This window comes from Inquilinus ginsengisoli (genome assembly GCF_031453975.1).
Taxonomy (GTDB): domain Bacteria; phylum Pseudomonadota; class Alphaproteobacteria; order DSM-16000; family Inquilinaceae; genus Inquilinus; species Inquilinus ginsengisoli_A.
Window position 1 is genome coordinate 1 of the sequence record NZ_JAVDPW010000005.1, and the last position, 451896, is coordinate 451896.

418 protein-coding genes, 2 pseudogenes and 3 riboswitches (1 of these 423 only partly in view) are annotated in these 451896 nt (G+C 69.4%); of the genes and pseudogenes, 190 read left to right on the plus strand and 230 right to left on the minus strand.

Features of this window, described 5'->3' with window-relative positions:
* A pseudogene (locus tag E9232_RS14460) lies at positions 1-288 on the plus strand (S-(hydroxymethyl)glutathione dehydrogenase); the annotation flags it as partial.
* Positions 288-1136, plus strand: a complete 849-nt coding sequence (gene fghA / locus E9232_RS14465) for an S-formylglutathione hydrolase (RefSeq protein WP_309794858.1) — start codon at positions 288-290, stop codon at positions 1134-1136. The pseudogene E9232_RS14460 and the gene fghA, both read left to right, overlap by 1 nt.
* 7 nt (positions 1137-1143) lie before the next feature.
* On the opposite strand, the gene E9232_RS14470 is transcribed toward fghA, so the two are convergent.
* Positions 1144-1920, minus strand: a complete 777-nt coding sequence (locus tag E9232_RS14470; protein ID WP_309794859.1) for an MBL fold metallo-hydrolase — start codon at positions 1918-1920, stop codon at positions 1144-1146.
* Positions 1921-2112: 192 nt separating this feature from the next.
* Here E9232_RS14470 and E9232_RS14475 point away from each other — a divergent pair, with 192 nt between their 5' ends.
* Both E9232_RS14475 and E9232_RS14480 read left to right on the plus strand, forming a co-directional pair.
* Positions 2113-3201 (plus strand): Gfo/Idh/MocA family protein, encoded by a 1089-nt coding sequence (locus E9232_RS14475; protein ID WP_309794860.1) that lies wholly within the window; start codon positions 2113-2115, stop codon positions 3199-3201.
* Positions 3202-3242: 41 nt separating this feature from the next.
* A complete protein-coding gene (locus tag E9232_RS14480) occupies positions 3243-3824 on the plus strand; it encodes a gluconokinase (protein WP_309794861.1) in 582 nt (193 codons plus the stop codon).
* A 1-nt stretch (position 3825) separates the two neighbouring features.
* On the opposite strand, the gene E9232_RS14485 is transcribed toward E9232_RS14480, so the two are convergent.
* A complete protein-coding gene (locus tag E9232_RS14485; RefSeq protein ID WP_309794862.1) occupies positions 3826-4734 on the minus strand; it encodes a LysR family transcriptional regulator in 909 nt (302 codons plus the stop codon).
* A gap of 94 nt (positions 4735-4828) precedes the next feature.
* Between E9232_RS14485 and E9232_RS14490 the strand changes: the two genes are divergently transcribed.
* From E9232_RS14490 to msrP, 9 genes are all read left to right on the plus strand, one after another.
* Positions 4829-5839 (plus strand): zinc-dependent alcohol dehydrogenase family protein, encoded by a 1011-nt coding sequence (locus tag E9232_RS14490; protein ID WP_309794863.1) that lies wholly within the window; start codon positions 4829-4831, stop codon positions 5837-5839.
* Positions 5840-5951: 112 nt separating this feature from the next.
* Positions 5952-6668 carry a hypothetical protein gene (locus E9232_RS14495; RefSeq protein WP_309794864.1) on the plus strand — a complete coding sequence of 239 codons (717 nt, stop codon included), beginning with the start codon at positions 5952-5954 and terminating at the stop codon, positions 6666-6668.
* A 118-nt stretch (positions 6669-6786) separates the two neighbouring features.
* The gene (locus E9232_RS14500) at positions 6787-7674 is read left to right on the plus strand and encodes an N-acetylmuramic acid 6-phosphate etherase (protein WP_309794865.1); all 888 of its coding nucleotides are present in this window, start codon (positions 6787-6789) and stop codon (positions 7672-7674) included.
* A 74-nt stretch (positions 7675-7748) separates the two neighbouring features.
* Positions 7749-9011, plus strand: coding sequence for an ABC transporter substrate-binding protein (locus E9232_RS14505; RefSeq protein ID WP_309794866.1), 1263 nt, complete (start codon positions 7749-7751; stop codon positions 9009-9011).
* Positions 9012-9120: 109 nt separating this feature from the next.
* Complete coding sequence (locus E9232_RS14510) at positions 9121-10083, plus strand: carbohydrate ABC transporter permease (protein WP_309794867.1); 963 nt, start codon at positions 9121-9123, stop codon at positions 10081-10083.
* A gap of 3 nt (positions 10084-10086) precedes the next feature.
* Positions 10087-10926: a carbohydrate ABC transporter permease gene (locus E9232_RS14515; protein WP_309794868.1), complete on the plus strand. Its 840-nt coding sequence runs from the start codon at positions 10087-10089 to the stop codon at positions 10924-10926.
* 123 nt (positions 10927-11049) lie between these two features.
* A complete protein-coding gene (locus tag E9232_RS14520) occupies positions 11050-12252 on the plus strand; it encodes a pyridoxal phosphate-dependent aminotransferase (protein ID WP_309794869.1) in 1203 nt (400 codons plus the stop codon).
* Between the two features lie 62 nt (positions 12253-12314).
* Positions 12315-13238, plus strand: a complete 924-nt coding sequence (locus E9232_RS14525) for a ketopantoate reductase family protein (protein WP_309794870.1) — start codon at positions 12315-12317, stop codon at positions 13236-13238.
* 73 nt (positions 13239-13311) lie between these two features.
* The gene (gene msrP / locus E9232_RS14530) at positions 13312-14304 is read left to right on the plus strand and encodes a protein-methionine-sulfoxide reductase catalytic subunit MsrP (RefSeq protein ID WP_441725474.1); all 993 of its coding nucleotides are present in this window, start codon (positions 13312-13314) and stop codon (positions 14302-14304) included.
* 437 nt (positions 14305-14741) lie between these two features.
* Here msrP and E9232_RS14535 read toward each other — a convergent pair whose 3' ends face one another.
* From E9232_RS14535 to E9232_RS14545, 3 genes are all read right to left on the minus strand, one after another.
* Positions 14742-15632, minus strand: coding sequence for a LysR family transcriptional regulator (locus E9232_RS14535; protein WP_309794871.1), 891 nt, complete (start codon positions 15630-15632; stop codon positions 14742-14744).
* A 358-nt stretch (positions 15633-15990) separates the two neighbouring features.
* Positions 15991-16998, minus strand: coding sequence for a thioredoxin-disulfide reductase (gene trxB, locus E9232_RS14540; RefSeq protein ID WP_309794872.1), 1008 nt, complete (start codon positions 16996-16998; stop codon positions 15991-15993).
* A gap of 108 nt (positions 16999-17106) precedes the next feature.
* Positions 17107-18075 (minus strand): mitochondrial fission ELM1 family protein, encoded by a 969-nt coding sequence (locus E9232_RS14545; protein WP_309794873.1) that lies wholly within the window; start codon positions 18073-18075, stop codon positions 17107-17109.
* A 101-nt stretch (positions 18076-18176) separates the two neighbouring features.
* On the opposite strand from E9232_RS14545, the gene E9232_RS14550 reads away from it, so the two are divergent.
* On the plus strand, positions 18177-18677 hold the full coding sequence (locus E9232_RS14550) for an Lrp/AsnC family transcriptional regulator (RefSeq protein WP_309794874.1): 501 nt from the start codon (positions 18177-18179) through the stop codon (positions 18675-18677).
* Between the two features lie 43 nt (positions 18678-18720).
* Here the strand turns inward: E9232_RS14550 and E9232_RS14555 are convergent, their stop codons facing one another.
* Positions 18721-19671 carry a LysR substrate-binding domain-containing protein gene (locus tag E9232_RS14555; RefSeq protein ID WP_309794875.1) on the minus strand — a complete coding sequence of 317 codons (951 nt, stop codon included), beginning with the start codon at positions 19669-19671 and terminating at the stop codon, positions 18721-18723.
* A 103-nt stretch (positions 19672-19774) separates the two neighbouring features.
* Here E9232_RS14555 and hemH point away from each other — a divergent pair, with 103 nt between their 5' ends.
* The 3 genes from hemH to E9232_RS14570 all read left to right on the plus strand — a co-directional run bounded on the left by hemH (position 19775) and on the right by E9232_RS14570 (position 22495).
* Positions 19775-20785 (plus strand): ferrochelatase, encoded by a 1011-nt coding sequence (gene hemH, locus E9232_RS14560; RefSeq protein WP_309794876.1) that lies wholly within the window; start codon positions 19775-19777, stop codon positions 20783-20785.
* Positions 20785-20967, plus strand: coding sequence for a hypothetical protein (locus E9232_RS14565; RefSeq protein ID WP_309794877.1), 183 nt, complete (start codon positions 20785-20787; stop codon positions 20965-20967). Before hemH ends, E9232_RS14565 begins: the two co-directional genes overlap by 1 nt.
* Before the next feature lie 79 nt (positions 20968-21046).
* Positions 21047-22495, plus strand: a complete 1449-nt coding sequence (locus tag E9232_RS14570) for a catalase (RefSeq protein WP_309794878.1) — start codon at positions 21047-21049, stop codon at positions 22493-22495.
* A 109-nt stretch (positions 22496-22604) separates the two neighbouring features.
* Here the strand turns inward: E9232_RS14570 and E9232_RS14575 are convergent, their stop codons facing one another.
* Positions 22605-23072 (minus strand): GNAT family N-acetyltransferase, encoded by a 468-nt coding sequence (locus E9232_RS14575; protein WP_309794879.1) that lies wholly within the window; start codon positions 23070-23072, stop codon positions 22605-22607.
* Positions 23073-23216: 144 nt separating this feature from the next.
* On the opposite strand from E9232_RS14575, the gene E9232_RS14580 reads away from it, so the two are divergent.
* Entirely contained in the window at positions 23217-24629 is a 1413-nt protein-coding gene (locus E9232_RS14580) for an MFS transporter (protein ID WP_309794880.1), read from the plus strand.
* Between the two features lie 15 nt (positions 24630-24644).
* Here the strand turns inward: E9232_RS14580 and E9232_RS14585 are convergent, their stop codons facing one another.
* A complete protein-coding gene (locus tag E9232_RS14585) occupies positions 24645-25187 on the minus strand; it encodes a histidine phosphatase family protein (RefSeq protein WP_309794881.1) in 543 nt (180 codons plus the stop codon).
* Positions 25188-25351: 164 nt separating this feature from the next.
* Here E9232_RS14585 and E9232_RS14590 point away from each other — a divergent pair, with 164 nt between their 5' ends.
* The 3 genes from E9232_RS14590 (at position 25352) to E9232_RS14600 (ending at position 28168) form a co-directional block, all read left to right on the plus strand.
* Positions 25352-25783: a hypothetical protein gene (locus E9232_RS14590; RefSeq protein WP_309794882.1), complete on the plus strand. Its 432-nt coding sequence runs from the start codon at positions 25352-25354 to the stop codon at positions 25781-25783.
* A gap of 83 nt (positions 25784-25866) precedes the next feature.
* Entirely contained in the window at positions 25867-27246 is a 1380-nt protein-coding gene (locus E9232_RS14595) for an MFS transporter (RefSeq protein WP_309794883.1), read from the plus strand.
* 85 nt (positions 27247-27331) lie between these two features.
* Complete coding sequence (locus tag E9232_RS14600) at positions 27332-28168, plus strand: FkbM family methyltransferase (RefSeq protein WP_309794884.1); 837 nt, start codon at positions 27332-27334, stop codon at positions 28166-28168.
* A gap of 15 nt (positions 28169-28183) precedes the next feature.
* Here E9232_RS14600 and msrQ read toward each other — a convergent pair whose 3' ends face one another.
* From msrQ to carB, 10 genes are all read right to left on the minus strand, one after another.
* Entirely contained in the window at positions 28184-29038 is an 855-nt protein-coding gene (gene msrQ / locus E9232_RS14605; RefSeq protein WP_309794885.1) for a protein-methionine-sulfoxide reductase heme-binding subunit MsrQ, read from the minus strand.
* A 245-nt stretch (positions 29039-29283) separates the two neighbouring features.
* A complete protein-coding gene (locus tag E9232_RS14610) occupies positions 29284-30321 on the minus strand; it encodes an endonuclease/exonuclease/phosphatase family protein (protein WP_309794886.1) in 1038 nt (345 codons plus the stop codon).
* Positions 30322-30329: 8 nt separating this feature from the next.
* Positions 30330-31247 carry a sugar phosphate isomerase/epimerase family protein gene (locus tag E9232_RS14615; RefSeq protein WP_309794887.1) on the minus strand — a complete coding sequence of 306 codons (918 nt, stop codon included), beginning with the start codon at positions 31245-31247 and terminating at the stop codon, positions 30330-30332.
* A gap of 13 nt (positions 31248-31260) precedes the next feature.
* Positions 31261-32379 (minus strand): sn-glycerol-3-phosphate ABC transporter ATP-binding protein UgpC, encoded by a 1119-nt coding sequence (gene ugpC / locus E9232_RS14620; RefSeq protein WP_309794888.1) that lies wholly within the window; start codon positions 32377-32379, stop codon positions 31261-31263.
* A gap of 11 nt (positions 32380-32390) precedes the next feature.
* Positions 32391-33308, minus strand: coding sequence for an ABC transporter permease subunit (locus E9232_RS14625; RefSeq protein ID WP_309794889.1), 918 nt, complete (start codon positions 33306-33308; stop codon positions 32391-32393).
* 11 nt (positions 33309-33319) lie between these two features.
* A complete protein-coding gene (locus E9232_RS14630; protein ID WP_309794890.1) occupies positions 33320-34204 on the minus strand; it encodes a carbohydrate ABC transporter permease in 885 nt (294 codons plus the stop codon).
* Positions 34205-34363: 159 nt separating this feature from the next.
* Positions 34364-35716, minus strand: a complete 1353-nt coding sequence (locus tag E9232_RS14635; protein ID WP_309794891.1) for an extracellular solute-binding protein — start codon at positions 35714-35716, stop codon at positions 34364-34366.
* A gap of 194 nt (positions 35717-35910) precedes the next feature.
* The gene (locus tag E9232_RS14640) at positions 35911-36336 is read right to left on the minus strand and encodes a DUF3592 domain-containing protein (protein ID WP_309794892.1); all 426 of its coding nucleotides are present in this window, start codon (positions 36334-36336) and stop codon (positions 35911-35913) included.
* A gap of 183 nt (positions 36337-36519) precedes the next feature.
* The gene (gene greA / locus E9232_RS14645) at positions 36520-36993 is read right to left on the minus strand and encodes a transcription elongation factor GreA (protein ID WP_309794893.1); all 474 of its coding nucleotides are present in this window, start codon (positions 36991-36993) and stop codon (positions 36520-36522) included.
* 89 nt (positions 36994-37082) lie between these two features.
* Positions 37083-40334 carry a carbamoyl-phosphate synthase large subunit gene (gene carB / locus E9232_RS14650; protein ID WP_309794894.1) on the minus strand — a complete coding sequence of 1084 codons (3252 nt, stop codon included), beginning with the start codon at positions 40332-40334 and terminating at the stop codon, positions 37083-37085.
* Positions 40335-40534: 200 nt separating this feature from the next.
* Between carB and E9232_RS14655 the strand changes: the two genes are divergently transcribed.
* The 3 genes from E9232_RS14655 (at position 40535) to E9232_RS14665 (ending at position 43555) form a co-directional block, all read left to right on the plus strand.
* Positions 40535-41923 carry an adenylate/guanylate cyclase domain-containing protein gene (locus E9232_RS14655; RefSeq protein WP_309794895.1) on the plus strand — a complete coding sequence of 463 codons (1389 nt, stop codon included), beginning with the start codon at positions 40535-40537 and terminating at the stop codon, positions 41921-41923.
* A 25-nt stretch (positions 41924-41948) separates the two neighbouring features.
* Positions 41949-42824, plus strand: a complete 876-nt coding sequence (locus E9232_RS14660; protein ID WP_309794896.1) for an aldo/keto reductase — start codon at positions 41949-41951, stop codon at positions 42822-42824.
* 404 nt (positions 42825-43228) lie between these two features.
* A complete protein-coding gene (locus E9232_RS14665) occupies positions 43229-43555 on the plus strand; it encodes a hypothetical protein (protein ID WP_309794897.1) in 327 nt (108 codons plus the stop codon).
* Between the two features lie 61 nt (positions 43556-43616).
* Here the strand turns inward: E9232_RS14665 and E9232_RS14670 are convergent, their stop codons facing one another.
* Complete coding sequence (locus tag E9232_RS14670) at positions 43617-43805, minus strand: hypothetical protein (protein ID WP_309794898.1); 189 nt, start codon at positions 43803-43805, stop codon at positions 43617-43619.
* Entirely contained in the window at positions 43802-44113 is a 312-nt protein-coding gene (locus E9232_RS14675; protein ID WP_309794899.1) for a plasmid stabilization protein, read from the minus strand. Before E9232_RS14675 ends, E9232_RS14670 begins: the two co-directional genes overlap by 4 nt.
* Before the next feature lie 230 nt (positions 44114-44343).
* Here E9232_RS14675 and E9232_RS14680 point away from each other — a divergent pair, with 230 nt between their 5' ends.
* Positions 44344-44655 carry a hypothetical protein gene (locus E9232_RS14680; protein WP_309794900.1) on the plus strand — a complete coding sequence of 104 codons (312 nt, stop codon included), beginning with the start codon at positions 44344-44346 and terminating at the stop codon, positions 44653-44655.
* A 112-nt stretch (positions 44656-44767) separates the two neighbouring features.
* Positions 44768-45154 carry a PRC-barrel domain-containing protein gene (locus E9232_RS14685; RefSeq protein ID WP_309794901.1) on the plus strand — a complete coding sequence of 129 codons (387 nt, stop codon included), beginning with the start codon at positions 44768-44770 and terminating at the stop codon, positions 45152-45154.
* Between the two features lie 72 nt (positions 45155-45226).
* Here E9232_RS14685 and E9232_RS14690 read toward each other — a convergent pair whose 3' ends face one another.
* From E9232_RS14690 to carA, 3 genes are all read right to left on the minus strand, one after another.
* Positions 45227-45370, minus strand: a complete 144-nt coding sequence (locus E9232_RS14690; protein WP_309794902.1) for a hypothetical protein — start codon at positions 45368-45370, stop codon at positions 45227-45229.
* Positions 45371-45463: 93 nt separating this feature from the next.
* On the minus strand, positions 45464-46054 hold the full coding sequence (locus E9232_RS14695; protein ID WP_309794903.1) for a GNAT family N-acetyltransferase: 591 nt from the start codon (positions 46052-46054) through the stop codon (positions 45464-45466).
* 4 nt (positions 46055-46058) lie between these two features.
* Positions 46059-47219 (minus strand): glutamine-hydrolyzing carbamoyl-phosphate synthase small subunit, encoded by a 1161-nt coding sequence (gene carA / locus E9232_RS14700; RefSeq protein WP_309794904.1) that lies wholly within the window; start codon positions 47217-47219, stop codon positions 46059-46061.
* 156 nt (positions 47220-47375) lie between these two features.
* On the opposite strand from carA, the gene E9232_RS14705 reads away from it, so the two are divergent.
* The 3 genes from E9232_RS14705 (at position 47376) to rpoD (ending at position 51962) form a co-directional block, all read left to right on the plus strand.
* Positions 47376-47831 (plus strand): GatB/YqeY domain-containing protein, encoded by a 456-nt coding sequence (locus E9232_RS14705; protein ID WP_309794905.1) that lies wholly within the window; start codon positions 47376-47378, stop codon positions 47829-47831.
* Between the two features lie 194 nt (positions 47832-48025).
* On the plus strand, positions 48026-49855 hold the full coding sequence (gene dnaG, locus E9232_RS14710; RefSeq protein ID WP_309794906.1) for a DNA primase: 1830 nt from the start codon (positions 48026-48028) through the stop codon (positions 49853-49855).
* 160 nt (positions 49856-50015) lie between these two features.
* Positions 50016-51962, plus strand: a complete 1947-nt coding sequence (gene rpoD, locus E9232_RS14715; RefSeq protein WP_309794907.1) for an RNA polymerase sigma factor RpoD — start codon at positions 50016-50018, stop codon at positions 51960-51962.
* Positions 51963-52055: 93 nt separating this feature from the next.
* On the opposite strand, the gene E9232_RS14720 is transcribed toward rpoD, so the two are convergent.
* Complete coding sequence (locus E9232_RS14720) at positions 52056-52220, minus strand: hypothetical protein (RefSeq protein WP_309794908.1); 165 nt, start codon at positions 52218-52220, stop codon at positions 52056-52058.
* Between the two features lie 113 nt (positions 52221-52333).
* Between E9232_RS14720 and E9232_RS14725 the strand changes: the two genes are divergently transcribed.
* The gene (locus E9232_RS14725) at positions 52334-53845 is read left to right on the plus strand and encodes a mannitol dehydrogenase family protein (protein WP_309794909.1); all 1512 of its coding nucleotides are present in this window, start codon (positions 52334-52336) and stop codon (positions 53843-53845) included.
* Positions 53846-54022: 177 nt separating this feature from the next.
* A complete protein-coding gene (cml, locus tag E9232_RS14730; RefSeq protein ID WP_309794910.1) occupies positions 54023-55207 on the plus strand; it encodes a CmlA/FloR family chloramphenicol efflux MFS transporter in 1185 nt (394 codons plus the stop codon).
* Between the two features lie 39 nt (positions 55208-55246).
* Here cml and E9232_RS14735 read toward each other — a convergent pair whose 3' ends face one another.
* A complete protein-coding gene (locus tag E9232_RS14735) occupies positions 55247-55627 on the minus strand; it encodes a nuclear transport factor 2 family protein (protein WP_309794911.1) in 381 nt (126 codons plus the stop codon).
* A 136-nt stretch (positions 55628-55763) separates the two neighbouring features.
* On the opposite strand from E9232_RS14735, the gene E9232_RS14740 reads away from it, so the two are divergent.
* Positions 55764-56585 carry a helix-turn-helix domain-containing protein gene (locus E9232_RS14740; protein WP_309794912.1) on the plus strand — a complete coding sequence of 274 codons (822 nt, stop codon included), beginning with the start codon at positions 55764-55766 and terminating at the stop codon, positions 56583-56585.
* An 83-nt stretch (positions 56586-56668) separates the two neighbouring features.
* Complete coding sequence (locus E9232_RS14745; protein WP_309794913.1) at positions 56669-56824, plus strand: hypothetical protein; 156 nt, start codon at positions 56669-56671, stop codon at positions 56822-56824.
* Here E9232_RS14745 and E9232_RS14750 read toward each other — a convergent pair whose 3' ends face one another.
* Positions 56825-57361: a metallophosphoesterase family protein gene (locus tag E9232_RS14750; protein ID WP_309794914.1), complete on the minus strand. Its 537-nt coding sequence runs from the start codon at positions 57359-57361 to the stop codon at positions 56825-56827.
* A 216-nt stretch (positions 57362-57577) separates the two neighbouring features.
* Between E9232_RS14750 and E9232_RS14755 the strand changes: the two genes are divergently transcribed.
* Positions 57578-58645, plus strand: a complete 1068-nt coding sequence (locus E9232_RS14755; RefSeq protein ID WP_309794915.1) for an LLM class flavin-dependent oxidoreductase — start codon at positions 57578-57580, stop codon at positions 58643-58645.
* 22 nt (positions 58646-58667) lie between these two features.
* On the opposite strand, the gene E9232_RS14760 is transcribed toward E9232_RS14755, so the two are convergent.
* Positions 58668-59606, minus strand: coding sequence for a S1/P1 nuclease (locus E9232_RS14760; protein WP_309794916.1), 939 nt, complete (start codon positions 59604-59606; stop codon positions 58668-58670).
* Between the two features lie 198 nt (positions 59607-59804).
* Between E9232_RS14760 and E9232_RS14765 the strand changes: the two genes are divergently transcribed.
* The gene (locus E9232_RS14765; protein WP_309794917.1) at positions 59805-61238 is read left to right on the plus strand and encodes an aldehyde dehydrogenase family protein; all 1434 of its coding nucleotides are present in this window, start codon (positions 59805-59807) and stop codon (positions 61236-61238) included.
* A 15-nt stretch (positions 61239-61253) separates the two neighbouring features.
* Here E9232_RS14765 and E9232_RS14770 read toward each other — a convergent pair whose 3' ends face one another.
* Complete coding sequence (locus E9232_RS14770) at positions 61254-62171, minus strand: LysR family transcriptional regulator (RefSeq protein ID WP_309794918.1); 918 nt, start codon at positions 62169-62171, stop codon at positions 61254-61256.
* 107 nt (positions 62172-62278) lie between these two features.
* On the opposite strand from E9232_RS14770, the gene E9232_RS14775 reads away from it, so the two are divergent.
* Positions 62279-63703, plus strand: a complete 1425-nt coding sequence (locus tag E9232_RS14775) for an aldehyde dehydrogenase family protein (RefSeq protein WP_309794919.1) — start codon at positions 62279-62281, stop codon at positions 63701-63703.
* A gap of 25 nt (positions 63704-63728) precedes the next feature.
* Here the strand turns inward: E9232_RS14775 and E9232_RS14780 are convergent, their stop codons facing one another.
* The 8 genes from E9232_RS14780 to E9232_RS14815 all read right to left on the minus strand — a co-directional run bounded on the left by E9232_RS14780 (position 63729) and on the right by E9232_RS14815 (position 77494).
* Positions 63729-64997 carry a TCR/Tet family MFS transporter gene (locus tag E9232_RS14780; protein ID WP_309794920.1) on the minus strand — a complete coding sequence of 423 codons (1269 nt, stop codon included), beginning with the start codon at positions 64995-64997 and terminating at the stop codon, positions 63729-63731.
* A 94-nt stretch (positions 64998-65091) separates the two neighbouring features.
* A complete protein-coding gene (locus tag E9232_RS14785) occupies positions 65092-66045 on the minus strand; it encodes a glycosyltransferase family 2 protein (protein WP_309794921.1) in 954 nt (317 codons plus the stop codon).
* A 70-nt stretch (positions 66046-66115) separates the two neighbouring features.
* Complete coding sequence (locus E9232_RS14790) at positions 66116-69220, minus strand: efflux RND transporter permease subunit (RefSeq protein ID WP_309794922.1); 3105 nt, start codon at positions 69218-69220, stop codon at positions 66116-66118.
* A gap of 1 nt (position 69221) precedes the next feature.
* Entirely contained in the window at positions 69222-70442 is a 1221-nt protein-coding gene (locus tag E9232_RS14795; protein ID WP_309794923.1) for an efflux RND transporter periplasmic adaptor subunit, read from the minus strand.
* A 21-nt stretch (positions 70443-70463) separates the two neighbouring features.
* Entirely contained in the window at positions 70464-71813 is a 1350-nt protein-coding gene (locus E9232_RS14800) for a glycosyltransferase (protein WP_309794924.1), read from the minus strand.
* Positions 71814-71886: 73 nt separating this feature from the next.
* Positions 71887-76227 (minus strand): non-ribosomal peptide synthetase, encoded by a 4341-nt coding sequence (locus tag E9232_RS14805; protein WP_309794925.1) that lies wholly within the window; start codon positions 76225-76227, stop codon positions 71887-71889.
* A gap of 62 nt (positions 76228-76289) precedes the next feature.
* On the minus strand, positions 76290-76493 hold the full coding sequence (locus E9232_RS14810; RefSeq protein WP_309794926.1) for an MbtH family protein: 204 nt from the start codon (positions 76491-76493) through the stop codon (positions 76290-76292).
* 272 nt (positions 76494-76765) lie between these two features.
* Positions 76766-77494 (minus strand): helix-turn-helix transcriptional regulator, encoded by a 729-nt coding sequence (locus tag E9232_RS14815; RefSeq protein WP_309794927.1) that lies wholly within the window; start codon positions 77492-77494, stop codon positions 76766-76768.
* Between the two features lie 534 nt (positions 77495-78028).
* On the opposite strand from E9232_RS14815, the gene E9232_RS14820 reads away from it, so the two are divergent.
* Positions 78029-78385 carry a hypothetical protein gene (locus E9232_RS14820; RefSeq protein ID WP_309794928.1) on the plus strand — a complete coding sequence of 119 codons (357 nt, stop codon included), beginning with the start codon at positions 78029-78031 and terminating at the stop codon, positions 78383-78385.
* Positions 78386-78424: 39 nt separating this feature from the next.
* Here the strand turns inward: E9232_RS14820 and E9232_RS14825 are convergent, their stop codons facing one another.
* Positions 78425-79003 (minus strand): DNA-3-methyladenine glycosylase, encoded by a 579-nt coding sequence (locus E9232_RS14825; protein WP_309794929.1) that lies wholly within the window; start codon positions 79001-79003, stop codon positions 78425-78427.
* A gap of 148 nt (positions 79004-79151) precedes the next feature.
* Between E9232_RS14825 and E9232_RS14830 the strand changes: the two genes are divergently transcribed.
* The 3 genes from E9232_RS14830 to E9232_RS14840 all read left to right on the plus strand — a co-directional run bounded on the left by E9232_RS14830 (position 79152) and on the right by E9232_RS14840 (position 81342).
* On the plus strand, positions 79152-79478 hold the full coding sequence (locus tag E9232_RS14830; protein ID WP_309794930.1) for a chorismate mutase: 327 nt from the start codon (positions 79152-79154) through the stop codon (positions 79476-79478).
* Between the two features lie 124 nt (positions 79479-79602).
* Positions 79603-80451 carry an oxidoreductase gene (locus tag E9232_RS14835; protein ID WP_309794931.1) on the plus strand — a complete coding sequence of 283 codons (849 nt, stop codon included), beginning with the start codon at positions 79603-79605 and terminating at the stop codon, positions 80449-80451.
* Positions 80452-80484: 33 nt separating this feature from the next.
* On the plus strand, positions 80485-81342 hold the full coding sequence (locus tag E9232_RS14840) for an SDR family NAD(P)-dependent oxidoreductase (protein ID WP_309794932.1): 858 nt from the start codon (positions 80485-80487) through the stop codon (positions 81340-81342).
* Between the two features lie 6 nt (positions 81343-81348).
* Here the strand turns inward: E9232_RS14840 and E9232_RS14845 are convergent, their stop codons facing one another.
* The gene (locus E9232_RS14845; RefSeq protein WP_309794933.1) at positions 81349-82287 is read right to left on the minus strand and encodes an ROK family protein; all 939 of its coding nucleotides are present in this window, start codon (positions 82285-82287) and stop codon (positions 81349-81351) included.
* Complete coding sequence (locus tag E9232_RS14850; RefSeq protein ID WP_309794934.1) at positions 82284-83339, minus strand: SIS domain-containing protein; 1056 nt, start codon at positions 83337-83339, stop codon at positions 82284-82286. Before E9232_RS14850 ends, E9232_RS14845 begins: the two co-directional genes overlap by 4 nt.
* Before the next feature lie 92 nt (positions 83340-83431).
* On the opposite strand from E9232_RS14850, the gene E9232_RS14855 reads away from it, so the two are divergent.
* From E9232_RS14855 to E9232_RS14870, 4 genes are all read left to right on the plus strand, one after another.
* Positions 83432-84715 carry an ROK family transcriptional regulator gene (locus tag E9232_RS14855; protein WP_309794935.1) on the plus strand — a complete coding sequence of 428 codons (1284 nt, stop codon included), beginning with the start codon at positions 83432-83434 and terminating at the stop codon, positions 84713-84715.
* A gap of 130 nt (positions 84716-84845) precedes the next feature.
* Positions 84846-86102, plus strand: a complete 1257-nt coding sequence (locus tag E9232_RS14860; RefSeq protein ID WP_309794936.1) for an extracellular solute-binding protein — start codon at positions 84846-84848, stop codon at positions 86100-86102.
* 90 nt (positions 86103-86192) lie between these two features.
* A complete protein-coding gene (locus E9232_RS14865) occupies positions 86193-87059 on the plus strand; it encodes a carbohydrate ABC transporter permease (protein WP_309794937.1) in 867 nt (288 codons plus the stop codon).
* A 3-nt stretch (positions 87060-87062) separates the two neighbouring features.
* Positions 87063-87908, plus strand: a complete 846-nt coding sequence (locus tag E9232_RS14870; RefSeq protein ID WP_309794938.1) for a carbohydrate ABC transporter permease — start codon at positions 87063-87065, stop codon at positions 87906-87908.
* A gap of 225 nt (positions 87909-88133) precedes the next feature.
* On the opposite strand, the gene E9232_RS14875 is transcribed toward E9232_RS14870, so the two are convergent.
* Both E9232_RS14875 and E9232_RS14880 read right to left on the minus strand, forming a co-directional pair.
* Positions 88134-88631 carry a GNAT family N-acetyltransferase gene (locus E9232_RS14875; protein ID WP_309794939.1) on the minus strand — a complete coding sequence of 166 codons (498 nt, stop codon included), beginning with the start codon at positions 88629-88631 and terminating at the stop codon, positions 88134-88136.
* 209 nt (positions 88632-88840) lie between these two features.
* Positions 88841-89923: a 3-deoxy-7-phosphoheptulonate synthase gene (locus tag E9232_RS14880; RefSeq protein ID WP_309794940.1), complete on the minus strand. Its 1083-nt coding sequence runs from the start codon at positions 89921-89923 to the stop codon at positions 88841-88843.
* A 353-nt stretch (positions 89924-90276) separates the two neighbouring features.
* Here E9232_RS14880 and E9232_RS14885 point away from each other — a divergent pair, with 353 nt between their 5' ends.
* Entirely contained in the window at positions 90277-90615 is a 339-nt protein-coding gene (locus E9232_RS14885; protein ID WP_309794941.1) for an antibiotic biosynthesis monooxygenase family protein, read from the plus strand.
* 69 nt (positions 90616-90684) lie between these two features.
* Positions 90685-90939 (plus strand): type II toxin-antitoxin system VapB family antitoxin, encoded by a 255-nt coding sequence (locus E9232_RS14890; protein ID WP_309794942.1) that lies wholly within the window; start codon positions 90685-90687, stop codon positions 90937-90939.
* A 69-nt stretch (positions 90940-91008) separates the two neighbouring features.
* Here the strand turns inward: E9232_RS14890 and E9232_RS14895 are convergent, their stop codons facing one another.
* Positions 91009-91443 carry a GFA family protein gene (locus tag E9232_RS14895; protein WP_309794943.1) on the minus strand — a complete coding sequence of 145 codons (435 nt, stop codon included), beginning with the start codon at positions 91441-91443 and terminating at the stop codon, positions 91009-91011.
* 125 nt (positions 91444-91568) lie between these two features.
* On the opposite strand from E9232_RS14895, the gene E9232_RS14900 reads away from it, so the two are divergent.
* The gene (locus tag E9232_RS14900) at positions 91569-92708 is read left to right on the plus strand and encodes a hypothetical protein (protein ID WP_309794944.1); all 1140 of its coding nucleotides are present in this window, start codon (positions 91569-91571) and stop codon (positions 92706-92708) included.
* A 78-nt stretch (positions 92709-92786) separates the two neighbouring features.
* Positions 92787-92949: riboswitch (FMN riboswitch) on the plus strand.
* Positions 92950-93018: 69 nt separating this feature from the next.
* Entirely contained in the window at positions 93019-93516 is a 498-nt protein-coding gene (locus E9232_RS14905; RefSeq protein ID WP_309794945.1) for a 6,7-dimethyl-8-ribityllumazine synthase, read from the plus strand.
* A 12-nt stretch (positions 93517-93528) separates the two neighbouring features.
* Here E9232_RS14905 and E9232_RS14910 read toward each other — a convergent pair whose 3' ends face one another.
* From E9232_RS14910 to E9232_RS14925, 4 genes are read right to left on the minus strand one after another with little or no spacing between them, the layout of a single operon-like run.
* Complete coding sequence (locus E9232_RS14910; protein ID WP_309794946.1) at positions 93529-94086, minus strand: YbhB/YbcL family Raf kinase inhibitor-like protein; 558 nt, start codon at positions 94084-94086, stop codon at positions 93529-93531.
* 31 nt (positions 94087-94117) lie between these two features.
* A complete protein-coding gene (locus E9232_RS14915; RefSeq protein ID WP_309794947.1) occupies positions 94118-95041 on the minus strand; it encodes a helix-turn-helix transcriptional regulator in 924 nt (307 codons plus the stop codon).
* A gap of 3 nt (positions 95042-95044) precedes the next feature.
* Positions 95045-95611 (minus strand): RsmD family RNA methyltransferase, encoded by a 567-nt coding sequence (locus E9232_RS14920; RefSeq protein WP_309794948.1) that lies wholly within the window; start codon positions 95609-95611, stop codon positions 95045-95047.
* Positions 95580-96596: a pseudouridine synthase gene (locus E9232_RS14925; RefSeq protein ID WP_309794949.1), complete on the minus strand. Its 1017-nt coding sequence runs from the start codon at positions 96594-96596 to the stop codon at positions 95580-95582. The genes E9232_RS14920 and E9232_RS14925 overlap by 32 nt, the downstream gene beginning before the upstream one ends.
* 108 nt (positions 96597-96704) lie before the next feature.
* Here E9232_RS14925 and E9232_RS14930 point away from each other — a divergent pair, with 108 nt between their 5' ends.
* The 3 genes from E9232_RS14930 (at position 96705) to E9232_RS14940 (ending at position 99275) form a co-directional block, all read left to right on the plus strand.
* Positions 96705-97142: a nucleoside deaminase gene (locus E9232_RS14930; RefSeq protein WP_309795715.1), complete on the plus strand. Its 438-nt coding sequence runs from the start codon at positions 96705-96707 to the stop codon at positions 97140-97142.
* A gap of 146 nt (positions 97143-97288) precedes the next feature.
* Positions 97289-97528: a hypothetical protein gene (locus E9232_RS14935; protein ID WP_309794950.1), complete on the plus strand. Its 240-nt coding sequence runs from the start codon at positions 97289-97291 to the stop codon at positions 97526-97528.
* Positions 97529-97766: 238 nt separating this feature from the next.
* Positions 97767-99275, plus strand: a complete 1509-nt coding sequence (locus E9232_RS14940) for a DUF6438 domain-containing protein (RefSeq protein WP_309794951.1) — start codon at positions 97767-97769, stop codon at positions 99273-99275.
* Here E9232_RS14940 and E9232_RS14945 read toward each other — a convergent pair.
* On the minus strand, positions 99272-100189 hold the full coding sequence (locus tag E9232_RS14945; RefSeq protein ID WP_309794952.1) for a PhzF family protein: 918 nt from the start codon (positions 100187-100189) through the stop codon (positions 99272-99274). The two genes, E9232_RS14940 and E9232_RS14945, sit on opposite strands and share 4 nt — an antisense overlap.
* A 74-nt stretch (positions 100190-100263) precedes the next feature.
* Here E9232_RS14945 and E9232_RS14950 point away from each other — a divergent pair, with 74 nt between their 5' ends.
* Both E9232_RS14950 and msrC read left to right on the plus strand, forming a co-directional pair.
* Entirely contained in the window at positions 100264-100563 is a 300-nt protein-coding gene (locus E9232_RS14950; RefSeq protein ID WP_309794953.1) for an ArsR/SmtB family transcription factor, read from the plus strand.
* A 62-nt stretch (positions 100564-100625) separates the two neighbouring features.
* Positions 100626-101117 carry a free L-methionine (R)-S-oxide reductase MsrC gene (gene msrC / locus E9232_RS14955; RefSeq protein ID WP_309794954.1) on the plus strand — a complete coding sequence of 164 codons (492 nt, stop codon included), beginning with the start codon at positions 100626-100628 and terminating at the stop codon, positions 101115-101117.
* Positions 101118-101120: 3 nt separating this feature from the next.
* Here msrC and greB read toward each other — a convergent pair whose 3' ends face one another.
* On the minus strand, positions 101121-101672 hold the full coding sequence (gene greB, locus E9232_RS14960) for a transcription elongation factor GreB (RefSeq protein WP_309794955.1): 552 nt from the start codon (positions 101670-101672) through the stop codon (positions 101121-101123).
* A 78-nt stretch (positions 101673-101750) separates the two neighbouring features.
* Positions 101751-103010, minus strand: a complete 1260-nt coding sequence (gene purD / locus E9232_RS14965) for a phosphoribosylamine--glycine ligase (RefSeq protein WP_309794956.1) — start codon at positions 103008-103010, stop codon at positions 101751-101753.
* A gap of 60 nt (positions 103011-103070) precedes the next feature.
* On the opposite strand from purD, the gene xseA reads away from it, so the two are divergent.
* On the plus strand, positions 103071-104576 hold the full coding sequence (xseA, locus tag E9232_RS14970; RefSeq protein WP_309794957.1) for an exodeoxyribonuclease VII large subunit: 1506 nt from the start codon (positions 103071-103073) through the stop codon (positions 104574-104576).
* Positions 104577-104600: 24 nt separating this feature from the next.
* On the opposite strand, the gene mepA is transcribed toward xseA, so the two are convergent.
* Positions 104601-105464, minus strand: a complete 864-nt coding sequence (gene mepA, locus E9232_RS14975; RefSeq protein ID WP_309794958.1) for a penicillin-insensitive murein endopeptidase — start codon at positions 105462-105464, stop codon at positions 104601-104603.
* 169 nt (positions 105465-105633) lie between these two features.
* On the opposite strand from mepA, the gene E9232_RS14980 reads away from it, so the two are divergent.
* From E9232_RS14980 to E9232_RS15025, 10 genes are all read left to right on the plus strand, one after another.
* On the plus strand, positions 105634-106980 hold the full coding sequence (locus E9232_RS14980; RefSeq protein WP_309794959.1) for a TldD/PmbA family protein: 1347 nt from the start codon (positions 105634-105636) through the stop codon (positions 106978-106980).
* A 515-nt stretch (positions 106981-107495) separates the two neighbouring features.
* Entirely contained in the window at positions 107496-107660 is a 165-nt protein-coding gene (locus E9232_RS14985; RefSeq protein WP_309794960.1) for a hypothetical protein, read from the plus strand.
* 195 nt (positions 107661-107855) lie between these two features.
* Positions 107856-109472 carry a calcium-binding protein gene (locus E9232_RS14990; RefSeq protein WP_309794961.1) on the plus strand — a complete coding sequence of 539 codons (1617 nt, stop codon included), beginning with the start codon at positions 107856-107858 and terminating at the stop codon, positions 109470-109472.
* Positions 109473-109742: 270 nt separating this feature from the next.
* On the plus strand, positions 109743-111377 hold the full coding sequence (locus tag E9232_RS14995; protein WP_309794962.1) for a calcium-binding protein: 1635 nt from the start codon (positions 109743-109745) through the stop codon (positions 111375-111377).
* Between the two features lie 251 nt (positions 111378-111628).
* On the plus strand, positions 111629-112429 hold the full coding sequence (locus E9232_RS15000; RefSeq protein ID WP_309794963.1) for a UDP-2,3-diacylglucosamine diphosphatase: 801 nt from the start codon (positions 111629-111631) through the stop codon (positions 112427-112429).
* 43 nt (positions 112430-112472) lie between these two features.
* A complete protein-coding gene (locus E9232_RS15005) occupies positions 112473-113477 on the plus strand; it encodes a glycosyltransferase family 4 protein (protein WP_309794964.1) in 1005 nt (334 codons plus the stop codon).
* A 22-nt stretch (positions 113478-113499) separates the two neighbouring features.
* Positions 113500-114771, plus strand: coding sequence for a 3-deoxy-D-manno-octulosonic acid transferase (locus tag E9232_RS15010; RefSeq protein ID WP_309794965.1), 1272 nt, complete (start codon positions 113500-113502; stop codon positions 114769-114771).
* A gap of 13 nt (positions 114772-114784) precedes the next feature.
* Complete coding sequence (gene lpxK / locus E9232_RS15015; protein ID WP_309794966.1) at positions 114785-115783, plus strand: tetraacyldisaccharide 4'-kinase; 999 nt, start codon at positions 114785-114787, stop codon at positions 115781-115783.
* 221 nt (positions 115784-116004) lie between these two features.
* A complete protein-coding gene (locus E9232_RS15020; RefSeq protein ID WP_309794967.1) occupies positions 116005-117153 on the plus strand; it encodes a porin in 1149 nt (382 codons plus the stop codon).
* 56 nt (positions 117154-117209) lie between these two features.
* The gene (locus tag E9232_RS15025; protein WP_309794968.1) at positions 117210-117779 is read left to right on the plus strand and encodes a cytochrome b; all 570 of its coding nucleotides are present in this window, start codon (positions 117210-117212) and stop codon (positions 117777-117779) included.
* Between the two features lie 149 nt (positions 117780-117928).
* On the opposite strand, the gene E9232_RS15030 is transcribed toward E9232_RS15025, so the two are convergent.
* Positions 117929-118318 carry a hypothetical protein gene (locus E9232_RS15030; RefSeq protein WP_309794969.1) on the minus strand — a complete coding sequence of 130 codons (390 nt, stop codon included), beginning with the start codon at positions 118316-118318 and terminating at the stop codon, positions 117929-117931.
* Between the two features lie 233 nt (positions 118319-118551).
* Positions 118552-118917 (minus strand): PAN domain-containing protein, encoded by a 366-nt coding sequence (locus E9232_RS15035; protein WP_309794970.1) that lies wholly within the window; start codon positions 118915-118917, stop codon positions 118552-118554.
* 1197 nt (positions 118918-120114) lie between these two features.
* Between E9232_RS15035 and E9232_RS15040 the strand changes: the two genes are divergently transcribed.
* Entirely contained in the window at positions 120115-121113 is a 999-nt protein-coding gene (locus E9232_RS15040) for a GDP-L-fucose synthase family protein (RefSeq protein ID WP_309794971.1), read from the plus strand.
* A gap of 52 nt (positions 121114-121165) precedes the next feature.
* Here E9232_RS15040 and E9232_RS15045 read toward each other — a convergent pair whose 3' ends face one another.
* Positions 121166-121879: a class I SAM-dependent DNA methyltransferase gene (locus E9232_RS15045; RefSeq protein WP_309794972.1), complete on the minus strand. Its 714-nt coding sequence runs from the start codon at positions 121877-121879 to the stop codon at positions 121166-121168.
* Between the two features lie 506 nt (positions 121880-122385).
* On the opposite strand from E9232_RS15045, the gene E9232_RS15050 reads away from it, so the two are divergent.
* Positions 122386-122859 carry a hypothetical protein gene (locus tag E9232_RS15050; RefSeq protein ID WP_309794973.1) on the plus strand — a complete coding sequence of 158 codons (474 nt, stop codon included), beginning with the start codon at positions 122386-122388 and terminating at the stop codon, positions 122857-122859.
* A 1544-nt stretch (positions 122860-124403) separates the two neighbouring features.
* Positions 124404-125279, plus strand: coding sequence for a hypothetical protein (locus E9232_RS15055; protein ID WP_309794974.1), 876 nt, complete (start codon positions 124404-124406; stop codon positions 125277-125279).
* A 356-nt stretch (positions 125280-125635) separates the two neighbouring features.
* On the opposite strand, the gene E9232_RS15060 is transcribed toward E9232_RS15055, so the two are convergent.
* The 7 genes from E9232_RS15060 to E9232_RS15090 form a co-directional block, all read right to left on the minus strand.
* Positions 125636-126145, minus strand: a complete 510-nt coding sequence (locus E9232_RS15060; protein ID WP_309794975.1) for a hypothetical protein — start codon at positions 126143-126145, stop codon at positions 125636-125638.
* 97 nt (positions 126146-126242) lie between these two features.
* Positions 126243-128216, minus strand: coding sequence for a S9 family peptidase (locus E9232_RS15065; RefSeq protein WP_309794976.1), 1974 nt, complete (start codon positions 128214-128216; stop codon positions 126243-126245).
* Between the two features lie 60 nt (positions 128217-128276).
* Entirely contained in the window at positions 128277-128435 is a 159-nt protein-coding gene (locus tag E9232_RS15070) for a YqaE/Pmp3 family membrane protein (protein WP_034846286.1), read from the minus strand.
* An 81-nt stretch (positions 128436-128516) separates the two neighbouring features.
* Entirely contained in the window at positions 128517-128663 is a 147-nt protein-coding gene (locus E9232_RS15075) for an entericidin A/B family lipoprotein (RefSeq protein ID WP_309794977.1), read from the minus strand.
* Between the two features lie 10 nt (positions 128664-128673).
* Positions 128674-128856 carry a CsbD family protein gene (locus tag E9232_RS15080; protein WP_309794978.1) on the minus strand — a complete coding sequence of 61 codons (183 nt, stop codon included), beginning with the start codon at positions 128854-128856 and terminating at the stop codon, positions 128674-128676.
* Between the two features lie 109 nt (positions 128857-128965).
* Positions 128966-129232: a hypothetical protein gene (locus E9232_RS15085; protein ID WP_309794979.1), complete on the minus strand. Its 267-nt coding sequence runs from the start codon at positions 129230-129232 to the stop codon at positions 128966-128968.
* 99 nt (positions 129233-129331) lie between these two features.
* The gene (locus E9232_RS15090) at positions 129332-130063 is read right to left on the minus strand and encodes a Crp/Fnr family transcriptional regulator (protein ID WP_309794980.1); all 732 of its coding nucleotides are present in this window, start codon (positions 130061-130063) and stop codon (positions 129332-129334) included.
* Positions 130064-130322: 259 nt separating this feature from the next.
* On the opposite strand from E9232_RS15090, the gene E9232_RS15095 reads away from it, so the two are divergent.
* Positions 130323-131201, plus strand: a complete 879-nt coding sequence (locus E9232_RS15095) for a hypothetical protein (RefSeq protein WP_309794981.1) — start codon at positions 130323-130325, stop codon at positions 131199-131201.
* 12 nt (positions 131202-131213) lie between these two features.
* Here the strand turns inward: E9232_RS15095 and E9232_RS15100 are convergent, their stop codons facing one another.
* The gene (locus E9232_RS15100) at positions 131214-131618 is read right to left on the minus strand and encodes a bleomycin resistance protein (protein ID WP_309794982.1); all 405 of its coding nucleotides are present in this window, start codon (positions 131616-131618) and stop codon (positions 131214-131216) included.
* Positions 131619-131788: 170 nt separating this feature from the next.
* Between E9232_RS15100 and E9232_RS15105 the strand changes: the two genes are divergently transcribed.
* On the plus strand, positions 131789-132166 hold the full coding sequence (locus tag E9232_RS15105) for a c-type cytochrome (RefSeq protein WP_309794983.1): 378 nt from the start codon (positions 131789-131791) through the stop codon (positions 132164-132166).
* A 19-nt stretch (positions 132167-132185) separates the two neighbouring features.
* Here E9232_RS15105 and E9232_RS15110 read toward each other — a convergent pair whose 3' ends face one another.
* Entirely contained in the window at positions 132186-133616 is a 1431-nt protein-coding gene (locus tag E9232_RS15110) for an MFS transporter (RefSeq protein WP_309794984.1), read from the minus strand.
* A 159-nt stretch (positions 133617-133775) separates the two neighbouring features.
* Between E9232_RS15110 and E9232_RS15115 the strand changes: the two genes are divergently transcribed.
* The 3 genes from E9232_RS15115 to E9232_RS15125 all read left to right on the plus strand — a co-directional run bounded on the left by E9232_RS15115 (position 133776) and on the right by E9232_RS15125 (position 135302).
* The gene (locus E9232_RS15115) at positions 133776-134117 is read left to right on the plus strand and encodes an ArsR/SmtB family transcription factor (protein ID WP_309794985.1); all 342 of its coding nucleotides are present in this window, start codon (positions 133776-133778) and stop codon (positions 134115-134117) included.
* A gap of 100 nt (positions 134118-134217) precedes the next feature.
* Complete coding sequence (locus tag E9232_RS15120; RefSeq protein WP_309794986.1) at positions 134218-134640, plus strand: nuclear transport factor 2 family protein; 423 nt, start codon at positions 134218-134220, stop codon at positions 134638-134640.
* 284 nt (positions 134641-134924) lie between these two features.
* Positions 134925-135302 (plus strand): hypothetical protein, encoded by a 378-nt coding sequence (locus E9232_RS15125; protein ID WP_309794987.1) that lies wholly within the window; start codon positions 134925-134927, stop codon positions 135300-135302.
* A gap of 214 nt (positions 135303-135516) precedes the next feature.
* Here the strand turns inward: E9232_RS15125 and E9232_RS15130 are convergent, their stop codons facing one another.
* The gene (locus tag E9232_RS15130; RefSeq protein ID WP_309794988.1) at positions 135517-135960 is read right to left on the minus strand and encodes a YybH family protein; all 444 of its coding nucleotides are present in this window, start codon (positions 135958-135960) and stop codon (positions 135517-135519) included.
* 242 nt (positions 135961-136202) lie between these two features.
* On the opposite strand from E9232_RS15130, the gene E9232_RS15135 reads away from it, so the two are divergent.
* The gene (locus tag E9232_RS15135; protein WP_309794989.1) at positions 136203-136688 is read left to right on the plus strand and encodes a RidA family protein; all 486 of its coding nucleotides are present in this window, start codon (positions 136203-136205) and stop codon (positions 136686-136688) included.
* A 39-nt stretch (positions 136689-136727) separates the two neighbouring features.
* On the opposite strand, the gene E9232_RS15140 is transcribed toward E9232_RS15135, so the two are convergent.
* The 5 genes from E9232_RS15140 to E9232_RS15160 form a co-directional block, all read right to left on the minus strand.
* A complete protein-coding gene (locus tag E9232_RS15140) occupies positions 136728-137147 on the minus strand; it encodes a VOC family protein (protein ID WP_309794991.1) in 420 nt (139 codons plus the stop codon).
* 115 nt (positions 137148-137262) lie between these two features.
* On the minus strand, positions 137263-138534 hold the full coding sequence (locus tag E9232_RS15145) for an RNA polymerase sigma factor (RefSeq protein WP_309794994.1): 1272 nt from the start codon (positions 138532-138534) through the stop codon (positions 137263-137265).
* Positions 138531-138902 (minus strand): YciI family protein, encoded by a 372-nt coding sequence (locus E9232_RS15150; protein WP_309794996.1) that lies wholly within the window; start codon positions 138900-138902, stop codon positions 138531-138533. Before E9232_RS15150 ends, E9232_RS15145 begins: the two co-directional genes overlap by 4 nt.
* A 300-nt stretch (positions 138903-139202) precedes the next feature.
* Positions 139203-140042 (minus strand): aminoglycoside phosphotransferase family protein, encoded by an 840-nt coding sequence (locus E9232_RS15155; protein WP_309794998.1) that lies wholly within the window; start codon positions 140040-140042, stop codon positions 139203-139205.
* Positions 140043-140083: 41 nt separating this feature from the next.
* Positions 140084-140962: an alanine--tRNA ligase-related protein gene (locus tag E9232_RS15160; RefSeq protein ID WP_309795000.1), complete on the minus strand. Its 879-nt coding sequence runs from the start codon at positions 140960-140962 to the stop codon at positions 140084-140086.
* Positions 140963-141089: 127 nt separating this feature from the next.
* On the opposite strand from E9232_RS15160, the gene E9232_RS15165 reads away from it, so the two are divergent.
* The gene (locus E9232_RS15165; protein WP_309795003.1) at positions 141090-141773 is read left to right on the plus strand and encodes a class I SAM-dependent methyltransferase; all 684 of its coding nucleotides are present in this window, start codon (positions 141090-141092) and stop codon (positions 141771-141773) included.
* A 24-nt stretch (positions 141774-141797) separates the two neighbouring features.
* On the opposite strand, the gene poxB is transcribed toward E9232_RS15165, so the two are convergent.
* The 5 genes from poxB to E9232_RS15190 form a co-directional block, all read right to left on the minus strand.
* Positions 141798-143525, minus strand: a complete 1728-nt coding sequence (gene poxB / locus E9232_RS15170; protein WP_309795004.1) for a ubiquinone-dependent pyruvate dehydrogenase — start codon at positions 143523-143525, stop codon at positions 141798-141800.
* 151 nt (positions 143526-143676) lie between these two features.
* Positions 143677-144204 (minus strand): (R)-specific enoyl-CoA hydratase RipB/Ich, encoded by a 528-nt coding sequence (gene ripB / locus E9232_RS15175; RefSeq protein WP_309795006.1) that lies wholly within the window; start codon positions 144202-144204, stop codon positions 143677-143679.
* Positions 144205-144218: 14 nt separating this feature from the next.
* Positions 144219-144788 (minus strand): DUF1993 domain-containing protein, encoded by a 570-nt coding sequence (locus E9232_RS15180; protein ID WP_309795008.1) that lies wholly within the window; start codon positions 144786-144788, stop codon positions 144219-144221.
* Between the two features lie 189 nt (positions 144789-144977).
* Complete coding sequence (locus tag E9232_RS15185; protein WP_309795011.1) at positions 144978-145571, minus strand: HutD/Ves family protein; 594 nt, start codon at positions 145569-145571, stop codon at positions 144978-144980.
* 85 nt (positions 145572-145656) lie between these two features.
* Complete coding sequence (locus tag E9232_RS15190) at positions 145657-146403, minus strand: 2OG-Fe(II) oxygenase (RefSeq protein ID WP_309795012.1); 747 nt, start codon at positions 146401-146403, stop codon at positions 145657-145659.
* A 248-nt stretch (positions 146404-146651) separates the two neighbouring features.
* Here E9232_RS15190 and E9232_RS15195 point away from each other — a divergent pair, with 248 nt between their 5' ends.
* Positions 146652-147794, plus strand: a complete 1143-nt coding sequence (locus E9232_RS15195; RefSeq protein WP_309795014.1) for a vWA domain-containing protein — start codon at positions 146652-146654, stop codon at positions 147792-147794.
* 12 nt (positions 147795-147806) lie between these two features.
* Here the strand turns inward: E9232_RS15195 and E9232_RS15200 are convergent, their stop codons facing one another.
* Entirely contained in the window at positions 147807-148613 is an 807-nt protein-coding gene (locus E9232_RS15200; RefSeq protein ID WP_309795016.1) for a helix-turn-helix transcriptional regulator, read from the minus strand.
* A gap of 120 nt (positions 148614-148733) precedes the next feature.
* Here E9232_RS15200 and E9232_RS15205 point away from each other — a divergent pair, with 120 nt between their 5' ends.
* The 4 genes from E9232_RS15205 (at position 148734) to E9232_RS15220 (ending at position 153958) form a co-directional block, all read left to right on the plus strand.
* Entirely contained in the window at positions 148734-150191 is a 1458-nt protein-coding gene (locus E9232_RS15205; RefSeq protein WP_309795019.1) for an MFS transporter, read from the plus strand.
* A 123-nt stretch (positions 150192-150314) separates the two neighbouring features.
* Entirely contained in the window at positions 150315-150923 is a 609-nt protein-coding gene (leuD, locus tag E9232_RS15210; RefSeq protein WP_309795021.1) for a 3-isopropylmalate dehydratase small subunit, read from the plus strand.
* 168 nt (positions 150924-151091) lie between these two features.
* Positions 151092-152207 carry a 3-isopropylmalate dehydrogenase gene (gene leuB / locus E9232_RS15215; protein WP_309795023.1) on the plus strand — a complete coding sequence of 372 codons (1116 nt, stop codon included), beginning with the start codon at positions 151092-151094 and terminating at the stop codon, positions 152205-152207.
* A 356-nt stretch (positions 152208-152563) separates the two neighbouring features.
* The gene (locus E9232_RS15220) at positions 152564-153958 is read left to right on the plus strand and encodes an OmpP1/FadL family transporter (RefSeq protein ID WP_309795025.1); all 1395 of its coding nucleotides are present in this window, start codon (positions 152564-152566) and stop codon (positions 153956-153958) included.
* 313 nt (positions 153959-154271) lie between these two features.
* Here the strand turns inward: E9232_RS15220 and E9232_RS15225 are convergent, their stop codons facing one another.
* The gene (locus E9232_RS15225; RefSeq protein ID WP_309795027.1) at positions 154272-154604 is read right to left on the minus strand and encodes an Mpo1-like protein; all 333 of its coding nucleotides are present in this window, start codon (positions 154602-154604) and stop codon (positions 154272-154274) included.
* 213 nt (positions 154605-154817) lie between these two features.
* Here E9232_RS15225 and E9232_RS15230 point away from each other — a divergent pair, with 213 nt between their 5' ends.
* Positions 154818-155846 carry an aspartate-semialdehyde dehydrogenase gene (locus tag E9232_RS15230; RefSeq protein ID WP_309795030.1) on the plus strand — a complete coding sequence of 343 codons (1029 nt, stop codon included), beginning with the start codon at positions 154818-154820 and terminating at the stop codon, positions 155844-155846.
* A 165-nt stretch (positions 155847-156011) separates the two neighbouring features.
* Positions 156012-156233, plus strand: a complete 222-nt coding sequence (locus E9232_RS15235; RefSeq protein WP_309795032.1) for a hypothetical protein — start codon at positions 156012-156014, stop codon at positions 156231-156233.
* Here the strand turns inward: E9232_RS15235 and E9232_RS15240 are convergent.
* Positions 156214-157308: an adenylate/guanylate cyclase domain-containing protein gene (locus tag E9232_RS15240; RefSeq protein ID WP_309795034.1), complete on the minus strand. Its 1095-nt coding sequence runs from the start codon at positions 157306-157308 to the stop codon at positions 156214-156216. The genes E9232_RS15235 and E9232_RS15240 overlap by 20 nt on opposite strands.
* Positions 157309-157416: 108 nt before the next feature.
* Here E9232_RS15240 and E9232_RS15245 point away from each other — a divergent pair, with 108 nt between their 5' ends.
* Positions 157417-157869, plus strand: coding sequence for an SRPBCC family protein (locus E9232_RS15245; RefSeq protein ID WP_309795036.1), 453 nt, complete (start codon positions 157417-157419; stop codon positions 157867-157869).
* A 38-nt stretch (positions 157870-157907) separates the two neighbouring features.
* The gene (locus E9232_RS15250) at positions 157908-158366 is read left to right on the plus strand and encodes an SRPBCC family protein (RefSeq protein ID WP_309795038.1); all 459 of its coding nucleotides are present in this window, start codon (positions 157908-157910) and stop codon (positions 158364-158366) included.
* Here the strand turns inward: E9232_RS15250 and E9232_RS15255 are convergent.
* Positions 158363-158752: a DUF983 domain-containing protein gene (locus tag E9232_RS15255; protein WP_309795040.1), complete on the minus strand. Its 390-nt coding sequence runs from the start codon at positions 158750-158752 to the stop codon at positions 158363-158365. The two genes, E9232_RS15250 and E9232_RS15255, sit on opposite strands and share 4 nt — an antisense overlap.
* 130 nt (positions 158753-158882) lie before the next feature.
* On the opposite strand from E9232_RS15255, the gene E9232_RS15260 reads away from it, so the two are divergent.
* On the plus strand, positions 158883-160202 hold the full coding sequence (locus E9232_RS15260; RefSeq protein ID WP_309795042.1) for an aminotransferase-like domain-containing protein: 1320 nt from the start codon (positions 158883-158885) through the stop codon (positions 160200-160202).
* 7 nt (positions 160203-160209) lie between these two features.
* Here E9232_RS15260 and E9232_RS15265 read toward each other — a convergent pair whose 3' ends face one another.
* The 3 genes from E9232_RS15265 to E9232_RS15275 are packed head-to-tail and all read right to left on the minus strand — an operon-like array spanning position 160210 to position 162383.
* Positions 160210-161037 carry a metallophosphoesterase family protein gene (locus E9232_RS15265; RefSeq protein ID WP_309795044.1) on the minus strand — a complete coding sequence of 276 codons (828 nt, stop codon included), beginning with the start codon at positions 161035-161037 and terminating at the stop codon, positions 160210-160212.
* Positions 161034-161966 (minus strand): diacylglycerol/lipid kinase family protein, encoded by a 933-nt coding sequence (locus E9232_RS15270; protein ID WP_309795046.1) that lies wholly within the window; start codon positions 161964-161966, stop codon positions 161034-161036. The genes E9232_RS15265 and E9232_RS15270 overlap by 4 nt, the downstream gene beginning before the upstream one ends.
* Positions 161967-161993: 27 nt before the next feature.
* Positions 161994-162383 carry a hypothetical protein gene (locus E9232_RS15275; protein ID WP_309795049.1) on the minus strand — a complete coding sequence of 130 codons (390 nt, stop codon included), beginning with the start codon at positions 162381-162383 and terminating at the stop codon, positions 161994-161996.
* Positions 162384-162641: 258 nt separating this feature from the next.
* Between E9232_RS15275 and E9232_RS15280 the strand changes: the two genes are divergently transcribed.
* Genes E9232_RS15280 through E9232_RS15290 form a run of 3 tightly spaced genes read left to right on the plus strand, consistent with a single transcriptional unit; the run spans position 162642 to position 165673 of the window.
* The gene (locus tag E9232_RS15280; RefSeq protein ID WP_309795051.1) at positions 162642-163094 is read left to right on the plus strand and encodes a (2Fe-2S)-binding protein; all 453 of its coding nucleotides are present in this window, start codon (positions 162642-162644) and stop codon (positions 163092-163094) included.
* 14 nt (positions 163095-163108) lie between these two features.
* Entirely contained in the window at positions 163109-165274 is a 2166-nt protein-coding gene (locus tag E9232_RS15285; protein WP_309795052.1) for a xanthine dehydrogenase family protein molybdopterin-binding subunit, read from the plus strand.
* A 24-nt stretch (positions 165275-165298) separates the two neighbouring features.
* Positions 165299-165673: a c-type cytochrome gene (locus E9232_RS15290; protein ID WP_309795054.1), complete on the plus strand. Its 375-nt coding sequence runs from the start codon at positions 165299-165301 to the stop codon at positions 165671-165673.
* Between the two features lie 80 nt (positions 165674-165753).
* On the opposite strand, the gene E9232_RS15295 is transcribed toward E9232_RS15290, so the two are convergent.
* From E9232_RS15295 to E9232_RS15315, 5 genes are all read right to left on the minus strand, one after another.
* The gene (locus E9232_RS15295) at positions 165754-166113 is read right to left on the minus strand and encodes a VOC family protein (protein ID WP_309795056.1); all 360 of its coding nucleotides are present in this window, start codon (positions 166111-166113) and stop codon (positions 165754-165756) included.
* 24 nt (positions 166114-166137) lie between these two features.
* A complete protein-coding gene (locus tag E9232_RS15300) occupies positions 166138-166989 on the minus strand; it encodes an AraC family transcriptional regulator (protein WP_309795058.1) in 852 nt (283 codons plus the stop codon).
* A 51-nt stretch (positions 166990-167040) separates the two neighbouring features.
* The gene (locus E9232_RS15305; protein WP_309795060.1) at positions 167041-167580 is read right to left on the minus strand and encodes a methylated-DNA--[protein]-cysteine S-methyltransferase; all 540 of its coding nucleotides are present in this window, start codon (positions 167578-167580) and stop codon (positions 167041-167043) included.
* 133 nt (positions 167581-167713) lie between these two features.
* Positions 167714-168634 carry a DUF4436 family protein gene (locus E9232_RS15310; RefSeq protein ID WP_309795062.1) on the minus strand — a complete coding sequence of 307 codons (921 nt, stop codon included), beginning with the start codon at positions 168632-168634 and terminating at the stop codon, positions 167714-167716.
* Positions 168635-168715: 81 nt separating this feature from the next.
* On the minus strand, positions 168716-169621 hold the full coding sequence (locus E9232_RS15315; protein ID WP_309795064.1) for a LysR family transcriptional regulator: 906 nt from the start codon (positions 169619-169621) through the stop codon (positions 168716-168718).
* Between the two features lie 127 nt (positions 169622-169748).
* On the opposite strand from E9232_RS15315, the gene E9232_RS15320 reads away from it, so the two are divergent.
* Complete coding sequence (locus tag E9232_RS15320; protein WP_309795066.1) at positions 169749-170795, plus strand: SDR family oxidoreductase; 1047 nt, start codon at positions 169749-169751, stop codon at positions 170793-170795.
* 434 nt (positions 170796-171229) lie between these two features.
* Positions 171230-173428, plus strand: a complete 2199-nt coding sequence (locus E9232_RS15325; protein ID WP_309795068.1) for a hypothetical protein — start codon at positions 171230-171232, stop codon at positions 173426-173428.
* A gap of 63 nt (positions 173429-173491) precedes the next feature.
* On the opposite strand, the gene E9232_RS15330 is transcribed toward E9232_RS15325, so the two are convergent.
* From E9232_RS15330 to E9232_RS15340, 3 genes are all read right to left on the minus strand, one after another.
* Complete coding sequence (locus E9232_RS15330) at positions 173492-174865, minus strand: carbohydrate porin (RefSeq protein WP_309795070.1); 1374 nt, start codon at positions 174863-174865, stop codon at positions 173492-173494.
* Between the two features lie 169 nt (positions 174866-175034).
* Positions 175035-175982: an AEC family transporter gene (locus E9232_RS15335; RefSeq protein ID WP_309795072.1), complete on the minus strand. Its 948-nt coding sequence runs from the start codon at positions 175980-175982 to the stop codon at positions 175035-175037.
* A gap of 129 nt (positions 175983-176111) precedes the next feature.
* The gene (locus E9232_RS15340) at positions 176112-176732 is read right to left on the minus strand and encodes a TetR/AcrR family transcriptional regulator C-terminal domain-containing protein (RefSeq protein WP_309795073.1); all 621 of its coding nucleotides are present in this window, start codon (positions 176730-176732) and stop codon (positions 176112-176114) included.
* A gap of 232 nt (positions 176733-176964) precedes the next feature.
* Between E9232_RS15340 and E9232_RS15345 the strand changes: the two genes are divergently transcribed.
* Positions 176965-178398 (plus strand): DHA2 family efflux MFS transporter permease subunit, encoded by a 1434-nt coding sequence (locus E9232_RS15345; protein ID WP_309795075.1) that lies wholly within the window; start codon positions 176965-176967, stop codon positions 178396-178398.
* Here E9232_RS15345 and E9232_RS15350 read toward each other — a convergent pair.
* The gene (locus tag E9232_RS15350) at positions 178395-179156 is read right to left on the minus strand and encodes a tRNA-uridine aminocarboxypropyltransferase (RefSeq protein WP_309795077.1); all 762 of its coding nucleotides are present in this window, start codon (positions 179154-179156) and stop codon (positions 178395-178397) included. The two genes, E9232_RS15345 and E9232_RS15350, sit on opposite strands and share 4 nt — an antisense overlap.
* A gap of 138 nt (positions 179157-179294) precedes the next feature.
* Between E9232_RS15350 and E9232_RS15355 the strand changes: the two genes are divergently transcribed.
* The 3 genes from E9232_RS15355 (at position 179295) to E9232_RS15365 (ending at position 183589) form a co-directional block, all read left to right on the plus strand.
* Positions 179295-180971 carry a diguanylate cyclase domain-containing protein gene (locus E9232_RS15355; protein WP_309795079.1) on the plus strand — a complete coding sequence of 559 codons (1677 nt, stop codon included), beginning with the start codon at positions 179295-179297 and terminating at the stop codon, positions 180969-180971.
* A gap of 259 nt (positions 180972-181230) precedes the next feature.
* A complete protein-coding gene (metG, locus tag E9232_RS15360) occupies positions 181231-182922 on the plus strand; it encodes a methionine--tRNA ligase (RefSeq protein ID WP_309795081.1) in 1692 nt (563 codons plus the stop codon).
* A 121-nt stretch (positions 182923-183043) separates the two neighbouring features.
* Entirely contained in the window at positions 183044-183589 is a 546-nt protein-coding gene (locus E9232_RS15365; protein WP_309795082.1) for a sterol desaturase family protein, read from the plus strand.
* Between the two features lie 48 nt (positions 183590-183637).
* Here the strand turns inward: E9232_RS15365 and corA are convergent, their stop codons facing one another.
* Positions 183638-184600 (minus strand): magnesium/cobalt transporter CorA, encoded by a 963-nt coding sequence (gene corA, locus E9232_RS15370; protein WP_309795716.1) that lies wholly within the window; start codon positions 184598-184600, stop codon positions 183638-183640.
* Positions 184601-184885: 285 nt separating this feature from the next.
* Here corA and E9232_RS15375 point away from each other — a divergent pair, with 285 nt between their 5' ends.
* Positions 184886-185317, plus strand: coding sequence for a hypothetical protein (locus E9232_RS15375; RefSeq protein ID WP_309795084.1), 432 nt, complete (start codon positions 184886-184888; stop codon positions 185315-185317).
* Complete coding sequence (locus E9232_RS15380) at positions 185314-185832, plus strand: hypothetical protein (protein WP_309795086.1); 519 nt, start codon at positions 185314-185316, stop codon at positions 185830-185832. The genes E9232_RS15375 and E9232_RS15380 overlap by 4 nt, the downstream gene beginning before the upstream one ends.
* A gap of 23 nt (positions 185833-185855) precedes the next feature.
* Here E9232_RS15380 and E9232_RS15385 read toward each other — a convergent pair whose 3' ends face one another.
* From E9232_RS15385 to E9232_RS15410, 6 genes are all read right to left on the minus strand, one after another.
* Positions 185856-186245, minus strand: coding sequence for a Rid family detoxifying hydrolase (locus tag E9232_RS15385; protein ID WP_309795088.1), 390 nt, complete (start codon positions 186243-186245; stop codon positions 185856-185858).
* Between the two features lie 234 nt (positions 186246-186479).
* The gene (gene gcvPB / locus E9232_RS15390; RefSeq protein WP_309795090.1) at positions 186480-188018 is read right to left on the minus strand and encodes an aminomethyl-transferring glycine dehydrogenase subunit GcvPB; all 1539 of its coding nucleotides are present in this window, start codon (positions 188016-188018) and stop codon (positions 186480-186482) included.
* Positions 188015-189364 carry an aminomethyl-transferring glycine dehydrogenase subunit GcvPA gene (gene gcvPA, locus E9232_RS15395; protein ID WP_309795091.1) on the minus strand — a complete coding sequence of 450 codons (1350 nt, stop codon included), beginning with the start codon at positions 189362-189364 and terminating at the stop codon, positions 188015-188017. The genes gcvPB and gcvPA overlap by 4 nt, the downstream gene beginning before the upstream one ends.
* Positions 189364-189741 carry a glycine cleavage system protein GcvH gene (gene gcvH / locus E9232_RS15400; RefSeq protein ID WP_309795092.1) on the minus strand — a complete coding sequence of 126 codons (378 nt, stop codon included), beginning with the start codon at positions 189739-189741 and terminating at the stop codon, positions 189364-189366. The genes gcvPA and gcvH overlap by 1 nt, the downstream gene beginning before the upstream one ends.
* A gap of 20 nt (positions 189742-189761) precedes the next feature.
* Complete coding sequence (gene gcvT / locus E9232_RS15405) at positions 189762-190880, minus strand: glycine cleavage system aminomethyltransferase GcvT (RefSeq protein ID WP_309795093.1); 1119 nt, start codon at positions 190878-190880, stop codon at positions 189762-189764.
* A 58-nt stretch (positions 190881-190938) separates the two neighbouring features.
* Positions 190939-191033, minus strand: a riboswitch (glycine riboswitch).
* Between the two features lies 1 nt (position 191034).
* A riboswitch (glycine riboswitch) is annotated at positions 191035-191134 on the minus strand.
* A gap of 75 nt (positions 191135-191209) precedes the next feature.
* Entirely contained in the window at positions 191210-191905 is a 696-nt protein-coding gene (locus E9232_RS15410) for a hypothetical protein (RefSeq protein WP_309795095.1), read from the minus strand.
* A gap of 39 nt (positions 191906-191944) precedes the next feature.
* Between E9232_RS15410 and ispH the strand changes: the two genes are divergently transcribed.
* On the plus strand, positions 191945-192931 hold the full coding sequence (gene ispH / locus E9232_RS15415) for a 4-hydroxy-3-methylbut-2-enyl diphosphate reductase (protein WP_309795097.1): 987 nt from the start codon (positions 191945-191947) through the stop codon (positions 192929-192931).
* 2 nt (positions 192932-192933) lie between these two features.
* Positions 192934-194001 (plus strand): lysine-2,3-aminomutase-like protein, encoded by a 1068-nt coding sequence (locus E9232_RS15420; protein WP_309795099.1) that lies wholly within the window; start codon positions 192934-192936, stop codon positions 193999-194001.
* A 117-nt stretch (positions 194002-194118) separates the two neighbouring features.
* On the opposite strand, the gene E9232_RS15425 is transcribed toward E9232_RS15420, so the two are convergent.
* The 3 genes from E9232_RS15425 to E9232_RS15435 form a co-directional block, all read right to left on the minus strand.
* Positions 194119-197253: a multidrug efflux RND transporter permease subunit gene (locus tag E9232_RS15425; RefSeq protein WP_309795101.1), complete on the minus strand. Its 3135-nt coding sequence runs from the start codon at positions 197251-197253 to the stop codon at positions 194119-194121.
* Between the two features lie 3 nt (positions 197254-197256).
* Complete coding sequence (locus tag E9232_RS15430; RefSeq protein ID WP_309795103.1) at positions 197257-198435, minus strand: efflux RND transporter periplasmic adaptor subunit; 1179 nt, start codon at positions 198433-198435, stop codon at positions 197257-197259.
* 270 nt (positions 198436-198705) lie between these two features.
* The gene (locus tag E9232_RS15435; protein WP_309795105.1) at positions 198706-199602 is read right to left on the minus strand and encodes a LysR family transcriptional regulator; all 897 of its coding nucleotides are present in this window, start codon (positions 199600-199602) and stop codon (positions 198706-198708) included.
* A 368-nt stretch (positions 199603-199970) separates the two neighbouring features.
* Here E9232_RS15435 and E9232_RS15440 point away from each other — a divergent pair, with 368 nt between their 5' ends.
* The 3 genes from E9232_RS15440 to E9232_RS15450 all read left to right on the plus strand — a co-directional run bounded on the left by E9232_RS15440 (position 199971) and on the right by E9232_RS15450 (position 202506).
* Positions 199971-200936 carry a homoserine kinase gene (locus E9232_RS15440; protein ID WP_309795106.1) on the plus strand — a complete coding sequence of 322 codons (966 nt, stop codon included), beginning with the start codon at positions 199971-199973 and terminating at the stop codon, positions 200934-200936.
* A gap of 53 nt (positions 200937-200989) precedes the next feature.
* The gene (rnhA, locus tag E9232_RS15445) at positions 200990-201445 is read left to right on the plus strand and encodes a ribonuclease HI (protein ID WP_309795717.1); all 456 of its coding nucleotides are present in this window, start codon (positions 200990-200992) and stop codon (positions 201443-201445) included.
* 62 nt (positions 201446-201507) lie between these two features.
* Positions 201508-202506: a hypothetical protein gene (locus tag E9232_RS15450; RefSeq protein ID WP_309795107.1), complete on the plus strand. Its 999-nt coding sequence runs from the start codon at positions 201508-201510 to the stop codon at positions 202504-202506.
* A gap of 182 nt (positions 202507-202688) precedes the next feature.
* Here E9232_RS15450 and E9232_RS15455 read toward each other — a convergent pair whose 3' ends face one another.
* Both E9232_RS15455 and E9232_RS15460 read right to left on the minus strand, forming a co-directional pair.
* A complete protein-coding gene (locus E9232_RS15455) occupies positions 202689-203174 on the minus strand; it encodes a peroxiredoxin (RefSeq protein WP_309795109.1) in 486 nt (161 codons plus the stop codon).
* A gap of 52 nt (positions 203175-203226) precedes the next feature.
* Positions 203227-205353: a protein-disulfide reductase DsbD family protein gene (locus tag E9232_RS15460; RefSeq protein ID WP_309795110.1), complete on the minus strand. Its 2127-nt coding sequence runs from the start codon at positions 205351-205353 to the stop codon at positions 203227-203229.
* 114 nt (positions 205354-205467) lie between these two features.
* On the opposite strand from E9232_RS15460, the gene E9232_RS15465 reads away from it, so the two are divergent.
* Positions 205468-206064 carry a YqgE/AlgH family protein gene (locus tag E9232_RS15465; RefSeq protein ID WP_309795718.1) on the plus strand — a complete coding sequence of 199 codons (597 nt, stop codon included), beginning with the start codon at positions 205468-205470 and terminating at the stop codon, positions 206062-206064.
* A 159-nt stretch (positions 206065-206223) separates the two neighbouring features.
* Here the strand turns inward: E9232_RS15465 and E9232_RS15470 are convergent, their stop codons facing one another.
* Together E9232_RS15470 and leuC are read right to left on the minus strand one after the other, a co-directional pair.
* Positions 206224-206934 carry an SAM-dependent methyltransferase gene (locus E9232_RS15470; RefSeq protein WP_309795112.1) on the minus strand — a complete coding sequence of 237 codons (711 nt, stop codon included), beginning with the start codon at positions 206932-206934 and terminating at the stop codon, positions 206224-206226.
* Between the two features lie 138 nt (positions 206935-207072).
* The gene (leuC, locus tag E9232_RS15475; protein ID WP_309795113.1) at positions 207073-208479 is read right to left on the minus strand and encodes a 3-isopropylmalate dehydratase large subunit; all 1407 of its coding nucleotides are present in this window, start codon (positions 208477-208479) and stop codon (positions 207073-207075) included.
* Between the two features lie 199 nt (positions 208480-208678).
* On the opposite strand from leuC, the gene E9232_RS15480 reads away from it, so the two are divergent.
* Positions 208679-209140 carry a DUF2147 domain-containing protein gene (locus tag E9232_RS15480; RefSeq protein WP_309795115.1) on the plus strand — a complete coding sequence of 154 codons (462 nt, stop codon included), beginning with the start codon at positions 208679-208681 and terminating at the stop codon, positions 209138-209140.
* Between the two features lie 4 nt (positions 209141-209144).
* Here E9232_RS15480 and E9232_RS15485 read toward each other — a convergent pair whose 3' ends face one another.
* Together E9232_RS15485 and E9232_RS15490 are read right to left on the minus strand one after the other, a co-directional pair.
* A complete protein-coding gene (locus tag E9232_RS15485; RefSeq protein ID WP_309795117.1) occupies positions 209145-209822 on the minus strand; it encodes a pyrimidine 5'-nucleotidase in 678 nt (225 codons plus the stop codon).
* On the minus strand, positions 209819-210397 hold the full coding sequence (locus tag E9232_RS15490; RefSeq protein ID WP_309795119.1) for a septation protein A: 579 nt from the start codon (positions 210395-210397) through the stop codon (positions 209819-209821). Before E9232_RS15490 ends, E9232_RS15485 begins: the two co-directional genes overlap by 4 nt.
* Before the next feature lie 288 nt (positions 210398-210685).
* Here E9232_RS15490 and E9232_RS15495 point away from each other — a divergent pair, with 288 nt between their 5' ends.
* Positions 210686-212182: an MDR family MFS transporter gene (locus E9232_RS15495; RefSeq protein WP_309795121.1), complete on the plus strand. Its 1497-nt coding sequence runs from the start codon at positions 210686-210688 to the stop codon at positions 212180-212182.
* A 30-nt stretch (positions 212183-212212) separates the two neighbouring features.
* Here the strand turns inward: E9232_RS15495 and E9232_RS15500 are convergent, their stop codons facing one another.
* The 4 genes from E9232_RS15500 to E9232_RS15515 form a co-directional block, all read right to left on the minus strand.
* Positions 212213-213058: a carbohydrate ABC transporter permease gene (locus E9232_RS15500; RefSeq protein WP_374710622.1), complete on the minus strand. Its 846-nt coding sequence runs from the start codon at positions 213056-213058 to the stop codon at positions 212213-212215.
* A gap of 10 nt (positions 213059-213068) precedes the next feature.
* A complete protein-coding gene (locus tag E9232_RS15505; RefSeq protein WP_309795123.1) occupies positions 213069-214178 on the minus strand; it encodes a carbohydrate ABC transporter permease in 1110 nt (369 codons plus the stop codon).
* Between the two features lie 76 nt (positions 214179-214254).
* Positions 214255-215535: an ABC transporter substrate-binding protein gene (locus tag E9232_RS15510; protein WP_309795125.1), complete on the minus strand. Its 1281-nt coding sequence runs from the start codon at positions 215533-215535 to the stop codon at positions 214255-214257.
* A gap of 129 nt (positions 215536-215664) precedes the next feature.
* Positions 215665-217305: an alpha-glucosidase family protein gene (locus tag E9232_RS15515; RefSeq protein ID WP_309795127.1), complete on the minus strand. Its 1641-nt coding sequence runs from the start codon at positions 217303-217305 to the stop codon at positions 215665-215667.
* A gap of 141 nt (positions 217306-217446) precedes the next feature.
* Here E9232_RS15515 and E9232_RS15520 point away from each other — a divergent pair, with 141 nt between their 5' ends.
* From E9232_RS15520 to E9232_RS15530, 3 genes are all read left to right on the plus strand, one after another.
* The gene (locus tag E9232_RS15520) at positions 217447-218535 is read left to right on the plus strand and encodes a LacI family DNA-binding transcriptional regulator (RefSeq protein ID WP_309795129.1); all 1089 of its coding nucleotides are present in this window, start codon (positions 217447-217449) and stop codon (positions 218533-218535) included.
* Positions 218536-218624: 89 nt separating this feature from the next.
* Positions 218625-219638, plus strand: coding sequence for a D-cysteine desulfhydrase family protein (locus E9232_RS15525; RefSeq protein WP_309795132.1), 1014 nt, complete (start codon positions 218625-218627; stop codon positions 219636-219638).
* A 45-nt stretch (positions 219639-219683) separates the two neighbouring features.
* Positions 219684-220580, plus strand: coding sequence for a fatty acid desaturase (locus E9232_RS15530; protein ID WP_309795134.1), 897 nt, complete (start codon positions 219684-219686; stop codon positions 220578-220580).
* A gap of 129 nt (positions 220581-220709) precedes the next feature.
* On the opposite strand, the gene E9232_RS15535 is transcribed toward E9232_RS15530, so the two are convergent.
* Positions 220710-221609: a LysR family transcriptional regulator gene (locus E9232_RS15535; protein ID WP_309795136.1), complete on the minus strand. Its 900-nt coding sequence runs from the start codon at positions 221607-221609 to the stop codon at positions 220710-220712.
* 117 nt (positions 221610-221726) lie between these two features.
* Between E9232_RS15535 and E9232_RS15540 the strand changes: the two genes are divergently transcribed.
* Positions 221727-222731: an aldo/keto reductase gene (locus E9232_RS15540; protein ID WP_309795138.1), complete on the plus strand. Its 1005-nt coding sequence runs from the start codon at positions 221727-221729 to the stop codon at positions 222729-222731.
* A 227-nt stretch (positions 222732-222958) separates the two neighbouring features.
* A complete protein-coding gene (locus E9232_RS15545; protein WP_309795140.1) occupies positions 222959-223381 on the plus strand; it encodes a group III truncated hemoglobin in 423 nt (140 codons plus the stop codon).
* 42 nt (positions 223382-223423) lie between these two features.
* On the opposite strand, the gene E9232_RS15550 is transcribed toward E9232_RS15545, so the two are convergent.
* The 9 genes from E9232_RS15550 to E9232_RS15590 all read right to left on the minus strand — a co-directional run bounded on the left by E9232_RS15550 (position 223424) and on the right by E9232_RS15590 (position 229738).
* Positions 223424-223669 (minus strand): hypothetical protein, encoded by a 246-nt coding sequence (locus E9232_RS15550; RefSeq protein WP_309795142.1) that lies wholly within the window; start codon positions 223667-223669, stop codon positions 223424-223426.
* A gap of 112 nt (positions 223670-223781) precedes the next feature.
* Positions 223782-224276, minus strand: coding sequence for a hypothetical protein (locus E9232_RS15555; protein WP_309795144.1), 495 nt, complete (start codon positions 224274-224276; stop codon positions 223782-223784).
* A gap of 209 nt (positions 224277-224485) precedes the next feature.
* Positions 224486-225121: a lysophospholipid acyltransferase family protein gene (locus E9232_RS15560; RefSeq protein WP_309795146.1), complete on the minus strand. Its 636-nt coding sequence runs from the start codon at positions 225119-225121 to the stop codon at positions 224486-224488.
* Between the two features lie 12 nt (positions 225122-225133).
* The gene (locus E9232_RS15565) at positions 225134-226072 is read right to left on the minus strand and encodes a phosphatidate cytidylyltransferase (protein ID WP_309795148.1); all 939 of its coding nucleotides are present in this window, start codon (positions 226070-226072) and stop codon (positions 225134-225136) included.
* The gene (locus E9232_RS15570) at positions 226069-226677 is read right to left on the minus strand and encodes a CDP-alcohol phosphatidyltransferase family protein (RefSeq protein ID WP_309795149.1); all 609 of its coding nucleotides are present in this window, start codon (positions 226675-226677) and stop codon (positions 226069-226071) included. The genes E9232_RS15565 and E9232_RS15570 overlap by 4 nt, the downstream gene beginning before the upstream one ends.
* A gap of 312 nt (positions 226678-226989) precedes the next feature.
* Entirely contained in the window at positions 226990-227871 is an 882-nt protein-coding gene (locus tag E9232_RS15575) for a lysozyme inhibitor LprI family protein (RefSeq protein ID WP_309795151.1), read from the minus strand.
* Positions 227872-227915: 44 nt separating this feature from the next.
* Positions 227916-228827, minus strand: a complete 912-nt coding sequence (locus E9232_RS15580; protein ID WP_309795153.1) for a lysozyme inhibitor LprI family protein — start codon at positions 228825-228827, stop codon at positions 227916-227918.
* 96 nt (positions 228828-228923) lie between these two features.
* Positions 228924-229253 (minus strand): YnfA family protein, encoded by a 330-nt coding sequence (locus E9232_RS15585; protein ID WP_309795155.1) that lies wholly within the window; start codon positions 229251-229253, stop codon positions 228924-228926.
* Entirely contained in the window at positions 229250-229738 is a 489-nt protein-coding gene (locus tag E9232_RS15590; protein WP_309795157.1) for a CinA family protein, read from the minus strand. Before E9232_RS15590 ends, E9232_RS15585 begins: the two co-directional genes overlap by 4 nt.
* Before the next feature lie 241 nt (positions 229739-229979).
* Between E9232_RS15590 and E9232_RS15595 the strand changes: the two genes are divergently transcribed.
* The 4 genes from E9232_RS15595 to E9232_RS15610 are packed head-to-tail and all read left to right on the plus strand — an operon-like array spanning position 229980 to position 232930.
* Entirely contained in the window at positions 229980-230666 is a 687-nt protein-coding gene (locus tag E9232_RS15595) for a fumarylacetoacetate hydrolase family protein (protein WP_309795159.1), read from the plus strand.
* On the plus strand, positions 230666-231238 hold the full coding sequence (locus tag E9232_RS15600) for a pyridoxamine 5'-phosphate oxidase family protein (RefSeq protein WP_309795160.1): 573 nt from the start codon (positions 230666-230668) through the stop codon (positions 231236-231238). Before E9232_RS15595 ends, E9232_RS15600 begins: the two co-directional genes overlap by 1 nt.
* Before the next feature lie 22 nt (positions 231239-231260).
* On the plus strand, positions 231261-232430 hold the full coding sequence (locus E9232_RS15605) for a GDSL-type esterase/lipase family protein (RefSeq protein ID WP_309795161.1): 1170 nt from the start codon (positions 231261-231263) through the stop codon (positions 232428-232430).
* A 14-nt stretch (positions 232431-232444) separates the two neighbouring features.
* Positions 232445-232930, plus strand: a complete 486-nt coding sequence (locus E9232_RS15610; RefSeq protein ID WP_309795163.1) for a hypothetical protein — start codon at positions 232445-232447, stop codon at positions 232928-232930.
* Positions 232931-232957: 27 nt separating this feature from the next.
* Here the strand turns inward: E9232_RS15610 and E9232_RS15615 are convergent, their stop codons facing one another.
* On the minus strand, positions 232958-233308 hold the full coding sequence (locus E9232_RS15615; protein ID WP_309795165.1) for a DUF4112 domain-containing protein: 351 nt from the start codon (positions 233306-233308) through the stop codon (positions 232958-232960).
* A 226-nt stretch (positions 233309-233534) separates the two neighbouring features.
* On the opposite strand from E9232_RS15615, the gene E9232_RS15620 reads away from it, so the two are divergent.
* The 3 genes from E9232_RS15620 (at position 233535) to E9232_RS15630 (ending at position 235362) form a co-directional block, all read left to right on the plus strand.
* Positions 233535-234593: an acyltransferase family protein gene (locus E9232_RS15620; protein ID WP_309795167.1), complete on the plus strand. Its 1059-nt coding sequence runs from the start codon at positions 233535-233537 to the stop codon at positions 234591-234593.
* 326 nt (positions 234594-234919) lie between these two features.
* Complete coding sequence (locus tag E9232_RS15625) at positions 234920-235087, plus strand: transporter substrate-binding domain-containing protein (RefSeq protein WP_309795169.1); 168 nt, start codon at positions 234920-234922, stop codon at positions 235085-235087.
* An 11-nt stretch (positions 235088-235098) separates the two neighbouring features.
* On the plus strand, positions 235099-235362 hold the full coding sequence (locus E9232_RS15630) for an alpha/beta hydrolase fold domain-containing protein (RefSeq protein ID WP_309795171.1): 264 nt from the start codon (positions 235099-235101) through the stop codon (positions 235360-235362).
* 113 nt (positions 235363-235475) lie between these two features.
* Here E9232_RS15630 and E9232_RS15635 read toward each other — a convergent pair whose 3' ends face one another.
* From E9232_RS15635 to E9232_RS15645, 3 genes are all read right to left on the minus strand, one after another.
* On the minus strand, positions 235476-236549 hold the full coding sequence (locus E9232_RS15635; RefSeq protein WP_309795173.1) for an NAD(P)H-dependent flavin oxidoreductase: 1074 nt from the start codon (positions 236547-236549) through the stop codon (positions 235476-235478).
* Positions 236550-236586: 37 nt separating this feature from the next.
* Positions 236587-237300 carry an SDR family NAD(P)-dependent oxidoreductase gene (locus tag E9232_RS15640; protein ID WP_309795175.1) on the minus strand — a complete coding sequence of 238 codons (714 nt, stop codon included), beginning with the start codon at positions 237298-237300 and terminating at the stop codon, positions 236587-236589.
* A gap of 139 nt (positions 237301-237439) precedes the next feature.
* Positions 237440-237880, minus strand: a complete 441-nt coding sequence (locus E9232_RS15645) for a terminase large subunit (RefSeq protein WP_309795177.1) — start codon at positions 237878-237880, stop codon at positions 237440-237442.
* Positions 237881-237997: 117 nt separating this feature from the next.
* Here E9232_RS15645 and E9232_RS15650 point away from each other — a divergent pair, with 117 nt between their 5' ends.
* Together E9232_RS15650 and E9232_RS15655 are read left to right on the plus strand one after the other, a co-directional pair.
* Positions 237998-239275, plus strand: a complete 1278-nt coding sequence (locus tag E9232_RS15650) for a hypothetical protein (protein WP_309795179.1) — start codon at positions 237998-238000, stop codon at positions 239273-239275.
* A gap of 191 nt (positions 239276-239466) precedes the next feature.
* Positions 239467-239760, plus strand: coding sequence for a hypothetical protein (locus E9232_RS15655; protein ID WP_309795181.1), 294 nt, complete (start codon positions 239467-239469; stop codon positions 239758-239760).
* A gap of 35 nt (positions 239761-239795) precedes the next feature.
* Here the strand turns inward: E9232_RS15655 and E9232_RS15660 are convergent, their stop codons facing one another.
* A complete protein-coding gene (locus tag E9232_RS15660; protein WP_309795183.1) occupies positions 239796-240563 on the minus strand; it encodes an ion transporter in 768 nt (255 codons plus the stop codon).
* Between the two features lie 232 nt (positions 240564-240795).
* Positions 240796-241530: a hypothetical protein gene (locus E9232_RS15665; RefSeq protein ID WP_309795185.1), complete on the minus strand. Its 735-nt coding sequence runs from the start codon at positions 241528-241530 to the stop codon at positions 240796-240798.
* A 409-nt stretch (positions 241531-241939) separates the two neighbouring features.
* On the opposite strand from E9232_RS15665, the gene E9232_RS15670 reads away from it, so the two are divergent.
* A complete protein-coding gene (locus tag E9232_RS15670; RefSeq protein WP_309795187.1) occupies positions 241940-242332 on the plus strand; it encodes an excalibur calcium-binding domain-containing protein in 393 nt (130 codons plus the stop codon).
* A gap of 191 nt (positions 242333-242523) precedes the next feature.
* Positions 242524-244041 carry a DNA sulfur modification protein DndB gene (locus tag E9232_RS15675; protein WP_309795188.1) on the plus strand — a complete coding sequence of 506 codons (1518 nt, stop codon included), beginning with the start codon at positions 242524-242526 and terminating at the stop codon, positions 244039-244041.
* Between the two features lie 348 nt (positions 244042-244389).
* Here the strand turns inward: E9232_RS15675 and E9232_RS15680 are convergent, their stop codons facing one another.
* Positions 244390-245358 carry a peptide ABC transporter ATP-binding protein gene (locus tag E9232_RS15680; RefSeq protein WP_309795190.1) on the minus strand — a complete coding sequence of 323 codons (969 nt, stop codon included), beginning with the start codon at positions 245356-245358 and terminating at the stop codon, positions 244390-244392.
* Positions 245355-246041, minus strand: a pseudogene (locus tag E9232_RS15685) (ABC transporter ATP-binding protein); the annotation flags it as partial. The gene E9232_RS15680 and the pseudogene E9232_RS15685, both read right to left, overlap by 4 nt.
* Positions 246042-246356: 315 nt before the next feature.
* Between E9232_RS15685 and E9232_RS15690 the strand changes: the two are divergent.
* The 4 genes from E9232_RS15690 to E9232_RS15705 are packed head-to-tail and all read left to right on the plus strand — an operon-like array spanning position 246357 to position 253403.
* The gene (locus tag E9232_RS15690; protein WP_309795192.1) at positions 246357-247820 is read left to right on the plus strand and encodes a hypothetical protein; all 1464 of its coding nucleotides are present in this window, start codon (positions 246357-246359) and stop codon (positions 247818-247820) included.
* Complete coding sequence (locus E9232_RS15695) at positions 247817-248887, plus strand: OmpA/MotB family protein (RefSeq protein WP_309795193.1); 1071 nt, start codon at positions 247817-247819, stop codon at positions 248885-248887. Before E9232_RS15690 ends, E9232_RS15695 begins: the two co-directional genes overlap by 4 nt.
* A complete protein-coding gene (locus tag E9232_RS15700; RefSeq protein WP_309795195.1) occupies positions 248884-250191 on the plus strand; it encodes an EH signature domain-containing protein in 1308 nt (435 codons plus the stop codon). The genes E9232_RS15695 and E9232_RS15700 overlap by 4 nt, the downstream gene beginning before the upstream one ends.
* Positions 250188-253403 (plus strand): DEAD/DEAH box helicase, encoded by a 3216-nt coding sequence (locus E9232_RS15705; RefSeq protein ID WP_309795197.1) that lies wholly within the window; start codon positions 250188-250190, stop codon positions 253401-253403. The genes E9232_RS15700 and E9232_RS15705 overlap by 4 nt, the downstream gene beginning before the upstream one ends.
* A gap of 198 nt (positions 253404-253601) precedes the next feature.
* Here the strand turns inward: E9232_RS15705 and E9232_RS15710 are convergent, their stop codons facing one another.
* From E9232_RS15710 to mtnK, 9 genes are all read right to left on the minus strand, one after another.
* On the minus strand, positions 253602-254570 hold the full coding sequence (locus tag E9232_RS15710; RefSeq protein WP_309795199.1) for a peptide ABC transporter ATP-binding protein: 969 nt from the start codon (positions 254568-254570) through the stop codon (positions 253602-253604).
* Positions 254567-255550 (minus strand): ABC transporter ATP-binding protein, encoded by a 984-nt coding sequence (locus tag E9232_RS15715; RefSeq protein WP_309795201.1) that lies wholly within the window; start codon positions 255548-255550, stop codon positions 254567-254569. Before E9232_RS15715 ends, E9232_RS15710 begins: the two co-directional genes overlap by 4 nt.
* Positions 255550-256461, minus strand: a complete 912-nt coding sequence (locus tag E9232_RS15720; protein WP_309795203.1) for an ABC transporter permease subunit — start codon at positions 256459-256461, stop codon at positions 255550-255552. Before E9232_RS15720 ends, E9232_RS15715 begins: the two co-directional genes overlap by 1 nt.
* Before the next feature lie 4 nt (positions 256462-256465).
* Positions 256466-257476 (minus strand): ABC transporter permease subunit, encoded by a 1011-nt coding sequence (locus E9232_RS15725; protein WP_309795205.1) that lies wholly within the window; start codon positions 257474-257476, stop codon positions 256466-256468.
* A gap of 101 nt (positions 257477-257577) precedes the next feature.
* Positions 257578-259176 (minus strand): ABC transporter substrate-binding protein, encoded by a 1599-nt coding sequence (locus E9232_RS15730; RefSeq protein ID WP_309795207.1) that lies wholly within the window; start codon positions 259174-259176, stop codon positions 257578-257580.
* Between the two features lie 322 nt (positions 259177-259498).
* On the minus strand, positions 259499-261097 hold the full coding sequence (locus E9232_RS15735; RefSeq protein WP_309795208.1) for an ABC transporter substrate-binding protein: 1599 nt from the start codon (positions 261095-261097) through the stop codon (positions 259499-259501).
* Between the two features lie 113 nt (positions 261098-261210).
* Positions 261211-262806 (minus strand): ABC transporter substrate-binding protein, encoded by a 1596-nt coding sequence (locus E9232_RS15740; RefSeq protein ID WP_309795210.1) that lies wholly within the window; start codon positions 262804-262806, stop codon positions 261211-261213.
* A gap of 231 nt (positions 262807-263037) precedes the next feature.
* Positions 263038-264135 (minus strand): S-methyl-5-thioribose-1-phosphate isomerase, encoded by a 1098-nt coding sequence (mtnA, locus tag E9232_RS15745; RefSeq protein ID WP_309795211.1) that lies wholly within the window; start codon positions 264133-264135, stop codon positions 263038-263040.
* A gap of 3 nt (positions 264136-264138) precedes the next feature.
* Positions 264139-265434: an S-methyl-5-thioribose kinase gene (mtnK, locus tag E9232_RS15750; RefSeq protein ID WP_309795213.1), complete on the minus strand. Its 1296-nt coding sequence runs from the start codon at positions 265432-265434 to the stop codon at positions 264139-264141.
* 149 nt (positions 265435-265583) lie between these two features.
* On the opposite strand from mtnK, the gene E9232_RS15755 reads away from it, so the two are divergent.
* Positions 265584-265970, plus strand: a complete 387-nt coding sequence (locus E9232_RS15755) for a RidA family protein (protein WP_309795215.1) — start codon at positions 265584-265586, stop codon at positions 265968-265970.
* 69 nt (positions 265971-266039) lie between these two features.
* Here E9232_RS15755 and E9232_RS15760 read toward each other — a convergent pair whose 3' ends face one another.
* From E9232_RS15760 to E9232_RS15795, 8 genes are all read right to left on the minus strand, one after another.
* Complete coding sequence (locus E9232_RS15760; protein ID WP_309795217.1) at positions 266040-266954, minus strand: hypothetical protein; 915 nt, start codon at positions 266952-266954, stop codon at positions 266040-266042.
* Between the two features lie 91 nt (positions 266955-267045).
* Positions 267046-268065, minus strand: a complete 1020-nt coding sequence (locus E9232_RS15765; RefSeq protein WP_309795219.1) for a Gfo/Idh/MocA family oxidoreductase — start codon at positions 268063-268065, stop codon at positions 267046-267048.
* On the minus strand, positions 268065-269177 hold the full coding sequence (locus tag E9232_RS15770) for an ABC transporter ATP-binding protein (RefSeq protein WP_309795221.1): 1113 nt from the start codon (positions 269175-269177) through the stop codon (positions 268065-268067). Before E9232_RS15770 ends, E9232_RS15765 begins: the two co-directional genes overlap by 1 nt.
* Before the next feature lie 7 nt (positions 269178-269184).
* Positions 269185-270060 (minus strand): carbohydrate ABC transporter permease, encoded by an 876-nt coding sequence (locus E9232_RS15775; protein WP_309795722.1) that lies wholly within the window; start codon positions 270058-270060, stop codon positions 269185-269187.
* Positions 270061-270070: 10 nt separating this feature from the next.
* Positions 270071-270889, minus strand: coding sequence for a carbohydrate ABC transporter permease (locus tag E9232_RS15780; protein WP_309795223.1), 819 nt, complete (start codon positions 270887-270889; stop codon positions 270071-270073).
* Between the two features lie 229 nt (positions 270890-271118).
* Positions 271119-272390, minus strand: a complete 1272-nt coding sequence (locus E9232_RS15785) for an ABC transporter substrate-binding protein (protein ID WP_309795225.1) — start codon at positions 272388-272390, stop codon at positions 271119-271121.
* 569 nt (positions 272391-272959) lie between these two features.
* The gene (locus tag E9232_RS15790; RefSeq protein WP_309795227.1) at positions 272960-273247 is read right to left on the minus strand and encodes a hypothetical protein; all 288 of its coding nucleotides are present in this window, start codon (positions 273245-273247) and stop codon (positions 272960-272962) included.
* A 435-nt stretch (positions 273248-273682) separates the two neighbouring features.
* Positions 273683-274258 (minus strand): Ros/MucR family transcriptional regulator, encoded by a 576-nt coding sequence (locus tag E9232_RS15795; protein ID WP_309795229.1) that lies wholly within the window; start codon positions 274256-274258, stop codon positions 273683-273685.
* A 754-nt stretch (positions 274259-275012) separates the two neighbouring features.
* Here E9232_RS15795 and E9232_RS15800 point away from each other — a divergent pair.
* The gene (locus E9232_RS15800) at positions 275013-275690 is read left to right on the plus strand and encodes a MucR family transcriptional regulator (protein ID WP_309795231.1); all 678 of its coding nucleotides are present in this window, start codon (positions 275013-275015) and stop codon (positions 275688-275690) included.
* Positions 275691-276016: 326 nt separating this feature from the next.
* Here the strand turns inward: E9232_RS15800 and E9232_RS15805 are convergent, their stop codons facing one another.
* Positions 276017-277180 (minus strand): hypothetical protein, encoded by a 1164-nt coding sequence (locus tag E9232_RS15805; protein ID WP_309795233.1) that lies wholly within the window; start codon positions 277178-277180, stop codon positions 276017-276019.
* Between the two features lie 358 nt (positions 277181-277538).
* Here E9232_RS15805 and E9232_RS15810 point away from each other — a divergent pair, with 358 nt between their 5' ends.
* From E9232_RS15810 to E9232_RS15825, 4 genes are all read left to right on the plus strand, one after another.
* Positions 277539-278690, plus strand: a complete 1152-nt coding sequence (locus tag E9232_RS15810) for a polysaccharide pyruvyl transferase family protein (protein ID WP_309795235.1) — start codon at positions 277539-277541, stop codon at positions 278688-278690.
* A 79-nt stretch (positions 278691-278769) separates the two neighbouring features.
* A complete protein-coding gene (locus E9232_RS15815) occupies positions 278770-281058 on the plus strand; it encodes a polysaccharide pyruvyl transferase family protein (RefSeq protein WP_309795237.1) in 2289 nt (762 codons plus the stop codon).
* A gap of 9 nt (positions 281059-281067) precedes the next feature.
* Positions 281068-282435, plus strand: a complete 1368-nt coding sequence (locus tag E9232_RS15820; RefSeq protein ID WP_309795239.1) for a capsule polysaccharide biogenesis protein — start codon at positions 281068-281070, stop codon at positions 282433-282435.
* Positions 282432-283211 (plus strand): SDR family NAD(P)-dependent oxidoreductase, encoded by a 780-nt coding sequence (locus tag E9232_RS15825; RefSeq protein ID WP_309795241.1) that lies wholly within the window; start codon positions 282432-282434, stop codon positions 283209-283211. Before E9232_RS15820 ends, E9232_RS15825 begins: the two co-directional genes overlap by 4 nt.
* Here E9232_RS15825 and E9232_RS15830 read toward each other — a convergent pair.
* From E9232_RS15830 to E9232_RS15840, 3 genes are all read right to left on the minus strand, one after another.
* On the minus strand, positions 283180-284565 hold the full coding sequence (locus E9232_RS15830) for an aminotransferase class I/II-fold pyridoxal phosphate-dependent enzyme (RefSeq protein WP_309795244.1): 1386 nt from the start codon (positions 284563-284565) through the stop codon (positions 283180-283182). The genes E9232_RS15825 and E9232_RS15830 overlap by 32 nt on opposite strands.
* Positions 284562-291962 (minus strand): type I polyketide synthase, encoded by a 7401-nt coding sequence (locus tag E9232_RS15835; protein WP_309795245.1) that lies wholly within the window; start codon positions 291960-291962, stop codon positions 284562-284564. Before E9232_RS15835 ends, E9232_RS15830 begins: the two co-directional genes overlap by 4 nt.
* A 229-nt stretch (positions 291963-292191) precedes the next feature.
* Positions 292192-293631, minus strand: a complete 1440-nt coding sequence (locus tag E9232_RS15840) for a mannose-1-phosphate guanylyltransferase/mannose-6-phosphate isomerase (protein ID WP_309795248.1) — start codon at positions 293629-293631, stop codon at positions 292192-292194.
* 324 nt (positions 293632-293955) lie between these two features.
* Here E9232_RS15840 and E9232_RS15845 point away from each other — a divergent pair, with 324 nt between their 5' ends.
* Positions 293956-296550, plus strand: coding sequence for a glycosyltransferase (locus E9232_RS15845; protein WP_309795249.1), 2595 nt, complete (start codon positions 293956-293958; stop codon positions 296548-296550).
* 139 nt (positions 296551-296689) lie between these two features.
* Positions 296690-296986 (plus strand): hypothetical protein, encoded by a 297-nt coding sequence (locus tag E9232_RS15850; protein WP_309795252.1) that lies wholly within the window; start codon positions 296690-296692, stop codon positions 296984-296986.
* 49 nt (positions 296987-297035) lie between these two features.
* Here the strand turns inward: E9232_RS15850 and E9232_RS15855 are convergent, their stop codons facing one another.
* The 7 genes from E9232_RS15855 to E9232_RS15885 all read right to left on the minus strand — a co-directional run bounded on the left by E9232_RS15855 (position 297036) and on the right by E9232_RS15885 (position 305121).
* Entirely contained in the window at positions 297036-298262 is a 1227-nt protein-coding gene (locus E9232_RS15855; protein WP_309795255.1) for an AGE family epimerase/isomerase, read from the minus strand.
* A 174-nt stretch (positions 298263-298436) separates the two neighbouring features.
* Positions 298437-299954, minus strand: a complete 1518-nt coding sequence (locus E9232_RS15860; RefSeq protein ID WP_309795257.1) for a phosphomannomutase/phosphoglucomutase — start codon at positions 299952-299954, stop codon at positions 298437-298439.
* A gap of 189 nt (positions 299955-300143) precedes the next feature.
* A complete protein-coding gene (locus E9232_RS15865) occupies positions 300144-300419 on the minus strand; it encodes an HU family DNA-binding protein (RefSeq protein WP_309795259.1) in 276 nt (91 codons plus the stop codon).
* Positions 300420-300533: 114 nt separating this feature from the next.
* Complete coding sequence (locus tag E9232_RS15870) at positions 300534-301256, minus strand: ABC transporter ATP-binding protein (RefSeq protein ID WP_309795261.1); 723 nt, start codon at positions 301254-301256, stop codon at positions 300534-300536.
* Positions 301253-302059: an ABC transporter permease gene (locus E9232_RS15875; RefSeq protein ID WP_309795263.1), complete on the minus strand. Its 807-nt coding sequence runs from the start codon at positions 302057-302059 to the stop codon at positions 301253-301255. Before E9232_RS15875 ends, E9232_RS15870 begins: the two co-directional genes overlap by 4 nt.
* Positions 302060-302120: 61 nt before the next feature.
* Positions 302121-303554, minus strand: a complete 1434-nt coding sequence (locus E9232_RS15880; RefSeq protein WP_309795265.1) for a KpsE/RkpR family capsule polysaccharide export protein — start codon at positions 303552-303554, stop codon at positions 302121-302123.
* A gap of 190 nt (positions 303555-303744) precedes the next feature.
* Positions 303745-305121, minus strand: a complete 1377-nt coding sequence (locus tag E9232_RS15885; protein WP_309795267.1) for a glycosyltransferase family 4 protein — start codon at positions 305119-305121, stop codon at positions 303745-303747.
* A 316-nt stretch (positions 305122-305437) separates the two neighbouring features.
* Here E9232_RS15885 and E9232_RS15890 point away from each other — a divergent pair, with 316 nt between their 5' ends.
* Together E9232_RS15890 and E9232_RS15895 are read left to right on the plus strand one after the other, a co-directional pair.
* Positions 305438-306616 (plus strand): polysaccharide biosynthesis/export family protein, encoded by a 1179-nt coding sequence (locus E9232_RS15890; RefSeq protein ID WP_309795269.1) that lies wholly within the window; start codon positions 305438-305440, stop codon positions 306614-306616.
* Positions 306617-306642: 26 nt separating this feature from the next.
* Positions 306643-308112 (plus strand): LTA synthase family protein, encoded by a 1470-nt coding sequence (locus tag E9232_RS15895; protein WP_309795271.1) that lies wholly within the window; start codon positions 306643-306645, stop codon positions 308110-308112.
* 12 nt (positions 308113-308124) lie between these two features.
* Here the strand turns inward: E9232_RS15895 and E9232_RS15900 are convergent, their stop codons facing one another.
* On the minus strand, positions 308125-309456 hold the full coding sequence (locus E9232_RS15900; protein ID WP_309795273.1) for a glycosyltransferase family 4 protein: 1332 nt from the start codon (positions 309454-309456) through the stop codon (positions 308125-308127).
* Positions 309457-309957: 501 nt separating this feature from the next.
* Between E9232_RS15900 and E9232_RS15905 the strand changes: the two genes are divergently transcribed.
* Complete coding sequence (locus E9232_RS15905; RefSeq protein ID WP_309795275.1) at positions 309958-312996, plus strand: alpha-mannosidase; 3039 nt, start codon at positions 309958-309960, stop codon at positions 312994-312996.
* Positions 312997-312999: 3 nt separating this feature from the next.
* Here the strand turns inward: E9232_RS15905 and E9232_RS15910 are convergent, their stop codons facing one another.
* Positions 313000-313299: a hypothetical protein gene (locus E9232_RS15910; protein ID WP_309795277.1), complete on the minus strand. Its 300-nt coding sequence runs from the start codon at positions 313297-313299 to the stop codon at positions 313000-313002.
* Between the two features lie 477 nt (positions 313300-313776).
* Between E9232_RS15910 and E9232_RS15915 the strand changes: the two genes are divergently transcribed.
* Together E9232_RS15915 and E9232_RS15920 are read left to right on the plus strand one after the other, a co-directional pair.
* Positions 313777-314607, plus strand: a complete 831-nt coding sequence (locus E9232_RS15915; protein WP_309795279.1) for a class I SAM-dependent methyltransferase — start codon at positions 313777-313779, stop codon at positions 314605-314607.
* 266 nt (positions 314608-314873) lie between these two features.
* Entirely contained in the window at positions 314874-315065 is a 192-nt protein-coding gene (locus E9232_RS15920) for a hypothetical protein (protein ID WP_309795280.1), read from the plus strand.
* A gap of 40 nt (positions 315066-315105) precedes the next feature.
* Here E9232_RS15920 and E9232_RS15925 read toward each other — a convergent pair whose 3' ends face one another.
* The 5 genes from E9232_RS15925 to cyoA all read right to left on the minus strand — a co-directional run bounded on the left by E9232_RS15925 (position 315106) and on the right by cyoA (position 320019).
* Positions 315106-315894 carry an SURF1 family protein gene (locus tag E9232_RS15925; protein ID WP_309795283.1) on the minus strand — a complete coding sequence of 263 codons (789 nt, stop codon included), beginning with the start codon at positions 315892-315894 and terminating at the stop codon, positions 315106-315108.
* Entirely contained in the window at positions 315891-316265 is a 375-nt protein-coding gene (gene cyoD, locus E9232_RS15930; protein ID WP_309795285.1) for a cytochrome o ubiquinol oxidase subunit IV, read from the minus strand. The genes E9232_RS15925 and cyoD overlap by 4 nt, the downstream gene beginning before the upstream one ends.
* A complete protein-coding gene (gene cyoC, locus E9232_RS15935) occupies positions 316262-316888 on the minus strand; it encodes a cytochrome o ubiquinol oxidase subunit III (RefSeq protein ID WP_309795287.1) in 627 nt (208 codons plus the stop codon). The genes cyoD and cyoC overlap by 4 nt, the downstream gene beginning before the upstream one ends.
* Positions 316885-318897: a cytochrome o ubiquinol oxidase subunit I gene (gene cyoB, locus E9232_RS15940; protein WP_309795289.1), complete on the minus strand. Its 2013-nt coding sequence runs from the start codon at positions 318895-318897 to the stop codon at positions 316885-316887. Before cyoB ends, cyoC begins: the two co-directional genes overlap by 4 nt.
* 99 nt (positions 318898-318996) lie before the next feature.
* Positions 318997-320019: a ubiquinol oxidase subunit II gene (cyoA, locus tag E9232_RS15945; RefSeq protein WP_374710625.1), complete on the minus strand. Its 1023-nt coding sequence runs from the start codon at positions 320017-320019 to the stop codon at positions 318997-318999.
* A 334-nt stretch (positions 320020-320353) separates the two neighbouring features.
* Between cyoA and E9232_RS15950 the strand changes: the two genes are divergently transcribed.
* From E9232_RS15950 to E9232_RS15980, 7 genes are all read left to right on the plus strand, one after another.
* Positions 320354-321673, plus strand: coding sequence for an MFS transporter (locus E9232_RS15950; protein WP_309795291.1), 1320 nt, complete (start codon positions 320354-320356; stop codon positions 321671-321673).
* 260 nt (positions 321674-321933) lie between these two features.
* Positions 321934-322455, plus strand: a complete 522-nt coding sequence (locus E9232_RS15955) for an Lrp/AsnC family transcriptional regulator (protein ID WP_309795292.1) — start codon at positions 321934-321936, stop codon at positions 322453-322455.
* Entirely contained in the window at positions 322452-323624 is a 1173-nt protein-coding gene (locus E9232_RS15960) for a saccharopine dehydrogenase family protein (protein ID WP_309795294.1), read from the plus strand. The genes E9232_RS15955 and E9232_RS15960 overlap by 4 nt, the downstream gene beginning before the upstream one ends.
* A gap of 93 nt (positions 323625-323717) precedes the next feature.
* On the plus strand, positions 323718-324512 hold the full coding sequence (locus E9232_RS15965; protein ID WP_309795296.1) for an ABC transporter substrate-binding protein: 795 nt from the start codon (positions 323718-323720) through the stop codon (positions 324510-324512).
* 108 nt (positions 324513-324620) lie between these two features.
* A complete protein-coding gene (locus E9232_RS15970) occupies positions 324621-325304 on the plus strand; it encodes an amino acid ABC transporter permease (protein ID WP_309795298.1) in 684 nt (227 codons plus the stop codon).
* Positions 325301-325978, plus strand: coding sequence for an amino acid ABC transporter permease (locus E9232_RS15975; protein WP_309795300.1), 678 nt, complete (start codon positions 325301-325303; stop codon positions 325976-325978). Before E9232_RS15970 ends, E9232_RS15975 begins: the two co-directional genes overlap by 4 nt.
* Positions 325959-326744 carry an amino acid ABC transporter ATP-binding protein gene (locus E9232_RS15980; RefSeq protein WP_445351986.1) on the plus strand — a complete coding sequence of 262 codons (786 nt, stop codon included), beginning with the start codon at positions 325959-325961 and terminating at the stop codon, positions 326742-326744. Before E9232_RS15975 ends, E9232_RS15980 begins: the two co-directional genes overlap by 20 nt.
* On the opposite strand, the gene E9232_RS15985 is transcribed toward E9232_RS15980, so the two are convergent.
* From E9232_RS15985 to E9232_RS16010, 6 genes are read right to left on the minus strand one after another with little or no spacing between them, the layout of a single operon-like run.
* A complete protein-coding gene (locus tag E9232_RS15985; protein ID WP_309795305.1) occupies positions 326738-328018 on the minus strand; it encodes a hypothetical protein in 1281 nt (426 codons plus the stop codon). The genes E9232_RS15980 and E9232_RS15985 overlap by 7 nt on opposite strands.
* Positions 328015-329154, minus strand: a complete 1140-nt coding sequence (locus tag E9232_RS15990; RefSeq protein WP_309795306.1) for an N-acetylglucosamine-6-phosphate deacetylase — start codon at positions 329152-329154, stop codon at positions 328015-328017. The genes E9232_RS15985 and E9232_RS15990 overlap by 4 nt, the downstream gene beginning before the upstream one ends.
* The gene (locus E9232_RS15995) at positions 329151-329921 is read right to left on the minus strand and encodes a sugar isomerase domain-containing protein (protein WP_309795308.1); all 771 of its coding nucleotides are present in this window, start codon (positions 329919-329921) and stop codon (positions 329151-329153) included. Before E9232_RS15995 ends, E9232_RS15990 begins: the two co-directional genes overlap by 4 nt.
* Positions 329914-330678 (minus strand): 6-phosphogluconolactonase, encoded by a 765-nt coding sequence (locus tag E9232_RS16000; RefSeq protein WP_309795310.1) that lies wholly within the window; start codon positions 330676-330678, stop codon positions 329914-329916. Before E9232_RS16000 ends, E9232_RS15995 begins: the two co-directional genes overlap by 8 nt.
* A complete protein-coding gene (locus tag E9232_RS16005) occupies positions 330675-331976 on the minus strand; it encodes an AGE family epimerase/isomerase (RefSeq protein WP_309795312.1) in 1302 nt (433 codons plus the stop codon). Before E9232_RS16005 ends, E9232_RS16000 begins: the two co-directional genes overlap by 4 nt.
* Complete coding sequence (locus E9232_RS16010) at positions 331969-333510, minus strand: sodium:solute symporter family protein (RefSeq protein ID WP_309795314.1); 1542 nt, start codon at positions 333508-333510, stop codon at positions 331969-331971. The genes E9232_RS16005 and E9232_RS16010 overlap by 8 nt, the downstream gene beginning before the upstream one ends.
* A 177-nt stretch (positions 333511-333687) precedes the next feature.
* Here E9232_RS16010 and E9232_RS16015 point away from each other — a divergent pair, with 177 nt between their 5' ends.
* On the plus strand, positions 333688-334698 hold the full coding sequence (locus E9232_RS16015; RefSeq protein ID WP_309795317.1) for a LacI family DNA-binding transcriptional regulator: 1011 nt from the start codon (positions 333688-333690) through the stop codon (positions 334696-334698).
* Here the strand turns inward: E9232_RS16015 and E9232_RS16020 are convergent.
* The 4 genes from E9232_RS16020 to E9232_RS16035 are packed head-to-tail and all read right to left on the minus strand — an operon-like array spanning position 334695 to position 339880.
* On the minus strand, positions 334695-335501 hold the full coding sequence (locus E9232_RS16020; RefSeq protein ID WP_309795319.1) for an inositol monophosphatase family protein: 807 nt from the start codon (positions 335499-335501) through the stop codon (positions 334695-334697). The genes E9232_RS16015 and E9232_RS16020 overlap by 4 nt on opposite strands.
* Positions 335498-336625, minus strand: a complete 1128-nt coding sequence (locus E9232_RS16025) for an ABC transporter ATP-binding protein (protein ID WP_309795321.1) — start codon at positions 336623-336625, stop codon at positions 335498-335500. The genes E9232_RS16020 and E9232_RS16025 overlap by 4 nt, the downstream gene beginning before the upstream one ends.
* Positions 336622-338817 carry an ABC transporter permease gene (locus E9232_RS16030; protein ID WP_309795323.1) on the minus strand — a complete coding sequence of 732 codons (2196 nt, stop codon included), beginning with the start codon at positions 338815-338817 and terminating at the stop codon, positions 336622-336624. The genes E9232_RS16025 and E9232_RS16030 overlap by 4 nt, the downstream gene beginning before the upstream one ends.
* Positions 338818-338842: 25 nt before the next feature.
* The gene (locus E9232_RS16035) at positions 338843-339880 is read right to left on the minus strand and encodes an ABC transporter substrate-binding protein (RefSeq protein ID WP_309795325.1); all 1038 of its coding nucleotides are present in this window, start codon (positions 339878-339880) and stop codon (positions 338843-338845) included.
* A 196-nt stretch (positions 339881-340076) separates the two neighbouring features.
* On the opposite strand from E9232_RS16035, the gene E9232_RS16040 reads away from it, so the two are divergent.
* Positions 340077-341129 carry a LacI family DNA-binding transcriptional regulator gene (locus tag E9232_RS16040; protein WP_309795326.1) on the plus strand — a complete coding sequence of 351 codons (1053 nt, stop codon included), beginning with the start codon at positions 340077-340079 and terminating at the stop codon, positions 341127-341129.
* Between the two features lie 160 nt (positions 341130-341289).
* On the plus strand, positions 341290-341739 hold the full coding sequence (locus E9232_RS16045; protein ID WP_309795328.1) for an NUDIX hydrolase: 450 nt from the start codon (positions 341290-341292) through the stop codon (positions 341737-341739).
* A gap of 223 nt (positions 341740-341962) precedes the next feature.
* Here E9232_RS16045 and E9232_RS16050 read toward each other — a convergent pair whose 3' ends face one another.
* The 9 genes from E9232_RS16050 to E9232_RS16090 all read right to left on the minus strand — a co-directional run bounded on the left by E9232_RS16050 (position 341963) and on the right by E9232_RS16090 (position 350239).
* Positions 341963-342889: a dihydrodipicolinate synthase family protein gene (locus E9232_RS16050; protein ID WP_309795330.1), complete on the minus strand. Its 927-nt coding sequence runs from the start codon at positions 342887-342889 to the stop codon at positions 341963-341965.
* A gap of 113 nt (positions 342890-343002) precedes the next feature.
* A complete protein-coding gene (locus tag E9232_RS16055; protein ID WP_309795332.1) occupies positions 343003-343971 on the minus strand; it encodes an ABC transporter ATP-binding protein in 969 nt (322 codons plus the stop codon).
* 2 nt (positions 343972-343973) lie between these two features.
* The gene (locus E9232_RS16060) at positions 343974-344981 is read right to left on the minus strand and encodes an ABC transporter ATP-binding protein (RefSeq protein WP_309795334.1); all 1008 of its coding nucleotides are present in this window, start codon (positions 344979-344981) and stop codon (positions 343974-343976) included.
* Between the two features lie 6 nt (positions 344982-344987).
* Positions 344988-345914 (minus strand): dihydrodipicolinate synthase family protein, encoded by a 927-nt coding sequence (locus E9232_RS16065; protein ID WP_309795335.1) that lies wholly within the window; start codon positions 345912-345914, stop codon positions 344988-344990.
* A gap of 19 nt (positions 345915-345933) precedes the next feature.
* Positions 345934-346818: an ABC transporter permease gene (locus tag E9232_RS16070; RefSeq protein WP_309795724.1), complete on the minus strand. Its 885-nt coding sequence runs from the start codon at positions 346816-346818 to the stop codon at positions 345934-345936.
* The gene (locus E9232_RS16075; RefSeq protein WP_309795337.1) at positions 346818-347777 is read right to left on the minus strand and encodes an ABC transporter permease; all 960 of its coding nucleotides are present in this window, start codon (positions 347775-347777) and stop codon (positions 346818-346820) included. Before E9232_RS16075 ends, E9232_RS16070 begins: the two co-directional genes overlap by 1 nt.
* A 141-nt stretch (positions 347778-347918) precedes the next feature.
* A complete protein-coding gene (locus E9232_RS16080) occupies positions 347919-348542 on the minus strand; it encodes an ABC transporter substrate-binding protein (RefSeq protein WP_309795339.1) in 624 nt (207 codons plus the stop codon).
* Positions 348518-349498, minus strand: a complete 981-nt coding sequence (locus E9232_RS16085) for an ABC transporter substrate-binding protein (protein WP_309795341.1) — start codon at positions 349496-349498, stop codon at positions 348518-348520. Before E9232_RS16085 ends, E9232_RS16080 begins: the two co-directional genes overlap by 25 nt.
* 24 nt (positions 349499-349522) lie before the next feature.
* A complete protein-coding gene (locus E9232_RS16090) occupies positions 349523-350239 on the minus strand; it encodes a FadR/GntR family transcriptional regulator (RefSeq protein ID WP_309795343.1) in 717 nt (238 codons plus the stop codon).
* 104 nt (positions 350240-350343) lie between these two features.
* Here E9232_RS16090 and E9232_RS16095 point away from each other — a divergent pair, with 104 nt between their 5' ends.
* Together E9232_RS16095 and E9232_RS16100 are read left to right on the plus strand one after the other, a co-directional pair.
* Complete coding sequence (locus tag E9232_RS16095) at positions 350344-351321, plus strand: Gfo/Idh/MocA family protein (RefSeq protein WP_309795344.1); 978 nt, start codon at positions 350344-350346, stop codon at positions 351319-351321.
* Complete coding sequence (locus E9232_RS16100; protein WP_309795346.1) at positions 351318-352316, plus strand: Gfo/Idh/MocA family protein; 999 nt, start codon at positions 351318-351320, stop codon at positions 352314-352316. The genes E9232_RS16095 and E9232_RS16100 overlap by 4 nt, the downstream gene beginning before the upstream one ends.
* A 60-nt stretch (positions 352317-352376) precedes the next feature.
* Here E9232_RS16100 and E9232_RS16105 read toward each other — a convergent pair whose 3' ends face one another.
* A complete protein-coding gene (locus E9232_RS16105; RefSeq protein WP_309795347.1) occupies positions 352377-353015 on the minus strand; it encodes a CGNR zinc finger domain-containing protein in 639 nt (212 codons plus the stop codon).
* Between the two features lie 135 nt (positions 353016-353150).
* Between E9232_RS16105 and E9232_RS16110 the strand changes: the two genes are divergently transcribed.
* The 3 genes from E9232_RS16110 (at position 353151) to E9232_RS16120 (ending at position 355627) form a co-directional block, all read left to right on the plus strand.
* Complete coding sequence (locus E9232_RS16110) at positions 353151-353840, plus strand: alpha/beta fold hydrolase (RefSeq protein WP_309795349.1); 690 nt, start codon at positions 353151-353153, stop codon at positions 353838-353840.
* Between the two features lie 98 nt (positions 353841-353938).
* Positions 353939-354793 (plus strand): alpha/beta fold hydrolase, encoded by an 855-nt coding sequence (locus E9232_RS16115; RefSeq protein WP_309795351.1) that lies wholly within the window; start codon positions 353939-353941, stop codon positions 354791-354793.
* Between the two features lie 63 nt (positions 354794-354856).
* Complete coding sequence (locus tag E9232_RS16120) at positions 354857-355627, plus strand: SDR family oxidoreductase (protein WP_309795352.1); 771 nt, start codon at positions 354857-354859, stop codon at positions 355625-355627.
* 104 nt (positions 355628-355731) lie between these two features.
* Here E9232_RS16120 and E9232_RS16125 read toward each other — a convergent pair whose 3' ends face one another.
* A complete protein-coding gene (locus E9232_RS16125) occupies positions 355732-355914 on the minus strand; it encodes a CsbD family protein (RefSeq protein WP_309795353.1) in 183 nt (60 codons plus the stop codon).
* Between the two features lie 250 nt (positions 355915-356164).
* Between E9232_RS16125 and E9232_RS16130 the strand changes: the two genes are divergently transcribed.
* Both E9232_RS16130 and E9232_RS16135 read left to right on the plus strand, forming a co-directional pair.
* Positions 356165-356497, plus strand: a complete 333-nt coding sequence (locus E9232_RS16130) for a hypothetical protein (RefSeq protein ID WP_309795355.1) — start codon at positions 356165-356167, stop codon at positions 356495-356497.
* A 56-nt stretch (positions 356498-356553) separates the two neighbouring features.
* Positions 356554-357171: a hypothetical protein gene (locus tag E9232_RS16135; protein ID WP_309795357.1), complete on the plus strand. Its 618-nt coding sequence runs from the start codon at positions 356554-356556 to the stop codon at positions 357169-357171.
* Between the two features lie 95 nt (positions 357172-357266).
* Here E9232_RS16135 and E9232_RS16140 read toward each other — a convergent pair whose 3' ends face one another.
* The 4 genes from E9232_RS16140 to E9232_RS16155 all read right to left on the minus strand — a co-directional run bounded on the left by E9232_RS16140 (position 357267) and on the right by E9232_RS16155 (position 360929).
* Complete coding sequence (locus E9232_RS16140) at positions 357267-358019, minus strand: SDR family NAD(P)-dependent oxidoreductase (protein WP_309795359.1); 753 nt, start codon at positions 358017-358019, stop codon at positions 357267-357269.
* 15 nt (positions 358020-358034) lie between these two features.
* A complete protein-coding gene (locus tag E9232_RS16145) occupies positions 358035-359030 on the minus strand; it encodes a hydroxyacid dehydrogenase (RefSeq protein ID WP_309795361.1) in 996 nt (331 codons plus the stop codon).
* Between the two features lie 88 nt (positions 359031-359118).
* Positions 359119-359859, minus strand: coding sequence for an SDR family oxidoreductase (locus E9232_RS16150; protein WP_309795362.1), 741 nt, complete (start codon positions 359857-359859; stop codon positions 359119-359121).
* Positions 359859-360929: a LacI family DNA-binding transcriptional regulator gene (locus E9232_RS16155; RefSeq protein WP_309795364.1), complete on the minus strand. Its 1071-nt coding sequence runs from the start codon at positions 360927-360929 to the stop codon at positions 359859-359861. Before E9232_RS16155 ends, E9232_RS16150 begins: the two co-directional genes overlap by 1 nt.
* A 269-nt stretch (positions 360930-361198) precedes the next feature.
* Here E9232_RS16155 and E9232_RS16160 point away from each other — a divergent pair, with 269 nt between their 5' ends.
* Genes E9232_RS16160 through E9232_RS16180 form a run of 5 tightly spaced genes read left to right on the plus strand, consistent with a single transcriptional unit; the run spans position 361199 to position 366344 of the window.
* Positions 361199-362488 carry an ABC transporter substrate-binding protein gene (locus E9232_RS16160; RefSeq protein ID WP_309795366.1) on the plus strand — a complete coding sequence of 430 codons (1290 nt, stop codon included), beginning with the start codon at positions 361199-361201 and terminating at the stop codon, positions 362486-362488.
* Positions 362489-362525: 37 nt separating this feature from the next.
* Positions 362526-363500 (plus strand): carbohydrate ABC transporter permease, encoded by a 975-nt coding sequence (locus E9232_RS16165; RefSeq protein ID WP_309795368.1) that lies wholly within the window; start codon positions 362526-362528, stop codon positions 363498-363500.
* A gap of 22 nt (positions 363501-363522) precedes the next feature.
* Positions 363523-364389 (plus strand): carbohydrate ABC transporter permease, encoded by an 867-nt coding sequence (locus E9232_RS16170; protein ID WP_309795370.1) that lies wholly within the window; start codon positions 363523-363525, stop codon positions 364387-364389.
* 13 nt (positions 364390-364402) lie between these two features.
* Positions 364403-365491: an Ldh family oxidoreductase gene (locus tag E9232_RS16175; protein WP_309795371.1), complete on the plus strand. Its 1089-nt coding sequence runs from the start codon at positions 364403-364405 to the stop codon at positions 365489-365491.
* A 37-nt stretch (positions 365492-365528) separates the two neighbouring features.
* Positions 365529-366344, plus strand: coding sequence for a sugar phosphate isomerase/epimerase family protein (locus tag E9232_RS16180; RefSeq protein WP_309795373.1), 816 nt, complete (start codon positions 365529-365531; stop codon positions 366342-366344).
* A gap of 18 nt (positions 366345-366362) precedes the next feature.
* Here the strand turns inward: E9232_RS16180 and glgB are convergent, their stop codons facing one another.
* The 4 genes from glgB to E9232_RS16200 all read right to left on the minus strand — a co-directional run bounded on the left by glgB (position 366363) and on the right by E9232_RS16200 (position 375593).
* Positions 366363-368567: a 1,4-alpha-glucan branching protein GlgB gene (gene glgB / locus E9232_RS16185; RefSeq protein ID WP_309795376.1), complete on the minus strand. Its 2205-nt coding sequence runs from the start codon at positions 368565-368567 to the stop codon at positions 366363-366365.
* Positions 368560-371847, minus strand: coding sequence for a maltose alpha-D-glucosyltransferase (gene treS, locus E9232_RS16190; RefSeq protein ID WP_309795378.1), 3288 nt, complete (start codon positions 371845-371847; stop codon positions 368560-368562). The genes glgB and treS overlap by 8 nt, the downstream gene beginning before the upstream one ends.
* A gap of 2 nt (positions 371848-371849) precedes the next feature.
* Complete coding sequence (locus E9232_RS16195) at positions 371850-374912, minus strand: alpha-1,4-glucan--maltose-1-phosphate maltosyltransferase (protein ID WP_309795380.1); 3063 nt, start codon at positions 374910-374912, stop codon at positions 371850-371852.
* A 300-nt stretch (positions 374913-375212) separates the two neighbouring features.
* Positions 375213-375593 carry a response regulator gene (locus tag E9232_RS16200; RefSeq protein WP_309795382.1) on the minus strand — a complete coding sequence of 127 codons (381 nt, stop codon included), beginning with the start codon at positions 375591-375593 and terminating at the stop codon, positions 375213-375215.
* A 184-nt stretch (positions 375594-375777) separates the two neighbouring features.
* Here E9232_RS16200 and E9232_RS16205 point away from each other — a divergent pair, with 184 nt between their 5' ends.
* From E9232_RS16205 to E9232_RS16215, 3 genes are all read left to right on the plus strand, one after another.
* A complete protein-coding gene (locus tag E9232_RS16205; protein WP_309795384.1) occupies positions 375778-380166 on the plus strand; it encodes a chemotaxis protein CheB in 4389 nt (1462 codons plus the stop codon).
* Between the two features lie 167 nt (positions 380167-380333).
* Entirely contained in the window at positions 380334-380504 is a 171-nt protein-coding gene (locus E9232_RS16210) for a DUF3309 family protein (protein WP_309795386.1), read from the plus strand.
* Positions 380505-380726: 222 nt separating this feature from the next.
* The gene (locus E9232_RS16215; RefSeq protein ID WP_309795389.1) at positions 380727-381311 is read left to right on the plus strand and encodes an RNA polymerase sigma factor; all 585 of its coding nucleotides are present in this window, start codon (positions 380727-380729) and stop codon (positions 381309-381311) included.
* Here E9232_RS16215 and E9232_RS16220 read toward each other — a convergent pair.
* Together E9232_RS16220 and E9232_RS16225 are read right to left on the minus strand one after the other, a co-directional pair.
* Positions 381241-381552, minus strand: a complete 312-nt coding sequence (locus tag E9232_RS16220) for a hypothetical protein (RefSeq protein WP_309795391.1) — start codon at positions 381550-381552, stop codon at positions 381241-381243. The genes E9232_RS16215 and E9232_RS16220 overlap by 71 nt on opposite strands.
* Positions 381553-381766: 214 nt before the next feature.
* The gene (locus E9232_RS16225) at positions 381767-382192 is read right to left on the minus strand and encodes an organic hydroperoxide resistance protein (RefSeq protein ID WP_309795392.1); all 426 of its coding nucleotides are present in this window, start codon (positions 382190-382192) and stop codon (positions 381767-381769) included.
* Between the two features lie 437 nt (positions 382193-382629).
* Between E9232_RS16225 and E9232_RS16230 the strand changes: the two genes are divergently transcribed.
* On the plus strand, positions 382630-382953 hold the full coding sequence (locus E9232_RS16230; protein ID WP_309795394.1) for a hypothetical protein: 324 nt from the start codon (positions 382630-382632) through the stop codon (positions 382951-382953).
* Between the two features lie 174 nt (positions 382954-383127).
* Here E9232_RS16230 and E9232_RS16235 read toward each other — a convergent pair whose 3' ends face one another.
* From E9232_RS16235 to E9232_RS16250, 4 genes are all read right to left on the minus strand, one after another.
* A complete protein-coding gene (locus E9232_RS16235) occupies positions 383128-383511 on the minus strand; it encodes a response regulator transcription factor (protein WP_309795396.1) in 384 nt (127 codons plus the stop codon).
* A 123-nt stretch (positions 383512-383634) separates the two neighbouring features.
* Positions 383635-384243 (minus strand): response regulator transcription factor, encoded by a 609-nt coding sequence (locus E9232_RS16240; RefSeq protein ID WP_309795398.1) that lies wholly within the window; start codon positions 384241-384243, stop codon positions 383635-383637.
* A gap of 20 nt (positions 384244-384263) precedes the next feature.
* A complete protein-coding gene (locus tag E9232_RS16245) occupies positions 384264-385901 on the minus strand; it encodes a sensor histidine kinase (RefSeq protein ID WP_309795400.1) in 1638 nt (545 codons plus the stop codon).
* Between the two features lie 110 nt (positions 385902-386011).
* On the minus strand, positions 386012-386965 hold the full coding sequence (locus E9232_RS16250; protein ID WP_309795402.1) for an AEC family transporter: 954 nt from the start codon (positions 386963-386965) through the stop codon (positions 386012-386014).
* 391 nt (positions 386966-387356) lie between these two features.
* Here E9232_RS16250 and E9232_RS16255 point away from each other — a divergent pair, with 391 nt between their 5' ends.
* The 10 genes from E9232_RS16255 to E9232_RS16300 all read left to right on the plus strand — a co-directional run bounded on the left by E9232_RS16255 (position 387357) and on the right by E9232_RS16300 (position 398831).
* The gene (locus E9232_RS16255) at positions 387357-388151 is read left to right on the plus strand and encodes an alpha/beta hydrolase (RefSeq protein ID WP_309795404.1); all 795 of its coding nucleotides are present in this window, start codon (positions 387357-387359) and stop codon (positions 388149-388151) included.
* A gap of 72 nt (positions 388152-388223) precedes the next feature.
* Positions 388224-389894, plus strand: a complete 1671-nt coding sequence (gene mdcA / locus E9232_RS16260; RefSeq protein WP_309795406.1) for a malonate decarboxylase subunit alpha — start codon at positions 388224-388226, stop codon at positions 389892-389894.
* Positions 389895-389904: 10 nt separating this feature from the next.
* A complete protein-coding gene (gene mdcC, locus E9232_RS16265) occupies positions 389905-390219 on the plus strand; it encodes a malonate decarboxylase acyl carrier protein (protein ID WP_309795408.1) in 315 nt (104 codons plus the stop codon).
* Positions 390216-391148: a biotin-independent malonate decarboxylase subunit beta gene (locus tag E9232_RS16270; protein WP_309795410.1), complete on the plus strand. Its 933-nt coding sequence runs from the start codon at positions 390216-390218 to the stop codon at positions 391146-391148. Before mdcC ends, E9232_RS16270 begins: the two co-directional genes overlap by 4 nt.
* Positions 391135-391875 carry a biotin-independent malonate decarboxylase subunit gamma gene (locus tag E9232_RS16275; protein ID WP_309795414.1) on the plus strand — a complete coding sequence of 247 codons (741 nt, stop codon included), beginning with the start codon at positions 391135-391137 and terminating at the stop codon, positions 391873-391875. The genes E9232_RS16270 and E9232_RS16275 overlap by 14 nt, the downstream gene beginning before the upstream one ends.
* Positions 391859-392524 carry a malonate decarboxylase holo-[acyl-carrier-protein] synthase gene (gene mdcG, locus E9232_RS16280; protein WP_309795416.1) on the plus strand — a complete coding sequence of 222 codons (666 nt, stop codon included), beginning with the start codon at positions 391859-391861 and terminating at the stop codon, positions 392522-392524. The genes E9232_RS16275 and mdcG overlap by 17 nt, the downstream gene beginning before the upstream one ends.
* Positions 392500-393408 (plus strand): triphosphoribosyl-dephospho-CoA synthase MdcB, encoded by a 909-nt coding sequence (mdcB, locus tag E9232_RS16285; protein WP_309795418.1) that lies wholly within the window; start codon positions 392500-392502, stop codon positions 393406-393408. The genes mdcG and mdcB overlap by 25 nt, the downstream gene beginning before the upstream one ends.
* Positions 393405-394334, plus strand: a complete 930-nt coding sequence (locus E9232_RS16290; RefSeq protein WP_309795420.1) for an acyltransferase domain-containing protein — start codon at positions 393405-393407, stop codon at positions 394332-394334. The genes mdcB and E9232_RS16290 overlap by 4 nt, the downstream gene beginning before the upstream one ends.
* A gap of 157 nt (positions 394335-394491) precedes the next feature.
* The gene (locus E9232_RS16295; protein WP_309795423.1) at positions 394492-395688 is read left to right on the plus strand and encodes an efflux RND transporter periplasmic adaptor subunit; all 1197 of its coding nucleotides are present in this window, start codon (positions 394492-394494) and stop codon (positions 395686-395688) included.
* Entirely contained in the window at positions 395685-398831 is a 3147-nt protein-coding gene (locus tag E9232_RS16300) for an efflux RND transporter permease subunit (RefSeq protein ID WP_309795425.1), read from the plus strand. Before E9232_RS16295 ends, E9232_RS16300 begins: the two co-directional genes overlap by 4 nt.
* Positions 398832-398913: 82 nt before the next feature.
* Here E9232_RS16300 and E9232_RS16305 read toward each other — a convergent pair whose 3' ends face one another.
* From E9232_RS16305 to E9232_RS16345, 9 genes are all read right to left on the minus strand, one after another.
* Positions 398914-399792 carry a LysR family transcriptional regulator gene (locus E9232_RS16305; RefSeq protein ID WP_445351987.1) on the minus strand — a complete coding sequence of 293 codons (879 nt, stop codon included), beginning with the start codon at positions 399790-399792 and terminating at the stop codon, positions 398914-398916.
* Positions 399793-399846: 54 nt separating this feature from the next.
* Positions 399847-400746: an alpha/beta hydrolase gene (locus E9232_RS16310; RefSeq protein ID WP_309795429.1), complete on the minus strand. Its 900-nt coding sequence runs from the start codon at positions 400744-400746 to the stop codon at positions 399847-399849.
* 131 nt (positions 400747-400877) lie between these two features.
* Positions 400878-401624, minus strand: coding sequence for a pyridoxal 4-dehydrogenase, SDR-type (pldH, locus tag E9232_RS16315; protein WP_309795431.1), 747 nt, complete (start codon positions 401622-401624; stop codon positions 400878-400880).
* A 30-nt stretch (positions 401625-401654) separates the two neighbouring features.
* Positions 401655-402833, minus strand: coding sequence for a pyridoxamine--pyruvate transaminase (gene ppaT / locus E9232_RS16320; RefSeq protein WP_309795433.1), 1179 nt, complete (start codon positions 402831-402833; stop codon positions 401655-401657).
* Between the two features lie 132 nt (positions 402834-402965).
* Positions 402966-403772, minus strand: a complete 807-nt coding sequence (gene pldA, locus E9232_RS16325) for a 4-pyridoxolactonase (protein WP_309795435.1) — start codon at positions 403770-403772, stop codon at positions 402966-402968.
* Between the two features lie 22 nt (positions 403773-403794).
* Positions 403795-404730, minus strand: coding sequence for a putative B6 ABC transporter permease subunit 1 (locus E9232_RS16330; protein WP_309795437.1), 936 nt, complete (start codon positions 404728-404730; stop codon positions 403795-403797).
* A 2-nt stretch (positions 404731-404732) separates the two neighbouring features.
* Positions 404733-405827 (minus strand): putative B6 ABC transporter permease subunit 2, encoded by a 1095-nt coding sequence (locus tag E9232_RS16335; protein ID WP_309795439.1) that lies wholly within the window; start codon positions 405825-405827, stop codon positions 404733-404735.
* Positions 405824-407389, minus strand: a complete 1566-nt coding sequence (locus E9232_RS16340; RefSeq protein ID WP_309795442.1) for a putative B6 ABC transporter ATP-binding protein — start codon at positions 407387-407389, stop codon at positions 405824-405826. Before E9232_RS16340 ends, E9232_RS16335 begins: the two co-directional genes overlap by 4 nt.
* 60 nt (positions 407390-407449) lie before the next feature.
* Positions 407450-408490 (minus strand): putative B6 ABC transporter substrate-binding protein, encoded by a 1041-nt coding sequence (locus tag E9232_RS16345; protein ID WP_309795444.1) that lies wholly within the window; start codon positions 408488-408490, stop codon positions 407450-407452.
* Between the two features lie 158 nt (positions 408491-408648).
* Here E9232_RS16345 and E9232_RS16350 point away from each other — a divergent pair, with 158 nt between their 5' ends.
* A complete protein-coding gene (locus tag E9232_RS16350) occupies positions 408649-409041 on the plus strand; it encodes a hypothetical protein (RefSeq protein WP_309795446.1) in 393 nt (130 codons plus the stop codon).
* Position 409042: 1 nt separating this feature from the next.
* On the opposite strand, the gene fhmpcd1 is transcribed toward E9232_RS16350, so the two are convergent.
* The 9 genes from fhmpcd1 to E9232_RS16395 form a co-directional block, all read right to left on the minus strand.
* Complete coding sequence (fhmpcd1, locus tag E9232_RS16355) at positions 409043-409984, minus strand: 5-formyl-3-hydroxy-2-methylpyridine 4-carboxylate 5-dehydrogenase (protein WP_309795448.1); 942 nt, start codon at positions 409982-409984, stop codon at positions 409043-409045.
* Positions 409985-410000: 16 nt separating this feature from the next.
* Entirely contained in the window at positions 410001-411008 is a 1008-nt protein-coding gene (locus E9232_RS16360) for an ABC transporter substrate-binding protein (protein WP_309795450.1), read from the minus strand.
* A 31-nt stretch (positions 411009-411039) separates the two neighbouring features.
* A complete protein-coding gene (locus E9232_RS16365; RefSeq protein WP_309795451.1) occupies positions 411040-411840 on the minus strand; it encodes an ABC transporter permease in 801 nt (266 codons plus the stop codon).
* A complete protein-coding gene (locus tag E9232_RS16370) occupies positions 411837-412670 on the minus strand; it encodes an ABC transporter ATP-binding protein (RefSeq protein ID WP_309795453.1) in 834 nt (277 codons plus the stop codon). Before E9232_RS16370 ends, E9232_RS16365 begins: the two co-directional genes overlap by 4 nt.
* A 7-nt stretch (positions 412671-412677) precedes the next feature.
* Complete coding sequence (locus E9232_RS16375) at positions 412678-413280, minus strand: glutathione S-transferase family protein (protein ID WP_309795455.1); 603 nt, start codon at positions 413278-413280, stop codon at positions 412678-412680.
* 21 nt (positions 413281-413301) lie between these two features.
* The gene (locus E9232_RS16380) at positions 413302-413700 is read right to left on the minus strand and encodes a RidA family protein (RefSeq protein WP_309795456.1); all 399 of its coding nucleotides are present in this window, start codon (positions 413698-413700) and stop codon (positions 413302-413304) included.
* A gap of 12 nt (positions 413701-413712) precedes the next feature.
* The gene (locus E9232_RS16385) at positions 413713-414840 is read right to left on the minus strand and encodes an LVIVD repeat-containing protein (protein WP_309795458.1); all 1128 of its coding nucleotides are present in this window, start codon (positions 414838-414840) and stop codon (positions 413713-413715) included.
* Positions 414841-414951: 111 nt separating this feature from the next.
* On the minus strand, positions 414952-416094 hold the full coding sequence (locus tag E9232_RS16390) for a cupin domain-containing protein (protein ID WP_309795460.1): 1143 nt from the start codon (positions 416092-416094) through the stop codon (positions 414952-414954).
* A gap of 33 nt (positions 416095-416127) precedes the next feature.
* The gene (locus tag E9232_RS16395) at positions 416128-417855 is read right to left on the minus strand and encodes a GMC family oxidoreductase (RefSeq protein WP_309795462.1); all 1728 of its coding nucleotides are present in this window, start codon (positions 417853-417855) and stop codon (positions 416128-416130) included.
* A 284-nt stretch (positions 417856-418139) separates the two neighbouring features.
* Between E9232_RS16395 and E9232_RS16400 the strand changes: the two genes are divergently transcribed.
* Together E9232_RS16400 and E9232_RS16405 are read left to right on the plus strand one after the other, a co-directional pair.
* Entirely contained in the window at positions 418140-418871 is a 732-nt protein-coding gene (locus E9232_RS16400; protein WP_309795465.1) for a FadR/GntR family transcriptional regulator, read from the plus strand.
* 38 nt (positions 418872-418909) lie between these two features.
* A complete protein-coding gene (locus E9232_RS16405; RefSeq protein ID WP_309795467.1) occupies positions 418910-420433 on the plus strand; it encodes a GMC family oxidoreductase in 1524 nt (507 codons plus the stop codon).
* Positions 420434-420465: 32 nt separating this feature from the next.
* On the opposite strand, the gene E9232_RS16410 is transcribed toward E9232_RS16405, so the two are convergent.
* From E9232_RS16410 to E9232_RS16455, 10 genes are all read right to left on the minus strand, one after another.
* The gene (locus E9232_RS16410; RefSeq protein ID WP_309795469.1) at positions 420466-421695 is read right to left on the minus strand and encodes an extracellular catalytic domain type 1 short-chain-length polyhydroxyalkanoate depolymerase; all 1230 of its coding nucleotides are present in this window, start codon (positions 421693-421695) and stop codon (positions 420466-420468) included.
* Positions 421696-421790: 95 nt separating this feature from the next.
* Positions 421791-422210, minus strand: a complete 420-nt coding sequence (locus E9232_RS16415; RefSeq protein WP_309795471.1) for a ribbon-helix-helix domain-containing protein — start codon at positions 422208-422210, stop codon at positions 421791-421793.
* Between the two features lie 128 nt (positions 422211-422338).
* Positions 422339-422716, minus strand: a complete 378-nt coding sequence (locus tag E9232_RS16420) for a PRC-barrel domain-containing protein (protein ID WP_309795473.1) — start codon at positions 422714-422716, stop codon at positions 422339-422341.
* 269 nt (positions 422717-422985) lie between these two features.
* Entirely contained in the window at positions 422986-424974 is a 1989-nt protein-coding gene (gene tkt, locus E9232_RS16425; RefSeq protein ID WP_309795474.1) for a transketolase, read from the minus strand.
* A 107-nt stretch (positions 424975-425081) separates the two neighbouring features.
* Positions 425082-427289 (minus strand): aldehyde oxidoreductase molybdenum-binding subunit PaoC, encoded by a 2208-nt coding sequence (gene paoC / locus E9232_RS16430; RefSeq protein ID WP_309795477.1) that lies wholly within the window; start codon positions 427287-427289, stop codon positions 425082-425084.
* A gap of 3 nt (positions 427290-427292) precedes the next feature.
* Positions 427293-428243 carry an FAD binding domain-containing protein gene (locus E9232_RS16435; protein WP_309795479.1) on the minus strand — a complete coding sequence of 317 codons (951 nt, stop codon included), beginning with the start codon at positions 428241-428243 and terminating at the stop codon, positions 427293-427295.
* Positions 428240-428875: an aldehyde dehydrogenase iron-sulfur subunit PaoA gene (paoA, locus tag E9232_RS16440; protein WP_309795481.1), complete on the minus strand. Its 636-nt coding sequence runs from the start codon at positions 428873-428875 to the stop codon at positions 428240-428242. The genes E9232_RS16435 and paoA overlap by 4 nt, the downstream gene beginning before the upstream one ends.
* A gap of 204 nt (positions 428876-429079) precedes the next feature.
* Positions 429080-429868, minus strand: coding sequence for an endonuclease/exonuclease/phosphatase family protein (locus tag E9232_RS16445; RefSeq protein ID WP_309795483.1), 789 nt, complete (start codon positions 429866-429868; stop codon positions 429080-429082).
* Entirely contained in the window at positions 429865-432033 is a 2169-nt protein-coding gene (locus tag E9232_RS16450) for a VTT domain-containing protein (protein ID WP_309795485.1), read from the minus strand. Before E9232_RS16450 ends, E9232_RS16445 begins: the two co-directional genes overlap by 4 nt.
* 23 nt (positions 432034-432056) lie before the next feature.
* Entirely contained in the window at positions 432057-432245 is a 189-nt protein-coding gene (locus tag E9232_RS16455) for a DUF3008 family protein (protein WP_309795487.1), read from the minus strand.
* A gap of 346 nt (positions 432246-432591) precedes the next feature.
* On the opposite strand from E9232_RS16455, the gene E9232_RS16460 reads away from it, so the two are divergent.
* Positions 432592-434784 (plus strand): WD40/YVTN/BNR-like repeat-containing protein, encoded by a 2193-nt coding sequence (locus E9232_RS16460; protein WP_309795489.1) that lies wholly within the window; start codon positions 432592-432594, stop codon positions 434782-434784.
* Positions 434785-434800: 16 nt separating this feature from the next.
* Positions 434801-436831: a glycoside hydrolase family 5 protein gene (locus E9232_RS16465; protein ID WP_309795492.1), complete on the plus strand. Its 2031-nt coding sequence runs from the start codon at positions 434801-434803 to the stop codon at positions 436829-436831.
* Positions 436832-436975: 144 nt separating this feature from the next.
* Here E9232_RS16465 and E9232_RS16470 read toward each other — a convergent pair whose 3' ends face one another.
* The gene (locus E9232_RS16470) at positions 436976-437257 is read right to left on the minus strand and encodes a hypothetical protein (protein WP_309795495.1); all 282 of its coding nucleotides are present in this window, start codon (positions 437255-437257) and stop codon (positions 436976-436978) included.
* Positions 437258-437678: 421 nt separating this feature from the next.
* On the opposite strand from E9232_RS16470, the gene E9232_RS16475 reads away from it, so the two are divergent.
* A complete protein-coding gene (locus E9232_RS16475) occupies positions 437679-438230 on the plus strand; it encodes a DUF4142 domain-containing protein (protein ID WP_309795496.1) in 552 nt (183 codons plus the stop codon).
* A 241-nt stretch (positions 438231-438471) separates the two neighbouring features.
* Here E9232_RS16475 and xth read toward each other — a convergent pair whose 3' ends face one another.
* On the minus strand, positions 438472-439245 hold the full coding sequence (gene xth / locus E9232_RS16480; protein WP_309795498.1) for an exodeoxyribonuclease III: 774 nt from the start codon (positions 439243-439245) through the stop codon (positions 438472-438474).
* 202 nt (positions 439246-439447) lie between these two features.
* Between xth and E9232_RS16485 the strand changes: the two genes are divergently transcribed.
* The 5 genes from E9232_RS16485 (at position 439448) to E9232_RS16505 (ending at position 441671) form a co-directional block, all read left to right on the plus strand.
* Positions 439448-439630 (plus strand): CsbD family protein, encoded by a 183-nt coding sequence (locus tag E9232_RS16485; protein ID WP_309795500.1) that lies wholly within the window; start codon positions 439448-439450, stop codon positions 439628-439630.
* 52 nt (positions 439631-439682) lie between these two features.
* Entirely contained in the window at positions 439683-440177 is a 495-nt protein-coding gene (locus E9232_RS16490) for a YciE/YciF ferroxidase family protein (protein WP_309795502.1), read from the plus strand.
* A 275-nt stretch (positions 440178-440452) separates the two neighbouring features.
* Positions 440453-440584 carry a hypothetical protein gene (locus E9232_RS35905; RefSeq protein ID WP_441717004.1) on the plus strand — a complete coding sequence of 44 codons (132 nt, stop codon included), beginning with the start codon at positions 440453-440455 and terminating at the stop codon, positions 440582-440584.
* A 34-nt stretch (positions 440585-440618) separates the two neighbouring features.
* Positions 440619-441230 (plus strand): cysteine hydrolase family protein, encoded by a 612-nt coding sequence (locus E9232_RS16500; protein WP_309795504.1) that lies wholly within the window; start codon positions 440619-440621, stop codon positions 441228-441230.
* A 57-nt stretch (positions 441231-441287) separates the two neighbouring features.
* A complete protein-coding gene (locus E9232_RS16505; RefSeq protein WP_309795506.1) occupies positions 441288-441671 on the plus strand; it encodes a hypothetical protein in 384 nt (127 codons plus the stop codon).
* 150 nt (positions 441672-441821) lie between these two features.
* Here E9232_RS16505 and E9232_RS16510 read toward each other — a convergent pair whose 3' ends face one another.
* A complete protein-coding gene (locus tag E9232_RS16510; RefSeq protein WP_309795508.1) occupies positions 441822-442073 on the minus strand; it encodes a hypothetical protein in 252 nt (83 codons plus the stop codon).
* Positions 442074-442260: 187 nt separating this feature from the next.
* On the opposite strand from E9232_RS16510, the gene E9232_RS16515 reads away from it, so the two are divergent.
* Positions 442261-442932, plus strand: a complete 672-nt coding sequence (locus E9232_RS16515; RefSeq protein WP_309795726.1) for an MgtC/SapB family protein — start codon at positions 442261-442263, stop codon at positions 442930-442932.
* A 231-nt stretch (positions 442933-443163) separates the two neighbouring features.
* On the opposite strand, the gene gcvA is transcribed toward E9232_RS16515, so the two are convergent.
* Complete coding sequence (gene gcvA, locus E9232_RS16520) at positions 443164-444072, minus strand: transcriptional regulator GcvA (protein ID WP_309795515.1); 909 nt, start codon at positions 444070-444072, stop codon at positions 443164-443166.
* Between the two features lie 118 nt (positions 444073-444190).
* Between gcvA and E9232_RS16525 the strand changes: the two genes are divergently transcribed.
* Genes E9232_RS16525 through E9232_RS16550 form a run of 6 tightly spaced genes read left to right on the plus strand, consistent with a single transcriptional unit; the run spans position 444191 to position 451658 of the window.
* Positions 444191-445789, plus strand: a complete 1599-nt coding sequence (locus E9232_RS16525) for a VOC family protein (protein ID WP_309795517.1) — start codon at positions 444191-444193, stop codon at positions 445787-445789.
* Positions 445790-445806: 17 nt separating this feature from the next.
* Positions 445807-446886, plus strand: coding sequence for a ketopantoate reductase family protein (locus E9232_RS16530; protein WP_309795519.1), 1080 nt, complete (start codon positions 445807-445809; stop codon positions 446884-446886).
* The gene (locus tag E9232_RS16535) at positions 446883-448001 is read left to right on the plus strand and encodes a Gfo/Idh/MocA family protein (RefSeq protein ID WP_309795521.1); all 1119 of its coding nucleotides are present in this window, start codon (positions 446883-446885) and stop codon (positions 447999-448001) included. Before E9232_RS16530 ends, E9232_RS16535 begins: the two co-directional genes overlap by 4 nt.
* Positions 447998-449629 carry a DUF885 family protein gene (locus E9232_RS16540; RefSeq protein WP_309795523.1) on the plus strand — a complete coding sequence of 544 codons (1632 nt, stop codon included), beginning with the start codon at positions 447998-448000 and terminating at the stop codon, positions 449627-449629. The genes E9232_RS16535 and E9232_RS16540 overlap by 4 nt, the downstream gene beginning before the upstream one ends.
* Positions 449626-450651 (plus strand): ABC transporter ATP-binding protein, encoded by a 1026-nt coding sequence (locus E9232_RS16545; protein ID WP_309795525.1) that lies wholly within the window; start codon positions 449626-449628, stop codon positions 450649-450651. Before E9232_RS16540 ends, E9232_RS16545 begins: the two co-directional genes overlap by 4 nt.
* Positions 450652-450656: 5 nt before the next feature.
* On the plus strand, positions 450657-451658 hold the full coding sequence (locus tag E9232_RS16550) for an ABC transporter ATP-binding protein (protein ID WP_309795728.1): 1002 nt from the start codon (positions 450657-450659) through the stop codon (positions 451656-451658).
* On the opposite strand, the gene E9232_RS16555 is transcribed toward E9232_RS16550, so the two are convergent.
* Positions 451655-451896: the final stretch of an ABC transporter permease gene (locus E9232_RS16555; protein WP_309795527.1), read on the minus strand. Its footprint extends 646 nt past the window's final position; only the last 242 of its 888 coding nucleotides appear in the window; its start codon lies off the right edge, out of view; its stop codon occupies positions 451655-451657. The two genes, E9232_RS16550 and E9232_RS16555, sit on opposite strands and share 4 nt — an antisense overlap.

The window sequence follows — 451896 nt, forward strand, 5'->3', positions numbered from 1 at the left end:
GAAGCGTCCCACCGCGGCTGGGGCCAGAGCATCGTGATCGGCGTGGCCGGGGCGGGGCAGGAGATTTCGACGCGGCCGTTCCAGCTGGTGACCGGACGGGTGTGGAAGGGCTCGGCCTTCGGCGGCGCCCGGGGCCGGACCGATGTGCCGAAGATCGTCGACTGGTACATGTCGGGCAAGATCGAGATCGACGCGATGATCACCCACAAGCTGCCGCTGGAGCGGATCAACGAAGGCTTCGACCTGATGCATGAGGGCAAGTCGATCCGTACCGTGGTCGAATTCTGATGACCGCGCCCGTCCTTCGCAGCAAGCACCGCGCCTTCGAGGGTGAGGTCGGCTTCTACAGCCACGCCTCGTCCGAGATCGGCGGCGAGATGCGGTTCTCGGTGTTCGTGCCGCCGCAGGCGGCCGAACGCCCGGTGCCGGTGCTGGTCTACCTCGCGGGGCTGACCTGCACCGAAGAAACCTTCATGACCAAGGCCGGCGCCCTGGGCCATGCCGCCGAATTCGGGCTGATGCTGGTGGCGCCGGACACCAGCCCGCGCGACCGGAGGTATCCCGGCGACGACGCGTCCTGGGATTTCGGGCTGGGCGCCGGCTTCTACCTCGACGCGACGGCGGCGCCGTGGCGGGACGGCTACCGGATGCACGCCTATGTGACGCGCGAGCTGCCGGAGCTGATCGGCCGGCACTTCCCGGCGCGGCGTTCGGCGATGGGCATCTTCGGCCATTCCATGGGCGGGCACGGGGCGCTTGTGGCGGCGCTGCGCAACCCCGGCCTGTACCGGTCGGTGTCGGCCTTCGCGCCGATCGCGGCGCCGTCGCAATGTCCCTGGGGGCAGAAGGCGTTCGGCAACTATCTCGGCCCCGACCAGGCCGCCTGGGCGGAATGGGACGCGACCGCGCTGGTGGAGCAGGGGGCCCGCTGCCCGGAGCTGCTGATCGACCAGGGCGAGGCCGACCAGTTCCTGGCGCGCGAGCTGCACCCGCATCTGCTGGAGGCGGCCTGCAAGGCCGGGGGCCAGCCCCTGACCCTGCGCCGCCATGCCGGCTACGACCACGGCTACTACTTCATCTCCAGCTTCATCGCCGACCACATCCGCCACCACGCCGGCACGCTGAATCGCGGCTGAGGCGGCCCTACAGTGGGAACCGCACCGGCTGGCCCCGTTCCAGGGCGGTCAGCCGGGACGCCACGCCGAGCGTGGCGAAGGACGCGGCAAGGTCTGCTGCGCTTTCCTTGAAATGGAACCAGCCTTCGTTGTGGATGGCGACGATGGCCGCCTGCGGGAAGGCGGCCGCCGCCTCCAGGGCGTCATTGCTGCCCATGGTCATGCGGAACCGGCCCCGCGGTTCCGCGGCACCGGTGAACAGCATCACCACCTTGGGCGCGAAGCGGCGCGCCACCTCGGCCATCCCCTCGTACCAGACGGTGTCGCCGGTGATGTAGATCGCATCGCCGGGCTCCTGGACGCCCAGCAGGAAGCCGACGACGTCGCCGGAGATCGGCTCGATGCCAACCGGGCCGTGGCGCGCCGGGGCGGCGGTGACGAACAGCCGCTCCGCATCCTTGCCCTCCAACACCTGGGTTTCGAACGGGGCGAGGCCCAGCGCATTGCCCCCCAGTCGTTCCGCCCCGGCGCGGGTGGTGTAGGTCGTGCCGACGCTCGGCAGCATGGCGCGCCCGCTGCTGTCGAGATTGTCCAGATGGTGGTCGTGGCTCAGCAGCACCGCGTCCAGCGCTCCGATCTCCTGGACCGACAGGGCGGGGCCGGAGGTCTTCTCGAACCGGACCGGTGTCTCCCGGTACAGGCCCGGCGGGTCGAAGGTCGGGTCGGTCAGCAGGCGCAGGCCGCCGATCTCGACAAGGGCGGTCGGGCCGCCGATCAGGGTGATCGTCAGGGTCGATGGGGGCATGGCGCGGGATCCTTTGCGAAGTCCGACCCGTTGCAGATGGGCGGTCCTGCCCCGCGATGGAATACCCATAATGTCAGACCTAATGGGCGCCAATCCTCTTGCCATCGGCGGGGCGGCTGACCGACATTCGGATCGCGCCGGCCGCCCCTTCCGCGCGGCCCGGCCCCTCGGCCCACGACCAGGAGTTTCCCCATGACCGATCCGGTGCGCGTCCTCGTCGTCGGGGTCGGCCATATGGGCTTGTCCCATGCCCTGGCCTATCACCGGCTGGACGGGTTCGAGATCGTCGGCCTGGTCGCCCGCTCGATCGCCAAGGCCGACCTGCCGGCAGAGCTGGTGGACTATCCGCGCTTCGCCGACTACGCCGCGGCCCTGGCCGAGACCCGGCCGGACGCGGTGTCGATCAACACCTATTCCGACACCCATGCGGAGTTCGCGCTGAAGGCGCTGGACGCCGGCGCCCATGTCTTCATGGAAAAGCCGATCGCGACCACGGTCGAGGATGCCGAGCGCATCGTCGCCCGGGCGAAGGAAACCAACCGCAAGCTGGTGATCGGCTACATCCTGCGGGTCCACCCGTCCTGGGTGAAGTTCATCGAGGTGGCGAAGACCCTGGGCAAGCCGCTGGTGATGCGGATGAATTTGAACCAGCAGAGCTCCGGCCCATCCTGGACCTGGCACCAGAACCTGCTGCAGTCGCTGTCGCCGATCGTCGATTGCGGCGTCCACTATGTCGACGTGATGTGCCAGATGACCGGGGCCCGGCCGGTGCGGGTGCACGGCATCGGCGCCCGCCTGTCCGACGCCGTCGAGATCCACAATTACGGCCATCTCCATGTCGTCTTCGACGACGGCTCGGTCGGCTGGTACGAGGCCGGCTGGGGCCCGATGATGAGCGAGGTGGCCTATTTCGTGAAGGACGTGGTCGGGCCGAAGGGCAGCGTCTCGATCGTGGTGCCGCAGGACGGGCAGGGCGAGGCCAAGACCGACGCGATCTCCGATTCCGCCGACATCGACCGCCACACCAAGACCAACGCGCTGAAGGTCCATTCCGCCGCGATCGACGGGAACAACCATTTCGTCGAGAAGGACCGCTGGATCACCATGGCGGACGAACCCGGCCACCAGGAGCTGTGCGACCGCGAGCAGGAGCTGTTCCTGCGCGCGATCCGCGAGGATCTCGACCTGACCGATTCGATGCAGGCGGCGATCGACAGCCTGCGCATCGTGCTGGCGGCGGATGAGAGCTTCCGCACCGGCGAGGTCGTCAAGCTCGCCTGACCGGACCGCAGCACCCGGACCGAAACGAGAGGAGACGCGGCATGGCCGCCGACAGGCCCGATCCCGAATCGCGGGGCTCCGGCCACGCCATCCCGCCCGGCGTGGCCATCGTCATGGGCGTCTCGGGCTCGGGCAAGACCACGATCGGCAAGCAGCTGGCGCGCCGCATGGGCGGCATCTTCGCCGATGCCGACAGCTTCCACCCGCCGGCCAACATCGAGAAGATGAAGGCCGGCCACCCGCTGACCGACGCGGATCGCTGGCCCTGGCTCGACGCCATGGCGGAACAGATCACGCGCTGGCTGGCCGAAGGGCAGCCGGCGGTGCTGGCCTGCTCCGCGCTCAAGCGGGTCTATCGCGACCGGCTGGTCGCCGGCCGGCCGCAGGTCGCCTTCCTCTACCTCTCGGGGTCCGAGGCGGTGATCGCCACACGCCTCGCCAACCGCCGGGGCCATTTCATGCCGCCGGCACTGCTGCGCAGCCAGTTCGAGACGCTGGAGCCGCCGGGGCCGGACGAGCGGGTGGTGACGGTCGACATCCGCCACCCGCCGCGCCGGATCATCGACATTGCGACCCGCCGTTTCGGCCTGCCGCCGCAGCAGCCCAAGCCGCCGGCCGGGTGACCTAGCCCGCCTGGGTCAGGGGCACCACCGCCGGCGCCAGCCTCTGCCGCAGCGTCTCCTCGAGATGGTCGACCGCGCGGTCCAGCCGGCCGAGATGCGGCGCCCGCACTACGCTGACGGTAAAGTCGGAGCGGAAGCCCGGCACGTCGATGCGGCGCAGCTCGTCGCGCGCGGTGTAGCGGCGCGACGGCAGCACGCCCAGGCCGAAGCCGCTGCGGATCAGCGCCTGCTGCATCGCCACGTCATGGACCTCGGCCGAGATCCGCAGCGTCAGCCCTTCGCGGGCGAAGATCGCTTCCAGCAGGGTGCGGACGTCGCAGGAATCGCCGGGGCTGACCACCCAGTCGCAGGCGGCGAGGTCGGCCAGCGACGGCCGGCGCGGCAGGGTCAGGCTGCGGGCGCCGACCACCACCAGCTGCTCCTGCCCCACCACGCGGCCGGGATAGGGGGCCGCGTGCTTCTGCATCATCACCACCGCCGCGTCCAGCCGGCCGCGGTCCAAATCGGCCAGCAGCGTCGCCGCCTGGCCGCCGATCAGCCGCAGCGACAGCCGGGGATAGCGCTGGCGCAGCTCGCGCATCAGCGCCGCGAAATCGGCTTCGGCGAAGGCGTGCAGCACGCCGACGCCCAGGCGCAGGGCCCCTTCCGGTTCGGCGCCGTTGCCGGCGCTGGTCTTCAGCTCCTCCATCGCCGCCAGGATGGCGCGGCAGCGGTCAAGCGCGGCGAGTCCCGCCGGGGTCAGCCGCGGCGGCTTCACCCGCCGGTCCAGCAGGGTGACGCCGAGATGCTGCTCCAGCCGCTGGATCTGCCGGGTGACGGCCGGCTGGGTCAGCGGCAGCCGCTCCGCCACCCGCTGGATCGACCCGGTCTCGGCCAGCAGCACGAAGGCGCGCATCTCGTCCAACATCATGCCGATCCGTCATGAAGTTTCTGAAAACAATGAATTTGAAGACTAGCCGATGGCGGGCGATCTCTCCAGCGGGATCACTTCCGGGAGAGATGAGATGAAGGCGTTCGTGATCGAAGAGGGTTCGGGCCTCGACCGGCTGGCGCTGGTGGAGCGGCCGGTGCCGGAGCCGCGGCGCGGCGAGGTGGTGCTGCGGATGCGCGCCGCGTCCCTGAACTACCGCGACCTGGAGATCGTGCGCGGCACCTACCACGCCGGATTTGCGCTGCCGATGGTGCCGCTGTCCGACGGCGTCGGCGAGGTCGTGGCGGTCGGCGAGGGCGTCACCCGCGTCGCGGTCGGCGACCGGGTGGCCTCGACCTTCTGGCAGGGCTGGATCGCCGGCGATTTCGAGGGCATCGAACGGGCGGTGCCGCTGGGCGGGCCGGGCCCCGGCGTACTGGCGGAATATGTCCGGCTCGACGCCGAGGGCGTGACCCGGGTTCCGGACCACCTGACCGACGCCGAGGCGGCGACGCTGCCCTGCGCCGCCCTGACCGCCTGGACCTCGCTGGTCGCGGAGGGCGGGCTGAAGCCCGGCGACACGGTGCTGGTACAGGGCACCGGCGGGGTCGCGATCTTCGCCCTGCAATTCGCGGTCGCGGCCGGCGCCTGCGCCATCGTCACCTCGTCCAGCGACGCGAAGCTGGAGCAGGCAAGGGCGCTCGGCGCCACCGGCACGGTGAACTACCGCACCACGCCGGACTGGCACCTCGCGGTGCGCGAGCTGACCGGCGGCCGCGGTGTCGACCATGTCATCGAGGTCGGCGGCCCCGGCACCTTCGCGCGCTCGCTGGCGGCGATCCGCACCGGCGGCCAGATCAACGTCATCGGCTATCTCGGCGGCAAGTCAACCGAGATCAATCCGATGGAGATCCTGTTCCGCCGGGCCCGGATCCGCGGCATCCCGGTCGGGTCGCGCGACAGCTTCGAGGCGATGAACCGGGCGGTCGCGGCGACCGGGTTGCGGCCGGTGATCGACCGCGGCTTCGCCTGGACCGAGGCGCCGACGGCGCTGCGGCACCTCGAATCGGCGCAGCACTTTGGCAAGGTGGTGCTGACATTCTAGCAGGCCCAGCGCAGCCAAGCGAAAATTGTCACAATTCAAGGGGTTGGCAGGCGCGGCTGAATGACTACTCTCAAGGGGCACCAGCCATTCCCCGGAGAGAGTGAGCCCGCCGATGCCGCGGTCCCGCCGCCCCTTTCTGCTGCCTCTTGCCGTCCTCGCCGCCCTGGCGGCGACACCGGGCGCCCACGCCTGGTCCGACCGCGACTTCGGCGTGGTCACCGGCCAGCGCGACATCCGCGGCGCCGGCTCGGTCGGGGCGGCGCTGCAGTCGCAGGTTCCGGGCTTCATCGCCCGGACCGGCGTCACCTTCGACATCCCGGCCGATCCCAATCCCGGATTCGCATCGCATTGGGACCGGCTGGAGACGTCCCGGCGCACCGCCGCCGGCAAGGCGGAGGCGAGCGTCACCCTGTCGCGGCTGCCCTGGTTCGTGCCGTTCTGGCAGTCGGCCAGGGTCGAGGCCAGCTTCGACCCGCAGGCCGCGGAGGGCGCCGGGCAGGTGGCGGCAGTGCTGTCCCGCGCCTGGTCGCTGGTCGGCCTCTCCGGCTCGGTGGAAGACCGCTATGCCGTGATGCAGGACGGGCTGCTCGGGCCGCAGGCGCCGGTGACGCACTGGGAGATCGGTCGCAGCACCCGGCTGCAACTGCCCTGGGGGTCCACCGCGCTGCTGTTCGGCAGCCAGTTCTCCAGCACCGACCGGCTGCTGACCGGCAGCGTCGGCGTGGAGCAGACCCTGTTCGGGCCGCTGCAGCTCAACGCCTCGTTCATCGACCTCGGCACCGCGCAGCCCGGCGCCCGGATCTCGGCAGGCTTCAAGCTCAGCTGGTAGGCCCGCGCAGCCCCGTTCTGGCGTCGGCATGACGACCGGTCTTGCGCCCGGCAGGCAAAGCTGGAAGACTGTGGTCTAGACCACTCACGTCCAACCGCTCAGCCACCGAACGGACCGCATGGGAACCGAAACCGCGTCACGCCGCTACAGGGGCATCGACACCTGGGAGGATGCGGAGATCCTCGACGCGCTGCTCGAATCCCAGCTCGCCGCGGTGGCGGCGGTGCGGCCGGCCCTGCCGGCCCTGGCGGCGGCGGCGGCCGATGCGGCGCCCCGGCTGGGGCGCGGCGGCCGGCTGGTCTATGCCGGCGCCGGCGCTTCCGGCCGAATCGCGGCGCAGGACGGGTCCGAACTGTTCCCGACCTTCGGCCACCCGCATGACCGCCTGGAATACCTCATCGCCGGCGGCACCGGGGCGCTGACCCGGTCGGTCGAGAACGCCGAGGACGACGCCGATGCCGGCCGGGCCGAGGCCGAGGCGCTGCGCCTGGGCGCCGATGACGTCGTGGTCGGCGTCGCCGCCAGCGGCGGCACCCCCTACACCCGCGCCGTGCTGCAGGCCGCGTCTCGCGCCGGCGCCCTGACCATCGCCGTCGCCTCCAATCCCGGCGCGCCGATCTTCGGCGACGCCGCCCATGTGATCCTGGCCGCGACGGGGGAGGAGCCGATCGCCGGTTCCACCCGGCTGAAGGCCGGCACCGCCCAGAAGGTGGTGCTGAACCTGTTCTCGACGCTGGTGATGACCCGGCTGGGCCATGTCTATGACGGGCTGATGGTCGACATGCAGCCGACCAACGCCAAGCTGAACGACCGGTCGGTGCGCATGCTGCGCGCCATCGTGCCGGTCGACGAGACGGCGGCCCGGGCGGCGCTGGCGGCGGCGGGGAACAACGTCAAGCTGGCGGCGCTGGTGGCGTCGGGCGACAGCGCCGAGGACGGGCGCCGGCGCCTGGCCGGGGCCGGCGGCGATCTGCGCCGCGCCCTGGCGGCGATCCAACGACAATAGGGATACCGGGCGCCGCGGGGCCGTCCCGCCGCCCGTGTGCACGGCGAAACGCCGAACAGAGGAGGCAGGTTCATATGTCTTATTCATTTATCCGCGGCGCGTTCCTGGCCGGGGCGGCGCTCGTCGCCCTCGCGGGCCAGGCGGTGGCCGCCGACGTCACGCTGACGATCGAAAGCTGGCGCAACGACGACCTGAAGATCTGGCAGGACACCATCATCCCGGCCTTCGAGAAGACCCATCCCGGGATCAAGGTGGTGTTCGCGCCCTCGACGCCGACCGAATACAACGCCGCGCTCAACGCCAAGCTCGACGGCGGCACCGCCGGCGACCTGATCACCTGCCGGCCGTTCGACGCCTCGCTGGCGCTGTTCCAGAAGGGCTACCTGGCCCCGGTCACCGACCTGAAGGGCATGGACACCTTCTCCGACGTGGCCAAGAGCGCCTGGATCACCGATGACGCCAAGACGCTGTTCTGCGTGCCGATGGCCTCGGTCATCCACGGCTACCTCTACAACAAGGACATCTTCGCGGCCGAAGGCCTGACCGTTCCGAAGACCGAGGCCGAGTTCTTCGCCCTGCTCGACAAGATCAAGGCCAAGGGCGAGGTCGCGCCGCTCGACATCGGCACCAAGGACCAGTGGGAGGCCGCGACCATGGGCTTCCAGAACATCGGTCCGAACCTGTGGAAGGGCGAGGAAGGCCGCAAGGCGCTGATCGCCGGCACCCAGAAGTTCACCGACAAGCCCTATGTCGAGGCGTTCGAGGAACTGGCGAAGTGGCGTCCGTACCTGCCGGACGGCTACCAGGCCCAGGCCTATCCGGACAGCCAGAACCTGTTCACCCTCGGCCGCGCCGCGATCTACCCGGCCGGGTCCTGGGACATCGCCGCCTTCAACGCCCAGGCCGACTTCAAGATGGGCGCGTTCCCGCCGCCGGTCGAGAAGGCCGGCGACAAGTGCTACATCAGCGATCACACCGACATCGCGCTCGGCATGAACGCCAAGACCAAGAATCCGGAAGCGACCAAGGCGTTCCTGGAATGGGTGGCGACGGCCGAATTCGCCGACATCTACTCCAACGCCCTGCCGGGCTTCTTCTCGCTGTCGAACCACCCGGTCACCATCAAGGACCCGGTGGCGGCGGAGTTCGTCAGCTGGCGCAAGCTGTGCGAGCCGTCGATCCGCAACTCGTACCAGATCCTGTCGCGCGGCACGCCGAACCTGGAGAACGAGCTGTGGAACGTCTCCGCCCAGGTGCTGAACGGCACGCTGACGCCGCAGCAGGCGGCCGAGCAGGTCCAGAAGGGCCTCGACTCCTGGTACAAGCCGGCCAAGTAGGCTGACCACCGGCGCAGGGCGCGGTCCGGGTTTTCCGGGCTGCGCCCTGGCGCTTATCCGGGCCGCCGATCATGCTGTCGGATCGCCCGCTTTCCCATAGACTGTTCCCATGGCCAGCACCCAGACCGTCGTCATTCCCCGCGCCCAGATCGCGGGCCGCCGGGGCCGCTTCCCCTGGCACATCGTCGTCTTCCTGGCGCCCGCGTCGCTGATCTACACTATATTCATGGTGTACCCGCTGCTCGACAGCATCCGGCTCAGCCTGTTCGTGCAAGATGAGAGCGGGGTGCGGCACTACGCCGGGCTGGCCAACTACGCGGCGCTGTTCTTCGACCCGCAATGGGCCGACCGGTTCTGGAACGCGCTGCTCAACAATTTCCTGTTCTTCGCCGTGCACATGCTGGTGCAGAACCCGATCGCGATCGGGCTGGCGGCCCTGCTGTCGCTGCCGCGGCTGCGCTTCACCAACACGTACCGGACGCTGATGTTCACCCCGACGCTGCTGTCGGTGGTGATCATCGGCTTCATCTGGAAGCTGATCCTGTCGCCGACCTGGGGCGTCGCCAAGTCGATGCTCGGCACGGTGGGCCTGGGCTCGCTCTTCGCCCCCTGGCTGGGGCAGGAGCAGAGCGCGCTGCTCACCCTGGCGCTGGTGTCGGTGTGGCAATGGGTCGGCATGCCGCTGCTGCTGACCTACGCCGCGCTGCTGAACATCCCGGAGAGCCTGACCGAAGCGGCGCGGGTCGACGGCGCCAGCCAGATGACGATCTTCTGGCGCATCAAGCTGCCGCTGATCTGGCCGACCATCGGCATGGTCTCGATCCTGACCTTTGTCGGCAACTTCAACGCCTTCGACCTGATCTACGTCGCCCAGGGCGCGCTGGCCGGGCCGAACTTCGCGACCGACATCCTCGGCACCTTCTTCTACCGCACCTTCTTCGGCTTCCAGCTGCAGCTGGGCGACCCGACCATGGGCGCCGCGGTGGCGACGGTGATGTTCGGGATCATCCTGGCCGGCGTGATGACCTACTTCTACATCGTGCAGCGCCGGCTGCAGCGCTACGAGCTCTGACCCATGGCCAACCGCACTTCCCCCGTCTCGGCCGCCGCGATCCATGCGGTGCTGCTCGGCTACACCATCATCGCGCTGTTCCCGATCGTGCTGGTGCTGTTCAACGCCTTCAAGTCGCGCAAGGCGATCTTCAGCCAGCCGCTGATGCCGCCGACCGCGGACAGCTTCAGCCTGATCGGCTTCGACACGGTGCTGACCCGGTCGAATTTCGGGCTCTATTTCGGCAACAGCCTGACCGTGACGCTGGTGACGCTGTTCCTGGTGGTGTTCCTCGGCGCCATGGCCGCCTGGGCGCTGTCGGAATACAGCTTCCGCGGCAGCGCCACGCTGGCGGTCTACCTCGCCATCGGCATCATGATCCCGATCCGGCTGGGTACCGTCTCGATCCTGCAGCTGGTGGTGTGGCTCGGCCTCAACGACACGGTGTGGTCGCTGATCCTGGTCTACACCGCCATGGGCCTGCCGCTGTCGATCTTCATCCTGTCGGAGTTCATGCGCCAGATCCCGTCCGAGCTGAAGGATTCGGCGCGCTGCGACGGGGTTGGCGAATACCGCATCTTCTTCCGGATCATCCTGCCGCTGGTGCGGCCGGCGCTGGCGACCGTCGCCGTCTTCACCATGGTGCCGATCTGGAACGATTTGTGGTTCCCGCTGATCCTGGCGCCGAGCGAAGGCGCCCGGACCATCACCCTCGGGGTGCAGCAATTCGTCGGCCAGTACGTCACCGACTGGAACGCGGTGCTGGCCTCGCTGACCCTGGCGATCATCCCGGTGCTGGTGCTCTACGCCTTCTTCTCGCGCCAGCTGATCTCCGGCCTGACCTCGGGCGCGGTGAAGGGGTAGGGCGGAGCCCCTCCGCGCCCGGCGCGGGCGCGGTGACGAATTTTCGCAGGGCTGGCGGCTTGTCGGCGGGGGCAGGGCGGGGCTACCGTCGCCGGCTTTCCTCATTTCCCGGGATCCGGAACCATGGCCTTCCTCGCCGCCTCGCTCGCCCGCGTCAAGCCGTCGCCGACCATCGCCGTCACCACCAAGGCGGCCGAGCTGAAGGCGGCCGGCCGCGACGTCATCGGCCTCGGCGCCGGTGAGCCGGATTTCGACACGCCCGACAACATCAAGCAGGCTGCGATCGCCGCGATCCAGTCCGGCAAGACCAAATACACCGCGGTCGACGGTACGCCGGAGCTGAAGAAGGCGATCGCCGCCAAGTTCCTGCGCGAGAACGGCCTGACATACGAGACCAGTCAGATCACCGTCGGCACCGGCGGCAAGCAGGTGCTGTACAACGCGCTGCTGGCGACGCTGAACCCGGGCGACGAGGTGGTGATCCCGGCGCCCTACTGGGTCAGCTATCCCGACATGGTGCTGCTGTGCGGCGGCACCCCGGTGCCGGTGACCTGCCCGCCGGAGAAGAGCTTCAAGCTGCAGCCGGCCGACCTCGAGGCCGCGATCACGCCGAAGACCAAGTGGCTGATCCTGAACTCGCCGTCGAACCCGACCGGCTCGGCCTACAGCTTCGCCGAGATGAAGGCGCTGACCGACGTGCTGCTGCGCCACCCGCATGTGCATGTGCTGACCGACGACATGTACGAGCACCTGGTCTATGACGGCTTCACCTTCGTCACCCCGGCCCAGGTCGAGCCCAAGCTGTACGACCGCACCCTGACCCTGAACGGCGTGTCCAAGGCCTATTGCATGACCGGCTGGCGCATCGGCTACGCCGCCGGCCGGCCGGACCTGATCAAGGCCATCGCCAAGGTGCAGAGCCAGTCGACCTCGAACCCGTCCTCGATCAGCCAGGCGGCGGCGGTCGAGGCGCTGAACGGCCCGCAGGATTTCATCCCGCGCCACAACGAGGTGTTCAAGCAGCGCCGCGACCTGGTGGTGTCGATGCTGAACCAGGCCTCCGGCATCACCTGCCACCGGCCGGAGGGCGCGTTCTACGTCTTCCCGTCCTGCGCCGGCACCATCGGCAAGCAGACCCCGGACGGCAAGGTGATCGAGACCGACGAAGATTTCGTCACATACCTCCTGGAATCCGAGGGCGTGGCGGTGGTGCAGGGCTCGGCCTTCGGGCTGGCGCCGTTCTTCCGCATCTCCTACGCCACCGCCACCGAGTCGCTGCACGAGGCCTGCATCCGCATCCAACGCGCCAGCGCCGCGCTGCGGTAGCATCAAGTCCTGTCGGTCGGGTGCGCCGAGGCGAACCCGGCCGACGGCAGGAGAGATCGACCATGCGCATCGCGATCATCGGGGCCGGGGGCGTCGGGGCCGTGTTCGGTGCGGCGCTGCAGCAGGCGGGGGCGGAGGTCGCCTTCGTCGCCCGCGGGGCGCATCTCCAGGCGCTGCAGACCCGGGGCCTGACCATCCGCGACCAGGCCGGCGCGACCCTGTCGACGGGCGCGGTGACCGCGGTCGACGACCCAGCCGCGATCGGCCCGGTCGATCTCGTCATCCTCACCGTCAAGCTGTGGGACCTCGCCGCGGCGGCCGCCGCGATCCGGCCGCTGATCGGGCCGGCCACGCTGGTGCTGCCGCTGCAGAACGGGGTCGAGGCCGCCGACATCATCGCCGCCGCCCTGCCGGGGCCGGAGGTGCTGGGCGGCGTCGCCTATGTCTCCGCGCGGATCGAGGCGCCCGGCGTGATCCGCCAGACCGGGACGATGCGCAGCCTGGCCTTCGGCCATCGCAATGGCAGCGCCGGCGAGACGGTCCGGGCGCTCGACGCGTTGTGCCGTGCCGCCGGCATCAAGGGCGGCGCCAGCGACCGGATCGAGGCGGTGCTGTGGGAGAAGCTGACCTTCCTGGCGTCGGTGGCCGGCGTCGGGTCGGCGACACGCCAGCCGATCGGGGTGATGCGGGCGGTGCCCGAGACCCGGGCGCTGCTGGCCGCCGCCTTCGCCGAGATCGTGGCCGTCGGCCGGGCGCGCGGCGTGGCGCTGGCCGCGGACCTCGCCGAGCGCACCATGGCGACCGTCGACGGGCTGCCGGAGGTGACGCGGAGTTCGATGCAGCAGGATCTCGAGGCCGGCGGGCGGCTGGAACTGCCCTGGCTGTCCGGCGCGGTGGTGCGGCTGGGCGCCGCGGCCGGCGTCCCGACCCCGGCGCATGCGGCTTTGCTGGGCGTCCTGGCGCCCTATGTCGAGGGGCGGCGGTAACAACGGCCCCTCCTGCTGCGAACTAGATGGTGAGACCATGCGGTCTCGTCGCTCAGGACCGGTGGAAGGAAGCATGCCGATGTTGATCAAGCGCAATCCAGGCTGGCGGTTGCCGGAGAGCCAGACGACGCCGGAAGCGGTCTATCTCGACCGGCGGCGCCTGCTGCAGGCGATGGGCTTCGGCGCCGGGCTGCTGGCCACCACCGGGCTGGCAACGACCGCGGTAATGAGGCCGCATCCGGCCCTTGCCGCCGACGCGCCGGACCCGACCGCGGACCTCTATCCGGCCAAGCAGAACCCGCGCTACACGCTCGACCGCGCGCTGACGCCGGAGAAGGACGTCACCACCTACAACAACTTCTACGAGTTCGGCTCGGACAAGGACATCTGGGAGGCGGCGCAGGCGCTGCAGATCCGGCCCTGGACGGTGAAGTTCGAGGGCATGGTCGAGCAGGAGCGGGAGGTCGACATCGACACCTTGATCCGCGCCATGCCGCTGGAGGAGCGGCTGTACCGCCACCGCTGCGTCGAGGCCTGGTCGATGGCGGTGCCGTGGACCGGTTTCCCGCTGAAGGCGCTGATCGACTACGCCAAGCCGACCGGCTCGGCAAAGTATGTGCGCATGGAAACCTTCCAGAACGACACGGCGCCCGGTTTCGCCCAGACGTTCTACCCCTGGCCCTATGTCGAGGGCCTGACCATGGCCGAGGCCACCAACGAGCTGGCCTTCATGGTCACCGGCCTCTACGGCAAGCCGGTGGCGAAGCAGGACGGCGCGCCGCTGCGGCTGGTGACTCCCTGGAAATACGGCTTCAAATCGATCAAGAGCATCATCCGCATCAGCTTCACCGACGAGCGGCCGGTGAGCTTCTGGGAGCAGCTGCAGAGCAGCGAGTACGGCTTCTGGGCGAATGTGAACCCCCAGGTGCCACACCCGCGCTGGAGCCAGGCGATGGAGCGGGTGCTGGGCACCGGCGACCGGGTGCCGACCCTGCTCTACAACGGCTACGGCGAATATGTCGCCGACCTCTACAAGGGGCTGGAAAGCGAGCGCCTGTACACCTGAGGTCCAGCCCCCGCGGCCGGGGCGGTTTCGGCGGGCGGCATGCGGCACCGGCATGCCGTCTGCAGGTGTTTCCGGATTCTGCACAAAAAAAGGGCCGGAAACATGTTCCGGCCCGAGTCAAACAGGGAGGCTTCACGTCTGGGAGACGCAAGGAGCCGGCAGAGCCGGACCCTTGTTCTTGCTGCGCTGCAGCACGAACGCTCCTAAGATAGGCATTCTGTGAGCGATTGGTAACCAGTTTCTACCAATGCTTTTATGCGCGCTTTGCATAGCTCGTTCTGGGCGGCGCAGACCCCAGCAAATCCGCCATTTATCCGTGGGGTTTTGCACAGATTTCAGGCGTTTGCCGTCTTTTTCTCATCCCAAGGGCCTAGGAAAACGCGCGCGGCTGCCTATGCGCGGCTTGCAGGCCTCGCGACGCAGCCGGGCGGCAGGGGTCAGAACTTGCTTTCGGCGACCTTGCGGACGAGGAAGTCGCGGAACACCGAGATGCGCTTGGAGTGACGCAGCTCCTCGGCATAGACGAAATAGGCCTCGGTGGTCGGCCCGGTAACCTCCGGCAGCACCCGCACCACGTTCAGGGTCGGGTCGACCATGAAGTCGGGCAGGGCGGCAAGGCCCAGGCCGCTGCGCACGGCGCGGTAGATCGCGTACTGGTTGTTCACCCTGAGCGCGATCCGGCGGCCGCCCTGCGGCGGGCTGCCGACATGGGCCAGCCAGTTGATGTCGGCGATCGGGCCGCGCGCATCCTCGCCATAGATGATGATCGAGTGCTTGTTCAGGTCATCCAGCGTCTGCGGGATGCCGTTGCGCTTGAGATAGTCGACCGACCCGAAGATGTGGATCTTCACGGTCATCAGGTGGCGTTGGATCAGGTCCGGCTGGCGCGGCGGGGTCATGCGGATGGCCACGTCGGCCTCGCGCATGCCCAAATCCAGCTCCTCGTCGTCGATCAGCACCGACAGGTCGATGTCCGGGAAGGCGGTCAGGAACTCGCGCACCCGCGGCGTCAGCCAGGTCGAGCCGAAGGCGACGGTGGTGGTGATCTTCAGCGGCCCGCGCGCATGGTCCTTGCTCTCGCTCAGCTGCGCTTCGGTCATCGACAGCTTGGCGAAGACCTCCCGCGCGGTGCGGAACAGCAGTTCCCCCTGCTCGGTCAGGATCAGGCCGCGCGCATGCCGGTGGAACAGCGGAACCTTGAGGCTCTCCTCGAGGGCGCTGATCTGGCGGCTGACCGCCGATTGGCTGAGGTTCAGCTTCTCGCCGGCATGGGTGAAGCTGCCCGCGTCAGCGACGGCGTGGAAAACGCGCAGCTTGTCCCAGTCCATGCTTAGACACCCGTTCGTTTCTTGCGCGGGCGACAAGGGCGGGATGGTCGATATACCAGCGCTCGGCGTCGCGCCTGCGAATCACACTATATGCACTATGAGGGCCACCCCCGACCCAACGCAAGCGAAGCTTGGTCGCGGCGGGAACAATTGTTTCGCCAACGCCCGGGGGGACGCCACCCCCTTCGCCGTCGCGCCTATGAAAAAGGGGCGGTGAAAATCGGGACCGTCGAAGGGGGCGGGGCCGCAAGAACGCCTTCGACCAATCTCCCGTCATCCCCGCGCAAGCGGGGATCTCATGACGACTTGAGCGGACGTCATTCCCGCTTGCGCGGGAATGACGTCCGAGGGGGTGGGACTAAACCGCGGCGGCGGCCATCGGGCGGGTGTCGCGGTCGGCGATGCGGGCGAGATGGCCGGTGCCGGCATGCTCGGACAGGAAGCGTTCGGCCTCCAGCGCCGCCATGCAGCCCATGCCGGCGGCGGTCACCGCCTGGCGGTAGACCCGGTCCTTGACGTCGCCGGCGGCGAACACGCCCGGGATGTCGGTCGCGGTCGAATCCGGTGCGGTCCGGATGTAGCCGTCGGCATCCATCGCGACATGGCCCCTGAACACCGCGGTCGCCGGGTCATGGCCGATGGCGACGAACACGCCGTCGGCCGGCAGCAGGGTCTCGGCCCCGTCGCGGCTGTCGCGCAGGCGCAGGCCGGTCACCGTCTCCGGCGTGCCGGCGCCGACGATCTCCTCGACCACATGGTTCCACACCACCTCGACCTTGGGGTGGGCGAACAGCCGGTCCTGCAGGATGCGCTCGGCGCGCAGCTGGTCACGACGGTGCACCAGCGTCACCTTGGTGGCGTGGTTGGTCAGGTACAGCGCCTCCTCGACCGCGGAGTTGCCGCCGCCGATCACCGCGACCTCCTTGCCGCGGAAGAAGAAGCCGTCGCAGGTGGCGCAGGCCGAGACGCCGCGGCCCTGGAAGTGCTGCTCGCTCGGCAGGCCCATCCAGCGCGCCTGGGCGCCGGTGGCGATGATCACGGAATCGGCCTCATAGACCGCGCCGGAATCGGCGGTGCAGACGAAGGGCCGGCGCGAGAAGTCGACCTGGGTGATCAGGTCGAACTCCAGCCGCGTGCCGCAATGCTTGGCCTGGGCCTCCATCTGCTCCATCAGCCAGGGGCCTTGGACGACGTCGGCGAAGCCCGGGTAGTTCTCGACATCGGTGGTGATCGTCAACTGCCCGCCGGGCTGCAGCCCCTGCACCAGGATCGGCTCCAGATTGGCGCGGGCGGCGTAGATCGCGGCGGTGTAGCCGGCCGGGCCGGAACCGATGATCAGGACCTTGGTGCGATGGGTGGCCGGCATGGCAGATCATCCGCTGCGGAAAGGGGTCACCGATAGATAAACACCGGGGGAAGCCACGGCAAGGCGGCGCTGGCCAGGGGTGCGCCCTGGGCACGGGGGACGGCGTGGTCAGGCCGGTCCGAACAGCGCCCGCACCCGGGCCGCCGCCTGCGCGGTGTCGTTCAGCGGCGGATAGGTCCACTGCTCCAGCCGGCCGGCGAAGGGGCGGGTAACGCCCTCGGCCGCCAGCGCGTCCTGGAAACGGCGGTGCTTGGGTGCCAGCTCGGCCCAGGGCACGACCAGGACGGGCTTGCCGGTGGTCGCCGCCTCCGAGGTCATGTTGACGCTGTCGATGGTGACGATCACGGCATCGGCCAGGGCCAGGAAGCCGAAATAGGGGTTGGGGCCTTCGCCGTCCCAGATCCAGGCGGGCAACCCGTCCAGCGCCGCCCGCAGCGCCGCGACCTCGCCCGGCGGGGTGCGGCGGCTGGTGGTGACCATCAGCCCGGTGCCGGCCCGCGCCAGCTCGGCCAGCTGTCCGGCGAGTCGGGCCAGGGCGCCGGCCGGCACCGCCACCGACTTGCTGCTGCCGCCGATCAGCACCGCGGCGCGCGGTCGCGGCAGATGGTCCAGGCGCGGACCCCATTCCGCCGCCGCCGCCGCGAGACGGGCCGGGGTGACCAGGTTCAGCGCGCCATGGGTGGCGAAGACGTTGGGACCGGTCAGGCCGTCATGGCGCGGCGTCACGATCAGATCGAATCGCCGCGGGTTGACGCCGGGACGAAATATTTGCACAAGGCGCGTCCGATGACCGCTGGCGCGCTTCACCGCGAGGGCCGGGAACACGCTCTGCCGGCCGGCTGCGATCAGCAGGTCGGGCCAGGGCGGGCCTTTCAGTCCGAAGCCGGCGGCGGATCGAACGGGATCGAGGAACCGATGCCAGCCATGGCGCGCGTCGAGTCGGAAGACCTCCGGGACGGCGCCGACCGCTTCGGCCAGTCCGAGGCACTGGTTCTCGTTCGCCGGACGGCCGTCGGACACCACCCAGACCCCCAGGGACTCGATGTCGCCTTCCCCTTTGCGGGGCGTCGCGCTCATCGTGCCGCAGCCCCGCCGGAACGCAGGAATGCACTTGCGCCAAGCGAAAGTCCGGCAATATCCTTGCGCGTAATCACGGAAGACCTTTCATGAGAGAACCTATGCGCCGTGTGAAGCTCGACCGCATCGACCGACGTATCCTTCGCGACCTCCAGGACGACGGCCGGATGACCAACGTCGAGCTGGCGCGTCGTGCCGGCATCTCCGCCCCGCCCTGCCTGCGCCGGGTCCGGGCGCTGGAGGAGGCGCACTACATCCGCGGTTACCATGCCGACATCAACCCGGAGGCGCTGGGATTCGGGGTCACGGTGTTCGCCCAGGTCGGGCTGACCAGCCAGGCCGAGGCCGATCTGCGCAAGTTCGAGGAGCTGGTGGGCAGCTGGCCGCTGGTGCGCGAATGCCACATGCTGGCGGGCGAGACCGACTTCCTGCTGAAGATCGTGGCCGAGGATTGGGACAGCTACCAGCGCTTCCTCACCACCCAGCTGACCTCGGCGCCGAACGTCAACCACGTCAAATCGGCGCTGGCGATCCGCACCGGCAAGCTGCTGCCGGGCGTGCCGATCGAGGTCGAGGTCAAGGACCATCATCGCGAGGACTGAGCCCCGAGGCTTCGGGAGCTGAGTATCGGAACGGGGGCCGGCGTCATGCCGCGCCCCCGTTTTTCATGGGCGTTTCGCGCGCCATCGCCGTGGTCCCGGGCGGCGGGTGGCCCAGCAGGCACTGGCGCAGCGACTCGAACTGCTCGGCCCGCGGGTCGCTCTGTCGCCAGGCCAGCCCGACGGCGCGGCCGGGCGGCGGCCCGTCGAAGCCGGCATAGGAGACCAGGCCGCCGACGCTGGCCTCGCCCAGCGTGGCCAGGCGCGGGAACAGGCTGTAGCCGGCGCCGGCCGCGATCATCTGGCGCAGCGTCTCCAGGCTGGTGCTGTGCCGCCGCCCGCCGCCGGCGCCCAGCGTGCCGCACATCTCCAGCGCCTGGTCGCGCAGGCAGTGCCCGTCCTCCAGCAGCAGCAGGCCGTCGCGCGGCAGGTCGCCGATGCGGGCGGCGCCGTCGGCCGCGATCGGCCGCTCCGCCGGCTGGGCCAGGACGAAGGGCTCGAAGAACAGCGGCGCGGTGGCGATCTGCGGGTCGGCCACCGGCAACGAGAGGAACACCAGATCCAGCGCGCCATGCCGCAGCGCCTCGACCAGCTGGTAGGTGCGGCCCTCATTCAGGATCAGCTCCAGCCGCGGGAAGGCCTCGCGCAGCGGCCGCAGCATGTGCGGGAACAGGTAGGGGCCCAGCGTCTCGATCGCCCCGACCGACAGCGGGCCGGACAGCGGGGCGTCCAGCTCCTGCGCCAGCGCCATCAGCCGTCGCGCCTCCAGCAGCACGCGCCGGGCCTGGGCCAGGATGGCGTCGCCCTTGGCGGTGACCAGCACGGTCTTGCCGCGCTCGAACACGGCCAGGCCCAGCGTCTCCTCCAGCTTGCGGATCTGCATGCTCAGCGCCGGCTGGCTGACGCCGCAGCGCTCCGCCGCCTGGCCGAAATGGCGGAGGTCGGCGACGGCGACGAGGTATTCGAGATCGCGGAGGGACAGGCCGGAGAGGGTCATGACTCCAATGTAGGATAAGCAACGCCTATCTTCTACATAGAGTCGATCGATTGGATCTTATCGGCTTGGTCGGCGAGGCTGGGGTCAACGCCAGGAGCCAGCCATGCCCTCCATCGCCAGACCCGCCCTCGTCGCCCGCCGTCGCCGCATCGCCCTGGTGCTGCTGCAGATCGGCGGGCCGGACCGGCTCGACGCCGTCGGCCCGTTCCTGCGCAACTTCTTCTCCGACCCCGAGATCATCCGCCTGCCGGGCCTGCTGCGGGCCGGGGTGGCGCGCTGGATCGCCCATCGCCGCACCCCGGTGGCGCGCGAGATCTACCGCCAGCTCGGCGGCGCCTCGCCGATCCTGCTGCAGACCCGGGCTCAGGGCCGGGCGGTGGCGGCGCAGCTGCGCGACCTCGGCGAGGTCCGGCCCTTCGTGGCGATGCGCTACTGGCACCCCTTCGCGGCGGAGACGGCCGAGTCGATCCGCGCCTGGCAGCCGGACGAGATCGTGCTGCTGCCGCTGTATCCGCAGTATTCGACCACCACCACCCGCTCGGCGCTGGCCGACTGGGATGTGGCGGCGCGACGTGCGGGGCTGGTGGCGCCGACCCGCCGCATCGGCGCCGCGCCGGCCGATTCCGGCTTCATCGCCGCCCAGGCCGAGCTGATCCGCCGCGCCTGGCCTGGGGATGGCGGCCGGCACCGGCTGCTGTTCACCGCCCACGGCCTGCCGCTGTCGATCGTCCAGGCCGGGGATCCCTATCCCGATCATGTCCGGGTCTCGGCCGAGGCGGTGGTCGCGGCGCTCGGCATCCCCGACCTCGACTGGCGCATCGCCTTCCAGAGCCGGGTGACGCCGCAGGCATGGCTGACCCCGGACACCGAGCACGAGGTGAAGCAGGCCGGGCAGGACCGTGTCGGCCTGGTGCTGGTGCCGATCGCCTTCGTCTCCGAACACTCCGAGACGCTGGTCGAACTCGACCGCGAAGTCCGGGCGGTGGCCGACGCCGCCGGGGTGCCCTCCTTCATCCGCGTGCCCACCGTCGGCGTCCATCCGGCCTATGTCGCCGGGCTGGCGGCCCAGGTGCGGCGCGCGCTCGCCACCGACCTGCTGCAGGAGGCCGCGTAATGCGCCCGACCTTGAACGCGCTGATGGCCGATCTCGCCCGCCACGATGCCCGCCTAACCCTCGAGGACGGCCGGGTCGGGGTTCAGGGCGACCTGCCGGCCGATCTGCTGCTGCGGCTTCACCGCCATCGCTGCCAGCTGCTGACGCTGGTGGAGCGGGGCAATCACTTATCGCACCGATAAGAACGATCGAATTCCTTTATCAGCCGATCCCCTCGACTATCCCTTCATGGCGGACATGCCGCCCGAACAGGAGCTCTTGATGACGACCCTCACCACCGCCTTCGGCGCCCCGGTCTCCGACAACCAGAATTCGCTGACGGCGGGGCCGCGCGGCCCGGTGCTGATCCAGGACTTCCACCTGATCGAGAAGCTCGCCCATTTCAACCGCGAGCGGATTCCGGAGCGGGTGGTGCATGCGAAGGGCGCCGGCGCCTACGGCACCTTCCGGGTCACTGCCGACGTCTCGCGCTGGACGTCGGCGAAGTTCCTGGCGCAAATCGGCAAGGAGACCGAGGTCTTCCTGCGCTTCTCGACCGTCGGCGGCGAGAAGGGGTCGGCCGACGCCGAGCGCGACCCGCGCGGCTTCGCGCTCAAACTCTACACCGAGGACGGCAACTACGACATCGTCGGCAACAACACTCCGATCTTCTTCATCCGCGACCCGCTGAAGTTCCCGGACTTCATCCACACCCAGAAGCGCAACCCCGCGACCAACCTCAAGGACGCGACGATGGTGTGGGACTTCGCCTCGCTGTCGCCGGAGGTGCTGCACCAGTTCACCATCCTGTTCAGCGACCGCGGCACGCCGCGCAGCTATCGCCACATGGACGGCTTCTCCAGCCACACCTTCAGCTGGATCAATGCGGGCGGTGAGCGAGTGTGGGTCAAGTACCACTTCAAGACCCGCCAGGGGATCGAGAACTTCACCGCCGACCAGGCGGCGAAGATGACCGGTATCGACCCCGACCACGCCACCCGCGACCTGTTCGCCTCGATCGAGGATGGCGATTTCCCGGCCTGGACGGTCTCGGTCCAGATCATGACCGAGGCGGAGGCCGAAGCCTTCCCGATCGATCCGTTCGACCTGACCAAGGTGTGGCCGCATGCCGGCCACCCGCTGATCGAGATCGGCGAGCTGGTGCTGAACCGCAACCCGCAGAATTACTTCGCCGAGGTCGAGCAGTCGGCCTTCAGCCCGGCCAATGTGGTGCCCGGCATCTCCTTCAGCCCGGACAAGATGCTGCAGGGGCGGCTGTTCGCCTATGGCGACGCGCATCGCTACCGCCTGGGCGGCAACCACGCCCTGCTGCCGGTGAACCGGCCGCACGCCACCACCGCCCAGAACTACCAGCGTGACGGCCAGATGCGGACCGACGACAACGGCAAGGGCGCGGTGCATTACGAGCCGAACAGCTTCGGCGGGCCGAAGCAGGACCCGGCGGCGGCCGAGCCGGCGCTGCCGCTGCGCGGCGCCGCCGACCGCTACGACCACCGCGTCGGCAATGACGATTACAGCCAGGCCGGGGACCTGTTCCGGCTGATGGATGACGGCGCCCGCACCCGGCTACTCGACAACATCGCCGGGTCGATGCGGACAGTGCCCGAGGCGATCCAGCGCCGCCAGATCGCGCATTTCGCCAAGGCCGATCCGGCCTATGGCGCTGGCGTGGCCGAGCGGCTGGGCCTGACGGTCGCGGCCGCGGCCTGATCCGACAGGACGGCGGCCGTTGCTCTGTGGGGCCGCCTGGACTGGCCCGTCATCCCGGGGAGTGGCAGCGATGCCGGCCCCGGGGTGACGGGTTTTTTCTTTGGGGGAATCAGGCGGGCGGCAGCAGCGTCTTCTCCATGAACACGCTGAGCGGGTCGGGGCCGTAGGCGCCGAACGGGCCGGTCTCGCGATAGCCGAAGCGGCGATACAGGCCGATCGCCTCGACCGACCGGATCCCGGTCTCCAGCCGCATCAGGCGGATGCCGTGGCCGATCGCATCCGCCTCGATCGCCTGCAGCAGCGCCCGTCCCAGGCCGGTGCCGCGCGCGCCGGCGATGACGAAGATCCGCTTCAGCTCGGCCGTGCCGTCACCGCCCGGCGCGTAGCCGCCGCAGCCCACCGCGCGGCCGGCGTCGCGGGCGACAAGGAAGCGGACCTCCAGCGCCAGCAGGGCGGCGATGCCGGGCCCCGGGCGGCTGTCTTCCGGGTAGCGGCCGGCCGAGCGTAGGTCGGCCTGCGCCAGCAGGTCCCGGATCTCGGCCTGGTCCGGGCTCTCCCGGCCGATGGTCGGTGTCATTCCTGATCTCCTTGGTTGGTTCGTCCGTGTGGCAAGCCGTCGCGGCGGCCCGGTCAACGCAGTCATGCAGGCCCAGGCGATCCGAGGCCGGCGCTGCCGTGGTATGTCCGACGAAATTCAAAGTCCCGTAGCCGAAGGTGGCAGATGCCCTTCGACGCTTCCCCGAAGCCCGTCGCGCCGGTCCGGCGCGGCGCCCTTCTCACTGCGCTCAGCCTGGGCCTGGTGGTGGTGCTGCTCGACGTCAGCATCGTCAATGTCGCGCTCGACCAGATCCGCGGCCTGATGGACGACGGCGTCGCCGGGCTGCAATGGGTGGTCAACGGCTACACCCTGGCCTTTGCCGGGCTGCTGCTGACCGGCGGCGCGCTGGGCGACCGCTTCGGCGCCCGGCGGCTCTATCTCGTCGGATTCGCCCTGTTCACTTTGGCGTCGCTGGGCTGCGGCCTGGCCCCGTCCGGCCCGGTGCTGATCGCGGCGCGGGTGGCGCAGGGGCTGGGGGCGGCGCTGCTGGTGCCCTGTTCGCTGACCCTGCTGACCCATGCCTATCACGATCCGCATGAGCGCGCGCGGGCGATCGGCATCTGGGGCGCGGTCGGCAGCATGGCGATGGTGGCCGGGCCGGTGGTCGGCGGGCTGCTGATCGCGCTGTTCGGCTGGCGCAGCATCTTCCTGGTCAACCTGCCGATCGGCCTGGTCGGGCTGTGGCTGACGCAGCGCTTCACCGTCGAGACCGAAGGCCGGCACAGCCGCGCCCTCGATCTTCCGGGCCAGATCCTGGCCATCGTCGGGCTGGTGGCGCTGACCGGCGCGATCATCGAAGGCGAACCGATGGGCTGGGCCAGCCCGGTCGTGCTGGGCGGGTTCGCCCTGTTCCTCACGGCCGGCGCCGCCTTCCTGTGGGTCGAGGCGCGCAGCCCGGCGCCGATGCTGCCGCTCGGCCTGTTCCGCCAGTCGACCTTCTCGGCCGCGTCCTTCATCGGCTTCCAGGTCAACATCGCCTTCTACGGCTCGCTGTTCCTGCTCAGCCTGTATTTCCAGGGGCCGCTCGGGATGTCGCCCCTGGTCACCGGCCTCGCCTTCGTGCCGATGACCGGGCTGACCGGGCTGATCAACATCGTCGCCGGGCGGATCGCGGCGCGCTGGGGCTCCCGGCTGCCGATCGTGACCGGCCTGGGCATCGGCACGGCCGGCTTCGCCGCCCTGGCGGTCGTGCTGACGCCGGCCTCGACCTATGGCGGCATCTGGTGGCCGCTGTTGGTCATCGGCTTCGGCATGGCGCTGGTGATACCGCCCCTGATCGCGGCAATGCTGGCGACGGTCGAACGCACCCGCGCCGGCGTCGCCTCCGGCGTGCTCAACGCGGTGCGCCAGACCGGCGGCGCGGTCGGCGTCGCCATGCTCGGGGCGATCAGCGGCGGCGGCGATTCCACCGCCGGCATGCGCGCGGCCATGCTGCTTTGCGCCGGCCTGCTGGCCCTTGCCATGATCGTCGGGCTGCTCGGCATCCGGCCGCCGCCCGGACCGCTGGCCGGGGGAGGACCGGAAGCCCTCCACTGACTGGTGCGGGCGGCGTCAGCCCTCGTCGCTCCACCATCGCTGGACCTGGCCGGCGGGGTCGATCCGGTACACATCCGGGTTGGTCAGCCCGGCCCAGGTGTCGAAGCCGCTGCGGCCGTCGAAGCTGTGCAGGATCAGCGCCAGCAGATTGCCATGGGTGACGACCGCCACCGGCCCGCCGGCATCGGCGGCCGCGGCATCGACGGCGGCGCGCCCTCGCGCCATCGCCTCGGCGCCGGATTCGCCGCCGGGCCAGCGCAGGCCGGGATCGGCGAAGGACTGGCGCAGGCGATCCCGCCAGTCCTCGGCGGGGTCGGCGGCCAGCACCCGCTCCGCCAATCGCTCGTCGATCCCGAGCGGCAGCCCGAGCCGCGCCGCCAGAGGAGCGGCGCTGTCGCGTGCACGGAGGAAGGGGCTGGAGACCACTCGTGCGATCGGCGTTGCGGCCAGACGGTCGCGCAGCCGCAGGGCCTGGGCGTGCCCTTCCTCGGTCAGCGGCGCCGCCGGCTCCTGCCCGGCCGCCCGGCAATGCCGGATCAGATAGATCCCGGATGTCATGGTCGCCGCTCCTCCCGCCTCCCATCCAGTGTAGCCCGCACCGCGCCCGCCACGGCGCCGCCATCTCTTCGCCGCAGGGCCGTGTTTCTCTCCATCCCTGCGCCCGGGCCGGGATCGTAATGGCCGCCGGATCGTTTCCGTCAGGGGCCGCTTCGGAGAGCCCTATGGTCAAGAGCAAGCCGCCGCTTCTCCGCGTGATCCAGGGCGGCCGGCAGGACGGTGACGCGGCGGCGGTCGACGCGCTGCTCGAGGCGCGGATCGAGACCCTGAAGCGGCGCCGGCCCGACCTGGCGGAGATCGACCTGACCAATGCCGACACGCTGGCCCCCGACGCCGTCCGCATGCTGTTCGCTCAGGTCCCCGGGGTGCCGGAGGCGGTGCAATGGCCGGTGGCGCTGGTCGAGGGAGAACGCAGCGCCGCCCTTGCCCTGCTGCGGGAGCGGATCGCGCGGCTGCAGCGGCAGCAGCCGGAGCAGGAGATCGACCCGGCCCGGCTCGACATCCTGCCGCGGGAGTTGCGCGACACCCTGCTGGCGCCACCGCTGGTGCAGACCGAGGATGGCTCGTTCCTGCTGTGGGATGACCCGTCTGCGTGACAGCGATGCGCCGATGGCCGGTCCCTGGCCGTCGTGACTCGTGCTAGGAACAAAGACCGAACGAATTCGAACGAGTCAACCGCATGCCCTTCGATGCATGTCCGGACCCTGGCACGCCGGCCCGGCGCGCCGCCCGGCTGACGGCCCTCAGCCTCGGCATCGTGGTGGTCCAGCTCGACGTCACCATCGTCAATGTCGCGCTCGACCAGATCCACGCGCTGATGCCGGGCGGCGTGGCCGGGCTGCAATGGGTGGTGAACGGTTACACCCTGGCCTTCGCCAGCCTGCTGCTGACCGGCGGCGCGCTGGGCGATCGCTTCGGCGCTCGGCGGCTGTACCTCGCCGGCTTCGCCCTGTTCACCCTGGCCTCCGCCGCCTGCGGCCTGGCGCCGTCCGGCACGGTGCTGATCGCGGCCCGGGTGGGGCAGGGGCTGGGCGCGGCGCTGCTGATGCCCTGTTCGCTGGCGCTCGTGGCCCATGCCTATCACGACGCCGGCGAACGCATGCGGGCGATCGGCATCTGGGCCGGCGCCGGCGGCATGGCGATGGTGGCCGGGCCGGTGGTCGGCGGCGCGCTGGTGGCGCTGTTCGGCTGGCGCAGCATCTTCCTGGTCAACCTGCCGATCGGCGCGATCGGGATCTGGCTGACCCTGCGCTTCACCGTCGAGACCGAGGGCCGGCACAGCCGCGCCCTCGACATCCCCGGCCAGGTCCTGGCGGTGGTCGCGCTGGTGGCGCTGACCGGGTCGATCATCGAGGGCGCGCCGCTGGGCTGGACCCATCCGGCGGTGCTGGGCGGCCTGGCCCTGTTCCTGGTGGCCGGCGCCGGCTTCCTGGCGGTCGAGGCCCGAAGCCGGGTGCCGATGATGCCGCTCGGCCTTTTCCGCCACCCGGTGTTCTCGACCGTGTCGCTGATCGGCTTCCTGATGAATGCCGGCTTCTACGGCTCGACCTTCCTGCTCAGCCTCTACTTCCAGGGGCCGCTCGGCCTGTCGCCCTTCGTCACTGGCCTGGCCTTCGTGCCGATGACCGGGCTGATCGCGCTGATCAACGTCGTGGCCGGGCGGATCGCGGCGCAACGGGGCGCGCGGCTGCCGATGGTGTCGGGGCTGTGCCTGACCGTGGCCGGCTTCGGCGCGCTGGCCCTGGTGATGGGCCCGGCGACGGATTACGGCGCGATCTGGTGGACGCTGCTGATGATCGGCTGCGGCACGGCGCTGACGGTGCCGCCGATGACCGCGGCGCTGCTGGCCACGGTCGACCGCGCCCGCGCCGGCATCGCGTCGGGCGTGCTCAACGCGGTGCGCCAGACCGGTGGGGCCATCGGCGTCGCCGTGCTGGGCGCCATCGGCGGCGGCGGCGCCTCGATCGAAGGCATGCGGCTGGCGATGCTGCTCAGCGGCGGCGCGCTGCTGCTGGGCCTGGTCGCCGCGATCGTCTGGATCAGGCAGCCCGGCCAGTGATCGGCCGCGCCGGAGACCGCCGTCTCGGGCACCGGGTGCGACGCATCGCATCGGAACGATCGCCGGGGCCACCCGTTGGCCCCCCATGTCTCAGGAATCCAAGCCCGGCTCGGGCCACGCGCCATTCGGCGCCTTCGCTCCCTCCCTTCCCCTTCGCCTGATCGGTGCGGCCACGCGCGCGCTGCCGGAAAGCGAGTTCTGCCGCCGGGTCGCGGTGACGCTCCGGCCGCTCGGCATGATGGGCGGCGGCGCCATCGTCGACACCGAGATCCTCGGGTCCCGCATGCGGATCGACCTGTCGGACAATGTCTGCGAGAAGCGCGCGCTGTTCACGCCGCAATTCTTCGACACGGCCGAATTGCGGGCGCTGGCGGATGCCGCGACCGAGGATTTCGCCTTCGTCGACCTCGGGGCGAATGTCGGCCTCTACTCGCTGGCCGTCGCCAGGGCCGTGGGGCCGTCGGCCCGCATCCTGGCGGTCGAGCCGCAGCCCGACATCTTTCGCAGATTGTCGTTCAATCTCCACGTCAACGGCCTGACCGAAGTCCAGGCGGTGCGATGCGCGGTGTCCGACCACGGCGAGGAGACCGTGATGTTCGTGGATCGGGACAACAAGGGCGCCAGCAGCATCGTCGACTCCGGCGTCGATCGTCGCCCCAGGGTGGTCGTGCCCTGCAGGACGTTGGACACGCTGCTGGACGACGCCGGGATCCACCGGCCGGACGCCATCAAACTCGACATCGAAGGCGCTGAAGGCCGCGTTCTGACCCAGTTCTTCGGCGCCGCGGACGAGGACAGGTGGCCGCGGATGCTGATCGTCGAGACGCACCGCAACAAGACCTGCATCAAGCTGTGCCTGGCGCGTGGTTATCGCCTTGCGCAGAAGACCCGGAGGAACACGATTCTCCGGCTGCCGCGATAGCCGACCTCGGTCCGGCTACGCCACGGCGCGGCGGCGGGCCGGGGACTTCTGCAGCCGGCGCAGCCCCGCCAGCAGGGTCACGGCCAGGCCGGCGCCCAGCACGATCCAGGCCGGGCGCGGGCCGAAGCCGAACATCAGGTTGGCGCGCAGCACCCGCATCGGGTCGATGCCGGTGAACAGCCCGTACATCGCCGCCTCGCCGCCGGCCACCACCAGGGCGGTGACCACCGACAGCAGCATCAGCGACCACAGCGGCAGCGCATCGCCGCGGCCGAAGCGGCTGTCCAGCACCCGCCAGGCCAGCAGCCAGATGGTAAAGCCGGCCAGCATGGTCGGGATGGCGACATCGATCTTGGACTGCATCACCCCGTGGACCAGCCCCAGCACCACGATCGGGTAGATCAGCCGGTGCAGCCGCTGCCAGTTGCGGCCGCCCAGGCGCTTGATCATGGCGTCGGTCGAGGTGGCCAGCAGCGGCATCAGGCACAACAGCGCCACGAAGCCGATGGTGAGGTAGAGGCGCTTGACGATTTCCGACGCCACGAAGCCCAGGTCGAAATGCTGGGTGACGATGTAGCCGGTGAGATGGATCAGGACATAGGTCGCGGCAGCGACGCCGATCATGCGCCGCACCTGGATCAGCTGCGGCCAGCGCAGCACCCGCTTCAGCGGCGTCACCGCCAGGCCGATGACCAGCAGGTACAGCGTCCACAGCCCGATATTGCGCAGGAAGGTCTGCACCGGGTCGGCGCCTAGGTCACCAGCTAGCAGCCGCCCGCCATACCACAGGCCAGGCAGGAACAGCAGGGCGAAGACCACGGTCTTCAGCCAGGAGAAGCGGCCGCCGCGATCATGGAAAGGCCAACGCATCGGGTCCTCGGTGGGCTCGGTCGGGTCACGGCCACGCGGACAGAGATGCGCGGTCACTCCCTTATTCGCAAGCGCTGGCCGGGATGTTTCATGACATCGGGGTCATGTGAGCAGGGCTTCCCCCTTCCTGTCATTGCCGGGCTTGACCCGGCAATCCAGGGGCCACCAAGAGCCGCTCTGGCCGCCCCTGGATCCTCGGGTCAAGCCCGAGGATGACAGTTTGAAGGCGAGGATGCGGAACGGGATCAGGCGTCGGTGCTCGCTGCCTGCAGCCGTCCGATCACCGTTCCACCGACCACCACCGTCGCCGCCACGACCTCGTGGTCGGAGATGGCTTGCCCCTCCGCGTCCACCGCCGCGATGGTCTCCGGCGCCTCGGCCTCGGCATTCCGGGTGAACAGCCAGTCCAGCTTGGCGAAGGGCGGCACGGGGGTGCCGTCCGGGCGGGTGCGCTGGGTCGGGCCGGGCGCGTTGCAGCGGCGCCAGTCGAAGCCGGCGTCGCGCAGCACCGCGAACAGCGGCTCGGCCCCAGTGGCGTCGAGCGGGCCCGGCGCTTCCGTCGTGTTGAAGTCACCGCCCAGCACCACCCCGGCGCCGGCCGGGACCAGCCGGTCGATCGCCGCCACCAGCCGCTCGGCCTGGCGGCCGCGGTCGGCGGCGTCGCTGTGGCTTTCGAGATGGGCGGCCACCAGCCAGAGCGGCCGCGGCGAATCCAGCCGGGCGGCCAGCGCCATGCGGCCGCCCAGCCGGCGCTGGCTGCCGGTCCGTCCCGCGAACCAGGTGCCGCCGGCGTCCAGCGGGATGATCACCGGGTCGACCAGCCGGTGGCGGCTGAGGATGGCGTTGCCGTGCAGCCCGATGCGGTTGTCCTCGTCGGCATGCCATTCGCATTCGCGGGAATCGCCGAGGCCGAGCTCGACGAACTCCACGCCATAGGCCCAGCCCATGCCCAGCGCCTCGGCCAGGTCGCGCACCGTGTGCCGGTTGCCCGACCGGGCCATGCCGATGTCGGCCTCGGTCAGCAGCACCACATCGGCGCCGCGCAGCAGGGCGGCGGAGGGGGCGGCGTATTTCAGCCGCTCGGCGTTCCAGGCCGCCACGCGCAGCCGGCCGGGCAGGGGGGCGCTCTCATCCGGTCCCGGGCGGTGCTCCACGGCCGTCAGCGCCGGCACCTGGGCGGCGAAACGGTCATGCCAATCGTCCGGCGCCAGGGCGGCGTCGGCCAGCAGGATCGGGTCCGGGGCCGGCAGCACGCCGGCCCGCCTGGTGATGAGGTCCCGCATGATCCGGATCAGGCCGCCAGCGCCCGCTGGTTGCACAGCGCGGCGAGGCGCCGGGCGCGGGCCAGGCTCTCGGCCAGCTCGCCCTCGTAGCGGTCGGCGTTGAGCTCCAGGATCATGGTGGTGCCGGGCTGGAAGCGCAGCTCGGCGAAGATCTCCTCCCAGGGGATGTCGCCCCAGCCCAGCGGCAGGTGCAGGTCGCCGATGCCCAGCGCCACCGCCTCGGACGGCTCGTAGAACTTCGTCATGCTGTACGGCCGGCCGAAGCTGTCATGGACGTGCAGGTGGCCGGTGGCCGAGGCCATGCTGCGGATCTGGCTGCGCCAGTCCAGGCCGCGGCGAGTGCATTCGATATAGGCGTGGCTGAAATCGATCAGGGTGCACAGGTTGGGGTGGTCGACGGCGCGCACCGTCTCCGCCACCTCGGCCGGGGTCTGGCGGTATTCGTGGTCGCCCATGGCGAAGATGTTCTCGAAGGCCAGGCGCACGCCATAGCCGCGGGCGGTGTCGGCCAGCTCGGCCAGGGCCTGGCGCTCCAGGTCGTCCAGCCGGTCGCGGCCGGCCTGGTCGGCCATCGGCGCCTGGCCGGCATGGTGCACCAGCACGGTGGCGCCGACCTGGTCGCACAGCTCCAGCATCGACCGCACCACCGCCTTCTGCAGGTCGAGATGCCGCTCGTCCATGAAGTTGGAGACGATCTGGCCATGCACGGTGTAGCGCAGGTCGTGGCGGCGGCAGATCTGCTCCAGCCGGTGCACCCGGTCGGGCAGCAGCCGGCCGCCGGCGATCAGGTCCTCGCCGTAGAGCGACAGCTCGGCCGCGTCGGCGCCGATCTCGTTCAGCTTGCCCAGGGCGGCGTCCAGCCGCGACAGGTCGCCCTTGCCGCTGACACCGGTGGAGAAGCCGATGGCGGTGATGATGTCGGTCATGGTGATCTCTCGCTCAGGCGGCGGTGGCGATGGCGGCGCGGCGGTCGGCCGACGGCTCGGCGTCGAGGCGCAGGCCGCTGGTCAGGTCAAAGAAGTGCAGTTGCGATGCCGGCAGGCGCAGGCCCACCGGCTGGCCCGGCGTATACTCCGCCTCGGCCCCGGTGGCGACGGCGAAGGACAGCCCGTCGATATCGGTGTGGACGACACGGCCGGCGCCCAGCTCCTCGATGAAATCGACGGTGGCGACCAGCGCCTCGGGCACGTCGACCGGCACCAGCTCCACCGCCTCGGGCCGGATGCCCAGCGCGGCCGATCGTTCGACGAAATCGCGCCCGGCAGCCGGGTCGATCGCGATATCCTTGTTGCCGTCGAAGCGGAACAGGCCGGGTTCGACGATACGGCCCTCGATGAAGTTCATCGCCGGCGATCCGATGAAGCTGCCGACGAAGCGGGTGCGCGGGCGGTTGTAGATCTCGGCGGGGCGGCCGATCTGCTCGACCACGCCCTTGTTCATCACGATCAGCATGTCGGCCAGCGTCATCGCCTCGACCTGGTCGTGGGTGACGAACACCGAGGTGGCGCCCAGGCGGCGGTGCAGGCGGCGGATCTCGACCCGCATCTGTACCCGCAGCTTGGCATCCAGGTTGGACAGCGGCTCGTCGAACAGGAACACCTCCGGCTCGCGCACGATGGCGCGGCCCATGGCGACGCGTTGGCGCTGGCCGCCGGACAGGTGGGCCGGCTTGCGGTCGAGGAAGTCCTCCAGCCCCACCAGCTTCGCCACCTCGCGCACCTTGGCCAGGCGTTCGGCCTTCGGCACCCCGGCCACCTTCAGCGCATAGCCCATGTTCTGGGCCACGGTCATGTGCGGGTACAGGGCGTAGTTCTGGAACACCATGGCGCAGCCGCGCTCGCGCGGCTCCAGCTGGTTCACCACCCGGCCGCCGATGGCGATCTCGCCGGACGAGATCTCCTCCAGCCCGGCGATCATGCGCAAGAGGGTGGACTTGCCGCAGCCGGAAGGCCCGAGGATCACGGCGAAGGTGCCGGAGGGCAGGTCCAGGTCGACGCCATGCACCACCGGGGTCTTGCCGTAGCTCTTGCGGACGTCGCGGATGGCGATGTGGGCCATGGCAGGTCTCCTCACTTCTCGGTGGCGATCAGGCCGCGCACGAACCAGCGCTGCATCAGCGCGACCACCAGCAGCGGTGGCGCCATGACGATCAGGGTGCCGGCCATCACCACATGCCATTCCGGCAGCCCGCCGGTGACCGGGGGGATCAGGCGCTTCAGCTCGACCGCCGCGGTGCCGAAGGCCGGGTCGGTGGTGACCAGCAGCGGCCACAGGTACTGGTTCCAGCTGTAGACGAACAGGATCGCGGCCAGCGCCAGCATGTTGGTGCGCGACAGCGGCATCAGGATCTCGGCGAAGAACCGCATGGCCCCGGCGCCGTCCATCTTCGACGCTTCCAGCAGCTCGTCCGGCACGGTCAGGAAGAACTGGCGGTACAGGAAGGTGCCGGTGGCCGTCGCCACCAGCGGCAGGATCAGGCCGGGGTAGGAGTTCAGCAGGTTCCACTCCAGGCTGACCTGGATGCCGGTGACCCAGGCGATCAGGGTCGACAGGCCGGTGGCGTCGAGGATGCTCTGGAACGGCGCCAGCACGTTGGCGGCCACCGCATAGGTCGGCACGATGCGGACCTCCAGCGGCAGCATCAGGGTGGTGAAGATCAGCCAGAAGGCCAGCATCCGGGCGCGGTAGCGGAAGAACACGATGGAGAAGGCGGTCAGCGCCGCCAGGGCGATCTTGCCGGCGGTGACGCCCACCGAGACGATCAGGCTGTTCAGCAGCGACCGGCCGAAATCGCCGCGGCCCCAGGCCTCGGCCAGGTTGTCGAGCAGATGGGTGCCGGGGATCAGGCTCATCGGCACCTGGTTCACGCCCCGCAGGTCCTTGGTCGCGGCCACCACGACGATGACGAAGGGCAGCAGCACCAGCAGCAGGCCGGCGATCAGGATCAGGTGGGTGACCGCGTTCAGGATGGGGGTGCGTTCGATCATCGCCGCCTCCGTCAGCCGTAATGCACGCGCCGTTCGACCCAGCGGAACTGGACGAAGGTCAGGCCCATGACCAGCAGCATCAGCACGATGCTCTGGGCGGCGGCGCCGGAGTAGTCGAGGCCTTTGAAGCCGTCGAAATAGATCTTGTAGACCATGACCTCGGTGCCCTTAGCCGGGCCGCCCTGGGTCATGATGTCGACGATGCCGAAGCTGTCGGTGAAGCTGCCGGTGAGGTTGATCACCATCAGGAAGAACAGGGTCGGGGCGATCAGCGGCAGCTGGATATCGACCATCCGGCGCAGGGCGCCCGACCCGTCCATGGCGCTGGCCTCGATCAGGCTCTTGGGGATCGACTGCAGCCCGGCCAGGAAGAAGATGAAGTTGTAGCCGATCCAGATCCAGGCATGGCACAGAACCACCATGACCAGGGCCTGGGGACCGTTCAGCAGCGGGTCCCACAGCCCGGGCCACAGCGCGTTCAGCGCGCCGATCATCCCGCTGTCGGGCGAGAAGATGAAGCGGAAGGCGACGGCGGCGGCCGGGGCCGCGATGGCATAGGGCCACACGAAGATCGAGCGGTAGGCGCGGAAGCCGCGCAGCTGGCGGTCGACGAACAGCGCCAGCACCAGGGCGCCGCCCATGGCGATGCCGGTGGCCAGCACGGCGTAGGCGAAGCTGACGCCGATCGAGTTCCAATAGGCGCCGTCGCTGAAGATGGCCTCGAAATTCCCCAGCCCGACCCACTGGTTGCCGCCGCCCCAGGGCTGCTCCAGCGTGAAGGCCCAGTACAGCGCCTGGGCGGTGGGCCAGTAGAAGAACAGGAACACCAGCAGCAGCTGCGGCGCGATCAGCAGCCAGGCCAGGCCCCGATTCCTGAAGAAGGCACGTTTTTCCATCGGATCCGATCTGGAGGCTTGGCAGCGGGGCATTCGCCCTGGCTGTCATCCCCGCGGAAGCGAGGATCTCTTCGGCGACTATCGGGAAGAGAACCCGGGTCTGCGGTGCAGCACTGCCGTGCCGCACCGCGCCCGGGATGACGACCCGGAGAATGGGCCTTAGAGCAGCTGCTTGCCGTTGTAGGTCTTCTCGAAGCGGCGCAGCACCGCGTTGCCGCGCTCCACCGCCTGGTCGAGGCCTTCCTGGACCGAGACCTTGCCGGCGATGATCGCCTGCAGCGCGTCCTGCACCTCCTTGCGGACCTGCACGTAGCCGCCGAGGCGGATGCCACGCGAGACCGGGGTGGTCGGGGTGAAGGTCAAGCTTTCGATCGCCACTTCGCGGCCCTTGTAGGGCGCCTTGTCGTAGAAGCCGGCCGCCTTCATCGCCTGGAAGCCGGAATTGGTCACCGGGATGTAGCCGGTGACGGTCGACCACCACTCCACCGAGGAGGGCTGGGCGAGGAAGTTCAGGAACGCCGCGGCGCCCTTGTATTCACCCTCGGACTTGCCGGCGAGGACCCACAGCGAGGCGCCGCCGACCAGGGAGTTCTTGCGCTCGGTGCCGGCCCAGACCGGCAGCTTGGCCACGTCCCAATGCATGTCGGGCTTGGCCAGCTTGCCGATGGTGCCGTGGTCGCCGACCGAGGTCTGGATCATCTGGCAGGCGCCCGAGGAGAAGCTGTCGACGACGTCCTGGGTGTCCTGCACGCCGCCCTTGGCCTTCAGGACGAAGATGCCTTCGTCGTACATCTTCTTGATGAAGGTGACCTGGTCGACGAACTTGGTCTTGTTGAACACCAGCTCGGCGTCCAGCCCGTCATAGCCGTTGTTCTTGCTGGCGATCGGCTGGTTGTGGATGGCCGAGAACTGTTCGAGGTTGGTCCAGGGGTCGAAGTTGAAGGCGAAGGGGCAGTCGTAGCCGGCGGCCTTCAGCTGGCGCGACGCCTGCTCGACGTCCTCCCAGGTCTCTGGCGCCTTGTCGCGGCCGATCTTGGCGAAGGCGTCCTTGTTCCAGTAGAACAGCGCCGTCGAGGAGTTGAAGGGGAACGACATCAGCTCGCCCTTCGACGTCGCATAATAGTTCGCGATGCCGCCGAAATAGTCGTCCCACTTGATGTCGTAGCCGTTGTCGGCCATCAGCTTGCGGGCCGGGACGAAGGCGCCTGACAGCATCAGGTCCAGCGTGCCGGCGTCGAACACCTGCACCACGGTCGGCTGCTTCTGGGCGCGGTAGGCGGCGATGGCGTTCTGCACCGTGTTCGGGTAGCCGCCCTGGCCGACGCAGACCGCCTGGTAGTCGGGCTGGCTGTCGTTGAAGCGCTTGCAGGTCTCCTGCACCCGCTGCTCCAGGTCGCCGGTCAGCCCGTACCAGAATTCGAATTTGGTGCGCTCGGCCTGGGCCGGCTGCGCAAACACCGCGGCGGCAGCCAGCGCGAACGCGGCCGCCGACAGCTTGGTCACGACGGTCATCCTGATCTCCCCTGTGGTCGCCGTGCATGTCCGCGACGATGGCGACGGGGCGATCCCTACGCGGGGATGATGACGGTTCGATTTAACATCGGTATCGCCTGGATGACATCTGGCAGCCGGGTGGGCGCAGACAAATTCTGCTGTCCGAGCAAGGGATTAGACAATGGGCCGATAGGTCGGTGCCGGTCGTGGTCCTAGCGTTGCGCCGGGCGGCCGCGGCCGATCAGGATGTTTCCCACCAGCGACAGCACGGCGCCCATCACCAAGAAGACGCCGAAGATGATTGCGAACAGGCCGGGCAGGAACCAGCGGCCGGCGAAGCCGTCGACCGCCGCGTCGCTGGGGTCGGCAGGGTCGTAGGCCACCGCCAGATGGTCGCCGCGGGCGAAGCTGGTGCTCCTCACCGGGCTGCGGAACTGCGCTGTGGTGCCCTGGCTGGTGGTGAATTCCACCTCCGGCCCGTTGTCGAAGCCGATGATGACGCCGTCGGCCTGCGCCTGCCGGTTGCTGCGCAGCTCCAGCAGGCCCAGCACGCCGGCCCCGATCAGCCCGAGCAGCCCCAGCCCCAGGAACACCAGGCCGACGATCGGCAAAGCCCGCACCCCGGTCACCCGCGCCATGGCCATGGCCCTCCCCCCGACCGGGCCAGCGGCTGCCAGCAACGCCGAGGCCCCACCTGCCAGGATCGGGATCGCGGGGCCGGATGACAATCCCCTAAGATCCGGGAGGTCGGCAGGCGTCCGGAACGCAAACGGCCCTGCCAGGGACAGGGCCGTTTGTGGCGTCCGGTCGGACCGATGTGGTCAGACGAACTGGACGGTGACGATCTCGTAGCTCTTGGAGCCGCCGGGGGTGGTGACCTCGACCTGGTCGCCCTCGGACTTGCCGATCAGCGACCGCGCCAGGGGGGCCGTGATCGAAAGCCGGCCTTCCTTGATGTCGGACTCGTCCTGTCCGACGATCTGGTAGGTGATCTCTTCCTCGGTGTCCTCGTCGGCCAGGGTCACGGTGGCGCCGAACTTGACGGTGTCGCCGGACAGCTTGGACGTGTCGATGATCTCGGCCCGGCTGATCCGGTCCTCGAGTTCCATCACCCGGCCTTCGATGAAGCTCTGGCGCTCCCGCGCCGCGTGGTATTCCGCGTTCTCGGACAGGTCACCATGCTCGCGCGCCTCGGCGATCGCCTTGATCACCTCGGGTCGTGCCACGCTCTTCAGATGCTTCAATTCTTCCTGCAGGCGGTTGAACCCCCCCGCGGTCATCGGCACCTTTTCCATCGTGCTCCAGTCCCAAAAAGCCAATAAACATTACAGCCGGCGTCACGGACGCCGGTCCATCAGACCTGCTCGTATCCCTGCCCCCGGTGCTACCGCGCCGAACCTAGGTAGGATTGCAGCGGGGCGACTTCAAGCGCCCCGGCCTTCAGCGCGGCGATCGCCTCCACAGTCGCGCGCGCCCCGGCCACGGTCGTCGAGTAGGGAATGTTATTGACCAGCGCGGCGCGGCGCAAGCCGAAGCTGTCCCGCACGGTCTGGGCGCCGTCGGTGGTGTTGAACACCAGCTGCACCTCGCCGTTCAGGATGGCGTCGACGATGTGCGGCTGGCCCTCCATCACCTTGTTGATGCGCCGGACCTTGAGGCCGCCCTGCTCCAGCGCCGTGGCGGTGCCGCTCGACGCCAGGATCTCGAAGCCCAGCTCGGCGATGCGCCGGGCGATGGCGACGATCGCCGCCTTGTCGCGGTCTTTGACCGAGATGAAGACGGTGCCGGCCAGCGGCACCTTCTGGTTGGCGCCCAGCTGGCTCTTGGCGAAGGCGCGGCCGAAGTCGCGGTCCAGGCCCATGACCTCACCGGTCGACTTCATCTCCGGCCCCAGGATCACGTCGACGCCGGGGAAGCGGTTGAACGGGAACACCGCTTCCTTCACCGCGGTGTAGGGCGGGTTCGGGCCGCGCAGGGTGAAGTCGGCCAGCTTCTCGCCGGCCATCACCCGGGCCGCGATCTTGGCGATCGGCGTGCCGGTCGCCTTGGCCACGAAGGGCACGGTGCGGCTGGCGCGCGGGTTGACCTCGATGACGTAGACCTCGTTGTCCTTGACCGCGAACTGGGTGTTCATCAGGCCGATGACGCCGAGCGCGTCGGCCAGCACCTTGGTCTGGCGCTCGATCTCGCGCACCACGAAGGCGGGCAGGGAATAGGGCGGCAGGGCGCAGGCGCTGTCGCCGGAATGGATCCCGGCCTCCTCGATATGCTCCATGATGCCGGCGACATAGACCTGGGTGCCGTCGCGCACCGCGTCGACATCGACCTCGATCGCATCCTGCAGGTAGCGGTCGACCAGCACCGGGTTGCGGCCGGAGACCTTGACCGCGGTGGTGATGTAGCGGCGGAAGCCCTGCAGGTCGTGGACGATCTCCATGCCCCGGCCGCCCAGCACGTAGGACGGGCGCATCAGGCAGGGGAAGCCGATCTCCTGGGCGATCGCCTCGGCCTCCTCGACCGACCGGGCGATGCCGCTCTGCGGCTGGCGCAGGCCCAGCTGGTCCAGCAGGTCGCGGAAGCGCTCGCGGTCTTCGGCCAGGTCGATCGCATCCTTCGGCGTGCCCAGGATCGGGATGCCGGCGGCGGTCAGGTCATGCGCCAGCTTCAGCGGCGTCTGGCCGCCGAACTGGACGATCACGCCCTTGACCGTGCCGCGGCGCTGCTCGACCCGGATCAGCTCGATCACGTCCTCGGCGGTCAGCGGCTCGAAATACAGCCGGTCCGAGGTGTCGTAGTCGGTCGACACCGTCTCCGGGTTGCAGTTGACCATGATGGTCTCGTAGCCGGCCTCCTTCAGCGCATAGGCGGCGTGGACGCAGCAATAGTCGAACTCGATGCCCTGGCCGATCCGGTTCGGACCGCCGCCGAGGATGACGATCTTCTCGCGGCCGGTCGGGTCGGATTCGCATTCGCCGGCGTCGAAGCCGGCCTCATGGGTCGAATACATGTAGGGGGTGGCCGACGCGAACTCGCCGGCGCAGGTGTCGATCCGCTTGTAGACCGGCACCACGCCCAGGCCGCGGCGGGCGGCGCTGGCCTCCGCCTCGCTGACATCCGCCAGCTTGGCCAGCCGGGCGTCGGAGAAGCCCTGCCGCTTCAACCGGGCGAAGCCCTGGGCGTCCTCGGGCAGGCCATAGCGCCGGACCTCCTCTTCCGCCGCGACGATCTTCTCGATCTCGCGCAGGAACCAGGGGTCGAACTTGCAGGCGGCGCGGATCTCCTCGACTCCGAGGCCGAGGCGCATGGCCTGGGCGATCACCAGCAGCCGGTCATGGGTCGGGCGCGACAGGGCGGCGCGCACCACCTGCAGGTCCGGCGCGTCCATGGTGACGCCGGGGATCTCGATCTCGTCCAGCCCGGTCAGCCCGGTCTCCATCGACCGCAGCGCCTTCTGCAGCGCCTCGGCGAAGTTGCGGCCGATCGACATCGCCTCGCCCACCGACTTCATGCTGGTGGTCAGGGTCGGCTCGGCGCCCGGGAACTTCTCGAAGGTGAAGCGCGGCATCTTGACGACGACATAGTCGATCGTCGGTTCGAAGCTGGCCGGCGTCACCTGGGTGATGTCGTTGACCAGCTCGTCCAGGGTGTAGCCGACCGCCAGCTTGGCCGCGACCTTGGCGATCGGGAAGCCGGTCGCCTTCGACGCCAGGGCCGAGGACCGGCTGACCCGCGGGTTCATCTCGATCACGACCATGCGGCCGGTCTCGGGGTCGACCGCGAACTGCACGTTCGACCCGCCGGTGTCGACGCCGATCGCGCGCAGCACCGCGATCGAGGCGTCGCGCATCAGCTGGTATTCCTTGTCCGACAGGGTCAGCGCCGGCGCGACGGTGACGCTGTCGCCGGTGTGGATGCCCATCGGATCGATGTTCTCGATCGAGCAGATGATGATGCAGTTGTCCGCGCGGTCGCGGACCACCTCCATCTCATACTCCTTCCAACCCAGGACCGATTCCTCGATCAGCACCTCGCGGGTCGGGCTGGCGGCGAGGCCGGAGCGCACGATCTCCTCGAACTCGACCCGGTTGTAGGCGATGCCGCCGCCGGTGCCGCCCAGGGTGAAGGACGGGCGGATGATCGCCGGCAGCCCGACCTCGGGCAGCGCGTCGATCGCCTCGGACAGCGAATGGACCACCACGCTCTTCGGCGATTCCAGGCCGATCGCCTCCATGGTCTCGCGGAACTTGGCGCGGTCCTCGGCCTTCTCGATGCTGTCGCGCTTGGCCCCGATCAGCTCGATCCCCAGCCGCTCCAGCGTGCCGTCATCGGCCAGCGCCATGGCGGTGTTCAGCGCGGTCTGCCCGCCCATGGTCGGCAGCAGCGCGTCCGGCCGCTCGGCCTCGAGGATGCGGGTGACGAATTCCGGGGTGATCGGCTCGATATAGGTCGCGTCCGCCAGCTCCGGATCGGTCATGATCGTCGCCGGGTTGGAATTGACCAGGATGACGCGGTAGCCTTCCTGCTTCAGCGCCTTGCAGGCCTGGGCCCCGGAATAGTCGAATTCGCAGGCCTGGCCGATGACGATCGGTCCGGCGCCGATGATGCAGATCGAGCGGATGTCGGTGCGCTTGGGCATGGGGGCGGCCTGCAAGGTACGGAGGGGCACGCTCCAGAAGGAGCGCGCTCTTATAAGGAAGGATCGCGCCCGGGGAAAGCCCTGGGGGTGGTGGGGTGGCGCAGGGCAGGGGCGACCGCACGTCATCTACCACGATCCGCCCCCCTGGCGAAGCCGGGTCGCCGGGACCATTTCCACCGGGACTCAGTGGGAGGGCAGGCATGGCAGTACCGGCGCAGGCGGCGCTCGGCGGCATCAAGGGGGCCATCGAGCGGGAAGAGCGGGCAGGCCTGTCCTACGTCTTCTACGGCCGCGTGCTGGTCCTGGCGCTGCTGGCGATCTACACCGTGCTGTCGGTGCCCGCCACCCGGTCCGTGGTCTATCTCGGGGTCATGGCCGTCTTCCTGGTGCTGGGCCTGATCCCCTATCTGCTGCAGCGCCGCCGCCGCATCGGCGTGATGGGCGTCGGCGCCTTCCTGGTGGCCGACGCGCTGCTGCTGACCGTGCTGATGGTGGCGCCGAACCCGCTGTTCGGTGCCGACCTGCCGGTGCAGTTCACCCAGCGGCTGCCCAATTTCCTGTTCCTGCTGCTGTTCCTGTGCGGCGTGGCGCTGAGCTATTCGCCGAAGCTGGTGCTGCTGGTGGGCGCCGGGCTGGCGGGGGCCTGGTCGCTCGGCTTCCTGTGGCTGGCGACGCGGTCCGACACCATCCTGTTTCGCGCCTCCGACGTGGTCGACATGAGCGTGCGAACCGATGTGGAGCGCGCCACCCGGTCGCTCGACCCGCATGCGGTCAATGTGACGCTGTGGATGATCCAGACCGTCATCCTGGTGCTGGTCACGCTGGTGCTGGCGCTGTCGGTGTGGCGGTCGCGGCGGCTGGTCGGGCGGGTGGCGCGGACCGAGGCGGCGAAGATGGCGCTGTCGCGCTACTTCTCGCCCAATCTGGTCAGCCGGCTCGCCAGCTCCGCCACCCCGATCGGCGAGATCCAGCGCCAGCCGGCGGTGATCCTGTTCGTCGACATCGTCGGCTTCTCCGGCCAGGCCGAGGGCCTGGCGCCGGAGCGGGTGGTGGCGCTGCTGCGCAGCTTCCACCGCCGCATGGCCGAGCAGGTCTTCGCCCATGACGGCACCATCGACAAATATATCGGCGACTGCGTCATGGCGACCTTCGGCACGCCGCAATCGGGGCCGCGCGACGCCTCCAACGCGCTGCGCTGCGCCCGGGCGATGTGCGCCGACCTGGTGCGGTGGAACGCCAAGCGGGCCGCGCGGGGCGCCCAGCCGATGGCGGTCGGCATCGGCCTGCATTACGGCCCGGTGGTGATGGGCAATATCGGCGACGAGCGCCGGCTGGAATTCGGCGTGGTCGGCGACACCGTCAACGTCGCCAGCCGGCTGGAGCGGCTGAGCCGCCGCCTCGAGACCCAGGTCGTGGCCAGCGACGCCGCCGTGATCCAGGCCGGCCGCGAGGGCTGCCCGCGCGAGGTGCTGGGGGCTTTCGATCCCGCCGGGCGGACCGAGATCCGCGGCCGGCAGGAATCGCTGGCGATCTGGACCCTGGCGCCGGCCGGCGCGGCGCGCCAGGATCAGGTCGCGGTGGCGGAGTGAGGCGGCCGGCGGGGGAGCAGCAGAGATGAGCAGCATCGACGGGTCCGGCCTGCGCCGCCGGCCGGCGGGAGAGACCACCGTGGCCCTGCCGTCGGGCGCCGCCATGCCGATCCTGGGGCAGGGCAGCTGGGGCATGGGCGAGGACCGGCGCGAGGCCGACGAGGAGGCGGCGGCGCTGGCTGCCGGACTCGATCTCGGCCTCAGCCTGATCGACACCGCCGAGATGTATGGCGAGGGCGGCGCCGAGCAGGTGGTGGGCGCGGCGATCCGCGGCCGGCGCGACGGGGTGTTCCTGGTCAGCAAGGTCTATCCCCACAATGCCGGCCGTGCCGCCGCGGTCGCCGCCTGCGAGCGCAGTCTGCGCCGGCTCGGCACCGACCGGATCGACCTCTACCTCCTCCACTGGCAGGGTTCGGCGCCCTATGCCGAGACCATCGAGGCGTTCGAGCAGCTGCGGGCCGCCGGCAAGGTGGTGGATTGGGGCGTCAGCAATTTCGACCTCGACGACCTCGAGGATTGGGGCCGCGAGGATGAGGGCCGCACCGCGACCGACCAGGTCTGCTACAGCCTGGGCGCGCGCGGCATCGAATGGGATCTCCTGCCCTGGTGCCAGGACCGCGGCCTGCCGGTGATGGCCTATTCGCCACTCGGCCAGGGCCGGCTGCTCGACGACCCCGGTCTCGGTGGCGTCGCCCGAAGGCACGGGGTGGCGCCGGCGACGGTGGCGCTGGCTTGGCTGCTGACCCGGCAGGGCGTGGTGGCGATCCCGAAATCGAGCCGGATCGACCGGCTGCGCGAGCATCGCCAGGCGCTCGACCTCGTGCTCGACGAGGCCGACCTCGCGGCCCTCGACCGCGCCTTCCCGCCGCCGCGGCGCAAGCTCCCCCTCGCCATTCTCTGAAGCCTGGGCCGACCGATCCTCGGGCCGACCGGCCTCGCAACGGCTGACGGCCGGCTGCATGGGTTTGTGTCGGATGTCATGGCAGCGGCCGTGAATCGACGGATTTTGCGGCTGCGCTGAAGGGATCTTTCCAGGAAAATGGGCTCTGGGCCAATGAGTTCCGGCGTTATACCTAGCTTTTGTAGTGAATATAGATTTTGTCAGCTTTGTGGTAATTTCAAGTCAAGAACCGGATCGAACGAAGGTTCCCTTGAATACTGACTGAACTCTTGGATGATTTTTCAGATTCTCTTTGTCCTCGCGACGGAATGGCGTCGGTGCTTCGTGTGGGTTGCAGGTCCGCATGACACCAACAGGTCTGGCCGGACGCTTATGAAAGAGGATCGATCGCCATGTTGTCCCGTATGAAGCGCGTTCTTGTCGCCGCTTCGGCGGCTTTGCTTCTCGCCGGTGCTTCCGGCGCTGCTTTCGCCCAGGATCGGGCGCCCGCGCCGGTGACGCCGCTGGTCTGGCACGGCCAGGGCACCACGACTCTCGATACCAAGGTGGATTGGCGCCGGGATCGCGATCGCCGCGACTGGGGTCACGACCGCCGGGGCTGGCGCGGCGACCACCACGACAATTGGCGGCGCAACCAGTGGCGCGATCATCGCGACTGGCGCCGCGACCGCCATGACTGGCGCCGTGACCGCTACTGGCGCAACCACCATCGCGGATGGGGCTGGTACTGACCGTCTGATGCCAGTCTGACCTGAAGGGGCCGGCGCATGGCGCCGGCCCTCCTCTCCCGGTTCACATCCGCATCGGCTCCGGCAGGGGCGGCGGTTCGGCCGGGCCGCTCGGCGGCACTTCCGGTGGCGGTTGCCCCGGACCGTCGGGCGGGGTGTCCGGCCTCGGGTTTGGCATCGGCGGCTTGGTCGGATCATCCGGCGGTGGCTTGGGGACACTCATCACCGCGTCGTCCTCGGGCATGATGTTCATGTCGCGTGATGCTCCTGACGCTTGCGGGTCGCTGCGGCCTTCTTGGCCGAGGCGCTGCGTGCCGCCGCCGGGCGCGCGGCAGCCGCCTTGCCGCCGGCCTTGCCACCTTTCTTCGCCGCGGCGTTGGTGTCGGGCTTGCCGCGGCCGGAGCCGCTCTTGTTGCCGCCACCGCTGTCCTTGTTGACCGTCGCCCAGGCCCGGCGCTCGGCCTCCGTCTCGGAAACGCCGCGGGCCTCGTAGCCCTCCTCGATGTGTTCGGCCTTGCGCTTCTGCTTGTCGGTGTAGGCCGATTTGTCACCCTTCGGCATGGCTTGCCTCCTGTGCGGGGTTGCCGTCCGTCCGGCGGATCCGGAATGGCGGCCTCATCCCATCAATCGGACCGGCCTCGGGCTGGTTCCGGGAACGGGGCGGCGAAGCAGGCCGTTTCCCATGCAGCGCCTCCGACCCCGGGGTGCGCTTGCCCGACCGGTCACCTCGCCCCTCTGTGATCGGATCGGTGTCCAGAGGGCGCCTCACGCGACCTCGAAAGGAATGAATCTTGAACAGCCTTCTGAAAGCGGCGCGCATCGCCGCCACCCTCTCCGCCGTCCTGATGTCGTCCGGCATCGCCGCGCTGGCGGCAGCACCGGCACAGGCCGCCCCGTCGGCACCCCAGATCGACCGTCCCGCCTCCGTCCTGCTGGTCGACAGCAGGGACCACAGGCGTCCGTTCGTGGCTGGCCGCTACAACAACCATCGCCAGGACCAGCATCGCTGGCGGAACCACGACAACCACAACCGCAACTGGGGGCGCCACGACCGGCACCACAACAACACCAACAATTGGCGCCGCACCCAGCATTGGCATTGAGGTTGCGGCCTGACTCGCCTCCCGATCCTATCTCTGTTGCGACCGGTTCCGCGGAACCGGTCGCCGGGCGGGGCCGTTGCTTTCATGAGACCCACCATCATGGAGAGCAACCATGCAGACCCAGACGGCGCGTGATCTCAGCAGCCGCGAAACCGAACGGCTGATCGCCAGCGACAAGGTCGAAAGCACCCCGGTGCGGCGACCGAACGGCGACAAGATCGGCACCATCCAGCGGGTGATGATCGACAAGCGGACCGGCCGGGTCGGCTATGCCGTGATGACCTTCGGCGGCTTCCTCGGCATCGGCAGCGACCACTACGCGTTGCCCTGGTCGATGCTGACCTACAATGAGGGCCTCGACGCCTACGAGCTCGACATCAGCGAGGACCAGTTGCGCGGCGCCCCGGCCCATGCCGTCCGCGACCGCTTCGACTGGGACGACCGGCAATGGGCGCAGCAGGTGCACGACTACTACCGCGTGCCGCCTTACTGGATGTGAGTGCGCTGCAGGTCAGAGAATCGGGGCGGCCTTCGGGCCGCCCTCTTTCGTGGCCGGGATCGGGATGGCCGATCAGACCACCCACCAGATCAGGACGATGGCGAACACGACGGCGGCGGCCGTCAGCGACAGGCCGAGCACGCGGCGCATATGGCCGCTGGTCTCGCCCTGGCGGGCCTCGGTGGTGTTGATCGTCGGCGGGTGGTCGTCCGGCACTGTCGCCTCCTCGCTGCGATGGTCGATCGGCGTATTGCGATCGGCTCTCGTGAAGGCAACGGCAGGCGGAAGCGCACGGTTCCGCGACGGGCGCTATCCGGCGGGCGGCGGGTCGACCGGATGTGGCGTGGTCAGGGCGGTCAGCACATGGTCGCGCCAGGCGCCGCCGATGAACAGGTAGTCCTTGGCGTAGCCCTCGCGGACGAAGCCCAGCCGCGCCAGCAGGGCGGCGCTGCGGGTGTTCTCCGGCAGGTGGTTGGCCATCAGCCGGTGCAGGCCCAGGGGCCCGAAGGCATAGGGGATTGCCAGGCCCAGCGCCTCGCGCATCAGCCCCTGGCCCTGCTGCGCGGCGGCGAGGTGATAGCCCAGCGTCGCCGCCTGGAACGGGCCGCGCATCAGCATGTTCAGGTTCAGCTGCCCGACGACCCCGGCCTGGGGCTGGCCGGGCAGGCGCAGTACCATACGCACCGCCCGGTCGTCCAGGAACAGGTCCGCCGTCTCCTCGCCCCAGCGGCGCCAATGGGCCTCGCTGCGCCAGGCGGCGCTGCGCGGCGGCATCCAGGGGCCGAGATGGTCCCACTCCCGGTCGTGGAAGGCGGCCAGCGCCGCGGCCTCGCCCGGCCCCGACAGGGTCAGCGTGACCCGGGGGCCGGTCAGGCGCGGCGGCTCCCGGTGTCGCTGCACGGGTTCAGCGCTTCTGCGCGTCGATCAGGTCGACGAAGCGCTGGAACAGGTAATGGCTGTCCTGCGGCCCGGGGCTGGCTTCGGGGTGGTACTGCACCGAGAACACCGGCCGGTCCTTCAGCCGCAGCCCTTCGTTCGAGCCGTCGAACAGGCTGACATGGGTGACCTCGACCGTGTTCGGCAGGCTTTCCGGCACCACCTGGAAGCCGTGGTTCTGGCTGGTGATCTCGACCTTGCCGGTGGTCAGGTCCTTGACCGGGTGGTTGGCGCCGCGATGGCCGCGCGCCATCTTCTCGGTGCGCCCGCCCAGCGCCAGGGCCAGCATCTGGTGGCCGAGGCAGATGCCGAAGATCGGCAGCCCGTTGTCCAGCAGCGCCTTGATCGTCGGCACGGCGTAGGTGCCGGTCGCCGCCGGGTCGCCGGGGCCGTTGGCCAGGAACACGCCGTCCGGCGCGTGGCCCAGCACGTCCTCGGCGGTCGCCGTCGCCGGCAGCACCGTGACCTCGCAGCCGGCCGAAGCCAGGCAGCGCAGGATGTTGCGCTTGGCGCCGAAATCGATCGCCACCACCTTGCGCTTCGGGTTCTCCAGCTTGCCGTAGCCGGTGGCCAGCGCCCAGCGCGTCTCGTCCCAGCGATAGGTCTGGGTGCAGGACACGTCCTTGGCCAGGTCCATACCCTCCAGCCCGGGCCACGCCTTGGCCTCGGCCAGCGCCGCCGGGATGTCGAACTTGCCGTCGGGGGCGTGGATCACCACGCCGGTCGGGGCGCCGGCGTCGCGGATCCGCCGGGTCAGCGCCCGGGTGTCGACCCCAGCGATGCCGATCAGGCCGAAGGATTGCAGCCAGTCGTCGAAGTCGCGGGTGGCGCGCCAGTTCGACGGCTCGGTGATGTCGTCGCGCAGCACCAGGCCGCGCGCCGCCGAGGTCCCGGTCTCGATGTCCTCGGGATTGGCGCCGACATTGCCGATGTGCGGGAAGGTGAAGGTGACGATCTGCCCGGCATAGGACGGATCGGTCATGATCTCCTGGTAACCGGTCATCGAGGTGTTGAAGCAGACCTCGCCGATGGCGCGGCCGGTCGCCCCGATGCCTCGGCCCCAAAGCACCGTGCCATCGGCGAGCACGAGCGCCGCAGTGGCGCCGGGAGGCGGAGCGGTGTGGGTCATGGCAACCTCGGGGGCATGAATTTCCAGGCATAAAGCACGGACGTTGACAAGATTCCAGCCCCTCTTGCCCGCGCTGGAGGAATGGCGGCCCCCTCCTCTTGCCTATCTCGGCGGGATGGCCGACATTCGCGCCGCTTCTGCCAGGAGGATCCGATCATGCTGCGCACCCAGTTCACCGACACGCTCAAGACGGCGATGAAGGCCCGGGACGAGCGCACGCTCTCGACCGTGCGGATGATCATCGCCGCCCTGAAGACCAAGGACATCGACGCCCGCGGCAAGGGCAACATGGACGGCATCCCGGACGAGGAGATCCTGTCGCTGCTGCAGACCATGGTGAAGCAGCGGCGCGAGAGCATCGCCCTCTACCAGCAGGGCAACCGCCAGGACCTGGTGGACAAGGAGCAGGGCGAGATCGCGCTGATCGAGCGCTTCCTGCCGCAGGCGATGGGCGAAGCGGAGACGGTGGCGGCGATCGGCGCCGTGATCACCGAGCTCGGCGCCGCCGGCATGAAGGACATGGGCCGGGTGATGGCCGAGCTGAAGACACGCTACGCCGGCCAGATGGATTTTTCCAAGGTGTCGGCGGCGGTGAAGGCGCAATTGTCTTAACGGGCGGGCGACCTGCCTCATCCCATCCCCTGTCATGCCCGGGCTTGACCCGGCATCCAGAAAATGCCGACAGCCCCTGGATTGCCGGGTCAAGCCCGGGCATGACAATCGGGAGGCGCGGACTTTGAGAAGAGCGGACCTGCGCGTCGGGAATCGCGTTAGGCTGTAGCGTCCTCGGACATTAGAACCACCGCATGGCCCTCTCCCCCGGATTCCTCGACGAACTGCGCTCCCGCCTCCAGGTCTCGGATGTGGTCGGCAAGCGCGTGCCGCTGCAGCGCGGCACCAAGGGCGAGTTCAAGGCCTGCTGCCCGTTCCACAAGGAGAAGTCGCCCAGCTTCACGGTCAACGACCAGAAGGGCTTCTTCCACTGCTTCGGCTGCGGCGCGCATGGCGACGTCATCGGCTTCGTCATGCAGCACGACCGCCTGTCCTTCATGGAGGCGATCGAATCGCTCTCGGCCCAGGCCGGGCTGGAGGTACCGAAGGCCGAGCCGGAAGACCGCGCCCGGTTCGAGCGGCAGAAGTCGCTGTACGATGTGGTCGAGGCCGCCTGCGCCTTCTTCGAATCCGAACTGCACGGCCCGGCCGGCCGGGCGACGCGCGACTATCTGAAGGGCCGCGGCCTGGATGGTGAGACGGTGTCGCGCTTCCGCCTCGGCTTCGCCCCACCCGACGCCGGCAAGCTGCTCCGCCACCTGCGCGGCCAGGGCTACCAGGATGCGATGATGGAGGAGGTCGGGCTGGTGCGCCGGCCCGAGGATGGCCGCGACCTCTACTCCTTCTTCCGCAACCGGGTGATCTTCCCGGTCGCGGACCGGCGCGGCCGCACCGTCGCCTTCGGCGGCCGGATCATGGAGGGCGACGGCCCGAAATATGTGAACAGCCCGGACAATCCGCTGTTCCACAAGGGTCAGCTGCTCTACGGCATGTCGCGCGCCCGGCAGGCGGCGGCCCAGGGCCAGACGGTGATCGTCGCCGAAGGCTACATGGATGTGATCGCCCTGGTGAAGGCGGGCTTCGAGGCGGCGGTGGCGCCGCTCGGCACCGCCATGACCGAGGAGCAGATCGTCGAGCTGTGGAAGATGACGCCGGTGCCGGTGCTGTGCTTCGACGGCGACGAGGCCGGGCGGCGCGCCGCCTGGCGGGCGATGGACCGCATCCTGCCGCAGCTGAAGCCGGACCATTCCGTCCGCATCGCCTTCCTGCCGCAGGGCGAGGACCCGGACAGCCTGATCCGCGGCTCCGGCGGCGGCGCGGCGATGGCGGCGGTGCTGGACAGCGCCCTGCCGCTGGTCCGCGTGCTGTTCGATCGCCAGACCACGATGCATCGGCTGGAGACTCCGGAAGGCCGGGCCGGGCTGCGCGCCGGGATCGAGGCCCAGGCCCGGCGGATCGCCGATTCGTCGGTGCAAGGCCAGTACCTAGCCGATCTGCGGGCCCGATTCGAGGAAACTTATCCGTTCCGCCCCCGCCGGAAGGAGGGGGACTGGCGGCCGGGCAAGCCGCCGGCGCCGATCGGCCCCAAGCCGCAATCGATCCAGGACGAACAGGACGACCGGGTGGCGATTTGCGTCCTGCTGCAAGTGCTCGCCATGCATCCGGCCCTGGGCGAGGAGGTCGGCGAAAGCTTCGCCATGGTCGAGATCTCCGATCCCGGACTCGATTCGCTGCGCCAGACTCTGCTGGCGCGAATCGGTGATTCGCACGGTCGCGACTCGGATGGGCTTGATTCGAACGTGACTCGGCCCTACCTCACTGTTCCCGAAGCCGGTGGATTGCCGCCGGCCCTGGTCGACCGCATTCGCAGGAAGTGGCCCTTCACCCGGCCGGAGACGTCGCTGGACGAAGCGCGTGCCGGCTGGGCCATGATCATGGGGCATATCGAGCTGCGCGCGCTGAAGCGCGAATTGGCGGATGCGGCCCGGGCGCTGGGGCGGCAGGGCACGGAGGCGGCGCTGGAACGCTGGCGTGGCCTGCAGCAGGAGATCGAACGTCGGCAGACGGTGCCGGGTGGGTTCTAAGCCCCCGGGCAGGGTAGGAAAATAGGCGCCGCGGCGCGATGGGGCATGGCCGATCCGAGTCGTGGCCCTTCCTTGCGCGCGGAAGCTCGGTTATGAGAGCCAGCTTGGGTCCCCTTGGCAACAGGGCCCCGACGGTGGCGGCGAAGGGCACGGGGTGCATATGGCGACCAAGACAGCGACGGCGGCGGATTCTGCCGAGACGCGCGAGGAGAGCGCGGACGGCGCGATGATGGACGTGACGGTCCAGGCGGTGAAGAAGCTGATCGCCAAGGGCAAGGAGCGCGGCTACGTCACCATCGACGAGCTGAACGCCGCCCTGCCCCCGGACCTGACCTCGTCCGAGCAGATCGAGGACGTGACGGCCAATCTCTCCGAGATGGGCATCAACGTCGTCGAGAACGAGGAGTCCGAGGACGCGGCCGCGACCACCAGCGAGGCCGATGGCGAAGGCCGCGCCGCGGGCAATCTCGACGATGACGATGTCGGCCGCACCGACGACCCGGTGCGCATGTATCTGCGCGAGATGGGGTCGGTCGAACTGCTGTCGCGCGAAGGCGAGATCGCGATCGCCAAGCGCATCGAGGCCGGCCGCGAGATGATGATCGGCGGCATCTGCGAGAGCCCGCTGACCATTCGCGCGGTGATCGAATGGCACTCTTCCCTCAAGGACGGGAAGATGCTGCTGCGCGACATCATCGATCTCGACGCCACCTACGGGGCCAGCCCCGAGGGCGAGGCCCTGGCGATGAGCGCGGCGGCTGCGGCGGCGGCGGAACTGGCCGAGCCGGAAGCCGAGGGCGAAGGCGAAGCGGCGGGTGGATCCGCCGATGACGATGATGGCGGCATCTCGCTCTCCGCCATGGAAGAGCAGCTGAAGCCGCAGGTGCTCGAGACCTTCGAGTCGATCGAGCAGACCTACCAGAAGATGCACAAGCTGCAGGAGCAGCGCCTGAGCCAGATCCAGAAGGGCGAGGCGCTGTCGAAGCAGTCGGATTCGAAATACGACAAGCTGAAGGAGGACATGGTCCGGTTGATGGACGGTGTCCATCTCAACAACGTCCGGATCGAACAGCTGGTCGAGCAGCTTTACGGCCAGAACCGCAAGCTGATGGGCCTCGAAGGCCAGCTGATGCGGCTGGTGGTCGAGGGCGGGGTCAGCCGCGAATCCTTCCTGCAGCATTATTTCGGGCACGAGCTCGACCCCAACTGGCTCGAGCGGGTGCGCGGCCTCGACAAGAAGTGGGCCAAGTTCGCCGAGAAGAACGGCACCGCGTCGCAGCGTGTCCGCGGCCAGATCAGCCAGATCTCGGCCGAGGTCGGGCTGCCGATCTCGGAGTACCGCCGCATCGTCTCGACCGTGCAGAAGGGCGAGAAGGAGGCCGGGCGCGCCAAGAAGGAGATGGTCGAGGCCAATCTCCGTCTCGTGATCTCGATCGCCAAGAAATACACCAACCGCGGACTGCAGTTCCTGGACCTGATCCAGGAGGGCAACATCGGGCTGATGAAGGCGGTCGACAAGTTCGAGTACCGCCGCGGCTACAAGTTCTCGACCTACGCCACCTGGTGGATCCGGCAGGCCATCACCCGCTCGATCGCCGACCAGGCGCGGACCATCCGCATCCCGGTCCACATGATCGAGACCATCAACAAGCTGGTCCGCACCAGCCGCCAGATGCTGCACGAGATCGGCCGCGAGCCGACCCCGGAAGAGCTGGCCGAGCGGTTGCTGATGCCGCTGGAGAAGGTGCGCAAGGTCCTCAAGATCGCCAAGGAGCCGATCAGCCTCGAGACGCCGATCGGCGACGAGGAGGACAGCCATCTCGGCGACTTCATCGAGGACAAGAACGCGGTCCAGCCGCTCGACGCGGCGATCCAGGCCAATCTGCGCGAGACCACCACGCGCGTCCTGGCCTCGCTGACGCCGCGTGAGGAGCGGGTGCTGCGCATGCGCTTCGGCATCGGCATGAACACCGACCACACGCTGGAAGAGGTCGGGCAGCAGTTCTCGGTGACGCGCGAGCGTATCCGCCAGATCGAGGCGAAGGCGCTGCGCAAGCTCAAGCATCCGAGCCGCAGCCGCAAGCTGCGCAGCTTCCTCGACACCTGATCGGATCGCGGGTTTCGGTCACGCACGGGCGGCCTTCGGGCCGCCCGTTTCGTTTGGGCCTATGCCTCTGACGGCGGCAGCGGGTCGAACAGGTCAGGGTGTAGCGCGCACCACCTCGCGGACGATGGAGCATTCCACCGCCGCGCGGACGAAATGGGCGTCCTCGACCGCGGCGGGCGAGATCTTCACGATCAAGGTCTCGCGCTGCGGCAGGATCCGCACCAGCCCGGCCGGATGTTGCCGAGGTTGGGCCACCATACTAGTATCGTAGAGAAACCGCAGGCGTCGATCGGCGCTGCCGCAGGACCGATAGGGGAAGCGCCGTCGATGCCGTTCCAGGATCATGCCGGGCCGCGGAAGGCCTGCCGCTCGTGACCATTGTCCATCCGGCGTCCGCGCGGCGCCTCGGGGCGGCGGCGCTGGCCAGCCTGCCCGCCTCGGTGGCGCGGCCGAATTACGACCGCGCCGCGGTCGCCACCGGCATCGTCCATCTCGGCATCGGCGCCTTCCACCGCGCCCACCAGGCGGTCTACACCGATGACGTGCTGGCGGCGGGCGACCTGCGCTGGGGCATCCTGGGCGCCAGCCTGCGCAGCCCCGACACCCGCGACGCGCTGGTGCCGCAGGACGGGCTGTACAGCCTGGCGGTCCGCGACAGCGACGGCGAGCGGCTGCGCGTTATCGGCGCCATCCGCGACGTGCTGGTGGCGCCGCAGGCCCCGGCCGCCCTGATCGAGGCGCTGTGCCGGCCCTCGGTCGCCATTGTCAGCCTGACCGTGACCGAGAAGGGCTATTGCCACGACCCGGCCACGGGGCGGCTGGACGAGGCCCATCCCGACGTCGTCCACGACCTCGCCCACCCCGAGGCGCCGCGATCGGCCATCGGCATCCTGGCCCAGGCCATCGCCCGCCGCCGGGCCGCCGGCCTGAAGCCGTTCACGCCGCTGTGCTGCGACAACCTGCCGGCCAACGGGCGCACCCTGCACCGCATCCTGTCGCGCTACGCCGCGCTGGTGTCGCCCGACCTCGGCACCTATGTCGAGGGCGAGATCGCCTGCCCCGACACCATGGTCGACCGCATCGTGCCCGCCACCACCGACGAGGACCGGGCGCGGATCGCCGCGGCGCTCGGCGTCGAAGACGCCTGGCCGGTGGTCACCGAAGCCTTCACGCAATGGGTGATCGAAGACCGCTTCCTGTCCGGCCGGCCGGGCTGGGAGGCGGCGGGCGCCACGCTGGTGGCCGATGTCGCACCCTATGAGACGATGAAGCTGCGCCTGCTCAACGGCAGCCATTCGGCGCTGGCCTATCTCGGCTACCTCTCCGGCTGCGAGACGGTGGCCACGGCGATGGCGGAGCCGGGCATCGCCGCCTTCGTCGCGGCGCTGATGGCGGACAGCACCCCGACGCTGGTGCTGCCGCCCGGCGCCGATGTCGCCGGCTACAAGCGCTCCCTGGTCGACCGCTTCCGCAACACGGCGCTGAAGCACCGCACCTGGCAGATCGCCATGGACGGGTCGCAGAAGCTGCCGCAGCGGCTGCTCGGCACCATCCGCGACCGGCTGGCCCAGGGCCTGCCGATCGAGCGCCACGCCCTGGGGGTCGCCGCCTGGATGCGCTATGTCGCCGGGACGGACGAGGCCGGACGGCCGATCGATGTCCGCGACCCGCTGGCCGCCGATTTCGCCGCCATCGCACGTGACGCCGGGCCGGTGGCCGACCGGCTCGCGCCGGCCTTGATGGGGCTGCAGGCGGTGTTCGGCGACGACCTGCCGTCGGATCCGCGCTTCCGCACCGCCGTGACCCGCGCGCTCGACGCCTTGTTCCGCGACGGCGCGAAGGCGACCGCGGCCGCCTATGCCCGGTTGCCGTCCCCGGATTGACGCCGCAAAGCGCCCGATGGCCCGAGACTGGAGCCCGCGATGAGGACCGACGCCACCGCATCCCGCTGAGCCGCAGCAGCCCATCCGGTTGTTGCGGCGGTCCAGTCACGGTCCCGGTCTTTCCCTGCCGACGCTGATGCAGATCGCCGCCGAATTTCTTTCTGCGGAGGTCTTCCCATGCCTGCACCCAGGCCGTGGCCCCAATCCCTGACGGCAGCCCTGCTGCTGATGTCCCCCTTCGACCTGCTCGCCTCGCTCGGCATGGATGTCTACCTGCCGGTGGTGCCGCGCATGCCGGCCGCGCTGGCCGCCACGCCGGCGCAGGTCCAGCTCACCCTCAGCCTCTACCTGCTGCTGCTCGGCTGCGGCCAGCTGCTGTTCGGCCCGCTGTCCGACCGCATCGGCCGACGGCCGGTGCTGCTGGGCGGCGCCCTGGCCTTCACCCTGGCCTCGGCCGGGCTGGCGCTGACCGACTCGGCTGCCTTGTTCCTGGCGCTGCGCCTGGTGCAGGCGGCGGGCGGGGCGGCGGCGCTGGTCGCCACCTTCGCCACCGTGCGCGACGTCTACGCCACCCGGCGCGAGGGCGCGGTGATCTACAGCCTGCTGGGGTCGATGCTGGCCTTCGTGCCGGCCTTCGGCCCGCTGCTGGGCGCCGTGGTCGACTACGCCGCCGGCTGGCGCGCCATCTTCTGGCTGCTCACCCTGCTCGGCACCCTTGCCGGGCTGCAGGCGGTGCGGTGCTGGCCGGAGACGCGGCCGGCGGGCGGCGACCGGGTGCGGCTGGTGCATCTCCGCGCCATCCTCGGCAGCGGGCCGTTCTGGATCCACACGCTGGGCTTCAGCGCGGCGCTGGGCGCGTTCTTCGTCTATTTCTCGACCGCGCCCGCGGTGCTGATCGGCCGGCTCGGCCTCAACCCGGTCGGGTTCAGCCTGGCCTTCGGCACCGCGGCCCTGGCGATGATCGCGACCAGCCGCTTCGCCGGCCGCTTCGTGGCCCGCTGGGGCCGGCGCGGCTGCCTGGTGCGCGGCATGGCGCTGCTGCTGGCCGGGGCGGCGCTGCTGGCGCTGGGGCAGCTGGCCGCCGGGCCCTCGCTGTGGGCGTTCATGGCCCCGGTCTGGGTGATCTCGGCCGGCATCTCGGTCACCTCAGCCGTCACCGCCAACGGCGCGCTGGAGGGCTTCGGCCATGTCGCCGGCACCGCCACCGCGCTCTATTCCTGCCTGGAAGGGCTGATCGTCGGGGCCGCCGGCACCCTGGCGGTGCTGGCGCTGCCGGCGGGCACGGCCTGGCCGCTGGCCGGCTTCTGCGCGGCGGCGGCGACGGTGGTGATCGTCCTCGCGCGGCGTCTGCCGGCCGATTGAACGGAGAGGGGCGGACCATTGCAGTCCGCCCCTTCCTCCTCAAGCCGCCAAAGCCGGCGCTTGATCGATGAAGCCGGTGATGCCGGACAGCAGGCCGCCGGCGATCTCGCCGAAATCGGTGCCGGCGACCAGGACCGGCCCGCCCTCCGGCCCCAGCTCCCAGCGGAAGCGCACCCGGCCATTGTGGGCGTCGATGTCGCTGGTGCGGCGGAAGCGATGGCCGGGGAAGCGCTCCTGCACCGCTGCGATCATGGCGTCGATGGCGGCGCGGCCGTCGCCCCGCATCATCGGGTCGACATAGGTGGCGGCCTCGGTCCAGGTCCGGTCGATCAGCGCCCGCCGCCGCCCGGCATCGGTCTCGTTCCAGATCGCGATGTAGCGGTCGACCAGATCGGTGGTGCCAATCATCTCGGGGTTCATGTCGGATCTCCTCGGTGGGCGCGGCGCCGGGGGCTCCGGCGATCCGCGATGCACCGATCCTGTCCTGGCGCGGGTGTCGAAAGCGATTACCTCGCAGGTCATGGATGCGCCGCCGGCCGGGGGCTATCGTCAGCCCATGAAAAGCACCGCCCGCCCGATCGGCGACCATCTGCGCGAATGGCGCCAGCGCCGCCGCCTCAGCCAGCTCGACCTCGCCTGCGAGGCCGACATCTCCACCCGCCACCTGTCCTTCCTCGAGACCGGGCGGTCGCGGCCCAGCCGGGACATGGTGCTGCACCTGGCCGAACGGCTGGACGTGCCGCTGCGCGAACGCAACACCCTGCTGGTCGCCGCCGGCTTCGCCCCGGCCTATCCCTTGCGCGGGCTGGACGACCCGGCACTGGCCCTGGCGCGGCGGGCGGTGGAGCGGGTGATCGAGGCGCAGGCGCCGAACCCGGCTTTGGCCTTCGACCGGCACTGGTACCTGGTGGCCGCCAACGCCGCGGTGGCGCCGTTGATGGTGGGGGCGGCGGCGGCGCTGCTGCAGCCGCCGGTCAATGTGATGCGGCTGGCCCTGCATCCCGAGGGCCTGGCGCCGCGCATCGCCAACCTGCCGGAGTGGCGTGCGCACCTGTTGGAACGGCTGCGGCGGCAGATCGAGTTCACCGCCGACGCCGTGCTGGTCGACCTGATGGCCGAGCTGCAGGCCTATCCGGCGCCGGCGGGCGGGGTGACGGCGCTGGCCCCGCCGGAGGAGGCGCATCTCGACATCGTCGTGCCGTTCCGGCTGGCGACGGAGTCGGGGATCCTGTCCTTCCTGTCGACCACCACCGTGTTCGGCACGCCGGTGGACGTCACCCTGTCCGAGCTGGCGGTCGAATCTTTTTTCCCGGCCGACGCCTTCACCGCGGAAGCCTTGCGTCGCCTCGCCGAAGCGCACGATAGCAAAACTTCGTAACAAAATTGTCTTCCGGTTGTATTTGACATAATTCCCCGTCCGTCGTCACATCAGTCCGTGACTTCCCTCAAGGGAGCCGGCCGATGCGGATGGTGCTGAACTGGGTGCGGCTGCTGGCAGCCGCCATGGGCGACGACGAAGGGCATGAGCGCGAGCTGCGCGATGCGCTGAGACGGGCCGTGCGCACCGGCCGGTCGACCCATCGGTCCCGGCACGGCCGGACCGACCCGGAGGTCTGATCACTCTGCCTTTGTGAGTTTTGCCGCGACTGTCGCGCGTCGCCGCTTGCGGGCGAGGATCTGGTCCAGCGTGGCCGGCCTGAGCTCCTGAACATCCACCCCGACATCGTATTGCCGCGTCGCCGGCGTCAGCTTGCCGTGCGAATGGCCGTGCAGGTCCAGCGACCCGCGGCCGATCTGGTTCCAGGTGCGGAACGGGTAGTGGCACAGGATCAGGTGCCGTCCGTCCAATCTCAGTTCGGCATAGGCCTGCACCGAGGCCCAGCCCGGCGCTGCCAGGGTGCCCGGCCCGTCATTGTTGCCGCTGATCAGGTGCTTGCGGCCGTGCAGCCGCTCCAGCAGCGCCGCCACCGCCTCGGCCGACGGCCCCAGCGCGAAATCGCCGAGATGCCAGACCTCGTCCTCCGGCCCCACCGTCTCGTTCCACAGCGCCACCAGGGCGTCATCATGCGCGGCGACGCTGGGGAAGGGGCGGCGGTCGATCCGCAGCACGCGCGAGTCGCCGAAATGCGTGTCGCTGGTGAAGAACACGGTCACGGACGTCCTCGCCCTCCACTGCGAAAACCCGAGTATAGGAGGGCTAAACCCAAAGGATAGCCCGATCCCATGCTCGTATGATTGCCCGGCGTGGGCCTGGGGCACACATCTGGAACGCTGAAGTTCGATGTGGATCGGTGAGTGTCGCGGAGCGGTCGGAGGCGTTGACTTGCCGGACCGGCCACGCGCCGCCCCATCCCCGCCAGGAGCGGCAAAATGTTCAGAGCGACTGATTTTCGCGTCCAGACGATCAGGTTCGGGGTATTCGATCATCTGGACGATTCAGGGCGCAGTCTCGGCGAGCAATACAACAATCGCCTCGAAATCGCGGAGGCCAGCGATCGATCCGGCTTCCGGGCCTACCATGTCGCCGAGCACCACGGCACGCCGCATGGCCTTGCCTCTTCGCCCAACCTGTTCCTGTCCGCGGTCGCCCAGCGCACGAGCAGGTTGCGGCTGGGGCCGATGGTCATGCTTCTCAATCTCTACCATCCACTGCGGGCGTTCGAGGAAATCTGCATGCTCGACCAGTTGAGCGGCGGGCGGGTCGATCTCGGCATCGGGCGGGGTGCGTCACCGATCGAGCTCGAGTTCTTCGGCATCGACCCGACGCAGACCCAGGAGCGGTACCGCGAGGCTGCCGAGATCGTCCTCAAGGCCATGCAGACCGACAAGCTGGACTATCACGGCTCATATTTCGATCTGAGCGACGTGCCGATCACCTTGTCCCCTCTGCAACGGCCGCATCCGCCGCTCTGGTACGGCACCGGGAAGCCCGAGACAGCCCCCTGGGCCGCCGAACAGAACATCAATATGGCCTGCATCGGGGCGGCGGGGGCGGTCCGGCGGATCACCGATGCCTATCGGTCGCGTTGGGCGGAGATATCAGCTCCCGGGGCCGTCATGCCCCTGCTCGGGATGGTGAGGCATGTCGTGATCGCCGACAGCGACCGCGATGCGTACGAGATGGCGGCCCCGGCCTATGCGCGGTGGTCCGACGCCCTGACCTACCTGTATCGGGCGCGGGGCATTCCCGTCCCGCCAGGATTGTCGGTCCCGTTTTCCGAGGCTGTGGAGAGCGGGCGGTGCGTCGTCGGCACCACCTCGAGCGTGCGCGATGCGTTGCTGAAGCAGGCGCTCGAGGCGGGAGTGACCTACCTGATGTGCCTCCTGGCGTTCGGCGACCTCCCGCTCGAGGCGTCGCTCCGGACGATCGCTTCGATCGGTTCGGAGATCATGCCCGCCTTCGGCTCTGCGGACATCGATCTATCATCGCAGGTCTGATGGCCGTCGCCGCTAAGAGCCCTCAGCGCAGGCCGGACAGCAGGGCGCCGATCCGGTTGCCGGCCGCCGCCAGCTGGTCCCGGCTCACGGCCTGGACCTGTTCGATGTACCCGTCCGGCAGGACCGCGGCGGTCGCTTGCGAGGCTCCCGCGTCCAGCCCCCAGCGCCGGTAGACGACCTCATAGGCCAGCACCCGGCTATGCGTCACCCACCGGGTGAACGCCGTGTCCGGGTCCGGCGACAGCGGCTCCACATCCGGCCCGTATTCCCGCTCCAGCTCGGCCGCGAACGCATCGGGGCTGCTCCGGTTGAGTCCGTCCGGCCGGCCGGCGGAATCCCAGATCCGATGCAGCCGTTCGGGCGCCGCATCCGGGGTCCTGCGGACCCAGGCCCAGTTGCCGCCGGCGTCGGTGAGCGGGAATCGTCCCGACATCCACAGGGCCGCATGCAGGGGCTGGTGCATGTCGCCGACGATGTGGATCATCCAGCACAGCGCCATCGCCCGATCCGACGCGGCGGCCTGCGGGTCGCGCGCGATCACCAAATTGTGGTGGAAGGCGGACTGGGCGTTCCCGAAGGAAAACGGCAGCAGGACCTGCACGATCGACACGATCTTCTGGCTGTAGTGCCAGTTGTCGCGGTCATACGGGCCGCCCCGCGCGGCGTCGGCCCAGACCGCCATCAGCTCGAACAGCCGGCGGTCGCGGGCGCGGCCGGTCAGGGCGCCGAGCTGGCTGTCGAAGACGGCCCATTCCGGATGGGCCTGCATCAGCCGCGTGATGGTGGCGATCGCCTGCGGGTCCTGGCGCTCCAGCAGGTCATAGGCGAGGTCGCCGGTGACCATGTGCCCTTCCGGAAACCAGGCCGCGGCGCGCTGCTGGGCGAACAGCCCCAGCAGCAGCATGGCGCCCAATGCGGCGGCTCGGCAGGCGTGTGTCAGATGGATCGCACGGTCTCGCATCCGGGGCCTCTCCCTGTGTCCCCCGATGACGTTGTGCCGGCCGGGCCCTGTGTCGAGTCTCCTGCGGGAAATCGCCTGGGGTCGCAGAGGTTGGGCTGGCGGCGTCGGCCCGCTTTGGCGCAGTCTCTTGCCAACCGGGAACGGCCCGCCAGGTCGTTCCCCAGCATCAATCTGTGCGCATCAAGGGCGATGACCAGCATGACCCATGATCTCCAGTTCTACATCGACGGCGCCTGGACGGATCCGGTCGTGCCGGCCAGGATCGACGTGATCAATCCTGCGACGGAGGAGGCGTTCACCGCGATTTCGGCCGGGTCGGCGGCGGATGTCGACAAGGCCGTCGCTGCGGCCCGGGCGGCCTTCCCGGCCTTCTCCCAGACCAGCAAGGCCGATCGGCTGGCGCTGCTGCGCCGGATTCTGGACGCCTACAGCGCGCGCGGCGAGGACATCGCCCAGGCGGTGTCGCAGGAGATGGGGGCGCCGCTGAGCTTCGCCCGGGCGGCCCAGGTCTGGGCGGGGCGGGTGCATCTGGAAGCGACCATCAAGGCGCTCGAGGAGTACGAGTTCGAGGAGCAGCGCGGTTCCACCCGGGTGGTGAAGGAGGCGATCGGCGTAGTTGGCCTGATCACGCCGTGGAACTGGCCGCTGAACCAGATCGTCTGCAAGGTGGCGCCGGCGCTGGCCGCGGGCTGCACCATGGTGCTGAAGCCCAGCGAGATCGCCCCGGTCAGCGGCATCATCTTCGCCGAGATCATGGTGGCGGCCGGGGTGCCGAAGGGCGTGTTCAACCTGGTCAACGGCAACGGGCCGGATGTCGGCCAGGTGATCGCCTCGCACCCCGAGGTCGACATGGTGTCGTTCACCGGCTCGACCCGGGCCGGCATCATCGTCGCCAAGGCCGCGGCCGACACAGTCAAGCGCGTCGCCCAGGAGCTCGGCGGCAAATCCCCCAACATCATCCTGGGCGATGCCGATTTCGAAAGCGCGGTGACCCAGGGTGTCGGCGCCTGCTTCGCCAACAGCGGCCAGTCCTGCGACGCGCCGACCCGGATGTTCGTCCCGGCCGCGCGGCATGACGAGGCGCTGGCCATCGCCAAGGCGGCGGCGGAGACGCACAAGGTCGGCGACCCCCGGTCCGACGACACCGTGCTGGGCCCGGTGGTCAGCCAGGTGCAGTACGACAAGATCCAGCGCCTGATCGAGGCCGGCATCAGCGAGGGCGCCACCCTGGTCACCGGCGGCCCCGGCCGGCCCGAGGGGCTGAACCGCGGCTACTATGTCCGGCCGACCGTGTTCGGCCATGTCCGGCACGGCATGGCGATCTCGACCGAGGAGATCTTCGGGCCGGTGCTGTCGATCCTGCCCTATGAGGACGAGGACGAGGCCATCCGCAACGCCAACGACACGGTCTACGGCCTGGCCGCCTACATCCAGTCGCAGGACATCGCCCATGCCCGGCGGGTCGCGGCGCGGCTGCGGGCCGGCACGGTCAACCTGAACTATCCGGACTGGGACACCCACGCCCCGTTCGGCGGCTACAAGCAGTCGGGCAACGGCCGGGAATATGCCGACTGGGGCATCCACGACTTCCTGGAGATCAAGGGCATCGTCGGCTACGGCGCGGCGGGCTGACCGGGGCGGCGGCGGTCAGGCCGGCACCCTCCGGTCGGGCAGCTCGCCGACCTCGCGCACCAGGTCGATGAAGGCGCGCAGGCCGGCGGGCACATGCCGCCGGCCGGGGTAATACAGGGCCAGGCCGGCAAAGCTGGGGGTCCAGTCCTCCAGCACCCGCACCAGGCGCCCGGCGGCGATGTCGGCCAGCACCGACCATTCCGAGAGGTAGGCGACGCCCAGCCCGGCCAGCGCCGCCTCGATCATCAGCGTCGGTTCGTCGAGGATGATCGGCCCGGGCACGTCGAGGGCCAGCGCCTCACCCCGGCGCTCGAACTCCCAGCGATAGATCACGCCGCTCGGCATCCGGGCGCGGATGCAGCGATGCGCCATCAGGTCGCCCGGGGTCTGCGGCCGCGGCCGGTCGGCGAAATAGGCCGGGGCGGCGACCACGGCGAAGCGCAGCGCCCCGCCCACCGGCACCGCGATCATGTCGCCCGGCACGGTCTCGGCCATGCGGATGCCGGCGTCGAAGCCGTCGACGACGATGTCGATCAGCCGGCCCTCGGTGACCAGGTCGACCTTCATCTCGGGATAGCGCCTCAGGTATTCCAGGATGATCGGCGTCAGGATCCGGCGCGCGGCGCCGGCCGAGGTGTTGAGGCGCAAGGTGCCGGCCGGCGTGTCGCGGTGGCGGTTCACCGCCTCCATCGCGCCGCGGATGTCGGACAGCGCCGGGGCGACGCCGGCGACGAACTGCTCCCCGGCGGCGGAGAGCGAGACGCTGCGCGTGGTGCGGTTGAACAGGCGGACGCCCAGCCGCGCCTCCAGCCCACGCACGGCATGGCTCAGCGCCGAGGACGACATGCCGAGATCCGCCGCTGCCGCCCGGAAGTTGCCGCGTCGGGCGACGGCGACCACCGCCTCCAGCTCGACCAGCCCGGATCTGTGCATTGTCCTGATTCCTGCGCTGCCTCATGCAGCTTAATCCGGCTTATCCGCGCAATCCAGCCGGCCCACATCTGGCCCAGGCCGGATTGTCCGGGACATGGAGGAGCAGAATGCGGATCATCGACAGGATCTATATCGACGGCGCCTTCGTCGCGCCCCATGGCACCGAGGTGCAGGACCTGTTCAACCCGGCGACGGGACAGGTCATCGGCCGGGTCACCCTGGGTGACGTCGAGGACACGCGCCGCGCCGTCGCCGCGGCCAAGCGGGCCTTCCCGGCCTTCGCGCGCAGCAGCAAGGCCGAGCGCCTGGTCCTGCTGCACCGGCTGCACGACGCGGCGAAGGCGCGGGCCGAGGCGCTGGCCGCGGCGACCGTCGAGGAATACGGCGGCGCGGTGAAGCAGGTGGCCTGGCGCATTGCCCTGTCCGCCGACTCCTTCCTCCACGCCGCCCAGGTGCTGCAGGACTATCAGTTCACCAGGCAGGTCGCGACGGCCGAGGTGGTGATGGAGCCGGTCGGGGTGGTCGGCATCATCACGCCGTGGAACAGCAACATCGGCTTCATCTGCGGCAAGCTGGCGACGGCGATCGCCGCCGGCTGCACCGCGGTGATCAAGCCCAGCGAGATGAGCGCGATCCAGACCCAGCTCCTGATCGAATGCCTGCACGAGGCCGGGGTGCCGCCGGGCGTGTTCAATATCGTCAACGGCCGTGGCGACGTGGTCGGAGCCGAGCTGAGCGCGCATCCCGACATCGCCAAGATCTCCTTCACCGGGTCGACCGCGGTCGGCAAGGCGATCCTGCGCGCCGGCGCCGACACGCTGAAGCGGGTGACGCTCGAGCTCGGCGGCAAGTCGCCGACCGTGATCCTGGACGATGCCGATCTCGCCCAGGCGGTGCCGCTGGCGATCGCCGCCGGCTTCGCCAACAGCGGCCAGGCCTGCATCGCCGGCACCCGCATCCTGGTGCCGGAGGCGCGGATGGCGGAGTTCCTGCCCCTGGCCAAGGCGGCGGTCGCGGCGGTCAAGGTCGGCGATCCCCGCGACCCGGAGACCGCGGTCGGCCCGATGGTCAGCCTGAAGCAGTATGAGCGGGTGCAGCGCTACATCCGCCTGGGGCTGGCGGAGGGGGCGGAGCTGTTGGTCGGCGGCGAAGGCCGGCCGGCGGGACTCGAGGCCGGCTGGTTCGTCCGGCCGACCCTGTTCGCCGGCGTCACCAACGACATGACCATCGCGCGGGAGGAGATCTTCGGCCCGGTGCTGTCGGTCCTGTCCTACCGCACCGAGGCGGAGGCAATCGCCATCGCCAACGACACGGTCTATGGCCTGCAGGCCTATGTCCTGTCCTCGAATCCGGGGCGGGCGCGGGCGGTGGCGGCGCAGCTGCAGGCCGGGCGGGTGCTGATCAACGGCGCCCAGCATGAGCCGATGGCGCCGTTCGGCGGCTTTAAGCAATCCGGCATCGGCCGGGAATACGGCGTCTACGGGCTGGAGGCCCATCTCGAGCCCAAGGCTGTGCTGGGCGCCGCCGCCTGATCCGGGGCGACAGCCTCGGCGCCGGTTACTCCCCCGGCGTGGTCGGCGCCGGCTCCGCGTCCGACTGGACGCCTTCCACCCGGGTGATCCGCCAAGCCAGCACCAGGGACAACGCCAGAAGTGCCGCGGCCAGCCCGTAGGGCAGGCCGGGCGAGTCCAGGCCTGCCGCTGGTGCGATGCCGAGTGCGAAGCTCTGGGTGAACAGCACCGGGCCGATCATGCCGGTGATGCCGCGCAGCCCTGCCAGCGCCCCCTGCAGCCGCCCCTGCTCGTCCGCCCCGACCCGGCGCGACATCAGCGCCTGCAGCGCCGGCCCGGTCAGGGCCGAAAGCGAGAGCAGCGGGATCGCCGCCAGGAACAGCCAGTCGGTCCGGGCCAGGGCGACCAGGACGAAGCCGGCAACGCCGAAGACCAGCCCCACGGCCATCGCCCGGTGCTCGCCCAGCCGGGCCACGGCTGGCCCGGTCAGGGCCACCGACACCACCATCGACCCGGCGCCGGCCACCGCCAGCGACAGCCCGACCGCCGCCTCGTCCCAGCCATAACGCTGGATGGTGTAGAGCACGTAAAGACTGGGTATTGATTCCTGCGACAGGAACATCAGGAAAGCCGCGCCGGCCAGGCCGAGCAGTGCCGGGCATGAGCGCAGCAGCGCCATGGCACCGAGGGGGCTGGCACCATTCCAGGTGAAGCGGGCGCGCTGCTCCGGCGGCAGTGATTCCGGCAGGATCAGCAGGCCGTAGGCGGCGTTGCCGAGGCTGAGTGCCGCCGCGGCCCAGAACGGCAGCCTGGGATCGATGCCGGCCAGGAGCCCGCCCAGCGCCGGTCCGGCGATGAAGCCGAAGCCGAAGGCGGCGCCGAGCAGCCCGAATTTGGCGGCGCGCTGCTCCGGCGGCGTCACGTCGGCGACGTAGGCGACGACGGTCGAAGTGCTGGCGGAGGTGATGCCGGAGACCAGTCGCCCGATGAACAGCCAGGCCAGGTTCGGCGCCAGAGCCATCAGCACGTAGTCGAGGCCGAGGCCGAGATTGGACAGGAGGATCACCGGCCGCCGCCCGAACCGGTCGGACAGCGCGCCCAGCACCGGCGAGGCCAGGAACTGCATCGCCGCCCAGGCGAAGCCGAACAGCCCGGTGATCGCCGCTGCCCCCTCGACGTCGCCGCCCTCGAAGTCGACGATCAGCCTGGGCAGGACCGGCGCCATCATGCCGAGCGCGAGGACGTCGAGCAGGATGGTCACGAACACGAAGGCGACCGCGGCGCGGCCCGGTGGGCGCGGAGGCGGGCTGGACATCTGCATCTCTCCGAAAATGAACCGCCCTGGATTTTCCGCACCGCGACAACCTGACGGCGGCGCACACGTCCTGCTCTCCTGCGGCCCCTACAGGCTAACCACGCCTTCCGCGACGACCGGCCCCATGCGCAAAGCGCGCGACCAATCGCGGACGCGCATGCTCGATTGGCCCAAGGCGCCCGCACAGCCCGTCCACAATGCCGAGCAATATGCCGGTGAGCTTGGCGAGCTTGGCATCCTCGAGCAACGCAATGTAAAAGATCTCCCTTAAGGTTAACAAATTCGCCATGAATACGATTGGATATCGCCTCCCATATCGCAAGAAAAGCTGAACAGCGTTGCGAGCGCTGTAATAGCGCCGGTACCAGGGATGATTGAACGTCATCATCTCGAATGGGCCCAGCTTGTGGCGACGCAGATCTCCGATCCGATGCGACAGCGTCAGTGCCGGAGTTGCGTAGAGCGGGACGTTGCTGGCGCGCGCTCTGAAACAATATTCGATATCGACATGATCAATAAAGAGTTTCTCATCGAACGGGCCGAGCTTCGCAAAAGCCGCGCGTGAGATCACGCTGCCAGAAGAGATCAGGAATATACAATGCTGCATGCCAGCGTCTTCCCGCATGTCAAGCCGGCGTACGGCAATGCCTTTGCTTTCCAGCACCGGGAGATACTCTTGAACGACTTCGTCGAAAATCCTGGGTCCCAGCATGAAGGGCTGTGAGGCCAGCGTCGTACAAATTTCGCGCATAACCGGAAAGTAGTTCTCCGGCATAACCGAGTCTTGATCGATCAGGGCAACTGCGTCCAAGCCCCGCTCGAACTGACTCGTCAATCCACGGTTATGAGCCCCGGCAATGCCGTTCTTATTTCCCTCATATATCAAAGTTATATCATATTCTTCAAACAATATTTCCAGTTTATTGTCGGGTTTCGGTGTATTGTCTACGACAACAAGGTCGTCGCAGTGTCTGCGTAAATCGACAACCCGCGCGATTTGGTCCGCCGTCGGGTGGAATAGCACGACCACTGCCCCGAGAGTTGTCATCTGGTCTCACCGTATTCGGATGTGAGCCGCGCCGACATTGCCGACACTTCGATTCTTGAGACAATCTGGCCTATTCCGCCGCCGGCGCGGTCGGCGCCGGCTCGTCGCGGGCGCCGACATAGCGGCCGAAGACGCCGCCGAGGATGCGGTTGAGGTCGTCCATCACGGTGAACACCGCCGGCACGAACACCAGGCTGAGCACGGTCGAGGTGATCAGCCCGCCGATCACCACCGCCGCCATCGGCGAGCGGAAGGACCCGCCTTCGCCGAAGCCGATCACGGACGGGACCATGCCGGCGATCATCGCCACCGTGGTCATCACCACCGGGCGGGCGCGCTTGCGGCCGGCCTCGATCAGCGCCTCGGTGCGGCCCGCCCCGGCGGCGATGGCCTCGATCGCGAAATCGACCAGCAGGATGGCGTTCTTGGAGACGATGCCCAGCAGCATCAGGATGCCGATCACCACCGGCAGGCTGATGGGATAGCCGGTCACCAGCAGCGCCAGGAAGGCGCCGCCGATCGACAGCGGCAGCGACACCAGGATGGTGACCGGCTGGGCGATGTCGGCGAACAGCAGCACCAGCACGGCGAACACCATCAGCACGCCGGCGCCCATCGCCAGGGTGAAGCCGGAGAACACCTCCTGCATGATCTCGGCGTCGCCATAGGGCCGGATATTCACCCCCGGCGGCAGGGCGCGGACCGAGGGCAGGGCCAGCACCGCGTCCATCGCCTCGCCCAGCGGTGTCTTGCCGATCAGGTCGCCCTCGATGGCGATGCGGCGCTCGCGGTCGTAGCGGTCGATGGTGGTGGCGCCTTCGCCGAAGCCGATGGTGGCGACCGAGGTCAGCGGCACCTTGGTGCCGGTGGCGGTCGGCACCCGCAGCGTCTCGAAGGTGCCCATCCGGCCGCGCGCGGCCTCGGCGATCTGCACCCGGATCGGCACCTGCCGGTCGCCGGCGGAGAATTTGGCGAGGTTGGCCGAGACGTCGCCCAGGGTCGCAATCCGCACCGTCTCGGCGATCTGCGCCACCGACACGCCCAGCGCCGCGGCCTCGGCCAGGCGCGGCATGATGCGGATCTCCGGCCGGTCGATCGCGGCGGTGGACACCACATTGGCCAGCACCGGCACCTGGTCGCGGATCTCGCGCTCGATCGCCAGCGCCGCGTGCTCGATCGCCTCGGAATCATTGCCCGACAGCAGCAGGGTGAAATCCCGCGCGCCGCCGCCGGCGCCGAAGCTGAAGCGCAGGTCCGGCACCGCGGCGACCTTGGCCCGCATCGCCGTCTCCCACGCCTTCTGGTCCATGTCGCGGTCGGCCCGCGGCACCAGGGTGGCGACCAGGGTGGCCTCGCGCACCTCGCTGCTGGCGATGTCCAGCGGGTTCAGCCCGCCACCGCCGACCACGGCGTACACGCTGCTGACCTCCGGCTGCGCCCGCAGCATCGCCGCCAGGCGGTCGGCCACGCCCTGGGTGTCCTCCAGGGTGGATCCCGGCGGCAGCTCGATCGACAGGGACGAGCGGGAGATGTCGTTGTTCGGCAAGAGGCCGGTGGGGAACAGGCTGGCCAGCGCGGCCGAGGCGACGAACACTGCCAGGCCGCAGGCGATGGTCTTGCCGCGGTGGCGGATCGACCAGTCCAGCAGGCGCAGGTAGCCGCGCATCACCGCGCCGTCATCCGGCGTCCGGTGCTGCTTGTCATGCAGCAGGTAGGCCGCCATCAGCGGCGTCAGCAGCCGGGCCACCAGCAGCGAGAAGGTGACCGCGACGGCCACGGTGATGCCGAACTGCTTGAAGTACTGGCCGGCGATGCCGCCCATGAAGCTGACCGGCAGGAACACCGCAACGATGGTCAGGGTGGTGGCCACCACGGCCAGCCCGATCTCGTCGGCCGCCTGGATCGCGGCGCGGTAGGGCGACTTGCCCATCCGCATGTGGCGGACGATGTTCTCGATCTCGACGATGGCGTCGTCGACCAGGATGCCGGTCGCCAGCGTGATCGACAGCAGGCTGATCGAGTTCAGCGAGAAGCCGAGGAGGTCCATCACCGCGAAGGTCGGCAGCACCGACAGCGGGATGGCGAAGGCCGAGATGATCGTCGCCCTGACGTCGCGCAGGAACAGGAACACCACGACGATGGCCAGGATGGCGCCTTCGATCAGCGTCTCCATGGTCATGTCGTAGTTGGCGCGGGTGTAGTGGACCAGGCTGTCGATCTCGGTGATGGTCAGCTCGGGATGCGCGTCGGTCAGCGCCTTCAGCTGCACCGCCGCGGCGTCGGCGACGGCGACGTCGGAAAAGCCCTTGGCCCGGAACAGGCTGAAGGCCACCACCGGCTTGCCGTCGACCCTGGCGAAGCTGCGCGGCTCGGCGCCGCCATCGGTGACGGTGGCCAGGTCCTGCAGCAGCGCCTGGCGCCCGCCGGGCAGGCTGATGCGCCGCTGCGCCAGGTCGGCCACGGTGGCAGCGCCGGCCAGGGTGCGGATCGACTGCTCCTGAACCCCCACCGTGCCGCGTCCGCCGGCCAGGTCGATGTTGCTGGCGCGCAGCTGGTCGTTGACCTCCGACGCGGTGATGCCCAGCGCCGCCAGCCGGTCGGGCCGCAGCGCCACCCGGATCTCGCGGTCGACGCCGCCGATGCGCTTGACCTGGGCGATGCCCGGCACCGCCTGCATCGCCCGCACCACGGTGTCATCGACGAACCACGACAGCTGCTCGGTGCTCATCGACGGGATCGAGGCGGCGTAGGTCAGGATCGGCAGCCCGGCGACGTCGACGCGCTGGATCACCGGCTCCTCGATGCTCTGCGGCAGCGACGAGCGGATCTTGGCGATGGCGTCGCGCACGTCGTTCATGGCCCGGTCGGTCGGCGTCTCCAGCCGGAACTCGACCATGGTGACCGCCACGCCGTCGGACAAAGCGGAGGTAACGTGCTTGACCCCGGTCAGCCCGGCGACGGCGTCCTCGACCAGCCGCGCCACCTGGGTCTCCAGCTCGCTCGGCGCCGCGCCGGCCTGGGCGATGGTCACGGTCACCACCGGCACGTCGATGTTCGGCATCTGCGTCACCGGCAGCGACCGGAAGCTGACGAAGCCGAGCACGATCAGCACGGCGAACATGACCAGGGGCGGGATCGGCTTGCGGATCGACCAGGCCGAGATGTTGAGCGCCATGTCAGCCCGCCTTGGCCGCGGCCGCGACGGCGCCCTGCACCGGGGCGATGCGGTCGCCGGGGCGCAGGAAGCTGCCGGCGCGCAGCACCACGGTGTCGCCCTCGGCCAGGCCGCGGCGGATCTCGACCCGGCCGTCGCCGACGAAGCCGATCTCGACCGGGCGGCGGTTCACCACCGCCTGGTCCACGGCCTGGACATAGGCGCCATCGGCGCTGAAGAACACGGCCGACAGCGGCACCGTCAGGGTGCGCCGCCGGCCGATCTCGATCATGCCTTGGGCGAACACGCCGGGCCGCAGCCCGGGTTCGGCCGGCAGGGTGATGGCGACCCGGCCGAGGCGGCTGGTGGCGTCGACCGTCGGGTCGACCAGCCGCACCGTGCCGCGGATCGGCGCGTCCAGGCCGGTCAGCTGCAGCTCCGCCGCCTGGCCGGGCATGACTCGCGGCATGCCGGTCTCGGTCACCTCCGCCAGGAACTCGACCTCGCCGTCGCGGATCATCCGGAACAGCGGCGGGCTGGTCACGCCGACCACGGCGCCGATCCGTGCCTGCCGCTCGGACACCACCCCGGCCACCGGGGCCTTGATCTCGGCCCGGGCGATGCGCAGCGCGATCTCGTCCCGCTGGGCCTCGGCCAGGTTCTTGTCGGCCGCGGCGGACCGGGCGGTCTCCTCGGCCGAGGTGATCCGGGCAGTGGCGACCTTGACCTCGGTCTGGCGCGCCAGCAGCTGCTCGGCCGAGGTGTTGCCCGAGGCGCGCAGCGTCTGTGCCCGCTCCAGCGACGCCTGGGACTGGGCGGCCGAGGCCTCGGCCTCGTCGATCGAGGCGCGGGCCTGCTGGATCGCGGCCTCGGCCTTGGCGATGGTGGCCTCGGCCTGCGCCAGCTGGGCGTCGAGCTGGGCGTGGTCGAGCCGGGCCAGCACTTGGCCGGCGGCGACCCGGTCGCCGACATCGGCCTCGATGGTGACGATGCGCAGCCCGTCGACCTCGGCCCCCACCAGCACCTCCTCGCGGGCGGCCAGCGTGCCGGTCACGGCCAGGGTCTCGACCACCTCATGCATCTCGGCCCGGGCGATGGTGGTGGCGGGCGGCGGCGTGGCCGGGCCGGCGTCACCGACGGCGCGGTCGGAGGCCAGGATGCGCCAGCCCCCGGCCACCACCGACAGGCAGGCCACGCCCGCCAATAGCAGCAGGCCGAACCAACGGGAGCGGGACCGGCTCATGATAGCATCTCTGTTTCTCGCTCAGGCGGAGGCGCGCTGGTCCCGCGGCGTGGCCGGGTGGCCCGGTGCATCGCCCCGCTTCGTCGCAACCACGTCGTCCAGGATCGCCGCGATCTCCCGCCGGGCGTCGTGGCGGGCGAAATCGGCCCGCAACGCCTGGGCCCGCAGGCGATAGCGCGGGTCGGCCAGCACCTGGCGCACCGCGTCGCGGATCTGCTCCGGCTTCGGCTGGCCGGTGCCGAGGCTGATGCCCGCCCCGCTCCAGGCGACGCGGGCCGCGATCTCGGGCTTCTCCTCGCTGTCGGCGGCGACCACCATCGGCACGCCGAGGCTGAGGGCGAAATTGACCGTTCCATAGCCGCCATTGGTGACCAGGACATCGACCTTCGGCAACAGCCGATCATACGGCAGAAACACCGCCGCGCGCGCATTTCCCGGCAGGGGCACCGGGATGGCTTCGACCGGCGGGCCGCCGGTGGTGGCGACCGTGATCGCGTTCTCTCCGGCCAGCCCGGTCAGCGTCGGGCCGATCAGCTGGCTCAGATCCTCATTGGCCAGGGTGCCCTGGGTGGCCAGCACCACCGGCCGGCCGTCCTCCAGGTCGGCCCACCAATGGGGCGGGGTGAAGCTCTCGGTCGGGGGCGCCAGCAGCGGGCCGACGAAGCGGACGGTCTTGGGCAGGTCGCTGCGCGGATATTCGAAGGCTTCGCCGGTGAGCTGCAGGTAGAGGTCGGGCAGCGTGCCCAGGGCGTCGAGCAGGAACACCGGCAGGGGCGCACAGCCCAGCCGGGCGAGCGTGTCGTTGAAGTACTTCTGCACGCCGCCGAGCATCGACTGCTGCATGAACTTGGTGGCCATGGCGTTGCGCATGCGGGCGGCGGCGTTGGCCGGCGGCGGCATCGCCGACCCGAAGAAGGCGGTGTCGGCGCTGGTCAGCGCCAGCGCCGAGATGCCGACGGACAGGACAGCCGGCCGGGCATGGCGCGGGCCCAGCAGCAGGGGAAGGGTGCCGCAGAACATCGCGTCGGTGAGAATGACGTCGGCCGGGAACTCCCGCAGGATGTCGCGAAGCCCCCCGGCCTGGTCGGCGATGACGTCGGCGAAGAAGTGCTTCAGGCCGAACACCAGGCGGGGCAGGCCGGGCGCGATCTTGGCGCGTTCGGGGAAGTGCTTGTCGGGATCGCGGTGATCGAGGTCGATGGCGCTGCGGAACGGGACGAAGCGCGCGCCGGTCGCCTCGGCCTTCTCGCGGAACGCGCTGCCGGTGTTGACCACGACCTCATGGCCCTGCAGGGCGAAGTGCTGGCTCAGCGCCAGCAGCGGGGCGACGTGGCCGGGAAGTGCTGTGGCGGCGATGAGGATGCATGCCATGGGCGGTGCGTTCATGTCCTGGTGCCGGGCGGCGGAAGCCCGCCGCCCGGTCGGTGTTGGTCCTGTCGCGTCGCTACTCCGCGGCCTGGTCCGCCATCTCGGGCAGGGCGAAGGCCATCGGCGTCCGGCTCAGCCCCAGCTTGACCAGGTACCGTTCGAACAGCTCGGGGGTGATCGGCCGCAGCTCGGCGCCGACCTGGCGCAGCCTGGCATGGGTGCGGTCGGCCGTGACCTCGGGCAGTTCCATCCCGGTGTCGTGCTGCGACAGGATCGACACCACGGTGAAGATCTCGTCGTCCGGGTTCGCCAGCAGGTAGTCCCGCACCCGGTCGACCCATTGCTCGAAGGGCAGGGTGTCGAGATGCAGGCCGATGCGCTCGAAGGCCGGCATCAGGTCGCGGAGATAGGGTTCCTTGTGGCTCTTCAGATGGTGGACCTCGCCATGGGTTTCGCGGCTGCGGGCCAGGTTGACGATGGCGCGGGCGACATCGTCGGCCGGCGTCATGGTGATCCGCTCCTCGACATCCGGAATCGCGCCGACCTGGGCGTAGAGCCGGATCATCCGCCAGATCATGTCGGTCTGGTTGAAGATCGCGTTTGCGCGATCCCCGGTGATGGCGCCGAGCCGGTAGATCGACACCGGCAGGCCGCGGGCCTGCGCCTGGCGGGCGAAGGTGTCGCCCACCCATTTGCTCTGGGCGTAGCCGCCCACCAGCCCCTGCCAGGAGACCAGCTCGGTCTCCTCCGAGATCTCGCCCGGCCCGCTCTTCAGGTCGACGACGCCGAAGGTCGAGATGTAGTGCAGGGCCTTGGGGCGGCCGTTGGCGGTCCAGTCCAGCAGCGTCAGCACGCTGTCGGCATTCGACGCCTTCAGGGTGGTGTAGGTCTGCAGGAAGTCGACCTGGGCGCCGGAATGGTAGATCGCATCGCATTCGTCGCGGACGATGCGGATGCCCTCCGCGTCGAGGCCGAGATCGGGGTCGCCGAGATCGCCGGTCAGCACCTCGATGCGGTCGTCGTCCCACACGGCGGCGAGGTGCCGGTCCTCCAGCGCCTGGCGCAGCCTGGCCTTCCCGGCCGCAGTGCTGCGGGCGCGGACATGGCAGACCACGCTGGCCGCGGTCTCCTGCAGCAGGATGGCCAGCAGGTGGCTGCCGACGAAGCCGGTCGCGCCGGTCAGGAAGATGCGGTCCGGCTCGGCCGGGGCGGCCCCGCGGCCGGCGCCGATATGGGCCGGCAGGACCGCCTCCTCGGCCAGGTTCGGCTTCTCCAGCTCGGCCTGGTCGATCCGCTCGGCCAGCCCGGCGATGGTGGAGACCTCGAAGATCGTCCCCAGCGGCAGGTCGACGGCGAACACCCGGCGCAGCTTGGCGACCAGCTGGGTTACCTGCAGCGAGTTGCCGCCCAGTTCGAAGAAGCTGTCGTGGATGCCGATGCGCTCCAGCCCGAAGGTCTCCTGCCACAGCCCGGCCAGGGTGACCTCGGTCGGGGTGCGCGGCGGCGCGTAGTCGGCATTCGTGCTGTCCTGCCGCTCTGGCGCCGGCAGGGCACGGCGGTCGAGCTTGCCGGCCGGCGTCAGCGGCATGGCGTCCAGCTTCACGAAGATCGCCGGGACCATGTAGTCGGGCAGGGCCTGTCCGAGATGCCGGCGCAGCGCCGCCGGGTCGACGTCGGCGCCCGGCGCGGGCACGACATAGGCAATCAGCCGGTTGTCCCCGGACGGGTCCGCCTGGGCGATGACCGCGACCTGGGCGATGTCCGGATGGCCGGCCAGCGCCGCCTCGATCTCGCCGAGCTCGATCCGGAAGCCGCGGATCTTGACCTGGTGGTCGGCCCGGCCGAGGTAGTCGAGCGTGCCGTCGGGGCGCCAGCGGGCGATGTCGCCGGTGCGGTACATGCGGCTGCCCGGTTCGCCATAGGGGTTGGCGACGAAGCGCTCCGCCGTCAGCCCGGGCCGGTTCAGGTAGCCGCGGGCCAGGTTGATGCCGGCGAGGTACAGCTCGCCGGTCACCCCGGCCGGAACCGGCTGCAGGCCGGCGTCGAGCACGTAGAGCTGGGTGTTCCAGATCGGCCGCCCCAGCGGCACCGGGCCGGGCTCGGCGTCGCGGCGGCATTCCCAGTAGGTGACGTCGACCGCGGCTTCGGTCGGGCCGTAGAGGTTGTGCAGCGGCACCGTCAGCGTGGCGTGGAACAGGGTCTGGAGGTCTTCGGTCAGGGCCTCGCCGCTGCAGAACAGCCGCCGCAGCCCGTTGCAGCCCGCCACCTCGGGGTCCTGCAGGAAGGCGCGCAGCATCGAGGGCACGAAGTGGATCGTCGTGATCCCCGCCTCGCGGACCAGCCGGGTGAGATAGGCCGGGTCCCGGTGCCCGCCGGGCCGGGCGACCACCAGGGTGGCGCCCTCGATCAGCGGCCAGAAGAACTCCCACACCGAGACGTCGAAGCTGGAGGGCGTCTTCTGCAGCACCCGGTCGTCGGCCGTCAGGCCGTATTCCGCCTGCATCCATTGCAGCCGGTTGACGATGGCGCCGTGCGGGACCGAGACCCCCTTGGGCCGGCCGGTCGAGCCGGAGGTGTAGATGACATAGGCGGGGTGGAGCGGGGTGAGGGGCGCACGGTCGCCCGCGGCCAGGTCGGCGTCGTCGGTCCCGGCCAGGGCGACCGCCGCCTCCACCGTGTCGAGCACCAGCAGGTCGGTCCCGGCGGGCACGATCGCCGCCAGCTCCGTGCTGGTCAGCACCGTGACCGGCCGGGCGTCGTCGAGCATGAAGGCGATGCGGTCGGCCGGATAGTCCGGGTCGATCGGCAGATAGGCGGCGCCGGCCTTGAGGATGGCAAGCAGGCTGACCACCAGCTCGACCGAACGCGGCAGGGCGACCGCCACGATCTGCTCCGGCCCGGCGCCCCGCGCCGTCAGCAGGCGGGCGAGCCGGTTGGCGCGGGCGTTGAGCTCGGCGTAGCTCAGCGCGGCGTCCTCGAACATCAGGGCGAGCGAGTCCGGCGAGATCCGGGCCCGGTTCTCCAGCAGCGCCGTCAGGGTGGTGTGCGGCACCGGGTGGTCGGTCTGGTTCCAGCCGGCCACCAGCTGCTGCCGCTCCGGCGCAGTCAGGATGTCGATGCCGCCGACCGGCTGGTCGGCCTCGCGGGTGATCGATTCGATCAGCCGCAGCAGCCGCCCGCGATGGCCGGCCAGGTCGTCCGGCGTGTACAGGGCCGCATTGGCATCGAAATCGATGTGCAGGCCCTTATCGTCGCCGCGGTCGTAGATGAAGACGCCGAGATTGTTGGTCGAGCCGTTGGTGAGGTTGTGCGGCGTCATCGCATGGCCGCCGAAGCGCAGGTCGTAGTCGAAGGGCTCGATGTTCACCAGCATGGTGAACAGCTGCTGGTTGTTGGGCAGCAGGTTGAGGTCGCGGCGCATGTCCTCGTAGCGGTACTGCTGGTGCCGCAGGCATTGCCGGACCTCGGTGCCGACCTGGCGGATCAGCTCCAGCATGCTCATGCCCGGTGCGATCTTCAGGCGCAGCGGCACCGCATTCGCGAGCATCGAAGGGGTGCGCCGCATGCGCCCGTTGGCCCGGGCCGTCACCGTGAGGCCGACCACCAGGTCCTCCACGCCGGTCATGCGGTGCAGGAAGGCGGTGGTCAGGGCGATCAGGGTCTGCGGCAGGCTGGCGCCGACCGACTGGGCCAGGCGGCGCAGCGCCGCCACCGTCTCCGGGGGCATGGCGGACTGGTCGCGCAGCGGCCCGGGGGCGCCGACCTTGCGGTCGGACAGCGTGATCGGCGGCGGCGTGTCGGCGAAGCGCTCCATCCAGTATTGCCGGTCGCGGGCGAAGCGGTCCGAGCCGCGATAGCCGGCTTCCTCGGCCAGCAGCTCGGGCAGGGCGCCGAACGCCGTGTCATTGGTGGGCGGGCGATCCTCGACCAGCGCGGTGTACAGCTCGGCGACGCGCCGGGCGCACAGGCCGCCGGACAGGCCGTCCAGCACGATGTGGTGGGCCCGGTGGTACCAGAAGAACACGTCGGGCATGATCTTCAGCACCGCCGAGAACCACAGCTCGTCGGTCAGCAGGTCCAGCGGCCGGTTGTAGTCTGCCTTCATCCATTGCCCGGCCGCCTGCCGCGGATCGGGCTCGGCGCTGAAATCGACGAAGGGGATGTCGCCGTCGTAGCGGGGCCGGACGATCTGGCGCGGCCCGTCGATGCCCTCGACGAACCGGATCCGCAGCGTCTCGGCCTCCTGCGTCAGCTGCCGCAGGGCGGCCTGCAGCAGCGCCGGGTCGATCGGGCCGTGGATCTCGAGCGCCTCGGCCAGGTTGAATTCGGTGTCCGGCATGAACTTCTGCGCCAGCCACATGCCGGTCTGGGCGGTGGTCAGGGGGAGCGAAGCGCTTCCGAAATCGATGCTGTCCATGGCTCAACCCATCTCGCTCGGCAGGGAAGGGCGGCCACTGTTCCGCGGCCGCCGCTGGGTGGTCATCGCTGGGCGGACAGCGTCTTCGGACGCAGATCCGTCCAATGGGCGTCGATGTAGTCCTGGCAGGACCGGCGGTCGGCATCGCGATGCGCCGCGGCCCAGCCGGCCGGAACCGGGATGAAGGCCGGCCACAGCGAATGCTGCCCCTCGTCGTTGACCAGGACGTGGAAGCGGCCGTCCGGATTGTCGAAGGCGCTGGTCATCGCGGGGCTCCCGGTCGCCGGCATGCCGCCGGCGCCGACCGGGATCGGTCGACGGGCGTCCGCAGGATTCGAATTGAAATCTTGAGCCGCCTGGCCGTGCCGTTGCCGGCGCCCGGGGCGACGATGGTGGTCCGCACGCTCGCCTCTCCACTGGGCCAAGCCAAACGTTTGGCGCGCGGGCGCCCGTCCGACATCGGCTCAATTGTTCTGGTTGCGCGAAGCTTCCGGCAAGAGGAGGGGATTCACGAGCTGTATAGGTTTACAGGTTTCGCCTACGCAAAAATGATGATGTCATGCATCAATCCTCGGGCGATGGCCTGCGACAGCGTCGCCACCCCGAATTTCTGCTTGGCATTCTCGGTGTGGAACACCACCGTCCGCCGGCTGATTCGCATGATGTCGGCGATGTCCGACGCGCTCTTGCCCTTCGCGGCCCATTGCAGGCAGTCGATCTCGCGCGGCGTCAGCGACGGGCGCGTCCGCGGTTCGGGATGGTCGTCCTGGCGCAGCTTGGCGTGCAGGTGCAGCGCGATCAGGTGCAGCGCATGCTGATGCCGGTCGATGCAGCGCTGGAAGTCGGGCTCGATGCCGAATTCGGTCAGGGTCAGGCTCGAAGCCTTGCCTTGGCGGTCATGGATCGGGATGGTCAGGCCGCGCCGGATGCCGGCTTCGGCCGCCTCCTCGAGGAAGGCTTTCTGCTTGCGCGTCAGCGGATCCTTGAAGGATTCGATCGTCCAGGCGAAGGGCAGCATGGTCCCCACCGCGCGCGCGATCACCGGGTCGATGCGGTCGTACCGATTTTCGCCGTAGCGTTCGACCCAGGAATCCGGATAGGTGGTCAGCACCAACGGCGCGTCGGCCTCGGCTCCCGATGGGAAGCTGACATAGGCGAAATGATTCAGCCCGTAATCCTGGATCGTCTGCTCCAACAGATCCCGGATGTCTTGCCGGCTGCGGCTGGATGGAAGGTGTAGGATGAAATTCTGGAAAATTTGATCCATCTGGTCCTCGCCCGCATCATGCTTCTGTCGGCACTTCTCCCTATTTGCAGAAAATTTTACTTTTATTTTGATCCCTGTTACCGCGCATTACGACCTCCGTTACAACCGACATACTATTTGTATTTCTAGGACGCGGCAAAGGCTGATTCGCATAAAACGGTATGAATTTATGGCTGCGACAAGCCGCCACGCTTGCCGCGGATGCTTCCGCGACCCGTCCCCTCAACCAATCCTTGCCATTCGATGCCGGGTGACGGCGGCCGCACGTCGACTCGACCGATCCGTCTCGAATCCAGTTATCCTGCATAACATAGCAGGTATTATTGCCTCGATTTGGCCAATAGGAAGATTGTCGCAGACTAGATCTGCAGACAGACAAGGATCGCACCGAGCTGGATCAGAATCCGTCGAGACCGACCCCTATGGACCTCGATAGAGATTCTTTCATCGTTTCACTGTCCCCATGAAACCTGACGGGTGGTCTTGCCTCGATCCCCCGATCGTGAACCCTTGCTTGATATGGAGAAGACCTCAATGAGCGACATCTTTGATTTCTCCGGCATCATTGGCGGCGTGCTCAGCGGCGTCGGCCAGGCGGTCGGCGGTGCGGTGGCCGGCGTCGGCAGCACGGTCGGCACCGCCGTCGGCGAGGCCGGCGAGGCGGTCGGCGGTGTCCTGACCGAGGTCGGCGGCGTCGTCGGCGGTGTGGTCGGGGACGTGGTCGGCGGCGCCACCGCCGGCGTCGGCGCGGTGCTGGACGGCGCCAGCCACGCCGTGGGCGACATCGTCACCGGCGCGGGCCAGGCGGTCGGCGGCATCGCCGACGGTGTCGGCCATCTCGTCGGCGACCTGTTCGGCGGCCTGTTCGGGCACACCGACTTCCATCTCTGATCTGTGTCGCGGGGCGGGGAATTGACCCCGCCCCGCAACTCAGGCGAAGCGGCGGCTGAGGAAGGGCGATCCCGCCAGGCCGAAGCGCCAGGGCGTGCCGGCGCCGCGGCTGATGCCGATGCGCGGACCGACGGCGATCTCGGCCACCTCCGCCCGCGGCAGGATCACGAAGGGCGGCGCGTCCAGCGCCCGCCCGTCCAGCGCCTGGGTGATCCCCAACGCCTGGGCCAGCCGGCCGGGCCCGGCGCACAGCAGTCGTACATCCTCCAGCTCACGCCGCGCCTGCATGGCCTCGATGCCGGCGGTCGGGGCGATCGCCCGCACCAGCACGGCGCTGCCGGGCCGCGCGGCGTCGCACACCAGGTTCAGGCACCAGTGCAGGCCGTAGGAGCGGTAGACATAGGCGTGGCCGACCGGCCCGAACATCGCCGCGTTGCGCGGCCTCGGCCCGGCGAAGCTGTGCGAGGCCGGATCGTCCCGGTCATAGGCCTCGGTCTCGACCACCAGGCCGCCGACGCCGTCGACCAGCAGGGTGGTGCCGATCAGCGCCCGCGCCGTGGTCGCGGCGTCGGCGGCGAAGGCGGTCCGGTCCAGCGGCGGGGGCGGCGTCGGGGGCATCGCGCCTCTCTCCGCGACCGGGCGGCGCGGCGCAAGCGAAAACCGCCAAGACGCCGCACGCATGCTCAGCCGGCTTGGCGGCGGCGGCGCCGGTGCCGTATGGTCCGGCATTCCCCGCCCCCGGCATTCCCCGCCCAAGGTGACCGTCATGGACCAGCACGCCGACCAGCAGCCGAAAGCCGGCCTTCCGCCCGAACTCGCGGCGTTGCGCAGCAGCATCGACAACATCGACGCCGCCCTGGTCCATCTTCTGGCCGAGCGCTTCAAATGCACCCAGCGGGTGGGCGCGCTGAAGGCCACCACCGGCCTGCCGCCGGCCGACCCGGCGCGTGAGGCGACCCAGATCGCGCGGCTGCGCCGGCTGGCGGAAGACGCCCATCTCGACCCGGATTTCGCCGAGAAGTTCCTGGCCTTCATCGTCGCCGAGGTGATCCGCCACCACGTCGCGATCCGCGACGCCGCCCCGCAGCGCTGACGCTATTTCGGCGGCCTGCCTTGCCGCGATGGCGCGGCGATCCTAGATCAAGGGCGACGGCCTGCCGCGGCCGCCGCCCTTGCCGTCGCCCCTCGGCGGCTCCCGCATCGCAGGACCTCCGACCATGCCTCAGCAGGACAAGCCTGTCTGGTTCATCACCGGCTGTTCCACCGGCTTCGGCCGCGAGATCGCCCGCCATGTGCTGGGCCTCGGCTACCGCGCCGTGGTCACCGCCCGCGACCCGTCCCAGGTCGAGGATCTCGCCGCGGGCCATGACGGCCGCGCCCTGGTGCTGAAGCTGGACGTCACCAGGCCTGAGGAGGTCGCGGCGTCGGTCAAGGCAGCCGAGGCGGAATTCGGCAGCATCGACGTGCTGGTGAACAATGCCGGCATCGGCTACTTCGCCGCGGTGGAGGAGAGCGACGAGGCCGAAATTCGCCGCATGGTCGAGGTCAATTTCTGGGGCCTCGCCGCCATGACCCAGGCGGTGCTGCCGGGCATGCGGGCGCGCCGCCGCGGCCACATCGTCAACATCTCCTCGCTCGGCGGCATCCGCGCCAGCCCTGGGGTCGGCTTCTACAACGCCACCAAATTCGCGGTCGAAGGCCTGTCCGAGGCGCTGGCGCAGGAGGTCGCGCCGCTCGGCATCAAGGTGACGCTGATCGAACCCAGCGGCTTCCGCACCGATTGGGCCGGCCGCTCGGCCAACGAGGTCAGCCGGGTGATCGAGGACTATTCCGAAACCGCCGGCGCCCGCTGGCGGCAGATCCGCGCCCGCAGCGGCCGCCAGCCCGGCGACCCGGTGCGGGCCGCCGCCGCCATCGTCCAGGTGGTGGAATCGCCGGAACCGCCGCTGCGCCTGCTGCTGGGCAAGGCCGCCGTGGCCGGCGCCCATGGCAAGCTCGAGGCGCTGCGCCGCGACTTCGAGGCCTGGGCCAAGGTCAGTGAAGCGGCCGATTTCCCGGATGCCTGAGCCGCTGCCGTACATCGAGACAGGGAGAGCCCCATGACCACCCATCCCGCGATCCAGGCCGGCCGCGTCGCCGTCATCACCGGCGCCGCCGGCGGCATCGGCCTCGCCGCCGCCAAGCGCTTCGCCAAGATCGGCCTCAAGGTCGTGCTGGCCGACCTGCCGGGCGAGGCGCTGGAGCGCGCTGCGAGCGAGGTGGCGGAGATCGCCGCCGGCGGCGCGCCCGATGTCCGCGCCGTGCCGACCGACGTCTCGCTGCTCGAGGAGGTCGAGGGCCTGCGCGACGTCGCCCTGGATGTGTTCGGCGAGGTCGGGGTGCTGATGAACAATGCCGGCATCGGCAATGGCGGCGGCCCCTGGCAGAACTACGACCGCTGGCGCCGGGTGCTGGACGTCAACCTCTATGGCGTGATCCACGGGGTCCAGGCCTTCACCCCGGCGATGATCGGGGCGGGCGGCGACGGGCTGATCATCAACACCGGCTCGAAGCAGGGCATCACCACCCCGCCGGGCGACACCGCCTACAACGTCTCCAAGGCCGGGGTGAAGGCGCTGACCGAAGGCCTGGCGCATGCTCTGCGCGAGACCGAAGGCTGCCGCGTCACCGCGCATCTGCTGATCCCCGGCTACACCTTCACCGGCATCACCGCCCGCGGCGAGACCGAGAAGCCGGCGGCGGCCTGGAGCGCGGATCAGGTCATCGACTTCATGCTCGACAGCCTCGGCCGCGGCGAGTTCTATATCCTGTGCCCCGACAACGACGTGACCCGGGCGGTGGACGAGAAGCGCATCCGCTGGGCGGCGGAGGACATCATCCACAACCGTCCAGCCCTGTCGCGCTGGCACCGCGACCACAAGGACGCCTTCGCCGCCTACATGGCCCGCAAGGACTGACGGGCGTCAGCCTCCCGTGGCGGCGGGGCGGGCGACGGCGCCCAGGCCCAGCGTGGCGGCGCCGATCATGCCGGCGTCGTTGCCATGCACCGCCAGCAGCACCTTGGGCGACCGGCCGGGCAGGGCCAGGATGAAGTCGGGCAGGTGGGCCGCCACCCGGTCGGCCAGCATCGGCCCGGCCAGCGACACGCCGCCGCCCAGGATGGCGGCCTCGAGGTTCAGCATGTTGGCCATGATGCCGACCGCCTGGGCCAGCCAACGCGCCACCTCGTCGATCGCCTGCATCGCCTCGGGCTCGCCGGCCTTGGCCCGGTCGCAGACCAGCTGCGCCCCCTGGTCCTCGAAGCCGGGCCGCAGCTCGGCATAGCGCTTCACCAGCGCGGTGGCGCTGGCCAGGTTCTCCAGCATCCCCGGCACCGGGTCGGCGATGTCGGTGCGGGCGGGGTCCATCGACATGCAGCCGAATTGCGGCGGCAGGCCGACCGGGCCGTCGATCACCCGGCGGTCGATCACCACCGCGCCGCCGATGCCGGTGCCCAGGGTGAACAGGGCGAAGCGCTGCAGGTCGCGGCCGGCGCCGGACTGCATCTCGCCATGGGTGGCGCAGACCGCGTCGTTGCCGATCGCCGCCGGCACGCCGAAATGGCTGCCCAGCACCTGCGACAGCGACCCGCCCATCAGCGCCGGCACCGCCGGGCAGCGCCCGAACAGCAGGCCGGTCCCGGGATGGGGATAGCCCGGCACGCCGATGCCGATGGCGTCGATCGGCGGGATCTCGCGCTGCAACGCCGCGACGGCCGCGATGGCGGCGGCGGCGAAATCGTCGAATCCCGCCTCCTTCGGCACCGAGAAGCGGGCTCGGGCCAGTACCCGGCCCTGCGCGTCGATGGCGCCCAGCTTGGTGGAGGAGCCGCCGATGTCCAGTCCGACCGCGACCGGCATCATGCCACCGTCGACCGCAGGCGGACGTTCAGCTTCTTGCCGATGTCCGGATAGATCATGGTGTCCGGGTTCAGCCCGCGCGCCGTCGCCAGGGCGCAGCCCAGCCACTGGAACGGGACCGGCGCCCAGGCGGGTCCCAGCCATTCCAGCTCCTCAGGCCCCGCCCCCTCCGGCCAGGCCACGGTCCAGTCGAAGCGGGTGGCATGGCCGGACAGGTTGCACACCGCCAGCCGCGGCCCCAGCGGCGTCAGCGCCTCGCCCAGATTGGCGGCCACCCCGGCCTCGTCGGCGGTCTGCGCGATCACGATCACCAGGCTGTTCGGCGTGGTGCCGTAGCAATGGCCGTGCAGCGCCTCCTCGGTGTCGAAGGCCGCGGTCGGCACGCCGCTGATCTCGGCGATCTTCAGCGAGGCCTCCAGCGCGGTGCCGACATGGCCGGCCTGGCCGGCGACCAGGATGTAGTCGGGCACCCCGACACGCTGCAGCAGCTCGTCGGCCGCCAGCCGGCCGGTCTCGACCGTCCGCTCCAGCGCGGCGGCAAGACCGGACAGGTCGAGCGGGCGTCCGCCGAGGCGGGCGGCGACGGACAGGACGGCCAGCACCGTGGCGGTGTAGCCCTTGGTCTTCGGGCCCACCGTCTCCGGCCCGATCGGGATCAGCACGGTGTCGGCGCCGGCCTTGGCGATCGGACTGTCGCCGTCGGCGGTGATCACCACGGTCGGGAACCCCAGCGCGACCGCCAGCCGCACCGCCTCGATCGAGGTGATGCTCATGCCCGACTGCGACGCCGCCAGCACCAGCGTCGCCGACGCGTTCGGCCGCGGCGGCCGGCGCAGGAACGCCTCCGGCTCCTTGGCCACGATCGCGGCGCCGGTCGCCGCCTCCAGGGCGTCGGCCCCGGCCAGCAGCGCGTTCATCGACGAACCGGTGCCCAGCAGCACGATCCGCTCCGGCGTCCGCGCCAGTGCCGGCAGCGCGGCCAGGGGCTGGGCCAGCACGCCGGGCAGGGCGGCCAGGATGGCGGGTTGTTGGCAAATATAGGTGCCGATCTGCATCGGAGGGCTCCCTGGGGTCGCTCGTGATGGCGGCTATTAATTAAACGCTGTTTGATTATATTGGATCGGTTTCATCGTCGAGGGGAAACTTCATGGCGCGTCCGGCGGACCAGTCCGGCACCTTCCAGGGGGCGAATCTGGAGCATGCGCGGGCGTTGAACCGCCGCGCGGTGTTCGAAGCGGTGCGCCGCCACGGGCCGGTGACGCGGGCGGAGCTGGCGCGGCTGATCGGCCTGACGGTGCAGGGCATCTCCAACATCGCGACGGAGCTCGAGGCCGCCGGGCTGATCCGCCAGGACGGCAAGCGCATGGGGCTGCGCGGCCAGCCGGCGGTCGAGCTGTCGGTCAACCCCGCCGGCGGCTACACCATCGGTCTCAGCCTCGCCTACCGCCGGGTCACCGGCGTGCTGGTCGACCTGACCGGCCAGATCGTTGCCCATGACACGCGGGCCCTGTCGGAGCGCGAGCCGCAGGCGGCGGCGCAGGTGCTGGCGGACCAGACGCGCGACCTGCTGTCCGCGTCCGGCATCGACCCCAGCCAAGTCTGGGGCGTCGGCTGCAGCGTGCCCGGCACGGTCCAGAACGGCGCCTTCTGGTACGACAAGGTGAAGGAGGCCGAGGCCTGGATCCGTTTCCCGCTGGGGGCGGAGCTGGAGCGGCTGACCGGCCTGTGGGTGCTGGTCGAGAACGATGCCACCGTGGCCGCGATCGGCGAGCGGCTGTACGGCGTCGGCCGCGTCGCCAGCAGCTTCTTCTACCTGCACTTCAACCTCGGCGTCGGCGGCGGCATCGTGGTCGACGGCCAGCACTACCGCGGCGCCTTCGGCGGCGCCGGCGAGATCGGGCACATGATCGTCAAGCCCGGCGGCCGGTTGTGCCCCTGCGGCAGCCGCGGCTGCCTCGAACAGTATGTCTCGCTTTACGCCGCCGCCGAGGCGGTGTGCGGCCCGACCCGCGCGCCCGACGAGGTGCCGGCGGAGGAGCTGGTGGCGCTGCTGCGCGACGGCGACCCCCGCCTCCTGGCCTGGCAGCAGGAGGCCGGCGAGTATCTGCGCATCGCCATCCGCAACATCGAGGCGATGTTCGACCCCGACACCATCGTGATCGGCGGCGGCCTGCCGCCGGAGCTGATGGAAGGCCTGATTGCCGCCGCCAGCCCGCTGCTGCCGGGCATGACCCACCGTCATGCCAGCAGCCTGCCGCGGCTGGTGCCGGCGGAGCACGCCGCCGACCTGCCGGCGATGGGCGCCGCGGCGCTGCCGGTCGCGGTGCTGCTGCAATCCAGCCTGTCCCGCCTGTCGGCCTCGCCCAGCATCGGCACCGCCGCGGCCGACAATCCGGCCCTGGCCCTGCTCGGCGTCCGCCTCGCCGGCTGAGCCGCGATGCAGAGGCAAGGCCGTTGACAACCCCCTGCGGCTTCGTGATTAATAAAACACTGTTTGATTAATTGGCCGGCAGCGAATTGCGGGACAACCGCCGCCTGCCGCCCGACTGGGAGGTGGCATAATGGGACATATCGGCCGCAAGGCCTGTGCGACGCTCGGCATCACCCTGCTTCTGAGCCTTCCGGGCGCCGCCCAGGCCCAGACCGTGCTCAACGGCCTGTTCATGGCCCAGGCCGGCTATTCCGAATCGGATGTGCGGGCGATGACCGAGGCCTTCGAGAAGGCACATCCCGACATCCAGGTGAAGCTGGAGTTCGTCCCCTACGAGACGCTGCACGACAAGATCACCCTCGCGGCCGGGTCCGGCGGCGGCTACGACGTCGTGCTGTTCGACGTGATCTGGCCGGCGGAATTCGCCGCCAACAACATCCTGGCCGACGTCACCGGCCGGATCGACGCCAAGACCCGCGACGCGGTGCAGGCCGGCGCCTGGACCACGGTCGACTACAAGGGCAAGTCCTACGGCATGCCCTGGCTGATGGACAGCAAGTTCCTGTTCTACAACAAGGCCATGCTGGAGAAGGCCGGGATCGCCAAGCCGCCGGCCAGCTGGCCCGAGGTGATCAAGGACGCCGAGATCCTGAAGCAGAAGGGCATCGTCCAGTACCCGATCGTGTGGAGCTGGAGCCAGGCCGAGGCGATCATCTGCGACTATGCCATCCTGATGCAGGCCTTCGGCGGCGACTTCCTCGACGCCAGCGGCAAGCCCGGCTTCCAGACCGGCGGCGGCCTGGACGCGCTGAACTTCATGGTCGACACCCTGAAGAACGGCACCACCAACCCGCATTCGACCGAGTATCTCGAAGAGGACGTGCGCCGCGTCTTCTCCAGCGGCCAGGCGGCCTTCGCGCTGAACTGGACCTACATGTACAACCAGGCCAACACCGACCCGAAGGAATCGCAGGTCGTCGGCCAGGTCGGCGTCATCGCCCCGCCCGGCGTCGACGGGAAAAGCACGGTCTCGACCGTCAATGGCGGCATGGGCCTCGGCATCCCCGCCGGCAGCAAGAAGCAGGACGCGGCCTGGACCTACATCAGCTATCTCGCCTCGCCCGAAGTCGAAGCCAAGTATGCCAACAGCGGCCCGCCGATCTGGAAGTCCTACTACGCCGACCCGTCGCTGAAGACCTCGCCGTTGGCGCCGCTGCTGGAGGCGCAGGACAAGTCCTTCGCCAAGCTGTTCAGCCGGCCGCAGGCGGTCGACTACACCCAGTTCTCGAACCGGCTGCAGCAGGCCCTGCAGCAGGCGCTGCTGGGCCAGGCCTCGGCCGCGGACGCGCTGAAGTCGGCGGCTTCGGACCTCGGCGCCACCAACTGACGCCGGCCTGACCGCTCGACCCCCTCCCCGCCCGGCCATCGGCCGGGCGGGGAGGGGGCTCTTACTCCCGTCCCAAGCAAGAGGACTGTCTTGACGTTTCGTGGGCGGTTGCTGCTGGTCCTGCCGCTCCTGGTGGTCCTGGCTGCTGTCATCGGCTGGCCGTTGCTCGACACGGTCTGGCTCAGCTTCACCGACGCCCAGCTCGGCGGCGCCAGCGGCAATTTCGTCGGCATCGACAACTACATCCGCGCCTTCCGTTCGCCGGGCTTCCTCAAGGCGCTCGGCGTCACCACGCTGTTCACCGTGCTGACCGTCAGCATCGAGATGGTGCTCGGCCTGTGCGTCGGGCTGCTGCTCGACATGCCGCTGAAGGGCCGGGCCTTCTTCCGCTTCCTGCTGATCGTGCCCTGGGCGCTGCCGACCGTGGTCAACGCCATGGCCTGGCGGGTGATCTACAACCCGGATTTCGGCGCCCTGAACGCGCTGCTGCTGCAGCTCGGCTTCATCGACCAGTACCAGAGCTGGCTCGGCAGCCCGGCGACCGCGCTGTTCGCGATCGGCGCCGCCGACATCTGGAAGACCTTCTCGCTGGTGGCGCTGATCACCCTGGCCGGGCTGCAGAGCGTGCCGAAGGATCTGCGCGAGGCGGCGACGATCGACGGCGCCGGCTTCCTCGCCCGCTTCCGCGCGGTGACCCTGCCGGTGATCCTGCTGCCGCTCAGCATCGCCGCGGTGCTGCGCATGATCGAGGCGGTGAAGGTGTTCGACATCATCTGGGTGATGACCCGCGGCGGCCCGGTCGACAGCACCAAGTCGCTCAGCATCCTGATCTACCAGGAGGCGTTCTCGTTCCGCCACGCCGGCTACGGCGCCTCGCTGGCGATGCTGTCGGTCGCCCTCAGCCTGGTGCTGATCGCCAGCTACACCCGCGTCCTGCGCAACCAGCCGAGGGCCTGACCGATGCGCATGTCCCTGCCCGGCCGGATCGCCGCCTACGCCGCCATGTACCTGGTCGGCATCGTCATCCTGGTGCCGGTGCTGTGGCTGCTGGTGATGAGCGTCAGCTCGACCCGCGACCTCACCACCCTGCCTTTGGCCTGGATCCCGAGCGAGCTCGACTTCTCGCGCTACACCAGGCTGCTCACCATCTCGTCGAACGGCGACGGCGCGGCGTTCCTGGCGGCGCTGCGCAACACCTGCCTGGTGGCGCTGGGCACCACGGTGCTGGCCTTCCTGCTGGCGATCCCGGCGGCCTGGGTGTTCTCGCGCTACCCCAAGCGGTACAGCTGGATGCTGTACCTGATCGTCGCCACCTACATGCTGCCGCCGCTGATGTTCGTGGTGCCGCTGTACCGCATCCTGTCGTCGTTCGACCTGCTCAACTCGCCCTGGGCGCTGATGATCGCCGACTGCACCATCGTGCTGCCCTTCACCACCTGGCTGCTGAAGAGCGGCATCGACAACATCCCGGTGGATCTGGAGGAGGCGGCGCGGATCGACGGCGCGCGGCTGTGGCAGATCCTGCTGCGCGTCACCCTGCCGCTGGCCCGGCCGGTGATCGGCACCACGCTGCTGTTCTCGGCGCTGATCGTGTGGGACGAGTTCCTCTACGCCATGCTGTTCACCAGCGACAGCCGGGCCCAGACGCTGACCGTGGTCATCGCCAACCTCGCCAGCGGCCGCGTCTCCGACTACGGCCTGCTGGCGACCGCCGGGGTGATCGCCGCGGCCCCGCCGGTGCTGGTCGGGCTGCTGCTGCAGCGCTCGATCGTCTCCGGCCTGACGAGCGGGAGTGTTAAGGGCTGAGAGACCGATCTGGCTCTCGGCGGTGCGGCGTCATCCGCTGTGATTGTATATCGGTCGGATTTGATGAATTTTTTCCGGACCTTATAAGTATTATAAAGTCGGACGAAAGAAATCATCTTGCGCATCAAAATATCTGTCGGTAAGACTTAAGTCCCAGTCTGGGTCCAATTCAGGCATTTCATCGGTCCCCACATATTCATCGGGGCCCAGGCTGGGACCTTGCCGTCAGCTCGACAGGGCCGGGCGCTCCGGCCGCACCGGCTTGTGCATGTGAACGACGGTGCCGTCCTTGAACGGCTCCTCGCGCTCGACCGCGAAGCCGGCCCGGGCATAGAGGTCGACATTCCCGGTGAATTGCGGGTTGGTGTACAGGCGCAGCGCCGGCCGGCCGAGTTCGGCCGCCAGCGCCGCGGCATGCGCCAGCAGGCGCTGGCCGTGGCCGCGGCGCTGGGCGTCGGGGGCGACCGCCACATTCTCGATCAGCAGGTCGTCGCCGCGGTCGACCATCTCGATCAGCGCGACCAGGGCGCCGCCGGCATACAGCAGGTCGATCCGGTGCTCGCGCACCGCCAGGTCGTAATCCGCCGCCATCGGCATCGGCTCGCGGCCGATCACCGGCACCCATTTGGCATAGGCCGCACGGGTCAGCGCGCGGACGGCGTCGGCATCGGCTGCGACCGCGCGGCGGATCTGCAGCTCATCCTCGGCTTCGGGCTGGCTCATGTCTCTTCTCCTCGGGGTGACGGCGAGACGAAAAACCCGCCGATCGGGGATCGGCGGGTTCGGGCGGGTCGGGATATGTTGTCCGGTCTAGCCGGCCCTGGTTCCGGCAACACCCTCGCATCCCTCCGCCCACGCCGCCGCCGGATGGCGGCGACGTCGGCCGGTGGTAGCGTTGGGGGCGGACCTGATCATGCGTCAATCATCCGGGCTCAGGCCGTCGCCGTCAACGTCCGTGCCGTTACAGTTCGCCGCGCTGCGACAGCCTCGGCCAGCCGCTCCAGCACCGCGACCGAGGCGTCCCAGCCGATGCAGCCATCGGTGATGCTCTGGCCGTAGACCAGGGGTCGGCCCGCGACCAGTTCCTGCCGCCCGGCGACCAGGTGGCTTTCGACCATGACGCCGATGATGCGCCCGTCGCCGGCGCCGACCTGGCGCGACACGTCCTCGACCACCAGCGGCTGGTTCTCCGGCTTCTTGCTGCTGTTGGCGTGGCTGGCGTCGATCATCACCACCGGCCGCAGCCCGGCGCGGGTCAGCTCGGCGCAGGCGGCCTCGACGCTGGCGGCGTCGTAGTTCGGCGTCTTGCCGCCGCGCAGCATGATGTGCGCGTCCTCGTTGCCGGTGGTGGCGGCGATCGCCGACTGGCCGGTCTTGGTCACCGCCAGGAAATGATGCGGCTGCGACGCCGAGCCCACGGCGTCGACCGCGATCTTCACATTGCCGTCGGTGCCGTTCTTGAACCCGACCGGGCAGGACAGGCCGGACGCCATCTCGCGGTGGATCTGGCTTTCGGTGGTGCGGGCGCCGATCGCGCCCCAGCCGACCAGGTCGGCGATGTATTGCGGCGTGGTCATGTCCAGGAACTCGCAGGCCGCCGGCAGGCCCAGCGTGTTGACCTCCAGCAGCAGCCGGCGGGCCAGCCGCAGGCCCTTGTCGATCTGGAAGCTGCCGTCCAGGTCCGGGTCGTTGATCAGCCCCTTCCAGCCCACCGTGGTGCGCGGCTTCTCGAAATAGACCCGCATCACGATCTCCAGCGTGTCGCCGAAGCGGGCGCGCAGCGGCGCCAGGCGGGTCGCGTATTCGATGGCGGCATCGGGATCGTGGATCGAGCAGGGGCCGATCACCACCGCCAGGCGGTCGTCGGTGCCGTGCAGGATGCCGTGCAGGGCGCGTCGGGCCTCGGTCACGGTGCGGGTCGCCACGGCGGTGCGCGGGAATTCGCGCATCACCGCGTCGGGGGTGCTCAGTTCCTTGATCTCGCGGATGCGGAGGTCGTCGGTGGTGGTCAGCACGGCATGGGCTCCTGGGGGTTCACCACACCGGCGGCATTAAAAAAGCCGCCAGGTGGTCTGGCGGCTCTCGGGACGTCTGTTGATCGGTCTTCAGATCACGCGCACCCTCGCTCCGCCGCTGGCAGCGGGTAGCTAAAGTACCAAAAGTAGGTGCGGGCGCGGACACAGGTCATGTCGTGCATATAGGTCACGCCGCGGCCTTTGTCACGGGGGTTCTTGCGGGAAGCGTCGCGCCGGAGGGCCTCGGCATTCGCAAAATGTCGGATGGACGCTTCGGTCGCGGTCGAAGCCTGCCGGCGTGCCTGCCCGCCCTGGCCGGGCTAGGATGCCGGGAAACAGCCGGGGAAGAGACGATGATCGCGATCATTTTCGAGGTGGAGCCGGCGGACGGCCGGATGGACGACTATCTCGACCACGCCGCCCGGCTGAAGCCGATCCTGGAGCAGATGCCCGGCTTCATCTCGGTCGAGCGCTTCCGCAGCCTGACCGATCCGGGAAAGCTGCTGTCGCTGTCGTTCTGGCAGGACGAGGCGGCGGTGGCGGGCTGGCGCAACCGGGTCGAGCACCGCGCCTCCCAGGCCGCCGGGCGCGACGGCATCTTCCGCGACTACCGCCTGCGCGTGGCCGCGGTGCTGCGCGACTACGGCCTGTCCGAACGGCGCGACCAGGCCCCGGCCGATTCGCCGTTCTGACGGGTCATCCGACCAGGTCGGTCCGGGCGACAGTATATTCTACCTCACAGGATACCTGGGACCCTCGTCATGCCGCTCAATATCAAGGACCCCGAAACCGAAAGCCTAGCCCGCGAGCTGGCGCGGCAAACCGGGGAATCGATCACTGAAGCGACCCGACAGGCGTTGGAGGACAGGCTTCGCCGCGTGGCGGGCGCGAGGCAGGTGCCGCTGCTGCTGGAGGATCTTGCGGCAATCCGAAAGCGCGTTGCCGCCATGCGGGTTCTGGACAGCCGCAGCCCGGACGAGATCCTGGATTATGACGAGACCGGACTGCCGCGCTGATGGCGATGGACACCTTCGCGATCCTCGCCATCTTCATCGTTCCGTTCTCGCCACACCCTCGCCGTCGGTTCAGGCCAGGCCGGGCACCTGCGGATAGTCCGGCGCATCGGGATCCGGGTCCTGCGGCCATTGCCGGCCGCCGTCCGTGATCGCGTAGTAGTCGCCCTTGTCGGCGGTGAAGAGATGGGCGTCGATCCGCAGCCCGGTGGCGCCATCCAGCGTGCCGGCGGCGATGCTGACCCTGGGGCCGCCGGTCACCGCCCAGAACAGGCTGGCGCCGCACTCGCCGCAGAAGCCGCGGCTGGCCTCGGGCGAGGACCGGTACCAGCGCAGGCCCTTGTTGCGTTCCAGCACCAGGTCGCCGCTGGCGCAGGCGGTGAAGGCGGCGAAATGGCCGGAGGTGCGGCGGCACTGGCCGCAATGGCAGGCCACCACCTGGCGCAGCGGCCCGGTCACCCGATAGCGCACCGCCCCGCACAGGCATCCACCCGTCCGGTCCGTCATCGCTCCGCCCTCCTGTTGCCCGAATCCGGCTGCTAGGGTGCTGCGACCGGCGGCACGGCACTATGCCCGCTCCGCCATGCGGTGTCGCGGGGGCGCCACCGCCTTCTGGGCAAGGGGAAAGACCGGTGCGACTTGTGGTGTCCTGGATCGCCGGCGGCCTGGCCGCCCTGCTGCCGCTGACGGCCCTGGCGGCCGACCCGCCGCCGCGCCGCACCGAGGCGATGAGCTTCAGCCTGGCCGGCAATGGCGGCAACTGCCTGGGCTGCGAATGGGTGGCGGCGGAAGGGCTGATCATCGCCGACGCGCCGGCCGCCTTCGCCGCGTTCCTGAAGCAGGAGGGCTGGTCCGGCTGCTATTCGGCCGAGCCGGTGATGCTGGATTCGCCCGGCGGCGATGCCGAGGCGGCGATGGCCCTGGGCCGCGCCCTGCGCGCGGCCGGCTGCACCACCTCGGTCGGCCGGACCGTGCCCGACCCCGAGTCGGCGGATGCCGGCCGGCCGATCGAGATGGAGATCGCCGGCCAATGCGAGGGCGCCTGCGTTCTGGCCTTTCTCGGCGGGCAGGAGCGGTCGCCGCGGCCCGACCAGCTGGTGCTGTCGCCGCTGCTCGTCGACCGGCCCGGCCTGTCCGCCGCCAAGGGCCTTGCCGAGGGCCTGATGCTGGCCTCCCGGATCGGCGTGTATCTGGCGGAGATGGGGGCCGACCCGGCCTTCGGCCCGCGCCTGGCCCTGGCGCCGGACGCGCCGCCGCAGACGCTCGGCGCCGCCGACCTCGCCGGCCTTGCCATCGACAACAGCGAGATCGAGACCCGCACGCCCTGGCAGGTCACGCCCTACCGCGGCGGCGCCGTGGCGGTGACCACCCACCGCATCGGCCCGCAGGGCGGCGACGAGAACACGCTGACCCTGTTCTGCCGCCGCGGCAAACCCGCCCCCGCCGCCCTGATGCTCAGCCGCCGCTGGGGCGCCGACAAGAACAACGTGCCGTCGCCCGAGCCGGTGACGCTGGGCCTGGCCGCCGCGGAGGCCGGCGGCCAGGCGGTGGAGCGCACGGTAGCGGATGCCGAAAGCCGCGAGACCGACGATGGCTGGGGCTTCCTGACGGTCGACCTGACGGCGGCAGAGCTGGCGGCGCTGCAGGCCGGCCGCAGCCTGACCCTGTCCGGCGGCGTGCCGCCGAACTGGGGCACCGACTGGGCCGAGACCGCGACCCTCACCGCGGCCGATCGCGACGTCGTCGCCCTGGCCCTGCGCAACTGCATCTGAGACGCCCGCACAGCGGGGCTTGCCAAGCGGTGGCTGCCTCCCGATATTCGAAACAGTCGTCCGGATCCCCCGGGCGGCGAACGTTCTCAGGGCGGGGTGCAAGTCCCCACCGGCGGTGATGGCATTTCTCTTTCGGGAGGGTGCACAAGCCCGCGAGCGCCTGCCGGGTCAATCGGCAGGGTCAGCAGATTCGGTTGGAATCCGAAGCCGACGGTCACAGTCCGGATGAAAGAGAACGGGGAAGTCAGGCCGGGCGAGTCCCGGCGGTCGGTCCCGTATGCCCTGATTCTGGTCCTATGTGAGGATGGCCATGAATCAGTCTCAGTCCCCGTCGAATACCGATACCGGTCGCGTCGCGTTCATCCAGGCTTGCTGGCACCGCGACATCGTCGACCAATGCAAGACCGCCTTCCTGGCCGAGATTGCCCGGGCGGGCAAGCCGGCGCCGCAGGTCGACCTGTTCGAGGTGCCGGGCGTGTTCGAGATCCCGCTGCACGCCCAGCTCCTGGCCAAGACCGGCCGCTACGATGCCATCGTGGCCACCGGCTTCATCGTCGATGGCGGCATCTACCGCCATGAGTTCGTCTCCACCGCGGTGATCGACGGGCTGATGCGGGTGCAGCTCGACACCGAGGTGCCGGTGCTGTCGGCCGTGCTGACGCCGCAGCGTTTCCACGAGCACGAGACCCACACCGCCTTCTTCCGCGAGCATTTCCTGGTCAAGGGCAAGGAGGTCGCGGCAGCCTGTCTGGCGACCGTCGCGGCGGTGACCCGGCTGCGCAGCCAGGCCCTCCGCGCGGCGGCCTGACCCGGACTGGCCTCACCGCCCGTAGAGGGCGGTGAGGCTGGCGCGGCCGATCTCGGTGCCGTGCAGGGCGAAGCCGACCATGGCCGCCGAGGCCTGCGGGTCGACCGGCAGGCGGTCGACCGACAGCGCATGCACCGTGAAGATGTAGTGGTGCGGCCGGTCGCCCTGCGGCGGGCAGGGGCCGCCATAGGCCGAACTGCCGTAATCGGTGCGGCCCTGCACCGCCCCGGCCGGCAGGCCGGGCGCCGATGGCGCGCCCGCGCCTTCCGGCAAAGCGGTGACCCCCGCCGGGATGTCGGCCACCACCCAGTGCCACCAGCCGCTGCCGGACGGTGCGTCGGGATCATAGGCGGTGACAGTGAAGCTCTTGGTGCCGGCCGGCGCCCCTGACCAGGCCAGGGCCGGGGAGACATTGTCTCCACTGCAGCCGAAGCTGTTGAAGACGAAGCGGTCGGCGATTTTGCCGCCATCGGCCAAGTCCGGGCTGGTCAGGCGGAATTCCGCGGCACGGCCGGGGCCGGCGGACAGAATGGCGGCCAGCGCCAGGCCGGCGGCGGATACAGTGCGCATGGTGATCTCCTCGTGATCGGGTGAGGAGACGCTAGGGCGACACCACCTCCGGCGTCGTCCCGTTCCGATCGGAGACGGTCCCGATCCGGTCAATCGCCGGTCCGGGCGCCGACCCGGGGCGGGTGGCGGAGGGGATCAGCCCGAACCGTGCCCGGAACAGCCCGGCGAAGCGCGAGGGCGAGCGGTAGCCGCAGGCCTGCGCGACCTGGGCGATCGAGCCCGCGCCGCCATAGAGCAGCGTCAGCGCATGGTCCAGCCGGGTGTCGCTCAGCACCCGGATGAAGCCGGCGCCCTCGGCCCGCAGGCGGCGGCGCAGCGTCGGCTCGCTCAGGCCCAGGCGCCGGGCGGCATCGGCAGCCGACCATGGGGCGGCCGGCTGCGCCGCGATCAGCAGCCGCAGCCGCTCGGCGACACGCTCCTCCGCCTCCGGCCGCCAGGCGACGCCCTGCTCGGCCAGCAGGATCAAGAGCTCGGTCATCCGGTGCCGGGTGGCCTCGACCGACAGCTTCGGCCCGGCGGCGAAGGCCGACAGCGCATGGTCCGCGGCCTCGGCGAGCCGGTCGGAGCGCAGCAGGGCGAAGGGTCGCGGCGGCCGGCCACCTTCGGCGAGATGGGGGAACCCCAGCCGGAACGCGCGCAGCAGCGACGGCGCGAAGCTGATCAGGACGGACCGGTACAGCCCGCCCTCCGGCGGGATGTTGACGACATCCACCGTCTCGACCGGCGACAGGGCGATGGCATCCCCGGCCCGGGCGGCGAGTTGGCGCCCATCGAGATGGAACTCCTTGCCGCCGCTGGCCACCAGGATCAGGCCGGGTTCGGGGAACCGGACGTTGTGGATGCGGTCGCGGGCGTGGCAGCCGAACACGCAGGCCGTCCCCACCGCCTCGTCACGCAGGGTGCTGCTGCCCTGCTCGAAATGGCGGATCAGCGCGGCGGCAGCCCTGTGCCCCATGGCCTACCCCGCCACCCGGCCGAAACCGATGCGGGCGATGCCGTAGCGGCGCTCGTCCAGCAGGTGCAGCCCTGGAACCGCCGGCTCGTCGGCCGCGGTCTCGGCCACCACCAGGCAGCCGGGTGCCAGCCAGCCGGCGGCGGACAGCGCCGCGATGGCGGGGCCGATCAGGCCCTTGGCGTAGGGCGGGTCGAGGAACAGCAGCGTCGCCCGGGCCTTGGCCGGCGGCGGCTTCAGCGCGTCGGCGCGCAGCACATGGGCACGGCCGGTCTCGCCCAGCGTCTCGGCGTTCTTGCGGGCGAAGCCCAGCGCCGCGGGGGAGTTGTCGAACAGCCAGGCCTCCGCCGCGCCGCGCGACAGCGCCTCGAAGGCCAGCGCCCCGGTGCCGGCGAAGGCGTCCAGCACCACCGCATCGGCCACCGCGTCGCCGCCCTCCGGCCCGTATCCGGCATGGGCCAGGATGTTGAACACCGCCTCGCGCACCCGCTCGCCGGTCGGGCGGGTGGCGCGGTCGGGCGGGGCGGCGAGGGGCCGGCCCCTATGCCGGCCGGCGACGAGGCGCAGGGGCATGGCGGGGGGCCGGGCCGGTGGAAGATTTGGGGCCGGCAGGGGGCTTGGGGGCGGTGGCAGGCCTTGCCGCCGCTCTCGGCTTCGGCGGCTCCTCCTCGCGGTTGTCCATCCAGCGGCCGAGCTGGTCGCGCAGCACCGAGGCCTTGACCTCCTCGGCCTTGCCCTTCTCCAGGATGCCGAGCTGGAACGGGCCGTAGGAGATGCGGATCAGCCGGTTCACGTTCAGGCCGATCGCCTCCATCACCTTGCGGACCTCGCGGTTCTTGCCCTCGCGCAGGGTGATGGTCAGCCAGGCATTGGCGCCCTGCACCTTGTCCAGCTCGGCCTCGATCGGGCCGTAGTTGACGCCGGAGACGGTGATGCCTCCGGCCAGCCCGGCCAGTTTTGCTGGGTCGGGCGCGCCATGGACGCGCACGCGATAGCGCCGCGGCCAGCCGGTCGAGGGCAGCTCCAGCCGCCGCGACAGCTCGCCGTCATTGGTCAGCAGCAACAGGCCCTCGCTGTTGAGGTCGAGCCGGCCGATCGACACCACGCGCGGCAGCTCCTCCGGCAGGTTGTCGAACACGGTCTGGCGGCCCTGCGGGTCGACCCGGGTGGTGACCAGCCCGGCCGGCTTGTGATAGCGCCACAGGCGCGTGCGCTCGGGGTCCGGCACCGCCACGCCGTCGACGCTTAGCACCGCGCCCGGCGGCACCACCACGGCGGGGGTCTCCAGCACCTTGCCGTTGATCGCGACGCGGCCCTCGGCGATCCAGCGCTCGGCCTCGCGGCGCGAGCACATGCCGGCGCGGGCCAGGACCTTGGCGACGCGCTCGCCATCCTTCTCGCCGCCGTCCTTGAAGGTGCCTTTCGGCTTCGGGGCCGGTTTCGCGGCCGGCCTGGCGCCCATGGCGGGCTTCGGGTTCGGAACCGGCGTCGCGGCGCCCTTCGCGGCCGTGTCGCCCGCCGTCTTCCCGACGGTGGTCTCGTGATCGGTCTTGCTCATGACCCTTGTTTACCGCGAAGCCTCCCGCCAGGGTTAGCGCGAAACGCAAGGATCTGACCCGTGCCCGACCCGACCCCCGATCCCACCCCCGATCCCGATGACGGCTATATGCGCCTCGCCCTCGACGAGGCCGCGGCGGCGGCGGCGCGTGGCGAGGTGCCGGTCGGCGCGGTGCTGGTCGAGGCCGCGACCGGCGCGGTGCTGGCCCGGGCCGGCAACCGGGTGGAGGAGCTGGCGGACCCGACCGCCCATGCCGAGGTGCTGGCGATCCGCGAGGCCGGGCGGCTGCGCGGCCGGCCGCGGCTGCCGGATTGCGACCTCTACGTCACGCTCGAGCCCTGCGCGCTGTGCGCCGGCGCGATCTCCTTCGCCCGGCTGCGCCGCCTGGTGTTCGCCGCCACCGACCCCAAGGGCGGCGCGGTGCTGCACGGCCCCCGCTTCTTCGAGCAGAAGACCTGCCACCACCGGCCCTTAGTGGAACAGACGCCTCCGCATGGCGCCGAGGCGGGCGAGCTGTTGCGGGCGTTCTTCCGGGCGCGGCGGTAGCGGGCCGGCCGGGCGCGACGTTTACAAAACGATAACTTCACATCCGGGCTGCGCCTCGTATCGTCTGGCCGGTCCCGGCGCGGCAAGCCGACCGGGCCCGAGAGTGCACGCAGGATCGCCTGCAGCCGGCTTGCCGAGGCCGTCCGATGAAGCTGTGGAAGATCTCTCAGGACGTGAACGACGAGACCGACACCTACGACTCCGCCATCGTCGCGGCCGAGACCGAGGATGCCGCCCGCCGGATCCACCCGAACCGGATGCCGCTGTCCTGGCGCTTCAGCCGGGGCACATGGTGCCTGCCGGAAGAGGTGAAGGTGGAGCTGATCGGCGAGGCCCGGGCCGGCATCCGCGGCGGCGTGATCCTGGCGAGCTTCAACCCGGAATAGCGATCGATGCAGCCGCCGCCGACGGATGCCATCGGTGCCGCGGCAGGGTCCTCCGCGAACGCCATTCCAGCGAAAGCGGGACTCTCTCGCCAGCCGGGCGGTGACGAGATCCCGGCTTCCGCGGGGATGACGAGGGGAGGCGAGAGGCGCCGTCAGGCGCGCCGGCTGGTCACATCCCGGATCATCTGACAAGAATATCGGGCCCTCGGGGGAGGGGCGATTTCAGAGAAGCCATATCATGCATCGGCTATTGACCGGGATTGTGGTCCGACCGCTCGTCGCAGCCCTGTTCACCCTGATCGTCGCCGGATGTGTGGCTGAACCGCCGAAGCCGCCACTGGCTCAGTTTCCCGATGCCGCGTCCAAGCCGAGCGCGGCAGTGACGTCACCTAGTATAGCGGTCGCAGCTCCACAGTCTGCCGGTCCAGGGCCAGTGATCAGCCTTTGGCAAGTCGATCACCGCCGGACGGGACGGGACTTTGTTCGTGTTGCGGGGGCCGATCCCGATAGGAGCTCGGTTCGGCTTGCCATTGTCATCGACCCTACGGGGGCCGTGCGGTCCGCGAAGGCGATCGAGGGCTTCGCGCCGGCTTTCGCCGCGGCGGAGGCCCAGGCGATGCATTGGCGCTACACCCCCTATCTCCGAGGCGGCCGAGCCGTGTCCGCCTCATTCGAGGACAGCATCAGCGTCCGCCCTCCCACAACTCAGCCGACCCGCCGCGTTCGCTTTCCCGAGATGACGGATCAGAGCCATGTTCTGATCCGGCTCCAGAGAAGCGGATGCTACGGCTCCTGTCCGGCCTACCGGGTCGAGATCCGGGAGGATGGGGTGGTCACCTATGAGGGCCGGGGCTTCGTTCTCTTCGAGGGGCGGCACGAAAGTCGCATCCCCCGTGAGGATGTCATCGCCCTGGTCGGCAAATTCAGAGATGCGGATTTCTTCTCCCTGAATGACGAGTACTTTGCTTCCGTCACGGATGTGCCGTCCTACAACACGTCGATCGAGATCGATGGACAGTCGAAATCCGTCGACGATTATTGGGGTGTCGATGCCGGCATGCCGGACAGCGTCGTCGATCTGGAGGATGAGATCGACCGCGTCGCCGGCACCGACAGATGGGTGCATGGCAGTGAAGAGACCATCGCCCTTCTGAAGGCCGAGAGCTTCGACTTCCGGTCCGCAAAGGCGGCCGATTTCCTGGCTGAAGCCGTGAGATACGAGCGGGTGGGCTTCGTCCGGGCATTGTTGGCGGCGGGGGCGCCGCTGAGTGGCCGAGCCGCCCTCATGACCGATCTGCGGACATCCGTTTTCAACGCGGCTGGACGCAACGACGAGATCTCGACGGCCCTTGCCGAGGCCGCCGCGCAGCGCGGCAGGCGAACGGACCGTACTCTGGCCCTCGGACTTGCGTCCCGTCTGGGGGATGCCGGCCTCCTCCGGCGCCTGCTGGCCCGTGGTGCCGATGCCAATGGCGACCTCGGAGATGGTCGGACGCCGCTGATGGGCGTCTATTCCGCTGATGCGGTGCAGGTATTGATCAGGGCCGGCGCGCGGGTGAATGCCCGAGCCAGTTCTGGTGCGACTCCCGTGTTGAGCGCGGACTCGGAAGACGCGGCATTGGCTCTGCTCGCCGCCGGCGCAGATCCCACTGGGAAATACGTTCAAGGCCTGTCGCTCCGCGAGCGGGCGGAGCGGGATGGCTGGACCCGTCTCCTTGCGAAGCTTGACGCCCTGCAGCCCTCTTAGACCTCCGCCTCGCCCCTCAGCACCGGGACGCAGCCGCCGCCGACGGTCGACCGCACCCCGTCGGCGCCGCGGCGGGCGGCGACCTTGAGCAGGCTGGGGCGGCCCATCTCGACGCCCTGGGCGATCTCGGCCCGGCCGCTCTCGGCGCCGGACAGCGACAGCAGCAGCGCGCCCAGCGTGGCGTTGGCGCTGCCGGTCGCCGGGTCCTCATAGGTGCCGGACAAGGGCGCGAACATCCGGGCGCGGATGCGGGCGCCGGCCGCCGAGGCGAAATCCGGCGCCGCGGCGTCGCGGGCGTAGAGGTGCAGCGACAGCCGGCGCTCGACCTCAGGGAATTCGGCCTGGGTGCGGCGGAAGGCTGATATGTCGGGGGTGGCGCGGGTCAGCGCCTCGCCGGTCACCTCGACCAGCACGAAGGGGATGCCGACGCTGGCCAGCACCGGGCGGTGCGCCGCGGTCAGGATGTCCCCGGGGGCCAGGCCCGCGCAGGCGGCGATCGCCTCGGGCGGCAGCTCCATCAGCGTGGTCAGCGGCTGCGGTGCGGCGATCACCGCGCCGGTGACGGTGCCGGCCGCATCGCGCTCGACCCGCACCTCGACCAGGCCCGACAGCTCCTCGAACAGCAGCACGCCGTCGCGGTCCAGCCCGTGCCGGGCCAGCACGCAGCCGGTGCCGACATTGGGATGGCCGGCGAAGGGCATCTCGTAGGTCCGGTTGAAGATCCGCACCCGCGCGGTGTGGGCCGGGTTCTCCGGCGGCAGCACGAAGGTGGTCTCGCTCAGGTTGAACTCGGCGGCCAGCGACTGCATGTCGGAATCCGACAGGCCGCGCGCATCCGGGAACACCGCCAGCTGGTTGCCGCCGAAGCGGCGGTCGGTGAACACGTCGACGGTTTCAAAGGCGTAGCTGGGCATGGCGGATCCTCGCATCCGGGCGGTCGGGATGCCCCGAGTCTTGACATGGCATCGTTGATTGGCAAAGTACCGAAATGTACCCAGTCAATCTCTACCGTGCTTTGGCCAATGAGCGCCGCCTGCAGATCCTGGACTGGCTGAAGGACCCCCGCGCCCATTTTCCGCCGCAGGCCGATGGCGACCTGGTCGAGGACGGCGTCTGCGGCGTGTTCATCGCAGAGAAGCTGGGCATCAGCCAGCCGACGCTGAGCGAGCATATGCGGGTGCTGGTCCAGTCCGGCCTGGTGGCGCCGAAGCGGATCAAGCAATGGACCTTCTACAAGCGCGACGAAGACCAGATCCGCGCCGCCCGCGCGCTGGTGGACGGTCTCTGAGGCTTTCCGCCGACCGGTCCAGTGCTTTATCTTCCAGGCAACCCGACACCAAGGCTTGACCGATGTTCCAGACCGCCCGCCTCGATTCCGCCCTGCCGAAGGCGGAGGCCTATCGCGACCTGCTCTCCCAGGCCGAGGGGCTGTTCCATGGCGAGACCGACGCCATCGCCAATGCCGCGAACCTGTCGGCGCTGATCTTCCATGGCCTGCCGGATTTGAACTGGGCGGGCTTCTACCTGCTTCGCGGGGAGAGGGAGCTGGTGCTCGGCCCGTTCCAGGGCAAGCCGGCCTGCATCCGCATCCCGCTTGGCCGGGGCGTCTGCGGCACGGCGGCGGAGCGGCGGCAATCGGTGCTGGTGGAGGATGTCCACGCCTTCCCCGGCCACATCGCCTGTGACGCCGCCTCGCGCTCGGAGCTGGTTGTACCGCTGCTGCAGGATGGGAAGGTTCTGGGCGTGCTCGACCTCGACAGCCCGCTGCCCGGGCGCTTCGACGCCGAGGACCAGGCCGGGATCGAGGCTCTGGCCGCGTTGTGGGTCAAGTCGAGCGCCTGACGCTCAGCTGTTCCCGTAGCGGATCTCCAGCACCTCGGCGGTCTCGATCCCGCCGGGTGTGCGGATCTCGATCACGTCGCCCTCCTGCGTCCGCGCCAGGGCGCGGGCGAGGGGCGAGATCCAGCTGATGTCGCCGGCATCCGCATCGGTCTCGTCGATGCCGACGATGCGCACGGTGCGCTCGCGCTCCTGGCTGTCCACATAGGTCACGGTGGCGCCGAAATAGACCCGGTCGCGGTTGGTCTGGCGCGCCGGGTCGACCACCTCGGCGATCTCCAGCCGCTTGGTCAGGAACCGCACCCGGCGGTCGATCTCGCGCAGCCGCTTCTTGCCGTAGATGTAGTCGCCATTCTCCGACCGGTCGCCATTGCCGGCGGCCCAGGACACCACCTCGACCACCTTCGGCCGCTCGACCCGCCACAGCTGCTTCAGCTCGTCCTGCAGCCGCTGGAAGCCCTCCGGCGTGATGTAGTTCTTCGATCCCGCAGGCAGTGGGGCTGGCGCGTCGTCCAGCTCCTCCTCGGTCTCGCTCTCTTTGGTGAAGGCCTTGCTCATCTCGCCACTTTAGCAACATTCCGGTCGCATACATGTTGGGTTCGCATGCCGCGAACCCAACCTACGCGTGCCTGATGGTCAAACGGCGATGTCCCGGCGGCAGAAGCCTTCGGGCCAGTCGATGCGGTCGACCGCCTGGTAGGCGCGGGACCGGGCTTCGGCGATGTCGGCGCCCAGCGCCGTCACCGCCAGCACCCGGCCGCCCTGGGCGGTGACGGTGCCGTCGGCATCCGCGGCCGTGCCGGCGTGGAACACGATGGTGCCGGGCACCTCGGCGGCGCGGTCGAGCGCCCGGATCGGGCTGCCCTTGCCATAGCTGCCGGGATAGCCCTTCGCCGCCATCACCACCGTCACCGCCGCCTCCGGCCGCCAGCGCAGGGTCAGGTGGCGCAGGGTGCCGTCGGCCGCGGCCAAGAGCGCGGTCAGCAGGTCCGAGTTCAGCCGCGGCAGCAGCGTCTCGCATTCCGGGTCGCCGAAGCGGACATTGTGCTCGATCAGCTGCGGCCCGCGGTCGGTCAGCATCAGCCCGGCGAACAGGATGCCGCGGAACGGCGTGCCCTCGGCCTCCATGGCGCGCAGGGTCGGCTGCACCACCTCGTCCAGGATCCGGGCCTCCAGCTCCGGGGTCGCCAGCGGGTGCGGCGACACCGCGCCCATGCCGCCGGTGTTCGGGCCCTCGTCATGGTCATAGGCGCGCTTGTGGTCGCGGGCGGTGGCCAGCGGCAGCGCGGTCTCGCCGTCGCACAGGGCGAAGAAGCTCAGCTCCGGCCCGACCAGGCATTCCTCGACCACGATCGAGGCGCCGGCGGCGCCGAAGCCGCCCTCGGTCAGCATCGCATCGACCGCGTCCTGGGCCTCCTCGACCGTCGTCGCCACCACCACGCCCTTGCCGGCGGCCAGGCCGTCGGCCTTGACCACGATCGGCGCGCCCTCGGCAGCGATGTAGGCCTTCGCCTCGGCCGCATCGGTGAAGCGGCGGTAGCGCGCGGTCGGGATGCCGTATTTGGCGCAGAGGTCCTTGGTGAAGCCCTTCGACCCCTCCAGCGCCGCCGCCGCGGCGCTCGGCCCGAAGGCCTTGATCCCGACCTCGGTCAACCGGTCGACCAGCCCGGCCACCAGCGGCGCCTCCGGCCCGACCACGACGAAGTCGATCGCCTCGGTCCTGGCGAAGGTCACCAGCCCGTCGATGTCCTCGATGGCGATCGGCACGCAGGTCGCCTGCTGCGCGATGCCGGCATTGCCGGGGGCGCAGTAGAGGGTGGTGCACAGGGGGGAGGCGGCGATCGCCCAGGCCAGGGCATGTTCGCGGCCGCCGCCGCCGACCAGAAGGATGCGCATCGCAGAACCCGCTCTCGATCTCTTGCTCAAGTGGCAGCGGTTTAGCATGGTGGCCGCAGCATGACCGAGCAAAACGACACCCCTCCGCCCCCCGCGGGCCGCCCCGGCTCCAACCTGCCGGAATTCACCATCGCCGAGCTGACCGGCGCGCTGAAGCGCACCATCGAGGGCGAATTCGGCCTGGTCCGCGTGCGCGCCGAGATCGGCAAGGTCACGGTGCCGCGCTCCGGCCATGTCTACCTGACGCTCAAGGACGACAGCGTCACCCTCGAATCGGTGATCTGGAAGGGCCAGGTGCCGCGGCTGATGGTGCGGCCGGAGCAGGGGATGGAGGTGATCTGCACCGGCCGCCTGACCATCTACGGCTCGCGCTCGCAGTACCAGATGGTGATCGAGCAGATGGAGCTGGCGGGCGAGGGCGCCATCCTCAAGATGCTGGAGGAGCGCCGCCGCCGCCTGGCCGCCGAAGGGTTGTTCGAGGCCGCGCGCAAGCGGGCGCTGCCGTTCCTGCCGGCGGTGATCGGCGTCGTCACCTCGCCGACCGGCGCCGTCATCCGCGACATCCTGCACCGCCTGGCCGACCGCTTCCCGCGCCATGTCCTGGTCTGGCCGGTGGCGGTGCAGGGCGAGACCGCGGCGGGCCAGGTCGCCGCGGCGATCGAAGGCTTCAACGCGATCGCGCCGGGCGGGCCGGTGCCGCGGCCCGACCTGCTGATCGTCGCCCGCGGCGGCGGCAGCCTGGAAGATCTGATGCCGTTCAACGAGGAGATCGTGGTCCGCGCCGCCGCGGCCAGCGCCATCCCGCTGATCTCCGCCGTCGGGCACGAGACCGACACCACCCTGATCGATTTCGCCTCGGATCGCCGTGCCCCGACCCCGACCGCGGCGGCGGAGATGGCGGTGCCGGTGCGGGCCGAGCTGCTGGGCCGGGTGCTGGATTGCTCCCGGCGCCTCGAGGCCGGCACCGCCCGGCTGTTCACGGAGCACCGCACCCGGCTGGACGCGCTGCGCCGCGGCCTGGGCGACCCGGCCCGGCTGATCGAGACCGCGATGCAGCGGCTGGACGACCGCGGCGAAAGGCTGGACCGCGCCGCCGCCGGCAGCGTCGAGCGGCAACGAGCCAGGCTGGCCGAACTCGGCGCCCGGCTGCCGCATCCACGCCGCCAGGTGGCGGAGACGGCGCGGCACCTGGCCCAGCTCGGCGACCGCCTGGCCGCCCTCGGCCCCCGCCTGGCGCATCGCCCGGCGGAACGCTTCCAGGCCCTGTCCGGCCGCTTCGGGCCGGAACCGGTGCTGCGCGCCCTGGCCGACCGCACCACCCGGCTGGCCGCCGCTGGCCGGCTGCTGGAAAGCTATTCCTATGTCGACGTTCTCCGCCGCGGCTACGCCCTGGTGCTGGACCCTGCGACCGGCCACGCCATCGGCTCGGCCCATGAGGCGACGCCCGGCCGCGCCGTGGCCATCCGCTTCCAGGACGGCGAGGCGCCGGCGGTGATCGGCGGCGGCAAGCCGCACAAGCCGGCCCGCCCGGCCGAGCCGAAGCCGGAGCAGGGATCGCTGCTCTGACGTCGATGCGGGCCGCCTGACGCGTCAGGGCGCGGTCAGCACGCGCTGGCAAGCGATGGGCAGCGGCGGCGGCACATAGGGCTTGCCACCCTTGCGCGGCACCGGCGGCTTCATCGGGAACCACGACATCAGGTCGGCGCCGCAGCCGTCGCCGGCCGCCGTCGGCGCCTGCTCCTGGCACAGCGGGCTGCCCGAGGGGCAGCCGATGCGGATGTGCAGATGCTCGTTGTGCCCGGTCCAGGGCCGCACCTTGCCCAGCCACGACCGGTCGTCCCAGGACATGGCGCACAGCTCGCGCTTGATCGCCGGGTGGATGAAGATCCGCTCCGTTCGCGGCTCGGTCGCGGCCAGGCGGATCAGCTGCGCCTGCTGCGCCGACAGGGCGCCGCGCGGGATCACGTCGGTCCAGGGGCCGGTGATGTAGTCCGGCTTCAGCGTCTCGCGCTGGTCGCGCGGCAGCTGCGGCAGGTCGAGCCGCAGCCAGATGTCGGCATCCAGCCCGATCTCATGCGCTGCGTGGTCGGTGATCGGGCCGCCGCGCGGCTGGCCCATATCGGCGATCAGCAGCGGCGGCAGCCCGGCGGCGGCGGCGCGGCGGCCCAAATCCTCCAACGTCGCGACCAGGTCGGGGTGGCCCCAGTTGCGGTTGCGGCTGAGCCGGATGATCTGGTAGCCGGGCCCTTCCGGCGGCAGCTGCACGGCGCCTGCGATGCAGCCGTTGGAATAGCTGCCGATCGGCTGCGGCGCGCCCTGCGACCCCATCCGCACCTGGCTCCAGGCAGGGTCCTCGCCCGCGGCACCGGCTGGGCCGGCCGCCAGCAGCCAGGCGGTGGCGGCCAGCCCGGCGGCGGCCCGCAGCACGCCCGTTGCGATCCGTTCCCCGATCACGCTTCCCTCCGATCCCATCGACTCGTGCTGCGAGGATGCGCGTCTCCGCGGCGGAGATGAAGCCTCCCTGGAGGGACGCTGAACTGCGACCCGGTGGCCTTGGACCTTGCCGCGGCGGGGGGCGCGTCGCTACATGACAGGGATGTCCCTGGAACCGACGGACCGCACGATGCCCGATACGCGCGACGAGACCCTCGACCTGCTGTCCGGCCTGATCGCCAAGGCCAAGCGGGCCGGCGCCGACGCCGCCGACGCCGTGCTGTTCGACAGCACCTCGATCTCGATCAGCCACCGCCTTGGCAAGGTCGAGCATGTCGAACGCTCCGAGGGCGGCGACCTCGGCCTGCGCGTCTTCATCGGCAAGCGCATGGCGATGGTCTCCTCCTCCGACCGCAAGGCGGCGACGCTGGACGAGATCGTCGAGCGCGCCGTGGCCATGGCCCGGGTGGTGCCGGAGGATCCGTTCTGCGGCATCGCCGACCCCGTCGAGCTGGCCACCGTGCTGCCCGAGCTCGACCTGGTCGATCCGGCCGAGCCTTCGACCGAGACCCTGTCCGAGCGCGCCCGGGCGGCGGAGGAGGCGGCGCTGGCGGTCAAGGGCGTGACCAATTCCGAAGGGGCGAGCGCCAGCTTCGGCCGCAGCATGGCGGCGATGGTCGCCAGCAACGGCTTCTCCCGCGTCACCGGCTCGACCGGCAGCAGCATCTCGGTCTCCGCCATCGCCGGCGAGGGCACGGCGATGGAGACCGACTACGACCACACCAGCGCGGTGCATGCCGAGGACCTCGACGCGCCCGACGCGGTCGGCCGCAGCGCCGGCGAACGCGCCGTGGCCCGGCTGGGCGCCCGCAAGGCGTCGACGGCGCGGGTGCCGGTGATCTTCGACCCGCGGGTGTCGCGCAGCCTGCTCGGCCACCTCGTCGGCGCCATCAACGGCGGCGCCATCGCCCGCGGCACCAGCTTCCTGAAGGAGAGCATGGGCCAGGCGGTGTTCGCCCCCGGCATCGAGGTGATCGACGACCCGCACATCCGCCGCGGCCTGCGCTCGCGCCCCTGCGACAGCGAGGGCGTGGCCAACCGCCGCCGCGCCCTGATCGATGACGGCCGGCTGACCACCTGGCTGCTCGACCTCCGTTCCGCCCGCCAGCTCGCCCTCACCCCGACCGGCCATGCGGTGCGCGGCACCAGCGGCCCGCCCGGCGCGTCCCCGTCGAATGTCTACCTGGCACCCGGCAGCGCCACGCCGGCGGAGCTGATGGCCGACATCGCCGACGGCTTCTACGTCACCGGGCTGATGGGGTCCTCGGTCAACGGCGTCACCGGCGACTACAGCCGCGGCGCCAACGGCTTCTGGATCGAGCGCGGGCGCATCACATACGCGGTCAACGAGGTCACCATCGCCGGCAACCTGAAGGACATGTACAAGGCCCTGGTGCCGGCCGACGACCTGGTCCACCGCTACGGCATGGACGCGCCGACGGTGCGGATCGACGGCATGACGGTGGCCGGGCGGTAAGAGACCGACCGGAAGCGCGCCCGATCCTCGACAGGCCCCTTCCCGACGGGGCGGCTAGCCGGCCCCGCGCAAGGGCCGGCTAGTCCTTTCACTTGCCTTCGGCATCGGCCCGTTCACCGGCCCCGCCGGGGAATTGCGGGTGGTGACCATCGGCGGGGTGCAGCTGGTCTGCGGCGACATCAATGGCGACCGGCAGATCGACTTCGCCATCAACGTCATCTCCGACCATGCCCTGACCGCGGCAGACTTCGTGTTGTAGCTCCCGGGCGTCGGACGGCGTCCGGGGGCGGCTTTCCCTTTGTACGGCCCGGCGAGAAGGAATTCATTCCCCTCGTCTGGCCGCGGCTGCATATCATACTATTGCATGAGAATTTATCTGTATTGAGCGAGTCGGGGCCCGGCGCCGATCTCATCTGCGCATCCGACACCGTCCTTCGTGCGGCGAGAGGCTTCGCTCGAACAAGAGACGGCCGCCCAGGCCGCGCCAGGATCGGGCCAACAGGGAGAGCATTTCCGTGGCGGTTTTCAGCGTTCTCAGCGGCACCGGCATCGACAGCAACAACGACACCATCGGCGGGGTCCAGCTGGTCGCTGCCGACACCAATGGCGACCGGCAGCCCGACTTCGCCATCAACGTCACCTCCGACCATGCCCTGACCGCGGCAGACTTCGTGTTGTAGCCCGGCTTGGTTCCCGGGCGTCGGCAGGCGCCCGGGAACCGGCCTTCTCTTTCCGCCGGGCGGGATCGGCGCCCTCGAATGGCGCCGCATCCGGCCCAATCGCTTCTCATCCGGATCCGGGTGTCCGACCTCGAACCAGACGGCGCCAACGCCGCAATATCGGGCCACCGGAGACATCAGCAAGGGGGAACTTCCATGGCTGTCTTTTCCGTTCTCAACGGCACCGGCCTCAACGGCGCGGGCATCCAGTTCGGGACGCTGTCGCAGATCGCGTCCTCGGGCATCGCAGGCATTCCGATCATCACGCCGTTGATCGGCACCGTCTCCTTCAACGACACCGGGGTACTGTCCATCACCGGGGCCGCGATGTCGTTCATCTTTCCGAACACCTTCGGCGGCACCGTCAACAGCCTGACCTACAGCAAGCCGGGGATCACCCCGATCTTCTCGATCACCGGCATGAGCACGCCGCTGGCGGATGTGGCCTCGGGCTTCCTCACCCCCGGCGGCGAGTTGGCGGCACTGGCCATCATCTTCTCCGGGGCCGACACCATCACCGGTTCCAGCCAGGCCGATTTCCTGATCGGCTTCGACGGTGCCGACACCATCAACGGCGGCGACGGCAACGACACACTGCGCGGTGGCGCCGGCGGCGACACCCTCAATGGCGGCAACGGCTCGGACTTCGCCAACTACCAGGGATCGAGCCAGGAGGTCTTCGTCGACATCCAGAGCAACCTGCTCTTCAGCGGTGACGCCACCGGCGACACGCTGATCAGCATCGAGAACCTCTACGGCTCCAGCTTCGGCGACACCCTGTCCGGCGACGGCGGCAGCAACATCATCGGCGGCGAGAACGGGGCCGATCTCATCGATGGCCGCGGCGGCGACGACGGCCTGGGCGGCGAGGCCGGCGACGACATCCTCAATGGCCGGGACGGCAATGACCGGCTGGTCGGCGGCGACGGGGCCGACACCATCACCGGCGACAACGGCAACGACTCGGTCGATGGCGGCATCGGCAACGATGGCGCCTTCGGCGGTGCCGGCAACGACATCCTCTATGGCGGCGACGGCGACGACACTCTCGACGGCGGCGACGACAACGATGTCCTGCAAGGTGCGGTTGGGATCGACACCCTCACCGGCGGCGCCGGCGCCGACACCCTCTATGGCGGCGATGGCGGCGACACCCTCGATGGCGGCGATGGCAACGATGTCCTGATCGGGGGCGCCGGGATCGACGGGCTGACCGGCGGCGCCGGGATCGACACCGCCTACTATGCCGCCTCGGCATCGGCGGTGACGGTGGATCTGGCCGCCGGCACCGGCCTGGGCGGCGACGCCCAGGGCGACACCCTGACCGGCGTCGAGCAGGTGGTCGGGTCGGCCTTCAACGACGTGCTCCGCGGCGACGCCGGCGCCAACACCCTGTGGGGCCTGGCCGGCGACGACACGCTGACCGGGCGCGCCGGCGGCGACCTGCTGAAGGGCGGGGCCGGCAACGACACCTTCGCCTATGCCGTGATCGGCGACAGCACGGTGGCGGCGGGGGGCAAGGACGTGATCGCCGACTTCACCACCGGCGACAAGATCGACCTGTCGGCGATCGACGCCAACGGCGCCGGGCCCGGCAATGGGGCCTTCATCTTCGGCACCGGCGCCTTCACCGGCGTGGCCGGGGAATTGCGGGTGGTGACCATCGGCGGGGTGCAACTGGTCGCGGCCGACACTACTGGCGACCGGCAGATCGACTTCGCCATCAACGTGATCTCCGACCACGCCCTGACCGCGGCAGACTTCACCTTGTAGCGCGACCTGGGCCCGGGTGCCGCAAGGCATCCGGGCCACCGGCGCCGGCCCGATGTGAGAACCCGGCGAGTCTTTTCGCTCGCATTCGCCAGGCCTGCATACTATGATATTAGATAGAAATTTATACGTATCCGATATTTCGAATGGCGAGGTTTGCCTTGCCGCGAAAGCTCCCGGCTTGCGGGGGCGCTGATCGAACTCAACAGACCCGATCCACGACGGCCCGTCGCGGCCGCGATTTCAGGATCGAGGCCAACAGGGGGAATTTCAGTGGCGATTTTCTCGGTTCTCAACGTCACCGGCATCGACAGCAACGGCGACTTTCTCGGCGACGGCATCCAGTTCGGATCGCTGCACAACGTCGCGTCCTCGGGCGTCGCGCTGGCGCCGCCCCCGGTGTTCACGCCGCTCGGCGGCACGGTCTTCTTCAACGACCTGGGCTCGCTGACGATCGTCGGCACCGGCCTGGGCTTTTTTCCGCCGGTCCTCGTCACCGGCACGGTCACCTCGCTGACCTACACCAAGCTGCTTCCGGTGTTCTCCATCACCGGCACCAGCGTGCCGCTCGCGGACCTGGCCACGGCGTTCCTTCTCGGCGGTGACGAGTTGACCCTTCTCGCCACCGTATTCTCGGGCGACGATACCATCACCGGGTCGTCCATGGCCGACAGGCTGTACGGCTTCGCCGGCAACGACATCATCCTGGGCAGCGACGGCAACGACACCCTGCGCGGCGGCGCCGGCATCGACATCCTCGACGGCGGCAACGGCTCGGATTTCGCCAACTACCAGGGCTCGGCCGCGGGGGTCAATGTCGACCTCTCGACCGGCATCAACACCGGCGGCGACGCCCAGGGCGACACCCTGACCAGCATCGAGAACCTCTACGGCTCCAGCAATGCCGACCACCTGACCGGCAACAGCGGCGCCAACATCATCGGCGGCGAGAACGGCGATGACGTCCTGGTCGGCAATGGCGGCGACGACGCCATGAACGGCGAGGCCGGCAACGACAATCTCGACGGCGGCGACGGGGCCGACCGGCTGGTCGGCGCTGCCGGCACCGACACCATCCATGGCGGCACTGGCGTCGACTCGATCGACGGCGGGGCCGACAACGACACCCTGTTCGGTGATGACGGCAACGACACCGTCGCCGGCGGCGACGGCGACGACCAGATCGACGGCGGGGCCGACAATGATGCCCTCTATGGCCAGGCCGGCGCCGATGTCATGGGTGGTGGTGACGGTAATGACGTCCTGCGCGGCGGCGATGGCGGCGACACCCTGAACGGCGGCACCGGCAACGACGTCCTGGAAGGGGATGGCGGGGCCGACGCGCTGAATGGCGGCGACGGCATCGACACGGCCTATTACGCCAACTCCGCCTCCGCGGTGACGGTGAACCTGGCCACCGGTGCCGGCGTTGGCGGTGATGCTCAGGGCGACACCCTGTCCGGCATCGAGCAGGTGCTGGGGTCGGCTTTCAACGACGTGCTGACCGGTGATGCCAGCGCCAACACGCTGCAGGGCCTGGGCGGTGACGACACCCTGACCGGTGGCGGCGGCGGCGACCTGCTGAAGGGCGGCGCCGGCAACGACACCTTCGTCTATCTCGTGATCGGCGACAGCACGGTGGCGGCGGCGGGCAAGGACGTGATCGGCGACTTCTCCACCGGCGACAAGATCGACCTGTCGGCGATCGACGCCAACGGCGCCGGGCCCGGCAATGGGGCCTTCATCTTCGGCACCGGCGCCTTCACCGGCGTGGCCGGCGAGTTGCGGGTGGTGACCATCGGCGGGGTGCAACTGGTCGCGGCCGACACCAATGGCGACCGGCAGCTCGACTTCGCCATCAACGTCGTGTCCGACCACGCCCTGACCGCGGCGGATTTCACGCTGTAGCCCAGGCCTCGGGCCGGCCCTCCCCCCGGCGGTGCCGCGGGGAGGGCCGGCCAACTGGCCGCGTTCAGAAAAGATTCACATCCCCGACGAAACAAATCGAAACAATCGGCATCAAACCGGGCCCGAGAAAGCACTCGTGACCGTTTTATTAAGTTTATCCAGTGCAGAATCACCGGTTGCATCTATATGTTGTTCCCGAACGGCGTCTCGTTTATATGGACGGTAGGCGACCGCTGAAGGATTGACGGCCCATGGAGCAGGTGACGCGCTATCGCACCATCTGGATCTCGGACGTCCATCTCGGCACCCGGGCCTGCAACGCCAACCTGCTCCTCGATTTCCTGAAGCACACCGACTCCGACGCGCTGTATCTGGTCGGCGACATCGTCGATGGCTGGCGGCTGAAGAAGAGCTGGTACTGGCCGCAGCAGCACAACGACGTGATCCAGAAGCTGCTGCGCAAGGCGCGCAAGGGCACCCGCGTCCTGTTCATTCCCGGCAACCATGACGAGGCCGCGCGCCAGTTCGTGGGCCAGAGCTTCGGCGATGTCGAGGTGGCCGAGGACTGCCTGCATGTCACGGCGGATGGCCGCCGCTTCCTGGTGATCCATGGCGACCAGTTCGACGTGGTGGTGCGCTACGCCAAATGGCTGGCCCATGTCGGCGACAAGGCCTACGAGCTGCTCCTGCACCTCAACACGGCGCTGAACCTCGTGCGCCGCCGTCTCGGCTTCTCCTACTGGTCGCTCTCGGCCTATATGAAGCAGCGGGCGAAGCGCGCGGTCGAATTCGTCGGCCGGTTCGAGATCGCCCTGGTCGAGGAAGCCAAGCGGCGGGGCGTGGACGGGGTCATCTGCGGCCACATCCACACCGCCGAACTGAAGGACATGCAGGGCATGACCTATGTGAATGACGGCGACTGGGTGGAGAGCTGCACTGCGCTGGTGGAGCATGACGACGGCCGCCTGGAGATCCTGCACTGGGCGGAGATCGTGGCGGCCCGCGACGCCGTCGCGCCGCAGCCGGACCTGAAGCCCCGGCGCGCCGCTTGATCCAGGCGGAGTTCGGCTTCCAGGACATGCGGGCCAGGGCTTGATGCGCATCCTGATCGTCAGCGATGCCTGGCTGCCCCAGGTCAACGGCGTTGTGCGCACCATCGAATCGACGCGCGACGAGCTGCGCCGCCGCGGCCATGTGGTCGAGGTGGTGGGGCCCGACCGCTTCGCCTCGATCCCGTGCCCGACCTATCCCGAGATCCGGCTGGCCATCGGCCAAGGCCGGCGCATGGCGCGGCTGATCGACGGCTTCGACCCCGACGCCATCCACATCTCGACCGAAGGCCCGCTGGGCTGGGCGGCGCGGCGCTACTGCATCCGCCGGCGGCTGTCCTTCACCACCTCGTTCCACACCCAGTTCCCGGAATACGTCCAGCTGCGCACCGGCATGCCGCTGGCCTCGACCTATGCCCTGCTGCGGCATTTCCACCGCGCCGCCGCCGCCGTGATGGTGGCGACCGACACGCTGGAGCGGAACCTGGCCAGCCGCGGCTTCCGCCGCCTGGCGCGCTGGAGCCGCGGCGTCGACACCCAGCGCTTCCAGCCGGCCCAGCGGCCCGGCCAGGGCTTGAAGCACGAGCGGCCACGCCACCTCTATGTCGGCCGGGTGGCGGTGGAGAAGAACCTCGACGCCTTCCTGTCGCTGCCGCTGGACGGCGAGAAGGTGGTGGTCGGCGGCGGCCCGTCGCTGCCGGCGTTCCAGGCGAAATACCCCGGCGTCACCTTCACCGGGTCGAAGGACGGGCAGGAGCTGGTCGACGCCTATGCCGCGGCCGACGTCTTCGTGTTCCCGTCGCGCACCGACACCTTCGGCCTGGTGATGCTGGAGGCGCTGGCCTGCGGCGTGCCGGTGGCGGCCTATCCGGTGCAGGGCCCGGCCGATGTCATTGGCGACGCGCCGGTCGGCCGGCTCGACGAAAATCTGGGCATCGCCATCACCGAAGCCTTAAAAGTGTCATCAGAGGATTGCCGTTCTTTCGCACTGCGCTATTCCTGGGAGGCATGTACAGATCAGTTCCTGACCCATCTGCACCCGTTCCGATGACCCTGACCCCCTTTGGCGGCCGATGATCTACGCGCTTTACCGCGGCCTGACCGATGCCGCCGGCCCCCTCGTGCCCCTGCTGCTGGCCCGGCGCACCCGCGCCGGCCGGGAGGATCCTGCTCGTCGCGGCGAGCGACTCGGCAATGCCAGCCTGGACCGGCCGCCCGGCCCGGTGATCTGGGTCCATGCCGCCAGCGTCGGCGAGGTGCTGTCGGTCCAGGTGCTGGTGCGGCGCCTGCTGGAGCGTGACCCGCGCATCTCGGTCCTGGTCACCACCGGCACCGTGACCTCGGCCCGGCTGGTGGCCGAGCGGCTGCCCGACCGCGCCGTGCACCAGTTCGCGCCGATGGACCGCATGGCGTTCGTCCGCCGCTTCCTCGACCATTGGAAGCCGGATTTGGCGATCTGGGTGGAATCCGAGATCTGGCCGAACATGCTGACCGAGATGGAGACCCGCGGCCTGCCGATCGCCCTGGTCAATGCCCGGATGTCGGAGCGGTCGTTCCGGCGCTGGCGCCGGCTGCCGCGGCTGATCCGCCGGCTGCTCGGCATCTTCCGCGTCATCCTGCCCTGGGATGAGCGGTCGGCCCGCAACTTCCGGGCCCTGGGCGCGCGCGGCGTCGGCACCGTCGGCAATCTGAAATTCTCCTCCGACCCGCCGGACGCGGACCTCGAGGAGCTGGCAGCGATGCGGGCCGCGATCGGCCGCCGCCCGGTGTGGCTGGCGGCCAGCACCCATCCCGGCGAGGAGGCGCAGATCGCCGAGGCGCACAAGGCGCTGGCGGCGAAGCGGCCGGGCCTCTTGACCATCCTGGCGCCGCGCCACCCCGACCGCGGGGCCGAGATTGCCGGGCTGGTCGAGGGGATGGGCCTGCGCGCGATCCGGCGCAGCGAGACGGCCCTGCCGGAGGCCGGCACCGACGTGCTGGTGGCCGACACCATCGGCGAGATGGGGATCTGGCTGCGGGTGTGCCCGGTCAGCTTCATCGGCGGGTCGCTGGTGCCGTTCGGCGGGCACAACCCGATCGAGGCGGCGCAGCTGGGCGCGGCGCTGGTCTATGGGCCGCACATGACCAACTTCCCCGACATCACGGCGCAGCTGGGCCAGGCCCGCGCGGCCATGCCGGTGGCCGATGCGGCGGCGCTGACCGTCGCGGTCGGCCGGCTGCTGGACGACCCGCTGGAGCGCCGGCGCATGGCCCGCGCCGCCGCCGCCGTGGCCCAGCGCAACCGCGGCGTGGTCTCGACCGTGATGGCGACGCTGGAGCCGCTGATCACCCCGATCCTGGCATGAGGGCGGGCGGGGCATGAAGACCCCCGGCTTCTGGTATCGCCCGGAAGCCACGGCGGCCGCCCGCCTGCTGGCCCCCGCCGGCGCCCTGTACGACGCCGCGTCGCGGCTGCGCCGGGCCTGGGTGACGCCGCAGCGGGCGCCGGTGCCGGTGGTCTGCATCGGCAACCTGGTGGCGGGCGGCGCCGGCAAGACCCCGGTGGCCCTGGCTCTGGCGCGGCGTCTGGCCGAGATCGGCATCACCGCCCACACCCTCAGCCGCGGCCATGGCGGGTCGCTGGCCGGCCCGGTGCGGGTCGACCCGGCGGTCCATGGCGCGGCCGAGGTCGGCGACGAGCCGCTGCTGCTGGCCCGCGCGGCGCCGGCCTGGGTGTCGCGCGACCGGCCGGCGGGGGCCCGTGCCGCCGCCGCGGCGGGCGCCGCCCTGATCCTGATGGATGACGGCTTCCAGAACCCCAGCCTGGCCAAGGACCTGTCGCTGCTGGTGGTCGACGGCCCGGTCGGCTTCGGCAACGGCCTGGTGCTGCCCGCCGGCCCCTTGCGCGAGACGCCGCAGGCGGGGCTGAAGCGGGCCGACGCGCTGGTGGTGATGGGGCGCGACCAGACCGGGATGGCAGCGCTGGCGGCGCGCCACGGGCTGGTCGCACTGGGCGCCCGGCTGGTACCGGCGCCGGAGGATGCGGCCCGGCTGCGCGGCCGGCGCGTCCTGGCCTTCGCCGGCATCGGCCGGCCGCAGAAGTTCTTCGTCACCCTGGCCGAGCTGGGCGCCGAGATCGTCGGCCGCATCGCCTTCCCCGACCACCACGCCTACACCCCGGACGAGATGATGCGGCTGGTCGAGACGGCGCAGGAGCGCGGCGCCGTGGCGGTGACCACCGAGAAGGACCAGGTGCGCCTGCCGCCGGCCGCGCGCCCGATGGTCGAGGCGCTGCGCGTCGACCTGGCCTGGGACGACCCGGCCGCGCTCGACGCGGTGCTGGAGCCGGTGGTGCGCCGGGTGCTGGGCCACCCGTAGCCGGCCGCAGGGCAGGAAGCGCCTTCGAAAGATCCGGGACCCACCGCCGCGGGCTTCGCGGGCGGCGACGGCCGCTGGCTGTGCGCCGGCGAAGATTTCCGCGCTTCGGCAAAGATTCGGCTTGCAGGCTATGAATTGCATTTTGTACAACAAAGTGCAATGTCGTCGCGACCGGCTTCCGCCGGCGCCGGGTGCGGCATGCTGCATTCGGAGCAGACTTGATGAAGAGGATAGCGCCGGGAAGCGCGACGATCGCCATCATGACGGCGTTCTCCGCCCCCGCTTCCGCCAAAATTGCAGTCAAAATCAACGGATTTGTCGGGTTCCAGACGGGAATTGTGCTGGCCGACACGAGTTCGGACAAGAGAGCCCGCGATTACGACTTCATGTCGGCGGCACGACTCCAATTCGACGTGATCAACGCCACCGATTCCGGGCTGGACTATGGCGCCCGGATTCGTCTCGACGGTGTCGATCGTCGCAACGGCGTGCAAGTCAACCGGACCTATGTCTATCTCCGGGGGCCGTTCGGCACCTTCACCTTCGGCGACGCCCCGACGGTGCTGGGCGAGATCGGCTATTTCTACGCCCATGACGCCGTGCATTCGCAGCTGGGCTTCAACGGCGGCTTCGGCGACGGGCTCGACGGCGTGTTCCAGTTCGGCGGCAGCGATTATTTCGCGCTCGACCCCAGCGGCCAGTCCGGCGTCTCGCGCCAGACCAAGATCAAGTACAACTCGCCCTCGATCGGCGGCTTCCAGTTCGCGGTCGACTTCACGCCGGTCGACGGGGCGAAGGTCGGGCCCAGCCGCCCGCATGACGGCAGCGGCGGCCGTGAGGACCTGACCAACGACGATGCGACCGTGTACCAGAACGTGACCACGGCCGGAATCCAGTACCGCGGCAAGTTCGACCATGGCTCCTTCGCCATCGGCGCCACCGCCGGCTATGGCGACGGCATCGCCTCCAAGGCCAATCAAAAGGGCAACGACCTCACCGTGGTCAGCCTGGGCGGCCAGATCCTGACCGATCATTTCGGCGCCAGCGTCAACTGGGTGCACAACGCCAGCATCGCCCTGTCGAACACCGAGATGGACACGATCTCCTTCGACGTTTCCTACATGTTCGAGAGTGCGTCGATCAGCACCTACTACTCCTACACCTGGCTTCCGCCCGGCAGCGGCCTGAAATCCCCCGCGACCGATGGCGTCGACCTCAAGCAGAATGACGTCGCCGGGGTGGCGTTACTGTACAGCCTGGCCCCGGGATTGGGCAGCTACGCCGAGCTGTTCTACCAGAAGCAGGACTACTACTCCGGCGACACCTGGGAGAGCACCGACCTGTTCACCGGGATCCAGGTCCTGTTCTGACGCCGCCCGTGATCCGCCGGGCGTCCCGCCCATCCTCCGACACCGGGAGCATGATCATGACCGCAGACACTCCGTCCATGCCGGCCGCGGCCCGGCCCCAGGGCCGCTACGACACCACCACCATCGTCCTGCACTGGCTGACGGCGGTGCTGGTGGTGGTGATGTTCGCGCTGCCGCAGATCTGGCAGCAGTTCGAGCGCCGCACGCCGCCGCGGCTGTGGCTGATCGATCTCCATTTCTCCCTGGGCATCACCCTGGCCGGCCTCCTGCTGGTCCGCATCCTGTGGCGCGCGGCCCTGGGCGGCCGGCTGCCCCAGGTTGGTCCAGGCCCCGCCCGGGTGGCGTCCCGCATCGTGCACCTGGCCTTCTACATCCTGCTGCCTGCCCAGGTGACGCTGGGCGTCCTGCTGCGCTGGGCCCAGCAGCAGCCGCTGCCCTATTTCGGGCTGTTCGTCATTCCCGATCCCTTCGCGATGCCGCTCGACGCCCGCACCGTCCTCGGCCTGCTCCACGAATGGAACGCCTGGGTCATCATCGTGCTGTCGGGCGGCCACGCCGCGGCGGCGCTGCTGCACCACTACGTCCTGCGCGACGGTCTGCTGCTGCGCATGACGCCGAAGCGGTAGAGACCGTATGGAAACGCGCCGGCGCGGCCGCCTGATGGCGGTTCCTGCGCTTCCGGTGCTCACGGACGACGATGTCCGCTGCGCTCCGGTTCTCGCAACCACCACCAGTCGACTCACGCCAACTCGTTTCCATACGGTCTCTAAGGGGCCTATTGCCACACATGGATGCCAAGGATCCTGCCATCTGTCTTGGATATGAGGATCCGAACCCCGTCGCTGATGGTGTTTGGCTCTCGCTTTGTCTCTATCACCCAGATGTCGCCCACCAGTTTGGCGACCGTCCCGTTTTGCCATATCTCGTCAGAGCTTCCGCTCGGGTCGATCCCTGTTGAAGAAAACCAAACCGCGCGCGCGATCGAGGTTGCCGCTCTTCCATCGCGGACAACCCCGTCGGAAGGCAACTGCCAGTTGCTGGCAGCTGACAGTTCATCCGCGCCAGCGTTCGTTGCCGTCGACGGTATAGCGGAGTGACTGCCGCCTGCTTGACAACCGACCAACCAGATGGCCGCAGTGACCGCTACCCCTAGCTTCGCAATCATATAAGCCTCCCCTTCGAGGCTCAGACTATGGGGGGATTGCGTTGACAGTGCACCTTTTGGCGATCTTCTCGCCTCCCATGCGGCCGCTATGGCGCGTGAAAAACCGCAGAATTGCGGTGACAGGGAGCTGTTGGGGGCGGCGAGGTCTGCTTCGAATTCGGTCGGGGGTTTGGGCGTGAGGCCTGCCGACAATTCTTGCCGAGTGCGGGACGTGAATCGCTCAGGGTGGCGCGTTAACGCCTGACCCCTGACGCGCAGCAGTCGTGGGCGACCGGAGCCGGGGCGGCGGATTTGAGCCAGCATCGAGCTTTGGGGCCTTGCACTCCGCCCCTGACATAGGTGTAGGCGACGCACATGGCGTCCGCCGCGCAGGCATCGCGGCACAGTTCAGGGACCTCCTGGATCAGGTCGAAATCCCTGGAGTCCAGACCAGGGCGATTGGTGCTTGGTTCGAGCGTGAATTCGACGCTGCCGTCACGATGCGCGGTGCACCCGCCGGTCGCCGGGTTCCACAGGATATAGCCGCCCTCGAAGTCGCCGCGGCGACCACCCGCAACGTCGGGGCCGGTGTAGAACCGGTCCCCATCCGTGATCTTCATCTGTTCTTCGGACGCAGCCGGGCTGCCGCCCTTGCTGCCGATGGCGGTCGTCCTGGCGTCCGCGGCGATCGCCCGCCGCAGGGTGGCGTGATATGCAGACGTTCGCCGTGCAGGCCCAGCTGCACGTCGGATCCTTCCGGCAACTGCGAAACGTCTCCGAAAAAATCCCAGCTGAAGCGCACCTGCTCCGAGCCCCCGGACAGCTGGACAACTGGTCGTCGCCGCTCAGCTGGAACTCGAGGAAACCGCCCTTGCCGTCCAGACGTTTGCTGATGACGGTCGCGCTGCGGTAGAGCCTCTCCGTGTTGATCCTGATGTCCTGCAGCGTCCAGATGTCGTCTTTCGCGGCGAGTACCTGGCCGCTTGGCCCGAGGCCGGCGAAAACCGTCGCGAGGACGGCAAGAAGGACCGCTCTGAGCAGAAGACCGAATGCGCCGCGCGCCGACTGGATCATGATCCCCCTCCCGAGGATCATTCGCCGTTGCGCATAATTGCTTATTCCGAAGAAAAGCGACATGGCGTCCGAAGCAGTGAGCCTCCGAAGGCCGCCGTGATCGCCGCGGGTTGTCTGCCGCCGGCACATTGGCAGGGTCATGAGAAACAAATCTCACAACACTGTCGGTTACATCGCTGGCGGCCAGCCCGGAGGAATCCGACAATTGCGGCCCATGAGAAATAGCGGGTGCTGCAATCCTTGCGCCGACCGGTTGCGCAATTTGGAGGTTCGAGGAGGGAGGAACGGGCATAGGGCCTGAAAGTGCAATGTTGCCAATGCACCTTGCCATCGACGGCTTTGCGGCGCTTTGCCGACGTTCGCTCATCTGGGCGCGGTGGACCGGATTCGACCCGTTGCTGTCCTCCCGCACTCCGACGCCTGCAGCCGGTTCATTCCCCTTTGCGGAAGTCTGTACAATGGCGTGGCGAGTCCGTGGGCAGAGGCGCTGTATCGGCGAGTGCCCCGCAGCGGAGTGGACGCTTCAAGCGATTGCGTCGGAAAGGGCGCCCCGCCCCTTCGCCGTGGCGGCGAATGGGGCTTCGCTTGGCGTTCGATCCGATTCCGTGGTCGCGGATGCGCCTCTTTGATGGCCCTTTTGTTCTTTCGTACAAGGCCTCGTCATTGAAGTCGCCGCATAAAATAGGTTCCAGGGTGAGTAAATGTCCGATCTTTACAAAGAATTAAGGCTCGGAGGTTGAGGAATGGTCTTGGTCGTGGCGGTTGGGCGCGAAGGTTTCGACCTGGGTGGGAAACGCGTTTGGGTCACGGGCCACAACGGCATGGTCGGCTCGGCTCTGATGCGCCGGCTGGCGCGGGAGAACTGCACGCTTCTGACCGCCGATCGCACGACCGTCGACCTGACCTCCCAGGCCGCCACCGAGGCGTGGATGGCAGAGGAGCGGCCCGAGGTTGTGTTCGCCGCGGCGGGGCGGGTGGGCGGAATCGCAGCCAACGCCACCCACCCGGCTGAGTTCCTCTACGAGAACCTGATGATCGCCGCCAATGTGATCCATGCGGCCCATCGGATCGGGGTCGAGAAGCTGCTGTATCTCGGTTCAAGTTGTATCTACCCGCGCGATACCGCCCAGCCGATCCGGGAGAGCCGGTTGCTCACCGGGCCGCTGGAGGGGACCAACGAGGCCTATGCCATCGCCAAGATCGCCGGGGTGAAGCTGGTGGAGTCCTACGCCCGGCAGTATGGCTGCCGCTTCGTCTCGGCGATGCCGACCAACCTCTATGGCCCGAACGACAATTTCGACCTGGAAACCTCGCATGTGCTGCCAGCGCTGATCCGACGGATCCATGAGGCGAAGGTCCAGGGACAGGCGACCGTGACGATCTGGGGCTCAGGGCGGCCGCGGCGCGAGTTCTTGCATGTCGACGATCTCGCCGACGCCTGTGTCGCGGTGATGAAGCGTTATGACAACCCGACGCCGATCAACATCGGCTCCGGGGAAGACGTCGCCATCGCCGATCTGGCCGGATTGGTGGCCAGGGTCGTCGGCTATGAGGGGCAACTCGCCTTCGACCCGAGCCGGCCCGACGGGACCCCCCGCAAGCTTCTCGACACCACAAAGCTGGCCAGGCTCGGCTGGAGGCCGGCAATCGGCCTCGAGGACGGCATCCGCGACACCCTCCGGTACTGGCTTGCCGTCGAGGCAGAGGGCGCTGGAAGGCCTGTCTGTCAGGCTGCCGTCTAGATCAGGTCGCCAGGCCGCCCGGGATGAGGCCGCCCGGCTTGGCGGCAGCTCGCTATTCGCCTTCGCCTGAGTGCTCGTGCCGGGGGAAGGGTATTCCCAGGCAGGTCACGCGACAGCCTGCGCCCGCTGGCCCGACGCCGGGCACGATCTCGTCATGCCCGACCTCGAGCCCCAGACGCGCCACCAGCAGGTCGTGCACCTCCTTGCCTCGCATCGCCTGGCCGAAATCTCCAAGGTAGTGCAGGGCGAACAGCAACCCGCCGGGCCGAAGAGCGGCTTTGAGGCGAGGCAGAAATCCGATCAGCACATCCTTCGGAAGGTAATACAGAACATCCAGGCAAAGGATGAGGTCGTGGGAACCAGGCGGCATCTCCATCGGTAGCGTGGCTCGCATGACGGTCACATGATCGAGGTGGGCGAGCCTGGCCCTTGCCCGTTCGACCGCCTGTTCGGAAAGGTCGATCCCGAGCAGCTTGCCGCATCGCGGCGCGACCATTTCGGTGAAGACACCTTCGGAGCAACCGATCTCCAGCGCGCTTGGAAATTGACGGCCGGCCAACAAGTCGAGCGTGCGGTCGTATTTTTGCCTGTCATATGGGTTGACTGTGCAGCCATACGGATCGTCCCGAACGCGATAGAAGCGCTCGTGCCAACGACGCCCATATGTCGGCTGCCAGAGCCAGTCCCAGGATCGGATGCTATCGGCGGATCGCAGCAGTGCCCGTGCCGGCGGTCGCAGCAGATGGGTCGAAATCCGCAGACTCAAATCCGTTGTATGCCGGGCCTTTCCGCGTAGATATCCCGCAGACGTCGGCTGAATTGCGGCCCAACAACTCAACGCCAGAGCAATGGATCGAAGCGGATGAATCCATGATGGCCCTATGTTTACCACGTGATGCCCCCTCCCAATTTATATGCGATCATCGCATTTTATTGAATGACCTGTATCTTTCATTTGATTTTGTGTCGGAATGCAATGCAGCTGGCGTGTCCGATGCGGCCGATTTGTCGAACAATAACACGCTCCGTGGAGAGCGCTGGATTACTCTTTTTTTTGTAAGTAGGACGGATCTGAAATGCTCGCTCGCTCCTCCTTTTGGAGGAGGCACCCAATACGACAATCTCAATCGGAGTGCGATCATTTAGATCGCAAAAGCATAGCTATTTTGTAATAGCAATCGCCTGCTTGCGCAGACAAATAATCGAGGAAGCGGGGGACATCACCATTTTGGTGGTCTGGTGGTGTTATGCAGCAGTCGCGATACCTTGAAGATGGCTCAATATCTCTGTTTGCGCGCCATGTTGGACAGCGGGATCGACGAAGCATCGGTTCGTCCGGCGGATCGCCCAGGCAACCTCGACGAGGATGGGGCGTCCGGCCAGCGCCCCTATCCGCATCGGAGCAGCGCGGTGAAGGTGGTGCTGACCATGACGATCGCGCTGACACTCGGCCCGACACCTGCGCAGGCGGCAGAGCAGCGTGAGTTCACCGGCGCGGAGTACCTCTTCGGCCTGGAATACCAGGACCGCAGGGTCAGCACAGACTTGTTCCTCGTCGTGCGCGACCTGCTGCGGCAATCCCGGTGCTTCCAGGGCATGACGGCGAAGGAGCGCGTCGCCCTTGGCGGCCACGCCAGCGTCACAGCTGGTTACGCGGCGTGGCTGCGCGAGCGGCCGGAGGAGCAGGGACGTGGCTATCACGAAAGCCTCGTGCCGTTCCTGAAGCAGTACTACCGCTGCGGCTAAGGACCGGGCACAGAGATCACCTGATCGCCGGCCGGAGCGACCCGAGCGATATCCAGCATGGCCCCGGCCGGATCGACGCCGACACTGTGGGGCGCACCTTGCTTGCGAACTCCGCCGCGCAACCTGGGCCTGTCGGATATCGGTCAATTCTCCGTGGGAGGCACTCGGTTGCGATCCGGCCAACGGCGGGTTGGCCGGACATCCGCTTCGGAGATGCAAGGCAATGTCCGGATTCTAGCGCGTACCGGCCGCTTTGGCCCGCAAGGGCGATCGTCCGCTTCCCGCTGACTTCTTCAACAGAATCCGCCCTTCGCGGACGGCCAGGCCGGTTGCCGGTGTCCGAGACCGGCCATCCGACTCGGCGCCTCGAAGCGGACATGACCGCATGCGACCCATTCCGGCCACTGGACTGGACAGGACTGTCCCCTGGACTGAGACAGTGGAGTTTAGATGACGGGGCGATCGAAGGCCGTCTTCGGCCTCGCCAATCTTGAACAGGTGCATTGAGATTGGGCGCGGCGGCAGTCGCCGTCGCACCCATGTTCATGCCACCCATGGGTTGACTTATACGCCAGCCCGGCAGCCGCATAACTGCTTCTTCTGTTCGGTGCTCTCGGAGCGCTCTGCCGGGAACGTATTGACGGAGTGCCTGTCGTAAACGCGATTGCCCAAGATAAGTGCTGATCAGCCCTTGCTGCGCTGCCCATCGTCAGGTCCGACAGCGTGTGAATCAAAAGGCTGGCCTGCTGAGGCAAAGTGGGAATATTGAAATTCACATCAGCCTGGCAAAATATTGATGCCATCCTCTGTTGGAACTATTATTATTGTGTGGCAATCTAAGGCGAATTCAAAGTCGATAAAACGCCGACCTTCTATTCGCGCATAGAACCTGAACGCACACCAAACCCTAAAGGAATTTCCGAATCTATCGTTAGCTTCAATAGGCGCTCCGGCATTACTCGTCCACATATACGTCGTTTGTTCTTTGCTCTTGATAATATGTGTTCCGATCACAAGAAAATCTTCAAATACAAGATGGAAATCACGTTCAGTGCTGTTTATAATAGTTAAATTCATGGGACTCTCGTTTGCTTGATCGATCGTCTTTGACGAGAATACACCCATATGCGCCGGCCTGGACAAACGATATTTGAATTGCACCTCTCAGCCGGGAGCGCACTCCTCAGGTGATCGCGCATCGCCGACATATCAGGTCGTGACGCCGTTCGCTTTCCGAGTCCGCTTTCCGCCCTTTGCGGAAGGTCCGAACGGCTCGCGCCATCGGCCGCATTCCACCCGAGAGCGGACAGCGGAGCCCGTGGGCGCCCGTCTAAAAGCAGGTGCCCAGTCATCTAAAAGCGCGCGCCCGGCTACACGCGCCCAGCCACATCGCCATGGGATGAACACGATGTTCACCCAGGGATGAACACGATGTTCACCCAGGGATGAACACGATGTTCACCCAGGGATGAACACGATGTTCACCCAGGCGTAAACACAATGTGCATTGTGTTAAGTGGAACGACTCGTTCATGATACGTTCCATGAAAACGCCACCAGACGGGTTCGACATCCAGGCCCACTGCCGCAGCCTCGCGCTGCAGCAGATGGAGATGCTCACCGAGATCGCCGAGATCAGCCTGCAGCTGGTCAGGGGCGAGGGCGCCCGTGCGCTCGACGCCCAGGCCCAGGTGAGGGCCGCGGCGCCCAAATCCGACGAGGCGGTGGCGGCCAGGGCCGAGGCGCGCGAGGCCGGGCTGGCCTTCGCCCGCTTCACCCGCACGGTGCATCAGTCGCTGGCCCAGCGCGCCCGCGCCGCCGCCAAGCTGTGCGCCCAGGACCGGGCCGAGATCCCCGACCGCCTGGCCGCCCGCAAGGCCCGCCGCGACCGCCACCGCGACGAGGTCCGGGACACCCTGCAGGACATGATCTGCGAGGAGATCGAGGATGAGGGCCGCTTCAACGCCCTGAAGGATGATCTCGAGGAGCGGGTCGACGGGCTCTACGAGGACCAGGACGTCCAGGTCGAGGACCGGCCGGTGGGGTCGGTGATGGCGGGGGTGGCCTGCGGCCTCGGCCTGTCGGAGACCTGGCAGCGCTGGCGCGGCGAGGAATGGCCGGCCACGCCGCGCCCGGCCCGGCCGGCGGGCAGCCCGGCGGAGATCCAGGCGATCCGGGCCAAGCGCCGGAAGGCGGTGACCGCCATGGTGGAGCGGGACTTTGCGGAATGCGCCGATCCCGCCTGGATCCCGGCGCTCCGAGCCGGGCTGGCGGTGCGGCTGCAGGAGCCCGATGGGATCGAGATGCTCGACACCGAGACCATCGCCACGGCCGCCCAGCGCCTCTGCCGGTCTCTCGGGCTCAGCCCGATGGTCTTCGGCTTCAAGCCGGAGGCGCCGGAGGCTCCTGACACCGGGTGATGGGTTGGATGGGGCGGGGCCACCCCCTCACCCCAGGGAGAAGGCGAAGCCTTCTTCCCCAGGGAGAGGGCGAAGCCCTCTTCCCTCACCCCAACACCGTCATTGCGAGGAGGCGAAGCCGACGAAGCAATCCATGCCAGGCGGCGCCATGGATTGCTTCGCTGCGCTCGCAATGACGGTGAAGGGAGCGGGAGAGGCTCCGCGCCGGATAGGTCCCGCTTCTCCGCGGGCCTCAGCCCGCGCCGGCCGTCGATGGCGAAGCCTGTTCCTTGCGCAGTCGCGCGCGGACGCGCGCAGACCCCTCCCCCTACCCCCTCCCGCAAGGGGGAGGGGGACTTCTGAGGCGAGCGCCGCGCCTACCGCGCGCTGCACTCCTGGGCCTTGGCCAGGCTGCGGACCATGCGCTCGACCACCGGGTCGAACGCCTTCAGGCCGGCGCGGGGGTAGTCGAGCTCGAAATAGGCGGCCTGGCCGTCGCCCAGGTCGATGCCCCTGACATAGAGCACCCGGTCCTTGCGGCTGCCCGACAGGCTGGCCCTGGCGTCGCCGATGCGCCGCAGCGAGAGCTGCCAGCCGTCCTTGATGTAGCTGTCGGCGCGGCCGGCGGCCTCTGACTTGAAGTCGCCCTCGACAATGTTACTGCCCCACACCGCCAGCCGCGCCCCGCTTGCGGCATCGGCCAGGGTGGCGCCGTCGCCGTTGTCGGACTCGGTCTCGACGGCGAAGCCGGGCGGGATGTCGACGGCGTAGCAGAACCGCGGATTGGCGTAGAACGACCAGGGCTCCGCCGCCCCGGACGGGCCGGCCAGCAGGAGGACGGCCAGGGCGGCGGCGAAGACCCCCGCGGCGCGTCGGCGATGAAACATGGTGGCTTCCCTCGGTGTCGCTGACTCGGAGACCGTCAGGAAACGCGGCTGGTGTGGCCATCTGACGGCGGACATACCAGCGCATTCCCGGACGGTCTCAGAAGGCGAGGCCGGTCTTGAAGATCTCCACCGCGTAGAAGGCCAGCTCGCCATCCAGCGCGCGCTGGATGTTGGCGGCCTTGCGGAAACCGTGCTGCTCGCCGGCGAACAGGACATAGCCGACCGGCTGGCCCTTGGCGCGCAGCGCGTCGACCATGGCCTCGGTCTGGTTCGGCGGCACCACCTCGTCCTCGTCGCCCTGGAAGAAGATCACCGGCTTGGACAGGCGGTCGGCGTGGAACAGCGGCGACCGCTCGCGGTACCGCTCCGCCTCCGCCGGGTACGGGCCGATCAGCCAGTCCAGGTAGCGCGACTCGAATTTGTGGGTGTCGCGGGCCAGGGCGGCCGCGTCGCTGACCCCGAAATGGCTGGCGCCGCCGGCGAAGTACGAGTCGAAGGCCAGCGCCGCCAGAGCGGTGTAGCCGCCGGCGCTGCCGCCGGTGATCACCGACCGCGCCGGGTCGGCCAGGCCCTGGGCGGCGAGGTGCTTGGCCCCGGCCACCGCATCCTGCACGTCGACGATGCCCCAGCTCAGGTTCAGCCGGTCGCGATAGGCGCGGCCATAGCCGGTGCTGCCGCCGTAGTTGACGTCCAGCACGGCGATGCCGCGGCTGGTCCAGTACTGGATGCCGAGGTTGAGCGTCGAGGAGGAGGCGGAGGTCGGGCCGCCATGGATCTTGACCACCAGCGGCGGCACATCGCCCTCCGGCGCTGCATGGTCCGCGCTGGCCGGCGGATAGTACAGGCCGAAGGCGGTGCGGCCGCCGGCGGTGGGGAACTCGACCGGCTGGGCCTCTGAGAAGTAGCCGCGCAGCGCCGGGTCCTGGCCGATCTCGGTCGCGCGCTTCAGCACCTCCCAGCGCAGGGTGGCGAGGTCGAGCCGGACGATCGAGGCGGCGTCGCGCGGCGAGCCGCCGCGGAACACCGCGGTGCGGTCATTGGCGCGGACCGAGCTGATGTCGGTGAAGGGCAGCGCGATCGGGGTCAGCGCGCCGGTCGCCAGGTCGACGAAGCCGAGCTTGCCCAAGCCCCCCTCGACATAGCTGCACAACAGGCGCTCCGGGCCGGCGAAGGCGTAGGTCGACAGGCCGAACACCCATTGCGGCTGGCCGAATTCGGCGGCCAGGGCCAGGATCGGCTCGACCGGGCCGCCGCGCCCGTCGCAGCGGTGCAGGTTCCACCAGCCGGAGCGGTCGGAGACGAACACCAGCTGGGCCCCGTCGGGCGACCACTCCGGCTGGAAGATCGATTCGCCGGATCCGCCGGCCAGCGCCCGCGCGCCGGACACCGACCCGTCGGCGGCGAGGTCGGCGACATGCAGAACGGTCTCGACCCAGGGCATGTGCGGGTGGTCCCAGGCCAGCCAGGCCAGGCGGCTGCCATCGGGCGAGAGGCGGGGCGACGAGAAGAAGTCGCGGCCCTCGGCCAGGATGCGCACGGTGCCAGCCTGGGCGCCGTCCAGCGGCACCGCGACGATGGCGTTGTCCGGGTGCGCCCGGCCGGGCGTGTGGTGCTCGCCGACGCCGATCCACAGCTTGCGCCGCGCGTCGATCTGGCCGTCGGCGAAGCGCCATTCCCCCGCCGCCGGATCGGTGGCCGGGGTGATCGCGACCGGGGCGGCGCCGGGCGCCTGGCGGTAGAGCCGGTGGTCGGGCGGGCCGCCGGCCGGGCCGGGGCGGTCGTTGGAGAAGAACACGGTGCCGTCGGCCACGGTCCAGGCGCCGCCGCCATATTCATGCACCCGGGTGCGGACATTGAAGCCGGCCGGGGTGGCGTCGCTGGCGTGGCCGTCTTGGCCCTGGCGGACCAGGACGCTGCGCCCGCCCTCCTGCGGCCGGCCTTCCAGCCACCACACGGCGTCGCCGTCCAGGCGGACCTCGGACAGGCCGATCGACTGCGCCACGATCAGGTCGGAGGTGATCGGCGACCTCCAGAAGCCGAAGGGCGCGGTTCGGATGGGGGATGGGGACATCGCTGGTTCTCCGGTCGACGGAGCGACAGCCTGTCCGATCGGGCGGCGGCTTTCCAGCCGCTATTTCTTCGCGATCACCCAGACCGCGTGGACGATGCCGGGGATATAGCCCAGCAGTGTCAGCAGGATGTTGAGCCAGAACTGCCCACCGAAGCCGACCTGCAGGAACACGCCCAGCGGCGGCAGCAGGATGGCGATGATGATCCGGATCAGATCCATTCCGGGCGAAGTCCTTCAGGGTCGGGAGTCATCAGGGCCGCGACGCCCGGGCGGACGGGGTGCGTCCGCCCGGGCGGTCGATCACGGCGGGTTCGGCTTGGTCGACTGCTCGATGTTCTGCCCGGCCTTCTGGGTGTCCTGGCCGACGCCGCGGACGGTGTTGTCGCAGGCGGCCATGCTCAGGCCGGCGGCCATCAGGCCGACGATGAGTACGATGCGTGTGATCATGATCTGCTCCTCACTTCTTGAGAACGTCGCGGACGGCATCCTTGACCTTGCCGGCCGCGGATTGGACCCGGCCGGTCGCCTGCTGCGCCCGGCCTTCGGCCTCGAGCCCGCGGTTGCCGGTGATCTTGCCGGCGACCGCCTTGCCCTTGCCCACCGCCTGGTCGACGGCGCCCTTGATGCGATCCTTGTCCAATGGGGTTCTCCTCAGGCTTCGGACAACCGATCCGGAACGGACCGGTCAGGGAACGGGACCGCGACCCAAAGGGTTCCGCGGCCCCGCGCGGGTGAGTGGCTCCGCGGGGTCAGCGGCAGAGGAAGCGGCCGATCGCCAGGCCGGCGGCGAAGGCGATGCCGAGGCTGGTCAGCGGCCGTTCGGTGACATGGCCCTGGATCTCGTCGCCGACGGTGCTGGCCGCCCTGCCGACGCGGCGGGCGCTGCGCCGGCCGGCATCGACCGCGTCCTGCGCCGCCCCGCCGGCGCGGCCGGCCAGGGTGCCGATCTCGGCCCGCAGATCCGCCAGCGTGCTGGTGAGGGTGTCGATGTCCTGTTCGAGGTTGCGGGTCGCCATGGTCGCGCTCTCCTTACGATTGACCGTCGCGCCGCGTCCGGGCCGCGGCCGTGCGGCCGGGGCATCGAAACGAGGCGATACGTTGGAAACAGGGGAAACTCAGATCAGTGGCCGTTTCGGCACCGGCGTCTCGGCCCATGCGGCGAGAGACCGCAGGGCGCTGGTGTCGTGGACCCGCAGCTTCTTGCGGGCGAGGGTGAAGACGCCGTCGCGGTGCAGGCGCCGCAGCACCCGGTTGGTGTGGATCAGCGACATGCCGAGCATGTCGGCGATGTGCTGCTGGGTCAGCGGGAAGTCCAGTGCATTGTCCTGGACGAGGTCGAGCTGCCGCGCCCGCTTGTAGACCGCGAGCACGATGGTCGCCACCCGCTCCATGCCCGAGCGCTGGCCGACCGACAGCAGGTTGTCGTCGACGATGCCTTCCTCATGCGCGGTCAGCCAGGTCACGTCGTAGGCCAGGCCGGGATGGTTGCGGAACAGGTCCCACAGCTTGCGCTTGGGGAAGACGCAGACCTCGACCTCAGTCAGGCATTCGATGCCGTAGGGCGCGCCGGTGTGGGGCGAGACATGGAACCCCATGAAGTCGCCCGGCATCAGGATGTTGAGGATCTGCCGCCGGGCATCCTCCAGCTCCTTGAAGCGGAAGGCCCAGCCGGAATAGAGGGTGTAGAGGTCGCTGTCGTCATCGCCCTGCGACAGGATCTGCGCCCCGGCCGAGAACTTGAGGGTGCCGCGGCGCATCTCGTTGATGAACGCGATCTCCTCATCGGTGTTGGTCTTGAACAACGGCCGGCTGCGCAACGGGCAGGTCGCGCATTTGGTCGGGGCCATCGATCGCGTCTCCTCATCAACCGGCGAGTCGGTTCGGGCGGCCATCGAATTAAACCGCGCGGCCGAATCCGAGTACGTCAAATGTTAACAGTCGTTACGGTCCGCTTCGCCGGCCGGATCAGCCGGGTGCCGTCATGGCTGCCAAGGGGGAACCCATTCTGTCCTCGCCCTGTATTGGCGTCGGGGCGGTTCGGCGGCGGGGGGCTTGGCCGGACCGGGCCGGCGCGGCATGGTGGCCGCCGAGCATTGCGAGGGAATCATGAGCCTGCGACCCATCCCGTCCCGCCGGCCGCGCGCGCCGGCCTGGCTGCTGCTGGCGGCGCTGGCGCTGCCGGCCCTGGCAGGCCTCGCGGGCCCGGCCATGGCGCAGACGACCCCGGCCGCACCCGGAACTCCGGCCGTTCCCCCGCCCTTCGACCCGTCCCGGCTGGTGCCGCAGACCGGGCCGGCCTTCCGCCAGGCTGAGACGCTGGGGCGCCAGATCTATGTGCTCGACGGCGCCGTGGCGCTGGCCAGCGACCTGCTGCGCCGCCAGGGCGTCGACCTGCGCGCCAGCGGCGTCGGCGGCTGGGTGACCGAGCCGGTGGCGGACGGCATCCTGGTCCGCTTCGTCAGGCGCGGCAGCGCCGGGCCGGAGGCGCTCTACGACGTCACCGTCGCCGCCACCGGCGCCCCGCCGACCCTGGCCCGGCGCGACGGCGCGCCGCTGACCCCGGACCAGACCGCCCAGCTCGCCGCCGAGCAGCTGGCGCTGGGCAAGATCGACCAGCCCTGTTCGAAGACCTACAACCCGATCGCCTTTCGCGACCCCGGCACCCGCAACTGGCGGGTCTATGCCCTGGCGGCGCCGACCGGCCCGGGCGTGTTCCTGATCGGCGGCCACTACCGCTTCCTGGTCAGCCCCGACGGCGGCCGGATCCTGTCCGGCGGCCGGCTGTCCCCGCCCTCCTGCCTCGCCGGGCAGGCCACGGCCGACGGGCAGCGCGCCGTCGGCTTCGCGGTGACGGAGGCGCAGCCGACCCCGACCGAGACCCAGGTGTTCCTCAGCCTGCTGCACCAGCTGCCGCTGATCGTGATGACCCCGCCGGAGGGCACGCGCTGGCTGGTCGCCGGCGGCTCGATCTGGTCGATGCGATAGCGCCCGGCTCGGTCAGCTCGAGAAGGCCAGCAGGTTGCCGTCGGGGTCGCGCACGATGAAGGTGCGGGCACCCCAGGGCTCCGTCCGCAGCGTCTGGTGGAGCGGGGCGCCGGCCGCCTGGACCTCCAGGAACAGCGGCTTGGCGTCGGCGAGGGTGATGGTCGCGGCCAGCGCGTCGGCCTCCCGCGCCCGGAACCCGGCATCGAAGACCGGGCCGTCGACATGGCGCAGGTTCAGCCGCGCCCCGTCGCGCACCACCTGGGCGTAGAAGGGCGGATCCCCGTAGGCGAAAGCCACCGCGAAGCCGAGCCTGCGGCTGTAGAAGTCGCAGGCCGCGGCGATGTCGGAGACGAACAGCTGCGGTTCGGCCGCGATGAGAACCGGCCGGGCAGAGCCCGGCTGCGTCGGGTCGGTCATGGTCGTCCCTCCCTCCTTCAGCGCCCGCCAGCTCTCGAATCCCGCCTTCCGGGCCCCGGCCTGTCAAGTCGGCCGGATTCCGCTTGATCTTCCGAATATGAGAATCTATCACGTTATAGAATGTGATGATTGCTCATATTTTTGATCGGATCAGCGGAAGGACGGATGCGATGAAGGTTGTGGTGGCTCTCGCGATCGCGGGCCTGGCCCTGCCAGCCGCGGCCCGGGCCCAGGTGGCGGACCCGGCGCGGGGCGAGGAGATCTTCGACGAATGCAGCGGTTGCCATTCGATCGAGGCCGGGACGAACCGATACGGCCCGTCGCTGCATGCGGTGGTCGGGCGCCGCTCCGGCGCGATCGGCGATTTCGACTATTCCGACGCGATGCGGGCCAGCCGCCTGGTGTGGACCGAGGCGACGCTGGACCGCTGGCTGACCAACCCCCGCGCGCTGGTGCCCGGCACCCGCATGGACTTCCCCGGTCCGCCGCAGCGGCAGGACCGGCGCGACGTCATCGCCTATCTCGAGGCGGCGGGCGGCGCGCCCTAGCGTCCCCCGCCGGCGGCGGTCACGCCGCGGCGCAGGCGGCCGGCCTGCGGGCCCGGCGCGGCAGGGCCAGCGCCACCACCCCGCCCAACCCGATGCCGGCCGCCGCGAGCAGGAAGGCGGTGCGGGCGCCATCGGCCATGGCGGCGCGCAGCAGCTCACCCTCCTGTCCTCCGGTTCCGGCATTGGCGATGGCGATCAGCACGGCCAGGCCGATGGCATTGCCGATGTTCAGCGCGGTCGAGGCCATGCCGGAGGCCACGCCCTGCTCCTCCGGCGCGACGCCGGAGGCGGCGGCGATCCACATCCCGGTCCAGGTGATGCCCTGGCCGATGCCGGAGACCACCAGGCCGGGCACCAGCGCCAGGTACCCGGCGCCGGGCGAGGCGGCGAGGCCGATCGCGACCGTGCCGGCGATGCCGAGGCCCCAGCCCAGCAGCAGGGTGCGGCGGGTCCCCAGCCGGGTGGCCAGGCGCTCGCCCAGCTGGGTGCCGGCGGCGATCGCCAGCGACGGCACCAGGAAGGCCAGTCCGGTCTCCAGCGCGGAATAGCCGTTCACGGTCTGGAACAGCACGGTCAGGAAATAGGGCAGGGCGCCGAAGCTGCCCATGTAGAGGAAGGTGGTGGCGATGGCTGCGGCCAGGCTGCGGTTGCGGAACAGGCGCAGCGGCATCAGCGGGTCGGCGCTGCGGGTCTCGATCAGCGCGAAGGCGGCCAGGGCCAGGGCGGACAGCACGGCGCAGGCCACGATGCCGGTGGAGCCCCAGCCTGCCTCCGGCCCCTGCACCAGCACCGTGACCAGCAGGGTGGCGCCGGCGGTGACGGTCAGCGCCCCGGGCAGGTCGAAGCTGCGACCTCCGTGCCGCGGCGGGTCGCGCGGGATCACCGCCAGCGCCGCCAGGGCCACGATCCCGGCCAGCGGCACGTTGACGAAGAACACGGCGGACCAGCCGAAGGTATCGGTCAGCACGCCGCCCAGCAGCGACCCCAGGGTCAGCCCGCTGGCGCCGGCGCCGCCCCACACCGCCAGGGCCCGGTTGCGCCGCGGCCCCTCCTCGAACAGCCGGTTGACCAGCGACAGCGTGGCCGGGAACAGGAAGGCGCCGCCGATGCCCTGGACCGCCCGGGCGACGATGATCACGCCGGGGCTCCAGGCCAGCCCGCCGACCAGCGAGGACAGGGCGTAGAGGGCCAGGGCGAACACGAACATCCGGCGCTGGCCCAAGAGGTCGGCGGCGCGCCCGCCCAGCAGCAGGAAGCCGCCGCAGAACACGGTGTAGGCGCTGACCACCCATTGCAGCGACTGTTCGGAGAAGCCGAGCCCCGCGCCGATCTCGGGCAGGGCGACGAACACGATGTTGAGGTCCAGCGAGACGATCAGCTGGGCGAAGGCCAGCAAGGCCAGGCTCCAGCCCAGCGAGCGGTGCCCGCCGGCGGAGAGGGACGCGGACATGGGGTCTCCCTGCGGATGCGATTCGTCCGACTGTACGCGTTTTATCGTACTGTTGAACAGTACTAGAATACGCGTACTATCGGACCCGAGGCGGCCGCTGCGGCCAGGCGCCGGCGGCGAAGGTTTGACTGTCCACGTACCGTTGCCTATCTAGGAGGGATGATCACCCCCCAGCATCCCGACCGGCACCAGATCCGGCTGGAGAACGTCCTAGCCGCCCTGGGCCACCCGATGCGGCTGGCCGTGCTCCGCGCCCTGGCTGCGGATGGCGAGCGGGCCTGCGGCACCCTGCTGAAGGGCGTGTCGAAATCCACCCTCACCCACCATTGGCGGGTGCTGCGCGACAGCGGCGTGATCTGGCAGCGCCCCCATGGCCGCGAGAACCTGCTGTCGCTGCGCCGCGAGGATCTCGACGCCCGGTTTCCGGGGCTGCTCGACGCCCTGCTCGGCGCCGCCGCGGCCGACCCCGCGGGCCCGGCGCCGGAGCGTGCCGCCGGCTGAGCTGGCTCGCCGGCCACACGCTTCGACCGGGACCGAAGCATCCGTCCGCACGCCGGTTCACCATCGGGCTACGGTTCCTGGACACCCGATGGAGCATGCGATGAACACCGATGCCGAGATCCGCCACATCTACGAGCGCTGGCACGAGACCGTGCGCGGCCGCGACCTCGACGGCCTGATGGCGCTCTACGCCGAGGATGCGGTGTTGGAGACGCCGCTGATCATCGCCACCCTGCGCGACCGGGCCGACGGCCGGCTGCAGGGCAATGCCGCGATCCGGTCGTTCTTCCAGGCCGGGCTGCGCACGCTGCAGACCGATCTCGGCCGCTGGTACCGCACCGGCACCTTCTACGCCAACGGCCGGCAGCTGGTCTGGGAGTATCCGCGCGAGACGCCGGAGGGCGACCAGGTCGACCTGGTCGAGGTGATGGACATCGAGCACGGGCTGATCGCCCATCACCGGGTCTATTGGGGCTGGGTCGGCTTCAAGCTGCTGTCCGCCGCCATGGCCAGGGTGGGCTGACGCGAACCCACGGCGCGGGGCGGCCGCGCCGCCGGTTCCCGCGCCGTCGATGGCCCCAGGGTCGAGACGTGGCCAAACCTGGGTCGCCTTTCGACCCGAAGCGGTCCTTGGAGCTCACGCGTTCGGGCGACCGCTTCTGATATCCTTCAGCGGAATGTGTTCGCAGGGGAGGAAGGTACTTCACCAACGCTCAGCAGATGGCAGGACCGATCTAGCCCACCGTGTTTTTTGGAGGGTATGGTGAGCTATCGGCTCTACTTGCAGCCTCGAGGTGGAGGTACTTTATGACCGCCGGGGACGAAGATCTTGACCTAACTCAGACCGAGCAGGCTCGTATAACCGACGTTGTTCAGGCGATTGTTGCCGGGAATCGATCTCTTCTTAATACAATAGTCGATGTCCCGTTGGTGGATGAAAAGATTTTTTGGGAGTGTGTGGATGAACTTCAAGGAAGCGTAGTGGTCCCAGAAGGCGCTTCCCCGTTGCGAGGAGGGTCGTACATTGCCAAGGATGGCGCTAAAACTGTGACCGTGAAACTTCTAGATAGATTAACCGGAGGGTATGACATTGCAATGATTTGTCATAGCCCCTCTGGTGATCTGGCTGATCACATTGAGGTTTGGACCATACTTCGAGATTATGGCGCGATCAGCTATATGTAGCGCCGCGTGTCGGCCTGCCTGAAGCCGTGAGGGTGGCCCTCGTGTCAACGGGGCCCCAAAAGGACCGCGTTGTCCGGTGCGCCGTATGTTGCCTTTGGGCCATCCACTCTATGGCCACTTCGGCTCTTGATCCGGCAGCCCCTCCCTCCCGGTCTCAACTTCCGCTTTCCGCCCAAAGGCGACGATCTCAGCCGCGCCCAATCGGGTTTTGACCCTAGGGCTTCAGGTCGACCGCCGCGCGCAGGCTGCCATCCATGTAGAAGGGCACGGATTCGTGCTCATGGGTGATGGTCCAGCCTTCCGCGGCGCGGCGCAGGCCGAAGGTGATGCGGAACCAGACATCGGCCGTCTCGCCATCGAGCTTGGTGCCGGTGAGCCGGGCCAGGCCATGGCAGAAGGCGACATCGCCGCCGACCGTCACCGCGAGGTCGCGGAGCTCGTAGCCGATCGGGCCCCGCCAGGTCGCGAACCAACCCTCCAGCCCGGCCGTGCCTTCGCCCTGGTCGCGCAGCGGCGGCGCCAGGGAGTACAGCACGAAATCCTCGGCCTGGCCGGCGATGACTCCCCGGGCGTCCTTGCGGCGCAGGGCCTGGGATCGCTGGTCGATCAGCGCCCGGATCCGGGCTTCGTCGGTGGCGGCATCGGGGGTCGTCGTCATCGCTCTCTCCTGTCGTGGGTGTCGATGGCACCCCCTGAGAACGAAGGACGGGCCGCCGATCCGACAGCGGGATCGGGATTTTTTGAGAGGGTCGCCTGTCCCGTCCAGAATTGAACGGTCGTTCGGTCAATGCATCGAGGCGACCTGTTCACCGGCTCGCGACAATCGGGCGCTTGTGCCGGCGGGGCGTGCCGGTACGCTGCGGTCACTGCATCGGGGCAGGGACGAGGGGAGCACCTGACATGGCCGAGATCGAAGCGAGGCTGGCGGCCCTGGGGCTGCAGCTGCCGGCCCCCATCAAGCTGCCGCCGGGCGTGGTGCTGGGCTTCCCCTGGGTCCGGGTGCATGGCGACCGGGCCTATGTCTCCGGCCATGGCGCGCTGGCGCCCGACGGGTCGCTCGCCCAGCCGCTGGGCAAGGTCGGCCAGGAGCTGACGCTGGAGCAGGGCTACCACGCCGCGAAGCTGACCGGCCTGGCGATCCTGGCCAGCCTGAAGGCCGAGCTTGGCGATCTCGACCGCATCACCGCCTGGCTGCGCGCCTTCGGCATGGTCAATGCCGGGCCTGGCTTCAACCGGTTCCCGCTGGTGATCAACGGCTTCACCGACCTGATCGTCAGCCTGTACGGCGAGGAGCGGGGCAAGCATTCCCGCTCCGCCGTCGGCATGGCCGGTCTGCCCTTCGACCTGGCGGTCGAGATCGAGGCCGAGGTCGCCATCCGCGCCTGAGAGGGGAGGGACGCCCGGGATCCGGGCGTCCAGGCCTTCTTAAGCGGCGGGCGCGCCGATCGACCACATCACGCCGAACGGGTCGCGCAGCTGGCCGTAGCGGTCGCCCCAGAACATCACCTGCAGCGGCAGCACGATCTCCGCCCCGGCTTCGACCGCGCGGTTCCACCAGGCGTCGGGGTCCTCGACATCGAGATGCAGGGTGAAGGCCTGCGGCGGCTGCAGCGGATAGCCGTGCTCCGGATACGCGTCGCCCAGCATCACCGAGCCGTTGTTGATGTAGAGGTGGATGTGCATCGTCCGCCCCTGCTCGTCGACCGGGATGCGGTTGACCTCCTCGGCGCCGAAGGCCCGCTGGTAGAACTCCGAGGCCTTCACCGCCCCGCCGACATTGAGATAGGCGGCCACGCCGAGAACCTTCGGCCGCACCTGCGCCGTCGCCTGTCCGGGTTCTGTCATGTCTTCCTCCTGCTTGCGGTTGTCCGTGGTCCGGCCGCGGCGGTTGCTGCGGACCTGACCCAAGGACGACCGGGCGGGCGCCGTGCCGACACGGCCGCCGAAAAAAGTTTCGGGGTCAGCTGGACGCCTTGGCGTCGGCCTCCGCGCCATCCTTCTGCAGCCGGTCGAGATGCAGCCGGATATGGGCCGCCTCCGCCGCCGTGCCGGCCAGCGCGATGGCCTGGTCGTAGGCGGTGCGCGCCTCGCCGAAGCGGCCGAGCTGCTGCAGCAGAGCCCCCTTCAGCCCGAAGAAGTAGAAATAGCCGGACAGGCGCGGCGCCAGCGGCTCGATCATCTCCAGCGCCGCCTGCGCGCCGTGCAGCTTGGACACCGCGACCGCCCGGTTGAGCGTGACCACCGGCGAGGGCTGCAGCCGCTCCAGCGCCTGGTACAGCAGGTCGATCTCGGCCCAGTCGGTGTCCTCGGGCCGCGCGGCGCGGGCGTGCAGCGCCGCGATCGCCGACTGCAGCTGGTAGGGGCCGGGGCGGCGGTGGCGGATCGCCTTGTCGATCAGCGCCAGCCCCTCGGCGATCATGGCGCGGTTCCACCGGCTGCGGTCCTGGTCCTCCAGCAGCACGATGCAGCCGTTCTCGTCGAAGCGGGCCGGGGCGCGGGAATGCTGCAGCAGCAGCAGGGCGGCCAGGCCCATCACCTCCGGCTCCGCCGGGAACAGCCGCAGCAGCAGCCGGGCCAGGCGGATCGCCTCGTCGCACAGCGGCGCGCGCAGCGGCGCCTCCTCGCTGCTGACGGTGTAGCCCTCGTTGAACACCAGGTAGATCATGGCGGCGACCGCGGCCAGCCGCCCCGCCCGCTCCGGCGCGCCCGGCGTCTCGAACGGCACGTCGGCGGCGGAGACGCGGGCCTTGGCCCGGGTGATGCGCTGCTCCATCGCCGCCTCGCCCACCAGGAAGGCGCGGGCGATCTGCCTGACCGGGATGCCGGAGACGACGCGCAGCGCCAGCGCGATCTGCTGGGTCGCCGGCAGGTCGGGATGACAGCAGATGAACAGCAGCCGCAGGATGTCGTCGCGGTACTGGTGGCCGTCCAGCCGGTCGGCCATGTCGGCCTCGGCGTCGTCGAGGTCGGACAGCAGCTCGTCCTCGGGCAACGGCACCTGCCGCTTGCCGCGCCGCACGGTGTCGAGCGCGGCGTTGCGGCCGACGAAGATCAGCCAGGCCGCGGGGTCGCGCGGCGGCCCCTTCTGCGGCCAGGTCTTCAAGGCCCGCAGGCAGGCGTCCTGGAACGCCTCCTCGGCGGTGTCGAGATCGCGGAAATAGCGCAGCAGGGCGCCGATCGCCTGGGGGCGGGCGGAGGTGATGGCCGCGTCGATCCAGGCGATGTCGGTCATGATCCTGCGGTCCCCGGCTTGAAGCTGCGGATCGGGCGGACCTCATAGGCCCCCCCGGGATTGGCGCGCGCGAGGTCGCGCACGATGTCCAGCACCTCGTCCAGCGAGGCGCAGTCGAAGGTGTAGAAGCCCAGAAGCTGCTCCTTGGTCTCGGCGAAGGGGCCGTCGATCACCAGCGGCTCGCCCGCGCCGCTGCGCAGGGTGGTGGCCGCGGTGGTGGGCATCAGCCGGGCGACGGGTCCGATCTTGCCCTGCCGGGCCAGCGGCTCCTGCACCGCGACCAGCCGGGCTATGACGGCATCGTCTTCGGCCTTGCTCCAGCCCTCGGTCACGGCTTCGTTGTGGTAGCAGAGGACGGCGTACAGCATCCGGTCGTTTCCTTTTCATCCCGAGGACGAACGAGTATGCCCGCCGCCGACACCGCCGGCAAAAAATGCCGCCGGCCACGCCCGGGACGACGGGGAATGCCGGCGATTCCTTTCTAGTCCCCCCTCCCCTTGCGGGAGGGGGCTAGGGGGAGGGGTCTGCGCGCGTCCGCGCACGAATGGCCTGGGAGCCCGGTCCCGCACAGGCTGGTCGGTCGCCAAAGGAAGGCTGGCTCGGGTGGAGAAAACCCCCTCCCCCTACCCCCCTTCCGCAAGGGGAGGGGGGACTCAGATTGATGAGGTTCAGTCGCCACCCAGCTCCGCCAGCGCCAGCTCCGCCACCGCCAGGTCGATGGCGGGATGGTCGCCGTCGTCGAGGCTCCAGACCGCGGACAGGCCGGCGGCGGCCAGCACCCAGCGCAGCAGGCGGCCGCGCTCGATCCCCGCCGCCTCGGCCACCACCGCCGCCCGCCGGGCCAGGCGGCCGGGCAGGGTGGCAACCGCCTCCTCGGGGGCGGCGAGGGCGGGCGCGCCGGGCAGGCCCATGTCGGGGTTGGTGAAGAGGCTGCCGAAATCATAGCCGCGGTCGCCGACCAGATGGCGCGGGTCGATCGCCAGCCAGCCGCGCGGGCCGAAATCCAGCACATTGTCGTGGTGGAGGTCGCCATGCAGGGTGACGATCTCGCGCGGCGCCGCCAGCAGGTCGCGGGCCACGGCGGCGGCGCGGGCCACCACGCCGCCGTAACGGTCGCCGCCGAGGGTCAGCGGCTCGAACCATCGCGCCAGCGGCAGCAGCCCGTCCGGCAGCGGCCGGCCGCGCGGGGCGTGCAGCCCGGCCGCGGCGGCGCACAGGATGCGGCAGGCGTCGTCGTCCTGCCCCTGCCGCGCCAGGACGGTCAGCGAGCAGGGGCCGGTGGCGCGCTCCAGCAGCAGCGTGTCGTCGTGCTGGGCCAGCACCATGGCGGCGCCCTCGCCGGTCCAGTACTGCATCAGCAGGCAGCCCAGGCGCTCATCCGCGTTGACCGGCTGCTTGATCATGGCGGCAAGGTCGCCGCTGCGCACCGGCAGCAGCCGGCTGCCATGGGTGACGATCGGGTCGCCGTCCGGCACCAGGCTCCAGCGGGCCAGGTCGTCTTCGAACATCGTCTCGGTCCTGTGTTCGGGGGGATGGAATGCGGGCGGAGTCATGGCGCGTCCTCCAGCTCCGCCAGATCGATGCCATGGGTGTCGAACCACCATTCCGGCGGTTGGTCCGGGTGGCGGGTCTTGAGCCTGAGATAGCGGCTGCGCAGCCGCTGCTGGCGCGCCACCTCCGCCCGGAACTCCGGGTGGTCGAGCGTGCCGCCGAGCGCCCACAGCCGGCGCAGCAGCTTGCGCAGCACATAGCCCTGCGCCTTGCCGCCGGGCCGGTAGCCGCTGGCGATGATGCTCTCGATCGCGTCGACCAGGACCTGCTCCGGCGTCGGCGGCGGGGTGCCGTTGACCAGCATGTCCAGCCGGTCGAGCCCGAAGCCGCAATCGATGCAGCTGCCCAGCGGGTTGACGATGTTGCCGATCTCGACCCCGTCCCGATAGAACTCGGTGCAACAGCCGGAGATGGCGCCGTCGCTCCAGGTGCAGTCCGGGTCGGGCCGGATCGGCACGCGGCCGCGATACAGCGGCGACCACGCGTCCATCCGGTCGGGGTGGATGGTGACATGGTCCGGCCATGCGCCGATCCCGTCGAGGAAGGCGAGCCAGAAGTCGATCGCCTGCCCGACCGTCATGCGGCGGAACGAGAACAGGCCGATCATGTCGAAGCGGAGCCGGTGGGTGCCGTCGCCGATCTCGTCGAGATCGCCCAGCCGCAGGCAGGGCTGGAGGTTGGCGAAGGTGCCGGTGAAGGCCGGGTCGGCGAACAGCGGCTTGAACTGCTGCATCCCGGCCGTGCAGAACAGCGTGGTGCTGTCGAAGGGCCGAACCGATGGGTTCGTGGTGAAACCGATCCCCTTTTCCTCGCAGAAAAGCTGGAACCGGTGGGTCAGGCGTCCCGCGGGGACATAGGCAACCTCCTGTGCGCTCAAAGGCCCGCCGGGATGGCGGGCCTCACATCCTCATTTAGGCATGCACCGGGCATCGGCTCAAGGGGTCGATCCCCTGGCGCCGGGCGATGGCCATCGCCATCTCCGTCGGAGCGCAAGGGAGGGATGGATGGGCTCCGCAATCCGCTTCACCGGCACTGGGCCTGGGGCCCGCACCCGGGACGGCTGCTCGGTCGAGCTATACCGCCGCGTGCCGGCGGATGACGAGCCGGAGATCGTCGCCGGGGTGGTCCCGGCCGGCGGCACGGTGCTGGACCTGGGCGCGGGCGCCGGCCGCGTCGCCCATGCCCTGGTCGCGCTCGGCTATGTCGTGACCGCCGTCGACAACTCGGCCGAGATGCTGGCCCATGTCAGGGGCGCGGAGACGGTGCTGGCGGATATCGAGACGCTCGACCTCGGCCGCGGCTTCGACGCGGTGCTGCTGGCCAGCACCCTGATCAACTTCCCCGAGGCCGCGACCCGCGCGGCCCTGCTCGCCGCCTGCCGCCGTCACGTCCGGCCCGGCGGCGCGGTGCTGATCCAGCGGCGCAACCCGGAGACCTTCATGGCGCTGCGGCCCGGCCCGGCCGGGGAGAGCGCCGGAGTCCGCGACTTCATCGATTCGGTCCGGCACGAGGGCCGCCTGGCCCACATCACCGTCCGGTCCGAAGCCGCGGACGCGGTGTGGACCCAGAGCTTCACCTGCGAGCTGATCGACGACCGCCAGCTGGACGAGGCGCTGGGCGAGGCCGGGCTGCGGCTGGCCCGCTGGCTGGACGCGCGGCGGCGCTGGGCGCTGGCCGTGCCGGCCTGAGCATCCCGGCCCCGCCGCGCGCGGTCAGCGGCGCAGGTTGGTCCGGGCCAGCTCGACGATCGCGTCGACCCGGCCGTTCAGCACCGCCTTCAGCATGTACAGGGTGAAGCCCTTGGCCATCTCGCCGGTGACCTTGGGCGGCATCGCCAGCTCCATGCGGTTGACCACGGCGTCGATCAGCACCGGGCCGGGATGGGCCAGCGCCTCGGCCAGCTTGGTCTCGACCTCCGCCGGGTCCTCGATGCGCACGCCCTTGATGCCGACCGCCTCGGCCATGGCGGCGAAGTTGGGGTTGACCAGCTCGGTGCCGGTGTCGAGGAAGCCGGAGGATTTCTGCTCCAGCTCGATGAAGCCGAGCGAGCCGTTGTTGAACACCACCACCTTCACCGGCAGCTTCAGCTGCACCAGGCTCAGCAGGTCGCCCATCAGCATGGTGAAGCCGCCGTCGCCGGACAGCGAGATCACCTGGCGCTGGGGGAAGGCGGCCTGGGCGCCGATCGACTGGGCCATCGCATTGGCCATCGACCCGTGCCAGAACGACCCCAGCAGCCGGCGCCGGCCGTTCATGGCGAGGTAACGCGCCGCCCACACCGTGGGCAGGCCGACATCGCAGGTGAAGATGGCGTCGTCTGCGGCCTGCTGGCTCAGCACCCGGGCGATGTGCTGCGGGTGCAGCGGGCCGCCGGGACGGCCTGTGGCCAGCTCGTCGAGGTCCTTGCGCGCCTCCTGGTAGCGCAGCACCGCGGCGTCGAGATGGGCCCGGTCGGTCTTGGGCTTCAGGCGCGGCAGCAGCGCCCGGATGGTCGAGACCACGTCGCCGATCAGGCCGAGATCGACCGGCGCCCGCCGGCCGATCGCCTCCGGCCGGATGTCGATTTGGGCGATGCGCGCGGCCTTCGGATAGAACTGGCGGTAGGGGAAGTCGGTGCCCAGCATCACCAGGGCGTCGCAGGATTCCATGGCGTAATAGCCGGAGGAGAAGCCGATCAGCCCGGTCATGCCGACGTCGTAGGGGTTCTCCCACTCGACATGCTCCTTGCCGCGCATGGCATGGACCACGGGGGCCTTCAGCGCCTCGGCCAGCTGCAGCAGCTCGGCATGGGCGCCCTCGCAGCCGCCGCCGCACAGCAGGGTGACGCGGGACGCGCCGTTCAGCAGCTCGGCCAACTGGTCCAGCGCGTGGTCCGGCGGGGTGATGGTGGGCCGCGCCGGGGCCAGGCCCAGCGGCTTCGGCGCCGGCGCGTCGCCGGCCGGCTTCAGGGCGACGTCGCCCGGGATCACCAGCACGCAGACGCAGCGTTCGGCCGTGGCGCGGCGGATGGCGATCTCCAGCGCGCGGGGCATCTGCTCGGGGCTGGAGACCAGCTCGCAATAGCTGCTGCACTCGCGGAACAGCTGCTCGGGATGGGTCTCCTGGAAGTAGCCGGAGCCGATCTCGGCCGAGGGGATGTGGGCGGCGATGGCCACCACCGGCACGCGCGAGCGGTGGCAGTCGAACAGGCCATTGATCAGGTGCAGGTTGCCCGGGCCGCAGCTGCCGGCGCAGACCGCCAGTTGGCCGGTGACATGGGCGTCGGCCCCGGCGGCGAAGGCCGCGACCTCCTCATGCCGCAGGTGCAGCCATTTGATGCCGCCATGGCGGCGCAGCGAGTCGGTGAAGCCGTTCAGGCTGTCGCCGACGATCCCGTAGATCCGCTGCACGCCGGCGGCGGCGAGGGTGTCGACCATCTGGTCTGCGACGGTTCTGGCCATGGCGGTCTCCTCGAACGGCAATTCGTGGAACGGTGACGGACCGGCGGTGCGGCCCGCATGCGACCTTATCGCCTGTATCGGGTCCGGCCGCGTGCCGGATGGTCGCACCGGGCGGCGGTCGGATCAGGGGAAAATCCACGGCCGCTGCGGGTCAGTAGTTCGCGGCCTCCTCCGGCGAATGGCCACGGCGGTGGACCAGCATGGTGCGTTCGAAGCTCATCACCTCGGCGCCGTCCTGGTTGAGGCCGCGGGTGGCGACGGTGACGATCCCCTGGGTCGGGCGGCTCTTGGACTCGCGCTTGTGCAGCACGGTGCTCTCGGCATAGAGGGTGTCGCCGGCGAAGACCGGGTGGCTGGCCTTCACCTTGTCCCAGCCGAGATTGGCGACGACCTTGGCGCTGACCGTGCGCACGCTCATGCCGATCAGCAGCGCCAGGGTGAAAGTCGAATCCACCAGCATCCTCTTCCATTCGGTCTTGGCGGCGTAGGCGGCATCGAAATGGACCTGCTGGGTGTTCATGGTCAGCAGCGTGAACCAGACATTGTCGGCATCCAGCACGGTGCGGCCGGGCCGGTGCTCGAACACGTCGCCCGGCTCGAAATCCTCCCAGTACAGGCCCGAGGTCTCGCGGTAGCGGCGGTCGCCGACGGTTTTGTAGGCGGGCAGAACGGGGTCCATGGGGTCTTTCCTCCTCAGCCGGCCGTGTAGACCGCCGGCCCCTCATAGTCCTGCTTGCCGAGGTCGACGCCGCTGTGGCGCAGGATCGCGTAGGCCAGGACGATGTGGAAATGGAAGTTCGGCAGGGCGTAGTGCAGCAGGAAGGGCAGCCCGGTGAAGTGCCGCGTCCGGCCGCCCATGGTGACCGCGACCGGCCGGTCCTCGGCACCGTCGATGCGGTCCGGCGCCAGGCCGTCGAGATAGGAGAGGGCGGCGGCGATGCGGGCGGCAAGCTGCGGAAAGCTCTCCTCGCCCGCGGGGAAGGCGTGGCGGACGCCGCGGTTGAACACGGCGAAATCCTCGGCCTCCGGGTCGGGCAATTCGGCGCCGGCCAGCCGCGCCGCCGCGCCCCGGGCACCGTCCGTCGCGATCTGGACCTGGCGGGCCAGCGGGAACATGTCCGGGGCCAGCCGGCTGGCCAGCAGGATGGCCGGGTCGAATCCCCGGGCCGCGGCATGGGCCTCAGCCTTGGCGAGGATAGCGGCGCATTGGGTCAGGCCGCGACGGAACACCGGCACCGAGGCCTGGTACATCGAGATCGTCATTCGCCTCGTCCCCGACTGTCATGCCCGGGCCTGACCCGCGGATGTCCGGTCGAGCTTTCCCTTATTGTCATGCCACGGCTTGACCGTGGCATCCAGGGGCGGCCAGAGCAGCTCTTGGTGGCCCCTGGATTGCCCGGTCAAGCCGGGCAATGACAGCAAAAGAATCCCGCGCCCTCTACGTCCGCACGTCTACCGCGGCCGCAGGGCCACGGCGTAAACCAAGCTGTCGGCCTCGGCGCCGCGCAGGTGCGGGGCGCGGTCGTCCTCGTCCTCGACGATCGCGGTCTCGCCCTCGGTCACGGCGAGGTGGCGGCCGATGTCGATCACCGCGGTGCCGCGCAGCACGTGGAACAGCCAGACCGTCGCCGGCTCCAGCATCGCATCGGCGTCGTCCAGCGCCACCACCCGGTGGTCGATCTGCAGCGCCCGGTCGGCGATCACGTTGAGGTCGCGCACCGGGCCGTCGATCAGCCGGCAGGTGGTGGCCGCCTCGCCGTCGAAGTCGAAGGGCTGATGCGGCCGGTCGAGGCGGACGGTGTTCGGCGCCGCGCCGGCCTCGCTGATCGTCAGCTCCATGCCCCGGCCGGACAGCAGCATGATGGTGCGGCTGCAACCGGGGAAGGCGGAGAACGGGCCTTCCGATGCCACCTCGGCCAGGCTCAGCCGCCAGCGGAACCCGGCCGGGCCGTCGCTCGGCTCGGAGGCGATCTCGGCTGTCGTCCCGCCGCCGTTGCGCCAGGGCATCACACGGTGCTGGGCGGGCGAAACGATGCGAGCGGGCATGGGCGGCGCAACCTTGGGCAACGGGGCCGGGATCATACCATAGGATGGGCCGCGTCCATCCCTGATCGCATCGCAGGATCCGCGGTCACCGGGCGTCGTGGAAGATGATGCCGAGCGTGTGCCGGCGGCCGGAGCGCAGGCGGCTGACGCCGTGCCGCAGATTGACCCGGTAGTCGCCGCGGGTGCCCGCGACCGGGCGGTGATGCACCGCGAAGGCCACGGCGTCGCCCTGGCGCAGCGGCACCACTTCCGGCCGCGACTGCATGCGCGGCCGCTGCTCGGTCAGCACGAACTCGCCGCCGGTGAAGTCGCGCCCCGGCTCCGACAGCAGGATCGCCACCTGCAGCGGGAAGGCCAGGTCGCCATACAGGTCCTGGTGCAGGCAGTTGTAGTCGCCCGGCCCGTATTGCAGCAGCAACGGCGTCGGGCGCAGCTGGCCGGCGGCGTGGCACAGCTTCAGGAAGGCCTCGTGCTCCGCGGGATAGCGGGTGTCGATCCCCATCCGCCGGTTCCACTCATTGGCGATCGGCGCCAGCCGGGGATAGAGGGCGCCGCGCAGCCCGCCGACCAGGTCGGGCAGGGGATAGGCGAAGTACTTGTACTCGCCGCGGCCGAAGCCGTGCCGGCCCATCACCACCCGGCTGCGGAACGGGCCGTCCTGGGGATACAGCGCGGCGATGCTGCGGCATTCCTCGGGCGACAGCAGCTGCGGCAGCACCGCCGATCCCTGCTGGTCGAGCTCGCCGGCCGCGGCGGTCCAGTCGATCCGCGCCACCCGGTCGGCAGGGGAAGCGGCGGCGGGGGCCAAGGGGTGGAGAAGGGCGCGGGGCATCGGTTCGTCTCCCGGTGGTTCCGGTGGTTGGGGTCGTGACGCCACAGTGCCGATCCACGACCCGCGGCGCACTCCGGCGCTTGCGGCCGAATTCGGGCGGGCCCCGCCCGTGCCGACGGTCCGGCACAGGATCATGTCCGGATTGGGGAGGATGGCACTTCATTCCGCCCTGGAAACGACGCAGCGGGCGCCGAAACCAGTGTCATGACCGAGCCCTGCCGGGCCGGTATCCCTAGGAGAGTGCCACCATGACGCGCGCGATCGTTCGTGGACCCAAATTCCTCCGCACCCTGCTGCTGGGCAGCGCCCTCGGCGCCCTGCTGGCGGGGCCCGCCTGGGCGGTGCAGGGGCAGGACCAGGGGCGGCCCCAGGTCGAGGTCGCCTTCGTGCTCGACACCACCGGGTCGATGGCCGACCTGATCGACGGCGCCAAGCGCAAGATCTGGTCGATCGCCACCACCATCGTCGAGGCCAACCCCGACGCCGAGATCCGCATCGCGCTGGTGGCCTATCGCGACCGCGGCGACGACTACGTCACCCGGACCTACGAGCTGACCACGGATATCCAGGGTCTGTACGGCAAGCTGCTGCAGCTGCGCGCCGACGGCGGCGGCGACTGGCCGGAATCGGTGAACGAGGCGCTGCACGACGCGGTGACCAAGGTGCGCTGGAGCCAGGGCGGCCAGGCCCGCAAGATCGTCTTCCTGGTCGGCGACGCGCCGCCGCACATGGACTACGCCAACGCCCCGAAATACGCCGAGGTGGTGGCCGCCGCGCGCAAGAACGGCATCATCGTCAACGCGGTGCAGGCGGGCAATGCCGGCGACACCCGGCAGATCTGGCAGGACATCGCCCAGCGCGGCGCCGGCCGCTACATCCCGATCCCGCAGGATGGCGGGCAGGTGGCGGCGATCGTCACGCCCTACGACGACGCCATCATCATCCTGCAGCGCCGGATCGACGCCACCGTGATCCCCTACGGCTCGGCGGTGCAGCAGGACGGCCTGCGCGAGAAGATGGACCTGCGCGCGTCGGCCCCCGCCTCGGTCCAGGCCGACAACTCCGGCTTCTACAGCAAGCGGTCCGACCGCACCGAGGTCGTGACCGGTGCCGGCGACCTGGTGGCCGACGTCGCCAGCGGCGCCAAGGCGCTGGGGTCGGTGTCGGATGACGAGCTGCCGGAGGTGCTGAGGGGCAAGACCGCGGAGGAGCGCCAGGCCTATGTCGCGCAGCAGCAGGCCGAGCGCGCGGCGCTGACGACCGAGATGGCGGCGCTGGTCGGCCAGCGCGACAGCTTCATCGAGGCCGAACAGGCGAAGCAGGCCGGCTCGGCGCCGGTCGACAGCTTCGACCGCGCGGTCGAGGAGACGCTCCGCACCCAGCTGGAGTAAGGGCGGACGTCCCTACGCCCGCGGCACCGGGGTGTAGGTCACCATCCGCAGGTCTGGCGCGCCTTCGACGGTGAAGGTGGCGTGGGCGAATTCCAGCAGGCCCAGCGTGTCGTGCCGGATGCGCTTGATCCCTTCGCTGCGCTCCGACACGTCCTGGCCGGGCCACCAGCGGCGGAACTCCGGGCTGGCCGCCTGCAGCGCCTCGACCAGTTCGGTAAAGGCGGGGTCGGCGCCGGCCCGGCCGTGGTCCAGGCGGAACTTGGCCAGGACGCGGCGGGCGGCGCCCTCCCAGTCCGGGATCATCCGGCGCCAGCGTGGCTCGGTGAAGATCAGCCACAGGCTGTTGCGCTCGGCCGGCGGGATCGCCGCGTAGTCGCCGAACAGCGCGGTGTTGGCCGCGTTCCAGGCCACCACGTCCCAGCGCGCGGTCTTGATGTAGGCGGGGTTCGGCAGGCTGTCCAACAGCGACTGCAGGATCGGCGAGACCGTCGGCAGGCCGGGGGCCGCATGCGGCGGCGGCCGGCGCTGCGCCAGGGCGTAGAGGTGCTGGCGCTCGGCCGGGTCCAGCCGCAGCGCCCGGCACACCCGCTCCAGGAAATCGGCGGAGACCTGGATGGCGCGGCCCTGCTCGAACCAAGTGTACCAGGTGACCCCGACCCCGGCGAGCTGGGCCACCTCCTCGCGCCGCAGCCCCGGCGTGCGGCGGCGGGATCCGGCGGGCAGGCCGACCTCGTCCGGGCTGGTGCGGGACCGGCGGTCGCGGACGAAGTCGGACAAGGCGCGGCGGTCGTCGGTGCGCTGCAGGGCGGAGACGGGCATAGGCTATTGTTTCTACTAATAGGATAAGAACTTATCTTTTCCTATTATAGACCATCCTCCAGTCTCTGTCGCGGGCGGACTGCCGGTCGCCGACTGCCGGTCCGCCGATGGAGATTCCCGATGACCGATGTGACCTACCCGGCCGAGGCCGCCCGGCGGCCGACCGTGGCGCGGCCCTGGCTCGGCCTGGCCGTGATGCTGCTCGGCCCGTTCATGACCGTGATGGATGTGATGATCGTCAATGTGGCGATCCCCAGCATCCGGCTGGGGCTGGGCGCCAGCTACGCCCAGGCCGAGCTGGTGGTGGCCGGCTACAGCCTGGCCTATGCGGTGGCGCTGATCACCGGCGGGCGGCTGGGCGACCTGCGCGGCCGGCGGCGGATGTTCGTCGCCGGGCTGCTCGGCTTCGCCGCGACCTCGGCCCTGTGCGGCCTGGCGACCAGCGCCGAAACGCTGATCCTGGCCCGGCTGCTGCAGGGCGTCGCCGCGGCGCTGCTGTTCCCGCAGGTGTTCTCGCTGATCCGCGTCACCTTCCCGGAGCCGCAGGACTGCGCCAAGGCCTTCGCCGCGCTCGGCGTGGTGCTGGGTCTGGCCGCGGTGGCTGGGCAGGTGCTGGGCGGCATCCTGGTCGCGGCCGATCTCTGGGGCCTAAGCTGGCGGCCGATCTTCCTGCTCAACATCCCGATCGGCCTCCTCGCCGCGGTGGCGGCGCCGCGGCTGATCCCGGCCGACACGGTGAAGCCGGGACAGCGGCTGGACCTCGTGGGCGTCGGGCTCAGTGCGCTCGGCCTCGGCCTGCTGCTGTATCCGCTGATCGAGGGGCGCGAAGCCGGCTGGCCGGGGTGGTCGCTGGCCATGCTGGCCGCCGCGGTGCCGGTGCTGGCCGGGTTCGCCTGGCTCCAGCACGCCCGGTCGCGCCGCGGCGCCTCGCCGCTGCTGCAGATGGCACTGTTCCGCGACCGCGCCTTCGCCGCCGGGGTGCTGCTGGTGATGGTGTTCTATTCGACCATGAACTCGGTCTATCTCGCCTACGCCTTCCTGGCGCAGCTCGGCCTCGGGCGGTCGGCGCTGGCGGCGGGGCTGGTGTTCTCCCCGGCCGCGGTCGCCTTCATGATCGCCTCGATCGCCGCCGGCCGGGTGGCGCCCGAGCGCCGGCGCGCGGTGCTGCTGGCCGGGGCGGCGATCGCGGCGCTGGGCGAGTTCGCCGCCGCCGCCACGGCGCTGCTGGCCGCGCCGCTGCAGGCGGAGGCGCTGATCCCGGCGCTGCTGCTGCTCGGGGTCGGGCAGGGCCTGCTGATGACGCCGCTGCTCAACACCATCCTCGGCGGCATCCATGACGGGCACATCGGATCGGCCTCCGGCATGCTCAGCACCATGCAGCAGGTCGGCGGCGCCTTCGGCGTGGCCCTGGCCGGGATCCTGTTCGCCGTGGTGCTGGACGGCGCCCGCGCCGCGGGGCTGGGCGAGGCTGCGGCCTATGCCCGCGCCTTCGCCGCCGCGGCCGGCTATGGTGGGTTGGCGACGCTGGTGACCTTGGGGCTGCTGTTCGCGCTGCCGAAGGGTGATCGGGCCGGCTGAGCGGCGCCCGGCGCGAATTGCACCGCGGGGAGGGTGACGATTCCGCGCTTTGGGCCGGCGGCCGGCTGTGGCATGACTTTGCGGCTAAGCTTCCCCATTGGCCTTTTGAGCACAGCCGCCGCCATGCAGCCCTTCACCACGCTCACCGCCGTCGCCGCCCCGCTGCCGATCGTCAATGTCGACACCGACATGATCATCCCGAAGCAGTTCCTGAAGACGATCAAGCGCACCGGCCTCGCCGCCGGCCTGTTCTACGAACTGCGCACCGACGAGCAGGGCAACCCGAAGGATTTCGTGCTCGACCAGCCGGCCTATCGCAAGGCCCAGATCCTGGTCGCGGGCGACAATTTCGGCTGCGGCTCGTCGCGCGAGCATGCGCCCTGGGCGCTGCTGGATTTTGGCATCCGCTGCGTGCTGGCCACCAGCTTCGCCGACATCTTCTACAACAACTGCTTCAAGAACGGCATCCTGCCGATCGCCCTGCCGCAGGAGCAGATCGAGCTGTTGATGAAGGACGCCGAGAACGGCGCCAACGCGACCATGACGGTCGACCTGGAGAAGCAGGAGATCACCCGGCCGGACGGCGAGAAGATTTCCTTCGATCTCGAGCCCTTCCGCAAGCACTGCCTGATCAACGGCCTCGACGACATCGGCCTGACCATGCAGCAGACCACGGCGATCGACGATTTCGAGGCCAAGCGCAAGGCGGCGCAGCCCTGGCTGGCGGCCTGACGCCGGCTGCCCATTCCTTGGTCGTCATTCCCGCGAAAGCGGGAAGCTGTTTCAGGATTGTCGCGAGATCCCCGCTTTCGCGGGGATGACGGAAGTGGGAGAGGGAAGATCCCGATCCCGGTCCCTTGCGACCACCGTTCCTCCAACCCCCGCTGAAGGTCGTTTCCCATGGCTGCCAACAAGAAGCTCCTCGTCCTCGCCGGTGACGGCATCGGCCCGGAGGTGATGGGCGAGGTCAAGCGCGTCGCCGCGTGGATGGGCAGCCAGCGCGCCGTCGGCTTCGACATCGACGAAGCGCTGGTCGGCGGCTGCTCGATCGACGCCAACGGGGTGCCGGTCACCGACGCGACCATGGACAAGGCGATGACGGTCGACGCCGTGCTGCTGGGCGCGGTCGGCGGGCCGAAATGGGACGGCGTCGACTTCTCGATCCGGCCGGAAGCCGGCCTGCTGCGCCTGCGCAAGGACATGGAGCTGTTCGCCAATCTGCGCCCGGCGCTGGTCTACCCGGCCCTGGCCGATGCCTCGTCGCTGAAGCGCGAGATCGTCGAGGGCCTCGACATCCTGATCGTGCGTGAGCTGACCGGCGGCGTGTATTTCGGCGAGCCGCGCGGGATCACCGACCTCGGCAACGGCGAACGCCGCGGCATCAACACCCAGGTCTACACCACGTCGGAGATCCGCCGCGTCGCCGCCGTCGCCTTCGAGCTGGCGCGCAAGCGCGGCAACCGGCTGTGCTCGGTCGAGAAGATGAACGTCATGGAATCCGGCCGGCTGTGGCGCGAGGAGGTGACCAGGCTGCACCAGGAGCAGTATTCCGACGTCCAGCTCAGCCACATGCTGGCCGACAACTGCGCCATGCAGCTGGTGCGCAACCCGAAGCAGTTCGACGTCATCGTCACCGACAACCTGTTCGGCGACATGCTGTCGGACGAGGCGGCGATGCTGACCGGCAGCTTGGGCATGCTGCCCTCGGCCTCGCTCGGCGCGCCCGATGCCGCCGGCCGCCGCAAGGCGCTGTACGAGCCGGTGCACGGCTCGGCCCCCGACATCGCCGGCCAGGGCAAGGCCAACCCGATCGCCACCCTGCTCAGCTTCGCCATGATGCTGCGCTACAGCTTCGACCTCGGCACCGAGGCCGACCTGATCGAGGGCGCGGTGTCCGACGTGCTCGACCGCGGCATCCGCACCGCCGACATCGCCGGCACCGGCGCGGCCCAGCTGGTCTCGACCGGCGACATGGGCACCGCGATCCTCGAGGCCATGGCCCAGCGCTCGCGCTGAACCGTTCCTTCTTTCTTCAGTATTTGTGCGGTGCAACAAGGCGAGGCCGTTTGGCCTCGCCTTTTGTCTGGCATTTTCATCAGTCCCGGCGACGGCGAATCATTGCCCTGCGATTCGTCCGCCAAGGCAAAAATGCATTGCATTTGCCATTTCTTCGGCCCATCGCCGCGGAATGGTTGACGTAGCGTCACGCTGGGGTTTTGGTTACTGGACACTCCCGATCCGAGCGGTCCCTTCATCAGTGCTTGACGACCTGTCGTCTTGGGCATGACGGTAGCGTTACAAACGTAGTCATACGTTACAAACGTCATCGTTGCGAGACATGGTCGGGCAACGGCAAGGGGGGGCAGGCCGAGATGAATCAGCGGATCATCGGGGGCATTTCGCGTCTTGCGCTGGCGGTGGCGGGGATCGCCGCCGGGGGGCTCTTCGGAGCCGGTGCCGCGAACGCCGCCGGTTTCTTCATCCAGGAGCAGAGCGTGACCGGCCTCGGCCGCGCCTTCGCCGGCGGGGCCGCCGCGGCCGACGACGCCAGCACCATCTTCTTCAACCCGGCCGGCATGACCTTCCTGAAGCAGGGCGAGGCGCAGTTCGGCGGCAGCCTGCTGATCCCGGATTCGCGGCTGACGGACAAGGGCTCGACCATCGACTACCCGGCGTTCCGCACGCCGCGCGGCATCTTCGATCCGCCGCCCGGCCGGATCTCGGGCGAGAGCAAGAGCAACAACCCCTACGACGCGACGCTGGTGCCGCACGGCTATGTCGCCGTGCCGGTGCCGTCCACCGACAACCGGCTGTGGGTCGGCATCGGCGTGGGCGCGCCCTTCGGGCTGGAGAGCCGGTACGACGGCAACTGGTTCGGCCGCTACGACGCCACCAAGACCCAGCTGCTGGTCTACAACGTGTCGCCGACCGTCGCCTATCGGGTCAACGACTGGCTGTCGATCGGCGGCGGCATCGACATCTCCTACGCCTGGGCCAAGCTCGAAAGCCATGTGCCCAACCCGGTGGGGGCCCTGCTGCCGGCCTATGACGAGGACGGCAAGCTGACGATCAAGGGCGAAAGCTGGGCGGTCGGCTACAACATCGGCGCCATCGTGCAGCCGGTCGAAGGCACCCGGCTGGGCGTGCATTTCCGCTCCGGCGTCGATCACCGGCTGGACGGCTCGGCCGAGCTCAAGGGCATCGCCTTCCCGCCGCTGCCGGGGTTGCCGCCGACCGCCGATTTCAACACCGGCGGCACCGCCAAGCTGAACCTGCCCCCGATGGTGACCTTCGGCATCCGCCAGGAGATCACGCCGCAGATCGCTTTGCTCGGCGGCGTCACCTGGTACGGCTGGTCGTCGTTCAAGGAGATCCGGGTCAAGCGCGAGGACGGCGGCGCCGACCTGGTGAACACGCAGCGCTACCAGGACACGGTCGGCCTCTCGATCGGCGGCGAATACTACTGGAACGAGGACCTGACGCTGCGGGCGGGCTTCCAGTACGACCCGACGCCGACCAAGTCGGGCTACCGCTCCAGCCGCACCCCGGACGGCGATCGCTACTGGCTCTCCGCCGGCGTCAGCTACAACGTCATGGAGAACATGTCGGTCGACTTCGGCTACACCCACGTCTTCATGGACGCGCACAAGCTGGACGCGGATCGCGACTTCTATGTCGGCACGCCGCTGGAGACGCGGGTGTCCTACGACGCCAGCAACAGCAGCAGCGTTGACATCGTCGCGCTCGGCCTGCGCTACCGGTTCTGATCGGCCGGCGTCGTCCCCTCGACGTCACGAGCCCGCCCCGGGAGACCGGAGCGGGCTCGGTCGTTTCAGTGGCTAGAGAATGATCGTTTCAGGTGGATTCAGGCCGGGCAACGGGATGCCAAGCGTCTTCGCGTTGCCTCTCCCGCCTGGCGGGAGAGGTCGGGCTCGCGCAGCGAGACCGGGTGAGGGCTGGTCCCGGCCTCGACAAAACCCCCTCACCCGGAGCCGCTTCGCGTCTCCGACCTCTCCCGCAAGCGGGAAAGGCAACGCACGGTGGGGCCTTTCCGCGTGACCTGACTCAAAATCATCCGGCTTAAGGTTCGAGCCCGGCGCGGCGCAGCTCACCCTTCAAGCGGCCGGTGACCCACAGCGCGTACATACGGAAGTCGCTGGCCAGCGACCACAGCGGATGGATGAAGGTGGCCGGCCGATTGTGTTCGATGAAGACATGGCCGATCCAGGCGAACAGGTAGCCGGCGACCAGCGCCGCCGGCAGCCACCACCAATTGCCGGTGACGATCAGCAGGATGAGACAGATCAAGGCCAGGCTGGTGCCCAGGAAGTGCAGCGCCCGGGTTCGCGCCCGGCCGTGCTCGCGCAGGTAATAGGGCCAGAAGGCGGAATAGCTCGGCAGCTTCTCGGCCATCGCGTTTCCCTCCAGGAAGCTCAAGGGTTGCAGGATGTTGCCGCCGGCCCATCTATAGGCGGATCTCGGAAATCCCGTTTGGTCCAGCCGACAGCCGGCACTTGACGGCATGATCGTCACGCGCGAATCGCATGGCTGCGCCGTTGCGCGCAGGCCGGCAACCATTCTACCGAGTGCATCCGTTACAGCAATCGAACAAGCCGGATCAAAGACATGGGCTATCGGGTCGCGGTCATCGGAGCCACCGGCAATGTCGGTCGCGAGATGCTTTCCATCCTCGCCGAGCGGGAGTTCCCGGTCGACCAGGTCGTCGCGCTGGCGTCGGAGCGTTCGATCGGGCGCGAGGTGTCCTTCGGCGACAATGACATCCTCAGGATCCAGGAGCTCGCCAGCTTCGACTTCAAGGGCATCGACATCGTGCTGTCCTCGCCGGGCGCCAAGGTCTCGGCGGTGCACAGCCCGCGCGCGGCCAAGGCCGGGGCGGTGGTGATCGACAACACCTCGCATTTCCGGATGGACCCGGACGTGCCGCTGGTGGTGCCCGAGGTCAATCCGCAGGCGATCGCGCAGTTCACCCGCAAGGGCATCATCGCCAACCCCAACTGCTCGACCATCCAGATGGTGGTGGCGCTGAAGCCGTTGCACGACCTCGCCAAGATCCGCCGCGTCGTGGTCTCGACCTACCAGTCGGTCTCCGGCGGCGGCAAGGAGGCGATGGACGAGCTGTTCAACCAGACCCGCGCCGTCTACGTGAACGATCCGATCGTGAAGGAGAAGTTCACCAAGCAGATCGCCTTCAACGTCATCCCGCACATCGACAGCTTCATGGATGACGGGTCGACGAAGGAAGAGTGGAAGATGGTGGTCGAGACCAAGAAGATCCTCGACCCCTCGATCAAGGTCATCGCCCATTGCGTGCGCGTGCCGGTGTTCATCGGCCATGCCGAGATGGTGAACATCGAGTTCGAGCGGCCGATTTCGGCCGGCGAGGCGCGGGCCGCGCTGAAGCGGGCGCCGGGCGTCGCGGTGGTCGACCACCGGCAGGACGAGGGCTATGTCACCCCGGTCGAGGTCGCGGGCGAGGATTCGGTCTATGTCAGCCGCATCCGCGAGGACTCGACGATCGAGAACGGTCTGTCGATGTGGGTCGCCGCCGACAATCTGCGCAAGGGCGCGGCGCTGAACACGGTCCAGATCGCCGAAGCGCTGGTCAAGGGCGGTTACCTCAAAAAGGCGGCTTAAGTCTTTCCAGCTAGAGCGGGAGAGGATTCCGGGTAGGGATCCTCTCCTTTTTTGTTGGCGTCAGCCCTCTGGAACAAGCCGCGGCCGGGTCTCGCCTTTGTATATAGACAATTTTATATATTTTATGTAGATGGGGGGGATGGCCCCCCTGTCCGGTATCCCCGCATGAGCGGCTTGACGGCCTGCGAGATCGAGCGCTCCGCCCAGGTCCTGCTGCGCCGCCATGGCGATGGCGCGCCGGACGAGGCGCGGCGCCAGGCGGATTCCTGCGACCCCGCCGACCAGCCCCATTGGGTGGCGACCTGGCTGCTGATCGCGGAGATCTGCGAGGAGCTGCTGGCCGCCGCCACGGGCCAGGACCGGCCGGTCATGCGTCCGGCAATGTGAAGACGGCGCAGGGCGCGGCGATGCCGCGCAGCGCGTGTTCCCCCAGCGGCACCAGCGGCATTGCGGTCTCGGCCGCGACCGCGCCCGAGATCAGCACCGACCGGCCGAGCGGCCGGCACAGCCCCTCCAGCCGGCTGACCAGATTGACCGCCGGGCCGATGGCGGTGAAGTCCAGCCGGTCGGCCGCGCCGATGTTGCCCCACAGCATCTCGCCCAGATGCACCGCCGCGCCGAAGGGCAGGGGCGGCAGGCCCTGGGCCTGCCGGGCGGCATCGAGATGCGCCATCCCGGCGCGGGCCGCGACCACCGCGCGCAGCGCCGCGTCGCAGGCGGCGGCGGGCGGGCCGGCGACCGGGAAGATCGCCAGCACGCCGTCGCCGATGAACTTCAGCACCTCGCCGCCGAAGGCGTGCACCGCCCCGGCGATGCGGTCGAACCAGGAGTCCAGCGCGGCGATCACCGCCGCCGGGGCCGTCACCTCCGACAAAGCGGTGAAGTCGCGCAGATCGGCGTACAGCAGGACAGCGCGGATGCTGTCGCCGGCGTCGCGGCGCATGGCGCCGGCCTGCACCCGGGCGGCGCTGCGCCGGCCGAGATAGGCCTCCAGCAGCGCGGTCAGCGTCGCCTGCGCCGCCAGGGCGGCCAGCGGCGCGGCGGCGAAGCGCGCGGCCTGGCGCAGCCGGTCGGCTTCAGCGGGGTCGAGCGGGCGGCTGACGGCCCAGCCCAGCACCGGCTGCTCCGGCCCCGGGCCGATGCTGTCCTCGTGCAGCGGACCGGGGCCCAGGCCGGCCAGCCAGTCCCGACCGGCGGCGCCGGGCGTCGCCGCGGCCGATGTCACGCCGGCCAGGCCGGGCATGGCGAAGCCCAGCGCCTCGATCACCGCCCCGGTCGCCGTCCGCCACAGCCAGGTGCGATGGGCGATGATCGGATGCGGCACCGCCAGGGTCAGGGCGCCGCCGGCCAGCGGCACGCCGTCCTCGACCAGCCGGCCCCCGAGCAGGGCGAGGAATTGGTCCGGGCTCGGCGCGGCGCCGGCCTCGTCCACCAGCCAGGCGAGAGTCGTGGGCAGGTCCATGGCCCGATCATGCGGCCGGGCGCCCAGCCTGTCACCCCGCGGTGGCGAATCCGGCCGCGGCGCCGTATCCTGCCGCCACGGCGCCGCCGCGCGACCAGGAGGAACCCGATGACCGAGCCGACCGTCGTCCGGCGTGAGATCCGGATCCCGGCGCCGCCCGCCACCATCTTCGCCTTCCTGACCGATCCGGAGAAGATCGTGCGCTGGATGGGCCTGCAGGCGACGCTGGACCCGCAGCCGGGCGGCCTGTACCTGCTCGACGTCAACGGCACCGATGTGGCGCGCGGCACGTTCCGCGAGGTGGTGCCGGTGCATCGCCTGGCCTACAGCTTCGGCTGGGACGGCAACGCGATGGGGGTGTCGCCAGGGTCGAGCCTGGTCGAGATCGACCTGATCGAGCAGCCGGACGGCACGCTGCTGCGTCTGACCCACAGCGGCCTGCCGCCCGTGGCGGTCCCCGCCCACGAGACCGGCTGGGCGCATTACATGGGACGGCTCGCCGTGGTCGCTGCCGGCGGCGATCCCGGCCCCGACCGCATGCACAAGGACCCGGGGGCCTGACCGCCGCGGCCGCAGGGCCCGCAACCAGGAGGACCGCCATGGCTGATCCGCTCGTCGTCCACCGCGAGACCCGCGTCGCCGCACCGCCTGCGGCAGTCTTCGCCCTGTTGACCGATCCGCAGCAGATCCTGCGCTGGATGGGCACCGAGGCGCAGACCGAGCCGCATCCCGGCGGGCTCTATCTGGTCAACGTCACCGGCGCCCGCTTCGCCCGCGGTAGCTTCCGCGAGGTGGTGCCGGTGCATCGCCTGGCCTACAGCTTCGGCTGGGACGGCAGCACGGTGGTGCCGCCGGGGTCGAGCCTGGTCGAGATCGACCTGATCGAGCAGCCGCCCGACGGTACGCTGCTGCGCATGACCCACAGCGGCTTGCCCACCGCCGAGCAATGCGCCGGCCATGCCGAAGGCTGGGCCCACTACATCGAGCGGCTGGCCGAGGTCGCCGCCGGCCGCGACCCTGGCCCGGACCCCTGGCTGGGCCGGGACGGCCGGGACTAATCCTCGCCCTTGCGCACCAGCCGGGCCTCGCCGGCCTTGTTGATGTATTGCGCGGCGACCAGCCAGCCCTTCAGCGGGCGCAGCAGCGCCAGGCAGCCGCCGATCAGGAGTGGCGCCGAGGTCAGCAGATGCACCCAGATCGGCGGCGAATAGGTCAGCTCAAGCCAGGCGGCGAAGGCGATGACCGGGAAGCTGACGATCGAGATGACGAAGAAGGCCGGCCCGTCCGCCGGGTCGGCGAAGGAATAGTCCAGGCCGCACACCTCGCAGCTCGGCGCCAGGGTCAGGAAGCCGCGGAACAGATGCCCCTGGCCGCAGCGCGGACAGCGCGCCCGGATGCCGACGGCGAAGGGCGTCAGCACGGGATAGGATGCGGGGTCGGCCATGGTCCACCTCTCAGGTGCGCGCCGTCGGATGGCGATCCGATGGCCAGCTGTATGACCCGACACATCTAACATTGCCATACACTTTTATCAAGTGTATGGTTTTGCGATGAACCGTCGCAGTGCCTGACCGATGTCGAAATCCCAATCGATCGTCTCCAGCCTCGTCCAACGGATTCAGTCCGGCGAACTGGCCGTGGGCGTCCGCCTGCCGCCGCAGCGCCAGCTCGCGGCGCAGCTCGGCGTCGACCTGACCACGGTGACCCGTGCATACAATGAGCTGAAGCGTATGGGTCTGGTGGAGGGGCGGGCCGGCAGCGGCAGCTTCGTCCGCGATGCCGCCGCCGCATCCGATCCGGGCTTCGACCTCAGCATGAACGTGCCGCCGCAGCCGCCCGGGCTGGCGGAGCGGATGGCGCAGGACCTCGGCCTGCTGCTGGCGGCCGGCGGCGGTACCCTCGGCTACCAGCCCAGCGGCGGGACGGCGCGCGACCGGGCGGCGGGGGCGCGCTGGCTGGCCCGGCGCCTCGGCGCGGTGGTGGAGGAGCGGGTGGTGGTGGCGGCGGGGGCGCAGAGCGCGCTGTTCGCCCTGCTCGACCTGCTGCTGCAGCGTGGCGAGACCCTGGCCTGCGCCGCGCTGACCTATCCCGGCGTCCGGGCGATCGCCCTGCGTCTCGGCCTGCGCCTGGTCGGCCTGGCCCAGGATGCCGACGGCATCGACCCCGGGGCCTTCGAGGATCTGTGCCGCAAGGCTCCGCCCAAGGCGCTGTACCTGGTGCCGACCATCGCCAGCCCGACCACGGCGACCATGCCGCTGGCGCGCCGCCAGGCGATCGCGGCCACCGCCCGCCGCCACGGCGTCGCCCTGGTCGAGGACGATGCCTATGGCGCGCTGGCCGAATCGGCGCCGCCGCCGCTGGCCGCCCTGGCGCCGGAGATCGCCTGGCATGTCGCCTCGCTGTCGAAATGCGCCACGCCGGCGCTGCGCATCGCCTATGTCGCCGCCCCGGATCCGCGGGCGGCGGTGCAGCTGACCATGGGCCTGCGCGCCGTCAGCCTGATGCCGTCGCCGCTGCTGGCCGCGCTGGCGACGCGCTGGATCGGGGATGGCACGCTGGACGCCTTCACCGCGGCGATCCGCGCCGAGAACCGGGCCCGCCAGAGCCTCGCCGCTGGGGCCCTGCCGGGCGCCGACCTGGCGGCGAAGCCGGACGGCAACCACCTCTGGCTCGGCCTGCCGGCCGGCTGGACCGGTGCCGGCTTTGCCGCGGCGGCCTGGGAATCCGGGCTGCTGGTGGTGCCGGCCGACGCCTTCGACGTCACCGGGTCGGCACCGGAAGCGGTGCGCCTGTCGCTCGGCGGCGCGCCGGACCGCGCCGGCCTTGGCCGGGCCCTGGCGCGCCTGGGCGAGCTGCTGGCCTGGCCCGGCACGCCGGTCTCGGCGATCGTTTGAGGTCGGCCTAGCCCGCGGGCGGCACCGCCAGCCAGCGGGCCTTCACCTTCTCGAAGCTCAGCGCCGGCATCGGCGTGAACCGGCTGCCGTCCCAGCGCCGCGGCTCCAGCGTCAGCCGGGCGCCGTCGACCACGATGCGGTTGTAGGCGTTGGGCTCGTCGCGCAGCCGGGTCGAGGTCGCGGTCGCCGCCTGCGCCACCAGGATCGGCCGGCGCACCCGGCCGTGATGGGCCGTGACGTCGCCGGTGAAGCCCCGGTGCAGGTGCCCGGTCAGGATCAGGTCGACCCCGGCGGCGGCGAAGAAGCGCAGCGCCGTTTCCGCCCGCGCGATCAGCCGGGTCTCCGGCGCGTCCGGCGGCGGCAGGAAGGGGTGGTGCGCCACCACGATCTTCAGCATGCCGCGCGGCAGCGCCCGCACCGTGTCGCTGACCCGTTCGATCTGGCCCAGGCTGATCGCGCCATGAGACCAGTTCCAATGCGCCACCAGGCGGCGGGCGGTGTTGACGCCGACCAGGGCGATACCGCCCTCGACCAGCACCGGCGCGGTGTCGGTGGTGATGTAGCGGCGATAGCGGGAAAAGGGCTTGGCGAAGCGCGACAGCAGGTTCAGCCGCGGGATGTCATGGTTGCCCGGCACCACGATGATCGGCGCCTCCAGCCGGTCCAGGAAGGCCCGCGCGGCCAGGAACTCCTCGGTGCGCGCATCCTGGGTCAGGTCGCCCGACACGGCGATGACCGACGGCGCGATCTCCTTGAGGTCGGCCACCAGCGCCTCGACCAGCGCCGGGTCGGTGCGGCCGAAATGCAGGTCGGAGATGTGGGCGACGATCTTCATGACTCTGGCCTGTCCGTCCCGCTGCGGGGCACCAGCACGGTCAGCGCCCGCGGCAGGATGCGATAGCGCAGCGGCATGGCCAAGAGATGGTTCTCGCCGTCATTGGCGACCCACAGATGCCGGCGCCGGGCGACCACATTGACCCGGCGGGCGATCAGCGCGGCGGTGGCCGGATCATGCTGCCAGGTGCCGGCGACGACGCGGGCCAGGATGCGCCATAGGTCGACCCGGCGTTCGAGCCGTGCGGCGTAGACGCCCAACTGCCCGCCATCCAGCGCGGTGCGGCTGTGGATCGCGGCAAAGCCCTCGGCCAGCGGGTTGTTGGACACGGCCAGGGTGCGGGTGACCAGCCGCATCGGCCGGCCCTCGGCCTGCAGCACGACATGCAGCCGCGGGGTGCGGTCCAGCGCGCGGAAGAAGGCGCGGGCCAGCAGCAGCCATTTCAGCGGCCCGCGCCGGCGGCGCATGCGCTCGCGCTGCTGCACCATCAGCGGCGCCACGCCGAGCAGCGAGCTGTTCAGGAAGATCCGGCCATTGACCACGGCGACGTCGATCCGCCGCGTGGTGCCGGACAGCAGGGCCGGCACCGCCGCCTCGGGCGTCAGCGGGATGCCCAGGTCGCGGGCCAGCAGGTTGGCGGTGCCCAGCGGCAGGATGCCCAGCGGCCGGGCCGGCCCGATCCGGTTCTCCGGCAGCAGCCGCTCCGCTGCTGCGATCAGGGTGCCGTCGCCGCCGCCGATCAGGATCGCCTGGGCGTCGGAGGCGAGGGCGGCGTCGATCGCCAGGTCCAGCGCCGGGCCTTCGGCCACCGCCACCCGGGCCTCGGCCCCGCCGGCGGCCAGCAGCCGCTCGAATCTGTCGACGATCGTGGCGGGCGCCTGGCCCAGCAGGGCGCCCGAGGCACCGTTCAGCACCAGGGCCACCCGCATGGCCTGTGCCTCAGCGGCCGGCCGCGGTCACCGCGCCGTGCCGGTGGTGGAGCCGCAGGTGCAGGCGGTGCTGGGGATCGAGCCGCCGGGGATGGCGCAGCTGCCGTATGGGGTGACGCAGCGCTGGGCCGCCCCGGCCGACGGCAGCGGCAGCAGCGGGTTGCTCGGGGCCTTGCGGCTCAGGCTCTCGGCCTGGCGCGGCGCCGGAATCGGGATCGGCTGGTAGGGCTGGGGCTGCGGCGGCGGCGTGATCTCCTGGAACACCGGGCGCTGGCCGTTGATGATCGCCGGCGAACCGATGCCGCCGGCGCAGGGGCTGCCGATGATGTTCGGATTGACGATGCATTGCGCCATCGCGGCCGGTGCGGCGGCAAGGGCGAGGGCGGCGACCAGCGCCACGCGGATGAGGCGGCTCATCCCTAAGAGATGCGCCGGGACCGGCCGGCTTCAATGGGGGCGGGCCGCGACACTTGTTTCGCTGCGTTGCGGCTGGCCTTGGCTTAAACTGATGGCGGACAATAAGAGCCGCAGGCCGGACCAGTTGCCGGACCTTGCAGCCAAGCTTCAAAGGCCATCGCCGATTGCGCGAGTTATCGCGACGGTCACGACGGTATAGACAGCGTTCACTGCCGGCCTTTTTCGCCGGATCAGCCCCCAGCCACCCGCGAGGCAGCCATGGCATTCACCATCAAGGTCAACGGAACCGCGCACGAGGTCGATGTCGACGGCGACACGCCGCTGCTGTGGGTCCTGCGCGATGTGCTCGGCATGACCGGCACCAAGTTCGGCTGCGGCGCGGCGCTGTGCGGCGCCTGCACCGTGCATGTCGACGGCGCGGCGACGCGCTCCTGCATCACCACGGTCGACAGCATCGGCGACAGCGCCGTGACCACGATCGAGGCGGTCGGCCAGTCGCCGCAGGGCAAGGCGCTCCAGCAGGCCTGGCTGGAGCTCGAGGTGGTGCAGTGCGGCTACTGCCAGTCCGGGCAGATCATGTCGGCGGCGGCGCTGCTGACTGACACGCCGAAGCCGACCGACGACGACATCGATGCCGCCATGTCCGGCAATGTCTGCCGCTGCGGCACCTATCAGCGCATCCGCGCCGCGATCCACAAAGCCGCGGCGTAAGGGAGGGACAGACCATGCCTGATGGTTCGCACACCCTCGACCGCCGTGGGTTCCTCAAGGTCGGCGCCGCGCTCGGCGGCGGCCTCGCCCTCACCGTCGCCCTGGCGCCGTCGCTGCGGCCGGCCTGGGCCGCCGTCGAGGCGGCCGGCTTCGCCCCGAACGCCTTCATCCGCATCGACCGCCAGGGGCTGGTCACACTGGTGATGCCCTCGGCCGAGATGGGGCAGGGCATCTACACCGCCGAAGCCATGCTGCTGGCGGAGGAGCTGGAGGTCGGGCTCGACCAGGTCAAGCTCGAGCATTCCCCGGCCAACGACGCGCTCTATGCCAACCCGCTGATCGGGATCCAGCTCACCGGCGGTTCGACCGCGATCCGCGCCTTCTGGACGCCGCTGCGGCAGGCCGGCGCGGTGGCCCGCACCCTGCTGATCGCCGCGGCGGCGAAGCAGTGGGGCGTCGACCCGGCCGGGCTGAAGGCGAAGGCTGGCACGGTCACCGACGGCAAGCGGACACTGGGATATGGCGAACTGGCCGACGCCGCGGCGGCGCTGCCGGCGCCGGACGCGAAGACGGTGGCGCTGAAGGACCCCAAGGACTTCACCTTGATCGGCACCCGCGCCAAGCGGCTGGATTCGCCCGACAAGGTGAATGGCCGCGCCGAATACGGCATCGACACCAAGTTGCCGGGCCTGAAGGTCGCGGCGATCGCGATCTCGCCGGTCTATGGCGGCAAGCCGAAGTCGGTGGACGAGGCGGCCGCCATGGCGGTCAAGGGCGTGCGCCAGGTGGTGAAGACCGACGAATCCGTGGCCGTGGTCGCCGACCATATGGGCGCGGCCAAGAAGGGTCTGGAGGCCGCCGCCATCCAGTGGGATGACGGCCCGAACGCCACGGTCAACAGCGCCGACCTGATCCGCCAGCTCGAGGAGGAATCCAAGAAGCCGGGGGCGGTGGCGCGCAACGAGGGCGACGCCGAAAAGGCCCTGGCCGGCGCGGCGCAGCGGATCGACGCGATCTACCAGATGCCGTTCCTGGCGCATGCGGCGATGGAGCCGATGAACTGCACCGTGCACGTCCGCAAGGACAGCTGCGAGATCTGGGTGGGCACCCAGGTGCCGACCCTGGCCCAGGGGATCGCCGCCGAGGTCACCGGCCTGCCGAAGGAGAAGGTGCAGGTCCACAACCACCTGATCGGCGGCGGCTTCGGCCGGCGGCTGGAGGTGGACGGCGTCGGCCGCGCCGTGAAGGTGGCGATGCAGGTGGACGGCCCGGTGAAGGTGGTGTGGAGCCGGGAGGAGGACATCCAGCACGACATGTACCGGCCCTACTACTACGACCGGTTCTCGGCCGGGCTGGACGCCGACGGCAAGCCGGTGGCCTGGACCCATCGGATCGCCGGGTCCTCGATCATGGCGCGCTACTTCCCCGCAGGCTTCAAGGACGGGGTCGATGCGGACGCGGTGGAGGCCGCCGCCGAGCCGCCCTATGCCTTCCCGTCCATCCGCGTCGAATATGTCCGGGTCGAGCCGCAGGGCGTCCCGACCTCCTGGTGGCGCGGCGTTGGCCCGACCCACAACGTCTTCGTGGTCGAAAGCTTCATCGACGAGTTGGCGGCGGCCGCCAAGCAGGACCCGGTGGCCTATCGCAAGTCGCTGTTGGGCCACAATCCGCGCGCACTCGGCGTGCTGACCCTGGCGGCGGAGAAGGCTGGCTGGGGCACGCCGATGCCGAAGGGCCATGGCCGCGGCGTCTCGGTCCAGTTCGCCTTCGGCAGCTACGTCTCCCAGGTGGCGGAGGTGGAGGTCGCGGCCGACGGGTCGGTCAAGGTCCACCGCATCGTCTGCGCCGTGGACAGCGGCATCGTGGTCAACCCGGACACGATCGAGGCCCAGGTCCAGGGCGGCGCGCTGTTCGGCCTGACCGCGGTGCTGCACGGATCGATCACCTTCAAGGACGGGCGGGTCGAGCAGGGCAACTTCGACACCTACCTGCCGATGCGGATCGACGAGGTGCCGGTGATCGAGACCCACCTGGTGAAGAGCGCCGAGGCCCCCGGCGGCATCGGCGAAACCGCCACTGCCGCGATCGCCCCGGCGGTGATGAATGCGGTCTTCGCCGCCACCGGCAAGCGCCTGCGCACCCTGCCGATCGACACCGACCTGTTGAAATCCTCGGCCTGATCCCGAAGCGGAGAAGAAACCATCATGAGATTGACGCACTGGGTCCTGGCGGCCCTTCTGACCGTCGGCGGCATGACGCCGGCCCTGGCCGATGGCGACGCGGCACGGGGCAAGACCCTGTTCTCGCGCTGCAGCGCCTGCCACACGGTGACCGACCAGAACAAGATCGGCCCGCATTTGTCCGGCGTGGTCGGCCGCACCGCCGGCACCGTGGCCGGCTTCAACTACTCCAAGGGCATGGTGGCCTACGCCCAGGTCTGGGACGACACCACGCTGGACACCTTCCTGTCCGGGCCGAACAAGCTCGTGCCCGGCACCAAGATGGCGGCCGGCGCGATCGCCAACCCGCAGGACCGCGCCGACATCATCGCCTATCTCAAGACGCTGACGACACCGTAGTCGGCCGCAGGCCCCATGGGTCCGTCATCGCGAGCCCGGCAGAGGCGTGGCGCTCGCGATGACGGGGCGGGGTGCGGGCCTCACCCCATCCACACCGCCTCGACATTGTTGCCATCGGGGTCGGTCAGGAAGGCGGCATAGTAGGTCGGGCTATAGTCTGCGCGCAGGCCCGGGGCGCCATGGTCGCGGCCGCCGGCCGCAAGCCCGCGGGCATGGAAGCGGTCGACCGCCGCCCGGTCCGGGGCGCGGAAGGCGACATGGGCGCCGGGGCCCGACGCGTCGGACGGGTACAGCCACAGCGCCGCCGCAGCCGGCGGGCCGAAGCCGGCGCCGGACTCGTCGCGGCTGACCAGCCCGTGGCCGAGGGGTGCCAGCACCGCCTCGTAGAAGCGCAGGCTGGCGTCGAGATCGCGGACCTTCAGGCCGATGTGATCGTACATGGATGACCTCCGTTGATCGGGCGGTCATCCTGCGGCGGGCGCGGCCAGCCGTTCTTGGAGGATCTTGCGGTCGCCCTTCGCCGCCTGGCGGAAGCGGCGGGGCGACACCCCGGCGGCGCGGTGGAAGCTGCGCACGAAGTTCGAGAGGTCGCCGAAGCCGACGTCGTAGGCGATGTCGGTGACCGACCGCCCGTCCTCGGCCAGCAGCCGGGCGGCGTGGCGCAGCCGGGCGCGGACGAGATGCTGGTGCGGGGTGACGCCGAGCGACCGGGCGAAGAGGCGCAGGAAGTGGAACGGGCTCAGCCCGGCCGCCCGGGCGGCGCCGTCCAGATCGATCGGTTCGGCGGCATGGGCCTCGATCCACAGCGCCGCCTCGACCGCGCGGCGGCGGTCGCGCGGCGGGGCCTCCGCCGTGGTCCGCGGCCGTCCGGCAACCAGGGCGGTGAAGCGGGCGGCGAAGGCCATGCCGATCTCATCGAGGCCGAGGTCGCTGCGCCCCTCGGCCGCGGCCTGGGCCAGCTCGCCCAGCACCACCAGCCCGGGCAGCGGCGGCAGGGCACCGGCGCGCCAGGTCTCGCTATCGTCGCCGATGGCGTGGACCAGCGCCGGGTCCAGCTCGAAGGACAGGCACTCGTCGCCGCCGGCGTGATGGTCGTGGGTGCAGGTGAACTCGTCGCCGGGATGGCCGACCAGCACCGACCCGGCCACCAGCTCGAAGGCCTCGCCGCGCTGGCGGCAGCCGAAGCTGCCGCGGCGGACATAGGAGACCGAGAAGCCGTCATGCCGCTCGGCGAAGGGCGCGTCGCCCGGCCGCGCGGTGCAGATGTAGTCGAACACCGTGATCGACGGGCGCTGCAGGATCGTCTCGGCGGGCATGCGGCCGAGTCTGCCCCCGGCGGCCCGGCCGGGCAACGGTTTCGTCGGAGGTCAGAACAGCGACGGCTGGCCGCCGGGGGCGGCGCCCTCGATCTGCAGCATGCGCAGCTTGGTGTCGACCCCGCCGGGGGCGGAGAAGCCGCCGGGCTTGCCGCCGGCTGCCAGCACGCGGTGGCAGGGCACGATGATCGGGAACGGGTTGTGGCCCATGGCCTGGCCGACGTCGCGGGCCAGCAGCGGGTCGCCCAGCCGCCTGGCGATCTCGCCATAGGTCATGGTCGACCCCGGCTGGATCTCGCGGGCGATCTCGTAGACCTGGCGCTCGAAGGGCGAAACCCGGTCGAGGTCCAGCGGCACCGCGGTCAGGTCGATCGGCTCGCCCCGCAGCAGGGCGGTGATGCGGCCGATCACCTGCTGGATCTCGGGTGGGGCCGCGGCCTCCTCGGCGCCGGGGCAGCGCCGCAGCAGCCGCATCCGCGTCGTCTCCGCGCTGGACCCCGGCAGCTGCACGCCGGTGACGCCGCGCGGGCCCCAGGCGATGCCGCAGGGCCCGATCGCGGTCTCGAACAGGGTGAAGTGATGCTCGCTCATGGGCCGCATCTTACCGCAGCGGCGCGGGGCCGGCCGCCCGATTCTTGCGGTGGAACCGGTCGGGCAGAGGCTCCCGTCGAGACGGCAGGCATGTCCGCTGTCATCCGAGCGGCCACATGAGAATCCCGCCCCTTCATGGCTTCGCGCCCCGGCGCGCCCAGGCCGCGACGAACAGGCAAAGCGCGATGACCGCCCCGAGCTCGGCCCAGAAGAAGACGAGGACATCGAGCCGGACACCCAGCGGCGGCGCGCCCGGCAACGCCATGCGCAGCGCGGGCAGAGCAAAGATCACGGCGCCGAGCGCGCCGACGAGCGTGACCTCGATCCGCCGGACGCCGATGAACACCAGGCTGCCGATGACCAGGGCGCAGAGCACCATGACGATGATGGCGCCATAGATCGCGATGCCGAAGAACGCGACGGCCCCCGTGCGACGGACCGCGAATTGGAGCTGCAGTTCATCGGCGGTCTGTGCCGTCGCCTGCTGCGCCTTCACGGTGTAGCCGAGGAGACCTTCCCAGACCGTGACACGGATCGGCAGCGGCACCTCAGTGCCGTCCTGGCTTCGTTCACTCGCCGCCAGCGTCATGGCCGATACATACCGGTCGAGGGGATAGTCGCGCACGGTTCCGTCATCGAGATCGAATTCGAAGGTGACCTCGGGGAGAGGCTGGCCAGCCCCGATATGCACATGCTCGATCTGCTTGCCACGCGTGATCCGGATCAGGAAATCGCGATCAGCGGCCGTCGACGCTGCATCCACCAGGGACGGATTAGGCGTCATGCTGATCCGCATCTGGAGAGAATCATTGACCGGATCGACCTGAATCGGCTGCAGGTAGAGCCTGACCCTGGCGTCGCCGGCCGAGGTGCCGAATTCGGTTTCAACCGGTGCGGTCGACACATCGATCCAGGCAAGCGTGAGAGCGTAGGCGATCACACACCCGGCCAGCAGCGCGGCCAGCACCAGGGCCCGGCGCGGCAGCGAAGCGGGTCGTGCCGGTGAAGCGTGTTCTCCGGTTGCATCGGCTGCCGATTTGTCGGAGACGTCCATGACTTCGCGCCGCAGTTTTCGGGATCATTTCAAAGCCGAGGCTAGGCCGGCAAGCCCGATCAACCCACTACCTCCTAAGCCTTAGTCCCGGTCCAGCCCCGGAATGGCCGGCAGGGCGGCGGCGAGGTGGTCGACGAAGGCGCGGACCTTGCGCGGCTGGAAGCGGCCGGGCGGGGTCACCGCCTGCACCTCCAGCGGCGCATAGGCGTAGCCCCGCATCACGCGCACCAGCGCGCCGCTCTCCAGCAGCGTCTGCACCAGCGGCAGTTGGGCGCCGCCGACGCCCAGGCCCTCGCGGATCGCCTCGACCAGCACGAAGGCGTTGTTGGCCAGGAAATGCGACCGCACCCGCACCTCCAGCGGGCCGTCTGGGCCGATCAGCGGCACCGCCTCGCCGCCTGGGGTCCAGCTGAAGCGGATATGGGGGTGCTGCGCCAACTCCTCCGGCGTCTCCGGGCTGCCATGGGCGGCGATATAGTCCGGGGACGCGACCAGGATCCGGCGCAGCGTCGCCAGCCGGCGCGCCACCAGCCCCGACGGCTTCAGCGCGCCCAGGCGGATGGCGACATCGACGCCCTCGCCGATCAGGTCGGCATAGCGGTCGTCCAGGATCAGCTCGACCGTCAGGCCGGGGTGGCGGCGGTGGAAGCCGATCAGGATCGACGCCAGATGCGCCTGGCCGAAACCCACCGGCGCATGCACGCGCAAGGCCCCCTGCAGCGCGTCGGCCGGCCCGGCCAGCCCGTCCTCGGCCTCGGCCAGCGCCTCCAGGATGCGAGTGGCCTGGGCATAATAGCGCTCGCCGGCCTCGGTCAGGGCCAGGCGGCGGGTGGTGCGGTTGATCAGCCGGACGGCCAGCCGCCGCTCCAGCGCCGCGACCTGCTGGCTCACCGCCGGCTGGGTCAGGCCCAGCGCCCGCGCCGCCGCCGACAGGCTGCCCAGCTCCGCGACCCGGACGAAGGTCACCATGGCGGTGAAGCGGTCCACGATCCAATCATCTCAAAGCAGTTCTTATGGATGATAGCATTTTCCCGCGTCTACTCGCGCTAGGCTGAATGGATCATCTCTGGTGCCAGGAGCCGCCACCGGCGGCGATCGGCAACGGAGACCGAAGATGGATCGCAAGGTGGCGCTGGTGGTCGGCGCGCGGGGGGTGATCGGCCGCAACCTGGTCGGGCATCTGGCGACGCTGGAGGATTGGGAGGTCATCGGCCTGTCGCGCCGCGGCGGCGAGGATGCTGGCCGGGTCCGGCATGTCGCGGTGGATCTGCTGGACCGTGACGACGCCAGGGCCAGGCTGGGTGGCCTGCGCGAGGTCACCCACATCTTCTACGCCGCCTTCCAGGACCGGCCGAGCTGGGCCGAGCTGGTGCCGCCCAACCTCGCCATGCTGGTCAACGCGGTCGAGGCGGTCGAAGCCGCGGCGCCGGGCCTGCGCCATATCAGCCTGATGCAGGGCTACAAGGTCTATGGCGGCCATCTCGGCCCGTTCAAGACGCCGGCGCGGGAGGACGACCCCGGGCCGATGCCGCCGGAATTCATGATCGACCAGCTGGCCTGGCTGCAGGCGCGGGCCGGGGGCTGGAGCTGGTCGGCGATCCGCCCCTCGGTGGTCGGCGGCACGGCGCTGGGCAACCCGATGAACCTGGCCGTCGCCATCGCCGTCTACGCGTCGATGTCGAAGGAGCTGGGCCTGCCGCTGCGCTTCCCGGGCAAGCCGGGCGCCCACGACAAGCTGCTGGAAATGACCGATGCCGGCCTCTTGGCCCGGGCCACGCTGTGGGCGGCGACCGACCCGCGCGCCGCCGGCCAGGCCTTCAACATCGCCAATGGCGACCTGTTCCGCTGGAACGACCTGTGGCCGCGGCTGGCCCGCTTCTTCGACCTCGATGTGGCGCCGCCGCTGCCGATGCCGCTCGCCACCATGATGGCGGACAAGGAACCGCTCTGGGCGGCGATGGCGGCGAAGCACGGCCTGGCGCCGGTGCCTTACCAGGACGTGTCGTCCTGGCGCTTCGCCGATTTCGTGTTCGGCTTCGATTACGACATGTTCGCCGACAGCTCCAAGGCGCGGCGCTTCGGCTTCCACGATTTCGTCGACACCGAGGCCATGTTCCTGGGCCTGTTCCAGGACCTGCGCCGGCGCCGGATCATCCCCTGAGGCGCGGGCGGCGACCAAGGCGAGGGCTGTCGGAGACGAGTCTCCGGCAGTCGCGGCATAACAAAACCACAATCGAGTCGTAGGATTACATATTATATTATTGAATGGAGGGAATCATTGACCCATGACGGTACCAAATTCCAAGGAAACCTGAAGAATCGGTAGGAGCGTGTACGCTCCCTGATACGCCGAATATCAATATATTCATCAAGAAAATGATCATCCCGGCGGCCGCTGAAGGACCGCCCCGGATGTCTCCTGGGCAATGCGAGACGAGGACAGGCTGTGGCGCCCGTGCCGGTTCCGGCATGACGACGGCGCCTGGCCGACGGCGCAGCCAGGGACGTCCGCGCAACCTGCCTCCCATCCCCATCCGCGCGTGACGGCGGGACCGGAACCTTCCGGCGCCCCGGTCCGCGCCCAGGAGGCTTATCATGGCGAAGAGACCCGACACTTCCAGGGATCACGGCATCGCCGTCCGCGTGGCGCTGCCGGAGGATGAGCGCGCCCGCAAGGCGTCGCTCGCCGTCTACGCGTTCTCGCAAGGCGGCAGGCTGCTTGACATGAAGCCGGTGGAGGCGAAGGGCGAGGCCGCCCTCCGCGTCCCCATCGGTGCCGAGGGCACCAATCTGCGGCTGCTGGTCGGTCCGCGGCTGGAGGGCGACGACCGCTCGCTGGCCGAGCTGGTGCGCCGCGGCGCGGTCGAGCGTCATCTGCGCGTCGATCTCGGCGCCGAGCGCCTGGCGATCGATATCCCGGTGCGGATCGACCAGATCCTGTGCTGGCTGCGCGGCCTGTGCTTCGTCAACGGCACCGTGCTGAAGCGCACCACGCTGGGCGGGCAGAGCATCGACCTGCCGGTCTGCGACGCCACCGTCGAGGTCTATGAGGTCGACCGCTTCATCATCATCCTGCCGAAGCTGCCGAAATGGGTGATCGACCGGCTGCGCGACATCATCCTGCATCCGGTGCCGTTGCCCGACCCGATCCCGGACCCGCTGCCCGGCCCGTTCCCCGGCCCGTTCCCCCCGGGACCCGGCCCGGACCCGGCGCCGTTCCAGGCCGGCGCGGGGCTGCGGCGCCTCGACCCCGCGGCCGCGCCGCAGCTCGCCCACACCCATGCCGAGGCGGCGACCGCCCTGGCCGGGCTGGAGCAGGCCAGCACCCTGCGCTTCGCGGCACGGACCGCCAGTGACCTCGACTTCCAGCGCGCCCTTCTGGACCACGAGCTGCTGCTGCGGCCGATCTTCTGCATTCTGTTCCCCGGCTTCTTCACCATGCAGCGGGTGGCCACCGCGCACACCGACGATTGCGGCCACTTCCACACGCTGTTCTTCCAGGGCTGCAACAACCACGACACGCCGGACCTGTACTTCAAGGTCAAGCAGCGCTTCCTGTTCTGGGACATCACCATCTACGCGCCGACCCCGGTGCCCTGCTACACGTGGTGGAACTACATGTGCGGGTCCGAGGTCACGCTGGTCACCCACCATCCGCTGGCGCGGACCTGCCCGCCCTGCGCCCCGGTGGTGGCCGGCGACAACTGGGTGCTGTTCACCGCCATCGGCCAGACCTCGATGAACGCGATCTTCGGTGATTCCGCTGCGCTGCAGGGCACCACGACCGCGGCCAACCGCGGCCTGACCAACGGCGGCGCGCCCTTCGGCGGCACGCTGCGGCCGCAGCTGCTGTTCGACAACAGCCTGCGCGAATCCCTGGGCGTGAAGTACTACCGCCTGTTCTGGCGCCGCGCCGGCACCGTCGACTGGTTCCAGATGCTGGACGATGTCGGCCGGCACTACACCTTCGACGGCGGCGGCGGGCAGCCGGTCAGCGCGCTGTACAAGCTGGGGCCGCTGTCGCCGCCCGAGGCGCCGGTCGCCAACCTGTTCGAGATCCCGCCGTCGCTGCCGCCGCAGGGCGTCTGGGGGCCGGTGATCGCGCCGGTCGACTACCAGAACGGGGTCTTCGACACGACGCTGCCGGCGCCGGGCATCAGCTACGACGCCAACGGCGCCGAGGTCGGCACCGACCATTCCGGCAAGTTCGAGATCCGGCTCGAGCTGTTCGACACCGCCGGCGCCCCGGTGAACATCGGCGCGCTCGGCATCCGCTACTTCGTGCCGGATGTCGACAACCTGGCCGGCGCGATCACCACGGTGGAGGCGGCCCCGCTGGGCCTGGTCGACGGCAACGCCATGGTCGTAACCGTCCATGTCGACAACAACCCGACCTATGCCGAGATCGATGCGCCGACCATCGGCATGGCCTCGGCCGACCCGTGCTGCGGCGTGCTCGGCTTCTCGGCCGGCGACATGGTCACGCTGCCGTGGCGGGCAAAGCACAAGAATGGCTTCGCCAGCTACAGCTTCACCACCAAGCGGGTCGACCAGGTGGTGTTCGCGACATCCGGGCCGGTCGGGCTGGTCGGCAACCACAGCACGGTGCAGAGTGCCCAGGGGCTGATGGACCTGAACCTGCCGGTCGGCTGCCTGCCGGGCGGCTGCAACGTCGCTGCCTTCGCCTCCCTCGAATACGTCACGGCGATGGCGACCGACGGCTGGGGCCGGCTGCAATACCTCGACAGCGGCGACTTCGAGGCCTTCACCCTCAGCCGGAGCGGGCCGGCCTAGGATCTGCAGGGATGAAGACAGGAGGGCTCCCCGCTCCGGCGGGGGGCCTTCTCGGGCCGCGGCCTAGAACGTCACCGTCGTGCGCAGGCCGAGGACGGCGGCGTCGCCGATCGGCCGCGACGGATCCTCCGGGTCGGGGATATGGCCGCCGGGGCTGAAGACGTACTGAAAATCTGGCTGCAGCGTCCACCAGGGGGCGATCTGCGCCTGGTAGGTCGCCTCCAGCACGGTCTCGCCGCTGCGGATCGGGCGGCCGCTGCCGGAGAACGCGGCGACGTCTGCGTCCAGGTCCCTGGCCCTGGCGCCGATCCGGGCATAGACCACGCCGAGGCCGGCGGTGTCGTCCGGCCGCCCCGCAAGCAGGCCCTTGTAGCTGGCGCCGGCATTGACGAAGAGGTCGACCTCGTTGCGGTCGCCGGGCGCGGCCATGATACGCGCGAACAGGCCGAGGCCCTGGTCCTTGGTGCCCGGCACCCGATAGATCATCTGGTCCGCCAGGGCGTAGAGGCCCCAGTCGTCGCGGTGCAGCAGGGCGACGCCGTCGCTCGCCGGGTCGGCCAGGGACAGGCCGTTGTCGTCGAAGCGCTGGTCGGCAAAACGGTTCGAATTGTACCAGGCCCCGAGCTTGTAGGTGCCGGGCAGGCCGTCCCCGTCGCCATTGACCGCGTATTGGGCCTCGCCGATCAGGAAGGCGCCCTTGTCGACACGGAACGACGTGCCGGAGCCGTTGTCGTCGGGATCGCCGTTATAGAGGCCGACCAGCAGCGTCAGCGCATCCGTCGGCTGGGCCTTCACCCGGATGCCGGGCGTCGCCAGGGGATAGGCGGGGCCGCCCGAAGGCAGGTCGATTGCCGCCAGGGTCGGCCAGCCGAAGCCGGAATTGACGAACAGGGCGCCGTACTGGCTGACGGCGAATTCCTGGTCCGCCGCCTGCTGGCCGATGCGGATCGCCGCCTTGCCGCCCAGCAGGGATTGTTCGTACCACAGCTCGAACAGCCGGGTGGAGGGCGGTGCCTCGATGCCGCTGACGGTGTTCAGATTGTCCAGGTTGGTGGCGCTCAGCCCCCGGCCATGGATCTGGAAGGCGCTGGCATTGATGGTGCCGCCATCGATCCCCAGCAGCTTGCCGGTGTCGACCGACAGGGTGGCCAGCGTGGCGCCTTCATAGATCGCACCGCGATGGACCCCGCCGGTGACGTTGCCCAGCACCTCGCTGGTCTCCTGCAGGCTCAGCTGGACTCCCGCATCGCCCAGCCGGCTGCGGATGCCGCCGAGATCCCCGAACAGCGTATCCCGGCCCCACAGGCCGTCATCGGCCGCGGGTGTGGAGCCCGCATCCGGAACGGTCTGCGCGAAAGCGGACGGGATGGCCGGCAAGCCGCCGGCCACGCAGGACAACGCCAGAAGCCAGCGCCGGACCGCCGGGGGCCTACCCATAATCTTTACCATCTGGTCCATCCTGCCGAAGGCGCTCGGCCGGCCACCATGAGCAGCGCGGACCGGGCCGGCAAGTGACAAGAAGGCAAGCTTCACCCTCCGCAGGGCCACGCCGCAGCTCCTCCACCCCCTCGGCCGGCAGCGGATAGCCGGCCAGCCTCTCGACCCCTCAGCCCGCTCGTGCCGCAAATCCTGAAAGTGCATAAAGCCAACCCAGCAGCGTCGCGACCGACAGCAGCGTCGTGATCGAGACCGTGGCCGCGACCAGCGGCTGCTCCACCTTGTATTCGCCGGCCAGGATATAAACCGTCTTCGCGGTCGGCACGGCCGCACAGACCACGGCGGCGATCGTGTAGAGCGGGTTGAGGCCCGATGCCGCGCTCAGCCCGTAGACGATCAACGGCATCACCAGAAGCTTCACAGCCGCCAGGCCGAAGGACGCCGCGAGGTTCGAGCGCATGCCCTCGACCGACAGGCCGAGCCCGATGGCGAAAAGCGCGCACGGGGTGAGCGCGGCGGCAAGGATGTTCAGATAGGCCGCGACCGGGGCCGGGATCGGCAGGCCCGTGATCGCCCCGGCCAGGCCGATGACGGTCGAGAGCACCATCGGATTGAGCAGAATCTGCTTCGCCAGGACGACCGGGCGTGCCGACCGCCCGCGTGCGGCGTGTTCCCCGCTTTCCAGGAGGACCACGGTCACGGGGAACATCACCGCCGCCACGAACACGGTGGCGATGGCGGCGGGCAGGACGGCGGGCTGGCCGTAGATGGCGTGCAGGACCGGCAGCGCCACGAAGCCGGTGTTGGTCATCGCCGCCGCCATGCCGTGGATGGTGCTGCTGGCGAGATCACGTCCCCACCCGATGCGGACGGCCAGGAACACCAGTGCGAAGCACAGGATGGACCCGCCGCCGAAGGCCAGCAGGAACCGCCATTCCAGAAGATTGCGCGCCGGCTCCTGCGCGATGGTGACGATCAGCAGCGCCGGCATGGCGATGTTGTAGGCGAAATGCACCAGGCCATCGGCCAGGGACCGCGAGAGGTAGCCGGACCAGCCGGCCAGCCATCCGGTGACGATGATCGCAAACACGGGAAGGACCAGGTCGGCAACGTCCATCTTGGCTCCCCCTGGGCGGTGGGCTGATCAGCCGCGTCATGCGCGCACAGCGAAGCATACCGCGCCCAGCCGAATTCGCCCTGATGTCGCAGCCGGGGTGCCCTGGATCCGGCCGGGAGGTCCGGCCGCTCACCGCGCCAGCCTGGCCGCGATGCCGTCGAGCAGCAGGCCGAGGCCGAAATCGAACGCGGCATCCGGGTCGGCGTCGCGCACCACCGCCATGCCCTCGGCCAGCCGGGGATAGGCGGCCAGCTCCGCGGCGGACATCCGCTCGCCCTCGCGCTCGCCGGCATCGGCGGCGTCGGCCTGCTCCTCCAGCACCCAGCCGACGACATAGCGGCCGATCGCGATCTCGGCGCGCAGCGCGTCGGCCGGGCTGAGGCCGTGCGCGCACAACAGGGCGGTCTCGGATTCGACCGCGGCGAACTCCGCCGGCTCCGGCCGGGTGCCGGCATGCAGCCGGGCGCCGTCGCGCCGCGCCAGCAGCCCCCGGCGGAACCGGCGCGCATCCTCGGCGATCCAATCCCGCCAGTCGGCGCCGGGGTCGACCGGCCGGTCCATCCCGGCCGCCTCCATCATCGCCTTGGCCATGGCGTCCAAGAGCGCGCGCTTGTTCTTGAAGTGCCAGTACAGGGCCGGCGACTGCACGCCCAGCCGCTCGGCCAGGCGGCGGGTGGTCAACCCGTCGATGCCGACCTCGTCCAGCAGATCCAGCGCCGTCCGGATCACCACGTCCCGCTGCAGCTTCATCGTCTGGTCTCCGGGCCGTCCACTCTCCCGACGTCATTGCGAGGAGGCGCAGCCGACGAATCCATCCATGCCAGGCGGCGCCATGGATTGCTTCGGTGCGCTCGCAATGACGGTGTGGGGCGGGGCATCGGGTGTGTCCTGGTCAGTCGGCTCTGCGGTCGAGGCGCTTGACATCCTAGCCGCGTTCAGTTCCTTATCGATGATAAATTTATCATCGATAAGGAACCTTGCCATGGTCTCCATCGCCCCTGCGGCGGCCGCAACGCTGGACAGGATCCCGGCCGCGCTGTGGCGCCAGGCCGCGATCCTGGTCGGTGGCGGCTTCCTGTCACGGCTCACCACCTCGATCGTGAACATCGGTCTGGCGCCGATGGGCGAGGGCTTCGGCGTGTCGCTCGACACCATGCAATGGGTTGCGACCGGCTATCTGCTGGCCCTGGCCGCCTCGATCCCGATCTGCAGCTGGGCGGCGCGACGGGTCGGGCCGACCCGGCTGTGGTTCGCCAGCCTGGCCCTGTTCACCCTGGCCTCGGTCGCCTGCGCCCTGTCGGCCACGGCCGGGCAGCTGATCGCGGCGCGGGTGCTGCTGGGCCTGTGCGGCGGCCTCCTGGTGCCGGTCGGGCAGATGCTGCTGGGCATGGCGGCCGGGCCGCGGCGGATGGGCCGGATGATGGGCACGATGGGCCTGGTCGTGGTGCTGGCCCCGGCGATCGGCTCCACCGTCGGCAGCGCGCTCCTGGCGTGGCACGGCTGGCCCTGGCTGTTCTGGATCAACGTGCCGGTCGGCCTCGCCGCCCTTTTGGCCGGCTGGCTCTGGCTGCCGCGCGTCGGGCCCGGCGCCGCGGGGCCCGCCGGCCGGCTCGACCTCCCCGGCCTGGTGCTGATGACCCTCGGCCTGCCGCTGATGACCTGGGGCGTCGTCGCCATCGCCCAGGCCGGCGGCTTCGGCGCCGCGGCGGCGGATGGCGCGCTGCTGCTGGGCCTGACCCTTATCGTCGGCTTCGCGCTGCGGGCGCGGCGGATGGAGGCGCCGCTGATCCGCATCCGCCTGCTGCGCGAGCGCGTCTTCGGTTCGGCCGGGCTGATCCTGCTCTGCGGCGGCTTCACCGTGTACGGGGCGCAGATCGCCCTGCCGCTCTACTACCTGCTGGTGCGCCACGAGACGGTGTTCATGACCGGCCTCTTGATCCTGCCGCAGGATCTCGGCATCGCCCTGGCCATGCCGCTGGCCGGGCGGCTGGCCGACCGCTTCGGCGGCGGCCGGCTGGTGGTGGCCGGCGTCATCCTGACCGTGCTCGGCACCGTGCCGCTGGCCCTGCTGGAGATCCACACCAGCTATCTCTGGCTCTCCGCCGTGCTGGCGGTGCGCGGCTTCGGCATGGTGCTGTCGGGCATGCCGGCGATGACCGCGGCCCTGGCCTCGCTGCCGAAGGAGCGGGTGCCGGACGGGGTGCCGCTGCTGAACATCCTCGACCGCACCGGCGCCTCGATCGGGGCGGCGCTGGCGGTGGCGCTGTTCGGCCTGTTCCTGCCGCCGGGGCCGGCCTACCCGATGGGGGCGCTGATTGCCTTCGACGCCACGCACGGCATCCTGGCACTGGTCGCGGCGCTGCCGCTGCTGCCGGCGCTCATGCTGCTGCGGGCGGAGCGCGGTGCCAGGGCCTAGGAGGCGCGGGACCGGCCGCGGCGCTGCTGCGGCCGGCGGCGATCGGGGCGCGGACCGTCTGCCCGGGGTGGCCGCGCCGGCTGGGTGGCGCGGTAGCGGTCGAGCATCCGGGCGAAGCTGGCCAGCAGTGCGGTCTCGATCTCCGGCCGCCCCTCCAGCCGGCTCAGCAGCAGGGCGGAGGATTCCAGCGTCGACAGCGCCTCGCGCCGGGGCTCGCGCCGCAGCTTGCCGTACAGCGAGGGGCGCTGCGGCCGCAGCGCGATGCGCTTGCCCTTCAGCATCCAGGCGTTGCGCCACCACAGGGTCTTGGCCTGGCTCCAGGTGCCGTCCAGCACCACCACGCCCTCGATCTCGGCCAGCGCCTCATCCTGCTCGGGCAGGGCCTCGCCCTTCTTGTCCAGCACCACCAGCTCGCGGCCCGGCGGGAAATCCTCCGGCCGCATCGAGCCGAGATACAGCACGGCCCAGCGCTTCGGGTCGGCCGGCCGGCCCAGGGCGGCCGCCAGGCTGGGCCAGGACAGGCCGATCTTGAACACCGCATCCTTGAAGTGCAGCGCCGTCAGCCGGGCGGTGCCCAGCTCCTTCACCTGCTCCTGCGGGTGCTGCAGGATCAGGAGCGCGATGCGGTTGTCGATCGGCTCCACGCCGTCGCAGACGCACAGCGCCATCGGCTTCACGCAGCGCGGGCATTCCGCCTCCGTCGCGCCCGGCTGGGGTGCGTCGTCGGCGGCGGCGAGGGGATCTTCGGCTCCGGTCATCCCGGTGTTGAACCGCACTCCGGCCGCCGACGCAAGCCGCGCGGCCCTGCGACGCGTCGGCGTCGCGTCGGGAAATGCTTCAACTCTGGCGTCCCTGTGTCATGCTCGCGAGACAGAAGAGGGACATCCGGCCAAGCGGTGCCCAGACAGAACAGGGATCCTGCCGGGACGGCCGACGATCTGCCGGACGCCCTGGTCCTCGCAGAGCTTTCGTCCGATGCCATGATCGCCACCGATGATGGCGGCCGGATCCTGTTTGCCAACCCGGCCGCGGTGGTCCTGTTCGGGCGGGCGGACCTGCTCGGCCGCAGGGCGGATACGCTGGTCGTCCCCTGGGCGGCCGGACCGGACGGCACCCGGGTCCGGGCGACGATCCTGCCGCACGGGGCCCCGCCGATTCCGGTCGAACTGGCCTTCGCCGCCTGGCACAAGGGCGCGCGGCGGATCCTGGGGGCGGTCATCCGCACCGTATCGGCCGCCGGCGATGCCCTGGCCGCGGCGCTCGACCGGGCCGACCGCGCCGAGGCCGAGCTGCAGCAGCGCGACCGGCGCCTGCAAGACCTGGTCGAGATGCTGCCGGAGGCGATCGCCGTGTTCGATGCCGAGGACCGCTACGTCCTGTGGAACCGGAAATACGCCGAGCTGTACCCCGAGATCGCGCCGCTGCTGGGCGCCGGGGTGCCATTCGTCGACATCCTGCGGGCCAGCATCGCCACCGGCGAGATGCCGGAGCGGACGGACGACCCCGAGGCCTGGCTGGCGTGGCGGATGGCCCAGCACGGCAAGCCGCAGAGCCAGGACGAGCAGCAGTTCCGCGACGGCCGCTGGGTCCGCCACGACGAGCGGCGCACCGCCGATGGCGGCGTCATCGGCGTGCGCGTCGACATCACCGACCTGAAGCGCCGGGAAGCCTCGCTGCGGCTGCTGTTCGAGGCCAATCCGGTGCCGATGGTGCTGGCGGATGCCGACGGTTTCGCCATCTTCTCGGCCAATGAGGCGGCGGTCGAACGCTACGGCTACGACCTCGACCGTTTCATCGGGCTGACGCTGCTGGACCTCTACCTGCCGGCGCAGCGCAAGACCGCCTCCGCCCGGCTGCTCGCCCCCGGCGACGGCCATGACGACGAGCGGGTGTGGGCGCAGCGGACGGCGGCGGGAGAGGAGGTCAAAGTGCTGACCTTCGTCCGGTCGCTGACCCATGACGGGCGCCAGGCCCTGCTGGTGGCGCTGATCGACGTCACGGAGCGGGTGCGGTCCGAGGCGCACATCACCCATCTGGCGCATCACGATCCGCTGACCGGCCTGGCCAACCGCTTCCACTTCTCCGGCCGGCTGGCGGAGATCCTGGGCCGGCCGCGGCCGGCGGGCGAGGCAGTGCTGCTGCTGTATCTCGACCTCGACGGCTTCAAGCCGGTGAACGACGCCTTTGGTCACGCGGTCGGCGACATGGTGCTGCAGCTGGTGGCGCGCCGTCTGACCGAAGCGGTGGGCGAGGATCATGTGGTGGCGCGGCTCGGCGGCGACGAATTCGCCGTCATCCTCACCGTGCAGTCCGAGCCGCCGGAGACCGCGGCGGCGCGGCTGCTGGCGCTGCTGTCGCAGCCCTTCGAGGCGGACGAGGCGCGGGTGACGATCGGGGTCAGCATCGGCGTCGCGGTCGCCCGCGACCGGCACATCGACCCGGACCGGCTGATGGTCCAGGCCGACACCGCGCTGTACCGGGCCAAGGCCGCCGGCCGCAACCGCTGGTGCGTCTACACCCCAGACATGGAACTCGCCTCGACCCGGGCATCGGACCCCAAGACCGCCGGCTGACCCGGCCCATCCGCTTGCATCCGCCCGCCGGCCGGCGGACTATGGTTCCGTCGTTCCCTGATCGGATGCCGTCCATGCCCCCCCTCCGCCGCGCCCCACGAATGCGCCGGCCCGACCCGCAGGAGACCTGCCGGAGGGGGTGACGCGCGCCTGGATGACGCGCGTGCGAGCGCTCGGACCCACGCCCTCCCGGTTCCCCGCGGAGGGTTTTTCATGTCCGGAGTCCGGCGCCCCACCCATGCGATCCCGGGAGATCCCCATGGCCAAGGTCCTGATCACCAGCGCGCTGCCCTACATCAACGGCGTCAAGCATCTCGGCAACCTCGCGGGATCGTTGCTGCCCGCTGATATCCATGCCCGCTTCCGCCGCCAGATTGGCGACGAGGTGCTGTTCCTCTGCGCCACCGACGAACACGGCACCCCGGCGGAGCTCGCCGCCGCCGCGGCTGGCTTGGATGTCGCCGCCTACTGCGCCCGCCAGCATGACGTTCAGGCGGAGATCTATCGTCGCTTCGCCCTGTCCTTCGACCATTTCGACCGGTCCTCCGGCCCGCGCAACCACGCCCTGACCCGGCATTTCTTCGAGCGCCTCGATGCCCGCGGCCTGATCGAGGAGCGGGTGCTGAGCCAAGTCTATTCCCCGACCGACGGCCGCTTCCTGCCCGACCGCTACGTCATCGGCACCTGCCCGCATTGCGGCCATGGCGGCGCCCGCGGCGACCAGTGCGAGGCCTGCACCCGGCCGCTCGACCCCACCGACCTGATCGCGCCGCGCTCGGCCCTGTCCGGCGCCGCCGACCTGGAGCATCGGCCCACCCGCCACCTGTTCCTGCGCCAATCGGCCCTGGTCGACGTGCTGGAGCGCTGGCTCGGCAGCCGCAGCGGCTGGCCGCCGCTGGTGACCGCGATCGCGCGCAAATGGCTGGACGAGGGCCTGCGGGACCGCTGCATCACCCGCGACCTGTCCTGGGGCGTGCCGGTGCCGCGGCCGGGCTATGAGGGCAAGGTGTTCTATGTCTGGTTCGACGCGCCGATCGCCTATATCGCCGCGACCCAGGGCTGGGCCGACGCCGACCCGGCGCGACGCGACTGGCGGGCCTGGTGGTGGGCGGCGGAGGATGTCGAATACCTCCAGTTCCTGGGCAAGGACAACGTGCCGTTCCACGCCGTCAGCTTCCCCTGCACCCTGCTGGGCTCCGGCGAGCCATGGAAGACGGTCGATGTGATCAAGGGCGTGAACTGGCTGACCTATGAGGGCGGCAAGTTCTCCACCAGCGAGGGGCGCGGCGTGTTCCTCGACCGGGCGCTCGAGCTGGCGCCGGCGGACAGCTGGCGCTGGTGGCTGGCCGCCAACGCGCCGGAGGGCGGCGACACGGATTTCAGCTTCCAGCGCTTCGCCGCGGAGGTGAACCACGACCTCGCCGACAGCTTCGGCAATCTCGTCCACCGGGTGCTGAGCTTCGTCGCAGCCCGCCATGGCGGGCTGGTCCCCGAGGCCGGAGAGCCGGCCGAACCCGAACACCGGCTCGCTCTGGCGCTGGACCGGCACCTGGCGGCGCTGCGCGGCCATCACCGGGCGCTCGCCCTGCGCCGCGCGGCGGAGGAGGTGCGGGCGATCTGGCGCCTTGCCAACACCTATCTGGCGGCCGAGGCGCCCTGGACTGTCATCCGCACCGATCCCGATCGCGCCGCCGCGGTGCTGCGCGCCGGGGTCAACCTGGTCCGGATCGCGGCGGCCGTCGCCTGGCCCTTCATCCCCGACGCCGCCGGCCGGGTGCTGCGGTTGCTCGGTGTCGACGATGCGGTGCCGGCCTTGCCGGAGACCAGTGCGGCGGCGCTGAACCGGACCGTGCCCGGCGGCCGGGTCGCCGCGCCGCCGATCCTGTTCGCGAAATTCCCGCCCGGCTGGGCCGAGGTGCAGAGCCGGACCTTCGCCGGCGCGTCGCCGTGACGGCTGGATCGCGGCGCCGGCGATCATGTCGCGGCCAATTTCGCGCCAGGATGGAATCGGTGGTGTTACGGTTGCGTTACAGGCCCGAGGCCTGCACCGATTCGGCCGGGGGCGAGGGACGATGCATTTGACGCGGTGGGTCTACTATGTCGACTTCTTCGCCTACCCGGTCGTGCTGTTCGGCCTGGCCGGCGGGGCCCTCGCAACCATCCCTCCCGCCGCCTGGCTGTTCTGGTTCTCGACCGTCGGGATCGGCCTGTTCGCCTGGACGCTGATCGAATACATCGCCCACCGCGCCTTCCTGCACCACCTCCCGGTCCTGGCGGCGATGCATGACGAGCACCACCGCCGGCCGAGCGCCATGATCGGCACCCCGATCTGGATCAGCGGCGCGCTGCTGGGCGTGGCCTTCCTGGCGCTGTGGGCGCTGCTGGGCCTCGACCTCGCCAGCGGCGTCAGCGCCGGGCTGGTGGCGGGATACCTCTGGTATGTCGTGGTGCACCACAAGTCGCATCACGCGCGGCCGGACCCCGCCAGCTACATGTACCGCGCCAAGCGGCGCCATGGGCTGCACCATCACGGGCGGCGGCCGGGCAATTTCGGCGTGACCACGGCGCTGTGGGACCATGTCTTCCGCACCGCCGTCGAGGCCGACCGCCGCTCCTGACCGCAGGTCCGGTCGCGACGCTCGCCGCCGATCGGCTGGCGCGGCGGGCTACAGCCAGCCCCAGCGCTTGAACCGCCAGTAGAGGAAGCCGCACAGCCCGACGATGACGCCGAGCACCATGTAGTAGCCGTAGGGCAGCCGCAGCTCCGGCATGTTGTCGAAGTTCATGCCGTAGATGCCGGCGATCGCGGTCGGGCAGGCCAGGATCGCGGCCCAGGCGGCGAATTTGCGCTGCACCTGGTTCTGGCGCGAGGATTCCAGCAGCAACCCGGCCTCGAAGGTGTGGGTGACGATCTCGCGCAGCGCGTCGATGTGGTCGCTGACCCGCTTCACATGGTCGGCCACATCGCGGAAATAGGGGTGGATCACCGGGTCGATGCACCCGGATTCCGTGTGCTCCAGCTGCTTGCAGACCTCGGCCGTCGGCGTCACCGTGCGGCGGATCACCATCAGCTCGCGGCGCAGCGCGTGGATGCGCTCGATGTCCTCGGCGGTCAGCGGCTGCTTCAGCACCCGCCGCTCCATCTCCGTGACCTCGGCCTCGATCGCCTCGACCACCGGAGTGTAGTTGTCGACCACGAAGTCGAGGATCGAATACAGCACGAAATCCTCGCCGTGCTTCAGCAGCGAGGGGTTGCACTCCGTCCGCTCCCGCACCTTGGAGTAGGAGGAGGACGGGCCGTGGCGCACCGAGATGACGTAGCCGGTGCCGACGAAGATGTGGGTCTCGCCGAACTCGGTCGTCTCCTTCACCCGGTGCGCGGTGCGCAGCACCACGAACAGGGCGTCGCCATAGGTCTCGAGCTTGGGCCGCTGATGCGCGTTCAGCGCGTCCTCGATCGCCAGCGGGTGCAGCCCGAACTGCAGCGCCAGGTCGCGCAGCTCGGCCTCCTCCGGCTCATGGATGCCGATCCAGACGAAATGGCCCGGCTTCTCCGACCAGCTCTTGCCCTCCGACAGGGCGAACTCGGCGACCCGCCGCCCGTTCTCATAGGCGACGGCCGCAACCACGCGACCCAAAGGCGTTCTCCGTCGTTCCGGCGATCGCGCACGATAGCACGCCGCCGCGGCGCCGCCAGCCGGGGCCTGGGGCGGGCTGGTCCCGCAGTTGAGGGCAATTAAGGTTCTGCATTCATCGACATTCGTAACAAACTGATGTTACGGTGATTCGTGCCTCACCCTGGACTCTCCAAGATCGCTGCCCGACACGGTGCAATGACAATCAAAACGTGCAGGGCCAGTATTGGCCTTCTACTAATGGTTTCAGCGTTGTCGCTGGCCGGCTGTGGCTCACTGATGCATGAAGGCACGGCGGATCTTGCCGGCATCGGCGGCACTGCGGCCGCCGCGGCGGTCACCAAGAATGCGCTGGTGGCGTCCGGCATCGGCCTCGGCGTCCGGTCGCTGGCCAGCGCCGGCCTGCAATATGGCGAGCGCAAGGTGCACCGGGCGGAACAGGACAGCATCGCCGCCTCGGCCGGCCCGCTGGCGGTCGGCCAAGTCGCGCGCTGGAGCATATCGCATGATGTCCCGATCGAGGATGACGAACAGGGCGACGTCACGGTCAGCCGGCTGATCGGGGCGCCGCCCCTGGCCTGCAAGGAGATCGTGTTCTCGGTGGAAGGGGAACAGCGCGCCTTCTACACCGCGATCGTCTGCCAGAACGGCACGGCCTGGAAATGGGCTTCGGCCGAGCCGGCCACCGAGCGGTGGGGCTCGCTGCAGTGAGGGCGCCCCGGCGCCGCCGCCTGCGGGCCGCCCTGCTGCTGCCGGCCCTGGCCCTGCTGTCGGGCTGTGCCAGCGTGGCCGGCGATATCACCGGCATCGCGGCCGGGGGCACAGTCGGCGCCATCACCGCCAACCCGATCGTCGGCTACAGCGTCGCCCTGGGCACGCGCGCCGCGGTCAATGCCGGGGTGGCCTATGCGATGCGCAGCCTGCACCAGGACGAACAGGACACGATCGCCGCCATCGCCGGGCAGATGGGGCCGGGCGAGACCAAGCTATGGCGGGCCGATCACGACCTGCCCTTCGGCTATGCCGACGAGAACGGCGCGGTCCAGGTCACCCGGCTGATCGAGACGCCGATCGCCAGCTGCAAGGAGATTCTGGTGACGGTGGAGAGCGGCGAGGGGGCGAAGGCCACGCGCGACATCCTGGTCGCCACCGTCTGCCGTCAGGGCCAGACCTGGAAATGGGCCACGGCCGAACCCGCCGTGGAGCGCTGGGGGTACCTGCAATAGAGGGTCGAGGCCTCGGTCGCGGCTCACTCCCGCGGCATCGCCGCGATCATCTCGATCTCGACCCGGGCGCCGAGCGGCAGGGCGGCGACGCCGATGGTCGAGCGGGCGGGGTAGGGGGCGCGGAAATGCCGTTCATACACCGCGTTCATCGCCGCGAAATCGTCCATGTCGGTCAGGAACACGTTGACCTTCACCACGGCGTCGAAGGTTAGGTCGGCGGCATCCAGCACATGGCTGAGATTGGCCAGGCACTGCTCGGTCTGCGCCGCGGCATCGCCCTCGACCAGCAGCCCGGTGATCGGATCGATCGGGGTCTGGCCGGACAGGAACAGCAGGTCGCTGCGCCCGACCACCCCATGCGAATAGGGGCCGATGGCCCGAGCCTGCGCACTCGTCACAGTCTTGCGCGCCATCGCACCCCCATCTCGCCCCCTCAGGCGTGTGCCGCACCACTCGGATGCGCGGCGATGATGCCGTGAGAGCGCGGCGGTTGGAAGACAGTTTTGTGAAGACCGCCAAGGTTTCGTGACGACTGTCACATTCCGCGTTCGGAAGCCTTGCCGAAAGTCGCTCCCCAACCCCCGGATTCCCTGGGGAACCGGAGGTTGGGAGCGTGTGCCGGACTACTCCGCGGCCTCGGTCGCGGACTATTCCGCGGCCTGGGCCAGCGGGGCGTCGGGCGTCCAGCGCAGCACCGGCTTGCGGGCGGCGCCGGTCTCGTCCAGGCGGCGGCGCGGGGCGTGGTACGGCGCACCCCGGAACCATTCGGCCTGGCCGGCCTTCGCCTTCTCCACCAGCGACCGCATCATGCCGATGAACTGGTCCAGCGTGGCCTTGCTCTCGGTCTCGGTCGGCTCGATCAGCATGGCGCCGTGGACGACCAGCGGGAAGTACATGGTCATCGGGTGGAAGCCCTCGTCGATCATCGCCTTGGCGATGTCGAGCGTGGACACGCCCGTGTCCTTCAGCGCGCTGTCGTCGAACAGCGCCTCATGCATGCAGAAGCCGCCGAAGGCCGGGCTCAGCACATCCTTCAGCCCGGCCTGGACATAGTTGGCGTTCAGCACGGCGTCGCTGGCCACCTGCCACAGCCCGTCGGCACCGTGGCTCATCATGTAGCTCAGCGCGCGGACGAACATGCCCATCTGGCCGTGGAAGGCCTTCAGCCGGCCGAAGCTGTGCTCCGGCGCGCCGTCGCGGCCCTTGTGCTCGGCGACGCGGAAGCCGCTCGCGTCATGCACCACGGCCGAGATCGGGGCATAGGGCGCCAGCGCCGCCGACAGCACCACCGGGCCGGAGCCCGGGCCGCCGCCGCCATGCGGGGTCGAGAAGGTCTTGTGCAGGTTGATGTGCATGGCGTCGACGCCCAGGTCGCCCGGGCGCACCCGGCCGACGATGGCGTTGAAGTTGGCGCCGTCGCAGTAGAAGAAGGCGCCGGCCTCATGCACCAGCCGCGCGATCTCGACGATGTCGCGCTCGAACAGGCCGCAGGTGTTCGGGTTGGTCAGCATGATCGCCGCCACATCCGGTCCCAGCTTGGCCTTCAGCGCGGCCAGATCGACCCGGCCCTCCGAGGTCGCCGGGATCGGGTCGACGGTGTAGCCGATCGCCGCCGCCGTCGCCGGGTTGGTGCCATGGGCCGATTCCGGCACCAGCACCCGCCGGCGATGGCCCTCGCCGCGGGCCTCCTGGGCGGCGTGGATCGCCATCATGCCGCACAGCTCGCCATGCGCGCCGGCGGCCGGGGACAGGGCCACGGCCGGCATGTTGGTCAGCGTCTTCAGCCAATGCGCCAGGGTGTCGATCAGCTCCAGCGCGCCCTGCACGGTCGAAACCGGCTGCAGCGGGTGGATGTCGGCGAAGCCGGGCAGCCGCGCCATCCGCTCGTTCAGGCGCGGATTGTGCTTCATGGTGCACGAGCCGAGCGGATACAGCGCGGTGTCGATCGCCATGTTCATCCGCGACAGGCGGGTGTAGTGGCGCATCACCGTCGGCTCGGCCAGGCCGGGCAGCCCGACCCGGGCGCGCGGCTTGACCCCGCCCAGGCGCAGTTCGGCGGTCGCTGGTTCGGGCAGGTCGACGCCGCAATGGCCGGGGCTGTCCTGCTCGAAGATCAGCGCCTCGTCGATGTCGAGGGCGCGGTTGCCGGTGAAGGTGTCGGTCCCAGTCTTCTGGAAAGCAGTCATCGCAGCACCTCCGACAGGCCGGCGCACAACGCGTCGATATCGGCCTCGGTGTTGGTCTCGGTCGCGGCCACCAGAAGCAGGTCGGCCAGGGCCGGACGGTTGGCATAGATCCGGCTGACCGGCACGCCGCCCAGGATCTTCCGGGCCGCCAGCGCGTCGATCACCGGCTCCGCCGGCTTCGGCAGCTTGACCGTGATCTCGTTGAAGAAACTGTCGTTCAGCACGCTCACGCCGGGCACCTTGGCCAGCTTGGCGGCCAGCGACACGGCCTTGGCGTGGTTGATCCGGGCCAGCTTGGTGAAGCCGGCCTCGCCCAGCAGCGACAGGTGGATGGTGAAGGCCAGGGCGCACAATCCGCTGTTGGTGCAGATGTTGCTGGTCGCCTTCTCGCGGCGGATGTGCTGCTCGCGGGTCGACAGGGTCAGCACATAGCCGCGCTTGCCCTCGGCGTCGACGGTCTGGCCGCAGAGGCGCCCGGGCATCTGGCGCAGGAACTTCTCGCGGGTGGCGAACAGGCCGACATAGGGGCCGCCGAAGTTCAGCGAATTGCCGATCGACTGGCCCTCGCAGACCACGATGTCCGCGCCCATATCGCCGGGCGGGGTCATCAGGCCCAGCGACACCACCTCGGTGACCACCACGACCAGCAGCGCACCCTTGGCGTGGCACGCCTCGGCCAGGGCCGACAGGTCCAGGACATGGCCGAACACCGACGGGTTCTGGACCACGACGCAGGAGGTCTCGCCGTCGATCCGGCTGGCCAGGTCCTCGACCCCCTCGGGGCAGGGCGCCGCCTCGTCCAGGGTGAAGCCGGTGAAGTCGGCATGGGTGCGGCAGACGTCGCGGTACTGCGGGTGCAGGCCGCCGGAGATCACCGCGCGGCTGCGCCGGGTGACCCGGTTCGCCATCATGATCGCCTCGGCGCAGCCGGTCGAACCGTCATACATCGAGGCGTTGGCGACCTCCATCCCGGTCAGCAGCGCGACCTGGGTCTGGAACTCGAACAGGTACTGCAGCGTGCCCTGGGTGACCTCGGGCTGGTACGGCGTGTAGCTGGTCAGGAATTCGCCGCGCTGGATCAGGTAGTCGACCGTCGCCGGCACGTGGTGGCGATAGGCGCCGGCGCCGCAGAAGAACGGCACCGACCCGGCGGGCACGTTCTTCGCCGCCATGGCGCCGAGGGTGCGCTCGACCTCCAGCTCGCCCTGGTGCGGCGGCAGCTCGGTCAGCGGGCCGGGCAGGCGCGCGCTGGCCGGCACGTCGCGGAACAACTCATCGACCGAGCCGGCGCCGATCGTCGCGATCATCGCGCCGCGATCGGCCTCGGTCAGGGGCAGGTAACGCATCAGTGCAGGCCCTCGACATAGGCGTCATAGGCGGCCTGGTCCATCAGCGCGTCGGCCGCGGCGGGGTCCGCCAGCTTCAGCCGCATGAACCAGCCCTCGCCGGTCGGGTCGTCATTGACCAAAGCCGGGGTGTCGACCAGCGCCTGGTTGACGGCGACCACCTCGCCGGCCAGCGGGGCGTAGACCTCGCTCGCCGCCTTGACCGATTCGACCACCGCGGCGTCGCCGCCGGCCTCGAGCTGCTTGCCGACGGCCGGCAGCTCGACGAACACGACGTCGCCCAACTGCTCCTGGGCATAGGCGGTGATGCCGATGGTGGCGGTGGCGCCCTCGACGCGGACCCATTCATGGTCCTTGGTGTAGCGGAGCGTGCTCATGTGCTGGCGTCCCTGTCTGGTCAGCGGTGGAAATTGGGGGCGACGAAGGGCAGGGCGGCCACCACGGCCGGGTGCGCCTTGTCGCGGATGAGAAGGGAAAGCGGCGTGCCGGTGGCGGCGAAGCCGGCCTCGACATAGCCCATGGCGACCGGGCCGCCGACGGACGGGCCGAAGCCGCCCGAGGTGATGCGGCCGATCTCGCGGCCGTCGGTCGACAGGATCGGCGTGCCCTCGCGCGCCGGGGCCCGGCCCTCGGGCTTCAGCCCGACCCGCCTGCGCGCCGGGCCGTCGGCCAGCTGCTTCAGGATGCGGGCGGCGCCGGGGAAGCCGCCCTCGGCCCGTCGGCGCTTGCCGATGGTCCAGGACAGGCCGGCCTCGACCGGGCTGGTCGTGGTGTCGATGTCATGGCCGTACAGGCACAGGCCCGCCTCCAGCCGCAGCGAATCGCGGGCGCCCAGGCCGATCGGCGCCACCTCGGTCTCCGACAGCAGCAGGCGGGCGACGCGCTCGGCCTCCTCGGCCGGGACCGAGATCTCGAACCCGTCCTCGCCGGTGTAGCCGGAGCGGCTGATCATGCACTCCACCCGGTCGAGGGCGAAGGTGCCGGATTCCATGAAGGCCAGGGCGTCGGCGCCGAAGGCGTGGCGGCCCAGCACCTCGGCCGCCTTGGGCCCCTGCAGCGCGATCAGGCCGCGGTCGTCCAGCCGGACCACGCGGGCGCGGCCGGCCAGCTTCGCCGCGATATGGGCGAAGTCGGCGTCCTTGCAGGCGGCGTTGACCACAAGGAACAGCCGCGCCGGGTCGGCGGTGCGGGTGACCATCAGGTCATCCAGGATGCCGCCGTCGTCGTTCAGCAGCAGGGAATAGCGGATGCGGCCGGGCGCCAGCCCGGCGACGTCGCCCGGCACCAGCGTCTCGATCAGCGCGGCGGCGTCCTGGCCCGGCTCGGCCTCCAGCCAGGCCTGGCCCATATGGCTGACATCGAACAGCCCGGCCTCGGCCCGGGTGTGCAGGTGTTCCTTCAGGATGCCGGCCGGATACTGCACCGGCATCTCATAGCCGGCGAAGGGCACCAGCTTGCCGCCGAGTTCGACATGCAGCTCGTGAAGCGGGGTACGCAGCAGGGGGTTTTCGGTCACGGGGTCCCGGTCCTCACAGACAAAAGGTGGGCGTGCGAGACCATTCTCGCGCGCCACCCCCTCTGTCTGGGACCTGAGAGAATCGCCGGGAGCTCTGTCCGGCTTACCCCATCGGTGAGGTCGCGGCTGGGCCGCTTCCTGCTCTCCAGAGTGCCTTACCCTGACGGTCCTTTGGCCTGAGAGTTTCCGGGGCGTTTGCTCCTTCGGCGCCGGTTCCGCGGTGACGCGGTTCCAGTCTCTCCCGCCAGGGTCGTAGGCCTGTATCAATGCGCGGCCGGAGACTCTCCTGCCGCGTCGCAAAAGTCAATCGCAACGACGCTTTCAGACGATCATTCCGCCGGCGGCGTGGTCCGCGGGTCGGGAATCACCGGGGCGATGGTCTTGCGGCCGGCGGCTGCGGCCGCGGCGCCGGGCACCTCCGGCAGGGCGCCGCGGTGCCGGTTGAACTCCAGCTGCTGCGGCGACAGCTGGAAGCCGACCACGATCTTGTAGCTGCTGCCGCTCGCGAGGTTGGACAGGGGGATCACCTGCTCCAGCGGCTCGCGGGTGGTCTCGCGCGGCGTGATGCCCTCCTTGGGCACCGGCAGGTTGACGGTGAAGACGGCCTTGTCCAGGACCTTGCCCTGCGCGTCGGTCACGGCGACGAAATAATTGGCCGGGACACTCGTCTGAAGCCCGGCGGCGGGGCCGCGCACCGAGGTGAATTCGATGTCGACGCCCACCGTGACGTCCTTGTCGCCGTAGTTGCAGCCGCCGTAGTAGTTGCTGATCTTGCTCTCGACGATCAGATCCCGCGGGCTGGTGCTGCCGTTCCGGGTCAGGTCATAGATCGAGAGCTCCTTGGGGATATCGATATGCGGACATTTCAGCGCAGCGGTCTGTGCCGCATTGTCGCCACCACAGCCTGCTAGTCCCATCAGCAGCAGGACGGAACCGCCGGCGCGGAGTCGTCCAGAGATGGCGGACCGCGCTTTTTTTGGGAGAGCACCTATATTAGGGTCGCGGCGCAACAGTTCGGCGGGCATCGCCCTCTCCTTCAACCAACGGTTTCAGGACCATAGGAAATGGCACAGGCTGGCACAAGCGCAGGCGCGAACACGCGGGACGCGCGCTCGCCCTTGACGGTGATGCTGGCCTCGCCGCGCGGGTTCTGCGCCGGGGTCGACCGCGCCATCCAGATCGTCGAGCGCGCCATCGAGAAATACGGCGCGCCGGTCTATGTCCGGCACGAGATCGTGCACAACCGCTTCGTGGTCGAGACGCTGGAGGCCAAGGGCGCCATCTTCGTCGAGGAGCTGGACGAGGTGCCGGACGACGCTCCGGTGGTGTTCTCCGCCCATGGCGTGCCGAAGGCGGTGCCGGCCGAGGCCGAGCGGCGCAAGCTGCTGTATCTCGACGCCACCTGTCCGCTGGTCAGCAAGGTGCATCGCGAGGCCGAGCGCCACTTCAAGACCGGCCACACCGTGCTGCTGATCGGCCATGCCGGGCATCCCGAGGTGGTCGGCACCATGGGCCAGCTGCCGCCGGGCGCGGTGCGCCTGGTCGAATCGGTCGAGGATGTGGCGACGCTGGAGATCGAGGACGCCGGCAACCTCGCCTTCGCCACCCAGACCACCCTGTCGCTGGACGACACCACCGAGATCGTCGAGGCGCTCAAGGCCCGCTTCCCCAGCATCTCGGCGCCGAACAAGCAGGACATCTGCTACGCCACCACCAACCGGCAGGAGGCGATCAAGGTGATCGCCCCGCATTGCGACGCGGTGCTGGTGATCGGGGCGCCGAACTCCTCGAACTCGGTGCGACTGGTCGAGGTGGCGCGCCGCGCCGGCTGCGCCAAGTCGATGCTGGTGCAGCGCGCCGCCGAGCTGGACTGGTCGTGGTTCGACGGCATCGCCACCCTCGGCATCACCGCCGGCGCCTCGGCGCCCGAGGTCCTGGTCGAGGAGGTGATGAAGGCGCTGCACGAGCGCTATGTCGTCACCATCCAGTCGGAACCGACCACGGTCGAGACCATCACCTTCAAGCTGCCGCGCGAGCTCAGCCCCGCCTGATCATGCCCAAAGACGGACACCTGCTTCCGCAGCAGCGCCTGCGGACCCCCGAGGCATTGGTCGAAGCCGGGCTGGCCGGGCATGAGCGCCTGGGCGAACTGCGCGCCGTGGCCCAGCGCTACGCCATCGCCGTGACCCCTGCGATGGCCGATCTGATCGACCCGGCGGACCCGGCCGACCCGATCGCGCGCCAGTTCGTGCCCGACGCGGCCGAGCTGGACACCCGGCCCGACGAGCTGTCCGACCCGATCGGCGACGACGCCCACAGCCCGCTTCCGGGCCTGGTCCATCGCTACCCCGACCGGGTGCTGCTGAAGCTGCTGCACGCCTGCCCGGTCTATTGCCGCTTCTGCTTTCGGCGCGAGATGGTGGGGCCCGGCGGCGACGCGATGGGCGAGGCCGAGCTGGCGGCGGCGGTCGACTACATCCGCACCCGGCCGCAGATCTGGGAAGCCATCCTGACCGGCGGCGACCCGCTGATGCTGGCGCCGCGGCGCCTGGCCGACGCTGTGGCGCGGCTCGATGCGGTGCCGCATCTCGGCGTGATCCGGCTGCACAGCCGGGTGCCGGTGGTCGAGCCCGAGCGGGTGACGCCGGAGCTGATCGCGGCGCTGCGCACCTCGGACAGCGCGGTCTGGCTGGCCATCCACAGCAACCATCCGCGCGAGCTGACGCCAGCGGCGCGGGGCGCCATCCGGCGCCTGGCCGATGCCGGCGTCGCGCTGGTGTCGCAGACCGTGCTGCTGCGCGGCGTCAACGACGACCCGGCGGTGCTGGAGCAGCTGTTCCGCGACCTCGTTCGCCTGCGGGTCAAGCCCTACTACCTGCACCACGGCGACCTCGCCCCCGGCACCGCCCAGTTCCGCACCGGCATCGCGGACGGGCGGCGGATCATGCGCGTCCTGCGCGGCCGCCTGTCGGGGCTGGCCCAGCCGACCTATGTGCTCGACATCCCCGGCGGCCAGGGCAAGGTGCCGATCGGACCGGACTACCTCGACGGCTCGGACGCCGAGGGCTGGACGGTCGAGGACCCGAACGGCCGCCGGCACGAGTATCCGCCGAAGGCTTAACCATCTGTTTTGATTGTCATGCCACGGCTTGACTGTGGCATCGAGGGGCGGCCGGAGCGGCGCTTGGTGGCCCCTGGATTGCCCGGTCAAGCCGGGCAATGACAGTCAAAAAGGGACTTACTCCCCCGCCGCCGGCGCCCCCTCCAGGACCGGGTGCGGGGCCAGCGTGCCGGCCGCCTTGCCGCGGCGGGCCAGCCAGACCCGGAAGCGGTCGAGGTACAGGTAGACCACCGGCGTCGTGTACAGGGTCAGGGCCTGGCTCAGGATCAGGCCGCCGACGATGGAATAGCCCAGCGGCTGCCGCAGCTCCGACCCGGTGCCGGCGCCCAGCATCAGCGGCAGGCCGCCCAGCAGCGCCGCCATCGTCGTCATCATGATCGGGCGGAAGCGCAGCAGGCAGGCCTGGCGGATCGCCTCCAGGGGCGTCAGCCCCTGGTCGCGCTCCGCCTGGATGGCGAAGTCGACCATCATGATGCCGTTCTTCTTGACGATGCCGATCAGCAGGATGACGCCGATCAGCGCGATGACGCTGAAGTCGAAGCCGAACAGCATCAGCATCACCAGCGCGCCGGCGCCGGCCGAGGGCAGGGTCGACAGGATGGTCAGCGGGTGGATGTAGCTCTCATAGAGCACGCCGAGGATGATGTAGATCACGATCAGCGCGGCGGCGACCAGGTAGGGCTCGCTGGCCAGCGACGACTGGAAGGCCTGGGCGTTGCCCTGGAAGGCGCCGGTCAGCGAGGGCGGCACGCCCAGCTCGGTCTCCGCCTGCTGGATCGCGGTCACCGCCTGGCCCAGCGCCACGCCGGGCGCCAGGTTGAAGCTGACCGTCACCGCCGGGAACTGCCCCTGGTGGTTGATCGACAGGAACGCGGTCGGCCGTGTCGTCCATTTCGCCAGCGCGCTGATCGGCACCTGCTCCCCCGTCAGCGGCGACTTGATGTAGATCCGGTCGATCGCCGAGGGCTTGTCCTGCAGCTCCGGCAGCACCTCCATCACCACGTGGTAGCTGTTGATCTGGGTGAAGTACTGCGCGGCCTGGCGCTGGCCGAAGGCGTCGTACAGCGTGTCGTCGATCAACTGCGGCTGGATGCCGTAGCGGGCGGCGGCGTCACGGTCGATGTCGAGGGTCAGGGTGGTGCCGCCGGTCTGCTGGTCGGTGGCGACGTCGCGCAGCTCCGGCAGCGATTTCAGCTTGGTGTAGATCTTGGGCGCCCACTGGTTCAGCTCGTCGATGCCAGCGTCCTGCAGGGTGTATTGGTACAGGGTCCGGCTCAGCCGGCCGCCGATGTTGATGTCCTGCGAGGGCTGCAGGAACAGGGCGGCGCCTTCGACCTTGGCCAGTTGCGGCCGCAGCCGGTCGATGATCTGGGCGGCCGAGGCTTCGCGGTCGTCGCGCGGCTTCAGGTTGATGTACATGCGGCCGTTGTTCAGGGTCTGGCCGCCGCCGGCGCCCAGCGACATGACGACGCCGGCGACATCCGGGTCGGCGGCCACGATCTTCCCGAGCTCGACCTGCTTGCGGCTCATCTCGGCAAAGGAGATGTCCTGCGACGCCTCGGAGGTGCCGACGATGATGCCGATGTCCTGCTGGGGGAAGAAGCCCTTGGGGATTATGACGAAGAGATAGCCGGTGCAGGCGACGGTCAGCAGGAACACGCCCAGGGTGATGCGGCGGTGCTTCAGGGCGGCGTCGAGCGACCGGCGGTAGCCGGCGAGCATCAGGTCGAAACCGCGTTCCGACAGCATGTACAGCCGGCCGTGCTTGCCGGTGTCGTGCTTCATGAAGCGCGAGCACATCATCGGCGTCAGCGTCAGCGCCACGATCGCCGAGACCAGGATGGTCATGGTCACGGTGACGGCGAATTCGCGGAACACGCGGCCGACGATGCCGCCCATCAGCAGCAGCGGGATGAACACGGCGACCAGGGACAGGCTGATCGATAGGATGGTGAAGCCGATCTCGCCGGCGCCCTTGATCGCGGCCTGCACGGGCGACAGGCCCGCCTCGATGTGGCGGTGGATGTTCTCCAGCATGACGATGGCGTCGTCGACCACGAAGCCGACCGCGATGCTGAGGCCCATCAGCGACAGGTTGTCCAGGCTGTAGCCGAACACGTACATCAGCGCGAAGGTGCCGACCAGCGCCAGCGGCACCGTGATGCTGGGGATCAGCGTCGCCCAGAAGTTGCGCAGGAACACGAAGATCACCATCACCACCAGGGCGATGGTCAGCACCAGGGTGAACTGGACGTCGCTGACCGAGGCGCGGATCGTCGTGGTGCGGTCGCTGATGATGTCGACCTTGACCGCCGGCGGCACGGCCGCCTGCAGCTGGGGCAGCAGGGCCTTGATGTGGTCGACGACGTCGATGACGTTGGACCCGGGCTGCTTCAGCACGATCAGGATGATGGCCCGCTGGCCGTTGGCCCAGCCGGCCAGCTTGTTGTTCTCCGGCCCTTCCACCGCCTTGCCGACGTCGCGGATGCGGACCGGCGCGCCGTTCTTGTAGGCGATGATGACGTCGTTCCAGGGGTCGGCCTTCAGCTCCTGGTCGTTGTCGTAGATGGTGAAGGTACGGGTCGCGCCGTCGATGCTGCCCTTCGGGCTGTCGGTGGTCGCGGCGGTGATGACGCTGCGCACATCCTCCAGCCCGATGCCCAGCGCCGCCAGCTTCTGCGGGTCCAGCTGGACCCGGACGGCCGGCTTCTGCTGGCCGCCGATATTGACCTGGGCGACGCCCGGGACCTGGCTGATGGCCTGGCCCAGGATGTTTTCGGCGTAGTCGTCGACGGTGGTCAGCGGCAGCGTGTCGGACCGCACGGCGATCAGCAGGATCGGGCTGTCGGCCGGGTTCACCTTGCGGTAGGTCGGCGGCGACGGCAGGGTCTTTGGCAGCTGGCCGCCGGCGGCGTTGATCGCGGTCTGCACGTCCTGGGCCGCGCCGTCGATGTTGCGGTCGAGGTCGAACTGCAGGGTGATCGAGGTGTTGCCCAGCGTGCTGCTGGACGTCATCTGCGACACGCCGGGGATCTCGGCGAATTGCCGCTCCAGCGGCGCCGTGACCGACGAGGCCATGGTGGTGGGGTCGGCGCCGGGCAGCTGGGCCGACACCTGGATGGTCGGGAAATCGACCTGGGGCAGGGGGGCGACCGGCAGCAGCGGATAGGCGACCAGCCCGACCAGCAGCACCCCGGCCATGATCAGCGACGTGGCGATCGGCTTCTTGATGAACAGGGCCGAGATGCTCATGGCTCAGGCTCCCGGCGCGGCGGCCGGCCGTGATGCGGCGGCGGCCTCGCGGATCTCGACATGGGTTCCCGGCTGCAGCCGGTACTGGCCGGCGGTGACGACCCTGTCGCCGGCCTCCAGGCCCTGCTGGATCACGGCGACGCCGTCGGCGATGCGGTCGACATCGACCGGCTTGGTGTCGACCGTGCCGTCGGGCTTGACGACATAGACATACAGGCCGTCCTGGCTGCGCTGCACCGCGGTCGCCGGCACCGTCACCGCATCGTGCTGGGTGCGCAGCAGCAGCTTGGCGTCGACGAACTGGCCGGGCCACAGCGTGTTGCTCTTGTTCGGGAAGGTCGCCTTCAGCCGGATCGTGCCGGTGCCCTGGTCGATCTCGTTGTCGATCAGGGTCAGGGTGCCCTGGTCCAGCGGCTTCTCGTCGCCGCGGGTGTCGGCGAAGACCTGCAGCGTGCCCTGCGCCATCGCCGCGGAGATGTCCGGCAGGTTCTCCTCGGGCAGGGTGAAGATCACCGTGATCGGGTGCAATTGGGTGATCACCACCAGCCCGCCGGTGTCGGTGGCGTGGACGATGTTGCCCTGGTCGACCAGCCGGATGCCGGTGCGGCCGTTCAGCGGCGAGGTGATGGTGGTGTAGCTCAGCTGGGTGGCGGCGTTGTCGATGGTCGCCTGGTCGCCCTCGATCTGGGCCTGGATCTGCGCGATCAGCGCCTTCTGGGTGTCGACGCTCTGCACCGTTGCGTACTGGTGCAGGTTCTCGAAGCGCTGCAGGTCGAGCTGGGCGTTGGTCAGCTGGGCCTCGTCCTTGGCCTTGGCCGCCTTGGCCTGGTCCAGCGCCGCCTGGAACGGCCGCGGGTCGATCTGCGCCAGCACCTGGCCGGCGGTCACGTCCTGGCCCTCCTGGTAGGACACGGCCTGCAGCTGGCCGTCGACCCGGCTCTTCACCGTCACCGTGTTCTGGGCCTGCACCGTGCCGAGGCCGGTGAGGTAGACCGGCACGTCGCTGCGCTGCGCCGTCGCCGCCTCGATCGGCACGGTCGCCACCGGGGCAGCGGCCTTCAGCGCCGCGGCCGATGCCGCGGTGCTGGTCAGCTCCCGCCCTGCCAGAACGGCGCCGACGACGACAAGGATGGCGATCGGGGCACCGATGCGGAGCATCGTCCGGCGGGCGACTAGGGGCATCTGCATCTCTCCAGCGGGACAATCGGAAGGCGAGCGAACAGCGGGCGCCGCGGCCTGGCTGGCGGCGGCGCCCGCAATCGACGTCTCCTCCCGATCATTCGGGCCAGTCCGATGCGTGCCCCGAGGCCCGGCCGAAGGCCGGGACGGGTCTCTGCTTCGCGGACCGGTGCAAGCGTCAGTTGGTGGCGGGCATCCGCCCCCGCCAATGCAACGTCTTCACGGTGCCATGCAGGCCTTGCATGGTGTTCGGCGGCGTCGGCCAGGGGCCGTTCACAGGGCATGGGCGACCTCCGCCACGGTGTCGCGCAGCCAGCGATGGGCCAGCAGCCCGTCGGCCCGCCGGTGCCAGTGCATCGCGGTCTCGATCCGCGGCGACGGGTGCGGCAGCGGCAGGACCTCCAGCCCATGGGCTTGCGCCAGCCGATCCGCCATGCGCCGCCGCAGCGCCGCCACCGTCGGCAATCCGGCCAGGACCGGGCCGGCCGAGAGATAGGGCATGCGCAACGCGATCCGGCGCTTCAGGCCGCGGGCGGCCAGGGCGCGGTCGATGAACCGTAGGTCGTCGTCGAGGGTGGAGATCTCGAGATGCGGCAGGGTCGCGAAGGCGTCGGCGCCGAGGGCCGCCGCCGGCCCGCGCAGCACCGCGACGAAATCGTCATGCAGCAGCGGCTGGTGGGCGAAGCGTTCGCCGTCCGGGTCGGGCGCACCGATCGCCAGGTCCAGGTCGCCACGGTCGAGCCGTTCGGTCAGGTCGAGGCTGCCGCTGGCGCGGATGTCGAGGGTCAGGCCGGGGGCGAGGGCGATGCAGCGCGCCACGATCGGCGCCGCCAGCACGGCGGCGGCATAGGGGTCGACCGCGATCCGGAAGGTCCGCGTCGCCAGCGCCGGGTCGAACTCGGCGGCGTGCAGCGACAGCTGCAGGTCGCCCAGCGCCCGCCGGATCGGCACTGCGATCTCCTCGGCCCGGCCGGTCGGCAGCATGCCCTGCGGGGTGCGGATGAACAGCTCGTCGCGCAGCACATGGCGCAGCCGGGCCAAAGCGTGGCTCATCGCCGGCTGGCTCAGCCCGACCCGGGCGCCGGCGCGGGTGACGCTGCGCTCGCGCATCACCGCATCGAACACGATCAGCAGGTTCAGGTCGAAGGCGCCCCAGTTCAGGTCGGGCATCGGCAGGACTCTCGCGGGCGCGGTGGCTACGGTGATCGGCTGCCGCCCGGCCTGGCGGTTCGGCGACAAAGGAAAAATGCTGTGCTGCAGCAAACACTGCCGGACAGATGCGGATGGCATCAGTGCTAATCATCACAGTAAGGCGACAGCGGGACACTGTGCCGCACCAGAAGATGAACCAGGATTTACAGTTCATTAACTAAGAGTAAGGCAGTTTTAACTTGCTTCTTCTGAAGCGGGGTTCTGGGCAGAGCTCAATAGGCAGGCGGTCCCATCCGGGCGGACGGCCGGCGCGTTCCGCGTCTCTCCCTTCGACAAGCCGGCCCCGCCGCTCTATGAAGGCGGGCGCCGCTGCTTCCGGGATTCCCATGGCCGTCTACACCGAAGTCACCGACGAGGATGTCGCCGCCTTCGTGGCCGAATACGACCTCGGCTCCGTGCGATCGCTCAAGGGCATCGCCGAGGGCGTGGAGAACTCCAATTACCTGCTGGTCACCACCGCGGGCCCGCACATCCTCACCCTCTACGAGAAGCGGGTGGCCGAGGCCGACCTGCCGTTCTTCCTCGGGCTGATGGAGCATCTGGCGGCGCGCGGCATCGAATGCCCGCAGCCGGTCGCGGCCCGCGACGGCCAGGCGCTGCGCCGCCTCGCGGGGCGGCCGGCGGTGATCGTGACCTTCCTCGACGGGCTGTGGCCGAAGCGGATCCAGCCCTGGCACTGCCAGGCCCTGGGCGGGGCACTGGCGCGGATGCACGAGGCCGGGGCCGACTTCGCCATGACCCGGCCGAACAACCTGTCGATCGAAGGCTGGCGCCGGCTGGTGGCCGACTGCACCGGCCGCGCCGACACGGTGCAGCCGGGCCTGGCCGAGGGCATCACGCGGGAACTGGCCTTCCTCGAATCGCGCTGGCCCACCGACCTGCCGACCGGGCTGATCCATGCCGACCTGTTCCCGGACAACGTCTTCTTCCGCGGCGACCGGCTGAGCGGCCTGATCGACTTCTACTTCGCCTGTACCGACATGCTGGCCTATGACCTGTCGATCTGCCTGAACGCCTGGTGCTTCGAGCCGGACGGCGCCTTCAACGTCACCAAGGCGCGGGCGCTCTTGGCCAGCTACCGCGCCGAACGGGCGCTATCGCCGGCGGAGCTGGCGGCGCTGCCGCTGCTGGCCCGCGGCAACGCGCTGCGCTTCCTGCTGACCCGGCTGTACGACTGGCTGAACCACCCGCCGGGCGCCTTCGTCCGCCCGAAGGACCCGCTCGAATACTGGCGCAAGCTGCGCTTCCATCAACACGTGGCCGGCGTGGCCGCCTATGGGATCGATCCGTGACAGACCCTGCGACCAAGCCCCCTGCCCCGAAGACAGCGGCCGCGGTGAAGCCGATGAAGGTCGAGATCTTCACCGACGGCGCCTGCAGCGGCAATCCCGGCCCCGGCGGCTGGGGCGTGCTGCTGCGCATGGGCGAGACCGAGCGCGAGCTCTATGGCGGCGAGGTGCTGACCACCAACAACCGGATGGAGCTGATGGCGGCGATCCGGGCGCTGGAGGCGCTGAAGCGGCCGGTCGACGCGGTGCTGACCACCGACAGCCAGTATGTCCGCAACGGCATCACCCAATGGCTCAAGGGCTGGAAGGCACGGGGCTGGATGACGGCCGACCGCAAGCCGGTGAAGAATGTCGACCTGTGGCAGCGGCTGGAGGCCGCGATGGCCCAGCACAAGGTCGACTGGCGCTGGACCCGGGGCCATTCCGGCCATGCCGAGAACGAGCGGGTCGACGAACTCGCCCGCCGCGGCCTGAAGGAAGAGGGCCGCGGCCTGGCACCGATCGAGGCTTGACGCGCATCACTCCGGCTCCATATTACGAATCGTAACTTACGATCTGTAATATGGAGGGAGCTATGGCCCAACGAGTCCTGATCGCGGGCGGTTACGGTGTCGTTGGCGGCACCGCGGCACGACACCTGCGCGGGCTGGCGCCCGATCTCGACATCATCCTGGCGGGGCGGTCGCCGGAGGCCGGCGCGGCGCTGGCGCGCGAGATCGGGGCCTCGACCCTGCAGCTCGACGTCGCCGACCCCACGGCAGCGCTGGCCGATCTCGGGCCGGTCGACCTGATCGTGGCCGCGCTGCAGGACCGCGGCGACACGCTGATCCAGGCCGCGCTGGCGCAGGGCGCCGCCCATATCGGCATCACCAAGGTGGTGGAGGAGACCGGGCCGGCGGTGTTCGCGGCGCTGCATGCGCCGCCGCGGCGGCCGATCGTGCTGGCGGGCCACTGGGCGGCCGGGGTGCTGATCCTGGCGGCAAGGCCGGCGCTCGCGGAGTTTGCCCGGGTCGAGTCCGTGGCCATGGCCGCCCTGTTCGATGCGGCCGACGCGGTCGGGCCGATGAGCGCCAGCGACGCCGCGGCCTTCTCCGGCCGGGCCCTGCTGCGCCGGGAAGGGCAATGGGCCTGGGTCGATGGCGGCGATCACACCCGCGCCCTGCGCCTGGCCGACGGGCATGAGGCGACGGTGCAGCCGCTGGCGACGCTCGATGTCCCCAGCCTGGCGGCGATCACCGGCGCGCCCGACATCCGCTTCGACTTCGGCGAGGGCGAATCGCTCGGCACCCGGGCCGGCCACCGCGCCTCGCATGAAGGCGTGATCGAGATCGCAGGGACACTGCGGTCCGGCCAGCGCGTCCGGCGGCGGGTCCTGGTGTCGGACCCGAAAGGGGTGGGCCACATGACGGCGCTGGGCACCCTGGTCGTCGCCGAGCGGGTGCTGGGCCTGGACGGCCTGCCGCTGCCGGCGGGCGGGCTGCAGCTGCCCGAGACCCTGGTCGCGCCCGAGGCGGCGATCGCGCGGTTCGAGCAGTTCGGCGTGCGGATCACGGCCGAGACGGACCCAGCCTGAGGGGGGGGCGCCCGCATCGCCATCCCACCAGATTGTCATGCCACGGCTTGACCGTGGCATCCAGGGGCGGCCAGAGCGGCTCTTGAAAGCCCCTGGATTGCCCGGTCAAGCCGGGCAATGACAGTTGAGAGTAATCGGTCGGTCGGGCTCATCCGAGGTGAACCCGACCGACGCGCAGTGCCTCAGAGCGCCGCGAGCACGGCCTCGCCGCTCGATACCTCGAAGGCGCCCGGCTTCTCGACCGCGAGATGGGTGATGACCCCGTCCTTGGCGACCAGGGCGAAGCGCTGCGAGCGGGTGCCCAGGCCGTAGCCCGACCCGTCCATCTCCAGCCCCAGCGCCTTGGTCAGGGTGGCGTTGCCGTCCGGCAGCATGAACACGGTGTCGCCTGAAACCTCGGACTTGTCGGCCCAGGCCTTCATCACGAAGGGATCGTTGACCGACAGGCAGACGATCTGGTCGACGCCCTTGGCCTTCAGCGCCTCGGCGTTGTTGGTGAAGCTCGGCAGGTGCTTGGCCGAACAGGTCGGGGTGAAGGCGCCGGGCACCGCGAACAGCGCCACAGTCTTGCCCTTGAACAGGTCCTCGGTCTTGACCTCGGCCATGCCTTCCTTGCCGAGATGCTTCAGCGTGACCGACGGGATGCGGTCGCCAACCTTGATCGTCATGGGTGTTCTCTCCGCGAAACTGTATGTCGTGGCCGGCCCGAAGGTCCGGGGATCAGGAACCTGCGCCGCGGGCTTTGGCTAAAGCGTCGAGGACCGCGTCGGCGCTGAGCAACTCCGGCAGCACGATCCCGTCCGGCGCACCCGGCCCGTAAACGGCGTTGAACGGTATGCCGTAGCGGCCATGCGCCGCAAGGTAGTCGGCGATGGCCGGGTCCGGATTGGTCCAGTCGGCCAGCATCGGCACCACGCCGTCGCCGCCCAGCGCCGCCGCCGTCGGGTCGCGGCCCAGCACCAGCAGCTTGTTGACCTGGCAGGTCAGGCACCATTCGGCGGTGACGTCGACGAACACCACCTTGCCCTGGCCGACCAGGCCGGGGATGGCGGCGCGGTCGAATCGGGTCCAGCCGACGGACGCCAGGGCCGTGGCGGCGGCGTCCGACCGGTCGAAGCGCAGCGGCAGCAGGATGGCGGCCAGGGCCAGCACGGCGGCGAGGCCGGCACCCAGGCGGCGCCCGGCCGGCCCGCCGCGCGGCCGCAGCCACAGGGTCAGGCCGATCAGCACCATGGCGGCGGCGACCGCGACAGCGGCGCCCGGCGGCACCTGCACCGACAGCACGAACAGCAACCAGATCGCGGTGCCGAACAGGGCCAGGCCCAGCACCGCCTTGACCCACAGCATCCAGCGGCCGGGCCGCGGCAGCAGCCGGGCCAGGGCCGGCACCGCCGCGATGACCAGATAGGGCAGGGCCATGCCCAGGCCGAGGGCGGCAAAGGTCAGCCCGATCTCGGTGGGACCGCGCGACAGGGCGAAGCCCAGCGCGGTGCCGACGAAGGGGGCGGAGCAGGGGGTGGCCAGCAGCGTGGCGAAGGCGCCGGTCAGGAACAGCCCCAGCAGCCCCGTCCGCTCGGTGGGCTGGTCGGCGCCGCTGGCGCGGGCCGCGGCGTCCATGGCCCGGCCGGGCAGCACCACCTCGAACAGGCCCAGCAGGTTGCAGCCGAACAGGGTGAGGATGACGACCATCACCACCAGGAACACCGGCTCCTGGAACTGGATGCCCCAGCCGACCGAGGCGCCGGCCGCCTTCAGCCCGACCGCGCCGGCGGCCAGCAGCAGGAAGGACGCGACGATGCCGGCGGCGGTGGCCAGCAGGCCCAGCCGCTGCCGCCGCGGCGTCTGGCCGCCCGCCTTCACGATCGACAGCAGCTTCAGCGACAGCACCGGCAGCACGCAGGGCATCAGGTTCAGGATCAGCCCGCCCAGCAGCGCCACGCCCAGGATGGTCACCCAGGCGGTGGCGTCGACCGGCGCCGCCACCGCCGCGCCGATGGTGGGTTTGGCCTCGACGCTGCGCGGGCCGTCGACCAGGGTCAGGGTGACGGGGCTGCCGGCCAGGGCGGTGGGCGGGTCGCCGGCTTGGATCCGGTCGATCACCGCAACCAGCGTCCGGCCGCCGTCGCTGGTCTCGACCCGGGGGGCGGCGAAGGCGTCGCCCGGCGCGGCCTCGACGAAGATGTCGGGCGACTGGAACGGCTCGCGCGCCGTCGCCTCGACCCGCAGCCCGCCATTGGGCGTGTCGGCCCCCGTGGCGTTGGCGGTGACGGCGCCGATCGCCAGGCCGGCGGCGCTGCCGTCGCCGGGCACCGCGTTGTCGTAGCGGTCGATCAGGTTGGACGTCTCGGGGTCGGGCGCCGCCGGGCCGGCCGGAAGGTCGAGCGCGAAGCTGAAATTGGCCGGGATGCAGATGTCGCTGCACACCAGCACGGTCGCGGCCAGCGCCAGGTGCTGCGCCTGGCCGGCCTGCTGCACCGGCAGGGTCAGCGGGTACACCACCTCGGTCTCGTAGCCATAGGTCTCGAGGCCGAACAGCTGGAAGCGCTGCGGCGCCGGATAGGCCAGGGTCGGGGTGCCGAGGTTGGCGGATCCCGTCCAGTCCAGCGCCGGCGGCAGGCCGGCGTCGCCCGGCGACCGCCAATAGGTCTTCCAATGCGGGTCCAGCTTGATCTGCAGCCCGGCCGGCACCGCCGCCAGGGTGCCGGTGCCGTCCACCGCCGTGATCAGCCGTGCCGACGCGCCCTTGCCCTGCTGCCACGACGTGGCAGCGGCGTCGGCCGCCTGGGGCTGCGCCAGGGCGGCCAAACCAAGCGCAGTGCCGAACAGGAATGCGAACCCACGCGTCATCGAGACCCCGGCACCATGAAACGGCCTTTCTTTGTCCTATATAGTCGTTCGAAACCAGATCGCCGCGGGTTAGCTTATTGTCGCGGGTGATGCGGAGAATGGGCAGTGGCCAGGATGAGTCGGGCGAAGTCTACCGAAAGCGACAAGGCACCAGCGGGCGAGGCCTACCTCGCCGGGCAGCTGCTGATCGCCATGCCGACCCTGGTGGCGCCGCCCTTTGCCCGCACGGTGATCTATCTCTGCGCCCACAACGACCAGGGGGCGATGGGGCTGGTGGTCAACAAGCCGCTGCCCAGCATCGACTTCCCGACCCTGCTCGACCAGCTCGGCATCCCGCATGGCGACCTCTTGGGCAAGACCCGGGTGCAGTTCGGCGGGCCGGTCGAATCCGGCCGCGGCTTCGTGCTGCATTCCGCCGACTACCGCGCCGAGAAGACGGTGGTGGTGGGCGAGGTGGCGGTGACCTCGACGCTCGAGGTGCTGCAGGCGATCGCCAATGGCGCCGGCCCCAGCCGGCACCTGCTGGCGCTGGGCTATGCCGGGTGGAGCGCGGGGCAGCTCGACGCCGAGATCCAGGCCAATGGCTGGCTCAACGTGCCTTGCGACCCGGACATCCTGTTCGGCGACGACCTGTCGGTGAAGTGGGAGCAGGCGATCGCCAAGCTCGGCTTCGACCCGACCATGCTGTCGACCGAAGCCGGCCACGCCTGAGGCCGTCCGCAAACGCGCCGGCGCGGCCGCCTGACGGCGGTGCCTGTGCTTCCGGTGCTCACGGACGGCCATGTCCGCTGCGCGCCGGTTCTCGGCGCCACCGCCAATCGACTCACGCCGACACGTTTTCGAACGGCCTCTGATGGCGCGCGTCTGCGATCAGTTCCGCCGGGCCAGCCAGGCGCCCCAGAACAGGCTGGAGAAGAAGCGGGTCGGCGGGCCGAAGCCGGTTTCGGCCAGGAGGTCGGCGACGGCCTCCTCGGAATGCGGCGGGTCGGCGCCCTGCAGGATCTTGCTCAGCTTGGCTTCGACCTCGTCCGGCGTCGCGCCCTTCATCCGCCAGCGCTGGCCCCAGGCGGCCAGCAGCAGCGGCTGGCTGGCATAGGCGAAGCGGTTGCCGGCCAGGATCAGCGGCGCCCCCGGCTTCAGCCGTGCGGCCAGCGACCGCAGGATGGCGCGCTTGGCGTCGTCGCCGGGCAGGTGGTGCAGCACGCCGATCAGGGTCGCGGCATCGAAGCGGCGGTCGGCCGGCAGGTCGTCGACCGTGCCCAGGAAAATCTCGGTCCGGCCGTCCAGCCCGGTCTCGCGCAGCCGGGCGACGGCCAGCTCCATCATCGGCGCGGACGGGTCGACGGCGGTGAAGCGCCAGCCCGGCTCCAGCGGCCCGGCGGTAACGATCTCCTGGGCCCCGCCGCCGGCGCCGGCGACCAGGATCTCGGCAGGACCGCCGGAGCCCAGCGCCGCCGCCAGCATGCAGGCCGACAGCTCATGGCACGCGTCATAGCCGGCCAGGGCGATGCGGCTCTGCGTCTCGTATTCGCCGGCCCGTGCCGGGTCGAATTTGCGTGCGGCGTCGATGGGAACGGACATGGCAGGGCATTCCTTCCCGACAGGACAGGCAGGTCATGACGTAGGTTGGGTTCGCGTTGCGAACCCAACACTCCGGGACGGATGGTCTGAGGGCCGGTCGTTGGGTTCGCCGAGGGGCGAACCCAACCTACGCGCGGCTCAGTTCAGGTCGCGCACATCGGTCAGGTGGCCGGCGATCGCCGCGGCGGCGGCCATGGCCGGGCTGACCAGGTGGGTGCGGCCGCCGCGGCCCTGGCGGCCCTCGAAGTTGCGGTTCGAGGTCGAGGCGCAGCGCTCGCCCGGCGACAGCTTGTCGGCGTTCATCGCCAGGCACATCGAGCAGCCGGGCTCGCGCCAGTCGAAGCCGGCGGCCTTGAACACCTCGTCCAGCCCCTCATCCTCGGCCTGCTGCTTCACCAGGCCCGAGCCGGGGACGATCATCGCGTAGACGCTGTCGGCGACGTGCCGGCCGCGGGCCACCGCGGCGGCGGCGCGCAGATCCTCGATCCGGCCGTTGGTGCAGGACCCGATGAAGACCTTGTCGACCGCCAGCTCGCTCATGCGCTGGCCGGGCTGCAGGCCCATGTAGTCCAGGCTGCGGCGCCAGGCGCTGGCCTTGTTGGCGTCGGGGGCGGCGTCGGGGTTCGGCACCACGCCGGTGATCGGCGCGACGTCCTCCGGGCTGGTGCCCCAGGTCACCATCGGCACGATGTCGGCGGCCTTCAGCACCACCTCGCGGTCGTAGCGGGCGCCCTCATCCGTCGGCAGGGTCCGCCAGTAGGCGACGGCCTGGTCCCAATCGGCGCCCTTCGGCGCCATCGGCCGGCCCTTGAGATAGGCGAAGGTGGTGTCGTCGGGGGCGATCAGCCCGGCCCGGGCGCCGGCCTCGATCGACATGTTGCAGACCGTCATGCGGCCTTCCATCGACAGGGCGCGGATGGCGTCGCCGGCATATTCGATGACATGGCCGGTGCCGCCGGCGGTGCCGATGGTGCCGATGATCGCCAGGATCATGTCCTTGGCGGTCACGCCCAGCGGCAGGTCGCCCTCGACCGTGATGCGCATGTTCTTGGCCGGCTTCTGCAGCAGCGTCTGGGTGGCCAGCACATGCTCGACCTCGCTGGTGCCGATGCCGAAGGCCAGCGCCCCGAAGGCGCCGTGGGTCGAGGTGTGGCTGTCGCCGCAGACGATGGTGGTGCCCGGCAGGGTGAATCCCTGCTCTGGCCCGATGATGTGGACCACGCCCTGGCGCACGTCGTTCATGGTGAAGATCGGCACGCCGAAATCGGCGGCGTTCTGCTCCAGCGTCTCGACCTGGACGCGGCTCTCCTCGTCGGCGATGCCGCCGGCGCGGTCCGAGGTCGGCACGTTGTGGTCGGGCACGGCCAGGGTGGCGTGCGGCTGCCGCACCTTGCGGCCGGCCAGGCGCAGCCCTTCGAAGGCCTGCGGGCTGGTCACCTCATGCACGAGGTGACGGTCGATGTAGAGAATGCACGTGCCGTCATCCTGGCGATGGACGACATGGTTGTCCCAGATCTTGTCGAACAGCGTACGCGGCGCGCTCATCTCAATTCTCCGTCACCCGGCAACCCGCCGGCGGCTCCTCTCGGCCGATGCTGGACCATAGCCGAGCGCAAACCGAGGCAAAAGCTCGAATAGTTTCAAAGTTGTCACCCTCAGCGCGATGCAAATCGGCGCAATGGACAGGACTCCCGTCTCGCCGCATGCTCGACGCAGAAGCAACACGACCAATATGGGAGTGCCCATGACCATCCGCAGCGCCGTTCTTGCCGCAGGCCTGGCCGTCGGGTTCGCCGCTGCCCTGGCCGCACCGACCGCCTCCGCCGCCGGCGGGATCAAGGGCTTCTGGCGCACCGGGGATGGCCGTTCGGTGATCGAGATCCTCGACTGCACCACCGGCATCTGCGGCCGCATCGCCGGCCTGCCGCCCGACGCCCCCGCCACCGACGTGAACAACCCGGATGAGAGCAAGCACAGCAAGCCGCTGTGCAAGCTGGTGATGCTGCACAGCTTCACCCAGTCCTCCGACACGGAATGGGAGGACGGCACGATCTACGACCCGAAGAGCGGCAAGACCTACGACGCCACCATGACCCTGACCGGGCCGGACACGCTGGACCTGCGCGGCTATGTCGGCATCAGCCTGTTCGGCCGCACCGACACCTGGACGCGGCAGCAGCCGGGCAGTTTCAAAGCGTGTAGCTGATCCCTCAGCCCGCCCGGCGCGCTGCGACCACGGCGGCCAGCCAGTCGGCGGTGTCGTCGATGGCGATGTCGATGTGCCGGTCGTCGGGCAGTGGCTGGCCCCAGTCCGACGGGGTGCGGACCCACACCGTGGTCATGCCCAGCTTGTGCGCCGGCAACAGGTTGCGGGCCATGTCCTCCACCATCACCGTCGCCTCCGGCGCCAGGCCGTAGCGGTCGAGCAGCGCCTGGTAGGGGCCGGGATCCGGCTTCGGCACATAGGCCGCGGCGACGATGTCGAAGATGCCGTCGAACCGCCCGGCCAGGCCCATCCGGTCCAGCACCCGCTCGGCATGCGGCACCGACCCGTTGGTGAAGATGAACTTCCGCCCCGGCAGCTCGGCCAGCGCCGCCGCCAGCACCGGGCTGGGGCCGATTGCCGAGACGTCGATGTCGTGGACGAATTCGAGGAACGGGCCCGGCGCGACCGCGCGCTCGTTCATCAGGCCGCGCAGGGTGGTGCCGTGCTCGCGGAACAGCCGCTTCTGCAGCGCCCGCGCCTCGGCCGGAGGCAGGTCGAAATGGGTGCGGATGTATTCGCCCATGCGCCGGTCGATCTGGGCGAACAGGTCGGTCTTGGCGGCATAGAGCGTGTTGTCGAGGTCGAAGACCCAATCCTCGACATGGCGCAGGGGATCGGTCATTCCGCTGCCGGCTTTTCCTGGTGCCGCATCAGGACGGGCATCTGCGCCATGGCGAAGACCAGGGTCAGCGGCAGGATGCCGAACAGCTTGAAGCCGGCCCAGAAGTTGAACGAGAAGTTGCGCCACACGATCTCGTTGATCACCGCCAGCACCACGAAGAACACCGCCCAGCGCCAGGTCAGGATGCGCCAGCCGGCCTCGGTCAGCTCGAACACCGTGCCCATCATCAGCTTCAGGAAGTTGCGGCCGGTGGCCAGGCCCGCGAACAGGATGGCGGCGAACAGCAGGTTCACCACGGTCGGCTTCAGCTTGATGAAGGTGTCGTCGTCCATCCACAGCGTCAGGCCGCCGAAGATCAGTACGAAGACGCAGCTGACCACCGGCATGATCGGCCACCGCCGCTCCAGCCGCACCGACAGGATCACCGCCGCCACGATCGCGACCATGAAGATCGCGGTCGCGGGCATGACGCCGGCCAGCTGGTTGGCGACGAAGAAGATCAGCAGCGGCCCGGCTTCGAGCCCGAGGCGCAGGAAGGGGCTCTTTTCGGCCCTGGGTTGGGTCTGGTCGGTCATGGCGGCACCCTAGAGCGCGTTCGGCCCTGATGGAAGTGGAGTCCGGTCGGTTCGCCTTACCGCTCCCGCGTGGCGGGAGAAGGGCAAGCGTCGGAGCCGCCGATATGGGCCGCTCCCCGGCGCGGCGCGAGAGGCCTGCGACCGCATGGCCTTTCGCTCCATGCCGGGGGGCGATGGCTGCACTGCCGAGACCGCTCTTGTCTGACAAGTGCCGTAGGCGAAACCTGGACCGCTCGGTGCAGGCCACGCCGCCACCGCCGATTCCAGGATTCGGAAACGACAGAGACCATGTCCGCACACAACGAGGCGGTCGCCGGGCCGGCGCCGCTCGACCATGCCGCAATCCGCTCGATCATCATCGGAATCCTGCTGGCCATGATGCTGGCCGCGCTGGACCAGACCATCGTGGCGACGGTGCTGCCGACCATCGGGCAGGAGCTGGGCGACGTCGAACACCTGTCCTGGGTGGTCAGCGCCTATCTGCTGGCCTCGACCGCGGTCACCCCGCTCTACGGCAAGCTCAGCGACATCCACGGCCGGCGGATCACGCTCTTGGTCAGCATCGGTGTGTTCATCGTCGGCTCGGTGGTCTGCGCCCTGGCGCCGACCATGCTGGCGCTGATCCTGGCGCGGGCGCTGCAGGGGCTGGGCGGCGGCGGGCTGATCTCGCTGGCCCAGACCATCATCGCCGACGTGGTGTTGCCGAAGGAACGGTCGCGCTACCAGGCCTACATCGCCAGCGTCTTCGTGACCTCCAGCGTGGTCGGGCCGGTGCTGGGCGGGCTGATCGCCGACCATCTGCACTGGTCGGTGATCTTCTGGATCAACCTGCCGCTCGGCCTCGGCGCCTTCTGGATGACCTGGAACACCTTGCGCCGCCTGCCGCGGCACGAACGGCGGCACAAGCTCGACGTGCTCGGCGCGGTGCTGATGGTGGTCGCCACCGTGGCGGTGATGCTGGCGCTGACCTGGGGCGGCGCCAACTACTACCCCTGGGCCTCGGTCCAGATCCTCGGCCTGCTCGGCGTGTCGCTGCTGTTCTGGGTGCTGTTCGCCATCCGCCTGCTGACCGCGTCCGAACCGCTGATCCCGCTGGCGGTGATGTCCAACCCGGTGGTCGGCACCGGCACGGCGGCGGCCTTCTGCGTCATGGGCACCTTCATCGGCCTGTCGATCTATGTGCCGGTCTATCTCGAAGGCGTCCTCGGCCTGTCGCCCAGCAATGCCGGCCTGGCGCTGCTGCCGCTGATGGCGGGGACCGTGACCGGCGCCAACCTGGCCGGCCGCTTCATGGCCATCATGACCCACTACAAGCGCACGCCGCTGATCGGGCTGACCTGCGCCGTGGCCGCGCTGCTGGTGCTGGCGGTCCACCCCACCGGCCTGCCGCAATGGTCGGTCGAGATCATGCTCGGCGTGGTCGGCCTCGGCCTCGGCACCGTGCTGCCGGTCACCACCATCTCGATCCAGAATTCGGTGGCGATGCACCAGCTCGGCACCGCCACCGCCTGCATGAACTTCTTCCGCTCGCTGGGCAGCGCCATTGTGGTGGCCGGCTTCGGCGCCATCGTGCTCGGCGCCATCGGCGGAACCCCCGGCCAGTCGCCGGAAAATCTCGGCGACCTCAACCCGGCGCTGCGCGACGCGCTGGTCGGCAGCTTCCACTGGCTGTTCCTGGCTGCCGCGGCCGGCCTCGCCCTCGGCTTCGTCAGCCTGCTGCTGATGGAGGAGCGCCCGCTGCGCAGCGGCGCCGCCGCCCATGCCAAGGAAGCGCTCGTAGAGTGACGGGCGGCGGGCCTGCCGCCGCCCGATCGCTCAACCCTTGACCGCGCCCGCCGTCAGGCCGGACACGATGCGGCGCTGGAAGATCATCACCAGCACGATCAGCGGCACCGTCACCACCACCGATGCCGCCATGATCAGGCCCCAGGGGATGTCGAACTGGGTGGCGCCCGAGATCAGGGCGATCGCCACTGGCACCGTCCGCACCTCGTTGGTCAGGGTGAAGGTCAGGGCGAACAGGAACTCGTTCCAGGCGGCGATGAAGGCCAAGAGGCCGGTGGTCGCCAGGGCCGGGCCCAGCAGCGGCAGGAACACCCGGACCAGGATCTGCCACGGCCTGGCGCCGTCCACGATCGCCGCCTCTTCCAGCTCGCGCGGCAGCTCGCGCATGAAGGTCGTCAGCACCCAGACCGAGAAGGGCAGGGTGAAGATCATGTAGCTGAGGATCAGCGAGCCGAGCTGGTTGTAGATGCCGAGCCAGCGCACCAGCTCGAACAGCCCGGTCAGCACCGCCACCTGCGGGAACATCGAGACGCCGAGGGTCAGCATCAGGATGGTGCTGCGGCCGCGGAACCGGACCCGGCCCAGCGCGTAGGCGGCGCTGACCGACAGCACCAGGCAGATCAGCACGGTCGACCCGGCGACGATCAGCGAGTTGACGATGTTGGTCAGGAACGGCTGCTCGCGGAACACGCCGACATAGTTGTCCAGCGTGGGCGTCGGCGGCAGCAGGTCGGTGCCGAACAGCTGCTGGCCGGTCTTCAGCGACGACACCACCGCCCAGTAGAACGGGAACACGGTGTAGACGATGATCACCGCCACCAGCAGGTAGAAAAGCGGTTGGCCGACGCGGCGCTTCAGGGTCTTGGACATGGCCATGGCGCGCCCCCTATTTGTCGAAGCGCACGCGACCCGCCACCATCCACAGGGCGGCGATCACGGCGATGATGACGAACAGCAGGGTCGAGGCGGCGGAGCCGAAGCCGACATTGCCGAAATCGATGCTCTGCTGCCGGGCGAAGACCGACATGCTCATGGTGCTGATGCTGTTCGAGGTCAGCACGTAGATCAGGTCGAAGACCCGCAGCGAATCCAGCGCCCGGAACAGGATCGCCACCATCAGCGCCGGCCAGATCAGCGGGACGGTGATCTTGGTGAACACCCGCCACGGGCTGATGCCGTCGACCTTCGCCGCCTCGTAGACCTCGCCGGGCAGCATCTGCAGTGCGGCCAGGATCAGCAGCGTCATGAACGGCGTGGTCTTCCACACATCGACCGCGATCACCGAGGCCAGCGACAGGCTGGGGTCGGCGGTCCAGGCCACCCGGGTGGTGATGACGCCGAGCGACAGCAGCACCTCGTTGATCACGCCGTACTGGTCGTTCAGCATCCAGCCCCACATCTTGGCCGAGACGATGGTGGGGATGGCCCAGGGGATCAGCACCGCGGCCCGCAGCAGCCCGCGGCCCGGCATATGGGCGTTCAGGGTCATGGCGATCAGCAGGCCGAGGATGGTCTCGATCGTCACCGACACCACCGTGAACAGGATGGTGTTCCAGGCCGACCGCCACCAGACATGGTCGACCAGCAGCCCCTGCCAGCTGAAGATGCCGCTGGTGTCGACGTCGTAATCGACCGGCTGGTTGGTGTCGATGTCCCAGAACTTGCCCTCTTCGGCCTTCCACACCAGGTTGGTGCCCTTGGGGTCGTAGAAGACGTAGTAGCCGCCCAGCTTGTCGTCGTAGTCGGCGCGGTTGGGGCCGTAGAACAGGTAGTTGTCGAAGCCGACCATGCGGGTCGGCCTGTCCGCCTGCAGGGTCGCGTCGGTGAAGCTGAGCGCGATGGTGCGGACCAGCGGCCAGCCGGCCACCAGCAGCAGCACCAGCAGCATCGGGATCAGGAAGATCCAGGCGGCGCGGATGCGCTGTCGGCTGAGCCGGGAGGCGACCGGCTTCACATTGTCGGCGGCAGGGGCGGTGGTCGAGGTGGCGACGGTCATGGGATCCTCCCCGGGATCGAGGGTGGGTCGGGACGGGCCGGCAGCACCCCGTGCGGGGTGGGGCCGGCCCGCTCTGTCACCAGCGGCCGCCGCGGCTCAGGCGGTTCAGGTCCTTCTGCAGCTGCGCCAGGTTGGTGGCGCCGTCGCCCTGCTTCGACAGGGTGTTGTGGACCGCGTTCCAGAACAGGGTCGAGACCTCGTTGTAGCGCTCGCCGGTCACCGCCGAGGGCCGCGCCACCGCGCCTTCGAAGGCGGTCTTCAGCAGGGCGAAGAACGGCTGGGCCTTCAGCACGTCCGGGTCGTCGTAGAGCGCCGGGATGGTCGACTGGAAGGCGCCGGTGATGGCGCGGCGCTTCTGCTCGTCCTTGCCGGTCAGGAAGGCGGCGAGGTCGGCGGCCTCCTTGGGATGGGCGGAGTATTTCGACACGGCAAGGTTCCAGCCGCCCAGGGTCGCCGCGACCCGCGCGCCGTCGCCATCGCCCTTGGGCAGGGCGGCGGTGCCGACCTTGCCCTTGACCGGGCTGTCGCCGGAATTCACCAGCCCATAGGCGTAGGGCCAGTTGCGCATGAAGGCGGCGTTGCCGGACTGGAACACCCCGCGGGCGTCCTCCTCCATGTAGTTCAGCACGCCGTCCGGCGCGATGGTGCCGATCCAGGAGGCGGCGAGGTCCAGCGCCTTGGCCGCCTGCGGATTGTTGACGGTGATCTTGCCGTCGGCCTCCACGATGTCGCCGCCGCCGAAGCTGACGATCCATTCCAGCGCGTCGCAGGTCAGCCCCTCATAGGCCCGGCCCTGGAAGACGAAGCCGAAGAAGCGGTCGTTGCCCGCCTTGCGCTCGCCCTCCTGGATGGTCTTGGCGTCGGCGGTCATCTCCTCCCAGGTGGTGGGCACCTTGAGCTGGTATTTGTCCAACAGGTCCTGGCGGTAATAGAGCAACCCGGCATCGGTGAACCACGGCAGCGCCATCAGCTGGCCGTCGCGGGTCAGCCCCTTGATGATGCCGGGGAAGTGCTGGTCGATAGTGGCCTGGTCGACATACTGCTTCAGGTCGATGAAATGGCTGCCCAGCATGCCGGGCCACACCACGTCGATCTGGAACACGTCGATGTCGCCCGACTTGGCGTTCAGGATCTGCTGGTAGAGGGCGAGCTGGTCCGAGGTCGACTGCGGCGGGGCGACGATGTCGACCGTGTTGCCGGTCTTCGCCTCCCAGGCCTTGGCGCCTTCGCGGCATTGCGCCTGTTCGGCACCGACCGAGCCGCAGGAGATCGTGACCTTGACCCCTTCCGCCTGGGCGGCGGCGCCGCCGGCCAAGGTCAGGGCAAGGGCGAGGGGCAAGAGCGCGCTCTTCGACATGTCTCCTCCATCTGCTTTTGGCAGCGGGGGAAGACCGGCGCGCCCCCCGCGTGCGTGTCTTGTCGTGAAGGGTGACTCGCCAGGCCGGCCTCTGGCGAGTCGAAACGAAACTATTCCTGAGACAACCCGTCAGGCCGCGTTCTGCTCCGCCTGCATCGCTTCCGCGGCGACCGCGCCGAAGAAGGCGGCGTAGGGCGGCAGCGCCACCCGCCCGCCCTCCAGCCGACCGCCCAGCCCGGGCGCGTCGGTCGGAGCGATCTGCACCGTCGGCGCCGTCCAGATCCGGGTCTCGCCGGTCAGGTTGAAGACGCAGAGCATGCGCTCGCCATCCAGCACCCGCTCGAAGGCCAGGACGCCGTCGGCGGTGTCGAGGAAGCGAATCGCCCCGGTGGCGAAGGCGGGGTGGCTGCGCCGCCAGCGCAGGAACTGGCGGGTGAAGGCCAGGGTCGATTCGGGGTCGTGCGCCTGGGCGCCGGCGGCCAGCTTGCGGTGCGCCTCCGGGATCGGCAGCCAGGGCTCGGCGGTGGAGAAGCCGGCCTGGGGCGCCTCGACGTCCCACGGGATCGGGGTGCGGCAGCCGTCGCGGCCCTTGAAGTCGGGCCAGAAGGTGATGCCGTAGGGGTCCTGCAGCTTGTCGTAGGGCACCTCCGCCTCGGGCAGCCCCAGCTCCTCGCCCTGGTAGATGAAGGCGGTGCCGCGCAGCGAGCTCAGCAGCGCCGTCAGCATCCGGCCCAGCCGCGGATCGGCGTCCGGCCCGCCCCAGCGCGACACCACCCGCTTGACGTCGTGGTTGGAGAAGGCCCAGGACGGCCAACCGTCGTCGGTGGCCTGGTGGAAGGCGATCAGCGCCTTGGCGATGTGCGGCGCGTTGAAGGTGTCGTTCAGCAGGCTGAAATTGTAGGCGGTGTGCAGCAGGTCGGCCTGGACGTATTCCGCGGTCCGGCCGATCGGGTCGTCATCGCCGATCTCGGCCACCGCCATCCTGTCGGGATAGCGGTTGAGCAATTCGCGCAGCCGGCGCAGGAACAGCAGGTTCTCCGGCTGCGACTTGTCGTAGCGGTGGAACTGCATGAAGTACGGATTGTCCGGCCGCTCGTCGCCGGTCGGCGCCGTGTCCGCCGGCTTGGCCGGGTTGTCGCGCAGCAGCCGGTCGTGCATGTAGAAATTGGCGGTGTCCAGGCGGAAGCCGTCGGTGCCGCGCTGCAGCCAGAACTCCAGCGCCGCCAGCACCGCATCCTGCACCTCGGGATTGTGCAGGTTCAGGTCGGGCTGCTGGGTCAGGAAATTGTGCATGTAGTACTGGCGCCGGCGGGTGTCCCACTGCCAGGCCGAGCCGCCGAAGATCGACAGCCAGTTGTTCGGCGGGCTGCCATCCGGCTTCGGGTTGGCCCAGACGAACCAGTCGGCCTTGGGGTTGTCGCGGCTGGCCCGGCTCTCGGTGAACCAGGGATGGGCGTCCGAGGTGTGGCTGATCACCTGGTCGATGATCACCTTCAATCCCAGCGCATGCGCTTTCTCGATCAGCCGGTCGTAATCCGCCAGCGTGCCGAACAGCGGGTCGACGTCGCAGTAATCCGAGACGTCGTAGCCGAAATCCTTCATCGGCGACTTGAAGAAGGGCGAGATCCAGATGCCGTCGACGCCGAGATCGGCGATGTAGTCCAGCTTGGCGGTGATGCCGGCCAAGTCGCCGACGCCGTCGCCATTCGTGTCCAGGAAGCTGCGCGGGTAGATCTGGTACATCACCGCGCCGCGCCACCATTCGCGCATTCAACCCCTCCGCATCCCCTGCATTCCGGCCGCGATCCCGCCAGCCGCCCCGGTCCCCTGAACAAGGCTTCTGAATGCATTCAGTTTTGACAGTATCGAGAGTTTCTTGATCGATCAAGAGGGGCCCCCTAGGGTGTCCGCATGAATGACGGAACCGACAAGCGGCGGGGCACGCTGCTGGACATCGCGGCGGCGGTCGGGGTCTCGCGCACCACGGTGTCGAACGCCTTCAACCGGCCGGACCAGCTGTCGGCCGAGCTGCGCGACCGGATCATGGCGGCGGCGCGGGCGATGGGCGTGCACGGCCCCAACCCGGCGGCGCGGATGCTGCGGACGGGCAAGGCGGAGGCCATCGGCCTGCTGTTCCACGAGACGCTGCCCTTCGCCTTCGACGACCCGGCGGCGGTGGGCATGCTGCGCGGCGTGGCGGCGGCCTGCGAGAAGGCGCGGTCCGGCCTCCTGATCCTGCCGGCGGTGAAAAGCCCGGCCAGCCGCAGCGCCATCCACCGCGCCGCGGTCGACGGCTTCCTGGTCTACGGCTTCCTGAATGGGGCGGAGGCCTGGGCGCCGCTGCTGCGCCGCGGCCTGCCGGTGGTCGCGATCGACAACCAGGCGCCCGATGGCGTGGCCTTCGTCGGCATCGACGACCACGGCGCCGCCCGGCGGGTGGCCGAGCATGTGCTGGGGCTCGGCCACCGCCAGCTCGGCATCATCTCGCTGGAATCCTCGGTCGACGGCTATGTCGGGCCGCTCGACGCCGCGCGGCGGGCGATCATGACCTTCCGCACCAGCGTCGACCGGCTGGAAGGCTATGCCGAGGCCATCGCCGCCGCCGGGCTCGACCCGGACTCGATGCCGATCGAGGAGCGCCCGGCCAGCAGCGAGGCGCATGGCCGCGACGCCGCTTTGGTGCTGCTGCGCCGGCCGGACCGGCCGACCGCGATCCTGGCGATGTCCGACCGGCTGGCGATCGGCGCGATCGAGGCGGCGCGGTCGCTGGGCCTGCGGGTGCCGGAGGACGTCTCGGTCGCCGGCTTCGACGACATCCGGCGCGCCGCCCTGGTGCGGCCGGCGCTGACCACCATCCGCCAGCCGCTGTTCGACAAGGGCGCCACCGCGGCGACGCTGCTGCTGAAGGCGGTGGCCGACGGCAGCCCCATCCCCGCGACCCGGCGCCTGCTGCCGACCGAGCTGGTCATCCGCGGCTCGACGCGCCCGCCCTCCGGGTAGCACCCGGCCGCCCCTTCTGGCCCGATCACAAACCGTGATACGAAGCGGGCAGGCGGCCGGCGGGGCCGCAGCTTCACGGGACGGAACCGATGCCCTCGCTGGACCAGCTGCCGCGGATCGCCTTGCAGCACGCGCCGACGCCGCTCGAGCCGATGCCGCGCCTCACCGCCGCGCTGGGCGGGCCGCAGCTGTGGATCAAGCGCGACGACTGCACCGGCCTGGCGCTGGGCGGCAACAAGGTGCGCAAGCTGGAGTTCCTGCTGGGCGAGGCGCTGGCCCGGGGCGCCGACACCATCATCACCGCCGGCGGCCCGCAGTCCAATCATGCCCGCCAGACCGCGGCGGCGGCGGCGAAGCTGGGCCTCGACTGCGTGCTGATCCTGACCGATGCGGTGGCCGGGCGCGACCCGACCTACCACACCAACGGCAACCTGTTGCTGGACGAGCTGTTCGGCGCCCGCATCGAACTCCACCCCGGCACCGCCGACCCCGACGCGGAGCTGGCGCGCGCGGCCGAACAGTGCCGGGCAGAGGGCGGCACGCCCTACATCATCCCGATCGGCGGGTCGAACGCGCTGGGGATGATGGGCTATGTCGATGCGGCGCGGGAGCTGCTGGCGCAGGCGAAGGCCCAGGGCGTCGGCATCACCCATGTCGCGCTGGCCAGCGGCAGCGGCGGCACCCATGCCGGGCTGGCGCTCGGCCTGGCGCTGGGCGGCAGCACGGCCCCGGCGATCGGCTACTGCATCAGCCGGACGTCGCAGGAGCAGCGGCCGCGCGTCGCCGCCCTGCTGCAGGCGGGCAGCGCGCTGCTGGGCGTCGCCTCGCCGCTGTCTGGGGACGATGTGGTGCTGGAGGACGGCGTGGTCGGCGAAGGCTACGGCCTGCCGACGGACGGCATGGTCGAGGCGCTGCGCCTGGCCGCGGCGCAGGAGGCGCTGCTGCTCGATCCGGTCTACACCGGCAAGGCCATGGCCGGGCTGATCGCCGGCATCCGCGCCGGCCGCTTCCGCCCGGATGACGTGGTGGTGTTCCTGCACACCGGCGGCGCCCCGTCGCTGTTCGCCTACCCAGACGCCTTCCCGATCCATTGGGGCGAATGATCGCCCGGCCTTGATCCGGATGGGCGGCCGGCGGCAGGATACGGCATGACCGACGCAGCCACGCGGCCGCTCCCGCCGGGGGCGTTGAAGGATCTGTCCCGGCGCTCCGACGCGCGCGGCCTGCAGGCGCTGGCCTGGCATCTCGGGCTGATCGCGCTCGGCGCCGCGTTGGTGCTGGCGGCGCGCGGCAGCCTCTGGCTGTGGCCGGCGATGGCGGTGCTGGGCGCCGCCGAGATCGCCCTGTTCAGCCCGCTGCACGAAACCACCCACCGCACGCCGTTCAAGTCGCTGTGGCTGAACCGGTTGGTGGGCTGGGTCGCCGGCTTCGTCCTGGTGCTGCCGCCGGAGGGCTTCCGGCTGTTCCACCTGGCGCATCACCGCCACACCCAGGACCCCGATCGCGACCCGGAGCTGATCGGCGCCGCGCCGCTGACCCGCGGGCGCTACCTGCTGATCCTGACCGGCCTGCCCTATTGGCGCGCCCAGGTCGCCGGGCTGGTGCGGACCGCGGCGGGCCGGGCCGACCTGCCGTGGATTCCGGCGCAGGACCGGCCGCGGGTGGTGGCCGAGGCGCGGCTGTACCTGTCGCTCTACGCGATCCTGGTGGCGGCCAGCCTGGCGACCGGCAGCGCCCTGGCGCTGATCCTGTGGGCCGGGCCGGTGCTGCTGGCCCAGCCGCTGCTGCGCTGGGTGCTGCTGGCCGAGCATTCCGGCTGCGTCCGCAGCAACGACCGCTGGGCCAACACCCGGACGACCCTGGCCGGCTTCGTACTGCGCGGCCTGTTCTGGAACGCCAGCTACCATGCCGAGCACCATCTGGTGCCGGGCGTGCCGTTCCACGCCCTGCCGCGCCTGCACGCCCTGGTCGCCGACCGGCTGCGGGCGGTGTCGCCGGGCTATCCGGCGGCGCATGGCGAGATCCGCCGGACTTTGGCTGGGTAGGGTTACAATTTAAATGTCATGCCACGGCTCGACCGCGGCATCCAGGGGCGGCCAGAGCGGCTCTCGACTGCCCCTGGATTGCCCGGTCAAGCCGGGCAATGACAACAAAAGTCCGAGTAGGTTGGGCTTTCACCGCCCTCGATCCGTCTTGATGAAATCCACGAACGCCCGCAGCGGCGCGGGCATGTGGGTGCGGCTGGGGTAGTAGAGGAAGGGGCCGGAGAAGCTCTGCCACCAATCCTCCATCACCGGCACCAGCGCGCCGCTGTCCAGCGCCGGCCGCACCACCTCCTCGAAGATGCACATCACGCCCAGCCCGGCGATGGCGGCGGCCAGCTCCAGATCGATCGTCGTCGCCACCAGCGGGCCGTCCGGGGTGATGCGGATGGTCTCGCCGTCGCGTTCGAACTCCCAGGACACGATCCGGCCGCTGGGGAAGCGGTGGCGGATGCAGGCGTGCTCCAGCAGGTCCCTGGGGTGAAGCGGCCGGCCCCGCGTGGCCAGGTAGGCCGGGGCGGCGGCGATGACGAAGCGCTGAATCCGCGGGCCGATCGGCACCGCGATCATGTCGCGCTCCAGCCGCTCCTCATAGCGGATGCCGGCATCGAAGCCGGCGGCCAGCACGTCGATGAAGGTGTCGTTGGCCGTCACCTCCAGGGTGATGCCGGGATGGGCGGCCAGGAAGCGGCAGGCGATCGGCGGCAGGATGTGGCGCGCCACGATCGATGGCACGTCCAGCCGCAGCGTCCCGGTCGCGCTGTCGCGGACGCTGCTCACCGCGTCCAGCGCGCCGGCGATCTCGCCCAGCGCCGGGGTCAGCCGCTCGATCAGCCGCTCCCCGGCCTCGGTCGGGGTGACGCTGCGCGTGGTGCGGTTCAGCAGGCGCACGCCCAGCCGCGCCTCCAGCCGCCGCAGCGCCTCGCTGAGCGAGGAGGCGGAGACGCCGCGCAGCGTGGCGGCGCCGCGGAAGCTGCGCGCCCGGGCGACGGCCACGAAGGCGTCGAGATCGGACAGGTCGGGGCTGGCCATTGTGCGTTTTCCCGAACGGCTTGTTTGTAATTGGTCGGATTATCGCACGGATGGCGGCGCCCCATAATAGGGACCGATGCAATGCGCCGCTGCCTGCGGCACCCAGGAGTTTCGACCATGCAGTATCGTCAGCTCGGCGCCACCGGCCCCCGCGTCTCGGCCCTCGGCCTCGGCGCCATGGGCATGTCCCACGGCGTGTACGGCTCGTCCGACCGGGCCGAGAGCATCGCCACCCTCCACGCCGCGCTCGACGCCGGGATCACCCTGATCGACACCGGCGACTTCTACGGCATGGGCCACAACGAGATGCTGATCGGCGAGGCGCTGCGGGCCAGTCCCAAGCGCGACGCCGCCGTGCTCAGCGTCAAGTTCGGCGGGATGCGCGACCCTGCCGGCGGCTGGGGCGGGTTCGACGGCCGTCCCGGGGCGGTGAAGAACTTCCTGGCCTATTCGCTGCAGCGGCTCGGCGTCGACCACATCGACATCTACCGCCCGGCCCGCCTCGACCCCAACGTGCCGATCGAGGACACGGTCGGCGCCATCGCCGACATGGTGGAGGCGGGCTATGTGCGCCACATCGGCCTGTCCGAGGTGGGGTCGGAGACGCTGCGCCGCGCCGCGGCGGTGCACCCCATCGTCGACCTGCAGATCGAATATTCGCTGATCTCGCGCGGCATCGAGGACGGCATCCTGGCCACCTGCCGCGAGCTCGGCATCGGCATCACCGCCTATGGCGTGCTGTCGCGCGGCCTGATCAGCGGCCACTGGCAGAAGGGCAGCACCGACCCGAAGGATTTTCGCAGCCACAGCCCGCGCTTCCAGGACGGCAATGTCGACCGCAACCTCGAGCTGGTCGAGGCACTGCGGACCATCGCGGCGGCCAAGGGCGTCAGCGTCGCCCAGATCGCCATCGCCTGGGTGTCGGCGCAGGGCGGGGACATCGTGCCACTGGTCGGCTCCCGCCGCCGCGACCAGCTGGCCGAAGCGCTGGGCGCGCTCGACGTCGCCCTGACGCCGGACGACCTGGCCCAGATCGAGCAGACGGTGCCCCGGAACGCCGCGGCGGGCGAACGCTACGCGCCGCACGGCATGGCCACCCTCGACAGCGAACGGCGGGGGTGATCGGCGGAAGCCATGGCACCCACACTCTTGGGCGTGCCGTGTCCCGTCGCCGCTCTCTTGAACGTCATTCCCGCGAAAGCGGGAATCTCCATCCGATTCAGAGCGTGACGAGATCCCCGCTTTCGCGGGGATGACGGGTGGGATAGGAGGCGGGGTCTGTCCCCTCACCCATGTCCGCGACCTTTGATCCGCTTGCCGTGGTCGGCGCCGTCGGGCCATATATCCCGATGGATATGACGGATGCCGATCCCATCGAGCCGATCGACGAGGCGATGATCGTCTCGCTGGTCCATGCCTTCTACGGCCGGGTGCGGCGCGACGCCGTGCTCGGCCCGGTCTTCGCCGGCGTGATCGGCGCCGACTGGGCGCCGCACCTCGCCAAGATGTGCGATTTCTGGTCGTCGGTGATGCTGCGCACCGCGCGCTACGGCGGCCGGCCGATGCAGGCCCATGCCGGCGTCCCGGCGCTGCAGCCGGAGCATTTCGCCCTTTGGCTGGAGCTGTTCCGCGCCACCGCGCGCGAGGTCTGCCCGCCGCGGGCGGCCGGGCGGTTCATCGCCCGGGCGGAGAAGATCGCCGAAAGCCTGCGGCTCGGCATCATGTTCCAGCGCGGCATCCTGCCGGACATCCCGGCGCGCCGCGCCGGCTGATGCCCGCCGCAGCGGGATCGCGAAAACCGGGATTGAGCGGGATCAGCGGCGGCTGGCGATCGAGGCCAGGACGAAGCCGGCGCCGATGGCGGCCACGGCGCCGACCGCGGTGACGATGGTCAGCGCAATCGACAGGTCGCTGCCGGGCGGGCCGAACAGCGCTACCAGGCTGACGCCCAGCCCCGCGGCCGAGATGCCGCCGACCGTCAGCAGCGACCGCAGGTCGGAGGACTTCTCCGATGCCGGCGCCACGCCGTCCGTGTGGTCTTCGATCCGCGACAGGGCCATGGTTCTCTCCAAACATGGGCGATCCGGCTGAGCCGGATCTCCGCGGCGGCAGCGTCAATTACGTCCGATGTTTCTTCTTGTTCAGGGAAAATAGGGCGGCCGGGGCCCGGCGTCATCCCCCGACATGCATCCAGTAGTTCACGTAGAACGCAGACCAGCCCAGCGCGGCGATCATCAGCCGCACCCGCACCGGCTGCATCCAGCCCGGCATCGCCGGGGTCAGCCGGCGCAGGATCGCCCCGGCGGCGGCCAGGGACGCGAAGCGCGGCAGCCGCACCAGCGGGGTGATCAGCGCCAGCTCCCAGAGCGGGATGCCCAGGCCCGGGGCGCTGGCGGCGGCGATCTTGTAGGGAATGCCGGTCAGGCTGGCCAGGATCAGGGTGCCGACCAGCGCCGCGGGCGAATCCGCCTGCGCCATCATGGCCTGCAGCCGGGCGATCATGGCGGGCGAGATTGCCGGTACGCGCTCGACCACGGCCAGCGCCGTCTCGGGGGCCCAGGTTGCGAACAGCGCCAGCGCCGTGCCGCCGACCACCGCCCCGGCGGCCGCGGCCACGGCGGCGCGCAGCCCCGCCCGCCAGCCCCGGGCCAGGGCGATCAGCGACACCGGCACGTCCGGCACCACGAAGAACAGGCAGGCCTCAGCGATACCCCACAGAAAGGCGAGGGCCGTAAGAGATCGTCTGAAAACGCGCTGGCGTGAGTCGGCTGGAGGTGGTCCCGAGAACCGGCGCGCAGCGGACGTTGGGTCCGTGAGCACCGGAAGCAGAGGAACCGCCTTCAGACGGCCGCGCCGGCGTGTTTGCAGGCGATCTCTCACTCCCATTCCGGGAACCTCGTGCCCTCCACCAGCTTCGCCATGGCGGCCTCCAGCCCGGCGACGAAGGCGTCGGTGTCCTCCGGCCGCTCGGCCAGCGGCAGGCCGACGAAGGCGTCGCAGAAGAACGGCACCGGCAGGAAGGCGCCGCGCGGCAGCACCTTGCCGAGGCCGTGCAAGTAGACCGGGATGATCGGCACCTCCGGCCGCCGCGCCGCCAGATGGCAGATGCCCTTCTTGAAGTGCTGCAGCTTTTCCGGCTCGCCGCGCGACCCCTCCGGAAACAGGATCAGGATGTCCCCGCGGTCCAGCGCCTCGACGCAGCCGGTCAGCGGGTCCTCGCCGCGCTCCCGCGCATGGCGGTCGAAGGGCAGGATGCCCATGCAGTTGATCGAGAACCAGGCCATCGCCCGGCTGCTCAGGAAATAGTCGGCCGCCGCCACGGGGCGCACCTTGTGCAGGATCCGGCTGGGGAACAGCGAGGTCAGGGCCACGGTGTCGGCATGGCTGTTGTGGTTGGCGACGATGATCGCCGGGCCCGCCATCGGCAGCCGCTCCGGGTTCCGCACATGCAGCCCCACGAACAGCAGCATCGCCGGTTTGGTCACCAGCCAGTGGAACAGGAGGCGCCACATGCTGCCCGGGCCCTAGTAGTAGAAGTAGCGCATGAAGTGGAAGAACAGCGGCGCGGCGAAGATCAGGCTGTCCACCCGGTCCAGGACGCCGCCATGGCCGGGGATCAGCGTGCCGGTGTCCTTGATGCCGATGTCGCGCTTGACCGCGGAGACGGTGAGGTCGCCGAAGAAGCCGCTGATCGCCATCAGCGCCCCGACCCACAGCGCCATCGGCCAGGACAGGGGCGCCAGCAGCGGGCCGATCAGCCCGGCGACGATGGTGGTGGTGACCAGGCCGCCGACGAAGCCCTCCACCGTCTTGTTGGGGCTGACCGAGGGCGCGATCTTGTGCCGGCCGAAGATGCGGCCCCAGACATACTGCGCCACGTCGTTGCCCTGGGTCAGGATCAGCAGCAGCAGCAGCAGCCCGGCGCCGCCCGGGCCCTTGGTCCCGGCCTCGGGCAGCACGAAGAGATAGGCGACATGGCCGATGGCGAAGACGCACAGCATCAGGCCCCAATGCAGGGTGCCCAGCGCGCGCAGGAAGCCGGCGACCTCGCCGCGCAGCACCATCATCGCCGGCACCACCATGAACAGGTAGACCGGCACCCAGATGATGAAGAAGCCGTACTGCTCCTGCGCGATCCACCACCATTGGGTCGGGATGGCGAGATAGGCGACCAGCAGCACGCCGCGGTCGGCCCGCCGCGTCGGCACCACCGACAGGTATTCCTTGAGCGCGAGGTAGCTGACCACCGCCAGCACCACCAGCACCGCGATCGGGTTCAGCACCAGGGCGATGGCGCCGGCGATCACGATCACCCACCACGACCGGATGCGCAGCCGCAGCTCGCTCCAGTCCTTATCGGGCTTGCTGCGGCGCAGGAACAGCACGGCGGCCTCGGCCACCACCAGCACGATGCCCAGCGCCGCGAGGGTCCAGGCGACGGTCGGGTCGACGGTCAGGGTCATGCGCCGATCTCCGCCAGGGCCGCGCGCATGCGGTTGAGGATGGTCAGCACCGCCAGCAGCAGCAGGGCGCCCAGCACCAGCGGCATCCACAGCGCCGGGGCCAGGACCTGGAAGAAGGCCGCGACGGCGAGGATCGAGAAGGCCAAGGCGCGGTCGGACTTGCCGAACGGCCCGTCATAGCGCCGGCTGGCGCCGATGCTGCGCGCGGCCACGCCCGTGGCCTCGCCGATCACCGCCAGCAGCACGGTCACCACCACCAGCCAGGGCGGCGCCGGCAGCAGCAGGGCCAGCGGCAGATACAGCGCCGCATCCGACACCATGTCGCCGACCTCGTTCAAGAGCGCGCCCAGCGGCGTGGGCTTGAAGAACTCGCGCGCGAGCATGCCGTCGATCGCGTTCAGCGCCATGCGCAGCAGCAGGAAGGGCGGGTACAGCAGCAGCAGCCAGGACCAGCCGGTGGCGGCGGTGACCAGGCCCAGCAGCACCGACAGGCCGGCGGCGGCCAGGGTCACGGTGTTGGCGCTGACGCCGCGCTGCGCCAGCCGGGCAGCGGTGGGGCGCAGCAGCGCCTGGAATCGTGGCTTGATGTCGTAGAGCGATGGCATGGAACCCCCCGCACCATCCTATCCGCTGGAAAGCGGGCGGCATCAAGGCGATACCGCCAGCCCGCATTTCTCACCCTCCCTACGCCCTGCGTCGTCTTGCGGCGAGTCGGATGCGGGGGCGGGACGCGAAAAGCGTATCAGGCCATACGGTTGAGCGGCCCGCCCCCGCAAGGCGACCCGAAGGGCCGGTTGAAAATGCCGACGTGGTGCGTCGAACGGCTGGCCCGATGCCACCGCATCGCGCTGCGCCGCTCTCCTGCCCCGTCGGCATTTTGAACCGGCGCAGGACGTAGGGAGGGTGAGAAATGCGGGCTACTTCCGGCTGCCGTCGCTGGTGGGGTCGGCCGCGGGATAGCCCGTATCCGTCAGGCAGGCGCGCAGCCAGGGCTGGTCGTCCTCCGCCCCTCCCGCCTCGGCATCGATCTTGGCCAGGGCCGGCGGCGCGGCCGACGCGCCGGCCTCGCCGGCCTTGGGCTGCAGGTTCCAGCGTGCCCCCGAATCCGAGGTGTCGTCCGCATCCGGGCAGGCGGAATCGTCTCCATTTCCGCCGACGGAGCAGGTCGCGACGGTCTTCGGCTTGCCGTCGACGACATCGGCGACGGTCCGCGTCTCATAGACGGCATAGGTCGCCCAGTCCTCGCTCACGCTGCAGACCCGGTTGTTGTTCTGGTAGCTCCGGGTTCCGAAGCAGCCGTAGCTGTCCGCCCAGGACTCGCGGCTGCCCGGCAGGAATTCGCAGCCGGTCGCGAAACCGGCGAAGGCGCCGCCGGTGAACCGGGCCGTGAACTGGCGCTGCTGCAGCGCCCTGGCGACCAGGTCGAACTGTTTCGGATCGGCGGCGGATTTTTTCCCCAGATCCTCGGTGCGGCTGCGAATGGCGTTCAGCAGCTTCCCGCGCCAGGGGTTTTCGTCGCCCCAGTGCTCGTCCTTGGGATCGGCGAAGGCTTCGTCGCGGGCGGCCAGCCAGCGCTTCTGGCTGGCGACCAGCATGGCGTGGACCTCGGCGTCGCCGTCGGCGGCCTTCAGGATCTGCCCATAGGCCTGGCCCAGCGCCGCGTCCGCCGCCTTCAGGCTTTGGGAGTCGCAGATGCCGTGCTCGATGGCGGTCGAGGCCTTGCGGCAGTCGATGGCATGGGCGGGCGTGGCGAGGGCGGCCAGCGTGGCGGCGGCGAGCAGCAGGGATTTCATCGGCATGGCGGGGCCTCGGATCGGCGGACGCGGGATGGCGATGGCAGGCGTCACGGCCGCTTGCCGCTGCCGTCGCTGGTGGGATCGGCCGAGGGGTAGCTGCTGTCCGTCAGGCAGGCGTGCAGCCAGGGCTCGTCGTCCTTGGTTCCCGCCGGCTCGCCCTCGACCATCGACCCCGCCGCGTCGGCGTCGAGCTTGCTCAGGTCCGGCGGCAGGGTCGACGGGCCGGCATCGTCGATCTTGGGCTGCAGGTTCCAACGGGCCTTGGTGTCGGAATCGTTGGATGCGTCCGGACAGGTGGAATCGCTGTCGCCGTCGACGTCGCAGGTGGCGATGGGCGTCAGCTTGCCGTCCACGAGCCTGTCGATCGACCGGGTCTGGTACTGCCGGTACGTGGCCCAGTCCTCGCCCACGCTGCAGACCCGGTCGTTGTTGCGGTAGTAGCGGGTGGAGAAGCAGTCGTAATGGTCGGCCCAGGATGCGGGCGTGTCCGGGAAGAAGTCGCAGCGGGTCTCGAAGCCGGCGAAGCTGCCGCCGCTGAGCCGGGCGGCGAACTGGCGCTGCGCCTGGGCCCGCTCGATCAGATCGAACTGCTTCGGATCGGTGGTGGAGCGCCGTGCCAGGGCATTGGTGCGGCTGCGGATGGCGTCCAGCAGCCTGCCGCGCCATGGGGTGTCGTCGGTCCAGTGCTCGTCCTTGGGATCGGCGAAGGTTTCGTCCCGGGCGGCCAGCCAGCGCTTCTGGCTGGCGACCAGCATGGCGTGGATCTCGGCGTCGCCGGCGGCGGCCTTCACGATCTGGCCATAGGCCTGGCCCAGGGCGGCATCGGCCGCCTTCAGGCCCTTGTCGCCGCAGATGCCGTGCTCGACGGCGGTCGCGGCCTTGCTGCAGTCGATGGCATGGGCGGGGGAGGCAAGGGCCGCGAGCGTGGCGGTGGCCAGCAACAGGGATTTCAGCGACATGGATGAGCCTCGGATCGGCGGGCGGGGAGGGGTCGGGGAAATCTTTCCTGACAGATCGCCCCGAAAGTGGGCGGCATCATGGCGGAAGCGCGACGGTCACACGGTGAGGCGCCGCCCGAACAGGATGATCCCCGCGCCGCCCAGGCACAGCGCGGCGCCGGCCAGGTCGAAGCGGTCGGGCCGGCTGCCCTCCACCGCCCACAGCCAGCCCAGCGACGCCGCGATGTAGATCCCGCCATAGGCGGCATAGGCACGGCCGGCGAAGGCGGCATCGATGCGGGTCAGCAGCAGCGCGAAGACGATCAGGCTGGCGGTGCCGGGCAGTGTCCACCACGCGCTCCGGCCCAGCCGCAGCCAGGCCCAGAAGGCGAAGCAGCCGGCGATCTCGGCCAGGGCCGCGGCGGCGAAGGCGGGCAGGGCGGTCACGGCTGGGCCCGCAGCCCGTCCACCAGCAGGCCCAGCAGGGCCTGGGCGAAGTCCCGCATGTTCTCCGCCCGGTCGCCATGGCCGGTGGCGACGATGGCGGTGCGGGTCACCGGGCCGCAGATGGCGACGCAGCTGTGGCCGGCGGGGTCGCCGTAGCGGTTGCCGGTCGGTCCCGCCGCCCCGGTCTCGGCGATGCCCCAGGTCGCCTGGAAGCGGTCCCGCACGGTGCGGGCCAGCAGCGCGGCATAGGGCTCGGTCGAGGGGCGCAGGCCGGCCATCTCGTCGAGGCCGATTCCCAGCAGCGCCTGCCGGGCCGCCGCGGTGTAGACCACGGCGCCGCCCTGGAAATAGGCGCTGGCGCCGGGCAGGGCCAGCAGCGCCGCCGACACCAGCCCGCCGGCGGAGGATTCGGCGACGGCGATGGTCTGCTGCCGCGCGACCAGCAGCTGCGCGGCGGCCGCGGCGGTGGTGTCGATCGTCGTCATTCCGGCCCTCGGATGCTCTGCCTGCCGCCGAGTGTAGTGGGGCGGGCGCGGATCACAACCGGCACGCGGACGCATCCGACACCCCTCGCGATATGCCGGCCATATGGCAGGCTTCCGCCCCGCATATCGCCCGCCGGAATTGTGGGCGGACGAGGCGCCACGGCGTGATTCCGGGTTTGACAAGCGCGGGCGTGGCCGCGCAGCCTCGCCCCGAACTCCGCCCCCGCACAGGGATCTTCCCATGCCGACCGTCATCGCCCCGCCGCCGCAGGTCCTGGTTCCCGTCCTCGGCAGCGACGCCAGCTTCCCCGTCGGCCGCATCTTTTGCGTCGGCCGCAACTACGCCGCCCATGCCCGCGAGATGGGGCACGACCCCGACCGGGAGCCGCCGTTTTTCTTCGCCAAATGGGCCGACACGGTGGTGCCCAGCGGCAGCACCATCCCCTATCCCGTGGCGACCAAGGATTTGCACCACGAGATCGAGCTGGTGGTGGCGATCGGCACCGGCGGCACCGACATCGCGGCCGACCGCGCGCTGGGCCATGTCTGGGGCTATGGCGTCGGGCTCGACATGACCCGCCGCGACATCCAGGGCGAGGCCAAGAAGCTGGCGCGGCCCTGGACCATGGCGAAGTCGTTCGACCAGTCGGCGCCGCTCTCGGCGCTGCGCCCGGCGGCGGAGATCGGGCATCCGGCCAAGGGCGCGATCTGGCTGAAGATCAACGGTGAGAACCGCCAGGTCGGCGACCTCGCCGACCAGATCTGGGCGGTGCCCGACGTGATCGCGCATCTGTCGCGGCTGGTCGAGCTGCGCCCCGGCGACCTGATCATGACCGGCACGCCCGACGGCGTCGGCCCGGTCAAGGCCGGCGACAAGCTCGAAGGCCATGTCGACGGCGTCGGCGAGCTGACGGTGACCTACCGCTGATGGATGACGACCTCGCCGCGGCGCTGGCCGATGCCTGGGCCCGGCTCGGCCGCGCCACCGGCGAACGCCGCCGCACCACCGGCCGCGTCGCTCTCGCCAGCGTGAACGTGCGCGGCGGGCCGGCGCTGCGCACGGTGGTGCTGCGCTCGGCCGACCCCGCGGCGCGGCGGCTCGAGATCCACACCGACCGCCGCTCGGCCAAGGTGGCGGAGATCGCGGCCGACCCGGCTGTGGCGCTGCTGCTGTACGAGGCGGCGGATGAGGTCCAGCTCCGGGTCGAAGGCCGGGCCGCGCTGCTGCCGCTGGGGCCTGCGCTCGACGCCGCCTGGGCGGCAACGCCGGGGCCGATCCGCGCCGCCTATCGCATGCCGGGTCCGCCCGGCACCGCGATCGCCGACCCCGCCCTGCCGCCGCCTGCGACCGACGTATCCGAGGCGGGGCGCGAGAACTTCGCGGTGATCGTGCTGGCGGTCGACCGCATCGACTGGGTCCGCCTGGTCCCCGGCGCCGACCGCCGCGCCCTGTTCGACTGGACCGGCGGCGCGCTACAGGCTAGTTGGCTGATCCCCTAGCGGCTCAACTCCAGGCATCGCCATGACCCAGGACTGGACCACCGCCCCGATCGGCGCGGATATCCTGCGCGGCGCGGCGGAGCTGGAGGACACCGGCCGGGGCGTGCTGCCGCACCGGCTGCCGGCCTGGGCCCGGGCGCAATGCGCCGACCCGCAGCTGGCGATGGTGGAAGCCCAGCCCTCCGGGGTGCGCCTGGCGTTCCGCACCCAGGCCACCGCGATCGAACTCGACACCCTGCCCACCAAGCGGGTCTATGTTGGCGCGCCGCCCCGCCCGGACGGGGTGTACGATTTGCTGGTCGACGGCGTCCTCGCCGGCCAGGCCAGCGTCGCGGGCGGCACCGTCCTCCGCATCGACATGGCCGCCGGCTCGATCACCACCGAACCCGGCCCCGCCGGCACGGTGCGCTTCGCCGGCCTGCCGGGTGGCGCCAAGGACATCGAGCTCTGGCTGCCGTACAACGAGAGCGCGGAGCTGATCGCCCTGCGCACCGACGCGCCGGTGCAGGCGGCCGCCGCCCGCGGCCGCAAGGTCTGGCTGCACCATGGCAGCTCGATCAGCCACGGCTCCGACGCCGCCAGCCCGACCGGCACCTGGCCGGCGGTCGCAGCCAGGCTCGGCGGTGTCGACCTGGTCAATCTCGGGCTGGGCGGCAGCGCGCTGCTCGATCCGTTCACCGCCCGCACCATGCGGGACACGCCGGCCGACCGCATCAGCCTCAAGCTCGGCATCAACGTGGTCAACATGGACCTGATGCGCCTGCGGGCGTTCGGCCCGGCGGTCCACGGCTTCCTCGACACCATCCGCGACGGCCATCCCGCGACGCCGCTGCTGGTGGTGTCGCCCATCCTGTGCCCGATCCACGAGGACACGCCCGGGCCGACTAGCTTCGATTTCGCGGCCCTGAGCGCCGGGACGGTGCGGTTCCGGGCAGCCGGCGATGCGGCCGACCGCGACAGCGGCAAGCTGACCCTGGCCGTCATCCGCGACGAGCTGGCCCGGATCGTCGCGCAGCGGGCGCCGCAGGACGCGAACCTGCATTACCTCGATGGGCGAGAGCTCTACGGCGAGGCGGACCACGCCGAGCTGCCGCTGCCCGACGACCTCCACCCCGATGCCGCCGCCCACCGCCGCATCGGCGAGCGCTTCGCCAGTCGGGTGTTCTCCGCGGCCGGCCTATTCGGGGCGTGATGGCGGGGCGGGTGATGAAAAATAAAGGGAAAATAGGATCTGCCGCCGTGATTGGGGCGATCGGCCTGGTGGCGGCGCTCTCTATATTCTTGTCTTCGAGACTCAGCGACGCCGACCGCGCCATGACTGGAAAGCTGCTGCAGTCCATGGACAAGGTCGCGACATTTGAGGGCGTGAACTCGGAGCCTTGGGACGTCGTGTGCTATCTGGATCCCTACGACATGCCCGCCAGACGGATGCAGGTCTATCTTCCCGAGGGTGGCCGCGATTTGAGCTTCACACCGAGCGGATCGGCCATGGGCGAAGAAGAAGGCGGTCTGGTCTTCGTGAACAGGGCGACGAAAGTCGCCCGGGTCTTTGTGATCGAACACACGGGAATACACAGGATCGAAGGCCCGCGTTGCCTTGAGCGGCCGCAGGCCTACTTCGCTGTAGACCGGATCGATGCCCTCAATGCCTCCTACACCCAACTGAAGCTCGTCGCAGGGCAGAAAATATAGGGGTTCTTCTATCGAAGCGGCCGCCTGCTATCCCCGGATGGCCTGACGTTCCAGATGCCGGCGCAGCAGGCGGGTGTTGCGGCGGTTGGCCTTCAGCCAGACGTCCAGCAGGTCGCCCAGCACCGGGATGGCGCCGGCCGCCACGTCCAGCAGCACGTTGCCGGCCATCAGCGCCAGGATGTGGTTCGGCGCGCCCAGCCGACGGGCGCGCAGGATGATGGTGGCCGAGATCAGGCCGCCGGCGATGTCGCCCAAGCCCGGCACCAACCCGATGATCGCGTCCAGCCCGAAGCGCCAGCCGATCACCGGAATGCGCCAGCGGCCGTCCAGCAGCGTGGCCAGGCGGTCGAGGCGGTCGAGTTCGGCGGCATGGTCCAAGGCACATCCTCGAGCGAGATCGATCCGCACGGCGAAAGCCGGACGGGTCGATGACATGGGTGGATCCGGCGCGATTGTCGAATCGCATCGGCGTGTGGCCCTGCGCCGGCGTCTCCGCGCCAGGCATGTCGCATTCCGCGGGCGCAGCCCCGGGCCGGCCCCCGTCGATTGCTTTCCGTCATCCGTATGTCATTATGGGTCGACGACGCATTTTCATGGTCCATTCATGCTCCCGACCCGTATTAATAAACTTCAGGGTATTCAGATCTTGCGGGGCATGGCCGCCAGCATGATCGTGTTACTGCATTGCATCTATGTGGCGTACAGCCGGATGACCCCACCCGACGAGGTCTCGGCTCGTGCCGGTCTATTTCTCGGGATCGGCGTCGACATATTCTTCGTCATCAGCGGTTTCATCATGATGATGATCAATGACGAGCGGGATGACGGCGCAGGGCGGTTCTTGATCAACCGCATCTGCCGGATTGCGCCGAACTACTGGTTCTACACTTTTGCCTTGGCGGTCGTCGGGGCGTTGTATCCTTCGATGCTGCGAGCCGTCGATGTGAATGTCGAGACGGTCCTGAAGTCGCTGTTCTTCATTCCGTTCATCCGTCCCAACGGCGAATTGCAGCCGCTGCTTGGCGTCGGCTGGACGCTGAACTACGAAATGTTCTTCTACCTGCTGTTCGCCGTCCTGATCGGGATGTCGGGACTGAGGCGCACCTTCGCCATGGTGCTGGCCTTCGCGGCGCTCTCTGCCCTGTCGCTGGCGGCCGATCAGGGGACGGCGTTCAGATCCTTCTTCGGCAACACCATCGTGTTCACCTTCGCCGGCGGGATGGCGCTGCACCTGGTGTTCCGGAAATGGGGGCGGCCGCGCCCATCATTCGCGGTCGTCGCCCTGGCCGGGGCCGCCGCGATGCTTGGGCCGATGCTCGGCGCGTGGAACCCGCCATGGGAGACCCGGTTCCTCTTGTGGGGCATCCCGTCGATGCTCATCGTCTACGCGACCCTTGGCCTGGCGCCATCAGGGCATGCCGTCGCGAGAGCCCTGGAACGGCTGGGCGACGCCTCGTACACGCTCTATCTCAGCCACACCTTCGTCGCCACCGCGGTGTTCGTCGCCTGGCAGCATCTCGGCCCCGTGCTGCCGGCCGTGTTCATCCCGGTGGCTTTCGCGGTGTCGGTCGCGGTGGCGCTGGTCGCCCACAGGGTCGTGGAGATCCCGCTGACGCACACCGCCAGATGGGCATTCGAAGCCCGCAGACGCCGGCCGGCCTGAGAGACCGTCTGCAGTTCCGATGCCGCCGGGCGCCTGTCGCCTGAAGCCTCCGTGTGCGGCACCGGTTGACCCCTGGCGCCGTCCCGCCGCCAGACCATCGCCGCCAGACCATCGCCGGCAGGGCAGCGAACAGGGCCAGGTTCAGGTGCTTGAAGGCATCGTCGACCGGCACCGGCTGTGACGAGAATTTGGCGATCTCCGTCTCGGCGGCCGGGTTCACATACAGCCACTGGCCGTGGATGCCGAGGGCGAAGAAGGCGCCGTCGGCGGTGCCGGCCTGGTACCATTTGTTGCGATAGCGCCCCTGCGGCAGCCAGTCGGCGAAATTGCCGTCCCGCCAGGCCGCGGCATCGCCGCCCGACCCTGCCGGCCAGGCCGTCGGCATCGGCTTCCGCAAGGACAGCCCGCTGGTCGCGCCGGCCAATGTCCAACTGGCGGCGATGAAGGCGAATGGGCGCTACCAGGCGCTGGTCACGAAGTGGTTCGGTTCGTAAGGGACTGTTCGATGCACCCGCCGGCGGCGCCTTGGAGACCGTTTGGGACCGTGCCGGCGCCAGCGTTGGTGATCACGGCGGAGAACGACCCGCTGCGCGACAAGGACGAGGCCTATGTCCGCAAGCTGAAGGCGGCGGGGGTGGAGGTCGCCGCGGTGCGCTACAACGGCACGATCCACGACTTCGTGCTGCTGAACGCGCTGCGCCATGTGCCCTCGACCGAGGCGGCGATCGCGCAGGCCAGCGAGGGGATTCGCGAGCACCTAGCGCCGTAACCCATGACGGCACGGCGGGGCCGCCCGCCGTGCCGCCTGACCCAGAGCGGGTGGACTGACGGCTGTCCGTGCCAGCCGATCGAAACCGAACGGCCATGGCAATCGCCCCGGGCTCAGCGCGGCCGTGCTGCCGCGCCGGCCTCCTCGGCCAACCGCCGTGTCAGTTCCCCCGCTGGAAGATCGCGCCCGAGATGGGCGCCCTGGCCGCACCACAGGGCGGTGAAGTCGTCCGATCCGCGCGGCTCCGACTGGGAGCGCAGCGGGGCGAGCGCGGCGCCGGCGAGCGGGAAGTCGGGCGGGTCGACGGGCCGGGCGCCGAGTTCGCGCACCAGCCGGTTGGCGACGACCCGGGCCGGCCGGCCGCTGAACAGCCTGGTCACCGCGGTCCTGCCGCGGGACGCCTTCAGGGCCTGCCGATGCAGCGGCGCCAGGCTGGCCTCGGGGCAAAACAGATAGGCCGTGCCGACCTGCGCCGCCGAAGCCCCCTGGGCCAGGGCGGCAGCGACCCCGCGGCCATCCGCGATCCCGCCGGCCGCGATCACCGGCACCGCCACGGCGTCGACGATCTGCGGAACCAGCGCCAGGGTGCCGAGCTGGGTTCCGACGTCGTCGGACAGGAACATGGCGCGATGCCCCCCGGCCTCCCACCCCTGGGCGATGATCGCATCGCAGCCGTTGCGTTCCAGCCAGACGGCCTCTTCCACCGTGGTCGCGGATGAGATGATCCGGGCGCCGCTCCGCTTCACGCGCGCGCACAGCCCGGCGTCCGGCAGCCCGAAATGGAAGCTCACCACCTCGGGCTTCAGGGATGCCACCAGGTCGCAATGCGCGGCGCCGAAGGGCTCGAGGGGCATGGCGGGTGCCGGCATCCCGGGGTCGAGGCCGAACTCGGCATAGTACGGGGCGAGGAGCTGCCGCCACGCGGCCTCGCGGGCGGCATCGACGACGGGCGGGGCGTGGCAGAAGAAGTTGAGGCCGACCGGCCTGGACGTGCGCTGCAGGATGGCGCCGAACTCCGCCCGGATCTGTGCCATGGTCAAGGTGGCGCAGGGCAGCGAGCCGAGCCCGCCGGCCTCCGAGACGGCGGTGACCATCGCGGCGGTGACCGCCCCGGCCATCGGTGCCTGGACGATCGGCAGATCGATGCCGAACAGGTCGAGGATGCGGCGATCCGGCCAGGTGGTCATGCTCTCGGCTCCATGGCGGTCGACATCGGTCCCGCGCTCACCATCGGCCGGCATGGGCGCCGCCGTCGACATGCAATGTCTCCCCGGTCACGAAGGCCGCGGTATCGAGGTACATCACCGCCTCGACGATCTCCTCGATCGTGCCCATGCGGCCGAGGGGATGGAGCGTGGCGAGGAAACCATGCGCCTCGGGCCGATGCATCGGCGTATCGATGGCGCCCGGCGAGACCGCGTTGACCCGGATGCCCCGGCCCGCATACTCGATGGCCAGCGACCGGGTGACCGCATCGATCCCGCCCTTGGTCAGGGCGGCCAGGGCCGCGGGAACGGCGGTCATCGGCTGGCCGACCAGCATCGTCGTGATGGTGACGATGTGGCCGCTGCCCTGGCGCAGCATGGCGGCCGCGGCCAGCTGCGACACATGGAAGAAGCCCGCGAGGTTCACCGCCACCACCGAGGCGAAGTCGGCCGCGGTGTAGTCGAGGAACGGCTTGGGCAGGAAGAGGCCGGCATTGTTCACCAGCGTGTCGATGCGGCCGAAGCCCGCGATCGCCGCGTCGACGATGCGGCGGGCGGTGTCGGGGTCGGCCACGTCCCCTGCGACCGTCAGGACGTCCTCCGAGGCCGCCGGCCCGATGGTCCGGGAATTGGCGACGATGCGATAGCCGCGCTTCCGGAACCCGGCGGCCAGGCCGGCGCCGATCCCCTGCGATGCGCCGGTGACCACGGCGACTTTGCGATCGGCGTCCATGGGTGCTGTCCTCGTTGATGGGCCGGCCCCGAACCCTGCGCCGGCCGGGCCAGGATGGGGGGCGCGCGCTACCGGAGCGTTACGGAGCCGGGGATAAACGGCGACGAACGCAATGTGCCCTTCGCCCGCGCGGCCGCGGTCACACCCAGCTTAGCGAGGTGTCGTAGGTGCCGCCGTTGCGCTGGCCTTCGAGGGCATAGCGCAGGGCGTCGATGGCGTGGTTCTCGCGGTCCTCCAGCAGCGGCTGGATCTCGCCGGTCTTCGGGTCGGTCCGGTAGCTGTACAGCGACAGTTCGTCGATCAGGTGGCGGCAGCGCGGATGCACCACGATGTCGTGGTTCTTGAGGAATTCGATCCCTTCCTCGACCGATCCCGCGCCCTTCTTCGCCGGCCGCAGATTGCCGAAGCCGTGGCGCCGCATGTAGGAGATGGTCTCCGGCCGGGCGCTGTCGGCGGTGATCGGCCAGCGCCGCGACCCCGGCACGGTGTCGAACAGGGCCGGCGTGCGGTCGATCTCGCAGCCCACGCGCCAGGCCTCGTGGTCGACATGGAGGATCCGGCCGACGACGAAGCAGCGCACCAGGCCGCTCCTCCCCGACCCGACAAACCGCAGGCTTGTCAACACCCGTTCGGATGACGCGCGCCGTCGCCGGATGTGATGACCTTGAGAGACATCAACCTGTCCGGGAGACCCGAAATGCCGAACCTCCGCCCGAGGTCATGCCTTGTCGCGCCCCTCTTCGCGCTCGGCCTGCTCCTGCCCGCCGCGCCGCCGGCGCAGGCGGCCCTCCGTCAGGCCGTGGTGATCAACGGGTCGGTGGTCGACCGCATCACCTGGTCGGATGTGTACGGCCGGCCGCGCAGCGTCTCGCTCAAGCGCGAGGGCGCCCCCAACACCGGCCATGGCGGCTACGCCGTGCAGATGACCTATCAATACGTCTACAACGGCGTGGTGACGACCAAGACGATCAACCCGACCAGCGCCGGGGACGGCTTCGGCTATTTCGTCGGGCATGAGCGCTATCGGAAATTCACCGACGGCGACTCCGCCCCGATCGCGAACAAGATCTTCGGAGTCGACGATTCGCCGCTCGGGCTCGGCTTTCCCGTGACCAGCCGGCTGGTGCCGACCACGTCCAACCGCGTCATCATGGAATTCAAGCTGACCTACCCGAAATACGGCACCATCGCGGCCAACGGGTTCAACGACGACACCGGCGAGGACAGCCCGCCGCTGGGCACCAACCCGGCGCTGTTCAAGCGCTACGACCTGCCGGTGACCATCACCTGGTACTTCCAGGACGGCACCAACTGGCCGCGGATCGTGACCCAGGTCAGCCTGGCGCCGGTGCCGGGCCCGGACCGGGTCAGCTTCGATGTGCGCGGGCCCTACGGCAAGATGAACTTCGAGGGCGGCAACGCGCCCGTCTCCTGGGTGCATTGGGGCGACCGCTACGTCTTCGTGCCCGCCACGGCGCCGCTGACGCGCAACACGGGCTGGACCTGGACCCGGGTGAACCCCGGCGCGCGCTTCAACGCCCTGATGATCGGCGGCTTCGAGATGGGGCTGTTCGAGCCGACGCCCTACGCCACCTCCGCCATCCGCGACGGCTATTCCGAGGCGCGGGGCAAGACCTCGGCGACCTTCAATGGCGGCCACGGGTGCCCGTTCCAGGCCCAGAAGCTGCCCTGCGACTACGAATGGCCGTACCAGTCGTCGCAGTACGAGCTGCCCTACAACAACCCGCTCGGCACCACCAATTCGGAGAAGATGGCCTGGGGGTCGGCGCCCTATTACGGCATGAGCCTGCCGGCGGTGTATGACGGCGTCCAGTCCGTCCCGTTCGTCGGCTTCCCCGCCAACAAGGTGATCGAGTACCAGGTCTGCCTCGTCCTGGGGCTGCAGGCGTCCGGCGGGCTGACCTACGCCGCCGCGTCGCACTCGCCGGCCACCTATGGCTGCGCCGCGCGGTAAGGGGCGGGGCGCCATGGGGAGGCGTCGCGGCATCGGACCTGCTTCGGTCTTCATGCCGACGGGCCCAGCCGCCCTCATGGCGCCGACAATTGTCCCGATCCACAGTTGTTCAAGGAAGTGATGCAATATCCGATGCTGCATATACCAATATCAGGAAACGATTGACTGGCGGCCCTGTAACGGAGGTTCAGATGACCAGGTTGCCCATCTTGGCTTTTGCCATTTTCTCGGTAGTTGCGGCATGCCAGGCCAATGCCGATGTGAAGCCGGTGGCGAATGCGCCGCTCACTCCCCAGCAAAAGGAGTTCGTCGGCGCGTTTCAGGCGCTGAAGGCCAAGCACGGCACCGCCGCGGACCGCTTTCAGCTGGCGGATTTCAGCGACGCCGCCGCTTTGACGCGGAGCGTCTCCGGCCCGTCCACGATCTGGGAATGCCATATCGACGACGACCATCTGGTGCAATGCACGCACGAGCACCCGCAGTAGCAAGGCGTTGTGCGGGGCCTGTCGCCGCGGTCCCCTCAATCATGGGGCGTCGCCGGGGGCGGCTCCCGCTCCTCGGCGGCGGCTTCCTTGGCCCGGATCGCGCTCAGCGCCGATGCCACCAGCCCGGTCGGGATGGCGATGATGCCCAGCGCCACGAACAGCATCAGCACGGTGAAGATCCGGCCCACGGCCGTCACCGGATAGATGTCGCCATAGCCGACCGTGGTCAGCGTGACGGCGGCCCACCACATCGCATCGAAGATCGACCCGAAGGCCTCGGGCTGGGCGTCATGCTCGAACTGGAAGATGACGAGCGCGCAGACATAGAGGACGATCATCGCCACCATGCCGAAGACGATGACCTCCTCCTTCACCACGCGCCAGGCGGCGGCGAGGCGGTCGATGGCGCTGGTGTAGCGGGCCAGCTTCAGCAGCCGGGCGAGGCGCACCAGCCGCAGCGCCCGGATGGCGCGGAGGTCGATGCCGGCGCCGATGAAGACCAGGCCGAGATAGAAGGGGGCGATCGCCAGCAGGTCGACGATGCCGAAGAAGCTCCTGGCATAGGCGCCCGGGGCGGGGGCGGTGACGAGGCGCAGGACGTATTCGGTGGTGAACACCGCGACGACCACGATCTCCGAGACGGACAGCGCCGTCGCGGCCCAGCCGGGAAGGTGGGGCAGGGTCTCGATCCCCATCGACAGGGCGGAATAGAGGATCAGGGCGTGGAGGAACAGCTCGACCCGATGCCCCAGCCCGGGGTGGCGGCCGTCGAGGGCCGTCCGCACATGCTTCCTCCAGTCCATGATCCCCCTCCGGATGGGCGGCCCGGACGCGAGTGCTCCCTCCCGCCCAGCGGATCGAAGCCCAGCAGAACTGCGCCGCCATGGCAATTGCTGTCGGCGCGCGAACGCCGAAGCGGCGGTTCCGGGCCGTCACTGTCCGGAACCGCCGCGGGCCGGCCTCCGCCGGGGGAGGCGGACGCCGGTCCGGCGCGCTGTCACCATCGGCCCGGGCCAGGCCCGGGCGCGCGGCGGTTCAGCTCTTGTCGCGCAGGGTCATGGTCATCGACACGGCCGTCTGGTCCGCCACCGTGTAGGCCAGCGGGCCGCTGCCGTCGTCCTCGCTGTCCGAGATGACGGCGAACACCGTCGGCTTGGTGTCGGGATCCGGGTTGATGCCGAGCTCCATATAGCGTTCGTCGCCGCCATAGGTCAGGCACACGCCCATGTCGTTGCCGTAGGTCGAGCCGACATGGACCTGCTGGCCGGGGTCCAGCGCGTAGGACCCCGACGTGGTGTTGCCGTTGAAGATCAGCTGCATGTCGTCGAAATTGGGATCGCGGTCGATATCGATGCTGGCCTTGGCCTTGTTGACCATCAGCACGGTGTTCTTGAAGTCGTCCTTGCCCTTGTCGCGGAAGGCGATGGTCATCGAATCCGGGGTCTGGTCCGTCACGGCGTAGCGCAGCGGGCCGTTCCCGTCCGCCTCGTCGTCGGTGATGACGCTGTAGACCTTCGGCGCGTCGTCGGGGTCGCCGCCCATGCCCAGCTCCATGAAGCGGCCATCGCCGCCATAGGTCAGGATCACGCCCATGTCGTTGACATAGGTCGAGCCGACATGGACCTGCTTGCCCGGCGCCAGCGTGTAGGTGGCGTTGGTCTCCACCCCGTCGAAGATCAGCACCATGTCGTCGAAATCGGGATGCTTGTCGATCGCGATCGGGCCGGCGGCCCCGTTCACCATCAGGACGGTGTTGTCGAAATTCGCCATAACCAATTCTCCATGAAAATATGCATGGTCTTCGCGGAGTATGCAGTCGAAATTATTGAAAGTGTCGAATCAATAGGATCGATACAATAGAGCTTCACTATGGTTGGATGGTTCCCGCGTGTCAATTGCGCGCTGTAATTCAATCATATGTCGATTCAATTGTCCGTAATTTCTGAAAATGCCGGGCGTAATGATCGCATCTTGTCGACCGGGCCGGTCATCGCGCGGCCATCCGATGGCGTTCAGGCGAATTGCCGTGGCACATTGCGGGGGCGGTGCATGAATTGCGCGGCCTTCGAACGTGACAGGAAGGGACCTTGGTTCGCACCGGATGTCCTGGGACGTGCACCGTCTCCGCAATCGCCACGGCAAACGGCCTGTGGGGCCAGGCCCGACCGGCGCGACGTTGATGCGCGATCCTGAAGTCGAGGCGCGAAAGCTGAAGCTGCGGTTCCGGGCCGCCACCGCCCGGATCGAGCGCGCGCAGCGCCGACGATCGATCGCCCACCATCTGCTGCGGGCAGTGCCGGTGCTGGTCGTGACACTCGGCCTGGTGGTCGGCGGCTTCATGGCAAGCCCCTGGGCGCCCGTGGCCACCGTCCGGCACCTGCTGGCGTTTCCGAACTGCGCCTCGGCGCGCCTGGTCGGCCTGGCGCCGGCGCGCCGAGGCGAGCCGGGCTACTACTCGCGGCACGACCGCGACGACGATGGCGTGGCCTGTGAACCGCTGATCCGGTGGTCGAATTCCGGAGCATCTTTCGGCGACGAAGGGCGCCGCGCCGCCAGCGCTTTAACGCCATAGAGCCTAGCCATAGGCATCGGTAAGCGCTCCTGGAAATATCGCCAAAACGGCGATGTTAAACGCGCCTGGCGGGATTTATCGCGATTCAATATCGGATATATAAATCCTGTATTGCGCCTGGTTAGTTGATATGCCATGTTTCGGGCAGATTAACGAAGCGAGCCGCATCGGTTTATCAGAAGGACAATCCAATGCCGAACGATCTGAATCCGCTTTCCACTGAAACCGAAGAGACGGGCCGACGCTTCAAGCTCGGCGAGCTGAAGGGGCTGGGCGGGCGCACGGAGTTCAATGCTCCCGTGCTGATGGGCTTCAATATGGGCAACCGCACCCTGGCGCTGACGATCACCATGGAACAGTTCCGCGAGTACTCGGACGTCGCCAACGAGGCTCGCATCGTCGAGATGGGTGACGACCGCTCCGACATCGCTCAGCGCCCCCTGGACGAGAAGCACGCCCGCTCGATCGCCCTCTACATGCTCCGCGGCCTGTTGGCGGCGGTGCGGCAGAACTGGCAAGATGAAGATCGCCATATTCCGGATGATCTGGGCGATATCCTGAGTGAGCTTGGCGAAGGACCTTACCAGGGCCTCCAGCCCTTCACGGGCAACATCCGCAAGTGCTTGCCCGGCGGCGAGGACCTGGTCCTCATCGAGAAGAGCGATGGCAAGCTCGTGCTCTCTCTTCGGCAAGGTCAGATCATCTATGTCATCGACGGTCAGCATCGGCGCTATGCCTACGAGTTGCTGATGAATTGGCTCCGCGAACTGATCGCCACGCGCCGCTATTCCTCCAAGAGGCGCGGCGGGCTCTATATCCCGGAAGGGAACGAAGACATGCAGATGACGACCGCCGAGGTCGATATCTGGATCGCAGCGGCCGAGCTCGCTCGGTCGCACTTCACCGTCGACGTTACGGTGCATCTCGGCCTGAAACCGGACCAGGAAAAGCAGCTGTTCCACGATCTTAACAACCTGGGTAAGAAGCCTGACGCAGCCCTGGCCCAGGCTTTCGATCAGGCCAATCCGATCAGCGTCTTCATCCGCAAGAATTTGGAGGACACCGGGGTCCTAGGCGCTCAGTTGAAGATCGCCGACGCTGGCTCGAAAAAAGGCGCCAAGAAGAACGACGACCCTGCCGCCGTGATCTATCGAGATGACTTGGTCAGCACCAACGCGTTGCTCTTCGCCGGCGCCACCAATCAGGCGGGAATCTCGACTTCAGCGGTTAACCCGTCCACCGATTACGGCATCCGGTTCTGGAAAGCTGTGGCTAGTCAGCCCCACTTCGGGGAGCCGAACTGGGAAGATAAAACGCTTCTGGCGGAGCCGGTGATGCTAAAGGCCCTGGCGCAGCTGGCCTACACGTTTCACGGCTCGCGCGAGCGGAATCATGAGCAGCGCGACAGGTTCCTGGAGGATATCGAGGCCGGCAAAATCGACTTCTCCCCCAGCAATACGATGTGGGAGCTGTACCTGAAGGATGATGCCGGACGGGCCGAGGTCGACGCGACCCTTGACGACTATTTGACCCCGGATGCGGGCCGTAAGCCCTACGCTGTGAAGCGCGACGGTAGGCTCGACTTTGCCAGCAATACCCGCGATATCGCCCGCTACCTCGGTGACCTCATGAGATGGCATCTGAAGTACGAGCCACGGCCGGGCCTGGCGACTCTGAAAGCCAAGCTGGCCAACCAGGGAAAACTCTAACTATACCGCTTCGGCAGCACCGAGGTGGACTCGAATCCGCCGAGACGGGGAGGGCGGCCACCCTCCCCGTCTCATCTATCAACCGCTCATCTATAGGAGACATGATGGTTTGGCTGACCATCCGGACATTACCGGATCGCCGCGTTTGGCGGCGATCCGCAACACCACCTTCAGGCACCGGAGGTGGGGGCGAGCCAACGAATGTTGGCTCGCCCTTTTTATACCCTGCTTTGGGGACGATGAGGAGAGGCGCCGGCTTCTGGATGGCGCCCGCCACACTCAACGCGGCGCTGCACGCCGCGCGATGACGGGGAGGGGGCGGCCCTTCCGCCTCCGGCTCCCGCCCCCCTAATTCACCATCTCCGCGTGATGGCACGCCACATCCCGGCCATCCACCGGCCGCAGTTCCGGCCGTTCCACGCTGCACACATCCGTCGCGAAGGGGCACCGCCTGTGGAAGGCGCAGCCCGGCGGCGGGTTCATCGGCGAGGGCAGTTCTCCCGACAGCACCACCCGCTCCGCCCGCTTGGTCGGGTCGACGAACGGGGTCGAGGCCAAGAGCGCCCTGGTGTAGGGGTGGCGCGGATGGCGGAAGATCGCCTCCTTGGTGCCGTGCTCCACCGGCCGGCCGAGATACATCACCACCAGGTCGTCGGCGATGTGCTCCACCACCGACAGGCCATGGCTGATGAACAGATAGGCCAGGCCGAACTCGTCCTGCAGGTCCATCAGCAGGTTCAGCACCTGGGCCTGGATCGAGACGTCCAGCGCCGAGACCGGCTCGTCCGCCACCACCACCTTGGGCCGCAGCATCAGGGCGCGGGCGATGGCCACGCGCTGGCGCTGGCCGCCCGAGAACATGTGGGGATAGCGGTCGTAATGCTCCGGCCGCAGGCCCACCTTCGACAGCATCGCCTCGGCCGCCTGCCGCCGCTCCGACCGCGTCAGGCTGGTGTTGATCTTGAGCGGCTCCTCCAGGATGGTGCCGATCTTCTTGCGCGGGTTCAGCGACCCGTAGGGGTCCTGGAACACGATCTGCACCGCGCTGCGCAGGCGGCGGCGCTGGCCGGCATCCGCGGTCGCGACCGGGATGCCGTCGATGGTCAGGTCGCCCTCGCTGGGCTGCTCGATCATGGTCACGACGCGGGCGAGGGTCGACTTGCCGCAGCCGGATTCGCCCACCACCGCCAGGGTCTTGCCCGGCTCCAGCGTGAACGACATGTCGCTCACCGCCCGCAGGATCTTCGCCGGCTTGAAGGGCGAGGTCTTGACCTCGTAGAAGCGGCTGAGGTGCCGCGCTTCGACCACCGCGGTCATGCGCGGATCTCCTCGAGGGGCTTGGCGATGGGATTGAAGCAGCGGGTCCGCCCGTCCATGTCCGGCACGATCTCGGGGTGCTGGCCGCGGCAGCGGTCCAGCACGTTGCGGCAGCGCGGGTTGAACAGGCAGCCCTGCGGCCGGTCATAGGGGCCCGGCACCACGCCGGGGATGGTCGGCAGCCGGCGGTGGCCGGTGCTGCGCTCCGGCAGCGCCTCCAAGAGGGCGCCGGTGTAGGGGTGGCGCGGCCGGGTGAACAGGCTGTCGACCATGCGCTCCTCGACCAGCTCGCCGGCATACATCACGTTGACCCGCTGCGCCGTTTCGGCCACCACGCCCATGTCGTGGGTGATCAGCACCAGGGCCATGCCCTGGTCGCGCTGCAACGTCGCCAGCAGGTCCAGGATCTGGGCCTGGATGGTGACGTCCAGCGCCGTGGTCGGCTCGTCGGCGATCAGGAGCTTGGGCTTGCAGGCGATCGCCATCGCGATCATCACCCGCTGGTTCATGCCGCCCGACAGCTGGTGCGGGAAGCTGTCGACCCGGGTCTCCGGCGCCGGGATGCCGACCTGGCCGAGCAGCTGCACGGTGCGGTCGCGGCGGGTGCGCCGGCTGCCGCCCTCATGCACCTTCAGCGTCTCCATGATCTGGAAGCCGACGGTGAAGCAGGGGTTCAGGCTGGTTGGGGCCGGCGCGGCAGCGCCGGCCCGTAGCTCAGAGGCGATGGCCGCGTTAGGCTGAGCAGAATTTCCAGGAAGTGCGGCGGGCTCGATCGATCTACCAGCCATGCCAGTCGGAGAACGATTTCGAGCTTAAAGCAGTCCATGCTATTTAACCATATCGTACTCTGTATCTCATCGGGCGAGGGTTGCGGCCACGAATTGGTGATTGGAAATTGGGCTGGAGTGCTTGAATCTAAATTCTGAAATATGATGATACGGTGCAATTTAGCGGCCCATGATTCTCTATCATATTTTGTGTAATTGTGCGAGGCGGTAATGGATTGGGTGTCTTTCGGCACAAATATAAGAAATTTTATCCTCGATCTTGCCGGACTAATTACGCTTGATTACTGGCCAGGATTGGTAAGTTTTGGACTCGTTTTTGTACTTGTAGTGCTTGTGCTCTGGATCGGCGTTGTAACGTGGCGGCGATGGCGGGTTCTGACCAAGACAGCCAAACGTGTTCGCGCTACCGGTGATGCTGCCGGCTTCCAGAGGCAGCTTCACGACATCCAGCGGGAGTTAGATCGGAGCGCTTCACGGCCAGGGCGTTTTCTCGCCGCCTCCTTTGCAGAATTCCGCGAAACGCTGATCGAGCCTGCGCGTGATGGTGATGGCCATGTGCGCAATTCCGTGCGTCCATCAGCCTTTATCAATCTCGACGATCTGCATTTCGGGCTGTCGGGCTGGCGTGTATGGCCCGGCCTCTTCGTGTCTGCGGGACTGTTCTTTACCTTCTTGGGTCTGATCGCCGCACTCGCCCAGACGCAGAACGCCCTAGAGGCCGGTGGAGGCGATCAAGCTTTGATGATCACCGCCCTGGAAGGCCTGCTCAAGACCGCATCGGCCAAATTCACTATGTCTTTGACCGGCTTGTTCTGCTCGATCGCGTTCACGCTTTGGCAGCGACTTTGCTCGGCCAAACTCGAAAGCGCTGTCATGGCGCTCGCGCACGAACTCGAAACGCGGATGAGCTTCGTTAGCCTCGAGGCACTCGCGGACCAGCAGCTTGCCGCGATCAAGGAACAAACCAAGCAGCAGCAATTGCTGAATACTCAGCTAATCGCCGAACTCAGCAAGCCGCTGGAGCGCATGACGGCAACCGGAGCGGAAGCCATCGGCGGCATGGTCAGCGAGCTCGGCCAGTCCCTGACGGCCAGTCTCGGGCAGTCCATCGCGACCATCGCCGAACGCATTGACGGCGCGGCGGACAAGCTGGTCGACCTCTCCTCCGCGCTCAGTGAGACCTCAGAACGATTCAAGGCGACACTCGAACGCTCCTCTTCGAATTTCGATGCGCTGGTTCAGCGTATCGAATCCGCCGCCGGGCAACTCGCGACCTCGGCGGACAGCATGAACTCGGCCTCTACCCCCGTCATGGAGACCGCGCGCTCGACGGCAGAGTCTGCTCGTGCTTTGGCCGATGGCTCGAAGAGCCTGGTCGATGCCGCCAAGGTTGCTGTGGAGGCGGAGAAGACGGTGGTGGTCGCCTCTGCCCGCTCCATTGAGGAGCTGATCCGGGCTTTCGAGTCCCGGGCCAAGGCCTATGACGGGCAGCTTGAAAAGGCGTTCAGCGACTATGTCGGGCAGGTGCAGCGCACCTTGGGCGAGTTGCGGCAACACAGCGACGGCGTGCACGACCGATATACCGACGCCCTGCAGACTTTGCAGGCCGTGATCGAGAATGCCCGGACCTTCGTTCCCGAGAGCGATCCAACGCTGGAGCGGTTGCCGACATGAGGACCACCCGGCGCGCGCGGCGGGCGGAGGAGGAAGAAGAGTCCGCCTTCATCTCCATGACGGATATGACGGTGAGCTTCCTGTTCATCATCATGATCCTGCTCGCCTTCTTTGCCACCCAGATCGCGCCGAAGAACAGTGTTCCGCAGGAGCGCTACGATCGGGTTGCCGGGGACCTCGCCGACCGGGACCGGCAGGTGCTTGATCTGCTCGGCCAGATCGAGCAGGAGCGCGCCAGGCGTGGCTGGACGAAGGCATCGGAGGAGGCCGAACGCAAGCAGTTGCTGGCGCGTATTTCGGAACTGGAAGCTCGTGTGCGGATCGACGATCCCAGTCCGACACTGCCGATGGGCGATCTCTGGCTGCAGGTGCGGCAACAGCGGGAGGAAAATGATCGGTTGCTTCGCCTACTGGCGGCGCAGGAGGTAAACCCGATCGAGCGCTACAATTTTCGTTCCGCGGAATTGCGCGGCCGGATGCTCGATCGCATCCAGAAACGCATCCAGGCCGCCGACATGTCGATCGACGTCTCGATCAGCCGCAACGGAGATGCGCTCGAATTCAAAGGTGACGGGTTGTTCGGATCGGGAAGCGATGTGCCGAGCCTGCCGGGGCGGCGAAAGATGGAGATGATAGCGGGGATTCTGAACGAGGAACTGCGGTGTTTCTCCTTCGGGGATCGCACGCAGCTGTCCGCCGCCTGCAATCCCGCCGTGGCGCTGATCGACGCGCTGCAGATCGAAGGCCACACCGATAACACCGGCACCGATGTGCTGAACATGGATCTGAGCTCGCGCCGGGGCACCTCGGTCTATTCCATCATGGTCACGGCCAGCCCGGATCTTCTGGGTTTCCACAATCTGAAGGACCAGCCGATCCTGTCCGTCGCCGGATACGGAAAGGGTCGGCCGATCCGGGACAATGAGTCCGATCAGTCGCGCGATGCCAATCGCAGGATCGACCTGCGCTTCATCATGTTCGCGCCGGCCGAGGAGCAGTATATCCCGCAGCGGATCGAAGATCTGCCCCGCCTCCAGCGGCTTCTCTTGGCGGGTCCTGCGCCATGAGCCTCCTCGACCGCATCGCGGCGCTGCCATCCGCGCTCCCTTCCGCGCGCGAGCCCGTTCGGCTGCTGCAGGCGGCCGAGCGCGTCAAGCACCGCTTTGGCGACCGGCACCCCGTGAAACCAGAGGCTCTCGACGCCTTGATCGCGCGTTTCACTCTCGCGCTGGCACGCTGGGACTGGGCCGGTATCACCGAGGGGCAGACAGCCCAGATCGTGCGGGCATGGGCGGCCCGTATCGCCCCGCTTCCGGCGGAGCTGGAGGCCTTCCTGCGGCGCGAGCTGCGGCGGTGCACCCGGGTAACGTTGCTCGGGTCCCTTTGCGATGGCTTCCTGGCCGGTTGGGCTGTGAACCATTCGTTGACGGTGGAGGTCGGGCAGATCATTCAGGAGCGGGCGGCTTGGCTGCCCAAAGCATGGCAGGCAATTTTCCGATCGGTCCCGGAGCTCTTCGATGCTGTGGCAGGGGCCCTGACCTTCGGTCGCTGGCTGGCCGCGCAGGCCGATCCGTACCGAGCCGCGCTTGGAAAGGGCGTGTCCGCCCCGCACGGGCCGGGCTTCATGGTCCAAGTGCATGCGGCTTGGTTGGCCACCCTGCCCGAGCCGACCGACGAGCCCGCGGCCCGGCGGATGCTCGCCTGGCTTTGCCCTGCCGGTGCGGCCGTGCTCGATGGCGATCGTGCAGTGCAGGTAGTTCAGCGGCTGTTGAGTCCCTGGCAGGACAGGATGCCGTCCACGGGGTTGCGCACGCTGCTGCTCAACGCCCTGACGGAGACGTATGGCGATCCTCGCCGCGACAATCCGCAATTCTGGGCGCAGGTCGGCGAGGATGGCCGTCGCGTCGTACTCCGCTGGTTGGCCGGACAGCGCATGGAGGCCTTTCTCGACGTGGTCTCGCGCGCCGAAGAGAGGATCGACGGCGGTGATCAGTGGCCTGCGCGGCGGCGATTTTGGATGGGCCTGTATGAGGAGGGTCGCATCGACGAAGCTTGGCCCTCTTTTGGAACGGACGCTCAGGCCATTACCGATCAGCTGGCTCGTACAACCGGGGACTCGGCCCACTCCTCCTACGGCCGTCAACTCACTCGCAGGAACACCAGCCTTCTGATCATGCGGATCGGACAGAACGTCATTGTGGAGGGCTCTCACAACTTCCGTGTCCATGTCTTTCGGCAGGATGCCCGCGGGTGCCCTCGGCTGTATGAGAGCCAATACGACGTTGATGCCTTCATCCTGCCCGACCACCATCCTGATGCTCGAAGGCATATCGGCGATTGGATGAGCTGGGTTCGCGCGAGGATCCGATGAGCCTGAGTTTCAGCTTCGCCTGCGATATGGATGGCTGCACGGTTTCCATCATTCAGCCGAAGCGCGGCTTGCTGTCCTTTCTGGGCTCCCGCCGCCAGCACAACCTAGAGGCACTGCCGCGCGAGCAGCGCGAAGTGGCGATGGCTCTCGCTCGGCTCCGTGTGCTCGACCGCGACCGGCACGAGCACACGATCGCCGGGGATACGGTCCGCCTGTCGCATTGCCTGGTCGCGGAACTGGACAATTCCACGGCGCGGGTGCTCGGGCTTCCTCCCCTCGTGTCCCGGTATGTGTTTAAGGCCGCCATGCGGGGCTCACTCGGTAGCCCGGATTTCCGGCTCGATTGTTGGTGGGAGAAGGGCGGAAAGACAGTGCCGTTGCGCCGAACCGGTGCCGTCGTCGAGGATTCCTCGGGCTATCTGCGGCTTCCAACCCCGATCTGGCGGGCGATCGAGATCGCGGATGCGTTTGATGCCAAGGCGCCGCTTCAGGATCATTGGCTTGCCCTCGGCGAATTCCGTCGCGCCCTCGGCATCGAGACGCTGGACGACGCCGGTCCAATTGATATGGAAGGCGCCCTGAAGAAGATCGAGATCATCACCTGCGACAGTGTCGGCCTCGCCCTCGATCCTGAGGACGACAGCCTGTTCGCTCCCCTGCCGTTTGTCGGCGCGCAGTTGTCGCAGGATGCGCAAGCCGACGCTTCGAAATCGTCGCTTCAAGGACAGGAATTGTCGGCGTTCCAGCGGCAAGTCACAGCCCGCAAGGCCCAGCCGTCCTATTGCGTCGGGCCAACGAAATTCCTGATCCTCGACCGGTCTGCAATGCCGGTGGTGGATGCGATTGCGGAAGCTGCGACCCGGGACGCCGAGGGGCGTCGCCTCTTCATTCGCGATGCCGAGCGGATCATCGCGGAGGCGATCGAGCGGCAGGCGCTCGAGGACGGCCGGCTGAACGAACTCATGAGCCCGGAGGGCTACCAGGAAGCACTTGAGCGCGAGATCGCTCGCTCCTGGACAGAGACGAGCGAATGGTCGTCGCGCGTCATCGCCATCGCCGAGTGGGCGCGCCCCGCACCCGCTCAGATCAGCGGCTCAGGAACAGCTTGGCTTCCGGCGACGATGACGCCGGAACTAGGCGAATTGCTGGGCTGCGTGCTCGACGAGGAGCTGGAACCGCTGCTTCAGGACCTCGTCAAAGCCAAGGCGGCGGGAGGGGATGCGCTGAGCCATCGTGTCGGCCCCATCCCGGTGATCGACGAGGTTATCGAAGCTCTAGTGCGACGGATCGAGATGCTGCGCGGCCGTGCGGATGCGCCTGAAGCGGGGGATCCGCAGACCGTGTTTCTGCCGCTGACGCACAGCAATTTTTGGGACAACGATTTCCGCGCGAAGGTGAAGTCACGCGGCGAGCAAGAGCCAGCGGTTCTTCCTTCAGCGGTTGCCACCGAACTACGGCCATACCAGATCGCGGCCTTCGAATGGCAGGTGGCCGCGTGGCAGGCGGGTCTCCCAGGTCTCCTGAACGCGGATGAGCAGGGCCTCGGCAAAACCTTGCAGACGCTCTCCTTTCTCACCTGGCTCGCGGAGCACATGCAGGCCGGTCGCGTCGCGCCTCGGCCCCTGCTGATCGTGGCTCCTACTTCGTTGCTGCGGAACTGGGAGGCTGAATGCACGACGCATCTGCATGCCGGTTTCTGGGGTGAGCCGGTGCGGCTTTATGGTCGGCATCTTCAGGCCTGGAAGGCTCCGGGACGGCGCGGACGCGATATTGACGACGGGACCGCGCGGCTCGATCTCGGCCCCGTCGAGAACGCGCCGCGGCTGGTGATCACGACCTACCAGACATTGGCCAACTACGCCGTCACCTTCTCGCGGACCAGATTCGCTGTTGTGGTGTTCGACGAGATCCAGAATTTGAAGAATCCGATCGCGATGCGCTCGGAGGCTGCGAAGGCAGTGGATGCCGATTTCCGGATCGGCCTGACCGGCACACCGGTCGAGAACGCGACGCGCGACATCTGGGCGGTCATGGACCAACTGTTCCCGGGCGCGCTCGGGCCGCTTGCCGAGTTCCGCAGGGTGTTCGACGAACCGCAGGAAGAGCGTATGCGCCAGCTGCATGCCGCGATCTTCACCGGCCAGTTGGGGCATCCGCCGCTCGGCCTGCGCCGGCTGAAGAAGGATGCAGCTCCCGATCTGCCGCCCAAGGCCCGCATCTTGCACCCGCGCCTCATGCCTGAAGCGCAGGCGATCCGCTATGACGAGATACGTGGCAAAGGTGGAGGGATGTTTGCTGTACTGCACCACATCCGCCGCATCTCCCTGCATCCCGGGCTGGTCGAAGGAGAGGTGCCGAATACCTTCACTTCCGCCTCCGCCCGGCTCGATGCGGCCATGGACATCCTCGCCGCCATTAGGGCAAAGGGCGAGCGTGCGCTGGTCTTTGTCGAGAACCGGGACGTTCAGGCGTGGTTTGCCGAACTCATTAAGATCGAGTTCGGGTTGGACCGGGTCTACGTCATCAACGGCGACACCCCCATCGACGGCCGCAAGGAAATTACCGACCGCTTTCAGCGACACTTGATTGAGGATGGCGGCTTCGACGTGCTGGTGATGGGGCCACGCGCGGCGGGCACCGGGCTGACTCTCACGGCGGCCAACCACGTCATCCATCTCACGCGGTGGTGGAACCCCGCCGTCGAGGAGCAGTGCAACGACCGGACACACAGGATCGGCCAAAGCCGGCCCGTCACCATCCATATCCCGCTTGCCGTTCACCCACGCCTCGGCCCTAACTCCTTCGACTGCCTGCTTCAGCGCCTGATGACCCGCAAGCGCGGGATCGCCGACGCTGTGCTGTGGCCACAGGAGATGGAGGATGACCCGAAGCTACTGGAACTCTATCAAGCCGTTATCGACGGTCCGGAAGCCGCAAATCTTGATGTCTCTGGCCTGCCGCCGGTGGACCGGCCGGATCTTCAGATGATCGAGATTCGACCTGGAATCATCCGGGCGGAAGTAAAGGGCGGCGGCTCAAGTGTTTTGGTCGTCCACGGAGTCGACCCCGATCTTGCCATCGGCATAGCCGGCCCGACCGATAAGGCCATTATCTCCATGGCGTCGCCGGCATCACGAGCCCCAAAATCCGATATTCCTCTGTCCTCGTTGCCGGATTTTTCGTTGTGGCCCGACTATATTCTCCCGAGTTAGCAGCTATTGATGGGCGTGAACTGCGTTGACGGGCTGGCCCATTCGAACGAACCCCGATCTCTTGAGCGCTGCGCCCGACGAAGGCGCTTAAACCCCTGGCGGTCCCGGCAGCCAGAACGCCTCCGATCGGTCTGCATCCCATCGCAGATCCCCGCGGGCGGTCGCCGATGGCGCCCGCGCCCCAGGTCCTACCCCTCCCTAATTCACCATCTCCGCGTGATGGCACGCCACATCCCGGCCATCCACCGGCCGCAGCTCCGGCCGTTCCACGCTGCACACATCGGTGGCGAAGGGGCACCGCCGGTGGAAGGCGCAGCCCGGCGGCGGGTTCATCGGCGACGGTAGTTCGCCCGACAGCACCACCCGCTCCGCCCGCTTGGTCGGGTCGACGAATGGGGTCGAGGCCAAGAGCGCCCTGGTGTAGGGGTGGCGCGGATGGCGGAAGATCGCCTCCTTGGTGCCGTGCTCCACCGGCCGGCCGAGATACATCACTACCAGGTCGTCGGCGATGTGCTGCACCACCGACAGGCCGTGGCTGATGAACAGATAGGCCAGGCCGAACTCGTCCTGCAGGTCCATCAGCAGGTTCAGCACCTGGGCCTGGATCGAGACGTCCAGCGCCGAGACCGGCTCGTCCGCCACCACCACCTTGGGCCGCAGCATCAGGGCGCGGGCGATCGCCACGCGCTGGCGCTGGCCGCCCGAGAACATGTGGGGGTAGCGGTCGTAATGCTCCGGCCGCAGGCCCACCTTCGACAGCATCGCCTCGGCCGCCTGCCGCCGCTCCGCCCGCGACAGGCTGGTGTTGATCTTGAGCGGCTCCTCCAGGATGGTGCCGATCTTCTTGCGCGGGTTCAGCGACCCGTAGGGGTCCTGGAACACGATCTGCACCGCGCTGCGCAGGCGGCGGCGCTGGGCGGCGTCCGCGGTCGCGACCGGGATGCCGTCGATGGTCAGGTCGCCCTCGCTGGGCTGCTCGATCATGGTCACCACCCGGGCGAGGGTGGACTTGCCGCAGCCGGATTCGCCGACCACCGCCAGGGTCTTGCCCGGCTCCAGCGTGAAGGACATGTCGCTCACCGCCCGCAGGATCTTCGGCGGCTTGAGCGGCGAGGTCTTGACCTCGTAGAAGCGGCTGAGATGCCGCGCTTCGACCACCGCCGTCATGCGCGGATCTCCTCGAGGGGCTTGGCGATGGGGTTGAAGCAGCGGGTCCGCCCGTCCAGGTCCGGCACGATCTCGGGGTGCTGGCCGCGGCAGCGGTCGAGCACGTTGCGGCAGCGCGGGTTGAACAGGCAGCCCTGCGGCCGGTCATAGGGGCCCGGCACCACGCCGGGGATGGTCGGCAGCCGGCGGTGGCCGGTGCTGCGCTCCGGCAGCGCCTCCAAGAGGGCGCCGGTGTAGGGGTGGCGCGGCCGGGTGAACAGGCTGTCGACCATGCGCTCCTCGACCAGCTCGCCGGCATACATCACGTTGACCCGCTGCGCCGTTTCGGCCACCACGCCCATGTCGTGGGTGATCAGCACCAGGGCCATGCCCTGGTCGCGCTGCAACGTCGCCAGCAGGTCCAGGATCTGGGCCTGGATGGTGACGTCCAGCGCCGTGGTCGGCTCGTCGGCGATCAAGAGCTTGGGCTTGCAGGCGATCGCCATCGCGATCATCACCCGCTGGTTCATGCCGCCCGACAGCTGGTGCGGGAAGCTGTCGACCCGGGTCTCCGGCGCCGGGATGCCGACCTGGCCGAGCAGCTGCACGGTGCGGTCGCGGCGGGTGCGCCGGCTGCCGCCCTCATGCACCTTCAGCGTCTCCATGATCTGGAAGCCGACGGTGAAGCAGGGGTTCAGGCTGGTCATCGGCTCCTGGAAGATCATCGCCATGTCCTTGCCGGTGATCTTGCGGCGCTGGCGCGGCGACATCTTCAACAGGTCGTGGCCGTCGAAGGCCAGGCGGTCGGCGGTGACCTTGCCGGGGAAGGCGACCAGGCCCATCAGCGCCAGCATGCTGACGGATTTGCCGGAGCCGGATTCGCCGACGATGCCCAGGATCTCGCCGGCATCGATGGTGAGGTCGAGGCCGGAGACGGCCCGGAACAGGCCCTTCCCGGCCGGGAACTCGACCGTCAGGTTGCGGATTTCAAGCAGGGGCATCAGCGTTTCAGTCTCGGGTCGAGCGCGTCGCGCAGGCCGTCGCCCAGCAGGTTGAAGGCCAGCACGGTGATCAGGATGGCGAGGCCGGGGAAGGTGACCACCCACCAGGCGCGCTGCAGGAACTGCAGCGACGAGGCCAGCATGGTGCCCCATTCCGGCGTCGGCGGCTGGGCGCCGAGGCCGAGGAAGCCCAGCGCCGCGGCGTCGAGGATGGCGGAGGAGAAGCCGAGCGTGGCCTGCACGATCAAGGGCGCCATGCAGTTCGGCAGGATGGTCGCGAACATCAGCCGCATGGTGCCGGCGCCGGCGACGCGCGAGGCGGTGACATAGGGCCTTCGGATCTGGCTCAGCACCGCGGCGCGCATCAGCCGGGAATAGTGGGGCAGGGTGACGATCGACACCGCGATCATGGCGTTGCCCAGGCCGGGGCCGAGGATGGCGACGATCACGATCGCCAGCAGCAGGCTGGGCAGGGCCAGCATGATGTCCAGGAGCCGCATGATGGCCATGTCGACCACCCCGCCGAAGAAGCCGGCGACGAGGCCCAGCACCAGGCCGACGGCCAGCGACAGGGTGACCACGATCAGCCCGATCATCATCGACAGCCGGGCGCCGTAGATCAGGCGCGAGAGGATGTCGCGGCCGATGTCGTCGGTGCCCAGGGGATAGGCCCAGTTGCCGCCGGCCTGCCAGAAGGGCGGCACCAGGAAGGCGGTGCGGTCCTGGTCGATCGGGGAATGCGGCGCGATCACGCCGGCGAAGATCGCGACCAGGGCGATCAGCACGATCACGATCAGCCCGCCCAGGGCGCCCTTGTTGGCGCTGAAGGAGCGCCAGAACTCGATGAACGGGCCGGGCGGCTTGGTCGCCACCGCGGCGGGGCGGGTCTCTTGCAGGGAGGGTGCGGTCATCGGCCTACTTCACGTGCCGGATGCGGGGATCGAGCAGGCCATAGGCCACGTCGACCAGCAGGTTGACGACGATCACCAGGGTTGCGACCATCAGGACGCCGCCCTGCAGGGTGGGGTAGTCGCGCCGGTTGATCGATTCGACCAGCCATTTGCCGACGCCGGGCCAGGCGAACACGGTCTCGGTCAGGATGGCGCCGCCCAGCAGGGTGCCGACCTGCAGGCCGATCACGGTGACGACCGGGATCAGGGCGTTGCGCAGGGCGTGCAGACCGATCACCCGCTTCACCGCCAGGCCCTTGGCGCGGGCGGTGCGGATGTAGTCCTCGCTCAGCACCTCCAGCATGGCCGACCGGGTCATGCGCGCGATCACCGCCAGCGGGATGGTGCCCAGCACGATGGTCGGCAGGATCAGGCAGCGCAGGGTCGAGAGGAAGGCGCCCTTCTCGTCCGACATCAGGCTGTCGATCAGCATGAAGCCGGTGTGCGGCTCGACATAGTACAGGGCCGAGATGCGGCCGGACACCGGGGTCCAGCCCAGCCCGACCGAGAAGATCAGGATCAGCAGCAGCCCCCACCAGAAGATCGGCATGGAATAGCCGGTCAGGCTGGCGCCCATGATGCCGTGGTCGATGGGACTAGATCGGTTGGTCGCGGCCAGGATGCCGGCGGGCAGGCCGAACACCACGGCGAAGATCATGGCGCAGACGCCGAGCTCGATGGTCGCGGGAAACAGCTTCCAGAACTCGCTGAACACCGGCCGCCGGGTGACGGTGGAGGCGCCGAGGTCGCCCTGCAGCACGCCGCCGATATAGGAGAAGAACTGCACCGAGACCGGCCGGTCCAGGCCGTAGTCGTGCAGCAGCTGGGCATGGCGCTCCGGCGAGATGCCGCGCTCGCCGGCGCGGATCTCGATCGGGTCGCCGGGCACCGCCCGGATCAGGAAGAAGCTGAGGGCGGTGATCCCCAGGAAGGTCACAGCCGCCATCGCGAAGCGGGTCAGGATGAAGCGGAACATGATCTCGTCAGATCAGAAAAGGTGGGGAAGGTGGGGGGCCGGAAAAGACGCGGGCGGAGAAGCATCCCCCTGCTCCCCCGCCCGGCTCCCCCTTAACCCGATTATTCGGTGATGTCGACGCCGCTGAAGTCGTGGCGGCCGAACGGGCTGACCTTGTAGCCGGTGACCTCCTTGCGGGTCGGCTCGTAGACCACTGAATGCGCGATCGGCAGCCACGGCGCCTGGTCGTGGAAGATCACCTGGGCCTGCTCGTACAGCTTGGTGCGCTCGCCCTGGTCGCTGATCGACTTGGCCTTCTGGATCAGCGCCTCGAAGTCCTTGTTGCACCACTTGGAGATATTCGAGCCGCCTTCCCGCGCGCCGTCGCAACCCAGCAGGTTGTTCAGGAAGTTGTCCGGGTCGCCGTTGTCGCCGGTCCAGCCCAGCTGCGCCATCTGGTGCTCGCCGGCTTGGGCCCGCTTGCGGTACTCGCCCCATTCGTAGGAGACGATCTTGGCGTTGATCCCGACCTTGGCGAGGTCCGACTGCATCAGCTCGGCGATGCGCTGGGCGTTCGGGTTGTACGGGCGCTGCACCGGCATCGCCCACAGGTCGGTGTCGAAGCCCTTGGCATAGCCGGCGTCGGCCAGCAGCTTCTTGGCCGCCTCGGGGTCATACTTATAGTCCTGGATGCTGTCGTTGTAGGACCAGATGGTCGGCGGGATCGGGTTCTTCGCCGCCTGGCCCGCGCCCTGGTACACCGCCTCCAGGATCGCCGCCTTGTTCACCGCCATGTTGACGGCGCGGCGCACCCGCACATCATCGAACGGCTTCTTGGTGACGTTGAAGGCGAGATAGCCGGTGTTGAGGCCGGGCTGGGTCAGCACGTTCAGCGCCGGGTCTTTCAGCATCGCCGGCACGTCGGCCGGGTTCGGATACGGCATCACCTGGCACTCGCCAGCCTTCAGCTTGGCGTAGCGCACCGCCGCGTCCGGGGTGATGGCGAAGACCAGGTTGTCCAGCTTCTCGCGGCCGCTCCAGGCGCCTTCGAAGGCCTTGTAGCGGATCAGCGCGTCGGGCTGGTACTGCACGAACTGGAAGGATCCGGTGCCGATCGGCACCTGGTCGACCTGCTCGGGCGTGCCGGCCTTCATCATGACATCGGCGTATTCCGCCGACAGGATGGACGAGAACTCCATCGCCAGGTCGGCCAGGAACGGCGCCTCGGGCCGGGTCAGGGTGAACTTGACCGTGTGGTCATCGACCTTGTCGATCGACTTCAGCAGCTTGTCGAAGCCCATGTCGCCGAAATAGTCGTACGAGCCGCCGGACACCTTGTGATAGGGGCTGTCTTCCTTCCACATCCGGTTGAAGGTGAACAGCACGTCGTCGGCGTTGAACTCGCGGGTCGGCGTGAACTTCTCGTTGGAATGCCACTTCACCCCCTTGCGGAGGTGGAAGGTGTAGACCGTCCCGTCATCCGAGATGTCCCAGGATTCGGCCAGGCCGGGTTCGGTCTTGGTCGAGCCCTTGGTGAACTCGATCAGATGGTCGTAGATCGGGCCGGAGGCGTCGAAGCTGGTGCCGGTGGTGTTGATCTGCGGATTGAAGTTCTCCGGGCTGCCCTCGGAGCAATAGACCAGGGTCTTGGCCTCGGCGGACACCGCCATCCCCGCGACGAGGACAAGCGCCATCGCCGTGGCGGACAGGTAACGGGACATGAAACTCTCCCCCTTATGGATGGTCCTTCGGACTGGGCTTGCCGCATAGCTGTATTGCCCAAACCGTGGGTTGCACGGGATTACCGCAGGGGGCGGGGGGGATGTCAACTGATCGGTGGGGCTGGCGCGCAGAGAATCGTTTCACGCGGCACGGACGGAATTCCGGGGCGTCGGCCCCTGGCTTTCCGTGGTTTCCGGGGTGGCCCTGCGGATCGTAATCCCGCCTGGGCAAAAAAAGACGGGCAGGAAAGCCGCGCTGGACTTTCCTGCCCGTTTCTTGCGTCGTCGGAGTCTCAATCGACCCCGACAGGCTCAGCCAGACTTACTCCGCGATGTCGACGCCGCGGAAGTCGTGCAGGCCGACCGGGATGATCTTGTAGCCGGTGACCTCCTTGCGGATGGTCTCATAGACCACCGAATGCGCGATCGGCAGCCACGGCGCCTGGTCGTGGAAGATCACCTGGGCCTGCTCGTACAGCTTGGTCCGCTCGGCCTGGTCGGCGGTGGTCTTGGCCTTCTGGATCAGCGCCTCGAAGTCCTTGTCGCACCACTTCGAAATATTCGAGCCGCCCTCACGCGCGGCGTCGCAGCCCAGCAGGTTGTTGAAGAAGTTGTCGGGGTCGCCGTTGTCGCCCGACCAGCCCAGTTGCGCCATCTGGTGCTCGCCGGCCTGGGCCCGCTTGCGGTACTCGCCCCATTCGTAGGACACGATCTTGGTGCGGATCCCGACCTTGGCCAGATCGGCCTGCATCATCTCGGCGATGCGCTGGGCGTTCGGGTTGTAGGGGCGCTGCACCGGCATCGCCCACAGGTCGCTGTCGACGCCGTTGGCGTAGCCGGCGTCGGCCAGCAGCTTCTTGGCCGCCTCGGGGTCGTACTTATAGTCCTGGATGCTGTCGTTGTAGGACCAGATGGTCGGCGGAATCGCGTTCTTCGCCGCCTGGCCGGTGCCCTGGTACACCGCCTCCAGGATCGCCGCCTTGTTCACCGCCATGTTGACGGCGCGGCGCACCCGCACATCATCGAACGGCTTCTTGGTGACGTTGAAGGCGAGGTAGCCGGTGTTGAGGCCGGGCTGGCTCAGCACCGTCAGGGCCGGGTTCTTCTGCATCTCCGGCAGGTCGGCCGGGTTCGGATACGGCATGACGTGACATTCGCCGGCCTGCACCTTGGCGTAGCGCACCGCCGCGTCCGGGGTGATGGCGAAGACCAGGTTGTCGATCTTCTCGCGCCCGCTCCAGGCCTGGTCGAAGGCCTTGTAGCGGATCAGCGCGTCCGGCTGGTATTGCACGAACTGGAACGGGCCGGTGCCGATCGGCACCTGGTCGACCTGCTCGGGCGTGCCGGCCTTCATCATCGCATCGGCGTATTCCGCCGACAGGATCTCGGCGAAGTTCATCGCCATGTTGGCGATGAACGGCGCCTCCGGCTTGTTCAGGGTGAACTTCACCGTGTAGTCGTCGACCTTGTCGATCGCCTTCAGCAGCGTCGGCATGCCCATGTCGCCGAAGTAGTCGTACGACCCGCCCGAGACCTTGTGGTAGGGGCTGTCCTCCTTCCACATCCGGTTGAACGAGAACAGCACGTCATCGGCGTTGAAGTCGCGCGTCGGGGTGAAGGTCGCGCTGGTGTGGAACTTCACACCGTGGCGGAGATGGAAGGTGTAGACCGTGCCGTCGTCGGACACGTCCCAGGATTCGGCCAGCGCCGGGACCACCTTGGTGGTGCCCTTCTCGAAGGCGACCAGGCCGTCATAGACCGGCAGCGCCGCGTCGAAGCTGGTGCCGGTGGTGTTGATCTGCGGGTTGAAGTTCTCGGGGCTGCCCTCGGAGCAGTAGACCAGGGTCTTGGCCTCGGCGGACACCGCCATCCCCGCGGCGAGGACAAGCGCCATCGCCGTGGCGGACAGGAAGCGGGACATGGGGTTTCTCTCCCTCGATGGGTCTGGTGCGGATCGGGGCCTCGCCTGGTGGCGCGGCCCCGCCGCAGGTTGCGGGGATTACCGCAACCGGGGGGTAGGATGTCAATCCGCCTCTACTCGGCGATGTCGACGCCGCGGAAATCGTGCAGCCGGACCGGGGTGATGACATAGTTCAGCACCTCCTTGCGGATCGCCTGGTACTCGACCGAATGGGCGATCGGCAGCCACGGCACCTGATCGTGGAAGATCACCTGGGCCTGCTCGTACAGCTTGGTCCGCTCGGCCTGGTCGGCAGTGGTCTTGGCCTTCTGGATGAGTTTCTCGAAATCCTGATCGCACCACTTCGCAATATTGCCGCCGCCTTCCCGCGCCGCATCGCAGCCCAGGATGTTGGCGAAGAAATTGTCGGGGTCGCCATTGTCGCCGCCCCAGCCCAGCTGGGCCATCTGGTGCTCGCCGGCCTGGGCCCGCTTGCGGTACTCGCCCCATTCGTAGGAGACGATCTTGGCGTTGATGCCGACCTTGGCCAGGTCCTCCTGCATCATCTCGGCGATGCGGCGGGCGTTCGGATTGTAGGGGCGCTGCACCGGCATTGCCCACAGGTCGGTGTCGAAGCCCTTGGCGTAGCCGGCATCGGCCAGCAGCTTCTTGGCGGCCTCGGGGTCGTATTTGTAGTCCTGGATGCTGTCGTTGTAGGACCAGATGGTCGGCGGGATCGGGTTCTTCGCCGCTTGGCCGGTGCCGCGATAGACGGCATCGAGGATCGCCTGCTTGTTCACCGCCATGTTGATGGCGCGGCGCACGCGGACGTCGTCGAACGGCTTCTTGAGCACGTTGAAGGCGAGGTAGCCGGTGTTCAGCCCGGGCTGGCTGACCACGGTGACGTCGGGGTCCTTCTCCATCGCCGGCAGGTCGGCCGGGTTCGGCGACGGGATCACCTGGCACTCATTGGCCTTCAGCTTGGCGTAGCGCACCGAGGCGTCGGGGGTGATGGCGAAGACCAGCGTGTCGATCTTCTCGCGCCCGCTCCAGGCCTGGTCGAACGCCTTGAAGCGGATCAGCGCGTCCGGCAGGTACTGGACGAAGCGGAACGGCCCGGTGCCGATCGGGATCTGGTCGACATCCTCCGGCGTGCCGGCCTTCATCATCGCGTCGGCGTATTCGGCCGACATGATCTGGGCGAAGTTCATCGCCATGTCGGCGATGAACGGTGCCTCCGGCTTGGTCAGGGTGAACTTCACCGTGTAATCGTCGACCTTGTCGATCGCCTTCAGCAGCGTCGGCATCCCCATGTCGCCGAAATAGTCGTAAGAGCCGCCGGAAATCTTGTGGTAGGGGCTGTCGTCCTTCCACATCCGGTTGAACGAGAACAGCACGTCGTCGGCGTTGAAGTCGCGCGTCGGGGTGAACTTCTCGTTCGAATGCCACTTCACGCCATGGCGCAGGTGGAAGGTGTAGATGGTGCCGTCGTCGGACACGTCCCAGGATTCGGCCAGGGCCGGCACCACCTTGGTGCCGCCGCGCTCGAACGCCACCAGCCCGTCATAGACCGGCACCGACGCGTCCAGGCTGGTGCCGGTGGTGTTGATCTGCGGGTTGAAGTTCTCCGGGCTGCCCTCGGAGCAGTAGACCAGCGTCTTGGCACCGGCCGGCGCCGCGCCGGCGGCCAGCACCAGGGCCAGGGCGGTGGCGGACAGGAAACGGGTCATGAGGCTCTCCCTGTTATGATTTGTGATGAATTCCAAAGGGTCGAAACCAAACGGAGTCCCCCCTCCCCTTGCGGGAGGGGGGTAGGGGGAGGGGGTTGTCGATGAAGGGCTTTGTCGTCTGCCAGCCGGAGCTGACGGGCCGCGTGCGCTTCACTGCCTGACGCGCTGCCCATGCGGCTCGAACCCCCTCCCCCTAGCCCCCTCCCGCAAGGGGAGGGGGGACTCGTGTGATCAAGCCGCCCGGTCCGGATACAGCCCGGCCAGGCCTTCGCGGCTGGCGGGGCAGACGCCGCGTTCGGTGATCAGCCCGGTGACGTAGCGCGCCGGGGTCACGTCGAAGGCCCAGTTCGCCGCCGGGCTGCCCTCCGGCAGGATGCCCACCGTCTCCAGCCGCCCGTCGGCGGTGCGGCCGGTGATGTGGCTCAGCTCGCGCGGGTCGCGCTGCTCGATCTCGATCTGGCGGATGCCGTCGGTCAGGGTCCAGTCGATCGTGGTGTAGGGCAGGGCGACATAGAACGGCACGCCGTTGTCATGCGCCGCCAGCGCCTTGAGGTAGGTGCCGATCTTGTTGCAGACATCGCCGGTGGCGGTGGTGCGGTCGGTGCCGACGATGCAGACATCGACCAGGCCGTGCTGCATCAGATGGCCGCCGACATTGTCGGCGATCACGGTGTGCGGCACGCCGTGGCGGCCCAGCTCGAAGGCGGTGATGCTGGCGCCCTGGTTGCGCGGCCGGGTCTCGTCGACCCAGACATGGACCGGCACCCCGCTGTCATGGGCGAGGTAGATCGGCGCCAGAGCGGTGCCCCAATCGACCGTCGCCAGCCAGCCGGCGTTGCAATGGGTCAGCACGTTCAGGCGGTCCGGCCGGCCCCTCCGTTCCCAGATGTCGCGGAACACGGCCAGGCCGTGCTCGCCGATGGCGCGGCAGGTGGCGACGTCGTCGTCGCAGATCTCGGCGGCGCGGCGATAGGCGGCCGCCGCCCGCTCCGCCGGCTTCAGGCCGGCGACCCGGGCGCGGACATCGTCCAGCGCCCAGCGCAGGTTGACCGCGGTCGGGCGGGTGGCCAGCAGCCGGTCATAAGCGCCGGCCAGCCCGGCATCGGACGGGTCGGCGTGCAGCGCCAGCGCCAGGCCATAGGCGCCGGTGGCGCCGATCAGCGGCGCGCCGCGCACCTGCATGCTGCGGATGGCGTGGGCCGCCTGGTCCTCGCTCTCCAGCACCACCGTCTCGAAGCCGTGCGGCAGCTTGGTCTGGTCGATGATCTCGACGCGCCAGCCATCGGCGGCCGGCCAGATGGTGCGGTAGGAACGCCCGTCGATCTTCATCTCTCAGCCCTCACGGTAAATCGTCTCGGCCGCATGGCGCAGGTCGGCCGGGCCGGTGAAGCGGTCGCGCTCGACCAGGAAGGCGCGGGCCAGGCGCAGCGCCTGGGTCTCGCAGGCGGCGCGCCGGTCCGGGTCGGCGATGGTCTCGAGGTCGGCGACATGGGCCAACCCCAGGATGCGGCGGACCATCTTGGCGCCGGCAAAGCCGACGGTGTCGCGGAACAGCCGGGCCATGGTCGCCTTGCGGTGGGCGTCCAGCGCCAGGGCGCCGTCGGCATCGGCGAACAGTCCGGCCTCGAAGGCGTCGCCCCTGGCCTCGGCCCGCCACAGCTCCAGGAAGCGCTTCTCGAAGCCGCTCCAGATCGCCTCGACCTGGACCAGCAGCCAGCTGCGGTAGTCGCTGCGGTCATCGGCCGGCGTGGCGTGGCCTCCTTGAGCGAAATAGGCCAGGAAGAAATTGGCCAAGAGGGCGCCGATGTCGAAGCCCATCGGGCCGTAGAAGGCGAATTCGGGGTCGATGGCGCGGCTGTCGGTTTCGGTCACCATGATCGACCCGGTGTGCAAATCGCCATGCACCAGCGCCTCGGCCCGGGTCAGGAAGGCCCATTTCAGCTCCTGCGCCGCCACCTTGGCCGCGGCGTCGGCGCGGAACTGCGCCGCCAGGCCGTCCAGCTGCGGCGTGGTCCAGCGGTTCAGCTTGGCGATGCGGTAGGGATCGGTGAAGACCAGGTCCTCGGTGATCTTGCACAGGGCGGTGTTGCCGCAGAACGGCGCCATCTTGGCCTTCTTCTCGGCCGCCGGGGCGTGGAGGTCCGAGGTCTTGAACAGGGTCTGGGCCAGGAACTCCGCCATATGCCCGGCCAGGCGGGGATAGCGGGTGCCGGCGATCATGCCCTTGCGCAGGATGATGTGCGGCGTCAGCCACTCCATCACCATCAGCGCCATGGCGGGGTCGAAATGGTGCAGCTTGGGCAGCAGATGCGGCACGTGCCGCGCCTGTTCCGACAGCGCATGCCATTCGAACCAGGCGCGGTCCAGCGGCAGCGGCCAGCTGTCGCCGACCAGCCGGACATAGGGCAGGGCCTGCTTGACCACCAGCCCGCCGGCGCTGCCGCGGACGATGAACACCAGGTTCAGATTGCCGTCGCCGACCTCGGTGACGTGCCAGCCGGCGGGGTCGCCGCCCAGCGCATCGCGGATTGCCGGCAGCCCGGCGAGATAGGGGCGAAGGCCCGCCTCGTCCAGCGGCCGGTAATCCGGCCCGCCGGTCAGCCGGCTCGCCTCTGTGCCATCCATCATCCTGTCTCCGCCGCCTTCTTGTACGCTTGGGCGGCCGGAGTGTCGGAAGACCGCGCGGGCTGTGTCAAGCGCGGCCCTCATCGGCAGGGCCGGCAGTTGCACCGCCGAGTCGATCGGTGCGATGCAGGGTATCAAGCAAGGGGGGCAGCATGAAGACCGTCCAGCACAATCCGACCCGCGGCATCTACCCGGCGACGCCGGACTACATCCATGCGCTGGAGGTGCGGCAGCCGAACCGCATCCTCTATGTCGCCGGCACCATGGGGCTGGACGCGCAAGGCGTGCCCGGCAAGACCCTGGAGGCGCAGCTGGCGCTGGTCTGGTCGAACCTCCGCACCATCCTGGCCAGCGCCGACATGACCGTGCGCAACATCGTGCGCATCACCAGCTACCTGCGCGACGCGGCCTATGCCGAGGCCAACCAGGCTGCCCGCATCGCCGCGCTGGACGGCCATGTGGTGCCGACCACGGCGCTGGTGGCGCAGACCCTGGTCTCGGACTGGCTGGTCGAGATCGAGATCATCGCGGCCGATTAAGCCGTGTCTCCCGATTTACGGTTGATGGCCATCAGTTGCAAATTTTGATCTTCAGCGTGTTCTGTGAGATTATAATCCACTTATTTGAGACAAGTCACGATATCTCTTTTCATCTTCCTTTGTTATTTCTCTAAGCGTACGTTGAGATAAGGCTACGTATATAGATTTTATTTTTTCATGTGCGTCTTCCGTATAATCTTCTTTTCTATCATGGAGTATGTTCATATATGAAAGGACATTTTCTAGATAAAATAAAGGATTAGCTAAATCACTTATGTCTTGCCATCCGGTATAAAAACCCTGCGCTGATAGTCGGGATTGCAACAGGCGATCGCAGTCACCCTTGCATACGATATGGACGCTCTGAACCTTCTTTTTCTTCGTTTTTTCTCGGAACGACGCCGAATCTTTTGCAAAAACTATATTTGCAGTATATGGTGTTCTGACGCTTAGAATAAGAATATCTTTGTCGCAAACTTCACATCGAAGGTCCTTGTATTCTCCAAAAAGTTTCTGAATGGGGCGCATCGTATCATAGCTGTTTGAAAAATAGCGAAGTGCCAGCTTTGACAGCCCTGTGTCTACAAAATGGCCTTCGATTTTCTTGGAATCGAAAATCTCATATGCAGCGATTTGCCCTCCCCGTGAAAATTCCTGTAGTCTTTCGATCAAGCGAGAGCTGGGTAGCGTAGAGTAAAATCCCATAAATCCATCAGCTGAATGATGACGAATTCGGTCAGTTATGTTCGTTTCGTCGTCTGGCCCAACTGACTTTCCGCTTATTGAAAAATTCTTACAACTCACCAGCCATGTAAATTTTCTGCTCGCTAGACGGCCTCGCAATTGTTCACTGACCAGTAAGTCTTTTCCGGCGTCGGCGCCTCTTCCCGGTCCGGCATCTATTACAAAGCCAAGTTCGATTAAGAAATCCCGAGCGAATAATTCCCAAGTATCTCCATCATTAATTTCCTTCCAATCGATCATTCGCGGCCTCATCAATCTTGCTGCACAAATATTAGTCCTGCGGGCGTCATTTACCCTCGGTAGACACTGACGGGCTCTCAAGCCTTGGAGGTCACCACTCCAGCCGCACGTCGCAACCCGTGGCGGAGCTCTCGATCGCGGCCTCGATCACGCGGATGACGTCGCGGCCGTCGCGCGGGTCGACCGGGGGCGGGGTGCCGTCGCGCACTGCCGCGGCGAAGCCGTCATAGAAGGCGCCGTAGCGGCCCGGGGCGATCGCCAGCCGTTCGGGCTGCGGCGTGCCGGTCTCCTGCCCCACCGTCAGCCAGCCGGTCTCCGGCCCGGTCGGGGCGGTGCCGGCGCGCAGATGGTCCTCCTGCGGGTCGATCTCCTGCTTGCGGAAGGTGGCGCGGTCGCCCTGCACCACCAGCCGCGGGCTCGGCTCCGCCGCCAGGATGCGGCAGCGCAGCAGGGCGCGGGTGCGGCCGAAGCCCAGGGTGAAGATGGCGTCGTCCACCGCCTCGGCGCCCGGGCGGATGGCGCGCAGCTCCGCCCGTACCAGATCCGGCCGGCCGAACAGCACCAGCGCTTGGTCGATCAGGTGCGAGCCGAGGTCGTAATGCAGCCCCGAACCCGGCACCGCCTGTTCGCGCCAGCGCACCCGCACCGTCGGGCGGAAGCGGTCATAGTTGGATTCGAAGCTGTGGATAGTGCCCAGCTTTCCCTCGGAGATCAGGCCCTGCAGGGCCAGGAAGTCGCCATCCCAGCGCCGGTTGTGGAACACGGTCAGCACCCGCCGCCGCTCCGCCGCCAGGGCGATCAGGTCGTCGGCCTCTGCCGTGGTCACGGTCACCGGCTTGTCGACCACGACATGCTTGCCGGCCTCGAGCGCCTGCCGCGCCACCGCATGGTGGCTGCCGCTCGGCGTCGCCACCACCACCGCCTCGACCGTGGGGTCGGCCAGCATGGCGTCGACCGTCGTGATCGGCAGGCCGGCGGGGGCGTCGGTGACCGCCTGCGGGTTCCGTACCGCCGCCCCGGCCAGGGCGGTGCCGGGGCAGGCGGCGATCAGGGGCCCGTGAAAGACCCGGGCGGCGGGGCCATAGCCGATCAGCCCGATGCGAAGCGCCATCACGAGATGCGCGCTTCGGTGCCGGCGTCGAACACCACGGCTTTGCCCATGTCGAACACCAGGTGGCTGCGCTGGCCGGCGCGGGCCTCGGCGTCGGGGCGCAGCCGGGCCAGCACCTCCTTGCCGCCCATCTCGACCACCGCGATCAGGTCCGGGCCGGTCGGCTCCGTCACCTCGATCAGGCAGTCGCTCTCCAGCGACGGGCCGGTGCCGGTGATGGCGCTCTGCGGGTCGGTGATGTTCTCCGGCCGCAGGCCCAGGATGATGTCGCGGCCGGCGGCGCCGCGCAGCCCGGCGATGCCAGGCAGCGGCAGCACGATCTCCTCGTCCTGCAGGCGGTGGATCGCGGCGTGCGGTCCGCCGTTCCTGTCCACCACCTTGGCCTTGATCAGGTTCATCGGCGGCGACCCCATGAAGCCGGCGACGAAGGTGTTGGCCGGGGTGTCGTAGATCTCCCGGGGGGTGCCCAGCTGCTGCAGCTCGCCGGCCCGCATCACCGCGATCCGGGTGGCGAGCGTCATCGCCTCGATCTGGTCGTGGGTGACGTAGACGATGGTCGATTTCAGCCGCTGGTGCAGCTTCTTGATCTCGGTCCGCATCTCGACCCGCAGCTTGGCGTCGAGGTTGGACAAGGGCTCGTCGAACAGGAAGACCTTGGGGTCGCGGACCAGGGCCCGGCCCATCGCCACGCGCTGGCGCTGGCCGCCCGAGAGCTGGCTGGGCTTGCGCTTCAGCAGATGCTCCATCTGCAGCAGGGCGCCGACCCTGGCGATGGCCTCGTCGCGCTGCTTCTTCGGCACGCCGCGCATCTCCAGGCCGAAGCCGATGTTCTGTTCGACCGTCATGTTCGGGTACAGGGCGTAGGACTGGAACACCATGGCGATGTCGCGGTCCTTCGGGTGCAGGTCGTTCACCCGCTGGCCGTCGATGGCGATGGTGCCGTCCGACACGGTGTCCAGCCCGGCGATCATGTTCAGCAGGGTGGACTTGCCGCAGCCGGACGGGCCGACCAGCACCAGGAATTCGCCGTCGGTGATGTCGATGTTGATCCCCTTGAGGATCTCGATCGCGCCGTAGCGCTTGATGACGTTCTGGATCGTGAGCGAAGCCATGATGCGGTTATCCCTTCACCGCGCCCGCCATCAGGCCGCGCACGAAGTAGCGGCCGGCGAGCACATAGACGACGAGCGTCGGCAGCGCGGCGATGATCGCCGCGGCCATGTGGACGTTGTATTCCTTCACGCCGGTCGAGCTGTTGACGATGTTGTTCAGCGCCACCGTGACCGGCATGGCGCTGCCGCCGCCGGCGAACGACACCCCGAACAGGAAGTCGTTCCAGATGTTGGTGAACTGCCAGATCACCGTGACCACGATGATCGGGATCGAATTCGGCAGCAGGATCCGCCAGAAGATGCGGAAGAAGCCGGCGCCGTCGATCATCGCCGACTTCACCAGATCGTCCGGGAAAGCGGCGTAGTAGTTGCGGAAGAACAGCGTGGTGAAGCACAGCCCGTAGACCACATGGACGAAGATCAGCCCTGGCGTGGAGGAGGCGAGGCCCAGCAGGCCCAGCGTCTTGGCCATCGGCAGCAGCACGATCTGGAACGGGATGAAGCAGCCGAACAGGATCAGGGCGAAGGCGATGCCGTCGCCGCGGAACCGCCACTTGGTCAGGACGTAGCCGTTCAGCGCGCCGAGCACGGCCGAGATCGCCACCGCCGGCACCGTCATCAGGATCGAGTTGAGGAAATAGCCCTTCAGCCCCTCGCAGGTCAGCCCGACGCAGGTGGTGCTCCAGGCGCTGATCCAGGGCTCGACCGTTGGGGCCTGCGGCAGCGACAGCAGGTTGCCGGAGCGCACCTCGTCCAGCGTCTTCAGCGAGGTGACGACCATGACGAAGAGCGGAAACAGGTAGATCAGCGCGAATACGCCGAGGATGAGGAACAGCACCCAGCGCAGCACCACCGACAGGGGCGAGCGCGGGCCGGGCACCATGATCGAGGCTTCAGTCACGGCGGCCACCCCGCAGCTCGGAATAGAGGTACGGCACGATGATCGCGCTGATGGTCGCCAGCATGATCACGGCGCTGGCGGCGCCCAGCCCCATCTGGTTCCGGGTGAAGGTCGTCGTGTACATGTAGACGGCCGGCGTCCAGGTCGAGGTGCCCGGGCCGCCATCCGTCATCGCCTTGACCAGGTCGAAGCTCTTGATCGCGAGATGGGCCGAGACCACGAAGGCCGACAGGAACACCGGCCGCATCAGCGGGATGATGATCCGCCGGTAGGTCTGCGGCAGGGTGGCGCCATCGATCGCCGCCGCCTTCAGGATGTCGCTGTCGACGCCGCGCAAGCCCGCCAGGAACATCGCCATGACGAAGCCGGAGGACTGCCACACGCCGGCGATGACGATGGTGTAGATCGCCATCTCGCTGTTGATCAGCCAGTCGAAGCTGAAGCTGGTCCAGCCCAGATCGTGCATCAGCTTGTCGAGGCCGAGGCCCGGGTTGAGGACCCACTTCCAGGCGGTGCCGGTGACGATGAAGGAGATCGCCATCGGGTAGAGGTAGATGGTCCTGAGCGCCCCCTCGATCCGGATCCGCTGATCCAGCAGGATCGCCAGCATCAGGCCGATGGCGGTGCTGATGCAGATGTACAGGCCGCCATAGATCCCGAGATTGGCCAGCGAGATGTACCATTTCGGATCGGCCCACAGCTTCTCGTACTGCAGCAGCCCGACCCAGTTGAATTTCGGCATCAGGGAGGAGTCGGTGAAGGACAGGTACAGCGTGAACAGGATGAAGCCGTAGACGCAAAGGATGGTCACGGCGAAAGACGGCGCCAGAACGAGCTTGGGAAGGATCGTCTGGAGCCAATCGAATGGGGATCGTCGACCCGCCTTCGCAGATTCGGAGATCACGGCCATCGGCGGGCCCTCGGCACTGGTGGACTGAATGGGGTGCGCCTCGACCGGTCCCGGCGGCGGGGCCAGCGGGGTCGAGGCACGGGGCTGGACGGAAAGCGGGGGCCGCGAACGCCACGGCCCCCGATGTCGCCTACTTCGCGAGTGCGACCGCGGCCACCAGGGCCTTCGCCGCATCGGCGGAGGACTGGTTCGAATTGAAGAAATTCGTGACCACGTCGTAGACCGCACCCTTCACCGCGGCCGGGGCCGCGTGGCCATGCGCCAGGCTGGGCAGCATGCCGCCCGTGGTCTTGAACGCATCGCGGTCGGCCATCGACTTCTGACCGCAGGGATCGAACTTGTCCGGCTTGACCTCGGTGTTGGCCGGGATCGAGCCCTTCACCAGGTTGAAGCTCTCCTGGAAGCTCGGGCTTTCAATGGCGCTGGCCAGCTTCAGCTGTGCGTCCTGCCGGGTCTTGTCGTCCAGGCTGAACATGGCGAACTGGTCGGCGTTGAACAGGAACGCCTTCTCGCTGCCGGGATAGGGGACGCAGACGATATCGATGCCCGGCTTCAGCCCGGCCTTGATGAACTCGCCCTTGGCCCAGTCGCCCATCACCTGCATGCCGGCCTCGCCGTTGATCACCATGGCCGAGGCCAGGTTCCAGTCGCGGCCGGAGAAGTTGGGGTCGACCCAGCCGCGCAGCACGCGGAATTGGTCGAACGCCTTCTGCATGGTGTCGCCGCCCAGCGCGTCGGGGTCGAGGTCGACGAACGCCTTCTTGTAGAAGTCGTTGCCGCCGACCGAGACGACGATGGCGTCGAAAATCGTCGATTCCTGCCAGGGCTGGCCGCCATGGGCGAGCGGCGTCACGCCGGCGTCCTTGAACTGCTTGGCCAGGGCCTGGAACTCGTCCCAGTTGGTCGGGGCCTTGCCGCCGACCTTGTCGAGCAGCTTCTTGTTGATCCACAGCCAGTTGGTGCGGTGGATGTTGACCGGGGCGGCAACCCACTTGCCGTCATAGGTCGAGAAGGCCGCAATCGCCGGCGGGATGTGGTCGGCCCAATGCTCCTTGGTGGCGAGCGGGGTCAGGTCGGCCAGGACGCCCTGTTCCGCCCAGTCGTGGATCGCGGTGCCGAGCAGCTGCACCGAGGTCGGCTTGTCGCCGGCCGTCACCCGGGCCCGCAGTGCGGTCATGGCCGCATCGCCGCCGCCGCCGGCCACCGGCGCGTCCTTCCACGACACGCCTTCCTTCTGCAGCTGGTCCTTCAGCACGTTCAGCGCAGCCGCCTCGCCGCCGGAGGTCCACCAATGCATGACCTCGACCTCTTCCTTGGCCTGGGCCGATGCGGAAGGGGCGTATGCCGCGGCCGCGAGAACCAAGACGCTCGCCGCCGTTGCCGTCAGATACTTCTTGAGCATTCCCTATGCCTTCTCCTGTTCGATGCCCACGCGAAACACGCAGGCACTCTCCGCCGTCGAACGCGGCGGATCTTGGCGGGGGCCAGCCCCGAACCTCGACATTCCAGCCGGGCCACGCGGCCCGGCGGCGTAATGTCTCCATACGCCAAGCGCCCGTTCTTGCGGAAGCAGGAATCCCTTTGTCCGATGATTGTCGTCGGCGCGCGGATGGCCCGGTTCTGCCACTTTCCACATCGCGTTTGGTTTTGCCGGCACTTGAGGCGGCGGATGATTCGACGGGACGATGAGAACGGTCGGGTGCCCGGTGAAATACTGGCCATCGAATGCACCCGGGCCGCATGGATTTATTCTGTGGACCGCAAGTCAACGGCGGTGCCCGCCAATGTCTGCATTCACGATGTCCGTAAGTATTTTGGATATCCGGAACGGAATCACGAGCCTTCGCCATCGAAAGGTCGGGTCCGGAGCAATTTATGGAATAATATTGCAAAAATACCAAACAGATCGGACGGTGATTGCGACACGCATTCGATTCTGGAAACAGATGGGATCCGGCGATGCCGGAGACGTCAGGCGTCGAGCAGATCTTCCGGCAGATCCCCCCGACGGGTCAGGATCACCGGCTCGTCCTCCGCATCGGCGTCCGCGCTCAGCATCTGGCGGGCCACCACCGTGCCGGTGGCCCGGCCGCGTTCGATCAGCCGTGCCGCGTGGTCCTCGGCCAGGCGCTGGCTGGCGAAGCCCTGGTCCGGCAGCCGTTGCCAGCCCGCCTGCCGCCGCCCCCGGCCGGGGGCGAACCCCATCACCACATAGAGCGCCGTTCCGGCTGGCCGCCGCGCGGGCGAGGAGTCGGACATCGGGATGTCGTCGCGATGGGCCGGCGCCGGCGGCTCCGGGACGGTGGCGGAAGGCATGCGTGGGGGAGATGGAGGCGCTGCGGTCAGGAGCGGAGGGGAGGGGGCCGGCGCGACCGGCAGCACCGGTGCGACCGGCAATGAGGGCTGGGCCGGCTCAGCCGCCGTCCGGATGGCCCGATCCGTTCGCCGCGGCCGGGCCGGCGCGGTCGCCTTGGCCTCGACCGGGCCGAGCGCGAAGGCCAATTGCTGGATGTGCCCCATGACCTGTCCGAATCGCCGAGGTTCGATCGCGAACAAATATAGAACATCACTTGGGTATGTCGAGTCCGATCCGCGCTCGAGAGAGGCGGGGTCGTGCCGGCATCCCGCCGACGGGACATCATCAGGTGCCGCGCGGGGATGCCGGCGCGGATGGCCGCTGGCATCCGCAGGCTTTCAGCGTTTGGTCTTCTTCTCGCTCGGGCGGACGGCGCGCTGCCGGCCGGGACGGGCGGGCCGGGAGGCGCGGGCCGGACGGCCGGCGCCGAGGCCCTGCCGCTTGGCGTCGGCGGATTTCGCCTTGGTGTAATTGGGCGCGGTCAGCGGATAGTCATCCGGCAGGTTCCACTTCTCGCGATACTGCTCCGGCGTCAGCCCGTAGGTCGCGCGCAGCCAGCGCTTCATGGTCTTGAAGCGGCGCCCATCCTCGAGGCAGACGATGTAGTCCGGCGTCACCGAATCCTCGACCGGCACCGCCGGAACCGGCGGGGCGGCCGGCGCGGCGGCCTCCGCCGGCGTCGCGGCCGTCAGCGCGGCGGCGAGATCTTCGCCATGGCCGGCAGCGCCGTTGAGGTCGGCGGCATCGGACTCGAATTCCGCATCCGAGGCGGAACCTTGGGTTCCGCTGAGGGTTGTGTACACGTTGCGGATCAGGTCGAGGAGGCTCTCGCTATCGAGCGTGTTGCGCGAAACATGGGCGACGACGATTTCTTTGGTGAACCTCAGGATCTCGGTTTCGCTTGGGCGTGCCATGATAATCTTTCTTAGTTAGCGATCCGTCCGGGCGATACGCGGCTATACAAGCGTCGCCAAGGATTCAGACCGCCTCCCTCCATCGGATGGCGAAGAATCTAAATGCAATTTTAGGATGTTTCGCTCGAATTCCGCAAGATGATAAAGTCGCGGGACCAGATATGCGTGCGGAAAGGGTTGATGGGAAGCCCCTGCGGCCATCGATAGGCTGGTGATGCTCCCGATCTGCAACCCAGGGGTTGTGGGCGGGTGGCGAATCACCGCAGCCATTTGGTGCGGAACAGGTGCGTCGGGCGAATCACGAAGATTTCGCCGGTGTTTTCATCGAAATCCAGATATTTCCGACCCGATCGCCTCGGTTTCTGCGTGGAGATTGGTTCCTCCAAAGGGTTGGGGGCAATGCGTATGGTTTCTGTACTTTTGGAATCCATCGCGGCTGCGACATTCCGACCGATCCGATGGCGGATTCAGGTCTTGACCATTTAAAATGGTAAACCGCAATAGTTTTTAAGGATTAACCTGCCCGGCGCTTGCTGGTAGGCTGATTTCGCGATTCGGATTGTATAATATCCGAGTATGCACCAATGCGTCGCAATCAATGACAAAGCTTTGTGAGGGAGGGTAACCATGTTGGCCGGCCGGCCAACCGTGGGATCATTGGTTGGCGAAGGTAACGCTTTCATCAGGCGTTCATCGGCAATGATTCCTTTATCGGTGGGCCGGCATCTACGCTGTGCGTCGGAGGGACAGATGAATGCGATCTGATCAGCTTGATGAAACGACCCGCGGGGCGAGCCGGAATCATGCCGGATCGGATGCCGATCTTCGAGATATCGTGAAGTATCGCCAAGATTGCGCGCGGGACATCGCCCGGGCGTTCCAGTCGGGCCGGGGTGAGGCCTTGCCGGAAGATCCTCTGCTGATGCTGAAGATCATGGCGACGCTGGAGGACCTGGCCGCCGGATTGCAGATTTCGGACCCCCAGCCTTCCTGCCGTGGCGCAACGGCAGCCGAAGCCCCGAAGGCTCCACCAGTGCTCCCCCACGAAACCATCGGGCTCGGCTTCCTGGTCTGTCTCGAGGACGGCCGCATCTGCCGCGACCTCGGGCGCCATCTCGCGGCCCGGCACGGCCTCAGCCCGATCCAGTATCGTCAGCGGTGGGGCCTGCCGCCGGGCTATCCCATGACGCCGCCGGCGTCGCATCACGAGCGGCTGGCCTGGCGCCGCCGGCTGGCGCCGCCGAAGCCGGACGGCGCCGATCGCAGCCCGACGACCTGGCTGAACGACGAGCGCGGCCGCGAGACCACCGGGCGGACGCGGCGCCTGCACCGCCGCGGGGCGCCGGCCGGCCTGCGGCATGATCGGGTGAAGGCCCGGGCGAAAGCCGACCGGCGATCGGAAGATCCGCGCAACGGCGGGTTCCGGCCTTGAAGCCGTTTGGAAACACGCCAGCGCGGCCGTCTGATGGCGGCCTCTCCGCTTCCGGTGCTCATGGACGACCATATCCGCTGCGCGCCGGTTCTCGAAACCACCACCAGCCGACTCACGCCAACGCGTTTCCAAACGGTCTCTGAGCGGCCGAGCCCGCCGCCGTGGGGCTCGGCCGGCCCCGCCGCCCGCGAGACCTTTTCAGAGCACCATCCCTTCGCCGTCATTCCCGCGAAAGCGGGAATCTTCTCCCGGCCAAAGTGTCGCGAGATCCCCGCTTTCGCGGGGATGACGGATTGGGGGATTTCGAAAAGGCCTCGCCCGCTGGGCTACTCGGCCCAGAAGATGTCGCTGATGGCCTGGCCCCAGGATGGGATCAGTCCGCCCTGGGCATCCTTCACGAGATTGGTGTAGTCGCTGCACAGCGACATGTGCCAGGTCTGGGCCTCGCCGGTGCGAGTGTCGGTCAGCACCCGGCTGTAGTCGCCCTTGGCTTCGGTGTCGCTGATGGTCAGCCCCGGCGCCGGGCTGGCGTGGAAGGCATAGGGCCGGCTGCAGGTGTCGCGCGAGAACAGGGTCCGGCCCAGCTTGTCGGCCGCCACCAGGCTGCGCGGATGCACCCAGTCGCCGCGCGCCCATTTCTCCCACCGGGTCAGCCCGAACTCCTTGGTCCAGTAGGTGATCTCGACCTGGGTGGCCGGGCCCGGCCCGTCGCCGTCCCGGCTCGAGCTGGAGAACCGCAGCGAGATCAAACTGTCCATGGCGTGGCCGGATTTGTAGGTGAAGCCGTCATGCATCCACAAAGTGAACGGCTTGTTGTAGCGCTTCGGGCATCCGGCGGCCGGCTCGGCGCCGCCCTTGGTGTTGACCAGCTTGCTCTGGAACACCGCGAAGCCGCCGCTGCCCTCGGGCGGCAGCGTCGCCGGGGCGATCACCCAGCCGTAGCGGAAGCGGCCGGAGGTGTCGGGCGTCGCTTCGCAGGACGGCGTCAGCCAGTAGGACAGGGCGACCGGGCTCCAACTGCCCATGATGTAGCCGTAGCGGTCGTCGGCCCATTGCACCGACCCGCCCTCGCGCCCGGCATCGAGCTTGCCGAAGCTGGGCGCGTCGGGATCGGCGTCGGGGCAGCTGTGGTCGACGCCCCGGTCGTAGAAGCTGATGATGCGGGTGACGCCGTCCTTGGTGACCGGGATGTTGTCCTTCGACACCGTCCCCAGCCGCTGCGGGCAGGGGCTGCCCGGGCTGGGATAGTTGTGCAGGTGGTAGGGGATCGCCTCGCCCGCCCGGATGTTGCGCCGCCGCGAACAGCCGGGGTCGCCCGGCACCTGGTCCGCCAGCACCCGGTCGTGCTGGTCGACGCAGACATCCATGATCATGAAGTCCGAAAGCTTGTTGGAGGTCATCTGGGCCTGCGCCGGAGGCGCCGCGGCCAAGCCGGCCGCGGTGGCGACCAGGGCGGGGAGCAGGTGTCGGGCCAGGTGTCGGATCTGCATGCGCGGTCTCGCTTCTGCGTGATCTTGGGTCGGCTCCCCCCGCCTCAGGATCGCTATAAACCAGGACGGGACGACGGGGCCAGAGGTCGCACGAAAGTTTTCGAAGATTTTATGTTACGGGGCCTTTGCGGCCAGGCCGGGGATGAGCCGGGGGATGGTCCGAAAAACCGAATCTGCTGTCGCAGTGCGGGAAGTCCCGGATTTTCCTGCGGAATTGGAACGCCGCCGTGAAGTCGCGTTTTTGCCGGCTGAGTCGATTTTTTTCTTCGCACTGCGATTTCGCACTGCAAATGGCATGACATCGGTGTCGGTTCCAGCTTAAAACCTTAAAGCAGCATGAAGGAATCACGAGCGACCGATGGCAGTTCCGAGCAACGAGACCATTCGCGCCCTGGCCGCCTCCGTCCGGCAGCGGGAGGTCGTCCCGCTGACCTGGGTCGCCGCCACCCGCGACCAGGACTACGTCAATCTCGGCGATGCCCTCAGCGCGGTCATGGTCGCGCTGCTGGCGGGGCTGCCGATCGAGCATGTCGCCCATGAATCCCCGCGGCTGCGGATGGCGGCGGTCGGCACCATCGGCCACAGCATCAAGAACGGCGAGACCGTGGTCTGGGGCACCGGGACGTCGCGCTACCGCAACCCGTCCGCCCCCGCCGACCAGCGCATTCCGGTCGGGCCGCTGCCGGGAACCCGGCTGCACATCACCGCCACGCGCGGGCCGGTGTCGCGCCGCATCCTGGGCGAGGAGAACGCGGTCGGCCCGGCGGTCTACGGCGACCCGGTGTGGCTGCTGCCCGAATTCTACCCCGGCCCGCGCCGCAAGAAGTGGAAGCTGGGCGTCATCATCCACCTCGCCGACCTGCAGGACCGCTCGTTCGAGGTCCGGCCGAAGCCGGAGCATCTGCGCTATGTCGTGCCCGCGGAACTGGCCGGCGACGTCAAGCTGATCCACACGGTCACGCCGATCGGCCTCGGCGACATGCGGGCCCGGCTCGACGACATCCTGGAATGCGAGCGGATCGTGTCGACCAGCCTGCACGGGATGGTCTTCGCCGAAAGCTACGGCATCCCCTGCCTGTACTTCTCGCCCCGGGCGCCGCGCGGCCTGCACACGGCCGAGCTCGATCCCGACGGCACGCTCGACCTCCGGATCGTCGACCTCTATCGCGGCCTCGGCCGCAGCAGCATCCCGCTCTACGGCCAGCCGCGCCGCGAACCGACCGACTGGGCGGCGCTGATGGCCGCCATCGACTCCGCCTGGCAGCAGCCCGATTTCGACACCACGCCGCTGCTGGAGGCGTTCCCGCTGGACCTGAACCCGCTGCAGCCGAGCGGGACGGGGACGGTGTTCGACCATCCGGTGCTGCAACAGATCCCGCTGCAGCACCGTTCCCACGCCCATGTCCGGCTGCACGCGGAAGCCCGACCGGCCGAGACCCCACAGGCGGAAAGCCCGCTCCGGCGCATGGTCGCGGCGCTGCGCGGGCGCCCGCTGCCCAACCGGGCCTGACCGGGCAACTGCCAACTTCCGGGCGTCTGCCCGGCCCCATGACCCGACATCGACCCTATCGAAGTGGACGAGGCGCATGATGAACAGCTTGTTGCGGGCCACCCGCGATGCGGGACAGATCCCGCTCTCCTGGGCCGGCTCGACGAAGGAGATGGACTACCTCAACTTCGGCGACGCGCTCAGCCCGGTGATGGTCGCCCTGCTGTCCGGCCTCGACATCGAGCGCATCCCGACCAAGTCCCGCTCCGTCCGCATGGGGGCCGTCGGCACCATCGGCCACGGCTTCGAGGGCGGCGAGGTCTGGTTCTGGGGCACCGGCTGCTCGAACTGGAAGAACCCGTCGGCGCCGATGAATGAGCGTGCCCGGTTCACCGTGCCGCCGGAATCGCTGTTCCACGTGCCGGCGACCCGTGGCCCGGTCTCGGCCCGGCTGCTCGGCGGCCGGACCAGCGGCGGCGTCTATGGCGACCCGGTCTGGCTGCTGCCGCGCTTCTACAAGCCCAAGATCGAGAAGAAGTGGGATCTCGGCGTCATCCTGCACCTGTCCGAGCTGGCGGACCGGGCGCTGGAGGCGCATCCGCGGCCGGAATACAAGCGCTTCCAGATCCCGGCCGAATTCGAGGGCCGGGTACATCTGATCAGCACGGTCACGCCGATCGGCATCGGCGGGCTGCAGGACAAGATGGACGAGATCCTGGCCTGCCGGCGGATCGTCTCCACCAGCCTGCACGGCATGGTCATCGCCGAAAGCTACGGCATTCCCTGCCTGTACTTCTCGCCGGCCGGCACCGAGCCCGGGCTGACCATCACCGAGCTCGACCCCGACGGCCCGACCGACCTGCGGATCGTCGATCTCTACACCGGCATCGGCAAGGAGAAGATCTGGAGCTACGGCCAGCCGCGGGCGCTGGAGACCGACTGGCAGGACGTGCTCGAAACCATCGACGACGTGTGGGAGCCGGTGGGGATCGACGAGGACGCGCTGATCAACGCGTTCCCGCTCGACGTCAAGCCCGTGGCCGCCGCAGCCGGCGGCACGGTCTGGGACCATCCGGTGCTGCAGAAGCTGGTGCTGCAGCATTCGGTGGACGAGCTGCGCAAGGCGGACCGCAAGCGGGTCGCTCTCGCCCGGGTCGGCGACGCCAAGGCCGAAGCGCCGGCGCCCAGCCCCAAGCCCGCTCCAACCTTGAAGGTTGTGCCCGCCATGAGCGTTCAATCGACCCCGTCCCCCGCCAAGCCGCCGACCCCGGTCGCGCCTTCGTCCCCGGCCCCGACGGCATCCGCGGCGCAGGCCGCGGTGGCGCTGGCGCCGGCCCCGGAGCGCGTGGCCGCCCCGGCCCCCCGCCGGCTGGAGCCGGCGTCGCGTGAGCGGATCGAGACCATGCTGCGCTTCAACGAGAAGCGGCTGTCGGTTCCGCTGTCCTGGGTGGCGACCACCAGCGAGCATCCCCACGCCAATCTCGGCGACGCCCTCAGCGCCGTCGTGGTCTCCGCCATCGCCGGCCTGCCGGTGCGCCGCGCCGCCTTCGACGACGCCTCGGAGCGGATGGTCGCGGTCGGCACCATCGGCCATGCTCAGAAGAACGGCGTGCTCCACTTCTGGGGCACCGGCATGGACGCGACGCTGAACCCGGTCGACCGCTCGATCCGGCAGTACATCCGGCCGCAGAACACCGATTTCGTGGTGCATGGCGTACGCGGCCGCAAGACCGCCGAGGTGCTGCGCGGCCAGGGCATCAAGGTGCCCGACGTGTTCGGCGACCCGGTGTGGTTCCTGCCGCGCATCATGCCGATGGGCCATGTCAAGAAGACCCACGACCTCGGCGTCATCCTGCACATCTCCGAACTGACCTCGATGGACCCGGAATCGGGGGTGAAGGAGGCGCTGAAGCGCTACAACATCCCGCCCAGCCTGGCGGGGTCGATCCGGCTGATCAACACCTACACCGCGCCCAAGGTCGACGCCTTCGCCGCCAAGGTGGAGGAGATCGTGTCGTGCCGGCGGATCATCTCCACCAGCCTGCACGGCATGGTGATCGCCGAGACCTACGGCGTGCCCTGCGGCTGGTTCGGCACCTATGAGGGCGGCCGGCTGATCCTCGACGTGGACGACGCCGAGAACCGGATCGACCACCGCATCCGCGACTTCTACGCGGGCGTCGGCAAGCCGGGTGTCATCGCCTTCTGCCGCGACCGCAGCCTGGAGACGCCCTGGGAGGACGTGATCACCTGGATCGACGAGACCTGGCAGCCGCTGCGCTATGACGGGCGTGCCCTGTTCGATGCGTTCCCGGTGGCGCAGTCGGTGTCCTTCGACGACGCGCACTGGCCGGTGTCGGGCGACGTCTACGCCCGCATCCCGTTCTGAGCGATGACCGTGAGCGGGCGAGCCGGCCGCCCGTTCGCCCCTGCGGCGCGGGTGGCCGAAGCCCCGGTGGCCCCCGTCGCGGCGGGGGCCACGACCGGCCCTGACGCGGGGCGCCTGCGGGGGCGGGTGTTCCTGTTCCTGCAGGGGGCGGCAACCCCGTTCCACCGGCGCTTGGCGATGGCGCTGGAGGAGGCGGGCGCCCGCGTCGTCAAGATCAACATCTGCGGCGGCGACGCGGTGTTCTGGCGCCGCCCGGCCATCGCCTTCCGCGGCCGGTTCCAGGCCTGGCGCGGCTTCTGCGCCGGGATCCTCGACACCGAAGGGATCACCGACCTCGTGCTGTTCGGCGACTGCCGACCGCACCACGCCGTGGCGGTCGACCTCGCCCGCCGCCGCGGCATCGGGCTGCATCTGTTCGAGGAGGGCTATCTCCGCCCCGGCTGGGTCACCCGCGAGGTCTGGGGTGTGAACGGCCATTCCGACCTGCCGCGGACCCCGGTCGGGTTCCTGGCCCTGGCCCGGACGATCGATCCGCCGCCGGCCGCGCCGCCGGTGCCGTCGCATTTCCTGCACCGGGCGGTGTGGGACGTGCTGTGGACCGTTGGGCTGATCGCGCTGATGCCGATGTTCCCGCATTACCGCCACCACGCGCTCGACCACCCGCTGGTGGAATATGCCGGCTGGCTGGGGCGCTTCGCCCGGGCGCCGCGGGTCCGGCGCGAGGCGCGGCGGGTAATGGGGCGGCTGGCGGGTGAAGCGGGCCGCTACTATCTGCACCCGTTGCAGCTCGACACCGATTTCCAGATCCGCACCCATTCCCGCTACGGCGACACCTTGGCGGCCGCGCGCGAGGTCGTGGCCTCCTTCGCCCGCCATGCCGATCCCGGCAGCCGCCTGGTGGTGAAGCTGCACCCGCTCGACTTCCGGCCCGGCCGCAAGCGCCGCCAGGTCGAGGCGCTGGCCGCCGAGCACGGGGTCGCGGCGCGGGTCGACTTCCTCGACGGCGGTGACCTGCAGCTTCTGGTCGACGGCGCCCGCGGCGTGGTGGTGGTCAATTCCACCGTCGGCCTGTTCGCGTTGGAGCGGGGCAAGCCGGTGAAGGCGCTCGGCACCGCCGTGTTCGACCTGTCCGGGCTGACCTTCCAGGGCGCGCTCGATCGCTTCTGGGTGGATGGGGCACCGCCGCAGCCCGAACTGCTGGACGCCTTCCGCCGCGTGGTGGTGGCGCGGACCCAGATCCCGGGCGGCTTCTTCTCGGGGCCGGGCCTCGACCTCGCGGTCACCGGCGCCCGCCGCCGCATCATCGACGGCGATGTCCAGCCGCTGGCGCAGCAGGATGCGGCCTGGGCGGCGACCAAGGTCGGAGAGGCGGTATGACCCAGGCGGTGGTGGTGACCGGAGCGTCGCATGGGCTCGGCGCCGCGCTGGCCCGGCACTATGCGGCGCCCGGCGTGGCGCTGGGCCTGGTAGGCCGCAATGCCGCCCGGCTGGCCGAGGTCGCCGATGCCTGCCGGCAGCGGGGTGCGACGGTGGAGACGGCCGAGATCGACGTCCGCGAGACCGCACGCCTCGGCGACTTCATCCGCGGCTTCGACGCGCGCCATCCGGTGGCGGTGGTGATCGCCAATGCCGGGGTCGAGGCGGGGCTGGCGCCGGGGCGCCGCTCCGAACCCGACGCCTCGGTCCTGGCCCAGCTCCGCATCAATCTCGAAGGCGCGATCGCCACCGTCTCGCCGCTGATCGAGCCGATGCGCGGCCGCCGCGCCGGCCGCATCGTGCTGATCGCGTCGCTGGCCGCGCTGATGCCGCTGGCGGACCAGCCGGCCTATTCCGCCTCCAAGGCCGGGCTGGTGGCCTGGGGCGAGGCGCTGCTGGCCTGGCTGCGGCGCGACGGCATCCGCGTCACCATCGTCTGCCCGGGCTATGTCGCCACCGGCATGAGCGGGCCCTATCGCGGCGCCCGGCCGTTCGAATGGAGCGCGGAGCGGGCCGCCGCCCACATTGCCGGTCGCGTCGCCCGCGGCCGGGCCTGGGTGGCGTTTCCCTGGCCGCTGGTGTGGCTGATCCGGCTGGGGCGGCTGGCGCCGCGGTCGGTCCGCGCTGCCTTCATCGACCGCTTCCTCAGATTCGAGATCGACGCCCCGGCGGCCTAGAGCCGAGCCGATCCAGCAGGGACGGCTCGCGGTCCAGCCGGTCGCGTTCCTCGGCCAGGATCGCGATGGCGCGGTCGATCTGGTCGCGGCTGTGCTCGGCGGTGATGAAGCAGCGCAGCCGGGCGGATTTCTCCGGCACCGCCGGGTGCACGATCGGCGAGGCGTTGATGCCGCGCTCCAGCAGCCGGTTGGACAGCAGCACCGCCTTCACCGAATCCCCCAGGATGATCGAGATGATCGCGTGCCCCTCGGCCAGGCCGGTGTCCAGGCCGGCGGCCTTGGCGCGGTCGAGGAAATGGCGGGAATTGGCCTGCAGCCGCACCACCCGGCCCTCGTCATCGGCGATCAGCAGCTCCAGCGCGGTCAGCGCCGCCAGCGCCATCGGCGGCGGCAGGCCGACGCTGTAGACGAAGCCCGACGCCATCAGCTTGAGGTACTCGACCAGCGGTCCCGACCCGGCGATGTAGCCGCCACAGGAGGCCAGGGTCTTGGACAGCGTGCCCATCCACAGGTCGACCTGCCGCGGATCGATGCCGCTGGCCTCGGCGATGCCCCGGCCGGTGCGGCCGAGCACGCCGAGGCCATGCGCCTCATCGACCATCAGCCAGGCGCCGAAGCGCTGCTTGATCGCGACCAGCCGGGCCAGGTCGATGGTGTCGCCATCCATCGAATACAGGCTCTCGACCACGACCAGCACGCGCTTGAACCGGTCGCGCTCGGCCGCCAGCAGGGCCTCCAGCGTGTCGAGATCGTTGTGCGGGAACGACCGCCGCTGTGCCCCGGACAGCTGGGTGCCGGTGATCACGCTGCTGTGGATCAGCGCATCGTGCAGCACCAGATCCTGCGGCCCCATGATCTGGCCGATGGCGGCGACATTGGTGGCGTGGCCGCTGACGAAGGTCACCGCGTCCTCGACGCCGTGGAACTCCGCCAGCCGCCGCTCCAGCGCCGCATGGAACGGGCGCTCGCCCGCCACCAGCCGGCTGGCCGACACCGAGGTGCCGTAATCGTCGATCGCCGCCTTGGCCGCGGCGGCCACGGCAGGATGGCCGTTCAGGCCGAGATAGTCGTAGGAGGCGAAGTTGACGATCTCCCGGCCGTCGATCCGCGACAGCGCCCCGGCGCGCTGCTGATGGGTGCGGAAGAACGGGCTGGCGATGCCGAGCAAATCCGCCGTCGCGCGCTGCATCCGTAGGGCCTCGAACCCGGGCAGGCTTTCGAAGTCGGTGTCATAGCGCTTCGGCTCGGCCGCGGGCAGCGGCACCGCGGCGGTGGCCGCCTTGTCACGGACCTCGCTGATCAGCGACCGCAGCGCGGCGGCGGACAGGCGTCCGCTCTGCTGGGGCCGGGTCATCCCAGCACCCGCCGCGTGGTCTTCGCCCGTTCGCGCACCATGCCGGCACTCTCTCCATCCAGGTCGATCGTCATGTGCTTCGCCAGCAGTTGCGCCTCCGCGGTCTCCGGCGCCTCCTCGCGGCCGGCCGAAGCCTCGGCACCGCCGCGCAGCCGGGCCACGATCTTGGCGCCGAGGTCGTTCAGGCTGAGGCCGGCGCCGATCGACAGGAACGGCAGGTCGATGCCGTAGCGGTTCTGCATCGCCGCATCCAGCTCCAGCCCCATCAGCGAATCCATCCCCAGCTCGGCGAAGGGGCGGTCGGCGTCGATCTCGGAGGGCGGCATGCGCAGGATGCGGCCGATCTCGCCCAGCATGGTCGCGGTGACGACGCCCAGCGCCTCGGCCTCGGTCCGGCCGGCGATCATGGCGGCCAGGTCGACCTCCGCCTCCGCCGTCTCGCCGCGGCGGCGGTCGGCCATCTGCGACAGGCGCGGCGTGGCCAGGATCGGCAGCTCGCGGGTCGCCGCCTGCCAGTCGATCCGGGCGCAGACCACCACCGCGTCCTCGATTGCATTCGACGGCCGGGCCAGCAGGCGGCCGAGATGGTCGAGCGCCTCTGCCGCCTTCAGCGAGGACCGGCCGAGCCGGCGCTTCAGGGCGTCGCCCATCGCGGCATCGCGGGCCAGCACGCCGGCATCGGCGATCGCGCCCCAGGCCACCGCCAGGGCCGGCAGCCCCTGGGCGCGGCGGGTGCGCGCCAGCTCCTCGAGATAGGCGTTGGCGGCGACGTAGTTGGCCTGGCCGGGATTGCCGATCAACGTGGTGGCGGAGGAGAACAGCACGAAATAGTCCGGCGTCCGCGTCCGGCTGACCAGGTCGAGATGGATCGCGCCGGTGATCTTCGGCGCCAGCACCGAGGCGATCCGCGACGCGTCGAGGTCCCGCACCAGCCCGTCATCCAGCACCATCGCGGCGTGGATGATGCCGCGCAGCGGGCCGTGCCGGCGCTCCAGCGCGGCCAGCAGCCGCTCGCAGGCCGGCCGGTCGGTGACATCCAGCCGCTCGGCCGCCAGGGTGACGCCCCGCGCCGCCAGCCGGTCGGCCTTGGCCCGCTCCGCCGGGGCCAGCACGCCGCGGCGGGAGGCGACGACGATGGTCTTCGCCCCATGTTCCGCCAGCCACAGCGCCGCCTCGAAGCCGAAGCCGCCGGTGCCGCCGGTGACCAGGTGGAAGCCGGTCTCCTGCGCCTGGAACGGCGCCTCGGCCGCCGGCGGCGCCGGGGTCTCGCGCGGCGGGGTGATCACGATCTTGCCGATATGGCCGGCGCCCTGCATCAGCCGGAACGCATCCTCCACCCGGTCGGACGCGAACACGCGGTAGGGCAGGGGGGTGAGGCGGCCCTGGTCGAACAGCCGGTCGAGGTCGCGCAGCAGCCGCCCGGTCAGCGACGGCTGGGCGTTGAGCAGCTGGTCGGCGTCGACCCCGAAATAGGAGACGTTGCGGGCGAAAGCGCGCAGCCCCACCGCGGTGTCGGCGACGAAGTCGCGCTTGCCCAGCTCGATGAAGCGGCCGAAGGGCTTCAGCGCCCGCAGGCTGCGGCGCATGGCGTCGCCGGACAGCGAGTTCAGCACCACGTCGACGCCGCCCAGCCGCCAGCGGATCTCGTCGGCGAAGGCCAACGACCGGGAATCCAGCACCAGGTCGGCGCCCATCAGCTGGGCCAGGGCGCGCTTGTCCTCGTTGCCGGCGGTGGCGACGACGGTGGCGCCGCGCAGCTTGGCGATCTGCAGCGCCGCCAGCCCGACGCCGCCGGCGGCGCCATGGATCAGCAAGGTCTCGCCGCGGCCCAGCCGGGCCTGGTGGACCAGGGCGTACCAGGCGGTGATGAAGGCGACCGGCATGGTCGCCGCGGCGGCCAGGTCGATGCCCTCGGGCACCCGCATCACCACCTGGGCCGGTACCGTCACATGGCTGGCGAAGGCGGCCGGGGCGAAGGCCATGACCCGGTCGCCCTCGCGCAGCGTCGTCACCGCCGCACCGACGCGGCGGACGGTGCCGGCGCATTCGAAGCCCAGCGTCGGGCCGGCGAAGCCGTCCTCGAGATAGTCGTCCGGCAGCAGGCCCAGCGAGAACATCACGTCGCGGAAGTTCAGCCCGCTGGCCGCGACCTCGATCTCGACCTCGTCCGGCGCCGGCGCGCGGCGGCCGGCGGCGGTCCAGCCGATGCGGCCGAGGCTGCCGGGGGCGGCGAGGTCGAGGCGGGCGCCCCAATCCTCCGCCGCAGCCGGCTGCGGGGGTGGCGGCGCCGGCTCGACCCGGCTGACCGCGATGCCGTCGCGGTCGATCTCGAATTCGGTGTCCAGCGTCGCCGCGCCGATGATGCGGGCCAGCAGCGGCGCCGCGACATCGTCCGGCGTCACCGGGGCCAGCTCGACGAAGCGGATGGCGAGTCCGGGATATTCGTTGGCCAGGGTGCGGCTGAACGCCTTCAGCGCGGTGGCCAGGCCGCGGCCGCCATCGGCCTTGCCGTTGACCTTGCCGCAGCGGGCGACCAGCCACAGCGTGTGGCCGGCCTTGCCCTGCTGTGCCGCCTCTAGCTGCGCCCGCACCGTCAGGATCGCCTGGGTCAGGAAGGCGACCGGGTCGCGCGCGGCGTCCAGCATCAGCAGCAGCAGGACGGTGTCGCCGCCCACCGGCGGGGCGGCCTCGTCGATCCGGACGTGATGGCCCTGCCGGCGCAGATGGTCGCCCAGATCAGCCAGCAGCTCGGTGTCGGCGCCGGGCACCGATGGCGGCCGGATCAGGATGGTGCGGCCAGGCGCGGCGACCGTGTCGGCCGTCCGGGACCGCTCCCACAGCACCAGCTGCGCCGCCGCACCCGGCGTGCCGGCCTGGTGCCGCGCGGCGGCGCGGAAGCCGGCCTGCGCCAGCCCCTCGGCCAGCGCCAGCCCGGGCCTTTCCTCCAGGCCGCCGAGCAGCAGGGCGGTCACGGCGTCGGGAATCAGGTCGAGGGTGATGACGGGGGCGCCGGGGCGAAGCCGCTCCGCGATGCGCGGCCCCAGCCGTGCCTCCTCCGCCGACCGCGCACCGCCGACCGCCAGGGCCAGGTCGAAGCCATGCGGCGCGCCGGCCTCGTCCTCCTCCAGGATCCGCAGCCCGGCCTGGCGCGGCGTGCGGGCGGCCAGGGCCTCCAGCGCCTTGGGCTCCGGCCCGGTGACGGCCACGGTGATCGCGCCGCTGCGGACCAGCGGCAGCAGCGCCGGGACCAGGTCGCCTTCCGGATCGATCAAGAGCAGCGCTACCGGCCCGGCCTGGCGGCCGGAGACCACGTCGCGCACCAGCTCGGCGGCCAGGTCCAGCAGCGGCGAGACCGCGCGGAAATGCGCCTCGACCCCCTTCGAGAACCGCACCGGCTCGCCGGTCCGCAGCGCCGCGACCAGGTCCCGCGACAGCCGTGCCGCCATCGCCACCTCGGCACCGCGGCCGGGATGGGCGGCCAGGATCGACCGCAGGATGGCCTGTGGCGACGGCAGGCGGGCCGCCGCGACCTGCCAGGCATCGTCCTGCACCGTCGCCAGTCCGAACTCCACCAGCAGCCGCAGCAGCGCCTCGAACTGCGGCAGGGCGGCGGCGGCCAGCCGGCCGTTGCGGCGCAGCCGATCAATACTGAAGCGCGAGGTGCCGGCCACGGCGCGCACCGCGCGATGGGCGATCGACCGCGCCCAGGCGGTCAGCAGCAGCCAGTCGTCGCCGGCCTGGTGCCGGTCGAGCAGCCCGGCTACGGCCCGTTCGAGATCCGCCAGGACGATCCCGCTGTCCTCGCCATCGTCCCAGGGCTTGCGCACCGAGCGGTACAGCACGTCGTCGCCGGCCCGCAGGCTCAGCTGGCTGCGCTGGAATCGGGCGCCGCGCAGCTCGGCGACGATGCCGTCCCCGGCGTCATGCAAAGTGATGTCGACCAGGAGGGACCGGGTGGTGGCGCGGCGCAGATGCAGCCGGGCCCGATGCACCGGCCGCGTCTCGTGCACCCGCAGCGACGCGAAGCGGACGGGCAGGAAGGCGCCGCCCGCACCGCCGCCGAGGCGGTCATAAAGCGGGAACAGGCCGTGGAACGCGGCATCCAGCGCGGTCGGGTGCAGCGCATGCCCGCTGGTGTACATCCCCTGGTCCGCCGCCTCCGGCGCCAGCTCGACGGTGATCGCCGTGTCGTCGTCGGTGGCGACCGACACCACGCGGCGGAAGCTCGGGCCATAGACCAGCCCGGCCGACAGGGCCGCGGCGTAGATCGCCTCGGCGGCGATGCGGCGGCGGGGGCCGTCTTCGTCGGTGCCGGCCTCCAGCGAGGCGGCGGGGCTGGGGCCAACCCGGCCGCGGGCGTGCAGCGTCCACTCCTCCTCGGCCAGGCGCTGCCGGCTCAGGATCTCGATCGCGCCGGTGCCCGGGGCCAGGCGCAGCAGGGTCTCGCGCGTCCCGGCCTCGGGGATCACCAGCGCCTGCAGGATGTCGAAATCCTCGACCTCGATCGCGGCCGCGTCGAACCACTGGCGGCCGGCGGCGACGGCCATCTCCAGGAGAGCCGCGGCGGGCACCACCACCTCGCCGGCCACCCGGTGGTCGGCGAGGTAGGGCAGGATCTCGGGGTCGAGCAGCCCGCGCCATTCCGACGCCGCGTCGCTCAGGCGGACGCCGAGCAGCGGATGGGCCGGCCGGGCCAGCCCCAGGTCGGCGCGTTCGACAGTGACGGCCTGGCGCAGGTCGCGGCGCTGCCAGGGATAGGCGGGCAGGGCCTGGCGCCGCCCGGCGGGCCGGTGGCCGAACAGCGGGCGGCGATCGACCGCGCCGCCGCGCAGCAGGGTGTGCAGCACGGCGCGCTGCACCGGGTCCTGCGCCGGCTCCTCGGCCGCCCGGTTGTCCAGGGTCGGCAGGATGGCGGCCTCGCGGCCCGCGGCGGCGGCGGTCTCGCGCAGATGGCCGGCCAGGACCGGCCGGGGGCCGATCTCGACGAAGATCTCGGCGCCGAGGTCCAGCGCGGTGCGCGCCGCCGCGTCGAAATCCACCGGCTGGCGGATGTTGCGCCACCAGTATTCGGCGTCCAGCGCGGCGCCGCCCAGAATCCGGCCGGTCACGGCCGAGACGAAGGGAATCCGGCCTTCGGTCGAGGCCAGGCCGTGCAATGCCGCCCGCAGCGGCGCCTCGATCGGTGCCGTCAGCGGCGAATGGAAGGGATAGTCGACCGGGACGCGCTGCGCCGCCACCCGCCGCCGCTTGGCCAGCGCCAGGATCTCGTCGATCTGGTCCGCCGGCCCCGACAGGGTGACGCAGACCGGGCTGTTGACCGCGGCGACCGTCACCTGCGCCAGCCCGGCCTCGACCACCGCCTGCTCGGCCTCGGCCCGCGGCAGCATCAGCACCGCCATGGTGCCCAGGCCGCGCAGCTGCTCCTGGCACTGGCTGCGCCAATGGATGACCTGGATCGCCTGGTCCAGTGTCACCATCCCGGCGGTCACCGCCGCCGCGACCTCGCCGACGCTGTGGCCGATCACCATGGCCGGCGCCAGCCCTTCGGCGGCCAGCGCCGCGGCCAGGGCGACCTGGATCGCGAACAGCAGCGGCTGCGCGGTCGAGGTGGCGGGCAGCCGCTGCTCCAGCCCGGGATCCTGCAGGGCCTCGACCACCGACCAGCCGGCGATGGCAGCGAAGCGGGCATCGACGTCGTGCAGATGGTCGCGGAACGGCGCGCTGGCGCGGTAGGCCCGCAGGCCCATGCCGGCGAATTGCGACCCGTTGCCGGAGAAGGCGAAGCAGACCGGTCCCGCCCCGCCTTCCCGGCGGGCGGACAGCACCCGCTCGGCCTTGTCGCCCTGGACCTTGTCGCCCCCGGCGAAGCGCCGCAGCTGGGGTGCCGCGTCGGCGCCCAGCGGCAGGGCCAGGCGGTGCGGCAGCAGATCCCGGTCATGGGCGGCGTGCTGGGCGATCCGTGCCGGCGCGGCGCCCGGCCGCTCGAGGGCGTCGGCGTAGCGCCCGGCCAGGCTGCGCAGCGCCTCCTCGCCATGGGCCGACAGCAGCAGCACCCGCGCGGTGTCGTCCGGCGGGGCCGCCGGCACCTCGTCGGCGCGCGGCGACCGCAGCACCGCATGGGCATTGGTGCCGCCGAAGCCGAAGGAGGACACGCCGGCCTGGATCGGCCCGCCATCCGTGCCCAGGGCCACCGCCTTGTGCGCCGGCACCAGGTTCAGCGCCTCGAACGGAATGTCCGGATTGACGGCGTCGAGATGCAGCGTCGCCGGCAGCAGCCGATGCTCGATCGCCAGGATGGCCTTGACCATGCCGGCCAGGCCCGAGGCGGGCTCGAGATGGCCGATGTTGGACTTGACCGAACCGATCGGCAGGGGCGCGTCGCGCCGCTGGCCGATGGCCCGGCCGATCGCCTCGGCCTCGGCGGGGTCGCCGACCCGGGTGCCGGTGCCGTGCGCCTCGACGAAAGCCAGCGCGTTGGGGTCGATGCCGGCGTCGCCGTACAGCCGCTCCAGCAGCTGGCGCTGGGCGTCGGTGGAGGGCAGCGACATGCCGACCGTGCGGCCGTCGGAATTGACCCCGGTGGCGTCGACCATGACCCGCGGCGACCGCCCGCCCGCCAAGGCGGCGTCGAGGCGGCTCAGCACCAGCACGGCGGCGCCCTCGGCCCGGACATAGCCGTCGGCCGCGGCGGCGAAGGGGCGGCACAGGCCGGAGGGCGACAGCATGCCGGCGCGCGAGAAGCCGTAGAAGGCGTGCGGCGACCCCAGGATGTTCACCCCGGCCACCACGGCGGTGTCGATCTCGCCGCGGGCCAGCGCCCGGGTCGCCGCGTCGAGTGCGACCAGCGAGGACGAGCAGGCGGTGTCGATGGTCAGGCTGGGCCCGCGCAGGTCGTAGACGTAGGAGATGCGGTTGGCGATGATCGAGGCGGCGTTGCCGGTCATGAAATGGGTGTCGATGCCGCTCGCATCGCCGACCATCATGGTATAGCTGTCCATCGAGGACGCGCCGACGAACACGCCGACCGGCTGTCCGGCCAGGGTAGAGGGCGGCAGGCCCGCATCCTCCAGCGCCTCCCACACCAGTTCCAGCAGGATCCGCTGCTGCGGATCCATCTGCTCGGCCTCGCGCGGCGAGATCCGGAAGGCGGCGGCGTCGAAGCCGTGCGGCGCGTCGATCAGCCCGGCGGCGATGGTGTAGCTGCGGCCGGGCTCGCCGCGGCGGGGATGGTAGAACCGCTCGACCGCCCAGCGGTCGCTGCCGATGGTGGAGATGCTGCACCGCTCCTGGCGCAGCATCGACCAGAACGCGTCGGGACTGCCGGCGCCCGGCAGGCGGCAGGACATGCCGATGACCGCTACGGTCTCGTCCCGGAGTCTCGGAAGGCCTGCTGGCATGTCGGTTTTCTCTTCAAGCAACGGCATGGGCGGGCGGCGGGTCGGCGACGGCAGCGACACCTTACTGTAGGAATCGAGGCCGTGAAAACTGTAACAGGTTACAGAATCTACAAAGCGTAGATTTGAAATCTATTTGCCTTTCCCGAGATCGGCGTATCCGCCGTCGTTTCTGGTCGATCCCGAGCGTCGTCGGGGGCGTCCTCCCTGTGTCCTTTGCGGCGACGCGGCCTCAGGCGAGTGAGAACGCGTCGGCCTGTTCGAGCCGGACGACGTCGTCCTCGCCGAGATAGGGTCCGGCGCGGACCTCGATGAGCTCGAGGTCGATCTTGCCGGGGTTCTCCAGCCGATGGTCGGTGCCGATCGGCAGGTAGATCGCCTCGTTCTCGCGCAGGATGCGGGTCTGGCCTTCGAGCGTGACGCGGGCGGTGCCGGACAGCACCACCCAGTGCTCGGAGCGGTGGTAGTGGCGCTGCAACGCCAGCTCCTGCCCGGGATGGACGATCACGCGCTTGACCTGGAAACGGTCGCCGGCATGCAGCGACTTGACCGTGCCCCAGGGCCGGTAGATCTCGCGGTGGATCACCGCCTCGGGCCGCTTGGCGGCCTTCAGCCGGTCGGTGATGGCCTTGACGTCCTGGACCTGGTCCTTGGCCGCGACCAGCACCGCGTCGTCGGTGGCGATGACGATGGTGTCCTCCAGCCCGATCACGGCGGTCAGGATGCCGTCGCTGCGGATCAGGCAGTTGCGCGAGCCCAGCGCCAGGGCGTCGCCCTGGGTCAGGTTGCCGTCGGCGTCGCGGTCGCCGATCTCCCACAGCGAGGACCACGACCCGACATCGGTCCAGCCGATGGCGGCGGGGACGATGCCGGCGCGCTCGGTCTTCTCCATCACCGCATGGTCGATCGAGATCGAGGGGGCCTGGACGAAGGCGGCGGCGTCGAGCCGCAGGAAGGTGAGGTCGCGGGCGGCGGCCTTCAGCGCGGCGTCGGCCGCGGCCAGGACCTGCGGCGCGTGGCGGCCGACCTCGGCCAGGTACCGGCCGGCGGTGAACAGGAAGATGCCGGCGTTCCACAGGTGCCGGCCCTCGGCCAGGAACTGCTCGGCGGTCTCGCGCGGCGGCTTCTCGACGAAGCGGGAGACGGCGCGGGCGGCGGGAGCGCCCTCGATCGCCTCGCCCGGCAGGATGTAGCCGTAGCCGGTCTCGGGCGCGGTCGGCTGCATGCCGAAGGTCATGAGGTAGCCGGCGCGGGCGGCGGGCGCGGCGGCGGCGATGGCGGCGCGGAAGCCGGCGGGGTCGGCGATGTGGTGGTCGGCCGGCAGCACCAGCATCAGGGTGTCGGGGTCCTGGTCGGCCAGGAAGCGGGCGGCGACGGCGACGGCCGGGGCGGTGTTGCGGGCGACCGGCTCGAGGATGATGGCCGAGGGGGCGACCCCGATCTGGCGCATCTGCTCGGCGACGACGAAGCGGTGGTCGTCGGCACAGATGAAGACGGGCGGGGCGAAGCCGTCGGCCTCGCCGACCCGGGCCACCGTCTCCTGGATCATGGTCCCGTCCGACACCAGCGGCAGGAACTGCTTCGGGTACCCCGCCCGCGACAGCGGCCACAGCCGCGTCCCCGATCCCCCCGACAGCACCACCGGAACCACCGGCCGATCATTCCGAATCATCATCCGCTCCAGATTTCCGACGTTGAACCTGTATCGATGATCGTGATTGCGACTTCAACACTCACGAAATCATCGAATGTTGGGAAAAACTCACGCTATTCCGGGGTTGCTCCGATGATTTCATACGATGGTATGGCGCATATGTTTCGGAAATCTTACCCGGCATTCGGTCTATCGGGGTTTCCGCCACTGGTTCGACACGAAATCAGGTTTCGAGTCGTTAGGATTTGAATTTGAGTGCGCTGCAGCATAGTCTTCGATTCCGGGCGGGACGTCCAGTCGCCCTTTCGGATCCCTGTCTTCCCGGTCGAAGGATCGATGGCAATGAAGATTCAAGCTTTGGTCGCAGCCGTGATGCCCGATGCCTCCGGCTCGGCGATCGATCCCCACGAATTGCAGGACCTGGTCGAGGCGGCGGATTGGGACGGCGTGAACGCCCGCGCCCTGCTGTCGCGCGACGGCGCCGCGCCGCAGACCCGGCGCACCGCCCTGGTCGACCGGCTGCACGGCGTGGCCCGGGAATCGGACGAAACCTTCGATCCCGTCGCCACCGCCAAGGCCGCGGCCGCCCTGTGCCTGTCGCAGCACAACCATGTGCTGTCCCCGCTCGACCAGCCGTCGATCGGCGGCGTCTTCGTCGAGGACGGCATGCTCCATCTCTGGGGCATCAACCAGCTCGACCCGGCCCAGCCGGTGGACCTCGCCTTGGTGGTCGACGGCCGCCGGATCTTCGACGCGCGGACCGACCCGGAGACCGGCCGGCTGGTCTTCGCCGCCACCCGGCTGCATGCGCGCCACCGCTCGCTCGCCCTCGACCTCGACGGCACCCTGATCCAGGGGCCAGCCTTCACCGCGCTGTCCTTCTGGAAGGACGCCGATTCGCTGCACGACCTCGCCAACCACCTCACCGACATGCTCGGCGCCTACGACTATCTCGGCGCCCGCTACAAGGTGAAGAGCGACCTGCCGAAGACGATGGCCCGCCTCGACGCCTCCGGCGGCGAGAAGATCAAGGGCCGCGTCCCCGAATTCCTGCGCTACATGGCGAACAAGTACGACTGCGACACCAAGAACCTGGTCGGGTACTACGGCACGTCGCAATGGATCATTTCCGACATCATGGAGTATGTCGACCGCAGAAGCATCTTCTGCATGACCAACGAGATCAGCGAGGCGCTGTCGGAAGGGGTCTTCAACAAGCGGGCCCTGAAGAACGACGTCTCGCTCGGGCTGTTCGCATTCTGGCGCCGGCACTACCAGCACATCGACATCTTCAGCGACGAGGGCTTGCGCAAGATCCAGTACAAGTTCGCCACCGCGCCGTTCATCAGCGACAAGAACAACCAGCTGCTGATCACCAAATCGCTCAAGGAGCGGCTGAGCCAGGTGGTCGACGCCTACCGGTCGCGCGCCGTGCCGTGGAGCTGGTACTGGCTGTTCCGGCACGAGGACGAAGGCACCACCCACAAGATGATGGACACCGGCTACGCGCTGACCCTGTCCTTCAAGGAGGTGCTGGCCGATCTGATCGAGGACAACCGCTGCTCGTTCAACCCACGCAACTGGATGTCCTTCTGGGGGTCGACGCCGCATGAGGTCGCGGGCAGCTTCACCCGCTTCGACCTCGCCCTGATCTCGCTCCTGAACGGCCGCGCGGTGCCCGAGGAGCTGATCGCCGAGCGTGGCCCGGAAGCCTTGCGCCAGCAGCTGATCGACGCCGTCTATGCGCGGGCACCGAAGCTGGCCGCGATCTCGGCCGTGGCGCCGGAGCTGGCGACCGCAGCGGCGGGCGAACCGGCGATCGAGAAGATCGACCTGGTGATCGTCGGCCATGCCAATGCCACCGGCCTCGGCCGCAACCTCAACATGTTCGTCGAAGCGCTGGCCGACCTCGACCCGCTGGTGTTCAACGCCGATGACGGGCAGTGCGTCAACCCGGAGGGGCGCTACCGCGAGGACATGAACATCCGCGCCCGGGTGGTGCTGCTGTGCGTCAACGCCGACCGGGCGCCGGAGATGATCGCGCGCTTCGCCTCGATCTGCGAGGACGCGCACATCATCGGCTTCTACCTCTGGGAGACCGACACCCCGCCCGAGACCCATCTGCTCGGCGCCAATGCGGTGGACGAGATCTGGGCCCCGTCCGGCTTCGTCGCCGACGGCTACCGCAAGATCACCTCGACGCCGATCACCAACGTCAGGAAGGGCCTGGCCCAGCCGCCGAACCGGGTGTTCAGCCCGTTCCTCGAGCGCTTCCGGCGCAGCCCGAGCGAGCTGATCTTCCTGTCGCTCGCCGAATTCGGCTCCTCGATCGTGCGCAAGAACCCGCTCTCGGTTGTCAAGGCGTTCCAGCAGGCCTTCGCCGAGGGCGACGACGAGGTCCGGCTGCTGCTCAAGATGCGCGAGATCGACCCGGCGCATTGGAGCAACTTCGACGGCTATTGGGAGGAGGTCGAGGAGCGCATCACCGGCGACTCCAGGATCGAGATCGTCGAGGGCAACCTGACCGACGCCGAATACTGGTCGCTGATCGAATCCTCCGACGTCTTCGTCGCCCTGCACCGGGCGGAAGGCTTCGGCTACGGCATCGCCGACGCCATGATGCTGGGCAAGCCGGTGATCGTCTCGGACTATTCCGGCACCCAGGATTTCTGCGAGCACGAGAACGCCTTCCTGGTCGGGGTCGACGTCACGCCGACGCCGCCGGAGCAGATGCGCAGCAAATCCTATGTCGGCCATTGGGCCAGCCCGCGCGTGGCGGAGGCCGCGGCGGCGATGCGGGCCGTGGTGGCCGATCGCGACGCGGCGCTGGCCAAAGCGGCCAAGGGCCAGCAGCGCATCTTCGCCGATTACGACTTCAGCGCTTGGAGTGAGGGGCTGGCCGAGCGCATCCGGGCGCATCTGCCGCGGCAGGCCTGACGGCGGCGCCTCGGTCTGGCCTGTCCCTGCGCCGCCGGCCTCTTGCCGGCGGCCGGCGGGCCCGATCGCATTTCCCGGTTCCGGCCGCGCCCGCGACAGGCGGGCCTGCGTCTTCGCCGGCGGGGAGAAGGGCCGGACGATGCCACTGCTGATCGCCGCGGCCTATGTCGCGCTGTCAACCTTCCAGGCGGTCGTGATCTGTGTCGGGCTGGTGGCCTGGACCGGCATCCCGACGGTGGTGGCGGTGCTGATCGCCACCCTGTTCGGGCTGATGCCGGGGGTGGGAACGATCCTGGCAATCCTCGCCGCCGCCTCGGCCTGGGAATGGCCGTGGCTGGGGTCGACCACCCTGTTCTGCAGCCTCATCGCCCTGTGGGGCCATGTGGCGCTGCGCTATGCCGTCCCGGCCCTGTCGACCACGCCCGAGGGGGATTAGCGGGCCGGCCGGCCACACGAGCAGCCGGCCGATCCGTTCCGGGCTTGCGTCAGGCCACCGCCTGCGCCGTTGCGACCGGGCCCAGGCTGCCATTGGCGAAGGCCCGCTCCAGCTCCTCGATGGCGCAGATGATGTGGTAGAAGGTGCTGGCCGGCGCCGGCTCCTCGATGAAGCTGCCATCGGGCTTCAGCTTGTCGCGCCACAGGCCGGGCACCGCCACGTCCAGATAGGTGAACAGGGTCCGGATGCCGGCGACGGCACGGCCGCGCCACAGCGACCGCTCGGCCTCGGTGGTCGCCACGCCGGCCAGGGCGACCGCCGCCTTGATCCGCTCGGTCTGCGGCCACAGCCGGGCACCGGGGTCGAGCGGCGAGGCATCGTCGAGGATGGCGTTGACCGCGGCGTCACGCGCAGGGTCGACGCCGGTCGCCTCCGACGCCTCGGCCATCCGCCGCGCGGCCGCCACGGCGTCCTCGCGGCCGCGCAGCTTGCCCCAGCGCACCAGCAGCCAGGCCCATTCGAACAGGTGCCCGGGCTCGACGATGCGGCCGTCCCGGCCGGCCACCGGCGCCCAGTCGCCGTCGAAGAATTCGCGGAGGTAGCCGGTGGCGGGGTCGATCAGCCGGGTCAGCGCCAGCTGCGCGATCTCGTCGGCCAGCGCGTTCCACGCCGCCTGGTCGGGTCCGACCCCCAGCTCGACCCAGGCCAGCGATGCCTCCAGCAGATGCATGTGCGGGTTGGCCAGCAGCGGCAGCTTGCGCGGCGCGGCCTCCTCGAAGCCGCCGGCCGGATTCTTCAGCGTCGCCTCCAGGCGCTGCCGCAGCCGCGACGCCGCCGCCACCAGCGGCGCCGGGTCGGCGACCACGGTGCTGGCGGCGGCCAGGGCGAACAGGGCGAAGGCCTGGTCGTACAGCACCACGCTGTCGTCCAGCGTCGCGCCCTCGGCCGAGACCAGGGTGCGGAAGGTGCCGTCCGGCCGCTCATAGGCGCCGCGGAAGAAGGTCAGCCCATGCTCCACCGCCTGGGCGGACGGGCCGGTCCAGCCCAGCCGCCCGGCCACGGCGAAGGCGAAGACCTGCCGCGCCTGGACGCGGGCGCGGCGCGGCTCGATGCACGGCGTGCCGTCGAGATCCAGCCGCTCGTGGAAGCCGCCGCGCTCGCGGTCGGCGCCGGTCTCCCACCAGATCGGCAGCGCCTGGGTGGTCAGCCAGGTCATCAGGCGATCGCGCAGGCCCTGCAGGGTCGCGCTCTGCTCGCTCACGGTCGGGATCGTCATCTTCGGCTCCAGCGGCAAAGAAGGTCTACCAACGGCAGGACACAGCGACAGGTCTACGCGTCCAAGATGGTCATCGCGAGGCGCGTCTCTTTGATCCGGGGATCGTGGCAATCCAGCGGCCGGATCCGGCATGGATTGCCACGCCCCAGCGGGGCTCGCAATGGCGGGTCGATATCAGATGGTCTGATTGTAGGCGCCGACTTCGGCATTTTCGCGCAGCACGCCGTCCACGGCCTTGAACATCTCATGCAGCCGGTCCTTCGACACCGGGCTTTCGACCACCACCACCAGCTCCGGCTTGTTGGAGGAGGCGCGGACCAGCCCCCAGGTGCCGTCCTCGGTGGTCACCCGGATACCGTTGACCGTGACCATATCGACGATGCGGTGGCCGGCCAGCCCGCCATTGGCGGCGATCTCGCGGAAACGCTTCTCCACCCGCTCGACCACCTCGTACTTCACCTCGTCGGCGCAATGCGGCGACATGGTCGGCGACCCCCAGGTCTTCGGCAGGGCACGGTACAGGTCGGCCATGCTGGCATCCGGGTTGCGGTCCATCATCTCGCAGACGGCGATGGCGGTGACCAGCCCGTCGTCATAGCCGCGGCCGATCGGCGGGTTGAAGAAGAAATGGCCGGACTTCTCGAAGCCGGCCAGGGCGTTCAGGTCCCGCACCCGGCGCTTGATGTAGGAATGGCCGGTCTTCCAATAGTCGGTCTTGGCCCCCTGGGCGTGCAGCACCGGGTCGGCCGCGAATAGGCCAGTCGACTTCACATCGACCACGAACTGCGCGCCGGGGTGCAGCGCCGACAGGTCGCGCGCCAGCATCACGCCGATCTTGTCGGCGAAGATCTCATGGCCCTCGCCGTCGACCACGCCGCAGCGGTCGCCGTCGCCGTCGAAGCCCAGGCCGAAATCGGCGCCGGTCTCGCGCACCTTGGCGGCGATGGCGTGCAGCATCTCCATGTCTTCGGGGTTGGGGTTGTAGTTCGGGAAGGTGTGGTCCAGCTCGACGTCGAGCGGGATGACGTCGATGCCGATCGCCTCCAGCACCTGCGGGGCGAAGGCGCCGGCGGTGCCGTTGCCGCAGGCGGCGACCACCTTCAGCCGGCGCTTGATCGCCTTGCCCCGGGTCAGCTCCTCGACATACTGCTCGGCGAAGCCTTCGACGAAGCGGTAGCCGCCGCCCGCACGCGACACGAAGGCACCGGACAGTACGATGTCGCGCAGGCGGCCCATCTCCTCCGGCCCGAAGGTGACCGGGCGGCTGCAGCCCATCTTCACCCCGGTCCAGCCATTGTCATTGTGCGAGGCGGTGACCATCGCCACGGCAGGGACGTCCAGCGCGAACTGGGCGAAATAGGCCATCGGCGACACCGCCAGGCCGATGTCGTGCACGGTGCAGCCGGCCGCCATCAGCCCCTGCGCCAGCGCGATCTTGATGGCCATGGAATAGCCGCGGAAATCATGCCCGACCACGACCTCGGGCGGCACCCCGACCTCGTGCAGATAGGTGCCGAGGCCCAGGCCCAGCGCCTGCACCCCCATCAGGTTCAGCTCCGGCGGCTTGTCGGATCCAGGATGCCCGAACCACCAGCGGGCGTCGTATTCGCGGAAACCGGTCGGCTTCACCAGCGGCGTGGTCTCGAAGGCGTAGGTGTTGGGAACCAGGTCGGCGGAGGGCTTGGGGAACATCGGGGAGGTCCTTGGCGGGAGCGTGCGGGAAGGGCGGCGGCAGGCAATACACAACCCATCGCCGGCCATGGGGCCGGCGGCGATGACGATCGCGGAGGCTGGGACCGGCCCTGTCTCCGCGTCGGTACGGACCTTCTTGGGGGAAGGCGGGACCCGGCCTGTCGGCCGGGACCCGCCATCACGGATGCGTCAGGCGTTCAGCAGTTCGCGCACCGGCTTGGATGGGCTGAACACCACCTTCTTCGAGGCAGCGATCGTGATCGGCTGCCCGGTGGTGGGGTTGCGGCCCTCGCGCTCCGGCCGGATCGCGACCTTGAAGCGGCCGAAGCCCGAGATCGAGACCTCGTCGCCCTTGGCCGCGGATTCGGTGATCGCCTGGAAGATGCTGGTGAGGATGCGCTTGGCGCGGACGCGCGGCAGCTTGTGGTCCTGGGCCAGCTGTTCGATCAGCTCCGAGGTGTTCATCGTCGTTCCTCTAGGTGGGAAAGGGCGCATCGCACCCGGGGAAGGCATGGGGGTAGCCCCATGCCCGTCGCGCATGCTCCCAGGGAGCATGTCGGTGCCGGCCGGCGGGCGGGGTCACGGGAGCGGATCGTCATCGTCCCAGACCTCCTCGTCCTCGGCCTGTGGGTCGTCCTCGGCGCCCGGCTCGTCGGCCTTGAAAGCCATGATGGCGTCGCGCACCGTCTCGAAGACGGCCAGCCGGCTGTCGGCCAGCACCGCGCCGTCATCGGCGAAGCGGCGCAGCATCCGCGGCCGCCGGGTGGTGAAGATCAGCGTCGCCTGCCGCCGCCGGGCATCGACCAGCCGCTCGCACCAGTCGCGGAATCCGGGCGGGCCGCCGATCACCGATTCGTCGGCGAGGTAGATGTCGAAGGGCAGGGCGTAGGCGATGGTGAACAGGAACCGCCCGCGCTTGTCGCCGGTGTAGCTGGAGAAGGGGCGGTCGAAATCGCGGCGCAGCCCGCTGTGGGTCTCGACGAAGCGGATGACCTCGGCCGGGTCGGCGCCGTAGATGCGCGAGACGAACCACGCATTCTCGCGCCCGGTCATGGTGCTGATGAAGGGGCCGGCGGTGCCGACCGGGAACGACACCCGGCCCTGGCGGAAGATGCGGCCCGAATCCGGGTGCATCGCGCCGGACAGCAGGCGGATCAGCGTCGACTTGCCGGCGCCGCGCCGGCCGAGGATGCCGATGGTCCGGCCCGGCTCGAACACGGCGCTGAGGTCGTCCAGCACCAGCTTTCCCGCCCCGGCGCCATGCGCCCGGTAGCGCTTGGTGACACGGTCGAGCACGATCATCGCGCCGCCACCCGCCGGCGGCGCAGCGCCCGCTCCAGGATCAGGCCGAGGAAGATCGAGCCGATGCCCCAGGACAGCAGGTAGCCCTTGTCCAGGATGACCGTGGGGTAGGTCAGGAAGAAGGCGGTGCGGAACCATTCCACCGCGTGCAGCACCGGGTTCCAGACCAGCCAGTCGCGGATCTGCTTCGGCATGTAGTCAGGTACGTAGAACACGGCGCTGAGGAACAGCAGCGACCGGGCGAACACCCCGTAGACCACGGCCCACAGCCGGAAGAACGAGCCGATGATGCCGTTGACGATGCCGACGCCGATCGCCATCAGGGCGGCGGCGGCGAAGGCCCCGACGGCGTTGAGCGGCTGGATCGGCCGCGCGTCGCGGACGCCGATCACGAAATAGATGAAGCCGAACAGCACGATCATGACGATGGCGAGCTGCAGGATCTCCAGGAACGCGCGGGCCAGCATCAGGTCCAGCGGCTTCACCAGGGGCAGGTTGCGCGCCAGCGAAGTGCTGCGCAGCGCGCCCATGGCGCGGGACGAGATGTGGACGAAGGTGAAGTACGGGATCATCCCGGTGCCGAGGAACAGGAACATGCTGGTGCCGAAATCCGGCCGCCGGCCGATCGCCGAGAACACCGCCAGCATCATCGTCAGCTGCAGCACCGGCTCGAGCAGCTCGAGCAGGTAGCTCAGGCGCGAATGCTTGGCGTGCATCCGCATCTCGCGCAGCATCAGCGACACCACGACCCGGGCCTGGACCGCCAGGGCCGAGCCGAAGCGCGGGGCCACGATCGCGGTCACGCCGCGGCTCCAGGCACGGCTCGCGGAAGGGGACTGCCTGCCGGCTCCACGCGGACCATCCTCAGATCATGTGGTCGCGCACGGCGTAGACCGTGAGCATGGTGATGGCCCAGGCCAGGGCGGCGATCAGGAACACGATCAGCACGTCCTCGCCGCGCTCGGGGTACAGCGGGTACTCCGCCAGCGCCGGCTCGACATAGGGCATCAGGTAGGTGCGGTCGGACAGGGCGCTGCTGCGCACCTGGTCCAGCGCGGTCAGCATGTTCTGGTAGCTCTGCTGCGCGAATTGCAGCTCCAGCCGGATGTCCTCGTAGTCCGAGAGAGTGGCGGCATAGCCCTCGCCGCCGCTGCCGGCCGCGGCATCGCCGGTGCCAGTCCCGGGGCCGGCGCCGGACCCGAGCTCGCCCTCGATCTTGTTCAACTGGTCACGGGTGGCCGCGATGTTGTTCTTCAGGGTTTTGATCGTCGGCGCGTCGGGCGCCATATGGGTCGACAGCGAGGTCAGCTGCGCTTCCATCTGCGCCAGGTTGGTGCGCAGCTGCAGCGTCAGGCCCAGGGTCGAGGACGCGCTGGTCGACAGGTCCGGGCTCTGCTGCACGTTGCGGAACTGGCGCAGCCGGCCGGTGATCTCGCGCAGCCGGTCCTCCGCGGTCTTGACGTCGCGCTCGGCGAACTTCACCGAATCCTCGCGCGCCCGCTCGGCCATGCGGTTGACCAGGGCTTCGCTGGCGCCGATCAGCGCCTGGGCGATGCGCAGCGAATCCTGCGGCGTGAAGGCCCGCACCTGGACGATGGAGATGCCGGTCGACACGTCGAAGCTGGCGTCGATCCGCGACTGCCAGTAGTCGACCAGCTTCTCGGTCGGCACCGTCGGGTCCAGCCGGGCCAAGTAGTCGGCGTCGGGATCGCTGTAGATGTGGCGCAGGTCGACCGTCTTCAGCAGATCAGTGACCGCCTCGCGGCTGCGGACGTAATCGGCGACGATGAAGTTGTCGCTGAAGGCCGACAGCCGGGCCGACTGGCCCAAAGCGGCGCCGACCAGGTCGGTGGTGGCCGACGACGCCGATGCGTTCGACGACTTCACCGCGAAACGGAATTCCGAGACGTACTGGTCGCTGGCGATGAAGAAGTAGTAGGCCGAGGCCAGCGCGGTGGGCAGCACCACCATCAGCAGCAGCGAGGCCCAGAACCAGCCCGACAGCTTGCCCTTGCGGCTGGGCAGCTGCAGCGGCTCGAAGGCAGTCTCGGTGCGGCGGTCCAGGCTGCGGCGCGCGGTGGGCGGCGGCGCGGTCCGCACCGGCACGTCGCGGACGAAGCTGGTCTCCGGCTCCGCGGCCGGTGGCCGCTTGCGTGGCAGCCGCGTGACCGTGGCGTCGGGCGGGGGCGTCTCCTCGGCCGGGCCGAATTCGTCGGGGGATTGCCGGGCCTTGGCCGCCCGCAGCTCGGCGATGGTCCGGCGAGACGCCCGCGAGTCCGGGTCGTCCGAGACCGACACCCGCCGATCCAGCTTTTCGGAAAGGGTTTCCGAGGGGTTGTCCGGTGTCTTGCCCAAGCCATACCTCACGAGACGCAGGCACCAGCTGCATCATGTACGCTGCACCGCAGCATAGCAGACGCAAACTGGCGGGGAAACCTATGAAACCATCAAATCTTTGAAACGGATCCGACTCCGTCTCACGAAATCTTCATTCACCTTCCGCCAGGACGCCCGGCCCGGTCGGCACCGGCGCTGCCGCCCCGGCCGGAAGCAGCCGCCGGTACATCTCCGCCAGCCGGGCGCGGTAGCGTTCCGGCGAATACAGCGCCGCCTGCTGCAGGCCTCGCCGCGCCAGGTCGCCGCGCAGCTCGGCATTGCCGTCGAGGCCGCGGATGGCCTCGGCCAGCGCATGGGTGTCGTAGGGATCGACCAGCAGCGCCGCGTCGCCGGCGACCTCGGGCAGCGCTCCTTCGGTCGAGGCCAGCACCGGCGTGCCCAGGCGCATCGCCTCCAGCACCGGCAGACCGAAGCCTTCGTACAGCGACGGGAAGGTCACCGCCTTGGCGCCGCGGATCAGGCTGACCAGCAGCGGGAAGGGGGCGTAGTCGATGCGGTGCACCCGGTCGCGGGTGTAGGTCAGGGTGTCGACCTGCTCGAGGTAGCGGATCGACGGGTCGTTCAGCATCCGCAGTTCCTGGTCGGTCTTCCAGGCCAGCTTGCCGATGATCACCAGGGGCGTCTTGATCTGGCTGGCCAGGTAGGCCTCGATCAGCCGGCCGATGTTCTTCTTCGGCTCGATCGCGCCGAAATAGAGCAGGTAGCCCTTGTAGGTCAGGTTGAAGGTGCCCTCGACCTCACGCTTCACCGCATCCTCGGGCTTCTCGGCGTATTTCGCCGGGATGTCGACCGCTTGGTAGGTGTTGGTGATGCGCTCCTCGGGATAGCCGAACAGGTCGACGATGTCGCGCTTCGACGTCTCCGACACCGTGACGATGTGGTCGGCGCGGCGCAGCAGCATGCGCACCAGCTTGTGGTAGCGGCGCTTGTTGTCGAGCGTGGTGTAGGGCAAGCGCAGCGGCACCAGGTCGTGGATGGTGTAGATGTTCTTGGCCCCGGCCAGCCGCATCGGCAGCGGGTAGGTCCAGTGCATCAGCTGCGGCGTGTCGCGCAGGGTGATGGTCATCCGGTTGCGGTAGATCGCGAAATGCCGGTAGGCCCGGTTCCACACATCCGGCACCGCCGAGATCTGGTCGTAATAGGGCATGCGCGAACGGTAGGTCTTGGCGATGACCTTGCCGGTGATCGGCACCGGCTTGGCCCGCACCCCGCCCGGCGAATGCACCAGCTCGTTGACGTAGCGCAGGAACTCCAGCCAGCGCGGCGGCGTGCCGACATTGGGGTCGAAGAAGGCGATCTCGCGCATCAGGGTCTGGGTGCTGGGCGCCGACCGGCCGCCATACAGCACCTCGGTGCGATAGCCCAGATTGTGCAGCTCGTAGCTGAGGTTGCGGGCATAGGTCGCCACCCCGGTGCCGGTTTCGAGGCCGAGATTGTAGCCGTCGATCATGATCGTCTGAGGCGTCACGGCGTGGTCCTGTGCTGTCCAGCGATTCGAAGCGAAGGCTTCCGGCGAAATCTGGCGAAACCGATGTCCATGGCCCGGCTCAGCCGCGGCCGCACCATCGCCCATGAGAGTTGGCGAGGCCAGAACCTTATAGAGCGCCAGGCCGCTCGCGGAAACCCCAATTTACGGTTTCGACTCCGCAAAGGCGCGCTGCGCTTGGGTTTCAGGACTCGAATACGAAATTATTCGCAGATGCAGCATTGGCTCTCGCCGATGAAATCTGTTATGCAGCGAAGCATTCGCGCTTCGACGCGCCCCAGCGGAAGACAACGGCCCCATGACCTGGCGACTGGCTTGGCTCGTTCCCGCCGTTCTCGCAATCCCCGGCTGCGGCGAGCTGCCGAGCAGCGGCCCCCTGGCGGGCCAGATCCTGGCGTCGGGCGAGGTCGCGCCACCGCCGGCCGGCACCGATGTCGACAGCCGCTACGCCATCGTCGACGTCAACCAGGCCACCCTCGCGGCGATGGACCAGGCCCGCGTCCCCAGCCTGCTGCAGCGCTTTGGCGACAAGGCGCCGATGCCAACCCAGCAGATCGGCGTCGGCGACGTCGTCTCGGTGTCGATCTGGGAGGCGGGGACCGGGCTGTTCGCCGGCGCCGCCGACGCCACCACCGGCGCCCAAGGCGCGCACAGCGTCACCCTGCCGCCGCAGGTGGTCGACCAGCGCGGCAACATCGTGGTGCCCTATGCGGCCAAGCCGATCCGCGCCGTCGGCCGCACCCCGACCCAGATCGCCACGGCGATCCAGTCGGCGCTGGCCACCCAGGCCAGCCAGCCCCAGGCGATCGTGACCGTGCCGGAATCCACCTCAGCCTCCGCCTCGGTGCTGGGCGACCAGACTGGTGCTGCGCGGGTGCCGCTCAACATCAAGGGCGACCGGCTGCTCGACGTCATCGCCCAGGGCGGGGGCATCCGGTCGCTGCCGGCCGAAACCTTCATCACCCTGACCCGCGGCGACGCGTCGGAAACGGTGGCCCTGCCCACCGTGCTGCAGACCCCGGCGGAGAACGTCTACATCCAGCCCGGCGACACCATCTACGTCACCCGCCGCCCGCAGACCTTCACGGCGCTGGGGGCGGTCAGCACCTCCGGCGAGCTGCCGATCGACCAGACGCCGTTCACCCTGGCCCAGGGGGTGGGGCGCGCCGGCGGGCTGCTGGACCGCGCCGCCGACGCCAGCGCGGTGTTCGTCTTCCGCTTCGAGTCGCGGGCGGTGTTCCGGGCGCTGCGCGAGAACTCGCCGCTGCTGGAGACGCGTCAGCCGGTGCCGGTGGTCTACCGCCTCAGCTTCGAGGACCCGCGCGGCTATTTCTACGCCCAGCAGTTCAAGCTGCGGAGCCACGACATGGTCTATGTCGCCAACGCCTCTTCGGTCGAGCTGCTGAAGTTCCTGTCGGTGGTGCGGAACGCGATCTCGGTGACCTCGCCGGCGACCACGGTGGTGGGCGGCGGCTGAGAGCGCGGGGGCGGCGGGGCCGAGCGGTGATCGCCGCGTCCGAACTGGTCGGCCTGGCCGGCGGCGCCGTTGCCTGGGAGGCGGTGGACGCGCTGGCCCGGCCGCGGCGCGGGATCCTCGGCGGCAGCCGGGCCGCGATCCTCGGCCGCCTCGCCGTGTTCCTGCTGCTGTCCGCGGCCTGGCTCGGCCTGTTCGGGCGGTTCTGGTTCGCGCTGACGGCCAGCCTGGTCACCCTGGCGATCCTGGTCGCCATCTCCAACGCCAAGCAGCGCAGCCTTTACGAGCCGCTGGTGTTCTCCGACTTCGCCTTCCTCGGTCCGATCCTGCGCCACCCCAGCCTGTTCTACATCGAGCGGCGCGAGGGCCTGGCCCTGCTTGGCGCGGTGGCGGTGCTGCTGGCGGTGATCGCGGGCTGGGTGTGGATCGAGCCGCGGGCCATCCCGTGGCCGGCGCAGCTGGCGCTGCTGGGTGGCGAGGCCGCGCTGCTCGGCCTCGCCGCCTTCGCTTTGCCCTGGCCGGCGGCGCTGACCTTCGCCGATGCCACCGACCCGCGCGGCGGGATCCGCCGCTTCGGCCTGGCCGCATCGCTGCCCACCGCCTGGCTGCGCTGGTGTGCCGAGGGCCGGCGGCCGCTTCCCGCCTCGCCGCCGCCGGAGGTGGCCGCCGGCATCGATGCGGTGGTGGTGATCCAGTCCGAATCCTTCATGGATCTGCGCCGGGTCGGGGTGGCGACCGACCTGCCGAACTTCGACCGGCTGCGGCCGCGCGCGCTGGCGCAGGGGCTGCTGGAGGTGCCGTGCTTCGGCGCCTATACCCTGCGGCCGGAGGTGACGGTGATGACCGGGCTGACCGTGGCCCAGCAATCCTTCGACGGGCTGCACCCCTATCTGCGGCCCGGGCGCTATACCCCGGCCTCTCTGCCGGCCGCTCTGCGGGGCCAGGGCTGGCGCACCGTGTTCCTGCACCCCTATGACGAAACCTTCTTCCGGCGCCGCCGGGCGATCCCGGCGCTGGGGTTCGACAGCTTCCTCAGCCAGCGCGACCTGCCGGATGCGGAGCGCTGCGGCTACTACATCTCCGACGCCGCGGCGGCGGGGGTGATCGAAGCCCAGCTCCGGGCGGCGCGGGCGGACAAGGTTCCGCTGTGCCTGGTCTGCGTTACCATGGAGGCACACGACCCCTACCGCCCCGGCCGGCTGCCCGACGAGGACGATCCGCTGCGGCAGTACCTGCACCATATCGGCCATGCCGACGCGATGCTGGCCCGGCTGGCGGCGCAGTTCGACGCCGATGCGGACCGGGTGCTGCTGGTGTTCTACGGCGACCACGCACCGGTGCTGCCGGCGGTGGACCCGGAGCGCGAGCGGCGCACCGAGTTCATGATCCTGGAATGCGGGCGCGGGGCCGCCCGGAAGGGGGCCGCGGGTGCCGAGCCGGTGCAGTGGCGGCCGGAGACGATCAACGCCTTCATCCGGTCCTGGATCGCCGGGGGCTAGCGCCCCCGCCGGCTAGCAGATCGAGTATTTCCGCCGGACGTCCTCGACCACCTCGTCGAAGATGCCGAAATGCCGGTCCCAGGTCGGGGCCTTGAAGCGGGCCAGCCGCGCCATCTGGGCCTGGCGGCGCAGCGAGTTGGTCTTGGAATACTCGATGATCATCTCCATCCAGCCCGGGCCATCCAGGGGATCGAGATATTCCGGGATGCCGCTGCCCAGCTCGTGGAACACCGGCAGGTCGGAGCAGATCACCGGCACGGAGGAGGACAGGCCCTCGACCAGCGGCAGGCCGTAGCCCTCGGCGAAGGACGGGAACAGCACGGCGCGGGCGCCCAGCAACAGCCGGTGCAGCACCGCGTCCGGCACCCGGCCGCATTCGATGACATGGTCGCCGATCTGGTCGCAGCGCTCGATCATGTCGATGACGTTCTCGTTCTCCCAGCCGCGGCGGCCGACGATCACCAGCTTCGGCGCGGCGGCCCCCAGCTTCTGCACCAGGGCCCGCCATACCTGCAGCATGAACAGGTGGTTCTTGCGCGGCTCGATCGTGCCGATGATCAGGAAATAGGGCTCGCTCTCGAGGTCGTTGGCCTTCTGCGGCGCGAACCGCCGGTCGACCCCCAGGGGTGCCACGAACACGTCGTCCATGTTGCCGTGATAGCGCTGGACGTGCTTCAGCAGGTCGCGCTTGGTCTGCATCGAATTGACGATGGTCGCCGCCGCGGTGGTCGAGATCGCCTCGATCCGGGCGGCATGGCGCTCGGCATGGCCGGGGCGGACATATTCCGGATGGTCGATCGGGATCAGGTCGTGCACCAGATAGATCGGCGCCAGCTTGCGGCGCAGCACCAGGCGCTGCAGCGTGGTCGGCTGGTGCAGCCCCTCATGCGAAACGTTGACGTAGATCGACTGGTTCTTGCGGGCGCTGATGCTGATCATGCGCGACAGCAGGCCGCGCGCGCCCATCAGTGCATCCATGCCCAGCTGCAGCAGCGGGGCCGAAGGGCGCGGGGCCGGCAGCAGGGGCTGGGGGCGGCCGCGGCCGTTGAACTGGTCGCTGGGCACGCCGATGAAGCGGGCGATCCGCTCGGCGTCGCTGCCGCGGACGCGGCTGGCGCCGAAGCTCCAGCGCTCCAGCCGGCTGGCGACGAACTGGGCGAAGGCCGGGGTCGACAGCTGCCAGTAGCGCGACCGCCAGCGGGCGATGAACTGGACCTCGTTGGGATAGCGGTCGAGCATGTGCCCGGCATAGGTCAGCTCGACGCGGTCGACGCCGGTCGGGGTGGCGCTGCCGGATCGGCGCACCAGCCGGGTTGCATCGAACAGGATTTGGTCCTGGGCCATCGGTCCTGCTCCCAATCTTTCAAGCTGTCCGGCGACGGGGTCGCCGCGGCGGCGGAACGTTCGAAACGAAATCTTCCCTGAACGTTCCGCCCTGCTTGCAAGCCCGCATCCCGGCCGGGTCGACCGGTGTCGGCCAACCCGGTCCGGGGGCGTCGTCTGATACCGTGACGATTCTAAGACGCCGTTTTTGTGCATGAACCGGAAATCACGTTCCGGCACGGTATCACCAGTCTTCGCGTAATAGGAAATCTTTTTTGCATTGCAATAAAATCGGCAATGCGAGGATTAAAATCTACAAAAGCCGGAAAAATCGAATCTTCCGGCCGATGGCTTCGCGCGGGTGCGAGGCAAGGCCGCGGTGGGAATTCGCGTTGCGACAGCTCGCGCGGGCCGAATGCCATCGGCCGCGAAAATGCGCTAACAAGGAGTCGACGCCGAATCACGCCTCCCCGGATCCTGCGGGCGGACCTGAAGCCGCCCCTTCGCCTCTCGGAGATCGGAATGAGCCTGTCCGTCGCCCAGCGCCTGCATCGTCTGGACGCCCGCATCGCCGAGATCCTGTGCTGGCGCGAGCGGGAGACGGAGCCGATCGCGGACTGGCGCTGCGACGGCCGGCCGCTCTCGCTCGGCGATCCCTGGCCGCCCCATGATGCGCCGGTGGTCTTCACCGCCGCGGCCGAGGTGCCGGCGCATTGGCCGCTGGGCGAGGCCCGGCTGCGGCTGGATGTCGGCGGCGAAAGCCTGCTGACCCTGGATGAGGATGGGTTCGGGCCGGCGAGCTTCGGCCTCGACCCCAACCACCAGGAATTCCCGCTGCAGGCCCGGCGCGTCCGGATCGAGACCGAAAGCGTGCCGCGCCTGCCTTTCGGCGAGCCGGTGCACCATCCCCGCCTGGCCGAGGCCCGGCTGGTCTGGGTCGACCTCGCCGTGCACCGCCTGGCGCTGCTGCTGCGCCAGGTCTGGGAGACGGCCCAGGCGCTGGAGGACCATGAGGTGGTGCCGCATCTGGTGGCCGCGGCCGAAACCGCGCTGTGGTCGCTGGAGTGGCCGTCGGCGACCGGCAGCTACCTCGGCCGCACCGCGCCGCTGCCGCAACAGCAGAAGATCTGGCGCCTGCCGGCGCTGGAGGCCCGGCCGGCGGCGCTGGGCGAGGCGGAGCGGCAGAGCGTCGTGGCCGCCCATGACGGGCTGGTGGCGGCGCTGCAGGCGCTGCAGCAGCGCTTCCCGCCGCAGGGTCGTCTGGCGATCACCGGCCACGCCCATATCGACCTGGCCTGGCTGTGGCCCTATGCCGAGACAAGGCGCAAGGCCCGCCGCACCTTCCACACCGCGCTGCGGCTGATGGAGCAGTTCCCGGACTTCGTGTTCAACCAGTCGACCGCCGCCTACTACGCCCAGATCGAGCAGGACGACCCGGCGCTGTTCACGGCCATCCGGGCGCGGGTGGCGGAAGGGCGGTGGGAGACCATCGGTGGGCTGTGGGTCGAGCCCGACACCAACATGCCGACCGGCGAAAGCCTGGCGCGCCAGGTGCTGTACGGCCAGCGCTATTTCGAGCAGGCGTTCGGCGTGCGCCACAGCGTGTGCTGGCTGCCCGACTGCTTCGGCTTCTCCGCCGCGCTGCCGCAGCTGCTGCGCCAGGGCGGCATCGACAGCTTCTTCACCATCAAGGTGAACTGGTCGGAAACCAACCGCTTCCCCCACGACCTGTTCCACTGGGAAGGGCTCGACGGCAGCCGCGTCCTGGCCCACACCTTCGACAACCCGATCCAGGGCTACAACGGCACCATCCGCGCCGACTGCGTGCTGCCGACCTGGCGGAACTTCCGCGGCAAGACCGTGCATGACGAAAGCCTGCTCGCCATCGGCTTCGGCGACGGCGGCGGCGGGGTGACGCCGGAGATGCTGGAGCGCCAGGCCCAACTCGCCGACTTCCCGGCGCTGCCGGCGCTGCGCCCGGCGCGGGTGGAGGAATTCTACGCCCGCATCCGCCAGCGGGCGGCGGTCGAGGAGCTGCCGGTCTGGCTGGGCGAGATCTATCTCGAGCTGCACCGTGCCACCCTGACCAGCCAGGGCCGCACCAAGCGCCTGAACCGCCAGGCCGAGCGGGCGCTGTTGGCGGCGGAGTCCGTCGGCTCGCTGGCGGTGCTGCTCGGCGCACCGCGATTCGCCAGCCTGGAGCCGGCCTGGCGCGGCCTGCTGAAGAACCAGTTCCACGACATCCTGCCCGGCTCCAGCATCCGCGAGGTCTATGAGGATGCCGAGCGCGAGCTGACGGCCGCGCGGGACGCCGGCCTCGATCGCCAGGCCGAGGCGATGCGCGCCCTGGCCGCGACCCTGCCGGCGGGCGGCACCGCCGATGCGCTGGTGGTGGTGAATCCCGACCTGTCGCCGCGCCCGTTGCGGCTGGAGCTGGAGGGCGAGGCCATCGCGCCGGACCTGACTGTGCCGCCGCTCGGCATCGTCGTGCTGGACCGGGCGGCGCTGCGGCCGGCGCCGGGCCTGTCGGCCTCATGGTCGACCACGGGCAGCCGGCTGGAGAACCGGTTCCTGCGGGTGGAGATCGGCGCCGATGGCACCATCGCCCGCCTGCTGCACAAGCCGGGCGGCCGCGACGCGCTGGCCGGCCGCGGCAACCAGCTGTGGCTGTACCCGGCCGACAAGCCGCGCAGCTGGGACGCCTGGGACGTCGAAGCCGATTACGACCGCCAGGGTTTCGAGCTGACCGGGCTGGAGGAGTCGGAACTGGTCGAGGACGGGCCGGACCGGGCGGCGCTGCGGCTGGTCCGCCGCTACCGCGACTCGACCATCACCCAGACCCTGACTCTCTGGGCCAATTCACCGCGGCTCGACATCCACGCCCGGCTCGACTGGCACGACCGGCGGGTGCTGCTGCGGGCCCTGGTGCCGGTGGCGGTGCGGGCGGAGACGGCGAGCTTCGAATGCGCCTTCGGCGTGGTGCGGCGGCCGACCCACCGCAACACCTCGTGGGACCAGGCCAAGTTCGAGGTGCCGGGCCACCGCTTCGCCGACCTGTCGGAGCCGGGCTTCGGCGTCGCCCTGCTGAATGACGGGAAGTACGGCCACAGCGCGCTGGGCAACGTGCTCGGCCTCAGCCTGCTGCGGGCGCCGATCTACCCCGACCCGCTGGCCGATGAGGGCGTGCAGGAATTCACCTATGCGATCCTGCCGCATGAAGGCGACTGGCATGAGGGCGGGGTGCGCGAGGCGGCGGAGGATCTGAACCAGCCGCTGCTGGCGCTGCCGGCGCGCAACCTCGCCGCCGGCCTGCACACGCCGTTGATGGTCTCCGGCATCAAGGCCGGGCTGGCCGCGTTCAAGCCGGCGGAGGAGGGCGAGGACCTGGTGCTGCGCCTCTACGAGCCGGCGGGCGGGCGCGGCTCGCTTGCCATCACCCTCCCCGAGAGCTGGCAGCTTGGCGAGGCGGTGACCCTGCTGGAGGAACCGGCCGGGCGCGACCGGGCCCATGACCTGGAGCCGTTCGAGGTCCGCAGCTGGCGGGTGCGCGCGGCGCGGTAGCGCTCAGCCGTTCGGGTCGCAGGGGAAAGCGTGGCTGTGCTCGTCCCAGGGCTCGGCCGGGCTGGCCTCCGCCATGCCGGAATCCTCCCGAACCAACAGCCACGCCCGCGATCCCCGTCCCATCACCAGCCCGCCCAGCAGGAGGGCAGGGCTGAGGATGGCGAGGACGGCGGAACCGGTGGCCCCGTGAACCATCAGGGCCACTGCCATCGCCGCCGAGCCCAGCCCGGCGAGCCGCAGCATCTCGTGTCCCGATGTGGTGGCGTTCGGTGCGGCGGTGATCAGCGCTTCCGCCATGGCCATGGTCCCTCGGACGTGCCCGCGGTCCAAGCCGCAGCGTCCGAGCGTTTCATATCGGCCTGTAAAATTGATATCGGGGTTGTCCTGGGGGCACTTGTGTCCGATCGAGGAACGGCGACAACCACTGTGAGGGGATACAAAAATTCAGTTGTCATGCCACGGCTTGACCGTGGCATCCAGGGGCGGCCAGAGCGGCTCTTTGTGGCCCCTGGATTGCCCGGTCAAGCCGGGCAATGACATTGAAAGTTGAGGCTGCGCCTCAATCTTCAGTCTGGAAGGCTTGACCGGACACCAGCGGTGCGAGGCGCGGCCGGCCTGTCGCGTCGGCCGCCAAGCCGGAACAGGGCCCACGATTTGCGCTGTTGGCCGTAAGGCGCTATCAGGCGGCAGTCGAGATCGTGTTGCAGAACAGCGCCAGCGGCCGTCACGGCCTGCGGGCCGTCACGACCTGCGGGCCGTCACGACCACCCGGTGACCTCGATGACCGCTGAAAAGATTTCGCTGACCCAGGAGAAGGAAACCCTCCTGATCACCCTGGCCGCCAAGGCCGGGGAGAGCCGGCTGCCGGATTCGCTGCTGCACGACCGTTTCGCCGCCGAGGCCATGGGCCGGATCGACTACGACTTCGCCAGGCTCAAGGTCGACCGCGACCTGATGATCGGCGTGGCGATGCGCAGCCACATCTTCGACGGCTGGACCCGCGACTACATCGCGCGCCAGCCGGACGCGACCGTGCTGCATCTCGGCTGCGGGCTGGACAGCCGCGTGTTCCGGGTCGACCCGCCGCCGGGCATCCGCTGGTTCGACGTGGACTATCCCGAGGTGATCGACCTGCGCCGGCGCCTCTATCCCGACCGCGTCGGCGCCACGCTGATCGGCTCGCCGCTGACCGACCTGGCCTGGCTGGCGGCGGTGCCGGCGGACCGTCCGGCGCTGGTCATCGCCGAAGGGGTGTTCCCCTATCTCGGGGAGGGGGCGGTGCCGCAGCTGATCGACCGGCTCACGGCGCATCTGCCGGGCGGCGAGCTGGCCTTCGACGGCTTCAGCCGGCTCGGCCTGAAGATGGTCCAGCACCACCCGGCGGTGCGGGCGACCGGCGCCGCGGTGCATTGGAGCATTGCCGACCCGCATGAACTCGAACGCCGCATCCCGCGGCTGAGGCTGATGACCAGCCTGACCGCCTATGACCCCAGGGGCTACGATCCCCGGCAGGTCGCCCGGATGTCGCTGGTGTCGCGCCTGGCGATCCGCGCCTTCATCGCCATTCCGCCCCTGGCGCGAACCGCCCGCCTGCTGCGCTATCGCTTCTGACGCGCGACACGCTGTCCAGCGATATCGAAGCGAGGCTTCCCAGAGGCCAGCCGCGGATTGCTTTGCGGGTGCCGGAGGCTCAAAAATCAATACGGATTGAAAGATCAGAGAATAAAGATTCGATGTGCTTTTGTTTTTCCGTGTCTGATGCCGATTGCTTTGCGCCTGTTGCTGACATTAGTTGATGGAGCGCGCAGTGCATAGCTTTCATGCATGGCGTGATTTCGCTCTGACGAATTTAGCGCGAGCTTGGAAGGACTTCGGAGATGAAACCCCAGCATGGCCCGCGCCGGGTCATTATCCGGGAGTGGATGACGCTGCCGCAGGGTGAGCGGCGGACGGCGGACCAGGCGGCGGCCTTTGCCGCCAAGGCGAGCGAGCGGCACGGCTTCCGCTGCAGCGGCGACCGGCACCAGACCATCATGGCATGGCTGCTGCCCCGGACCGGGCGGGCCTGATCCCGCACTCGACGGTCGTGTTCTACCGCGCGCCCGACTTCTACCGCACGCCGGACGCGGGCGAGGCCGTCCGCCCGGCCGGCTTCGACCGGACACGCCGTTCGTCCCGGACGACATAGAACACCGCCCCGGCCAGCATCACCGCCAGCCCGTACCAGGTAATGGCGTAGACCAGATGGCTATTGGGGAACGCGATGATCGTCAGCCCGCCGACCGGCAGGCCGCCGGGGTTGGGCGCGGCGTCGGCGTCGATGAAATAGGGTGCGGCATCAGCCAGGCCGCGGGCGGCGGCGATGGCGGCGACATCCCGCGAATACCAGCGCTCCGCCGCCGGGTCGTTGGCGCGCAGGAAGCCGCCCTTCGGCTCGGTGATGCGCAGCAGCCCGGTCACGGTGACGGGGCCGGCGATCTCACCCGCCGCCCGGGTGGCAGGGTCGCGCTTCTCGGTCGGCACGAAGCCCCGGTTGACCAGGACGACCATGCCCTCGTCCGTCCGCAGTGGGGTCACCACCCAGTAGCCGCCGCCCAGCGCCGTCGACGCGAAGACCTGCGTCTCCCGGTCGTTGAGGAAGGTGCCGGCGACCCTGACATGGCGGTATTCGTCGTCGGCGGCGTTGACCCCGGGCCACGCGGCCGGCCCGGGCGGCGCCGCGGGTTCCGCCGCCACCCGCCGGTCGACCCGGTCGATCAGGTCGAGCTTCCACGCCCGGCGCTCGACCTGCCAGGTGCCGAGCGCCAGCAGGCCGAGGAACAGCGCCGCCGCCAGGATCCCCAGCACGGCCAGCGTGGCGGGAGACCGCGGCCGCGCCGCCTCGCTTCCGCCTGTCACGGCATGTCGCGCATGTCGTGCATCGACGGGGGCATCATGTTGGCGTTCAGGTGGTACATCACCCACATCGAACCGCTCAGCGTGATCACCACCAGCACCACGGTGAAGATCAGGGCCAGCATGTTCCAGCCGCCCTCCGACTTGGTGTTCATGTGGAGGAAGTAGACCATGTGGACCACGATCTGGACCACGGCGAGGGCCATGATCGCCAGCGCGGTGACCTGGCGGTCGGCGAACACGTCGCCCATGACCAGCCAGAACGGGATCGCGGTCAGCACCACCGCCAGGACGAACCCGGTGAGGTAGCCCTTCAGCGTGCCGTGGCCGGCGGTGTCGTGCTCGCCGTGATGGGCGTGGGCTTCCGCGCTCATCCCAGGACTCCCATCAGGTAGACGAAGGTGAAGACGCCGATCCAGATGACGTCCAGGAAGTGCCAGAACAGGCTCAGGCACATCAGCCGCCGCCTGTTGTCCGGGATCAGCCCGTGCCGGGCGACCTGGACCATCATCGTCACCATCCAGACGATGCCGACGGTGACGTGCAGCCCGTGCGTCCCCACCAGGGTGAAGAACGCCGACAGGAAGGCGCTGCGCTGCGGCCCCGCGCCCTCGCTGATGAGATGGGCGAATTCGGAGAGCTCGAGCCCGACGAAGGCCATGCCGAACAGGGCGGTGACCACCAGCCAGGCCAGGGTGGCGCCGCGCCGGCCCCGCTCCATCTCCAGCATGGCGAAGCCGCAGGTGATCGAGGACAGCAGCAGCATCGAGGTGTTGACCGCCACCAGCGGCAGGTCGAACAGGTCCATCGGCGACGGCCCGGCGGCGTAGCTGCGCCCGAGCACGCCGTAGCAGGCGAAGAGGACCGCAAAGATGAGGCAGTCGCTCATCAGATAGATCCAGAAGCCGAGCATCGTGCTGCCGCCCGAATGCTCGTGCTCCTCCTCGACGAGGAAGCGGACGGGGCCGTCTGCCGTGTGTTCGGTTGGCGTGGTCACGAGGCTGCTCCCGCCTGGGCCAGAAGCCGTGTGCGCTCATCCTCGGCCTTGGTCACGGTCTCGGCCGGGATGTGGAAGTCGCGCTTGTAGTTGAAGGTATGGCCGATCGCCACCGCCAGCATGCCGGCGAAGCTGATCGCGGCCAGCCACCAGATGTACCAGATCATGGCGAAGGCGAAGGCCACGCCCAGCCCGGCGATGATGATGCCGGTGCCGGTGTTCTTCGGCATGTGGATCGGCTTGAAGCCGGCCACCGGGCGGACATAGCCGCGCTTCTTCATGTCCCACCAGGCGTCGCCGTCATGCACCAGGGGCGTGAAGGCGAAGTTGTAGGCCGGCGGCGGCGATGAGGTCGACCATTCCAGGGTGCGGGCGTCCCACGGGTCGCCGGTCCAGTCGCGCAGCTGGTCGCGCCGCCTGAAGCTGACCACCAGCTGGACGATGAAGGACAGGATGCCGAGCGCGATCAGGACGGCGCCGAAGGCGGCCAACACGAACCAGATCTGCAGCGACGGATCGTCGAAATGGTTCAGCCGCCGGGTCACGCCCATCAGCCCGAGCACGTAGAGCGGCATGAAGGCGAAGTAGAAGCCGGTCAGCCAGAACCAGAACGACATCTTGCCCCAGAACGGGTCGAGCTTGAAGCCGAAGGCCTTGGGGAACCAGTAGGTCAGGCCGGCGAACAGCCCGAACACCACGCCGCCGATGATCACATTGTGGAAATGGGCGATCAGGAACAGGCTGTTGTGCAGCACGAAGTCGGCCGGCGGCACCGCCAGCAGCACGCCGGTCATGCCGCCGATCACGAAGGTGATCATGAACCCCATGGTCCACAGCATCGGCACCTCGAAGCGGATGCGGCCGCGATACATGGTGAACAGCCAGTTGAACATCTTCGCCCCCGTGGGGATCGAGATGATCATCGTGGTGATGCCGAAGAAGGAATTGACGCTGGCGCCGGAGCCCATGGTGAAGAAATGGTGCAGCCACACCAGGTAGGACAGGATGGTGATCACCACCGTGGCGTAGACCATCGAGGTGTAGCCGAACAGACGCTTGCCGCAGAAGGTCGCCACCACTTCGGAGAAGATGCCGAAGGCCGGCAGGATCAGGATGTAGACCTCGGGATGGCCCCAGATCCAGATCAGGTTCACGTACATCATCGGGTTGCCGCCGAAGTCGTTCGTGAAGAAGTTGGTCCCGACATAGCGGTCGAGCGACAAGAGGGCGAGGACGGCGGTCAGCACCGGGAAAGCGGCGACGATCAGGATGTTGGTGCACAGCGCGGTCCAGGTGAAGACCGGCATCTGCATCATCTTCATGCCCGGCGCCCGCATCTTGATGATGGTGGCGACCAGGTTGACGCCGGATAGCAGCGTGCCGATGCCGGCGATCTGCAATCCCCAGATGTAGTAGTCGACGCCGGGGTCGGGGCTGTAGGCGATGCCCGACAGCGGCGGATAGGCCAGCCAGCCGGTGCGCGCGAACTCGCCGACGAACAGCGAGATCATGACGATCACCGCCCCGGACACCGTCATCCAGAAGCTGAAATTGTTCAGGAAGGGGAAGGCGACGTCGCGCGCGCCGATCTGCAGCGGCACCACGAAATTCATCAGCCCGGTGACGAAGGGCATGGCCATGAAGAAGATCATGATCACGCCATGCGCCGTGAAGATCTGGTCGTAGTGGTGCGGCGGCAGGTAGCCCTCATTCGCGCCGAAGGAGATCGCCTGCTGGGCCCGCATCATGATCGCGTCGGAAAAGCCGCGCAGCAGCATGATCAGGGCCAGGACCACATACATGACCCCGATCTTCTTGTGGTCGATGCTGGTGAACCACTCGTGCCAGAGATAGGACCACAGCCGGAAATAGGTGATGGCGCCGAAGACGGCGATGCCCCCGAGCGCGACGACGATGAAGGTGACGACGAGAATGGGTTCGTGCAGCGGCAGCGCATCGAGCGTGAGCCGGCCGAAGACGAGCTTCTGAAGGTCTAGGTTTTCGAACATCGGGCTACTCGGTCTTGTCGGAGGCTGCCGCGACGGGCGGTGACGTCCGGGAAGGGTTCGGTTGCGCGGCCCGTCGGGGCCTGGCGGCGGGCGTCCGGGTCATTCGGTCCTGGCGGCTGCCGCCCACCGGCTCAGCAGCCCGGCCGGGGCGCGGGCGTCGGCCATGTCGCCGTCGGTGGTGCAGATCGCGGCGACGAAGGTCTTCGCCGCCGCGCCGCCGCGCCGCCCGTCCTTGTCGTGGTTGAGCGGCAGGACGTTGTCGATGCCGGCCATGCCCCCGCCGCCCTTGGCGTCGATGCGCATCATCTCGTTCAGGCACATCTTCGAGCGGTCGACGCACAGGTTGAGGATGGCAGGGTAGAGGTCGGGCGCCACCGACCCGTAGTGCCGCACCGGGTCGCGCTCGCTCGGCCGCTCCAGCGCCAGGTACTCCTCGCGGCTGAGGTTGGTGCCGTCGGCCTTCACCTTCTGCACCCAGGCGTCGAAATCCGCCGCGGCGAGGCCGTGGAAGGCGAAGTGCATGCCGGAGAAGCCGGCGCCGCTGTAGTTGGCCGAGAAGCCCTCATACTCGCCGGGGTGGTTGATCACGGCGTGCAGCTTCGTCTCCATGCCGGCCATGGCGTAGATCTGGCCGGCCAGCGCCGGGACGAAGAAGGAGTTCATCACCGTCGCCGAGGTGATCTTGAAGTTGATCGGCACGTCGACCGGCGCCGCCAGCTCGTTCACCGTGGCGATGCCCAGGTCGGGGTAGAGGAACAGCCATTTCCAGTCGAGCGCCACGACCTCGACCGTCAGCGGCTTCACATCCGCCGCCACCGGCCGCGTCGAGTCGATGCGGTCCAGCGGCCGGTAGGGGTCCAGCGTGTGGGTGCTGATCCAGGTCAGGGCGCCCAGGGCGATGATGATCACCAGCGGCGCCGCCCAAATCACGAATTCGAGTTGGGTCGAATGGCTCCACTCCGGGTCGTAGGGCGCGTCCGTGTTGGATTGCCGGTACTTCCAGGCGAAGAACAGGGTCATCGCGATCACCGGCACGATGATCAGCAGCATCAGGATCGTGGAGATCACGATCAGGTCGCGCTGCTGCACCGCAACATCACCTGACGGGGACATGACGACCATGTTGCACCCGCCCAGCAAAGCCAGGAACGGAAGCACGATCAAACGACGCAAGGCTTTGATGGGCATGCCGTTGCCTGAGTTAGCTACGTTGGTAACACGGGGGCTGACTTAACCGAGCCCGGCGCGGATCGACAGTGGACAGTTTGTCCTACGAAGCGACCGACTGTTGCAGTGCAACATCGTCGCAGCAGCCTCCCATCAGGGTTTGGCGGTCCCCCAGCCATCGCTTCGGCTCGTTCTGGAGCACTTTGACGCACGCGAATCATGGCCCATATTCAGGGAAGGGACAATCTCGGCCCCCCGCAAGGCGCTGCCCAGCAGGAACAAGAAGACCATGGCCACACTCAGTCGAGACCTCGATTCGCCCGCTTCCTCCGCCGGATCCGGGCACGACTCCGCCGTGTCCCCCGGCGAGATCGCGATCGGCGTCGTGATCGGCCGGACGGCGGAATTCTTCGACTTCTTCGTCTACGCCATCGCCTCGGTCCTGGTCTTCCCGCACTTCTTCTTCCCGCAGGCGCAGCCGCTGGACGCGATGCTGTACTCCTTCGCGGTGTTCGCGCTGGCCTTCGTCGCCCGCCCGATCGGGTCGATCTTCTTCATGGAGGTCGACCGGCGGCACGGGCGGGGCGTCAAGCTGACCATGGCGATGTTCCTGCTCGGCGGCTCCACCGCGGCCATGGCCTTCCTGCCCGGGACCGAGGACATCGGCCCGGCCGCGATCGCCCTGCTGGCGCTGTTCCGAATCGGGCAGGGCCTGGCCCTGGGCGGCGCCTGGGACGGGCTGGCGTCGCTGCTGGCGCTCAACGCGCCGCCGAACCGCCGCGGCTGGTACGCGATGATGCCGCAGCTCGGCGCCCCGCTGGGCTTCATGCTGGCCAGCGCGCTGTTCTCGTTCTTCCTGATCAACCTCTCGACCGCCGATTTCCTCGACTGGGGCTGGCGCTATCCCTTCTTCGTCGCCTTCGCGATCAATGTGGTCGCGCTGTTCGCCCGGCTGCGGCTGGTGGTGACCGAGCATTTCGAGCGGCTGTACGCGAGCAAGGACCTCGAGGCCCAGCGCGTGTCCGTGACGATGAAGCAGCAGGGGGCGAACATCCTGGTCGGCGCCTTCGTGCCGCTGGCGACCTTCGCGCTGTTCCACCTGGTGACGGTGTTCCCGCTCAGCTGGGTGTCCCTCTACACCGACCACAATGCCGGCGACTTCCTGATGACCGAGTTCGCCGGCGCCGTGCTGGGCACCATCGGCATCGTCGCCTCGGGGCTGATCGCCGACCGCACCGGCCGGCGTACGCTGCTGGCGGTCTGCGCGGTGCTGATCGCGATCTTCAGCTTCGTCACGCCGATGCTGCTCGGCGGCGGGCCCACGGCGCGGGTGGTCTTCGTCCTGGTGGGCTTCGCGCTGCTGGGCCTGTCCTTCGGCCAGGCGGCCGGCGCGGTGGCCTCGAACTTCCCGAACCGGGACCGCTACACCGCCTCGGCCCTGACCTCGGACATCGCCTGGATGGTCGGCGCCGGCTTCGCCCCCTTCGTCGCCCTGGCCCTGTCCAGCCGGTTCGGCCTGGCGCTGGTCGGCGCCTACCTGCTGTCGGGCGCAGTCTGCACCCTGGCCGCGCTGCGGGTGAACCGCGAGCTCGAGCTGAAACAGGACTGACGCAGGCTTAGGCCGTCGTCTCCGATCGCACCCGGACTCCGGAATCGGGAGGGTATGGCGCTGCCGCTCGGCGGCGTCATCTCAAGACATCTTTATCTGCCGCACCGGCGGAGTTCGCCCGGCTCCGGGCCCTTACCCTTGTCCCGCCCTAACTCGGCGGAAAACGCTGCGAGCGGGTTCTTGTTATTTTGAAAAAATAGGCATACAAATTTTTTGAAGAGAGATTTTTCTCTCGATTTTTTTCTCAAAACGAAAGAATGATGGTGAGGGAACGGCTCGACCCGATGGATCGGCGGCTGGTCAGGCTGCTGTCCGAGGACGCGCAGCTCGGCGCCAGCGGATTGGCCGAGAAGATGGACGTGTCGGCGCCGACGGTGCGTTCGCGCCTGCGCAGCCTGGTGGATCGGAACCTGGTCAAGATCGTCGGGCTGCTGAACCTGTCGGCGCGTCCGGAGCTGATCTCGGCCATCGTCGGCATCAACACGCTGGGGCGGGGCCGCATCCATGAGATCGCGCAGCGCATCGCCGACCTGCCCTTCGTCACCTCCGCCTCGGTGGTCACCGGGCGCTTCGACATCATCGCCGAGGTGGTGGTGGCCGACGATGTCGCCGATCTCTACCGCGTGACCAGCGAGCTGATCCCCAAGGTCGGCGAACCCGGGGAGATCTCGCGCAGCGAGACCTTCGTGGTGATGGCGTCCTGCAACAAATGGGTCGGCCTGCCCAAAGGGTGCTGGTCGGACGAGTCCGAGGCGCAGCTGCGCGGATCGGCCATGTCGTGATCGTCGCCGTCCTCGGCGGCCTCGGGCTGCAGGGCCGGGCGGCGATCGCCGACTTGGCCGCCAGCCCCGGCGTCGAGCAGATCGTCTGCGTCGACACCGCGCCGGACGGGCTGGACCGGCTCGCGGGCCTGGTCGATCCGGACCGCGTGCGCCTGGTCGTGCCCGAGGGGCCGATGGGCGCGGCCCTGGCGGCGGTGATGCGGGACGTGGACGTCGCCATCGACCTGATGCCGCTGCCGCTGATGCGCGACGCGGTGACGGCGGCGATCGCGGCGCGGACGCCGATCGTGACCACCAACTACGCCGGATCGATCGAGGACCTGGGCCCGGCGGCGGAGGCCGCGGGCATCGGTGTGATGACCGAATGCGGCCTCGATCCCGGCATCGACCTGGTGCTGTACCGGCGCGCCGCGCGGCAGTTCGACACCGTCACGGCGATCGAGTCCTACTGCGGCGGCATCCCCGAGCCGCAGGCCCGGACCGGTCCGCTGTCCTACAAGGTCAGCTGGAACTTCGACATGGTGCTGATGAGCCAGAACCGCGCCTCGGTCCTGCTCGAGGACGGCCAGCGCGTCGAGATCCCGGCCGCGCAGCAGCACGACAACCGCTTCATCCACGAGATCGAGGTGGCCGGGCTGGGACGGCTCGAAGCGCTGCCGAACGGCGACGCTGTCCATTATGCCGAGATGCTCGGCAACACCGGCTCGCTCCGGCGCACCGGCCGCTACACCCTGCGCTGGCCGGGGTGGTCCGCCTTCTGGGCGCCGCTGAAGCAGCTCGGCTTCCTCTCCGAGGACCCGGTGCCGGGCCTGGCCGGCACTGTCAGCCCGCGCGAGTTTCTCAGCCGGCTGCTCGGCCCCCAGCTGCAATACGGCGCGGCCGAGAAGGATTTGTGCGTGATGCGCAACGTCTTCCGCGGCGTCCAGGGCGGCCGCGGCAAGACCGTGACCTCGGACCTCGTGATCGAGCGCGACCTGGCCTCGGGCCTGTTCGGCATGAGCATCGGCGTCGGCGGCCCGGCCAGCATCGTGGCGCAGATGCTGGCGCGCGGCGAGATCGCGGCCGCGGGGCTGCTCAACCCCCTGACCCATGTGCCGGACGGCCCGTTCCTGGCGGAACTGGCCAGGCGCGGCATCCGGGTGGCCGACACCACCGCCTGGGATCCCTAGGCGAAGATCTTCGGGCGGCGGCGGTCGGCACGACGCGCGGCGCCCCAAGGAGAGAGCCCGAAAAGGGCGGCATGCAACACGGAGGACATTCGAATGAAGTTCGTCAGTTGGCTCGTCGCAGGCTTTGCCCTGCTGCCGTTGATCGGCGTCGACGGCGCCAGGGCCGGGACGCTCGACGACATCACCGCGCGCGGCGAGCTGCGCGTGGCGGTGCAGACGCAGGGCCCGCCCTATTCCATGGTTGACAAGAACGGGGCGCGGACCGGCAGTTCGGTCGAGCTGGCCGAGCTGATGGCCAAGGAAATGGGGGTGAAGATCACCTTCCTGGACTTCGACTGGGACGGCCTGATCCCGGCGCTCTTGTCGGGCAAGGCCGACCTCCTGGTCGGCGACATGACCCCGACCCTGGCGCGGGCCATGAAGGTCGGCTTCACCAAGCCGTTCATGTACACGGGCAGCGCCGTCTTCGCCAAGACGGGCGGCAAGTTCGGGTCGGTCGAGGCCTGCAAGGCGCCGGGAACCCGCATCGCCGTGCTGCTCGGCGCCACCGGCGAGAAGAACGCCAAGGCTGCCTTCCCGGACGCCGAGATCAAGAGCTACAAGGGCGGCGGGCCGCTGCTGCTGGACGCGGTGAACAACGACCAGGCGGATTGCGGCGTCAACGACGTCTCGGCGGTGACCGGCCAGTCCGGCGCCTATCCGGACGGCACCTTCACCATCATGCCGCAGATCCTGTCCAAGGAGCCGCTGGCCTTCGCCGTGCGCTACGATTCCCAGGACCTGCTGGTCTGGATGAACCTATTCCTCGACCAGGCGACGCTCGATGGCCGCCTCGAGAAGAACCTCGATTACTGGGTCAATTCGGACGGTTGGAAGAAAGACCACTGACCGGACCGATGGCTCCCGGGCGGATCCGCGCGGCCTTCGGGCCGGGCGGGTCCGGGCTGGGAGAAATCGCCGGTCGTGCCGTCGGCAGAGGGGGAGGGGCGCCAGACCATGCTCGGTAACTTCAGCTTTCGCGTCATCCTCGAATCCCTGCCCGCCTTCGGGTCCGGGCTGGCGACGACGCTGTGGCTGTCGCTGATCGCCTTCGCCGGCGCCCTGGCGGTCGGGATCATCGCCTGCGCCCTGAAGCTGCAGCCTACGAAGCTGCTGCGCGCCCCGGCGGTGGCCTTCATCGACGCGATCCGCGCCACGCCGCTGCTGGCCCAGCTGTACTTCCTGTATTTCGGGCTGCCCCGGCTCGGCATCGTCCTGCCCGAGCTGGTCGTCGGCATCCTGGCCCTGTCGCTGAACAGCGGCGCCTATGTCGCCGAGATCATCCGGGCGGGCATCCTGTCGATCCCGCGCGGGCAGGTCGAGGCCGGCATCTCCTCGGGCATGACCTTCGCCCAGCGCATGCGCCTCGTCATCCTGCCGCAGGCCTTCAAGGTGACGATCCCGCCGCTGCTGGGCCAGGCGATCGTGCTGGTGAAGGATTCGGCGCTGCTGTCGCTGATCGCCGTCGCCGAGCTGACCCGGGCCGGGCAGAGCCTCGCCTCCGACCGCTTCATGCCGGCGGAGGCCTTCATCACCACCGCCGCCTGCTACCTCATCCTCTATTACGGGCTCAAGGCCCTGGCGGCGCTGTCGGCGCGCTGGGTCGGCCTCCGCCCGGTCCGCCAGGACAGGCCCGCATGATGATCTGGCAGCAGCTGCAAAGCCTCGTCGGCAGCTATCCCCTGGCGCTCCGCGGCCTGGGCACCACCGTGGCCGTGTCGCTGATCGGTCTCCTCGCCGGGTCGCTGGTCGGCTTCGCCATGGGCATGCTCAGGGCAGGGGGCAACCGCGTGGTGCGGCTGGTGATCGGCGCCTGGGTCGACCTGATCCGGGGCACGCCGTTCCTGGTCCAGATCTTCCTGATCTTCTTCATCCTGCCGGAGGCCGGGATCGAGCTGGAAGCCTTCACCGCCGGCGTCATCGCGCTCAGCAACCTGGCGGCCTGCTTCATCTGCGAGATCGTGGCGGGCGGCATCGGCGCCGTGCCCAAGGGCCAGGTCGAGGCGGCGCTGGCCTCCGGCCTGTCCCGGTGGCAGCGGATGCGGCATGTGGTGCTGCCCCAGGCGATGCGCATCATCCTGCCGCCGCTGGTCGGCCAGTACGTGCTGCTGATCAAGGATTCCTCGGTGGTGTCCGCGATCGGGCTGACCGACCTGACCCGGGTCGGCTGGCTGGTGGTGCAGCGGGTGCCCAACGGGCTCCTGGTCTTCGGGCTCATCGGCCTCGGCTATTTCATCGTGTGCTACCCGCTGCTCGCCATCGCCCGCCGGATCGAACGCCGCATGGGCGCCGCCCATGCCGAGGTCCAGCTGTGACGACGCGACGGCCGCGCATCCAGGAAGGCACCAGACCGTGATCGAATTCCGCGGCGTCAACAAATGGTTCGGCCCGCTCCACGTGCTGCGCGAGGTGACGCTCGACGTGCAGCCCAAGGAGGTGGTGGTGGTCTGCGGGCCCAGCGGCTCGGGCAAGAGCACGCTGATCCGCTGCGTCAACGGCCTGGAGACGATCAAGAGCGGCGACCTGGTGGTGGACGGCCAGCGTCTGGGCGACCCCGCCACCGACATGCCGCGGCTGCGCACCGAGATCGGCTTCGTGTTCCAGCAGTTCAACCTGTACCCGCACAAGACCGCGCTGCAGAACGTCACGCTGGCGCCGATCCATGTGCGCCGGACCCCGCGGGCCGAGGCGGAGCAGGCCGGGCGCGAGCTCCTGGCCAAGGTCGGGCTGGCCGACAAGGTTGACGCCTATCCCAGCCAGCTGTCCGGCGGCCAGCAGCAACGGGTCGCGATCGCCCGCAGCCTGTGCATGCGCCCCAAGATCATGCTGTTCGACGAACCGACCTCGGCGCTCGATCCCGAGATGATCAGCGAGGTGCTGGACGTCATGGTTGCCGTCGCCGAGGAGGGAATGACCATGATGGTGGTGACCCACGAGATGGGTTTCGCCCGGAAGGTCGCCCAGCGGGTCGTGTTCATGGACCAGGGCAGCATCGTCGAGATCGGCCCGCCGGAGGAATTCTTCTCCGACCCCAAGACCGACCGCAGCCGGGCCTTCCTGAGCAAGATCCTGCATCACTGAGACGACGTAAGGCTCCGCGCTAGGTCCAGCGCCGCGGCCGCCAGCCTCTCGGCCGACCCCGGCGCCATCGCCGCCGGCATGCCGTAGTAGCGGTGCGCCTCCTCGACCTCGTAGCCGCCATGCGGGTATTCGGCCGCAGGCGGGACATAGCCGGGGCAGCCATCGGCGAAGCCGATGGTCATGGTCGGCCCCCGCAGCGGGTCGCCGTCGAGGCTGCGGCGGAGGTCGAGCGCCGTCTGCGCGAAGATCTCGCCCGGCAGCGCGATGATGCGCAGTCCGCCCCAGTCGAGCACGGTGACCCGCGCTGGCCAGGGCGCCAGCGGCAGCGGCGCCTTGGTCTCCGCCCACTCGATCCAGATCCGCAGCAGGGCCGCCCATGCCGGGTCCGCGGCGGCGGCCTGCCGGCGCCATTCCATGGCCAACGCCGCCGGGGCCTCCATCTCGGTCCGTGCCAGCGCCAGGTGCAGCTCGGTGCAGCCTGCGGCGATGTGGTCGCCGAGCGGCCGGTCCGGCGCCTGCAGCGCGGCGTCCGCGATCCGCGCACCGATGCGCTCCGCCTCCGCGAAGCTGCGGTCGGGGCGCGGCGCGGTCGAGATCGAGGCCTGGGCCGAATGGCCCATGTTGATGTCGCCGGTGCAGCCGGTCAGGAACAGCGCCACCGCGCCGGGATGCGCGGCCTCGATCCGGCGGCGGACCGCGCCGGGATAATCGGCGGTGAACCGGGTGTTGTCGGCGCCCAGCACCACCGGATGCAGCGCATGGGACGCCACCACCGCGATCACGGCGCCCTCGGCGTCCCGGATCCGCAGCATCGGCAGCGCCGGGTCGACCGGCCCGCCGGCGTGGCGGCGGTTGCGGGCGATGCCGGGATCCGCCCCCAGGCCGAAGCCCAGCCGCGCCGGACGGCGGGCGGCGAGGGCGGCGCCGACGGCCTGCACGCAGGCCTGCTCCAGCCGTTCCAGATAGGCCTCGTCCAGCCCCGGGCCGAGGCGGCCGGGCATCGCCACCGGCCCGCCATGGGTGTGGGTGGCGGCGACGACCAGGTGGCCGCCGGGCAGGCCGGCGCGCTCCCGGATGCGCCGGCAGCTGTCCTCGTGCAGGCCGATCACGTCGGCGACCACGATCGCGGTGTCGCCCACCGCCACCGCCCGCACCGTGAGCGGATCATGGACGCCCGAGGCCGGCGCGGTGCGCGCGGCGAAGCCGGACATGGCCAGCCCCGGCGGCGGCGTCACATCTACCACCGCGACGCCGGCCTGGACCTGGCCGGTCACGGCCGCTCCTCGCCCAGGACCAGGACGGTCTCGATGGCGAGATCCCGGTCGCCCGGCGCCCAGCGGAAGCGGATGAGGTCGGCCGGCGCGCCCACGGCCAGCACACCGCGCCCGCCGACGAAGCGGCCGGGATTGGCGGTGGCGAGGCGCAGGGCGTCGGCCAGCGAGATCCCGGCCATGCCGATCGCCAGGGCGACGTCCTGGGCCAGGGGACGGGCCGCGCCGGCCAGGAACGGGGTGCCGGGGACGCCCAGCCGCCCGTCGGCGGTCAGCTCCACCCGGCCGCCGATCGGCTGGTCGTAGATCCCGGGCGGCAGGCCGCCGGGCGCCGCGGCATCCGACACCAGCACCGCGCGGTCCAGCCCCTTGGCCCGCAGCATGGCCTTGAACACCTCGGCCGGCAGGTGGTGGCCGTCGGTGATGAAGGATGCGGTCAGCCGGCCTTCGGCCAGCTGGGTCCAGATCGGATTGGGGTGGCGCGGCAGCACCGCCGCGATGCCGTTGCCGAGATGGGTCGACAGCACGGCCCCGGCCTCCACCACCGCCCGGATCTCGGCGTCGGTCGCCTGGGTGTGGCCGATCGCGACGTGGACGCCGCGGGCGGTCAGGGCGCGGACATAGGCCGGCGCCCCGGCATGGTGCGGCGACAGCGTCACCAGCCCCACCAGCCCGCCGCAGGCCGCCTGCCAGCGGTCGAACTCGGCCAGGTTGGGCGGCCGGACCTGGTCGCGCGGATGGGCTCCGCGCGGCCCGTCCTCCGGCGCGATGTGCGGTCCTTCGACATGCACGGAAGGGATGGCATGGGCGACCAGCGGGTCGGCGGCGCGCGCCGCGGCGATGGCCCGCAGCGCCGCCACGATCGACGCCTCCGGCGCGGTGATCAGGGTCGGCAGGAAGGTGGTGACGCCGCCTGTGCGCAGCACGGCCGCCAGCTGCGCCACCGTGTCGGCCGTCAGCCCGCCGCTGTTCAGGTCGTGCCCGGCGAAGCCGTTGACTTGCAGGTCGACCAGCCCCGGCGACAGCCAGGCGGTCTCGCCGGCCGGCCCGTCGGCGATCGCCGCGATCCGGCCGGCTTCGACCGTGACGGCCAAGCTGCGGCCGGTGGCGGGATCGCGCCCGGTGACCGTGGTGGTCACAGCGACCGCACCCGGCCCCTGAACCGGCCGATGAAGCGGGCATTCGCCGCGTCGCCGCCGGGGGCGTTGCCGCTGCGCCAGACCGGCGGCTCGATGCCCCGCCCGGCCAGCTTGGCGATCGTGCGGATCACCAGGCAGTTCAGGGCGAAGGCGTTGGCGAAGGTGGAGATCGCGGCCACCGGCTCGCCCATGCCCGGAATCGCCACCACGGCGTCGCCGACCGGCACCTTGGTGTCGATCGCGATGTCGGCCAGCGCGTGCAGGTTCTGCTTGGTGGGATGGCGGGCCGGATGGTCCGGCGAGGTCTGGTCGGCATGGCTGCGCGAGCTGATGCCGATGACGAAAGCGCCGCGCCGCTTCGCCTCGATCGCCGCATCGATCAGCGCGGCGTTGATGCCATAGGCGTTGACCAGGATCAGCACATCGCCCGGCCCCAGCTCGCTGTCGGCGATCACCACCCGGCCATAGCCGGGCGTCCGCTCGATCGCCATCGACCGCAGCGCGCCGTTCGACAGCAGCGTGCCCTCGTCGAGGATGGCGGAGATGTGCATCAGCCCGCCGGCGCGGAAGAACACCTCCTGCGCCGCCAGGTTGGAATGGCCGCCGGGGCCGAAGACATGGATCAGCCGGTCGGCCGCGATCTGGTCGGCCAGCCGGTCCGCGGCGCGGTCCAGGCTGTCGCGCTCCGTCTCCAGGATCGACCGCATTAGGTCCTGGGTGCGGTCGAGATAGGCGGCGCACAGGGCATCGGCATCGATCTCAGCCATCGGGATTCGCCTCCGCATCCAGGAACAGTACCACCCGCGGGTGCTGCCGCAGCGCCGTCGCCGGGCAGGCGGCGCCGATCGGGTCCTGCAGGGCGCGGCGCACGGCGTCGCGCTTCGCGGCCCCGGGCACGACGCAGACCAGCCGGTCCGCCCGCAGCAGCCGCGGCACGGTCAGGGTGATGGCATGGGTCGGCACGTCGTCGAACCCGGCGAAGCAGCCATCGTCCACCTGCTGCTGGCGGCAGGTGGCGTCCAGCTCCACGATCTTCACATCCTCGGGATCGGCCAAATTGGCCACCGGCGGGTCGTTGAAGGCGAGGTGGCCGTTGACGCCGATGCCGAGGCAGACGATGTCGATCGGCGCTGCGTCCAGCGCCGCGGCATAGGCCCGGGCGGCGGCCGCCGGATCCCGGCCGGGATTGATGGCATGGACCGCCGCGAACGGCACCCGGTCGAACAGATGGCGGCGCAGCCACAGGGCGAAGCGCTCCGGCGCGCCCTCGGCCAGGCCGATGTATTCGTCCATGTGGAAGGCGGTGACCCGGCCCCAGTCGATCCCGGGCTCCGCCACCAGCGCCTCCAGCATCTCGGCCTGGCTCGGCGCCGCGGCGAAGATCATGCGCAGGCCGGCGCCTCCCGCCAGCCGGGCCCGCATCTCCGTCGCCACCAGGGCGGCGGCGGCGCGCCCCATCTCCGCGCGGCTGGGATGGATGCGGACATCGATCGTGCCGGTCGGTGCGAAAGCGGGGTTGGTCATGCAGCACTCCGTCGGCCGGGCAGGCCGTCGTGATCCGCCAGCCGCTCCACCATCAGCAGCAGGCTTCGGGCGATGTGGAACGGGTCCTTCACCGGCAGGGCGACGGTCTTGGCCAGCGGCGCCCCGGCGCGGTCGCGGATCTGGATCCATTCGGCGCCGGGCCCCTGGGGGAAGACCCGGTAGGTGTAGGCCGCGACGCGGTCGTGCCAGGCCGCCAGGTCGGCCCGGCCGGTCTCGAGATGCAGCAACAGCGTGGCGACCATCGCCTCGGCATGCGGCCACCACAGCTTGGTGTCCCAGGTGTCGGCGACAAGGTCCTCATAGCGGTCGCCGGTGCGGCGGCCCCGGGGTTCGCCGCCGTCGCGGTCGACATAGCGCAGCAGGCCGCCCTGCGCCTCGTCCCAACCCAGCGCCGCGGATCGCGCCGCGATGTCGGCCAGCACCGCCGGCTCGAACAGGTGGCTGTCGGCGTCGGCGCCGCTCCGGCGCAGGGTCTCGCCGGCCTGCAGCAGGAACCAGCAGGCCTCCAGCACATGGCCCGGCGTGCGGTGCCGCGCCAGCAGCGTGTCGCCATCGGCGGGGTCGGCCGCCACCATCTCGGCGATCCGGTCCCCCTCCAGGAACACCGCCTCGATCTCGCGGGCGGCACGCAGGACCGTGGCGGCGGACTCCCGCGACCCGGTGGCGGCGTGCACCTCGGCGCCGACCCCGACCAGGATCATCGGCAGCGAGAAGCCGCGGAAGCCAGCCCGGATCGGATAGGGCTCGGTCAGCGCGGTGCCAGTGGCGATGCGCCGGGCGGCATCGGCCAGCAGACGGTCCGCCGCATCGCCCCAGGAGGCGCGCCCGGTCTCCGCCGCCAGCGCGGCGAAGCCCAGGGCCACGAACAGGTCGGCGAAGACGCTGCTGTGCAACCCTTGCCCGGCGGCGGAGGGCTGCGGCGTGCCGTCCTCCGCGGTCAGATAGGCGGTGGTGCCGTCCGGCAGCAGCGCATGGTCGCGCAGGAAGGCCGCCGTCCGTTCCGCCCGGTCGAGGCAGGCGGCGCCGTCCACCTCCACCAGCCCCAGCCGGGCGGCGCGGGCCAGCCGCGCCATCAGCCAGACCCAGCGCCCCTGCGACCAGGTGTACTTGTCGCGGGACAGCAAGCGGTCGCCCTCATTGCTCCAGCAGGTGAAGACGCCGCCGCGCCGGTCGTCCGGGCCATGGGCCAGCCACCAGGCCAGCACGTCGTCGACCAGGTGCCGGGCGGTCGACCGGCGCAGCGCCGCCGGGTCGGCGATCGATACGAGGTCAGGCACGGCCGGTCCTCGCCATCCGGGTGGTGGCGCCCACCGCCGCGGTCTCGTCGCTCTCCAGCGCGTCGATCAGGGCGTCGGCCTCGGGGTTCCGCCAGGGTGCGACCAGGCCGACCACGATGAACACCGCCAGCGAGCTCAGCACCGGGCCGGCCACGGTGATCGAGGTCGTCCAATCCGGGTTCAGCGCCTTAATCTGGTCGACGAAGACGTATTTCACCAGCACGAAGACGACCAGGCCGGTGGCCCAGGAGGTCAGCGCCGCGGCCGGGCCGCAGCGGCGGAAGGCCGGCAGCATGCCCAGCAGCATCGGGATGGCGATCGGGCCGACCAGCGCGCCGAACCACAGGATGATCAGCCCCAGCACGCCGCCGAAGCTGTCGGCGGTCAGCGCGATGCCCATCGACAGCGCGATGAACAGGAAGGTGCTCAGCCGGCCGATGAACAGCTCGGTCTTCTCCGACATGCGCCGCGCGCCCTTCCACACCACCGGCAGGATGTCGCGGGTGACCACGGCCGACACCGCATTGGCGTCCGACGAGGTCATCGCCATGGTGTGCGCGAACATGCCGGCCAGCACCAGCCCGACCAGCCCGGTCGGCAGCAGGGTCTGGGTCAAGAGGGCATAGGATTGCTGCGGCTCGGCCAGGTTCGGCAGGATCAGCGGCGCCGCCCACATCGGGAAGAACAGGATCAGCGGCCACACCAGGTACAGCGCCGCGGACAGCAGCGCCGCCTTGCGCGCGTCCCGCCCGCTCGGCGCGGCGATGAAGCGCTGCGCCAGGTTCCAGGTGCCGCCATTGTAGGACAGGGTGTTGATCAGCAGGTAGACCAGCACGAACACCACGGTGTACTGGCCGTTGAAGGGCTGCGAATGGCCCGGCGGCAGCTGGCCCCAGATGGTCCAGATCGCCGAGATGCCGCCCAGCTTGGCCAGCACCGCCACGAACAGCACCGCGCCGGCCAGCAGCTGGATGACGAACTGGCTGAGGTCGGTCAGCGCATCGGCCCACAGCCCGCCGATGGTGGAATAGATCAGGGTCACGCCGCCGGTCAGCAGCACGCCCCACACCAGGGGCACGTCGGCGAAGACCTTCAGCAGCAGCGCGGTCGCGGTCCATTTGGCGCCGACATCGAACACCTTCAGGGCGCCGCCGCTCCACGCCAGCACCTGCTGGGTCGGGATGCCGTAGCGGGTGGAGAGGTATTCGAGCGGCGAGATGATCTCCAGCCGCTGGCGCAGCCGCGACCAGCGCGGCGCGAACAGGAAGGATCCGACCACCATGGCGAAGGCGATGCCGATCGCCCACCAGACATAGAGGGTGAAGCCCGCGGTGTAGGCGATCGCGGCATAGCCGACGAACACCGCCGCGCTATAGCCCGACATGTGGTGCGACACGCCCGACAGCCACCATGGCATCCGCCCCCCGGCGGTGAAGAAATCCGCTGCGGTCTTGATCTGGCGCCGGGCCCACACGCCGATGCCGATCATCAGCAGGAAGTAGATCCACAACACCACCCAGTCGATCGTCGCCATGAAGTCCCCCATCGTCGTGGCCGGCCGGTTGATCGGGCCGTTCTGACGAAAACACTGCCGTGCAACCGGTTGCCGGTCAAGCCGCAACCGGTTGCACGGAGAATTTCTCTCCGCACGCAACGCTTCGCGGCGCCCCGCAGTCGCGCTAAGAAGGAGGAGTCGAAGCAGTGGACTCACATGGACCAGCCGTCGAAGCCGATCCCGACGATCCAGCAGGTGGCCCGGGCCGCCGGCGTGGCGCGATCGACCGTGTCGCGCGCCTTCACCCGGCCCGACATGCTGAACCCGGCGACGGTGGCCCGGGTGATGGAGGTCGCGGCCGCGCTGGGATACGCCCCGAACCAGGTGGCACGGGCGCTGTCGACCGGACGCTACGGCAACATCGCCCTGATCGTGCCCGACGTCGCCAACCCGTTCTTCCCGCCGCTGATCCGTGCCGCCGAGGCCCGCGCCGACGATGCCGGGTTGTGCGTCTTCCTCGGCGACACCGACGAGGACCCGGCGCGCGAGGACCGGCTGATCGGCAAGCTCGCCGCCCAGGTCGACGGCTTCGTGCTGGCCTCGTCGCGCCTGGCCGAGGATGCGATCCGGGCGCATCGCGGGCGCCGCCCGATCGTCTTGGTCAACCGGGACGTCGAGGGGTTGGACCGGGTGCTGATCGACAGCGCCTCCGGCACCGCGGCGGCGGTGCGGCATCTCCACGATCTCGGCCACCGGCGCATCGCCTATATCGGCGGGCCGCCCTCGTCCTGGTCGAACCAGCAGCGCCGGTCGGCGGTGCTGCGGGCGGCCGAGGATCTCGGCGTCACGGCGGTCGAGGTCGCGGCCCAGCGCCCGTCCTATGAGGGCGGGGTGGCGGCGGCGCCGGCGGTGCTGTCCGCCCGCACCACCGCCGCCATCGCCTTCGACGACCTGGTGGCGCAGGGGCTTCTGGCCGGGCTGGCAGGGCTGCGGATCGAGGTGCCGGCCGCCTTCAGCGTGATCGGCTGCGACGACGTGCTGGGCGCGCGGACCTACCCGCCTTTGACCACCATCTCGTCGCGCTCGAACGATGCCGGCCGGACGGCGATCGAGATCCTGCTCGACCAGCTGTCGTCCGGCGTCTCCCGCGGCGCGGCCCATGTGCTGGGCACGGAACTGATCATCCGCGCGACCACGGCCTCGCCTGGCCCGGCCCGACCGATCTAGCCGGCCAGGGCGGTGGGGTGGTCGGTCGCGCGGTGCAGGTCCTGGGTCATCGTCACCAGCCGGTCGCGCAGCACCGGGGTGGCGGCGAGCAGAAGGTTGCCGCGGCGCAGCCCGTCATCCGCCAGGAAGTCGTTGGTCCAGCCGCCGGCCTCGCGCACCAGCAGGATGCCGGCCAGGGCGTCCCAGGAATTGATGTGGAGCTCGGCGTAACCGTCGTTCAGGCCGCAGGCGACCTCCGCGAGGCCGAGCGCGCCGGATCCGTGGCGCCGGAACTCGATGGCGGCGTCGGTCAGCCGCTGCAGCAGGGTGCAGAAGGCCGAGAGCGGCCGGCGTTCGGACCAGCCCACCTCCACCACCGGCGCCGCGCCGTGCCTCAGCCCGCTGACCTGGATCGGCCGTCCATTCAGGGTCGCGCCGCGGCCACGCTGGGCGACGAACAGGCGATCATCGGCCGGGGCGTAGATGATGCCGATCTCGATCTCGCCGCGCCAGAGATAGGCCAGCGACACGCACCACCGGTTGTTGCCGTGGATGTATCCCGCCGTGCCGTCGATCGGGTCGACCACCCACACCCGGTTGGCGGCCTCGCCGCCATACTCCTCGCCGATCACGGCGTCGTTGAAGCGCCGAGTGACCTCTTCGCGCACCAGCTGCTCCACCGCGCGGTCGGCCTCGGTGCAGAAGTCGATCGCGCTCTTGGCCTCGATCGGCGCCAGGGTCCGGCGCATGCCCAGCGCCAGGGCGCCCGCGCGCAGGACCAGGTCGACGCCGAAGGCGCAGCGTGTGTCCAGGCTGTCCATCATGCCGCCTCGTCCGCCGGCACCAGGGCGGCCCCGTCGGCCGTGATGGCAACGCCGACCGCGGTGCCGGGGGCCAGGGGGGTGCCGACATCGCCGTCGATGACGAAGGCCTCGGTCCCGATCTCCATAAGCTCCACCTGATACTCCATGTGACTGCCGAGATAGGCCGCCTTGCGGATCACGCCGCCGAGCTCGCCCGGCTGGGGGCCGCCCGCCCGCAGCCGGATCGCCTGGGGCCGCACCGCGATCTCGAAGGCGCCGGCGGGCAGGTCGCGATGCGGCAGCTGCAGCGTGGCCCCGCCCAGCGCGACCCGGGCCATCGCCCCGTCCTGGCGCTGCACCGTGACCGGCAGCAGGTTGGCATTGCCGATAAAGTCGGCGATGAAGCGGTTGGCCGGCCGCTCATACAGGTCGCGTGGCGTGCCGTCCTGGACGATCCGGGCCGAATGCATCACCACGATGCGGTCGGACACGGCCAGCGCTTCCTCCTGGTCATGGGTGACATAGACCACGGTCAGGCCCAGCGCCTGCTGCAGGCCGCGGATGTCCTCGCGCACCCGGCGCCGCAGCTTGGCGTCGAGGTTCGACAGCGGCTCGTCGAACAGCAGCACCTTGGGTTCGAGAACGATGGCGCGGGCCACGGCGACGCGCTGCTGCTGGCCGCCGGACAGCTCGCTCGGCAACCGCCGTTCGAAGCCGGACAGGCCGACCGCCGCCAGCTTCTCCGCCGCCATGGCCTCGGCCCGGGCCTGCTTGATGCCGGAGGCGCGGAGGCCGTAGCAGACATTGTCCATCACGCTCATATGCGGGAACAGCGCGTAGGACTGGAACACCATGCTGACGTCGCGCTCGGCGGCGGAGCGGTGGGTGACGTCCTCGCCGTCGATCAGGATGCGGCCCTCGCTGGCCAGCTCCAGCCCGGCGATCAGGCGCAGCGTCGTGGTCTTGCCGCAGCCCGACGGCCCCAGCAGGGTGACCAGGGTGCCGCGTTCGATGGTGAAGCCGATGCGGTCGACCGCGGCCACCGCACCATAGCGTTTGCTGACGGTGCGGAACTCCACCGCCGGCAGTCCGGGGGCCGGGTCGCCGGCGCGCGCCGGGTCGTTCAGCTTGGTTTCTCGGGTCACGCCTGCACCACTGCTGGACGGTTGCGGGGTGTCGCGGCGGCCGCCGGGCGGCGGCCGATCCGCCGTTCGCCCACCACCGCCTGGATCACCAGGAGGGCCAGGACCATGATGGTGATCAGGACCGCGGAGTAGACGATCGCCAGCCCGTATTCCCCGAACTCGGCCCGGCCGACGATGTAGACGGTGGCGAGGTTGAACTCGCCGCTGACCAGGAAGATCACCGCGCTGACGCTGGTGATGGCCCGGACGAAGGCATAGACCAGCGAGGTCGTGATCGCCGGCCGCAGGATCGGCAGGATCACCCGCCGCAGCGTGGTGGCGGACCGGGCGCCGAGGGTCAGCGACGCCTCGTCCAGGCTGCGGTCGATCTGGCTGAGATTGGCCAGCCCGGCGCGGATGCCCACCGGCATGTTCCGGAACACGAAGGCGATGATCATGATCATCGCGGTGCCGGTCAGCTCGATCGGGCCGCTGTTGAAGGCCAGGATGTAGCTGATGCCGATCACCGTGCCGGGGATGGCGAAGCTCATCATGGTCAGGAACTCGAAGGCGCCGCGGCCGGCGAAGCGCTGCCGGTTCAGCAGATAGGCGGTCAGGATGCCCAGCGCCGCGGTCGGGACCATGGCCAGCAGCGCGACCTCGAGCGTGGTGATCAGCGAGTTCCAGGCCGACCCGGCCAGGTACCAGCCATGGTCGCCCTGGCCGATGCCGAAGGCGGTCAGGAAGTATTTCAGCGTCGGGGTGTTGTCGCTGCCGACCGCGTTGACGAAGCCGCCGAACAGGATGATGGCGTAGACCGCGACGGTCAGCGCGATCCAGGGCAGGACCACGGTGTAGCACAGGATCCTGAGGCCGGTCGGCAGCCGCCCGGGCAGGCCGGCATCGCCCTTGCCCGACACGGTGACGTAGCTTTTCCGCCCGGTCCACAGCCGCTGCAGCAGGAAGGCCGACAGGCTGAAGCTCAGCAGCACGATCGCCAGCACGGCGGCCTGGCCCTGGTCCTGCGCCGCGCCGACCACAGCGAAATACACGCTGGTCGACAGCACCCGGAAATTGCCGCCGATCATCATCGGGTTGCCGAAATCGGCCAGGCTTTCGATGAAGGCGATCAGGAAGGCGTTGGCCAGGCCCGGCCGGATCAGCGGCCAGGTGACATGGCGGAAGGTGCGCCAGGGACCGCTGCGCAGCGTCTGCGACGCCTCCTCCATGCTGGGGCTGACGCCCTGCAGCACGCCCAGCAGGACGAGGTAGGAGATCGGGGTGAAGGCCAGCAGCTGGGCGATGGTCAGGCCCGGCATGCCGTAGATCCAGCGGCTGCGCGGCAGGTTGAACCATTCGCCCAGCATGGTCGTGACCATGCCGGCCCGGCCGAACAGCAGGATCAGCGCCAGGCCGATGACGAAGGGCGGCGTGATCACCGGCAGGATCGCCAGCACCTTGAACAGCCGCGGGAACGGGAAGCGGGTGCGGTTGGCCACCAGGGCGAAGGCGAGGCCCAGCAGCGTGCTGAGCACCCCGACCAGGGTGGCCTGGGCCAGCGAGTTCCAGGCCACGCCGCAGTTGCGGCCGCCGCTCAGGCAGGACAGGCCCCAGATCGAGGAATCGGTCAGCTTGTCGGCGAACAGCGGCAGGTCGACCTGGCCCTCATTGTCCTTGAAGGCGGAGAGCAGGACGCACAGCACGGGGTAGCCGACGAAGACCAGGATCGAGCCGCAGACGATGGTCAGGGCGCCGACGGTGAAGGCATCGCCCTTGCACCAGCCCAGGCGGGCCAGGCCGTGGGCGACCAGCAGCGCCATGGCGAGCAGGTAGAGCAGGGCGCCCCAGCCGAGCGCCGGCTGGGAGGCGGTCCACCCGGCGAGGCTGCCGAGGTCGACCAGCGCCCAGCCGCGCCGGTCGATGGCGAAGGCCTGCAGCAGGGTCCAGCCCAGGCCGATCATGCCGGCCGCGACCAGCAGCCGCGGCCGCGGCCACAGCTCGGCCGCGCTGGCGAGCAGGAGCGGCAGCAGCAGCCCGAACAGCCAGGGATGGCCGCGCAGCCCTTCCAGCACCGCCGGCGCCCCGCCCTCGGTCAGCGCCGCCACCAGCCCGCCCTCCACCCCGTACCAGGGCAGCAGCAGGGCCGCGGCCCAGCCGAGCAGAAGGCACAGGCGAGGGGCCGACAGGCGCCGCGTGGCCGCTCCCTTTCTCATCTCCGTCGCCTCAGCAATCCGCTCCTCAGCCGCCGTTCTTCACGTCCTTGGTCCAGCGCGACAGCAGCCGGGTGCGTTCGGCGGAGGAGCCGTACTTTTCGAAATCGTAGTGGATCAGCTTGATGTTGCTGGTGTCGGGGGATTCCGGCGGCACTGCGGAGGCCTTGTTCGACGGCATCTGGAAGCTGCCGTTCTTCGCCGCGATCGCCTGCGCCTCGGGCGTCAGGGCCCAGTCGTAGAACTTCCTGGCCTCCTCGGCGTGGCGGGCGCCCTTGATCAGGCTCATCGACCCGATCTCGTAGCCGGTGCCCTCGCAGGGCGACACCACCTTCACCGCCGGCACCTGCTTGGCGGCGTTGATCAGGTCGTGCTGGAAGGCGATGCCGACGATGGTCTCGCCGCGGCCCACCGCCTGCGCCGGCGCCGCGCCGGCGCTGGTGTACTGGTCGATGTTCTTGTTCAGGCCGACCAGGTACTCGAACGCCTTGTCCTCGCCCATCAGCTGCACGATGGTCGCCAGCATGGTCCAGGCGGTGCCGGAGGAGTTGGGGTCGGCCATCTGGACCTCGCCCTGGAATTCGGGCTTCAGCAGGTCGGCCCAGCAGGCCGGCGCGGCCAGGTCGCGGCTCTTCAGCTCGGTCTCGTTGTAGCCGAAGCCGAGGATGCCGAGGTACAGCCCCACCGTGCGGTCGCCGGAGCGCTTGGCCTGGTCCTGCGCCCAGTCCCTGAGCTGGTCGAGCTGGGGCGATTTGTAGGGCTCGGTCAGCCCGTCGGCCGCGGCCTGCAGATGCGGGTCGCCGGTGCCGCCGTACCAGATGTCGCCGCGCGGATTGTCCTTCTCGGCGCGCAGCCGGGCGAAGATCTCGCCGGCGCTCTGCCGCGTCATGTCGACATGGATGCCGGTCTTCTCCTGGAAGGCGCCGGCCGCGGCCCGGCACCATTCCTCGTTGACGCCGCAATAGACCACCACCGAGCCCTCGGCCCGGGCGGGGGCCGCCTGCAACGCCAGCCCCGCGGCCAGCGCGATCGCCGCGCAGGACAGGGTGGCGGCTTTCGACGTCATGGACATCCTGGTCCTCCCATCAGTCTCCCGCCTTTGCGGCGAAGAGCTCGTTTGCAACCGTGTGCAAAATGCTGTTCGATCCTGCTGGTCCCGTCAACGACAAATCGTGACAGTTTTCTTACGGCACCGGAACCAAGGTGTTTGCACACAGTTGCAAAAATCCTATGATCCCTCCCGAATGATGGAGAGAACGGCCATGACGGGCCGCCGGAGCCGATCGCCAGCCCTGCCGGACCCCGAGCTCGACGCCCGCGGCTTCGTCGGCGCGCGCTCGGTGGCTGAGCGGGCCGGGGTGTCGCGGTCGGCGGTGTCCCGCACCTTCACCCCCGGCGCCAGCGTGTCGGAGGAGACGCGCCGCCGCGTCCTGACCGCGGCGACGGAGCTGGGCTATCACGTCAATCACCTGGCCCGCGGCGTGTCGGGGCGGCAGACCGGCATCGTCTGCCTAGTGGTGGCCGACATCGACTCGCCGCAGCCGTCGCGCATGGCCCGGGCGATCACCGAACGGCTGCAGGAGGCCGGCAAGGTCGCCGTCCTGCTCAGCGTCGGCGGCCCGTCCGACGACATCGCCGCCACGCTGCGCCGGGCCCTGAACTACCGCGCCGATGCGACGGTGGTGATGTCGGGCACGCCGGCCCAGTCGATCGTGCGCGAATGCCTCGACAACGGGCAGAGGCTGATCCTGATCAGCCGCGACGACCACATCGTCGGGCCCGACAACATCCGGCTCGACAATGCCGGCGCGGCGCGGACGGCGCTGGGCCTGTTCCTGCAGGCCGGCTGCCGCCGGCCGGCCGTGGTCACCACCGGGCTCGGCACGCCCAGCCTGTCGGCCCGGACCGACGCGTTCGTGGCCGCCGCGCGCGCGGTCGGGATCGAGCCCCAGGTGGTGCGGCAGGGCCAGATGACCGGCTACGACAACGGCGTCGCCGCCGCGCACCAGCTGTTCGCGGCCCCGGTGCGGCCGGACGCGGTGTTCTGCGTCAACGACATCACCGCCTTCGGCCTGATCGATGCGGCGCGGCACGTCTTCGGGCTGCACGTGCCGGAAGACCTGTCGGTCATCGGCTTCGACAATGTCCAGCAGGCCGGCTGGCTGTCCTACCGGCTCACCACCTTCGACCATCCGGTCGCAGACATCGCGGCCCACGTCGCGGCGCTGGCCTCGAAAAGTCGCGACGACCGCATGGCCCCGACCAGAATTGAGCTGGCGCCGGACCTGGTCTGGCGCCGTTCGGTCAGGATCTGACCGGATGTCGGCCGCGCCTCAATTTCGCCAGACAAGCCAAGCATAAAGGGAACGATTTGATGTCACCCGATATTGCAGAGGTTCATTCGCCCGGGTTCCGGGCGCCACAGTGCTCCACCGGCGGTGAACACGTGATCATGAGCGAGGCAAACTAGGGATTATGACGGGACGAGAGCAGGCGACCCGCCTCCAGTTCGGCGCGCTTCCCTATCGGTTCCGGCAGGACGGATCGCTCGAGATCCTGCTGGTGACCAGCCGGCGGACCCGGCGGTGGATCATCCCGAAGGGCTGGGCGATCAAGCACAAGACACCGGCCAAGTCGGCGGCGCGGGAGGCCTATGAGGAGGCCGGCGTCCAGGGCGTCGTGAGGACCATCTCGATCGGCAGCTTCGTCTACGACAAGTGGCTGGACGACGACGATCTCAGCGTGCGGTGCGAGGTGCATGTCTTTCCCCTCCAGGTCGAACGCCAGCGCCGGACCTGGCCGGAGCATGGCGAGCGCGAGACCCGCTGGCTCGATCCGGATGCCGCCCTGCTGCTGGTGGAAGAGCCGGGGCTGCGCAGCCTGATCTCGGACTTCCATGGCGGCATTGCCGCCCGAGGCGGATGAGCGGGCGGCGGCTGACCCGGCCAGCCACCCAGCCGACCAAATCAGACCAGCGGTCCAAATTATAGATCCGTCATTGCGAGCCCCGAAGGGGCGTGGCAATCCAGGAATCGAGCCGCTGGATCGCCGCGTCGCTGCGCTCCTCGCGATGACGATCCTGGGGAGCCGGCAGGCGGCCATTCCCACGCCGGTGTCAGCCGCCCAAACTGGGCCCAGGCGGCGCGTCCTAGGTCGCGAACAGCTCCGGCATCAGCGACCGTGCGATCGGCCGCAGGCGCGCGGCCTCGCTTTCGGGGATCCAGCGATAGGGGCGCCGCAGCCGGGTTCCGACCGGCCCCCAGGCGCCGATCGCGGCCAGCAGCTTGTCCAGCGCCGCGTTCGAATAGCCCTGTAGCGTCCGGAACGGCACCACATGCTCGTCCATGAAGCGGCAGATCCGGCGCTCCAGGTCGAGGGCCGCCGCCATGTCGACCGCCATGCGGTCGGTCCAGGCCTGGGCGCCCGCCGGGCTCAGGCAGGACACGTTGGAGAAGGCGCCGGCGGCGACGCCATGGCTGACGCCGGTCGCGAGATGGTGGCCGGGCACGAACAGGGCGGTGCCGGACAGATGCGCCTTCGCCGCGGCGTACCAGGCGGCGTCGCCGTCCGCGAGCTTGATGCCGGCGACGGAAGGCGCGGCTCGCACCAGCCTGCCGAGCTCATCTGGAGCTAACACGCGCTTGGCATGCGGCGGATTGTAGAGCACCAACGGCACGGCACCGGCGCTCTCCGCCATCAGCTCCAGGAAATCGATCGCCTCGGCCTCGGTCACCGGCCACCAGTCCGGCAGGATGACCTGGATCGCGGCCGGCGCCAGCGCCCGCGCCCGGGCCACGCGCTCCCGCGCGATGCTGGGGTCGGGCTGGCAGGCGCCGATCACGAAGGGCAGGGCCCCGCATCGCTCGGCGAGAAGCGCCTGGATCCGGTCGTATTCGCGTTCGGTCTGGTTGTGGAACTCCCCGGCCGTGCCGTTCGAATAGATGCCGTCGACGCCCGCCGCGACCAGGAGGTCGATCTCCTCGGCCAGGCGGCCGAAATCGATGCTGTCGTCATCCGCGATCGGCAGCAGCAGCGTCGCCCAGTTGCCCCGCAGTGCTCCGTTCCTTCCCTTCACCAAAGCCCCCTATCGTCATTGCGAGCGTAGCGAAGCAATCCATCGGGCCGCTCGTGCTGACCCATGGATTGCTTCGTCGGCTGCGCCTCCTCGCAATGACGAAGAGGGCGGCTTCATCGGCTGGCATCCTGTCTGATGCAGGCCTTGAAGTGGCCGGGCTCCACCTCCTCCAGCGTCGGCGTCTCGCGGGCGCAGGCGTCGATGGCATGCGGGCAGCGGGTGCGGAAGACGCAGCCGGAGGGCGGGTTGGCCGGGCTGGGGATGTCGCCCTTCAGGATCTGCCGCTGGCGCGGCCGGTCCGGATCGGGGTCCGGGATCGCCGAGAGCAGCGCCCGGGTGTAGGGGTGCTTCGGCGCCGCATACAGCCGCTCGCTCGGCGCGATCTCCATGATCCGGCCGAGATACAGCACGATCACCCGGTCGCAGATGTACTCCACCACCGCGAGGTCGTGGGAGATGAACAGCATGGTCAGGCCGAGGCGCAGCTGCAGGCCGCGCATCAGGTTGACGATCTGCGCCTGCACCGAGACGTCGAGCGCCGAGACCGGCTCGTCCGCCACCAGGAACTCCGGCTCCAGCACCAGCGCCCGGGCGATGCCGATGCGCTGGCGCTGGCCGCCGGAGAACTCATGGGCGTAGCGGTCGACCGCATCGGCCGGCAGTTCGACCGATTCCAGCGCCGCCCGCGCCTTGTCCAGCCGGTCGCGCCGCGTGCCGATGCCCTGGATGGCCAGGCCTTCGGTCAGGATCCCGCCGATCGTCATGCGCGGCGACAGGCTGGCGAAGGGGTCCTGGAAGATGTACTGCATCCGCCGCCGCTGCCGGCGCATCTCCGCGGCGGGCAGCCGGGTCAGGTCCCGGCCGTCGAACACCACTTCGCCGGCGGTCGGCTCGATCAGCCGCAGCACGGCGCGGCCGATGGTGGTCTTGCCCGAGCCGGATTCGCCGACCAGCCCGACCACCTCGCCGCGCCCGACCTCGAAGCTGATGTCGTCCAGCGCGCGCACCAGCGGGCCGCGGCCGAAGCTGCCCGGGCCGAAATGCTTGGCGAGGCCGCGCACCGCCAGAAGCGGATCCGCCATGGTCAAAGCTCCTGCCATCGGATGCAGCGGCTGGTGTGGCCGGGGCCGACCTCGGCCGGCGCCGGCACGGCGGCGCGGCAGGCGTCGACGGCATGGGCGCAGCGCGGGGCGAAGGCGCAGCCCTGCGGCATGGCGGCCAGGCCGGGCACCGTGCCGGGGATGGTGGCCAGCTTCAGGCCCGCCGCCTTCAGCCGCGTCGCCTCGCCCAGCTTCGGCACCGAGCCGAGCAGGCCGATGGTGTAGGGGTGGCGCGGGTGCCGGAAGACCTCGCGCACCGGCCCGGTCTCGACGATCCGGCCGGCATACATCACCGCCACGCGATGGGCGATCTCCGCCACCACGCCGAGATTGTGGGTGACGAACAGCACCGCCATGCCGCGCTCGTCCTGCAGCCGGCGCAGCAGGTCCAGGATCTGCGCCTGGATGGTGACGTCCAGCGCCGTGGTCGGCTCGTCGGCCAGCAGCAGCGTCGGGTCGCAGGCCAGCGCCATGGCGATGGTGGCGCGCTGGCGCATGCCGCCGGACAGCTCGTGCGGATGCTGGCCCGCCCGCCGCTTCGGATCGGGGATGCCGACGCTTTCGAGCAGCCCGACCGCCGTGGACAGGGCGTCCCGGCGGCCCTGGCCGAGATGGATGCGGACCGGCTCGGCGATCTGGTCGCCGATGGTGAAGACCGGGTTCAGGCTGGTCATCGGCTCCTGGAACACCATGCCGATGTCGTTGCCGCGGATGCGGCGGCGGGCCTCGCCGTCCAGGGTGGCGAGGTCGCGCCGGGTCCCGTCCTTGCCGCGGAACAGGATCGACCCCTCGGCCACGCGGCCGACCTTGCCCGGCAGCAGCCCCATGATCGACAGGCCGGTCACCGACTTGCCCGATCCGGATTCGCCGACCAGCGCCACCGTCTCCGACGGCCCGATCGCGAGATCGAGATCCGCGACGGCGGTCACCTCGCCGCCGCGGATGCGGAAGACGGTCCGAAGCCCGCGGATGTCGAGGATCGGCTCGGCCATTGCGCGTCAGCCCAGCAGGCCGGTCGCCTGCAGGATGGCGTCCACCTTCGCCGCCTCGGCATCGTTCAGCGCCCGCTGCGGCCGGGCCATGACATTGGTCTCGATGATGCCCAGCCGGCGCATCGCGGTCTTGAAGCCGCCGACGCCGGCCGACCCGGCGCTGGTGCGCGGCAGGCTAACCCAGACGATCTCGAACAGGCGGCACAGCCGCTCCTGCTCCGCCCGCGCCGCCGCCCAGTCGCCCTTGCGGCAGAGGTCGTAGAGCCGGACATAGCCATGCGGGTCGACATTGGCCAAGCCGGGCACGATGCCGTGCGCGCCGGCGGCCAGGGCGGAGTCGCACACGATCTCGGACCCGGTCATCAGCGAGATTGCGGGCTGGTCGGCCAGGTCCAGCAGCGCGAAGCGGAAGTTGCCGTCGTCGCCGCTCGAATCCTTCAGCCCGGCGATGGTGCCCTCGCAGGCCAGCGTCACCACGCTGGCGCGGTCCAGCTTGAAATGGACGCAGACCGGGATGTCGTAGGCGATCACCGGGAGGTCGATGGCCTCGCGCACATAGCGGAAATGGTCGACCACCTCCGGCGCGCTGGTGCGGGCGTAGAAGGGCGCGGTCACCACCACCGCGGCGACGCCGATCGCCTGGGCGACCTTGGCGTGGCCGATGACCCGGTCGGTGGTCGGGTCGATCACGCCGGCCAGCACCGGCACCCGGCCGCCCGCGACCTTCATCGCATGCTCCAGGATGCGCCGCCGCGTCGCCTCGTCGTGGAACACCACCTCGCTGGTGGAGCCCAGCACGAACAGGCCGTGCACGCCGCCGTCGATCAGGTGCTCCAGCACGCGGGTGAAGGACGGGTAGTCCACCTCGAAATTCGCGGTCAGCGGCGTGACGACGGGGGGGACGACGCCGTGGAACGAAGGGGCTGGTGCCATGATGGGCCTTTTCGGGAGGTCAGTTGAGGTCGGATCGGGGGTCGAAGGCGTCGCGCAGGCCGTCGCCGACGAAGTTGATGGCCAGCACGGTGATCACCAGGGCGGCGCCCGGGAACAGCCACTGCCAGGGGTATTGCTCCAGCACCACGGTGCTGCGGGCGGCGTTCAGCATGTTGCCCCAGCTCGCCTCCGGCGGCGGCACGCCGAGGCCCAGGAAGGACAGGCCGGCCTCGAGCAGGATGGCGGCGGCGATCTGCAAGGTGGCGTAGACCACCAGGATGTCGATCGAATTGGGCAGGCCGTGCCGCCACAGCAGGTGGCCGAGGCCGGCGCCCATGCCGCGCGACGCCACCACGAAGTCGCGCTCGCGCAGCTCCATCAGCCGGGCCCGCACCATGCGCGCCAGCACCGGCCAGGACAGCAGCGAGATCACCGCGATGGTCGGCACGATGCCCGCGCCGGTGATCGAGGCCAGGACCAGCAGCGAGATCACCGGCGGCAGGGTCATGGCGAGGTCGACGAAGCGCATGATCAGGGTGTCGGCGACGCGCCCGCCCATGGCCGAGACCGATCCCATCAGGAAGCCGATCGCCACCGAGATCGCCACCGAGACGATGGCGACCAGCATCGAGATGCGCCCGCCCTGCAGCACCCGGACCAGGATGTCGCGCCCGACGCCGTCGGTGCCGAGCCAATGCGCGGCGCTGGGCCCCTTGTTGAGGGCCAGGAGGTCGATGTCGTTCGGCCGGTGGCCGAGGATCAGGGGGTAGGCCGCGATCAGCACCAGCATCGGCACCAGGATGACGATGCCGGCCAGCGCCGCGCCGTTGGCCGCGAACCGGCGGAAGGCGCGGGCGAGCGGGCCGTTGCCGCGGCGGGGAGGGGAGAGGCCGACCGCCGCCATCACGTCACCTGGATCCGCGGGTCGATCGCGGCGTAGGTGATGTCGGTCAGCAGGTTGACCAGGATCACGCAGGCGCCGACCACCAGCGTGGCGCCCATGATCACCGGGTAGTCCCGGGTCTCCACCGCGCCGACCAGCAGCAGGCCCATGCCCGGCCAGTTGAACACGCTCTCCAGGAAGATCGCGCCGCCCACCGCGATGCCGATGGTCGATCCGATCAGGGTGACCACCGGCAGCAGCGCGTTGCGCAGCGCGTGCTTGAGGATGACCCAGACCTCCCGGACCCCCTTGGCCCGCGCCGAACGCACATAGTCCTGGTTCAGCACCTCCAGCAGCGAGGCGCGCATGTAGCGCATGATCAGGGCGGCGTGCCCGATCGAAAGTAGGATCGCCGGCAGGATCAGGTGGCCCAGCAGGTCGCCGACGGAGAACGGCGCGCCCGGCGTCAGCATGCCGCCGGACGGCGCCCAGCGGACCAGGACGGAAAAGACGTAGAGGCCGACCAGCGCGGTCAGGAAGGCCGGGCTGGAGATGCCGAAGAAGGCGGCCACGGAAAGGCCGACATCGGTCGCCGAATTGCGCCGGACGGCGCCGAGAATGCCGGTGCCGATCCCGACCACGATGGCGATCGCCAGCCCGGTGCCCATCAGCAGCAGGGTCGGGCCGATCCGCTCGGCGACGAGGCCGAGCACGGTCTCGCCGTTGCGCTGGAGCGAGAAGCCGAGGTCGCCGCGCAGCGCGCTGCCCAGCCAGGCCAGGTACTGCAGCGGCAGCGGCTGGTCGAGGCCGAGCCGGGTGCGCACCGCATCCATCTCCGCCTGCGACATCGCCACATTCGGGTTGATGTAGGCGTCGATCGGGTCGCCCGGCGCGAGCCGCAGCAGCACGAAGATCAGCATGCTGAGCGCGATCAGCATGCCGAACCCGACCGCAAGGCGACGAAGGCAGTAATTCAGCATCTCGCGTCCCGACCGATCGGCCTCTTCCCCAACCTCGTCATTGCGAGGAGGCGCAGCCGACGAAGCAATCCATGGCGCCACACGAACGGCCCGATGGATTGCTCCGCTGCGCTCGCAATGACGACCTAATTCAATGACGACCTATTCAAGCGCCCACTTCTCGGCATGGGCGGCGTAGGGGCCGCCGGCCGGGGCCGGGATCCAGGTGAAGTCCTTGAGCTTGCCGGAGGCGACGCCGTAGCGCTTGGCGACCCACAGGGTGGCCCAGGGCAGGTTGGCGTTCATCGCCTTGCAGACGCCCTGGTAGAGGCCGGCCCGCTTGGCATCGTCGACCTGGTTCAGCGCGGCATCGAAGGCGCCCGTCACCTCCGGCATCCGGATGCGCAGGAAGTTGGCACCGGCCGGCGGGATCTGCTTCTCGTTCAGGCCGATGTTGATGGCGCTGGGGTCGGGGCCGTTCTGCAGCCCGGCATAGACCAGCGGGAATTGCGACCAGTCCGGGCTCTTGGCATAAATGGTCGCGTTGTAGGTCGGGGTGTCGACCGTCCGCGGCACCACGTTGATGCCGACCTGGGCCAGCATCGCCTGCACCGCCGCCAGCACGTTCCCGGCCAGGGGCGTGTTGTAGTAGGTCAGCAGCGTGATCGGCTTGTCGCCGTTGATCTTGTCCCAGCCCGCTTCCGCCAGCAGCTGCTTCGCCTTCTCCGGGTCATAGGCGTAGGGGTCGATGTCCGAGGGGATCAGCGCGGCGCGACATAGCCGCAATTGGCCATCTCGGCCGCGCCCTTGTAGAGGCTCTGCACGATCGCATCGCGGTTGATGGCGTGCATCACCGCCTGGCGCACGCGCAAATCCTTCCACAGCGGCACCTCCTGGTTGAAGCCCAGGTAGTTCACGACGAAGGAGTTGCCCTCGATCACCTTGAAGGCGGCGTCGTCCTTGAAGGTCGCGACGTCGTCGGCCTCGACATAGCTGAAGCTGATCTCGCCGGACCGCAGCGTCGCGACCGCCGCGGCGGTGTTGGCGAAGTAGCGGTTGATGATCCGGTCGGTGACCGGCTTGCCGCCGCGGTACTCCGCGTTCGCTGCAAGTTCCACATACTGGTCGGTCACGTAGCGCGAGAATTTGTAGGGGCCGGTGCCGATCGGCGATTTCGACCACCACGGGTTCTTGGCGAGGGAATCCGCCGGGATGTCCTTCAGCGCGTGCTGCGGCAGCATCATCAGCTGGGTCAGCGTGGCCAGCAGCCCGGCATTGGGCGCCGACAGCTTCAGCACCGCGGTGTGCGCGTCGGGCGTCTCGACCGAGGCGATAGCGCCCAAGCGGGCGGCGAACACGGTGCCGGTGGCGCCGTTCTTCGCCGTGTCGATGGTGAACTTCACATCCGCCGAGGTGAAGGGCTGGCCGTCATGCCAGGTCGTGTCGGCCAGCTTGAAGGTGTATGCGGTCTTGTCCGCGTTGACCTCATAGCTCGTGGCCAGGGCGCCGACGATGGTCTCCAGCCTGGCGTCGTTGATCACCAGCGGCTCGAAATAGAGGCTGAGCCAGGTGAAGCCGCCGGTCGCGGCAAGCGGGTTGAAATTGCCCTGGAAGCCGCCGGGCCCGACGTCGAACCCGCCGGTGATCGTCGACGGCTCCTGCGCCGACACCGCATTCATGGCGCCCGGCGCCAGCATCGCGACGGCAAGCGCCAGCGCGGATGCCACCATCCTGTACTTCATCGAATCCTCCCCGTTTTTTTGACTTCAGTCTTGCGCCTTCGCGCCCGTGCTGGTCGCGAGCAGGCGGGCGATGCCGTCATAGTGCTGGTCCAGCCGGCTGCGGGCGGCGGCCTCGTCGCGCGCCTCGATCGCGGCGTAGATGTCGTAATGGTCCTGCCAGGTGACCATCGGGTCGGCGTTGGTCAGGTTCACGAAGTCGGACGCCTTGTAGAAGGCCATCCAGAACACGTCGATCAGTCCGGTCAGCATGCGGTTGTTCTGGCAGCGGAACAGCAGGGTGTGGAACTGCTGGTCCTCCTCCGCGAAGGTCTCGTTGCGCTCGGCCCGCCGCCGCATGCGCTCGACCGTGTCCTTCAGCTCGGCGAGATCCTCCGCCCCTATGAGTTGGATGGTCTTGCCGATCAAGCCGACCTCCAGCACCCGCCGGATCTCCAGCACCTCCGCCACCTCGCGCAGCGCGCCGCCCAGGCCATAGGCCAGGTTGGCCAGCAGCGGCTCGAACGAGAACGCCTTCACGAACACGCCGATGCCGCGCCGCGTCTCCAGGATGCCGAGCGATTCCAGTGCCTTGATCGCCTCGCGCACGGAGTTGCGGCTGACCCCCAGCTGCTGCGCCAGGAATCCCTCCGGTGGCAGCGGCGCGCCGGGGCTCAGCTCGTTGTCGTCGATGTAGCTCTTCAGGCTCTCCTGCACCGTCACATGCAGCAGCGGCGGCCGGGACAGCGGCTTGATCGCCTTCATCTGGGGCTCCATCCGACCATTCCGCCTCGCCACATCGACCCAGCTTGATGCTTGCTGACTTGTAGGATATCTGTCAAGGCCATAACAGAGGGAAGGGCGGAGGCATGGCTCGGGTAGCGCTGGCGGGCGTCGGCCACTGGCATGCGCAGATGCATCTGGACGCAGCCCGCGCGGCCGGCGCCGATGTCGTCGCCGCCTGGGATCCGTGTGCCGCCACCGCGGCCCGCTTTGCCGCCGACCATGGCCTTCCCTTGCAATCCGATCGCGAGGCGCTGATCGCGGCGAGGCCCGACCTCGTCGTCGTCATGGGCCGCCCGGACCAAGTGCCGGACCTCGCTCTGGCCTGCATGGCGGCAGGCCTGCCGATCGTGCTGGAGAAGCCGGCTGCGGCCTCGACGGCCGCGCTGGAGCCCCTGGTCGAGATGGCGCGGCAGACGGGGCTCTTCGTCGCGGTTCCGCTGCCGAACCGCTGCGGCCCGATCTGGCGGGAGATGGCGGATCTGCGAAGCGCCGGCCGGCTCGGCCCGGTCTCGCACGCCCAGTTCCGGATCGTGAACGGCCCGCCCCAACGCTATCGCGCGGAGGGCGTGCCCTGGGTGCTCGATCCGGCGATCGGCGGCGGCGGGGCGCTGCGCAATCTCGGCATCCACGGCATCGACGCGGCACTCGCCCTCGCCGGCGGGGCCGAACTCGCCGTCGTCTCCGCGTGCATCGACCGGCACCTCCATGGCGAGGCGGTCGAGGAGTATGCGGTCGTGACCCTGAGGGCGGCGGACGGCATGATCGCCACGGTCGAGGCCGGCTACACCTTCGCCTCGATGGCGGCGGGCGGCGATTTCGAGTGGCGCGTCTCGGCGCGGAATGCCTATCTCGTCGACCGGGGCGACACCTTCCGCGTGGCGACCCTCGACGACGGGCGGGTGCGCGATCTCACCCCGATCCCGCCGGCGGACCGGTACAAGGCCTTCATGGCCGACACGCTGGACCGCCTGGCGCACGGCGCGGCCCCAGCGGTCGGGATCGTGGAGTATTGGCGGGCGATGCGGCTGATCGACCGGGCCTATGAGGAGGCAAAGGCGTGATTGGAGTCGGGATCATCGGGGCCGGGTTCTTCGGCGCGGTCCATGCCCAGGCGATCGGCGCCGTGCCGGATGTGCGCGTGGCGGCCGTCTGCCGCCAGGACATCGACGCCGCCCGGGCCTTCGCGCGGCAGCATGGCGGCAACGCCCATGGCCACTGGCAGGCGGTGCTCGACGATCCCGCGGTCGATGCGGTGGTGATCGCGACGCCGCACCAGTTCCACGCCGAGATGGCGATCGCCGCGGCCGGCGCCGGCAAGCACATCCTGCTCGAAAAGCCGATGGCGCCCACCGTCGCCGAATGCGACGCGATCAATACGGCGGTGGCCAGGGCCGGCGTGCGCCTGATGGTCGGCCACCTCATGCATTTCGCGCTCCCTTGCCTCGTCGGCCGGGAGATCCTCGAACGCGGCGACATCGGCCGGCCGGTCCTGGGCAGCAGCTCGATGATCAAGCTGTGGATGGAAGCGAACCGGCGGCCCTGGCATCTCTCATCGAAGACCGGCGGCGGCATGCTGCTGACCGCCGGGATCCACGCCCTCGACCGGCTCGTCTGGCTGATGGGCGGCGAGGTCGAGGGCGTCTCCGCGCTCGCCGGCACCTTCTTCCACGACCAGGAGGCCGACGACACCGCGCTCATGCTGCTGCGCTTCGCCGATGGGCGGGCCGGGCAGGTGTCCAGCGTCGGCTATCGCGACGGCGGCGTCGGTTTCGCCCTGGACCTGGTCTGCGAGGCCGGCACGATGCGCCTGGATTTCGACCGCGGCGTCTCGGTCGGGCGGGGCGGCGCCTGGACGCCGGTCCCGAACTCCCTCGATCCCGACTGGATGCTGCGCGCGGTCGAACGCGAATGGCAGGCCATGGCCGCGGCGATCCGCGGCGACGCGCCGGTTGCGGTCGATGGCGCCTATGGCCGCCACATCATCGCCTGCATCGAAGCGGCGATGTCGGCCGGGCGCCTCCGCCGCGAGGTTGCGCTCGCACCACCGCCGGCTTGAGGCGGCGCATTTCGCGGGGGGCGGCGCCTGTCAGCCTGGCGCCGTCATCGCCATCCGATCCTATATCGATCCTTTGGGCAGCGATCTCAGCCGGTTCCGGTGCGCGGCCTGCTTCGCCCGGTTGCCGCAGATCGCCATGCTGCACCAGCGGCGGCCATGGCCGCGCGTGTGGTCGGCGAACATCAGGGTGCAGGCCGGCCCTTCGCACGCCTTGACGTGGGTGAAGTCCTCGTCACAGACGAACGCCGCCATCGCCTGGGCGATCGGCAGCAGCAGCGAGTCCGGCGACCGCCACCGTCGGGACCGCAGGACCGCCAGCCCTTGTGAAGCGCCCTCGCCCCGCAAGGCGATCTGATCGAATTCCTCGTCGCGCTCCAGCATCCGGTTCAGCGGCAGGAGGTCGTCCAGGGCATCCGCCGTCAGGGGCCGGCCCTTGCGGTCGTTGACGAACCCCCTGAACCATTCCCGCAGGCCGCGCGCCTGCGCCGCCACGCTGTCGAGTTCCCCCGGCATCGCCTGGGCCCGCAGCGCCGCCAGCGTGGCAGCCGGAACCAGCTTCGCCTGCGCCAGCCACGACAGCAGCCCGTCGCCGTCATCGAGCCATTCGATCGGCGTGTCCACCGGCGTCGCGATCGAGTTCAGGAAATCCAGGCCGAGCGCGTCGGCGAGGAACATCGCAGGGGGGTGATGATGGCCCATGGGGTCGACCTCGGCAGAAGCAGCGTTGCCCTCCCTACGTAACCTCACAGAGAGGCATTGACAAGTTATCTTCGTGGCGATAGTAACCTCATTAATCGAGTTGAAACGGTTACATTACCGCATTCAGGAGGCATCATGTCGCGCAACACTCCGACGATCGTGCTGGTTCACGGGGCCTGGGCGGACGGCTCGTCCTGGGCCCGGGTGATCGGCCCGCTGCAGCAGCAGGGCTTCACGGTGCATGCGGCGCCCCTGCCGCTGACGTCCCTGGACGATGACGTGACGGCGCTCGACCGGACGCTGGAGCGGATCGACGGTCCGGTCGTGCTGGTGGCGCATGCCTATGCCGGCGCTGTCATCGCCGGGACGCGCAATGAGAAGGTCCGGTCGCTGGTCTATATCGCGGCGCTGGCCCCGGATGAGGGCGAGACGGTCGCGGACGTGTTCTATCGCGCCGAGCCGCATCCACAGGCGCCGAAGCTGGCACCCGATGACCATGGGTTGATCTGGCTGCCCGAAGGCGCGTTCGCCGCGGCCTTCGCGCAGGACGCCGCGGTTGAGGAGCAGGCGCTGTTGGCCGCCGTGCAGCGGCCGATCGCCGTGCCGTGCATCAGCACCCCGGCCGGCCGGCCGCTGTGGCGGGACCGGCCGAGCTGGTTCCTGGTGGCGGAGGAGGACCGGATGATCGTGGCGGAGACGCAGCGCTTCATGGCGACGCGGATGGGCGCGCAGATCCTCGCCGCCCCGGTCGACCACAGCCCCATGGTCACCGCCCCCGAGATCGTCCTGGGCGTCATCGCCGACGCCGCCCGGGCCACGGCCTGATGGCCCCGGCGTATCTACATAACCTCAATGTCTCGTCTTAATTGGTTATCAAAAACTCGGTCGGTCCCACAGCCGGCCCATTCCACGGAGACTTCGCCATGACCCAGATCCGATACCGCAAGGCCGATGTCGAGGGCATCAATGTCTTCTACCGCGAGGCCGGCTCGCCCGCCGCCCCCAAGCTGCTGCTGCTGCACGGCTTCCCCAGCTCCAGCCACATGTTCCGGGACCTGATCCCGTTGCTGGCCGACCGCTTCCACATCGTCGCGCCCGACCTGCCGGGCTTCGGCCGGTCGGACATGCCGTCCCGGAGCGAGTTTGCCTACACCTTCGACCATATCGCCGGCGTGATCGATCGCTTCACCGAGGTGGTCGGACTCAACCGCTTCGCGGTCTACGTGTTCGATTACGGCGCGCCGACGGGCTTCCGCATCGCCGCGAAGCATCCGGACCGCATCACCGCGATCATCACCCAGAACGGCAACGCCTATGAGGAGGGGCTGAGCGAGGGCTGGAACCCGATCCGCGCCTATTGGCAGGAGCCGTCGGCCGCCAACCGCGACGCCCTGCGGGCGTTCCTGGCCCCCGAAACCACTCGCTGGCAATACACCCATGGCGTGGCCGACGAGACGTTGGTGTCCCCGGACGGCTCCTCGCTCGACGATTTCTACCTGGCCCGGCCTGGCGCCGATGAGGTGCAGCTCGACCTGTTCCTCGACTACGCCAGCAACGTCGCGCTCTACCCGGACTTCCAGGCCTATTTCCGCACCCACCGGCCGCCGCTGCTGGCGGTGTGGGGCAAGAACGACCCGTTCTTCCTGCCACCCGGCGCCGAGGCCTTCAGGCGCGACATCCCGGACGCCGAGATCCGCTTCTTCGACACCGGGCATTTCGCGCTGGAGACGCATGCCCGCGAGATCGCCGACGCGATCCGGGTCTTCCTCGCTCCCTGAACCGACACACCGCGCGTCATTCATTGAACGGTCGGTCAAACAATTAAGCCACGGAGCAGCGCCATGACCATGTCAGTCGCCATCGTGACTGGTGCCAGCCAGGGCATCGGCCGTGCCACCGCCATCCGCCTGGCCCGGGATTTCTCCGCGATCGTGCTGGTCGCCCGCAATCAGGCGAAGCTGGAGGAGGTGGCGGTGGAGGTGAAATCCGCCGGCGCCGAACCGCTGGTGATCGATGCGGACCTCGCCGAGGCGCCGGTCGCGCAGGACGTCGTCGCCAGCAGCCTGGCGGCCTTCGGCCGGATCGACGCGCTGCTGAACATCGCCGGGGCGGTGCCGCAGGTCGATCTGTTTGAGATGACCGATGAGCAGTGGGAAGGCGGCCTGGCGCTCAAGCTCCACGGCGCGCGCCGGCTGACCATCGCGGCCTGGCCGGCGTTGAGGGAGGCCGGCGGGTCCGTCGTGCTGATGTCCGGCAACTCCGCCGAGTTCCCGAAGGCGCCCTATGCCGCGGTCGGCACCATCAACGCCGCCATCGTGGCGATGGCCAAGGCGTTCTCCGATCGCGGCATCGCCGATGGCGTCCAGGTCAACAGCGTGCTGCCGGGCCCGGTCATGACCGGCCGCCGGCAATCGTATCTCCAGCACTGGGCGCCGCTGCACGGCATGACCGTCGAGCAGGCGACCGCCGCCTTCCCGAAGGAGGCCGGCATCGCCCGCTACGGGGAGCCGGAGGAGATCGCCGAGCTGATGGCCTTCCTGGTGTCCCCCGGAGCGCGCTGGATGACCGGTTCGGCACTGCGGATGGATGGCGGCGAGGTCAAGTCGATCTGACTTGGCAGCAAAGGCCATGAGAGCGGGCTCGCCATCGGGATGTGATGGCGAGCCCGATCTTCAATGCAGGGATAGGATCGGAGGATGGACCTCCGCGCCGCGCCCTATCGCTTGACGGCGTCCCGAACGGCATCCTTGGCCTTGCCGACTTCCTTCTGCACCTTGCCTTCGACCTTGTCGGCCTTGCCGTCGGCCTGAAGGTTGCGGTCGCCGGTCACCTTGCCCGCGGCATCCTTCACGGCGCCCTTGGCCTGCTTGGCGGCGCCTGCGATGCGATCCTTGTCCATGTCGAGTCTCCATGATTGCCAGTATCAAGGCAATGTGTGCCGACCTTAATTCGTTCCGCTGTTGCGCCTGACGTCAGAAGAAATAATGCGAATTCAATCCAAGGCGCAGCGATGCGGTGCGGCCGGACTGAATATCTTCGTGATACATCAAAAGTTAACTTTAAGGAGCTGCGTAATTTATTTACCAGACGGAACCGAACGGTCGTTGCCCTCATTTTCTTTGCATAGATGTTCCTTCCGGAGATTGAAGATGATCCGCACAGCGATCCTTGCCGCGATCCTTTCCGCCACGTCCGGCGTGGCGGCCACGGCCCAGACGACGACCGCGCCCGCCACTGGCGCCACGACGGACACCACGATGGAGGCGAAGCAGGGCGTTGTCCTGGCGTCGCCCGGCGAACTTAAGAAAGGCGCCAACAGCTTCACCGAAGCCCAGGCGAAATCCAGGCTCGAGGGCTTCGGTTTCACCAGCGTCACCGCGCTGACCAAGGACGTGGACGGGGTGTGGTGGGCGACGGCGTCCAAGGACGCCAAGAGCGTCAAGGTCGGCCTCGATTATCAGGGCAACATCGCCGCCGAGTAGGCCGCGCCCCGTTGCAAAACCATCCGCCGCCGGCGGATCATTCAAGGAGAAGATCAATGGCACGCATCGCCATCACGGGGCTGTTCGATCGCCGCGAAGACGCCGCCGAGGCCCGCCGGGACATCGAGTCCCTCGGCGTGCCGCGGGATGACATCGGCCTTATCGTCAACAATGTCGACGATGACGACGCCGATGGCCCCTCAAACGCGGGGGCAGGGGCTGGCACGGGCGCTGGAATCGGCACCGTCCTCGGCGGCGGGGCCGGGCTCCTGACCGGACTCGGCATCATGGCCATCCCCGGCGTCGGCCCCATCGTCGCCGCCGGTTGGTTGGCCGCCACCGTTGCCGGCGCGGCGGTCGGCGCGGTCGCCGGTGGCGCAGCGGGCGGACTGATGGGGGCCATGACGCATGCCGGCGTCGACGAGGGTGCCGCCCATGTCTACGCCGAGGGCGTGCGCCGCGGCGGCACCGTCCTGACGGTCCAGGTGGATGAGGCGCGGGCCCGCGAGATCGAGCGCATTCTGCTGGATCATGGAGCGGTCGACGCCGAGGCTCGCGGAGAGGCCTACCGCTCGTCCGGATGGCGGCAATACGACCCCGCGGCCCCGGCCTATACCCCGGAGGAGATCGCCCGCGAGCGCGACCTCTATGGCCGCGGCGATCCCAGGGTCTGATCGCAGGGACCAGGCCGGTCTATCGGACGAGGCAGCGCCTGCGGGCGACGCCTCGTCCGGGAACGCCCTGCCCCCTCCGCCTCCTTCGCCGTCACTCAGAACCCGACCCCGCCATTGATCTGCATAATCTCGCCGGCCAGGTAGGAGGCGTGGTCCGAGGCGAGGTACAGCACGGCGTCCGCCACGTCCTGCGGCGTCCCCTCGCGGCGCAGCGGCGTCTTCTCCACGGCGGCGGCGCGGCCTTCCGGGGTGTTGAAGGTGTCGTGGAAGCGCGTGCCGATCAGGCCGGGCGCGACGCCGTTGACGCGGATGCCCAGCGGCCCGACCTCCTTGGCCAGGCTGCGGGTGAAGGTCGCCACCGCCCCCTTGGTCGCCGCATAGTGGGCGGCGCCGAAGCCGCCGCCGTCGAACGCCGCCAGCGACGACATGGTGACGATGGCGCCCGAACGGCGCGGCTCCATCGACCGCAGGGCGGCTTGGCAGCACAGGAAGGTGCTGGTCAGGTTGATGGCGATCGCCTGCTGCCACAGCTCGAGACTGGTGTCGACGCAGCGGCTGCGCTTCAGCAGGCCGCCGGCATTGGCGAACAGGATGTCGACCGGCCCGAGATCGCGTTCGACCCGGGCGAAGACCTCGGTCACCGCCTCGGGACGGGTGACATCGGCCTGCAGGGCGAGGCCTTTCACGCCCTCCGCGGCGAACTCCTGCACGATGGCATCGGCCTCGTCCCGGCTGGTGGCGTAGGTGAAGGCCACCTTGGCGCCGGCCTTGGCGAAGGCGCGCGTGGTCGCGCCGCCGATCCCGGAGGCCCCGCCGGTGACGAGCACGACCTTGTCCTGGAAGCTCATGTCTGGGTCCTTCTCTCAAGCCATGGTCGCGAGCATCGCGGGCGTCACCGGGTGGCGCAGCGGTTCGCCGGCGAGGAAGCGGCAGATCTCGTCGACCGTGGTCGCCCCCTGGCGCTTGTGCGAATCCGCGGTGTGGCCGGCGGCGTGCGGCGACAGCACGACATTCGGCAGCGTCCGGAACGGGCTGTCGGCCGGCAGCGGCTCCTGGTCGAAGACATCGAGCGCCGCCTGGAACCGGCCGGTGCGCAGGGCGGCCAGCAGCGCCGCCTCGTCGACCAGCGAAGGGCGGCTGGTGTTGATGAACAGGCTGCCATCGCGCAGCCGCGCCAGCTGTGCCGCGCCGATCATGTGCCGGGTCTCCGGCAGCGCCGGCGCATGCAGCGAGACGATGTCGCAGGCGCCCAGCAGCTCGTCGAGGCCGGCGCGCTCGACGCCGAGTTCCGCTGCCTTCTCCGCCGACAGGAAGGGGTCGAACACCAGGACGCGCGAGCCGAAGGCCCGGAACAGCTTGATCACCAGCCGCCCGACATAGCCGGCGCCGACGAGACCGACGGTCTGTTCGCCCAGCAGCCGGCCGAGATGCCGCGCCCGCAGGTCGAGCCAGCCTTCGTTGGCCTTCATGCCGGCATCGTGGCGGTGCGGCTCACGCAGGATCGACAGGGTCTGCGCGATCACGAACTCGGCCACGGATTCGGCGATATGCACCGCGGCATGGGTCACCTGCAGGCGGCCGCTCTCGATCGCCGCGGGCGGCACCAGGCGGCGGACGCTGCCGGCGGAATGGGCGACCAGCCCGAGCTCCGGCCGCGCGGCCAGCACGTCGTCGCCGATCGGCGGCGTGCCCCAGCCGGTCAGCGCCGCGCCGGCGCCGTCGAGCAGCTGGACCAGGTTGGCGGGCGTCAGTTCGCCGGCGGCCGGGGCGCGCACCGTGGCGACCGCGGCCAGCTTCTCCTCCGCCGCGGGCGGGATCATCTGTACCCGCATCTCCGGGGTCAGCAGCAGGGCGACCACCGGCCGCGAGTCTCCTGAATGGGTTCGACCGGCGGTCGACATCGGCATTCCTCTCCGTGTGTGGTGCTCGTCCCTCTTTTGGGGACGGTCAGCTGCGGCTGGGCTGCAGCACGATTTCGGCGACATGGGCGCGGGCCGGCAGGCCCATCACGAACAGGCAGGCGGCGGCGACGTCGTCGGGCTGCAGCGCGGCCCGGCGGCTTTCCGCCGGCACCGGCACCGGCCGCTTGTCGAGCAGCGGCGTGTCGGTCATGCCCGGCAGGATCGCGGTCAGGCGCAGGCCGTTCTCGCGCTCCTCCTCCATCACCGCATGGGTCAGCGCCACCACCCCGGCCTTGGTCGCCTGGTAGGCGGCGCCGGAGCGATCGGCCTTGCGCGCGGCCACCGAGGAGATGTGGATGATCAGACCCTGCCGGCGGGCCCGCATGCCGGGCACCACCGCCCGGGTGAGGTTGAAGGCGGCGTTGAGGTTGGCGTCCACCATGCCGGCCCAGCTATCGGGCGTCAGCTCGCCGAAGGCGCGGCCGACGATGTTGGTGCCGACCGAGTTGACGACGATGTCCAGCCCGGACAGCGCGTCGCCACGCGGGGCCAGCGCCGCCTCCAGCGCGGCCGCGTCGGCGGCGTCCACCGCGATGACGGCGGCCGGCCGGTCCGGCGCGATGCCGCGGATCTCGGCCGCGACCGCGTCCAGCCGCGCGCGGTCGCGGCCGAGCAGCAGCAGCGCGCCGCCCTCCCGCGCCACGGCCAGCGCGGTCGCGCGCCCCATGCCGCTGCTGGCGCCGGCGACGAGGATCGTCCGCCCGGCGAGGAAACCCTGTCCCACCATCATCTGGCTCCGTTGTTCGGATGCGTGCGGTCGCGCGGCGGCGCCGTCGACGCCCGCACGATCAGCTGGGGCGTGGCGCTGACATGCGGCTCCGCCCCCTCGTTGGTGCCCTCGAGCACCCGGATCAGCGCCTGCACCGCGGTCTCGGCCATGGCGGCCAGCGGCTGGCGCACCGTGGTCAGCGCCGGGTGCACCACCGCGGCCAGGTCGATGTCGTCGAAGCCGACGACCGAGATGTCGCCCGGGATGCTGGCGCCGAGGTCACGCGCGCCGGCATAGCCGCCGATCGCATACATGTCGTTGATGGTGACCACGGCGGTCGGCGGGTCGTCGCGGCTGAGCAGCTCGCGGATGCCGATGCGCCCGAGCTCCGGCCCTTCGGTGTCGCCATAGCCGCCGATGCCGGCGCCCTGCCAGACCAGGTCGGGATCCAGCTCCAGCCCGGCCTTCGCCATCGCCGCGCGCAGCCCGTTCAGGCGGCCAACCCGGCTCGAGGTCTTGATCGGCCCGGAGATGAAGCCGATGCGGCGGTGGCCGAGGCCGACGAGATGCTGGCCGGCCAGCTTGCCGCCGAGCTCGTTGTCGATGCTGACGCTGCAGGCCACCACCTCCTCGGCGCCATGGCCGCGCCGGTCGAAGGCGGCGACCACCAGGCCGCGCCGGGTCAGGTGGCTGAGATGGTCGAAGGACAGCGGCGAGGAGCTGAAGATGACGCCGCGCACGCCGGAGGCGAGCAGCGTCTCGGCATAACGGGTCTCCAGCTGCGGGTCGCGCTCGGCGTTGCAGAACAGGACCTTGTAGCCCAGCGCCGTCGCCGCGCGCTCGACCCGGTGGGCCAGCGCGCCCCAGAACGGGTTGGCGACCGACGGCACGATCAGCCCGATGGTGCGGTTGCGGCCGGATTTGAACTGCTGGGCCAGGGCGTTCGGGGTGTAGCCCAGCTCCTCGATGGCGCGCAGGACGCGGGCCTTGGTCTCAGCCTGCATGCGCTCGTGACGGCCGTTGAGCACGTTGGAGACCGTGCTCGCCGACACGCCCGCCACCCGCGCCACGTCATGAATGCTCGCCACGATGTCCACCGATCCCCGACGGCCGCTCTGGCAACGGCCGCTCTTGTGCAACGTTTTATCAGCAATAGCGCCAGCGTGGCGGCCGTGTCAAATGGCTGAATAGGCCCTTCGGATAAGGCTGCCAAAATCTGCGGGTTGACACTCGCAGCGTCGCTGGTGTTACGTTGCACTAAGAACACCAAGAATGGACGCAGGCGCATCGCGACCTGCCGTCACGAAAGGCGCGGCAGGCGCCTCACCACTCATGGGAGGACACCGAGATGGCAAGGATGGTGAACCGACGCGACGTCCTGCTGCGGGGTGGTACCGCGATGGGAGGGCTGGCGCTGGCCGGCCTGCTGCCCCGCGCCGGCGCCCTGGCCCAGGCCCCGGCCCGCATCCGCTTCGGCGGCTACGTCGAATCGCAGGAACAGCTGACCCAGACCCTCGCGACCCTGAAGGCCTACACCGACCGCAATCCGGGGGTGGAGATCGTCCCGGAATTCACCAATTTCGGGGCCTTCACCGACAAGCTGGCGACCGAGGCCGCGGGCGGCAACGCGCCCGACATGTTCAGCGTGAATGTCGACCTGCTGGGCGAATACGCCCGGCGCGGCGTGCTCGACCCGCTGAACGCCTACATCCCGAACCCGCTCAACCTGTCCGACTATGTCGATGGGGCGATCAAGGCCGGCACCCTGGGCGGCAAGCTCTACGCCATCCCCAATGACTGCATCGCCCCGGCGATCACGGTGAAGGCCTCGATCTTCACCGATACGGGCATTCCCCTGCCCGACCAGATGTGGACCTGGGAGCAGCTGGCCGAGACCGCGGTGGCGGTCACCAAGGCCAAGGGCCCGCGCTTCTGGGGGCTGGAGGATGCGGGGTCGAACTACATCCCCTGCGACGTCTTCCTGCGCGGCATGGGCAAGTCGATGTTCACGCCCGAGCGGCAGTTCGGCTTCGCCCGCGAGGACCTCGCCGAATGGTTCGCCTACTGGGCCCGCCTGCGCGACGCCGGCGGCATTCCCCCCGGCGACGTGCAGGCGCTGTCGACCGGCGACGACCCCAGCCTGACCGGCCTGATCGCCGGGCGGGCGGCGATGTTCATCTCGCTGACTGACAGCTTCGTTGGCCTGCAGGCGCTGACCACGGATCCGCTGGTGCTGCACATGCTGCCGAACGGCTTCAAGGGCGGCTCGCTGGGCCAGCACCACTACACCTATGCCGGCAACTCCACCGGGATCTGGTCGAAGTCGCCGCACAAGGACCGGATCATCGACATCATCCGGTTCATCCATTTCGAGCCCGCGGGCATCGAGCTCTACTACCGCGGCAGCGGCATGGTGCCGGCGTCGAAGGCCGGCCGCGCCGCGCTGGCGACCGAAGGCACCGACGCCGACCGCACCATCATCGCCTATATCGACCTGCTGCAGCAGAACCCGGCGCCGCCGCGCTATCCCGGCATCACCGGCATGTCGGGCATGCTGCGGCGCGCCAACGAGGCGGTGGCCTTTGGCAAGATGAAGCCGCAGGAGGCCGCGGACCAGTTCATCGGCGAAGCCAAGGCGCGGCTGTGACGCGCCGCATCCCGACGATCGCGTGAGGGGCGGGCCGGTGGACGGGCATCAGACCATCTCCGCCGCGGCGCCGGCCGCCGCATCGCCCGGGGCCGCGAAGCGGCGCCGGGCGCGGCGCGGCATCGGCATGACGGCCGAACAGAACGGCGCGGCCTTCCTGTTCCTGTCGCCCTGGATCCTCGGGGTGGTCTGCCTGACCCTCGGGCCGATCCTCGCCTCGCTGTACCTGTCCTTCACCACCTACGATCTGTTCAACGCGCCGGTCTGGGCCGGGCTGGAGAACTACCGCCGGCTGCTGTTCGAAGACCCGCGCTACGTCCAGGCGGTGAAGGTCACCTTCACCTATGTCTTCCTGTCGGTGCCGCTGAAGCTGGCCTTCGCGCTGGCGGTGGCGGTGATGCTGAACCGCGGCATCGCCGGCCTCGGCCTCTACCGCGGCATCTACTACCTGCCTTCACTGCTGGGCGGCAGCGTCGCGGTGGCCATCATGTGGCGCCAGATCTTCAGCTATGACGGGCTGATCAACCAGATCCTGCTGTGGTTCGGCATCGACGGGCCGAGCTGGATCTCCAACCCCGACTACGCCCTCTACACCCTGGTCAGCCTGGCGGTGTGGCAGTTCGGGTCGCCGATGATCATCTTCCTCGCCGGGCTGAAGCAGATCCCGCAGGACCTCTACGACGCCGCGGCGGTCGACGGGGCAGGGCCGGTCACCAAATTCGTCCGGATCACGCTGCCGCTGCTGACGCCGATCATCCTGTTCAACTTCATCATGCAGATGATCGGCGCGTTCCAGGCATTCACGCCGTCCTTCATCATCAGCAACGGCACCGGCGGGCCGGCGGATTCGACGCTGTTCTACACGCTCTACCTCTACGAGCAGGGCTTCACCAATTTCCAGATGGGCTACGCCTCGGCGATGGCCTGGGTCCTGGTCGGCATCATCGCGACCGCGACCGCGATCGCCTTCATGTCCGCCCGGTACTGGGTGCATTACGGCGACGAGCGATGATCCGCGCCGGAGGGGGATGACCATGGCCGCAGGGACCCAGGGAATGCCGTTCTGGCTCGTCGATGTGCGGCCCAAGCGCATCATGATGCACCTGGCGCTGATCGCCGGCGCCGTGGTCATGATCTATCCGCTGCTGTGGCTGGCCAGCAGCTCGCTCAAGCCGTCCAACCTGATCTTCTCGGATCCGGGGCTGTGGCCGGCGAAGCTGCGGCCGCAGAACTACAGCGACGGCTGGCGCGGCGCGGCGCTGCCGTTCGGCGTGTTCTTCCGCAACTCCTTCGTCATCTCGGGGCTGGCGGTGATCGGCAACGTCATGGCCTGCAGCCTGGTCGCCTACGCCTTCGCGCGGCTGAACTTCCGGTTCAAGCGCACCCTGTTCGCGCTGATGCTCGCCACCATCATGCTGCCGCTGCACGCGACGCTGATCCCGCAATACATCCTGTTCTTCAACCTCGGCTGGGTGAACACCATCCTGCCGCTGATCGTACCGAAGTTCCTGGCCGCCGACGCGTTCTTCATCTTCCTGATGGTCCAGTTCATCCGCGGCATCCCGCGCGAGCTGGACGAGGCCGCCGCGATCGACGGCGCCGGCCCGTTCCGGATCTACCGGTCGATCATCCTGCCTCTCTTGACCCCCGCCCTGGTCACCACCGCCGTCTTCTCCTTCATCTGGACCTATGAGGATTTTCTGACGCCGCTGGTCTACCTGACCGACATGGCATCCTATACCGTCCCGCAGGGGCTGCGGCTGTTCATGGCGTCGACCGGCGTATCGGCCTGGGGGCCGATGCTGGCGATGTCACTGCTGTCGCTGGTGCCCCTCTTCGTCGTGTTCCTGATCTTTCAGCGACGGCTGATCGAGGGGATCGCGACCACCGGGCTGAAATGACAACGGGACGATCATGCTGATCCATCACGAAACGCTGGCCGGTCTGGTCGGCGACATCTTCGCCGCCCAGGGCTGCAGCGCCGCCGAGAGCCGGCGGATCGCGGCGTACCTGGTCGCCGCGAACCTGACCGGCCATGACAGCCACGGCGTCATCCGGGTGCCGCGCTATGTCGGCATGCTGGCCAAGGACGAGGTCCGGCGCGACGTCACGGTGCAGCTGCTGACCGACACGCCGTCCTTCGCGCTGGTCGACGGCCAGTACGGCTTCGGCCAGACGGTGGGGCCGCAGGCGGTGCAGCTGGGCATCGCCAAGGCGCGGCAGGCCGGCGTCGCGGTCATCGGCCTGCGCCATGCCGGCCATCTCGGCCGCATCGGCGAATGGGCGGAGATGGCGGCGGACGCCGGGCTGTGCTCGATCCACTTCGTCAACGTCGCCGGCAGCGAGCTGGTCGCCCCCTTCGGCGGGGTCGAACGGCGCTTCTCCACCGCGCCCTTCGCCGCCGGCTTCCTGGTGCCCGGCCGGGCACCGGTGATCCTGGACTTCGCCACCTCGCTGGTCGCCGAGGGCAAGGTGCTGGTGGCGTCGAATGGCGGCAAGAAGCTGCCCGAAGGCAGCCTGATCGAGCCGGATGGCCGCCTCAGCAACGATCCCGAAACGCTCTATGGCCCGATCGGCGACGGCAGCCCCCGCAGCGCCCAGAACGGCCTCGGCGCCATCCGCGCCTTCGGCGAGCACAAGGGCTCCGGGCTGGCGCTGATCTGCGAACTGGTCGCCGGGGCGCTGACCGGGTCGGGCTGCGCCGGCCCCGGGCCGCGCCCGTTCTCCAACGGCATGTTCTCGATCTACATGTCGCCCGACCATTTCGGGTCGCCGGACGAGCTGGCCACCGAGACCCGGCGCTACATCGACTATTTCAAGGCCTGCCGGCCCGCCGTGCCCGGCGACGAGGTCCTGCTGCCCGGCGAGCCCGAGGCGCGGCGGCGCGCCGAACGCGTCGCCGGCGGCGTCCCGCTCACCGACGAGGTGTGGCGCAGCCTGGGCGCGGTGGCGCAGGCCTGCGGCCTCGATGCGGGCCGATACTCTCCGATCCCGGCGGGCTGATCCCAGCGCGCCGACCCCCGCGCCTTCTGGAGGAATGATGGCCGAGCCGATCCTGACCGTGTTCACCAAGCCCTGGACCGATGCCCTGCCGGCGCTTGCCGACAGGGTGGCGGGGCTCGGCCTCCAGGGCGTCGAGCTGCCGGTGCGGCCCGGCTACCAGGTGACGCCCGAGACCGCGGCCGCCGGGCTGCCCGCCGCCGCGCGCACCTTCGCCGAGCGGGGCCTGGAGATCCGCAGCATCGCCGGGTCGATCGACGAGGCCACCATCGCCGCCTGCGGCGAGGCCGGGGTGCCGATCATCCGCATCTGCGTCGCGATCGACCCGGCGGTCGGCTTCCGCGCCACGGTCGAGGATTACCGCCGCCGCTTCGACTCCCTGGTCCCGGCGCTGGAGCGCCATGGCGTGGCGATCGGCGTGCAGAACCATTCCGGCGCCCAGATCGGCAGCGCCGCCGGCGTGCTGCACCTGATCGAGAAATACGATCCGAAGCATGTCTGCGCCGTGCTGGACATGGCGCATTGCGGCGTGGCCGGCGAGCCGACGGCCCTGGCGGTCGACATCCTGGCCGACCGGATGCGCGGCCTGGCCAACTTCAAGAGCGCCTATCACCGCCGCGTCAACGGGCCGGAGGACGAGGCGGTCTACAAGGTGCATTGGACCACGCACCGGCACGCTGGCTATTCCTGGCGCGAATTCGTCCAGTGCCTGCGGAAGGTCGGCTTCTCCGGCGCCTACTGCCTGCCCGCCGAATACAGCCATCCCAGCGGCAAGGGCCAGCGCATGGGTGACGACGCGATCGCCTTCCTGCGCGACGACATCGCCTTCCTGCGGACCCTGCTGGCAGAGGCCTAGAAGGGGCCAAATCGTCGATCAGCCTCGCACGGGGCAGAGCATCACCGTGCTCAACGGGGGTAGGTCAAGGGCCAGAGATGCAGGCTGCCCGCCTGCGGGCGCGTCGATCGCGACGATCTGGCTGCCTTCCCCCAGGCCACCGCCTCCGTAGACCCGCGCATCGGTGTTGACGATTTCGTGCCACGGCCCGGAGAGCGGCACCCCGATCCGATAGTCCGGCCTGGCGACCGGGGTGAAGTTGCACACGACCAGGACCGGCCGGTCGCCGGACCGCCCGTAGCGGAGATAGGCGAAGACGCTGGCCTCGGCGTCGCCGGCGACGGTCCAGCCGAAGCCGGACGGCGAGCTGTCCTCGACGTGCAGGGCCGGCTCGCCGCGATAGACCCGGTTGAGGTCCCGGACCAGCCGCTGGAGCCCGCGATGCAGCGGGTCGTCGAGCAGGTCCCAGTCGAGCTGGGTGTCGTGGTTCCACTCCCGCTCCTGGCCGAATTCGCCGCCCATGAACAGCAGCTTCTTGCCCGGCGAGCTCCACATGAAGCCGAAATAGGCGCGGAGATTGGCGAAGCGCTGCGAGGTGCCGCCGGGCATCCGGCCGAGCAGGGACCCTTTGCCGTAGACGACCTCGTCATGCGAGAGCGGCAGCACGAAGCGCTCGGAGAAGGCATAGAGCAGGCCGAAGGTCATCGCGTTGTGGTGGTGTTTGCGATGGATCGGGTCCTGCTCCATGTAGCCGAGCGTGTCGTGCATCCAGCCCATGTTCCATTTGTAGGAGAAGCCGAGCCCGCCCTCCGAGACCGGCGCGGTCACGCCGGGCCAGGCCGTCGATTCCTCGGCGATCACGATGGCGCCGGGGCAGCGATCGGCCACCAGCGCGTTCAGGCGGCGCAGGAAGTCGATGGCTTCCAGGTTCTCGCGCCCGCCATGGGCGTTGGGGATCCATTCGCCGGCCTTGCGGCTGTAGTCGCGGTACAGCATCGAGGCGACGGCATCCACCCGCAGCCCGTCGACGTGATAGCGGTCCAGCCACTCCAGGGCGCTGGCCAGCAGGAAGCCGACCACCTCGATCCGGCCCAGGTTGTAGATCCAGGTGTTCCAGTCGGGGTGGAAGCCTTCGCGCGGATCCTCATGCTCATACAGCGCAGTGCCGTCGAAGCGGAGCAGGCCATGCGCGTCCCCGGGGAAATGCGCCGGCACCCAGTCGACCAGCACGCCGATGCCGGCGGCGTGGCAGGCGTTGACGAAGCGTGCGAAGCCCTCCGGCGGGCCGAAGCGGGCGGTGGGGGCGAACAGCCCGAGCGGCTGGTAGCCCCAACTGCCGCTGAACGGGTGCTCCGCCACCGGCATCAGCTCGACATGGGTGAAGCCCATGCCGGCGACATAGGGGATCAGGCGTTCGGTCAGCCCGTCCCAATCCAGCATCTCGCCGCCGTCGCGCAGCCAGGACCCGGCATGCATCTCGTAGATCGACAGCGGTGCGGATGGCGCCTGCCGGGCCGCCCGGCCCTGCATCCAGTCCTCGTCGGTCCAGCGCAGGGGGAACGGGCTCGGCACCACGGAGGCGGTGCGGGGCGGCAGTTCGGTCTCGCGCGCGACCGGGTCGGCCCGCTGCGGCGGCACCTGGCCGTCACGGTCCACCACCTCGTATTTGTACAGGGCACCGTCGGCGATGCGCGGGATGAACAGTTCCCAGACGCCGCCGTGATGGCGCAGCCGCATCGGGTGGCGCCGGCCATCCCAGCTGTTGAACTCGCCGACCACCGAGACGCGCCGCGCATTCGGCGCCCAGACGGTGAAGCGCGTGCCGGCGACCCCGTCCATCACCGTCGGCCGGCTGCCCAGGCCCTGCCGCACCGCCTCGGGGTCGCCGCCGGCCAGGCCGCTCAGATCGTCGTCCGTCAGCACCAGGCCGAAGGTGTAGGGGTCCTCGGTCTCCTCCACCACGCCGCTCGGCCAGGTGATGCGCAGCAGATAGGGCTCCGCCCGCCCGATGGCCCCCGCGAACACGCCGGCCGGATGAATCAGCTCGAGGGTCGCCAGGAGGCGGCGGTCCGACCGGGCCAGCACCTCCACGGTCGCCGCATTGGGCAGGCAGGTGCGGACCATGGTGGTCGGACCATCGGGGTGGGCCCCGAGCAGCGCGAAGGGATCGCCGTGGCGCCCATGCGCGAGGGCATCGAGGGCGCCGGCGTCGACATCGGTCGGCGGCATCATCAGATCAGGCATCGGATACGACCTTGCTGTCGGCATCGAGGCGGGCCATCAGCGTCGCCAGTCCGCGGACCGGCAAGCCGATCCAGCTGGGGCGGTTGGCGGCCTCGTAGCGGATTTCGTAGGCGGCCTTCTGCAGGGAGAACAGGTCGATCAAGGCTTGCTCCTGCTCGGGCGTGGCCCAGGGATGGGGCGCGTCGCGCGCCGTCGCCTGGTAGGCATCGAGGAAGGCGGCGCCGGCCTGCGACCGGAACTGCTGCAGCAGGTCGGCCCGGCGGGCCCGCACCCCATCAGGGAGGGTGTCCCGCGTGGTGTCGTCGACCGAGGCCGCCGCATAGTCGATCGACCGCAGCAGGCCCGCGACGTCGCGGAGCGGGCTCGACTTGCGCCGGCGCTCCGCGATCGCCCGGGCAGGCTCGCCCTCGAAATCGATCAGATAGGCGTCGCCCTGGGCGACCAGCACCTGGCCGAGATGGAAGTCGCCATGGATCCGGGTCTGCAGCGACCCCCGCCCGGCAGCGGCCAGGCGTTGCACCAGCCGCGCCAGGGTGTCGCCGCCGGCGAGCAAGGAGTCCGCCGCCTGCTTGGTCTCGGAATCCGGCCAGTCGCGCACCGCCGCGACGGTCGCGATCGCGCCGTCGAGTTCGAGCCGGGTCTCCTCGACCCAGGCATCGGCCACATCGGCATCCACCCGCTCGGGGGCGAAGGCGGGGTCATCGGTCGGGGCGGCCAGGATGGCGTGGATCTCGGCCAGGCGCCGGCCGATCGCCGCGACGAAACCCACCGGATCGGCGAAGCCGTCCGTGCCGTCCGCTTCGGTCAAAGCCAGTTCATCGACGCTGCGGCGGATGCGCTCCAGGCTCCAGCTCCAGCCGTCGCCTTCGTTGCGGACGAAGCCCTGGACGATCACCAGGGTCTGGGGCTGCCCGTCGGCGTCGGTCTGCACCACCTCGCCGAACAGGGGTGCGATGGCGGCGGCGCCATGGTCGGTGAGGTAGCGGCCCATTTCGGCTTCGGGGTGGATGCCGGTGCGGATGCGGCGCATCACCTTCAGCACCAGCGCCTCGCCGAGGATCAGGGAGCTGTTCGACTGCTCCGTTGCCAGCCAGCGGATCTCGACGTCTTCGGGCAGGTCGACCTCCGCCATCCGGGAGGTCGGCAGGAACCGGATCTCGCCATCGCCGACCGGAACCGTGCGGCCCAGGCGCAACCCGTCGACGATCCCCAGCGGCAGGCCGCGGAGGGAGAAGGCATCGGTCAGGAAGCCGACACGGCGGCCGCGCCGCACCCGCGCCAGCGCCAGCTGCTGCTGCAGCGCCGGCAGGCCGCTCTCCTCCCAGGCAATGCCCAGCGGAATCTGGTAGCGGTCGGTCTTGCCGCCCGCGGTCGCCTCGACCTGGACCAGCATCAGGTCGGTCCCGGGCACCGGCGTGGCGCCGGCGATCCGGACCTGGTCGATCTTCTGGTCCTTGGCCGCGAACCACCGCCGCATCGGCAGATAGGCCGGCAGGCTTTCGGTCTCGAGCAGCTGTCGCGGCGTCGGCGCCAGGATGTCGGCCAGGCCTTCGCGCAGCACCAGCGTGACATATTCCGGCATCTGCTCCGGCGGGGCCTGGTGCCAGTTGGGGGTCTCGGCGTCGGCCCGCAGCTGGAACCAGTAGAAGCCATAGGGCGGCAGGGTCAGCAGATAGGTCAGCTGGCCGATCGGCGGGAACACGGTGTCGCCCGTCATCTCGACCGGCAGGCGGCCCTCATAGGCCGACAGGTCCAGCTCCACCGGCTGCGGCGCGCGCGACAGGTTGGCGATGCACAGGATGCTCTCGCCGTCGAACTCGCGCAGATAAGCCAGGATCTTGCGGTTGCCGGGATAGAGCAGGCGGAAGCTGCCGCGGCCGAAGGCCCGGTGCTGCCCGCGCAGGGCCAGCATCCGCCGCATCCAGTTCAGCAGGGAATGCGGGTCGCGGCCCTGGGATTCGGCATTCACCGCCGAGAACCCGTAGAGCGGGTCCATGATCGCCGGCAGGACCAGGCTTTCCGGGTCGGCACGGGAGAAGCCGCCATTGCGGTCCGGCGACCACTGCATCGGCGTTCGCACCCCGTCGCGATCGCCGAGATGGATGTTGTCGCCCATGCCGAGTTCGTCGCCGTAGTACAGCACGGGCGTGCCCGGCATCGACAGCAGCAGGCTCTGCATCAGCTCGATGCGCCGGCGGTCGCGCTGCAGCAGCGGCGCCAGGCGGCGGCGGATGCCGAGATTGATCCGGGCGCGCCGGTCGGCGGCATAGGTCTCCCACAGGAAGTCGCGCTCGCTGTCGGTCACCATCTCGAGCGTCAGCTCGTCATGGTTGCGCAGGAAGATCGCCCATTGGCAGTTCTCGGGGATATCGGGCGTCTGCCGCAGGATGTCGGTGATCGGGAACCGGTCCTCGCGCGCGATCGCCATGTACATCCGCGGCATCAGCGGGAAGTGGAAGGCCATGTGGCATTCGTCGCCCTGGCCGAAGTATTCCTGCGTGTCCTCCGGCCATTGGTTGGCCTCGGCCAGCAGCAGCCGGCCGGGGAAATGGGTGTCGAGATAGCCGCGGATCTGCTTCAGGACCGCATGCGTCTCGGGTAGGTTCTCGTTCGAGGTGCCTTCGCGCTCGATCAGATAGGGAATGGCGTCCAGCCGCAGGCCGTCGACTCCCATCTCCAGCCAGAACCGCATGACCCGCAGCACCGATTTCAGCACCCGTGGATTGTCGAAGTTCAGATCCGGCTGGTGCGAATAGAAGCGGTGCCAGAAATAGGCGCCGGCCACCGGGTCCCAGGTCCAGTTCGACTTCTCGGTGTCGCAGAAGATCACCCGCGTGCCGGCATAGGCCTGGTCGGTATCGGACCAGACGTAATACTGGCGTGCCGCCGATCCCGGCTTGGCCCGCCGCGCGCGTTCGAACCACGGATGCTGGTCCGAGGTGTGGTTGATGACCAGCTCGGTGATCACCCGCAGGCCGCGGCGATGCGCCTCGGCGATGAAGCGGCGGGCGTCGGCCATGTCGCCGAAATCGGGATGCACCTCGGTGTAGGCGGCGATGTCGTAGCCGTCATCCAGCCGCGGCGACGGATAGAACGGCAGCAGCCACAGCGTGTTGACGCCCAGGGCGGCGATGTAGTCGAGCTTGGCGATCAGGCCCTTGAAGTCGCCGATGCCGTCATCGTTGGAATCGAAGAACGACTTCACATGCAGCTGGTAGATGACCGCGTCCTTGTACCAGGTCGGGTCGTCGAAGGTCGGGGCGGACGGGTGGTGTCCCAATGTCAGACCTCCTGGGCCGGCTGGATGCGCCAAATGGCGAAAGGTGAATCGGCGGGGTCGAGGCGGATGTGCTGGACCTTGCCGTGCCAGGCGAAGCGCTCGCCGCGCATCAGGTCCTCCGCCGCCATCACGGCGTCGTCGGGCAGCCCCCATTCCCACAACGGGATCTCGATATCGGCGTCCTGCGCCCGGTGCGGGTCGAGGTTGATCGCCACCAGGACGGTGTTGCCGCGATCGGGCGTCGCCTTGGCGAAATAGAGGATGCTGTCGTTCGAGGCCTTGTAGAAGGTCAGGCCGAGATGGCTCTGCAGCGCGGGATTGGCGTGCCGGATCCGGTTCAGCCGGGTGATCTCGGCGACGATGTTGCCGGGCCGGTCCAGGTCCCAGGCGCGCAGCTGGTACTTCTCGCTGTCGAGGTACTCCTCCTTGCCCGGCACCGCCTGGGCCTCGCACAGCTCGAAGCCGTTATACATCCCCCAAAGGCCCGACAGGGTGGTGGCCAGCGCGGCGCGGATCAGGAAGCCCGGACGGCCGGAGGTCTGCAGGAACAGCGGGTTGATATCCGGCGTGTTGACGAAGAAGTGCGGCCGGAAGAAATCCCGCGGCGCCGCCGTGGTCAGTTCGGTCAGGTAGCTGGTCAGCTCCGCCTTGGTGTTGCGCCAGGTGAAGTAGGTGTAGGACTGGGAGAAGCCGACCTTCGCCAGGCGGTACATCACCTTCGGCCGGGTGAAGGCCTCCGCCAGGAAGACGACGCCCGGGTCGCGGCCGCGGATGTCGGCGATCAGCCACTCCCAGAACGGGAACGGCTTGGTGTGGGGATTGTCGACCCGGAACAGCCGCACGCCCTCGCCGACCCAGAAGGCGACGATGTCGCGCAGGGTCCGCCACAGCGCGGGCATCGCGTCGTCCGCGTAGAAGTCGACATTGACGATGTCCTCGTACTTCTTCGGCGGATTCTCGGCGTAGCGGATCGACCCGTCGGGGCGCCAGCCGAACCAGCCGGGATGGTCGCGCAGCCAGGGATGGTCGGGCGCGCACTGGATGGCGAAATCGAGCGCCAGCTCCAGCCCGTGCTCCGCCGCGGCATCGCGCAGCCGGCGGAAATCCGCGATGGTGCCGAGCTCGGGATGGATCGCGTCGTGGCCGCCCTCGGCCGCGCCGATGGCATAGGGGCTGCCGGGATCGTCCGGACCCGGCGTCAGGCTGTTGTTGCGGCCCTTGCGGTTCTTGCGGCCGATCGGATGGATCGGCGGGAAGTACAGCACGTCGAATCCCATCGCCCGGATCGCCGGCAGGCGGGTGATGACATCGTCGAAGGTGCCATGCCGGCCCGGCTCTCGGCTTTGCGACCGCGGGAACAGCTCGTACCAGCTGGCGAAGCCCGCAGCCCTGCGCTCGGCATCCACCGGCTGCGCCGGGTCCTGGCGGACCGCGAAGGGACGCTGGTCCGCGCTGGCCATCAGCGCCGCGGTTTCTGGGGCCAGCAGCAGGTCCAGCCGACCTGTCGCCGTCGCGGCGATCCGCGCCAGCAGGGCATCGAGTTCGGCCCGGACCGATCCCCGGGCGGCACCCCGTGCCTGTTCGACCAGCAGGCGCCCCTCCTCGATCTCGACCGAGAGGTCGAGCCGCGCCGCGTGCTTCTTGCGCAGCTCGTACAGGAAGGTGCCGAACACGTCGCGCCAGGCTTCGACGGCGAAGACATACCGGCCGATCCGCTCAAGCGGGAATTCCGCGGCCCAGCGGTCGTTGCCCAGCGGCGCCATGCGCTGTTCGCGCCAGGCGCGCTCATCCGCCGGGCGCCACAGCAGGGCGACGGCGGTCACGTCGTGGCCATCGGCAATCACGTCGGCCTCGACCCGCACAGCCTCGCCGGCGATGCGCTTGACCGGGAAGCGCGGTTCACCGGCGGTGGGGGTTACCGCCTCGATGGCAAGACGCGGTGCCCGGACCGCACGTTCCAGGGCCTGTTCGGGCAACCGCGCGACCGACGCCGCGACCGGCGCCGCGCGGCGCGCGGTCAGCACCCGCGTCTCGCCGGCGTCGAGCGTGATCGGTCGGGCGCCGTCCAGCCCCGGCGCCGCATCGGGCGGCTTCGCCGTGAACGGCCCGAACTCGCCGCCGATGCCGCGAAGGATCGGCGACGGCAGGACCCGGGCCGGCTGCCGCAGGTTCTCGTTGACCAGGATCAGGTCGCCGGTCTCCGACGCCGGGATCGCGGTGCGGAACAGCGCCAGAACCGGCTCCCCCGGGCCGCTGAGGACTCGTGTGGCCATCGAGCCCCCGGCGCCGCCGTGCGGCGTCGCCATGGTCGCCGCGATCTCGTCGGACAGGTCGAAGGGCGCGGTCTGCTGCGCCCAGCGGAATTCCGACACGGCGTCGGCCGCCGGTCCTCGATGCGCGGGCTCCCGCGCCGCCACTTCGAACCCCATCGGGACCAGAAGGCCATCCCCCGCCGCCGCCGCCAGCCGCAGCGCCCGCAGGGAGGCCCGGCGCAGGAGCGGCGTGTGGCGGATGCGGCCGGCGAGGCGCGGGCCGAACGGCCGCTCGGGATAGGCCATCGTCGGCAGCCTTGTCGGTTCGGCCTGCGCATGCGCGTCCCCCTGCCATGCCTCCAGCGCGCCGGCCGGGCCCAGGCAGGCGTCGAAGCCGGCGTCGCGGATCGCTGCCTGATCGGCCCCGACATCCGTCCAGGCCAGGAAGCGGCACTCCCCGCCGCTCGACCGGGTGCGTGCGATGACATCAGCCCAGCGCGGAGCCTCCTCTCCGACGCTGACGGCGAAGCCGCTGATGCCGGCTCCCACCAGGGCCGCCAGATCAAGCGGAAGATCGACCGCGGCCTGCGGATCGAAAGCGGTCTGCCGATCCGGTGTCGGGACACGGCGCGGATCCGGAACGGCGTCATCTGCGGCGATTCCGGCGGGTGGAGCGGAGACGAGGTCGAGGATGATGCGAAGCTGATGGCGCCGACAGATCTCGGCGATCGGACCGAGAACGGCCTCGCCCGCCTGGGACAGGGTCTTGAGGGACTCTCCGGACACCGGGAAGACCACGTGCCCGAATCCCATGGCCGCCACCTTCGACAGGTGCTCGGCGGCGAATTTGGCAGGAAACGTCTCGGGGGACGCCTGAACATAGTACAGGTGTCCGCTGAAGCCGGTGGATAGCCGCATAGACCGATTGCCTGTCTTTGAAAAACGAGCGCGTTGAGCCGTGACGCGAAGGCGCCGCCGGAGCGTCAGATGCCCAGCGGGACGTCCGCGCAGACATCAGGCTGGATGCCCGATCTGCTTTCCTATTTCCCGGAACAGGAGGGCGCCGACGGAAGTTCCGAAATCTGTGCCGATCGCCGCTATCCCGCGGCCAGCCTATTGCGGCAGGCTCGCCACGGCACCGAGCGCACGTTGGATGGCGAGGGCCAGGTCGGCTTCGCGGAACGGCTTCTGCATCACCACCGCGTCCGGCCGGAGCGCCTGGACCTTCGACGGGTCGCCGCTGACGAACACATGCGGGACGGGGCCGGCGCGGAGAATCCTCTCGACGGCCGCGACACCGCTGCCGTCGCCCAGCCGGACATCGACGATCATCAGATCCGGCCGGCACCGGAGGGCGGCGGCCACCGCATCCTCCTCGGTGGCTTCGATCGCGCAGACCTCGTAGCCCATGCCCTCGAGCACCTCGGCCAGCAGCACGGCGATGATGGCCTCGTCCTCGACGAGCAGGATGCGGAGCGCTGCCGTTTGGGTCATGTCGCCTCCGGCACTGCCTCGGTTCGCCCAGATGTACGATCATAGCCGGCGAGACAGCGCCCGAGGCAGGTTCGGAAACTACCCAGGCCGGCTGTCCCAGCCCCCGCATCGCCGCCACGACGCGGGTGTGATAGCATCGCATCGGTCCTCCCGACGGGAGGCAACCCCATGAGACTCATGCAACATGCCGGGAAGCCGTCCGCATCGGGCCAGCGCGGCGCGGCCGCGACCGAGCCGACGCACCCCGTCGCCGCCCTCCGGGGATTTCCCGGTTGTCGGCATCGGCGCCTCCGCGGGGGGCCTCGAGGCCTGCCGGAAGCTGGTGGACGGCCTGCCCGCCGCGACCGGCATGGCCTTCATCCTGGTCCAGCATCTCGATCCGACCCATGAAAGCATGATGGTGGACCTGCTGGCCGGCCACACGGCGATGACCGTGCGGCAGGCCGCCGAAGGGATGCCGATCGAGCGCGACCACCTCTATGTCATCCCCCCGGGAAGCTACCTGTCGGTGGGCGGCGGCGGCCTGCACCTTTCGCGCCCGCAAGCGCGTCGCGGCGCCCGCCTGCCCTTCGACTTCCTGCTGCACTCGCTGGCCGAGGCCTATGGTTCGCGCGCCATCTGCGTGATCCTGTCGGGAACCGGGGCCGATGGCAGCTTCGGGCTGAAGGCGGTGAAGGCGAAGTCCGGGCTCGTCATCGCGCAGGATCCCGATGAGGCCGGTTATGACGGCATGCCGCGCAGCGCGATCATGACCGGCGCGGTCGATCTGGTCCTGCCGGTGGACAAGATCCCCGGTGCGCTCGCCAGGCACGGCCGGAGAGCAGGCCCGATCCGTCAACGCAATGCTTCGGCGCCGCAGGACACACCACAGGCCTGGCTGCCGCGGATCATCGATCTGCTGCGGACCGAGACCGCCTATGACTTCACGCTCTACAAGCCGGGGACGCTGCAGCGCCGGATGGAACGGCGCATGGCGATGGCGGCGATCGAGCCCGCCGACATGGGGCGGTATCTCGAGATCCTGCAGGGCGACCCCCGCGAACTCGATCTTCTGGCCAAGGACCTGCTGATCAACGTCACCGGCTTCTTCCGGGACCCCAAGGTGTTCGATCTCCTGGCGGAGAAGATCATTCCCGACCTGGTCGCCAACCAGTCGCCCGACCACCCGCTGCGCATCTGGATCGCCGGCTGCAGCACGGGCGAAGAGACCTATTCCCTCGCCATGCTGTTCCGCGAGGCGATCACGGCGGCGAGGCGCAACGTCAAGCTGCAGGTCTTTGCCTCCGACGTCGATCCCGACGCCGTCGCCAGGGCACGCGAGGGCTTCTATCCGGACACGATCGCAGCGGATGTGCCGGCGGACAGGCTGACCCGCTTCTTCTCGAAGGAGGATCACGGCTACCGGGTGACGCCCGAGCTGCGCGCGTCGGTCGTCTTCACGGTCCAGGACGTGCTGGCCGACCCGCCATTCTCGCGCCTCGACCTGGTGTCGTGCCGGAACCTGCTGATCTACCTGCGCCCCGAGGCGCAGGCGAAGGTGATCTCACTGTTCCATTTCGCGCTGCGGGAGGGCGGCATCCTGCTGCTCGGCAGCTCCGAGACGATCGGGAACCTCGGCGGACGCTTCGACGTGATCTCCAAGCCGGAGCGGCTGTACCGGCACATCGGCCGCAGCCGGCCGGGCGATCTCGGCTTTTCGGCGGGGGGCGGCGACGGCGTTCGCGTCCCCGCGCGCCCGGGGCAGGGCCCGGCACCGTCGCGCCAGGCCGTCCTCGCCGAGCTGTGCCGGCGGCTGGTGATGGACGCCTACGCGCCGGCGGCGGTCCTGATCAACCGCAAGCATGAGTGCCTCTATTCCCTGGGGCCGATCGACCGCTATCTGCACATGGCGCCGGGCCACCCGACGCACGATCTGCTGGCGATGGCGCGGGAGGGCATGCGCACCAAGCTCCGCGCAGCGATCCAGCGGGCCGGCCATGAGAATGCGCGCATCGTCGTCGCCGGCGGCCGGACCGACGGAGATGGCCATCCGGCTTCGTTCAGCATCGCCGTGCAGCCGGTCTCGAACGACGGCGAGGAACTGCTGCTGATCTGCTTCATCGACGAGCCGAAGCCGGAGCGTGGGGCAGGACGCCCGGCCCTCCCGGGACACGGCCCGCGCGTCGCCGAGCTCGAGCAGGAGCTCGCCGCCACCAGGGCGGAGCTGGAGGGCGCCATCCGCAACCTCGAGATCTCGACCGAGGAGCAGAAGGCGATCAACGAGGAAGCCCTGTCCGTCAACGAAGAGTACCAGTCGACGAATGAGGAGCTGATCACCTCGAAGGAGGAGCTGCAGTCGCTGAACGAGGAGCTGACCGCCCTGAACAGCCAGCTCCAGGAAACGCTGGAGCGGCAGCGCACGACCTCCAATGACCTGCAGAACGTGCTGTACAGTACCGATGTCGCGACGATCTTCCTCGACACCGACCTCAACATCCGCTTCTTCACCCCCGCCACCCGATCGCTGTTCAGCGTCATCCCCGGCGACGTCGGCCGGCCGCTCGCCGACCTCAACTCGCTGGCGGCCGACAGCGCCCTGCTGACCGATGCGCGGACGGTGCTGCAGACCCTCGCGCCGATCGAGCGGGAGATCGAGGCGCAGAGCGGCGCCTGGTATGTCCGCCGCATCCTGCCCTACCGCACCCAGGACAACGGGGTCGAGGGCGTCGTCATCACCTTCGCCGACATCACCGAGCGCCGGCACACGGCGGATGCGCTGGAGGCGGCCAAGCGGCAGGCAGAGCTGGCGACCGTCGCCAAGTCGCGTTTCCTCGCCGCCGCCAGCCACGACCTCCGCCAGCCGCTGCAGACGCTGGCCCTGCTGCAGGGGCTGCTGGCGAAGATCGTCGACGGGGAAAGGGGGCGGAAGCTGGTTGCCCGGTTCGACGAGACGCTGGGCGCCATGACCGGCATGCTGAACGCGCTGCTCGACATCAACCAGATCGAGGCAGGGACCGTCCGCGCCGAGAGGGTCCATTTCCCGGTCAACGACCTGCTCGACCGGCTGAAGGACGAATTCACCTACCATGCGCAAGCCCAGCGGCTCGCCCTGCATGTCGTCCCGTGCGGCCTTTCGATCGACACCGATCCGCGCCTGCTGGAGCAGATGGTCCGCAACCTGCTGTCGAACGCCCTGAAGTACACCCGGCAGGGCAAGGTGCTGCTGGGCTGCCGCCGGCGCGAGGGGATGCTGAGCATCGAGATCTGGGACACCGGCGTCGGCATCCCGGGCGGGGAGTTGCAGGCGATCTTCGAGGAGTACCATCAGCTCGACAACGCCGCGCGCGAGCGGAGCCGCGGCCTCGGCCTCGGCCTGTCCATCGTGCAGCGCCTGGGAGGCCTGCTGGGCCATCGGGTGCGCGTCAGCTCCCAGCCGGGCAAGGGCTCGGTCTTCGCCATCGAGATCATGCTGCCGCAGGGCGACCGGTCGCGCGAGCACCGCCGCCAGGACAGCAATGGCGGGACCGCGGAAGGCGCCCACCGCACCGGTGCGATCCTGGTGGTCGAAGACGATCCCGAGGTGCGCGGGCTCCTCGACCTCCTGCTGAAGGACGAGGGCCACCGCGCGGCGACGGCATCCGACGGCGTCGCCGCGCTGGATCTGGTGGCGCGGGGGGCGGTCCGGCCGGACCTCATCCTCGCGGACTACAATCTGCCGGGCGGCATGGACGGGCTCGAGGTCACCACCAAGCTGCGGGAAAGGCTTGGCCGCCAGATCCCGGTCATCATCCTGACCGGCGACATCTCGACCGACACCTTGCGCCACATCGCCCGCCAGGACTGCGTGCAGCTCAACAAGCCGGTGAAGCTCAAGGAGCTGACGCAGACCATCCAACGCCTGCTGGCGGCATCGCCCCCCGCAGCATCCCCGCACGCCGCAAGCCCCGCCTCCGGGATCGGCGACCCGGGCGAGCCGGTCATCTTCGTCGTCGACGACGACGGCCATGTTAGGGACGGCATGCGCAGCGTGCTGGAAGACGACGGCCGGATGGTCGAGGACTACGCGTCCTGCGAGGCCTTCCTCGAAGCCTATCGCCCGGGCCGCGCGGCCTGCCTCCTGGTCGATGCCTATCTGCCCGGGATGAACGGGCTCGAGCTGCTGCAGCGGCTGAGGGCTGCCGGCCACCGGCTGCCGGCCATCATGATCACCGGCAACAGCGACGTGTCGATGGCGGTCCAGGCCATGAAGGCCGGCGCCTCGGACTTCATCGAGAAGCCGGTCGGCCGCGGCGACCTGCTGGCCGGCGTCGAGCGCGCCCTCGAGCAGTCGCGCGACACCAACAAGCTGTCCGCCTGGCGCGAGGCCGCGGCCGACCATGTCGCCGGGCTGACCGCCCGCCAGCGCCAGATCATGGGGCTGGTCGTCGCCGGCCATCCCAGCAAGAACATCGCGGCGGATCTCGGCATCAGCCAGCGCACGGTCGAGAACCATCGCGCCGCGATCATGAAGAAGACGGATTCGAAATCCCTGCCGGCACTGGCGCGGCTGGCGCTGGCCGCCGCCTGGATGGGGGCGGACGAGCCGCCCGTCTGACCTGCCGTCCCGGCCGCGCGGGATTGAGTAGTTTCCGATCCTGCCGATATGATTGCCCGCCCGCTATGCTCGTGACAATCGGAAGCAAGACCATCGGAGATACGCCGAAGAACCGGCGTCGCTCCCGGCTCTTGCCCGACGATCAAAGTCCAGTGAGGCGACAGACCATGAGCACGATTGTCATCATCCTTATCTTGATCCTGCTGTTCGGCGGCGGCGGCTACTATGCCCATGGTCGCTATGGCGGGGCGGGCCTCGGCGGCGTGCTCGGGCTGGTCGTCCTCGTTCTCGTGGTGCTGTGGCTGCTCGGCGGCCTCGGCGGCATGGGCAGGATCTAGCCCACCCGGACGTTCGTCCTAGCGACGGACATGAGTAGTTTCCGAGTCTGGCGGCCTGGTTTCGCTGCCGATTAGGCTGCGTCCGGGTCTTCCGATCCCAGGACAGCCGGTAACCGGCCCTTCGGCGCCGGCGCTGGGTGCAGTTTCGATACGAACGCGAACCGGACACGCCGACGGCATCGTCGTCATCCCGTCGCGTTCGAACCCCGCAAGGATGCTCCCATGTCGGCTATCTCCGCCACGACAGAGCGCCAGTTCCTCACGACTGTCGCTCCCTGCATCCCCGACCTCCGCCGCTTCGCCATCACCCTGACGCGAAATCACGCCGACGCCGACGACCTGCTGCAGGACACGCTGTTCCGGGCGGTGCGCAAGCTGCATCTCTGGCAGCCCGGCAGCAACATGATCGCCTGGCTGGCCGTGATGATGCGCCGGCTCTACCTCTCGAAATTCGTCGGCAACAAGCACAGCCGGGCCCAAACCATCCCGATCGACGACTGGGACGGCAGCACGCCGGCGACGCAGATGCAGAGGATCGAGGTGACCGAGGTGGCGGCGCGCTGGCGGACGCTGTCGAAGGACCACCGGGACATCCTGTCCATCGTGGCGGTCTGGGGCGCCTCCTACGAGGAGGCCTCGGCCCATCTGCAGATCCCGACGGGGACGATTCGATCCCGGCTGGCCCGGGCCCGGGGCCATCTGCGGCAGGAGCCCGAGCCGGTGCGCCAGGCGGTTCTCAAACCAGGCGTCCGATCGCGATCGCCTGGTCCGAGCCGTCCACCAGGTCCATCAGTCCGGACGGGTTGAAGTCGCAGCCCACATCCGCGAGCAGGTCCATGGCGAGTGTGCAGGCGATCGCGCTCTTCTCGTTGTCTGACAGTGGATCCGCCGCGCTCATCATCATCTGACGCAGCCACGTCGCCAATTCCACCGGGGATAGTCTCCCAGCGCGAACCTGATACAGCAGGGCCTGGGTCAGATGCGCTGCGGATTCGAACTCCGCCCGGCCTTCGGCCGTTGGGTTTTGAGGTGGCGAGGGATGTTCCATCGGTTCAGGGGTAACGGACCCGAACAAAAGCCTGTTCCAAATTTAATGTTCCTCGCGGCTCTATTTTGTGAGCCGCAGAGAATACGGCAGACGCATCGATGGATATTCGATTTCCAGGAAATCAACCTGGGGTGAAGGATTTTGCGGGTATTTGCCGCCGGGACGGGGAGGGGATCGCCCTCCCTTGCTCGTAACGGCGCGGCGGGGCCGGGCATCAGTCGACCGCGATGGTCTTGGCCACGTCGACATTGCCCCGGATCGCGTTGGAGTACGGGCAGATGGCATCGGCCGCGCGGACCAGCGCGTCCGCCGTCTGCCGGTCGACGCCGCGGATCGCGATGGCGAGCGCGACGGACAGCACGAAGGCGTCGGCCGGGCTGCGGCTCAGGCCGACCTCGGCGACGACCCGGACGTCGTCATCGCCGAAGCGATGGCCCGCCTGCCGCGCCACCCGCAGGAGGGCGTTCTCGAAGCAGGCGGCGTAGCCGCCGGCGAACAGCTGCTCCGGGTTGGTGGCGCCGCCCTTGCCGCCCAGGGACTGCGGCATGGCGAGCTCGAGGTCGAGCAGGCCGTCGTCGCTGCGGATCCATCCCTGGCGGCCGCCGGCCGCGGTGACCCTGGTCGAATACAGCACCGTCATCGCTTGCGTCTCCGTTCGACCGGCGTCCCGTCGGGGGCTGTGGCTGCCGACGCGGCGCCTCGATTGTTTGAGCATCGGGAGTGGTCTCCGGACCCCCCGGAAGGAGCGTCGCCGGGACCACGACATGACGGTACGGCGCTCCCGGCCCGCCCACCATCGGACAAGGGGCTGCCGAGACCCTGCATTCCGGTCGACGGTCAAAGACTTTGGTATAGGGCAGAGGTCGGACCGGCAGGGATCGAGATGCGGCCGCCGCCGTCATTGCGTCTGAGGTGATTGCGTCTGGCCATCCAAGACCAAGGTATAGGTTGGCCCAACAAACGTAGGGCCTCACAGTCCCCAGGCATGATGGAGCGGCACGGCGCTTCGACCTTAGCCTCTGATCGACGATCGGGTGATCGCGTGTCGTCTGGCCGATGCTGGAGAGGAGGCAAACCATGGGTCCCGCGCAGAAGACCAATATCGGCCTGCCGCATCCGTCCGCCGTTTTCGACGGCGGCCCCATGGACGGCCGGGCCGTCGCACCGGTGGAGGGGAGAGGCCTGACGGCGGCGATCTGTGGTCTCGCCACGCTGGGCCTGGCCCTGGTGCTCGGCTTCTCGATCGCGTCCAGCGCAGCGAACGCGCCGGCCGATGGCGGGATGAGGCCTGTCTATATCGTCACCCGCCCACCGCCCCGGGACATGGTGCCCACCATGGTCGCCGGGGAGGATCCCTTCAGGATGGCCGGCTGCATCGCCACGGCGGCAGCGGGGCGTTGAAGCCGCAGCGGATGCCGGTCGGGCCGTGCTCCGGGGCGTGGCCGGCCCCGCGCCCTTGCGTCGATCGCCCACCTGAACGCGCGGTCCCGGGCGCATCGCCCCCACCTCGGTCTCCTGCCGTCCGAACGCGCGGTCTAACCGCAAAGGGATCCCGTCGCTGCGCGTCTTGCGGGGTCAGCCCTGCCGGGCTGACTCGTGGAGCGCCGAGGCCAGGCACCCGATCAACACCTCTGCGTCGACCGGCTTCGCGAGGAAGCTGTGCGCGCCACCCGCCATCGCCTTCGATCGCGTCGCCTCGTCGGTGTACGAGGTCATGAAGATCATCGGGGAGGGCTTGCCCTGCGCGTTCAACCGCGCCTGGAGGTCGAGGCCGGTCATGCCCCCCATGCGGATGTCGACGACCATGCAGCCCACCGCGGAGCGCCCCGGGAACGCGAGGAAGTCCTCGGCCGAGACGAACAGCAGGGGCCGGTAGCCCAGCGAGACGATGAGGTCTTCCAGCGCCTCGCGGATGGCCGGATCGTCGTCGATGACAGCGATAACGGGGGGATGGGACACGATACCTCGGCGGACAACAACGGGACTGTGACCCGCCTGTCCTGGATAGCCGAGGGCTCGCTGGACGGATACCATACATAGGTGCAGGACGAAGCGGCTGTCCGTCCAGGCCAAGTCAAGGCATCAACGCGCCAGCAATTCCGCCTTCCGCACCAAGTCGGCGACCGACCGGACCTCCATCTTCCGCATGACGTTTCCCCGGTGCAGCTTGACCGTGATCTCGCTGATGCCGAGAAGGCCGGCGATCTGTTTGTTCATGAGCCCCTTCACGACCGCGGCCATGACTTCCGTCTCGCGCGGGGTCAGGGTGGCGGCTTGCGCGGCGACCTCCTTCGCTGCGACTGCTTCCTGGCGCTGCGCCATGTCCTTGTCGATGGCGGCGGCCACGGCGTCCAGCATGTCCTGATCGCGGAAGGGCTTGGTCAGAAAGTCCATCGCCCCGGCCTTCATCGCCCGAACCGTCATCGGAACGTCCCCGTGGCCGGTCATGAAGATGATCGGCCGGGTGTTGCGGTTGCGCACCAGCTGGGCCTGCAGATCCAGCCCGCTCAGCCCCGGCAGGCGGACGTCGAGAATCAGGCAGCCGGGCCGGTCGGTGGGGGCGGCGTCGAGCAGGTCTCTGGTCGAACCGAAGCACCGGGATTCGATCCCGACCGAGCGCAGCAGGTCCGTCAGCGCCTCCCGGATGGCCTCGTCATCGTCGACGATGAAGACCAGGGGCGTTGCCGCCAATGTCGCCGCGACTGGAGTTTTCATGATGCTTGTGCGGCGTCCTGATCCGCCGGCAGCGCGAACTCGAACACCGCCCCTCCCTGTTCGTGATTTCGGGCCGTCAATCGTCCGCCATATGTCTCGATCGTCGAGCGGCAGATCGCAAGCCCCATTCCCATGCCGCCCCGCTTCGTCGTGAAGAACGGCTCGAACAGCCGGGCGTGGACGTCGTCGGGAATGCCCCCGCCGCGATCCTGGATCGCGACGCGCACCTCCGGCGCATCGGGCGCGGCGGGACCGTCGACGCTGACCGTGAGTTCGCGCGCGGCGGCCTGCATTTCGGCCATGGCGTGGATGCCGTTGGTCATGAGGTTGATCAGCACCTGCTGCAGCGCCACGCGATCGGCCCTGATCGGCGGGACCGACATCGCGAACTGTGTCACCACCCGCGTGGCATGGGCATTCAGTTCGGCCTCCAGCAGATGGACCGTCTCCTCGACCACCTCGCGCAGATCGATCATCTCGTCGCTACGCTGATCCCGCACCAGTTGCCCGCGCGTGCGCTGCACGATCTCGGCAGCCCGCCGGCCGTCCCGGGCCGTCCGCTCCGCGGCCCGCATCGCGGCTTCGACATCGGGCGGGTCCTTGCCGAGCCAGCGCAGGCAGGTCTGGGCGTTCATCACGACGGCGCCGAGCGGCTGGTTGAGCTCATGGGCGATCGAGGCCGACAGCGCGCCGACGGTCGCCGCCCGCGAGGCCCGGGCCAGCTCGGCCTGGGCCGCGAGCTGCGTCTGCTGGATCTGCTCGTGCTGGGTAATGTCCGTCATGGCGACCACCACGCGGCCGAATTCGTCCGCCTCGTCGGGGAACGAGATGCCGAGGAGGACGGTCACGACCTGTCCGCCCGCGGTGATCAGATTCGCTCTCCCTTCGAACCGGCTTCTGCCGTCAGCCATGGCCGCCAGGACCGCCAGGAAGGCGGGATCGTCGGCCGGAAGGAAGCGCTCGAGCGAACCCTGCGCCTGGGATGGCGACGACAGCCGCAGCAACTCGGCCGTGGCGTCGTTGACATGCAAGGTGGTGATCCGGCGGGCACAGTCCCGAGAGAAGGCCGGATGCTCACGGGCATAGGCATCGAGATCCCGCACGCCTTGCTGCCGCAGTGTCGTGAGCAAGTCCCTGACCTGCGAGAAATCCTGCTCCCACAGGGAGATCCGGGCTTGCTCGAAGATCGACCGGTACCGCTTCTCGCTGCGCGCCAGGGCGGTGTTCGCTTCCATCAGGGACTGTTTCGACGCCTGGTCGCGAAGCAGCAGGGCGCCGGTGATCGCGATCGCGGCCAGCGAGATTCCAAAACGGAGCGTGGCCGAGACATCCGCATCCAGGCCGTGGGTTGTAAGGAAAGAGAGAACCGTGAGGCCCGCGCAGGCCAGCGCCAGCAGGGCGATGCCGCGCCGCGAGAACGTGTCGGCGGCAAGGAGCATCACAAGCACGTAGAGAACGGCGATGGCGCCCCTGACGTCGGTGAAGGTGTCGACGACAAAGACGGCTGAACCCAACAGAAGCGCCAGGAGGCGGTGCCAGCGGCGCCGGGTGGACACGATCCGCCGGCTGGGCCCGCAAGCGCCCCCCGGCTCGGGATCGGCTATCAAAGGCGTCTCTGCGGCGTCGCGGCTCATCGAGAGTGGCAATCCGTGGGGCAATAGGCTTTGTCAGAATGGGCGGGCACAACCTGACGCGAGTGCTCGCCAACCGTCAAGCCGCGTGCCGCGTGCCGCGTGCCGTCAGCTTACCCGGGAAACAGTACGGCAATGGCGATCGCCATCGTGATGATGCTGAACACGGTGCTGGCGATGACCATGGATCCCGCCGTGGCCGAGTCCAGGCGGTAGTTCACGGCGAACAGGATGCCGAAGAACCCTGACGGCACTGCCGCCAGCAGAATGGCCACCTTCGCTGTTTCGGCCGAGACCGGCAGGATGAACACGACCAGCGCGGTCAGGAGCGGCCGGATGATGTCGGCCGCCGCGGTCGCTCTCACGACCTTCCAGTCCAGCCGGAAGGACTGGCCCGACAGGACCAGGCCGGTGAGAAACAGCGCGACGCCGGCGGCGGCGTGCCCGATCAGCAGCAGGCAGGCATCGACGACGGGGCCGAGCCTCACCTCCGACAGCGAGAGCGCGATGCCGAGCACGGGCGCCAGGACCACGGGCTTGGTCAGCGCTCGGCGCAGGGCCCCAAGGATCCGCGCGGTCATCGGCCCGGCGGCACCGCCATCCTTCCCCCCATTGATTTCGAGGAGGATCAGCGTGAGCGGGCTGACGAGGATCGAGCCGGCCGCCAGGGTGACGGCGACCGGGACGACTCCGGTGGGGCCGAGCACCGCAGACACGATGGGAAGCCCGACACCTGCGAGGTTCGGAAAGGCGATCGTCAGGGCCTGGAGCGCAGCATCCTCCTTGCCGATCTTGGAAGAGGCGTGCTGGCGGACGTACCATGCCAAGTACAGCAGCAGCATCACCCCGCCGGAGATCGCGAAGAGCGGCGCCTGCGCCAGCATCTCGCTGCGCGACGCGGATGCCGTCGCCGCGAACACGGAGGCCGGCAGGGCGAAGTCCATCACCAGCTTGTTCAGGCTGTCGACCTGATGGTTTTCGACGATGTGCATGCGTCCGGCGGCATAGCCGAGCCCCATCACAAAGAACACCGGCGCCAGCGCCAGCAGGATTGCGTCGGACAACATGGAACGGCCTCCTCTTGCGGATGACGGACGATGCGCAGGCCCGTCGCCGCGCAGACCGTCCACGTCATCGCTCAAGGCTAGGGGCGAAGCCGCATGCCGCTCCATCGCACGTTGGATCGTCGCTGCTCCGTGTTCGTAGGGCCGAGCCTATACCTAGGTCTCGGGCGCGATTTCGAACCGGCCCTCTTTGCCTGCCTGCCGGGAGCGATGAACCAGTCCTCGGCCCTATACCAAAGTCTCTGACCGTCGACCGGAATGCAGGGCCTCGGCAGCCCCCCTGTCCAATGGAGGGCGGGCCGGGAGCGCCGTACCGTCATGTCGTGGTCCCGGCGACGCTCCTTCCGGGGGGTTCGGAGACCACTCCCGATGCTCGAACAATCGAGGTGGCCTCATGTCTCCGCTCCACAGCAAGCGCATCCTCCTGCTGGCATCCCTGCTGGCCTCCGTCGCTCCCGCGGTCGCGTCGGCCGCCCCCGCCGCGCCGATCAAGAACATCGTGCTGGTCCACGGCGCCTGGGTCGACGCGTCCGGCTGGAAGCCGGTCTACGACATCCTGACCAAGGATGGCTTCCACGTGACCATGGTGCAGCAGCCGCTGACCAGCCTGGCGGACGACGTCGCCGCCACCAGGCGGGTCCTCGCCGAGCAGGACGGCCCCACCGTCCTGGTGGCCCACAGCTATGGCGGCTCGATCATCACCGAGGCCGGCGAGGACCCGCATGTCGCGGCCCTGGTCTATGTCGCGGCCCATGCGCCGGATGTCGGCGAGGACGAGGCCGCCCTCGGCAAGACCATGCCCAGCGTCACCCAACAGACGCCCGGTGCGGTGGTGAAGACGGCGGACGGCTACACCTCTCTGCGGCCGGACCTCTTCCCCTCCCATTTCGCGGCCGACCTGCCGCTCGACCAGGCGACGTTCGAGGCGCAGTCCCAGGTCCCGACCGCGGCCGCGGTCTTCAGCGCACCGATGACCGCCGCGGCCTGGAAGACCAAGCCGAGCTGGGGCATCGTCGCCGCCGACGACAAGATCATCAACCCCGACCTCGAGCGCTTCTACTACCAGCGCGCCCACAGCCACGTCACCGTCCTCCAGGGCGCCAGCCACTCGGTCTACGAATCCCGCCCCAACGAGGTCGCCGCCGTCATCGAGGACGCCGCTCGGCATGCGGGCGACGCGACCAACTGAGGCCACGAGAAGCGGCGTCGTCGCATCCCATGGAGGGGGTGGCGCCGCATTCTCCCTGCCGGAGATTCAGCCATGACATCCCGACCGAACGCCTCACCGCAGCGCGCGTGGGACACCGGACGACAATCCCGTGAACAGCGGCTGACTGCGGCCGGCCGCTATGCCCGGGGCAAGCTGGTCGCGCCCGATGATGCGACCAGCCTGCTCGAGGCGGTCATCCGCCCGGGAGACCGCATCTGCCTGGAGGGTGACAACCAGAAGCAGGCGGATTTCCTCGCGCGCTGCCTCGCCGCGGTGGACCCCAACACCGTCCGGGATCTGCACATCGTGCAGTCCGGACTCGTGCTTGCCGAGCATCTCGATCTGTTCGAGGCCGGGATCGCGCGCCGGCTCGACTTCTCCTATTCCGGGCCGCAGGGCGCCGCGTTGGCGCGGGCCCTCAACGCCGGGAAGATCGAACTCGGCGCGATCCACACCTATCTCGAGCTCTTCTCGCGCTACTTCGTCGACCTGACGCCGCATGTGGCGCTGACCGTCGCGCGCTGCGCCGATCGCGACGGCAACCTCTATATGGGCCCGAACACGGAAGACTCTCCCGTGGTGATCGAGGCCACAGCGTTCAAGCAGGGCATCGTCATCGCCCAGGTCAACGAGCTGGTCGACAAGGTGCCGCGGGTCGACGTGCCCGGTGATCGCGTCGACTTCGTCGTCGTCGCGCCCGAGACCTTCTATGTCGAGCCGCTGTTCACCCGCGATCCGGCGCAGATCACCGAGACCCAGATCCTCACCGGCATGCTGGCGATCCGGGGGATCTACGAGGAGTACGGCGTCCGGCGGCTGAACCACGGGATCGGGTTCAACACCGCCGCGATCGAGCTGCTGCTGCCGACCTATGCCGAGCGGCTCGGCCTGAAGGGGCGCATCGCGACCCATTTCGCCCTGAACCCGCACCCCACCCTCATCCCCGCGATCGAGACCGGCTGGGTGCAGCAGGTCCACAGCTTCGGATCGGAGGTGGGCATGGACGCCTATATGCGCGCCCGCCCGGACATCTTCTTCACCGGCCGGGACGGTTCGATGGCGTCGAACCGCATGTACTGCCAGGCCGCCGGCCTCTATGCGACCGACCTCTTCATCGGATCGACTCTCCAGATCGACCTGCAGGGCAACAGCTCGACGGTGACGCGCGACCGGATCGCGGGTTTCGGCGGCGCGCCGAACATGGGGTCCGATCCGCATGGCCGGCGTCATGCCAGCGAGGCGTGGCTGAAGGCGGGGCGGGAAGCGGCGGGCGAACAGCAGCAGCTGCCGCGCGGCCGCAAGCTGGTTGTCCAGATCGTCGAGACTTTCGGCGACAAGCTCGTCCCGACCTTCGTCGAGCAGCTCGACAGCGTCCAGCTTGCCGAGACGCTCCATCTCGATCTCCCGCCGGTGATGATCTATGGCGACGATGTGACCCACATCGTCACGGAGGAGGGGATCGCGAACCTCCTGCTCTGCCGCACCGCCTATGAGCGTGAGCAGGCGATCCGCGGGGTGGCCGGATACACGCCGGTCGGCCGCGCGCGCGACCACCGCGTCGTCGAGGATCTGCGGGCCCGGAAGGTGATCCGTCGGCCGGAGGATCTCGGCATCGACCCGCTCGACACGCACAGGAGCCTGCTCGCCGCGCACTCCGTCAAGGAGCTGATGCACTGGTCGGGCAATCTCTACGACCCGCCAAGCAAATTCCGGAACTGGTAGGAGGTCTGCCATGGTGATCATCAAGCTTCAATACGCCCCCGGCCGGCCGGCTGAGGGGCACGCCCGGAGCGCCATCGTCGGCGTCGTCGCGTCCGGCAATCTCGAAGTGCTGCTCGAACGCACGCTGCCGGAAACCGAGTGCTCGGTCGAGATCGCCACCCCCGTGCACGGCTACGACGAGGTCTGGCAGGCGGTCGTCGCCGACTTCGTGGAGCGCGCCTCCCCGGGCGGGCTGCGCATCTCGATCAACGACGGCGGGGCCCGGCCGGACACGGTCGCGCTGCGGCTGATGCAGGGCGTCAGGATGATGGAGGGTGCGCAATGACCGATATTGCGACCCGCCGGTCCGCCAGCCGCGACTCCGCGAGCTGGTTCCTGGCATCCGCCCGCGAGCGCCTCGCCGGCCTGCTCGATCCGGGCAGCTTCACCGAGGTCCTTCCGCCTTCCGACCGCGTGCAGAGCCCTCACCTGGCGCTGTTCGACCTTCCCGCGGCGTTCGACGACGGCATGATCATCGGGCGCGGGCGCCTCGATGGCCGCGAGGTGCTGGTCGCCGCGCAGGAAGGGCAGTTCATGGGCGGCACCTTCGCCGAGGTAAGCGGGGCGAAGCTCGTCGGCCTGCTTCGGGCGGCACGCGACCGCGCCGATCTCCCCGTCCTGCTGCTGCTCGACAGCGGCGGCGTGCGGCTGCAGGAGGCCAATGCCGGTGAGCTCGCCGTCGCGGAGGTGATGCGCGCGATCGCCGAGGCCCGCAGCGCCGGCGTCGCGGTCGTCGCCCTGGTCGGCGGGCGCTCCGGGGCCTTCGGCGGAGCCGGCCTCACCGCCGCCACCTGCTCCCGGATTGCGATCTCGGAGCAGGGACGGCTCGGCGTCACCGGCCCCGAGGTGATCGAGACCAACCAGGGCGTCGAGGAGTTCGACTCCAAGGACAAGGCCCTGGTCTGGAGCGTCACCGGCGGCCGGACCCGCCGCCTGATCGGGGGCGCCGACACCTATGCCCAGGACACGATGGCCGGCTTCCGCGACGCCGCTCTCTTCCTGCTCGAACGGGTGCCGGCGTTCGACCTGCGGACGCTGCAGGCCGAGCAGGAGCGGCTCGCGTCGCGGCAGTCCCGGCTCGGCGGCTGCAGCAGCGCCACCGAGATGTGGACCATCCTCGGCATCGCAGATCCGGAGGCCGTGCGGGACATGGACGACGAGGCGTTCATCGCGCTCGCCGCAAAGGTGAAAGGACTGGATCATGACGGTCGATGAGATCTTGGCGGGGCTGTTCCCCGCCGGGCACGACGTGGTCGTGCGCCCCGACAAGCTGATCATGGGGATCGGCCGGCTCGGGAACGGTCGCGCGGTCGAAGTGATCGGCATCGCCGACGGAGAACCGCTCGGGATCGACGGCGTCCTGCCCCTGGCCGAACGGGTGCTGCGGGTGATCGCGGCCGGCGGCGACACGCCGATCCTGGTGATGGTGGACACGCGCAGCCAGCGCATGGCCCGCCGCGACGAGATGCTCGGCCTCAACGAATATCTCGCCCATCTCGCCAAATGCCTGCTGCTGGCCAGTCGGGAAGGGCATCGCACGGTCGGGCTGAACTACGGCAAGGCGGCCGCCGGCGCCTTCCTCGCCACCGGGCTGGCGACGGACATCCTGGTCGCGCTGCCGGGGGCGGAGCCTGCGGTCATGGACCTGCCGTCGATGGCGCGCGTCACCAAGCTGCCCGAAGACAAGCTCAAAGCGCTGTCGCAGACGACCCCCGTCTTCGCGCCCGGCCTCGCCGCCATGAGCAAGGTCGGCGCCATCGCGGAGACCTGGGACCCGGGCCAGCCGCTCGGCGCCCAGCTCGAAGCGGCCTTGGCGGGCAGTTCCGGCCATGACGCCAGGGATGCGCTCGGCGCCGCGCGCGGCGGGCGGCGCCTGGCGTCGGAGCTGGCCCGGCGTGTGGCGGCGCAGATCGTCGAGGGCCATCATGCTGCAGCGTCATGATCTGCTGCGCGTGACGCCGGGCGGGTGGCCCGCGGTCCTGGACGCATCGTCCGGCTTCCATGCCTTGGAGGTCGGGCCGCGCCGGCTCGTCGCCGGCTGGGCGGAGCGCGGCTGGCCGGTGATCGTGCGTCGCCGGGCTGCCGGCGACAGCGGGGATGGCGTCGCCGTCGGCCTGCCCCTGCCGCCGGCACACGGCAAGCTTCGCCTCGCCCTATCCATCCCCGCCGAATTCGTGACGGAGACTGTCGCTGCCGTCCCGCTGAGCGCAGCGGCGGCCTCCGTCCCGACGGCCTGGCGGCCACAGGTGGAGGGGCTGGTCGCCCTCGGCGAGCGGCTGGCGCTGCGGCCGGTCCTGTTCGGCGCTCTGCTGTGGCAACGCCTGACCGGCCTGCCCTACCTGCGGCCGGGATCGGACATCGACCTGATCTGGCCCAGGCCGACGGCGGAAATCCTGCCCGATCTGCTCGACACCCTCGACCGGCTGGACAGCGCGGGCCCGGTCCGGCTCGACGGCGAGATCCTCCTCACGGCCGGCAGCGGGGTGAACTGGCGGGAGCTTCGGCAGGAGTTCCGCCGACCCGACGGGGTCGTGCTCATCAAATCCATGGACGGAGCGGACATCCGATGCGTGCGCACTCTCTTCGCGTGAGCCGTCCGGCGCTGGACGCCAGCCTCGCGCTTCCGCGGCCCGGCCTGCCCGTCGCGATCGCCGAACGGCTGGGCGACGTGGCCGCCGCGGCCCTCGTGGCCGAACTGGAGACATGGCCGAAGCCCGGCCTGGTGAGCCATGTCGATCGCGGCAGCCATGACGATATGGACCACACCACCTTCCGGCGCAGCGCCGCGGCGATCCGCCCCTTCTATGCCCGCCTGGCGATGGCGGGTTCGGCGAGTGGCGACATGGAGCGGCTTCGGCAGATCGGCCGGGAGGCCGAGGACGCCATGCTCGCCGCCACCGGCGGCGTGAACACCCACCGGGGTGCGATCTTCGGCCTGGGGCTGCTCTGCGCGGCAGCCGGAGCGGCCTCGGTGGAGAGCCCAGTCACCCCAGCACGCCCGTCTGCCGCGCAGCTGGCGGACATCGTCGCCCGGCGCTGGGGCGACGCGATCCTGCGCGGTCCGATCCCCCTCCGCAGCCACGGCAGCGACGTCCTGCGCCGGTTCGGGGCGGGGGGCGCCCGCGCGGAAGCCGCAGCCGGCTTCCCGCAGGTGCGGGAGATCGGGCTGCCGGCCCTCCGCCAGGGACGCGCGCTCGCCCATGACGAGGGTGCCGCCCGCGTCCAGGCCTTCTTCGCCCTGATGGCCGAGGTGGAGGATACGAACCTGCTTCATCGCGGCGGCGCCGCGGGGCTGCAGGACGCGCAACGCGTGGCACGGCAGTTCCTGGAGGATGGAGGGGTGGGGCAGGGCGATTGGGAGGATCGTGCGGTGGCGATCCACCAGGCCTTCGTCCGGCGGCGCCTCAGCCCCGGCGGATGCGCGGATCTGCTCGCGGCCACGATCTTCCTCGATCGGGTCGAGATCGGGCTGTGACCGGCGTCGCCATCCTCTGCTCCGGGCAGGGCGGCCAGGCTGCGGGCATGTTCGACCTGGTCGGCGAGGCGCCCGAGGCGGCGCCTGTCTTCGCGGCCGCCCGACGCGTGCTCGACGGCCGGGATCCGAGGGATCTGGTCCATCAGGCGAGTGAAGGCGAGCTTCACGCCAACAGGATGGCCCAGATCCTCTGCTGCACCCAGGCGCTGGCCTACTGGGCGGTGCTGGGCCCGACCTCGCCCCGCCCGGTCACCGTTGCGGGCTACAGCGCCGGCGAGCTGGCCGCATGGGGCATTGCCGGTGTCATCGATGCGGAGACCGTCCTGGATCTCACCGCCAGGCGGGCCGTGCTGATGGACGAGGCTTCGCGCACCGCATCGGGTCTCGGCGCGATGCTGGGCCTGCCGCGCCCGGAGATCGAAGCGATCTGCCGGGCGCATGATCTCCACATCGCCATCGTCAACGGGCCCCTGCATGTCCTCCTCGGCGGCGCGGTCGCCGATCTGCAGCCGGCCTTGGCGCAGGCCGAGCAGCGGGGGGCGAGCCGCACCGTCATGCTGCCCGTGTCGGTCGCGTCGCATACGCCGTTCCTCCGCGAAGCCAGCGAGCGGTTCGGAGAGCTGCTTCGCCAGCGGGTCGCCGGGACGCGCCCGCCAACGGGGGTGCGACTGATCAGCGGCGTCGACGGCGCGCCCGTCCTGCGCCTGCCGGAGGGCCTGCAGAAGCTCGCCTTGCAGATCCGGCAGACGGTCGACTGGGCGGCCTGCATGGACGCCTGCCGCGCCGCCCGTCCGCAGCGCGCGCTCGAACTGGGCCCCGGCGACGCCCTCGCGAGGATGGCCGCCGACGCGATGCCGGGCATCGCCGTCCGCAGCGTCACGGCGTTCCGATCGCTGGACGGCATCCGCCTTTGGCTCGGAGCCTGACGCCGTGCCTTCGTGCTTCAAGACTAAGGTATAGGTCCCTCCCGACGAATGCAGGGCGTCGACGTCCCGATGTGCAATGGAGCGAGCTGCCGCTTCGACCTTAACCTTTGAAGGCTTCGGAATTCACCGTTCCAGCCTGAACAGAGCGAGGTCGACCATGCGCCGCAACCTGCTTCTCGCCGCCGTGGGGGTGGTGGCCGGACTCTCCGGCTCCCTCCTCGTCCTCGGCACCGACGTCTTCGGCTCCGCCTCCACCGCGGTGCCGGTTCCGGTCGTGTCGCCCGCGCCCGTCGCCGAGGCGACCGTGACGAAGCAGGACGTGCCGATCGAGCTGGACGGCCTCGGCCGGGTCCAGGCCTTCAACACGGTCACCGTCCGCACCCAGGTCGAGGGCCAGATCCAGCGGATCGCCTACGACCAGGGGCAGACGGTGCAGAAGGGCGACCTGCTGGTCACGATCGACCCCCGGATCTACCAGGCCAAGCTCGAGCAGGACCAGGCCACCCTGGCCCGCGACCAGGCGCACCTCGCCAACGCGTCCGCCAATCTCGCCCGCTACAAGCCACTGGAGCATTCGGGCTTTGCGACCGACCAGCAGGTCGACACCCAGCAGGCGATGATCGACCAGCTCCAGGCCTCGATCAAAGGCGACCAGGCGGTCATCGACCAGGACCAGGTCGAGCTCGGCTACACCCAGATCACGGCGCCGATCGGCGGCGTCACCGGGTTCCGCCTGGTCGACGAGGGCAATGTCGTCCACCCGACCGACGCGAGCGGTCTGGTGACCATCGCCCAGATCCAGCCGATCGCCGTCCTGTTCACGCTGCCGCAGGCGGCGTTGCCCGACATCCAGCGGCAGATGGCGAGCGCTGGTGCGGCCGGGCTGACGGTCGAGGCCTGGTCGCAGGACGGCGCGACCAGGCTCGACACCGGCAGGCTCGAGACCCTCGACAACACCGTGGACGCGGCCAGCGGCACGATCACGTTGCGCGCGGATTTTCCGAACCCGCAGAAGCTGCTGTGGCCGGGCGAGTTCGTCCAGGCCCGGCTGGTCCTGAAGGTGCAGCAGGATGGTCTGACCGTGCCCGCCGCCGTGGTGCAGCGCGGGCCAAACGGGGTCTTCGCCTGGGTGGTGCGGCCCGACGCGACGGTGGCGCCGCAGCCGATCCAGGTGGCCCAGACGGTGCGCGGAACCGCGCTCGTCACCTCCGGCCTGACGGCGGGCGAGACCGTGGTCAGCGACGGGCAGTATGGCCTGCGGCCGGGAGACAAGGTGTCCGCGCGCAGTCCGGCCGACACCACGGATTCGCCGCTGATGAACGCGCAGACCGACACACTGGGGATCCAGCCATGAGCCAGAACACCGCGTCCAACGGTGGCCTGTCCGGCCCGTTCATCCGGCGGCCGATCGCCACGCTGATGCTGATGATCGGCGTCGTGCTGGTCGGCATCGTCGCCTACCGCTCCCTGCCGGTCGCGGCCCTGCCGTCGGTCGACCTGCCGACGATCCAGGTCACGGCGCAGCTGCCCGGGGCCGACCCCGAGACCATGGCTTCCTCGGTGGCCACGCCGCTGGAGCGCCAGTTCGGCGAGATCCCCGGCCTGTCGCAGATGACCTCCGCCAGCGCCCTGGGCTTCACCCAGGTGACGCTGCAGTTCGACCCCTCGCGCACCGTGGACTCCGCAGCCGGAGACGTGCAGGCGGCGATCAATGCGGCCGGCGGCGACCTGCCGAAGACCATGCCGACGCCGCCGACCTACCGGAAGACCAATCCGGCCGACACGCCGATCCTGATCCTGGCCCTGACCTCCGACACCCTGCCGCTGACGACGGTCGACGACTATGCCGAAAGCATCCTCGCGCAGAAGCTGTCGCAGGTGCCGGGTGTCGGGCTGGTGAGCATCGGCGGCCAGCAGCAGCCGGCCATGCGGGTCGAGGTGAACCCCCAGCAGCTCGCGGCCCAGGGCCTGACGCTGGAGAACATCCGCACCGCCCTGTCATCGATCACGGTCGACGACCCCAAGGGCACGCTCGAAGGCAAGCAGCAGGCCTATGCGCTGCAGACCAACGACCAGCTGACCACGCTCGCCAGCTACAACCAGGCCATCATCGGCTACAAGAATGGCGCGCCGATCCGGGTCAGCGACATCGGCCATGCCGAGATCGGCCCGGCCAACGACCAGCTGGCGGCCTGGTATGGCCGCGACCGCGGCATCATCCTGGCGGTCCAGCGCCTGCCGGGCGCCAATGTGATCCAGACCGTCGACAGCATCCGGCGCGAGCTGCCGCAGCTCGAGGCGTCGCTGCCGCCGGCGATCAAGATCTCCGTGGTCTCCGACCGCACCACCACCATTCGCGCCTCGGTCGCCGACGTGCAGTTCACCCTGGTCCTGACCATCGGCCTGGTGGTCATGACCATCCTGCTCTTCCTCAGGAATTTCTGGGCCACGATCATCCCGGGCATCGCGGTGCCGATCTCGATCGTCGGCACCTTCGCGGTGATGGCCGTGTTCGGCTATTCGCTCGACAACCTGTCGCTGATGGCACTGTCGGTTGCCGTCGGCTTCGTGGTCGACGATGCGATCGTGATGGTCGAGAACATCGTCCACCACCTGGAGCAGGGCAAGACACCCCTGCAGGCGGCCCTGGATGGGGCCGGGCAGATCGGCTTCACCATCCTGTCGATCTCGGTCTCGCTGGTGGCGGTGTTCATCCCGCTGCTGCTGATGGGCGGCGTCATCGGCAAGCTGTTCCAGGAGTTCGCGGTCACCGTCGCCGTCGCGATCGCCGTCTCCGCCCTGGTGTCCCTGACGCTGACGCCGATGCTCTGCTCCCGCCTGCTCAAGGCGCAGGCCGAAGGCCCGGCGCGGCACGGCCGGCTGTACCGGCTGCTGGAGGCCGGGTTCGATCGCCTGGCCGGGGCCTATGAAGCGGCGCTGACCCACGTGCTCCGGCACCAGCGTCTGACCCTCATGGTCATGATCGCGACCGTCGCGTTGACCGGGTATCTCTTCGTCACGATCCCGAAGGGCTTCTTCCCGCAGCAGGACACCGGCCTGATCGCCGGCGTCACCGAAGCCGCACAGGACGTGTCCACCGGGGCCCTGGCCGAGAAGCAGCAGCAGGTCGTCGACGTCCTGCTGCGGGATCCGGCAGTCGGCTCGGTCGCGAGCTATATCGGGCCCGGTGGCACCAACCCCTCGCCGAACCAGGGGCGCATGTACATCTCGCTGAAGCCGCAAGGGCAGCGTGGCCCGAATGCCACCGCCGACCAGGTGATCGCGCGGCTCGACAAGGCGCTGCAGCCCGTCACCGGCATCCGCCTCTACATGCAGGCCGCCCAGGACATCACGATCGGCGGTCGCGTGGCCAAGACCCAGTACCAGTACACGCTGACCGATGTGAACGCGCAGGAACTGGCGTCCTGGGCGCCGAAGGTGGTCGCCGCGGTGGCGCAGCTGCCCAGCGTCGCGGACGTCACCAGCGACCAGGAGAGTGCCGGCCTGCAGTTCACGATCCAGATCGACCGGGACGCGGCCTCGCGCCTCGGCATCGCCCCGCAGGATGTCGACAACGCCCTGTACGACGCCTTCGGCCAGCGGGTCGTCACCAAGGTCTTCACTTCGCTCAACCAGTATTACGTGATCCTGGAGGTCGACCCGGCCTTCCGCCGGGGGCCGGATGCGCTGCAGTCGGTCTATCTGCGCTCCTCCGCCGGGCAGCCCGTGCCGCTGAGCGAGATCGCGCACCAGGCGCCGGCGACGGCGCCGCTGGTGGTCAACCATCAGAGCCAGTTCCCGTCGGTCACGGTGTCCTTCAACCTGGCGCCGCACAGCTCGATCGGGACCGCGGCGACCGATGTCGAACGCGCGGTGGCGGCGCTTCACCTGCCGGCCAGCGTCCAGGGAGCCTTCCAGGGTACGGCGCATGCCTACGAGACCGCCCTGGCCGGGCAGCCGGCCCTGATCGCGGCCGCGCTGGTCGCCGTCTACCTGATCCTCGGCATGCTGTACGAAAGCGCCGTCCACCCGGTGACGATCCTGTCGACCTTGCCGTCGGCCGGCGTCGGCGCGCTGCTGGCGCTGAAGGCGGCGGGGATGCCGCTCGACGTGATCGGCATCATCGGCATCGTGCTGCTGATCGGCATCGTCAAGAAGAACGGCATCATGATGGTCGACTTCGCGCTGGCGGCGGAGCGTGCGGGCAAGTCGCCGGTCGAGGCGGTGCGCGAGGCCTGCCTGTCCCGGTTCCGGCCGATCCTGATGACGACCATGTGCGCGATCCTCGGCGGCATTCCGCTGATGGTCGGCACCGGCACGGGATCGGAGATCCGCCAGCCGCTCGGCTACGCCATCGTCGGCGGGCTGGCGGTCAGCCAGATCCTGACCCTGTTCACGACGCCGATCGTCTACCTGTATCTGGGCCGCCTCGGTCACTTGGTGCAGCGGGTGCGGACGGCTGTGAAGGCCATGCGCTTCCACAGCCCTGCGGCCTGAGGGTCATGTTGCGGGGCCGCGACCGCGGGGCGGTTGGAGGCCGTCGTCCGCTATCGACCCTGCTCATCAATCCGGCGCGTCGTCAGCCCCGGTGGCGCAGCGCGTGGAGCAGCACGGAAAGGGCCGGCGGGCATTGCCGGCGGCTGGGATAGTACAGATGATAGCCCGGGAATGGCGGGCACCAATCCGCCAGCACGCGGATCAGCCGCCCCTCGGCGATGTATGGCTGCACCTGATCTTCGGGCAGATAGGCCAGGCCAAGCCCGGCCAGAACCGAATTCAGCCGCAGGGCGATGGTGTTGAACACCAGCTGCCCTTCGACCCGCACCTTCAGCTCATGCCCATCTCTCTCGAACTCCCAGGCGTACAGCCCGCCATAGGTGGGAAGGCGGATGTTGATGCAGTTGTGGGCCGTCAGCTCCTGAGGCGTCCGTGGCGGCGGCCGCTGCGCGAGATAGGAGGGCGCCCCGACGACCGCCATGGACATGTCCGGGCCGATCCGCATCGCGATCATGTCCTTCGCGACCTGTTCGCCGAGGCGGACGCCGGCATCGTAGCGTTCCGCGACGATGTCGGTCAGGCCGTAGTCGGCGATGATTTCGACCCGGATGTCCGGATACTCCGGCAGCAGCTTCGCCACCGCCGGCCAGAGGATGGTGTTGGCCGAATGCTCGCCCGCCGTGATGCGGACGGTGCCGGCAGGCTTGTCGCGCAGTTCGCTCAGGGCGCCCAGCTCGGCATCGATCTCCTCGAGCCGCGGGCCGACGGTCCGGAGCAGGCGTTCGCCGGCTTCGGTCGGCGAGACGCTACGCGTGGTCCGGGTCAGCAACCGCAGGCCGAGCCGCTCCTCCAGCCCGCGGATGGTGTGGCTCAGCGCCGATTGGGATATCCCGAGCTGCGCCGCGGCCCTGGTAAAGCTGCGCTCACGCGCGACCGCGAGGAAGGCGAGGAGGTCGTTCAAGTTCTCCCGCGGCATTCATGAACACCTCTCATAAGTTCATGCGGACTTTAGCATCTAATCGCATGCCGGCGCGTACGTTCCGATCTGGCTCCTGATCGACGGGAGCCGGCGGATCCACGCCGAAGCTCTCTCCAGCTCTCGCGACGCGATGGGGTCGCGCCCGGCCTGCTTGAGGAAACCGTGGTCGCGCCCGGCCACGAGCCGGAACTCGCTTTCCGGATGATGCGGCAGGGCCCGAAACAACCGGACCGAATCGTCATGGACCGCGTCGAGTTCGGCAGCCAGGACATAGGCGGGCTCGGCGATATCTAGGGCGAAGGCCAGGGGCCAGATGGGGTCTGCGCCGGGCAGGGCGGCGTCGCCCAACCGGTTGTACATGACGGTCAAGGTCTCCTGGTCCAGGCCGTTCTCAGCCGTGCCGCGGCGCGCGATGCTGTCGCTGGCGACCTGCCCGTATCCGCCATACAGCAGCAACAGCCCCGCAACCCGCTCCCGCATGGCCGGCGGGAGGCCACGAAGGCCCCAAAGGGCGACACAGGCACCGGCGCTGTCGCCGGCGAGAATGATCCTCGTCCGGTCGGGGGCGGCGCTCATCGCGACGGCCAGGTGGCAGGCGGCGACCGCGTCCTCGCGCTGGGCCGGGAAAGGATGCTCCGGCGCCAGGCGATAGCGGGCCGACAGCGCGGGCATCCCGCTGAATTTCGCCAGCCACGCCGTGACGCCGCGATGCGACTGGGGGCTGCCCGCGACGAAGCCGCCGCCATGGAAGTAGACGATCACGGAACCGGCAGCGCCGACCGATGGGGTGAACAGGAGGCCGCCCCGGAAGTCGCCGGCTTCCGCGACCGCGGTCTCCCGCACGTCGTCAGGCAACGGGCCGGCCTGTTCCACGGCATCGCGGGCGTGATGCGCCCGCAGCTCCTCCGGACTCGATGTGGCCCATGACACGCTCATGCGAGGCGATCCCCGAGACTGTGAGGGGCCGTCCGATCGAAGTGCCAATGGCCCGCCATTGACCCCGGCCCTGGTCGGGAGAATGATCCGCGGACCATCCAGGGTGCAACCGGGACGCGCGGCATCGGGGGCTACCAGCGCACCATCCCGCCATCGACGTTCAGCGTCTGGCCCGTGATCCAATGCGCCTCGTCGGAGGCGAGGAAGGCGACCGCGGGGGCGATGTCGCGCGGCTGGCCCTGGCCGGGGATGGCCTGCAGCATCTCGACGAAGCCGAAGGCCTGGGCATGGGGGCTGGCCATGACCCCGTCCGACGCGGTCAGGCCCGGCGTCACCGCGTTCACGGTGATGCCGTGCTTGCCCAGCTCGGTCGCCAGCGCCCGGGTGAAGCCGAACACGCCGCCCTTGGCCGCGACATAGGCCGCCATGTTCGGCGTGCCGGCGAAGATGGTGTTGGAGCAGATGTTGACGATGCGGCCGCGTCGCGCGTCGCGGCGCATCAGGTCCGACGACGCCCGGGCCATCAGGAAGGTGCCGGTCAGGTTGACCGCCATGATCCTCTGCCAATGCGCCAGGTCGACCTCGTCCCAGGCGATGAACGGCACGATGGCGGCGTTGTTGACCAGGATGTCGACGCCGCCGGCCCGGGCCACCACCGCCTCGTGCAGCGCCGTCACCGCCGCGGGGTCGGAGACGTCGCAGGCGACCGCGAAGCTGTCATGCCCCAGCCCGGCGGCGACCGATGCCGCCCCGTCCGCCTTGATGTCGGCGACCACGATCCGGGCCCCGTCCTCCGCCAGCCGCTCCGCGATCGCCCTGCCGATCCCTTGCGCCGCCCCGGTCACGATCGCGACCTTGCCCGAAAGGTTGGAAGCCATGTCCCCGGTCCTTTTGTTTTGGTTGATGGTTCAGCCGGCGGCGTCGATCGCGGCCATGGCAGCGGCCACGCCACGGCCGATATCGACCGCGTGGCCCAGAGCACCCAGCGCCCCGCCCAGCGCGCTGATCGCCACCACGGCGTAGAGCGGCTGGGCGGTCGGCCCCATATGGCCGATCCGCACCAGCTTCCCCAGCGTCTCGCCGCGGCCGGAAGAGAAGGTGACGCCATAGCGCTCGCGCGCCGCCCGCCGCAGGTCTGCGTCCGCCACGCCGTCCGGCACCCGCACGGCGGTGGTGGTCGGCGAGGCGATCTCCTCGCGTGCCGGCCACAGCGCCAGCCCCATCGCCTGCAGCCCCGCCCGGCAGGCCCGCGCGGTCAGCGCATGGCGGGCCCACACCACCTCCGGCCCCTCCGCCAGATACTGGTCCAGCGCCGCGTCCAGGCCGTTGATCTCGGCGACCGAGGGGGTGAAGGGGAAGGGCCGGTCCCGCCGCCAGGCCTGCTCCCAGTCCAGGATGCTCAGCATCGAGGCGCGCGGCGCGTCGGGATTGGCCTTCATCTTGGTCCAGGCGCGGTCGCTGACGCCGAGCAGGCTGAGGCCTGGCGCGCCGCCCAGGCACTTGTTCGGGCCGGTGACGAAGATGTCGGCGTGGCAGTCCTCCGCATGCACGTCCATGCCGCCGAAGGACGAGACCGCGTCGACGATCAGCCAGCCGCCGTGTTCCGCCACGATCCGGCCGATCGCCTCCACCGGGTTGATCGTGCCGGACGGCGTGTCGTGGTGGCAGACCGAGACGATGCGGATGTCGGGCCGCGCCTTCAGCATCGCGGCAACCGCGTCCGGATCGATCGTCTCGTTGTACGGCACCTCGATCTCGACCAGCTCGGCGCAGTGCCGCTTGGCCCAGAAGCCGAAGCCCTTGCCGTAGACGCCGGAGGCGAGGTTGAGCACGACGTCGTCGCGGGCGATCAGCGATGCCGCCGCGGCTTCCAGCCCCAGCACCGGCTCGCCATGCAGGATGACGGGCGGGGTCGACAGGCGCATCGCCGCCTGCGCCTTTTCGTTCACCCGTTCGTAGAAAGCTAGGAAGACCGGGTCGTAATCATAGTGGATGGTGCGGGACAGCCCGCGCAGCACCGCCGGATAGGCGTCGACCGGGCCGGAGGTCAGAGTGAAGACGGGGTCGCGCAACGTAGGCGTAGACATCGGGAAACTCCTGTTCGGAGGCTCACTCCCTGCTGTCATTGCCGGGATTGACCCGGCAATCCAGGGGCCACACAGAGCCGCTCCGGCTGCCCCTGGATCCTCGGGTCAAGCCCGAGGATGACAAGAAAAGAGCTACCCGTAGAATTTCGGGCCGGTCTGGTAATGGGCGAAGTTCTGGGCGTCGTGCGAGAACATCAGCTCCGCCTCCCGCTCCTCCGCCAGCCTGGCGAGACGGCGCATCGAGGCCACGCCCGCGACCGGATCGATGTGGAACGAGGCCTGGCACAGGGTCTCCAGGCTCTTCTGGGTGTAGGCGGCATCGATCGTGAACAGGATCGGCCGCCGGGTCTGGAACTCGACCAGCAGGCTGTAATGGCCGATGGCGTGGCCGGGGGTGAACAGCAGGTGCACGCCCCTGGCCAGCTCGACATCGCCCTCGATGGTCTCGAAGCGGGAATTGGCGTCGGTGGTGCCGGCCAGCAGCTGGTCGCCCTTGCCGCGGGCGGCGGCGGCCTCGGCCGAGAAGCTCAGATCGGAATAGCCCAGCACCTCGAAGGGCTCGGGCGTCGCCGCCTGGGCGATCTCGTCGCGGTGGCACAGCTTCTTCGCGTGCGGGAAGTACTTGTTGCCGCCGACATGGTCAAAATGGAAGTGCGAGTTGACGACGGTGCCGACGTCCCTCGGTTCAAGCCCGAGCAGCTTGAGAGCACCAGGGATGGTCTGCTCCCTGGTCTGCTGCGGCTTCTCGAAGGGCAGCACCTTCATGACGTGGTCGTGGTCGAAGCCGCTGTCGATCAGGAACCGGCCCTCGGCGTGCTCGACCAGGATGGAATAGACCGGGAAGCGGATCTCGCCGCCGGGCCCGCGGTTCCAGAAGACGTGGTAGCTGTCGAGGACGAGCGAGCCGCCGTCGAGCAGGTAGACCTTGGTGTCTGTCATGGCAGGGTTCCTCCGGAAGACATCAGCGGGCACCGCGGACATAGGGCAGGCCCAGCGCCGCGGGCAGGCTGGCGCGCCGCCCGAACAGCACCAGCACCGCCATGACGGCGGCGAAGGGCAGCATCTGGATCACGTCGGTCGGCACGTCGACGCCAGCGACCTGCAGCGCGGTGGTCAGCGACAGGCAGGCGCCGAACAGCAAGGCGCCCAGCAGCACCCAGACCGGCCTGCCTCGGGCCAACATCGCCAGCACGATGCCGATGAAGCCGGCGCCGTTGGTCATGAACGGGATGAACAGCCCGGCGCCGATATTGGCCAGGAAGGCCCCGCCGATGCCGGCCAGGGCGCCCGTCGCCAGCACTGCGGCGGTGCGGACGCCGATCACGCCGACCCCCGCGGCATCCAGCGCCGCCGGCTTGTCGCCGGCCGCCTGCAGGTCGAGCCCCAGCGCGGTGCGCCGGAACACCCAGGCGAGGAGGAAGGTGAGCCCGACCGCGTGGTAGACCACGGGGTGCCGGTCGAACAGGGCCGGGCCGATCACCGGGATCGCCGCCAGCCCCGGGATCGGCAGGGTGGCCGCGCCGTCGAGCCGCGGATAGCTCTGGGCGAACTGGAAGAAGTGGAGCAGGGCGGTCAGCCCCTCCGCCCCCAGGGTCAGGGCGATGCCGATGACGATCTGGTTGAGGCCGAGCCGGACGCACAGCAGCGCCATCAGCAGGGCGACGACCAGCCCGCCGCCGGCGCCGCCGAGGAAGCCGAGCCAGATCGACCCGCTGGAGAAGGCGGTGAGAAAGCCGAGATAGGCCCCGGCCAGCATCATGCCCTCGATGCCGACATTCAGCACCCCGGCCTTTTCCGAGATCTGTTCGCCCAAGCCCGCCAGCAGCAGCGGCACGCCGGCCGTGATCGCGCCCAGCACCAGCGAGGTCAGGAAGGCCTGGGTCAGGAGACCGTCCATGCTCAGGCCCTCATCCGGTCGCGGCGCCGGTGGTCGATGTGCTCGACCAGCGCCAGCAGGATCAGCAGGATCGCCATCACCACCAGGGTGAAGAAGTGCGGCACACCCAGCCGCCGCGCAGCACTCTCGCCGCCGATCGACAGCACCGAGAACAGGAAGACGTAGGCGATGCTAGCGAAGCCGTTGAACCGGGCCAGGAACACCAGCGGGATCACCGCCAGGCCGTAGGCCGGGTTCCAGTCGGCACGGACATTGCCCTGCACGCCGATGATGTCGACCGCCCCGGCCATTGCCGCCAGCCCGGCCGAAATGGCGAAGACGGCGACGGTCAGCCGCGGCACCGGCAGCCCGGCATGGACCGCGGCGCGGCTGTTGGCGCCGACCACCCGCAGCTTCAGCCCGAAGGCGGTGCGGGTCATCATCAGATGCACCAGCACCACGGCGGCAATGCCGAGCAGCAGGCCGCCGCTGATCGTGGTGCCGAACAGCCGCGGCAGGCGGTCGTCCACCGCCAGGGTCCGGGTCTGCGGCACGGTGGTCGCCGGGTCGCGGAACGCCAGCTTGACCAGCACATTGGCGAAGGAGGTGCCGAGGAAGGTCATCATCAGCGTGGTGATGATCTCGTTCACCCCCTGATAGGCGCGCAGCAGCGCCGGCAGCAGTGACCAGGCCGCGCCGACCGCGGCGGCCAGCACCAGGCACAGCGGCAGGGCGACCCAGCCCGGCAGCATCCCGGCCAGGGCCGGCCCGGCCGCGGCGACGATGACGGCGGCCAGCAGGAACTGGCCGTCGATGCCGAGGTTCCAGATGCCCGCCCGGAAGGCCACGATCAGCCCGGCCGCCAGGAACAGCAGCGGCGCCATCCGCGACAGCGATTCCTGCAGCCCGAGCCAGGACAGCAGGCCGCGCTGCAGCACCAGCCCGTAATAGGCCAGGGGGTCGGCGCCCGCCGCCAGCAGCACGCCGCCCGACAGCAGCAGCGCCGCCAGGATCGGGCCCAGCGTGACCAGCGCCCAATGCAGCGCGGCGCCGGCCATGCCGGGGGTGGCCGGCGGCTTCTGCACGGGGGCGGTGTCGTTCACCGTGTCCGCCATCATGACGCGGTTCCGATCATCAGCTCGCCCACCCGGCGTCGGGCCCGGTCGTCATTGGCGACGGTGCCGGCGATGCGGCCGCCCGACATCACCGCGATCCGGTCGGCGAGTTCCAGCAGCTCCTCCAGGTCGGTCGAGATCAGGATGGTGGCGACCCCGGCATCGGCGGCGTCGCGGATCCGGCGCCGCGTGGCGACGATGTTCTGCACGTCCAGGCCGTGGGTCGGCTTGCTGTAGATCACCACCCGCGCGGTGCCCGACAGCTCGCGCGCCAGCAGAACCTTCTGGATGTTGCCGCCGGACAGCCGCCCGACCGGCGTCCGGATGCCCGGCGTGCGCACGTCGAAGGCGGCGACCAGGGCCTTTGCATGGCGGTCGATCGCCGCCGGCTGTTCCAGCCCGCGCGACCAGAACGGGGCGTCGCCGATCTGCTTCAGCAGCAGGTTCAGGCTGACCGGGAAGGCGCCGACCGTGCCTTCGCCCAGCCGGTCGTCGGTGACATAGCGCAGGCCCAGCCGGCGCCGGCCGCCGACATCCAGCCGGTCGAGCGGATGGCCGTCCAGCAGCACCGTGCCGCCGCTGGCCGGCCGCTGCCCCGCCAGCGCCTCGGCCAGCTGCTTCTGGCCGTTGCCGTCGATCCCGGCGATGCCCAGGATCTCGCCCGGCGCCACCTCCAGCGCGATGTCGGCCACATCGGCGGCGCCCTGGCCGGGCACGCTGAGGTCGCGGACCACCAGCAGCGGGGCGGCGGCCAGGGCGGTGCGCCGCCCCGCGCCGTCGACGGCCTTCGGCTCGCCGGTCGCGGTGGCGCCGAACATCAGCTGCACGATCTCGGCCGTCGCTTCGTGCTCACCGAGGCTCCGCAGCCGCTCGGGCGGGATCTCGCCGACCTTGCGGCCGAGGCGCAGGATCGAGATGCGGTCGCCGAAGTCGAACGCCTCCTTCAGCTTGTGGGTGATGAAGACGACGGCGATGCCGCGCCCGGCCAGCCGCCGCATCAGCGCGCCCAGCTCCTCCACCCCTTTCGGCGTCAGCATCGAGGTGGCCTCGTCCAGGATCAGCACCCGGCTGCCGCGCAGCAGCGCGCGCACGATCTCGACCTGCTGCTGCTCGCCCAGCGACAGCTCGCCGGTGACGGCCTGCGGATCGATCGACAGGCCCAGCGCTTCGGCCGTGCGCGTCAGCTCGGCAGCCAGCCGGGCGCGGTCGGGCCGCTGCCACCAGCGCAGGCCGAGGGCCAGATTGTCCGCCACGGTCAGGGTCGGGGCCAGCATGACATGCTGGAACACCGTGCCGATGCCGAGATCCAGGGCGCGGCGGGGCGACGCGATCGCCTGCTCGCGCCCGTCGACCAGGATGGCGCCGTCGTCGGGCTGCAGCAGCCCGGACAGCATCGCGATCAGGGTCGATTTGCCGGCCCCGTTCTCGCCCAGCAGCACATGCACCTCGCCGGGCCGGATCGCCAGGTCGACCTGGTCGTTGGCGACGATGCCGGGGAAGCGCTTGGTGATGCCGCGCAGCGCGATGATCGGCGCGCCGGCTTCCGGGTGCGGTGATGCGGTCATGGGTCCATCGCTCCGCGCCCCGCCGGGCCATCCCGGCGGGGCGCCACTGTCCTGGCGAACCTACTGCGCCGCCGCCGACACGTCCGACATCAGCGCCCGCACCGCAGCCGCGTCCCAGACCGGCTCGACCTTGATCTTGCCGCTGACGATGTCGGCGCGGATTGCCTGCAGCTGGGTCCAGACGTCGTCGGGAATGGCCTTGGTCTTCAGCAGCTGGACCGAATTGTCGGCCAGCCCGATGGCATAGTGCTTGGTGCCGAAGCTGCCGGCCTTGAGGTCCTCGATCATCGCCCCATAGACCGGGGTGATGTCCCAGACCACCGACGACAGCAGATTTCCCTTGTCGATGCTGGACTTGTCGCCGATCACGTCGATGAAATAGACCTTGCCGCCATCGGTCGCCTTGCTGGTCTCGACCGCCTGGATCATGCCGAAGCTCGACCCGTTGCCCTGGCCGAAGACGATGTCGGCGCCGGCCGCGATCACCGATTCCGTCACCCGCTTGCCGCCCGCCGCATCGCTGTACGCGGCGGGGCCGATCACGGCATAGCGGATCTTCACCGCCGGCTTCTCCGCCTTGACTCCCTGGGCGAAGGCGGCGGATTGCGAGTTCCACGACGGCGGTTCGCCCGACACGACGATGCCGACCGTGCCGGTGCGGGTCATCTTCGCCGCCAGCCGGCCGGCGAGATAGGCGCCCTGATGGCCGCTCAGCGTGTAGTCGGCGATCAGGCCCGGCTTCAGCAGGTCCGGCCGGTCGACGATCGCCACCGGCACGCCGGTCTCGGCCGCGATCTCGGGGGCCGAGGTGTTGTAGCCGCTGGCATGGGCGATCAGCAGGCTGGCCCCGTCGGCCGCCAGCTCGCGCATGGTCGGCCGCACGTCGCCATAGCCCAGGCCTTCGGCCACGGTGACCTTCACCCCCGCCTTCTCGCCGGCGGCCTTGGCCGCGGTGACGCCCTGCTGGTTCCAGCCGAAATCGGTGCCCTGCTCCGGCGTCAGGATGGCGATGCTCTTGACCTCTCCGGCCAAGCTCGCGGTGGACGCCAGCGCCAGCATCAGCGCGCCGAGGCTGGCCTTAATCATTGCGGTCTTCATCATGGCTCGATTCCCTGTTTGTTGTTTGAGTTTGCTTTTTTCTTTATTATTGTTTGCTTAGGATATTGCAGATTATTCCTTATTGGTTATTGTGGCTATCATTTCCTCGCGAAGAAAAGGTCGGCCCGATGGCGCGGTTCCGTTCTGGCGTTCTTCCGTTGGTGGCGCTGGTGCTTGCGGTCCAGTCGGCGCTTGCCGCAGGGCATGGGCCGGACGGGCTGGTCGAGAGGACATTCCGGGCGGCGAACCGCGGCGAAGGCCGGATCGCCTGCGGCGCCGCCATCGCCCATTGGTACTCGGTCGACCTCGGGCAGGCCGGGCCGGGCGGCACGGTCGGCACCCAGCTCTGGTTCGATCCGGCCGGCGGCACGGTGTACCTGCTCAACGACAAGCAGGATCGGCTGCCGGTCGAAACGCTGTGGTGCGGCGTGGCCGGCCGCAGCTGGGCGACCCGCAGCCTGGTCGACCTGCCCCGGCACGCCGGCCCGGCCGGGACCGCGCCGGAGATCGCGGTGGAGTGCGCGCCGGCCGGGGACCGGCTGGTCTGTCGCTGAGTCATCCGTCGCGCCCTTCCAGGATCCGCCGCACCGCGACCAGGCGCCGGGCCCGTTCGGCCTGCAGCGCCGCGATCTGGTCGGGAGTGTAGGGGAAGATGCCCTCGCCGCTCTTGATCCCCAGCTTCCCGGCCCGGGTCCGCTCGGTGACATAGCCCGCCACGTCGCGGCGCGCCGACAGGTCGGCGTTCAGGAAGCCCGCCACCGACTGGTAGATGTCGAGGCCGGCCATGTCGAGCAGCCGCATCGGGCCGACCACGCTCAGCTTGTAGCCGATGCCCCAGGACACGCAGGTGTCCAGCCCCTCCTCGTCGATCACCCCCTGATCGACCAGGTCGATCGCCTCGCGCAGCAGGGCATAGAGGATGCGGTTCTCGACGAAGCCGGGCACGTCCTTCTTCACCACCACCGGCAGCAGCTTCAGCGACCGGACCAGATCGGTGATGAAGGCCACGGTGGCCGGGGCGGTCTTCTCGCCGGCGATCACCTCGATCATCGGGATGATGTGCGGCGGGTTCGACCAATGCATGCCGACCAGCCGCTCCGGATGCGACAGGAAACCCTGCAGCGTGGTGATCGGGATGCCGGAGGTGTCGGAGGCGACGATGGTCCCGGCCGGCAGCAGCGGGTCGAGCGCACGGTAGACCGCGGCCTTGACCTCGACCTTCTCCGGAACGTTCTCGATCACCAGCCCGGCGCCGGCGACGGCCCCGGCCAGGTCGTCGTGGAAGCTGACGGCGCCCTCACCGGTTGTCGGCGGGGCGACGCCCAGCCGGTCCAGGACCGCGGCCGCCTGCGGCACCGCCGCGCGGGCGCGCTCGACCGCGGCCGGCGACAGGTCGTGCGCCCGCACCGGCATGCCGCCGCGGGCGAGGGTCGCAATGATACCCGGCCCCATCGTGCCGAGGCCGATCACGGCGACCGTAAGCGTTCCGTCCGGCATCGTTCGTCCCCCCCGCTCAGGGCTTCAGATAGGCGTCGGTGAAGGCGGCGTCTGCCGCGACCGTGCCCTTCAGCGCGCCCTGGTCGGTCAGCACCTTGATCGTGTTGGCCCACTTGTCCTTGGTCATCCAGCCCAGGCCGTTGGCCTTGGTGTCGGCGTCGGCGAAGGTGTGGTCGATGTCAGCCTGCAGCTGCGCCGCCAGCACATCCGCCTTGCCGGCATAGCCGGGCGCCGCCTTGGCGGTGATCGCCGCGGCCTCCTTCGGATGCTCGGCGGTGAATTGGAAGGCCTTGAGATAGGCGGCGACGAAGCGCTTCACCACGTCCGGCTTGTCCTTGATCATGGCCTCGGAGGTGAACAGGCCGGAGCCGTAGACATCATAGCCGTAATCGGCGCCGAGGATGATGCTGAGCGAGCCCGGCCCGCCGGCCTTGGCCTCCAGCTCCGGCACCTCCGCGTCGATGTAGCCGGGCACCGCGTCGACCCGGCCGAGCAGGAGATAGCTTTCATAGGGCGGCGACACGCTGCTCATCTTCATGTCGGCCTCGGTCAGGCCGTTGGCGGCCAGGAAGGATTTGTAGAAGATATAGGTCGATCCGGCCGGGTGGATGCCGATGTTCAGCCCCCTGATGTCGGCAGGTGTCTTCAGTTGGTGGCTCTTGGCCAGGGCGATCATGCCGATGGGCGAGCGCTGGTTGACCGCCGCCAGCGCCACCACCGGCACGTTCTGCGACCGGGCCACCGCCAGGGTGGGCAGGTCACCGAAGCCGAATTCGGCGTTGCCGTTCGCCACCAGCCGCATGGCGTCGGGCGACCCCGTGCCCTTGCGGATCTCGGTGACCTCGATTCCGTTCTCGGCGAAGTAGCCCTTCTCCTTGGCCACGAAGAACATGGCGTGGTTGCCGCGCACCACCCAGTCCAGCTGGACGCTGACCTGGTCGGCGGCAGAGGCCAGGCCCGGGGCCGCCAGGATCGCCGCCGTCGTCAGCCCCGCCAGCGCCTTACAGACCGATCTCCTCAACATCTCGTGCCTCCCGCGGCATTGTCTCGTTGGTTCAGGCGGCTTGCAGCGCCGGATCGAATTTCGGCGCCCAGGGCACCACCAGCCGTTCCAGCACTTCCATCGCGTAGTAGAAGACGACCCCGACCACCGAGACGACCAGCAGTGCCGCGAACACCATCGGGGTGTCGAGCTGGGTCGAGGCGAACTGGATCAGGTAACCCAGCCCGGCAGAGGCGCCGGCGAATTCGCCGACGATGGCGCCGATGACGCTGAAGGTGACCGCGATCTTCAGCCCGGCCATCAGCTGCGGCAGGGCGTAGGGGATCTGGATGCGCAGCAGGATCGTGGTCCGGCTGGCGCCGACCGACCGCATCAGCGACAGCAGGCCCGGCTCCGCCGCCTCCAGCCCGGCCAGCATCGACAGCGTCACCGGGAAGAAGGCGATCACCAGGATCAGGCCGACCTTGGGCGCCAGATCGTAGCCGAACCACAGGATGAAGATCGGTGCCAGCGCCACCTTCGGCACGGTCTGGAACAGCACGATCAGCGGGTACAGCGCCCGGCCGAACAGCCGGAAGCGGGCGATGACCATGGCCAGGGCGATGCCGACGGCGGCCGCGACCAGGAAGCCGACCAGGATCTCGATCGCGGTCACCTGCGTGGCCTCGAGCAGCGGCCCGGCCTCGCGCAGCAGCGTCGCGCCGATCGCCGAGGGCGTGGGCAGGATGTAGCTGGAGACGTCGAAGATCCGGATCGCCGCCTCCCAGGCCGCGATGGCGGCCACCAGCAGCACGGCGGAGGGCAGCCAGCCGCCGGCCAGGCCCTGCCGGGACGCGAGACGGGTGTCGCTCATGATCTCCCCCGCGTGGCATGACTCTGGATCAGCAGGGACCGCAGCCGGCTCTCCATCGCGGCAAAGCGTGGATCGGCATAGCTCGCCTCGCCGCGCGGATAGGGCAGGGGGATCTCGATGCTGTCGATGATCCGGCCCGGCCCGACGCCCATGACATGGACATGGCGCGACAGCAGCACCGCCTCGTCGATCGAATGGGTGACCAGCACGATGGTCTTGCCGGTGCGCTCCCAGATCTCCAGCAGCGACCGGCTCATCTCCTCCCGCGTGATCGCGTCCAGCGCGCCGAAGGGCTCGTCCATCAGCAGGATGTCGGGCTCCAGGGTCAGCGCCCTTGCGATGGCGACGCGCTGGCGCATCCCGCCGGACAGCTGGTTGGGCCGCTTGGCCGCGGCATCCTCCAGCCCGACCAGCTTCAGCATGGCCCGGGCGCGGTCCCGCACCTCGGCCCGCGACAGGGTCTTGTCCGCCACCTCGCGCAGCAGCGCCGCATTGTCGAGCGCGTTCTTCCACGGCAGCAGGTTCGCGTCCTGGAACACCAGGCCGATGATGCGGCGCCGCACCGCCTCTTCCGGCGCCAGCCCGGCGACCCGGACCCGGCCCTCCGACGGCCGCACCAGCCCGGCCAGGACCTTGAGCAGGGTGCTCTTGCCGCAGCCGGACGGCCCGATCAGGCAGACGAAGGATCCCCGCGGCACGCTCAGGCTCACATCCCGCAGCACCTGCTGCCGGACGCCGAGGATATCGAACGTCACCGACACCGCCTCGACCGCGATCTGGGCGGTGGCGTCGGGCAGCGGTGCTGGCTCCTTCAGTCTCGCCACGGGCATGGTCCGGTCATCCCCCCGTCACCGTCCGGAACGCCGGCCGGGCGTCGAGGGCCGCCATCCAGCGGTCCAGGTTGGCGCAGGCCGGCCGTTCGATCGGGAAGCCCAGGCAGCGTTTCAGGACCGGGCCCAGTGCGATGTCGGCGATGGTCAGCCGGCCCAGCGCGAACCACTCCCGCCCGGCCAGGTGCCGGTCGGCGATCGCCAGCAGCTCGGCGAGATCCTTCGCCTGGGCGGCGAAATCGGCGCCGCGCTCCTCCGGCGCCTTCTTGGCGTCCTTGAACACGGCGACATAGGGGGTGTTGACGCTGGCCAGCAGCCAGTCCATCCAGCGTTCGACCTCGGTCTTCTCCGCCGGGGTGGCGCCGGTCAGCGCCGGGCGGTGCAGCGCCGCGAGGTAGCGCAGGATGGTGTTCGACTCCCAGATCACGGTGTCGCCGTCGACCAGGGTCGGCACCTTGGCGTTCGGATTCAGCGCCCGGTATTCATCGGTCTGGGTGTTGCCGAACTGGCGGCCGTAATCCTCGCGCTCATGGGCGATGCCGAGCTCTTCCAGCAGCCACAGCACCTTCTGGACATTGCCGGAGGTGTGCCGGCCGAGCAGTCTGATCATTCCTCGTCTCCCTGTCCCGCCTCAGCCCTTGACCGGGCGATAGGCGATGGCGTCCATCTCGACCTTGGTGTTGATCACGGCGCGGGCCTCGACCGTGGTCCGGGCCAGCACCGCATCCTTGAAGTATTCGGCGAAAACCTTGTTGTAGCGGCCGAAGTCCCTGACATCCTCGAGATAGGTCGTGACCCGCACGACGTCTGCCAGGGTGGCGCCGTCCTCCGCCAGCACCCGCTGGATCGTCTGGATCGTCGCCCGCGTCTCGTCCTCGATGGTGCCGTGGACCATGTTGCCCTCGGCATCCTTGCCGACCTGGCCGGAGACGAAGATGAAGTCGCCAGCCCGCACCGCCGGGTGGAACGGCAGGTTGGGATTCTTGCGCCCGATGGCGTAGCGCTGTGCGGCGTCTGCGGTGTCGGACAAGGCGGGTCCCTTTCAGAAGGCGCTGGTTTCGATGATGTCGACGCCGTTGATGCGGTCGATCAGGTAGATCAGGCCGCGATCGTCGATGGTGACGTCGTTCGACGACGCCCGGTCCTCGCCGGCTGGCGGATCTGGCAGGAAATGGCCGACCTCGCGCGGCGCGAAGGGGTCGGCGATGTCGACCAGCCGCAGCCCCTGGGCGAACCAGGCGAAGGGAATGACGGTGCCGCTGAACCGTTCCGACGGCTGGTGGCAGCCGGTCATCGGCGGCTGCGGCGACCCGTCCGGGTCGAGGCCCGGCACCTGGAAGGTCGCGATCGGCAGCGGCTGCCGCTCCTCGGTGATGTCGTAGATCCAGGTGAAGGCCGGGGGCGACGGGCGCAGCTTCGCCACATCCTCGTCGGCCACCACCATGATCTTGCGGCCTTTCAGCAGCTGGGGCATCGGCAGGCAGGTGTGGGTCGGGTGCGGGAAGGCGGGGCTCGAATTCAGCTGCGAGATCAGCTTCGGCCGGGCCATGTCGGCGATGTCGAGGATGAACAGCCCATGGTGCCAGTAGCTGACATAGAGGCGGTCGCCCGCCCGGATCGGGTGGTGGCAGCGCGGCGACACCCCGCCGGCCCAGGGGTATTCCTCGCCGCCCCCGGTCCATTGGCCGGGGATCCACCAGCGCCCGACCTCGACCGGCCGGGCTGGGTCGATCAGGTCGAGGATCATGACGATGTTGCCGACATAGCCCTCGGCGGTCGGCGAGATATAGGCGTAGCGCCCGTCGAAATCGTAGCGATGGACGCCGCGGCCGGCGGTCATCCATTTCGAGATCAGCCGGGGCGCGCTGGGCCGGGACACATCGTATATTGCGATGCCCCCGCCGAATTCGGCCGGGCCGTTCTGGCCCAGCTTCTCGTGGTTGACGATCATGATGTCGCCCGCCACCCGCACCTTGTGCGAATGCCAGCCCTCCGGCAGCTCCAGCCGCGCGATCACCCGGGGATGGCGCGGGTCGGCAACGTCGACGATGGTCGTGCCGCTGGGCGACCGCATATGGCCGATATACAGAGTCGTCCCCTCGACCCAGACCTGGCCGCCGCCGGGGCAGTCGATATGCGAGAGCAGCGTCGTGTTGAGGGAATTCGGCACTTCGGACCTCGGGTCGGTCGGGTGCGCGCCGACGATCCGCCCCGGCCTGCGGTGGCGGGCGGGGCAGCGTCGGGCGGGACGGTCGGATCCGGCTTGCGCCGGACCCGGCCGTCAGATCATGCGGACCACGTCGCCGCTGGCGTCGCGGCCCCATTTGCGGAACAGGCTGAACGCCTTCAGCGCCGGCTCGTCGCTGGCGACGAACAGGATTGCGGGTTCGGTCTCCGACCCGTTCACATGCTCGCACCACGACCCGCCGGGCACCGCCAGCGTGTCGAATTCGGTCCAGTCGAAGCGCTTGCCGTCGACCATGGAATGGCCGCTGCCCTGGAACGGCGCCACCAGCAGGCTGGCTGTCTGGCGCAAGGGCCGCGTGCGCTCGCCCGGCCGCAGCATCTGGGCGAAGAAGGTGATGGTCTTGAACACCGGCCCGCCGGTCAGCGGATCGACATACTCGATCATCAGCGCCTCGTACGGGTCGCCGTCCCAGTCCTTAAACCGCTCCAGCGCCTCGCGCATCGCGTCCCAGCGGTAGACATACATCGGCGACGACAGGCCGGAGCCGCGATGATGGTCGAGGAAGCGGGGCCGCAGCCCGCCGGCGCCGTAGACGCGGGCGGAATAGTCGCTGGGGAAGCGGGCGCTCTGCACCTTCTTGGCGACGCCGCTCTCGGCATAGTCATGCTCGAAATAGACCGCGCTCAGGGTCTCGACCAGCGGCAGGTCGAGGACCGACAGGTTGACCGCCGGTTCATCGCCCGTGTTGCCGTGATTGTGCCAGGCGTCGATCGGCGTCAGCACCATGTCGCCCGGGCCGAAGGTGATGTCCTCGCCCTCGACCCCGGTGAAGTTGCTCTTGCCGGTCAGGCCGAAGCGGATCGCGCTGGGGGAATGCCGGTGCGGCGGCATCACCTCGTTCGGGTCGTTCAGGCGATACGCCGTGTACATGGTGCTGACCGTCGCCCGCCGCGGCGACAGGCCGGGATTGACCAGGATCAGCGACCGCCGCTCGGAATCGTCCATGTGGATCAGCTCGGCGGAGCGCTGCAGGATCGGCGCGATGTCCTTGTCGTAGCTCCACAGGAAGGGCAGGGCCTTCTGCGTGCCCATCAGCTGCTTGATCTCGTCATGGGCGACGTCGACCGAGCTGGCCCAGAACGGGAACATGTTCTTGTTGAAGACGTCGTCGTAGAGCGCCTTCAGGGCGGCATCGCGATTGGACGCCCCCGGCACCGCGGCGCGTGTGTCCGTCATGTCGCACCCCTGTCTTGGATCATTCGTTCGTCCTTAGCCATGACGGTATGCCCTCCGGCCGACCGTTTCAACCGTATTATTTGGTTGAAGATGATTGTTGGCGAAATTGGTTGGATCATTGGTCGGAATTTCGGCTGGAGCCAGCGTCGGCACGCCGCGGATCAGGTCGGCGGCGCGCTCGGCGATCATCAGCACCGGGGCGTTGATGTTGCCGCAGATGAGGTCGGGCATCACGGCGGCGTCGATGACGCGCAGGCCCTCGGCGCCATGCACCCGCAGCTGGGGGTCGACGACGGCCCCGTCATCGGCGGAGACCCCCATCCGGCAGGTGCCAGCCGGATGGTGGACGGTGATCGAGGTGGCGCGGATATGGGCGTCGATCTCGGCATCCGTCGCCTTGCCGGAGCCGGGGGCGGATTCCCGGGCGATGAAGCGCGCCATCGGCCCCTGCGCCATCACCTCCCGCGCCATGCGGATGCCGGCGCGCAGGCTGCGCCAGTCGGCCTCCGCCGCCAGGAAGTTCTGGCGGATGACCGGCGCCGCCATCGGGTCGGCGGAGGCCAGGCTCACCGTGCCGCGGCTCTCCGGCTGGATGATCACCACCCGGCAGGCGAAGGCGTCGGTGAAGGGCTGCTTGAACGGCTTGAAATAGGGCCAGGCGCCCAGTGGTGCTGCGGTCAACAGGAACTGCACGTCGGGCAGCGCCAGCTCCGCCCGGCTCTTGAGGAAGCCGACGATGCCGCCCGGCACGTCGGCGGCGAAGCCCTTGCCGAAAGCGTAGGCCTTGCCGAGCTCCAGCGCGATGCGGTCGGCCCGCATCATCCGGTGGAACGGCCCGGGCTCGCGGCGCTGGTACATCAGGATGGTCGAGACATGGTCCTGCAGGTTGCGGCCGACGCCGCGCAGCGGGATGCGCGTGCCGATGCCGTGTGCCGCCAGCTGCTCCGGGTCGCCGATGCCCGACAGCATCAGCAGCTGTGGGCTGTTGATCACGCCGCCGGACAGGATGACCTCGGCATCGGCCCAGGCGGTCAGGACTTTCCCGTCCTTCACATAGTCGACGCCGACCGCGCGGGTGCCCTCGAACAGCACGCGGGTGACCATAGCGCCGACCGTGACCGTCAGGTTCGGCCGGGCCAGCGCCGGCCGGAGATAGGCGGTCGCCGCACTGCAGCGCCGGCCGTTGCGGATGGTCATCTGCAGCCGGCCGAAGCCTTCCTGCCGGGCGCCGTTGTAATCGTCGGTCCAGCCATGCCCGGCCTCGCCCGCGGCCGCGGCATAGGCGTCGAGCAGCGGGTCCTGGTAGCGGCAATACTGCACCCCCAGCGGGCCGTCGCCACCGCGCCAGGCGTCGGCGCCGCCCTCCCAGGATTCCAGCCGCCGGAAATAGGGCAGGGCGTGGGCATAGGACCATTCGTCCAGCCCCGCCGCCGCCCAGCGGTCATAGTCGCCGGGATTGCCGCGGACATAGGCCATGGCATTGGTCGAGGACGAGCCGCCGACCACCTTGCCGCGGGCGCACTCCACCCGGCGGCCGTCGACATTGGCCTCAGGCTCGTTGAAGTACATCCAGTCGTGCAGCCGCTTCTGCAGGATCTTGCCCCAGCCGAGCGGAATGTGGATCCAGGGGTCGCGGTCCCAGCCGCCGGCCTCCAGCAGCAGCACGCGGCAGGCCGGGTCCTCGCTGAGGCGGGCCGCCAGGACGCAGCCAGCGGAGCCGGCGCCGACGATGATGTGGTCGTAGCCCGGAGCGCGTGTCATCGCAGGTCCACCCGGGCCGTCGACCGCCGGGTCATCGACCACGGGGCCGGCGTCCCTGGATCCGCCGGCCATGGCCGGTCGACCGGTTGTCCGGGCATCGGAAGCCTCCTGTCGGGGTTGCGCCGGTCTGGGCGGCGCTTGCTGGTGATCACTCGACCATCATCCAACCATTCTTGTCAACCATGGCAAATGGTTGCTATGGTGGGCACTGTGGTCGTGATTGCCGGCACAAGGATGCGGGCGGCGCCGACCCTCAAGAACCGAACAAAGCCAGAGGGACCAGGATGAACCGATCGGCGCCTTCCCAGCACCCGAACGCCGACGCTCAGACGCCCGATCCCTCAATCGATGATGATCCCGGCCAGGACGGCAATCTCGACGACGTCGTCGCGGCGCTGCGCGGCATCCTCGCCACCGGCCAGGGCACGCCGTCGGAGCGGGCATTGGCGGAACGGCTGAACGTCAAGCGCCACCGGCTGCGGCGGGCGCTTGACCAGCTGCGCGCGGCGGGGGAACTGGCGCCGGCACGGGCCGGGCGGCCGCGGACCGCGACGCCGCGGCGGGGCGACGACCTCGCCCGCGACACCAATCCGGTCGAGATCATCGAGCTGCGCATGGTGCTCGAGCCGGCGCTGGCCCGGCTCGCCGCGCTGCGCGCCTCCCCGTTCGAGATCATGCGCATCCAGCGGGCCGCCAGCACGCCCCCGGGCGCGGTGGCCGGGACCGTCGACCTGGCCTTTCACAAGGCTGTCGCGGCCGGTGCCCGCAACAGCCTGGCGGCCGAGCTCTACGCCCTGATCCGTGAGGTGGCGACCGACGCCCGGCTGCGCTTCGGCAACAGCGACAATCCCAGCTGCCCGAACCGGCTGAAGCAGCGAGACGCCGAGCACAAGCTGATCGCCGACGCGATCGCCGCGCGCGATCCGGATGCGGCCGAACAGGCGATGCGAGCCCATCTCGGGGCGGTGCAACGCCAGATCCTCGACCGTCTCGGCCCCAGCGTCGCGGTGGCCTGAGGGCGAGCGCCTTCCTTCCCGCAGCGGAGCACATGGCCATGACCGGTTTCGACGTGCTGGTGATCGGCGCCGGCTCCGCCGGGTCGGTGGTGGCGGCAAGGCTGAGCGAGGATCCCGGCCTGTCCGTCGGCCTGGTCGAGGCCGGGGCGGTGCCGTCCGATCCCGACATCGCCTCGCCGCAGCAATGGCCGTTCCTGCCGGGCCGCGCCTTCGACTGGGCGTACCGCACCATCCCCCAGCCCGGCACCGCCGGACGGAGCCACGACTGGCCCCGCGGCCGCATCGTCGGCGGTTCCAGCTGCCTTCACGCGATGGCCCATGTCCGCGGCCACCCCGATGATTTCGAACCTTGGGCCGCCGCGGGCGGGCCTGGCTGGTCCTATCAGGCGCTGCTGCCGGCCTTCCGCCGCAGCGAGCGCTTCTCGGGCGGCGCCTCGGCCATGCACGGCGATGCCGGTCCGCTCGACGTGCTGCTGCCCGGCGACGAGATCCACCCCCTGGTCCGCGACTACATGGATGCCGGGGTGTCGATCGGCGCGCCACGCCTCGGCGACCACAATGCCGGTCCGCTGACGGGCGCGGCGCCGAACCAGCTGACCATCCGGGATGGCCGCCGCGTCAGCGTCGCCGACGCCTATCTCGTGCCGGCCCTCGGCCGTCCCAACCTGACGCTGCTGACCGATGTGCTGGTCCATGACCTGGTGATGCAGGCCGGCCGGGCGTGCGGCGCCCGGATCACCCGGGGCGGGGTGCAGGAGATCCTGACCGCGGACCGGATCGTGCTCTGCGCCGGCACGGTCGCCTCGCCGCTGCTGCTGATGCGGTCCGGCATCGGCGACCCCGACACCCTGCGCGGGGCCGGCATCGCCTGCCGGCACGAGCTGCCGGAGGTCGGGCGCAACCTGCACGACCATCTGCTCGCGGCCGGCAATGTCTACCGCGCCCGGCGGCCGGTCGCGCCGTCGCGGCTGCAGCATTCGGAATCGCTGATGTACCTGCACAGCGACGACTCGTCCCGGGCGGAGGGATCGCCGGATGTCGTGCTCGCCTGCGTCGTGCTGCCGGTGGTGACCGAGGCGTTTGCGCGGCCGGAGGCGGGCAGCGCCTACACCATCATGTGCGGCGTCACCCACCCGACCAGCCGCGGCTCGCTGCGGCCCGGCGGGCCGTCGGTGGCGGATGTCCCGATCATCGATCCCGCCTATCTCTCGACCGACCAGGACCGGCGGAGCTTCCGGGCCAGCCTGCGTCTCGCCCGCGCCGTCGGCCGGGCCGCGCCGCTGCGCGACTGGAGCGACGGCGAGATCCTGCCTGGGCCGGGGGTGGAGGCCGATGTCGATCTCGACGCCTTCCTGGCCCGGGCGGCGATGACCCATCACCACCCGGTCGGCACCTGCAGCCTCGGTCCCGTCGTCGACGGCGATCTGAGGGTGCGGGGCATCGACGGGCTCTTCGTGGTCGACGCCTCGGTCATCCCGTCGATCACGGCCGGCCCGGTCAACGCCGCGGTGGTCGCCATCGCCGAAACCTGGGCCGGTGCGACCGATCAGCCAAGGCAATGAACGCCTCAGATCGCCCGGCCGCTCCGCTTCCCTCACTCGCCGAGTTGCCGCCGGAAGAAGCGCATCATCTCACGGCTGGCGTCCGGCCCGCGTGGCTCGGTGTACGAACCGGCCGGGCTGCCGCCCGACCAGGCATGGCCGGCGCCGTGCAGCACCCAGTGCTCCGACATCGGGCGACCGGCGTCGTCCGCCCGGATCGTGCAGGTGTAGCCGATGCCGCCCGGGGCGGTCCCGTTTCTGACCGTGGTGCGGAGGTCGGACGCGGCTTCGGCCTGGGCCAGGACCTGGTCGCCGTTGACGGGGCTGACGGTGGTGTCGCGATCGCCGTGGAACACGATGGTCGGGACAGCGGCGCCGGACCGTCGCAAACTGGCCGCCGCCGGCGGCATGCCCTGGCGCATCGCCGTGAAGGCCGACATCATGTCGCTGGCGGCCCCGCAGGCCAGTCCGGAATGCACCCCGACGGCGGCGTAGAGGTCGGGATAGGCCGCCCCCATGATCGCCGCGGCGGCACCGCCTGCCGACAGGCCGGCGACATACACCCGCCGGGGATCGACCGGGTGATCGCGCATGATCTGGCGGGTGATGCCGGCGATCAGCGCCGGTTCGCCGCCGTCGCGCCGCTGATCGCCTGGGTTGAACCAGTTCCAGCAGCGAGAGGCATTGGCCGACCGGGTCTGCTCGGGATAGGCGACGAGGAAACCCTGCTCCTCGGCCAGCTCATTCATGCGTGTGCCGGCGGCGAAGTCGTCCGGCGACTGGGTGCAGCCATGCAGCATCACCACCAGCGGCAGTGCCTGTTCGGCACGGCCGCCGGGGATGTAGAGCTTGTATGTCCGCTGCCCGGTCTGGCCGGCATAGCTGCATTCGTCGAACCGGGCGCCATCAGGCGCCGGAGCCGGCCCAGGGGCAACGGGGCGGCCGGGTGCGACGGCGTCACCGGCAGGGGCGTGCGGCCGTCGAAAGCGATCGAGGAGTCCACGGAACATCTCACGTGCTTGGGGCCGGCCAGCTGGCGCGGCGTCGGGATCGCCGGGCTGGGGCGGCGTCCAGGTCTCTCCGGTTCCCGGGGATGGCGGCACCATGTCGATGGTGGTGCGCCCGCCGGGGCCGGGCATCTCTGCGGAGTTGGTCTCCGACGCCGGCGGGCTTGGCGGCGGCGAGGCAACAGCGCCGCGCAGAAGCGCCATGGCTTCGCCGAGCCGTCCGGCGCGGGTGAGGCGGGTCGCCTCCTGCATGTCGATCTTGGGGCGTGCGATCATGGCAGCATGGTCCTGTGTGCCGAAATCCGCCAGGGCGAGATCTGTGCCCGCCTTGATCGGCCGAGATGGTCGGTGTGCGGCCTGCAGCCGCTTCGTCACCGGATGCGGTCGCTGAGGGCGGCCTTCACGGCGGCGCCGGCCTGCAGGGCCCCGAGCACGTGAAGGGAGGCGATGGTTTCGCGGGCCAGTTCAGGGGTGACGTCATCGGCGATCACGGCCAGCCCCAGGACCTGGATGTGCAGCATCTCCCCGGCCATTCGCGCGGCTTCCAACTCGCGTCGGTCGAACCGGCGAAGGCCGAGGTCGAGGCGATGGCGGGCGACGGATTGCTGGATGGCGTCGCCATGCCGTTCCAGCTGGTTGCGGATGGCCGTGCGGATGAGATCGGTCCGGTTGGAGTAGAAGCCCTCGCGCACGAGCAGGTCGATATGGCCGAGATCGACATAGCCGAGATTGATCGTGATCTTCTCGCTGTCGGCCGCCTTTGGCCGAAGATCCCGCGTCGCGCCGGCCATGACCACCATCCTCCTACCATCCAGGTGGATGGTATATGGAGTTGGCTGCGATGATTGCAATCGGGTCGGGCGCAAAAACCCCGGCCGAAGCCGGGGTCCTTGGATTGCTTTTCGCCGCTGCAGATCGTTCAGCGAGGCGGCAGGCCGTCCCAATATGGCCGGACGCCGTAATGGTCGTGGATGTCCTGCTCATACTCCCGGGTCCATTGCGGCTCGACATCGTCGCTGAAGACCGGCGCGCCTTCGAGCTGCTCGCTGGACAGGCTGACGACATAGCCGCCCTTGTCGGTGTCGTAGACCAGCGAGGACCAGGGCAGCGGATGATACTTCTGGCCGATGCCGAGAAAGCCGCCGAACGACATCACCGCATAGGTGACGCGGCCTGAGACCTTGTCGATCATCACGTCATGCACCTCGCCCAGGCTGTCGCCCGCGGTGTTGTAGACGTCGGTGCCGGACACCTTCTCCGCCGAGATCAGGGTCGTCGTCTCTTCGCGATGTTCCATGGCCTTGCTCCTTGCTGAGGACTTGCCATGGCAACGGGCTGGCTGAGTTATGAGTTCCGTGGACGTGAAAATGATCGGAAAGAATTCCCATATTAGAAGTAGTAATAATCAAAATATGGCATCTAAAAACATCTCATATTAACGAATTAGTAATGGTGAAAACAATATTTGCTTACGAATTTTATTGAAGAGAATCGTCCTGGAAATCTGCGCGGCCCAATGCTCCCAAAACCATCCCCGGATCGCGCAGCCGGCCTCTCGGTCGACGGTCACATTTTGGAGGACAGGGTCTTGCGGGCCGCTCCCACAACGGCGTCCACCGTGATGTCGAACTTGGCGTAGACGTCGGCGATCTTGCCCGAGGCGCCGAAGCCGTGCATGCCCACGAAGGCTCCGTCGAACCCCAGGTAGCGTTCCCAGCCCAGCTCGACGGCGGCTTCGACGGCGACGCGGGCGGTGCCGTCGACCAGCACATCCCGGCGATACGCCGCATCCTGCTGCTCGAACAGCAGCCGGCACGGCATCGACACCACCGCCGTCGGCACGCCCTCGGCCTGCAGCGCCTCGCGGGCGGCCACCGCCAGCTGCAGCTCCGACCCGGTGCCGATGATGGTGAGCTGCCGCGGGCCGCCTTCGGCCTCGTGGAGGACATAGGCGCCCCGGGCGGATTTGTTCTCACCCCCTGCCTCTCGCCGCAGCAGCGGCACCGGCTGGCGGGACAGGGCCAGGAGGGCGGCCCGGCGCGGCGTGTCCAGCACCACCTCCCAGCATTCGGCGGTCTCGATCGCATCCGCCGGGCGGAACACTGCCAGATGCGGAATCGCGCGAAGCGCCGCCAGATGTTCGATCGGCTGGTGGGTGGGACCGTCCTCGCCCAGGCCGATCGAGTCATGGGTCATGACGAAGATGGTGCGGATCTCCATCATCGCCGCCAGGCGGATCGACGGGCGGCAGTAGTCCGAGAAGCACATGAAGGTGCCGCCATATGGGATCAGGCCGCCATGCAGCGCGATCCCGTTCATCATCGCCGCCATGCCGTGCTCGCGGACGCCGTAATGCACATAGGAGCCGTGATACATGCCGGGGCGGATCTCGACCTCCCCGGCGGCCTTGGTGTTGTTGGACGGGGTCAGGTCGGCCGATCCGCCGAGCAGCTCGGGGATCGCGGCGAAGAGGTGGTCGAGCACGGCGCCGCTGGCCTGCCGCGTCGCCATCGGCTTGCCGGCCTGGACGAAGTCCTGCCGCGCCCCAACGATCGCCTGCTTCCAGTTGTCGGGCAGGTCGCCGCGGTTGCGGCGCTCGAAATCCCCACGCAACGCCTCCGGCGCCTGCTTCACTCGTTCGACCCAGGCCAGGCGCTTGTCCCGGCCGCGCGACCCGATCGCCCGCCAGGCCTGCAGCAGGTCGTCCGGGATCTCGAAGGGCGGCGCGGTCCAACCCAGCCGCTCGCGCGCGCCGGCGATCTCCGCCTCGCCCGGGGCGTCGCTGTGGGCCTTCTGGGTGCCGGCCCGGGTCGGCATGCCGAAGCCGATGATGGTGCGGCAATTGATCAGCGTCGGCTTGTCGGTGACGGCCTGGGCCTCGGTGATCGCGGCGCGGATCTGGTCGGTGTCGTGCCCGTCGATCTCCAGCACATGCCAGTTCGACGCCCGGAAGCGGTCGGATTGGTGGTCGGAGACGGACAGGCTGGTCGGGCCGTCGATGGTGATGGAGTTGTTGTCGAAGAAGGCAATCAGCTTGCCGAGCCGGAGGTGCCCGGCCAGCGAGATCGCCTCATGGCTGATGCCCTCCATCAGGCAGCCATCGCCGAGGAAGACATAGGTGAAGTGGTTGACGAGATCGTCGCCGAAGCTGGCGTTCATGATGCGCTCGGCCAGCGCCAGGCCCGCGGCATTGGCCGTACCCTGGCCCAGCGGCCCGGTGGTGGTCTCGATGCCGTCGGCATGGTGGTATTCCGGGTGGCCCGGGGTCCGGCTGTCGACCTGCCGGAAGCGCTCGATCTGCTCGATCGTCATGTCGCGGTAGCCGGTGAGGTACAGCAGGCTGTACAGCAGCATCGAGCCGTGGCCGTTGGACAGCAGGAAGCGGTCTCGGTCGATCCAGTGCGGGTCCGCGGCATCGAAGGTCAGGAAATCGCGGAACAGCACCGTGGCGATGTCGGCCATCCCCATCGGCATGCCGGGATGGCCGCTCTTGGCCCGCTCCACCGCGTCCATCGAGAGGGCCCGGATGTCGAATATCGACTCAACGACCGACATCGCGGTTATCGCCGACCTGTCGGCTCGATCCCCGACATCCCAAAGACGTGATCGTCTTCGTTGGCCGAGAGATGCGCCTGGATCTGTGGTCGGCGCTTCATATCCGATCATGCCACTTCCGGCAGCCGGGCCAGCAGCTTGTCGAGCGTGATCGGATAGTCTCGCACGCGCACGCCGGTCGCGTTGTGGATCGCGTTGGCGACCGCGGCGCCAACCCCGCAGATGCCGAGCTCGCCGACGCCCTTGGCCTTCATCGGCGACGACATCGGATCGGTCTCGTCGAGGAAGACCACCTCCTGGTGCGGAACATCAGCATGGACCGGCACCTCGTAGCCGGCGAGGTCGTGGTTGACGAAGAAGCCGATGCGCTTGTCGACCGCAAGCTCCTCCATCAACGCGGCGCCGACGCCCATGGTCATGGCGCCGATCACCTGGCTGCGCGCCGTCTTCGGGTTGAGGATGCGGCCGGCGGCGCACACCGCCAGCATCCGCCTGACGCGGATCTCGGCGGTCGCGGAATCGACGCCGACTTCGACGAAATGCGCGCCGAAGGTCGATTGCTGGTGCGTCTTGTCGAGGTCGCCATATTCGATGGCGTCCTCGGCCACGATGTCGCCTTCCGTGACGGCCTGGGCCAGCGGCACGCTGCGGTTGCCCGCATGCACATGGCTGTCGGCGAATACCGCCTCGGCCGAGTTGTATCCCAGCCTCTGCGCCACCGCTTCGCGCAGCTTCAAACAGGCGGCATAGACGCCGGCGGTCGAATTGTTGCCGCCCCATTGCCCGCCCGACCCGCACGAGACCGGGAAGGTCGAGTCGCCCAGGCGCACCACCACCTTGTCGAGCGGCACGCCCATCATCTCGGCCGCGGTCTGGGCAATGATCGTGTAGCTGCCGGTGCCGATGTCGGTCATGTCGGTTTCGACCGTCACATCCCCCCGACTGTCGAGCCGGACGCGTGCCGCCGATGTCGTCACGAGGTTGTTGCGCAATGCGGCGGCGACGCCCATGCCGACCAGCCAGCGCCCGTCCTGCGTCTTGCCAGGCTGCGGGGTCCGCTTGCTCCAGCCGAAGCGGGCGGCACCGGTGCGCAGGCATTCGACCAGGTTGCGCTGCGAGAACGGCCGTTCGGGCTTTTCGGGATCGACCTGGGTGTCGTTGAGGATGCGGAACTCCACCGGGTCGAGACCGAGCTTCTCGGCCATCTCGTCGATGGCGATCTCCAGCGCCATCAGGCCCGGCGCCTCGCCTGGCGCGCGCATGGCATTGCCCTCGGGCAGGTCGAGCGCCGCGAGCTTCGTCGTCGTCATCCGGTTGGCGCCGGCATAGAGCAGGCGAGTCTGGTTGACCGCGGTCTCGGGCTCGCCGCCCGGCAGGTTGCCGGACCATCCCTCATGGCCGATCGCGGTGATCCTGCCGTCCCGGGCCGCGCCGATGCGGATACGCTGGATCGTCGCGGGCCGGTGGGTGGTGTTGTTGAAGATGAGGGGCCGAGGCAGCGCTACCTTCACCGGCCGCCGCGCGGCTCGGGCGCCCAGCGCCGCAAGCAGTGCATCGGACCGCACGAACAGCTTGCCGCCGAAGCCGCCGCCGATGAAGGGTGAGATCAGGCGGACCTTCTCCTTGGGGATGCCGAGCGTCTTCGCCACATCCCCCGTGCCCCAGTCGATCATCTGGTTCGAGGTCCAGATCGTGAGCTTGTCCCCGTCCCACGCTGCGATCGAGGCATGCGGTTCCATCATCGCGTGCCCCTGATCGGGCGTGGTGTAGGTCGCGTCGAGCTGGACCGGCGCCGCGGCGAACGCGCCGGCGAAGTCGCCGAAGGCCGTGTCCGGGGGGCCGCCGACGCCGGGTTTGGGGGTGACGGCGGAGTCCTTCGCCGCCGCGAGGTCGAAGGCACCCTCGGCGCTGACATAGTCGACGCGGATCAGCTGCGCCGCGGCGCGCGCCTGCTCGAAGGTCTCCGCGACGACGACCGCGATCGCCTGGTGATAGTGATCGATCGCGGGGCCGCCGAGCAGCTTGGCCGGGTTGTAGTCGCCCTTGCCCAGCTTGCCGGCATTGTCCGCGGTGACGATGGCGAGCACGCCGGGCGCGGCCTTCGCGTGGCTCAGGTCGATCGACGCGATCCGGCCCTTGGCGATGGCCGCACCGACGACATGGCCGTAGGCCGGGTCCGGCACGGCATCATGCCGTTCATAGGCATAGGGCGCAGTGCCCGTGGTCTTCAGCGGACCGTCGATCCGGTCTCTCGGCTTGCCCACGATCTTGAGCTGGTCGATCGGATTGGTGGTGGCGGGGGTGTCGAACTTCATGGCTCAGGCCCTCGCTTCGGCCAGCACCGCGCCGAGCGTGCGCTCGGCCAGCAGCAGCTTGAATGCGTTCTCGTGCGTCGGCTTGGCGTCGGCAAGCAGGCGCTCCGCGACCGCCTTCGCGCCGTGCGGCAGCTCCGTCTCGGCGGCCTCGACCCGCCACGGCCTGTGGGCCACCCCGCCCAGGGCGACGCGCCCGGTGCCGTCGCGCTGCACGATCGCGCCGACCGAGACCAGCGCGAAGGCGTAGGAGGCCCGGTCGCGCACCTTGCGATAGATCTGCGTGCCGCCGACCGGCTTGGGCAGCGTGACCGTCGTGATCAGCTCCCCGGGCTCCAGCGTCGTCTCGATGTGCGGCGTGTCGCCCGGCAGGCGGTGGAATTCGGCAATCGGGATGCTCCGCGTCGTGCCGTCGGCCTTCACGGTCTGCACCGTCGCGTCGAGCGCGCGCATCGCCACCGCCATGTCGCTCGGATGGGTCGCGATGCACGCGTCGCTCACCCCCACCACCGCAAGCTGGCGGCTGACCCCGCCGATCGCGGCGCAGCCGCTGCCAGGCTGGCGTTTGTTGCAGGGTTGGTTGGTGTCGTAGAAATACGGGCAGCGTGTGCGCTGCAGCAGGTTGCCCGCTGTCGTCGCCTTGTTGCGCAACTGGCCCGAAGCGCCTGCGAGCAAGGCACGAGAGAGCAGGCCATAGTCGCGCCGCACGCGCCGATCGGTGGCAAGATCCGTATTGCGGACCAGCGCGCCGATCCGCAGTCCGCCCTCCGGCGTCGCCTCGACCTTATCGAGCGCGAGCCCGTTCACGTCGATGAGGTGGGCCGGCGTCTCGATCTCGAGCTTCATCAGGTCGAGCAGGTTGGTGCCGCCGGCAATGAATTTGGCGCCCGGGATGCGCGTGACCGCCGCCGCGGCTTCTGCAGGTGAGGCGGCGCGTTCGTAGGTGAAGGACCTCATGCCTGCCTCCCGGCGACCTCGGTGATCGCGTCGACGATGTTGGAATAAGCGCCGCAGCGGCAGATGTTGCCGCTCATCCGCTCGCGCAGTTCGGCCGCCGTCACTTGCGGATGCGCGGTGAGGTCGGCGCTGACATGGCTAGGCACCCCGGCTGCGATCTCGTCGAGCACCGCCACGGCCGAGCAGATCTGGCCGGGCGTACAGTAGCCGCACTGATAGCCGTCATGCTTGACGAAGGCGGCTTGCATCGGGTGCAGCCCGTCGGGCACGCCCAGCCCCTCGATGGTGGTGACGCTGTTGCCCTCATGCATGACCGCCAGCGTCAGGCATGAGTTGATCCGGCGGCCATCGACCACCACCGTGCAAGCGCCGCACTGGCCGTGGTCGCAGCCCTTCTTGGTGCCGGTGAGGTGCAGGTGCTCGCGCAACGCATCGAGCAGCGTGGTCCGGGTGTCGAGATCCAAATGGTGATGCTGGCCGTTCACCTCGAAGGACACCTTCGAGGTGAACGGCGCCCCGGTGACGGCGGGCTGGGCCCTGGCCATCGACGGCGCCGCGGTAATCGCCACGGATGCCGCTGTCCCGACCATGAGGCCGCGCCGGGATAGTTCGAGTTTGTCGGGATCCTGCATGTCGGTTCCATCCCATCCGCTGAATATGTCCGGCCGACGAGGCGGCACGGTCGTCGGCCTTGCCTTCCGGCACGGCGAGGTCTGCTGTCGCCGCGGGATCGCGGACCTGCGCGCAGTCCGGATGTGCCGGGAAGGCGAGAGTGACAAGCAGGCGAGATCCGGATCGCCGCCTGCTCTTCCACTGAGTCAATGTCCCGGTGCCGATCAGAGTTCCTGTCGCGAACGGCTCGCACGGATAGGCCGGTTCTCCGGCAGATCGTCGGTTCCGATCGGCGGGTCCGGCGGTGCTTGCAGGATCGGTGCCAGGCGGATCTCGGCGATCAGCGGCAGGTGGTCCGAGGCGTGGCGCCCGTCCGGGTCGGCCCAGCTGCGGATCAGCGCTGCGTGCGGACGGCAATAGACCCGGTCCAGCGTCAGGAGGGGCCAGCGTGCCGGAAAGGTGCGCTGCGGTGTGCGGGCCGGCAGCACCTGCGCGAGGCCCTTGCGGACGGCCCCGCGCCAGGTCCAGTCGTTGAAGTCGCCGAGCATGACCGACGTTTCCGCCGGGCTGTTCGCGATCCGTGCGAGCATCTCCGCCTGGCGCCGGCGCTCGGACAGCTTCAGGCCGAGATGCACGGCGGTGACGTGAAGCGCCGCGCCCGGCGTCGAGACGATGGTTTCGATGGCGCAGCGGGGTTCCTCGCCGAGCAGCGACAGGTCATGCAGCCGGGTGGCCGACAGCGGCCAGCGGCTGATCAGCAGATGGCCGTAATGCCCGTCCGGGGCGACGATGGTCCGGGCCTCTGCGGCGTGGCTGCCGAGCGCCGTCGCCAGCAGGGCGAAGGGCGAGGTCGCATCGCGGCCGCGGGAATCGACCTCCTGCAAGGCGATGATGTCGGGCGCATGACGGCGGATCAGCGCGATGATGCGGTCGAGGTCGTAGCGGCCATCCGGGCCGATGCCGGCATGGATGTTCCAGGTCAGCAGGCGGATCGGGGCCGTGTCGAACGTCACCGGTCGGTTTGCCGTCGCCGCATCACCAGCGCCTGCAGGCCGATCGAGAGGGCGATCCAGGCGAGGACGACGGCGATCAGGATCGACACATCCAGCAGCGACGGCGCGCGGAAGATCGGCATGATGCGGTCGCCCAGCGCCGAGAGGGTGATCAGGCCGGGCGCCAGCCCCAGGGCGGTTCCCACGGCGTAGTCGACGATCGGAATCCGGGCCGCGCCGGCGGCGAGGTTGACCAGGGTGAAGGGCGCGATGGGAACCAGGCGGATGCTCGTCATGGCGATGATGCCGCGCCGGGCGATGGCGCCGCGGATGCGGCCGAGGCGGGGGCCCATGGCGTCGCGCAGGATGGTTTCCCCCAGGCCGCGGCCGATGAAATAGGTGACGAGCGCGCTGGCGAGGGCTCCGGCGCCGGCATAGGCCACGCCGGGCCATGCCCCGAAGGCGGCGGCGGTGGCGGCGATCAGCACCGTCACCGGGAACATGACCAGCCCGGCCAGCACGAACAGGCCGATGACCACGAGGGGGGCAAGCCCCTGCTCGCCGATGCCCTGGAGAGCCCCCTGCAGCAGGTCCGGCCGCGTCCATTCGGCCAGCGCGGTGGTGCGCCAGGCCAGGACCAGCAGCACGGCCGCCAGGACCACCGGGGCAAGCCGCAGCAGGCCGCGCCACCGGGCCGTGACCGAACCCAGGGCCCGCTCGATCAGGCCGGCGCCCAGAAGCGGCCGATGCGGGTCCGCGACGGCGGCGAAGGACCACGCGCTGTCATCGCCGATGGTCCCGCCATCGTCGGTCGGCTGCAGGCAGCGCTTGCCGTGGGCGAGAGCGTCGATGGCGGCGCGCACCGACCCGGAGGCCGAGATCCGCCGCGCCATGTCCTCCGCCCCGATGCCGCAATGCTCCGCCAGCAGCCGGTTGCGCACCGCCGTGATCGCCGTTCGGTCGGCGTCGTCGGCCGCCTCGATCGTAAGGTCGCATTCGCTGTCGACAGCCATCGAGCGGTTGCACAGATTGGCGGACCCGATCCGCAGCAGCCGGTCGTCGACGATCATCAGCTTGGAATGCACCATGATGTCGGTCGCCGCGCCGTCACGGCTGGTGCGGGGGTGCAGCAGGCGAATGCGGTCGCCGACCCCGGCGGCGCGAAGCGTCGCGATGAAGCGGACCCGTCCCGACACCATGGCGCGGTGCTCGATCCAGCTGTTGTGGATGTGGGGCCCGACGATCACGACCTCGAGCCCGGGGACGGCCTGCAGGCGCGCGGCCAGACGCATGGCGAGGCGGGTGCAGGTCAGGAACTGGTTCTCGATGTAGATCGTGGTCTCGGCGGATTCGATCATGTCCTCGAACAGGGCTTCGACCTCCCGGACCTCACGCTCGCCGGGATAGGACGGCAGCGTCCGGGAAATGCCGACCGTGACGTCGCGGAAATCCGGCGCCACCGCATCGGGCCATGGGTCGTTGGCGACAGGGACGGGGACAGGGACCTCGTCCGTGGCTCTTTCCCAGCGCCACCGGGCCAGCGCCGCCAGCGCGATGGCGGCCGGGCCATCGACCATCAACTGGACGTCGTGGAAAGGAGGGTAGGGGACGCCGCTGGGGTCGACCCGATGCCCGTTCGCGGGGGCGTGGGCCGGCGTGTCCCATCGCCGGATCGTCAGGTCGAGCCCGCCGACAAAGGCGACGGCATCGTCGATCACCACGATCTTCTGATGATGCGAGGAGCCGACCGGGATCTCGTCGTCGAGGCACAGTTCGATCTGGCGCGGGGTGCTCCATTGCAGGGTGAGCAGCGGCAGCGACTCGCGTTCCAGCGCATAGAGCAGCGAGTAGTTCCACAGCAGCAGCCTGATCGACAGCTGCGGCTCGTCACGCACCAGGGCGCACAGGAAATCGCCGAGCTGCGCGGGCAGCCCATCGTCGGGCACACCCTGCGGCCCCACCAGCGGCGTGCGGCTGTCGATGTCCCAGCCGATGATGGCGATGCTGCGCTTCGCCCGGCGCATCGCCGCCCGCAGCGCCCCGTAATAGGCGGCGGCATCCACCAGCACCGCAGCACGCCGGGCCGGCTCGACCCGCCAGCTGTTGGCGCCCGGCCTCAACACCGCCGGAGTCGAGCGCCGACCCACGGCCGGATCGGTCGACGCTGCGCCGAGGTTGGCCCTCATGTCATGGCGCCCGATCGTCGCTGCTACGACTTCGAGGCGTGGTCGGGCCTGCCCTTCCGCTTGGTCGAAGCCAGTTCGTCGAGCTGCGTCTCGCTCATCGACTTGTACATCGACTTCGAAGCGCCCTTGAGGTCGCCGACCTTCTGCTCGCCGCGCTTGGCCGAGAGGGCCGCTCCCGCCGCCTTCTGCTGCGCCTTCGATTTCGCAGGCATGTCCATGCTCCTCTACAGTGATCCGCCATGGAAACGACGCGTCGCGACGGCCGGTTCCAGCCCGTCGACGGCCGGGCGCGGCGGTCGCCCGCATGGGCCGATGAATTTGTTTCGCCTTGTGCCGATGGGATCTTGCGCGCGTTGCAGGAATGTGTCGGCCTGGAGTGGCATATATAGGAAGTGATTCGCGGCCGGGGGACTGCGGACCTCTCAGGATCCAGCAAGCCGGATCGATTTTGCGGCGCTGGTCTGGATGGGGATCATTTTATCGGGAAGGGCGTTCCGGTCGGCTCCGGACAGGGGGCGTCGGTCAGGCCCGTTTGACAATCAACCGGAGGGGGGCCCGGTGAACCATAGAGTCATGATCGCCTTGATGGCGGTGCTGTTCCTGTTCGCGCCGTCGCTCGGCCACGCGCAGACACTGACCTGGAAGCCCGGCAACCCCGGCGGTGGCGGCGCGTTCAACTCGCCCGTCGTGACCGCCGAGGGATACTGGGCCACCGGTTCCGATCTCGGTGGCCTCTATCTCAGCACGAATGCGGGGGCAAGCTGGACCGCGGTGGGGTCGGCCCAGGGGCTGACCGTCACCCATATCGCATCGCTGGCGGCCCACCCCTCGGGCAAGCTGCTGGTCGGCACCGATGGCGGGCTCTTCGTCGGCAACAGCAACGGCACCGGCTTCAGCCGGAAATACGCCACTGGCTACATCGCCGCGATCGCCGTGTCGGCCAATCCGAACATCGTCTACGCCGCGGTGCACCCGCAGTGGGACGCCCTGCAGCCCTACATCATCCGCTCCACCGATGCGGGCCAGACCTGGAGCGCGACGGGGTCCAACCTGCCCGCCGGCCTGCGCATCACCGGGCTGCGCACCCATCCCGTGGATCCCGACGGCGTCTGGGCGATCAGCGGCCGGGGGCGCTTTCCGGACCGCCCGGAAAGCCAGGTGATCTACCAGGCGCATTTCTCCACCGATGGCGGCCAGACCTTCACCCGGCTCGACCCGCAGCAGGGCAAGCTGGTCGACATCGCCTACGGCCAGGACCCGCAGAACCTCAACCTGATGTATGCGACGGTGGTCGCGACCGGCAATGCGCCGCAGGTCTATAAGTCTCTGGAAACCGGATACTCCTGGACGCTCCTCGCCTCCGGCGCCCAGGCGCCTTCGGGGATCATCCTGGCCGACCCCTCCAACTCCAGCCGGGTCCGGATCGTCGGCCTCGACGACCAGGCCCTGCGCCCTGCCGGGACCTATGGCAGCTTTCTGTGGGAGAGCAGCAATAGTGGGGCGACCTGGGTCAAGCGCACCCTGAGCGTCACCGGCGGCTGGTCCCAGGCCGACGAGGACTGGGGAATGGGCTTCAGCTACCAGGGGCTCGGCCAGACCCTCGGCTATAACCCCTCATTCCCCAACACCGTGCTGTGGACCAACAACCAGTTCCTCTACGCCAGCAGCGATGGCGCCAAGAACTGGAGCGACAGCGTCTCCACCGCGGTCACCGGCAAGTGGCGCTCGCGCGGCATCGACAATGTGGTGCCGATCGTGGTCGAGCAGAGCGCGGCTGACGCCAACTTGGTCTATGCCGGATACATGGATCTCGGCCTGTGGCGCTCGGACGATGGCGGCAGCAGCTGGACCAGCCTGGACGCCGCGCCATACACCGGCGGATGGGCCGGCAAGGGCGGCAACAGCCTGAGCGTGACCGCGGATCCCAGCCGCCCCGACGTGGTCTGGGCCCAGCTGGGCGGCAATATGGAGAATTGCGGCACCCCCTGCGCCGAACCGCTGTATCTGCTGAAGAGCACGAACCGTGGCGCGACCTGGCAGCAGCTGACCCAGGGGCTGCCCAGCCCGATCCGGCGCCTGGAGGGGCTGACCGTGGCGCCCGACAGCACCGTCACGTCGCGCTGGGTCTACGCGGCCGTCAATGGTGATGTGTATCTGAGCGAGGATGACGGCGCCTCGTGGCAGATGGTGCTGAACTGCCCCAACGACGACTGCTTCCGGATCTACTACACCGCGACCAACGGCGTGTTCGCCCTGTCGGCCGGCGCGATCTACCGCTCGTGGCAGGGCGGCAGCGTCAACACCTGGAGCCAGCTGACCCTGCCCGCCGCCATGACCAGCGGCTGGACGGCGGGCCAGCACTGGCTGCACGACGTCTGGACCTATAGCGGGCCGATGGATCTGGCCAGCCGCGACAACAACATCTGGATCGCGGTCAAGGGCAGCGGCAAGGGCCTGTACCGGTCGGCGGATTATGGCCAGAGCTGGGCGCGCGTCCAGGCCGATGACTGGGCCAGCACCGTGACGGTCCATCCCGGCACCGGCCGGGTCTATCTCGGCAGCTCCAGCGCGGTCCATGCCGGCGGCTACGCCTCGACCAGCCTGGGCGTGCTCACCAGCGCCAACGGCATCTCGGCCTGGACGGCGCAGAACCAGGGCCTGGCCTATCCGTTCGCGCTGTTTGCCAGGGTCGCCGCCAATGGCGCGCTGTGGCTGGCCTCGCCCGGGCAGGGCGTCATGAAGTGGCGGTGACATCATGAACAGCCGCTTGCTCCGGGGCCTTTTCGCCCTGATGGGACTGCTCGGCACGCTCGGCTTCGGCAGTGCGCGCGCCGCCGACCCGGTGGTGATCTACAGCGATGCGCTGCAGGCTGGCTGGCAGGATTGGAGCTGGTCGTCCGGCCAGATCCTGACCAACACCGCCACGGTGCATGGCGGCACCCGCTCGATCCGGCTGGTGCAAGGCGGCTGGGGCGGCCTGTACCTGCACACCGTGGCGATCAGCACCACCGGCTATGGCGCCTTCACCTTCTGGGCGCATGGCGGGACGGCCGGCGGCCAGCTGCTGCAGGTGGAGGCCCGGGACGCCAGCGGCAACCCGATCACCCCCGTGCCGCTGGCGCCGCTCCTGGCCAACCAGTGGCGGCAATACTCGGTCGATCTGTCGGCGCTGGACGCGCAGGACCGGCAGATCACCGGCTTCGTCATCCAGAACGCGACCGCAGGCACCCTGCCGCAATACTTCGTCGACGACATCGGGATCAGCGTCGCGCCGACCCGGCAGGTCCTCTACGACGACCAGTTCCGCAACGGCTGGACGCCGGGCAGCGGCTGGAACATCAGCAGCAACACCGCCACCACCAGCCCGGTGCATGCCGGCACCAAATCCATCGGCATCACGCCCACCGGCGAATGGGGCCAGTTCTATTTCGACAAGGAAGGCTTCAGCACCGCGGGCTTCGACACGCTCGAACTCTGGGCCCATGGCGGCACCGCGGGCGGCCAGGTGGTGTCGGTCGACGCCTTCCGCGCCGGCAGCTTCCTGGGCACCGTGGTGCTCTCGCCCATGACCGCGGGGCAGTGGACCCGGTACGAGGTGTCGCTGGCCGATCTCGGCGTGGCGAACACCACGATCGACACCCTGGCGATCAAGCACTATTCCGACGCGGCCGGGCCCCGGTTCTATGTGGACGACCTAGCGATGGTCGGCCAGGGCTCCGGCCCCTCCAACGTGGCGATGAGCGGGCTACATGTGCAGGGCAACCAGCTGCTCAACGGCCAGGGGCAGGCGCTGTTCGTCCACGGCGTCAATCGCGGGACCACCGGCTTCGAATGCGTGCAGGGCTACGACGCCACGCCGCGCGACCAGGCCTTCGTCGATGCGGTCAAGTCGTGGAACGCCAATGCCGTGCGGGTTCCGTTGAACGAGCAGTGCTGGCTGGGCATCAACACCACCAGCGCGAACGCAGCCTTTATGGGCGCGACGTACCGGCAGGCCATCATCGACTACGTCAACCTGATGACCGCCAACAACCTCGCCGTCATCGTCGACCTGCACTATGCGATGCCGGGCTCGCTGTCGACCATCGGGCTGGATTTCCAGCCGATGCCCAACGCCGATCATTCCGTCGCGTTCTGGACCAGCGTGGCCAACGCATTCAAGGGCAACAGCGCGGTGATTTTCGACCTGTACAACGAACCCTTCCTGCTGAACGACCCGCCCGAGGCCCAGGCCTGGAGCTGCTGGCGCAACGGGGGCAGCAGCTGCTCGGTGAAGGTCGCGGATGACTATGTGGACACCAGCACGTCCTACACCGCGGTCGGGATGCAGGCGCTGGTCGATACGGTGCGCGCCACCGGGGCGGAGAACGTCCTGATGGTCGGCGGGCTCAGCCTGGCGGGCGACCTGAGCCACTGGCTGGCCTACAAGCCCACGGATCCGGAGAACAACATCGTCGCCTCCTGGCACCAGTACAACTTCGCGTCCTGCACCAGCCAGCAGTGCTGGGACGACGAGGTCGCGCCGGTGATGGACCAGGTCCCGCTGATCGTGGGCGAACATGGCATGGCCAATCACTTCGGCGCCAGCTGCGACACGGGCTACCTGGACCGGCTCTGGGCCTTCATCGAGGGCAAGAAGCAGGGCTACATGGCCTGGAACTTCAACACCTGGCCGGGCACCTGCGGCACCGGCGACTTCAACATCGGCCTGATCACCGACGAATCCGGCACCCCTTCGAGCTATGGATCCCAGTACTACAATCACCTGCGCGGGCTGACGAGCACCCACACGGATTGACGACGGGCGAACAGGCGCTCCGCCGAATTCATGACTCCGTCCCGGTGCGCTGTGTGCGGTGGGTGTAGCGGGCAAGCTAGGCGAGGACGGGGCCGGCCCGCCGAAGGCAGTAATGGCGGCGCCACGAGACTCCAGAGCCGGGGATTAGCCCGAACGGTATTTGCGGTTGGTCTCGCTCGCATTCGAGACCTTCCCGACATCGCCGAAGGCAATGGCGTTTCCGTAGACCGGGATCAGCTGCTGGTTCTGAAGATCCACGCGGTCGACGACGATGTCGTCTGTGTCACCGTTTGAGTTCGTCACCTTCAGGTGGTCGCCGGGTTTGCAGCGCTTCAAAATCACGATCGGATCCACGATTGACTCCCACGCAGTGCGATAGGGGGCAGCGAGCGCCGGAACAAGCGGCCGTCTGGCCAATTCGATCATCTGCCTACCCTGCCAACGAGACCACCGGCCGCGGCGTTCCGGGAGGTCTGTCGCCTGGGCTACCTCCCGTCGCGGGCCGATTAGTATGCTGCGCTTGCCGCCGTCGCCTCGGTCGCGCCCTGGGCCGGGAAATGGCCCGTCCCGGTCCCCCAGCTGGTAGCTCAGCAGCGACGGCGTGGCATGGCGGCGGCGGAGGACCAGGCGCCGTCATCGCCGATGGTCCCGCCATCGTCCATGGAAACGACGCGTCGCGAAGGCCGGTTCCAGCCCGTCGGGATGGCCAGTCCCCGGTCGGCGGAAGAGGGGCGCCCGCACGACTCGCCCGTTCCGGACTCAATGGGACTTTGCGACAGATTCGGAACGTTGAGCGCGCCTGCCCCGTTGCAATCGGACATCGCATTCGTTTTCAGGGAGATCCGTCATGAGATCCGTCCTGTTGCTGTCCAGCGTCGCTGTTCTGGGGTCGTTGCTTCTCGGTGCCTGCAGCAAGGAGAACGAACCGGCGGCGGTGCTGGCGTCCCTGGCCCCGGCGTCGCAGATGGACCCGGCCAACTACGCCCAGACGGCCGGCATGAGCGACCTGTTCGAGGTCGAGGCCGGCAGGGTCGCGGCCAAGCGCGGGCGCAGCGCCGAGGTCAGGCAGTTCGCAACCATGATGGTGCGGGACCACACTGCGTCGACCGCCAAGATCCGCAGCGCCATCGCCGCCTCGAACCTGCCGATCCAGCTTCCCGCGAAGCTCGACCCACAGCACCAGGACGAGCTTGCCGCGCTGAAATCGGCCCGCCGCTCGGAGTTCGACAGGCTTTACATCGATGGGCAGGTGGAGGGGCATCAGCAGGCGCTGAAGCTGCAGCAGAGCTATGGCGATTCCGGCAGCGATCCCAACCTCAAGGCCGTGGCCCTGGAGTTGGCGCCGATCGTCGAACACCATCTGTCGGAGGCCCAGACCATACAGTCCGGCCTTCAGTAAGCGGATGGCGCGTCCAGGAGAGGGCAAAGAGCCGGATCCGATCACCGGCGGTTGCCTTTGCGGGCGGGTGCGGTACACCGTGACGGCCGTGCCGAGGGTCCACCTCGCCGGACTTGCCTGCCTGCTCATGCGGGATCTGCATGCTGTCCGGGATCCGGACGTCGTGGTGGCGACACCCGCACGCGCCGATGAATCGTTGCCGAACCACTGATGCCGTCGACGACCTCGGCGGCGCACCCCGTCAGTCAGCCAAGTCGATCCAGACCGGCGCATGGTCGCTCGCCTTCTCCCATCCGCGGGCTCGGCGGTCGACCGACGCCGATACAAGGCGGTCGGCGACCGAAGGGCTGAGCAGCAGGTGATCGATGCGCAAGCCCGCATCCCGGGCGAACGCGTTCCGGAAGTACTTCCAGAAGGTATAGATCCGCTCATCCGGATGAAGCGTCCGCAGCGCATCGGTCCAGCCCTGATCGACCAGCCGTCGATAGGCGGCGCGGACCTCGGGACGGAACAGCGCATCGTCCCGCCAGCGCGCCGGCGCATAGACGTCGAGATCCGTCGGCATGACGTTGAGATCTCCCGCCAGCACCACCGGGATCTCGAGGTCCAGGAGGGTTGCAGCATAATCCGCCAGGCGGTCGAACCAGCGGAGCTTGTAGTCGAATTTCGCGCCCGGCGCCGGGTTGCCGTTCGGCAGGTAGAGGCAGCCGACCAGGACGCCGGCGACAGCTGCCTCGATATACCGGCTGTGGCTGTCGTTCGGGTCACCGGGAAGCCCGCGCCTGGTCTCCACCGGATCACTCCCACGGGCGAGGATGGCGACGCCGTTCCAGGCCTTCTGCCCGTGCCAGATCGCGCCGTAGCCCGCGTCGCGCAACGCGGCGGCCGGAAACCGGTCATCTGGCGACTTCAGCTCCTGCAGGCACACGACATCCGGCTCCGCGGATGCGAGCCAGTGGAGGAGGAGCGGCAATCGGCCGTTGATTCCATTGACGTTGAAGGTCGCGATCCTCATGGCGACTTAGTAAAGAGGAAGAGGCCAGTCTTGGTTCCCGGTCAGTAATATCCAGGGTGAATGGGGAAATTATACTTTGTTGTATTCCCCATTCTCGCATTCGGCCGTTTCGTATCGTTTCGTTTTCAAGAAGGAGGGCCTTCGAGGAACGAAGAGGCTGCGGCGCCTATTCATCTGTCGTCTGCAACTCTGGAGGCCGGACATGGACAAGGATCGGATCGCTGGCGCCGCCAAGCTGGCGAAAGGCGCCGTGAAGGATGCCGCTGGAAAGGTCACCGGCGACCGCAACCTTCAAGCCGACGGCAAGATGGATAAGGCCGAAGGCAAGGTTCAGAAGGAAGTCGGCAAGGCCAAGGACGCCGTCCGGGATGCAGTAAAACGCTGAGGCCATATTTGGCCGTTATTTGCAGAAAGACAACAATCCATAGGGGTGATTCATGGCAACGACTGAAAAGACGCTCGACGATCTGTTCCTCGACACGCTGAAGGACATCTACTATGCCGAGAAGCAGATCCTGAAAGCCCTGCCCAAGATGGCGAAGGCTGCGCAGTCCGCCGAGCTCAAGACCGCGTTCGAGACGCATCGCGACGAGACCGAAGGCCAGGTCGACCGCCTCGAGAAGGTGTTCGACCTTCTCGGCAAGCGGGCGCAGGGCAAGACCTGCGACGCCATCGTCGGCATCATCGACGAAGGCAAGGAGATCATGGAGGAGTTCAAGGACACCTCCGCGCTCGATGCCGGGCTGCTCTCGGGCGCCCAGGCCGTCGAGCACTACGAGATCTCGCGCTACGGCACGCTGAAGGCCTGGGCCGCCAAGCTGAACCTGCCCGAGGCCGTGCGGCTGCTCGACCAGACGCTCCAGGAAGAGAAGAAGACCGACCAGCTGTTGTCGAGGCTCGCCGAGAGCAGCCTCAACCGGAAAGCAGCCTGATCCGACGGCGCCACGGCGAGCGATGATCCGTCCAGCGATTGACCCGATGCTGGGCCACGTCTCGCTCGTCGTGGGCGATCTTGACCGGGAACCGCTGGATTTTCTCGCTGACTGACCGGCGGCCCGTCCGACCACGGAACGGCGATCTCCTCGGCCCATTGATTCAATCGACGTCCGGACATCCGACGGAGACCGCCATGACCGATCCGAAGACTGCCGGCCCGTGCCCACCGCAACCAGTGCAGCAGCAGCGGCCGCCGGGGAGGACATCCGCCATGGACCCACGCCCGGACCACGGCGAGGACAGCTATCGCGGCAGCGGCCGCCTGGACGGGAAGGTCGCGCTGATTACCGGCGGGGATGATTCCGCCCTGCTGCCGGTGACCGGCGGCCGGCCGATGCTGTGATGCCCTCGCCGCGGTCATCGCCGGCGATACCGTCGTGACACCCGACGAGGCGCTGCCGTTCGGTCGGTTGGGGGACGGGACCGTCCATCTCTGCATCGACATGCAGGAGCTGTTCGCGCAGCAGACCCCCTGGCATGTGCCGTGGGCGCAGCGGACCTCGCCCTCGGTGCGGCGCCTCGTCCGACACCGGCCCGCGGACACCATCTTCACCCGCTTCCTGCCGCCCCGGCATTCGGACGAACTGCCCGGCAGCTGGCGGCGCTACTACACCCGCTGGGCGGAGATGACGCGGGGAATGCTGGATCCCAGGCTGCTGGCGCTGGTGCCGATGCTGGCGGAGTTCGTGCCGCCGGCCCTCGTCTTCGACAAGCACGGCTATTCCGCCTTCACGGCCCCGGGGCTCGGTGAGCGGCTTCGCGCCGGCGCGATCGACACGCTCATCCTCTCCGGCGGCGAGACGGATATCTGCGTGCTGGCGACTGCCCTCGGCGCCGTCGACCGGGGCTACCGCCTGGTGCTGGCGGAGGACGCGGTCTGCAGCACGTCCGACACCACCCATGAAGATCTTCTCCGCCTCTTCCATGAGCGCTTCTCGCAGCAGATCGAGGTCGCGCCGGTGGATCAGATCCTCGAGGCTTGGCCTTGACCGGCTCAGCCCTCCCCGACACGGAGACACGCGTGGGAAAGCCATGAGGCAAGGCCAATGCAGCACGGTGACGAAGGCGGCGGTCATCAATGGCAGCATCTCCAGGAAGCTGTGGACGTGCTGCTCGATGGGGCTCACGGCGCGGCGTGTCACCGCGTGGCTGACGTCCCACAGGGCCGTCGCTTCGTGTGCCAGGAAGGCGACGATCATCAACACGATAATCAAGGAGTTGATTTCCAAAAACAGCGCGGCCAGCAGCGGGAGCGCCATCTCGCCGAACATCAGCAGATGGATCAGGGATTCCTTCGCTTCGGCGGTCGACTCGATATTGGCGGCACGATGACAAAGCCAGTCAGCGAAGCCGGCGGCGAACCAAAGCGGCAGAATAAAATAGAGGAGGATAGTGAGGACTGGATCCGCCAACGCGGTCTCCGCGTATGAGACGACTGCATCGCCAAGCTTTCTTGCCAGCCGGCCCGCCAACACTTCGAAGCACTCGTCGAATCAATGCGGACTTATCGGTGCCACGCTGACAAAGGGTAGCGCGAGCGCTTGCGCACCCGCGCTACCCTCGCTCCAGGCCAACGGCGATCAGCTTCGCTGGTCGCCCTTGCCGGACCGATCCATCGGTCCTTGCTGGCCACCCTGGCTGTGGCGTGCCTTGTCGTCCGGGCGCGCCTGGCCGGGTTGCGACGGGCTCGGCCGTTCACCCTGCTGCTGCTGCTGCTTCGGCTGACCGGGGCGGCCTTGCTGCTGTTGCTGGGGGCTCTGATCCGGCCGCTTGACCTGCCCGGGATTGGTTTGGCCCGGCTGGTTCTGCTTGTTCGGGTTTTCGTTCGACATATCGATTCTCCAAGGGCTCGATGCCCATGGATTCAAATAGACCTGACGCTGCAACGGTTCCGCCGGCCGTTGGCGAGGGGATGGGAGCACCTCGGTCCAAGCGGCGGTCCTTTGTCGAAGCAGGCCGGAACGATATCCCGACGAATTCTGTTCCAGCGGCACGAACCTGGAACTGAGCGCAGGGGACATCGCTCTCCGTCTCGCCCTCAGCGTCGCCGGCGGCGCCATCATCGGCCTCAATCGCGGGATCGAAGGCCGGCCCGCGGGGCTGCGGACGACGCTGCTGGCCTGCTTGGCCGCCGCCATTTCCATGATCCTGACCAACCAACTGCTGCAAGTGACCGGCAAGACGCCGGAGTCTTTCAGCAGGATGGACGTGATGCGCCTGCCGCTGGGTGTCCTGTCGGGCATGGGCTTCATCGGCGGCGGCGCCATTCTCCGCCGGGGCGACATGGTCGTCGGCGTGACCACGGCGGCGACGCTGTGGTTCGTGACCATGATGGGGCTGTGCTTTGGTGCCGGGTCGATCGGCCTCGGGTTGGCCGCGCTGGGGCTTGGCATCGCCACGCTCTGGCTGCTGAAATGGGTCGAGGCCTGGATGCGGCAGGAACGGCAGGCCCAACTGGCGTTGACCCTGGCCGATCCCGATGTCGACATTCCGGCGCTGCAGGACCGGCTGAAGGCCGCGGGCTTCCGCATCGCCGCGCTGACCGTCCAGCATGCCGTGGAGCCGCCGTGCAGCACCCTGCGCTTCGACCTGTGCTGGACCGACCGCATCGCCGACAAGGGGCCGCCGCCGAAGATCAGGGCGCTGCGCGATCTGCCTGGTCTGGTCGGGCTGGAGTGGCGCTGCCAGTAGACCGAAGCCTCACCGCGGGATGGTGTCCGGCACGGTGAGAATGGTTTCGTTGCCGATGCCGGCAACCCCACCTCTGCGGGGCGACCATCGCTCGGGCGACGATCAGCGCCACGCTCCTAAAGTGATTCTGGAGAAGTGGGCAGGCTCGGCTCGTAGGCGATGATCTTATTCGGCTTCCCCAGGGCAACCGCCGCGGCGGCGGCTCGCCGGCCGGAACAGGCCATGGTGTGTTCACGCCGCCTTGGAGGTTTCTATGATCCAACGGCGAAAAGCGCGGACCCGCATCAGCTCGGCCTTTGCCTTCGGGCTGACGACATAGTAGGCGCCCGGCCCGGTAACGCGGACATCATAGGGGACGATGAGGGCCCTGCGCTGGATCTCGTCCTCGACTAGAAGGCGCGGCAGCAGCGCTATCCCCAGCCCCGCGATCGCGGCCTGGATCACCATGTAGAAATGTTCCAGCGTCGGACCCCAATGCAACGCTGCAGGGGTGACGTCGATCGAGCGGAACCAGTGGTTCCAGGCATCCGGGCGGGTCGCATGGCGGATCAGCCGGTGGTGTTCGAGCGCGTCGAAGTCCGAGAGCGGATGACGCCCAGCCATGATCGCGGGGCTGCAGACCACGACCACCTCCTCCGACATCAGCGGCTCGGCGATGGCGTCCGGCCAGCCGCCATGGCCGAACCGCACGGCCACATCGATCTTCTGGGCCGCGAAGTCGAGCGGTCCGTCGTTGCTGACGAGGTTGAGGACGATGTCGGGGTACAGCGCCTGGAACGCCGACAGCCGTGGGATCAGCCACCGTGTGCCGAAGGTCGGCAGCATGCCGATCGACAGGGTGCCGCCGCCGTCCCGGGTGGAAATCAACTCCATCGTCCCGGCCTCGATGCGGTCGAGAGCATCCCGCACCAGGTCGGCGTAGAAGCGGCCCTGGTCGGTCAACTCGATCCGGCGGCTGACGCGGACGAAGAGCGGCAGGTCGAGATATGTCTCGAGGCTGCGGACCAGACGGCTGGCCGCGCTCTGGGTCACGTATAGCTCGGCGGCCGCATGGGTGAAGCTCTGGTGGCGGGCCACGGCCTCGAAGGTGCGGATGGCGTTCAGCGAGGGCAGCAGACGGCGGCGGGTCGGCACATCCATTCCCTGAAATCATGGTTTCGCAATCTTAATGCGCCTTGTGGACCGAGGCCAACGGTCTACCCTCGGACGGGAAAACACCCCGCCATAGCGGCACGCCTCGCGGAACCGGTTGCATCCGATGGCCATACACCCATTCCACCTCTCTTTCGCAGTCGATGACCTGGAGCGCGCCAAGCGGTTCTATGGCGAAGTCCTGCAATGCCGGGTTCGACACGAAGACGAGCATTCGATCGATTTCGACTTCTTCGGCCATGTGGTCTCGGCCCGTCTGGCAGATGGCGGCTCGGTCTCGTCGGCCCGGTCCGGCGGCGAGTCCGGTTCCTTGTGGAGCTTCGGCGTCTGCCTCGACAGCGAGCGATGGGACGCCCTGACCGCTGTGGTCTCGCGCGCCGGCGTCGCGCTCGGGGAGCCGCCATCCGTCAGCCCGGACCGCCTTATGCTGCGCGATCCCGCCGGAAACACGCTGGAATTCATCCTGGGGCGAGGCCGGTCGGCGCCGGTCGCCGCCAACGACGAGGCCATCGGCATGACCATCGACCCCGCCGCGATCGGCGCCACCCTGACGGCCGTGACCATGGGCATCGACGCGTTCGAGCGCTCGCGTCCGCGGGGCACCAGCCTGCTGGACGGGGAAGGACTGGTGCCGATCTACATGGGCACCGATCTCGTCCCGGCCCGCCGCTATGCCAGCTGGGACGAGGTGCAGGAGGATCTCGCCGCTCTGGAATCCTCGGTCGGCCAGGTCCCCGACGGCACGCGCGCCGTGTTCCTGCGCGGCATGCTGACCTCCCTCAAGGTGGCGGTCCGATTGTTCGCCGGCGCCAGCCCGTCCTTCGAGGAGAAGGTCCGCGACCTCGTGGGCGCCCCGATCGGCCCGGTCGACCCGGCGGTGATCGAGGACATCCGCGGCCGGCTGGACTCCCTGCTGCGACGCCAGGGCGCCGTCCGCGGGGATCTTGGCGAGCGCATCAAGGCTTGGGAAGAAGGGCGCTTCGTCGACCCCGAGCGGCTCGAGGCGACCTTCAGCGAACTGCTGGCACAGGCCAAGGCGCGGACGGATGCCCGCATCATCGACACCGGCGACTACGAGATGGCGCTCAACCCGGTGCGCGACATGCCCTTCACCGCCCGCTGCAACTTCAACCAGGGCCAGATGGACCTGAATGTCGACCAGCGCTTCACCCGATCGGCGTTGAAGCATCTGGTGTGCCACGAGGTTCATCCGGGCCATGTGACCCAGCTGCTCTATACCTGGGCCGAGGTCGAGGCCGGTCGGTCGGACGCCGACGCCCTGCTCTGCACCGCCAACACCGTCACCGGCTGCGTCCAGGAGGGCATCGGCGACCAGGCGGTGCAACTGATCGACTGGATCGAGGACGAGGACGACGAGATCCATCTCGAATTGCGCCGGCTGCGCAGCGCGGCCCAGACCAGTGCTGCATGGCACCTGATGGTGGATGGCTGGCCGGCCGATCGCGTCGCCGAGTATCTGCGCCGGACCGCCTTCGGCCAGGAGGCCTGGATCCAGGGGCGGCTGCGCATGGCGGCCCATCCCTTCCGCGGTCCGTTCATCGCCTCCTACTGGGCCGGCAATGAGAGCGTGCGCCGCGTGCGGGAGCGCGTCCCCGCCAGTCAGCGCCCGGCCTTCCTGACCTACCTCTACGGGCAGGTGCACAGCCCCGAGAGCCTGGAGATGTTTTCGCCCGCCACCCCGTGACAGCCGAAAGCGACAGCATGACCATCACCATCATCGGTGCCGGCGCGATCGGCGGGTTGGCCGGGGCGTATATGGCCAAGGCGGGGCATGATGTCCTCCTGGTCGATCGCTGGCAGGAGCATGTCGACGCGCTCAACGCCCGGGGACTCTTCATCGACGGCGTCCGCGGCGAGATGACGGTTCCGGTCCGGGCCGCGACGCCGGACCAGCTGACCCAGCCGCTGGGCATGGTGCTGGTCGCCACCAAGTCACAGCATGCCGTCGACGCGGTGCGGCAGGTGCTGCCGCTGCTGCGGCCCGACAGCGCCATCGTCTCCTATCAGAACGGGTTCAACGAACCCGACATCGTGGCCCTGCTTGATGCCAACGGCTTCGACGGCAAGGCCATGGTGATCGGATCGATTCCGAACTACGGCGGCGCGCTGGTCGATCCCGGCTACATCGAGTTCGTCCATGAGGGGCCGATCCAGCTCGGCGAGATGGATGGCCGCCGCACCCCGCGGCTGGAGGAACTGGGCCGGCAGCTGTCGGCGCTGACCGAGGTGCAGGTCTCCGACAACATCTGGGGCCAGATCTGGGCCAAGGAGGTCTATTCCGCCCAGGTCGTGTTCTCCGCCCTGGTCGATGCCCGCATCCGCGAGACGCTGGGGGTCGAGCGCTATGCCCGGATCGCCGGCGCGATCGTGCGCGAGGCGCTGGAGATTGCGGAGGCGAACGGGATCGCGGTCGAGGCCTTCGACTTCTTCGACCCCGCCAACTACCGGCCGAAGACGCCGGCCGACACGCGGCGCCTGCTCGACAACATCAACCACGCGATCTGGCTGCTGAAGAAGGACCAGAACGAGCAGGCCCACCAGTTCAAGAAGAAGGGCTCCGGCATCTGGTGGGACATCGTCTACCGGAACCGGCCGTCCGAAGTGCGCTCCTCCAACGGCAAGCTGATCGATTACGGCCGCCGGGCCGGCGTGGATGTCCGACTGAACGAGAAGCTCTGCGCCATGATCTACGAGATCGAGGAAGGGCGCCGCCCGCTCGGCTTCCACAACTACGACGAGCTGGAGGCCTATGTGAACCAGATCGGAAAGGCGCTGCCATGACAGGGACGAGACTCGGGGTCGGGGTAATCGGGGCGCACAGCTGGGCCGAGAAGGCGCACCTGCCCGGCTACGCCGCGCATGAACGGGTGGACCTGGTCGCCATCTGCGATATCGAGCCCGAGCGTGCCCAGGCGATGGCCGAGCGGTTCGGCGCACGTCGGATCTACACCGACCACCGAGCGCTGCTGGCCGACCCGGACGTGCAGATGGTCGATGTCTGCACACCGACCCACACGCATCTGCCGCTCAGCCTGGACGCGATCGCCGCCGGCAGGCACGTGCTGTCCGAGAAGCCGTTGGCGACCGAGGCGGAGCCGGCCTTCGCCGCGGCCCGGGCGGCGGATGCCAAGGGCGTGCGCACCAAGCTGGGCTTCACTTTCCGCTACTCGCCGGCCATCCGGCAGGTGAGGCAGTGGATTGCCGACGGGACGCTGGGCGAGATCTTCCACATCCACGGCTTCGAGCAGAACAGTCAGTTCCTCGACCCGGATTTCCCGCTGCGCCAGGTTGTGCCCGGCGCGCCGCGCGACCAACTGATCCCGGCGTCGATCATCGGCTACGGGTCGCACCTGGTCGACCTCATGCGTTGGCTGGGAGGAGAATTCGCGTCGGTCGCCTCGACCATGCGCAACTTCGTGCCCGAGCGGGTGGTGCGCGGCGAGCCGGGGCGGCAGCGTATTCCGATCGAGGACGGCGCGGCGGCGGTGGTCGAATACGCCAGCGGCGCCCAGGGGCTGCTGCAGTCGAGCTACATCGCGGTCGGCAACTATCCGGGCGTCGAGATCCGGGTCTACGGATCGAAGGGCGCGGCGGTGGCGCGGCTGATCTCGGAATACGGCATCGCCGAGACGCTGCACTTCGCCACAGCCGATGCGGTCGAGTTTCGCAAGATCGACCTGCCGGCGGACCATCTGCCGCCAGGCACCACGCTCGGCACGCCATGGCCCGAGCTCTACTACCGCAACCTGGTCCGGCACTTCGTCGACGAGATCCTCGAGGACCGGCCGCAGGAATGCACGTTCTTCGACGGCGCCAAGAGCCAGGAGATCGTCGACGCGGTGATCCGGGCGCATGCCGAGCGGCGCTGGGTCGACCTGCCGGGGCAAGGAAGGTGACCGGCGGCGCCGGCCTGGATCCGGGTCTGGTCGACGCCTTCCTGGCCCACCACCTGGCCTTCCGGCCGGTGGACGCGACCTTCATGGGGATCGACGGGCACGACGACCGGCTGCCGCCGGCCGCCACCGGCACCGAGGCTGCCGAACGGGCGGGGCTGGACGCGCTGCAGGACCGGCTGGCGGTGCAGCCCGAGCCGTCATCCCCGGGCGATCGGCTGGACCTGCGGCTGATGCGGTCGGAGATCGCCATCGCCCGCGCCGGCCTCGACCACAGGCCGCGCTTCCTGAACCCCGCCTGGTACACGGGCGAGGCAGCCTTCGCGATCATCGCCCTGCTGCTGCCGCAGTCGCAGCCGACCCGCAGTTCGGCCGTGGCGGCCCGGCTGGCCGCGCTGCCCGACTTCCTGGCCGACGGGCGGGCCCGGCTGTCCGGCACCGCAACGCCGCGCGGCTGGGCCGACCGGGCGCGGCGGGAGGCTACGGCCGTGGCGGGGTTCCTGCGCGGTGACATCCGCCTGCATACCGATTGGTCCGAAAGCTGGGCCGTGCCGGCCGAGGCCGCCGCCCGGGCGCTGGAAGACTTCTCCGCCGTTGTGGCAGGCCTGCCGGACCGGGACCCGGCTTGCGGCGAGCCATATCTGGCGTTCCTGATGCGCGAGGCGCATGGCCTGGCCCTGTCCCCCGCCGAGGCAGCGCGCCGGGCGCAGGACGCGTTCGACCGCATGGGCGGCGAGTTGGAGGAGATGGCGACGCGGATCGATCCCGCGCGATCCTGGCAGCAGCAGGTCGAGGCCCTGGCCGAGATCCATCCCGCCGCGCCGGAAGATGTCCCGGCCAGCTATCGCCGTTTGCACGACGCGGCGGTGCGGGCGGCCGCCGGCCTCGTCACTCCCGCCCCGGAGTACGGGCTGTCGTACCAGCCGCTGGCCCCCACATTCCGCACTGTGGCGCGGGATCTCTACTTCCTGTTCTACCGGTCGCCCCCGATGGCGCGCGCCGGCGACGGCAGCGTCTATTGGGTGACGCCGCCGGGTGGCGGCGACCCGGCCTCCTATCTTCGCGGCCAGAATGACGCCCTGGTGAAGGCGGTCCACGCCGTCCATCACGGGTCCATCGGCCACCACACCCAGAACGCCCGGGCCCGGCAGGCGGCATCCCGCCTGGCCCGCCTCGGCGGCACCGATTGCGCCGCCGGCATCGCCTTCCTGTCGGCGGGCACCATGGTCGAGGGCTGGGCCTGCTACGCCGAGGACCTGCTGCTGGAGGCGCCAGGCTTCTACACCCCAGGCGAGGTGCTGTTGCTGAAGCAGTTCGAGCGGCGCAACGCCGCCAGCGTGCTGGTCGACATCCGTCTGCACACCGGCGAATGGACGCTGGAGGAGGCCAAGCGCTTCTACCGGGACGAGGCCGGCTTCGCCGCCGCCCGGGTCGACGGCGAGGTGACGCGCAACTCGATCTTCCCGGCGACCCGGCTGATGTACTGGCTGGGCGTCGAGGCGATCAAGGACCTGCGGTCGCGCTGGCGTGGCGGCGTCCAGGCCTTCCACGATACGCTGATCGGCCACGGGCACGTGCCCGTGGCCTGGGCGGAGGATGAGATGAGGCGGGCAGGGCAGATCGCCGGATGACGGAAGCGGACTGCACCGGCACGCCGCTGCTCGATGTCCGCGGCCTGGTGACGGAATTCCGCACCGAAGCGGGGCCGGTGCGCGCGGTCAACGGCGTCGACCTGCGGGTCGAGGCCGGGCAGACCGTGGCGCTGGTGGGCGAGAGCGGATCGGGCAAGTCGGTGACGAGCCTGTCGGTCATGCGCCTGGTCCGCTCGCCCGGCGGCCGCATCGCCGCCGGCGAGATCCTGTTCCGCGGCCGCGACGGCCGGGTGCGCGACCTGGCACGGCTCGACCAGACGGCGATGAGCGATGTCCGCGGCAACGAGATCTCGATGATCTTCCAGGAGCCGATGACCAGCCTGAACCCGGTGCACAGCGTCGGCCGCCAGATCGCAGAAGTCGTCCGGCTGCATCGCGGGGTTGGCGCCAGGGCCGCCTGGAGCCGGGCGGTCGAGATGCTGTCGCTGGTCGAGATCCCGGACGCGCGGCGCCGGGCCGAGTCCTACCCGCACCAGCTGTCGGGCGGGATGCGGCAGCGGGTGATGATCGCCATGGCGCTGGCCTGCGACCCGGCACTGCTGATCGCCGACGAGCCGACCACCGCGCTCGACGTCACGATCCAGGCGCAGATCCTGGACCTGATGCGGCGGCTGCAGCGCGAGCTCGGCATGGGCATTCTGTTCATCACGCACAATCTCGGGGTTGTCGCCGAGATCGCCGACCGGGTCGAGGTGATGTATGCCGGCCGGGTGGTCGAAAGCGCGGACGTCGACGGGCTGTTCGACGCGCCCAGCCATCCCTACACACGGGGGCTGCTGGCCAGCCTGCCCGTCATCGACCATGCTGTCCGCGCCAGCGCCGGGCGCAGCCGGTTGAAGGCGATCCCCGGCCAGGTCGCGGATCCGCGCCATCCCCCGCCGGGCTGCGCCTTCGCGCCGCGCTGCGACCTCGCGGTGGCGGCCTGCGGCTCGGCCATGCCGCCGGTCGAGCGGGTGGCGGACAGCCACGCCTCGCGCTGTTTGCGGTGGAGGGAGCTGTGACCGCCATGCCGCCGCCTCTGGTCTCGATCACGGATCTGAAGGTCCATTTCCCGATCGGCAAGGGCCTGTTCCGACCGGGCGGGACAGTCCGGGCGGTGGACGGCGTGTCGCTCGACATCCGGCCGCACGAGGTGGTCGGGCTGGTCGGGGAATCCGGCTCCGGCAAGACCACCCTGGGCCGCGCCGTGCTGCGGCTGATCGAGCCGACCGGCGGTTCCGTACGCTTCGAGGGACAGGAGATCCTGGGCCTGCCCGCGGCGGCGATGGCGGCGCTGCGCAGCCGCATGCAGATCATCTTCCAGGACCCCTATGCCAGTCTGAACCCGCGGATGACGGTGGGCGACACGCTCGGCGAGGCGCTTTACCTGCACGGCATCGGCGGCCGCGGGGACCGGCCGGCCCGGATCCGCGCCCTGCTGGACAAGGTCGGCCTGCCGACCTTCGCGGCCGGGCGCTATCCGCACGAATTCTCGGGCGGCCAGCGCCAGCGCGTCGGCATCGCCCGTGCCCTGGCGGTGAACCCGGCCTTCATCGTGGCGGACGAGCCGGTCTCGGCGCTCGACGTCTCGATCCAGGCGCAGATCATCAACCTGCTGCAGGACCTGCAGCAGGAGATGGGCCTGGCGCTGCTGTTCATCGGCCACGACCTGTCGGTGATCGAGTACCTGTGCGACCGGGTCGTGGTGCTGTATCTCGGCCGGGTGATGGAGACGGCGACGGCGGCCGAGCTGTACCGCAACCCGCGCCACCCCTACACCCGCGCGCTGCTGGACGCCGCCCCGATCCCCAGGCCCGGCGCCCGCCGTACCCGGATGGTGCTGAAGGGCGATCTGCCCAGCCCGCTCAATCCCCCATCGGGCTGCGTGTTCCGGACTCGCTGCCCCTATGCGCTGCCGGCCTGCGGCGAGGCGGCGCCTCCACTGCGCGACGCCGGGCCCGGCCATGCCGTGGCCTGCATCCGCAGCGACCTCGACCTGACCCGCCCGCCCGCCGTCGTCACGGCCTAGCCTCTCGGCTCCATCGCGTCGCGCAGCCCGTCGCCGACGAAGTTGACCGCCAGCACGGTGCAGAAGATGCACAGGCCCGGCGGGATCGCCAGCCAGGGCGCTGCGGCCAGCCAGGGGCTGGCCGTGTTCAGCAGGTTGCCCCAGGTCGGCACCGGCGGCTGCACGCCGAAGCCCAGGAAGGACAGCGCGCTCTCCAGCATGATCGAGCTGCCGACCGCCAGTGTGGCGGACACCGTGA

Excerpts from the sequence above, each read along its gene's own strand:
- fghA (WP_309794858.1), top strand. The coding sequence starts at position 288 with ATGACCGCGCCCGTCCTTCGCAGCAAGCACCGCGCCTTCGAGGGTGAG.
- E9232_RS14470 (WP_309794859.1), bottom strand. The coding sequence starts at position 1,920 with ATGCCCCCATCGACCCTGACGATCACCCTGATCGGCGGCCCGACCGCC.
- E9232_RS14475 (WP_309794860.1), top strand. The coding sequence starts at position 2,113 with ATGACCGATCCGGTGCGCGTCCTCGTCGTCGGGGTCGGCCATATGGGC.
- E9232_RS14480 (WP_309794861.1), top strand. The coding sequence starts at position 3,243 with ATGGCCGCCGACAGGCCCGATCCCGAATCGCGGGGCTCCGGCCACGCC.
- E9232_RS14485 (WP_309794862.1), bottom strand. The coding sequence starts at position 4,734 with ATGATGTTGGACGAGATGCGCGCCTTCGTGCTGCTGGCCGAGACCGGG.
- E9232_RS14490 (WP_309794863.1), top strand. The coding sequence starts at position 4,829 with ATGAAGGCGTTCGTGATCGAAGAGGGTTCGGGCCTCGACCGGCTGGCG.
- E9232_RS14495 (WP_309794864.1), top strand. The coding sequence starts at position 5,952 with ATGCCGCGGTCCCGCCGCCCCTTTCTGCTGCCTCTTGCCGTCCTCGCC.
- E9232_RS14500 (WP_309794865.1), top strand. The coding sequence starts at position 6,787 with ATGGGAACCGAAACCGCGTCACGCCGCTACAGGGGCATCGACACCTGG.
- E9232_RS14505 (WP_309794866.1), top strand. The coding sequence starts at position 7,749 with ATGTCTTATTCATTTATCCGCGGCGCGTTCCTGGCCGGGGCGGCGCTC.
- E9232_RS14510 (WP_309794867.1), top strand. The coding sequence starts at position 9,121 with ATGGCCAGCACCCAGACCGTCGTCATTCCCCGCGCCCAGATCGCGGGC.
- E9232_RS14515 (WP_309794868.1), top strand. The coding sequence starts at position 10,087 with ATGGCCAACCGCACTTCCCCCGTCTCGGCCGCCGCGATCCATGCGGTG.
- E9232_RS14520 (WP_309794869.1), top strand. The coding sequence starts at position 11,050 with ATGGCCTTCCTCGCCGCCTCGCTCGCCCGCGTCAAGCCGTCGCCGACC.
- E9232_RS14525 (WP_309794870.1), top strand. The coding sequence starts at position 12,315 with ATGCGCATCGCGATCATCGGGGCCGGGGGCGTCGGGGCCGTGTTCGGT.
- msrP (WP_441725474.1), top strand. The coding sequence starts at position 13,312 with ATGCCGATGTTGATCAAGCGCAATCCAGGCTGGCGGTTGCCGGAGAGC.
- E9232_RS14535 (WP_309794871.1), bottom strand. The coding sequence starts at position 15,632 with ATGGACTGGGACAAGCTGCGCGTTTTCCACGCCGTCGCTGACGCGGGC.
- trxB (WP_309794872.1), bottom strand. The coding sequence starts at position 16,998 with ATGCCGGCCACCCATCGCACCAAGGTCCTGATCATCGGTTCCGGCCCG.
- E9232_RS14545 (WP_309794873.1), bottom strand. The coding sequence starts at position 18,075 with ATGAGCGCGACGCCCCGCAAAGGGGAAGGCGACATCGAGTCCCTGGGG.
- E9232_RS14550 (WP_309794874.1), top strand. The coding sequence starts at position 18,177 with ATGCGCCGTGTGAAGCTCGACCGCATCGACCGACGTATCCTTCGCGAC.
- E9232_RS14555 (WP_309794875.1), bottom strand. The coding sequence starts at position 19,671 with ATGACCCTCTCCGGCCTGTCCCTCCGCGATCTCGAATACCTCGTCGCC.
- hemH (WP_309794876.1), top strand. The coding sequence starts at position 19,775 with ATGCCCTCCATCGCCAGACCCGCCCTCGTCGCCCGCCGTCGCCGCATC.
- E9232_RS14565 (WP_309794877.1), top strand. The coding sequence starts at position 20,785 with ATGCGCCCGACCTTGAACGCGCTGATGGCCGATCTCGCCCGCCACGAT.
- E9232_RS14570 (WP_309794878.1), top strand. The coding sequence starts at position 21,047 with ATGACGACCCTCACCACCGCCTTCGGCGCCCCGGTCTCCGACAACCAG.
- E9232_RS14575 (WP_309794879.1), bottom strand. The coding sequence starts at position 23,072 with ATGACACCGACCATCGGCCGGGAGAGCCCGGACCAGGCCGAGATCCGG.
- E9232_RS14580 (WP_309794880.1), top strand. The coding sequence starts at position 23,217 with ATGCCCTTCGACGCTTCCCCGAAGCCCGTCGCGCCGGTCCGGCGCGGC.
- E9232_RS14585 (WP_309794881.1), bottom strand. The coding sequence starts at position 25,187 with ATGACATCCGGGATCTATCTGATCCGGCATTGCCGGGCGGCCGGGCAG.
- E9232_RS14590 (WP_309794882.1), top strand. The coding sequence starts at position 25,352 with ATGGTCAAGAGCAAGCCGCCGCTTCTCCGCGTGATCCAGGGCGGCCGG.
- E9232_RS14595 (WP_309794883.1), top strand. The coding sequence starts at position 25,867 with ATGCCCTTCGATGCATGTCCGGACCCTGGCACGCCGGCCCGGCGCGCC.
- E9232_RS14600 (WP_309794884.1), top strand. The coding sequence starts at position 27,332 with ATGTCTCAGGAATCCAAGCCCGGCTCGGGCCACGCGCCATTCGGCGCC.
- msrQ (WP_309794885.1), bottom strand. The coding sequence starts at position 29,038 with ATGCGTTGGCCTTTCCATGATCGCGGCGGCCGCTTCTCCTGGCTGAAG.
- E9232_RS14610 (WP_309794886.1), bottom strand. The coding sequence starts at position 30,321 with ATGCGGGACCTCATCACCAGGCGGGCCGGCGTGCTGCCGGCCCCGGAC.
- E9232_RS14615 (WP_309794887.1), bottom strand. The coding sequence starts at position 31,247 with ATGACCGACATCATCACCGCCATCGGCTTCTCCACCGGTGTCAGCGGC.
- ugpC (WP_309794888.1), bottom strand. The coding sequence starts at position 32,379 with ATGGCCCACATCGCCATCCGCGACGTCCGCAAGAGCTACGGCAAGACC.
- E9232_RS14625 (WP_309794889.1), bottom strand. The coding sequence starts at position 33,308 with ATGATCGAACGCACCCCCATCCTGAACGCGGTCACCCACCTGATCCTG.
- E9232_RS14630 (WP_309794890.1), bottom strand. The coding sequence starts at position 34,204 with ATGGAAAAACGTGCCTTCTTCAGGAATCGGGGCCTGGCCTGGCTGCTG.
- E9232_RS14635 (WP_309794891.1), bottom strand. The coding sequence starts at position 35,716 with ATGACCGTCGTGACCAAGCTGTCGGCGGCCGCGTTCGCGCTGGCTGCC.
- E9232_RS14640 (WP_309794892.1), bottom strand. The coding sequence starts at position 36,336 with ATGGCGCGGGTGACCGGGGTGCGGGCTTTGCCGATCGTCGGCCTGGTG.
- greA (WP_309794893.1), bottom strand. The coding sequence starts at position 36,993 with ATGGAAAAGGTGCCGATGACCGCGGGGGGGTTCAACCGCCTGCAGGAA.
- carB (WP_309794894.1), bottom strand. The coding sequence starts at position 40,334 with ATGCCCAAGCGCACCGACATCCGCTCGATCTGCATCATCGGCGCCGGA.
- E9232_RS14655 (WP_309794895.1), top strand. The coding sequence starts at position 40,535 with ATGGCAGTACCGGCGCAGGCGGCGCTCGGCGGCATCAAGGGGGCCATC.
- E9232_RS14660 (WP_309794896.1), top strand. The coding sequence starts at position 41,949 with ATGAGCAGCATCGACGGGTCCGGCCTGCGCCGCCGGCCGGCGGGAGAG.
- E9232_RS14665 (WP_309794897.1), top strand. The coding sequence starts at position 43,229 with ATGAAGCGCGTTCTTGTCGCCGCTTCGGCGGCTTTGCTTCTCGCCGGT.
- E9232_RS14670 (WP_309794898.1), bottom strand. The coding sequence starts at position 43,805 with ATGAACATCATGCCCGAGGACGACGCGGTGATGAGTGTCCCCAAGCCA.
- E9232_RS14675 (WP_309794899.1), bottom strand. The coding sequence starts at position 44,113 with ATGCCGAAGGGTGACAAATCGGCCTACACCGACAAGCAGAAGCGCAAG.
- E9232_RS14685 (WP_309794901.1), top strand. The coding sequence starts at position 44,768 with ATGCAGACCCAGACGGCGCGTGATCTCAGCAGCCGCGAAACCGAACGG.
- carA (WP_309794904.1), bottom strand. The coding sequence starts at position 47,219 with ATGACCCACACCGCTCCGCCTCCCGGCGCCACTGCGGCGCTCGTGCTC.
- E9232_RS14705 (WP_309794905.1), top strand. The coding sequence starts at position 47,376 with ATGCTGCGCACCCAGTTCACCGACACGCTCAAGACGGCGATGAAGGCC.
- dnaG (WP_309794906.1), top strand. The coding sequence starts at position 48,026 with ATGGCCCTCTCCCCCGGATTCCTCGACGAACTGCGCTCCCGCCTCCAG.
- rpoD (WP_309794907.1), top strand. The coding sequence starts at position 50,016 with ATGGCGACCAAGACAGCGACGGCGGCGGATTCTGCCGAGACGCGCGAG.
- E9232_RS14720 (WP_309794908.1), bottom strand. The coding sequence starts at position 52,220 with ATGGTGGCCCAACCTCGGCAACATCCGGCCGGGCTGGTGCGGATCCTG.
- cml (WP_309794910.1), top strand. The coding sequence starts at position 54,023 with ATGCCTGCACCCAGGCCGTGGCCCCAATCCCTGACGGCAGCCCTGCTG.
- E9232_RS14735 (WP_309794911.1), bottom strand. The coding sequence starts at position 55,627 with ATGAACCCCGAGATGATTGGCACCACCGATCTGGTCGACCGCTACATC.
- E9232_RS14740 (WP_309794912.1), top strand. The coding sequence starts at position 55,764 with ATGAAAAGCACCGCCCGCCCGATCGGCGACCATCTGCGCGAATGGCGC.
- E9232_RS14745 (WP_309794913.1), top strand. The coding sequence starts at position 56,669 with ATGCGGATGGTGCTGAACTGGGTGCGGCTGCTGGCAGCCGCCATGGGC.
- E9232_RS14755 (WP_309794915.1), top strand. The coding sequence starts at position 57,578 with ATGTTCAGAGCGACTGATTTTCGCGTCCAGACGATCAGGTTCGGGGTA.
- E9232_RS14760 (WP_309794916.1), bottom strand. The coding sequence starts at position 59,606 with ATGCGAGACCGTGCGATCCATCTGACACACGCCTGCCGAGCCGCCGCA.
- E9232_RS14765 (WP_309794917.1), top strand. The coding sequence starts at position 59,805 with ATGACCCATGATCTCCAGTTCTACATCGACGGCGCCTGGACGGATCCG.
- E9232_RS14770 (WP_309794918.1), bottom strand. The coding sequence starts at position 62,171 with ATGCACAGATCCGGGCTGGTCGAGCTGGAGGCGGTGGTCGCCGTCGCC.
- E9232_RS14775 (WP_309794919.1), top strand. The coding sequence starts at position 62,279 with ATGCGGATCATCGACAGGATCTATATCGACGGCGCCTTCGTCGCGCCC.
- E9232_RS14780 (WP_309794920.1), bottom strand. The coding sequence starts at position 64,997 with ATGTCCAGCCCGCCTCCGCGCCCACCGGGCCGCGCCGCGGTCGCCTTC.
- E9232_RS14785 (WP_309794921.1), bottom strand. The coding sequence starts at position 66,045 with ATGACAACTCTCGGGGCAGTGGTCGTGCTATTCCACCCGACGGCGGAC.
- E9232_RS14790 (WP_309794922.1), bottom strand. The coding sequence starts at position 69,220 with ATGGCGCTCAACATCTCGGCCTGGTCGATCCGCAAGCCGATCCCGCCC.
- E9232_RS14795 (WP_309794923.1), bottom strand. The coding sequence starts at position 70,442 with ATGAGCCGGTCCCGCTCCCGTTGGTTCGGCCTGCTGCTATTGGCGGGC.
- E9232_RS14800 (WP_309794924.1), bottom strand. The coding sequence starts at position 71,813 with ATGGCATGCATCCTCATCGCCGCCACAGCACTTCCCGGCCACGTCGCC.
- E9232_RS14805 (WP_309794925.1), bottom strand. The coding sequence starts at position 76,227 with ATGGACAGCATCGATTTCGGAAGCGCTTCGCTCCCCCTGACCACCGCC.
- E9232_RS14810 (WP_309794926.1), bottom strand. The coding sequence starts at position 76,493 with ATGACCAGCGCCTTCGACAATCCGGACGGCCGCTTCCACGTCCTGGTC.
- E9232_RS14815 (WP_309794927.1), bottom strand. The coding sequence starts at position 77,494 with ATGGATCAAATTTTCCAGAATTTCATCCTACACCTTCCATCCAGCCGC.
- E9232_RS14820 (WP_309794928.1), top strand. The coding sequence starts at position 78,029 with ATGAGCGACATCTTTGATTTCTCCGGCATCATTGGCGGCGTGCTCAGC.
- E9232_RS14825 (WP_309794929.1), bottom strand. The coding sequence starts at position 79,003 with ATGCCCCCGACGCCGCCCCCGCCGCTGGACCGGACCGCCTTCGCCGCC.
- E9232_RS14830 (WP_309794930.1), top strand. The coding sequence starts at position 79,152 with ATGGACCAGCACGCCGACCAGCAGCCGAAAGCCGGCCTTCCGCCCGAA.
- E9232_RS14835 (WP_309794931.1), top strand. The coding sequence starts at position 79,603 with ATGCCTCAGCAGGACAAGCCTGTCTGGTTCATCACCGGCTGTTCCACC.
- E9232_RS14840 (WP_309794932.1), top strand. The coding sequence starts at position 80,485 with ATGACCACCCATCCCGCGATCCAGGCCGGCCGCGTCGCCGTCATCACC.
- E9232_RS14845 (WP_309794933.1), bottom strand. The coding sequence starts at position 82,287 with ATGATGCCGGTCGCGGTCGGACTGGACATCGGCGGCTCCTCCACCAAG.
- E9232_RS14850 (WP_309794934.1), bottom strand. The coding sequence starts at position 83,339 with ATGCAGATCGGCACCTATATTTGCCAACAACCCGCCATCCTGGCCGCC.
- E9232_RS14855 (WP_309794935.1), top strand. The coding sequence starts at position 83,432 with ATGGCGCGTCCGGCGGACCAGTCCGGCACCTTCCAGGGGGCGAATCTG.
- E9232_RS14860 (WP_309794936.1), top strand. The coding sequence starts at position 84,846 with ATGGGACATATCGGCCGCAAGGCCTGTGCGACGCTCGGCATCACCCTG.
- E9232_RS14870 (WP_309794938.1), top strand. The coding sequence starts at position 87,063 with ATGCGCATGTCCCTGCCCGGCCGGATCGCCGCCTACGCCGCCATGTAC.
- E9232_RS14875 (WP_309794939.1), bottom strand. The coding sequence starts at position 88,631 with ATGAGCCAGCCCGAAGCCGAGGATGAGCTGCAGATCCGCCGCGCGGTC.
- E9232_RS14885 (WP_309794941.1), top strand. The coding sequence starts at position 90,277 with ATGATCGCGATCATTTTCGAGGTGGAGCCGGCGGACGGCCGGATGGAC.
- E9232_RS14890 (WP_309794942.1), top strand. The coding sequence starts at position 90,685 with ATGCCGCTCAATATCAAGGACCCCGAAACCGAAAGCCTAGCCCGCGAG.
- E9232_RS14895 (WP_309794943.1), bottom strand. The coding sequence starts at position 91,443 with ATGACGGACCGGACGGGTGGATGCCTGTGCGGGGCGGTGCGCTATCGG.
- E9232_RS14905 (WP_309794945.1), top strand. The coding sequence starts at position 93,019 with ATGAATCAGTCTCAGTCCCCGTCGAATACCGATACCGGTCGCGTCGCG.
- E9232_RS14910 (WP_309794946.1), bottom strand. The coding sequence starts at position 94,086 with ATGCGCACTGTATCCGCCGCCGGCCTGGCGCTGGCCGCCATTCTGTCC.
- E9232_RS14915 (WP_309794947.1), bottom strand. The coding sequence starts at position 95,041 with ATGGGGCACAGGGCTGCCGCCGCGCTGATCCGCCATTTCGAGCAGGGC.
- E9232_RS14920 (WP_309794948.1), bottom strand. The coding sequence starts at position 95,611 with ATGCCCCTGCGCCTCGTCGCCGGCCGGCATAGGGGCCGGCCCCTCGCC.
- E9232_RS14925 (WP_309794949.1), bottom strand. The coding sequence starts at position 96,596 with ATGAGCAAGACCGATCACGAGACCACCGTCGGGAAGACGGCGGGCGAC.
- E9232_RS14930 (WP_309795715.1), top strand. The coding sequence starts at position 96,705 with ATGCGCCTCGCCCTCGACGAGGCCGCGGCGGCGGCGGCGCGTGGCGAG.
- E9232_RS14935 (WP_309794950.1), top strand. The coding sequence starts at position 97,289 with ATGAAGCTGTGGAAGATCTCTCAGGACGTGAACGACGAGACCGACACC.
- E9232_RS14940 (WP_309794951.1), top strand. The coding sequence starts at position 97,767 with ATGCATCGGCTATTGACCGGGATTGTGGTCCGACCGCTCGTCGCAGCC.
- E9232_RS14945 (WP_309794952.1), bottom strand. The coding sequence starts at position 100,189 with ATGCCCAGCTACGCCTTTGAAACCGTCGACGTGTTCACCGACCGCCGC.
- E9232_RS14950 (WP_309794953.1), top strand. The coding sequence starts at position 100,264 with ATGTACCCAGTCAATCTCTACCGTGCTTTGGCCAATGAGCGCCGCCTG.
- msrC (WP_309794954.1), top strand. The coding sequence starts at position 100,626 with ATGTTCCAGACCGCCCGCCTCGATTCCGCCCTGCCGAAGGCGGAGGCC.
- greB (WP_309794955.1), bottom strand. The coding sequence starts at position 101,672 with ATGAGCAAGGCCTTCACCAAAGAGAGCGAGACCGAGGAGGAGCTGGAC.
- purD (WP_309794956.1), bottom strand. The coding sequence starts at position 103,010 with ATGCGCATCCTTCTGGTCGGCGGCGGCGGCCGCGAACATGCCCTGGCC.
- xseA (WP_309794957.1), top strand. The coding sequence starts at position 103,071 with ATGACCGAGCAAAACGACACCCCTCCGCCCCCCGCGGGCCGCCCCGGC.
- E9232_RS14980 (WP_309794959.1), top strand. The coding sequence starts at position 105,634 with ATGCCCGATACGCGCGACGAGACCCTCGACCTGCTGTCCGGCCTGATC.
- E9232_RS14990 (WP_309794961.1), top strand. The coding sequence starts at position 107,856 with ATGGCTGTCTTTTCCGTTCTCAACGGCACCGGCCTCAACGGCGCGGGC.
- E9232_RS15000 (WP_309794963.1), top strand. The coding sequence starts at position 111,629 with ATGGAGCAGGTGACGCGCTATCGCACCATCTGGATCTCGGACGTCCAT.
- E9232_RS15005 (WP_309794964.1), top strand. The coding sequence starts at position 112,473 with ATGCGCATCCTGATCGTCAGCGATGCCTGGCTGCCCCAGGTCAACGGC.
- E9232_RS15010 (WP_309794965.1), top strand. The coding sequence starts at position 113,500 with ATGATCTACGCGCTTTACCGCGGCCTGACCGATGCCGCCGGCCCCCTC.
- lpxK (WP_309794966.1), top strand. The coding sequence starts at position 114,785 with ATGAAGACCCCCGGCTTCTGGTATCGCCCGGAAGCCACGGCGGCCGCC.
- E9232_RS15020 (WP_309794967.1), top strand. The coding sequence starts at position 116,005 with ATGAAGAGGATAGCGCCGGGAAGCGCGACGATCGCCATCATGACGGCG.
- E9232_RS15025 (WP_309794968.1), top strand. The coding sequence starts at position 117,210 with ATGACCGCAGACACTCCGTCCATGCCGGCCGCGGCCCGGCCCCAGGGC.
- E9232_RS15030 (WP_309794969.1), bottom strand. The coding sequence starts at position 118,318 with ATGATTGCGAAGCTAGGGGTAGCGGTCACTGCGGCCATCTGGTTGGTC.
- E9232_RS15035 (WP_309794970.1), bottom strand. The coding sequence starts at position 118,917 with ATGAAGATCACGGATGGGGACCGGTTCTACACCGGCCCCGACGTTGCG.
- E9232_RS15040 (WP_309794971.1), top strand. The coding sequence starts at position 120,115 with ATGGTCTTGGTCGTGGCGGTTGGGCGCGAAGGTTTCGACCTGGGTGGG.
- E9232_RS15050 (WP_309794973.1), top strand. The coding sequence starts at position 122,386 with ATGGCTCAATATCTCTGTTTGCGCGCCATGTTGGACAGCGGGATCGAC.
- E9232_RS15055 (WP_309794974.1), top strand. The coding sequence starts at position 124,404 with ATGAAAACGCCACCAGACGGGTTCGACATCCAGGCCCACTGCCGCAGC.
- E9232_RS15060 (WP_309794975.1), bottom strand. The coding sequence starts at position 126,145 with ATGTTTCATCGCCGACGCGCCGCGGGGGTCTTCGCCGCCGCCCTGGCC.
- E9232_RS15065 (WP_309794976.1), bottom strand. The coding sequence starts at position 128,216 with ATGTCCCCATCCCCCATCCGAACCGCGCCCTTCGGCTTCTGGAGGTCG.
- E9232_RS15070 (WP_034846286.1), bottom strand. The coding sequence starts at position 128,435 with ATGGATCTGATCCGGATCATCATCGCCATCCTGCTGCCGCCGCTGGGC.
- E9232_RS15075 (WP_309794977.1), bottom strand. The coding sequence starts at position 128,663 with ATGATCACACGCATCGTACTCATCGTCGGCCTGATGGCCGCCGGCCTG.
- E9232_RS15085 (WP_309794979.1), bottom strand. The coding sequence starts at position 129,232 with ATGGCGACCCGCAACCTCGAACAGGACATCGACACCCTCACCAGCACG.
- E9232_RS15090 (WP_309794980.1), bottom strand. The coding sequence starts at position 130,063 with ATGGCCCCGACCAAATGCGCGACCTGCCCGTTGCGCAGCCGGCCGTTG.
- E9232_RS15095 (WP_309794981.1), top strand. The coding sequence starts at position 130,323 with ATGAGCCTGCGACCCATCCCGTCCCGCCGGCCGCGCGCGCCGGCCTGG.
- E9232_RS15100 (WP_309794982.1), bottom strand. The coding sequence starts at position 131,618 with ATGACCGACCCGACGCAGCCGGGCTCTGCCCGGCCGGTTCTCATCGCG.
- E9232_RS15105 (WP_309794983.1), top strand. The coding sequence starts at position 131,789 with ATGAAGGTTGTGGTGGCTCTCGCGATCGCGGGCCTGGCCCTGCCAGCC.
- E9232_RS15110 (WP_309794984.1), bottom strand. The coding sequence starts at position 133,616 with ATGTCCGCGTCCCTCTCCGCCGGCGGGCACCGCTCGCTGGGCTGGAGC.
- E9232_RS15115 (WP_309794985.1), top strand. The coding sequence starts at position 133,776 with ATGATCACCCCCCAGCATCCCGACCGGCACCAGATCCGGCTGGAGAAC.
- E9232_RS15120 (WP_309794986.1), top strand. The coding sequence starts at position 134,218 with ATGAACACCGATGCCGAGATCCGCCACATCTACGAGCGCTGGCACGAG.
- E9232_RS15125 (WP_309794987.1), top strand. The coding sequence starts at position 134,925 with ATGACCGCCGGGGACGAAGATCTTGACCTAACTCAGACCGAGCAGGCT.
- E9232_RS15130 (WP_309794988.1), bottom strand. The coding sequence starts at position 135,960 with ATGACGACGACCCCCGATGCCGCCACCGACGAAGCCCGGATCCGGGCG.
- E9232_RS15135 (WP_309794989.1), top strand. The coding sequence starts at position 136,203 with ATGGCCGAGATCGAAGCGAGGCTGGCGGCCCTGGGGCTGCAGCTGCCG.
- E9232_RS15140 (WP_309794991.1), bottom strand. The coding sequence starts at position 137,147 with ATGACAGAACCCGGACAGGCGACGGCGCAGGTGCGGCCGAAGGTTCTC.
- E9232_RS15145 (WP_309794994.1), bottom strand. The coding sequence starts at position 138,534 with ATGACCGACATCGCCTGGATCGACGCGGCCATCACCTCCGCCCGCCCC.
- E9232_RS15150 (WP_309794996.1), bottom strand. The coding sequence starts at position 138,902 with ATGCTGTACGCCGTCCTCTGCTACCACAACGAAGCCGTGACCGAGGGC.
- E9232_RS15155 (WP_309794998.1), bottom strand. The coding sequence starts at position 140,042 with ATGTTCGAAGACGACCTGGCCCGCTGGAGCCTGGTGCCGGACGGCGAC.
- E9232_RS15165 (WP_309795003.1), top strand. The coding sequence starts at position 141,090 with ATGGGCTCCGCAATCCGCTTCACCGGCACTGGGCCTGGGGCCCGCACC.
- poxB (WP_309795004.1), bottom strand. The coding sequence starts at position 143,525 with ATGGCCAGAACCGTCGCAGACCAGATGGTCGACACCCTCGCCGCCGCC.
- ripB (WP_309795006.1), bottom strand. The coding sequence starts at position 144,204 with ATGGACCCCGTTCTGCCCGCCTACAAAACCGTCGGCGACCGCCGCTAC.
- E9232_RS15180 (WP_309795008.1), bottom strand. The coding sequence starts at position 144,788 with ATGACGATCTCGATGTACCAGGCCTCGGTGCCGGTGTTCCGTCGCGGC.
- E9232_RS15185 (WP_309795011.1), bottom strand. The coding sequence starts at position 145,571 with ATGCCCGCTCGCATCGTTTCGCCCGCCCAGCACCGTGTGATGCCCTGG.
- E9232_RS15190 (WP_309795012.1), bottom strand. The coding sequence starts at position 146,403 with ATGCCCCGCGCCCTTCTCCACCCCTTGGCCCCCGCCGCCGCTTCCCCT.
- E9232_RS15195 (WP_309795014.1), top strand. The coding sequence starts at position 146,652 with ATGACGCGCGCGATCGTTCGTGGACCCAAATTCCTCCGCACCCTGCTG.
- E9232_RS15200 (WP_309795016.1), bottom strand. The coding sequence starts at position 148,613 with ATGCCCGTCTCCGCCCTGCAGCGCACCGACGACCGCCGCGCCTTGTCC.
- E9232_RS15205 (WP_309795019.1), top strand. The coding sequence starts at position 148,734 with ATGACCGATGTGACCTACCCGGCCGAGGCCGCCCGGCGGCCGACCGTG.
- leuD (WP_309795021.1), top strand. The coding sequence starts at position 150,315 with ATGCAGCCCTTCACCACGCTCACCGCCGTCGCCGCCCCGCTGCCGATC.
- leuB (WP_309795023.1), top strand. The coding sequence starts at position 151,092 with ATGGCTGCCAACAAGAAGCTCCTCGTCCTCGCCGGTGACGGCATCGGC.
- E9232_RS15220 (WP_309795025.1), top strand. The coding sequence starts at position 152,564 with ATGAATCAGCGGATCATCGGGGGCATTTCGCGTCTTGCGCTGGCGGTG.
- E9232_RS15225 (WP_309795027.1), bottom strand. The coding sequence starts at position 154,604 with ATGGCCGAGAAGCTGCCGAGCTATTCCGCCTTCTGGCCCTATTACCTG.
- E9232_RS15230 (WP_309795030.1), top strand. The coding sequence starts at position 154,818 with ATGGGCTATCGGGTCGCGGTCATCGGAGCCACCGGCAATGTCGGTCGC.
- E9232_RS15235 (WP_309795032.1), top strand. The coding sequence starts at position 156,012 with ATGAGCGGCTTGACGGCCTGCGAGATCGAGCGCTCCGCCCAGGTCCTG.
- E9232_RS15240 (WP_309795034.1), bottom strand. The coding sequence starts at position 157,308 with ATGGACCTGCCCACGACTCTCGCCTGGCTGGTGGACGAGGCCGGCGCC.
- E9232_RS15245 (WP_309795036.1), top strand. The coding sequence starts at position 157,417 with ATGACCGAGCCGACCGTCGTCCGGCGTGAGATCCGGATCCCGGCGCCG.
- E9232_RS15250 (WP_309795038.1), top strand. The coding sequence starts at position 157,908 with ATGGCTGATCCGCTCGTCGTCCACCGCGAGACCCGCGTCGCCGCACCG.
- E9232_RS15255 (WP_309795040.1), bottom strand. The coding sequence starts at position 158,752 with ATGGCCGACCCCGCATCCTATCCCGTGCTGACGCCCTTCGCCGTCGGC.
- E9232_RS15260 (WP_309795042.1), top strand. The coding sequence starts at position 158,883 with ATGTCGAAATCCCAATCGATCGTCTCCAGCCTCGTCCAACGGATTCAG.
- E9232_RS15265 (WP_309795044.1), bottom strand. The coding sequence starts at position 161,037 with ATGAAGATCGTCGCCCACATCTCCGACCTGCATTTCGGCCGCACCGAC.
- E9232_RS15270 (WP_309795046.1), bottom strand. The coding sequence starts at position 161,966 with ATGCGGGTGGCCCTGGTGCTGAACGGTGCCTCGGGCGCCCTGCTGGGC.
- E9232_RS15275 (WP_309795049.1), bottom strand. The coding sequence starts at position 162,383 with ATGAGCCGCCTCATCCGCGTGGCGCTGGTCGCCGCCCTCGCCCTTGCC.
- E9232_RS15280 (WP_309795051.1), top strand. The coding sequence starts at position 162,642 with ATGGCATTCACCATCAAGGTCAACGGAACCGCGCACGAGGTCGATGTC.
- E9232_RS15285 (WP_309795052.1), top strand. The coding sequence starts at position 163,109 with ATGCCTGATGGTTCGCACACCCTCGACCGCCGTGGGTTCCTCAAGGTC.
- E9232_RS15290 (WP_309795054.1), top strand. The coding sequence starts at position 165,299 with ATGAGATTGACGCACTGGGTCCTGGCGGCCCTTCTGACCGTCGGCGGC.
- E9232_RS15295 (WP_309795056.1), bottom strand. The coding sequence starts at position 166,113 with ATGTACGATCACATCGGCCTGAAGGTCCGCGATCTCGACGCCAGCCTG.
- E9232_RS15300 (WP_309795058.1), bottom strand. The coding sequence starts at position 166,989 with ATGCCCGCCGAGACGATCCTGCAGCGCCCGTCGATCACGGTGTTCGAC.
- E9232_RS15305 (WP_309795060.1), bottom strand. The coding sequence starts at position 167,580 with ATGAGCGAGCATCACTTCACCCTGTTCGAGACCGCGATCGGGCCCTGC.
- E9232_RS15310 (WP_309795062.1), bottom strand. The coding sequence starts at position 168,634 with ATGGACGTCTCCGACAAATCGGCAGCCGATGCAACCGGAGAACACGCT.
- E9232_RS15320 (WP_309795066.1), top strand. The coding sequence starts at position 169,749 with ATGGATCGCAAGGTGGCGCTGGTGGTCGGCGCGCGGGGGGTGATCGGC.
- E9232_RS15325 (WP_309795068.1), top strand. The coding sequence starts at position 171,230 with ATGGCGAAGAGACCCGACACTTCCAGGGATCACGGCATCGCCGTCCGC.
- E9232_RS15330 (WP_309795070.1), bottom strand. The coding sequence starts at position 174,865 with ATGGGTAGGCCCCCGGCGGTCCGGCGCTGGCTTCTGGCGTTGTCCTGC.
- E9232_RS15335 (WP_309795072.1), bottom strand. The coding sequence starts at position 175,982 with ATGGACGTTGCCGACCTGGTCCTTCCCGTGTTTGCGATCATCGTCACC.
- E9232_RS15340 (WP_309795073.1), bottom strand. The coding sequence starts at position 176,732 with ATGAAGCTGCAGCGGGACGTGGTGATCCGGACGGCGCTGGATCTGCTG.
- E9232_RS15345 (WP_309795075.1), top strand. The coding sequence starts at position 176,965 with ATGGTCTCCATCGCCCCTGCGGCGGCCGCAACGCTGGACAGGATCCCG.
- E9232_RS15350 (WP_309795077.1), bottom strand. The coding sequence starts at position 179,156 with ATGACCGGAGCCGAAGATCCCCTCGCCGCCGCCGACGACGCACCCCAG.
- metG (WP_309795081.1), top strand. The coding sequence starts at position 181,231 with ATGGCCAAGGTCCTGATCACCAGCGCGCTGCCCTACATCAACGGCGTC.
- E9232_RS15365 (WP_309795082.1), top strand. The coding sequence starts at position 183,044 with ATGCATTTGACGCGGTGGGTCTACTATGTCGACTTCTTCGCCTACCCG.
- E9232_RS15375 (WP_309795084.1), top strand. The coding sequence starts at position 184,886 with ATGCATGAAGGCACGGCGGATCTTGCCGGCATCGGCGGCACTGCGGCC.
- E9232_RS15385 (WP_309795088.1), bottom strand. The coding sequence starts at position 186,245 with ATGGCGCGCAAGACTGTGACGAGTGCGCAGGCTCGGGCCATCGGCCCC.
- gcvPB (WP_309795090.1), bottom strand. The coding sequence starts at position 188,018 with ATGACTGCTTTCCAGAAGACTGGGACCGACACCTTCACCGGCAACCGC.
- gcvPA (WP_309795091.1), bottom strand. The coding sequence starts at position 189,364 with ATGCGTTACCTGCCCCTGACCGAGGCCGATCGCGGCGCGATGATCGCG.
- gcvH (WP_309795092.1), bottom strand. The coding sequence starts at position 189,741 with ATGAGCACGCTCCGCTACACCAAGGACCATGAATGGGTCCGCGTCGAG.
- E9232_RS15410 (WP_309795095.1), bottom strand. The coding sequence starts at position 191,905 with ATGCCCGCCGAACTGTTGCGCCGCGACCCTAATATAGGTGCTCTCCCA.
- ispH (WP_309795097.1), top strand. The coding sequence starts at position 191,945 with ATGGCACAGGCTGGCACAAGCGCAGGCGCGAACACGCGGGACGCGCGC.
- E9232_RS15420 (WP_309795099.1), top strand. The coding sequence starts at position 192,934 with ATGCCCAAAGACGGACACCTGCTTCCGCAGCAGCGCCTGCGGACCCCC.
- E9232_RS15425 (WP_309795101.1), bottom strand. The coding sequence starts at position 197,253 with ATGAGCATCTCGGCCCTGTTCATCAAGAAGCCGATCGCCACGTCGCTG.
- E9232_RS15430 (WP_309795103.1), bottom strand. The coding sequence starts at position 198,435 with ATGCCCCTAGTCGCCCGCCGGACGATGCTCCGCATCGGTGCCCCGATC.
- E9232_RS15435 (WP_309795105.1), bottom strand. The coding sequence starts at position 199,602 with ATGCCCGACCTGAACTGGGGCGCCTTCGACCTGAACCTGCTGATCGTG.
- E9232_RS15440 (WP_309795106.1), top strand. The coding sequence starts at position 199,971 with ATGGCCGTCTACACCGAAGTCACCGACGAGGATGTCGCCGCCTTCGTG.
- rnhA (WP_309795717.1), top strand. The coding sequence starts at position 200,990 with ATGAAGGTCGAGATCTTCACCGACGGCGCCTGCAGCGGCAATCCCGGC.
- E9232_RS15450 (WP_309795107.1), top strand. The coding sequence starts at position 201,508 with ATGGCCCAACGAGTCCTGATCGCGGGCGGTTACGGTGTCGTTGGCGGC.
- E9232_RS15455 (WP_309795109.1), bottom strand. The coding sequence starts at position 203,174 with ATGACGATCAAGGTTGGCGACCGCATCCCGTCGGTCACGCTGAAGCAT.
- E9232_RS15460 (WP_309795110.1), bottom strand. The coding sequence starts at position 205,353 with ATGACGCGTGGGTTCGCATTCCTGTTCGGCACTGCGCTTGGTTTGGCC.
- E9232_RS15465 (WP_309795718.1), top strand. The coding sequence starts at position 205,468 with ATGAGTCGGGCGAAGTCTACCGAAAGCGACAAGGCACCAGCGGGCGAG.
- E9232_RS15470 (WP_309795112.1), bottom strand. The coding sequence starts at position 206,934 with ATGTCCGTTCCCATCGACGCCGCACGCAAATTCGACCCGGCACGGGCC.
- leuC (WP_309795113.1), bottom strand. The coding sequence starts at position 208,479 with ATGAGCGCGCCGCGTACGCTGTTCGACAAGATCTGGGACAACCATGTC.
- E9232_RS15480 (WP_309795115.1), top strand. The coding sequence starts at position 208,679 with ATGACCATCCGCAGCGCCGTTCTTGCCGCAGGCCTGGCCGTCGGGTTC.
- E9232_RS15485 (WP_309795117.1), bottom strand. The coding sequence starts at position 209,822 with ATGACCGATCCCCTGCGCCATGTCGAGGATTGGGTCTTCGACCTCGAC.
- E9232_RS15490 (WP_309795119.1), bottom strand. The coding sequence starts at position 210,397 with ATGACCGACCAGACCCAACCCAGGGCCGAAAAGAGCCCCTTCCTGCGC.
- E9232_RS15495 (WP_309795121.1), top strand. The coding sequence starts at position 210,686 with ATGTCCGCACACAACGAGGCGGTCGCCGGGCCGGCGCCGCTCGACCAT.
- E9232_RS15500 (WP_374710622.1), bottom strand. The coding sequence starts at position 213,058 with ATGGCCATGTCCAAGACCCTGAAGCGCCGCGTCGGCCAACCGCTTTTC.
- E9232_RS15505 (WP_309795123.1), bottom strand. The coding sequence starts at position 214,178 with ATGACCGTCGCCACCTCGACCACCGCCCCTGCCGCCGACAATGTGAAG.
- E9232_RS15510 (WP_309795125.1), bottom strand. The coding sequence starts at position 215,535 with ATGTCGAAGAGCGCGCTCTTGCCCCTCGCCCTTGCCCTGACCTTGGCC.
- E9232_RS15515 (WP_309795127.1), bottom strand. The coding sequence starts at position 217,305 with ATGCGCGAATGGTGGCGCGGCGCGGTGATGTACCAGATCTACCCGCGC.
- E9232_RS15520 (WP_309795129.1), top strand. The coding sequence starts at position 217,447 with ATGAATGACGGAACCGACAAGCGGCGGGGCACGCTGCTGGACATCGCG.
- E9232_RS15525 (WP_309795132.1), top strand. The coding sequence starts at position 218,625 with ATGCCCTCGCTGGACCAGCTGCCGCGGATCGCCTTGCAGCACGCGCCG.
- E9232_RS15530 (WP_309795134.1), top strand. The coding sequence starts at position 219,684 with ATGACCGACGCAGCCACGCGGCCGCTCCCGCCGGGGGCGTTGAAGGAT.
- E9232_RS15535 (WP_309795136.1), bottom strand. The coding sequence starts at position 221,609 with ATGGCCAGCCCCGACCTGTCCGATCTCGACGCCTTCGTGGCCGTCGCC.
- E9232_RS15540 (WP_309795138.1), top strand. The coding sequence starts at position 221,727 with ATGCAGTATCGTCAGCTCGGCGCCACCGGCCCCCGCGTCTCGGCCCTC.
- E9232_RS15545 (WP_309795140.1), top strand. The coding sequence starts at position 222,959 with ATGGATATGACGGATGCCGATCCCATCGAGCCGATCGACGAGGCGATG.
- E9232_RS15550 (WP_309795142.1), bottom strand. The coding sequence starts at position 223,669 with ATGGCCCTGTCGCGGATCGAAGACCACACGGACGGCGTGGCGCCGGCA.
- E9232_RS15560 (WP_309795146.1), bottom strand. The coding sequence starts at position 225,121 with ATGTGGCGCCTCCTGTTCCACTGGCTGGTGACCAAACCGGCGATGCTG.
- E9232_RS15565 (WP_309795148.1), bottom strand. The coding sequence starts at position 226,072 with ATGACCCTGACCGTCGACCCGACCGTCGCCTGGACCCTCGCGGCGCTG.
- E9232_RS15570 (WP_309795149.1), bottom strand. The coding sequence starts at position 226,677 with ATGCCATCGCTCTACGACATCAAGCCACGATTCCAGGCGCTGCTGCGC.
- E9232_RS15575 (WP_309795151.1), bottom strand. The coding sequence starts at position 227,871 with ATGCCGATGAAATCCCTGCTGCTCGCCGCCGCCACGCTGGCCGCCCTC.
- E9232_RS15580 (WP_309795153.1), bottom strand. The coding sequence starts at position 228,827 with ATGTCGCTGAAATCCCTGTTGCTGGCCACCGCCACGCTCGCGGCCCTT.
- E9232_RS15590 (WP_309795157.1), bottom strand. The coding sequence starts at position 229,738 with ATGACGACGATCGACACCACCGCCGCGGCCGCCGCGCAGCTGCTGGTC.
- E9232_RS15595 (WP_309795159.1), top strand. The coding sequence starts at position 229,980 with ATGCCGACCGTCATCGCCCCGCCGCCGCAGGTCCTGGTTCCCGTCCTC.
- E9232_RS15600 (WP_309795160.1), top strand. The coding sequence starts at position 230,666 with ATGGATGACGACCTCGCCGCGGCGCTGGCCGATGCCTGGGCCCGGCTC.
- E9232_RS15605 (WP_309795161.1), top strand. The coding sequence starts at position 231,261 with ATGACCCAGGACTGGACCACCGCCCCGATCGGCGCGGATATCCTGCGC.
- E9232_RS15610 (WP_309795163.1), top strand. The coding sequence starts at position 232,445 with ATGAAAAATAAAGGGAAAATAGGATCTGCCGCCGTGATTGGGGCGATC.
- E9232_RS15620 (WP_309795167.1), top strand. The coding sequence starts at position 233,535 with ATGCTCCCGACCCGTATTAATAAACTTCAGGGTATTCAGATCTTGCGG.
- E9232_RS15630 (WP_309795171.1), top strand. The coding sequence starts at position 235,099 with ATGCACCCGCCGGCGGCGCCTTGGAGACCGTTTGGGACCGTGCCGGCG.
- E9232_RS15635 (WP_309795173.1), bottom strand. The coding sequence starts at position 236,549 with ATGACCACCTGGCCGGATCGCCGCATCCTCGACCTGTTCGGCATCGAT.
- E9232_RS15640 (WP_309795175.1), bottom strand. The coding sequence starts at position 237,300 with ATGGACGCCGATCGCAAAGTCGCCGTGGTCACCGGCGCATCGCAGGGG.
- E9232_RS15650 (WP_309795179.1), top strand. The coding sequence starts at position 237,998 with ATGCCGAACCTCCGCCCGAGGTCATGCCTTGTCGCGCCCCTCTTCGCG.
- E9232_RS15655 (WP_309795181.1), top strand. The coding sequence starts at position 239,467 with ATGACCAGGTTGCCCATCTTGGCTTTTGCCATTTTCTCGGTAGTTGCG.
- E9232_RS15660 (WP_309795183.1), bottom strand. The coding sequence starts at position 240,563 with ATGGACTGGAGGAAGCATGTGCGGACGGCCCTCGACGGCCGCCACCCC.
- E9232_RS15665 (WP_309795185.1), bottom strand. The coding sequence starts at position 241,530 with ATGGCGAATTTCGACAACACCGTCCTGATGGTGAACGGGGCCGCCGGC.
- E9232_RS15670 (WP_309795187.1), top strand. The coding sequence starts at position 241,940 with ATGCGCGATCCTGAAGTCGAGGCGCGAAAGCTGAAGCTGCGGTTCCGG.
- E9232_RS15675 (WP_309795188.1), top strand. The coding sequence starts at position 242,524 with ATGCCGAACGATCTGAATCCGCTTTCCACTGAAACCGAAGAGACGGGC.
- E9232_RS15680 (WP_309795190.1), bottom strand. The coding sequence starts at position 245,358 with ATGACCGCGGTGGTCGAAGCGCGGCACCTCAGCCGCTTCTACGAGGTC.
- E9232_RS15690 (WP_309795192.1), top strand. The coding sequence starts at position 246,357 with ATGGATTGGGTGTCTTTCGGCACAAATATAAGAAATTTTATCCTCGAT.
- E9232_RS15695 (WP_309795193.1), top strand. The coding sequence starts at position 247,817 with ATGAGGACCACCCGGCGCGCGCGGCGGGCGGAGGAGGAAGAAGAGTCC.
- E9232_RS15700 (WP_309795195.1), top strand. The coding sequence starts at position 248,884 with ATGAGCCTCCTCGACCGCATCGCGGCGCTGCCATCCGCGCTCCCTTCC.
- E9232_RS15705 (WP_309795197.1), top strand. The coding sequence starts at position 250,188 with ATGAGCCTGAGTTTCAGCTTCGCCTGCGATATGGATGGCTGCACGGTT.
- E9232_RS15710 (WP_309795199.1), bottom strand. The coding sequence starts at position 254,570 with ATGACGGCGGTGGTCGAAGCGCGGCATCTCAGCCGCTTCTACGAGGTC.
- E9232_RS15715 (WP_309795201.1), bottom strand. The coding sequence starts at position 255,550 with ATGCCCCTGCTTGAAATCCGCAACCTGACGGTCGAGTTCCCGGCCGGG.
- E9232_RS15720 (WP_309795203.1), bottom strand. The coding sequence starts at position 256,461 with ATGACCGCACCCTCCCTGCAAGAGACCCGCCCCGCCGCGGTGGCGACC.
- E9232_RS15725 (WP_309795205.1), bottom strand. The coding sequence starts at position 257,476 with ATGTTCCGCTTCATCCTGACCCGCTTCGCGATGGCGGCTGTGACCTTC.
- E9232_RS15730 (WP_309795207.1), bottom strand. The coding sequence starts at position 259,176 with ATGTCCCGTTACCTGTCCGCCACGGCGATGGCGCTTGTCCTCGTCGCG.
- E9232_RS15735 (WP_309795208.1), bottom strand. The coding sequence starts at position 261,097 with ATGTCCCGCTTCCTGTCCGCCACGGCGATGGCGCTTGTCCTCGCCGCG.
- E9232_RS15740 (WP_309795210.1), bottom strand. The coding sequence starts at position 262,806 with ATGACCCGTTTCCTGTCCGCCACCGCCCTGGCCCTGGTGCTGGCCGCC.
- mtnA (WP_309795211.1), bottom strand. The coding sequence starts at position 264,135 with ATGAAGATCGACGGGCGTTCCTACCGCACCATCTGGCCGGCCGCCGAT.
- mtnK (WP_309795213.1), bottom strand. The coding sequence starts at position 265,434 with ATGATGGATGGCACAGAGGCGAGCCGGCTGACCGGCGGGCCGGATTAC.
- E9232_RS15755 (WP_309795215.1), top strand. The coding sequence starts at position 265,584 with ATGAAGACCGTCCAGCACAATCCGACCCGCGGCATCTACCCGGCGACG.
- E9232_RS15760 (WP_309795217.1), bottom strand. The coding sequence starts at position 266,954 with ATGATCGATTGGAAGGAAATTAATGATGGAGATACTTGGGAATTATTC.
- E9232_RS15765 (WP_309795219.1), bottom strand. The coding sequence starts at position 268,065 with ATGGCGCTTCGCATCGGGCTGATCGGCTATGGCCCCGCCGCCCGGGTC.
- E9232_RS15770 (WP_309795221.1), bottom strand. The coding sequence starts at position 269,177 with ATGGCTTCGCTCACGATCCAGAACGTCATCAAGCGCTACGGCGCGATC.
- E9232_RS15775 (WP_309795722.1), bottom strand. The coding sequence starts at position 270,060 with ATGGTGCCCGGCCCGCGCTCGCCCCTGTCGGTGGTGCTGCGCTGGGTG.
- E9232_RS15785 (WP_309795225.1), bottom strand. The coding sequence starts at position 272,390 with ATGCTCAAGAAGTATCTGACGGCAACGGCGGCGAGCGTCTTGGTTCTC.
- E9232_RS15790 (WP_309795227.1), bottom strand. The coding sequence starts at position 273,247 with ATGTCCGACTCCTCGCCCGCGCGGCGGCCAGCCGGAACGGCGCTCTAT.
- E9232_RS15795 (WP_309795229.1), bottom strand. The coding sequence starts at position 274,258 with ATGGCACGCCCAAGCGAAACCGAGATCCTGAGGTTCACCAAAGAAATC.
- E9232_RS15800 (WP_309795231.1), top strand. The coding sequence starts at position 275,013 with ATGCGATCTGATCAGCTTGATGAAACGACCCGCGGGGCGAGCCGGAAT.
- E9232_RS15805 (WP_309795233.1), bottom strand. The coding sequence starts at position 277,180 with ATGCAGATCCGACACCTGGCCCGACACCTGCTCCCCGCCCTGGTCGCC.
- E9232_RS15810 (WP_309795235.1), top strand. The coding sequence starts at position 277,539 with ATGGCAGTTCCGAGCAACGAGACCATTCGCGCCCTGGCCGCCTCCGTC.
- E9232_RS15815 (WP_309795237.1), top strand. The coding sequence starts at position 278,770 with ATGAACAGCTTGTTGCGGGCCACCCGCGATGCGGGACAGATCCCGCTC.
- E9232_RS15825 (WP_309795241.1), top strand. The coding sequence starts at position 282,432 with ATGACCCAGGCGGTGGTGGTGACCGGAGCGTCGCATGGGCTCGGCGCC.
- E9232_RS15830 (WP_309795244.1), bottom strand. The coding sequence starts at position 284,565 with ATGACCCGGCCCCAGCAGAGCGGACGCCTGTCCGCCGCCGCGCTGCGG.
- E9232_RS15835 (WP_309795245.1), bottom strand. The coding sequence starts at position 291,962 with ATGCCAGCAGGCCTTCCGAGACTCCGGGACGAGACCGTAGCGGTCATC.
- E9232_RS15840 (WP_309795248.1), bottom strand. The coding sequence starts at position 293,631 with ATGATTCGGAATGATCGGCCGGTGGTTCCGGTGGTGCTGTCGGGGGGA.
- E9232_RS15845 (WP_309795249.1), top strand. The coding sequence starts at position 293,956 with ATGAAGATTCAAGCTTTGGTCGCAGCCGTGATGCCCGATGCCTCCGGC.
- E9232_RS15850 (WP_309795252.1), top strand. The coding sequence starts at position 296,690 with ATGCCACTGCTGATCGCCGCGGCCTATGTCGCGCTGTCAACCTTCCAG.
- E9232_RS15855 (WP_309795255.1), bottom strand. The coding sequence starts at position 298,262 with ATGACGATCCCGACCGTGAGCGAGCAGAGCGCGACCCTGCAGGGCCTG.
- E9232_RS15860 (WP_309795257.1), bottom strand. The coding sequence starts at position 299,954 with ATGTTCCCCAAGCCCTCCGCCGACCTGGTTCCCAACACCTACGCCTTC.
- E9232_RS15865 (WP_309795259.1), bottom strand. The coding sequence starts at position 300,419 with ATGAACACCTCGGAGCTGATCGAACAGCTGGCCCAGGACCACAAGCTG.
- E9232_RS15870 (WP_309795261.1), bottom strand. The coding sequence starts at position 301,256 with ATGATCGTGCTCGACCGTGTCACCAAGCGCTACCGGGCGCATGGCGCC.
- E9232_RS15890 (WP_309795269.1), top strand. The coding sequence starts at position 305,438 with ATGACCTGGCGACTGGCTTGGCTCGTTCCCGCCGTTCTCGCAATCCCC.
- E9232_RS15900 (WP_309795273.1), bottom strand. The coding sequence starts at position 309,456 with ATGGCCCAGGACCAAATCCTGTTCGATGCAACCCGGCTGGTGCGCCGA.
- E9232_RS15905 (WP_309795275.1), top strand. The coding sequence starts at position 309,958 with ATGAGCCTGTCCGTCGCCCAGCGCCTGCATCGTCTGGACGCCCGCATC.
- E9232_RS15910 (WP_309795277.1), bottom strand. The coding sequence starts at position 313,299 with ATGGCCATGGCGGAAGCGCTGATCACCGCCGCACCGAACGCCACCACA.
- E9232_RS15915 (WP_309795279.1), top strand. The coding sequence starts at position 313,777 with ATGACCGCTGAAAAGATTTCGCTGACCCAGGAGAAGGAAACCCTCCTG.
- E9232_RS15920 (WP_309795280.1), top strand. The coding sequence starts at position 314,874 with ATGAAACCCCAGCATGGCCCGCGCCGGGTCATTATCCGGGAGTGGATG.
- cyoD (WP_309795285.1), bottom strand. The coding sequence starts at position 316,265 with ATGAGCGCGGAAGCCCACGCCCATCACGGCGAGCACGACACCGCCGGC.
- cyoB (WP_309795289.1), bottom strand. The coding sequence starts at position 318,897 with ATGTTCGAAAACCTAGACCTTCAGAAGCTCGTCTTCGGCCGGCTCACG.
- cyoA (WP_374710625.1), bottom strand. The coding sequence starts at position 320,019 with ATGGTCGTCATGTCCCCGTCAGGTGATGTTGCGGTGCAGCAGCGCGAC.
- E9232_RS15950 (WP_309795291.1), top strand. The coding sequence starts at position 320,354 with ATGGCCACACTCAGTCGAGACCTCGATTCGCCCGCTTCCTCCGCCGGA.
- E9232_RS15955 (WP_309795292.1), top strand. The coding sequence starts at position 321,934 with ATGGTGAGGGAACGGCTCGACCCGATGGATCGGCGGCTGGTCAGGCTG.
- E9232_RS15965 (WP_309795296.1), top strand. The coding sequence starts at position 323,718 with ATGAAGTTCGTCAGTTGGCTCGTCGCAGGCTTTGCCCTGCTGCCGTTG.
- E9232_RS15970 (WP_309795298.1), top strand. The coding sequence starts at position 324,621 with ATGCTCGGTAACTTCAGCTTTCGCGTCATCCTCGAATCCCTGCCCGCC.
- E9232_RS15975 (WP_309795300.1), top strand. The coding sequence starts at position 325,301 with ATGATGATCTGGCAGCAGCTGCAAAGCCTCGTCGGCAGCTATCCCCTG.
- E9232_RS15980 (WP_445351986.1), top strand. The coding sequence starts at position 325,959 with ATGCCGAGGTCCAGCTGTGACGACGCGACGGCCGCGCATCCAGGAAGG.
- E9232_RS15995 (WP_309795308.1), bottom strand. The coding sequence starts at position 329,921 with ATGGCTGAGATCGATGCCGATGCCCTGTGCGCCGCCTATCTCGACCGC.
- E9232_RS16000 (WP_309795310.1), bottom strand. The coding sequence starts at position 330,678 with ATGACCAACCCCGCTTTCGCACCGACCGGCACGATCGATGTCCGCATC.
- E9232_RS16010 (WP_309795314.1), bottom strand. The coding sequence starts at position 333,510 with ATGGCGACGATCGACTGGGTGGTGTTGTGGATCTACTTCCTGCTGATG.
- E9232_RS16015 (WP_309795317.1), top strand. The coding sequence starts at position 333,688 with ATGGACCAGCCGTCGAAGCCGATCCCGACGATCCAGCAGGTGGCCCGG.
- E9232_RS16020 (WP_309795319.1), bottom strand. The coding sequence starts at position 335,501 with ATGATGGACAGCCTGGACACACGCTGCGCCTTCGGCGTCGACCTGGTC.
- E9232_RS16030 (WP_309795323.1), bottom strand. The coding sequence starts at position 338,817 with ATGAGAAAGGGAGCGGCCACGCGGCGCCTGTCGGCCCCTCGCCTGTGC.
- E9232_RS16035 (WP_309795325.1), bottom strand. The coding sequence starts at position 339,880 with ATGACGTCGAAAGCCGCCACCCTGTCCTGCGCGGCGATCGCGCTGGCC.
- E9232_RS16040 (WP_309795326.1), top strand. The coding sequence starts at position 340,077 with ATGACGGGCCGCCGGAGCCGATCGCCAGCCCTGCCGGACCCCGAGCTC.
- E9232_RS16045 (WP_309795328.1), top strand. The coding sequence starts at position 341,290 with ATGACGGGACGAGAGCAGGCGACCCGCCTCCAGTTCGGCGCGCTTCCC.
- E9232_RS16055 (WP_309795332.1), bottom strand. The coding sequence starts at position 343,971 with ATGGCGGATCCGCTTCTGGCGGTGCGCGGCCTCGCCAAGCATTTCGGC.
- E9232_RS16060 (WP_309795334.1), bottom strand. The coding sequence starts at position 344,981 with ATGGCCGAGCCGATCCTCGACATCCGCGGGCTTCGGACCGTCTTCCGC.
- E9232_RS16065 (WP_309795335.1), bottom strand. The coding sequence starts at position 345,914 with ATGGCACCAGCCCCTTCGTTCCACGGCGTCGTCCCCCCCGTCGTCACG.
- E9232_RS16070 (WP_309795724.1), bottom strand. The coding sequence starts at position 346,818 with ATGGCGGCGGTCGGCCTCTCCCCTCCCCGCCGCGGCAACGGCCCGCTC.
- E9232_RS16075 (WP_309795337.1), bottom strand. The coding sequence starts at position 347,777 with ATGCTGAATTACTGCCTTCGTCGCCTTGCGGTCGGGTTCGGCATGCTG.
- E9232_RS16085 (WP_309795341.1), bottom strand. The coding sequence starts at position 349,498 with ATGAAGTACAGGATGGTGGCATCCGCGCTGGCGCTTGCCGTCGCGATG.
- E9232_RS16090 (WP_309795343.1), bottom strand. The coding sequence starts at position 350,239 with ATGAAGGCGATCAAGCCGCTGTCCCGGCCGCCGCTGCTGCATGTGACG.
- E9232_RS16095 (WP_309795344.1), top strand. The coding sequence starts at position 350,344 with ATGGCTCGGGTAGCGCTGGCGGGCGTCGGCCACTGGCATGCGCAGATG.
- E9232_RS16105 (WP_309795347.1), bottom strand. The coding sequence starts at position 353,015 with ATGGGCCATCATCACCCCCCTGCGATGTTCCTCGCCGACGCGCTCGGC.
- E9232_RS16110 (WP_309795349.1), top strand. The coding sequence starts at position 353,151 with ATGTCGCGCAACACTCCGACGATCGTGCTGGTTCACGGGGCCTGGGCG.
- E9232_RS16115 (WP_309795351.1), top strand. The coding sequence starts at position 353,939 with ATGACCCAGATCCGATACCGCAAGGCCGATGTCGAGGGCATCAATGTC.
- E9232_RS16120 (WP_309795352.1), top strand. The coding sequence starts at position 354,857 with ATGACCATGTCAGTCGCCATCGTGACTGGTGCCAGCCAGGGCATCGGC.
- E9232_RS16125 (WP_309795353.1), bottom strand. The coding sequence starts at position 355,914 with ATGGACAAGGATCGCATCGCAGGCGCCGCCAAGCAGGCCAAGGGCGCC.
- E9232_RS16130 (WP_309795355.1), top strand. The coding sequence starts at position 356,165 with ATGATCCGCACAGCGATCCTTGCCGCGATCCTTTCCGCCACGTCCGGC.
- E9232_RS16135 (WP_309795357.1), top strand. The coding sequence starts at position 356,554 with ATGGCACGCATCGCCATCACGGGGCTGTTCGATCGCCGCGAAGACGCC.
- E9232_RS16140 (WP_309795359.1), bottom strand. The coding sequence starts at position 358,019 with ATGAGCTTCCAGGACAAGGTCGTGCTCGTCACCGGCGGGGCCTCCGGG.
- E9232_RS16150 (WP_309795362.1), bottom strand. The coding sequence starts at position 359,859 with ATGGTGGGACAGGGTTTCCTCGCCGGGCGGACGATCCTCGTCGCCGGC.
- E9232_RS16160 (WP_309795366.1), top strand. The coding sequence starts at position 361,199 with ATGGTGAACCGACGCGACGTCCTGCTGCGGGGTGGTACCGCGATGGGA.
- E9232_RS16170 (WP_309795370.1), top strand. The coding sequence starts at position 363,523 with ATGGCCGCAGGGACCCAGGGAATGCCGTTCTGGCTCGTCGATGTGCGG.
- E9232_RS16175 (WP_309795371.1), top strand. The coding sequence starts at position 364,403 with ATGCTGATCCATCACGAAACGCTGGCCGGTCTGGTCGGCGACATCTTC.
- E9232_RS16180 (WP_309795373.1), top strand. The coding sequence starts at position 365,529 with ATGGCCGAGCCGATCCTGACCGTGTTCACCAAGCCCTGGACCGATGCC.
- glgB (WP_309795376.1), bottom strand. The coding sequence starts at position 368,567 with ATGCCTGATCTGATGATGCCGCCGACCGATGTCGACGCCGGCGCCCTC.
- E9232_RS16195 (WP_309795380.1), bottom strand. The coding sequence starts at position 374,912 with ATGGGATTCGGGCACGTGGTCTTCCCGGTGTCCGGAGAGTCCCTCAAG.
- E9232_RS16200 (WP_309795382.1), bottom strand. The coding sequence starts at position 375,593 with ATGACCCAAACGGCAGCGCTCCGCATCCTGCTCGTCGAGGACGAGGCC.
- E9232_RS16205 (WP_309795384.1), top strand. The coding sequence starts at position 375,778 with ATGCCGGGAAGCCGTCCGCATCGGGCCAGCGCGGCGCGGCCGCGACCG.
- E9232_RS16210 (WP_309795386.1), top strand. The coding sequence starts at position 380,334 with ATGAGCACGATTGTCATCATCCTTATCTTGATCCTGCTGTTCGGCGGC.
- E9232_RS16215 (WP_309795389.1), top strand. The coding sequence starts at position 380,727 with ATGTCGGCTATCTCCGCCACGACAGAGCGCCAGTTCCTCACGACTGTC.
- E9232_RS16220 (WP_309795391.1), bottom strand. The coding sequence starts at position 381,552 with ATGGAACATCCCTCGCCACCTCAAAACCCAACGGCCGAAGGCCGGGCG.
- E9232_RS16225 (WP_309795392.1), bottom strand. The coding sequence starts at position 382,192 with ATGACGGTGCTGTATTCGACCAGGGTCACCGCGGCCGGCGGCCGCCAG.
- E9232_RS16230 (WP_309795394.1), top strand. The coding sequence starts at position 382,630 with ATGGGTCCCGCGCAGAAGACCAATATCGGCCTGCCGCATCCGTCCGCC.
- E9232_RS16245 (WP_309795400.1), bottom strand. The coding sequence starts at position 385,901 with ATGAGCCGCGACGCCGCAGAGACGCCTTTGATAGCCGATCCCGAGCCG.
- E9232_RS16250 (WP_309795402.1), bottom strand. The coding sequence starts at position 386,965 with ATGTTGTCCGACGCAATCCTGCTGGCGCTGGCGCCGGTGTTCTTTGTG.
- E9232_RS16255 (WP_309795404.1), top strand. The coding sequence starts at position 387,357 with ATGTCTCCGCTCCACAGCAAGCGCATCCTCCTGCTGGCATCCCTGCTG.
- mdcA (WP_309795406.1), top strand. The coding sequence starts at position 388,224 with ATGACATCCCGACCGAACGCCTCACCGCAGCGCGCGTGGGACACCGGA.
- mdcC (WP_309795408.1), top strand. The coding sequence starts at position 389,905 with ATGGTGATCATCAAGCTTCAATACGCCCCCGGCCGGCCGGCTGAGGGG.
- E9232_RS16270 (WP_309795410.1), top strand. The coding sequence starts at position 390,216 with ATGACCGATATTGCGACCCGCCGGTCCGCCAGCCGCGACTCCGCGAGC.
- E9232_RS16275 (WP_309795414.1), top strand. The coding sequence starts at position 391,135 with ATGACGGTCGATGAGATCTTGGCGGGGCTGTTCCCCGCCGGGCACGAC.
- mdcG (WP_309795416.1), top strand. The coding sequence starts at position 391,859 with ATGCTGCAGCGTCATGATCTGCTGCGCGTGACGCCGGGCGGGTGGCCC.
- mdcB (WP_309795418.1), top strand. The coding sequence starts at position 392,500 with ATGCGTGCGCACTCTCTTCGCGTGAGCCGTCCGGCGCTGGACGCCAGC.
- E9232_RS16295 (WP_309795423.1), top strand. The coding sequence starts at position 394,492 with ATGCGCCGCAACCTGCTTCTCGCCGCCGTGGGGGTGGTGGCCGGACTC.
- E9232_RS16300 (WP_309795425.1), top strand. The coding sequence starts at position 395,685 with ATGAGCCAGAACACCGCGTCCAACGGTGGCCTGTCCGGCCCGTTCATC.
- E9232_RS16310 (WP_309795429.1), bottom strand. The coding sequence starts at position 400,746 with ATGAGCGTGTCATGGGCCACATCGAGTCCGGAGGAGCTGCGGGCGCAT.
- pldH (WP_309795431.1), bottom strand. The coding sequence starts at position 401,624 with ATGGCTTCCAACCTTTCGGGCAAGGTCGCGATCGTGACCGGGGCGGCG.
- ppaT (WP_309795433.1), bottom strand. The coding sequence starts at position 402,833 with ATGTCTACGCCTACGTTGCGCGACCCCGTCTTCACTCTGACCTCCGGC.
- pldA (WP_309795435.1), bottom strand. The coding sequence starts at position 403,772 with ATGACAGACACCAAGGTCTACCTGCTCGACGGCGGCTCGCTCGTCCTC.
- E9232_RS16330 (WP_309795437.1), bottom strand. The coding sequence starts at position 404,730 with ATGGACGGTCTCCTGACCCAGGCCTTCCTGACCTCGCTGGTGCTGGGC.
- E9232_RS16335 (WP_309795439.1), bottom strand. The coding sequence starts at position 405,827 with ATGATGGCGGACACGGTGAACGACACCGCCCCCGTGCAGAAGCCGCCG.
- E9232_RS16340 (WP_309795442.1), bottom strand. The coding sequence starts at position 407,389 with ATGACCGCATCACCGCACCCGGAAGCCGGCGCGCCGATCATCGCGCTG.
- E9232_RS16345 (WP_309795444.1), bottom strand. The coding sequence starts at position 408,490 with ATGATGAAGACCGCAATGATTAAGGCCAGCCTCGGCGCGCTGATGCTG.
- fhmpcd1 (WP_309795448.1), bottom strand. The coding sequence starts at position 409,984 with ATGCCGGACGGAACGCTTACGGTCGCCGTGATCGGCCTCGGCACGATG.
- E9232_RS16360 (WP_309795450.1), bottom strand. The coding sequence starts at position 411,008 with ATGTTGAGGAGATCGGTCTGTAAGGCGCTGGCGGGGCTGACGACGGCG.
- E9232_RS16365 (WP_309795451.1), bottom strand. The coding sequence starts at position 411,840 with ATGAGCGACACCCGTCTCGCGTCCCGGCAGGGCCTGGCCGGCGGCTGG.
- E9232_RS16370 (WP_309795453.1), bottom strand. The coding sequence starts at position 412,670 with ATGCCCGTGGCGAGACTGAAGGAGCCAGCACCGCTGCCCGACGCCACC.
- E9232_RS16375 (WP_309795455.1), bottom strand. The coding sequence starts at position 413,280 with ATGATCAGACTGCTCGGCCGGCACACCTCCGGCAATGTCCAGAAGGTG.
- E9232_RS16390 (WP_309795460.1), bottom strand. The coding sequence starts at position 416,094 with ATGACGGACACACGCGCCGCGGTGCCGGGGGCGTCCAATCGCGATGCC.
- E9232_RS16395 (WP_309795462.1), bottom strand. The coding sequence starts at position 417,855 with ATGACACGCGCTCCGGGCTACGACCACATCATCGTCGGCGCCGGCTCC.
- E9232_RS16400 (WP_309795465.1), top strand. The coding sequence starts at position 418,140 with ATGAACCGATCGGCGCCTTCCCAGCACCCGAACGCCGACGCTCAGACG.
- E9232_RS16405 (WP_309795467.1), top strand. The coding sequence starts at position 418,910 with ATGACCGGTTTCGACGTGCTGGTGATCGGCGCCGGCTCCGCCGGGTCG.
- E9232_RS16410 (WP_309795469.1), bottom strand. The coding sequence starts at position 421,695 with ATGATCGCACGCCCCAAGATCGACATGCAGGAGGCGACCCGCCTCACC.
- E9232_RS16415 (WP_309795471.1), bottom strand. The coding sequence starts at position 422,210 with ATGGCCGGCGCGACGCGGGATCTTCGGCCAAAGGCGGCCGACAGCGAG.
- E9232_RS16420 (WP_309795473.1), bottom strand. The coding sequence starts at position 422,716 with ATGGAACATCGCGAAGAGACGACGACCCTGATCTCGGCGGAGAAGGTG.
- tkt (WP_309795474.1), bottom strand. The coding sequence starts at position 424,974 with ATGTCGGTCGTTGAGTCGATATTCGACATCCGGGCCCTCTCGATGGAC.
- paoC (WP_309795477.1), bottom strand. The coding sequence starts at position 427,289 with ATGAAGTTCGACACCCCCGCCACCACCAATCCGATCGACCAGCTCAAG.
- E9232_RS16435 (WP_309795479.1), bottom strand. The coding sequence starts at position 428,243 with ATGAGGTCCTTCACCTACGAACGCGCCGCCTCACCTGCAGAAGCCGCG.
- paoA (WP_309795481.1), bottom strand. The coding sequence starts at position 428,875 with ATGCAGGATCCCGACAAACTCGAACTATCCCGGCGCGGCCTCATGGTC.
- E9232_RS16450 (WP_309795485.1), bottom strand. The coding sequence starts at position 432,033 with ATGAGGGCCAACCTCGGCGCAGCGTCGACCGATCCGGCCGTGGGTCGG.
- E9232_RS16455 (WP_309795487.1), bottom strand. The coding sequence starts at position 432,245 with ATGCCTGCGAAATCGAAGGCGCAGCAGAAGGCGGCGGGAGCGGCCCTC.
- E9232_RS16470 (WP_309795495.1), bottom strand. The coding sequence starts at position 437,257 with ATGATCGAATTGGCCAGACGGCCGCTTGTTCCGGCGCTCGCTGCCCCC.
- E9232_RS16475 (WP_309795496.1), top strand. The coding sequence starts at position 437,679 with ATGAGATCCGTCCTGTTGCTGTCCAGCGTCGCTGTTCTGGGGTCGTTG.
- xth (WP_309795498.1), bottom strand. The coding sequence starts at position 439,245 with ATGAGGATCGCGACCTTCAACGTCAATGGAATCAACGGCCGATTGCCG.
- E9232_RS16485 (WP_309795500.1), top strand. The coding sequence starts at position 439,448 with ATGGACAAGGATCGGATCGCTGGCGCCGCCAAGCTGGCGAAAGGCGCC.
- E9232_RS16490 (WP_309795502.1), top strand. The coding sequence starts at position 439,683 with ATGGCAACGACTGAAAAGACGCTCGACGATCTGTTCCTCGACACGCTG.
- E9232_RS35905 (WP_441717004.1), top strand. The coding sequence starts at position 440,453 with ATGGACCCACGCCCGGACCACGGCGAGGACAGCTATCGCGGCAGCGGC.
- E9232_RS16505 (WP_309795506.1), top strand. The coding sequence starts at position 441,288 with ATGCAGCACGGTGACGAAGGCGGCGGTCATCAATGGCAGCATCTCCAG.
- E9232_RS16510 (WP_309795508.1), bottom strand. The coding sequence starts at position 442,073 with ATGTCGAACGAAAACCCGAACAAGCAGAACCAGCCGGGCCAAACCAAT.
- gcvA (WP_309795515.1), bottom strand. The coding sequence starts at position 444,072 with ATGGATGTGCCGACCCGCCGCCGTCTGCTGCCCTCGCTGAACGCCATC.
- E9232_RS16525 (WP_309795517.1), top strand. The coding sequence starts at position 444,191 with ATGGCCATACACCCATTCCACCTCTCTTTCGCAGTCGATGACCTGGAG.
- E9232_RS16530 (WP_309795519.1), top strand. The coding sequence starts at position 445,807 with ATGACCATCACCATCATCGGTGCCGGCGCGATCGGCGGGTTGGCCGGG.
- E9232_RS16535 (WP_309795521.1), top strand. The coding sequence starts at position 446,883 with ATGACAGGGACGAGACTCGGGGTCGGGGTAATCGGGGCGCACAGCTGG.
- E9232_RS16545 (WP_309795525.1), top strand. The coding sequence starts at position 449,626 with ATGACGGAAGCGGACTGCACCGGCACGCCGCTGCTCGATGTCCGCGGC.
- E9232_RS16550 (WP_309795728.1), top strand. The coding sequence starts at position 450,657 with ATGCCGCCGCCTCTGGTCTCGATCACGGATCTGAAGGTCCATTTCCCG.